Origin of the sequence: Mediterraneibacter hominis (genome assembly GCF_014287475.1) — a bacterium.
Lineage (GTDB): Bacteria > Bacillota > Clostridia > Lachnospirales > Lachnospiraceae > Mediterraneibacter > Mediterraneibacter hominis.
In genome coordinates this window covers 576715-1038087 of record NZ_JACOPF010000001.1, presented here as the reverse complement: position 1 = coordinate 1038087, position 461373 = coordinate 576715, and the positions used below count along the sequence as shown (strand labels likewise).

General features: G+C 39.4%; 476 protein-coding genes, 11 tRNA genes, 5 pseudogenes and 2 other annotated features (2 of these 494 cut by a window edge). Of the genes and pseudogenes, 392 read left to right on the top strand and 100 right to left on the bottom strand.

The genetic code is table 11. The features are described 5' to 3' along the window. Positions 1-544 carry the 5' portion of a LysR family transcriptional regulator gene (locus H8S37_RS05130; RefSeq protein ID WP_186874932.1) on the bottom strand. Its footprint begins 335 nt before the window's first position, so 544 of the gene's 879 nt are visible here — the first part of the coding sequence; it begins with the start codon at positions 542-544; its stop codon lies beyond the left edge, outside the window. A gap of 102 nt (positions 545-646) precedes the next feature. On the opposite strand from H8S37_RS05130, the gene H8S37_RS05125 reads away from it, so the two are divergent. From H8S37_RS05125 to H8S37_RS05095, 7 genes are all read left to right on the top strand, one after another. Beyond that, the gene (locus tag H8S37_RS05125) at positions 647-1327 is read left to right on the top strand and encodes a TIGR01906 family membrane protein (RefSeq protein ID WP_186875776.1); all 681 of its coding nucleotides are present in this window, start codon (positions 647-649) and stop codon (positions 1325-1327) included. Between the two features lie 146 nt (positions 1328-1473). Then, the gene (locus tag H8S37_RS05120; protein ID WP_186874931.1) at positions 1474-5226 is read left to right on the top strand and encodes a phosphoribosylformylglycinamidine synthase; all 3753 of its coding nucleotides are present in this window, start codon (positions 1474-1476) and stop codon (positions 5224-5226) included. 267 nt (positions 5227-5493) lie between these two features. Then, positions 5494-5566 (top strand) — tRNA-Val (locus H8S37_RS05115). A gap of 15 nt (positions 5567-5581) precedes the next feature. Then, positions 5582-5655: transfer RNA gene (locus H8S37_RS05110), tRNA-Met, on the top strand. Positions 5656-5967: 312 nt separating this feature from the next. Next, positions 5968-6429, top strand: a complete 462-nt coding sequence (locus H8S37_RS05105) for a hypothetical protein (protein ID WP_186874930.1) — start codon at positions 5968-5970, stop codon at positions 6427-6429. Between the two features lie 3 nt (positions 6430-6432). After that, the gene (gene ispF, locus H8S37_RS05100) at positions 6433-6984 is read left to right on the top strand and encodes a 2-C-methyl-D-erythritol 2,4-cyclodiphosphate synthase (protein ID WP_186874929.1); all 552 of its coding nucleotides are present in this window, start codon (positions 6433-6435) and stop codon (positions 6982-6984) included. Between the two features lie 18 nt (positions 6985-7002). After that, complete coding sequence (locus tag H8S37_RS05095; protein WP_186874928.1) at positions 7003-8127, top strand: GNAT family N-acetyltransferase; 1125 nt, start codon at positions 7003-7005, stop codon at positions 8125-8127. A 93-nt stretch (positions 8128-8220) separates the two neighbouring features. Here the strand turns inward: H8S37_RS05095 and H8S37_RS05090 are convergent, their stop codons facing one another. After that, positions 8221-9267: a LacI family DNA-binding transcriptional regulator gene (locus H8S37_RS05090; RefSeq protein ID WP_186874927.1), complete on the bottom strand. Its 1047-nt coding sequence runs from the start codon at positions 9265-9267 to the stop codon at positions 8221-8223. A 338-nt stretch (positions 9268-9605) separates the two neighbouring features. Between H8S37_RS05090 and H8S37_RS05085 the strand changes: the two genes are divergently transcribed. From H8S37_RS05085 to udp, 14 genes are all read left to right on the top strand, one after another. Beyond that, positions 9606-10889, top strand: a complete 1284-nt coding sequence (locus tag H8S37_RS05085; protein ID WP_186874926.1) for an ABC transporter substrate-binding protein — start codon at positions 9606-9608, stop codon at positions 10887-10889. Between the two features lie 106 nt (positions 10890-10995). Beyond that, complete coding sequence (locus H8S37_RS05080) at positions 10996-11883, top strand: carbohydrate ABC transporter permease (RefSeq protein ID WP_186874925.1); 888 nt, start codon at positions 10996-10998, stop codon at positions 11881-11883. Continuing rightward, positions 11880-12719 carry a carbohydrate ABC transporter permease gene (locus tag H8S37_RS05075; protein ID WP_186874924.1) on the top strand — a complete coding sequence of 280 codons (840 nt, stop codon included), beginning with the start codon at positions 11880-11882 and terminating at the stop codon, positions 12717-12719. Before H8S37_RS05080 ends, H8S37_RS05075 begins: the two co-directional genes overlap by 4 nt. A gap of 2 nt (positions 12720-12721) precedes the next feature. After that, a complete protein-coding gene (locus tag H8S37_RS05070; RefSeq protein WP_186874923.1) occupies positions 12722-14080 on the top strand; it encodes a glycoside hydrolase family 32 protein in 1359 nt (452 codons plus the stop codon). Then, entirely contained in the window at positions 14077-15513 is a 1437-nt protein-coding gene (locus tag H8S37_RS05065) for a glycoside hydrolase family protein (protein WP_186874922.1), read from the top strand. The genes H8S37_RS05070 and H8S37_RS05065 overlap by 4 nt, the downstream gene beginning before the upstream one ends. Next, on the top strand, positions 15500-16600 hold the full coding sequence (locus tag H8S37_RS05060) for a glycoside hydrolase family 172 protein (RefSeq protein ID WP_186874921.1): 1101 nt from the start codon (positions 15500-15502) through the stop codon (positions 16598-16600). The genes H8S37_RS05065 and H8S37_RS05060 overlap by 14 nt, the downstream gene beginning before the upstream one ends. Before the next feature lie 98 nt (positions 16601-16698). Continuing rightward, positions 16699-16922 (top strand) — a binding site (T-box leader). 194 nt (positions 16923-17116) lie between these two features. Beyond that, positions 17117-17803, top strand: a complete 687-nt coding sequence (epsC, locus tag H8S37_RS05055; protein WP_186874920.1) for a serine O-acetyltransferase EpsC — start codon at positions 17117-17119, stop codon at positions 17801-17803. Positions 17804-17831: 28 nt separating this feature from the next. Next, positions 17832-19238 carry a cysteine--tRNA ligase gene (cysS, locus tag H8S37_RS05050; protein WP_186874919.1) on the top strand — a complete coding sequence of 469 codons (1407 nt, stop codon included), beginning with the start codon at positions 17832-17834 and terminating at the stop codon, positions 19236-19238. Continuing rightward, positions 19223-19675 (top strand): Mini-ribonuclease 3, encoded by a 453-nt coding sequence (locus H8S37_RS05045; RefSeq protein ID WP_186874918.1) that lies wholly within the window; start codon positions 19223-19225, stop codon positions 19673-19675. The genes cysS and H8S37_RS05045 overlap by 16 nt, the downstream gene beginning before the upstream one ends. A gap of 1 nt (position 19676) precedes the next feature. Next, a complete protein-coding gene (rlmB, locus tag H8S37_RS05040) occupies positions 19677-20426 on the top strand; it encodes a 23S rRNA (guanosine(2251)-2'-O)-methyltransferase RlmB (RefSeq protein WP_186874917.1) in 750 nt (249 codons plus the stop codon). Between the two features lie 20 nt (positions 20427-20446). Next, a complete protein-coding gene (locus H8S37_RS05035) occupies positions 20447-21058 on the top strand; it encodes a sigma-70 family RNA polymerase sigma factor (RefSeq protein ID WP_186875775.1) in 612 nt (203 codons plus the stop codon). Positions 21059-21083: 25 nt separating this feature from the next. Next, the gene (dtd, locus tag H8S37_RS05030; protein ID WP_186874916.1) at positions 21084-21530 is read left to right on the top strand and encodes a D-aminoacyl-tRNA deacylase; all 447 of its coding nucleotides are present in this window, start codon (positions 21084-21086) and stop codon (positions 21528-21530) included. A gap of 33 nt (positions 21531-21563) precedes the next feature. Next, positions 21564-21971 (top strand): cytidine deaminase, encoded by a 408-nt coding sequence (gene cdd, locus H8S37_RS05025; RefSeq protein ID WP_334298551.1) that lies wholly within the window; start codon positions 21564-21566, stop codon positions 21969-21971. Positions 21972-22010: 39 nt separating this feature from the next. Beyond that, positions 22011-22796, top strand: coding sequence for a uridine phosphorylase (gene udp, locus H8S37_RS05020; protein ID WP_186874914.1), 786 nt, complete (start codon positions 22011-22013; stop codon positions 22794-22796). A gap of 170 nt (positions 22797-22966) precedes the next feature. Here udp and H8S37_RS05015 read toward each other — a convergent pair. Continuing rightward, positions 22967-23039, bottom strand: a tRNA-Thr gene (locus H8S37_RS05015). A 378-nt stretch (positions 23040-23417) separates the two neighbouring features. On the opposite strand from H8S37_RS05015, the gene H8S37_RS05010 reads away from it, so the two are divergent. Both H8S37_RS05010 and H8S37_RS05005 read left to right on the top strand, forming a co-directional pair. Beyond that, positions 23418-23747 (top strand): hypothetical protein, encoded by a 330-nt coding sequence (locus H8S37_RS05010; protein WP_186874913.1) that lies wholly within the window; start codon positions 23418-23420, stop codon positions 23745-23747. A 16-nt stretch (positions 23748-23763) separates the two neighbouring features. Beyond that, positions 23764-24462, top strand: coding sequence for an NUDIX domain-containing protein (locus tag H8S37_RS05005; protein WP_186874912.1), 699 nt, complete (start codon positions 23764-23766; stop codon positions 24460-24462). A 439-nt stretch (positions 24463-24901) separates the two neighbouring features. Here H8S37_RS05005 and H8S37_RS05000 read toward each other — a convergent pair whose 3' ends face one another. Then, a complete protein-coding gene (locus H8S37_RS05000) occupies positions 24902-26362 on the bottom strand; it encodes a sodium-dependent transporter (RefSeq protein WP_186874911.1) in 1461 nt (486 codons plus the stop codon). Between the two features lie 219 nt (positions 26363-26581). Here H8S37_RS05000 and H8S37_RS04995 point away from each other — a divergent pair, with 219 nt between their 5' ends. Both H8S37_RS04995 and pdxR read left to right on the top strand, forming a co-directional pair. Beyond that, positions 26582-28249, top strand: coding sequence for a glutamine--tRNA ligase/YqeY domain fusion protein (locus H8S37_RS04995; protein WP_186874910.1), 1668 nt, complete (start codon positions 26582-26584; stop codon positions 28247-28249). Positions 28250-28377: 128 nt separating this feature from the next. Further along, positions 28378-29793 carry a MocR-like pyridoxine biosynthesis transcription factor PdxR gene (pdxR, locus tag H8S37_RS04990; RefSeq protein ID WP_186874909.1) on the top strand — a complete coding sequence of 472 codons (1416 nt, stop codon included), beginning with the start codon at positions 28378-28380 and terminating at the stop codon, positions 29791-29793. Between the two features lie 62 nt (positions 29794-29855). Here the strand turns inward: pdxR and H8S37_RS04985 are convergent, their stop codons facing one another. Beyond that, positions 29856-30125, bottom strand: a complete 270-nt coding sequence (locus tag H8S37_RS04985; protein ID WP_186874908.1) for a hypothetical protein — start codon at positions 30123-30125, stop codon at positions 29856-29858. A 198-nt stretch (positions 30126-30323) separates the two neighbouring features. On the opposite strand from H8S37_RS04985, the gene cls reads away from it, so the two are divergent. After that, a complete protein-coding gene (cls, locus tag H8S37_RS04980) occupies positions 30324-31883 on the top strand; it encodes a cardiolipin synthase (protein WP_186874907.1) in 1560 nt (519 codons plus the stop codon). A gap of 121 nt (positions 31884-32004) precedes the next feature. Here the strand turns inward: cls and H8S37_RS04975 are convergent, their stop codons facing one another. Together H8S37_RS04975 and H8S37_RS04970 are read right to left on the bottom strand one after the other, a co-directional pair. Then, a complete protein-coding gene (locus H8S37_RS04975) occupies positions 32005-32559 on the bottom strand; it encodes a DUF5067 domain-containing protein (RefSeq protein WP_186874906.1) in 555 nt (184 codons plus the stop codon). A gap of 566 nt (positions 32560-33125) precedes the next feature. Further along, on the bottom strand, positions 33126-34229 hold the full coding sequence (locus H8S37_RS04970) for a serine/threonine protein kinase (RefSeq protein ID WP_186874905.1): 1104 nt from the start codon (positions 34227-34229) through the stop codon (positions 33126-33128). Positions 34230-34330: 101 nt separating this feature from the next. Here H8S37_RS04970 and H8S37_RS04965 point away from each other — a divergent pair, with 101 nt between their 5' ends. From H8S37_RS04965 to H8S37_RS04955, 3 genes are all read left to right on the top strand, one after another. Beyond that, positions 34331-34753: a hypothetical protein gene (locus tag H8S37_RS04965; RefSeq protein WP_186874904.1), complete on the top strand. Its 423-nt coding sequence runs from the start codon at positions 34331-34333 to the stop codon at positions 34751-34753. Positions 34754-34873: 120 nt separating this feature from the next. Next, positions 34874-36154 carry an adenylosuccinate synthase gene (locus tag H8S37_RS04960; RefSeq protein ID WP_186874903.1) on the top strand — a complete coding sequence of 427 codons (1281 nt, stop codon included), beginning with the start codon at positions 34874-34876 and terminating at the stop codon, positions 36152-36154. A gap of 402 nt (positions 36155-36556) precedes the next feature. Beyond that, positions 36557-36724: a hypothetical protein gene (locus H8S37_RS04955; protein ID WP_186874902.1), complete on the top strand. Its 168-nt coding sequence runs from the start codon at positions 36557-36559 to the stop codon at positions 36722-36724. Here H8S37_RS04955 and H8S37_RS04950 read toward each other — a convergent pair. Further along, positions 36710-36952 (bottom strand): hypothetical protein, encoded by a 243-nt coding sequence (locus H8S37_RS04950; protein WP_186874901.1) that lies wholly within the window; start codon positions 36950-36952, stop codon positions 36710-36712. The genes H8S37_RS04955 and H8S37_RS04950 overlap by 15 nt on opposite strands. A 196-nt stretch (positions 36953-37148) precedes the next feature. Here H8S37_RS04950 and H8S37_RS04945 point away from each other — a divergent pair, with 196 nt between their 5' ends. The 8 genes from H8S37_RS04945 to H8S37_RS04910 all read left to right on the top strand — a co-directional run bounded on the left by H8S37_RS04945 (position 37149) and on the right by H8S37_RS04910 (position 45100). Beyond that, positions 37149-37664 (top strand): SEC-C metal-binding domain-containing protein, encoded by a 516-nt coding sequence (locus H8S37_RS04945; protein WP_186874900.1) that lies wholly within the window; start codon positions 37149-37151, stop codon positions 37662-37664. After that, positions 37665-38414, top strand: coding sequence for a YdcF family protein (locus H8S37_RS04940; protein ID WP_186874899.1), 750 nt, complete (start codon positions 37665-37667; stop codon positions 38412-38414). 18 nt (positions 38415-38432) lie between these two features. Next, positions 38433-38639: a binding site (T-box leader), on the top strand. Between the two features lie 214 nt (positions 38640-38853). Continuing rightward, the gene (locus H8S37_RS04935) at positions 38854-39720 is read left to right on the top strand and encodes an aldo/keto reductase (protein ID WP_186874898.1); all 867 of its coding nucleotides are present in this window, start codon (positions 38854-38856) and stop codon (positions 39718-39720) included. A 96-nt stretch (positions 39721-39816) separates the two neighbouring features. After that, positions 39817-41751: a threonine--tRNA ligase gene (gene thrS / locus H8S37_RS04930; protein WP_186874897.1), complete on the top strand. Its 1935-nt coding sequence runs from the start codon at positions 39817-39819 to the stop codon at positions 41749-41751. A 51-nt stretch (positions 41752-41802) separates the two neighbouring features. Beyond that, positions 41803-42129: a DUF1540 domain-containing protein gene (locus H8S37_RS04925; protein ID WP_186874896.1), complete on the top strand. Its 327-nt coding sequence runs from the start codon at positions 41803-41805 to the stop codon at positions 42127-42129. A 123-nt stretch (positions 42130-42252) separates the two neighbouring features. Further along, the gene (locus tag H8S37_RS04920; RefSeq protein ID WP_186874895.1) at positions 42253-43632 is read left to right on the top strand and encodes an AI-2E family transporter; all 1380 of its coding nucleotides are present in this window, start codon (positions 42253-42255) and stop codon (positions 43630-43632) included. Then, the gene (metA, locus tag H8S37_RS04915; protein WP_186874894.1) at positions 43610-44530 is read left to right on the top strand and encodes a homoserine O-acetyltransferase MetA; all 921 of its coding nucleotides are present in this window, start codon (positions 43610-43612) and stop codon (positions 44528-44530) included. Before H8S37_RS04920 ends, metA begins: the two co-directional genes overlap by 23 nt. Positions 44531-44569: 39 nt before the next feature. Continuing rightward, positions 44570-45100, top strand: a complete 531-nt coding sequence (locus tag H8S37_RS04910) for a cob(I)yrinic acid a,c-diamide adenosyltransferase (protein WP_186875774.1) — start codon at positions 44570-44572, stop codon at positions 45098-45100. 52 nt (positions 45101-45152) lie between these two features. Here H8S37_RS04910 and H8S37_RS04905 read toward each other — a convergent pair whose 3' ends face one another. Next, on the bottom strand, positions 45153-46505 hold the full coding sequence (locus H8S37_RS04905; protein WP_186874893.1) for a dicarboxylate/amino acid:cation symporter: 1353 nt from the start codon (positions 46503-46505) through the stop codon (positions 45153-45155). Positions 46506-46847: 342 nt separating this feature from the next. Here H8S37_RS04905 and H8S37_RS04900 point away from each other — a divergent pair, with 342 nt between their 5' ends. The 14 genes from H8S37_RS04900 (at position 46848) to H8S37_RS04835 (ending at position 63395) form a co-directional block, all read left to right on the top strand. Then, positions 46848-48362: a YjjG family noncanonical pyrimidine nucleotidase gene (locus tag H8S37_RS04900; protein ID WP_186874892.1), complete on the top strand. Its 1515-nt coding sequence runs from the start codon at positions 46848-46850 to the stop codon at positions 48360-48362. 19 nt (positions 48363-48381) lie between these two features. Next, positions 48382-49560 carry a PucR family transcriptional regulator gene (locus tag H8S37_RS04895; protein ID WP_186874891.1) on the top strand — a complete coding sequence of 393 codons (1179 nt, stop codon included), beginning with the start codon at positions 48382-48384 and terminating at the stop codon, positions 49558-49560. 200 nt (positions 49561-49760) lie between these two features. After that, a complete protein-coding gene (locus tag H8S37_RS04890) occupies positions 49761-50975 on the top strand; it encodes a M20 family metallo-hydrolase (protein ID WP_186874890.1) in 1215 nt (404 codons plus the stop codon). After that, the gene (locus tag H8S37_RS04885) at positions 50972-52243 is read left to right on the top strand and encodes a dihydroorotase (RefSeq protein WP_186874889.1); all 1272 of its coding nucleotides are present in this window, start codon (positions 50972-50974) and stop codon (positions 52241-52243) included. Before H8S37_RS04890 ends, H8S37_RS04885 begins: the two co-directional genes overlap by 4 nt. 16 nt (positions 52244-52259) lie before the next feature. Beyond that, positions 52260-52970: a dihydroorotate dehydrogenase electron transfer subunit gene (locus H8S37_RS04880; RefSeq protein ID WP_186874888.1), complete on the top strand. Its 711-nt coding sequence runs from the start codon at positions 52260-52262 to the stop codon at positions 52968-52970. After that, positions 52971-53873, top strand: a complete 903-nt coding sequence (locus tag H8S37_RS04875; protein ID WP_186874887.1) for a dihydroorotate dehydrogenase — start codon at positions 52971-52973, stop codon at positions 53871-53873. Positions 53874-54032: 159 nt separating this feature from the next. Next, on the top strand, positions 54033-55214 hold the full coding sequence (locus tag H8S37_RS04870) for an aminotransferase class I/II-fold pyridoxal phosphate-dependent enzyme (protein WP_186874886.1): 1182 nt from the start codon (positions 54033-54035) through the stop codon (positions 55212-55214). Positions 55215-55366: 152 nt separating this feature from the next. Next, positions 55367-57487 (top strand): anaerobic ribonucleoside-triphosphate reductase, encoded by a 2121-nt coding sequence (gene nrdD, locus H8S37_RS04865; protein ID WP_186875773.1) that lies wholly within the window; start codon positions 55367-55369, stop codon positions 57485-57487. After that, complete coding sequence (gene nrdG, locus H8S37_RS04860) at positions 57488-57979, top strand: anaerobic ribonucleoside-triphosphate reductase activating protein (RefSeq protein WP_186874885.1); 492 nt, start codon at positions 57488-57490, stop codon at positions 57977-57979. A gap of 71 nt (positions 57980-58050) precedes the next feature. After that, a complete protein-coding gene (locus H8S37_RS04855) occupies positions 58051-58563 on the top strand; it encodes a dCTP deaminase/dUTPase family protein (RefSeq protein ID WP_186874884.1) in 513 nt (170 codons plus the stop codon). A 148-nt stretch (positions 58564-58711) separates the two neighbouring features. Further along, positions 58712-59377 (top strand): transglycosylase domain-containing protein, encoded by a 666-nt coding sequence (locus H8S37_RS04850; protein ID WP_186874883.1) that lies wholly within the window; start codon positions 58712-58714, stop codon positions 59375-59377. Positions 59378-59500: 123 nt separating this feature from the next. Then, entirely contained in the window at positions 59501-60868 is a 1368-nt protein-coding gene (locus H8S37_RS04845) for a spore germination protein (RefSeq protein WP_186874882.1), read from the top strand. Positions 60869-61099: 231 nt separating this feature from the next. Continuing rightward, a complete protein-coding gene (locus H8S37_RS04840) occupies positions 61100-62497 on the top strand; it encodes an MATE family efflux transporter (protein WP_243207133.1) in 1398 nt (465 codons plus the stop codon). Between the two features lie 34 nt (positions 62498-62531). After that, a complete protein-coding gene (locus H8S37_RS04835) occupies positions 62532-63395 on the top strand; it encodes a DegV family protein (RefSeq protein ID WP_186874880.1) in 864 nt (287 codons plus the stop codon). Positions 63396-63493: 98 nt separating this feature from the next. On the opposite strand, the gene H8S37_RS04830 is transcribed toward H8S37_RS04835, so the two are convergent. Then, positions 63494-64849 carry a sodium-dependent transporter gene (locus H8S37_RS04830; RefSeq protein WP_186874879.1) on the bottom strand — a complete coding sequence of 452 codons (1356 nt, stop codon included), beginning with the start codon at positions 64847-64849 and terminating at the stop codon, positions 63494-63496. Between the two features lie 191 nt (positions 64850-65040). Beyond that, a complete protein-coding gene (locus H8S37_RS04825; protein ID WP_186874878.1) occupies positions 65041-66369 on the bottom strand; it encodes a sodium-dependent transporter in 1329 nt (442 codons plus the stop codon). A gap of 341 nt (positions 66370-66710) precedes the next feature. Here H8S37_RS04825 and infC point away from each other — a divergent pair, with 341 nt between their 5' ends. From infC to H8S37_RS04800, 5 genes are all read left to right on the top strand, one after another. Then, a complete protein-coding gene (gene infC / locus H8S37_RS04820; protein WP_186874877.1) occupies positions 66711-67205 on the top strand; it encodes a translation initiation factor IF-3 in 495 nt (164 codons plus the stop codon). A gap of 56 nt (positions 67206-67261) precedes the next feature. Continuing rightward, positions 67262-67459: a 50S ribosomal protein L35 gene (gene rpmI, locus H8S37_RS04815; RefSeq protein WP_059070503.1), complete on the top strand. Its 198-nt coding sequence runs from the start codon at positions 67262-67264 to the stop codon at positions 67457-67459. A 29-nt stretch (positions 67460-67488) separates the two neighbouring features. Further along, positions 67489-67845, top strand: a complete 357-nt coding sequence (rplT, locus tag H8S37_RS04810) for a 50S ribosomal protein L20 (RefSeq protein ID WP_186874876.1) — start codon at positions 67489-67491, stop codon at positions 67843-67845. A gap of 290 nt (positions 67846-68135) precedes the next feature. Further along, on the top strand, positions 68136-68681 hold the full coding sequence (locus H8S37_RS04805; RefSeq protein ID WP_186874875.1) for a nitroreductase family protein: 546 nt from the start codon (positions 68136-68138) through the stop codon (positions 68679-68681). Positions 68682-69268: 587 nt separating this feature from the next. Beyond that, positions 69269-70654 (top strand): TrpB-like pyridoxal phosphate-dependent enzyme, encoded by a 1386-nt coding sequence (locus H8S37_RS04800; RefSeq protein WP_186874874.1) that lies wholly within the window; start codon positions 69269-69271, stop codon positions 70652-70654. A gap of 587 nt (positions 70655-71241) precedes the next feature. Here H8S37_RS04800 and H8S37_RS17230 read toward each other — a convergent pair. Continuing rightward, positions 71242-72270, bottom strand: a complete 1029-nt coding sequence (locus H8S37_RS17230) for an N-acetylmuramoyl-L-alanine amidase (protein ID WP_243207070.1) — start codon at positions 72268-72270, stop codon at positions 71242-71244. Positions 72271-72946: 676 nt separating this feature from the next. Then, on the bottom strand, positions 72947-73216 hold the full coding sequence (locus H8S37_RS04785) for a hypothetical protein (RefSeq protein WP_186874873.1): 270 nt from the start codon (positions 73214-73216) through the stop codon (positions 72947-72949). A 110-nt stretch (positions 73217-73326) separates the two neighbouring features. Between H8S37_RS04785 and H8S37_RS04780 the strand changes: the two genes are divergently transcribed. Together H8S37_RS04780 and H8S37_RS17770 are read left to right on the top strand one after the other, a co-directional pair. Continuing rightward, positions 73327-74316 carry a tyrosine-type recombinase/integrase gene (locus H8S37_RS04780; RefSeq protein WP_186874872.1) on the top strand — a complete coding sequence of 330 codons (990 nt, stop codon included), beginning with the start codon at positions 73327-73329 and terminating at the stop codon, positions 74314-74316. Positions 74317-74407: 91 nt separating this feature from the next. Next, positions 74408-74758 (top strand): gp53-like domain-containing protein, encoded by a 351-nt coding sequence (locus H8S37_RS17770; protein ID WP_456299333.1) that lies wholly within the window; start codon positions 74408-74410, stop codon positions 74756-74758. Positions 74759-74842: 84 nt separating this feature from the next. Here the strand turns inward: H8S37_RS17770 and H8S37_RS04775 are convergent, their stop codons facing one another. From H8S37_RS04775 to H8S37_RS04720, 12 genes are all read right to left on the bottom strand, one after another. Then, positions 74843-75355: a hypothetical protein gene (locus H8S37_RS04775; RefSeq protein WP_186874871.1), complete on the bottom strand. Its 513-nt coding sequence runs from the start codon at positions 75353-75355 to the stop codon at positions 74843-74845. A gap of 26 nt (positions 75356-75381) precedes the next feature. After that, complete coding sequence (locus H8S37_RS04770) at positions 75382-76284, bottom strand: hypothetical protein (RefSeq protein ID WP_186874870.1); 903 nt, start codon at positions 76282-76284, stop codon at positions 75382-75384. A gap of 21 nt (positions 76285-76305) precedes the next feature. Then, positions 76306-78186 (bottom strand): hypothetical protein, encoded by a 1881-nt coding sequence (locus tag H8S37_RS04765; RefSeq protein WP_186874869.1) that lies wholly within the window; start codon positions 78184-78186, stop codon positions 76306-76308. A gap of 68 nt (positions 78187-78254) precedes the next feature. Further along, positions 78255-80735, bottom strand: coding sequence for a methyl-accepting chemotaxis protein (locus H8S37_RS04760; protein WP_186874868.1), 2481 nt, complete (start codon positions 80733-80735; stop codon positions 78255-78257). Between the two features lie 155 nt (positions 80736-80890). Then, complete coding sequence (gene tnpB / locus H8S37_RS04755; RefSeq protein ID WP_186874867.1) at positions 80891-81994, bottom strand: IS200/IS605 family element RNA-guided endonuclease TnpB; 1104 nt, start codon at positions 81992-81994, stop codon at positions 80891-80893. Between the two features lie 543 nt (positions 81995-82537). Beyond that, positions 82538-85285: a hypothetical protein gene (locus H8S37_RS04750; RefSeq protein ID WP_186874866.1), complete on the bottom strand. Its 2748-nt coding sequence runs from the start codon at positions 85283-85285 to the stop codon at positions 82538-82540. Continuing rightward, positions 85282-86364, bottom strand: a complete 1083-nt coding sequence (locus H8S37_RS04745) for a phage tail domain-containing protein (RefSeq protein WP_186874865.1) — start codon at positions 86362-86364, stop codon at positions 85282-85284. Before H8S37_RS04745 ends, H8S37_RS04750 begins: the two co-directional genes overlap by 4 nt. A 76-nt stretch (positions 86365-86440) precedes the next feature. Continuing rightward, entirely contained in the window at positions 86441-86614 is a 174-nt protein-coding gene (locus H8S37_RS04740; RefSeq protein ID WP_186874864.1) for a hypothetical protein, read from the bottom strand. Further along, positions 86614-87087: a hypothetical protein gene (locus H8S37_RS04735; RefSeq protein ID WP_186874863.1), complete on the bottom strand. Its 474-nt coding sequence runs from the start codon at positions 87085-87087 to the stop codon at positions 86614-86616. Before H8S37_RS04735 ends, H8S37_RS04740 begins: the two co-directional genes overlap by 1 nt. A 60-nt stretch (positions 87088-87147) precedes the next feature. After that, a complete protein-coding gene (locus H8S37_RS04730; protein WP_186874862.1) occupies positions 87148-88353 on the bottom strand; it encodes an Ig-like domain-containing protein in 1206 nt (401 codons plus the stop codon). 304 nt (positions 88354-88657) lie between these two features. Continuing rightward, complete coding sequence (locus tag H8S37_RS04725; protein WP_186874861.1) at positions 88658-89737, bottom strand: PDDEXK family nuclease; 1080 nt, start codon at positions 89735-89737, stop codon at positions 88658-88660. A 349-nt stretch (positions 89738-90086) separates the two neighbouring features. Then, the gene (locus H8S37_RS04720) at positions 90087-94880 is read right to left on the bottom strand and encodes a hypothetical protein (protein ID WP_186874860.1); all 4794 of its coding nucleotides are present in this window, start codon (positions 94878-94880) and stop codon (positions 90087-90089) included. A 214-nt stretch (positions 94881-95094) separates the two neighbouring features. Between H8S37_RS04720 and H8S37_RS17155 the strand changes: the two genes are divergently transcribed. From H8S37_RS17155 to H8S37_RS04700, 4 genes are all read left to right on the top strand, one after another. Beyond that, entirely contained in the window at positions 95095-95571 is a 477-nt protein-coding gene (locus tag H8S37_RS17155) for a hypothetical protein (protein WP_207723879.1), read from the top strand. Positions 95572-95722: 151 nt separating this feature from the next. Further along, positions 95723-96193, top strand: coding sequence for a hypothetical protein (locus H8S37_RS04710; protein ID WP_186874859.1), 471 nt, complete (start codon positions 95723-95725; stop codon positions 96191-96193). Between the two features lie 335 nt (positions 96194-96528). Next, the gene (locus tag H8S37_RS04705) at positions 96529-96978 is read left to right on the top strand and encodes a hypothetical protein (RefSeq protein WP_186874858.1); all 450 of its coding nucleotides are present in this window, start codon (positions 96529-96531) and stop codon (positions 96976-96978) included. Between the two features lie 296 nt (positions 96979-97274). Beyond that, on the top strand, positions 97275-98009 hold the full coding sequence (locus H8S37_RS04700; RefSeq protein WP_186874857.1) for a hypothetical protein: 735 nt from the start codon (positions 97275-97277) through the stop codon (positions 98007-98009). Positions 98010-98116: 107 nt separating this feature from the next. Here H8S37_RS04700 and H8S37_RS04695 read toward each other — a convergent pair whose 3' ends face one another. Continuing rightward, positions 98117-98293 carry a hypothetical protein gene (locus H8S37_RS04695; RefSeq protein WP_186874856.1) on the bottom strand — a complete coding sequence of 59 codons (177 nt, stop codon included), beginning with the start codon at positions 98291-98293 and terminating at the stop codon, positions 98117-98119. Positions 98294-98342: 49 nt separating this feature from the next. Here H8S37_RS04695 and H8S37_RS04690 point away from each other — a divergent pair, with 49 nt between their 5' ends. Beyond that, complete coding sequence (locus H8S37_RS04690) at positions 98343-99080, top strand: hypothetical protein (RefSeq protein ID WP_186874855.1); 738 nt, start codon at positions 98343-98345, stop codon at positions 99078-99080. Positions 99081-100118: 1038 nt separating this feature from the next. Here the strand turns inward: H8S37_RS04690 and H8S37_RS04685 are convergent. Then, the gene (locus H8S37_RS04685; RefSeq protein ID WP_186874854.1) at positions 100119-100688 is read right to left on the bottom strand and encodes a hypothetical protein; all 570 of its coding nucleotides are present in this window, start codon (positions 100686-100688) and stop codon (positions 100119-100121) included. Between the two features lie 692 nt (positions 100689-101380). Here H8S37_RS04685 and H8S37_RS04680 point away from each other — a divergent pair. Beyond that, on the top strand, positions 101381-101641 hold the full coding sequence (locus H8S37_RS04680; RefSeq protein WP_186874853.1) for a hypothetical protein: 261 nt from the start codon (positions 101381-101383) through the stop codon (positions 101639-101641). A gap of 496 nt (positions 101642-102137) precedes the next feature. Here the strand turns inward: H8S37_RS04680 and H8S37_RS04675 are convergent, their stop codons facing one another. The 45 genes from H8S37_RS04675 to H8S37_RS04460 form a co-directional block, all read right to left on the bottom strand. Beyond that, positions 102138-104036, bottom strand: coding sequence for a phage tail tape measure protein (locus tag H8S37_RS04675; protein ID WP_186874852.1), 1899 nt, complete (start codon positions 104034-104036; stop codon positions 102138-102140). A gap of 58 nt (positions 104037-104094) precedes the next feature. Then, the gene (locus H8S37_RS04670; RefSeq protein WP_186874851.1) at positions 104095-104460 is read right to left on the bottom strand and encodes a hypothetical protein; all 366 of its coding nucleotides are present in this window, start codon (positions 104458-104460) and stop codon (positions 104095-104097) included. 8 nt (positions 104461-104468) lie between these two features. Beyond that, the gene (locus H8S37_RS04665) at positions 104469-105113 is read right to left on the bottom strand and encodes a hypothetical protein (protein WP_186874850.1); all 645 of its coding nucleotides are present in this window, start codon (positions 105111-105113) and stop codon (positions 104469-104471) included. 85 nt (positions 105114-105198) lie between these two features. Continuing rightward, a complete protein-coding gene (locus H8S37_RS04660; RefSeq protein ID WP_186874849.1) occupies positions 105199-105453 on the bottom strand; it encodes a hypothetical protein in 255 nt (84 codons plus the stop codon). Between the two features lie 146 nt (positions 105454-105599). Then, positions 105600-106139, bottom strand: coding sequence for a PDDEXK family nuclease (locus H8S37_RS04655; RefSeq protein WP_243207068.1), 540 nt, complete (start codon positions 106137-106139; stop codon positions 105600-105602). A 277-nt stretch (positions 106140-106416) separates the two neighbouring features. Continuing rightward, the gene (locus tag H8S37_RS17225) at positions 106417-107127 is read right to left on the bottom strand and encodes a hypothetical protein (RefSeq protein WP_243207066.1); all 711 of its coding nucleotides are present in this window, start codon (positions 107125-107127) and stop codon (positions 106417-106419) included. A 7-nt stretch (positions 107128-107134) separates the two neighbouring features. After that, positions 107135-107467, bottom strand: a complete 333-nt coding sequence (locus tag H8S37_RS04645; RefSeq protein WP_186874847.1) for a phage holin — start codon at positions 107465-107467, stop codon at positions 107135-107137. A 321-nt stretch (positions 107468-107788) separates the two neighbouring features. Further along, positions 107789-108094 carry a hypothetical protein gene (locus tag H8S37_RS04640; protein ID WP_186874846.1) on the bottom strand — a complete coding sequence of 102 codons (306 nt, stop codon included), beginning with the start codon at positions 108092-108094 and terminating at the stop codon, positions 107789-107791. Positions 108095-108179: 85 nt separating this feature from the next. Beyond that, positions 108180-108944, bottom strand: coding sequence for a hypothetical protein (locus H8S37_RS04635; protein WP_186874845.1), 765 nt, complete (start codon positions 108942-108944; stop codon positions 108180-108182). Positions 108945-108987: 43 nt separating this feature from the next. Next, on the bottom strand, positions 108988-109767 hold the full coding sequence (locus H8S37_RS04630; protein WP_186874844.1) for a hypothetical protein: 780 nt from the start codon (positions 109765-109767) through the stop codon (positions 108988-108990). Continuing rightward, positions 109764-110261: a hypothetical protein gene (locus tag H8S37_RS04625; RefSeq protein WP_186874843.1), complete on the bottom strand. Its 498-nt coding sequence runs from the start codon at positions 110259-110261 to the stop codon at positions 109764-109766. The genes H8S37_RS04630 and H8S37_RS04625 overlap by 4 nt, the downstream gene beginning before the upstream one ends. A 12-nt stretch (positions 110262-110273) precedes the next feature. Then, entirely contained in the window at positions 110274-111311 is a 1038-nt protein-coding gene (locus H8S37_RS04620; RefSeq protein ID WP_186874842.1) for a hypothetical protein, read from the bottom strand. Positions 111312-111320: 9 nt separating this feature from the next. Then, complete coding sequence (locus tag H8S37_RS04615) at positions 111321-111713, bottom strand: hypothetical protein (protein WP_186874841.1); 393 nt, start codon at positions 111711-111713, stop codon at positions 111321-111323. Positions 111714-111727: 14 nt separating this feature from the next. Beyond that, positions 111728-112213 (bottom strand): hypothetical protein, encoded by a 486-nt coding sequence (locus H8S37_RS04610; RefSeq protein ID WP_186874840.1) that lies wholly within the window; start codon positions 112211-112213, stop codon positions 111728-111730. A 37-nt stretch (positions 112214-112250) separates the two neighbouring features. After that, a complete protein-coding gene (locus H8S37_RS17710; RefSeq protein WP_408631363.1) occupies positions 112251-112436 on the bottom strand; it encodes a DUF5659 domain-containing protein in 186 nt (61 codons plus the stop codon). Between the two features lie 73 nt (positions 112437-112509). After that, complete coding sequence (locus tag H8S37_RS04605; RefSeq protein WP_186874839.1) at positions 112510-113610, bottom strand: hypothetical protein; 1101 nt, start codon at positions 113608-113610, stop codon at positions 112510-112512. 41 nt (positions 113611-113651) lie between these two features. Beyond that, positions 113652-114080 carry a hypothetical protein gene (locus H8S37_RS04600; protein WP_186874838.1) on the bottom strand — a complete coding sequence of 143 codons (429 nt, stop codon included), beginning with the start codon at positions 114078-114080 and terminating at the stop codon, positions 113652-113654. Positions 114081-114159: 79 nt separating this feature from the next. After that, positions 114160-115398: a coiled-coil domain-containing protein gene (locus tag H8S37_RS04595; RefSeq protein WP_186874837.1), complete on the bottom strand. Its 1239-nt coding sequence runs from the start codon at positions 115396-115398 to the stop codon at positions 114160-114162. Between the two features lie 223 nt (positions 115399-115621). Next, on the bottom strand, positions 115622-117046 hold the full coding sequence (locus H8S37_RS04590; RefSeq protein WP_243207065.1) for a hypothetical protein: 1425 nt from the start codon (positions 117044-117046) through the stop codon (positions 115622-115624). A gap of 245 nt (positions 117047-117291) precedes the next feature. Further along, positions 117292-119106 carry a hypothetical protein gene (locus H8S37_RS04585; RefSeq protein ID WP_243207063.1) on the bottom strand — a complete coding sequence of 605 codons (1815 nt, stop codon included), beginning with the start codon at positions 119104-119106 and terminating at the stop codon, positions 117292-117294. Continuing rightward, entirely contained in the window at positions 119093-120061 is a 969-nt protein-coding gene (locus H8S37_RS04580) for a hypothetical protein (protein WP_186874836.1), read from the bottom strand. Before H8S37_RS04580 ends, H8S37_RS04585 begins: the two co-directional genes overlap by 14 nt. A gap of 81 nt (positions 120062-120142) precedes the next feature. Beyond that, a tRNA-Ser gene (locus H8S37_RS04575) sits at positions 120143-120228 on the bottom strand. A gap of 64 nt (positions 120229-120292) precedes the next feature. Continuing rightward, positions 120293-121246: a tyrosine-type recombinase/integrase gene (locus tag H8S37_RS04570; protein ID WP_186874835.1), complete on the bottom strand. Its 954-nt coding sequence runs from the start codon at positions 121244-121246 to the stop codon at positions 120293-120295. Between the two features lie 75 nt (positions 121247-121321). After that, positions 121322-121933: a hypothetical protein gene (locus H8S37_RS04565; protein ID WP_186874834.1), complete on the bottom strand. Its 612-nt coding sequence runs from the start codon at positions 121931-121933 to the stop codon at positions 121322-121324. A 509-nt stretch (positions 121934-122442) separates the two neighbouring features. Then, entirely contained in the window at positions 122443-123564 is a 1122-nt protein-coding gene (locus H8S37_RS04560; protein WP_243207062.1) for a hypothetical protein, read from the bottom strand. 97 nt (positions 123565-123661) lie between these two features. Then, positions 123662-123883 carry a YonK family protein gene (locus H8S37_RS04555; protein WP_186874833.1) on the bottom strand — a complete coding sequence of 74 codons (222 nt, stop codon included), beginning with the start codon at positions 123881-123883 and terminating at the stop codon, positions 123662-123664. Between the two features lie 62 nt (positions 123884-123945). Continuing rightward, the gene (locus tag H8S37_RS04550; protein WP_186874832.1) at positions 123946-124548 is read right to left on the bottom strand and encodes a ClpP family protease; all 603 of its coding nucleotides are present in this window, start codon (positions 124546-124548) and stop codon (positions 123946-123948) included. Next, positions 124541-125674, bottom strand: coding sequence for a zinc-ribbon domain-containing protein (locus tag H8S37_RS04545; protein ID WP_186874831.1), 1134 nt, complete (start codon positions 125672-125674; stop codon positions 124541-124543). Before H8S37_RS04545 ends, H8S37_RS04550 begins: the two co-directional genes overlap by 8 nt. Positions 125675-125896: 222 nt before the next feature. Beyond that, positions 125897-127252 (bottom strand): MBL fold metallo-hydrolase, encoded by a 1356-nt coding sequence (locus H8S37_RS17395; RefSeq protein WP_330604901.1) that lies wholly within the window; start codon positions 127250-127252, stop codon positions 125897-125899. Between the two features lie 515 nt (positions 127253-127767). After that, a tRNA-Asn gene (locus tag H8S37_RS04535) sits at positions 127768-127841 on the bottom strand. Between the two features lie 27 nt (positions 127842-127868). Beyond that, positions 127869-127952 (bottom strand) — tRNA-Ser (locus H8S37_RS04530). Positions 127953-128256: 304 nt separating this feature from the next. Further along, positions 128257-128328 (bottom strand) — tRNA-Glu (locus H8S37_RS04525). A 60-nt stretch (positions 128329-128388) separates the two neighbouring features. After that, positions 128389-128478: transfer RNA gene (locus H8S37_RS04520), tRNA-Tyr, on the bottom strand. 1065 nt (positions 128479-129543) lie between these two features. Then, a tRNA-Gln gene (locus H8S37_RS04515) sits at positions 129544-129614 on the bottom strand. A gap of 409 nt (positions 129615-130023) precedes the next feature. Beyond that, positions 130024-130641, bottom strand: a complete 618-nt coding sequence (locus tag H8S37_RS04510) for a hypothetical protein (protein WP_186874829.1) — start codon at positions 130639-130641, stop codon at positions 130024-130026. Positions 130642-130696: 55 nt separating this feature from the next. After that, the gene (locus tag H8S37_RS04505; RefSeq protein WP_186874828.1) at positions 130697-130993 is read right to left on the bottom strand and encodes a hypothetical protein; all 297 of its coding nucleotides are present in this window, start codon (positions 130991-130993) and stop codon (positions 130697-130699) included. 200 nt (positions 130994-131193) lie between these two features. Further along, positions 131194-133938, bottom strand: coding sequence for an RNA dependent RNA polymerase (locus H8S37_RS04500; RefSeq protein ID WP_243207061.1), 2745 nt, complete (start codon positions 133936-133938; stop codon positions 131194-131196). Positions 133939-134131: 193 nt separating this feature from the next. Further along, positions 134132-134287: a hypothetical protein gene (locus H8S37_RS04495; protein ID WP_186874827.1), complete on the bottom strand. Its 156-nt coding sequence runs from the start codon at positions 134285-134287 to the stop codon at positions 134132-134134. A 207-nt stretch (positions 134288-134494) separates the two neighbouring features. Further along, on the bottom strand, positions 134495-134890 hold the full coding sequence (locus H8S37_RS04490) for a hypothetical protein (RefSeq protein ID WP_186874826.1): 396 nt from the start codon (positions 134888-134890) through the stop codon (positions 134495-134497). A gap of 19 nt (positions 134891-134909) precedes the next feature. After that, on the bottom strand, positions 134910-135242 hold the full coding sequence (locus H8S37_RS04485) for a hypothetical protein (protein WP_186874825.1): 333 nt from the start codon (positions 135240-135242) through the stop codon (positions 134910-134912). Between the two features lie 267 nt (positions 135243-135509). Continuing rightward, complete coding sequence (locus H8S37_RS04480; RefSeq protein WP_186874824.1) at positions 135510-136337, bottom strand: hypothetical protein; 828 nt, start codon at positions 136335-136337, stop codon at positions 135510-135512. Positions 136338-137171: 834 nt separating this feature from the next. Continuing rightward, on the bottom strand, positions 137172-138023 hold the full coding sequence (locus H8S37_RS04475; RefSeq protein ID WP_186874823.1) for a BRO family protein: 852 nt from the start codon (positions 138021-138023) through the stop codon (positions 137172-137174). A gap of 141 nt (positions 138024-138164) precedes the next feature. Beyond that, positions 138165-138902, bottom strand: coding sequence for a DUF3825 domain-containing protein (locus H8S37_RS04470; protein WP_186874822.1), 738 nt, complete (start codon positions 138900-138902; stop codon positions 138165-138167). A gap of 1748 nt (positions 138903-140650) precedes the next feature. Continuing rightward, entirely contained in the window at positions 140651-140884 is a 234-nt protein-coding gene (locus H8S37_RS04465; RefSeq protein ID WP_186874821.1) for a helix-turn-helix domain-containing protein, read from the bottom strand. 37 nt (positions 140885-140921) lie between these two features. After that, on the bottom strand, positions 140922-141140 hold the full coding sequence (locus H8S37_RS04460) for a helix-turn-helix domain-containing protein (protein ID WP_186874820.1): 219 nt from the start codon (positions 141138-141140) through the stop codon (positions 140922-140924). Positions 141141-141525: 385 nt separating this feature from the next. On the opposite strand from H8S37_RS04460, the gene H8S37_RS04455 reads away from it, so the two are divergent. From H8S37_RS04455 to H8S37_RS03865, 120 genes are all read left to right on the top strand, one after another. After that, positions 141526-141798, top strand: coding sequence for a hypothetical protein (locus H8S37_RS04455; RefSeq protein WP_186874819.1), 273 nt, complete (start codon positions 141526-141528; stop codon positions 141796-141798). A gap of 152 nt (positions 141799-141950) precedes the next feature. Further along, the gene (locus H8S37_RS04450; protein WP_186874818.1) at positions 141951-142163 is read left to right on the top strand and encodes a helix-turn-helix domain-containing protein; all 213 of its coding nucleotides are present in this window, start codon (positions 141951-141953) and stop codon (positions 142161-142163) included. 1467 nt (positions 142164-143630) lie between these two features. Then, the gene (locus H8S37_RS04445) at positions 143631-143837 is read left to right on the top strand and encodes a helix-turn-helix domain-containing protein (protein WP_186874817.1); all 207 of its coding nucleotides are present in this window, start codon (positions 143631-143633) and stop codon (positions 143835-143837) included. Positions 143838-143971: 134 nt separating this feature from the next. Further along, complete coding sequence (locus H8S37_RS04440; RefSeq protein WP_186874816.1) at positions 143972-144319, top strand: hypothetical protein; 348 nt, start codon at positions 143972-143974, stop codon at positions 144317-144319. A 1176-nt stretch (positions 144320-145495) separates the two neighbouring features. Further along, positions 145496-145957, top strand: coding sequence for a JAB domain-containing protein (locus tag H8S37_RS04435; protein ID WP_186874815.1), 462 nt, complete (start codon positions 145496-145498; stop codon positions 145955-145957). Between the two features lie 44 nt (positions 145958-146001). After that, positions 146002-146358 carry a hypothetical protein gene (locus H8S37_RS04430; protein WP_186874814.1) on the top strand — a complete coding sequence of 119 codons (357 nt, stop codon included), beginning with the start codon at positions 146002-146004 and terminating at the stop codon, positions 146356-146358. 59 nt (positions 146359-146417) lie between these two features. Continuing rightward, positions 146418-146576 (top strand): hypothetical protein, encoded by a 159-nt coding sequence (locus H8S37_RS04425; protein ID WP_186874813.1) that lies wholly within the window; start codon positions 146418-146420, stop codon positions 146574-146576. 83 nt (positions 146577-146659) lie between these two features. Further along, the gene (locus H8S37_RS04420) at positions 146660-146941 is read left to right on the top strand and encodes a hypothetical protein (RefSeq protein WP_186874812.1); all 282 of its coding nucleotides are present in this window, start codon (positions 146660-146662) and stop codon (positions 146939-146941) included. A gap of 221 nt (positions 146942-147162) precedes the next feature. Then, a complete protein-coding gene (locus H8S37_RS04415) occupies positions 147163-147351 on the top strand; it encodes a hypothetical protein (RefSeq protein WP_186874811.1) in 189 nt (62 codons plus the stop codon). Positions 147352-147372: 21 nt separating this feature from the next. Continuing rightward, on the top strand, positions 147373-148323 hold the full coding sequence (locus H8S37_RS04410; protein WP_186874810.1) for a DUF4121 family protein: 951 nt from the start codon (positions 147373-147375) through the stop codon (positions 148321-148323). A gap of 77 nt (positions 148324-148400) precedes the next feature. Beyond that, on the top strand, positions 148401-148766 hold the full coding sequence (locus H8S37_RS04405) for a hypothetical protein (protein ID WP_186874809.1): 366 nt from the start codon (positions 148401-148403) through the stop codon (positions 148764-148766). Between the two features lie 160 nt (positions 148767-148926). Then, positions 148927-149307 carry a hypothetical protein gene (locus tag H8S37_RS04400; protein WP_186874808.1) on the top strand — a complete coding sequence of 127 codons (381 nt, stop codon included), beginning with the start codon at positions 148927-148929 and terminating at the stop codon, positions 149305-149307. Between the two features lie 45 nt (positions 149308-149352). Then, complete coding sequence (locus H8S37_RS04395) at positions 149353-150276, top strand: tyrosine-type recombinase/integrase (RefSeq protein WP_186874807.1); 924 nt, start codon at positions 149353-149355, stop codon at positions 150274-150276. Positions 150277-150309: 33 nt separating this feature from the next. Next, the gene (locus H8S37_RS04390) at positions 150310-150480 is read left to right on the top strand and encodes a hypothetical protein (RefSeq protein WP_186874806.1); all 171 of its coding nucleotides are present in this window, start codon (positions 150310-150312) and stop codon (positions 150478-150480) included. Between the two features lie 119 nt (positions 150481-150599). Continuing rightward, positions 150600-150866, top strand: coding sequence for a hypothetical protein (locus H8S37_RS04385; RefSeq protein WP_186874805.1), 267 nt, complete (start codon positions 150600-150602; stop codon positions 150864-150866). 115 nt (positions 150867-150981) lie between these two features. After that, positions 150982-151284 carry a peptidylprolyl isomerase gene (locus H8S37_RS04380; RefSeq protein WP_186874804.1) on the top strand — a complete coding sequence of 101 codons (303 nt, stop codon included), beginning with the start codon at positions 150982-150984 and terminating at the stop codon, positions 151282-151284. 15 nt (positions 151285-151299) lie between these two features. Beyond that, entirely contained in the window at positions 151300-151506 is a 207-nt protein-coding gene (locus H8S37_RS04375) for a hypothetical protein (protein ID WP_186874803.1), read from the top strand. Between the two features lie 40 nt (positions 151507-151546). Then, positions 151547-151750, top strand: coding sequence for a hypothetical protein (locus H8S37_RS04370; RefSeq protein ID WP_186874802.1), 204 nt, complete (start codon positions 151547-151549; stop codon positions 151748-151750). Positions 151751-151780: 30 nt separating this feature from the next. Further along, positions 151781-151996 carry a hypothetical protein gene (locus H8S37_RS04365; protein WP_186874801.1) on the top strand — a complete coding sequence of 72 codons (216 nt, stop codon included), beginning with the start codon at positions 151781-151783 and terminating at the stop codon, positions 151994-151996. A gap of 52 nt (positions 151997-152048) precedes the next feature. Beyond that, a complete protein-coding gene (locus H8S37_RS04360) occupies positions 152049-152309 on the top strand; it encodes a hypothetical protein (protein ID WP_186874800.1) in 261 nt (86 codons plus the stop codon). A gap of 100 nt (positions 152310-152409) precedes the next feature. Then, positions 152410-152598 carry a hypothetical protein gene (locus tag H8S37_RS04355; protein WP_186874799.1) on the top strand — a complete coding sequence of 63 codons (189 nt, stop codon included), beginning with the start codon at positions 152410-152412 and terminating at the stop codon, positions 152596-152598. After that, complete coding sequence (locus H8S37_RS04350) at positions 152595-152834, top strand: hypothetical protein (protein ID WP_186874798.1); 240 nt, start codon at positions 152595-152597, stop codon at positions 152832-152834. Before H8S37_RS04355 ends, H8S37_RS04350 begins: the two co-directional genes overlap by 4 nt. A 13-nt stretch (positions 152835-152847) precedes the next feature. After that, positions 152848-153078 carry a hypothetical protein gene (locus tag H8S37_RS04345; protein ID WP_186874797.1) on the top strand — a complete coding sequence of 77 codons (231 nt, stop codon included), beginning with the start codon at positions 152848-152850 and terminating at the stop codon, positions 153076-153078. Then, positions 153075-153350 carry a hypothetical protein gene (locus H8S37_RS04340; protein WP_186874796.1) on the top strand — a complete coding sequence of 92 codons (276 nt, stop codon included), beginning with the start codon at positions 153075-153077 and terminating at the stop codon, positions 153348-153350. The genes H8S37_RS04345 and H8S37_RS04340 overlap by 4 nt, the downstream gene beginning before the upstream one ends. A gap of 199 nt (positions 153351-153549) precedes the next feature. Beyond that, positions 153550-153801, top strand: coding sequence for a hypothetical protein (locus H8S37_RS04335; protein ID WP_186874795.1), 252 nt, complete (start codon positions 153550-153552; stop codon positions 153799-153801). Positions 153802-153816: 15 nt separating this feature from the next. After that, positions 153817-154227 carry a hypothetical protein gene (locus H8S37_RS04330; protein ID WP_186874794.1) on the top strand — a complete coding sequence of 137 codons (411 nt, stop codon included), beginning with the start codon at positions 153817-153819 and terminating at the stop codon, positions 154225-154227. Positions 154228-154268: 41 nt separating this feature from the next. Then, positions 154269-155207 (top strand): hypothetical protein, encoded by a 939-nt coding sequence (locus H8S37_RS04325; RefSeq protein WP_186874793.1) that lies wholly within the window; start codon positions 154269-154271, stop codon positions 155205-155207. A 446-nt stretch (positions 155208-155653) separates the two neighbouring features. After that, positions 155654-155887 (top strand): hypothetical protein, encoded by a 234-nt coding sequence (locus H8S37_RS04320; protein ID WP_186874792.1) that lies wholly within the window; start codon positions 155654-155656, stop codon positions 155885-155887. A gap of 342 nt (positions 155888-156229) precedes the next feature. Then, positions 156230-156871 (top strand): DUF6273 domain-containing protein, encoded by a 642-nt coding sequence (locus H8S37_RS04315; protein ID WP_186874791.1) that lies wholly within the window; start codon positions 156230-156232, stop codon positions 156869-156871. Between the two features lie 258 nt (positions 156872-157129). Further along, positions 157130-157756 (top strand): Fic family protein, encoded by a 627-nt coding sequence (locus H8S37_RS04310; protein WP_186874790.1) that lies wholly within the window; start codon positions 157130-157132, stop codon positions 157754-157756. A gap of 34 nt (positions 157757-157790) precedes the next feature. Next, a complete protein-coding gene (locus H8S37_RS04305) occupies positions 157791-157985 on the top strand; it encodes a hypothetical protein (protein ID WP_186874789.1) in 195 nt (64 codons plus the stop codon). Positions 157986-158007: 22 nt separating this feature from the next. Further along, complete coding sequence (locus H8S37_RS04300) at positions 158008-158229, top strand: hypothetical protein (protein ID WP_186874788.1); 222 nt, start codon at positions 158008-158010, stop codon at positions 158227-158229. Between the two features lie 126 nt (positions 158230-158355). Continuing rightward, a complete protein-coding gene (locus H8S37_RS04295) occupies positions 158356-159342 on the top strand; it encodes a site-specific integrase (RefSeq protein WP_186874787.1) in 987 nt (328 codons plus the stop codon). Positions 159343-159395: 53 nt separating this feature from the next. Continuing rightward, entirely contained in the window at positions 159396-159626 is a 231-nt protein-coding gene (locus tag H8S37_RS04290) for a hypothetical protein (RefSeq protein ID WP_186874786.1), read from the top strand. An 11-nt stretch (positions 159627-159637) separates the two neighbouring features. Continuing rightward, complete coding sequence (locus H8S37_RS04285; protein WP_186874785.1) at positions 159638-159907, top strand: hypothetical protein; 270 nt, start codon at positions 159638-159640, stop codon at positions 159905-159907. A gap of 84 nt (positions 159908-159991) precedes the next feature. Then, complete coding sequence (locus tag H8S37_RS04280; protein WP_186874784.1) at positions 159992-160351, top strand: type II toxin-antitoxin system PemK/MazF family toxin; 360 nt, start codon at positions 159992-159994, stop codon at positions 160349-160351. 244 nt (positions 160352-160595) lie between these two features. Next, positions 160596-160667, top strand: a tRNA-Gln gene (locus tag H8S37_RS04275). Between the two features lie 53 nt (positions 160668-160720). Beyond that, positions 160721-161326 (top strand): hypothetical protein, encoded by a 606-nt coding sequence (locus tag H8S37_RS04270; RefSeq protein WP_186874783.1) that lies wholly within the window; start codon positions 160721-160723, stop codon positions 161324-161326. A gap of 18 nt (positions 161327-161344) precedes the next feature. Then, entirely contained in the window at positions 161345-161896 is a 552-nt protein-coding gene (locus tag H8S37_RS04265; protein WP_186874782.1) for a sigma-70 RNA polymerase sigma factor region 4 domain-containing protein, read from the top strand. Between the two features lie 23 nt (positions 161897-161919). Next, on the top strand, positions 161920-162435 hold the full coding sequence (locus H8S37_RS04260) for a hypothetical protein (RefSeq protein ID WP_186874781.1): 516 nt from the start codon (positions 161920-161922) through the stop codon (positions 162433-162435). Between the two features lie 18 nt (positions 162436-162453). Continuing rightward, on the top strand, positions 162454-163350 hold the full coding sequence (locus H8S37_RS04255) for a hypothetical protein (protein WP_186874780.1): 897 nt from the start codon (positions 162454-162456) through the stop codon (positions 163348-163350). 147 nt (positions 163351-163497) lie between these two features. Continuing rightward, positions 163498-164286 carry a hypothetical protein gene (locus H8S37_RS04250; protein WP_186874779.1) on the top strand — a complete coding sequence of 263 codons (789 nt, stop codon included), beginning with the start codon at positions 163498-163500 and terminating at the stop codon, positions 164284-164286. A 75-nt stretch (positions 164287-164361) separates the two neighbouring features. Beyond that, positions 164362-164613 carry a hypothetical protein gene (locus H8S37_RS04245; RefSeq protein WP_186874778.1) on the top strand — a complete coding sequence of 84 codons (252 nt, stop codon included), beginning with the start codon at positions 164362-164364 and terminating at the stop codon, positions 164611-164613. 2 nt (positions 164614-164615) lie between these two features. Then, a complete protein-coding gene (locus H8S37_RS04240; RefSeq protein ID WP_186874777.1) occupies positions 164616-164888 on the top strand; it encodes a hypothetical protein in 273 nt (90 codons plus the stop codon). After that, positions 164885-165088 carry a hypothetical protein gene (locus H8S37_RS04235; RefSeq protein ID WP_186874776.1) on the top strand — a complete coding sequence of 68 codons (204 nt, stop codon included), beginning with the start codon at positions 164885-164887 and terminating at the stop codon, positions 165086-165088. Before H8S37_RS04240 ends, H8S37_RS04235 begins: the two co-directional genes overlap by 4 nt. A 30-nt stretch (positions 165089-165118) precedes the next feature. Then, on the top strand, positions 165119-165370 hold the full coding sequence (locus H8S37_RS04230) for a Lar family restriction alleviation protein (protein ID WP_186874775.1): 252 nt from the start codon (positions 165119-165121) through the stop codon (positions 165368-165370). After that, positions 165367-165768 (top strand): hypothetical protein, encoded by a 402-nt coding sequence (locus H8S37_RS04225; protein ID WP_186874774.1) that lies wholly within the window; start codon positions 165367-165369, stop codon positions 165766-165768. Before H8S37_RS04230 ends, H8S37_RS04225 begins: the two co-directional genes overlap by 4 nt. Before the next feature lie 3 nt (positions 165769-165771). After that, complete coding sequence (locus H8S37_RS04220; RefSeq protein WP_186874773.1) at positions 165772-166005, top strand: hypothetical protein; 234 nt, start codon at positions 165772-165774, stop codon at positions 166003-166005. 3 nt (positions 166006-166008) lie between these two features. Next, positions 166009-166725, top strand: a complete 717-nt coding sequence (locus H8S37_RS04215) for a hypothetical protein (protein WP_186874772.1) — start codon at positions 166009-166011, stop codon at positions 166723-166725. 3 nt (positions 166726-166728) lie between these two features. Then, positions 166729-167055 (top strand): hypothetical protein, encoded by a 327-nt coding sequence (locus tag H8S37_RS04210; protein WP_186874771.1) that lies wholly within the window; start codon positions 166729-166731, stop codon positions 167053-167055. Next, positions 167052-167291: a hypothetical protein gene (locus H8S37_RS04205; protein WP_186874770.1), complete on the top strand. Its 240-nt coding sequence runs from the start codon at positions 167052-167054 to the stop codon at positions 167289-167291. Before H8S37_RS04210 ends, H8S37_RS04205 begins: the two co-directional genes overlap by 4 nt. After that, complete coding sequence (locus H8S37_RS04200; protein WP_186874769.1) at positions 167291-167539, top strand: hypothetical protein; 249 nt, start codon at positions 167291-167293, stop codon at positions 167537-167539. The genes H8S37_RS04205 and H8S37_RS04200 overlap by 1 nt, the downstream gene beginning before the upstream one ends. Before the next feature lie 38 nt (positions 167540-167577). Continuing rightward, on the top strand, positions 167578-167805 hold the full coding sequence (locus tag H8S37_RS04195) for a hypothetical protein (protein WP_186874768.1): 228 nt from the start codon (positions 167578-167580) through the stop codon (positions 167803-167805). Further along, complete coding sequence (locus H8S37_RS04190; protein ID WP_186874767.1) at positions 167795-167995, top strand: hypothetical protein; 201 nt, start codon at positions 167795-167797, stop codon at positions 167993-167995. The genes H8S37_RS04195 and H8S37_RS04190 overlap by 11 nt, the downstream gene beginning before the upstream one ends. Positions 167996-167997: 2 nt before the next feature. After that, the gene (locus tag H8S37_RS04185; RefSeq protein WP_186874766.1) at positions 167998-168531 is read left to right on the top strand and encodes a hypothetical protein; all 534 of its coding nucleotides are present in this window, start codon (positions 167998-168000) and stop codon (positions 168529-168531) included. Beyond that, a complete protein-coding gene (locus tag H8S37_RS04180) occupies positions 168532-168783 on the top strand; it encodes a hypothetical protein (RefSeq protein WP_186874765.1) in 252 nt (83 codons plus the stop codon). Beyond that, positions 168776-168991 carry a hypothetical protein gene (locus H8S37_RS04175; protein ID WP_186874764.1) on the top strand — a complete coding sequence of 72 codons (216 nt, stop codon included), beginning with the start codon at positions 168776-168778 and terminating at the stop codon, positions 168989-168991. The genes H8S37_RS04180 and H8S37_RS04175 overlap by 8 nt, the downstream gene beginning before the upstream one ends. After that, the gene (locus H8S37_RS04170) at positions 168957-169439 is read left to right on the top strand and encodes a YopX family protein (protein ID WP_243207060.1); all 483 of its coding nucleotides are present in this window, start codon (positions 168957-168959) and stop codon (positions 169437-169439) included. The genes H8S37_RS04175 and H8S37_RS04170 overlap by 35 nt, the downstream gene beginning before the upstream one ends. A 339-nt stretch (positions 169440-169778) precedes the next feature. After that, positions 169779-170036: a Lar family restriction alleviation protein gene (locus tag H8S37_RS04165; RefSeq protein WP_186874762.1), complete on the top strand. Its 258-nt coding sequence runs from the start codon at positions 169779-169781 to the stop codon at positions 170034-170036. After that, positions 170029-170205 carry a hypothetical protein gene (locus H8S37_RS04160; RefSeq protein WP_186874761.1) on the top strand — a complete coding sequence of 59 codons (177 nt, stop codon included), beginning with the start codon at positions 170029-170031 and terminating at the stop codon, positions 170203-170205. The genes H8S37_RS04165 and H8S37_RS04160 overlap by 8 nt, the downstream gene beginning before the upstream one ends. Before the next feature lie 15 nt (positions 170206-170220). Beyond that, positions 170221-170349 (top strand): hypothetical protein, encoded by a 129-nt coding sequence (locus H8S37_RS17385; RefSeq protein ID WP_279287347.1) that lies wholly within the window; start codon positions 170221-170223, stop codon positions 170347-170349. Next, complete coding sequence (locus H8S37_RS04155) at positions 170346-170534, top strand: hypothetical protein (RefSeq protein WP_186874760.1); 189 nt, start codon at positions 170346-170348, stop codon at positions 170532-170534. Before H8S37_RS17385 ends, H8S37_RS04155 begins: the two co-directional genes overlap by 4 nt. Before the next feature lie 242 nt (positions 170535-170776). Beyond that, positions 170777-171373 (top strand): hypothetical protein, encoded by a 597-nt coding sequence (locus H8S37_RS04150; RefSeq protein ID WP_186874759.1) that lies wholly within the window; start codon positions 170777-170779, stop codon positions 171371-171373. Between the two features lie 3 nt (positions 171374-171376). Continuing rightward, positions 171377-172255: a VWA domain-containing protein gene (locus H8S37_RS04145; protein WP_186874758.1), complete on the top strand. Its 879-nt coding sequence runs from the start codon at positions 171377-171379 to the stop codon at positions 172253-172255. Positions 172256-172274: 19 nt separating this feature from the next. Then, positions 172275-173468, top strand: coding sequence for an adenylosuccinate synthetase (locus tag H8S37_RS04140; protein ID WP_186874757.1), 1194 nt, complete (start codon positions 172275-172277; stop codon positions 173466-173468). Positions 173469-173591: 123 nt separating this feature from the next. After that, positions 173592-174062 (top strand): DUF7448 domain-containing protein, encoded by a 471-nt coding sequence (locus H8S37_RS04135; RefSeq protein ID WP_186874756.1) that lies wholly within the window; start codon positions 173592-173594, stop codon positions 174060-174062. Positions 174063-174203: 141 nt separating this feature from the next. Next, positions 174204-174950, top strand: a complete 747-nt coding sequence (locus H8S37_RS04130) for a metallophosphoesterase family protein (RefSeq protein ID WP_186874755.1) — start codon at positions 174204-174206, stop codon at positions 174948-174950. An 11-nt stretch (positions 174951-174961) separates the two neighbouring features. Further along, a complete protein-coding gene (locus H8S37_RS04125; RefSeq protein WP_186874754.1) occupies positions 174962-175612 on the top strand; it encodes a metallophosphoesterase family protein in 651 nt (216 codons plus the stop codon). Between the two features lie 125 nt (positions 175613-175737). After that, positions 175738-176067 (top strand): hypothetical protein, encoded by a 330-nt coding sequence (locus H8S37_RS04120; protein ID WP_186874753.1) that lies wholly within the window; start codon positions 175738-175740, stop codon positions 176065-176067. 61 nt (positions 176068-176128) lie between these two features. Next, positions 176129-176443 (top strand): hypothetical protein, encoded by a 315-nt coding sequence (locus tag H8S37_RS04115; protein ID WP_186874752.1) that lies wholly within the window; start codon positions 176129-176131, stop codon positions 176441-176443. Positions 176444-176504: 61 nt separating this feature from the next. Continuing rightward, complete coding sequence (locus H8S37_RS04110; protein WP_186874751.1) at positions 176505-177059, top strand: tRNA (adenine-N(6)-)-methyltransferase; 555 nt, start codon at positions 176505-176507, stop codon at positions 177057-177059. Between the two features lie 187 nt (positions 177060-177246). After that, positions 177247-179787 (top strand): DNA (cytosine-5-)-methyltransferase, encoded by a 2541-nt coding sequence (dcm, locus tag H8S37_RS17215; protein ID WP_186874750.1) that lies wholly within the window; start codon positions 177247-177249, stop codon positions 179785-179787. Between the two features lie 39 nt (positions 179788-179826). Further along, the gene (locus H8S37_RS04100; RefSeq protein WP_186874749.1) at positions 179827-180993 is read left to right on the top strand and encodes an RNA ligase family protein; all 1167 of its coding nucleotides are present in this window, start codon (positions 179827-179829) and stop codon (positions 180991-180993) included. 30 nt (positions 180994-181023) lie between these two features. Continuing rightward, on the top strand, positions 181024-181257 hold the full coding sequence (locus tag H8S37_RS04095; protein WP_186874748.1) for a hypothetical protein: 234 nt from the start codon (positions 181024-181026) through the stop codon (positions 181255-181257). 194 nt (positions 181258-181451) lie between these two features. Beyond that, entirely contained in the window at positions 181452-181727 is a 276-nt protein-coding gene (locus tag H8S37_RS04090; RefSeq protein WP_186874747.1) for a hypothetical protein, read from the top strand. A 109-nt stretch (positions 181728-181836) separates the two neighbouring features. Further along, a complete protein-coding gene (locus H8S37_RS04085; RefSeq protein WP_330604848.1) occupies positions 181837-182637 on the top strand; it encodes a DNA-methyltransferase in 801 nt (266 codons plus the stop codon). Positions 182638-182750: 113 nt separating this feature from the next. Then, positions 182751-183161 carry a hypothetical protein gene (locus H8S37_RS04080; protein WP_186874746.1) on the top strand — a complete coding sequence of 137 codons (411 nt, stop codon included), beginning with the start codon at positions 182751-182753 and terminating at the stop codon, positions 183159-183161. Positions 183162-183423: 262 nt separating this feature from the next. After that, entirely contained in the window at positions 183424-184455 is a 1032-nt protein-coding gene (locus tag H8S37_RS04075; protein WP_186874745.1) for a DNA-methyltransferase, read from the top strand. After that, complete coding sequence (locus H8S37_RS04070; RefSeq protein WP_186874744.1) at positions 184448-185956, top strand: DEAD/DEAH box helicase; 1509 nt, start codon at positions 184448-184450, stop codon at positions 185954-185956. Before H8S37_RS04075 ends, H8S37_RS04070 begins: the two co-directional genes overlap by 8 nt. After that, entirely contained in the window at positions 185949-186098 is a 150-nt protein-coding gene (locus H8S37_RS04065; protein WP_186874743.1) for a hypothetical protein, read from the top strand. The genes H8S37_RS04070 and H8S37_RS04065 overlap by 8 nt, the downstream gene beginning before the upstream one ends. A gap of 171 nt (positions 186099-186269) precedes the next feature. Then, positions 186270-186530 (top strand): hypothetical protein, encoded by a 261-nt coding sequence (locus H8S37_RS04060; protein WP_186874742.1) that lies wholly within the window; start codon positions 186270-186272, stop codon positions 186528-186530. 173 nt (positions 186531-186703) lie between these two features. Beyond that, the gene (locus tag H8S37_RS04055) at positions 186704-186877 is read left to right on the top strand and encodes a hypothetical protein (protein WP_186874741.1); all 174 of its coding nucleotides are present in this window, start codon (positions 186704-186706) and stop codon (positions 186875-186877) included. A 3-nt stretch (positions 186878-186880) separates the two neighbouring features. Continuing rightward, entirely contained in the window at positions 186881-187753 is an 873-nt protein-coding gene (locus H8S37_RS04050; RefSeq protein WP_186874740.1) for a prohibitin family protein, read from the top strand. Between the two features lie 761 nt (positions 187754-188514). Then, a complete protein-coding gene (locus H8S37_RS04045) occupies positions 188515-189072 on the top strand; it encodes an MT-A70 family methyltransferase (RefSeq protein WP_186874739.1) in 558 nt (185 codons plus the stop codon). A gap of 162 nt (positions 189073-189234) precedes the next feature. Then, a complete protein-coding gene (locus H8S37_RS04040) occupies positions 189235-189486 on the top strand; it encodes a hypothetical protein (RefSeq protein WP_186874738.1) in 252 nt (83 codons plus the stop codon). Positions 189487-189494: 8 nt separating this feature from the next. Continuing rightward, on the top strand, positions 189495-190199 hold the full coding sequence (locus tag H8S37_RS04035; RefSeq protein WP_186874737.1) for a hypothetical protein: 705 nt from the start codon (positions 189495-189497) through the stop codon (positions 190197-190199). Between the two features lie 63 nt (positions 190200-190262). Beyond that, positions 190263-190892, top strand: a complete 630-nt coding sequence (locus H8S37_RS04030) for a hypothetical protein (protein ID WP_186874736.1) — start codon at positions 190263-190265, stop codon at positions 190890-190892. Positions 190893-190914: 22 nt separating this feature from the next. Next, complete coding sequence (locus tag H8S37_RS04025) at positions 190915-191943, top strand: DNA polymerase beta superfamily protein (RefSeq protein WP_186874735.1); 1029 nt, start codon at positions 190915-190917, stop codon at positions 191941-191943. 25 nt (positions 191944-191968) lie between these two features. Further along, positions 191969-192163, top strand: a complete 195-nt coding sequence (locus H8S37_RS04020) for a hypothetical protein (protein ID WP_186874734.1) — start codon at positions 191969-191971, stop codon at positions 192161-192163. Between the two features lie 26 nt (positions 192164-192189). Next, positions 192190-192417, top strand: a complete 228-nt coding sequence (locus H8S37_RS04015) for a hypothetical protein (RefSeq protein WP_186874733.1) — start codon at positions 192190-192192, stop codon at positions 192415-192417. A 203-nt stretch (positions 192418-192620) separates the two neighbouring features. Beyond that, the gene (locus H8S37_RS04010) at positions 192621-192878 is read left to right on the top strand and encodes a hypothetical protein (protein ID WP_186874732.1); all 258 of its coding nucleotides are present in this window, start codon (positions 192621-192623) and stop codon (positions 192876-192878) included. A 63-nt stretch (positions 192879-192941) separates the two neighbouring features. Continuing rightward, entirely contained in the window at positions 192942-193142 is a 201-nt protein-coding gene (locus tag H8S37_RS04005; protein WP_186874731.1) for a hypothetical protein, read from the top strand. Between the two features lie 505 nt (positions 193143-193647). Next, entirely contained in the window at positions 193648-193929 is a 282-nt protein-coding gene (locus tag H8S37_RS04000; protein WP_186874730.1) for a hypothetical protein, read from the top strand. Between the two features lie 19 nt (positions 193930-193948). Further along, positions 193949-194146 (top strand): hypothetical protein, encoded by a 198-nt coding sequence (locus H8S37_RS03995; RefSeq protein ID WP_186874729.1) that lies wholly within the window; start codon positions 193949-193951, stop codon positions 194144-194146. Positions 194147-194195: 49 nt separating this feature from the next. Continuing rightward, on the top strand, positions 194196-194363 hold the full coding sequence (locus H8S37_RS03990) for a hypothetical protein (protein WP_186874728.1): 168 nt from the start codon (positions 194196-194198) through the stop codon (positions 194361-194363). Between the two features lie 226 nt (positions 194364-194589). Further along, positions 194590-194949: a hypothetical protein gene (locus tag H8S37_RS03985; RefSeq protein WP_186874727.1), complete on the top strand. Its 360-nt coding sequence runs from the start codon at positions 194590-194592 to the stop codon at positions 194947-194949. Positions 194950-195232: 283 nt separating this feature from the next. Beyond that, the gene (locus H8S37_RS03980; RefSeq protein ID WP_186874726.1) at positions 195233-196309 is read left to right on the top strand and encodes a hypothetical protein; all 1077 of its coding nucleotides are present in this window, start codon (positions 195233-195235) and stop codon (positions 196307-196309) included. A 69-nt stretch (positions 196310-196378) separates the two neighbouring features. Continuing rightward, on the top strand, positions 196379-197548 hold the full coding sequence (locus tag H8S37_RS03975) for a P-loop NTPase family protein (RefSeq protein WP_186874725.1): 1170 nt from the start codon (positions 196379-196381) through the stop codon (positions 197546-197548). 21 nt (positions 197549-197569) lie between these two features. After that, positions 197570-198436: a hypothetical protein gene (locus H8S37_RS03970; RefSeq protein ID WP_186874724.1), complete on the top strand. Its 867-nt coding sequence runs from the start codon at positions 197570-197572 to the stop codon at positions 198434-198436. A 22-nt stretch (positions 198437-198458) separates the two neighbouring features. After that, positions 198459-200012: a hypothetical protein gene (locus tag H8S37_RS03965; protein WP_186874723.1), complete on the top strand. Its 1554-nt coding sequence runs from the start codon at positions 198459-198461 to the stop codon at positions 200010-200012. Next, positions 200012-201040 (top strand): DNA primase, encoded by a 1029-nt coding sequence (locus H8S37_RS03960; protein ID WP_243207056.1) that lies wholly within the window; start codon positions 200012-200014, stop codon positions 201038-201040. The genes H8S37_RS03965 and H8S37_RS03960 overlap by 1 nt, the downstream gene beginning before the upstream one ends. Before the next feature lie 137 nt (positions 201041-201177). Further along, a complete protein-coding gene (locus H8S37_RS03955; RefSeq protein WP_186874722.1) occupies positions 201178-202887 on the top strand; it encodes a DHH family phosphoesterase in 1710 nt (569 codons plus the stop codon). Positions 202888-202912: 25 nt separating this feature from the next. Beyond that, positions 202913-206158 (top strand): DNA polymerase III subunit alpha, encoded by a 3246-nt coding sequence (locus H8S37_RS03950; protein ID WP_186874721.1) that lies wholly within the window; start codon positions 202913-202915, stop codon positions 206156-206158. Beyond that, complete coding sequence (locus H8S37_RS03945) at positions 206151-209777, top strand: AAA family ATPase (protein WP_186874720.1); 3627 nt, start codon at positions 206151-206153, stop codon at positions 209775-209777. The genes H8S37_RS03950 and H8S37_RS03945 overlap by 8 nt, the downstream gene beginning before the upstream one ends. Continuing rightward, positions 209774-209935: a hypothetical protein gene (locus tag H8S37_RS03940; protein ID WP_186874719.1), complete on the top strand. Its 162-nt coding sequence runs from the start codon at positions 209774-209776 to the stop codon at positions 209933-209935. The genes H8S37_RS03945 and H8S37_RS03940 overlap by 4 nt, the downstream gene beginning before the upstream one ends. A 15-nt stretch (positions 209936-209950) precedes the next feature. Further along, entirely contained in the window at positions 209951-210151 is a 201-nt protein-coding gene (locus H8S37_RS03935) for a DNA-directed RNA polymerase subunit alpha C-terminal domain-containing protein (RefSeq protein ID WP_186874718.1), read from the top strand. Then, a complete protein-coding gene (gene ligA / locus H8S37_RS03930; RefSeq protein WP_243207055.1) occupies positions 210148-211836 on the top strand; it encodes an NAD-dependent DNA ligase LigA in 1689 nt (562 codons plus the stop codon). The genes H8S37_RS03935 and ligA overlap by 4 nt, the downstream gene beginning before the upstream one ends. Then, entirely contained in the window at positions 211833-212156 is a 324-nt protein-coding gene (locus H8S37_RS17615; RefSeq protein WP_334298542.1) for a BRCT domain-containing protein, read from the top strand. Before ligA ends, H8S37_RS17615 begins: the two co-directional genes overlap by 4 nt. A 20-nt stretch (positions 212157-212176) precedes the next feature. Further along, positions 212177-212362, top strand: coding sequence for a hypothetical protein (locus H8S37_RS03925; RefSeq protein ID WP_186874717.1), 186 nt, complete (start codon positions 212177-212179; stop codon positions 212360-212362). A gap of 19 nt (positions 212363-212381) precedes the next feature. After that, on the top strand, positions 212382-212627 hold the full coding sequence (locus tag H8S37_RS03920) for an HPr family phosphocarrier protein (protein ID WP_186874716.1): 246 nt from the start codon (positions 212382-212384) through the stop codon (positions 212625-212627). Between the two features lie 4 nt (positions 212628-212631). Beyond that, complete coding sequence (locus tag H8S37_RS03915) at positions 212632-212865, top strand: HPr family phosphocarrier protein (protein WP_186874715.1); 234 nt, start codon at positions 212632-212634, stop codon at positions 212863-212865. Positions 212866-212919: 54 nt separating this feature from the next. Next, complete coding sequence (locus H8S37_RS03910; RefSeq protein WP_186874714.1) at positions 212920-213186, top strand: hypothetical protein; 267 nt, start codon at positions 212920-212922, stop codon at positions 213184-213186. After that, positions 213170-213724: a hypothetical protein gene (locus H8S37_RS03905; protein ID WP_186874713.1), complete on the top strand. Its 555-nt coding sequence runs from the start codon at positions 213170-213172 to the stop codon at positions 213722-213724. Before H8S37_RS03910 ends, H8S37_RS03905 begins: the two co-directional genes overlap by 17 nt. Further along, positions 213690-214316 (top strand): 5' nucleotidase, NT5C type, encoded by a 627-nt coding sequence (locus tag H8S37_RS03900; RefSeq protein ID WP_330604845.1) that lies wholly within the window; start codon positions 213690-213692, stop codon positions 214314-214316. The genes H8S37_RS03905 and H8S37_RS03900 overlap by 35 nt, the downstream gene beginning before the upstream one ends. A 38-nt stretch (positions 214317-214354) precedes the next feature. Further along, entirely contained in the window at positions 214355-217609 is a 3255-nt protein-coding gene (gene nrdD, locus H8S37_RS17205; protein ID WP_243207050.1) for an anaerobic ribonucleoside-triphosphate reductase, read from the top strand. A gap of 14 nt (positions 217610-217623) precedes the next feature. Further along, positions 217624-218160 (top strand): anaerobic ribonucleoside-triphosphate reductase activating protein, encoded by a 537-nt coding sequence (gene nrdG, locus H8S37_RS03885; RefSeq protein ID WP_186874712.1) that lies wholly within the window; start codon positions 217624-217626, stop codon positions 218158-218160. A gap of 30 nt (positions 218161-218190) precedes the next feature. Continuing rightward, positions 218191-218541: a hypothetical protein gene (locus H8S37_RS03880; protein WP_207723876.1), complete on the top strand. Its 351-nt coding sequence runs from the start codon at positions 218191-218193 to the stop codon at positions 218539-218541. Then, complete coding sequence (locus H8S37_RS03875; protein ID WP_186874711.1) at positions 218538-219146, top strand: 3D domain-containing protein; 609 nt, start codon at positions 218538-218540, stop codon at positions 219144-219146. The genes H8S37_RS03880 and H8S37_RS03875 overlap by 4 nt, the downstream gene beginning before the upstream one ends. Positions 219147-219168: 22 nt before the next feature. Further along, positions 219169-219684, top strand: coding sequence for a dCTP deaminase/dUTPase family protein (locus tag H8S37_RS03870; RefSeq protein ID WP_186874710.1), 516 nt, complete (start codon positions 219169-219171; stop codon positions 219682-219684). A 114-nt stretch (positions 219685-219798) separates the two neighbouring features. Then, positions 219799-221214 (top strand): tyrosine-type recombinase/integrase, encoded by a 1416-nt coding sequence (locus H8S37_RS03865; protein ID WP_186874709.1) that lies wholly within the window; start codon positions 219799-219801, stop codon positions 221212-221214. Positions 221215-221220: 6 nt separating this feature from the next. Here H8S37_RS03865 and H8S37_RS03860 read toward each other — a convergent pair. The 3 genes from H8S37_RS03860 to H8S37_RS03850 all read right to left on the bottom strand — a co-directional run bounded on the left by H8S37_RS03860 (position 221221) and on the right by H8S37_RS03850 (position 222361). Beyond that, positions 221221-221305, bottom strand: a tRNA-Leu gene (locus H8S37_RS03860). A 166-nt stretch (positions 221306-221471) separates the two neighbouring features. Then, positions 221472-222026, bottom strand: a complete 555-nt coding sequence (locus H8S37_RS03855; RefSeq protein WP_186874708.1) for a sugar O-acetyltransferase — start codon at positions 222024-222026, stop codon at positions 221472-221474. Between the two features lie 113 nt (positions 222027-222139). Further along, positions 222140-222361, bottom strand: coding sequence for a helix-turn-helix transcriptional regulator (locus H8S37_RS03850; protein ID WP_243207048.1), 222 nt, complete (start codon positions 222359-222361; stop codon positions 222140-222142). A gap of 144 nt (positions 222362-222505) precedes the next feature. Here H8S37_RS03850 and H8S37_RS03845 point away from each other — a divergent pair, with 144 nt between their 5' ends. After that, entirely contained in the window at positions 222506-222847 is a 342-nt protein-coding gene (locus tag H8S37_RS03845; RefSeq protein ID WP_186874707.1) for a helix-turn-helix domain-containing protein, read from the top strand. Positions 222848-222990: 143 nt separating this feature from the next. Here H8S37_RS03845 and H8S37_RS03840 read toward each other — a convergent pair whose 3' ends face one another. Continuing rightward, a complete protein-coding gene (locus H8S37_RS03840) occupies positions 222991-224181 on the bottom strand; it encodes an iron-containing alcohol dehydrogenase (protein WP_186875761.1) in 1191 nt (396 codons plus the stop codon). A 366-nt stretch (positions 224182-224547) separates the two neighbouring features. On the opposite strand from H8S37_RS03840, the gene H8S37_RS03835 reads away from it, so the two are divergent. The 17 genes from H8S37_RS03835 (at position 224548) to H8S37_RS03755 (ending at position 244426) form a co-directional block, all read left to right on the top strand. Next, positions 224548-226479 carry a BglG family transcription antiterminator gene (locus H8S37_RS03835; protein WP_186874706.1) on the top strand — a complete coding sequence of 644 codons (1932 nt, stop codon included), beginning with the start codon at positions 224548-224550 and terminating at the stop codon, positions 226477-226479. A 39-nt stretch (positions 226480-226518) separates the two neighbouring features. Further along, positions 226519-226977, top strand: coding sequence for a PTS sugar transporter subunit IIA (locus H8S37_RS03830; RefSeq protein WP_186874705.1), 459 nt, complete (start codon positions 226519-226521; stop codon positions 226975-226977). 3 nt (positions 226978-226980) lie between these two features. After that, positions 226981-227289: a PTS fructose transporter subunit IIB gene (locus tag H8S37_RS03825; protein ID WP_186874704.1), complete on the top strand. Its 309-nt coding sequence runs from the start codon at positions 226981-226983 to the stop codon at positions 227287-227289. 1 nt (position 227290) lies between these two features. Further along, positions 227291-228373 carry a PTS fructose transporter subunit IIC gene (locus tag H8S37_RS03820; RefSeq protein ID WP_186874703.1) on the top strand — a complete coding sequence of 361 codons (1083 nt, stop codon included), beginning with the start codon at positions 227291-227293 and terminating at the stop codon, positions 228371-228373. A gap of 71 nt (positions 228374-228444) precedes the next feature. Beyond that, positions 228445-229329 carry a class II fructose-bisphosphate aldolase gene (locus tag H8S37_RS03815; protein ID WP_186874702.1) on the top strand — a complete coding sequence of 295 codons (885 nt, stop codon included), beginning with the start codon at positions 228445-228447 and terminating at the stop codon, positions 229327-229329. A 21-nt stretch (positions 229330-229350) separates the two neighbouring features. Continuing rightward, the gene (locus H8S37_RS03810; protein WP_186874701.1) at positions 229351-229986 is read left to right on the top strand and encodes a nuclease-related domain-containing protein; all 636 of its coding nucleotides are present in this window, start codon (positions 229351-229353) and stop codon (positions 229984-229986) included. A gap of 12 nt (positions 229987-229998) precedes the next feature. Beyond that, a complete protein-coding gene (locus H8S37_RS03805; RefSeq protein WP_186874700.1) occupies positions 229999-231609 on the top strand; it encodes a class I adenylate-forming enzyme family protein in 1611 nt (536 codons plus the stop codon). After that, positions 231603-233186, top strand: coding sequence for an acyl CoA:acetate/3-ketoacid CoA transferase (locus H8S37_RS03800; protein WP_186874699.1), 1584 nt, complete (start codon positions 231603-231605; stop codon positions 233184-233186). Before H8S37_RS03805 ends, H8S37_RS03800 begins: the two co-directional genes overlap by 7 nt. A gap of 14 nt (positions 233187-233200) precedes the next feature. Next, on the top strand, positions 233201-234079 hold the full coding sequence (locus tag H8S37_RS03795) for a 3-hydroxyacyl-CoA dehydrogenase family protein (RefSeq protein ID WP_186874698.1): 879 nt from the start codon (positions 233201-233203) through the stop codon (positions 234077-234079). 40 nt (positions 234080-234119) lie between these two features. Beyond that, positions 234120-235298, top strand: a complete 1179-nt coding sequence (locus H8S37_RS03790; protein WP_186874697.1) for a thiolase family protein — start codon at positions 234120-234122, stop codon at positions 235296-235298. Positions 235299-235604: 306 nt separating this feature from the next. Continuing rightward, positions 235605-237152 carry a polyphosphate:AMP phosphotransferase gene (pap, locus tag H8S37_RS03785; protein ID WP_186874696.1) on the top strand — a complete coding sequence of 516 codons (1548 nt, stop codon included), beginning with the start codon at positions 235605-235607 and terminating at the stop codon, positions 237150-237152. A gap of 80 nt (positions 237153-237232) precedes the next feature. After that, positions 237233-238234 carry a deoxyguanosinetriphosphate triphosphohydrolase gene (locus tag H8S37_RS03780; RefSeq protein ID WP_186874695.1) on the top strand — a complete coding sequence of 334 codons (1002 nt, stop codon included), beginning with the start codon at positions 237233-237235 and terminating at the stop codon, positions 238232-238234. A 59-nt stretch (positions 238235-238293) separates the two neighbouring features. Continuing rightward, complete coding sequence (gene dnaG, locus H8S37_RS03775; protein ID WP_186874694.1) at positions 238294-240069, top strand: DNA primase; 1776 nt, start codon at positions 238294-238296, stop codon at positions 240067-240069. 54 nt (positions 240070-240123) lie between these two features. Then, positions 240124-241242 carry an RNA polymerase sigma factor RpoD gene (gene rpoD, locus H8S37_RS03770; RefSeq protein ID WP_186874693.1) on the top strand — a complete coding sequence of 373 codons (1119 nt, stop codon included), beginning with the start codon at positions 240124-240126 and terminating at the stop codon, positions 241240-241242. A gap of 10 nt (positions 241243-241252) precedes the next feature. Continuing rightward, complete coding sequence (locus H8S37_RS03765) at positions 241253-241957, top strand: tRNA (adenine(22)-N(1))-methyltransferase (RefSeq protein ID WP_186874692.1); 705 nt, start codon at positions 241253-241255, stop codon at positions 241955-241957. After that, positions 241947-242729, top strand: a complete 783-nt coding sequence (locus H8S37_RS03760) for a Nif3-like dinuclear metal center hexameric protein (RefSeq protein WP_186874691.1) — start codon at positions 241947-241949, stop codon at positions 242727-242729. The genes H8S37_RS03765 and H8S37_RS03760 overlap by 11 nt, the downstream gene beginning before the upstream one ends. 26 nt (positions 242730-242755) lie before the next feature. After that, the gene (locus tag H8S37_RS03755; RefSeq protein WP_186874690.1) at positions 242756-244426 is read left to right on the top strand and encodes a nucleoside kinase; all 1671 of its coding nucleotides are present in this window, start codon (positions 242756-242758) and stop codon (positions 244424-244426) included. Positions 244427-244436: 10 nt separating this feature from the next. Here the strand turns inward: H8S37_RS03755 and H8S37_RS03750 are convergent, their stop codons facing one another. Continuing rightward, on the bottom strand, positions 244437-245138 hold the full coding sequence (locus tag H8S37_RS03750; RefSeq protein WP_186874689.1) for a hypothetical protein: 702 nt from the start codon (positions 245136-245138) through the stop codon (positions 244437-244439). A gap of 194 nt (positions 245139-245332) precedes the next feature. Between H8S37_RS03750 and H8S37_RS03745 the strand changes: the two genes are divergently transcribed. From H8S37_RS03745 to H8S37_RS03715, 7 genes are all read left to right on the top strand, one after another. Beyond that, the gene (locus H8S37_RS03745; protein ID WP_186874688.1) at positions 245333-246364 is read left to right on the top strand and encodes a glycosyltransferase; all 1032 of its coding nucleotides are present in this window, start codon (positions 245333-245335) and stop codon (positions 246362-246364) included. A gap of 14 nt (positions 246365-246378) precedes the next feature. Next, positions 246379-246975: a hypothetical protein gene (locus H8S37_RS03740; protein ID WP_186874687.1), complete on the top strand. Its 597-nt coding sequence runs from the start codon at positions 246379-246381 to the stop codon at positions 246973-246975. A 10-nt stretch (positions 246976-246985) separates the two neighbouring features. Next, a complete protein-coding gene (locus H8S37_RS03735; protein ID WP_186874686.1) occupies positions 246986-248014 on the top strand; it encodes a lysylphosphatidylglycerol synthase transmembrane domain-containing protein in 1029 nt (342 codons plus the stop codon). 69 nt (positions 248015-248083) lie between these two features. Continuing rightward, positions 248084-249898, top strand: coding sequence for an ABC-F family ATP-binding cassette domain-containing protein (locus H8S37_RS03730; RefSeq protein ID WP_186874685.1), 1815 nt, complete (start codon positions 248084-248086; stop codon positions 249896-249898). A gap of 127 nt (positions 249899-250025) precedes the next feature. Further along, a complete protein-coding gene (gene ilvN / locus H8S37_RS03725) occupies positions 250026-250526 on the top strand; it encodes an acetolactate synthase small subunit (protein ID WP_186874684.1) in 501 nt (166 codons plus the stop codon). Positions 250527-250628: 102 nt separating this feature from the next. Then, the gene (gene ilvC, locus H8S37_RS03720) at positions 250629-251648 is read left to right on the top strand and encodes a ketol-acid reductoisomerase (protein ID WP_186874683.1); all 1020 of its coding nucleotides are present in this window, start codon (positions 250629-250631) and stop codon (positions 251646-251648) included. Between the two features lie 220 nt (positions 251649-251868). Continuing rightward, the gene (locus H8S37_RS03715; RefSeq protein ID WP_330604842.1) at positions 251869-253227 is read left to right on the top strand and encodes an MATE family efflux transporter; all 1359 of its coding nucleotides are present in this window, start codon (positions 251869-251871) and stop codon (positions 253225-253227) included. 40 nt (positions 253228-253267) lie between these two features. Here H8S37_RS03715 and rpsT read toward each other — a convergent pair whose 3' ends face one another. Next, positions 253268-253531, bottom strand: a complete 264-nt coding sequence (gene rpsT / locus H8S37_RS03710) for a 30S ribosomal protein S20 (protein WP_117975538.1) — start codon at positions 253529-253531, stop codon at positions 253268-253270. A 257-nt stretch (positions 253532-253788) separates the two neighbouring features. Between rpsT and gpr the strand changes: the two genes are divergently transcribed. The 5 genes from gpr to H8S37_RS03685 all read left to right on the top strand — a co-directional run bounded on the left by gpr (position 253789) and on the right by H8S37_RS03685 (position 260456). Further along, positions 253789-254766 carry a GPR endopeptidase gene (gpr, locus tag H8S37_RS03705; protein ID WP_186874682.1) on the top strand — a complete coding sequence of 326 codons (978 nt, stop codon included), beginning with the start codon at positions 253789-253791 and terminating at the stop codon, positions 254764-254766. Between the two features lie 57 nt (positions 254767-254823). Then, complete coding sequence (locus H8S37_RS03700; RefSeq protein WP_186874681.1) at positions 254824-254976, top strand: hypothetical protein; 153 nt, start codon at positions 254824-254826, stop codon at positions 254974-254976. Positions 254977-255038: 62 nt separating this feature from the next. Continuing rightward, the gene (gene spoIIP, locus H8S37_RS03695; RefSeq protein ID WP_186875759.1) at positions 255039-256154 is read left to right on the top strand and encodes a stage II sporulation protein P; all 1116 of its coding nucleotides are present in this window, start codon (positions 255039-255041) and stop codon (positions 256152-256154) included. Between the two features lie 93 nt (positions 256155-256247). Next, entirely contained in the window at positions 256248-258170 is a 1923-nt protein-coding gene (locus tag H8S37_RS03690) for a DNA gyrase/topoisomerase IV subunit B (protein ID WP_186874680.1), read from the top strand. Positions 258171-258212: 42 nt separating this feature from the next. Continuing rightward, positions 258213-260456, top strand: coding sequence for a DNA gyrase/topoisomerase IV subunit A (locus tag H8S37_RS03685; protein WP_186874679.1), 2244 nt, complete (start codon positions 258213-258215; stop codon positions 260454-260456). A 120-nt stretch (positions 260457-260576) separates the two neighbouring features. Here the strand turns inward: H8S37_RS03685 and H8S37_RS03680 are convergent, their stop codons facing one another. Next, positions 260577-260783: a helix-turn-helix domain-containing protein gene (locus H8S37_RS03680; RefSeq protein ID WP_186874678.1), complete on the bottom strand. Its 207-nt coding sequence runs from the start codon at positions 260781-260783 to the stop codon at positions 260577-260579. Between the two features lie 104 nt (positions 260784-260887). Here H8S37_RS03680 and H8S37_RS03675 point away from each other — a divergent pair, with 104 nt between their 5' ends. From H8S37_RS03675 to H8S37_RS03615, 13 genes are all read left to right on the top strand, one after another. Then, positions 260888-261259 (top strand): hypothetical protein, encoded by a 372-nt coding sequence (locus H8S37_RS03675; RefSeq protein WP_186874677.1) that lies wholly within the window; start codon positions 260888-260890, stop codon positions 261257-261259. A 139-nt stretch (positions 261260-261398) separates the two neighbouring features. Continuing rightward, complete coding sequence (gene rimP / locus H8S37_RS03670; protein WP_186874676.1) at positions 261399-261866, top strand: ribosome maturation factor RimP; 468 nt, start codon at positions 261399-261401, stop codon at positions 261864-261866. A gap of 19 nt (positions 261867-261885) precedes the next feature. Further along, entirely contained in the window at positions 261886-263085 is a 1200-nt protein-coding gene (nusA, locus tag H8S37_RS03665; RefSeq protein ID WP_186874675.1) for a transcription termination factor NusA, read from the top strand. 20 nt (positions 263086-263105) lie between these two features. Then, positions 263106-263384 carry an RNase P modulator RnpM gene (gene rnpM / locus H8S37_RS03660; protein WP_186874674.1) on the top strand — a complete coding sequence of 93 codons (279 nt, stop codon included), beginning with the start codon at positions 263106-263108 and terminating at the stop codon, positions 263382-263384. Beyond that, a complete protein-coding gene (locus tag H8S37_RS03655; protein WP_186875758.1) occupies positions 263371-263691 on the top strand; it encodes a L7Ae/L30e/S12e/Gadd45 family ribosomal protein in 321 nt (106 codons plus the stop codon). Before rnpM ends, H8S37_RS03655 begins: the two co-directional genes overlap by 14 nt. Positions 263692-263706: 15 nt before the next feature. Next, positions 263707-266553: a translation initiation factor IF-2 gene (infB, locus tag H8S37_RS03650; RefSeq protein ID WP_186874673.1), complete on the top strand. Its 2847-nt coding sequence runs from the start codon at positions 263707-263709 to the stop codon at positions 266551-266553. A gap of 40 nt (positions 266554-266593) precedes the next feature. Next, positions 266594-266962: a 30S ribosome-binding factor RbfA gene (rbfA, locus tag H8S37_RS03645; RefSeq protein ID WP_186874672.1), complete on the top strand. Its 369-nt coding sequence runs from the start codon at positions 266594-266596 to the stop codon at positions 266960-266962. A 12-nt stretch (positions 266963-266974) separates the two neighbouring features. After that, complete coding sequence (locus H8S37_RS03640; protein WP_186874671.1) at positions 266975-267949, top strand: DHH family phosphoesterase; 975 nt, start codon at positions 266975-266977, stop codon at positions 267947-267949. Further along, complete coding sequence (gene truB, locus H8S37_RS03635) at positions 267946-268866, top strand: tRNA pseudouridine(55) synthase TruB (protein WP_186874670.1); 921 nt, start codon at positions 267946-267948, stop codon at positions 268864-268866. The genes H8S37_RS03640 and truB overlap by 4 nt, the downstream gene beginning before the upstream one ends. A gap of 5 nt (positions 268867-268871) precedes the next feature. Then, positions 268872-269807: a bifunctional riboflavin kinase/FAD synthetase gene (locus tag H8S37_RS03630; RefSeq protein WP_186874669.1), complete on the top strand. Its 936-nt coding sequence runs from the start codon at positions 268872-268874 to the stop codon at positions 269805-269807. Positions 269808-269961: 154 nt separating this feature from the next. Further along, positions 269962-270228 carry a 30S ribosomal protein S15 gene (gene rpsO / locus H8S37_RS03625; protein ID WP_186874668.1) on the top strand — a complete coding sequence of 89 codons (267 nt, stop codon included), beginning with the start codon at positions 269962-269964 and terminating at the stop codon, positions 270226-270228. Positions 270229-270422: 194 nt separating this feature from the next. Further along, positions 270423-272510 (top strand): polyribonucleotide nucleotidyltransferase, encoded by a 2088-nt coding sequence (locus H8S37_RS03620; protein ID WP_186874667.1) that lies wholly within the window; start codon positions 270423-270425, stop codon positions 272508-272510. A gap of 305 nt (positions 272511-272815) precedes the next feature. After that, complete coding sequence (locus H8S37_RS03615; RefSeq protein ID WP_186874666.1) at positions 272816-274132, top strand: replication-associated recombination protein A; 1317 nt, start codon at positions 272816-272818, stop codon at positions 274130-274132. Here the strand turns inward: H8S37_RS03615 and H8S37_RS03610 are convergent. The 4 genes from H8S37_RS03610 to H8S37_RS03595 form a co-directional block, all read right to left on the bottom strand. Next, entirely contained in the window at positions 274118-275005 is an 888-nt protein-coding gene (locus tag H8S37_RS03610) for a sensor histidine kinase (protein WP_186874665.1), read from the bottom strand. The genes H8S37_RS03615 and H8S37_RS03610 overlap by 15 nt on opposite strands. 48 nt (positions 275006-275053) lie before the next feature. Continuing rightward, positions 275054-275881: an ABC transporter permease subunit gene (locus H8S37_RS03605; protein ID WP_186874664.1), complete on the bottom strand. Its 828-nt coding sequence runs from the start codon at positions 275879-275881 to the stop codon at positions 275054-275056. Beyond that, positions 275874-276788, bottom strand: coding sequence for an ATP-binding cassette domain-containing protein (locus H8S37_RS03600; RefSeq protein ID WP_186874663.1), 915 nt, complete (start codon positions 276786-276788; stop codon positions 275874-275876). Before H8S37_RS03600 ends, H8S37_RS03605 begins: the two co-directional genes overlap by 8 nt. An 84-nt stretch (positions 276789-276872) precedes the next feature. After that, the gene (locus H8S37_RS03595; protein ID WP_186874662.1) at positions 276873-277538 is read right to left on the bottom strand and encodes a response regulator transcription factor; all 666 of its coding nucleotides are present in this window, start codon (positions 277536-277538) and stop codon (positions 276873-276875) included. 209 nt (positions 277539-277747) lie between these two features. Between H8S37_RS03595 and spoIIIAA the strand changes: the two genes are divergently transcribed. The 31 genes from spoIIIAA to gnpA all read left to right on the top strand — a co-directional run bounded on the left by spoIIIAA (position 277748) and on the right by gnpA (position 310639). Continuing rightward, positions 277748-278704: a stage III sporulation protein AA gene (gene spoIIIAA / locus H8S37_RS03590; protein WP_186874661.1), complete on the top strand. Its 957-nt coding sequence runs from the start codon at positions 277748-277750 to the stop codon at positions 278702-278704. Next, the gene (locus H8S37_RS03585) at positions 278677-279195 is read left to right on the top strand and encodes a stage III sporulation protein AB (protein ID WP_186874660.1); all 519 of its coding nucleotides are present in this window, start codon (positions 278677-278679) and stop codon (positions 279193-279195) included. The genes spoIIIAA and H8S37_RS03585 overlap by 28 nt, the downstream gene beginning before the upstream one ends. Positions 279196-279293: 98 nt before the next feature. Next, the gene (gene spoIIIAC / locus H8S37_RS03580) at positions 279294-279488 is read left to right on the top strand and encodes a stage III sporulation protein AC (RefSeq protein ID WP_178057698.1); all 195 of its coding nucleotides are present in this window, start codon (positions 279294-279296) and stop codon (positions 279486-279488) included. A gap of 24 nt (positions 279489-279512) precedes the next feature. Beyond that, positions 279513-279899: a SpoIIIAC/SpoIIIAD family protein gene (locus H8S37_RS03575; RefSeq protein WP_186874659.1), complete on the top strand. Its 387-nt coding sequence runs from the start codon at positions 279513-279515 to the stop codon at positions 279897-279899. After that, a complete protein-coding gene (locus H8S37_RS03570) occupies positions 279896-281113 on the top strand; it encodes a stage III sporulation protein AE (RefSeq protein ID WP_186874658.1) in 1218 nt (405 codons plus the stop codon). The genes H8S37_RS03575 and H8S37_RS03570 overlap by 4 nt, the downstream gene beginning before the upstream one ends. 38 nt (positions 281114-281151) lie before the next feature. Next, positions 281152-281508 carry a stage III sporulation protein AF gene (locus H8S37_RS03565; RefSeq protein ID WP_186874657.1) on the top strand — a complete coding sequence of 119 codons (357 nt, stop codon included), beginning with the start codon at positions 281152-281154 and terminating at the stop codon, positions 281506-281508. Then, the gene (locus H8S37_RS03560) at positions 281498-282094 is read left to right on the top strand and encodes a stage III sporulation protein AG (protein WP_186874656.1); all 597 of its coding nucleotides are present in this window, start codon (positions 281498-281500) and stop codon (positions 282092-282094) included. The genes H8S37_RS03565 and H8S37_RS03560 overlap by 11 nt, the downstream gene beginning before the upstream one ends. Before the next feature lie 11 nt (positions 282095-282105). Next, positions 282106-282717, top strand: coding sequence for a SpoIIIAH-like family protein (locus H8S37_RS03555; protein ID WP_186874655.1), 612 nt, complete (start codon positions 282106-282108; stop codon positions 282715-282717). A 144-nt stretch (positions 282718-282861) separates the two neighbouring features. Continuing rightward, on the top strand, positions 282862-284454 hold the full coding sequence (locus tag H8S37_RS03550) for a peptide chain release factor 3 (protein ID WP_186874654.1): 1593 nt from the start codon (positions 282862-282864) through the stop codon (positions 284452-284454). 107 nt (positions 284455-284561) lie between these two features. Further along, complete coding sequence (locus H8S37_RS03545; protein WP_186874653.1) at positions 284562-284945, top strand: Asp23/Gls24 family envelope stress response protein; 384 nt, start codon at positions 284562-284564, stop codon at positions 284943-284945. A gap of 94 nt (positions 284946-285039) precedes the next feature. Next, complete coding sequence (gene nusB, locus H8S37_RS03540) at positions 285040-285438, top strand: transcription antitermination factor NusB (protein WP_186874652.1); 399 nt, start codon at positions 285040-285042, stop codon at positions 285436-285438. Between the two features lie 14 nt (positions 285439-285452). Continuing rightward, positions 285453-286658, top strand: coding sequence for an exodeoxyribonuclease VII large subunit (xseA, locus tag H8S37_RS03535; protein ID WP_186874651.1), 1206 nt, complete (start codon positions 285453-285455; stop codon positions 286656-286658). Between the two features lie 28 nt (positions 286659-286686). Continuing rightward, on the top strand, positions 286687-286902 hold the full coding sequence (gene xseB / locus H8S37_RS03530; protein WP_186874650.1) for an exodeoxyribonuclease VII small subunit: 216 nt from the start codon (positions 286687-286689) through the stop codon (positions 286900-286902). Beyond that, positions 286892-287788 carry a polyprenyl synthetase family protein gene (locus H8S37_RS03525; protein WP_186874649.1) on the top strand — a complete coding sequence of 299 codons (897 nt, stop codon included), beginning with the start codon at positions 286892-286894 and terminating at the stop codon, positions 287786-287788. The genes xseB and H8S37_RS03525 overlap by 11 nt, the downstream gene beginning before the upstream one ends. Before the next feature lie 13 nt (positions 287789-287801). Next, entirely contained in the window at positions 287802-289694 is a 1893-nt protein-coding gene (gene dxs / locus H8S37_RS03520; protein ID WP_186874648.1) for a 1-deoxy-D-xylulose-5-phosphate synthase, read from the top strand. 14 nt (positions 289695-289708) lie between these two features. After that, positions 289709-290536, top strand: a complete 828-nt coding sequence (locus tag H8S37_RS03515; protein ID WP_186875757.1) for a TlyA family RNA methyltransferase — start codon at positions 289709-289711, stop codon at positions 290534-290536. 10 nt (positions 290537-290546) lie between these two features. Continuing rightward, positions 290547-291380 carry an NAD(+)/NADH kinase gene (locus H8S37_RS03510; protein WP_186874647.1) on the top strand — a complete coding sequence of 278 codons (834 nt, stop codon included), beginning with the start codon at positions 290547-290549 and terminating at the stop codon, positions 291378-291380. Positions 291381-291384: 4 nt separating this feature from the next. Then, positions 291385-291843, top strand: coding sequence for an arginine repressor (argR, locus tag H8S37_RS03505; RefSeq protein WP_186874646.1), 459 nt, complete (start codon positions 291385-291387; stop codon positions 291841-291843). An 8-nt stretch (positions 291844-291851) separates the two neighbouring features. Beyond that, positions 291852-293564, top strand: coding sequence for a DNA repair protein RecN (gene recN / locus H8S37_RS03500; protein ID WP_186874645.1), 1713 nt, complete (start codon positions 291852-291854; stop codon positions 293562-293564). Beyond that, positions 293536-294708 (top strand): SpoIVB peptidase, encoded by a 1173-nt coding sequence (gene spoIVB / locus H8S37_RS03495; protein WP_330604838.1) that lies wholly within the window; start codon positions 293536-293538, stop codon positions 294706-294708. Before recN ends, spoIVB begins: the two co-directional genes overlap by 29 nt. Before the next feature lie 126 nt (positions 294709-294834). After that, on the top strand, positions 294835-295626 hold the full coding sequence (spo0A, locus tag H8S37_RS03490) for a sporulation transcription factor Spo0A (protein ID WP_186874644.1): 792 nt from the start codon (positions 294835-294837) through the stop codon (positions 295624-295626). Positions 295627-295741: 115 nt separating this feature from the next. Continuing rightward, positions 295742-297190: a glycogen synthase GlgA gene (gene glgA / locus H8S37_RS03485; protein ID WP_186874643.1), complete on the top strand. Its 1449-nt coding sequence runs from the start codon at positions 295742-295744 to the stop codon at positions 297188-297190. 39 nt (positions 297191-297229) lie between these two features. Then, entirely contained in the window at positions 297230-298105 is an 876-nt protein-coding gene (gene metF / locus H8S37_RS03480) for a methylenetetrahydrofolate reductase [NAD(P)H] (RefSeq protein ID WP_186874642.1), read from the top strand. Between the two features lie 4 nt (positions 298106-298109). Further along, positions 298110-298760, top strand: a complete 651-nt coding sequence (locus H8S37_RS03475; RefSeq protein ID WP_186874641.1) for a vitamin B12 dependent-methionine synthase activation domain-containing protein — start codon at positions 298110-298112, stop codon at positions 298758-298760. After that, complete coding sequence (locus tag H8S37_RS03470; protein WP_186874640.1) at positions 298757-301147, top strand: homocysteine S-methyltransferase family protein; 2391 nt, start codon at positions 298757-298759, stop codon at positions 301145-301147. The genes H8S37_RS03475 and H8S37_RS03470 overlap by 4 nt, the downstream gene beginning before the upstream one ends. 126 nt (positions 301148-301273) lie before the next feature. Beyond that, on the top strand, positions 301274-302785 hold the full coding sequence (locus H8S37_RS03465; protein WP_186874639.1) for a 4Fe-4S dicluster domain-containing protein: 1512 nt from the start codon (positions 301274-301276) through the stop codon (positions 302783-302785). Positions 302786-302817: 32 nt separating this feature from the next. Then, positions 302818-305457: an alanine--tRNA ligase gene (gene alaS, locus H8S37_RS03460; protein ID WP_186874638.1), complete on the top strand. Its 2640-nt coding sequence runs from the start codon at positions 302818-302820 to the stop codon at positions 305455-305457. A 125-nt stretch (positions 305458-305582) separates the two neighbouring features. Beyond that, a complete protein-coding gene (gene rpsU / locus H8S37_RS03455) occupies positions 305583-305759 on the top strand; it encodes a 30S ribosomal protein S21 (RefSeq protein ID WP_004054229.1) in 177 nt (58 codons plus the stop codon). 277 nt (positions 305760-306036) lie between these two features. After that, a complete protein-coding gene (locus tag H8S37_RS03450) occupies positions 306037-306573 on the top strand; it encodes a putative ABC transporter permease (protein WP_186874637.1) in 537 nt (178 codons plus the stop codon). Between the two features lie 286 nt (positions 306574-306859). Next, positions 306860-308194: an NADP-specific glutamate dehydrogenase gene (gene gdhA, locus H8S37_RS03445; RefSeq protein ID WP_186874636.1), complete on the top strand. Its 1335-nt coding sequence runs from the start codon at positions 306860-306862 to the stop codon at positions 308192-308194. Positions 308195-308476: 282 nt separating this feature from the next. Next, positions 308477-310639, top strand: coding sequence for a 1,3-beta-galactosyl-N-acetylhexosamine phosphorylase (gnpA, locus tag H8S37_RS03440; protein WP_186874635.1), 2163 nt, complete (start codon positions 308477-308479; stop codon positions 310637-310639). Here gnpA and H8S37_RS17515 read toward each other — a convergent pair. Continuing rightward, positions 310636-311418, bottom strand: a complete 783-nt coding sequence (locus H8S37_RS17515) for an AraC family transcriptional regulator (protein WP_330604899.1) — start codon at positions 311416-311418, stop codon at positions 310636-310638. The genes gnpA and H8S37_RS17515 overlap by 4 nt on opposite strands. Positions 311419-311870: 452 nt before the next feature. Here H8S37_RS17515 and H8S37_RS03430 point away from each other — a divergent pair, with 452 nt between their 5' ends. The 6 genes from H8S37_RS03430 to H8S37_RS03405 all read left to right on the top strand — a co-directional run bounded on the left by H8S37_RS03430 (position 311871) and on the right by H8S37_RS03405 (position 320877). Further along, on the top strand, positions 311871-313130 hold the full coding sequence (locus H8S37_RS03430) for an ABC transporter substrate-binding protein (protein ID WP_186874634.1): 1260 nt from the start codon (positions 311871-311873) through the stop codon (positions 313128-313130). Positions 313131-313202: 72 nt separating this feature from the next. After that, positions 313203-314096: a carbohydrate ABC transporter permease gene (locus H8S37_RS03425; RefSeq protein ID WP_186874633.1), complete on the top strand. Its 894-nt coding sequence runs from the start codon at positions 313203-313205 to the stop codon at positions 314094-314096. 49 nt (positions 314097-314145) lie between these two features. Further along, entirely contained in the window at positions 314146-315018 is an 873-nt protein-coding gene (locus tag H8S37_RS03420) for a carbohydrate ABC transporter permease (protein WP_186874632.1), read from the top strand. A gap of 21 nt (positions 315019-315039) precedes the next feature. Beyond that, positions 315040-316503, top strand: a complete 1464-nt coding sequence (locus tag H8S37_RS03415; RefSeq protein ID WP_207723874.1) for a sulfatase-like hydrolase/transferase — start codon at positions 315040-315042, stop codon at positions 316501-316503. Then, complete coding sequence (locus H8S37_RS03410) at positions 316490-317368, top strand: hypothetical protein (protein ID WP_186874630.1); 879 nt, start codon at positions 316490-316492, stop codon at positions 317366-317368. Before H8S37_RS03415 ends, H8S37_RS03410 begins: the two co-directional genes overlap by 14 nt. 23 nt (positions 317369-317391) lie before the next feature. Further along, the gene (locus tag H8S37_RS03405; protein ID WP_186874629.1) at positions 317392-320877 is read left to right on the top strand and encodes an InlB B-repeat-containing protein; all 3486 of its coding nucleotides are present in this window, start codon (positions 317392-317394) and stop codon (positions 320875-320877) included. 145 nt (positions 320878-321022) lie between these two features. Here H8S37_RS03405 and H8S37_RS03400 read toward each other — a convergent pair whose 3' ends face one another. Next, positions 321023-322474, bottom strand: a complete 1452-nt coding sequence (locus tag H8S37_RS03400) for an arylsulfatase (protein ID WP_186874628.1) — start codon at positions 322472-322474, stop codon at positions 321023-321025. A gap of 160 nt (positions 322475-322634) precedes the next feature. On the opposite strand from H8S37_RS03400, the gene H8S37_RS03395 reads away from it, so the two are divergent. The 3 genes from H8S37_RS03395 (at position 322635) to ftsH (ending at position 328357) form a co-directional block, all read left to right on the top strand. Continuing rightward, positions 322635-323543 carry an ROK family protein gene (locus tag H8S37_RS03395; protein WP_186874627.1) on the top strand — a complete coding sequence of 303 codons (909 nt, stop codon included), beginning with the start codon at positions 322635-322637 and terminating at the stop codon, positions 323541-323543. A gap of 295 nt (positions 323544-323838) precedes the next feature. Continuing rightward, positions 323839-326454, top strand: coding sequence for a cation-translocating P-type ATPase (locus tag H8S37_RS03390; protein ID WP_186874626.1), 2616 nt, complete (start codon positions 323839-323841; stop codon positions 326452-326454). A 64-nt stretch (positions 326455-326518) separates the two neighbouring features. Continuing rightward, positions 326519-328357 (top strand): ATP-dependent zinc metalloprotease FtsH, encoded by a 1839-nt coding sequence (gene ftsH, locus H8S37_RS03385; RefSeq protein WP_186874625.1) that lies wholly within the window; start codon positions 326519-326521, stop codon positions 328355-328357. Between the two features lie 337 nt (positions 328358-328694). On the opposite strand, the gene H8S37_RS03380 is transcribed toward ftsH, so the two are convergent. After that, a complete protein-coding gene (locus H8S37_RS03380) occupies positions 328695-329453 on the bottom strand; it encodes a type 1 glutamine amidotransferase (protein ID WP_186874624.1) in 759 nt (252 codons plus the stop codon). Then, complete coding sequence (locus tag H8S37_RS17765; protein ID WP_186874623.1) at positions 329450-330811, bottom strand: MurT ligase domain-containing protein; 1362 nt, start codon at positions 330809-330811, stop codon at positions 329450-329452. The genes H8S37_RS03380 and H8S37_RS17765 overlap by 4 nt, the downstream gene beginning before the upstream one ends. 151 nt (positions 330812-330962) lie before the next feature. On the opposite strand from H8S37_RS17765, the gene H8S37_RS03370 reads away from it, so the two are divergent. Then, positions 330963-333398, top strand: coding sequence for a cation-translocating P-type ATPase (locus H8S37_RS03370; protein WP_186874622.1), 2436 nt, complete (start codon positions 330963-330965; stop codon positions 333396-333398). Beyond that, positions 333389-334420, top strand: coding sequence for a 3-deoxy-7-phosphoheptulonate synthase (locus H8S37_RS03365; protein ID WP_186874621.1), 1032 nt, complete (start codon positions 333389-333391; stop codon positions 334418-334420). Before H8S37_RS03370 ends, H8S37_RS03365 begins: the two co-directional genes overlap by 10 nt. A 223-nt stretch (positions 334421-334643) precedes the next feature. Here H8S37_RS03365 and H8S37_RS03360 read toward each other — a convergent pair whose 3' ends face one another. After that, positions 334644-335687 (bottom strand): LacI family DNA-binding transcriptional regulator, encoded by a 1044-nt coding sequence (locus tag H8S37_RS03360; protein ID WP_186874620.1) that lies wholly within the window; start codon positions 335685-335687, stop codon positions 334644-334646. 305 nt (positions 335688-335992) lie between these two features. Here H8S37_RS03360 and H8S37_RS03355 point away from each other — a divergent pair, with 305 nt between their 5' ends. The 12 genes from H8S37_RS03355 (at position 335993) to H8S37_RS03300 (ending at position 348826) form a co-directional block, all read left to right on the top strand. Then, positions 335993-337342 carry an ABC transporter substrate-binding protein gene (locus H8S37_RS03355; protein ID WP_243207046.1) on the top strand — a complete coding sequence of 450 codons (1350 nt, stop codon included), beginning with the start codon at positions 335993-335995 and terminating at the stop codon, positions 337340-337342. A gap of 97 nt (positions 337343-337439) precedes the next feature. After that, positions 337440-338318 carry a carbohydrate ABC transporter permease gene (locus H8S37_RS03350; RefSeq protein ID WP_186874619.1) on the top strand — a complete coding sequence of 293 codons (879 nt, stop codon included), beginning with the start codon at positions 337440-337442 and terminating at the stop codon, positions 338316-338318. A gap of 16 nt (positions 338319-338334) precedes the next feature. Further along, complete coding sequence (locus H8S37_RS03345) at positions 338335-339165, top strand: carbohydrate ABC transporter permease (RefSeq protein ID WP_186874618.1); 831 nt, start codon at positions 338335-338337, stop codon at positions 339163-339165. 6 nt (positions 339166-339171) lie between these two features. Next, positions 339172-341283 carry an ADP-ribosylglycohydrolase family protein gene (locus tag H8S37_RS03340; protein ID WP_186874617.1) on the top strand — a complete coding sequence of 704 codons (2112 nt, stop codon included), beginning with the start codon at positions 339172-339174 and terminating at the stop codon, positions 341281-341283. A gap of 2 nt (positions 341284-341285) precedes the next feature. Continuing rightward, positions 341286-342203, top strand: coding sequence for a carbohydrate kinase family protein (locus H8S37_RS03335; RefSeq protein ID WP_186874616.1), 918 nt, complete (start codon positions 341286-341288; stop codon positions 342201-342203). Next, entirely contained in the window at positions 342196-343326 is a 1131-nt protein-coding gene (locus H8S37_RS03330) for an SIS domain-containing protein (RefSeq protein WP_186874615.1), read from the top strand. The genes H8S37_RS03335 and H8S37_RS03330 overlap by 8 nt, the downstream gene beginning before the upstream one ends. 13 nt (positions 343327-343339) lie before the next feature. After that, positions 343340-343744, top strand: a complete 405-nt coding sequence (locus tag H8S37_RS03325; RefSeq protein WP_186874614.1) for a secondary thiamine-phosphate synthase enzyme YjbQ — start codon at positions 343340-343342, stop codon at positions 343742-343744. Between the two features lie 14 nt (positions 343745-343758). Further along, positions 343759-344694 carry a nucleoside phosphorylase gene (locus H8S37_RS03320; RefSeq protein ID WP_186874613.1) on the top strand — a complete coding sequence of 312 codons (936 nt, stop codon included), beginning with the start codon at positions 343759-343761 and terminating at the stop codon, positions 344692-344694. 5 nt (positions 344695-344699) lie between these two features. Then, the gene (locus H8S37_RS03315; RefSeq protein ID WP_186874612.1) at positions 344700-345683 is read left to right on the top strand and encodes a nucleoside hydrolase; all 984 of its coding nucleotides are present in this window, start codon (positions 344700-344702) and stop codon (positions 345681-345683) included. Beyond that, on the top strand, positions 345680-346411 hold the full coding sequence (gene deoD, locus H8S37_RS03310) for a purine-nucleoside phosphorylase (RefSeq protein ID WP_330604835.1): 732 nt from the start codon (positions 345680-345682) through the stop codon (positions 346409-346411). The genes H8S37_RS03315 and deoD overlap by 4 nt, the downstream gene beginning before the upstream one ends. A 1-nt stretch (position 346412) precedes the next feature. Next, a complete protein-coding gene (locus tag H8S37_RS03305) occupies positions 346413-347648 on the top strand; it encodes an MFS transporter (protein ID WP_186874611.1) in 1236 nt (411 codons plus the stop codon). After that, a complete protein-coding gene (locus H8S37_RS03300; RefSeq protein WP_186874610.1) occupies positions 347636-348826 on the top strand; it encodes a hypothetical protein in 1191 nt (396 codons plus the stop codon). The genes H8S37_RS03305 and H8S37_RS03300 overlap by 13 nt, the downstream gene beginning before the upstream one ends. Before the next feature lie 102 nt (positions 348827-348928). Here H8S37_RS03300 and H8S37_RS03295 read toward each other — a convergent pair whose 3' ends face one another. Continuing rightward, positions 348929-349810, bottom strand: coding sequence for a radical SAM protein (locus H8S37_RS03295; RefSeq protein ID WP_186874609.1), 882 nt, complete (start codon positions 349808-349810; stop codon positions 348929-348931). 10 nt (positions 349811-349820) lie between these two features. Further along, the gene (locus tag H8S37_RS03290) at positions 349821-350099 is read right to left on the bottom strand and encodes a hypothetical protein (RefSeq protein WP_243207045.1); all 279 of its coding nucleotides are present in this window, start codon (positions 350097-350099) and stop codon (positions 349821-349823) included. A gap of 403 nt (positions 350100-350502) precedes the next feature. Between H8S37_RS03290 and H8S37_RS03285 the strand changes: the two genes are divergently transcribed. The 8 genes from H8S37_RS03285 (at position 350503) to H8S37_RS03250 (ending at position 357071) form a co-directional block, all read left to right on the top strand. Continuing rightward, complete coding sequence (locus H8S37_RS03285; RefSeq protein WP_186874608.1) at positions 350503-351003, top strand: hypothetical protein; 501 nt, start codon at positions 350503-350505, stop codon at positions 351001-351003. Between the two features lie 50 nt (positions 351004-351053). Continuing rightward, on the top strand, positions 351054-351395 hold the full coding sequence (locus tag H8S37_RS03280; RefSeq protein ID WP_186874607.1) for a hypothetical protein: 342 nt from the start codon (positions 351054-351056) through the stop codon (positions 351393-351395). A gap of 110 nt (positions 351396-351505) precedes the next feature. Then, on the top strand, positions 351506-351967 hold the full coding sequence (locus H8S37_RS03275) for a hypothetical protein (RefSeq protein WP_186874606.1): 462 nt from the start codon (positions 351506-351508) through the stop codon (positions 351965-351967). A 561-nt stretch (positions 351968-352528) separates the two neighbouring features. Continuing rightward, a complete protein-coding gene (locus H8S37_RS03270; protein ID WP_186874605.1) occupies positions 352529-352801 on the top strand; it encodes a DUF262 domain-containing protein in 273 nt (90 codons plus the stop codon). After that, positions 352794-354869, top strand: a complete 2076-nt coding sequence (locus H8S37_RS03265; protein WP_186874604.1) for a hypothetical protein — start codon at positions 352794-352796, stop codon at positions 354867-354869. The genes H8S37_RS03270 and H8S37_RS03265 overlap by 8 nt, the downstream gene beginning before the upstream one ends. A 14-nt stretch (positions 354870-354883) precedes the next feature. Beyond that, complete coding sequence (locus H8S37_RS03260) at positions 354884-355537, top strand: hypothetical protein (RefSeq protein ID WP_186874603.1); 654 nt, start codon at positions 354884-354886, stop codon at positions 355535-355537. A 134-nt stretch (positions 355538-355671) separates the two neighbouring features. Then, positions 355672-356040 carry a helix-turn-helix domain-containing protein gene (locus tag H8S37_RS03255; RefSeq protein WP_186874602.1) on the top strand — a complete coding sequence of 123 codons (369 nt, stop codon included), beginning with the start codon at positions 355672-355674 and terminating at the stop codon, positions 356038-356040. After that, positions 356025-357071 carry a DNA cytosine methyltransferase gene (locus H8S37_RS03250; protein ID WP_186874601.1) on the top strand — a complete coding sequence of 349 codons (1047 nt, stop codon included), beginning with the start codon at positions 356025-356027 and terminating at the stop codon, positions 357069-357071. The genes H8S37_RS03255 and H8S37_RS03250 overlap by 16 nt, the downstream gene beginning before the upstream one ends. 257 nt (positions 357072-357328) lie before the next feature. Here the strand turns inward: H8S37_RS03250 and H8S37_RS03245 are convergent, their stop codons facing one another. Genes H8S37_RS03245 through H8S37_RS03225 form a run of 5 tightly spaced genes read right to left on the bottom strand, consistent with a single transcriptional unit; the run spans position 357329 to position 363365 of the window. After that, entirely contained in the window at positions 357329-357742 is a 414-nt protein-coding gene (locus H8S37_RS03245; protein ID WP_186874600.1) for a very short patch repair endonuclease, read from the bottom strand. A 3-nt stretch (positions 357743-357745) separates the two neighbouring features. Further along, the gene (locus H8S37_RS03240) at positions 357746-359590 is read right to left on the bottom strand and encodes a Z1 domain-containing protein (RefSeq protein ID WP_186874599.1); all 1845 of its coding nucleotides are present in this window, start codon (positions 359588-359590) and stop codon (positions 357746-357748) included. After that, on the bottom strand, positions 359590-360750 hold the full coding sequence (locus H8S37_RS03235) for a restriction endonuclease PLD domain-containing protein (protein WP_186874598.1): 1161 nt from the start codon (positions 360748-360750) through the stop codon (positions 359590-359592). Before H8S37_RS03235 ends, H8S37_RS03240 begins: the two co-directional genes overlap by 1 nt. A 12-nt stretch (positions 360751-360762) precedes the next feature. After that, on the bottom strand, positions 360763-360966 hold the full coding sequence (locus tag H8S37_RS03230; protein ID WP_186874597.1) for a helix-turn-helix domain-containing protein: 204 nt from the start codon (positions 360964-360966) through the stop codon (positions 360763-360765). Between the two features lie 17 nt (positions 360967-360983). After that, the gene (locus H8S37_RS03225) at positions 360984-363365 is read right to left on the bottom strand and encodes an NACHT domain-containing protein (RefSeq protein ID WP_186874596.1); all 2382 of its coding nucleotides are present in this window, start codon (positions 363363-363365) and stop codon (positions 360984-360986) included. Between the two features lie 410 nt (positions 363366-363775). Between H8S37_RS03225 and H8S37_RS03220 the strand changes: the two genes are divergently transcribed. The 16 genes and pseudogenes from H8S37_RS03220 (at position 363776) to H8S37_RS03145 (ending at position 376375) form a co-directional block, all read left to right on the top strand. Beyond that, positions 363776-364018 (top strand): hypothetical protein, encoded by a 243-nt coding sequence (locus H8S37_RS03220; RefSeq protein ID WP_186874595.1) that lies wholly within the window; start codon positions 363776-363778, stop codon positions 364016-364018. A 12-nt stretch (positions 364019-364030) separates the two neighbouring features. Further along, on the top strand, positions 364031-364213 hold the full coding sequence (locus tag H8S37_RS03215; protein WP_186874594.1) for a hypothetical protein: 183 nt from the start codon (positions 364031-364033) through the stop codon (positions 364211-364213). 391 nt (positions 364214-364604) lie between these two features. Continuing rightward, on the top strand, positions 364605-365111 hold the full coding sequence (locus tag H8S37_RS03210; RefSeq protein WP_186874593.1) for a sigma-70 family RNA polymerase sigma factor: 507 nt from the start codon (positions 364605-364607) through the stop codon (positions 365109-365111). A gap of 150 nt (positions 365112-365261) precedes the next feature. Further along, complete coding sequence (locus H8S37_RS03205; RefSeq protein ID WP_186874592.1) at positions 365262-365687, top strand: DUF7768 domain-containing protein; 426 nt, start codon at positions 365262-365264, stop codon at positions 365685-365687. After that, the gene (locus H8S37_RS03200; RefSeq protein ID WP_186874591.1) at positions 365684-368032 is read left to right on the top strand and encodes a virulence-associated E family protein; all 2349 of its coding nucleotides are present in this window, start codon (positions 365684-365686) and stop codon (positions 368030-368032) included. The genes H8S37_RS03205 and H8S37_RS03200 overlap by 4 nt, the downstream gene beginning before the upstream one ends. Before the next feature lie 147 nt (positions 368033-368179). After that, positions 368180-368467, top strand: a complete 288-nt coding sequence (locus tag H8S37_RS03195; protein ID WP_186875753.1) for a VRR-NUC domain-containing protein — start codon at positions 368180-368182, stop codon at positions 368465-368467. Continuing rightward, positions 368464-369825, top strand: a pseudogene (locus H8S37_RS03190) (SNF2-related protein). The gene H8S37_RS03195 and the pseudogene H8S37_RS03190 overlap by 4 nt, the downstream one beginning before the upstream one ends. After that, positions 369825-370043, top strand: a complete 219-nt coding sequence (locus H8S37_RS03185) for a hypothetical protein (protein WP_207723873.1) — start codon at positions 369825-369827, stop codon at positions 370041-370043. Before H8S37_RS03190 ends, H8S37_RS03185 begins: the two are co-directional and overlap by 1 nt. Beyond that, a complete protein-coding gene (locus H8S37_RS03180) occupies positions 370040-370465 on the top strand; it encodes a sigma factor-like helix-turn-helix DNA-binding protein (protein ID WP_186874590.1) in 426 nt (141 codons plus the stop codon). The genes H8S37_RS03185 and H8S37_RS03180 overlap by 4 nt, the downstream gene beginning before the upstream one ends. Before the next feature lie 148 nt (positions 370466-370613). Then, positions 370614-370973 carry an HNH endonuclease gene (locus tag H8S37_RS03175; protein WP_186874589.1) on the top strand — a complete coding sequence of 120 codons (360 nt, stop codon included), beginning with the start codon at positions 370614-370616 and terminating at the stop codon, positions 370971-370973. Positions 370974-371085: 112 nt separating this feature from the next. Then, positions 371086-371625, top strand: a complete 540-nt coding sequence (locus H8S37_RS03170; protein ID WP_186874588.1) for a P27 family phage terminase small subunit — start codon at positions 371086-371088, stop codon at positions 371623-371625. Between the two features lie 2 nt (positions 371626-371627). Next, complete coding sequence (locus H8S37_RS03165) at positions 371628-372410, top strand: S-adenosylmethionine synthetase N-terminal domain-containing protein (protein ID WP_186874587.1); 783 nt, start codon at positions 371628-371630, stop codon at positions 372408-372410. A 12-nt stretch (positions 372411-372422) separates the two neighbouring features. Continuing rightward, positions 372423-373670 carry a site-specific DNA-methyltransferase gene (locus H8S37_RS03160; protein ID WP_186874586.1) on the top strand — a complete coding sequence of 416 codons (1248 nt, stop codon included), beginning with the start codon at positions 372423-372425 and terminating at the stop codon, positions 373668-373670. 83 nt (positions 373671-373753) lie between these two features. Further along, entirely contained in the window at positions 373754-374536 is a 783-nt protein-coding gene (locus tag H8S37_RS03155) for a virulence protein (protein ID WP_186874585.1), read from the top strand. Next, positions 374499-374717 (top strand): DUF4314 domain-containing protein, encoded by a 219-nt coding sequence (locus tag H8S37_RS03150; protein WP_186874584.1) that lies wholly within the window; start codon positions 374499-374501, stop codon positions 374715-374717. Before H8S37_RS03155 ends, H8S37_RS03150 begins: the two co-directional genes overlap by 38 nt. Positions 374718-374809: 92 nt before the next feature. Further along, positions 374810-376375 carry a terminase TerL endonuclease subunit gene (locus tag H8S37_RS03145; RefSeq protein WP_186875751.1) on the top strand — a complete coding sequence of 522 codons (1566 nt, stop codon included), beginning with the start codon at positions 374810-374812 and terminating at the stop codon, positions 376373-376375. Between the two features lie 106 nt (positions 376376-376481). Here H8S37_RS03145 and H8S37_RS17685 read toward each other — a convergent pair. Continuing rightward, a pseudogene (locus H8S37_RS17685) lies at positions 376482-377014 on the bottom strand (PBECR4 domain-containing protein). 343 nt (positions 377015-377357) lie between these two features. Here H8S37_RS17685 and H8S37_RS03135 point away from each other — a divergent pair. From H8S37_RS03135 to H8S37_RS03000, 28 genes and pseudogenes are all read left to right on the top strand, one after another. Continuing rightward, a complete protein-coding gene (locus H8S37_RS03135) occupies positions 377358-378602 on the top strand; it encodes a phage portal protein (protein WP_186874583.1) in 1245 nt (414 codons plus the stop codon). A gap of 64 nt (positions 378603-378666) precedes the next feature. Further along, positions 378667-379461, top strand: a complete 795-nt coding sequence (locus H8S37_RS03130) for a head maturation protease, ClpP-related (RefSeq protein WP_207723872.1) — start codon at positions 378667-378669, stop codon at positions 379459-379461. Between the two features lie 6 nt (positions 379462-379467). Continuing rightward, positions 379468-380661: a phage major capsid protein gene (locus H8S37_RS03125; RefSeq protein ID WP_186874581.1), complete on the top strand. Its 1194-nt coding sequence runs from the start codon at positions 379468-379470 to the stop codon at positions 380659-380661. A 131-nt stretch (positions 380662-380792) separates the two neighbouring features. Then, a complete protein-coding gene (locus H8S37_RS03120) occupies positions 380793-381068 on the top strand; it encodes a head-tail connector protein (protein WP_186874580.1) in 276 nt (91 codons plus the stop codon). Next, on the top strand, positions 381068-381400 hold the full coding sequence (locus tag H8S37_RS03115; protein ID WP_186874579.1) for a phage head closure protein: 333 nt from the start codon (positions 381068-381070) through the stop codon (positions 381398-381400). Before H8S37_RS03120 ends, H8S37_RS03115 begins: the two co-directional genes overlap by 1 nt. A gap of 2 nt (positions 381401-381402) precedes the next feature. Beyond that, on the top strand, positions 381403-381783 hold the full coding sequence (locus H8S37_RS03110) for an HK97 gp10 family phage protein (RefSeq protein WP_186874578.1): 381 nt from the start codon (positions 381403-381405) through the stop codon (positions 381781-381783). A 3-nt stretch (positions 381784-381786) separates the two neighbouring features. Further along, a complete protein-coding gene (locus tag H8S37_RS03105) occupies positions 381787-382104 on the top strand; it encodes a hypothetical protein (protein ID WP_186874577.1) in 318 nt (105 codons plus the stop codon). 3 nt (positions 382105-382107) lie between these two features. After that, positions 382108-382701, top strand: coding sequence for a major tail protein (locus H8S37_RS03100; protein WP_186874576.1), 594 nt, complete (start codon positions 382108-382110; stop codon positions 382699-382701). After that, entirely contained in the window at positions 382701-383078 is a 378-nt protein-coding gene (locus H8S37_RS03095; protein ID WP_186874575.1) for a hypothetical protein, read from the top strand. The genes H8S37_RS03100 and H8S37_RS03095 overlap by 1 nt, the downstream gene beginning before the upstream one ends. Beyond that, the gene (locus tag H8S37_RS03090; RefSeq protein ID WP_186874574.1) at positions 383075-383239 is read left to right on the top strand and encodes a hypothetical protein; all 165 of its coding nucleotides are present in this window, start codon (positions 383075-383077) and stop codon (positions 383237-383239) included. The genes H8S37_RS03095 and H8S37_RS03090 overlap by 4 nt, the downstream gene beginning before the upstream one ends. A gap of 80 nt (positions 383240-383319) precedes the next feature. Continuing rightward, a complete protein-coding gene (locus H8S37_RS03085; RefSeq protein ID WP_207723871.1) occupies positions 383320-383772 on the top strand; it encodes a GNAT family N-acetyltransferase in 453 nt (150 codons plus the stop codon). Between the two features lie 122 nt (positions 383773-383894). Continuing rightward, complete coding sequence (locus H8S37_RS03080) at positions 383895-386564, top strand: phage tail tape measure protein (RefSeq protein ID WP_186874572.1); 2670 nt, start codon at positions 383895-383897, stop codon at positions 386562-386564. A gap of 1 nt (position 386565) precedes the next feature. After that, entirely contained in the window at positions 386566-386928 is a 363-nt protein-coding gene (locus H8S37_RS03075; protein ID WP_186874571.1) for a hypothetical protein, read from the top strand. 192 nt (positions 386929-387120) lie between these two features. After that, positions 387121-387858 carry an arginase family protein gene (locus H8S37_RS03070; protein WP_207723870.1) on the top strand — a complete coding sequence of 246 codons (738 nt, stop codon included), beginning with the start codon at positions 387121-387123 and terminating at the stop codon, positions 387856-387858. A 55-nt stretch (positions 387859-387913) separates the two neighbouring features. Next, entirely contained in the window at positions 387914-388105 is a 192-nt protein-coding gene (locus H8S37_RS03065) for a hypothetical protein (RefSeq protein ID WP_186874570.1), read from the top strand. Between the two features lie 119 nt (positions 388106-388224). Then, positions 388225-390038, top strand: a pseudogene (locus H8S37_RS17610) (hypothetical protein). 11 nt (positions 390039-390049) lie between these two features. Continuing rightward, on the top strand, positions 390050-391447 hold the full coding sequence (locus tag H8S37_RS03055; RefSeq protein WP_186874569.1) for a hypothetical protein: 1398 nt from the start codon (positions 390050-390052) through the stop codon (positions 391445-391447). A 52-nt stretch (positions 391448-391499) separates the two neighbouring features. Next, positions 391500-392591, top strand: coding sequence for a DUF2800 domain-containing protein (locus tag H8S37_RS03050; RefSeq protein ID WP_186874568.1), 1092 nt, complete (start codon positions 391500-391502; stop codon positions 392589-392591). A 4-nt stretch (positions 392592-392595) separates the two neighbouring features. Next, positions 392596-393144 (top strand): DUF2815 family protein, encoded by a 549-nt coding sequence (locus H8S37_RS03045; RefSeq protein ID WP_186874567.1) that lies wholly within the window; start codon positions 392596-392598, stop codon positions 393142-393144. A gap of 13 nt (positions 393145-393157) precedes the next feature. Beyond that, positions 393158-393316 (top strand): hypothetical protein, encoded by a 159-nt coding sequence (locus H8S37_RS03040; RefSeq protein WP_186874566.1) that lies wholly within the window; start codon positions 393158-393160, stop codon positions 393314-393316. A gap of 74 nt (positions 393317-393390) precedes the next feature. Next, a pseudogene (locus H8S37_RS17605) lies at positions 393391-395317 on the top strand (DNA polymerase). Between the two features lie 132 nt (positions 395318-395449). Beyond that, entirely contained in the window at positions 395450-395776 is a 327-nt protein-coding gene (locus tag H8S37_RS03030) for an RNA polymerase subunit sigma-70 (protein ID WP_330604825.1), read from the top strand. 81 nt (positions 395777-395857) lie between these two features. Beyond that, entirely contained in the window at positions 395858-396052 is a 195-nt protein-coding gene (locus H8S37_RS03025; protein WP_186874565.1) for an excisionase, read from the top strand. 88 nt (positions 396053-396140) lie between these two features. Continuing rightward, complete coding sequence (locus tag H8S37_RS03020; protein WP_186874564.1) at positions 396141-396383, top strand: excisionase; 243 nt, start codon at positions 396141-396143, stop codon at positions 396381-396383. Further along, positions 396346-397617, top strand: a pseudogene (locus H8S37_RS03015) (tyrosine-type recombinase/integrase). The gene H8S37_RS03020 and the pseudogene H8S37_RS03015 overlap by 38 nt, the downstream one beginning before the upstream one ends. 152 nt (positions 397618-397769) lie before the next feature. Then, positions 397770-398708: a hypothetical protein gene (locus H8S37_RS03010; RefSeq protein ID WP_186874563.1), complete on the top strand. Its 939-nt coding sequence runs from the start codon at positions 397770-397772 to the stop codon at positions 398706-398708. 72 nt (positions 398709-398780) lie between these two features. After that, the gene (locus H8S37_RS03005) at positions 398781-399560 is read left to right on the top strand and encodes a hypothetical protein (RefSeq protein ID WP_186874562.1); all 780 of its coding nucleotides are present in this window, start codon (positions 398781-398783) and stop codon (positions 399558-399560) included. Between the two features lie 224 nt (positions 399561-399784). Further along, on the top strand, positions 399785-400243 hold the full coding sequence (locus tag H8S37_RS03000) for a low molecular weight protein-tyrosine-phosphatase (protein ID WP_186874561.1): 459 nt from the start codon (positions 399785-399787) through the stop codon (positions 400241-400243). Here H8S37_RS03000 and H8S37_RS02995 read toward each other — a convergent pair. Next, entirely contained in the window at positions 400232-400945 is a 714-nt protein-coding gene (locus tag H8S37_RS02995; protein WP_186874560.1) for a J domain-containing protein, read from the bottom strand. The genes H8S37_RS03000 and H8S37_RS02995 overlap by 12 nt on opposite strands. A 142-nt stretch (positions 400946-401087) precedes the next feature. Between H8S37_RS02995 and fliB the strand changes: the two genes are divergently transcribed. The 34 genes from fliB to H8S37_RS02825 all read left to right on the top strand — a co-directional run bounded on the left by fliB (position 401088) and on the right by H8S37_RS02825 (position 436342). Further along, positions 401088-402200, top strand: coding sequence for a flagellin lysine-N-methylase (gene fliB / locus H8S37_RS02990; RefSeq protein WP_186874559.1), 1113 nt, complete (start codon positions 401088-401090; stop codon positions 402198-402200). Between the two features lie 46 nt (positions 402201-402246). Then, positions 402247-403296, top strand: a complete 1050-nt coding sequence (locus tag H8S37_RS02985) for an alcohol dehydrogenase (protein ID WP_186874558.1) — start codon at positions 402247-402249, stop codon at positions 403294-403296. Between the two features lie 75 nt (positions 403297-403371). After that, on the top strand, positions 403372-404145 hold the full coding sequence (locus H8S37_RS02980; RefSeq protein WP_186874557.1) for a C39 family peptidase: 774 nt from the start codon (positions 403372-403374) through the stop codon (positions 404143-404145). Positions 404146-404220: 75 nt separating this feature from the next. Then, the gene (locus H8S37_RS02975) at positions 404221-405462 is read left to right on the top strand and encodes a D-alanyl-D-alanine carboxypeptidase family protein (RefSeq protein WP_186874556.1); all 1242 of its coding nucleotides are present in this window, start codon (positions 404221-404223) and stop codon (positions 405460-405462) included. 138 nt (positions 405463-405600) lie between these two features. Further along, complete coding sequence (locus H8S37_RS02970) at positions 405601-406494, top strand: metallophosphoesterase (protein WP_186874555.1); 894 nt, start codon at positions 405601-405603, stop codon at positions 406492-406494. Between the two features lie 67 nt (positions 406495-406561). After that, complete coding sequence (locus H8S37_RS02965) at positions 406562-407326, top strand: segregation and condensation protein A (RefSeq protein WP_186874554.1); 765 nt, start codon at positions 406562-406564, stop codon at positions 407324-407326. After that, positions 407308-407877: an SMC-Scp complex subunit ScpB gene (gene scpB, locus H8S37_RS02960; RefSeq protein ID WP_186874553.1), complete on the top strand. Its 570-nt coding sequence runs from the start codon at positions 407308-407310 to the stop codon at positions 407875-407877. The genes H8S37_RS02965 and scpB overlap by 19 nt, the downstream gene beginning before the upstream one ends. Positions 407878-407936: 59 nt before the next feature. Then, positions 407937-409187 carry a D-alanyl-D-alanine carboxypeptidase family protein gene (locus H8S37_RS02955; RefSeq protein ID WP_186874552.1) on the top strand — a complete coding sequence of 417 codons (1251 nt, stop codon included), beginning with the start codon at positions 407937-407939 and terminating at the stop codon, positions 409185-409187. Between the two features lie 100 nt (positions 409188-409287). Continuing rightward, positions 409288-411279: a 2-isopropylmalate synthase gene (locus tag H8S37_RS02950; RefSeq protein WP_186874551.1), complete on the top strand. Its 1992-nt coding sequence runs from the start codon at positions 409288-409290 to the stop codon at positions 411277-411279. Positions 411280-411931: 652 nt separating this feature from the next. After that, on the top strand, positions 411932-413371 hold the full coding sequence (locus H8S37_RS02945) for an acyl-CoA carboxylase subunit beta (RefSeq protein ID WP_186874550.1): 1440 nt from the start codon (positions 411932-411934) through the stop codon (positions 413369-413371). Between the two features lie 14 nt (positions 413372-413385). Then, positions 413386-414150, top strand: a complete 765-nt coding sequence (locus H8S37_RS02940) for an OadG family transporter subunit (protein WP_186874549.1) — start codon at positions 413386-413388, stop codon at positions 414148-414150. A gap of 16 nt (positions 414151-414166) precedes the next feature. Further along, the gene (locus H8S37_RS02935) at positions 414167-414532 is read left to right on the top strand and encodes a biotin/lipoyl-containing protein (protein ID WP_186874548.1); all 366 of its coding nucleotides are present in this window, start codon (positions 414167-414169) and stop codon (positions 414530-414532) included. A 20-nt stretch (positions 414533-414552) separates the two neighbouring features. After that, positions 414553-415704 carry a sodium ion-translocating decarboxylase subunit beta gene (locus tag H8S37_RS02930; RefSeq protein WP_186874547.1) on the top strand — a complete coding sequence of 384 codons (1152 nt, stop codon included), beginning with the start codon at positions 414553-414555 and terminating at the stop codon, positions 415702-415704. Between the two features lie 17 nt (positions 415705-415721). Next, positions 415722-417137 carry an oxaloacetate decarboxylase subunit alpha gene (locus H8S37_RS02925; RefSeq protein ID WP_186874546.1) on the top strand — a complete coding sequence of 472 codons (1416 nt, stop codon included), beginning with the start codon at positions 415722-415724 and terminating at the stop codon, positions 417135-417137. A gap of 158 nt (positions 417138-417295) precedes the next feature. After that, positions 417296-419080: an aminopeptidase P family protein gene (locus H8S37_RS02920; RefSeq protein ID WP_186874545.1), complete on the top strand. Its 1785-nt coding sequence runs from the start codon at positions 417296-417298 to the stop codon at positions 419078-419080. Between the two features lie 23 nt (positions 419081-419103). Then, positions 419104-420027, top strand: coding sequence for a MurR/RpiR family transcriptional regulator (locus H8S37_RS02915; protein WP_186875750.1), 924 nt, complete (start codon positions 419104-419106; stop codon positions 420025-420027). Beyond that, positions 420020-421258 carry a BaiN/RdsA family NAD(P)/FAD-dependent oxidoreductase gene (locus H8S37_RS02910; protein WP_186874544.1) on the top strand — a complete coding sequence of 413 codons (1239 nt, stop codon included), beginning with the start codon at positions 420020-420022 and terminating at the stop codon, positions 421256-421258. The genes H8S37_RS02915 and H8S37_RS02910 overlap by 8 nt, the downstream gene beginning before the upstream one ends. 479 nt (positions 421259-421737) lie before the next feature. After that, positions 421738-423279, top strand: coding sequence for an ABC-F family ATP-binding cassette domain-containing protein (locus H8S37_RS02905; protein ID WP_186874543.1), 1542 nt, complete (start codon positions 421738-421740; stop codon positions 423277-423279). A gap of 46 nt (positions 423280-423325) precedes the next feature. Next, positions 423326-424000: a response regulator transcription factor gene (locus tag H8S37_RS02900; RefSeq protein ID WP_186874542.1), complete on the top strand. Its 675-nt coding sequence runs from the start codon at positions 423326-423328 to the stop codon at positions 423998-424000. 86 nt (positions 424001-424086) lie between these two features. Further along, positions 424087-425004, top strand: a complete 918-nt coding sequence (locus H8S37_RS02895; protein WP_186874541.1) for an ABC transporter ATP-binding protein — start codon at positions 424087-424089, stop codon at positions 425002-425004. Continuing rightward, on the top strand, positions 424997-425836 hold the full coding sequence (locus tag H8S37_RS02890) for an ABC transporter permease (RefSeq protein WP_186874540.1): 840 nt from the start codon (positions 424997-424999) through the stop codon (positions 425834-425836). Before H8S37_RS02895 ends, H8S37_RS02890 begins: the two co-directional genes overlap by 8 nt. 16 nt (positions 425837-425852) lie before the next feature. Then, entirely contained in the window at positions 425853-426752 is a 900-nt protein-coding gene (locus tag H8S37_RS02885; RefSeq protein WP_186874539.1) for a sensor histidine kinase, read from the top strand. Positions 426753-426859: 107 nt separating this feature from the next. Then, positions 426860-427516, top strand: coding sequence for a (d)CMP kinase (gene cmk / locus H8S37_RS02880; protein ID WP_186874538.1), 657 nt, complete (start codon positions 426860-426862; stop codon positions 427514-427516). An 11-nt stretch (positions 427517-427527) separates the two neighbouring features. Then, a complete protein-coding gene (gene ispH / locus H8S37_RS02875; protein WP_186874537.1) occupies positions 427528-428382 on the top strand; it encodes a 4-hydroxy-3-methylbut-2-enyl diphosphate reductase in 855 nt (284 codons plus the stop codon). Then, positions 428363-429460, top strand: a complete 1098-nt coding sequence (gene rpsA, locus H8S37_RS02870; RefSeq protein ID WP_186874536.1) for a 30S ribosomal protein S1 — start codon at positions 428363-428365, stop codon at positions 429458-429460. The genes ispH and rpsA overlap by 20 nt, the downstream gene beginning before the upstream one ends. A 174-nt stretch (positions 429461-429634) precedes the next feature. Continuing rightward, positions 429635-430270: a CatA-like O-acetyltransferase gene (locus H8S37_RS02865; protein WP_186874535.1), complete on the top strand. Its 636-nt coding sequence runs from the start codon at positions 429635-429637 to the stop codon at positions 430268-430270. 264 nt (positions 430271-430534) lie between these two features. Next, entirely contained in the window at positions 430535-431854 is a 1320-nt protein-coding gene (gene rsxC, locus H8S37_RS02860) for an electron transport complex subunit RsxC (RefSeq protein ID WP_186874534.1), read from the top strand. Positions 431855-431868: 14 nt separating this feature from the next. Next, positions 431869-432801, top strand: coding sequence for an RnfABCDGE type electron transport complex subunit D (locus H8S37_RS02855; RefSeq protein ID WP_186874533.1), 933 nt, complete (start codon positions 431869-431871; stop codon positions 432799-432801). Then, positions 432801-433415, top strand: coding sequence for an RnfABCDGE type electron transport complex subunit G (locus H8S37_RS02850; protein WP_186874532.1), 615 nt, complete (start codon positions 432801-432803; stop codon positions 433413-433415). The genes H8S37_RS02855 and H8S37_RS02850 overlap by 1 nt, the downstream gene beginning before the upstream one ends. Further along, positions 433408-434127, top strand: coding sequence for an electron transport complex subunit RsxE (gene rsxE / locus H8S37_RS02845; protein ID WP_186874531.1), 720 nt, complete (start codon positions 433408-433410; stop codon positions 434125-434127). Before H8S37_RS02850 ends, rsxE begins: the two co-directional genes overlap by 8 nt. Positions 434128-434139: 12 nt before the next feature. After that, a complete protein-coding gene (locus H8S37_RS02840) occupies positions 434140-434730 on the top strand; it encodes an electron transport complex protein RnfA (RefSeq protein ID WP_186874530.1) in 591 nt (196 codons plus the stop codon). A 13-nt stretch (positions 434731-434743) separates the two neighbouring features. Beyond that, on the top strand, positions 434744-435538 hold the full coding sequence (locus H8S37_RS02835; RefSeq protein ID WP_186874529.1) for an RnfABCDGE type electron transport complex subunit B: 795 nt from the start codon (positions 434744-434746) through the stop codon (positions 435536-435538). A 44-nt stretch (positions 435539-435582) separates the two neighbouring features. Further along, on the top strand, positions 435583-435804 hold the full coding sequence (locus tag H8S37_RS02830) for a hypothetical protein (RefSeq protein WP_186874528.1): 222 nt from the start codon (positions 435583-435585) through the stop codon (positions 435802-435804). A 4-nt stretch (positions 435805-435808) separates the two neighbouring features. Beyond that, positions 435809-436342, top strand: a complete 534-nt coding sequence (locus H8S37_RS02825) for a methylated-DNA--[protein]-cysteine S-methyltransferase (protein WP_186874527.1) — start codon at positions 435809-435811, stop codon at positions 436340-436342. A 245-nt stretch (positions 436343-436587) separates the two neighbouring features. Here H8S37_RS02825 and H8S37_RS02820 read toward each other — a convergent pair whose 3' ends face one another. Further along, positions 436588-437562 (bottom strand): FAD:protein FMN transferase, encoded by a 975-nt coding sequence (locus tag H8S37_RS02820; RefSeq protein ID WP_186874526.1) that lies wholly within the window; start codon positions 437560-437562, stop codon positions 436588-436590. 122 nt (positions 437563-437684) lie between these two features. Between H8S37_RS02820 and H8S37_RS02815 the strand changes: the two genes are divergently transcribed. The 12 genes from H8S37_RS02815 to H8S37_RS02760 all read left to right on the top strand — a co-directional run bounded on the left by H8S37_RS02815 (position 437685) and on the right by H8S37_RS02760 (position 448159). Further along, the gene (locus H8S37_RS02815) at positions 437685-438041 is read left to right on the top strand and encodes a NusG domain II-containing protein (RefSeq protein ID WP_186874525.1); all 357 of its coding nucleotides are present in this window, start codon (positions 437685-437687) and stop codon (positions 438039-438041) included. A 39-nt stretch (positions 438042-438080) separates the two neighbouring features. Continuing rightward, positions 438081-438578, top strand: a complete 498-nt coding sequence (locus tag H8S37_RS02810; RefSeq protein ID WP_186874524.1) for a Gx transporter family protein — start codon at positions 438081-438083, stop codon at positions 438576-438578. A gap of 60 nt (positions 438579-438638) precedes the next feature. Then, complete coding sequence (gene ruvA, locus H8S37_RS02805; RefSeq protein ID WP_186874523.1) at positions 438639-439238, top strand: Holliday junction branch migration protein RuvA; 600 nt, start codon at positions 438639-438641, stop codon at positions 439236-439238. A gap of 46 nt (positions 439239-439284) precedes the next feature. Further along, positions 439285-440277 carry a Holliday junction branch migration DNA helicase RuvB gene (gene ruvB / locus H8S37_RS02800; protein ID WP_186874522.1) on the top strand — a complete coding sequence of 331 codons (993 nt, stop codon included), beginning with the start codon at positions 439285-439287 and terminating at the stop codon, positions 440275-440277. A gap of 111 nt (positions 440278-440388) precedes the next feature. Further along, positions 440389-440799: a cell division protein ZapA gene (gene zapA / locus H8S37_RS02795; RefSeq protein WP_186874521.1), complete on the top strand. Its 411-nt coding sequence runs from the start codon at positions 440389-440391 to the stop codon at positions 440797-440799. A 146-nt stretch (positions 440800-440945) separates the two neighbouring features. Continuing rightward, positions 440946-443384 carry a U32 family peptidase gene (locus tag H8S37_RS02790; RefSeq protein ID WP_243207044.1) on the top strand — a complete coding sequence of 813 codons (2439 nt, stop codon included), beginning with the start codon at positions 440946-440948 and terminating at the stop codon, positions 443382-443384. Between the two features lie 14 nt (positions 443385-443398). Then, positions 443399-444856: an FtsW/RodA/SpoVE family cell cycle protein gene (locus tag H8S37_RS02785; RefSeq protein ID WP_186874520.1), complete on the top strand. Its 1458-nt coding sequence runs from the start codon at positions 443399-443401 to the stop codon at positions 444854-444856. 37 nt (positions 444857-444893) lie between these two features. Further along, on the top strand, positions 444894-446243 hold the full coding sequence (locus tag H8S37_RS02780) for a peptidoglycan D,D-transpeptidase FtsI family protein (protein WP_186875748.1): 1350 nt from the start codon (positions 444894-444896) through the stop codon (positions 446241-446243). A gap of 36 nt (positions 446244-446279) precedes the next feature. Further along, entirely contained in the window at positions 446280-446630 is a 351-nt protein-coding gene (locus tag H8S37_RS02775; RefSeq protein ID WP_186874519.1) for a hypothetical protein, read from the top strand. Next, positions 446630-447517, top strand: coding sequence for a DUF2953 domain-containing protein (locus tag H8S37_RS02770; protein ID WP_186874518.1), 888 nt, complete (start codon positions 446630-446632; stop codon positions 447515-447517). The genes H8S37_RS02775 and H8S37_RS02770 overlap by 1 nt, the downstream gene beginning before the upstream one ends. 36 nt (positions 447518-447553) lie before the next feature. Then, a complete protein-coding gene (locus tag H8S37_RS02765; RefSeq protein WP_186874517.1) occupies positions 447554-447967 on the top strand; it encodes a GerW family sporulation protein in 414 nt (137 codons plus the stop codon). A 54-nt stretch (positions 447968-448021) separates the two neighbouring features. After that, entirely contained in the window at positions 448022-448159 is a 138-nt protein-coding gene (locus H8S37_RS02760) for a hypothetical protein (protein WP_186874516.1), read from the top strand. Between the two features lie 80 nt (positions 448160-448239). On the opposite strand, the gene rpmB is transcribed toward H8S37_RS02760, so the two are convergent. Continuing rightward, on the bottom strand, positions 448240-448425 hold the full coding sequence (rpmB, locus tag H8S37_RS02755) for a 50S ribosomal protein L28 (protein WP_186875747.1): 186 nt from the start codon (positions 448423-448425) through the stop codon (positions 448240-448242). Positions 448426-448618: 193 nt separating this feature from the next. On the opposite strand from rpmB, the gene H8S37_RS02750 reads away from it, so the two are divergent. From H8S37_RS02750 to H8S37_RS02715, 8 genes are all read left to right on the top strand, one after another. Continuing rightward, positions 448619-449224, top strand: coding sequence for a cytidylate kinase-like family protein (locus H8S37_RS02750; protein WP_186874515.1), 606 nt, complete (start codon positions 448619-448621; stop codon positions 449222-449224). 95 nt (positions 449225-449319) lie between these two features. Continuing rightward, a complete protein-coding gene (locus H8S37_RS02745; protein WP_186875746.1) occupies positions 449320-449679 on the top strand; it encodes an Asp23/Gls24 family envelope stress response protein in 360 nt (119 codons plus the stop codon). 14 nt (positions 449680-449693) lie between these two features. After that, positions 449694-451352: a DAK2 domain-containing protein gene (locus H8S37_RS02740; protein ID WP_186874514.1), complete on the top strand. Its 1659-nt coding sequence runs from the start codon at positions 449694-449696 to the stop codon at positions 451350-451352. 4 nt (positions 451353-451356) lie between these two features. After that, the gene (recG, locus tag H8S37_RS02735; RefSeq protein ID WP_186874513.1) at positions 451357-453417 is read left to right on the top strand and encodes an ATP-dependent DNA helicase RecG; all 2061 of its coding nucleotides are present in this window, start codon (positions 451357-451359) and stop codon (positions 453415-453417) included. A 160-nt stretch (positions 453418-453577) separates the two neighbouring features. After that, the gene (locus H8S37_RS02730; protein WP_087160530.1) at positions 453578-453784 is read left to right on the top strand and encodes an alpha/beta-type small acid-soluble spore protein; all 207 of its coding nucleotides are present in this window, start codon (positions 453578-453580) and stop codon (positions 453782-453784) included. A 90-nt stretch (positions 453785-453874) separates the two neighbouring features. Then, positions 453875-454444, top strand: a complete 570-nt coding sequence (gene rsmD / locus H8S37_RS02725) for a 16S rRNA (guanine(966)-N(2))-methyltransferase RsmD (protein ID WP_186874512.1) — start codon at positions 453875-453877, stop codon at positions 454442-454444. Then, entirely contained in the window at positions 454438-454938 is a 501-nt protein-coding gene (gene coaD, locus H8S37_RS02720) for a pantetheine-phosphate adenylyltransferase (RefSeq protein ID WP_186874511.1), read from the top strand. Before rsmD ends, coaD begins: the two co-directional genes overlap by 7 nt. Beyond that, a complete protein-coding gene (locus tag H8S37_RS02715) occupies positions 454931-455521 on the top strand; it encodes an ATP synthase subunit B family protein (protein ID WP_186874510.1) in 591 nt (196 codons plus the stop codon). The genes coaD and H8S37_RS02715 overlap by 8 nt, the downstream gene beginning before the upstream one ends. On the opposite strand, the gene H8S37_RS02710 is transcribed toward H8S37_RS02715, so the two are convergent. Next, on the bottom strand, positions 455522-456466 hold the full coding sequence (locus tag H8S37_RS02710) for a transporter (protein ID WP_186874509.1): 945 nt from the start codon (positions 456464-456466) through the stop codon (positions 455522-455524). A 163-nt stretch (positions 456467-456629) separates the two neighbouring features. Between H8S37_RS02710 and H8S37_RS02705 the strand changes: the two genes are divergently transcribed. The 5 genes from H8S37_RS02705 to H8S37_RS02685 all read left to right on the top strand — a co-directional run. Further along, the gene (locus H8S37_RS02705; protein WP_243207043.1) at positions 456630-457469 is read left to right on the top strand and encodes a M23 family metallopeptidase; all 840 of its coding nucleotides are present in this window, start codon (positions 456630-456632) and stop codon (positions 457467-457469) included. Positions 457470-457538: 69 nt separating this feature from the next. Next, on the top strand, positions 457539-458930 hold the full coding sequence (locus tag H8S37_RS02700) for an RsmF rRNA methyltransferase first C-terminal domain-containing protein (RefSeq protein WP_186874508.1): 1392 nt from the start codon (positions 457539-457541) through the stop codon (positions 458928-458930). Between the two features lie 17 nt (positions 458931-458947). Beyond that, complete coding sequence (locus H8S37_RS02695; protein WP_186874507.1) at positions 458948-459652, top strand: pseudouridine synthase; 705 nt, start codon at positions 458948-458950, stop codon at positions 459650-459652. Further along, entirely contained in the window at positions 459646-460320 is a 675-nt protein-coding gene (locus H8S37_RS02690) for an HAD family hydrolase (RefSeq protein WP_186874506.1), read from the top strand. Before H8S37_RS02695 ends, H8S37_RS02690 begins: the two co-directional genes overlap by 7 nt. A 3-nt stretch (positions 460321-460323) precedes the next feature. Further along, positions 460324-461373, top strand: partial view of a YgiQ family radical SAM protein gene (locus H8S37_RS02685; protein WP_186874505.1) — the 5' portion only. The gene runs 831 nt beyond the window's last position; the window shows 1050 of its 1881 coding nt (coding positions 1-1050); the start codon lies at positions 460324-460326; the stop codon falls past the right edge of the window.

Sequence of the window (461373 nt, the reverse complement as noted above, 5' to 3'; positions counted from 1 at the left end):
CATTTTTCAGGCTTTTAAAAGCGTCTCCTGCAATAAAGACATCGTGAAATGTCTTTATTTTCTGGATAGAGGAGACATTACTTAAATAGGTGTTTGGATAATTTACCACAATCAAATCTACCTGCCCATTTTCTAAAAGCTCCACACATTTGACGGAGGTCTGGTTTATAACTTTGATATGGGCATTAGGAAAAGACTTGTGAAAACGTTCTAGATAAGGGACAAGAAAATACCGGCAAATAGTGTCGCTGGCGCCGATGCGGATTTGCCCGCCGGTAGATGCCGCATCCAAAAGCTGTGCTTCTCCGCGCTGAATCAGATGCATGGCAGGCTCAATGTGGCGCAGAAGGATTTCTCCTTCAGGGGTGAGCTGCACCCGTTTTGTGCTGCGGATAAAAAGTGTCTGATCCAGTTTGCGCTCCAGTGTCTTGATAGACTGGCTGACTGCGGACTGGGAAATAAAAAGAAGTTTAGACGCCTCGGAAAAGCTTAAGGTAGATGCTACGTGAAAAAAAACTTTATATAATTCATAATTGATGTCCATTCATTAGACCTCCTAATAAGTACTGCTTGTATTATAAGGCAAAAATGGATGAATTACAATGTGAAATTTGATATGATAGAAAAAACGGGAAAGGATAAGGACATGAAAAAACTACACTGGTTTCTGGGAATTCTATGTTCTTTTTCATTGATTGTTATTTTGCTGATTTCAAGCTTTGAAGCGGCAATGTATGCAGATTTTGGATTTTATGAAAAGGAATATGAGAAATATGATGTACTGCCTGAGCTGGACATGGAGATGGACGACGTAATGTATGTAACCCGGGAGATGATGGCGTATCTTAAGGGGGACAGAGAGACTCTGGAGGTCTATACGACAGTGGAGGGAAGAGAGCAGGACTTTTTTAATGAACAGGATCGCTTCCATATGGCAGAGGTAAAGGAGCTTTTTATCGGAGGACTGCATATCAGGTGGGGAGCTCTGGCAGTGGCGGCAGTAAGCCTGCTTTTGTTGGTTTGTATGAAGGCAAAGTTAAAATTTTTGCTCTGTCGTTCGTACCAGATTGCGCTTGCAGTGTCTGGCGGTCTGACACTGCTTCTGGGAATTGCCGCTGCGGTTGATTTCAATGCCGTATTTATAAAATTTCATCATATCTTTTTTGACAACGATCTTTGGCTGTTTGATCCTGCAGAAGACTATATGATTCGCATGTTGCCGGAAGGATTGTTTGCAGACATGCTTGGACGAATTGGAATTTTGTTTGGAGGAGGACTATTGCTCCTTCTGGCGGTGAGTATTTTATTAGGAAGAAAGAAAAATTAATTGTACTTATTAATTAGTTTAATTATATTAATTGTACTAATGAGAACGAGTATGGTAGGATAGAAAACAGGAACTATGGGTGTGAAAAATACAGCAGGACGACTTTAAGAAGCTTTTAGAGTCCGGGAGAGAAAAGGAGAGAATGTATGAGCAATGTAAGACGGGTATATGTAGAAAAGAAGCCAGAATTTGCCGTTCAGGCAAAGGAACTGAAACATGAAATCAAACACTATCTCGGGATTGGTACAGTGACATCCGTTCGTGTGCTGATTCGATATGATGTAGAAAATATTTCGGATGATACGTTTCAAAAGGCCTGCCAGGGTATATTTGCAGAACCACCTGTAGATGTACTTTATCAGGAGAGCTTTCCGCGAAAAGAAGGAGCCTATATCTTTTCTGTTGAATATCTGCCGGGACAGTTTGATCAAAGGGCAGATTCTGCAGAGCAGTGCGTCCAGTTTATCAAAGAAGAGGAAAAGCCGGTGATAAAAACGGCGGTGACATATGTGTTGGAGGGAACTCTTTCAGAGGAAGAGCTTGCCGCTGTAAAAAATCACTGTATCAATCCAGTAGACTCCAGAGAGACAGGATTAGACAAGCCAGAAACACTTGTAAGTGTATTTGAAGAACCAGAAGATGTAAAGATATTCGAAGGCTTTAAAGATATGCCGCAGGGGGAGCTAAGAGAGCTGTATGCTTCTTTGAATCTGGCCATGACATTTAAGGATTTCCTGCATATCCAGACGTATTACAGCACAAAAGAGCACAGGAATCCTACTATGACAGAGATACGGGTATTAGATACGTATTGGTCCGACCACTGCCGGCATACAACCTTTTCAACAGAATTAAAAGAGATTGCTTTTGAGGAAGGCGATTATAAGGAACCTATTGTGAATACATATAAGCAGTATCTAAAAGATCACAGTGAGATATTTGCCGGAAGAGAGGATAAGTTTATATGTCTGATGGATTTGGCTCTGATGGCGATGCGAAAGTTGAAAAAAGAAGGAAAATTAAAGGATCAGGAAGAATCCGAAGAGATCAATGCCTGCAGTATTGTTGTGCCAATTCGGGTGGATGGTGTGGAAGAGGAGTGGCTGATTAACTTTAAAAATGAGACACACAATCATCCCACAGAGATTGAGCCATTCGGAGGTGCGGCAACCTGTCTTGGCGGTGCAATCCGCGATCCGCTTTCAGGACGTACATATGTATATCAGGCGATGCGCGTAACTGGCGCGGCAGATCCGACAGTTTCAGTAAAACATACACTGAAAGGAAAGCTCCCGCAGAAAAAGCTGGTAAGAGGTGCCGCCCATGGATACAGCTCTTATGGCAATCAGATAGGGCTCGCGACCGGAGGGGTCAAAGAAATTTATCATCCGGATTATGTTGCAAAACGTATGGAAATCGGAGCTGTTTTGGGAGCTGCACCGCGGCGCGCGGTTATTCGTGAAACTTCCGATCCGGGGGATATTATCATTCTCTTGGGAGGAAGAACCGGAAGAGACGGATGTGGAGGAGCTACAGGATCTTCAAAGGTACATACAGAAGCATCTATTGAGACATGCGGCGCAGAGGTACAGAAAGGAAATCCACCTACAGAGCGCAAGATACAGCGTTTATTCCGCAGAGAGGAAGTAAGCAGGCTAATCAAAAAGTGTAATGATTTTGGCGCAGGCGGCGTCTCTGTGGCAATAGGAGAATTGGCGGATGGACTGCGGGTAGATCTGGACAAAGTACCGAAAAAATATGCAGGTCTGGACGGAACAGAGATTGCAATTTCTGAATCCCAGGAGAGAATGGCTGTTGTAGTAGACAAAAAGGATGTAGAGCAGTTCCTTATGTATGCAAAGGAAGAAAATCTGGAGGCAACCGAGGTGGCGGTTGTGACAGAGGAACCGCGTCTGGTGCTTGTATGGCGTGGAAAAGAGATTGTAAACATATCCCGCGCATTTTTGGATACGAATGGAGCACATCAGGAGACAAGCGTGGAGGTAGAAATACCGGCGCGCAAAGACAGCTTATTCGTGAAAAAGGAAGTGAAGGATGTAAAAAAAGAATGGCTGCGTACTTTGAGTGACCTAAATGTGTGCTCCCAGAAAGGGCTGGTAGAAATGTTTGACGGCTCTATCGGGGCCGGTTCTGTCTTTATGCCTCACGGAGGAAAGTATCAGATGACAGAGACGCAGGCAATGGTGGCAAAAGTACCGGTACAAAACGGAAAGACAGACAGCGTCTCTATGATGAGCTATGGATTTGATCCATATCTGTCCAGCTGGAGTCCGTATCATGGCGCTGTTTATGCGGTGACAGAATCTGTGGCAAAGATAGCAGCGGCAGGCGGAGACTGCCGGAAGATACGCTTTACTTTCCAGGAATATTTCCGCAGGATGACAGAAGAACCAAAGAGATGGAGCCAGCCATTTGCAGCACTTTTAGGCGCGTATGCGGCACAGCTTGGATATGGGCTTCCTTCCATAGGTGGAAAAGACAGTATGTCGGGTACTTTTCAGGATATAGATGTGCCGCCGACATTGGTTTCCTTTGCAGTAGATATGGCGGTAGAAAAAGAGATCATTACACCAGAGCTGAAAAAGGCAGGGAATAAATTAGTATGGATGCGCATAGAAAAGGACGAGTATGAACTTCCGGTATACAGTCAGGTGATGGAAGCATACGGGAAAATCACCGAGGATATTCACAGCGGCCGGATTGTATCTGCATATGCACTGGACCGTCATGGTGTGATTGCGGCAGTCAGTAAGATGGCATTTGGAAATGGATTGGGGATAAAACTGGAACACAGCATGGATGCGGGAGAGATGTTTTCTCCTGCGTTTGGAGATATTGTTGCAGAAGTTCCGGCAGAGCAGGTAGGAAATCTTTGTATTTCGTACACTGTGATTGGAGAAGTGACACAGGAGAAAAAATTCACATATGGCAGTACAGAGATTTCTCTGGAGGAAGCACAAGAGGCATGGACAGGAACACTTGAAAACGTATTTGCGACAAAAGCTTCAAATAATACAGAAGTAATAGAGGAGAAGCTTTACCGGACATCAGACATTCATATATGCAGCCACAAGATCGGACAGCCTACTGTATTTATTCCAGTGTTCCCGGGAACAAACTGTGAGTATGACAGCAAAAAGGCGTTTGAACGTGCGGGAGCAAAGGTGATAACGAAAGTATTTAAAAATTTAGATGCAAAGGATATTCGGGATTCTGTGGCAGAGTTTGAAAAAGCAATCGGACAAGCGCAGATGATCATGTTCCCTGGCGGATTCAGCGCGGGAGATGAGCCGGACGGCTCAGCGAAATTCTTCGCAACGGCATTCCAGAATGAGAAGCTCAAAGAAGCGGTGGAAAAACTACTCGGTGAAAGAGACGGACTGGCGTTGGGTATCTGTAACGGTTTCCAGGCACTTATTAAACTAGGGCTGGTGCCAAATGGGAAAATTACCGGACAGACAGAGGAGTCTCCTACACTTACTTATAATACTATCGGCCGGCATATTTCCAAAATGGTCTATACAAAAGTGGTCACTAATAAATCGCCATGGCTTATGAAGGCACAGCTAGGGGGAGTATATACAAATCCGGCATCCCACGGTGAAGGCAGATTCGTGGCGAGCGAGGCTTGTATTAAGAGCCTGTTTGAGAATGGACAGGTGGCGACGCAATATTGTGATTTAGAGGGAAAGATTCGTATGGACGAGGAATGGAACGTCAATGGGTCTTACTGCGCTATTGAAGGAATTACAAGTCCTGATGGAAGAGTGCTCGGAAAGATGGCACATTCTGAAAGACGGGGAGACGGTATTGCAGTGAATATTTACGGAGAGCAGGATATGAAGATCTTTGAGTCCGGAGTAAGCTATTTTAAATAAGAGACAGTAACGCCGGTGTACAAGAGGAGAAGACAACTGGTGTGCAGTAAGCCGCAGGACGGCTAGTTCCATTTTGCCATTCTGCGGCTTAGTACAATAGATATGTTAAACGTATATGTCTATGGAGAAATATAAATTGAGAGAATTGTTTGAAAAATTTTAAAAATTTATTTTAAAAAGGTGTTGACATTTGGCGGAATTTGATAGTATAATAGCAAAGCAGGTTACGGATAGGAAAAATATTCATGTCTGCAGAACAGATAATATGGGGTCTTAGCTCAGCTGGGAGAGCATCTGCCTTACAAGCAGAGGGTCATAGGTTCGAGCCCTATAGGCCCCATATATATAAAAATATGGCGGAATAGCTCAGTTGGCTAGAGCACACGGTTCATACCCGTGGTGTCGCTGGTTCAAATCCAGTTTCCGCTACTTTTAACAAGATGCTGTGCTTTATAGTACGGCATTTTTTGTATAATAGGAAATTTCGATAAATTTCCTATTATACAAAAAGCCCTCCGGGCGGGATGCGCACGCCGCTATAAGGAAATTTTACCGCTTTGCGGTATTGCGGCGGCGCGCAAAGTGGACAAGCCCCTCAAGAGTGAGGGCAGGGGAGTTGAAGTGGGCTTGCCCACTTTGTTCTGTTTGCAGGAAACATTTTTAGTGGTATTTATGAATAGAGTATGATAGAATTTTAAAGACAAGAGACAATCATTCTTTCATTACGGAGGATAAAAGAATATGAGAAACAATCGTACAGGGAATATATTTCGAATCATTGCAGGAGCATATCTCGCCTATCTAGGAGTGCAGCTTGTGACGCAGACCGTACAGCAGAAGCCGACTAATGAAATATTTAATATTGTAATGGGGATTCTGTTTATCGTTGTAGGAGCCTGGTTTGCAATCGGAGCGCTAAGAGGTATTTTAAAAGAACAGAAACAGGAGAGAGAAAATATTACCCTAAATTCCCAACCGGCGGAGAAAAGTTCAGAAGAAGACCTGGTGGAGGCAGTGGAAGACACAGCGGAAAGGTCTGAAACGGAGAGGATAGAAAAAGAAACAGAAACGATGGAAGAAAGAGCAGAAAAAACTGCAGAAATCAAAGAAGAAACGGCAGCAGTTCAAGAAAAAGAACCGGATGAGGAGAAGCAGGAAAACGAAAAAGCGGAAGAGCTGGAGACAGATTACGAGGAGAAATAGAATATGAGAGTTGGAATGGGTTATGATGTCCATAAATTGGCAGAGGGAAGAAAGCTGGTGCTTGGAGGAGTTGAAATACCATACGAAAAAGGACTTTTGGGTCATTCTGATGCGGACGTTTTAGTCCATGCAGTGATGGACGCCCTCCTGGGTGCGGCGGCATTAGGAGACATCGGCAAGCATTTTCCTGATACAGATGAAAGATACAAAGGAATTTCCAGTATTATACTTTTGGAATATGTGGCAGAACTGTTGGATAAGGAGGGATATATAATAGAGAATATTGATGCGACGATCGTCGCGCAGAGGCCAAAGATGCGTCCTTTTATCGAACAGATGGAAAAAAATATGGCAGAGGCCTTAAAGATTGAAACCGAACAGATCAATGTAAAAGCAACGACAGAAGAAGGGTTGGGATTTACCGGAACAGGAGAGGGGATTTCTGCACAGGCGGTATGTGCCCTGGAAAAGTATACCAACTACGGCAGCTATGACGTTGCGGAAATGAGAAAATGTGCGGGATGCAGCGGCTGCGCAAAAGAAAATCCGGCATAAGGAGTATGAATTTCTGAAATGATAGTAAGAAAATTGGAACAAAAGGAACACAGACAGACAAGAGAGCTGTGGGAGAAGGTCTTTGCAGAAGATACAAAGGCGTTTCTGGATTATTATTATTTTATCAAAACGCGGGATAATGAAATCTATGTGATTGAAGAGGACAGAAAAATCCGATCTATGCTTCATCTGAATCCATATCTGGTGCAGATTGAGGACAGGCAGTTCCCATGTCATTATATCATTGCAGTGGCGACGGAGGAGAATTATCGAGGCAGAGGGTATATGAGAACACTTTTGTGCAGAGCGCTGGAGGAAATGTATCGCAGAAAAGAGCCGTTTACTTTTCTCATGCCTGCCGCGGAAGCGATCTATACTCCCTATGACTTTCGGTTTGTTTACAGGCAGAATATAGGTGAAACAAAGGGAAACGACGGACATTTGCAGGCAGAAATAAAAGAGGCGGAGCTTTTTGACGCGGCAGACATGGCAGCATTTTTTAATCAATATTTCCGTGACAAATATCAGATCTGTGCTGTGCGGGACGAGGCGTATTACCAAACAATGATTCTAGAACAGAAGAGTGAGAATGGCGGCGTATGTCTGATTAAAGAAGCGGATAAGATTCGTGGAATGTTTGCTTATGCCAGAGAAGAAAGACTGGACATCAGAGAGCCGCTGTATCTGCCGGAATGGGAATCAGAATTTTTAAAAGCAGTTGCTATGTTTAGAGGAAAAGAAGAGAAAAGTGCTGTCCTGTATGCGTGCAGTGATCTTTTTACCGCAAAAAAGAAACCAGTCATAATGGCTAGGATCCTGCATCTGGAGGAGCTGTTAAAGGCTATGAAAGTACAGAGTGGGGAGACTATTTGTTGCTCTTTTGCGGTGATCGATCCGATTCTTGTAAAGAACAGTCGGGTCTGGAAGATACAGTCAGAAAAGGGACAGGATAGTCTGTCAGTTGCAGAAACAGAGGATTCAGAAGGTGTATTGCCGATTGGGGCGCTTACTTCATTTTTGTTCGGGTACAAGACACTGGAAGAAGTGAAGGAAGAGGATGGGGTGATTCTTACGCCGCACCTGGAGATAGAACTAGGGAAGATAAAACAACTGTGCAGAATTTATTTGAATGAAATTGTATAGCAAGGCAGAAAAATAAAAAGAATAAGACAGAGGTATATAGAAGGGGAATCATAATATATACTTCTGTCTTATTTTTTTATTTATAAGAAAACCTCATCGAAAAAGTGTAGATGTGCGCATTTTGATTTTACCGTTTAAGTAGAGTGTCACAGGCGGCAGATATGGACTTTCTATCTGATTTAGGATGATGCGCGTAGCCAAAATTCCCATTTCCTGGCTAGGAGTCTGGACAGTGGTTAATGTGTTGTCCATAGGAGTCAGGCTTAGAGTGTCGTCAAAACCGCAGATGAGTATATCTTGCGAAACTTGTATGCCCATCTGTTTAAGCGCCGCGATGGTTTTCCATGCTAGAAGGTCATTTGCACAAAAGAACAATTCAGGAAGTTCTGGCATATTGCGAAGTGCATCGTATAAGAAAAGCGGCTCCTGGAAGTAGTGATCTTCATCTTTGATGCAGTAAGATTCATGGAATGGAATCCCTCGGATGTTTAATGCATTCAGAAACCCCTCGTAACGTTCGTGAAAGCTGATACAGTGGCAGACATCCCCGATGAATCCAACTTTGCTTAAAGGCTGTGCCGAAAGAATCTCATTCATCATACGAAATGTACTGCAACGGCTTTCCATCAACAAAATATTGGCATTTAATGGACTGCTTTCAGGTGAATAGTAGGAATCAAAGAAAAGTACAGGTTTTCCAAGCGAACATACCATTTCTGAATATGCTTTATTGAATAATTCAATACACAAAATCGCGTCAATCTGATCCAGACGAAAGTTTTCTGGGAGATGTAAACTTTGCACGTCGTCTGGGTTAAGCATATAGATAGTTAGAGAATACCCATATTTGCGCATTTCTTGTTCCAGGCTTGCCATAATAGAGGTGGCAATGTGAAAATGTTCCGGAATATAATTAGCAAAAAGAGCAAAAGTACCACCTTTTTTAGGAATTATACTCGGTGCGTCCGCTGTATTGAAGTAAGAGAATTGCTTATAATTAAGCTTTCGTGCCATTTCTAAAACATTATTTATGGTTTTCTCCGGCATATGAGGAGCTCCGTTGAGCGCTTTGGACACCGTTGTGCGAGACAGTCCCAGGGCATCAGCGATATCTTGTATAGTAACGCGTTCCTTATTCATTCTGTTGTACGATCCTTTCTTCTTTGTTATGAGATTGCCTTAATTATAAAATATATTGAGACAAAAATCAATAAAAATCGTATATATATTTGAACAAATATAAAATAAAATTGCATAAAAGATGATATAATAAGTTGTTAAATGTGAATAAAAAATATAAAAAAAGTAAAAAAATATTGACATATATAAATTGTAATGATAATTATAATAATATAAATGTTAAATAAAAACATACATATAAAAAACAAAATTTAACAAATGTAAAACAGGAGGTGAAAAAGAAAAGAATAATTGATAATTGTACAAAGTCAAAATATAGAAATGGAGGTAAAAGCAAAATGAATAAGTGGAAAAGAATTGGAAGTTTTGGATTGGCGTGTACCATGGTGACAATGCTTTTGGCAGGATGCTCTGGCGGAAAAGAGGAAAAAGAGAAGACAGAAGAGGAGTCAGTTACAATCTCTTTGTTAAATACAAAGTCGGAGCTAGTGGATCAGTTTGAACAATTAGCCAAAACCTATAAAGAAGCGACAGGGATAACAATCGATGTACAGTTTACAAATGATGTTGTCAGCACACATTTATCAGAAAAATATGCTTCTGGCAGTCCATATACAATTATGATGGTTGACAGAACCGATGTCTATGCTTTCCAGGATTATCTGCTGGATCTAAGCGACCAGAAATGGATTGAAGACGGAGGAGCGGAATACGGTGTTAATATCGACGGAAAAACATATAGTTTTCCTCTTTTAGTAGAAGCGGTAGGTCTGCTCTATAATGCACAGGCAATAGAAGAGACTACAGGAGAAGAATTTAACTGGGAAGATTATAATACACCCGAAAAGTTTGAGGCATTGCTTAAAGAACTTTCCGAGAAAGGGATGGAAAAACCTGTAGCAGTAAATAAAGATGACTGGTCCCTGGCAAATCATTATTTTGGACAGCTTTATGATCAGCAAGGAAATGCAGAAGAAACATCGCAGGCATTTGTAGATTCTCTGAAATCAGGAGAAATGAAGCTTGGAGAAAATACAAGATTCCAATCTTTAATGGACAGTTTCGATATGCTGCTGGAATACAATATAAACAGTGCAGATCCTCTTGCAGCAGACTACGATATGAACAATGAATACTTTGCCAATGGAGATGTTGCTTTCTGGTTTAATGGAAGCTGGGTGACAGACGTATACGACAAAACTGAAAAAATTGGAATCATGCCGCTGCCTCAAAGTGATGCATCAGATGAAGCGAATGACTATCTGATCGCGGGAGCGAGCAAAACGTTCGTGATTGACAAAGAATATTCTACTGAGGAACAGCAGGAGGCGGCAAAGGACTTTTTGAATTGGCTGGTTTATGAGGAGGAAGGACAACAATTTATGGTGGACGACTGTGGGATTATACCGGCATTCGGAAATATTACTAAAGAAGTGTCTGCACCGATCAGTGTTTCTGCACAGCAGTTTATAAAAGAGGGAAAAACACAATACTGGTATCAGGCAATCCCAGGTGATCATGGCACAGAGGTTGGAGCAGCTATTCAGAAATATATGAGTGGAAATATCGACAGAGAAGAACTTGCAGCAGAAGTAGAAAATTACTGGAAGGGGCAGGAGTAAAGAGGAAAGGGACGTCATGCTGAAAGGTTATCTGGCAGGATGACGTTCCTTTCCTCTTTCTGGAAGAAAATGTATAGAAGTAATCGAAAAGAAGTGAGGAAAAATAATGAGGAAAAGGAATACATTCCGATATAAACTTGTTCTATTTCTGGTATTTGCAGGACCGGCAGCATTTTGTTTTTTAATGGTAATGATTGTTCCGTTTTTTTACGGAATATATTTGACATTCACAAGCTGGGATGGGATTTCAGCTGTAAAAGAGTTTGTAAATATAGAAAATTATTCCGCAGTATTTGCTGATAGCCAATTCTGGCGTTCTTTGCTGCTGACGGCGGTGTATTCGTTGATTTCGGTTGTCCTGGTAAATATTCTGGCATTTGTACTGGCGTATCTCGTGACAGGAAAAGTAAAAGGGCAGAATTTTTTTAGAGCAGGATTTTTTACACCGAATTTAATTGGGGGACTGGTTTTAGGATATATATGGCAGTTTGTGTTTTCCAGAGCGCTTGTTTGCGTTGGAACGGAGCTAGATATAGGAGTGCTGTCCACTTCTTGGCTTTCGGATCCATACAAGGCTGTTGCGGCGTTAATTATTGTCTCTGTTTGGCAATATTCTGGCTTTATGATGCTGATTTACATAGCTGGTCTTACAAGTGTGCCGAAAGATCTGATAGAGGCAGGGGTTATTGACGGATGTAATAAATGGCAGGTACTGAAAAATGTGATTCTTCCTCAGATGCGATCTTCTTTTGTCATCTGTATCTTCCTGTCTATAACCAGATGTTTTATGACGTATGACTTGAATTTGTCTTTGACGGAGGGAGGACCTTACGGGGCTACGCAGATGGCCGCGATGTATGTCTATCAACAGGCGTTTGTGTCAAAGGATTATGGAGCAGGGCAGGCAGAAGCGGTCATCCTATTTGCCATCTGTGCTGTAGTTTCTGTTATACAGGTGTATATTGGGAGAAAAAATGAGGAGGTTTTACAATGAAGAACCAAAAAAACAAATACGGTGTAAAATTTTGGGGACTTAGCATGGTCTTTCTTCTCTATATTCTTCCGTTTTTTATGGTAGTAATCAATTCTTTGAAGGAAAAGAAAGATATTATAAGAGCTCCTTTAGCATTGATCGGAGAACACGGTGTTACATTTTCAAATTTCGTAGATGCGGCTGAAAAGATGGATTTTTTTCGGGCACTGGCGAATTCATTATTTATAACAAGTATCAGCACCATATTAATTGTACTCTTTTCGTCAATGGCGGCATACATTATGAGCAGAAAAAACTGGTTAGCATGCAGAGGACTGTTTCTCCTTATGATTTTGTCGTTGGCGATTCCGTTTCAAGTATTAATGATTCCTCTGGTTTCAATCTATGGAGGGATTTTCCATATTTTAAATCATAGGACTACGCTGATATTTATGCATATTGGATTTTGTGTCAGCATGAGTAGCTTTTTGTTTTACGGGACTATTAAATCGACCATTCCGATAGAATTAGAAGAGGCGGCGAGTATTGACGGATGCGGACAGTTTCAAATATTCCGAAAAATTGTATTTCCACTTCTGAAGCCTACAATTGCAACGACAATTATTATCAATGCCTTAAACATATGGAATGATTATCTTCTTCCTAGTTTGATATTAACAGATAGTAAGATGCAGACACTGCCGATTGCTACTCGGGTATTTTATGGTGCATTTTCGGCTGATTTGGGACTTTTGATGGCAGCGCTTGTTCTTATGATAGTACCTATTCTTATTCTGTATTTATTCTTACAGAGACATATTATTGACGGTGTAGTTGCAGGAGCAGTGAAGGGATAGCTATGAATAAAAAAGAAATGATGAACAATTTTGAGAAACACAGGCCTATCTATCATTTTTCTAGTAAAAAGGGCTGGATAAACGATCCGAACGGATTAATCTATCATGGAGGGTATTTTCATTTGTTTTATCAGCACTATCCGGAAGGGGTTGTCCATGGGCCGATGCATTGGGGGCATGCACGTTCGAAACAACTAATAGACTGGGAAGAACTGCCGATTGCATTATATCCAGATGAAAAGGGAACAATTTTTTCAGGATGCATTGTGTATGACCAGGAAAATACAAGCGGATTAGGGAAAGAAACAGCTCCTTTGGTTGCAGTCTTTACGCAAAATCAAGAAAAAAATGGCCTTACACGGCAATATCAGAGTCTTGCTTATAGCACAGACGGAGGAATGACTTTTGAAAAGTACGCGGGCAATCCCGTGCTGGATTTGGGGTTGAGTGATTTTCGGGATCCTAAAGTTTTCTGGTATCCAGAGAAAAAAAGATGGATTATGCTGGCAGCGGTTTTAGACAGTATTTTTATATTCAGTTCAAAAAATCTGCGGGAATGGAAGAAAGAAAGCATATATTACACAGGAGATCTGGAAAAGAATGAAATTTGGGAATGTCCAGATTTGTGTCTGTTTAAAACAAGAGAAGGAATTCAAAAGTGGGTTTTGATTGTAAGCCAGAATACACTGGATTATAAAAAAACAGGTGTACGCTATTTTGTAGGAAAATTTGATGGAAAGAAATTCTATGAGGAAAATAGTGAAGAGGTGTTGTGGCTGGACTTCGGACGAGACAATTATGCCGCAGCTACATTTGCTGGTATTGAGGGAAGAATTGTACAGGTAGGATGGATGAACTGCTGGGCATATGCTCAAAAACTGCCAGAACAAGGGTTTAGAGGCAGCATGACCATTCCAAGAGAACTGTATCTTCTACAGACACCAATGGGGCTGAGACTGGGACAGATGCCGGTAGAAGAGGTAAAGGAATACCTGAATGTTTACAGATTGTCAGAGGGTACACTGGAGATGGACATTTTATTAGGCGCATTTCTTATTGATATACATAATGGAAAAGGGAAAATATGTCTGTCGAATAAAAAAGAAAGATTTATGATTGACATAGACTTTGACAAGCAATACATTGTAGTTGACAGGAGCAAATGTGGTGAAAATCTGGGAAAAGAATTTACGGAGACGAAAAACAGAAACTTTCATATCTCCAGGCAAAGGCAAATTCTATTGATTATAGACACAACAAGTGTAGAGATTTTTACAGCCGGAGGAGAAGTTGCAGGTTCTTTTCAGTATTTTTCCAAATATCCATTCCAGACAATCAAAGTACAGGGAGGTACATTGTGAAAGGAAACCATTACATTTTTTATACACCAGAAGAGCAGTATCCAGGTATGCCGCATGGGGAGATGTGCGGAGATTTGATGCCTTTTTATTGGGAAGGAAGATACATTTTTTTCTTTTTGTATAAATACTGCATCTATGCAACAGAGACACGAGATTTTGTACATTATACAAAGGCCAGGCTGGTGCTTCAAAACGGAAGTCCAGATGAACAAGACTGGCATGTGGCAACGGGAAGTGTATGTTATGCAAACGGGAAGTTCTATTTCTACTATACTGGTTTTTGTGAGGGAAATAGAAATGAAGAAGGAAAAAATGAGCAGGCGATTTTAAGGGCAATAAGTAAGGATTTATATACATGGGAAAAGGATAAAACATTTTGCTTCACGCCGGATATAAACCGCTTTGAAAACCTTCATTGGCGGGATCCACAAGTATTTTGGAATGAAGAAAGGGGAACGTATTCTATGCTGGTGACTGCGACAACGAAATATGGAGATTACCTGCGAAATGGCTGTACGGCGGTTTATGCTTCCGATGATGTATCAGAATGGCGGTTTGACGAAGTGATTTACTCTCCGGGAATATACCCTACCCATGAATGTCAGGATGCTTTTAAAATAGGAGATAAATGGTATCTTGTTTTTTCGACGTATAGTAAATGGTGGGAAACACGTTACAGGATAGCGGAACATTTTTCAGGTATGTGGGAGACGCCTCTTTTGGACGATATGTTTGATGGCAGAGAGTTTTATGCGGCCAAAACTGTTACAGATGGGGAAAAAAGATATTTGGTAGGATGGCAGGCAATTCGAAAAGATTGCAGAGATGAAAACCCCTTTGTTTGGGGAGGAAATGTGATTGTCCATGAGCTTGTCCAACGAAATGACGGTACATTGGGTGTGAAGCTGCCAGATAAAATAAGATCGGTTTTTAAAAGACAGATACAACTCTCTTATCGAAGAAAAGATGAGACATCTGGAGAAGCTTGCTTCCATGAAATATGCGGGGAAGGGTTCTGCTGGAGACAAATAGGAAATTTGAGTAAAACTATGCTTTTTGAAGGCGTAGTTTCCTGGAAGGAAGGAACACAGGCAGTGGGGCTGATGTTGCATACCGCTGGAAGCCGTCTTGAAAAGTGGTGCCAACTGCGAATCGAACCTTACCACGGAAGGATTGCGATGGAGAGATACAATCAGATAGATGGGGAGCAGATGTATGTGGATGAAAGAAGAATACAATTTAATAAAAATGAGGCGACCGTTTTGCTTCTGGTAAGCGGAAATATAATGTTGGCATATATAAATGATACAGCGCTAACTACTAGATGCTACAGTGTGTCAGACGGGGGAATCGGAATATTTGTAGAATGTGGAGAAATGCGATGGACAAAACTTGCCTTGTTGAAAGGAGAAGAGTCGGATGAACATATTTGATATAAGTGATGTGACACGAATTACAAAGGACAGAAGCCGAGCAGTAAATGCAGAAAATCCAACTGGAGAAAAAGGAAGTGGAGGAAAGGCATCTAGTTGTCTTGGAGCTTCTAGGAAAGGTTCTCCATGTATTCCTGAAATAAAGCCGGGGGAGACAAAGATACTTGCAGATATTTCTGGCCCAGGAATTATAAAGCATATTTGGATAACGGTGACGGATAAAATAAGTCCGGAAAATCGCTTTGTCCTTCGGGATTTGGTGCTGCGTATGTACTGGGATGATGAAACTCTCCCATCTGTGGAATGTCCACTGGGAGATTTCTTCTGCTGTGGTTTTGGACAGACATATTTTGTAAATTCTGTTCCGGTAGTGGTAGCACCTAGAAGAGGAATGAATATGTATTTTTCTATGCCTTTTCGTAAAAATGCCAGAATTACGATAGAGAACCAAAACACACAGAGTATTCCGTCATTCTTTTATCAGATTGATTATTGCTTGAAGGATGTACTGCCGGACAATATAGGATATTTCCATGCGCAGTGGAGAAGAGAAAAGCTAACCACACCTGGGAAGGATTACGTGCTGCTGGACAACGTAAAAGGAGCAGGCAATTATGTGGGAACGTTTCTGGCAATATCAGCTCTTGAACGGTACTGGTGGGGAGAAGGAGAGATGAAATTTTACCTGGACGGAGATAAAGAGTATCCGACGATCTGCGGAACGGGGCTGGAGGACTATTTTGGGGGAGCATGGAGCTTTGCGAAAATAGAAAATGGAAAGATGGAAGAACAGACTTTCTGTACTCCTTTTTTGGGGTATCCGTTTTATTCTAGGACGGATGAGGAAATACAGAGTGATTATCACAACCAAGACTGCCCTCCGATGAGAGCGTTGTACCGTTTTCATCTGCCGGATCCGATTTCTTTTTGTGAAGATATCAGAGTTACTTTACAACAGATAGGCTCTTGCCATAGCGGGATCTTTGAACGACAGGATGATGTGTCCTCTGTTTCCTATTGGTATCAGACGGAGCCGCATAAGCCATTCCCTAAATGGATGGCAGCAAAAGAACGATGGCCTAGATAGAGTGCCAGTAAAAAGAGGAAAGGTTGTTTGCAGCGGGAAATTCTGGTTGACAAAATGATAAAATTTGCATAAGATATATCTATATTCGGAAAATGCAGAGAAAGGCTGAGAACGAAAAGAGTAGCAGGCTTGAAGCTGCCAGAGAGGAACTGTCACCGGCTGAAAGCAGTTCTAAGGGGAGGGCTTGTGAAGTGCATTCGGGAGCTGATTCCGCGAAGGGGTACTGGTAGCGGAGTACGTATAGGACATACGTTACATGTCAGAAAGTGAAAGAAGAAATTCTTTTAATAGAGTGGAACCGCGGATAGACTTCGTCTCTAAATGAGACGGAGTCTTTTATTGTATAGGAAACTTCGTTCCCTATACAATAAAACCCTCTGGGGATGCACACTGCGTGCAAGTGGAAAATGGCTGTTGCCACAGCCGCGATTTGGCGCGAGAATGTGCAAAGCACATTCTAGTGTATAGGAAACTGTATTTTTCCGTGTTGTTTTAGACCAATAAGGAGGCCTTAAAGTGGGAATCATATCTTATATCAGAGAGGAAATTCAAGTCATAAGAGAACGTGACCCTGCAATTAAATCGAATATGGAAGTGTTGCTTTATCCGAGTTTTAAAGTAATACTTCGATACCGGATTGCGCATAAGCTGTATATAAAGAAGCATTATTTCCTGGCGCGGTGGATTTCCCAGAGAGCAGCGCGAAAGACTGGGATTGAAATTCACCCCGGGGCGACGATCGGCAAAGGGCTGTTTATCGATCATGGAAGCGGAGTGATTATCGGAGAGACGACGATCATAGGCGACAATGTAACACTATATCAAGGGGTTACTCTTGGTGGTACAGGTAAGGAGCAGGGAAAACGCCATCCTACCTTGGAAGACAATGTGATGGTTAGTGCGGGAGCGAAAATATTAGGCTCTTTTACAATCGGAGAAAATTCTAAAATCGGCGCTGGCTCCGTTGTGTTGGAAGAGGTTCCGCCTGACTGCACGGTTGTTGGAGTTCCAGGACGTATTGTCCGTATGGGAAATAAGAAGGTACCCCGCAGTGACATGGATCAGATTCATCTGCCGGATCCGGTGTTGAATGACATTCGTTCCTTACAGGCAGAGAATGAAAAAATGCACAGCCAGCTCATTGAAATGCTCAAAAAGATGAAATGCATGGAAGAAGACGGCTATGAGTGCGGACAAAAATAGAAAGAGATAAGAAGAGAGGAGATACAAGATGAAGCTGTATAATACAATGTCAAAAAGAAAAGAAGAGTTTGTTCCTCTGGAGGAGGGAAAGGTAAAGATGTACGTCTGCGGCCCGACTGTCTATAATTTTATTCACATCGGAAATGCCAGACCTATGATTGTGTTTGACACAGTGCGCAGATACTTTGAATATAAGGGATACGAAGTAAATTTTGTGTCGAATTTTACAGATGTGGACGACAAAATCATTAAAAAAGCGATAGAAGAAGGCGTGACGGCAGAAGAAATTTCGAAGCGTTATATTGCGGAGTGTAAGAAGGATATGGAAGGGATGAATATTAAACCGGCTACAAAGAATCCGTTGGCGACAGAGGAAATTTGTGGAATGGTAGATATGATCCAGACATTGATCGAAAAAGGGTATGCATATGAGAAGAATGGAACGGTTTACTACCGTACACGTAAATTTAAAGAGTATGGAAAGCTGTCTCACAAAAATTTAGATGACCTTCAATCCGGAGGACGTTCCCTTCTTGTGACTGGAGAGGATGAAAAGGAGGATTCTCTTGACTTTGTGCTCTGGAAGCCGAAGAAAGAAGGGGAGCCGGCATGGCAGTCTCCATGGGGAGAGGGGCGGCCTGGCTGGCATATCGAATGTTCAGAGATGTCTAAAAAATACTTAGGAGAGCAGATTGATATTCATGCAGGCGGAGAAGATCTGGTATTTCCGCACCATGAAAATGAGATTGCGCAAAGTGAGGCGGCGAATGGAAAGGAATTTGCAAAATATTGGTTGCACAATGCCTTTTTGAATATTGACAATCGTAAAATGTCCAAATCTCTTGGGAACTTTTTTACAGTGCGGGAGATCAGTGAAAAATACGATCTGCAGATTTTACGGTTTTTTATGTTGAGCGCGCACTACAGAAGTCCATTAAATTTCAGTGCAGACTTGATGGAAGCGGCAAAAAGCGGGCTGGATAGAATTGTAACTGCGGCAGAAAATCTGCGGTTTTTAAAGGAAAATACAACACGAAGAGAAATGTCAGAGATAGAAAAAGACGCTTACGCAAAAACTCAGGAATTTGTAGATGGGTTCGAGAAAGCAATGGATGACGACTTTAACACTGCGGATGCTATTGCCTCTGTATTTGAACTGGTGAAATATATTAATACCACTGCAAATGCCTCTTGTTCTGCGGAGTATCTGGCGTGCCTGCTTGACAGACTGGCAGTGTTGACGGATGTACTTGGAATTATAACAGACAAGAAAAAGGAAGTGCTGGATGAAGAAATAGAAGCTTTGATCGCCGAGAGACAGGCGGCGCGAAAAGAAAGAAATTTTGCGCGTGCAGATGAAATCAGAGATATGCTGCTTGCAAAGGGGATTATTTTGGAAGATACAAGAGAAGGAGTAAAATGGAAAAGAGCATAAAACAAGGACTGGATTTTTATATAGAAAAGATTCTTGATATAGGGAAAATGGATGTGGAAGTATATTCTCCTTTAGCGCTTGCCTATATTGGTGACTGTGTCTATGATTTGATTATTAAAAGCTGGATTATGAGCAGAGGAAACAGGCAGGTTCATAAAATGCATGAAGAAACAAGCGAATATGTGAAGGCTTCTGCACAGTCCTTGATGATGCGTACAATGCAGGGATATTTAACCCAGGAAGAACATGCGGTATACCGGCGGGGAAGAAACGCAAAATCGGTTTCTCCCGCTAAAAACCAGTCTATTACAGATTATAGAAGAGCGACAGGATTTGAGGCTCTTGTAGGGTACCTGTATTTAAAGAAGGAATATCAAAGACTAACGGAGCTTGTAAAAATCGGGCTGGACAGCCTTGAGGGGAAGGAAGAAAAGTAAGATGCCAAAGAAGGAACATACACTTTTATTAGAAGGGCGCAATGTAGTGCTGGAGGCATTCCGATCTGGAAAGCCGATTGACAAAGTATTTATTTTAGACGGATGTCAGGACGGACCGGTCAGAACGATTGTAAGGGAAGCGAAAAAGAGAGATACACTTCTTAAGTTTGTCAGCAAGGAAAGGCTGGCACAGCTGTCGGAGACGGGACAGCACCAAGGAGTGATTGCCTATGCTGCGGCATATGAGTATGCGACGATAGAGGAAATGTTTGAACTGGCCCAAAAGCGGGGAGAGGATCCATTTTTTATTTTATTAGACAATATCGAAGATCCGCATAATTTGGGAGCGATTATCCGTACGGCGAATCTTGCAGGAGCGCATGGAGTGATCATACCGAAAAGAAGGGCAGTGGGGTTAACCGCAACAGTGGCAAAAACGTCGGCGGGCGCCCTGCATTATACTCCTGTGGCAAAGGTGACGAATCTTGCAAAAACAATAGAGGATCTGAAAAAAAGAGGAATGTGGTTCGTATGTGCGGATATGGACGGAGAAATGATGTACCGGCTGAATCTCAAAGGCCCAATCGGGATGGTTGTAGGCAGTGAAGGAGAAGGTATAGGACGTCTTGTAAAAGAGAAGTGTGATTTTGCAGCAGGTATTCCAATGAAAGGGGATATCGATTCGCTGAATGCATCTGTCGCGGCAGGAGTGCTTGCCTATGAGATTGTCAGACAGAGGATGCTGCAGTGAAAAGAAACGGAAAGGAAAGCATGGGAAAATATGAAAAAATCCCGGACGAGCAGCTTATTAAAAAGCTGCGGGCGGGAGAGAGCGACATCATGGATTTTATTATGGTGAAATATAAATCAATGGTAAGGAAAAAAGCCAGAGCAATGTATCTTCTTGGAGGAGAGAACGAAGACTTGATTCAGGAGGGAATGATCGGGCTGATTAAAGCGGTAAGAGATTTTGATGAATCTCAAGGGGCTTCGTTTTTCAGCTTTGCGGAATTATGTGTTTCGCGTCAGATGTATACTGCGATTGAGGCATCAAAGAGAAAGAAACACCTGCCTTTGAATTCCTATGTATCTTTATATGAAGAGAGTGAAACAGAAGGAGAAGGAAAGAAGCTAGCCCTGATAGACACGATTGAGCCGGAGCAGGAGAATAATCCAGAGGCGCTGTATTTCGGAAAAGAATATACAGAAGCGCTGATAGAAGATTTGAAAGAAAATTTAAGTACTTTTGAAAACCATGTTTTGTATCTGCATCTCATGGGAACAGACTATAAAACGATTGCAGAGCTTTTGGACAAAAGCCCGAAAGCAATAGATAATGCGCTTCAGAGGATTAAAAACAAGGCAGAAAAAATGTTGAGATAAAGGAAAATCAGGAAGGAGAAATACGGTGAGATTTGTAATACAAAGGGTGACGGAGGCGTCTGTTTCTGTGGAGGGAAATGTGATTGGAGAAATCGGCAAGGGTCTTCTGGTTCTGATAGGGGTAGCGGAGAGCGATACTTGCGATATAGCAGATAAACTTGTAAAAAAACTGATCGGACTTCGGATTTTTGAAGATGAAAACGGAAAGACAAATGTATCCCTGTCAGATGTAAACGGCAGTCTTCTGCTCGTTTCCCAGTTTACACTTTATGCGAACTGTAAAAAGGGAAACCGTCCCAGCTTTACAGAGGCAGGGAATCCCCAAAAGGCGGAAGAACTATATACGTATATAATAGAAAAATGTAAAAAAGAGGTTCTTTGTGTACAGACCGGAAGGTTTGGGGCAGAGATGAAGGTAAGCCTGGTAAACGACGGCCCGTTTACTGTTCTGCTGGATTCTGAGAATCTGTAGCCGCCTGGTTATCAGAAAGGAAAGACAGTAATGATAGAAGAGAAGAAGATTTTTCAGTTAATAGAATCCGCTTTGGAACAGAGAAAGTTTTCCTATGCCCCATATTCTGGCTTCCGCGTGGGTGCGTCTTTGCTTGCCGAAGACGGAACGATATATACAGGCTGTAATATTGAAAACGGAGCATACAGTCCGAGTAATTGTGCCGAGAGGACCGCTTTTTTTAAAGCAGTAAGTGAAGGAGTGAAAGAATTTCAGGCAATCTGTATTGTGGGAGGACCAGGAGAGGAAAATCCGAAGGAGCTGTGCCCGCCGTGCGGAGTATGCCGGCAGGTGATGTTGGAATTCTGTAAACCCGATTTTCAAGTAGTTTTGGCGGCAAACAGAGAAAAGTACCAGATTTTTACATTGGAGGAATTGGCTCCGATGGGGTTTAAGCTATAAGAAACAGATATGACAGCAGGATAGAAAGGAGAAATGAAAATGGTAGATTACACAGAGGGGGCGGGAATCCAGTATCATATAGGAACAAAAAAAGAGGATGTGGGGAAATATGTAATTCTTCCCGGCGATCCAAAACGGTGTCAAAAGATAGCGCAGTATTTTGATGCTCCTGTGCTAGTGGCGGACAGCCGGGAATTTGTCACTTATACAGGGACGCTTGACGGAGTCAGGGTCAGTGTCACCAGCACAGGAATCGGCGGTGCCTCCGCCTCCATCGCATTGGAAGAACTTTGCAACTGTGGCGCGGATACTTTTATAAGAGTAGGAACCTGTGGCGGTATGCAGACAGAGGTTTGCGGAGGAGATTTGGTGATTGCTACAGGAGCTATACGGATGGAGGGGACAAGCAAAGAATACGCCCCTATTGAATATCCAGCGATTTCAGACTTAGAAGTGACGAATGCACTTGTCAGTGCTGCAAAAAAGGGAGGCATTTCCTATCATACCGGAGTGGTACAATGTAAAGACTCTTTTTACGGACAGCATCAGCCGGAAAAACATCCTGTTGGGTACGAGTTGCTGGAAAAGTGGAACGCGTGGCTTCGTATGGGGTGCATGGCTTCAGAGATGGAGTCCGCAGCGTTATTTATTGTGGGCGCATACAGGAGAGTAAAAGTAGGGTCTGTATTTTTGGTTGTGGCGAATCAGGAACGGGAAAAACAAGGACTTCCAAATAAACAGGTGCATGATACGGACAGTGCAATCAAAGTGGCAGTGCAGGCAATCCGGGAGCTGATTTGGGAAGAAAAGCAGAAGGGTGTTTAAAGACAAAATATGTCTGCTATCAGGAAAGGTGAGAAGATGATAAGGGAAACCTTATCTGGTTTATGGCAGGGGAGTAGTGCATCATTTCATGACAGAAAAGGAGTTGATCCATATAAAGAATCAACTCCTTTTCTATAGTCAGATTTTTACAAAAAAACTCTCCTTTATAAAGCTGCCTAGCGGACTTGAACCGCCGACCTCCGCCTTACCAAGGCGACGCTCTACCTACTGAGCCAAGGCAGCTTGTGTACAATAAAATACGGCTGTACGCAACGATATAAATATACAACAAAACACCTAGTGTTGTCAAGAAGTTTTGTCAGGTGTCCTGTAATTTGAAGTAACAGTTCAGCTATACAGTGTGCGGAAGCATAAAACATGCTTGCATGTTTTTGCGAGCGTACATCTGTATGAGCTTAAGCGCCCGTCAATGAGTAAAACGGTGGCGGCAGCCACGATAAGCACACAGTGCGGTTTTACGAATGGCGCGGGCTGAACTGTTACAACTTGAAAAATTCAGATAAAAATGCCACGATTTTTTACAATTAGATAAAATGTCGAAGATATGTGGTATACTAGATATTAAGTTTGAGGTGTAAAAAGTACGGTTGGATGAAGAATATGAGGATACCGCGAAGAGAAGAATTAGTGCCGCTTCATAATGCACTGAAAGAACTGCTTATTTTTCTGGAAAGAAATAAGAAAGCGAAAAGACCGCATTTTTGTCGTTTTCTGGATGCAATGAAGAATAATATTGAAATAGGGATTCACTTTGAGCTAAAGGATGTAGAAGGATTGGGCAAATTATTGGTAAGAGACTGGTCAGCTGCTAATAACAGGCTGATTGGAATTCCAGATTACTGTGTTTCTCTGGAAAAAGCGAGAAAGAATGGAGATGAAATTGTTCGTTTCATAAGCCTTACGGAGAAGGTAGGGCAGTTTTTTAAATAGGAGAGGGGATGTTCACATGCCAGCATTTTTAAAGGATATTTCTGCATTTTATGGGACTGGAGAAAAAAATGAGAATGGGCAGACATTGGAAGAGTTCCTAGAGAACTATAATCCATATAAATACAAGACGCCCAGCTGCACGACAGATGCAGTGGTGTTAGCTTATGAGGGGAAGCAGATTAAGAGCATAGAGGAATTAGAGCTTCTGCTTGTGAAGCGTAAGAACCATCCAAGTATTGGTTTTTGGGCGCTTCCGGGGGGCTTTGTCAATCTGGAAGAAAACTTAGATGATACAGCACGCCGGGAATTAGAGGAAGAAACAGGGATACACAGAATTGCTATGGAGCAGATAGGTACCTGGGGCAATTGCAACCGAGATCCAAGAGTACGGGTAATAACAACGGCCTATATGGCGATGGTAAAGAAAACAGAGGTGAAGGTGCAGGCAGGGGATGACGCCGCGGCTGCTCTATGGTGGAAAATCGGGCTAAAAGAAACAGAACATATTGAAAAAGACGGATGGAGCCAGACAGAATATCTTCTTCAATTAGAAAATAAAGAACAGGAAATAAAAACAGCGGCGGTCGTAGAAAAAAAAGAGAGAACAGGGCTCATTCGTGAACAAAAGCTTTATGTCAAAGAGCAGGGAGAGATTGCCGTAGATCATGCGGCGATTATTGTACAGGCATTGTTAATATTAAAGCAAAGAATATAAATTTAACTGACAAAGTGCCTTCCGAATGGCGGGGTAAAAACTTCTGACTGGAAGTGACAGCAAAAAATACTGTGTCAGATAAGCAGGGCATTGACAAGGAGCGCTCCGAATACAGTTCGCCTGGTTCTTAGTGCAGAAGCATTTGCGTGTTCCAATGGACACACAGATGCTCTGTGCTTAAAACCACTCGAACGGATGAGGTAAAGCGGGTCCTGCCCTGTGTTCTGATACAGTGTTTTTTGTGTACCTTCTATTAAAACTTTTCTAACAGACAAGGAATGCATTTTGTCAATTTCCGCAGTGCCAGCTCAATTTCGCATATGCTCCATTTCGCTATCGGCAGTCGCCGAATGAAAAGAAGCAGACAAACTTCTGTTTACATGCAAGCATGACACAGAGTTTGCCTGTTCTTTTCGCACTGCTTGTTGCTTCGTTAAATTTATATTTTTTTCTTTTTTTGGCTGACAGCCAGTATCATAAACAGGAAGGAGAAGGCAACCAGCATCCATATGACAAATACGGACGTACTTTGTTTGCTGAACATGTCATAATATCCTTTCAGGTAAATGATGACAACAATCCAGGGAAGCACATAGGTCATATAACCGCGGACAAATTGAGGAAATTTTAAGCCTTCCCCAGAATTTGCTTCTTGGATAAAGTTATCCCATCCCCAGCCATTCTTATGCGTACAGAAAAGCAGATATACAACAGAACCAAGAGGAAGGATGTTGTTGGATACGAGGAAATCTTCCATATCCATGATCGTAGTGCCTGCTCCGAGGGGCTGAAATCCGGATAACAGATTAAATCCCAGAATACAAGGAATACTTAACAAAGTGATCAATATGATATTGATTCCCACAGATTTTTTTCGGGTGAAATGGAATAAATCCATTCCAAATGAGACGATATTTTCAAATACGCCGACGATCGTGGAGAGAGCGGCGAAGAATAAAAACAAAAAGAATAAGGCACCCCACAGACGACCTCCTGGCATCTGTGCGAAAATATTCGGCAGAGTGACAAAGACGAGACCGGGGCCTACATCCGGTTCTACGCCAAAAGCAAAGCAGGCTGGAATTACAATTAAGCCTGCGGTGAGCGCCACGAAGGTATCAAGAAGGACAATGCTCAAAGATTCTCCCGTAAGAGAACGGGATTTGTCCAGATAACTGCCGAAGATTGCCATACCGCCCATTCCAATACTCAAGGTAAAGAACGCCTGACTCATAGCGCCGAAGATAACATTTCCGATGCCGTTTGCCTTCATTCTTTCAAAATCAGGTATAAGATAAAATTTGAGACCTTCTGCAGAACCGGATAAGGTGACAGAGCGCACGGCGAGAATGACCATAATGGCTAGCAGACAGAGCATAGTGACTTTCATAATCTTTTCAACGCCCTTTTGCAGCCCAATGTTACAGATTCCAAATGCAATTAGAATTACGATGACTGTCCAGGACAAAAGGAGTCCTGGGGTCTGTAGCATGGATTCATATTTTTGTGTAACTTGCACTGCATCTACATTTAGAAATTCTCCTTTTGCCATGCGGAAGCAATAATAAAGCATCCATCCGCCGACACAGGAGTAGAACATGACAAGTATGTAATTTCCGGCGATTGCAAACCAACGAGTGTGGTGCCAGCGTGAATACAGCGGCTCCAGTGTATTGTAGGAGGTGGCGATGCTTTTCTGGCTGGCACGCCCTACACTGAATTCACAGACAATGATCGGCATACCAAGGATAATAAGAAACAAAAGATAAATTAAAATGAATGCAGCGCCACCATATTTACCCGTCATGTACGGAAATTTCCATACATTTCCAAGCCCTATGGCGCATCCGGCTGAAACAAGAATGAACCCAAGACGGGAACCAAATTTTTCTCTTTTCATATAAGTAGTCCTTTCCAATCAAAATACAAATCAGGAACTTTAAACACCAGTATAAAGCCGCAGTAACTTATTCAGTATACCATAGATAGGGAGAAAGGGAAATAAAAACAATTAAGAAACATCAAGTGAAACAATAAGAAAGGTCAAGACAGACCTTGTGAAGCCTCTTTTTTTATGGTAAGATTAGTGGCGTAAAAGTTCGAATTTTAGGAGGAAATTATGGAAAATGAAACCGTTTCAAAAAATTTTATAGAGCAGGAAATAGATAAAGATCTGGCAGAAGGTGTTTATGACCACGTCTGTACTCGTTTCCCGCCGGAACCAAACGGCTATCTTCATATCGGGCATGCAAAGTCCATACTTTTAAACTATGGGCTGTCACAGAAGTACAATGGAGAATTCCATATGCGTTTTGACGATACAAATCCGACAAAGGAAAAGGTGGAGTTTGTAGATTCCATAAAAGAGGATATTAAATGGCTGGGGGCAGACTGGAAGGAACATCTGTACTTTGCATCCAGTTATTTCGAAAAAATGTATGAATGTGCAGTAAAGCTGATAAAAAAAGGAAAGGCATATGTCTGTGATTTATCTCCGGACGAGATTAGACAGTATCGTGGGACACTGACAGAGCCTGGGAAAGAAAGCCCATACAGAAACCGAAGTGTAGAAGAAAATCTGGAGCTTTTTACTGCGATGAAGGAAGGCAAATTTCAGGACGGAGAAAGAGTTTTAAGAGCAAAGATTGATATGGCATCCCCGAATATTAACATGAGAGATCCGATTCTCTATCGTGTGGCGCATATGCACCACCACAATACAGGGGATGCATGGTGTATTTATCCGATGTATGATTTTGCGCATCCGATAGAGGATGCCATTGAGGGAATTACCCATTCTATATGTACGCTGGAATTCGAAGATCACAGGCCATTATATGACTGGGTTGTAAAGGAATGTGAATTTAAAAATCCTCCGCGGCAGATTGAATTTGCAAAGCTGTATTTGACAAATGTAGTGACAGGAAAAAGATATATTAAAAAACTGGTAGAAGACGGTATTGTAGACGGCTGGGATGATCCGCGCCTTGTCTCTATCGCCGCACTTAGAAGGCGGGGCTTTACACCTGAATCTATTAAAATGTTTGTGGACATGTGTGGGGTGTCCAAAAGCCAGAGCTCTGTAGATTATGCGATGTTAGAATACTGTATCCGAGAGGATTTGAAGATGAAAAAACCAAGAATGATGGCAGTGTTAGATCCAATCAAGTTGGTGATTGACAATTATCCGGAAGGGCAGGTAGAATATCTGGACGTTGCAAACAATCTGGAGAATGAGGAACTGGGCAGTCGGAAAGTTCCGTTTTGCAGAGAATTGTATATTGAGAGAGAGGATTTTATGGAGGAGCCTCCAAAGAAATATTTCCGGCTGTTCCCGGGAAACGAGGTTCGTCTGATGCATGCATATTTTGTGAAATGTGAAAGCTTCGTAAAAGATGAAAACGGGAATATTACAGAAGTACACTGTACGTATGATCCAGAAACGAAAGCAGGCAGCGGGTTTACCGGCAGAAAAGTAAAGGGAACCATTCACTGGGTGCCGGCTCCCTATGCGAAAAAGGCAGAAGTACGGCTGTATGAAAATTTGATTGATGAGAAAAAGGGCGTTTATAATAAGGAGGACGGTTCTTTAAACCTAAATCCAAATTCTTTGAAAATTATAAAAGATGCATATGTAGAGCCAAGCTTTGACGGAACAAAAGCGTATGACAGTTTCCAGTTTGTAAGAAACGGGTATTACTGCGTGGACGCGAAAGATTCTGTACCGGAGGCTCTCGTATTTAACAGGATTGTCTCTTTAAAAAGTTCATTTAAGCTGCCAAAATAGTGAAAATGAGAAGATAAAAGAAGAAAATTGGCTGATTTAAGAGACGAAATGGCAGGTGTCTTTAAAATGGAAGGGCAGCCTGCCTTGTTTTTATAAAAAGTGGCTTGGTTTAGAAAGGAAAAATAAATATGAACGAACTGACCATTCATCTGCATCCTAATTCAAAAACTCCCTTATATGAACAGATTTATGCTTATATTAAACAGGACATACAAGAAGGAAGAATAAAAAGCGGGGAAAGACTGCCATCTACAAGGCAGCTTTGCCGGTATTTAGAGGTGAGCAGAAGTACTGTAGAGCTTGCCTATGAGCAGCTTTTGTCAGAAGGGTATGTAGAAGCGCAGCCATGCAGAGGATATTATGTCTCCGAGGTGGCGGGATTGTACAGGCTAAAGCAGCCTGTAAAAATAAGAGGAGAAGAAACGAAAAAAAAAGAGACACAATATATGTATGATTTTACGCCAAATGGAGTAGATTTAAGAAGCTTTCCTTATAATGTGTGGAGGAAGCTTTCCAGGGAAAGCCTGGGGGATGATAAAGCAGAATTATTTCGTCTGGGAGATCCGCAGGGTGAATATGGGCTCAGGAGTGCGATTGGCAGCTATCTTCATCAGGCAAGAGGGGTCAACTGTGAGCCGGAGCAGATTATTGTGGGAGCAGGGAATGACTATCTTTTGATGCTTCTGACTACAATCATAGGAACAGCGCATAAGGTAGCGTTGGAGAATCCAACATACAGACAGGCATACCGCCTGTTTAAAAACCTTTCCTATGAGGTTTGTACGGTAGATATGGATGCAAAAGGCATGTGCATTTCAGAATTAAAGAAGTCAAAGGCGGATATCGCGTTTGTCATGCCTTCTCATCAATATCCTTTGGGAATTATTATGCCGATCAAGAGGCGGATGGAGCTGCTAAAATGGGCGGAGGAGGAAGCGGGGCGTTATATAATTGAAGATGACTATGACAGTGAATTCCGCTATAAAGGAAAGCCGATTCCGGCGCTGCAGGGATATGACGTACATGAGAAAGTAATTTATACAGGGACGTTTTCCAAATCGATTGCTCCGGCAATTCGAATGGGATATATGGTTTTGCCAAAACCGATTTTAGAACTGTATACAGAGAAATGTCGGTTTTTAAATTCCACAGTGTCTAAAGTCGATCAATTGATTTTGCAGAGATTTATAGAAAACGGATATTATGAGAGGCATCTGAATAAAACAAGGGCGCTGTATAAAAGCAGACATGACACACTTCTCAATTGCCTGAAGGAGACAAAAATAAAATGCAGCATTTCAGGCGAAAATGCAGGAGTGCATCTTTTGCTTCATTTTTCAGATATGGAAGAAGCAGTACTGATAGAAAAAGCGGCGCAAAGAGGAATAAAGGTATATGGGCTTTCTGAATATTTTGTCGGAGACAGGAAAGAAAAAGAAGAGCAAATGCGAAAAAAAGAGGCGGTGATTTTGCTGGGATATGCGAATATGGGAGAACAGAAAATACAGGAGGCTGTAAAGCTGCTTAAGGAAGCGTGGGAATGAAGTCAGATAAAAGGCGATGTTACAGACAGAAATACTGTATTTGTAACATCGCCTTTGACATATTAAACTTCCTTCTGAGTATCAGATTCTTTTTCTTTTGAAGCTTCTTCTGTATTTTCTTTTTCATTTTTCTGAAGTGAAACATATTCCCTGTCAGAAACCGGTTTTAAATCAACATCTAAATCAAAATCCTCATCTTCTGTAAAATCAGAATCATCTCCGGCTAAACAATCGTCGTCTGAACAATTTCCCTTACAGAAATATGCAATAATAAGTCCGATTGCAGTACCGACGGCAGCCAGAACCAAAAAACATTTTAAAAACTTTTTCAATGTGGCGGTCTCCTTTCTGTCAGATGACTGCCTGCCTATAAAAGCAAAGACAGGTAAATCAATATTTATTGTAATACGTTTTTCGCATAAAAACAAGGCTTGATAACTTTTATTTTGCAAATAGAATAATTTGTGCTAAACTGATACCATGTTAAGCAGGGACACACAGAAGGGCAGCATATAAAGGAGCAAAAAGAAATGGAAAATGGGGCTGTGAAAAAGGCAAAAAAGGGAATTTTAAGTGTGATATTTGGGCGGACTGCCCTGATTCTGGCATTGATATTGGTTCAGCTGTATTTTATGCTTACAGTTGCGACGATCCTGCACGAATATGCGGTTTATGTATACGGAATATCGACGGTCATAGGCGCTGGAGTTATTGTTTATATTATAAACGAAAGAGGAAATCCAGCGTTTAATATGACATGGGTTCTGCTGATACTGATTTTTCCAGCGTTTGGATGTCTGTTTTATCTCTATGTGAAATCACAGATAGGAACCAGGTATATTGGAAAACGCTTAAATAAGCTGCGGCTTGAAACCCATCCTTATATGGAACAGAGAACGGAGATTATAGAAAATTTAAGAGAGAGCAAACCAGCAGATGCAAATCTTGCCTATTATATGAAATATCAGTTGGATTTTCCTACATACCAGAATACACAGATGGAGTATTTTCCAAGCGGAGAAGCGTGGTTTCCCGTTCTTATAGAAGAACTGAAAAGAGCAGAGCAATTTATTTTCATGGAGTATTTTATTGTAGCGGAAGGAAAGATGTGGGACAGTATCCTTGAAATTCTGAAGTCGAAAGTAAAGCAGGGAGTAGAAGTTCGGTTTATGTATGACGGCATGTGCAGTATGTCCCTTTTGCCTTATGGGTATCCAAGAGAAATCAGAAAATTTGGGATTCAGTGCAGGATGTTCAGCCCTATCCGTCCTGTGCTTTCCACAACGCAGAATAATCGGGATCATAGAAAAATCTGTGTGATAGATGGTAAGGTTGGATTTACAGGCGGTCTGAATCTGGCAGATGAATACATCAATGAAAAAGAAAGGTTTGGCTATTGGAAGGATACGGCGATCCTGCTCCGAGGAGACGCGGTGCAGAGTATGACGATGCTTTTTCTCCAGATGTGGAATGTAACAGAAACGAGGCCAGAGAACTATAAAGCATATTTGACAAAAATGAAACCGTATATTGATAAAGAAAGCGGATTCGTGCTTCCCTATGGAGACAGTCCGTATGACCATGAAAATGTGGGAGAGGAAGTGTATTTTCATATTTTAAACCACGCCAAAAGGTATGTGCACATTATGACGCCATATCTGATTTTGGACAATGAGATGCTGGATACGCTGACACATGTTGCGAAAACAGGAATTGAGGTCAGCATTATCATGCCGCATATACCGGATAAGTGGTATGCGTTTGCAGTGGCAAAGACATTTTACAAAGATTTGATTCAGTCCGGTGTACAGATTTATGAGTTTACTCCAGGATTTGTACACGCAAAAAGCTTTGTGTCTGATGATGACACAGCGGCGGTAGGCTCTATCAATTTGGATTACAGGAGCTTGTATCTACATTACGAATGTGGTGTCTTTGTCTATGATAATCCCGTAGTGGCAAAAGTGGAACAGGATTTTCAAGAGACGCTTGAAAAATGTCATCTGGTGACGCTGGAGGATGTGCGTAGGTGTAATCCATTTATGAAACTGTGCGGAAGGGTGTTAAGACTGATTGCGCCCTTGATGTAACCCGAACATTTGGTGTTTATAAAAAGAAGGTATCCAAGACGGAGCGCTTTAGAACGCGTATATAATCCTGGATACCTTCTCAATATATTCGAAAGATAAGCCTACTTTGTTCGAACTATTTTTACTGAAGTTCTATTGTTTTTGTTCCGAGCTCTTCCCCCATAAAGCTGGCAGTAGCAGTTAAGGTAATAGGCTTATCTGCATAGTTTGCATTATAGGTAATACAGGTAGTTACAGTACCGCCTGGTTTTACTTCAGCCATACTTGTGCTAACCAGGGCGTCATACGGTTCTCCCGTCGGAGCAACCCCAGAATTTAATGTTTCAACGGTGGCATCGGTTTCCTGCGTTAAAGTCATATAAAGCGGCCATACAGCGACAGGTGACTTGTTTTCGTCACTGTTGTTTGTATATTCATAAGTAATAACGACAGCAGGTACACCAAGGCTGTAATTGTTTTCCGCTGGAATAATTTCTGTGTTGGTGATTTTGATGATACAATCCTCTGTCCGAAGTACATCATCTTTGAAGTAAACAGTCTCTTCTTCTGCTTCCTCTTCTGCGGGAGCTTCTGTCTCCTCTTTGGCTTTTCCAGAATCGTCAGAGGAATCTCCACATGCGGCGAGGCCGAAACATACAGTAAGTGCCAATAAAGTTGCAAGAATTTTCTTTTTCATAGATTTTTCCCTTCCTTTTTGTTTTTCTTTTTCAGTATACTTAGAAAAGGCAGAACAAAGTGGGTTTGCCCACTTTGCGCGCCGCCGCAATACCGCAAAGCGGTAAAATTTCCTTATTGCGGCGTGCGCATCCCGCCCGGAGGGCTTTTTGTATAATAGGAAATTTATCGAAATTTCCTATTATGATTCGGGTGTCAAAAGGTAACTTATTTAAATTCTCTTATCAATTTTCACAAAAAGTAACTTTTTAGACTCCGGTGCGCGGAACATTCCGATGAACCTCTTAATACGAAAATCACGTCAGCAAAGGCTTCCGTGATTTTTGAGTTTCATCTCCATCGCGCATAAAGTCGTCTGGCAAGTTATCTTTTTGTGAAAATTGCCGGAAGCATTTGCAAAAGTTACCTTTTGACACCCGAATCCTATTATAAAATAAAAGCCTTCTGTACCTAATATACAGAAGGAAAGTGAGTTTTGGTGTGCGCGGAGCATACTTGATGTAGTGCATACCTTCTTTCAAGAGGGCTTTATTGTATAAGGAACGAAGCTTCCTATACAGTGAAAAGTCAAAGAATGACTTCCCATACAAGCACATATAAAAATAGAATAGAGAAAGAGAATAGAAACAGTGCACATTTTAAAAGAATACGGTAAATGGCAGGCCAGTTGGAAAAATTTTTAATATGGGCTTCATAATTTCCAATATTTCCAAAAATTCCAAAAGGTACATAAAAAAGAAAAATCAGTATCATCCAGTAGCTGGCTGTTTCAGAGCCAAATGGAAGGGTTAAATCCAGAGAAGAAACCGTTAGGATAATAAGAAGCAGATAGCCGAGGATACTGCACAGAATATGCAGGGGTTTCTTTTTGTGGAAGCCAGGGAGCAGAGTCAGAAGTCTCCGGAAAGGCCTGTATGTTTTGGCAGCAGAGGGACATGCAGGGTACTTTATCTGGCAGTGTCTAAGGGCAGACTGCAGCTCTTCGATGGAAGAAAAACGGTTTTTTGGATCGATCTGCGTGCACCGAAGGATAATACCAGAAAAGGCGGTATCCGAGGAAATCTGTTCTGCAGGAAGTTTACCTGTAAGCATATAATTGAGAAGCACCCCGAGGGAGTAGATGTCGCTTCGTTCGTCGGTCTGTCCAAAACCAAACTGTTCTGGCGGAGCAAAACCGGCAGTTCCAAGAAGCACTGTATCCTGCGGCTGATTTGGTTTTTTGAAACGTGCGATTCCAAAATCAATCAATTTGACAATATGATCTGTGGAAATTACAATGTTCCCGGGTGTAATGTCTCGGTGAATGATCCCTTTTTTATGTAAAAAGGAAAGAACATTGCATAGCTGTAATATATAGGAAAGGGTACCCTCTCTGGAAAAAAGGCTGCCCTGCTGGATTGTCTGAGCAATTGTCTTTCCGCTGACATATTCAGTCAGCGCATAGTAATGGCCATCAAGCATATAGGTTTCAAATATCCTGGATAAATTTGGATGTGGGTATTCTTTAAGAATTTGGTATAATTCATACTGTTCAAAGGTAAGCTGCTTTTTGACGGCAAGCGTACCTGTCGATTTTTCCTTTACAAGAAAGGTAGAACAGACTTCCCTGTCCTGTAAGGGAGAGAGAAGTTCGTATGCATTTTCCAGATAGGCACTTTTTAAATTAGACATGGGGCACCGCCTTTGTTGATTTTTTTATAGAAATATTTTATCATAAGTAATACGTTTGTAAATAATATTTCCGATATATATAAGGAAATAAGGAGGAAAGTATGGGAGAGAAAAGTACGGACGAGCTGCTTAAAATATTGAAAAGTAAAAAAAGCTATGCTGAATATTTGAGAGAAGAACCTGTGTTTTATACAGGCAGTCTGGAAGAAGAACTGGAAAAGCTGACAGAAAAAAAGGGGCTGACAAAAGCAGAAGTAATTGAACGTTCAGGATTGGACAGAACATATGCCTATCAGATTTTTTCAGGCAGGCGCAAACCGGCACGGGATAAACTGCTAGCCCTGGGATTCGGTATGAGGCTTGCGATAGAAGAAATGCAGAAGCTTTTGAAAGTTTCGGAATATCCAGTTTTGTATGCAAAAAATAAACGGGACAGCATCCTGTTATTCTGCCTGGACAAAGGCGTTTCTCTGATTGAAACAAATGAGCTTCTCTATGAAATGGGAGAAAATGTGATAGAATAAGAGAAAACGGGAAAATATCATTTTACATAATTGGAAAAGTATAGTATAATTCTTACGGCGGTTTTGTTATTGAGATAGGCCGGCAAAGATGAAAAAGCGAAATACGCGGGAGGGTTTAAAATGGTAAAAGCAGTAGTTGGCGCAAACTGGGGCGATGAAGGAAAAGGTAAGATTACAGATATGCTTGGCAAAGAAGCAGATATCATTGTCCGGTTTCAGGGCGGGGCAAATGCAGGCCATACCATCGTAAACGATTATGGAAAATTTGCACTGCATACGCTGCCTTCAGGAGTGTTCTACAGCCATACAACCAGTATCATCGGTAATGGAGTGGCGCTGGATGTTCCGGTATTATTTAAGGAAATACAGACGATTACAGAGCAGGGAGTGCCCAGACCGAAAATCCTTGTGTCTGACAGAGCCCAGATGGTAATGTCCTACCACAAAAATCTGGATGCCTATGAAGAAGAAAGACTGGCAGGAAAATCATTTGGTTCTACAAAGTCGGGAATTGCGCCATTTTATTCTGACAAATATGCGAAGATTGGTTTTCAGGTCAGCGAGCTGTTTGATGATGAACTGTTAAAGGAAAAGGTTATACGTGTGGCAGAACAGAAAAATATCCTGCTGGAGCACTTGTACCATAAACCCACAATCCATCCTGATGATTTATATAAGGAGCTTATGGGCTACAAAGAAATGGTGGCGCCGTATGTGTGTGATGTTTCTTTGTTTCTTAATAAAGCGCTGAAAGAGGGCAAGAGTATTCTTCTGGAAGGACAGCTTGGTTCCTTAAAGGATCCAGATCATGGAATCTATCCGATGGTAACTTCCTCCTCCACGTTGGCGGCATATGGGGCAATCGGCGCGGGGATTCCTCCTTATGAAATCAAGCAGATCATCACTGTGTGTAAGGCGTACTCAAGTGCGGTGGGCGCAGGAGCGTTTGTCAGTGAAATTTTTGGAGAAGAAGCAGAGGAATTAAGAAGAAGAGGCGGAGACGGAGGAGAATACGGCGCTACGACCGGACGTCCGAGGAGAGTGGGCTGGTTTGACTGTGTGGCATCCAAGTATGGATGCAGGATGCAGGGGACAACAGATGTAGCCTTTACTGTCTTAGATGTTCTGGGATATTTAGATGAGATTCCGGTTTGTGTAGGGTATGAGGTGAACGGAGAAGTAATTACAGATTTTCCTGTCACACATCTTCTTGAGAAGGCAAAACCAGTATGGAAAAAGCTGCCAGGCTGGAAAGCAGATATCCGCGGTATAAAAAAATATGAAGAGCTTCCGGAAAACTGTAGAAAATATATTGAATTTGTAGAAGAACAAATCGGATATCCGATTACAATGATTAGCAACGGGCCGGGAAGAAACGACATTATCTATAGAAAGAAATAGAAAAAAAGTGCTGTGTCTTAAAAGATGCGGCACTTTTTTTATATAATAGGAAATTTTGATAAATTTCCTATTATATAAAAAGCCCTCCGGGTGGGATGCGCACGCCGCAATAAGGAAATTTTACCGCTTTGCGGTATTGCGGCGGCGCGCAAAGTGGACAAGTCCCTCAAGATTGAGGGGCAGGGGAGTTGAAGTGGGCTTGCCCACTTTGCTCTTTCTTTCTATAAAATGAAAATAAGAATTTCTTAAGAATCCGATAATTAAAACTTTAGAGATTTTCCATAAGGAGTACACAATTGACAGATAGAATAGAACTATGCTAGAACAAAAAAATTAGCATATTTAAAAGCAGGGGATAATATAATATAAAGCTGGGGTTTAAATTAAAAAGGAGGTATTTTTATGCGTCAGAACAACATGGGAAGAAACCAGGAGATAATATCGCTGGAAGAATACCTGCAAAAGAGACAAGCGATAAGAGAAAAGGAAACACAAAAAAATATACATAAGAAAAAAAGAGCAGGAGAAAGCACAACCGCCCTGGAGCTGGCAGAACTACTGTATGTCTGATTGGGAGTCAACATGTTTGGAAGACTTTTCATTTCGTCTGTCAGCCAGACGGTAAACGAGAATACAGGCATACAGTAATACAGGAAGTAAAATTGTCAGCGCAATAGAGGCTGCCAGTAATTTGAGAGAGAGCTCTGTGTTGATAAACGCAAAGACTAAGGTACTGCCGTACATACAGACAAGCAGTATCGCCGAAATAAGGGCGAGAATACGTTTTGATTTTTTCATAGGGAATCCTTTCTTTATTTGCATGAAGTATAAATGTGCCGGTATCCGTAAGAGGAAGAAGTGTCCTTTTTGGAAAGAACCTTCTTAATTACACGGCTCTACAGAAGATTATATACCAAAATAGTAGTTTACGGCAAAGAAAATTTGGTATATAATAAGTTCGCAGCTGAATTTATAGATAAAGGAGCAATATACAATGAGTGAGAAGAGTTTATTAGAACAGTGGAGAGCGACTGCCTATAACAGAGAGTTGTCCAAAGACCAGCTGGAAAGATTCTGGGGAAACTACTTTCAGATAGAGAAAGAAATTTATGAAAAGCTGCTGGCAGAGCCAGATGTAGAAGTGAAAGGTTCCGTAAAGGAGCTGGCCGAAAAATATGGACAGAGTGTTATGACTATGGTGGGCTTCTTAGATGGAATCAACGACAGCTTAAAGAAAGAAAATCCGATAGAGACAATGACAGAAGATACAGTTGTAAGTCTTGGATTTGACAAAGAGAAGCTATATAAAAACATGGTGGATGCAAAGGCTGACTGGCTGTATGAGCTTCCGCAATGGGAAAATATTTTTGATGAGGACACAAGAAAGCGTCTTTACCGTGAGCAGAAGCAGTCGGGGACAATCCGCAAGGAGAAGAAAATCGGAAGAAATGACCCCTGTCCATGTGGAAGCGGCAAAAAATATAAAAAGTGCTGCGGAAGAAATGTATAAATGAGAATGTATTTTTTATTTGCAGGTATTTTTGGAATTGTTTATTATCTGATACTTGCAGTTTATTCAAAAAAATGGAATTCTACGTTTGCAGGGTTTTGGTTGGTGACAGGCGGTGCACATTTTATCTTATGGTGTGCGCCGCTTTCTTCTAATATTAAAAAAGGAATATTTGCCATATGTCTTTGTGTATGGGCGATCTTCTTGCTTGTGGAGGCATGTATTTTTCGGACAATGAAAAGTTCTTGTACAGTACGGGTAGATTATCTGATTGTACTTGGGGCACAGGTGCGGGGACGAAAAATTACGAACTCTCTTTTACGCAGACTGAATACTGCTTTGTCGTATCTTCGTGTCCATACGGACACAATGGTGATTGTGTCTGGAGGGCAAGGGCCGGGAGAAGAGATAACAGAAGCCCAGGCAATGGCAGAATACCTGTATGAGTGCGGAATCGCAAAAGAACGGATATTGAAAGAAGAAAAATCGACTACCACAAGAGAAAATCTGCGGTACAGCAGACAGCTTATAAAGTCTTCCAAAGATACAGTTTGTATTGTGACAAATGATTTTCATTTATATCGGGCGCTCGCAATAGGCAGACAGGAGGGATACCAGAATCTGGCTGGGATTGCAGCAGATTCCAATCCGATATTTCAGCTAAACTATTTGGTAAGAGAATTTTTTGCTGTTCTGGCCCTCTGGTGTTTTGGCAAAATCCGGTTGACAAAAGGGCGCAGAATGTTATAATGAGGCTATGTAAAAAGTGACAATGCGTGGATGAGAAGAGTAGGATGTGAAAAAGGACACAGAGAAGGAAGTCAAAGGCTGGAAGCTTCCTGTCTGGAACCATCTGAAAACTACCTCGGAGTGGCTGCAAAACAGTCCGGTGATACCGTTATCATCAGAAATAGAGTGGTTCTGGCTTTTGCCGGTTCAATCAGGGTGGAACCGCGGGAATATCCCGTCCCTTTCTGCATTTTGCAGAAAGGGACGTTTTTTTGCGCGAAAGCACAGAGCCGTGCATTTCTGTATAGTGGCAGACAGAACAGGTATGTTCTGATCTGACAGTATACAGAAGTATAGGGCGAGAGCACGCGACCGAAAGCCCGAAGGGGTTGAGGTGCAGGCACGGCAAAAGCCCGAAGGGGTTGAGGTGCAGCACGACGGAAGGGAAAGGAGTATCTGTATGAAAAATATATATGACTGTTATACACTGCGCAATGGATTAAAAATTCCCTGCATGGCGTATGGGACTTACAAAGCAGCGGAAGGAAAGAGCGCAGATATTATCGGAGACGCGATAAAAGCCGGATACCGGTATTTTGATACCGCTTCTTTTTATGGAACGGAGGAATATCTTGCAGAGGCGATTTTGAAGAGTCAAATTCCGAGGAAGGAATTTTTTATAGCAACGAAGCTGTGGAAAGATGAAATGGGATATGAGAATGCGAAGACAGCATGCAAGAAAAGTCTGGAAAGACTGAAGACAGACTATATAGATATGTACCTGATTCATTGGCCGCTTCCTGAACCGGGATACAAAGAATGGAGGCAGTTAGATCAGGAGACATGGAAAGCATTAGAAGAGCTGTATGAGGAAGGTCTGGTAAAATCCATTGGATTGAGCAACTTCCTTCCACACCATATTGAAAATATATTAAAGGTATGCCGCATTGCGCCGATGGCGGATCAGCTTGAGTTCCATCCGGGATACAGTCAGGAGGCAGCAGTGCGCTACTGTCAGGAGAAGGGGATTCTGGTACAGGCATGGAGTCCGATAGGAAGGACTAGAGTGCTTGAGGCTCCTCTTATTCAGGAGCTTGCCGGAAAATATCAGAAATCGGCAGCGCAGATATGCCTGCGTTACGCAGTACAAAGAGGTGTAGTGCCATTACCGAAGACTTCTTCCTTAGAACGGATGAAACAGAACCAGGATGTGTTCTCATTTGAATTAAGTACAGAAGATATGTACCGGTTAGAGACAATGCCGCAGTGCGGCTGGTCAGGAGAACATCCGGACTGCAAAAGAGTGCCTGCACAGCAGGCAGAATAAAAAAAGGGCAGACACCAAGTCTGTGTCAGGTGCGAAACAGCAGACAAGCAGCACATAAAAAATAAAAACAATAGGATAGAAAGGATGAATAAACAGATGAAAATTACATTAAAAGATGGTTCCTGTATGGAATATGCAGAAGGAAAATCAGTGATTGAGATCGCCGCTGACATCAGCGAAGGACTTTCAAGAGTGGCAACGGCAGGAGAGGTGAATGGAGAAATTGTAGATTTGCGCACAGTCCTTGAAAAAGACTGTGAGCTGAATATTCTCACCTTCAAGGATGAGAAAGGAAAAGGGGCGTTTCGCCATACTGCTTCCCATATTATGGCACAGGCAGTCAAGAGACTATATCCAGATACAAAGCTGGCGATCGGCCCTTCTATTGCAGATGGCTTCTATTATGATGTGGACAGAGATACGCCGTTTACGGCAGAAGACCTGGAAAAAATTGAAGCGGAAATGAAAAAGATTGTAAAAGAAAATCTTCCGATAGAGCAGTACACTATGCCGCGAGAGGAGGCGCTCGCATATTTCAAAGAAAAGAACGAACCCTACAAAGTGGAGTTGATTGAAGATCTTCCCGAGGGAGAGGTTATCAGTTTCTATTCCCAGGGAGAGTTTACGGATCTCTGTGCAGGGCCGCACCTGATGTCTACGAAACCGGTAAAAGCATTTAAACTGACGTCTCTCGCAGGCGCATACTGGAGAGGCAGTGAAAAAAATAAAATGCTGCAGAGAATTTACGGAACCGCATTTCCTAAGAAGGCCGAATTAGAAGAATACCTGCATATGCTGGAAGAGGCAAAAAAAAGAGACCACAGAAAATTAGGAAAAGAATTAGGGCTGTTTATGATGCGTGAAGAGGGCCCAGGCTTCCCATTCTTCCTGCCAAAAGGGATGGATTTAAAAAATACGCTGCTGGATTACTGGAGAGAAATTCACAAAAGGAACGGATATGTGGAAATCTCCACTCCGGTGATATTAAGCCGCCATCTCTGGGAGACATCCGGACACTGGGATCACTATAAAGACAATATGTACACGACAGTAATAGACGAGGAAGATTTCGCGATAAAGCCGATGAACTGTCCAGGAGGAATCCTTGTCTATGAGTCAGAGCCACGTTCTTACAGAGATTTGCCACTGCGTATGGGCGAATTGGGACTGGTGCACCGCCATGAGAAATCAGGACAGCTCCACGGACTGATGAGAGTGCGCTGCTTTACACAGGATGATGCACATATTTTTATGACTCCGGAGCAGATCCGCGGAGAAATTAAGAATGTGGCAAAAATGATAGATGAAGTATACAGCCTGTTCGGATTTAAATATCATGTAGAGCTTTCCACCCGTCCGGAAGACAGTATGGGAAGTGACGCTGACTGGGAGATGGCAACTGATGCCCTTAGAGGTGCGCTGGATGATCTGGGGCTTCCCTATGTAGTGAACGAAGGAGACGGTGCATTTTATGGCCCGAAGATTGATTTCCATCTGGAAGACTCCATTGGAAGAACATGGCAGTGTGGAACCATTCAGCTGGATTTCCAGCTTCCGCTTAGATTTGAACTGGAATATACAGGAGATGACGGAGAGAAGCACAGGCCGATTATGATCCACAGAGTGGTATTTGGTTCTATCGAACGGTTTATTGGAATTTTGATCGAGCATTTTGCGGGGGCGTTTCCGACATGGCTTGCTCCTGTACAGGTAAAAGTGCTTCCAATTTCCGATAAATATATGGAGTATGGAAAGGCTGTGTTAAAAGAATTGGAAGATGTTGGAATACGGGCAGAAATCGACAGCCGTGCAGAAAAGATTGGGTATAAAATCAGAGAGGCACAGATGCAGAAAATTCCATATATGCTGGTAGTAGGAGCCAAGGAAGAAGAGGAAGGGGTTGTCTCTGTAAGGAGTCGTTTCGAAGGAGACGAAGGACAAAAAAGTATGGCAAAATTTATCAGCGAGTTGAAAAAAGAAATTATGGAAAAAACAGTGCGTGAAGTGAAAAAACAGGAGCTGAATAAATAAAAAAATGCAGGGCATAATGATACTGAATTTGTAAAAAAGGAGGGTATCATTATGCCAGAATTAAAATGTACCGTGCAGACATGTGTGCACAATAATCAATTTTTATGTGAGCTAGACAGGATACAGGTTGGAGGAAGCAGTGCAAAAACTGCACAGGAAACCTGCTGTGACAGCTTCCAGGAGAGAAAAGAAGGATATACAAACAGCTATGCAAACAGTATGGCGGCGGCGTCGGATTGTGCCTGTGTAGACTGCCAGGCAACAGATTGTAAGTACAATGAAAACTGTCAGTGCAATGCAGGGAAGATCAGTGTGGAAGGAAGCAATGCCTGTCATTGTGACGGAACAGAATGTGCGACATTTTCATGCCGCGGTTAAAAAAGAAGGCGTTTCCCAAAGCGGGAGATGCCTTTTTCTATGTTGTACCTTTTTCTATGCTGTTGACGCAGACTTATGTAAGGCGTTATAATAAAACGTACAAAAACGAAAGGTGGACAATAAATGAAAGAAGAAACACAGCAGGATGTTCAAAAAAGAGAACCTCCTAAAAGTGGATATTACATAAAACAGCCAGTACTGAAAAATAAAGGAGCCTCTAAGCTGAGACAGCAATTTGGAAAAGGCATGACAATCTTTGTCGTAATTGCAGCGTGTATTCTTTTTTATTTTGCACTGCTCCGCCTTACGATTATTTCTGATATTCTTGCAAAAATTATCCATGTACTAAAGCCAATCATTTATGGGATGGCGATAGCATATCTATTGAATCCTATTGTAAAATTCGCAGACAGACATCTGTTGCCTGTAATAAAAAAGAAGTTTCCCAAATTAAAGAAAAAAGAACAGTTGACAAGGGGAATGGGAATTATGGCGGGGCTGCTGGTGTTGATAGCCGTTGTAGTGGCGCTGTTTAATATGATGATTCCAGAATTATACCGGAGTATAAGAGACATGGTGATTACAGTGCCAAGCCAGATGAATCATTTTCTGGAATCATTTTCTAAAATGAACGCAGAGAATTCTGCTATCGGTAAATTTGCGGCGGAAGTTTTGGCGGAAGCGGCAAAGTTTTTACAGAATTGGATGCGCACGGATCTTCTGGAACAGGTAAATGTGGTAATGTCCGGTCTTACAGTCGGAGTGATCAACATTATCAGTGAGATGCTTAACATTGTCATTGGGATGATTGTCTCTGTGTATGTGCTCTTTAGCAAGGAGAAATTCTCCAGACAATGTAAAAAGATTGTGTATGCAGTATTTAAACCCTCTAATGCGAATATGATTCTTCACCTTACGATAAAAAGTAATGAAATTTTCGGTGGGTTTATAATCGGGAAAATCATAGATTCTGCTATTATAGGAGTGCTGTGCTTTATCGGCCTGTCTCTTTTGGATATGCCGTACACAATGCTGGTCAGCGTTATTGTCGGAGTGACCAATGTGATTCCATTTTTCGGGCCTTATATCGGTGCAATTCCGAGTGCGATTTTGATTCTGTTATCAGATCCGAGGATGGGAATTTATTTTATTATTTTTATATTATGCCTGCAGCAGTTAGACGGAAATATTATCGGCCCAAAGATTCTGGGGGACTCAACAGGTCTGTCTGCGTTCTGGGTGGTATTTTCCATTCTGCTTGGGGGAGGACTGTTTGGATTTCTTGGGATGATATTGGGAGTTCCTACGTTTGCTGTAATTTACTATATTGTGAATATGATTGTCAACAATCGGTTGGAGCGTAAAAAACTTCCGACAAATACAAATTGTTATGACAAATTTAGTTACGTGGATTCTGATGGAACATATGTACATTCCGATGAAAATGAGATGAATAACACAGAAAGAGGAGAGAAAAAGCATGCCGATTCGAGTACAAAATGATTTGCCGGTAAAGGAAATATTAGAACAAGAAAACATATTTGTGATGGATGAATATCGGGCGGCACACCAGGACATTCGGCCGATCAGCATAGGGCTTTTGAATCTTATGCCGCTGAAGGAGGACACAGAGCTGCAGATTCTGCGTTCCCTTTCTAATACGCCGCTTCAGGTAGATGTAACCTTCGTGAGAGTATCCAGCCATGTGTCAAAAAATACATCTACAAGCCACATTTATAAATTTTATGAATCATTTAAGGAAGTCAGAAACCGAAAATTTGACGGCTTTATTATCACCGGCGCCCCTGTAGAGCTGCTGCCGTTTGAGGAGGTAGACTACTGGGAAGAATTAAAAGAGATTATGGACTGGACGACGACCAATGTGACTTCCACCTTGCATTTGTGCTGGGGAGCACAGGCAGGGGTATACTACCATTATGGGATTGACAAAGTAAAGCTGCCCAGGAAGAAGTTTGGAGTATTCAAACACCATGTGAGAAACAGAAAAATTCCGCTTGTCAGAGGGTTTGATGACGTGTTTTACGCGCCCCATTCCAGACATACGACAGTTCCGGAAGAATTGCTTCAGAAAGATGAACGGATTACGATTCTGGCGGATTCCGAGGAAGCAGGCGTATTTCTATGTATGGCGGAGGATGGAAGAAAGATTTTTGTCATGGGGCATCCTGAGTATGACCGGATGACACTGGACGGAGAGTATAAAAGAGATCGGGCAAAGGGAATGAATATTCAGATGCCAGTCAATTATTATCCGGATGGGAACCCGGATAATAAGCCTCTGCTTACGTGGAGGGCATGCGCAAACAATCTTTATACAAATTGGTTAAATTACTACGTTTATCAGGTAACGCCGTATGACTTGTATGGGACGCCGTTTTAAGCATCCATTTATAATAGAAAAGGTCAAGGTATGAGAGTAATGAACGAAAAAAAAGGATTGATACACATTTATTTTGGAAATGGGAAAGGCAAGACAACCGCAGGCATGGGGCTGTGTGCCAGGGCAGCAGGTTATGGATATAAGGTTTTGATTTATCAATTTATGAAAGATAATACGACAAGCGAAAGAAATATTTTAAAATGTTCGGAAAATATCACGATTTTGGATGGACTTGAACAGGAAAAATTTAGTTCTAGCCTTACGGAGGAGGAACGTCGCGAACGGCGTATATTTTATACCCGTCAGTTTCAAGAGGCAGTACAGCAGGCAGAACGAGGATATGATGTATTGTTTCTGGATGAAGTTATCTATACAATACAAGCAGGCTTATTGGATGAAGAAATAGTAACGGATTATTTGGAAAAGAAGCCGGAGCACCTTGAGGTTATACTGACAGGAAATGCTCCGAGCAGCAAATTGATAGAAGCAGCAGATTACGTATCGGAAATCAAAAAGATAAAGCATCCTTTTGACAGCGGGCAGCGTGCAAGAAAAGGAATTGAGTTGTAGAAAAGCATCCCCTCAGGTTACGGCTGAGGGGATGCTTTTCTGTTACATGCTGTTATTTTACAGGGCTGTTATAAACGGTTTCATTCAGCATATTTTCGGATTTGGCAACATAGATACATGTACATGAGTCGCCGACTACGTTCAAAGAAGTACACAACATTTCAATCGGTCTGTTGATCGCCAGTATCAGACTATATGCAAGCAGCGCGCTGTCTGTTGTGAAACCAAAGCCAGACAGGATAGTAAAAAGGATGACAGCGCCGGCTCCCGGGGCCGCCGGTGTGCCAGCCGAACATAGAGCAACCATGACGGCAATCATGATCAGCATGGGGATTGTTACTTGCTGTCCAGAACATCCAGCAATAAACAGTGTGGCAATTACCTGCATAATTGCGGTGCCATTCATATTAATCGTCATTCCAAGAGGAAGGACAAAAGAGGCTACTTTTTCATCCACACCTAATTCCTGAGAGGTAGTCTCAAGATTCAAAGGGAGCGCTGCGGCGCTGGAAGAAGTAGAAAAACCAAACATTGCGACTTTGGAAATCTTTTTTATAAAAGGAACCGGGTTTAATTTGGTTCCGAACCGGATGATCAGGGCATATCCGATAAAGAGATAGATTAGAAGCAGGAGGATAGTTGTTATTACGTAGACAAGCGCAGGACGCAGATAGTCGATGCCATATGTAGCGAATGTCCTTGACAGAAGGACAAAAATGGCAACAGGACCGACCTTTGTCACTACAAAATTTAAGAAAACGACAACCACATCATTTATTTCCTGAAACAGTTTTTTTAAAGTATGAGTTTTTTCCTCTCCGAGTACATTCATGCACAGACCAACCACGACAGCAAGAAATACAACGGCAAGGACAGCAGTATTGTCGCCGAATACCGCGGTGATATTAGACGGAACCGCATTTAAAATAACGAGAAGTGGATTGGAGCCTGTGGAACCTTCAGAAGCAGAAAGTCCGGTGATATTCGCGTCAAAAAGACCATTGCTGTACAAGAACATTCCGACTATGCCCGCCAGGAGCAGAGCAAAGAAGTAACATAAAAGAAACCAGGCAACCGTTTTAAAAGAGATACGGCCCAGTGTACGCGTGTCGGAGATTGTACCGATGGCGAGAGCAATCGAAGTAAAGACCATAGGGATGATAACAAGTTGTAAAGCGCGTATAAACATCTGACCGATAATATAAAACAAACCGACAGCACTGGATGCTCCTTCGGCAGAGATATCCTGGAACAAGAGAGTATTGATTGTATTCCAGATATTCCCATTGCCGGATGCATTTAATGTTTCACGCAGCCACATGAAGAAAAAACCGACGATAATGCCGAGTACAAGAGAGATGACCATTCTTCGTGCCAGAGAATGCGCGGATTTTTGTTTTTTCATTGTTGAATCCTCCTTGTGAAATGTTATGTTTCTGCAGAAACTCAAAAAACGGCGTAATAAGCGTGACTTGACTATATACGCTTATTACGCCGCCGCTGTATACTGTTATATTAAGGGATGAAATTCTTCCTTACAATTACCAGACGGACAAAAAAGCGACAGGAATTTTGTCTTTTTTAACAAAGATTTTATACGCTGCTTATATTATGTTTAGGATATGTAAAAACATAAGAAAAGTAATTGACAAAACAAAAATGATGATGTAATATAATATTTTCTTGTTGAAAAGAAAGAAAATTAAATATAAAAAGTGCAATAGTCTGGTAATTTGGAGGTAATGAGATGTATAGCAGTATGGAGACGATCGGATTTTCAACGTACTTTAATGATGTAGTGAATTATTTTTATGAAGATGAAAGACTCGTAGTTCAGTTTGGACAAAAGCTGGGGTTTGATGTGAGACAGGATATGTTTTTAGGGGTGGTGTTCCTTTATCCTTCTACAGAGCAGGGAACATTTGAGGAAAAAGAAAGACTAAAGAAGCAATTGGAACAGATGTGTGCGCTGCCCTCCATCAACAAGAAAGTCGGATCAAATCAGATGTTTTATGTAGATAACGGAGTAGCGACTTTTTTGGTAGGACATACGAAAGATGAACTGACAGAGATCCTTCCGGAATTTAAAAAGGAAGCGGTGGAGCGCTTAGAGACGCTTGGAGGAAACAAAAAAGTCCGTGTAGGGATTGGACTGCCGGAAAAAGGGATCGCAGGAATCAAGCGCACATATACATACGCTATGAAGGCGGCAAAAGCAGGCGAGATTTTCAAAAAAGAGAGAGTTATCTTAGATTATATGGGAATGGAGATTTATAGTTCTATTAATGCGATGGTAACAAATTATGGCAAGCAGATTACAGATATCGTATTTAGCCAGCTCGGGAAAATGGAGATCGATGTGCTTGCCAAATATTATAAATGTAAAGAAGATATAGACATGACAGCGAAAGTGCTGGATATTCCGTCTGACTTAGTGAGAGAATACCTGGCGAATGTAAAAAAGTCAACCGGACTGGACGTACATGACACTGAGGACAGCTTTAAACTTCATCTGCTGATGATTGCGAAAAAGGTGCTGGATACAAATAAAAAGATAGATAAGATGAAAGCGATAAAACAGTATGAATATATCCTGTTGGATATAGATGATACACTTTTGGATTTTCAGGCAAATGAAAAAGAGTCTTTTGTACGTGTATTAAATGAGTATGGATATAAAAACCCACTTTCCTATCTTCCTGTATATAAAAAAGTGAATGATAAGTTATGGAAAGATTATGAACAAGGAAAGATAGAGAAAACAGAGGTTCTGAACACAAGGTTTTCAAAGACTATGCGGGAATTTGGCATAGAGATAGATGGAAGCGAGTGGGAGGTAAAATATCGTTCCTGCTTAAACGAAGGAGCACAGATGATAGAAGACGCAGAAGAAGTCTGCCAATGGCTGAAAGGAAAATATCGTTTGTTTATCATCAGTAATGGGGTGGTTGCAACACAAAAAAGACGGTTGAAAGCTTCCGGGCTTGAAAAATATTTTGAAGAGGTCTTTATTTCAGAGGAGGCAGGGGCACAAAAACCTTCTGAAGAATTTTTTTCATATGTAGAGAAACATATTCCGGGCTTTGACAAGAGGAAGGCGCTGATTGTAGGAGATTCTTACAGCTCTGATATAAAAGGAGGGCTTCGATATGGCATTGACACATGCTGGTTTATAAGGGGGGATGTAAAAGAACAAGAACAGCAAGAGAAAAGTACATACAGAATCAGCAGATTAAAGCAGTTAAAAGATATACTGGATTAAGTACAGGGGTTGACGAAAGATGGCTAAACTTAGGGAATTGTTAAAGTTCAAGTCACTTAAAAACCTGGAACTTGTCACAAGCACAGAATGCCTGGATGTCAATGTAGGAACAGTGACGGTGATGGAGGTACCGGATGTGATCCAATGGTTAAGGGGCGATGACTTTCTGATAACAAGTCTGTATTCTATCGGAGATGACGAAGAAAAACAGTGCCGGCTGCTCTATGATCTGATGGAAACTCACAGTGCATGCCTGGCGATTAAAACAGGAAAATATGCACACTATATTTCAGACAAAATGATTGCGATTGCAGATAAAAACCATTTTCCATTACTACGGATTCCCTATGAAATGACGTATATAGACATTATTATGGATGCTATGAATGTCATTATGACAGAAAGCAACAAAAGGAAGATGCTTGGAAAATATTTATCCGATATTATTTTTCATCCTTCAGCGAGTAATGCTATGCTTAAAGAAGAAGGGCGGCTTCTCAATGTAGATATTGAGAATGACTTTTTTCAGGCAGTCATAATTAAAGCAGGCACTCAGGAGTTCTATGAAGGGAATAAACATAGAATGGTCAAATTTGCGGCGGACAGACTTTCTAATTTTACTGAAAGGTTGTCAAAAGGATTGTTTAGCAGTAATTTTGCGCTAGAAAAAGGAATCCTGTTTATGCTGTATGGAAGAGAAAAGGCATGTTTAGAACAATATTTGCCGTTTGTCTTGACAGAGATGAGGGTGATATTGGATAGTCTGGCGATTCCAGGAGATTATCATGTAGGAATCGGAATGGCATGCACAAAAGTGACGGGCATCCGGCGTTCTTATGAAGAAGCAATGCAGGCGCTTGAACTAGGGCAGGTTATGGAAAGAACTAAAAAAATCCACTTATTTTCAGAACTGGAGCTATACAGCAGTCTGCGTGAGATGCTGCAGAATAAGCAGAAGAGTCTTTTTTCAGATATTTTGGGAAAATTGAAAAATCAGGAGTTAGTGGATACATTGATTATCTATTATGAATGTGATGGGAATATGGATGAGGCAGCGAGCCGGATGTATACACATAAAAATACAATAAAATATCGCTTAAATAAAATAAAAGAGCTTACCGGGCTGGATATAAAACGTCAGGAGGATAACTTTAAATTATATTTTATGGTACTGGAGAAAAAGCTCTGCGGCAGATAAACAAAAAGCATATTCTTTTGTCTAAATAAACAAAAAGAGTATGTTTTTTTTGCGTCTGTGAACATATCATTATGAACGGCCTGCAGATATACTGTTTTCATAAAGATATGGCTGTCAGGGCTGCTGTTTCTAAAGCTTTATAAAGAAAGAAATGCCTTTACACCGATACTTATGAAATGATAAAGTAGGAGGAGACAGATATGATACATAGTCGTAAGGACATGCAGTACTGTGAAGAACTTTTTAAGGGATTCTATAATATAGGAGCTACTGCGGACGGAGGGGTTACACGCCTTGGCTATACACAGACAGAAGACCGGATGCATGAGACGCTGATAGCGGCCGGCAGACAGATGGGATTTACCGAAATGGCAGATGAGGTGGGAAATACCTATATTTGTAATAGTACAGAAGACAATTATTATTTAATCGGTTCGCATTTGGATTCTGTTGTAGAAGGCGGCAGATATGACGGTGTGGCAGGCGTGATAGCTGGAATGATGGTGCTGCGGTGGGCGAAAGAGGACGGATTAAATGTACCTATCCGGGTAGGGGCTTTCCGGTGTGAAGAATCCAGCAATTTTGGATGTTGTACGATTGGAAGCGGTCTTATCACGAAAGAAGTGTACAAACAGGATATTGAAGGCTTGGTGGCAAAAGATGGAAGGCTTCTGGGGGACATCTTTGAGGAACGCGGATTGAACATCCGTCCAAAAAAGATAGAAGGTGTACGTCAGTATCTGGAGTTACACATCGAGCAAGGCAAAGTGCTGAATGAATGTCATACAAAAATTGGCATTGTCAGTACGATTGCAGGGCCTATTCGCTATAATCTGTACTTTCATGGAATGGCGGAACATTCTGGAACAACGCCGATGATGATGAGAAATGATGCTCTGTGTGCAGCGGCAGAAGTCGTGTTGGACGTGGAACGGCTTGGGCAGAGAGAATCTATGTATCAGTCTGTTGCAACGGTCGGAGTTTTATATAACAGACCAAATGCAATGAATGTGATTCCGGGCGAAGTACAGATCGGGATCGATATCCGTGGAATTGACAGGGCAAGTCTTGACAGAATTGAGAAGGGCGTGTTAGACTCTGCAAGAACGATATGCAGGAAGCGTAAAGTACAGCTTATCGAAGAAAAATTAAGCAGTATTCCGCCTATAGAGATGACGAAGGAACTGGAAACGAAGCTGGAAGAGGTGGCTCGCAGGCTGCATATATCAAATCGCATTATGGTCAGCGGCGCGGGGCATGATGCAATGTCATTTGCGGCAATCTGTGATACCGCAATGCTTTTTATACCATGTGACAAGGGAAATAGTCATAATAAAATGGAGTTTGCCGCGATCGAGGATATATGTAATGGAGCAAGAGTTATATATGAACATATCAGGAGGGAGAATCAGTGATTTTAATTAAAAACGGCAGGGTGATTGACCCTAAGAGTGGAACAGATGAGATACTGGACATTTTAATTGAGGATGGAAAGATTGCGGGAATCGGGAAATATAAGCGCAGCAATGATTATGAGCGTGTGATTGAGGCAGAAGGAAAAATCGTCGCGCCGGGACTCATTGACGTACATGTACATTTCCGAGATCCGGGACTGACATATAAAGAAGATATTGAAAGTGGTGCAAAAGCGGCTGCGGCAGGCGGATTTACGACTGTAGTGTGTATGGCGAACACAAAACCGCCGGTGGATAATCCGGAGACGCTCTCCTATGTATTGGAGAAAGGAAAACAGGCAGACATCCGTGTGTTGTCTGTAGCAGCAGTGACAAAAGGAATGCAGGGAAAAGAGCTGACAGATTTTGCGGAATTAAAAGCGGCGAAGGCCATAGGATTAAGTGATGACGGGATTCCTATTCAAGACAGCCGGCTGATGTATGAGGCGTTAAAAAGGGCAAAAGAAGAAGGACTTGCGATTAGCCTGCATGAGGAAGACCCGGATTTTGTACAACAGGCAGGCATTAACAGGGGGCATGTCTCTAAGGCGCTGGGAATCGGAGGCGCCATGGCACTTTCCGAACAGCTTATGGTAGCAAGGGACTGTACATTAGCGTTGGAGACGAAAGCGAGAGTCAGTATCCAGCATGTAAGCTCCAGAGTGTCGGTAGAGTATATCAGGCTGGCACAGAAGCTAGGTGCAGATGTGTGGGCAGAAGCAACGCCGCAGCATTTTTCACTGACGGAAGAAGACGCGCTTGTGAAGAAAAACTTTGCAAAAGTCAATCCTCCTTTACGTACAGAAGATGACCGGCGTGGAATTATAGAAGGGTTAAAAGATGGCACGATACAGATTATTGCGACCGATCATGCGCCTCACTCTGCGGAAGAAAAAAGCAGGGAGATCACGAAAGCGCCAAGCGGAATGATTGGATTGGAGACGGCTTTGGCGCTTGGAATTACAAATCTTGTCCGCACAGGGAGCCTTACAATGGAATGTTTCTTGAAAAAAATGACGTTCAATCCGGCAAGACTGTATGGATTAGACAGTGGATATATTGCAGAAGGAAAGCAGGCGGATCTTGTTATTTTTGATGAATTTGAGAAATGGAAGGTGGAAAAATTTTATTCAAAATCCAGCAATTCTCCATTTATTGGAGAAGAATTATACGGTAAAGTAAAATATACGATCTGTAATGGCAGGATTGTGTATGAAGATAAAGAATAAGAAAAGGAGGATGAATATGGGAAAAATACTGACAAATAAAAAACTGTCAGATGACTTTTATCTGATAGAAGTGGAAGAAAAGAATCAGGTGAAAGCCGGACAATTCTATATGCTGCGGGGCTGGGAAGAGTATCCGGTGCTATCAAGACCTATCAGCATATTCGATGCAGACGGCGACAGGGTATCTTTCTTGTATAAGAAAGTGGGAAAAGGAACGGAATTGATAAGCCGTCTGGAACCCGGAAAAATGCTGACGCTCAACGGTCCTTACGGCAATGGTTTTCCGATGAATGTAAAAGGAAAGATTGCCATGGTAGGAGGCGGCGTCGGAATCGCTCCCTTTTACTATACAGCGAAAAAATATAAAGAGGAGGGAATCGGCAGCCAGATAGATATTTACCTGGGCTTCAGTCAAAAATCTGTTCTGGAAGAAGAATACAGAAGTGTTGCAGATAATCTATATCTAGATATCGGCGGGTTTATTACAGATTTGGTCAATCCTTTGGAGTACGATGTGATTTTGACCTGTGGTCCGGAAATTATGATGAAAGTTTTATATGAAAAATGTAAGAAAATGGACGCAGGAGTTCCTTTGTATGTCTCTATGGAGAACCGTATGGCATGCGGGATAGGCATGTGCAAGGTCTGTACCTGTAAGACAAAGAACGGGAATAAGACAGCGTGCAAGGACGGCCCGGTATTTTTAGGAAGCGAGGTGTTTGCATAGATGAGCAGATTACATACAGAATTTGCAGGGATTGCCTTTAAAAACCCAGTTGTCCTGGCATCCGGCACATGTGGATTTGGCAGAGAGCTTGCAGAGTGCTTTGACATTGAAAAATTGGGAGGGCTTTCCTCAAAAGGACTGATTATTCATCCCCATGGGGGCAATGACGGGATCCGGATATGGGAGACACCAAGCGGGATTATGAACAGTGTAGGGCTGGAAAATCCGGGAATTGAGGCGTTTATAGAACAAGATCTGGATTGGATCAATGAAAAAGACGTAGTCAACATTGTAAATATGGGAGGACACTCGAAAGAGGATTATTTTCGCGGAGCAGAACGCCTGAATGATGTAAACATAGATATTCTGGAATTAAATATTTCCTGTCCTAATGTAAAAGAGGGCGGTATGAATTTTGGGGTCAAGACAGAGGCGGCCAGGGAGCTTGTGCGCGAAGTGAGGAAAATCAGCAAGCACAAACTAGTAGTTAAGCTTTCTCCCAATGCAGAGGATATTGTAGCTCTGGCAAAGATGTGCGAGGAGGAAGGCGCAGACGGAGTTTCCCTTGTCAACACGTTTCTTGCGATGGCAGTGGATATAGACAAGAAAGCAATGGTATTTCAAAATGGATATGCGGGACTGTCAGGTCCGGCGATCAGGCCAATCGCTCTGCGTATGGTACATCAGGTGTGCAAAGCGGTGAAAATACCGGTTATGGGGATGGGCGGTATTACGACATGGCAGGATGCAATTGCATTTATTATGGCAGGGGCACAGGTTGTACAGGTGGGAACTGCCACATTTATGAAACCGGATATTTCTCTGGATATTATCGCCGGAGTGGAAAAATATATGGAGGATAACCACTTAGATTCACTAAATGAGATACGGGGAATTCTGTAGGAAAGCCAGGAAGTTTGTACTTAGATATAAAATATGGTATGCTAAATAAGCGGCAGCAGGTTACACTGTTTCCGCTTGTTTTATTATTCCAGAGAAAAGATATAGCAGGCAAGGACATAAAAGGTTTGAAGATGCAGTCTATTTATTAAGGAGGAACAGATGAAGAAAATTGAATTTTCCGATAAGGCAAACCAGTTTGAAACAGGAATATTTGCGGTGTTAAATGAAAAGAAGAAGGAACTGACAGGGCGGGGAAAACAGGTATTTAATCTATCGGTAGGAACACCGGATTTTGCTCCGGCTGCACACGTGATGGAAGCGATGAAAAAGGCGTGTGAGAATCCAGAAAACTATAAATATGCGCTCGCCGATCTGCCGGAGCTGATTGAAGCAGTACAGTATCGTTACAGGCACCGCTTTAGGGTAGAACTAGAAAAAGAAGAAATTACATCGGTTTACGGAACACAAGAAGGAATGGCACATATCGGCATGGTTCTGTGTAATCCGTCAGATACGGTCTTGGTGCCGGACCCGGGCTATCCACTGTTTGAGATGAGTGGGATTATGGCTGGAGCTAAGGTGGAGACTTATCCTATAGAGGAAAAGAACGGGTATCTGCCTCAGCTTTCCAAAATTCCAAAAGAGGTGCGCAGACGGACAAAATATATGATTGTGTCTTATCCACTCAATCCGGTATGCGTGTGCGCGCCGGATGCATTTTACAGAGAGCTGATTGCGTTTGCGAAAGAAAACGAGATTGTTATTCTCCATGACAACGCGTATTCTGACATTACATTTACAGATAAAAGAGGAAGCTCTTTCCTTGCCTTTGACGGGGCAAAGGACGTAGGTGTTGAGTTTTATTCTCTGTCCAAATCATATAACCTTACAGGTGCGCGAATCTCCTTTTTAGTTGGAAACAGTGAAATAATACAGAAGCTGAAGATTTTCCGATCGCAGATTGATTACGGAATCTTCCTTCCTGTGCAGTATGCTGCTATAGCAGCGCTGACGGGGCCAGATGATTTTATTGAAGAGCAAAGAAAAAAATATGAGGAACGAAATCATATGTTGTGCAGCGGGCTTAGAAAGATTGGATGGAATGTGCCGGACAGCCAGGGAACAATGTTTGTATGGGCAAAAATTCCAGACAATTATGAGACCTCTTTTGATTTCTGCATGGATTTGATGGAGAAAACAGGCGTTATTGTGACGCCTGGAAGTGCATTTGGCAGAGGCGGAGAGGGGTATGTCCGCATGGCGCTGGTGGCAGATAACATAATGATAAAGGAAATCATAAAAAAACTAGAGGAATCAAAAATATTTTTAGACAAAAAATAAGGAAGAAGCAGGAAATATTTTTGTGGAACATTCCAAGTTGACTGTAGATGGACAGGGTGGTAGTATGGATAGTACTGATATACTATATAGGGTATGGAAATGGTAATAAAACACAAAATATGGTAAAAATAGGCAGGAAGGGAGCAGGCAGAATGATTAAGGTGATCAAAAAAGACGGCACGAAAGAGGACTTTAATGTACAGAAAGTCGTTGTTGCCGTGAATAAATCAGCATACCGCGCTTTGATTAAATTTACAGACGAAGAACTGGACTATATCTGTAGATTTGTAGAAGAAAAAGTAAAATGTATGCATATTACAGAAATTCCGATTGCAGAAATGCACAATGTGGTGGAAGGAGCTTTAGAAAAGGTAAATCCAGTGGTTGCGAAAAGCTACAGAGATTATCGGAATTACAAGCAGGACTTTGTGCAGATGCTGGACGAAGTATATAAGAAAAGCCAGTCTATCATGTATATCGGAGACAAAGAAAACAGCAATACGGACAGTGCGCTCGTATCTACAAAACGGAGTCTGATTTTCAATGAACTAAACAAAGAGCTGTATAAAAAATTTTTCTTGACAGTTGAGGAAATTCAGGCTATCCGCGAAGGGTATATTTATATCCATGATATGTCGGCGCGGCGTGACACGATGAACTGCTGTCTGTTTGATGTGAAGAATGTTTTAAACGGCGGGTTTGAGATGGGAAATCTCTGGTATAATGAACCGAAGACGCTGGACACGGCATTTGATGTGATCGGGGATATTGTGTTAAGCGCTGCAAGTCAGCAGTACGGCGGCTTTACTGTGCCGAGCGTAGATGAGATATTAGAGCCTTATGCAGAAAAATCCCATAGACGCCTGATTGAAAAGTATAGAAATCTAGGGCTTGAGGAAGAAAAGGTACAAGAGGTTGCGTGGGCAGATCTGGAAAAAGAAATGGAGCAAGGTTTTCAGGGTTGGGAATATAAGTTCAATTCTGTTTCCTCCAGCCGCGGAGATTACCCGTTTATTACAGTGACTGCCGGGACGCGGACAAGCAGATATGGAAAACTGGCGACCATTAAGATGCTGGAAGTACGCCGAAAAGGACAGGGAAAAGAAGGACATAAAAAACCGGTGTTGTTTCCTAAAATTGTATTTTTGTACGATGAAAATCTGCACGGGCCAGGAAAGCCTTTGGAGGACGTATTTGAGGCAGGTATTGAGTGTTCCAGGAAAACAATGTACCCTGACTGGCTGAGCCTGACTGGGGAAGGATACGTGCCGAGTATGTATAAGAAATATGGGAAAATTATCAGTCCTATGGGATGCCGTGCATTTTTGTCTCCGTGGTATGAAAGAGGCGGAATGGAGCCGGCAGATGAACAGGATGTTCCCGTTTTTGTGGGAAGATTCAATATCGGCGCCATCAGTCTGCACCTTCCAATGATCTACGCAAAGTCTATGCAGGAGAGCAAACCTTTTTATGAAGTACTGGATTATTATCTGAATCTGATCCGAAAACTTCATCAGAGAACCTATGATTATCTCGGTGAGATGAAAGCATCCACAAATCCACTCGCCTACTGTGAGGGAGGATTCTATGGCGGAAATCTGGGGCTGTATGACAAAATCAAACCACTTTTGAAATCTGCCACTGCTTCCTTTGGCATAACAGCGTTAAATGAGCTTCAGCAGCTATACAATAAGAAATCGCTTGTTGAGGACGGGCAGTTTGCGCTGGACACACTGCAGTATATCAACGATCAGATCGATATATTTAAAAAAGAGGACGGACATTTGTATGCAATCTACGGAACACCGGCAGAAAATCTGTGCGGAGTGCAGGTGCAGCAGTTCCGTAAGAAATACGGTATTATAGAGAATGTTTCAGACAGGGAATATGTAAGCAACAGTTTCCATTGTCATGTGTCGGAGGACATCACCCCGATCGAAAAGCAGGATTTGGAGGGTCGTTTCTGGAATTTAAGCAACGGCGGGAAAATTCAGTATGTGAAATATCCAATCAGCTATAATAAAGAAGCGGTAAAATCTTTAGTCAGGAGAGCGATGGCAAAGGGATACTATGAAGGAGTGAATCTTTCTCTCGCTTACTGTGACGACTGTGGGCACGAGGAATTAGATATGGATGTGTGTCCGAAGTGCGGCAGTAAGAACCTGACAAAAATCGACAGAATGAATGGGTATCTCTCTTACTCAAGAGTAAAAGGAGACACCCGTCTGAATGATGCTAAAATGGCGGAAATAGCAGAAAGGAAAAGTATGTAGATGCGGTACCACAATATTACAAAAGACGATATGCTAAACGGTGATGGACTGCGGGTGGTATTGTGGGTGGCAGGATGTTCTCACGGATGTCCTGGCTGCCATAATCCAGTGACATGGGATATAAACGGAGGGGTGCTTTTTGATGAAGAGGCAAAAAAGGAACTGACAGATCAGCTTGAAAAGGAGTATATAAGCGGGATCACATACAGCGGCGGAGATCCGCTTCATCTGGCAAATCGCGCAGAGATTACGGCCCTGGCGAAAGAGTTAAGAGAGCGGTTTCCGCAAAAGAGCCAGTGGCTGTATACCGGATATTGCTGGGAAGAGATACAGGGAGAAGAGATTCTCTCCTATGTGGACGTTGTGGTGGATGGAAGATTTGAAGAAACATTAAAAGATACACAGCTGCATTGGAAGGGAAGTTCAAACCAAAAGGTAATTGATGTAAAAAGAAGCCTGGAAGCATGTAAAATTGTATTGCACGATTCATGATAAAGTGTGCAGCGCGGTTTTTTTGAATAAAAGGCAGTATGACTCTGACAAACTGAAAGGAAAGAATACAGATGAAAAGAATAGCAAAATTTCATAAGGTAAGCCTGGAACAATTTAAGAAGGACTGGACGGATACATTTGGGCCAGAGGAAGTATGTAAGATAGAAGAGATTTACAACCAGATAAAGCTTCCAAAAAGAGCGACAGCGGGAAGCGCGGGGTATGATTTTTTTGCTCCGGTGCGGATTGTACTCGCCCCAGGGGAGATGGTGAAGGTTCCTACAGGTATTCGGGTAGAAATGGAGCCAGAGTGGGTACTGAAATGTTACCCGCGCAGCGGACTTGGATTCAAATATCGCCTGCAGTTGAACAATACGGTGGGAATTATAGACAGTGATTACTTTTATTCGGACAATGAAGGTCATATGTTTTCCAAGATAACCAATGACTCTAAGGAAGGAAAAACAGTGGACATTGGAAGCGGAGAAGGATTTATGCAGGGAATCTTTGTAGAATATGGTATTACGGTGGATGATAATGCAACCGAAATCCGTAACGGTGGATTTGGGAGCACTACGAAATAAGAGGGCTTACAGATCTTACAAAACTGTAAGCAAAATTAAGAAAACTGTAAGGAAATATATATGGAAGAATACAGTTGTTTTCGGTATACTGTACCTGTAACGTAAAGAGAGCAGATAAAAGAGTACGAAGGAAAAGGTGGCAGGCAGTATGAAAATAATAAAACGACTGTGTTCTTTTATTTTATTGTGTATACTTGTATTTACCGCTTATCTTACATGGCAGGGATATGAAGGGTACCGCGAGGCACTTTCTGATAAAAGTATAGAAGAGATGGTCAGCGAAATAGAGGCAAAGGAGAATTACACAACATTGGAGGAAATGCCGCAGACCTATAAACAGGCAGTCCTTGCCGTAGAGGATAAACGGTTTTATAAACATCCGGGAATCGATCCGATTGCGATAGGGCGTGCGGTTTTTCACGACATACAGGCAGGAGCATATGTGGAAGGCGGCAGCACAATTACACAACAGCTCGCGAAGAATCAATTCTTTACACAGGATAAGAAATTAGTACGTAAGGTTTCGGAGATGTTCATGGCATTTCGCATTGAGAGAACACTTAAGAAAGATAAAATACTGGAGCTATATTTAAATTCTATTTATTTTGGCAACGGATATTACTGTGTGATGGATGCAAGTCTGGGGTATTTTGGCAAATATCCCTGGGAGATGGATTTTGATGAGAGTACGCTTTTGGCGGGGATACCGAACGCGCCGAATGACTATAATCCTCTAATGAATCCAGAGCTTGCAAGACAAAGGCAGGCTCAAGTCCTGGAGAAGATGAAGAAGGCTGGATTTATAGAAGAATAATACGTAAGAAATCTGCATAATTCAGGAAGAAGTGGGGAATCTAACCATAGAGAAATACCGCAGCGCAAGGAGCAGGAGACTGTATTCTAAAAGAAAGACGCGCTCAGAAAGGAAACAGATTCTATGGTTGAGAAGATTACAAAAACAATCAGCAGTTCATTCGAGGAGAATATTGATTTTATGGATCGGATCCTGCCGGTGGACGAAAGCTTTGATATTATCCGGCGTAATCTGGAGGTCGGAGGCAGAAATGCAGTCTTTTATTTTATTGACGGATTTGTAAAAGATGAGACTATGCTAAAGCTGATGACTTCTTTTATTGCACTGACAGAAAAGACAATGCCGGAGGATGCCAGTGCGTTCTGTAAAAAATGTGTACCCTATGTGGAAGTAGATGTATTGGGAAATTTTGATCAGGTAATAAGAAATGTACTGTCCGGTGCGGCGGTATTGTTTATAGAAGGATATGCCGCGTGTATCTGCATCGATTGCCGGACGTATCCGGCCAGAAGTGTAGACGAACCGGACAAAGATAAGTCGATGCGGGGCTCCAGGGATGGCTTCGTGGAAACGCTTGTATTTAATACGGCACTGATGAGAAGAAGGATCCGAGATCCACACCTGGTGATGGAGATGACAGAGGCGGGACAGGTATCCAGGACAGACATTGCTATCTGCTACATGCAGGATCGAGTAGATGCAGAGCTGCTGAAAAATGTCAAGACCCGAATAGAGGAACTCAAGATACAGGATTTACGGATGAATCAGCAGAGTCTGGCAGAGGCACTGTTTAAGAGGAAGTGGTTCAATCCATTTCCAAAGTTTAAATATACAGAGAGGCCGGATACAGCGGCTGCCTGCCTCTTAGAAGGAAAAGTGGTAATTATGGTGGACAATTCTCCATCAGCGATGATACTTCCTACTTCTATATTAGATATGATTGAGGAGGCGAATGATTATTACTTTCCGACATTGACCGGAATTTATCTGAAAGTAACCCGGACGCTGATTACGATAGCAACCGTATTTTTGACGCCGTTGTTTCTTTTGTTTATGCAGAACTTAAACTGGCTTCCAGAGGTGTTTTCTTTCATTGCGGTCAGGGATGTGGTAAATATTCCTCTGATTTTTCAGCTTCTTATACTGGAATTGTCAATTGACGGACTCAGGCTTGCAGCGATGAACACACCGAGTATGCTCAGTACCCCGCTGAGTGTAATTGCCGGTATTGTTATGGGAGAATTTTCTGTACAGTCTGGCTGGTTTAATTCAGAGGTTATGCTTTATATGGCGTTCGTGGCAGTGGCAAATTATACACAGCCTAACTTCGAATTAGGATATGCATTGAAATTTATGCGGCTTATGTTGCTGGTATTGACCGCATGCTTTAACTGGATTGGATTTTTAGCAGGCTGCATATGTATTCTCTGTTTCCTTATATTCAATAAGACACTATCCGGACGAAATTATCTGAATGTGAAGTTGAACTAATTGCTGACTCCCTTTTCCAACCATGTTATAATAAAAAAGAATGTACTTTACACATTTTCGCGCCAAAAGCGCGGCTGTGTCAGCAGCTATTTTCCACTTGCGCGCAGTGTGCATCCCCTGGAGGGTTTTATTGTATAGGGAACGAAGTTTCCTATACAATAAAAAGCAGGATAAAAGAGAAGGAAAAGGGAGTTTTGAAATATGCAGGACAGTAGGCAAGGAAGCGGCAATATGATAGAAGAGCGCGCAGCGGATACTTCGAAACAAGACGAGCGTCTGGGGACGGAGCCGTTGGGAAGGTTGATAGTAAGCCTTGCAGTTCCTTCTGTGGCCGCACAGATCATCAATGTGCTGTACAATATTGTGGACAGGATTTACATTGGACATATAGCTGGGTATGGGGATGTTGCGCTGACAGGAGTCGGAGTAACATTTCCTATTTTGATGGTGATTGCAGCTTTCAGTGCGTTTGCTGGTATGGGCGGTGCACCGCTTGCATCCATTGAGATGGGGAAAAACCGTTATGAGGAGGCGGAGAAAATTCTGGGAAACTGTGTAGGGCTGCTGCTTATTTTTTCCGTAGTTCTTACAGGAGGATTTCTTATATTTAAACGTCCGGTTTTGTATACATTTGGAGCAAGTAACGCTACAATTGTTTACGCAGAAGAATATATCACCATCTATTTGATTGGTACGGTTTTCGTGCAGCTTGCAGTGGGACTGAATACATATATCAGCGCACAGGGAAACGCAAGGATAGCGATGCTGTCTGTGTTAATCGGGGCAGTGCTGAACATTATACTGGATCCTATTTTTATTTTTGCGTTTGGAATGGGAGTAAAGGGGGCTGCCTTTGCTACGATTCTTTCACAGGCGGTCAGTGCCGCATGGGTTGTGAGGTTTTTGACGTCGAAAAAAAGTGTGATACGTATCCGGCGCAAGTACATAAAACTAAATAAAAAAACAGTCGGAAAAATTGCGGCGTTAGGTGTTTCTCCGTTTGCCATGCAAAGTACAGAGAGCCTTGTTGTGATTACTCTAAATGCAGGACTACAGAGGTACGGCGGAGACCTATATGTGGGGACGATGTCTATTCTGACCAGCATTATGCAGTTGATTACAATTCCGGTACAAGGAATTACACAGGGAGTACAGCCTATTTTAAGCTACAACTTCGGAGCGGGAAAGATAGACCGTGTAAAGGGAGCATTTGTACGGATGGTGGCAGTCTGTCTGACGGCTACGCTCCTTTTGGCGGGAATCGCAGTCTTTTTTCCGCAGATTTACGTACAGCTTTTTACGGATAAAAAAGAACTGATAGATCTGACCTGCCAGGTGATGCCGGTTTATTTTATGGGGATTACTATTTTCGGAATTCAACTTGGCTGCCAGACTACTTTTTTATCTTTGGGAGAAGCAAAGGTATCTTTATTTATCGCACTTTTGCGTAAAGTTATCCTTTTGATTCCAATGGCAGTGATTTTTCCTAAATTTATGGGAGTTATGGGGATTTACAGGGCAGAACCTGCGGCAGATTTTACCTCCGTAACTGTGACAGTGATTCTCTTTATTTTCACTGCGAAAAAGATTTTGCGAAATACAGGGAAAAATGATATGATAAATAAATGAGATGAAAATATATAAGCGGTGGAGGAATATAAGAATGAGAGATTATGTAATCACAGTAAACAGTACAGTTGATTTGCCAAGAGAATGGCTGGAAGAAAGGAATGTACCTGTCATTCCTCTGCGATATACGATCGATGGTGAGACATATACAGATATGTACGGTTTGTCGGCAAAAGAGTTTTTTGCGAAGATACGAGAAGGAAAAATGTCGGTGACTTCTCAGGTAAATCCAGACGAAGCTGTTGCAGCGTTGGAACCGTTTTTAAAAGAAGGAAAAGATGTATTGCACTTGGGATTTTCCTCTGGCTTAAGCGGTACCTACAACAGCATGCGGATTGCAGGGGAGGAATTGGCAGAGAAGTATCCGGAGGCAAAGGTGATCGTGATTGACACACTCTGTGCGTGTTTAGGCGAGGGACTTCTTTTATACCATGCGCTGAAGCTGAAAAATGCAGGAAAGAGTATAGATGAGGTTGCACAGTGGGTAGAAGAGAATAAACTGCATGTGTGCCATAATGTAACGGTAGATGATTTGCACCACCTTCACAGGGGCGGAAGGGTGTCAAAGACAACCGCTATTGTTGGCACCATGATTCAGATAAAGCCAATCATTCATGTAGATAATGAAGGAAAGCTGCAGGTAATTGGAAAAGAGAGAGGAAGAAAACGTTCCTTAAATAAGATTGTAGATATGGCAGTAGAGCAGTCGAAGGGGTGGGATAACGATATGGTTATGATCACGCATGGTGACTGTGTGGAAGAGGCAGAGTATGTTGCCGGTTTGGTGAGAGAGAAAATGGGAGTAGAACAAATACTAATCAATAACATTGGTACTGTAATTGGAAGCCATACAGGTCCTGGCGTGCTGGCAGTATTCTGCATGGGCAACAAGAGATAAGGAAGCTCTCCGTAAAGACAGAGTTATAAAAAGAAACAGAAAAAAGGAACGGTCTCAAGCATATAGGGCCGTTCCTTTTTATAATGTTTATACTTTTGTTATAAGGTAATAATCCCAAACGCGTTCATAACGGAGCTTAAAAGGATTGCAACGAGAAAGATTGGAGCGATCCATTTAATCATAACAGTGAAAAGCCCTTTGCTTTTGAACTTTGCGCCTTCTGCGCACGCTTCGTCGATGATCGTTTTTGGTTTAATAAAGAATCCGACAAAGATGCAGGTGATAAGCGCAACGATTGGCATAAGTACGCTGTTGCTTAAGAAATCCCATGCATCCAGAATGGACATGCCAAGCGGTTTTATAAAGTCCCATACGCCAAATCCAAGTGAAGAAGGAATTCCCATCAAGATAACATATACAAAGACAATGATACAGGTCATTTTGCGGCCCCATTTGAATTTGTCCATCAAAATGGAGACGATGGTTTCCATCAGTGAGATGGAAGAAGTCAGCGCTGCGAAAAATACCAGCAAGAAGAAGACAGCGCCGATAATATCGCCGATCGGCATACTGTTGAACACTTTGGGCAGAGTGACAAACATCAGGGACGGCCCTGCTTTTAGTTGTTCTAAATTTCCCTCAGAAAAGATGAATACAGAAGGAACGATCATCAGACCGGCAAAAAATGCAAATCCAGTATCGAAAAACTCGATCTGTTTGACGGAGGTTCCCAGGTTCGTTTCTTTTTTCATATAAGACCCATATGTGATCATAATTCCCATTGCCAATGACATGGAATAGAACAGCTGTCCCATAGCGGCGAGCAATGTCTTGATAGAAAAGTCAGACATATGAGGAAGGAGATAATATTTTAACCCATCCATGGCCCCCTTCTGAGTAAGTACATAGACGCAGATTCCAAGTGTGAGCACGACGAGAACCGGCATCAAAAATTTGCTGACATTTTCAATTCCCTTTTCAACGCCGAAGATAACGACCACAGCGGTCAGAATGACGAAGAGAAGGAACCAGAAGATCGGTTCGGTAAGACCGCCGACAAAGGTGTTGAAATACGTATCTTTTGCCGCATCCGCCGTATGTCCCGTAAGAGAGGTAGAGAAGTATTTGATGACCCACCCGCCGATTACAGAATAATACGGAAGAATGATGATAGGAACAATTGCCGCGAGAACGCCGAGAAAACCAAAGCGTTTGTCCAGTGACTTAAAGGCTCCGATCGCGCTTAAACGTGTCTTTCGTCCCAATGCGATCTCTGCGGTCATCAGCGTAAACCCAAAGGTGACAGACAAGATGATATAACAGATAAGAAATGTTCCGCCTCCATACTGTGCTGCAAGATAGGGAAAGCGCCACAGGTTTCCCAGCCCAACCGCCGAACCGGCAGCCGCCAGGACGAAGCCGACTTTTCCGGTAAAATTACTTCTGTCTTTCATAAAAATTTCCTCCTCAATCTCTTTTGTTTCAATAGATATGAAATTTCCTCATCTGACAAGAGCACATATACTCTAAGATAAGCGTGTGTATTCTTGTCAAATGAGGATATCGACATTATGACATGAACAGAACAAAAAAACAAGATAATTCCGATAATTTCCTATATAATTTGTAAGAGTTTTGCACGCGCCTATCCGATTCCCCCATAAAAAATTCCCAAAATATATACGAGGATGCAGACGCCGCAGAATACATATTTTGTCATTGGCTCAAACCATCTGCCGAGTGTCTTATTTCTTCCGGTCTGAACTGCATTTCGTGCAAATCCTTTTTTACAGATCCAGAACATAGTGATTCCGGCAAGAAGAGCTCCCAGAGGAATCACATAGATAGAAATCGTATCCATCCAGGGGCTTAAAAGTGTGCCTTCTACAAAAATACCGACCAGAATGGTAATAACGCCAATAACAGATATAGAAAAAATTCTGGACAAACCGAAGTGCTTCTGGAGCGCTTCAACAGGACTTTCCAACAGATTCATTAAAGAAGTTACCCCGGCGAATAGAACAGCAAGGAAAAAAATGACTGCAAAAAGCTGTCCAAAGGGAATACTCTGGATTACAGCGGGAATTGTGATGAATAAAAGTCCGGGGCCAGAGCCGGGCTCCATTCCATAGGCGAAAACAGAAGGAATAATGACAAGACCGGCAAGAAGCGCCGCAAGTGTATCGAACAAGGCGACATATTTGGCGCTGCTGACAATATCTACGTCCCATTTCAAATAGCTTCCATAGACAACGGTACCGCTTCCAGCCAGGGAAAGCGAGAAAAATGCCTGCCCCATTGCGTATACCCAGGTTTTGGGGTTTGCCATCGCAGACCAGTCTGGTTTGAACAGATAGGTATATCCTTCATAAGCGCCAGGAAGAAAAGAGACTCTTATGGCAAGAAAAAGAAAAAGGAGGAAAAAAGCAGGCATCATAAGCTTGTTTACCTTTTCAATTCCTTTGGAAATACCAAAGGACATACAGACGAGTACGAGAACCAGTCCCAGTATATGCCAGGAGATGCTGCCGAAGTTCTGAGACAGGTCTGCAAAGAGAACCTCCGGATTGTTCCCGCTTACAATGGTTCCGGTGATGGAATCAAATAAAAATTTTAGAATCCAGCCGATAATTACGCTGTACCCGATTGCAATGCCAAGAGAACCGATAACGGGAATCAACCCGATGAAAGTCCCGATTCGTGAGTTTCTCTGCTGAAATGCTTTACGAAATGCACCCAGAGGACCAGATTGCATGGCGCGCCCAAACGCCATTTCTCCGATGACACCTGAAAAACCAATGAGAAGAACAAAGAGGATATAAGGGATCAAAAAGGCAGCGCCGCCGAATTCTCCGATTCGGTATGGGAACAGCCAGATATTCGCCATTCCGACAGAGCTTCCAATACAGGCAATGATAAATCCCCATTTATTCTGAAACTTGTCATTGGAGTTGGGTTGATGTATACTTTTCATAAGTGCTCTCTCTTTCGTGTGAAGTAGCATTATTATATCATACTTTGTGAGAAATTTATAGCAGAAAATATATTGACAAAGAATAGGGAATATGATATTCTAAACACTGCGTAAGGCAAAAAACAAAGCAGAGTATCCACTCTCACCATAGCACGATGGAGTGACTATTGGTTTGATATTGAACAAAGTTTTTTCTGAAGTTTTCTACGGTTAAGTATGGGACGCAGAGAGATTTTTTTGTTGAGAGTCGGGTGGATATTGCATTCACTCGTTTTTTTGTGTTTTCGCACAGAACCTGAAGGAAATTCATTTGACGGAGGTATACGACAATTAGCGATTTAATGATTAATGAGCAAATCAGAGACAAAGAGGTGCGTCTGATTAGTGAGGATGGGGAACAGTTAGGGATCATGTCGTCCAGAGAAGCTTTGAAGCTTGCAATGGAAGCTGAACTTGATTTGGTGAAAATTGCACCCACAGCCAAACCGCCGGTCTGCAAGATCATTGACTACGGCAAGTATAAATATGAGCAGACAAGGAAAGAAAAAGAGGCGAAGAAAAAACAAAAGACTGTTGAGATTAAAGAAGTGCGTCTATCACCGAACATTGAAACAAACGATCTGAATACAAAGGTGAATAACGCAAAGAAGTTCATTACAAAAGGAAACAAAGTAAAGGTTACACTTCGTTTCCGCGGAAGAGAAATGGCGCATATACAGCAGAGCAAACATATCCTTGACGATTTTGCCGGACTGCTTTCGGATATTGCAGTGATTGAGAAGCCGGCAAAGCTCGAAGGAAGAAATATGAGCATGGTTTTAACTGAAAAACGTTAAGAGATTGTTCCGGAATGAAAATCCGGCAGGGCATCACAATAAAGGAGGAAATCATTATGCCAAAAATTAAGACAAATAGAGCGGCAGCAAAACGTTTCACAAAGACAGGGACAGGAAAACTGAAAAGAAATAAAGCTTACAAGAGCCATATCTTAACAAAAAAGACTACAAAGAGAAAAAGAAATCTCAGACAGTCAGCAATTACAGATGCAACAAATGTAAAGAACATGAAGAAAGTGTTACCTTATCTGTAAGATTCGGTAGTTAGAAGGAGGATTAAGAAATGGCAAGAATCAAAGGCGGAATGAACGCAAAGAAGAAACATAACAGAACACTGAAACTGGCAAAAGGATACAGAGGAGCACGTTCCAAACAGTATAGAGTTGCAAAACAGTCAGTGATGCGGGCTCTTACATCTGCTTATGCAGGAAGAAAACAGCGCAAACGTCAGATGAGACAGCTTTGGATTGCGCGGATTAATGCGGCAGCAAGACTGAATGGACTGTCCTATAGTAAATTTATGCATGGACTCAAGCTTGCGGAGATCGATATTAACAGAAAGATGCTTGCAGAGCTTGCAGTGAGTGACAAAGAAGGATTTACTGCATTGGCAGAGATTGCAAAGGAAAAGATTGCATAGGTGTATACCAAAAAGGGTATACCGTAATACATTCCCTTCGGGAGGGTGGGCTTCGCCCGATAAGGTATAGGATTAGAATATAGAATCGTATATATGAATGAAAAAACCTGCGGCTTAAAAAAGCAAAGCAGGTTTTTTCTTATCCAGACAGGATAAGGAATACATAGCAGCACCAAGAAGAAATCTTTGCAGCTACAGGAAAGAACAGCAGTACTTGTACATCCGGAAAAGCTGTGCTATAGTCAGAAGAAAAGAAACAAAAATAGCTGACCAACCAGGAGGGAGAAGGAATGGATTTTGAAGCATTGCATAGGGTGAGGGAAAGCTGCCGTATTTACAGCGACAGAAAAGTAGAGAGGGAGATATTGACACATCTGGTTGACATAGCCAGATTATCTCCCAGTGCATGTAATTCTCAGGCATGGCATTTTATTATTGTAGATGATAAAGAGGCGCTTAAAAAATTACGAGACGGGCTGGATGACGACGGACTTACGGGCTGCCCCTGGAGAGAAAATGTGCCGGCATTTATTCTGATTTGTGAGGAAAAAGCGCATTTAAGACCGGCGATAGAAGAAAGGTACGGTTCCCAATATTTTACACAGATGGATATAGGAATGGCGGCTGTGACCTTATGCTACGGAGCAGCAGATATAGGACTTGGCACGTGCATGATCGGCGTGGTAAACCAGAAGAAATTAAAAGAGGCTTTTCAAATTCCGCCAGAATGTACGGTGCGCCTTGCAGTTGCCGTCGGGTATCCAAAGAAGGCAGGGACGATACGGCAAAAGAGCCGGAAGGAATTAAAGGAAATAGCAGGGTATAATCAGTGGTAAAATAAGTTAAAAAAGATGATTGACAATCCGGCGTATTAGTGATAAAGTTTTTTTAAACCGTTGAAGAAGAGTAAGTACTTTCTGAAAGCTTACCTTACAGAGAGCTGCGGATGATGGGAAAGCGGCAGGCAAAGGCAGAGAGGAATGGGCTTCGGAGGGTGAGCTGAACGGCAGAGGATGGCTGTCAGTAGGCGAACCGGAGAGAGTACTCCGTTATCAAATGCAGCATATGTTAGTATGCATGAGTGGATGTAGTGTTACATCAAGCTGGGTGGCACCGCAGGAGTTTTTAGACGAATAAAGCTCTTGTCCCTGCAATGTAAAAAGTTGTATGGGACAGGGGCTTTTTATTTATTGTATAGGAAACGAAGTTTCCTATACAATAAAACCCTCCGAGGGATGCACACTGCGCGCAAGTGGAAAATGACTGCTGAAACAGCCGCGCTTCGGCGCGCAAAGTGTATAGGCCCCTCAAGAGTGAGGGGCAGAGGAGTTGAAGCGGGCTTGCTACTTTGTTCTGAGAAAATATGCCGCAGTCCCAGAGAGTATGCCGGATAGAATTTCGGCAGCAGGAAAGGAGAAGAAAAATGAGCGAGAAAAAAATCCCTTACAAAATCTATCTGGAAGAAAGTGAGATGCCCAAGGAATGGTATAATGTCCGGGCAGATATGAAAAATAAACCGGCTCCGCTTTTAAATCCAGGAACATTAAAACCAATGACGGAAGAAGAATTATCCGGCGTATTTTGTAAAGAGTTGGTAAAACAGGAGCTGGATAATGACAACCGGTATATTGAGATCCCAGAGAAAATTCGAGATTTCTATAAAATGTATCGTCCGGCTCCGCTGGTGAGGGCATACTGTTTGGAAGAGAAGCTGCAGACTCCGGCAAAGATTTATTATAAATTCGAGGGAAACAATACAAGTGGGAGCCATAAGCTTAACTCTGCGATTGCCCAGGCATATTATGCAAAAGAGCAGGGATTAAAGGGAGTGACAACGGAGACGGGAGCGGGGCAGTGGGGGACCGCGCTGTCTATGGCGTGTTCTTATCTCGAGTTGGACTGTAAAGTATATATGGTGAAATGCTCTTATGAGCAAAAACCATTCCGTCGGGAAGTAATGCGGACTTATGGTGCAAGTGTGACACCGTCTCCATCTGAAACGACAGAGGTGGGAAGAAAGATCCTAGCCGAGCATCCTGGAACGACAGGAAGTCTTGGATGTGCGATTTCTGAGGCAGTGGAGGTAGCTACCCATACGCCGGGGTATCGGTATGTGTTGGGAAGTGTGCTAAATCAGGTATTGCTTCATCAGTCTGTGATTGGTGTGGAGACGAAGATAGCTATGGATAAATATGGAATCAAGCCAGATGTTATCATTGGATGTGCGGGAGGAGGTTCTAATCTGGGCGGACTGATCTCGCCATTTATGGGAGAGAAACTTAAGGGGGAGGCAGATTACCAGTTTATTGCTGTAGAACCAGCTTCCTGCCCAAGCTTTACAAGAGGTGTCTATGCGTATGACTTCTGCGATACCGGAATGGTTTGCCCGCTGGCAAAAATGTATACACTGGGAAGCGGCTTTATTCCATCTGCAAACCATGCGGGAGGTCTGCGCTATCATGGTATGAGTTCCGTTCTTTCCCAGTTGTACGCGGACGGATATATGGAAGCGCGTTCTGTTGAGCAGACAGCAGTATTTACTGCGGCAGAGCAGTTTGCGAGAGTGGAAGGAATTCTTCCTGCTCCGGAGAGCAGCCATGCGATCAAGGTTGCCATTGATGAGGCAATGAAATGTAAGGAGACAGGAGAGGAAAAGACTATTCTCTTTGGACTGACAGGTACAGGATATTTCGATATGGTAGCATATGAAAAATTCCATAATGGCGAGATGACAGACTATGTACCTACAGATGCCGATTTACAGGTAGGATTTGACGGGATTCCTAAATTCCCGGGAAATATGGAATAAGGAAAACGTGTATTAAGACAAAATAAATCAAGGATATAACTAAGAGACAGAGGCTGAATTTTGGCCTCTGTCTTTTTGTCTATGGTTAAATATTCGTGATAAAGAAAAAAGAAATAAAACAGAATGTGCTTTGCACATTCCCACGCCGAAGTGCGGCTGTGTCAGCAGCCATTTTCCACGTGTGCGCAGTGTGCATCTCCCCCTCAGAGGGTTTTTTATTGCATAGGGAACGGAGTTTCCTATGCAATAAAAAAATAGGAAATTTTGTTCTATACAAAATTTCCTATTCATATGATACATGCGGAAGATGGGACTTGAACCCATTGCAAATACCGTGAAACATGCGTATTTATGGGGTTTGTAGCTTTATTCAAGTATTATGGGACAGTTTGTGGGACAGTCATATTTTAGATAAGAAATAATAGAATATTCCAGTAAAATAGCGAAAGGAGGAAATCTTGCACGTATGATAAAATAATTGTTGAAATACATATCTATCATATACATAGGTATATATTTGAGCAATTATAATTTGTAATTCGTAAAAAATAGGGTAGGAGATACAACAACTCCTACCCTAAAACTATTTAAAATAATTGGAATTTATCAAACGCAATTCCAAACACGCCAGCATAGCCATCCTGTCCATTGCCAACTTCATTATCGAACTGCCACGGATAATAACCGCCACCTATTGGAGCTACGCGGTACTGCGCTTTCTGGTAGCCATATGTATTTATAATATCAGCCGGAGTATTATAATATACTTCTACTGCATCAATCACAATACCATTGTCACCAGCCCATCCATTGTTAATATCGTTCCAATTACATCCAGTTACATATGGATACCATCCGCCGCCTTTAACATGTACCCGATATTTCACAGAACCCTTGTTTACTTTAATTGCAATTCCAGCGATTGTCCGTTCTGGAAGCCCTGCATAATCAGACAGGTTGCTCACAAATGGCAAAATTGTTCCATCTGTCAATTTTACAGCATAGGTAAATACAACTTCTGCATCTCCAGAACTATTAGAAGAACTTCCTCCGCTTCCAGATACAGGCGGCGTATACGAACCTCCTCCAGATACTGTCTGTCCTGCTATCCCCTTTGCAATCAATTCAGCAATGCCAGATGACCCCAAACTGTTATATAAGTTAGCGTCATGGCTGTTATCGCAAAATAGCGTTTCAACAATCATCGCCGGCATGGCGGAAGCATTTAAGTCATGGTATCCTGTATTATATTTTCTCCCTCGGTTTTGAAATCCTTTCTTTGCAAAATTATTGCAGATATTATCTGCAATGCTATTCATTGTCCCATTGCTTCCGTCATACAACCAACATTCTGTACCATTTCCAGCTCCGCCGGATGCGTTCATATGAATAGTAATATATACATCACAACCGTTTGAGTTAGCCTTGTTTGTGCCTTCTGAAAGCTCACTGTTTACATCATACGCATTAGAATTACAATCTACTACTGTATGCCCTTGTGCCTGCAACTTTGGTACTAATGCATTATAAATCTTCCTTACTTCTGCCTGTTCATCAAGAATCCCGACCGCACCTTTACAGTTCGGGCTGTGCCCGCCTCTTAATCCTATTTTCATATATTTTCTCCTTTCCGCGCAATTTTGCGCATAAAAAATAAGAGCTTTAAGCTCTTATTTGATACATTTAACTTAATGTTAATTTGAATAATATTACTATGTGACTTATGGTATACCATTGCATAAACTCATAATAATTTCTCCTTTCGAATTTGAAAATTAAAAATAAAAAGTAGAAGAAAACATCTACTGAATAAATGAATACTATTGTTTAATGTATGGGATTGGTAAGTTGCAAAATTGAATTTATACTAATTTTATCTCATAAAAGTTACTGGGTTAAATAGCAATTTAAGATTCGAATCACTAAAGAAATACAGTAGTTCTCCTTATACATATACTTGTTTTATAATTGTTATAAATAATATTCGTTATATGTATACAATAGGAACGTGGAGTGATACTCTTAATCCATCTTCAACAATTGGTAACATGTATTATGGAAATATTTCTAATTTAGCATTAACTCCGAAACAAACAGGAATGAACGTAAAAACGCCATTATTTGTAAATTTTTCATCTGGTGATTGTTCTGGAATTTTTACCATCAATAATTATAATGGTTTAAAAGTTTCAGATTCAAGAGCGATAGTGACATCATTATCATATTATTTAACATCACCACCGCGTTCTGTTATTTTGACATGGGAATTTTTTTGTGAACTAAAGTAACATGTTATTTCCATCGTCCTACAGCATACCAACTAATTGCTACGCCTGACGGTGGAACTTCACCATTCGCGTCACGTATATAAATATGCATATTTTTACCCGCATTATATGGTTGCACACTTGTAGAATAACTTGCCGTATATCCACTTCCAGTATGGTACAAAGCAGTTGCTTGAACTCTCACATCCATTTCTGTTATATCAAAATTCACAGGATATGAAAGTCCTACAGCAGCTCCGTTACTTCCTGCTGTACTGGTTCCCCATGCTTCCATATAGCCATTGCTCCACTTGCGATACCAACCATTATTAGTTTTTTTCCATTCTAATACTAAATTGCTATTTAACGCAGAATATATAGATAAAAATAAAAGGGAGAACGAAAATGGAAGAAAAAATTTTAGAAATTATTAGGAAAATGCAATTTGTGTTAAATGAAAATCAGTTACGTGAATTGAAAGCAACAATGAATCAAGTTTTTGTTGGGTGTGAAATTGTTGAAAATACGACATTACGTGTAAATGATAATACATGGACAAAAGAATTATCCGACTTTATCATATCAAAACGATTATCAGGATTGGCAGTAAAAACTGTCAATAGATATGATTATGAATTACATCGTTTATTATCATATATAAATAAAAATGTTAAACATATTTTGAGTACAGACATATCAGAATATCTAACAATGTATAAAGCAATTAGAAAGGCATGCAACCAAACTTTGAAAAATGTAAGAGCAATATTTAATACATTTTTTATATGGCTACGTGATAGAGGAAAAATATCAATAAATCCAATGGCGTTAGTAGAAACCATTAAAGTTGAACAAAAAATAAAAAAGCCATTTACAAGCGAAGAGCGAGAAATAATGCTCAGAAAGTGTAAAAATATAAGAGATATGGCATTAATAGAATTTTTATATTCTACTGCCATAAGGGTGTCTGAATTAGTTGCATTAAATATCACCGATATTCGATTTGGAAATAAGGATTTAATTGTATATGGTAAAGGTGGAAAAGAACGAATCGTATACATAAATGAAAAAAGTAATTTGTATTTAAAAGAATACTTAAAAAGTAGGATAGATAAAAATGAAGCTCTTTTCGTAGGGAAAAAATATCCGCATAACCGATTAAGTAAATCTGGTATTGAATATATTGTTAAGGAAATAGGTCTTAAAGCAAATGTAAGTAATGCACACCCACATAGATTTAGAAGAACCTCACTTACAAATGCCCTAAATAGGGGAATGCCATTGCAAGAAGTAATGAAATTTGCAGGGCATTCCAAACCTGAAACTACGATGATGTACTGTACCGTTAATGAAGAAGGTATTAAATATCATCATTATCAATATTTAAGTTCATAGTCCAATAAATAGTATCAAATTTTGAATTTGACATCTGGCATTGTCAGGTGTTTTTAGCATACATAAAAATATAAGTGCTTGATAATTCTGAATATTTAATACTGAATTAAATAGCAATTTAATTGATTATATCGTTCAAAATGGGACATATTATAGACGCTGGCATAGTGGAATACAAGAATGTTGGGGAAATATCACTTTTGCTGCAACAGTGAAAACATCGCAGTTGGCAACTATAACTTTTCCTATATCTTTTAAAGACACTAATTTTTATATACAACTCACATTATCCAATAATGGAACTGTTGCGACTAATATTATGGAAGCTGACAGTGGAGGAAATACGAAAAGAACGACTACTTCTACCATAACACGTGTAGATAAAACCTCTGGGAATTATAGTATTAGAGCAAATTATTACGTTATAGGGCGATGGATGTAGTTAAATATTCATTACGAAAAAAATATTAGTATTGCACTAAAGAACATGCTGTTAATTAAGTATGATATTCATAGAGTTGTATAATTATTTCCATGTCCCCATTGCGCGCCAGCACACATAATGCGAACCACCACTACTTGTAGGGGAACAGTAAAGCCAAAACATGAAACTGGATTTCCTATCCCCACCCGTAGATAGTGATACCCATGCACCTGTATTTGAATAATTCGTACAGGTTATAATACATTCTGATAATGAAGCAAACGGAAATGTGATTCTATATTGTATCGAATTATAAACCGTTGTTGAAGTATTGGGGCGATTATTGATATTAACATTATTAAGTGCTTTCTTCCCCCACATTTCCAATATACCATTAGACCATTTCCGATAATTCCCATTGGAATTTTTATTCTCTTCAACTATAAAATTGCTATTTAATGTAGTAATATCATCATCAATATCATTAATTTTTTCTTGCAATGTAGTTTTATTGTCTGCCATCATTATATTACTTGCCGTTATAAATACTTTTTGAAATCCTTCTTTTACTTTTCGAAATAAAGGAACGATAATTCCAGTGTTTGTTTGCGCCATATAAACCTCCATTCATTAAATTTATGTTAGCGGAGTTCTATCAATTCAAAATAGCTCCCCACTAATTGACTAGGGGTATACTGAAGGACAATTCCGTTTTTAGCCAATTCAGAAACACATAAATATAAATTATTATTTTCTATGTAATATTTATCTTTAAAATATTCCATGTTGACTTTTGCAGGTATCGGATCTTCAAGTGTCCCGATATGATCTTCATCTATATAAGTAAATAGACTTTCAGTATTTTGTCCGGGAATCCATTGTGATTGAAATTCTACGTTCTCTTTGGCTGTTTTGTATAAATCACTATTATATAAGAATTTATAATCTTTATCTTTAGCTACAAAATTTTTTTTAACTAAATCGTTCCATTGTTCATAAATGTCTTTTATGGATAGAGCAGTAGTATCATCAAGTGTTTGCGCAAACAATGCTGATACTTGATATGCTACTGATTGTTTTTTTACGTCTTCTGTAAGCGTAGTAAGTCTATCACTTAAAGATGGTGTTTCTAACTGGACTGTAATTAAAGTACCAGATTGTTTAGACTCTGATGTTTTTATTTCAGCAGGATGAAATATAGTTTCTATAATTTGGTGTCCCGATTCATCTAATACTGGTTTGCCAGTTTCAGGATCTACCAACGCTTCTTCAGTATAATAACTTTCCTTAATAACAGAATGGGTTTTTAAAATTATAGAACTGGTTTCTGATTGGATAGAAGAAAATTTCATATCAAGTGGAATAGTAGTAGTCTTGTTTAATGCATCATCAGTAAGTGTTATATTATTAATAATGTTATTACCAAAAAAATCTAAAACAGAATTGTAGTCTATGTTAAAAAAACTAAAAATACAAGAAGTTTCTGTTTTATAATAACTGTAATATTCAAGAGTTTTATCTTTATATTTTATTAATTTTGCCAACGTATCATCTCCAAATTAAATTTATTCTGAACTTAACGTAATAGTTGCGAGTATAGGGCACCAAATCGTATCGTTCATTGTGTTTTGTGGTTCTGCCTCAATAGTTTCACTAAAAGTAATTTTATTAGTTATTTCTTCCAAAATTTTTCGTTGAGTCCCCAAAGAATCACGTGCCAATATATCAGAACCTACAAGAAAACTACAATCATTTTCTAAATTTTCCATTGTTGGAATTTCATTAACAAGTACAGTACCAGAGTCAGCGATAGTCATTAAAGGTACACCTTGTCCTACGGTTTGCATTGAAGTCACGGCTTGAATTTTATCGGTAATAACAAATTCAAACTCATAAGCTTTTTGTATTTCCAAATTACGAAAAAGATCATGAGTATATGTGATTTTAAAATCATCATTAGATGTAGCAATACTCGGCGAGAGTGTAAAATAAGATGACCACCCTCCACCTTGTTCTCTAAAACGATATTTTAAAGAAGAAAGTGCATTTTTATTTGCTGTTGTATATACACGAGATAGATAAGCTAATATTGTAACACCTGTTTCTTTTTCAAAGTTATTAACTCGTGTAAGTGTCACAGTTATAGTGGGAGTATGGTATTTGTAAACAACAAAATTCTTAGTAACTAAATTGCTAATATTCCCTCTTGAATCAACAGCTTCAACTTTAATAGAATATGAGCCGGCTGTTTGGAAATTCCCGAAATCAGCAGCTAAATTTGAAGTGGTTTCATTTACCTTTTTTAGAATGGTTATATCACCGTTAGAATTAGAAACTGAAATATTATAATAACTAATACTAGCACCATTTTTTGCAATGGCTTTATTCGCAGTAGAGATGCTAACCCGTAAATTCCCTACATAAGTAATCATTGAAAGTGTACTTCCTAACATTTCTGAAGACATTTCTTCTGTATTCCCAAATACAAACGTGGTAAACGATGGGTTACTATTAACAACATTGGCTGTTCCCAAGTATTCATTCGTATATTCTTTTTCATTTAACACAACTCCACATATAATTTTAATATCGCTTGTATTTGAATTAGGAGTATTATTATACATGGTTGTCGCAAAAGATGATAAGTTCCATGTATAAGAAGATTGCTGAATACCTGTCACTTCTGTGATTTTTACCCAGGAATCACTTGTATTTTTTTGATACAATCTTAAAAAAGAAGCATTATTATTATAGTTTTGGAATGTTAAAACCAATGGACTTCCAATATTAAATGTAATGGGATAAGTAGAAATTGTGGCTATTGGCAATGTAGAAAAAGTAGTATTACTGCTATCTGTAGTAAGCCCGCTATCAGATCGTTTTACACGTATTTTTAGTGTATAAGATGTTCCTGGGGCTAATCCACTTAATGAAAATGTTTTTGCTACACTTATAGATTTCCAACTGCCATTGTTAAGTGAATAATAAAGAGCATTACAAGTAGCGTCAGTATTCCAGGTAACAGTAGCACCTGTTTGTGTAGTAGAAGTAACTTTAAAAGTTGTAATTTTAGCATATCTGGGAATTTTAGTAAGTGTTTTACTTCCACTTGCTGAAAATGATTCTGGTGTAATTCCAGTATAAAAATATGCACTGTACGATATGGTTTTACTTCCGTCACTGTTATGAGGAATTTTAAAGCTATAAGAACCAACAGTCCACCAAGTTCCAGCAGGAGTTCCGCCCCAATTAAAATTAAAATATTGATTTCCAGAATGTGAACCATTGCAAGCTATACTCCAATTGGCTGTCCCCTCATAGTTATAACCATTCATACTATAATCCATGCGTCGTATTTGAAAAGTAATAGTAACATTAGAATAATTTTCAGCTCCGCCAGATACATACGTTTCTGAACATGTTACACGGCTTTCCCATGTAGCCATTTAATCACCTGCCTTTAAAAGAATAAATAAGGCCATAGTACCAAATTGATACTATAGCCTTTGATAATTTATGAATTTCCTGTACTTGAAATAAATGCAAGACACCCAATTGTTTTATTACCAGAAGTATATGAAATAGGAAGCTCTTTTAATGTATAATGGTCAATTCCATTTTTTACTTTTAGTCGTGTTAAATACATTTGATCTTTTTGTATACCCATAACAGATTCATAATTACCGCGTCCATCATCATATTCTATAGCGATTGTATCACCTGTAAGCTGTGTTCTATATCCTTTACTTGCGGATCTAACAATTGTAAGTCCATCGCTAGTAAGCGTCATATTAACTGTTTCAGTAGCATATTTCCCATCATACGCGCCTATGTTAGCGAGAGATACTTTCCATTCATTAGTAGTTAATATTTCTTCAGCTTGCCTTTGAACTTCACCTTCAAGTTCTATGACAGTATTTTTTATAGAATCAGAAGTAGCAGCTATTTCCGCTACCTGTTGTTTTACATCATTGCGTAATCCAGGTATATCTTCATTTTGAATTTCCTGTACGGTATCTTCTGTACTTTCTACACGAGTAATAACGCTGTCAATTTCTGTTTCAATAGAAGCAAAATTTTCTTCGTTTTCCTGCACTTTCAATACTACAGATTGCATATCTAATTTAATAAAAGCGAGATTTTTATTAACTAAACCATCGCTAATCATATACATACGACCTTCATTTGTCTCTGTATATTTATCATATTTTTCACTGTCAAATAAAACAAACCATGTTTCACCATCTGCTGATATTTCTAATTTATGATTATATTTTCTTGAATCATCAAATCTATGCCAAACAGTAATATAACCAGCATCAAAAGTGTTGTTCTCGCCTAAATCGATTTGTAGATAGTGCCAGCCAGTTTCTTCGCTTTCGACATACGTTTCTGTACTTGCATCAATATAATTTTCAAGGTTATCTATTGTAATATCTGATGTGACAGTAACATTTTTCTGTAAAACAATATTGGTTTCGCCAGAAGCTAAATTTGTATCATTTACTATTACTTGTATTTCTGTCCACCTATTAACAGTATCTACGGTATTTCCATTTAGCCAATCTCTGATATAACGAATATTTGCCGGAATTAAATCTTGTTTGTTTCCAACTATCATGCTAATTTCTTCTGAGGTTTGCTGCAAATCTGTAATATTTCCTTTTGCATCTTCAACTTCTTGACTGATTTCACCTACTGTTTGACCAATACTGCTTACATTACCAGATAAATCGGAAACTGTTTGATTAATTCCTGCTGCGGTTTGCTCGATAGTAGATTGAAGTGTCTCAGAAGACTCATTAAGCTCATCTTTTGTTGCATATGTATTAGAAACTTCTAATTTAAAACCTTCGGCATCTTGTTCCAAAGTGCTTACTTGTTTTTGTAATTCTGTAACTGTAGAGCCGTCAGCTTTAGTGTTTACCGTAGTTTTTACATCAGAGACTTCAGAGGTGATTTCACCAATTTTTGTAGTATGTTCCGCTACTTGCTCACGTATAGTCTCTACTGTAGTATTATCATAATTGTTAATAGCGGTTGTTACATCAGTCTGTGATGCTTTTTGCGATATTTCCTTTGTATGCATATCAACAGTTGAACTTAATTCGGTAACTGTGTCTGTAATTTGCGTGATTTCGGACTCTAAATAACTAGAGTCGGTGATTACAGCTATAGTTTTCACATCTAATTCATTTGTAATTCCACCAGATTCGAATAAAATACACTCAATAGATTTTACATCAATGGAAGATATAGTATATTCCTTTGAAGCTTCATCAGAGGAAGAAAGATATTTTGTATTGTACGTGGAACCATCTGTGGATTCTTTAATAACAAACCTACCAGAATATGGAGTTTTAGAAGTACCCTGTTTTAAATATGAATTCAAAGTAATGAATGGGGGAGTGAGAGATGAATCGGATTTTAAAACAATTTGAGTTGATAAATCTAAGGTATAAAAGGAAGCATCAGAAGAAGAACCATCATTTGTTTTTGTCCATGTAAAACGTTTGGTAATTACATGACTATTAATAGTAAATGTTAAAATGATATATCCTGTTAGTATATCTATACCACCAAAATCTGCTCCATCTGCTACATTTAAAACGACTTTTCCAGAACTAGTATCAGTTGCAGGGGTGTTAGAACCTAATGTAATACCAGAAGGTAATACACCTACATTTACGGTTGTAGCGGTTTGAAGACTTCCAGCATATCCAGTAAATGGAATTTCAATTAAAAAACTGTCTTTTGCAGTACCTTGAACACAGGGAATATTTTGATATTCATTTTCCATTACAATTGTATATGGAGTAATTTCCGTTACTTGTTCACCAAGATCCTTTACTTTATTTTGCATTTCGGTGTATGAAACACCGAGAGAACCTCCGCTTGGATCTAATATTTCTGTAATAGAAACCTTTCCGTTTTCATCTGTTTCAACAACTTTAAAACCAAGTTTATCTTTTTGTATCGTACCATTAGCAATCATGTCATTTTTTATTAGTCCATCGCTAATAGCTGAATCTTTAACACCTGTTGACTGAACCTCCCACGACTAAAGTCATAGGGTTCCTAGTCAATATCTCTAACGAGACAAGTTTACCTAGGCTATCCCCGTAGTTCCTACGGTTCTTATCTATTTATTTAACTATTTAATATTCGTAATCCTTCATTTAAAATATTGGTTGCGGCATTTAAGTCCCTGTCTAATTCTGCGCCGCAATGAGGGCATACCCACACTCTAATATCTTCTGATTTCTTACCATCTCGTTTTCCGCACGCACTACAAATCTGTGATGAGGGATAATATTTATCTACAATGACAAGTTGCTTTCCGTACCATTGGCATTTATAAGCTAATTGTCTTCGAAACTCATACCAAGAAACATCACTAACTCGTTTGTTCCTTATTGTATAATCAGTTTCTTTCATAGACTTGACTTCTAAATCTTCAATGCAGATAACGTCATAGTCTTTAACAATCTTTGTTGTAAGTTTGTGTAAAAAATCAGTACGTTGATTAGAAATATGTTTCTGTAAATTTGCAATTCTAATTCTCGCTTTGTTCCAATTCTTACCGCCAATTGTTTTTCTTGACATTGATCTTTGTAACTTAGCAAGCTTCTTTTCTGATTTTTCATAAAATCTTTGGTTCTCAATTTTATTTCCATCAGATAATATGGCAAAATCTACAATACCTAAATCTACTCCAACATTAGAACGAGTTTTTTGATATTGTGGCATTTCAACATCTGTGCAACATAATGAGCAATAATAATGTCCATTTGGTTCCTGTGAGATGGTAGCATTTAAAATTCTTCCTTGTGGAATTTGTTTATCTTTTGTTTTTACATATCCAAGTTTTGGCAACTTAATATGCTTTTCTACAAAAGTAATATTGTTGGCTGTACGACTTGTCCGATAAGATTTATGATTATTTTTCTTAGACTTGAATTTTGGAAAACCAGCATGTTCTTTAAAAAATTTTCGGTATGCCATATCCAGATCCTTTAACGATTTCTGCAAAGAATCTTTATCTGGTTCTTTCAGCCAGATTAGTTCTTTCTTTAATTGAGTAAGTAACTTACTTGTATCATTATAAGATAAAAAATTTTTGTTTTCTTTATATTCTTTTATCCTTAAAGCTAAGAAATAATTATAAACATATCTTACACACCCAAAAGTTTTTTGAATTAACTCTTGCTGTTTTTTGTTTGGGTAAATTCGATATTTAAATGCTTTTTCCACAATATCACCTCGCCTTCTACTTTATTTATTCTCCGTTTGAAAGCGAGAAATATTAAATTTTTAAATAAATAGATAAGAACAATAGGTTCTTTAATCGTTTTCGAGGTTGTCGTTCATATAGGAACGCTACTTCCTATACAGTTCTCTTATGAACTTCTTATGTTTTCACATAAGCACAGACCATATCTTATCCCTCGTCATCACACGTTAGGGTCTACCCACTTCCATGCGCTTGCATGTACTTCCCTCAAGAGGAATGGTCGTTGAACGTTCTCCTATTTGGAGCTTCGCTGCTGATTTGCGATTTGTAAATGTATAGAACTTAGGATTTAACCATATTCCATCTAAACTATTTTTTCTGCTTTCGCAACATTCACACTTAGGTATGTTTCATCCTTATGTTGTAGTTAGTTTAGCTTTACGCATTTCCAGCAATTCAGGTAGTATATTGGACGGTTTTACGTCTCTATGTACAGGTTTCCCTATACACTGACTATTTGTCAGCCTAACTCATGACTAAAGTCACAAGTGTGCGGCTCACATTTAATCAATAAGTATTCCCTTGCCTGTTTCATCATATAATACAAAAGTAAAGTCGTTGTTAGAATCTCTTCCAATTTGTATGCGTACAGTATCGTTTTTATCTTTAAACTGCATTGTATTTCCAACAATAGACAGCCCTCCATCATCGGAAATGATATGAAATTTATTTGCAGATATATCACCTGCCTGAAGCATAGATACAGTTATTTGAGCAGCAATTAAATCACGAATTACAGCTTCATCGATATTTACATTTTTAGCAGTAAGATTGATAATATGGGCTAGTTCTGCACTTACATTGCCAGCCAACAAATTATCAATGGCAGCAACTAATGCTTGTAAATCTTTAAAATCTCCACTATTCGCAACAATTTCTCCGGCAGCAATTAATTCAGACTGAATATACTGAAAAAAACCATTATTCTGATAAATATCGCCTGGTTTAAGATAGCTGTTTCCGGTTCCTCCTGGATTATTGTTTACGATATGGTCTACTTTATTGTTAAAGGCAGAGGATTGCAATAACTTTTGTAAAAGTTGATAGATGTTGTCATCAGTAATTTGTGGATTGCCGGAGTAACTAGTGTCTACAGATGAGTTACTTAGATTTCCAGCCATATCTAGAAGTGATACAAAATCATTACGAGCTTTTCCAGACTTAATCATATTGGAAAACTGGATAGTAAAGTCGTTATTGTATAAGCATGGATTGAAGGATATACTCATAACTCGTAATTTTACATAATATGTATCTGTAAGTCCAAGTCTAATAAAATTACCATAATATAAATCATGTGCATGCATTTCATTTCCAAAGGCAGAAAGTATATTATTCATTGTAGTCGTATAAGTAGCTTGGGGTATAGAATATGCAGATAAATCATCAAGAGCAGTTTCACATAATTTTTGCTGCATCAATATTGTATCTGTAAGTCCTTCGGTAGAAGAGACAAATATATTTTCATTTACATATGTACTTTGATTAATTATATGTGATATCTCATCCAACTCTTTTTGGGTGAAACCAGTTGAAGCTTCACTTTGTAAAGTTTCTTGTCCCTGCCATGTTTTCATATCCATTTTTTGTGCTAGAGAAGAACGGTTTGAATTAACTTCGTCTTGCTGTTCTTGTTTTATATCTGCTTCGGTTTGCCTTTGTTTCAAAGCGTATGCGCATGAATCGATATTGCTATCATCTAACTGTTCTGCATTTTTTATATATTCATTGTGCTTGTCCTCAAATCCGTCTGAAGTTTGCACTGGGTATTTTTCAATGTCTTCCTTTGATTTTTCTTGATATTCTTCCCAAGTTAAATCATAGTGATCTTTTTTCAATAGATTTACAATATCTTGATAGGATTGTAATCTTATAGTAAGCTCATTAATACCATAATAATCCCAGTCTGTATAATAATTATCTATATAATCTTCAATATCTAGTGAGGACTCCAAACCTCTGTTATTAATTTCTATGTCAATATTAGGAAGAATAGTATCTACAATTTGATGATAGGTATTTGCATCTGGTGAAGCGTCTAATGCTTCTATATCGAAGTTTCCTTCATCATCTACATATATTTTTTCATATCCTAGTTTTTGAGCTTCGTAATCCGATTTTAAATTTAGTAAAGCAGAATCACTTAAACTAGACCAATTACTAGGATCACAATCACTGACTGGAATACGATTATATAATTCAGAGATTTCTTCTTGCAACGTATTCCATGTTTTAGAATATTCCCCATATTGATATCTTGCAACATTACAAAATGCAGTCCAAGCCTTATATTTTTGAATAGTAGAGTCACTTAGATATTTGTTATTTAACCAATAGTCTTCAATAATTGTAAGATAATTACTTCCGCCATTAAATTGTTCAATGCCAAGATTATCTCCACCTGAAACACGAAACTTAGTAAAAATATTATCTTCGTCAATTACAACGTCGTTAGAATTTTCAATATTTCTAAATCCAATCGTAACGCTTGTATCTTTTCCAAAATTTTCTACTCTGTAAAAATTAACTACAAAATTTAAATAATCGAAATCCACAACACAATTAAAATATTTTTCAAAATCTTGCATTAAAAAAGAGAAACAGTTACTAGAGTTAATATCAAACGTACCCACTTCATCTGCGAGTAGTACATCTTTTGTAACAATTTCTCCATTTTCAATACTTTCATAAGTTTTAGGGATGTTATCTACATAGCCGACTTGCCAACCGGGAACCTTTGAAACTATTATATCTACTAAACTCAATTCGGGTTTTTCGGGATAATGAAATTTGATATTTTCTTTTGCGAACTCTACATCGTTAATAATTTCTACATTACCTTCGACGAGCATTTCAAGTGAATCTGTAGTACCACGATTTACCTTCCAACCATCAAGAGGAACCTGACTGTATTCAACTTGAGCAGAAGAAGCATTGATTGTTTTATATTCATACGTTCCATTATGATGAGTTTCTGGTGCTCCTAATATAAACCAGCCAATATTTGTTACATATAATTTCGTATATTTAGATATAAGTTGGTATCCATTTGCTTCGATTTGCCTTCCTGAATCATCCTCAATATACTGGTTTATATTGAAGCTTATAGTAGATATGTCATTGCAATTCCCTTGAAAATCTACACTATCTATATCTACACTATTTAAAGCGCATAATAATTGCTTGTTTGGAGTAGACAGATAAATCCGAGACGGCTCATTTCGATTATAAAAATCACGATTAATTTTCATGAAATTAGTCCTCCTTTATGTGCTTCAAGATAGGAGATAGTTATTTTACAATTTCCCATAACCCTGAAACTATTATTTCCATGTATCAAACGAAGCCAATATATTTCATCTTCATCCTGAATACCCATAGTGTCAAAAAGAACAGGGCGCCCTAATGAATCATACATTCCAAGATTTTTACAATTAATTTTAACTTTCAACGCCTGAGATAATTTGCAGTAGAAAAATCCACTTTGACATATAAAATATTGTCCATCCGCTTTCAAATAATAAGCAACATATTTATTTTTAATACCGTATGAGTCCGTCATATAAAATAGCAATCCAGTATTATCACAAATCAGTTTTAAGTCTTGTGTTGTATCATCAATGACATACTCAACGGTTAGATTATTTAAAGCTGCATAAGAAGAAATTTTTTGTTGAAGTGCGGTGATGTTTGAACTGGTATCCTCTGAAAGTGTGATTGTACTATTTTCAAGAATTATTGAATCTGATAAATTATGGATATAGATTTCTTCATTTTTGGTAGGCTCAATTAAGAGTGTAGGATATACGTAATCATATAATTCGCTACTTTCGTTGTTGACAAGGAAATTTGTAACACCGGAAATAGTCTGTTCTATTTCCTTACTAGTATAAGAGAACGGAGAGTTGCATGTAAAAGTGCATTTTGCTCCATAACAAATTCCCCAATTATCGTATGGCTCAACAGAAGAGAAGTAACCTTTGACTTTGGTTTTCTCTCCACTTTCTTTTGTGACTTCCATCCATTGATTGGTTTGTGGCGACGTCAACCAAGAAACTAGCTTTTCGTATTCGGTATTAGAAAACTCCATTTCGGATTGTGATGTGAATTCATCAAAATTCTTTACAATGTGCACCTCAAATTCTAATACTTCTGAATATGTAATACCAAAACCATTTTCTTCAGGGCGATATTTATTCATATCGCTTGTTTCCATAGTACGAGAAATAGAAGATGGTAGACTAGTATCATCTTCAAAATTTACAGACATATATTTTTGATTTATAAGAGATTTATTGTCATAGTTGAAATCTTTACACACTAATATCATTTTTTATTTATCACCTCACTTAAAAAATAAAATTAGAGGTGCCATAATGACACCTCAATAAATACTTATATTACAATTATACAGTCTTACTTTTATCTAATGTATAAGGCGTAATGTTAGTAACATTTACCTTCCAGTCAGAACAAGATAAATTTATAGCTTCTTCCTGATGAAGATCGTTAATCAAGTCATTAATAATTGTGTCATAATATGAATCACGAGATTTGTTGGAAGCTTCATTTGACGACATTATTCGACCTTACCTCCTTTTAAATAAAATAATTCCTCTGTAACATTTAATCCAGACAATTTAAATACTTCAATTACTTTGTTTTTTACTATTAACTCATCATCAATATGCCAAACGCAGTGACATAATTCTTCAATATATATAGCCAAATAATTTAATTCCGTAATAATATTATTTCTTATATTTTGCATTGAATATATAATGAGATTCATATATAATCCTAAATTTGTAGCACTATTATTTTGAAATTCGAAAGTAAAATCATAAGTAAATAGAATGTTCATTTTAGGAAATTCAGATAAGTTACGCTTTTCATGCTGATATAGTTTGCAGACCATATGTAATGCAATTTCAAATAATTTACATTCACGCGCTGTTACGGTAGTATTAGAAGACAAATTAATTTTTGAACCGAAGCCGGGCATAACAGAAACTGATGGAATTTGAATTTGGTTTTTAATTACAATTGACATGGTGCAATCCTCCATTAATATATTTATAATTATTTTAACAGAGAATTGCACATTAATATATTATATTTTTCTCTTCATTCCCATGAATCCAGCGTCTTTGTACAATTTTTGAGAGGTATAACGATAAGATTCTTCAAGTAACTTCTTTAATTCAGGTAATGCATTTTTATCCACATTCCCATTCACAGTCAATAAACTATCATAATGGTTAGTAATAGAAAGTTCTCTATTAGTAGTATTATTTCCAAGTCCACTTATGATCTCATTTGCATGTCCAGCTAAAGTAAACATGTTATCACTCAAGTTTTTAGGTAAAACGGCATCACCATATTGCAATACAGTATAATCATCTCCACCACGTCTCATGATTAGCTCTGTGCCAAGTTCGTTAACTTTAGCAATTTCTAATGCAGAAGTAACACCTCTAGTACCTTTTGCATATCCGCTAATTTGACTAAGCGATACCCATCCCAAATCACCATATCTGCCATCGGCACTTTTAATATGAATACCCAAACCTCCGTGAAAACTTGAAGAACCTCCGTATTCTGTGCCAGAGTAGCTATCAATAACAACGCCACCTTTAACGCCGGAATATAAATTCCCGGCTGGGGATTGTCCCCAAGAATCATAGTAATACGTACCTGTAAAGGTTACAACGTCACCTACTCGCGGAATTCCATCCCCACCAGAAGATGGCGGTTTTGGCTTAGGTGGATCAGGCTTTTTTGTAACGGTCACGCCACATGTAGCAGATATTCCCGAACCATCCATTGCCATACATGTAATTGTTGTACTACCAGGCTTTATACCTTTGACAGTTCCATTACTAACTGTTGCGATACTAGTATTTGATGATGTCCATTGCACTTTTTTATTTGCTGCATCCGTAGGACGGATATTAGCAGTTATAGTTGTACTTTTACCTTCCTGTACAGATACAGATTTAGGTTTTAATTCAATTAATGCAACGGGACGATTATCTATATTAGGCTCTTTTTCAATTTCAGATTCTATACTATCATTATTCGCTTGACTTGAATCAGACTGAATCTGATCGGTTGGTGTATCTGTAACGAAATCATCTGGCTTATATTCAGGAGCAATAGTATTACTATCATTAACTTGACTTTCAGCACCAGATTGTGAACCTATGTTATTGATATTTTCTTGAAAATCTTTTGATGGCGTGAAGCCAGTGTTATGAATGATTTCATTTATTTTATCGTAAGCATCAGCGTAATTATTAACAATATGATTCAACATTTCAGAAATAACTTGCTCTTGCTCAGAAGCATTATACTTGACATTATTTAAAGTATCATCAAGTGCTTCGTTAAGGTCGCTACTGAGTGAATCATATCCACTTTGTCTTATCTCATATTCACGATCTTTCTGCGTTTGCTCAAGTTCACTTTCAGCATCAGCTAATTGACTCCTGAGTCTCTTAAGTTCTGCTTTGGCACTTTCGTTGTTTCAATTATGTTTCCACTTATTCGCTACATAAGTGGGAGAGTAGTAGCACTCTCCTCATAGTTTCCTATGAGTTCAGATCATATCTTCTGTAAAATTAAGCAATTTTCTTTTTGGGTATGTATTTTATTTTTTTGTTTTGATTAAGAGGTTTTAAATTTAATTTTTTTATTAAGATATCTTCTATATTATCAAATTCCCAATAAGGAATTCTAATAAGTTGTATGTTCTTATTTTTACAATATTTATCTTTTATTCCATCGTATAATTTTGTTCTTTGAAAATGTTCTTCGCCCCATACGGAATGATAATGATGTCTTCCATCTGTTTCAATAATAGTGTTTAAATCTTCAATCCAAAAATCAAAAGGAAGTGCTCTGTTTTTTCCTTTACAATCAGAAAATCTATAGTTATATTTATAATTGATACTATAGAAATTTAATAATTCCATAACTTTTCTTTCTGGAACACTTATTCTCTGAGAACATTTATCGCATCGTATCTTTTGATTATATTCATAATTTGCGAGTGTAGTCACGTAAATTTCACCACAATCCCCACATTTTATTTTTAGGTTTGGTGTATGATTATCTCTATAATCTTTTGGATTTAACAATTTATTATTATTTACAGCATCAATTCTTCGTTTGACCTCTTCGCTTGAAAGTTTTTGCTTTTCACTTGTTTTTTTATTTGCACATTTCAAACAGGCTCCATCACCATTTTTTATAGAACTAAGACTTGTCAGAAACTCACTGCCACAACTACCACACAATACTTTCAAATTTGATGTGTTTTGATTTTTATAATCTTCTGGATTTAACAATTTATTTTTATTTTTACTCTCTATTCTTTTAATTACTTCATCAACGGAAAGCTTATTTTTTGAGGTAGAATGATTAATGTTTTTAATATGTTTTCTGTTTCCACAAATAAAACAATGAAATTTTTTGTTATTTCTTTTAATATTTTTTAAGTAGTCTCTGTATTCTAAAATATATTGACGATTACAAAAATCACAAATAACTTCAACTTTATGATGAGAGTAATCAGGCAAATCTTCTGGTTTGACGATAAAACCATCTCTTATTTTGGTAAATTTATACCCTTTTTCTTCATACCATTTTCGATTGCTCCCATTCCACCTAACTTCAATCTTTTGTTTTTCTACTAACATTTTCCACCTCCATTCTTTTTATTCTCTTTTTAAATTTTTGATTTATAAGGTTACGCAAGAAAAAATCACGTATGTTTCAACGTGATTCTATGAATAATATTTAATTGCTTAATAAACAGTGTGTTTGTTTCAAACCGCCAATCGCTTGCGGTCTTACATGGGTTACACTCATCACCCATTGATCGTTGAACGTTCCTCTATTCGAGGCTTCGCTGCTGATTGTCCATTTTACGTCTATGACCTAGAAGATTGCATCTAGCATATCCATTTCTATAATTTTCACACATTCACACTTAGCCTTATTTCATGCTTATGTTGTAGTTTATAGAACTTTAGGAGTTCCCAGCAATTAAAACACATTCGGCAATATATTTACCGATTCTAACGCTGATATCTGTGCCTGAAGCGCATTGATATCCTTAACTTGATTTTTAACAGTTCTACTGTAATCGTCATTATCTTTTTTCGCTTGTAAAAGTTCACGATGCTTATCAATTGAATCTTGGATGACATCATTTTCTGCCTTAACCATCTCTTCCCAAAGAGAAACGATTTCGTCCCTGTAGGATTCAACTACACCAACATTTTCCGCAATATTATTGATAAACTCTTTGTTGTTCTCCTTATATTCTTCTAAGGAGATATTACCGTTATCATAATCTTTTTGTAGATTCTCTAATGCTTTTCTGTAATTTGCAATAGATTGTTTCGCCGCATTCATAGATTGGCTTATTAAAGCAATATTAGCCAAACCTGAATCCGTCAATCCACCAGTTTCACTTACAAACGCATCAGAATCCAAAAGATTTCTAAATTCATCAGTCTCATCAATTAGATCTGACAATGCTTCCTGACCATCAAAGAAAGGCTGCCATCTGACTTCCCAGATTTTATCTTTAAGTTCTTCAATGTCAGTAAGAAGTCCATAAATATCGTCATCAATATCAGCAATCTCGTCCGCGATTTCGTCGTATTTTACAGAACCTACATCATAAATTGCCTGTTGTTTTAATAATACCTGACGTTTATCGTATAATTCTTGTATGGATTTATTACTAATATCCATTTGCTTTTGATAATCAGATTCAAGAATCGGTTCATCACGAGCTTCTTTTAATGCAATGGAATTATCCAGAGTATCACTAATGCGAGTAAGATTATCTATAATGTCTTGATACTTTTTAAGAGTGGCTTCAAAAAGTTTTTCTTGCGCTGAATTAATGCGCTCCATGCTTTCATACCACTCGTTAGAAAACTCTTTAATTACACCGTCAGAAACTTGCTTGTCCAGTTCTTTTGTTAGTTTATCTACAGCTTCTTGTAGAGTAGTAAGAGGGGTAAGATATCCGAAGTTATCATTATAATCGGTACGATTTTCGAAATATTGTTCTATATTTTCTAGTTTCTCAACGGCAAGATCAAGTAATTCTTGTTGCATGTCTGCAATCGTGTCTTGCACGTCAAGGGCTTTTTCATACCAATCCCGATATTCGTCAATACTTTCTTTCAATGACTCATCAGTTATAGTTGTGATATCTATAGCACCATTCTTGACTAAATTTTGCCAGTAAGAATCAAGTCCAACTGCATTAGCTTCTTGAATATATCTATTATAAGCAGATTGTAAGGTACTTAGATTACTGCGAATTTGGTTCATAGCCTGATCTGCTACAGAACTTTGTTTTGATAAATCATAAGAATATGTTTCGATAGAATCAGTGAGTTGTTGCAGTGCCCGATCCATTCTATCTAATAAAATTTCGATTGCATCAAACTTTTCTTCAAATTCATCGGCTGCTTCTGAAACAGAATCGGCAGCAGATGCAGCGGCATTAGCAGCGTTATTAGCGGCTGAGGCAGTAGAAGAGTAATCATTATTGCCACTTCCAGAATAACCGCCAGTACCAGGGACAGGAAGCCGTCCACCAGTAGCATATGCAGTACCACTTATCATAGCAGTGCCGCGACTATTGATCTTACCTTTAGACAATAGTTCTTTTGTTTGTTGAGCATTAAAAATTATAGAACCTTGCGGAATTTTTGCAAATTCGGCACCGTTATCCCCTACAGTATACCAACGGTTTGAGCGTGTCACCACCATTTCCTGACCTTCTTCGCCAGTCAATGCAACTTCGGTACGCTTTGTTCTCCAATTTGGATTTAGTATACTTTCGTCCTGAAGTGTTCCCATAGCAAGAGCGCGTCCAGAAAGTTTGGGAATAGGGTGTAATCCAGTTGTTCCGCTAAGATGTGCGGTTCCAGATAAGCCGCTTGCTCCGCTAAATAGATTAGAAATTGTATTTCCAACTGTTTGAATTGTATATTGAATGGTTCCGAATAATGTTGGTGCTGATGTTGGGAAAATACCACTATAGTTTGCAATGCCTCCTATATTTGGTGCACTACTAGGATGCTCTCCCATATCATAATCTGCTTTACCCTCAGCATTAGGAACGCTTGATGGAGAATCCCCTAGAACAAAATTTACTGTTCCATCTTCATTCAATACAGGAGCAAGTTCTTGTTCAACCCCATCTACAATAGCAGTATAGGTAATATTTCCATTTTCATCTTTTATAGCGTTAATTTCGGTGGCAACTCCATCAACATCAGCAGAAAAATGAATAGTTTCACCTTCTGTAAGATTAGCAAGCTGCGCATCTAAATCTTCTTTGGATAATGAGACTTGTAAATCTAAAGTTTCGGAATCCACTCCAAGAAGTTCGGATAACTGTTCTTTAGTCATCCCAGTTTCTTCCATTATAGAACTAGCGGCCGTTTTGAATTCTTCTGTTCCCAAGAAATCATCCCAGTTGGTAACTTCACCATTCGCAAATGTATCTTGAAATGCATTTTGCAGATCAAGCAAAGATGAAATTTGATTTTGGATTGACTCACGTTGAGAGTCGGATAGGTCATCATTAAATTTTGCGGAAAGCTGAGAAATTTTATCATACGTAGATGCGTAATCGTCATCACTATCTTCTGTATATCCAGTTTGTTCTTCTCTAGTTTCACGATACTTCATTTTTTCAGCTATCCTAGAAGCACCAGTTTCAGAAGATCTATCACCAGATTGCCAAGCTAAATCCAATTCATCTATCTGTTGCTGTATTGTAGCCAAATCATATTCGAATTTGATTTTAACAATTTGGTCTTCGGTGAGTAAAGATAAATCTTCCTGATATTTTGCATACTCTTCATCCCATCCAGCAATTGTATCACCAAGTTTTTGCTTAGTAGCACCTTCATCCATAGAATCATATAATGCCTTCATATTGTTCAGGGTAGATTCTATTTCACTTAATCCGTCACCACTAAACATTATATCGTCAAATTCAAATCCATAATCTTCAAGTTTATGCAAAGCAGTATCTACAGCATTTACATTAACACCTAATGCATCAGCGGCTTCAGCGGTAGTTTTGAATGTAGGAATGATTTCTGCAAGGCTTCCATCATCGTTATAATTAATTTCAGCTAATCCCCAATCACGTAAATCTGTAGAGAAATTCCACATGCTTTGTAGAGGGTTTTCAGCATCAAACCAACGTGATACAGTTTCATATGCTGATTGCCAGGCAGCAACATACGCATCTGAATCGTATTTATAGTCGTCCTCATTAATTTTACCAGGAGCGAAGAATTTTGCTGTAGATTGAAATTCATCGGTTCCTACTAATCCTTGATCATATAGTTCTTTCGCCTGCGCAAGATATTCAGACATAGTATCCCACTGTGAACCAGCATTTTCAGATTCAAAAGCTGCCTGAACACCTTCAAAACTGCCATCCACACTCTCAACTGCATCAGCAGCGGTGGTAGCGGCCGTTGCCATGTCATTGAAATATCTAACGACATCTTGTAAGTTTTCTACGCCTATATCTTTGGCAGATAAACCAAGTGTTTTGAAAATATCTTCAGTTAATTCGCCGGCGTTCGCTAATTCTTGAAAATAATTTTTTAAAGTTGAAGCAGAAGATTTTCCAAAATATTTGTCAATGGAATTGACTGTTTTTTCTGCTTCAGACATACCAAGTGTATTATAGTGTTCAAGTTCATTTAAAGCATCTCGCAGTTCATCTACTGTACTCTGGTATGATGGACTAATGGCATTTCCATTTTCATCGGTCATTGCTTCAATTTGTGATGATAATAAAGCCTGCTTCTCAGCAACTTCAGATTCAATCAAAGCTATGTCATTATCTACACTTTTTAATAATGCATCCTTAGTATTGGGAGACATGAATAAGTTCTCTAACCCATTAGCTAATTTATCAGCACTATCAATTTCACCAATATCATCTAAAGAAGTTGATGTAATAGAATTTAAAATTTTTTCTCTTCGTTCTTTTAATGTTACTAATTCTTCAGTATCATGTCTAATTATATCTGTGTCGCTAAATGAATTAAACGCTTTTGCAGTTTGATTTAGTCCACCTGGAATCCTGGCTGCGGGGGAAGCAACGCCCATAATACCTCTTGCAATTACAGCAGATGTCGCATCACTTCCATACCAATCCATAAGATCCACTAAAAGTCCTTCTGCTTCACTAGAATTCTTTGTTTTGTAAAGTGTGGATAAAGAAGATGTCTTTTGTGAAAGATTATATGCATCAGCAGCGGCTTGCTTTTTTGCGGCAGTAGCGATATTCTCTTGCAATGTAAGCATTTGTTCTAATTCTGCCTTTTGAGCCTGTAGATTATCTAATTCTGCTTGAGATGTAATAGTTAAAGGCTGACTGTTAATGGTAGCAATTTGAGAATCTATGTCTGACAGTTGAGATTTTAAATTTTCTACTTCAGCAGAAGCAGATTCGTAATTGGATTGTGAATTTTGGAACTTTTCTAATGCCTCATCATAGCTTTCGTAAGCACTATCAATTGCTTTTACAATACCTGTTATAGCAAGACCTATGGCCAAATCTGTCCCTAAATTTAAAAGATTGGCTCCAATGCTTTTTCCAAAGCTTTTTAACGTATTTCCAAATTTGGAAGTGGATTTACCGGACGATTCGATAACAGCACCCATATCAGTAATATCTTTTTTGCCTAAGTCTACATCATTTAAAAATTTAAGTAATGCTTTATCACTATATTCCATTGATTCAGCCCAAGCTTTCCAAGATGCAGGCTTAGTCATAGTTCCGACTTTTTGCCAAGCCTTCGTCCATTCATCAGATAAGGATCCCTTTTTAAAGGTTTCGAATATCGTACTAAAGCCATTGTGTTTGTCATAGTTGAAAATCACTTTTGCAATTGGTATAATATGTAATATCTTGCAAATATCACATATATTTTATATGGATTAAGTAAGATAATTAAAAATAAAATATTGATTCGAATAGGTGATAAAGATGTATAATGGAGAAGAATTAACAATATATTTTTGCCAAAACTGTTATGATAATAATGAGCCAAAAGGAAATGGAGATCCAAAGAACATGCAATATATCAGAGGATATATTGGCGGATGGGGACATGGATTATCAAAATGTCCATATTGTCAGCAAGATATTGTAGATTTGAATTTTACGCATGATGATTTTATAGCTATCAGAACAGCTTCAAATTATAATCGACAGTTTCTTGATGCCATGATTAAACTTCATGATGAAGACATCATTGCTTACGAAACGAAGATGGCCGAACTTCGTGTAAAAGCAAAGGAGTTGGAATCCATTAAACAAGAAGAGCGCAAAACTAAATGTCCAAAATGTGGTTGCACTGAATTTACTCCTTTGAGAAAGAAATGGAGATTGCTCACAGGCTTTGCAACGAATAAAGTAGAGTTAGTATGCAATAACTGTGGATATAAAATGCAACCAAAATAAATACTGAATCAATTGACAAAGGCGATGATAATGAGGTTCTATTATTATATAGGTTCTCATTGTTGTTGCCTTTGTCATAGTTAAAAACCGTTTGTTTTTAAAAATATCCATGTTATAATATACTTGCAATATATTAAGGAGGATTGATTAAATGGCATTTAATAGTCATGTAACAATTTGTTCTAACCGCGATTGTAATGTTAGATTATTATATGATCCAGACAAAGATAACACTGATAAATCTAATTTCTGTTTTAAGTGCGGATCGCCGTTAATACATACAACCATTACCGCAGAGGAAATGTTTTTGATTAGACGTGTATCAGAAGATAGAGAGTTTATAGAAGCTATGATAAAACTCCAAAAGGAAAATATTATAGAGTATAAAAGTCGTATTGCACAATGGAGAGAAGATGCGAAACGTGCTGGGTGTTATGGAACTGAAGAGCAAGCTAAATATGTACCACAGGCAAGTAATCTTCCCAAATGTCCGTATTGCAATTCTACAAATATCAAGAAAATTTCTGCTACAAACAGAGCAGCCTCCATTATAGGCTTTGGTATTTTAAGTAAGAAAATTGGAAAGCAGTGGCATTGTAATAATTGTAAAAGTGATTTTTAAACAGTCTTATTAAATAGCGATAAATCATTAAGAAAGTGAGCATTAACCATGTTCAAAAATTTGATATATGATAAGCAATATAAAGTTATTAGCTCTTTTATCGTATTTGTGTTTTTGATTTTGCTTACAACGTTTATTTACACAGATAAAATTCAAAAATGCTCAGAATCATATGCCGCTGATAATGAAGTGTTAAATTGTTACAATGCATTAAAAATATATCTTGATGAATAAGTATAAACACTTAGTTTAAAATCAAAATATTGTGAAAAATGCAAAGGCAATTAAAATTTTGAAAATGAATATTACATTTACTATAAGGGGGTGTATTTATAATGCCAGATTATATAAAATATTGCGCTGAATGTCAGCGATTGCATTTACCAAAAGAATTCGCATATCCAGTATGGGGGTATAAATTTATTTTACCAGAAGAGGCAACGGAATGTGAATATGGACATCCTATAAAAACATTAAATGTCACATATCAAGACTTTAAGGTTTGGATGGATGTTGCAATAGACCCTAATTTTTTTGATGCCATGATTAAACTTCATGATGAAGACATCATCGAATATGAATTAAAAATGTCTCAACTGCGAACTCAAGTAGAACAGCAGAAGGCAGCAGAAGAAAGCAACAAGCCTAAATGCCCAACTTGTCAAAGTACCAATATTCGTAAAATTACTACAGCTTCAAAAGCAACAAATGCTGTATTATTTGGTTTGTTTGGTAATAAAAGAAAAATGCAGTTTCATTGTAATAATTGTGGATATGAGTGGTAGAGATTAGTTAGATAATTAGTCTTTAGTCATGACTTATTATATGATAAAAAAGTTGCTTCCAAATGTCCAACCACATGCTAAAGCTATCAGTTCCTCGTATATTGATTAATAAATATAGATCACTCAATATCTTTTTATATTTTGGTTTGGGTGGGAGTGGTAGACTAATGTCAGAAGGATTGAGTAAAACATGCACATGTGGGTCTTGTGTGTTTAAAATAGAATCTGAATCGGCTTTGTTATTTATGCTATTATACATTATATAACACCAACTTTCTTGAAAGGATATAAATATTATGTTGTCAAACGATGAGATTGCCGCAATATATACTCAATTTATAAACGACTTGGATATAAAAAGTAAAATGCCAGAAATAATTCCAATGCCGCGTTTAAAAATGCAATATCTTGCACAAGTCAAGCAAATTACGTCCGATATATATGAAATTGCATTAGGAAGTAAATTTTACAATCCGAAAATAAACAAAAAGTATATTATATCAAATCTATATCATGAGTTTACTCATGTTTATGATCAAACTGTTTTACTAACAGATATATATGATAAACAAGAAAAAACAAATATACTCTATCCATATACAGAATATCATGCTGCGCAAATTCAAATAAAAAAATTATTAGAACTATTCCACAATCCTAATAAAAACATTACAAAATCTACAACTATTTATAATGAGAATGGAATTATAACATTAAAAGAATTCATTCAAATTCAAAACGAACAATTTAATTTACGGCTTGAACATGCAAGACGAATTAATTCAAAACAAAACTTTCATTTATTAATGTATTGGATTGTATATAATATTGGATTTTATTCTATATATAACCAGTACAATATTTTTGAGGATTTATTTATCTTTCATTTACCCTTTACATATGTACAAGATGATATGTGTGCTCTAATAGACTTATTAATAAGCACAGAACCATCGGATGCTTTTTGTTATGAATCTAATAATATGATAAACAAAATATCCTCATCTATATATAGTAATGAATTAAAATGATAAGTTGAAAATATTTTAATACGTCACTGATGTTTAAAAGCTGGATTTTCTAAAGAAACTCTGCTAATTAAACCTTAGTTTAATTGGGTATAAATATATTGTTACGCTCACACATGTAAACCATGAGAACGTAGTTTCTCACGACGTTTTTCAAGATATATTTTTTCATATTTCTCATACTCTTGCTGTGATAAAACACCAACTGGATCATCATAAACAAGAGAAGTCATTTTTTTATTATAATCATCAATACATGATTGAATATTTTTATTAATATCTTTCAAACTTTCACCATCCTTTAAAATATTGTGTTTGTAGAAATGGGTATAAATTATGCAGTATAATAAGATAAATAATATTATAAATAGCTATAAAGAAGAATATAAAAAATTCATGCTGATTAGTACATTTCCAGATTTCAATATTGTTATAGATGATACACTAGGCGCAAATCTCAAAACAACCTTTGATAAGGGAATACCAACATTTTTACTTTCCAGTACATACATACCAGAACTAAAATCAAATGCTAGACCAGGAGTTTATCATGAATTAACACATATTTTACATGACAGTACAATTCTTACAGGACTAAATAAACAGCAAAGAGAACCATATATTAAATGGTACACTGAGTATTATGCTACACAAGTTCAAATGAAAGCAGCTTTGGGATTTAACAATTATTATGAAAATTATAAATTTCAATTATCTACAAAGGTTAATGATTGGATTTATAAAAAGAATGTAGCTGAAGATATTGCATATAAAACCTTAGATTATAAATCGACTATTCAATCATTTATAAAAAATAAAGATATATACCATATTATATTACATTCAATTTATTATTTAAGTCAGATTAATTTCTGGAACAAGTATTGCAAAGAAGATGTATCAAAGTTGATTGATTATGAATTTATATCATTATTATTAGGTAAGCATGATATTGAAATTTTAGATGGATTACTAAAAAATCCTGAAATTGATAATTTTTCATATTTTTCTGACTTAAATAGCATCTCTAACCAAATCTCTAACAAAATAATTATGAAATTAAATATACTATAGAGATATCCATCCCACCTGTGGGTCTACCAACATAAAGAAAATATCGGCTGGGAAAAAACTCGGCGGTAGTATATTATTTGGTGTTTTTAGTAGTGACGTAAGGAATACTATGCATTGTAAAAACTGTGGACATAAATGGTAGGGAAATTTATTAATGAATAAAAAACAGTTTTTGAATTCACTGTCCAATAATGCTATCCAGGTAATAAATCAATTTTCAAACATCCCTGAACGAAAACCATGTGATGTTTATTTCTCAGATGATAAAAATTGTGTAAATAAATGGTGATATTGGATTAATCAGTCTGGTACAGAAAGATATTGTTCGATTGTATATGGTTGCGAAAAATTACCTGACTCTACATTAAGATCTAATTTAAAACGTTTCAGATTAGGAATAACTTTCCCGTTAATAGATACTTCAATGGTATCAAACGAGCAGATTGAATCATCCTTTTTCTGGCGTATGAATTTAATATGAATATCATTTGTTATATATTCTTTTATATTAATCAATCCTTTCTTTGATTAGTAGGTGGAGGTAGGAATGAAACTTAATTTGGAACAAGACTGAATCGGTTATAAAACATGTTATGATAAAGAGGGGGATTTATTATGCTTTTACCTGGTATAATTATATTTTGTATCGTTTATTATATTGCGAATGTTATATTTGACAATTCAGGTCTAGCCCTTACTGTAGCTATAGTTTTAACCATTGTTATTCTCTTTTTGTTTGCTATTATATATAATGTTGTTACATATTAATTTATACGTACAATGCAAGACGGTGTTATGAGAGATCCATCTATACAAACTCTTAGAAAAGAAATAGAATTTCTATTTGTGAGATGAACATCTACATGCAATTCAAAGTTCAGTAAATTATTTAAGGAATTTTGATTACTTATATGACAATAGCCGATAGAACCTAAAAAGTCTACCGGCTATGTATAAAAGGTGCAGCAACAACCATGTGTTTATAATAGCATAATATATGTCCAATAAAAAGTACTTTGATTATTTTTTTGTAATAATCTAAATTATTTCAATATGATCCACATCTCGCAAGTTAAAAACAAAATAAGAAGTTTCATCCTCTATTTGCAAAATCTTATCAGTCTTTAAATCTATTTTTTCATATCCACTGACTGCGAACCATGATTCATTACCATTTGTTTCATTAAATCTATAATGACCTAATATATAATAATCGTATCCTTTGAGATATATCTTCATATTTGAACCATGAGTATAATCCAATACATCATTCCATATATCATGATAAGTATTGGTATGTAAATGGTTAAGTAAAAAGGTATTAAATATTTTGCATTTTGCAACCATAGCAATACAGAAACCAATAAATACATTTATTAAAATAGCAATAGCAGAAGTAATATAAATATTATTGCTGATATAAAATAATGATAATAATGAAAGCGTAATATAACTAATAACGCAACTTAGAATAATTGTTGTATTATTATCTGTTTTTACATTTGTAATATGTTTAAATACAAACATCAAACAATACCCAGGAATAATATATTGTAAAATACTTGGTATATTATTTATTAATACTTCTATATTATGAATTGGTATCATCTCCTTATTGCATACTATTTATTTTTTTTGTTCCCTTTGAATGGCTTTGTAACATTAGTGCCATTATTACCGTACAAATTTGTGCTTTTCCTATGTTTTGTACTATGAGCTTTTGTAGATGATTTAATTTGTCTTTTGTTTGATTTATTATTTGGCATTTTCACTTATTCTCCACATGTTTAATCTATATATAAACATATTATATCAGAGAATAGTAGTATTATAAAATATTTTCTACTCCGTTTTTGCAAGTCGGCAGTAGTTTGTGTGATATGTACTAAGTAGGGTAGCAGTAGTGCTAATCATATCCCTATTCGCTTCTCAGGGGCTTTCCCCCAGGTTACGGACTGTATATTGCAGCCAATGATACAATTATGCCTGTATCACGCTGTGTCTTGTCAGCCTCTCGCACGATATATTATGAAATCACACTTTCATTCTAGCATATACCGCGTCGGTGACTACCGTTTTCGTGTAGATACACTTATTCCATTCGGAACGCTATTTATATTAAATGCGCTTTTATCTCATCCGTTTGGCACCATTTCTGGCTTACGGCTTCCCCCGATATTCGACAATTTAGGTTATAACCAAGGTTCGTATTAGCAACTTATGATTAATTGCCGCAAACACCCTATATGTTAATTGCGTGGCATTATTACGCAATCTTATATAAGGGGGCATTTATAACTATGACTTTATATTTACCCGAACCTGTAGCTGATTTCAAAACAGAAAATGCAGCTATTAAAGCAGGAATTCCATCACCAACACTTGTAAGTTTAGTTATGATGTTGAGAAGTCCTGTGCCGGAGTCTATAGCTCCCTTGAATAAATCTGAATCTAAAGCTGAAGTCGAGAGAGATTGGAAGCTATTTTTGAATCCCTCAATTTTCTTATTATGTTCGATAAACTTCGCAATAGTTTATCAGTTGTTGATTAATATTTTATAAATGCTATTTTGAATAATGATTTACATTTAAAAATATTGTTCATTTAATGTTCTCCATCATATAATTAATCAACAACATCTCGTATTTTCATACAAGAACCGACTATTTCTTAACCACACTCATTCAAAATAGAAGAGTAGCAGTCATACCTTTTCCGTTTATGGGTTTTCACCTGCGCCATTTGCGATTGCGCCCGTACTTCTATTGATTCAACTATTCGGGATTTCCACCCTTATTTTTATATTCTCTTTTTAATATGTGAAAAAATTAGAAATGAAATAGAATATTGTTGAATCCCGACAAGGGAATAGTCTGTGAACGTTCACCCTCGGCTCAAGTACCGTATGGTCTACGGGATACGTTAGGGTGCTTCGCTGCATGAACAACCATTGTTTTATCTCTACGTTTTAAAACTGTCATATAGTAGTTTCCCCTATATTGTAGTGTAGAGCTTTAGGTATTACCTGCAATTAAATATGTTCTTATTCGCATATTTCTATGCGATCAGGCAAAATTTGCCTGCTAATGAATCTGTATATGCTTCATATTTCTGTATACTCTGACCAGAAGCATTGTCAGCAGTTTCAATGTATTTCTCTACATTTTCCCACTGCTCCATCAAAACCATAAAATCATTCATGTGATGCGTTCCGGCGAAAGCCTGTGACACTGCTCTTTGTTGTACCCCACTCAGCGAAGTCCAACGGTTAGCTGTTTCCTCAAGTACATCATCAAAATCCCTAAATTCATCCTGTGAGTCTCGTAATGAAATTCCTACTCCACGAAGAACGGTTTCTACATTACTAAGATCCTCACCTGTCTCATAATCTTTCAAACGAGACAATTTAATATTTCCCATTCTTGAGAATATTGCATTCAATGATGTACCAACAGAAGACATACCTTCTTGTGTTGTTTCTCCAATTGCCGCCGCATATGAAAGAAGTTGTTTTGTATCTACACCTGCCTGTCTTGCGTTAGCGGCCACTTCATTAAATGCAGAAGCAAGACCACCTACATCTGTGGCTGATGCCATATCAATAGCAGAAATTTGATCAACAAAATTCATAACCTCAGATTCATCAAGGTTGTATGACTTCATAGCGGCAGTAATGGTTTTAGTTGCATCTTCAGAAGATAAATCACCAATCTTAGATAAAACAATTGAATCTTCAGCAAGTTTTTGTGATTCTTCAATCGACTTCCCTTGCTTAAGCCACTCTGTAGCACTAGTTGCAACATCTGTACTTGTCGCCTTTAACTGCTCTCCAAGTTTGCTATATGTAGACATTAGCTCTTGGGCTTGTGTATTGGTTACACCAGTTGCCATTTGCAAGTTAGTCATGGCAGCATCTACATCAAGTACATTCTGCGCCATCTGTCTCGGAACTTCCAGTATTACATTTTGTAACATTCCATAAATTCCAACAAATTCAGCAATTTGACTGGCTGCACGTTTAAGTTCAGAAAGTCTTGAATTACCTGTTAAACCACGTACTTGCGCTTCTGAAACAATTTGTCTAAACTCTTTATTGTATTGTGAAAGTTGATCACTCGTAGTTGCCTGTTTTTGCTTTTCTGCAAGTGAACGTAAAACTTCACCATATTCTTTTGCCGCCTTTGTATTATTATTAAGCCAAGTCAAAGTTTTGTTTGAAGCTGTAACAGCATCCATACTACTAATTGGTTTAGATAATCCAACTAATTCATTATTTAAAACTTTTACTTGATTCTTACATTTCTCCAGTATACTTGCATATTCATTATATTTTGCAATATACTCATTGGCATTTAACGTTTTTGATAGACCACCATTGCTGACTCCGGTTTTTAATTCTTTTTGTAAACTTAATAATTTTTCAAGACTAGCTTGTGCGGATTTATACGATTCTGAATCAGAACCAGAAAATTTTCTAAGATTTTTTTGAATAGAAGATGTATCCACATCCAAGAAAGATTGAGAGACACGCTTCTTTATTTCTTGGGCTTTTTCTTCAACAGTTTTCATTTGATTCAAGTATTGATCAAACATAATAAACTGTTGACTTTTCCCATAATTCGCATTAGATTTTTTGGAAAGCTGTTTATTCCACCAATCATCATAATTCTGTTGTGCTTTTGTTAATGTTTTTAATGGTTCAGAAAAAGCGTTTCTTTGTGTTCTGGCAACCGCATTTATTTGCTTTTGCAAGGCGGTGGAATATGATTTCCCTGCGCTTTCTCCAAGATTTTTAAATTGCTTATTAAAATTTAAATCCTTGGAGTTTATACCACTAATGTTAAATTTCAAATTAATATTTTTATTCTTTAAACTATTAATTTGCTGTTCTAAACGGTCAATTTTTTCTGCACCATGTGGACGTATATTAACATCAACATTAAAATTTGTCCCCATTGTTTCCCCTTTCTCAGCAAAAAAATAAACCCTCGAAATGAGAGTTTAAATAAATCTGCTATGTGAAATTATTTTCTAAAGCTTGCCTGATATCTTCTTCAGCTTCAAACCATGTGTCTGCCTTACCGAGTATTCCAGAGCCGTTATGCTGGGCTTCTTGAAATACTGGGAATCCTGGAGTCCCCGTGCTATATGAGTGCTCATTGAGATGGATATTATAATGATAACTACCATTGCCACCAGAAGGGGGAATGGAATCTGGAGAGTTTTCATATGCTTTGGTTCTTTTATATCTCTTTGGACTTCCCTGTGAATAAAAGGATTTAATATCTTCTTTTGTCATATCAAATCCTTCTTGGTAAGCTGCATCGACTCTAGGTTTAATTATTTCTCTGTCGATTGTACTCATTATTTTCCCCATCATATCACTTCCTATTTTTCATGTTCCTGTTTCCAAATTTTTAATGCAGTAATTTCCGCATCTTTTTCTTTAAGTTGTTTTTGCTGTTCGGCAATACGTTCTCTTTGGCCCTCGTAAATTTTAGTGTTTGGAACTTTATGATTTTTAATTACCTTATTCATTGCGTTAGCAATAGTTGTTTCAGTAATATTTTTATCTTTCATATTCTGCATAAATTCTACAGCTAATTTCATATCTTCATTAGATATGTTCTGAATATTCAAATTAGCGATACCAGAAAGAGCATCTACAAAAACATCAAGAAATTCGCCAAGTTTACGCAGTGTATCTGAGCCATGGATAATTTGCTGTTTTTTAAATTTAATAATATCAATGGCATGCTTTTCTATTTCACAAATATCACTATTATGTTCTTTTATATCATCAATTAATACTTTGATCTGTTCATCAGCCATTACTGTATCATATACAGATTCATTTTCCTCGAATGTTATACCGTTAATACAATATAATGCAATAGCAATGGTTAATGAAGATTCATAATAATAAGGAGTATATTCACCATCTGTAAAACATGCGGATACAATATTATCAATCATATTTATTTTGTCAATAAGCGTTAGTTCCCTAATTGCAATTTCATTAGATTTTGTCATATATACATTTCCTCACAATTCTCAAAAAATTAATAAAAAAGGAAGCCTAATATAGACTTCCCTTTTATCATATGAAATTAAGTTTTTATTTCAATAACAACTCTTTGATTTCATCAATAGTCTTGCCAGACTTTACAATCATTTCTACAAGTTCTTCTTTTTCCTTTTCAGCAGCTTTAGCGGCTTTTTGTGCTTCATATTTAGCTTTATCTTTTTTCAGTTGCCTAAGAACTAATCGTTCTGCTTTAGTGTCTTCTACAAGCTTTGCAATTTTTCCCTCTGATGACTTAATCAATGCATCATAGTCTTTTTCAGATACTTTTTTACGTCTACCAGCCATTGGAATACCTCCTATACATATTTATAATTTTGGCTCAAGAATACCACTTTATATATAAATAGTAAAGGGATATTTTGTAAAAATATATATAAAAAAATAATGATGGAATGTGATGATTACACGGATCTAGAATTCGACATATTTTATCAGAAAACACAACATACTTCTAAAAGAAAATTATCAATATTATAACGATAACGAGTACGTTTTTTATCATTTTCTATATTAACGGGATTCATTTGAAGAACATCATTATAATTAATTGATTTTTTTAACAGGGTAGAAGTGTACTGGAGAAAGTCTTTAATGTTTACAAAATATGTAGCGTTATTTTTATTGCGAAAATTTAAAATGAATCCACATATAACATTGCTGTATTTGCTCCATTTTTGTAATCCAACTATCTGATTCTTTTTAATTTGAAAGGTATGTTTTTTACTATTATTTTCAAAATCCTCTCTCCAGAATGAAAACGAAGATTGTGTTGATTTTAATTCGATAGGTAGTAGCTTTTGCCGAGCTGTATCAAAAAGAAGAAAATCGCATTCATTATCAGAAGCAAATCTTGTATTAGTTCCTCCTGAAAATGAAGCAGCATTATCATTTAGTCTTTTAAACCAACAATAATCAGGAATTGATTTTTTAAAGTCATCTTCAAATAATTTACCTTCATTTTTAGATATCAATATCACCAACTTTCTTTGGAATAGAGTAGAAGAGCAGTGATTCAGCATATACTCATCTACCCTAAATATCCTTAGCACATCGCTGAATATCAAGTGCTAAAAATATTTATATATTGGCTTATTATAAGTTTAGATTTTATAGTAATTTCTGCATTCACCAGTTTTAACCAACAATTACGTAAGCAGATTTTACAGCTATGTATCAAACTTTCATTAATTGATGTATATCTATCGTATAACTGGTGAATGCACTATGTGTTAATAGTAAGACTGACATTTATAGTTCTTCTTGTTTCAATTTCGATACTACAGGGATTACTTTTAAATGTTGTTTCACATATTTGTATTTTTCTTCTCGTTTATGATTTCCACCCAACTTTTTATAGGCAGCATAAATTCCTTCAAATTCCTCAACTTCGTTTTCTGGGATGCCATCTAAAGATATATATCTACTAAATCTTTGATCAATTTTATCACCAAGAAGCTCCATACTTCCAAACATTAAGGCTTCAATTTGCTTTTCACGTTTATCACCATTTTGAGCAACGACTTGGATACTATCCACTAATTCTTTTTGTATACGAAAACTTTGTTCTCGATCATGTACACGGTTTTCAGCAAATTGGTTGATTTGTTTTTGTGTTTCGGCAATGCAATCTCGAATTTCTTCTGTGACTTGTTTAATATTATCACGTACTAATTGGTCATGACGTATAGATTGATTGACACTTTCCTTATGCGTGCGCCGAAAATCTTCCATATCATTTGTATGTTGCTGTTGTAAAGAAGAAAGGCTTTCAGCAGTTTTTACAAGTAACTCACGTTCTTTGTCGCGTTTTGTAGTAATACCAAATTTCTTTTTAAATTTTGACCATAATTTTGCAAAACATAAGATACACGAAGCGATAATCGGAGTTGCTATTAATAATGATGTAATTATATAATTCCAGTCTATACTTATTATCGTAACAATATCATCCGGTTTCATTTTTCAATTATCCTTCCGTATGTTCTGTATCCTTATATGTATTCTTCAGTTTTTCAATCATATCCTCAACTTGTTCTACGAGGAGTTCACCGTCTTTAATTCCATCTGTAATCTGTTGTGCAATCTGACTAGGCTTTGACACATTGAAATTGTTATATACACCATACGCAGTAGTTGCAATCAAGAAGATAGTAGATATAATATTAGAAACTTCATCATTTGTAACTGGTAATGTTTGTATTCCAAAAATCTGTAAGATAGCATTAATTAATGCTACTAATAAAACGACAACGCCAATAACATTTTCCTTTGTAAGTCCTTTTAAATTAATATTCTTCATTTTTTTCTCCCTTCTTATTAGGATTTGATTCTAGCCAATATTTCCAAACCATTTTTGTTGAAGGTTTATGAAACCAGCAACAGAGTTTTTCATTATATCCTTTATATACAAAAACTGGTTGCAGCCCATTTTTTGTATAAAAAATGATTTGTTTTGTATTAACAATGCATACAAGATTTTCCTTTCCGTATACTTCTTCAACATCTTGCAAAGTCTTAAACTTTATATTAAACACCTCACTAAGCAAACCGTAAAAAATAGGGATATAAAATACTGTGAATATTCTATATCCCCACATATACAATTCACAATATTATAATTTTAAGATGAAGCCATAATTCCAGAAGTCTTTAAAGCTTCAATAACAGCATTAATCGCTGTTTTATTTGCATCTGCAAGCGTAGCTACCTTTTGTACTTCTGCCTGATTAAATTCGGCACCGACTGTTCCGGCATTCTCTGCTGAGACAACATTAACAACACTGGACTGTTTTACTAAACCTGCCTTTGTTTTAGTAGCAGTAGAAGGGATGCCTTTACTTGCAGATTCAATTCCCGATTCCATGTTATTCAATGCATCTTTTGAAATGACTTCATCATCAACCCATGTTTTTTTTGAATATGCCATTAAAGTAACCTCCATTATTCAGATTTACCAACTTTTGCCTTTCCAACTTTACCCCTGCCAACCAAGGCTAAATCATCAGGGGAAATTATTCCCCCGACTCAGCCTCCTCTGGGAGCAGCATAAGATCCAACATATTACCATCATCATCAACCATCAAGTCACATGTGATAGTCACAGTGCCAGGATCGCCACTATTAGCAAAAGATAATGACATATTAGATTGTGGAACTGCTTTATATGCTTTAAACAAATACGGAAGAATATCATCATCTGTTGTCTTCATATATGTATCACCATAGACAGTGAACGCCTTTGGAAAACTTGTGGATTTAATGTTAATATTATAAACATCAGATACAGCAATAATATAAAATACATCTACATCCGTAACTCCACTTGCTTCAGATACAGTAATAGTATTATTGGACACAGAAGCTACCGTAATTTCTTTATTCATGTTTGCATCTGCCGCATCATATACCCATACTTGTCCTTTTGTAAGTTCAATACCAGATTGAAGAGTAATAGTGGTGTCATCGATTGTTGTTTTCACATGTTTCATAATGTTGGCTTTATTTGATTTTGTACCACCACTAAGCATTTCCCAGAGTTTCGGTGTCTGAATCTGTGTTTCGATAGTTAGTGTACCACCCTTTTCCCCAGAAAAAGACACTTTTTTAGGATGGCCTTTACCACCGTAAGCGAATACAGTTTCACCCGTAAGTTCTTTACTTGATGTATTTGCATAATCTACAAACAAATACGGTTTTTTTGTTTTGTAGTCAACAAAGACCATATCGCATACTTCACGGTTAGCCATTTGTTTTGAAAATACTGCATTATCAGCCATATTTATTTTCCTCCTTAAAAATAGTTAAAATAAAAAACACGGATTACTCCGTGTTTTTGCCATCGTCATATATGTTATTTGTCCATAACCCAAATTTGAATTTATTCTCTTTATCTCCCCATGCGGCAACTTGCGCACTTATAATACCGTATGAATCAATTACCTGAAGTCTTTCAAAAACATCAAATAACTGAAAGATTGTAATATCCCAAATATTACTCCAATTTTGTGACTCACTTTTCGCTGCGACGGAAGCGATAATATTAGGAAGAGTTAAATTTGGATTAGAACCTTTATTTTTCTGAAACTTTTTTCTAACTTCCATCATCCTTTTGTAAATCTTAATTCCACGTTTGTTCTTAGCCTTTTTAATATCATCTATTTCATTTTCATCCGGTGTGATGTGTACGCGTTGCAAAATAATATCGATAATACCTGCATAATTATCTCGGTTAATAATACCAGTTGCTACCAGTTCACCATTATTGTTGGATGTGGAAATGAAAGCTTTATATTCTGGATAAAATTGAAATGTCTCAACAAAAAAGAAATTTAAAGCAGATGTGATGATTTGTCGGAATCTATCATCAGTTAATACTAAATCAAATTTTGTGGTTTGAAATAATTGTTCAAAATTAACCTGCTCACTTTTTAAATAGACATCACAATAGTCTTCAGGCGTCATCCTTAAATGACTAACATATTGTGCATAAACATAGTATGAGATTTTTGCAATATCAATGAGCTTTGGAGATATTATAGAACCGACGTTATGGAGATAAAGTGGGAGAGGAGAGATGCAATCAAAGTAATCTAGTCTCACGATTTTGTCTCCTTAACCTTAAAATCTGGTATATTGTAGATCATTTGTCTTCCGTAGTATTTATTCTGTGGGAAGAAGTAATCTACATTAATAAGTTCTGGTTTTCCGATACCAAATCGATAACAGTTTTCTTCACTAGAAATAATGCGCTCCACTATGTCTGATACAATATCAACTTTAGTCCCAACATAATCTGCAACATGATATTTCATATCTTCTTTGTGTGAATATACCCAAATAATTAACTTTACATCTTTTATTGTTCCGGTAGGTATTCGTGGAACAGAGGTTTCAACACAAATATATGTTAATACTTCTGTTTGGGTTTCATCTACGTATAAATAAGGATAAATTTGACTAAATATAAGTTCAGAAGAATCAGTATAAGTAGAATTATTTTCACAAAGCGCATCGTATATTTCGGAAGAGTTTATTAACATACTTATAAGCTTATTTTTATAAAGTCCGAGGTCTTTTAAAACATTTTTTGTCATAAAACACCCCCTTTAAAAAATGCCTATTATTTTGATTTCTTTACTTGCAACAATTTCTTCATCCACAATAATTTGTAACAAAAAAGAACTACCAATGTAGTTCTCATTGTCAATTTCTATAGTGATTGTGTTATTGGATTCGCTATAATGTATTTTCTTATCAGATACAATATTCCATCTAAAATTATAATCTGTAAGTTCTTCACCTTTTGAATTTTCTAAGATACCCGTATATAATTGCTTAATTCCAAAACGTATATTGTCTTTACCAATAATCCTTGCAACGAAATCAGAATCTTCATCTGGTTTCGGTGGTTCTGATGGAATATCAGAGGTAGACGGAGATATATAATCACATATCATTAGTTCACAATTATCAGTCTCTAAGTTAAGTTCTGTTTTATCTGCAATTAAACTTAATAGCCTACCATGTTCCTCTCCATAATCATACAGCACATCATCACTTCGTGTTATTTTAAATACTTTTCTGGGATTTGATTTGTTGGTATCAATAAAGACACGTTTCCCTTCCAAATTAATAGTTTCATCGTCATATGGTACAAGGATAGTATAGTTATTAGATGTCAAAAATATTGTATTGTTCCCATTTTCACCAACATCATATTTGGAAGCTGAAGTATAATTTGTCCATCTTTCAATAATGTCGCCAGATTTATTTTGCCATCGTAGAAGATATTGACAAACAATTATAGTTGCCTTTTCATAAATAGTATTATTTCCAGGATAACCAGTAATAAGCCAGTAACGATTTTCAAAAAAGATATACATTCCAGCTTTCACTGTTCCAATGGGAAATAAAACAGTGCGCTCTAAAGATTTAAGTTGCGTGTCTGCCCCATTGCCTTGAATAATACATCGTGCTTCTTTACTTACAGATAAATCGTGATTATATAAAATAACGGTTGTTGCAAGTTCTGTTTCTAGTGATTCAGCAAAAGCATCACCCTTGTAGTCAGCAAAAGCATCATTTTCATAACCTCCAGTTATGTTAGGACGTGTTTGCGAGGTCATCAAATACCATTCTTCCATATAAGCCTCCTATACATAAGCCGTAGGCTTTTGATTATGAACCATATTACTTGCTTTTTCACATATATATTCTAAATGTGCTTTCTCGGCTGTCTTTGTACCGTTACTTCCATCTATGCTTAAATCTTTTCCAACTATACTTACACGTTTATTCACTAATGAGACTTGACGTTCTTGATATGACTGCATCATAAATTCAGCAAGAGTATCTATTACATATCGATCCAATAAACAATCAAATTCTTTCAGTTTTTCATCAAAATTCAGTTTATCCAGTTCAACAGAATATCTCCCTATAGCCTTTTTAAGCCATTCTAATTCCAAAGTTTCCGGCAATACTCGCTTATCAGCAAAGGAAGATTCAAAACTCTGGATGACATCATTTGCTGTAGTATTTGCCATGAGTTTTCACCGCCTTAAAAAGTTCTTATACCCGCATGCTTTTCACAAAAAGCAATTTTCTGATAGTCATTAAATCTCATTTCTTTAATCATATCTAATAGATATGTTTTTTCAGCTCTAGTAACAACATTTTTTTGAATATTATCTTCAAAAGACTTCTGTGTTTTTAATTCAAACATTTTTTTGATAGACTCTTTGGTTAAAAATGCTTGTTTCTTAGAACCAAAATCAAATGTTAATTCTTTTCTTGTAAAATCATCTTCGATATACCAAGTAGCATGAGAACCATTTCCATCTGTTCCGGTAATAAGTTTGTTCCCGTTTTGTGCCTGTGCAATAATTTCTTCTCGTGACAGAAGAGTAGTACCGCGTGGAGCAATACTAATATCACCTATAGAAGTTTTTCGTGCGGAACCAGTATTCCATGCGGCTATGCTTCTGACAATAACTTTTTCGTCAAGTCGAACATTCTGAATATCTTTTGATGTTTCGTTTTCCATATTATTTCCTCCATTGCAATTATCATTTTTCTTTCGACTAAAATTTATATTTCACTTCATTATAGAATTGAATGATTTTATCCAGTTGTTTTGATTTTTCAAATATATAATATTTTGTATTTGTATTTTTGTTGAATCCAATAGAAATATATTGAATTCCAAAAGAACGTATGAAATACGACATACGTTTTGAATAGCAGTAAAAGATATTATTCTTTTCCATTGGACTTGTCCTTATATTAATCAAAATAGCAGGCACGCAATTTACGTACCTGCCAATAAAATGCTATTTAAAATTACTCAGTCAGATTATCCAGATTTTTATCATGTAACAAACCAACGGCATATTCGCGCCCAGGAGCTACGATAGAACCAACTGACATATCAAATCTGGAAATAATATTTCCTGTTGCTACATCATTTCCACTAAATGATGTCAGTCCACCACGAGTTAAAGTATAAATTGGAGATTGGATACCTGTTGGGATTACAAATCCAAGTCCAGCCGGAAGCATTGTATCGAAATTATCACCATCTGTATTCAGCGTTGTAAAGTCATAAGGGTTCGGAATTTCAGACAGGATGGCACCATTATACATTCCCATCAAACCTGTATTATGAATTTCATCCATAATAGTACGGGAAATACCATTAATTGTAGGTGTAGTACCTTCATACCCAGCAAATCCATTAAATTGAGAAATTAGTGCGTAGTCTCCTGCGATTGTAGGTTTACCAAGACGTCTTACATTCGCAATTACTTTATCTGTATTTGTCTTAGTAAGTCCAGCATCTTCGGTAAAATATTTAACTCCATCTATATTTTTAATTGCATTATAAATAGTTTCTACAACATATTTAGCAGCCTTGTTTCTAATCTGTACGCGAACCTGTTCCTGAAGTTCATTTTCGTCTGTCATATCACCAACGGCAGCCTTTCTATAATCAACTGCATAACCGCCAGATATAGTTGTCATTGGAACAGATACACGTTTCTTTCTGATTACTGGAAATGTAACATCCTGACCCGGAGCTTGTTCCTTCGCATCAAGATTTACAAAATCAGGAACTTCTACTTCGCATGTATCGTTATATCCAACATTCTTATAGTTACCAAAGATGGATAAAAGTTTGATTTCCTGAATTAACTTCGGCTCCATTGCAAAGCGCCTGATTTCATTCAACTCTGAAATGGACATAAGATCTCCTGCTGAAGCTCTTTGATTCAACTCCTTAATATATTTAGCAGCAACGTCTGCCTTTTTCCCAAACGGTGAAAGATCTTTACCAGCAGCCATTGCGGAAAAGATTTCAACAACAGCAGATTTTGCATTAACTTTGCCGCTAACAAAATTAGCGTCTTTACGTTCATTATTAAGTTCAAATGTATAAGACATAATTATATTCTCCTTCCTGTATGTATAAAACATGTGATTGATTAAGCTTTAGCCGTAATTTCTGCTACGACACCATCATGGTTTCCAATAATTTTCGTCACAGTCAAGTAAACAGCGGCCGTTGGAGAAGCACTAACTTTTAGAGAACCATCTGCCTGAGACTCAAGTTTGTCACCAACATCGACTGTGTCTGGAAGTGGATAATCATAAATCTCAATAAGATTTCTTTTGCTTTTATCTAAATCGAGAACTCTTACATGTGTTCCTTTTGCAATTGGATATTTCGGAAGCCCTTCTTCATCACCACATTCAACCTGCATAATTACTTTTGTTTTGGCCACTCCGACTTTAAAAACGCCATCTTCTACATCACCAAATGCGCCATTAAATGTATCTGCATCCGTTACGGCGTCAATAAACGGTACGCGCTCGTGTTCAATTTGCCCGATACTATGAAATTTTAGTGCCATATTGTTTACCTCCTAAAAATAAATAAAAGCCGGATTTTATCCGACTTCATACATAATTTGTTATACAATTGTGCTTAATTTAAAAAATATTGATATCTTCTTTTTCCTCAACTACTGTTTCAGAACAAATTTCGGAGAAGATATCTTCGATATCAAACTCTTTTTTTGTAGAATTCTGTTCAGAAATTTTTGCATCAGAATTGGCTTTTTTCTGCTTATCAACAATAGCCATACAAATTTTAGACTTAATAGAATTGATTTCAGAAGTTACTTCATTTAATTCTTCCTTTTTCTGGCAAGAATTTATATTTTCTTTAAGCTTGTTAATATCTTCCTCAGCTACCTTTTTTTCTTCCTCATTAAATTCACCAAGAACAGAATCAAGTTCTGCAAGCTTTTCAGCTACCTTTGCTTTTGCAATTTCAGCTTCAAGTATGTCTCTCTCTTTCCAATAGGTTTCTCTTTCATCTTCCATCTTTTTCAGAAGTTTTTGCATGTCCTCAATAGAAGCATTCAACTCAGAAATTTTTTCTTCTTTTTCTGAAATAACACTATCTTTTTCGTCGATTGTAGAGTTCAATTCTTGAATACGAGTATTAAGGTCAGCAACTTCCTTTGCATGCGTGTCAGATTTTTCATTCATCTCTGAAATCGTAGTTCTAACTGCATTTTTGATTTCATCCATATTGAATTCCATCGTCTTCTTTTCCTCCTTATTTTGATTATTAAGTTCTAATAGTGTAGAAGCTGGGTCTGCTGGAAACATAACCATATCCCAACCAGAATGTATATATTCTGTTGGAATTCGTCCTTTTTCAATCCATCCATTCTTATAAACAATTGCATCATTATCTTTTGTTTTATAGATTTCGATACTTCCCTCAACCGAAATACCATTGTTTAGATTTTCTTCGAGCGTAGAAACAAAACTAGGGTAACACATTTCGTCTAAATATCCTTTACCACAAACGCATCTTTTTGTTTCTCCATTAACAACCACATCGTCTATATATCCTTTGGTGAAATGTCCAATTACAGTTGCATTTTCAAAAACTGGAGTATCGTTAATAATACCAGTTTCGCCATGTCCAGCAATTATTGTTCTTTCTTCATCAATAAATTCAACTCGGACACTCATATTCTCGATGCTATCCAAAGCGTTTTTTGCGTACTCTTCTAAAAATGTAATACCATTTTTGTTATATTTAGTTCCAACACCATCAACTACACAATCCGGAGGCTGTAACTCGTATAAGGTAGCAGTAAACATTCTTCGACCACTTTTGTATTTTTTGGACGACAATTCAAATATAGCCATAGTTACCTCCTTCCTGATTTTTATATAATAAAAAAGAACTGCAATTAAGCGGTTCTCTTTGTCTTATTAATATGTGAACCACCCATTAGCTTTAGACAATGGGCTTCCTAGTCAATATCTCTAACGAGACAAGTTTATCTAGGCTATCCCCGTAGTTCCTACGGTTATAATTATTTATTGTGCAATTCTAATTCTCAATCCCTGAATATTAACCTCATATTAATTACTTATTATCACTAGGACTTGGAATATTATTCCCGCCGTTTTCACGACTTTTTATTGTATTTTCAGTAGGTGTATCTGTTACTGGACGTCCTGTGACTGCATCATCTTTTGATATAGTTGAATTAGTAAGATGTGGAAGGTATTTTTTAAAATACCCATTATCGATTTCGTTATCAAGCGTAGATAAATAAGCATCAATATCTACTCCTGTACTTGCAATTAGAAATGAAAGAGAACCACCAACATCGTAAAGTCCTTTCATCATATCGAAAAAATTCTTTCGATTTACGAAAGAAGTGGGGAAGTAGTAAACTTCAACTTTGTTTTTATTATCTTGAATAATATTCTTGTTAATGACATAATTTAATTCAGTCTGCCATTCATACACCCATGTATATAATTGTGCTGTAATCATCTCTAAGTTACTTTGAGATGAACCATAATTTCCTGTAGTCATGGCTCCAATAAGTGAAGCACAAATTCCAAGATCCAGAGAAATTTGATTACTTAAATTTGATTCATTTTTATCATCAAAAATATCTGTAGAGACATCCAAAGAATCAATTTTGGTCCCGGCCGCAACACTAAAGAAATTGACTTTTTTTCTGTCTTGCTTATTTAATACAGCTTGTTTAACTAAATGGTGCTGATCTTCTTGTTGCTTCTTTGATAAGGCACTGGTTCCTTTTTCTTTTCCTTCGGGAAATGTTTCGTAAATAATCTTTGAATTTAATTCATCTAAGACATTTCGTTTTGTATCTATAAAATAATCTTTATATAACACATCTTCAAGAGCAGCAATAATCAAACTTCTGCCCCAAGGCTCTGTATCTTTACATTTTATCTTTTTGCACATAGTCTTGTCATTATTTAATACAACCCAATCGCCGGTTCGGTTTTGTTTTTCTTTATAGGCATTACGTATTTCATCAGGATATTTTTTTAATTTTCTTTCTCGTTTTTCACCAGTATAATCATCAAAATACCTTAAATTAAAAGCTAACACATAGCGCCCATTCTTTTTACCTACGATTTTTGTATACTTCCAAGGAAGAGTAATAATTTTTGCGTTTATACCGGCTTCATTAATTTCTACAATGTTTTCAACTTCATAATCAGTCAGAAATTTTGTTCTATCTGCTGTTGATACTTTAGTTTCAAAATAATAAAATGCAATACCATCAAGCATCTCAGTAAATAATGCGTCTCTAATAAATTGCTTATCATTAATAGATCTCAGTGTGGATATCATCATTTGTTTGTTTTTTTCTATTTTTCTTTGTGTAGACAATTTTAGTTTTGACTTTGGTATCACAATACGGTCAAGACAGGGAAGTGCCGTCATATAATCAACTGAATTTGATACAATGCCGTTTTTTGTATATACAAAATGAGATAATCTAATTGCTGTTTCATGATTCATAATGGGATCTGAAAATACTGAGTTAAGCTCCGACTTTGAAAAATAGTCGTATATACCACATGAGAATAGCGGATCAAATATACTGCCATAAGACCGATAGGAGTTCACTTCGTAATTTGAATTAGATTGATTTGACCTTTCAGTAGAAATAGAAGAGGAGTGAAAGTTGCTTTCAGATAAAGAGGTTTTTTGTGGTCTACCATGTTTCTTTTTTATTTCTTCAGATATATGTATCACCCCTTTCATTAATTGATAAATGTTGCGTACTCATAATCTGATGATGAACAAAATGAATCTAGCTCTAGCTGATCGAAAAAATACGATCCGTACGAACAGCTAGTGTATCTATCTTTTCGTTTTTTCCCTTGTTCATGAATTTTAATAATTCCTGTTTGTGGCATTTTTTCATATTGAAGTTCTGCGCATTCATTGATCATTGCTTGCGTCTCTAAAAACGGACGTTCATATTCAATTTGCACATCTGTATCTGGAGAACTAATATAATCTTGATTAGAAGATAATATTTCTTGTTGCGCTATATTTAAGCTAACAAGAAATTCAATTTTATTTTCAATAAGATTCTTACGAAATGCAATAGCAATATCACTATTTAATACTTGAGTTGCGTTAATAACATAAATACAAGCTGGTGCATTCGGATCGGAACACACTTTTGCATATTCATCGTTATTCATGACCTTTAATGGAGAATATTCTACACCTCGCTCTTCATCATATAAAACCTTCTGTAGAGCGTAAACTACTTGGGAACCTCCAGATCTGGCATCAACAACAATATAGTCTGCGTCAAAATCTTCATAAAGTTGGCGTATTCTAATTGCTTGTAATGTTGTATCACCCATTTGATTAGATTCCATATAAGAAAAAGATCTGCGATATCCGCGTTTTATTTCGACTGTATGGTTTTCATTTTCATAGGTTATTGATTCTGGAATGCCACGTATACAACTATATACAGAGTTATCATTTTGGTTGCCAGCGACAAACGCAAAGTCGTTTGAAATAATTCTAATTTCATTATCTAACTTCGGAATTAAATATTTATTTTTTTTATGTGACTTATAATCCAAAGTAGTTCTTGGATAGAATACATATTTAGATACTTGACAATTCATCAACATAGAATATGTAAAATATGAAGACAATGAATCTCGTACTTTCAAATTAAGGAACTCAATCTTCCATGTTGCCGGGTCTTGTTTCTTTTTTTCTTTTATAAGTTGTTCAATGGTTTTTAATTCATGCTTTATTGCAATGCTTTCATCAAAAGCAAGCATGAGTCCACCCTTATGTTCTTTCATTGCTTTAAGTGCCTGTTCAGAAATATCCCACATCCAGTTTCCATCGTCATACCAACTACTACTAATGTAAATATCAATAGGCTGTTCTTTTAATTGCTTGTTATTTTTATATTCTGGTTTAAACATATATTGTGGCTTGCGAGGTGTTTGAAATGGAGAAATTACAGAATCTTCAACCTTCTTCTTAATTTGTCTACATTCTTCTCTACAAATAGCATTACTTCTTAAGCCTCTTGCATTTTCATTTGCAACAAATACAGTGATTTTAGAACCGTTTCTGAATTTTACGTAAATATCACTACTTCTTATACTATAATCTTTAATTTCCCTTCTTAATATCGGAGACCATTCACACAATTCGTCCATAATTTTTTCGGAAACAATTAATTTTGCCTGTTTTTCAGTTGAAGCCCCTATACGAAATTTTGTACCTTTATACAATAAACACCTTGCCACTGCATATACAGCAACTATAAAAGACTTTGCATCATTTCTACTTGCTATAATACAAATAAAATTACAAATGCCCATCATATATATAGCAATTGCTTGATATTCATATAATTGAATTTTTAAATAATCAATAACAAAACGGTGCATATTTCTTCTAAAAAAAGTTCCCCATGCTAATACATGGAGAACGTTATTACTATTACTGAGAAAATGGGTAGAAGGAAAGTTTTTATACAAATTAAGCTGCATATCATCTGCATACACGGATAATTTATTCATCTTCATATTCATCCTCATTGGGAACGTAAAATTCTTTGTCGCGGATATCTGAACCAGTTTCGAGATTAATCATAGGTCTTGTAATATGTCTATCTATATACTCGCCAATATTATCCCAATCCTCATATAATTTTTTGTCTTTGTAAAATTCTTCAGGTGTATATTCTGAAATAAAACCTAGTGTCATGCAAAAAGTTTCATCATTACTTGAATCTTTTTCTTCCACAGTTTTGAGTCCTGCCTTGGTAAATGTCTTTGAGTATTGCTCTGATAATTTTACATACTTATCAGAATCGCCGTCTTTTAATGCACGCACCATAAGCATATTAAGATTACAAAGAGATTTTATAAAAATCTCCTGATTACTATCACAATTAGGATTATTATTTTTTAGCATACGATAATGGTCATCAAGGTTTTTATAATCAATTTCAGTAAAACCAACACCCCATCTATCAACGGCTGCTCCTGATACAGAATAATTTTCTGATTTCACCTGTTCTTTAGATTGAATGATATTATATTGATTCAGTTTGTAATTATATTTTATGCTATCACAATATGTCTTTCTTCCATCAACATTGAGGTTCTTTTTAGCAGCATAATGCGATATTCGACTTCTATCCCCAGATATTTCTTTTGCCATTTTTAGAACTTCTAATTCATACACCCAATCTGCCTGTTGACAGAAATGACCAATTGCATGTTCTTCATTCCCAGAGTAAAAGGCTGTTAATATATTTACATATTTATCTGTGCATTCCTTACACCATGGTAGAAATCCATCATTTGATTGAAATAGTGGACTATTAGATTTTTGAAAATTTCCCTTTTGTACACTAAATCCTTTTCCACAACAAGTACATTTGAATTTATGCTTTGGGTTTTGAGGATTAAATTGCTGTAGTGCTCTTGGAATTTTAAACTCTACAGATTCATCAATCACTTTGGGAGAATTCATAGATTCTCTAATTCTTGTTTCTCTATCTTGAATATGAATAAATCAGCCCTTCTTTCTGTAATTTATTTTCTAAAAAAGAAGCGGAGAGGGTGGGATTCGAACCCACGCGCCCTTGCGGACAAACGGTTTTCAAGACCGCCTCGTTATGACCACTTCGATACCTCTCCAGTCAATATGTATTTCGCGAACTTCCGATACAGTAAACTAAATTGGATTTCTGATTAGCTTCTTTTAAAATGAGAACTTGTCTTTATTCTCTTTTATTTTCTTTTTATTCTTAGTAAGATAATGCTTGATTGTTGTTTCTGTAGATTCATGATGTAGCAGTTCGGCTATGTCTTCAACCTCCATCCCCAATTCTTTTAAAATATTGCTTCCAGAATGCCTAAGATCATGATTGTGAAGTGTAGGAATACCAATCATTTCGCCGGCCTTTTTGCACCAGTCATTTAATGTCCCGTTTGATATACATTTTTCTTCTGTAACATATGGTGTAATAAATACCCATCCATAATCATTAATATTATTATCGGAACGAAACTGCTTTAGTTTCTGTAGCAATTCAGAAACTTGCTCGGAGAAATATAGATCAACAATTTTTCCTTCTTTTTCTAAAACATCAATACACATTCTCTCATCAAAATTTATTTGTTCCCAACGTAAATGAGCCATTGCATTAACTCTTGCCATTGTAGAAAGCCCAAAGAAGATATAAGTTATTAATTGAATATCGCCATATTCAATTAATTTTTCTCGAAGCATACTTACTTGGTCTAAAGTCAAAAAAGTTTGCTTAACAACAGATTGTCCTTGCTTTGGTCTATCAATAAATTCAACAGGGGACTCCTTAATTATTTTCTTTTTACGAAGGAATTTGTAAAAAGCAGAAATAGAAGACATGATACGTTTTTGACGATTAACATTGTTGCCTTGTTGTTTACGAAAATAATAATATTCTTCAATATCTTCGTCTGTTGCTTCTAATACCGACAAATTGAATTGATTGTCATGCATATATATAAACCATTGCATTAGATCTGAATTATATTGTTTAATACTATTTTCTGATAAATCCCTGATAGACATATCTATTTGATATTTTTGAAATAACTTTAATGTTTCCGGATTAATATCTTTTACTTTGTCCGAATCGTATAACTTAATACGCTTGCTGCGTTCTGCCATCTATTTCTCACTTCCTTCCATATCAAGTAAAAAATGGTCTATATGTATTGCACACATAGACCACAGCTATCTTATCTAAATTTGAATACCAAATAAATCCATTATTTCTTTTAACTCATCAATATTATCATTGAAATACGTGACAGAAGGGTGGTAGAAATTCGCGTTTTCATCTGTATTATTCCATGAGCGAGAAAATCCGTGAATAACACCATCATCCGTTTTATATATTATTGTACTGACCGTATCAACTATACAATCATTTTCAGTAGTATCGCCTGAATTATTATCAATCTCGTTATCTTGATATCCAAATTCTACGATATCGTCGCAATCAATATATTTAATTATTGCACTGTTACAGTCTTCATGAATATAGGTTTTGTCCGCACCTATTATAAGATATGTATCTTTGCTATAGCCATCCTTCTTAAAACCGAAGGCAGGAGAGATACTTATTCCTTCATCGCTAAGATATAGATAGAATTCTTTATCATACCCATTCCAGTCTGAATCATAGAATTCGGCAAACTCAATATCATGACCGTAATGTACTAATTCCCTTAAAACTTCTTTTGCCTTATCATATTTCGCTACGACCAACACATCATCATAATCATTTAAAGTATAATCGTCATGCACACGATCAGCAAAATTATATGCATCTTCAAAAATAATTCTTTTCAAAATAAAATCCTCATTTCAACTAAATTTTTACAATATGAAAATAGGAGAGTAAAAAAACTATTCTCCAGATAAAAATTATATTTTAACACCCACATACCAAAATCGAACAGTAATTTAAGAGTTTGATATAATCCTGGGAATAAGTGTTATATGGGTGTTATAATCATTTACGATAAAAAACTATTATGTTAATATAATAATCGTGGATTCATACCACAATAGTCTGGCTCATTGGTCTTTCCAAAAAGATATGAAAATATTCTTTAAGAAAGGCAGGTGATGTTGCATGTCTAATATGTACTCGATTAAAAGACCTGTACACGTTAATGCTTATTGGCGTTTCCGACTGAATAAGTGGGAACACGTTAATGAGCATTGGCGTAGTCTGCCTAGCCGATAGGTAGATAAAACTTGTTTATCCTGAAGTTGGAATCAAACTCTCGTCAATTTTGATTCTATTTTTCTTGATAAACCAATGAGCCGTTCTTTGTCTGTTTATTCTGTATTCATCAATTAAACTTCACATCATATAAACAATCCAATCCTCTTTCTGTAACAACCGATATTGTTTGTTGGGGCTTATCGTATAGCCTGCGATCCAAACAGTAGTTGTCTATTCCAGACATACATCCGCTTTGAATAACTTTACAATTATATACAGTGGTTAATCCATTTGTATGTCTATGCCCAAGATAAACAATATCTGGACGAATACCAAACAGTAATGTGAATTTTTGCACTACATTGCTCGGAGAATCTTTATCACCGTGACTTGCCATTACAATGCTATTTCTTACTGAAAACATTGCGATAGACTCTTCAATTGTATTTCGATTAAAAAGTATATTTTTAAAATTTTGTAACTTTGCCTCTAAAAATGGAAGAGCAAGATGATCGATATTTTCACCTTTTAATGAATCTTCTTTCTTGGGAGAAATGCGAGAGTGATTTCCGGGACAAATATATGCATTTACTGTATTAAATCTATAACTCAGTTCAGATAAAAATTCTGCAATATAATTTGTAACACAAAGAAATTGTTCAATTAGATTTTGATTATTCTCTATACGAAGAGTGTTATGGATAATTCCGCTTACTAATTCGGAAAGAATTACATAAGCATTTTCTGAACCATGACGTAATTGAATCTCAAAGATTTTATCAAGATACTGATTAAATCTATCTTTCAATACATTTTCATTAAATTTATTAAAATAGTTATCTATTTCTATACCTGCATGAATGTCTGTACAAGAAATAATTAAATCATTGTCAGTTTTTAATATACCTGTAAATTGCTTGTTTTTATCATAATCTAGTGGTATACCATGGTATTCTGATATACTACGCAATATTTGCTCTTTGTAACTTTCTTTCCGAGCTTCTTCTCTGATAATACGCCGTAATTCATTACGCTCATCACGAGTTTTAACACGTTCTTTTTCTAAATCTTGCTTCTGAAGTTGCAACTCTTTGAAATATGCGTCTTCATTCAATTTATTGAATATGCCTGCTTCGTAAAAGCGTTTTGTCTGTTGATACGGCTTTCTATAAGCTGCTTCTGTGCGGTATTCGGTTTCATCCGTTCTAAATTCTTTATTAATGATATTAGCTATTTCATTCCAATCCATATCTAATAATCCGGAATCTTTTGCTTGTCCGATTCGCCATATATATTGTTCCTCGTTTTCATTTGGCAATCTATTGATATCTATAATAAATCACCGCCTATTCATCATACCCATTATTATCATCGTCGTAGAAGCTATCTTCAGGAATTTCGTCATCTTGTTTAATTGTAATAGAAATCCCTTCAACACCATCCCAATCTTTCAATAATTTTTTGAGACTATAGACTCTTGTATCATCCTTGGTAAATTCAGTAATGGTTTCTTCATCTAAATCAATAACAGCATTTTTAAATGTTGTGGATTTTGTAAATTTAGCCAAATATAATTCCTCCAATTTTAACTAATTTATAATACAAAAATAGAAGAGCAGTAGTACTCTTCCTAAATAATCTCATCAACTATGCCAAGCTTTTTCATTTCATCTGCATCCATCCAGTATTCTTTGCGTTCAATTTTTTCATATAAATATTCATCAATATTTGAATGTGATAATATATATTCTTTAATTTTGTCCTCGTAATGCTGTGAAAAATCAAATGTATCTTTTACAGCATGAGCAGTTCCCTCCATATATTGTGAACCAGAGTGTAACAGTCCAACGCTAAATGGGTGACATACTGTTTTGACGTTTGGATTCTTATGACCAGACATAGCAATCAACAATCCCATACTAGCTGCTATTGACATTATATGTATAGTAACAGGTGTTTTTATTTTTTTAATAACATCAACCAAATTAAATCCTGAGTAAATATCCCCACCAACAGTAGCAAGGTAAATTTCGATTGGTTTTCCTGTCCCATCATTATCCATATCAATTAAGGGAATAACCGCTGATTCTATAATTGAATCACTAATTGCCTCATTAATTACAATCTTTCTATTCATAAGCTGTTTGTAATATTGATAATATACAATATCTGGCAATCCAGTTGGTTTTATTGATTCAATAATTTCATTTAATGTAAATTCTATTTTAAACACACCTTTCAATTTGTTTATTATTAATGTTGAAAATAAATGCGGATATCAATTTTTCTATGCGATCAAAATCCCAATATGGAATCCTTAATAACGGAATGCCATGATTGATGCAATAATTATCTTTTAAATCATCGTGTATTTTAATATTTTCAAATCCATCATTTTCATATTGCTTCTTATAATGAAATATTCCGTCATATTCTATAAGTCCTATTAAATTTAATTGATGATTTAATATACCAAAATCAAATCTCAAATTTCCGCCTCTTATCCCAAGTAAATCTGGAAAAATGTATTGGGGTTCATACGCAATATCAATTTTTTCTAATACTGATTTACATCGTTTTTCACCTTTTGATGCATTGCAGGTTGGACATCCATATCCATGTAATAAATTACCTGGCGATGCATAATGAAATTCTCCACAATTTTTACAATAATATTTGATTTTTGTATGAAAATTAATATAATCATCAATAGGAATAATATCGGGAAGAACTATAGAGAGCCTAGTTTTGAAATCGTTATTTGAAATTTTCATGAAATTGTTATGACAATTTTTACAACCATATTTTGATTTTAATACCTTGTATGGAGTTGTACAAAACTCATAACCACATATATTACATTTAAATTGTATTGGATGATCCACACCGGAGTATTCTTCTAATAAAAGAATATTAGGTTTGTTATTCTTTAATTTTAATAAAAAATCACCCTCATGATTTGAAATTCTATTTTTACCACATATTTTACGCGAGCAAACTGGACACCCACGATTATTTAAAAGTTTTGCAGGAGAAACCATCCATTTATTTCCGCATTCCGTACACAAACATTGAATCTTTTCGTGAAACGATTTATATTCTTCCAATGGTATTATTGTATTTGTTACTCTTTTTAATCTTGTAATAAAGTCTGCATTTGAAAGTTTAATAGAATGATTGCAATACGGACAACCTCTTCCATTTAGTATGTTATGTGGTGTTGCTTTCCATACATGTCCACTACTACAACGAAATTTAATTTTTGTAGTTGCATTTATATATTCCTCTAATGGAATATACCCAATATTCTTCTCTTTTAACTCGGAAATAAATTCTTGATTTGTTTTCTTTCTTGCCATTATTTATCACCTATTATTAATCCTTTTACTTATTATTCATATAAAAAGACACCAAAGCCAAAAATAATTCGGGTGTCTTAGTATATTTATACGTTGTTATTCCATTTATTTTTTTTACGAAAGAATAGTTAATTCCTTGCGACTGTAAATACTTCATTTCAGGAACGAATTGGGTACTATATTCTTTATCAAATTTTTTCTTATATATTGTTAATCATCCTTTTATAAATTAAATTTTAAACTAGAATTAGCTATTATAACTCTAGTTGATTTACATTTCTTTGCAAATTCTTTTTCTAGGGCTTTTTTAAGTGTATCTTTTGCTTTACTTGATCCATGATGCAAAACTATCTTGTTACAGTTGATTTCTGTATAGTTTTCTACCAACTGATTAAATGGTGAATGACCAGACATACTCTTGAGGTTATAAACTGCACATCTACAAGGGTATTCTTTCTGATCTATAGTAATAGAAGTACGCGTATCATCTTTGAGGATTGCTCCAAGACTTCCATCTGTGCAAAAACCGACAAATAAGCATGTAGCATTAGGATCAGGAATACATCGTTTTAAATGATGTCTAATTCTTCCAACCTGGCACATACCTGAAGTTGATAAAATAAGGCAAGGTTCATTACTTGCAACAAGGTACTTGCTGTCTTCCGATTCTTTGATAAATGTTAAAAAATTACTTTCCAACATTTCATCAAAGTCTTCCTTGTCTTTGCCGCTTAAACACTTTTGATAATCATTAAAAATTTTAATAGACAATGGAGAATCAATATAAGTTTTAGGTTTCCATTCCGAATCCTTATACATTTGATATACCATTAAAGAAAGCTGCTGAATCCTTGATTGAGCAAAACAGGGAATAATAACCCTGCCGTTTAATTCCTTTATCTGAGTATCGATAATAGATTTAAATTTTTCTAAATCATTTCTACGTTCTTTTTTACCAGTTTTAAGAGTAGGCTTATCTCCATACGTAGCTTCACCAATTACTAAATCAGCAGAACGAACTTGCTGATATTCTCCGACGAATCGATTTTTAACTTGTTTATTTCCAATATCTCCTGTGACGAGTATAGACTTTTTGGCATTATCAATGGTAATATAAAGCATGATTTGGCAACTTCCAAGAAGATGACCACTTGGAACTAATTCAAAAGATAACTCTTCATCAATTTTTATAAGCGAATTTATAGGATACTCGTAGACATAATTCAACATCAATTCCACATTATTCTCAGTATAAAGAGGAGGGTAGTTCTTACTATGTTGATTATTAATTAGTAAAACATCTCTTTGATTGATTTCTGCACAATCCATTGCCATATCTTCTAATACCGCCGCAGATTCACTTGTCATAATAGTTTTTGCACGGCACCCGTCTTTAAACAATTTTGGGAGAAGAAGGGCATGGTCGGCATGGAGATGTGTTATAAAAATATAATCTATTTCTTTAGGTTTAAATTCTTTGAATTTTCGATTATTTACTAGAAAGTCATGATACCGATCATTCGTTTGATGTAGCCCTGCATCAACTAAAATTTTATGATTTGGTGTAGAAACAAAAATAAGACTTCCAGTTACATCTTCGGATGATGGAGAGTCTACAAATGAAACTTTTATATTCTTTTTCTTTTTTGAAGCGATAATAATAACCGCCTTTCTGCCTGAGTTTTAAGCGTTATTTTGTAATTCTTGAATTGCGATATCTTTGTAAAACTTTCATGTTGTATCTCGACTCGCACAGATAATATGAACGTCGATGTCTGCTGTCAGTATGACTGATGCCACCATATCCGAATGTGACACCACGAGATATAAGATAGTCTTTTTCTTGTGTAGATATTTTAACTATTTGAATCTTCCGTTACTGAAAACTTATAAAAAGTTATAAACTTTTTGTAAAATATTTTTAGCTGGCTGTTTCCTTTCAATATACGAATTTCTCCAAATAGGAGAGTAGTGGCAGAAGTGTGAATCGAACCCACGTAACTATGGTTATGAGCCATAGCGGACGACCAACAGTCTTTCTGTAAAACTATACAACCCGACCATTTATATACCACATATCGGTCAGTGGTAAACGGAGCTGAAAGGGCTCGAACTTTTGACCTCGCGATTAACAGTCGCGCGCTACAACCAACTGAGCTACAGCTCCATATTTAAAAACATGATGATATTTTAGCGCCGTGTATAGGACTCGAACCTATAAGCCGGATATCCGGCGACGGATTAGCAATCCGTTCCAATACCATTATGGGAACACGGCAAACGCCACATCAGGGACTCAAACCCCGACACCAGTTCATCACCAGCTACTAGTGGTTGTGAACTACCCATTGTCTAAAGCCAATGGGTTTCTTATCAATTTATTTAAACTATCAGCCTTTAATCCCCATATAAAACCACCATTTTAATGCCCTTTAGGCGCAATACACATGAAATAACGTATACTTCCGGGGATATTCCAGAATCACCGACTACCACTCCTCACGGTCTTTGGTCTTATCTCTCTGGAAAAGTTTTTTCGCAAGGCTTCTTAGTGGGTTGAACCGCCTTGCTCGGTGGAAAAATGACTCCAGCCGGATTTGAACCGACGTTACACCCGTGAAAGGGCGATGTCTTAACCGCTTGACCACGGAGCCAGGTTCCTCCCGTAGCCGCTGCCGTACCTGACAGCCTATAGGGTACTAGCTACTGTGGAATGGGAGAAGGAGGAATTGAACCTCCGATGTTTACCACAAGGGAACAGATTTACAGTCTGCCGACACACAACCAACAGTGACCTTTCTCCCATAAGCCAGTCATCCTGGCTTGCATTGATGTTTTTCGTGCCATGCTTGACACTATCGGATGTCGTTTTTACATCTATCGCTTAATCCGCAAGACCTGATGACACTATTATACCCAGTGCAAGGTGCTGTTTAACCGGCAGCCCCGTACATTGATTATGGCTCAATGCGATAAGCCTTTACCGCCTTTCCACTATATCCACGGATCGCAATTTATGTCCGAAATTCATTAGGAGCGACCTGAATTGCTACTGTTTTCACACCACCTCATTCGTGGTAAGAAGGATTCTTCCTCTCAGTGGTCTCGCATAAAATTGACCGGTTATCATGCGTTAATATTGGCGATTTAAATTTTAAGGATTGCGATATAAGCCCGGCGTCCCGCAAATCATATTGTGCTTTCAATATGATCGTTGTCATATACTTGACACGACTTATACATCGGCTTACTGTCCTATTGGCTGTGCATGGCCCCATTCCCATGATAGGATTGCACACATTTAAGCAGTCTCCCATGCCCTCATGCACCAATACTACGCCTGCAATTACTTCATAGTCCGTAGCCACACTATGAAAACGTGTTTTAGGAGAGTCGGAATCTCCGCATGAACCGCCAAAGCGGTTCAAGAAACCTTTCTACACTTACAAATAGGCAACTTCCCACAACCATTAAAACCTTTTCTGGTACACACCAGAAACATCTAATACCTTGTGGTACTTATAGTGTCAGCTTCCCACGTATAAACTGACTGGGCTTTCGGTAACTATATGAGTCTCGCTTGCTCTTTGCGCTGAACTTCATTTCTCCCAATCGCCACTGTTGTTTTTAGAGCAATTTTAACACGGGTTTTTAATGAAACGAGGCTACTGTCGATTTGCCCTTGTTTCTATTTTTATATAGCGAAAAGACCGACTTCAATTCGCTCTGTAACAATCATTCACAACCAATCTTGTTGCCGATGTGACGTCCATCTGAATTGTTACATATTATCAGAACCGCAACAAGAATGACACGTCTGCCAATTCTGCGCCGCCCGGCAGCGAGCACCATGTTAGAGATTCTGACAACTAGGATATCAGGATTCGAACCTGAGTTATAAGAGTCAAAGTCTTATGTGTTACCATTACACCATATCCCAAAATTCAGTGACGGTGCCAAATTGAATGATACATCCAGAACCGCCACTGATACAATATATGAAAACTCGTATAAGTACTGCGACTTCAGACAATGTGAATATCAAATTATGTGAAATTATTTACTTGGTTATTTCTACCAACTGTTCATTAATATATAATTATACTTTATTGAAACGATTCTCATAGATTGAATGTACGATCATACCGAACGTATTGACAAAATACAGAAATAGGAAATATCACATATAGAAACAAATAACGCAATCATTTAAATCATATCAACATTAAAAGTATATGTACTTTCTTGTTTTACCCATTTTCATTTTGATTTAGCAGCATTATACTTCATCTGCCAAGAAGCGTCCGACAATCACAATATTATATGAGTCTTTCATCTTAGTAATAATGTTATTGTTGCTTTAACATAATATCTTCTAATGTGTCATCAATATCAAATTTAGGTGTAAAATTTATTTCTGTAGTAACTTCAAGCTGGTCTAGTTTCATTGATATTTCATCACATTCTCTCTGCAATTTTTTTGCAAGTTTTCTTACGTTAGTTCTATCGTAGTCAATTGATATAATCTCTTTGATCTTATATACATATTCGATCTGATTTCCGTCATTGTTGAAACAGTAGTCTTTTCCAAATATTTCTTTTTCGGAAGGCTTCTTGGAATACATATTTTGAAGAGTAGCTATAAAAGACTGTTTTAATTTATTGAGTGATATAGAAGAGTCTATACTGATTTCTGTTTCTTTTTTTGCATCATCAATTGCTTTTGAGAGACACTCTTTTTCTGCAATGATTTCCATAACAACATCAATTATTGCAGAAGGAGTATATGATACATCCATTGACTTAGGAACAATTAATGTATCATTTTTGGCGTTTACATTTGCGTCATTTCTATAGTGTTCCTGCTTTTTTATTGTTATAAAATCAGACATTGTAAGCATATGATTTGCTTCGTAAAATAAATCTTTTAAGTGATTCTGGTAACGGTAAGCTTCTTTTAAGATCATAATTAAGCAATCCTCCATTTGAATTTTTAATACTATCTACTATATACTTGTATATTTAGTCAACATACCCATTCAGTTTTTTATTATAATATCGAGACAATTTTGGTTTAGCCCATATTCTATCATCACATATAAAGTTACTAAATGTATGTATTTCCTTTTGAGGAATATAATTGCATTCAATATTTAAACCATTTAAAACTTTTACTGTCATATTTTCAGACGGAGTAGTAGAAGATAAGTGCTCGAAAATTATCTTTTCGGCTGACTTAAAGACCTTGCGAACTAGCACCACATTTATATCTTCTCTTTTCGCTATTTGCTTTATTAAATTTTCTTGTGTTAAAATCAAATAATTGCAACCTCCATTCTGTCAGAAATGAAATTATAGAAAAGTATCATAATTTACATATAATGACTTGAAGCTATTTTGATACGTTTTATCTTTCCATATAGTGTACAAAACTTTCGCCCATTACAAATGGACTATTTCCATTTTTTACGATTTTTTGCCATTTAAAATAGTCCATTAATAGTGGACGAAAAAAATTATCAAGGATCTGTTGAAATTCTACGATTTCGCTCTCTGTGGTAGGTTCTTCGATATTCTTTTTGACAATTTTTACAACGACAAGCATGTGAATAAATATCGACTTCAAACCACTCATCGCAGTCAATGCACTGAATAATTTTTGTTTTCTTAATATCTAAGTTTTTCTCCAAGTTACGCACAATATAATAACCGTACAAAAACCATAAAAGTTGTTTTCTTCTACTATTACCGCCATATATTTTTTGAACTAACATATCTGTAATAGTTTCGTCAGCATATCCCAAATCGTTAAATTGATACCTGATTTTACATGCAAGATAACGCAAATTATCTACAAATTCATCTTTCATATTTACTTGAAAACTATATTCTTTGCTTACTTGAGCATATAAATCTGATACTTCTTTACTACAAACTATTTTGGGATTAGACATCATCATTTTATAATCTAATTTAGGTAAGTGAAGTTTTTTTATATCCATCCGCTTGTTAGGAATTCTATAATAAAGTTTGTTCACAAAACTATTGTTTCGCTTTTGCACTTGTTCTTTAGATTTATCTTTTGCAAACTCAAAAAAGGCAGGAAGCTTTAAAGTGGTGAAAGTTTTGATTTCTTTTGATATTTTTTGAGGAAATTCAGGTTTGTATAAAGTTTTTGCGTAATCAATAACAAAATTATTTTGGCAGCATAATCTTTTTACACAATCAATAGCATGTTGAATTTCTTCTTCAGTTCCATTTATAAACACATTATGATTCCATATTTTTGAAATATTATTACTATATATTCCGATATTTCCACCTACAAATGCTGCATTTAAACCCTCATAAATTGTTTGATTATTAATCAACGTAGGCTTTGCTTTTTTCATTTCATAAAAGAGTGGTACAATTCCATTCATATTACGCTCTGCAATAGAAATGAAAGTTGGGTCTGCTACTACAAGTGATTTGTCTCCATCAAAATCACATTGGAGTATTCTACTTATCAAATCCTTTGTACTTATGTATAACCCATCTGTTGTGAACCATTCTCGTATTCTTTTAGCCCTATCCCCATGTATACTATTAGCAATATTATATCTTACAGCATGTTCCTTATAGAGATGAGGGGAGCGTAAACAATCAAGTTTATCATATCTTTTAAATAACCAACAAAATACTTCTCTATCATTTAAAAGACCGTTTGGAACATCAATATGCCCAAACCAATGTTCACAAGCAGCATAAAAATCTGGAAGTATAAATGTATATTTCCCATTGATTTCAAGCTTTCCACTGCGATATCGTTTGACTAGACTGTTCTTAATGTCTCTTAAAACATCTTTTGCGTATGTGTCATTTAATAACGCTGGATAGATTTTGATTGCTCTTTGAAAAGCAGTCATATGATTATTATAAGGAGTTATACCAAGAACATTCTTTATGGTATCTAAAGATGTGCAAATATTAGATACTTTTTTATAAGATTTAGAAATAATCTTATCTATTTCATCATCGGTTATATTTGTTAATGTTTGTAACATTTGATAATTAATTGTGGCATTTTTAATTCTGTCTTCTTCTGTGTTACATAACCCTGCCTGACAATTAAATTTTTTAAAATTATCCTTATAATCTTGCCAGCTATTATAATACTTCCACATTTTAAATTGACTTTTAGTAAAAATAATTTGAATATCGTCATTTATAACATTCCATTCTTTGCCATAAATATCTTTGATAATAGGAGAGTAATTATGAACTTCAATAAACTTCCTAAAATCAAATACACCCAGAAGTCCCTTAATCCATGGTAAACGTACCATAGTATTTTTTGTCATCACAGAAGGAAGCATCATTCCAGCTCCGTCCGTGTGAGGAATTGGCACATATCCATTACGACGTTCAATCTGGTACGTAACATCATCCACATAATCATATGTTCCCCAAACATGAGTTTCAAAATCATCAATAACAATGCAACGATCAATATCAAAGTCAGTCCATTCATCTGTAGCTGAACTTGTGAGTGCCATGTATGCTAAGTGTTTGTTTACGTTATTTCCGCCATTAGCATTGATTATATCTACAGTCAAACCGCACATAATAGTTTTTTCAATATTATTCCATATAGATTCTTTGATAAATACAGCTTTCTTTTTTCGAATTTGACCCGCTGATGATGTGAAATATTTATATTTTTCTCCACGAAAAGTAAAACCATGAAAAGATAAATCTTTGAATACATCAAAATAATATATTTGTACAACGATTAGAGCATCCGATAATTCATCTTGCTTTATACCAATTGTGCGTGTAATAAATGATTCAAAAACAGAAATAATATTTTTATCATGAATATCTTCTTCGCGAATACACCGGATATGATCTTTCCCGTCTGTGATTTGATTCTGTTTGACACGATTAGCAAGCAATTTTAGTAATTTATCTTTTGATTCATAAGCTTTTTTTCGTTTATGACGTATTAATTTATTCCAATGCATGTATTCATTTATTATACTTGTGATTTCATCAGTTGGAGGTAAACGCTCTAACCCTTCAGTCTTACCCATTTTAAAGTTTGAAATTTCAGAATCATGAAAGCCATAATCTTTTAATGACTTTTCTAAAGGAGGGAGCTTATTCTTAACAAAATTTCTTTCTCTCCGATATTTGCAATTCATATCGTGAAGATATTTTTCATGATTTGAATAAAAACTACCAGTATCAATTGAATAAATATTGATTTGTGAGTCAAGCAATAGAAATTTCCTCCCCAAATTTAATACCTTTTATCAATAAATCATATAAATTATCTAACGTAATCAAATCAAATATTTTACCATCAATCACAATATCTCCATGTTTATAATCTTTTCCCCAATTTAAATCATATATAAAATATGATATCCAATGATTTGTGTCGTTGAATATAATTTCTAATAGAGCAATTGCTTATTCCGTAGCATCCGGTAACATAATATATCCATCTACATTGTACCTTTTGAATAATTTGTTGTAATCCTCATTGAAATCCCATGTCTGCTTTAATTCGTTCATGATTTTTTTGAATTGCTCATTTGGCATTATTTTAATCTCTATATGACTCATAATTCACTTCCTCTTTAATTTCTTTTCCCAACCAGGAAAGTAACCATCTTAATCCCGGAATACAATCAAAATGTACACATTCACCAGTGAGGTTTTCAATATATTTTTCTCCCTCAATGATACCTTCATTACAAATAATACAATGGTGTACTGACTTTGGCGGTATATAGTTTGGGCAGGAACATGTACATGGATCAAATCCACAAATTATACACATGGTTTCTCACCTTTTAATTCTAAAATCTCAAACCCTTTTTCATAGCATTCCATGTCATATTCATACCTGTTAATATAATAATCAAAATATTTTACATTCATTGCCTGCTCAACGATGCGACAGATATTTTCACGGATTGTTTCGCGGGTTCCAGATATGTATTGTGTATCAATTCCTTCTCTTTCGAAGCGGAAGTGTCCGTCAATATCTTTTCGCTGAATCCACATTGTAAGCTGGTATTTGTTTTTCTTTTTATTAAACTGATACTGACAAAATACAGAATAATCTTTATACATTGCTTCTTGACTAAGTTGAGAGAGTGGGATAGTAATACCATATCCTTCCTCTCTGTATTTCATATCTGCCCATCCTGTAACTGTGCTCATAATTCATCTCTCCTTTTTTCTATAAAATTTTACTTGAATGCATATTCTTCATACGTTCAGCCGCTAATTGTTTTTGAGCTTCTGTGAGAACTCGTTTTTTCTTTCTGATTGAAATCATATTTTTGTTTTGACAAAGATAAGTCTTACCCCATCCAGTGTCTTCAATCAATTGATACATTTGTGGATTTTCTTTACACAATTTGTCAAACTTAGTTATCTGAGTAGAGTCTGAAGTATAGATTTTTGCAGTTTTTTCATCACGCATATAATAAATATGAGTTTCCTGCTCGTAGAGTGGTACTGATTTTCTGGGAATTATATCTTTTTCAAGTGTCAATATATCCTTCTCCATTTTTATTTAGACCTCCGCTTGCGACATTCTATATTTTTTCTACATTGTTCATCAAATCTTAAATCACGAATGATTCTATCTGCCATATCTGCTATACTTACTCCATATTCCATCTCGAAATCTGATTTGTAAATGCTGCCGCCATATCGTCTATGGTCTAAATAATTTGAACAATTTATAAAATCTATCATATTGGTTTCTTCTCCTTTTGCTGTTTAAATTCATACGTACATCATCCTTTCTCGTTTTTTTAGAATGAAAACATATTTACTTGGTAATTTTATTTAGCAACTTTGTGTAAGCTGCATTTAGTTCTTCTCTATATCCTTCTCTATTTAATACATAAATGTTTGGAAAATTTTGAAAGGCTGCATTAGATTTATGCCGAGCTTTTACATCCATTTTAATTAATAGAGGATTAGTGCCTTCACAAAGAATTTTTAAATATTGAATAATTGATGGCCGGGACATGCCGGTTTCTAGATTGATAACATTTAATGATTTCCAAAATGCTTCGGGAAATTCTGATATTGGCATATTTTTAGGGCGAGTACCTATATAAGAACAAACATAAAGATAAATGAATAATAATGAATCCTTTGATAAATGTTTAGAATTAGAAGATGTAAGATTCATAATCTTATCATAATCATTCCAACGAATATGCGTATAATTTTGAGTAATATTAAATCTGTCGTAAATCAACCGTATCGTAATCAATGTTTTTCTATCTATAGAATTTTGAAATGTTTGATAATCGCAAATATCAGTTTCAATATAATTACTTTGCTCTAAAAAATATAAGCATTTTATAACTTCATAAAATACAGAAGTCTTTACGTTTCTCGTATATTTATGCCCACTTAAATCAAGTAATTTACCAATACTGATTTGAACGACATGTTCTCTGGTACTATATCTATCTAATAACAAATAAACAGCATATAATATGTTATGTATTCCATGCCTTTTTTTTAGATTGCGCTGAATTAACTCATTAGGTATTCGTGTAAACAATCTGCCGCTACATATATATTCATAATTTGTAGTGTGCTCTATTGGAATGATAGTATTAAATTGAATATCACTCTTCATCAAATATCCCTTCTCCTTTTTATGATTCAAAATTATTTTTGTTTAAAAAATATAATTATAATATTATTCTTGTCGCGGTAAAAATAAATGTATTTTTTGATATTACTTTCCAAAAACCTAGTAAAAGATATATATAATACTGCAACCAAACCTATACTCTAATAATATTAATACACCATATAATAAGAGTAATACTTATTTTACGATTTCATTTTTTCTCACGAAAAAATTTCAACCGTAAAATGCTACGCACCTAAAGGTGCTTCGCTAGGGTGCTAACGCACCCTTGAATCGCTTACGCGATTTTCTTTTGTAATCCCATGAATATGGCTTATTTTTAATTACTCTGTATTTAGAAATGCCATAAGATTCCATCTTAGTACGAATCTTTGGTAATTCATTTGCTTTATGTGTAATCACGTCTACATATAGATTCTTATTTTTTCGATAAAAAGACATTTTCATATTTTCCCTTCTCCTTTTTAATCTTGCAGGTAAGTACGATCTATAAAATCATTACCTCGGATTCGTAATATATCTTCACAGACTTGTATGTATGTTTTTGCTGTGGCATATTGCCGATTATTTCGACTAATGCAAAGAAGATAACGTTGATAGAATTTCCATGTATCTATTATTTGGTTATCTGATTTTTCTAAAATTTCAGCATAGCATTTTTCGTATCTATGATTCATGATTATTGATATTCTCCTTTGTTCAATTATTAGTTGTATTAATTGGATATAAGAGGGGATAGGAAAGTAATGTCCTATTATTATCTTCTCCATGTACATCAAAATTGAATTGAAAATGAATATATCAATATGATTGTTTTTACCATTCTCTTGTAATCGTGACTTTATCAAAGTTAAATATCTCATCCAATGAATCCGTATTTTTTTGGAGCTTATATTTTTTTAATAAGGCGTCTATGATTCCGGTCAAATATGTTCTTGCCTTTTTATTATGCGCAATCGCGGACATTGGATGACAATCTAATAAACCATAAGCGACGCAATAATCCAGTTTTAATTGGTCTACATCTATTTCATATGCCTGCTTTAAGGATATATACAGCTTGCGATATAATTCTGTGCGACTGATATTTAAATGCTTCTCCAAGATTTTGAATTTTGGGAACATTTCAATAAGCCATGCTGATGATGGCTGTTGAATGGAAATAGGGTTGTTTACTTTCTGTTTCAGGGATGTAATATCCTTATGTAGCTCTGTTATTGTATTTGTCAGAGTGGATACGGTTGAAAGCAAAGATGCCATTTCTTTTGTAGTTACTCCATTACCGTGGCGATAATTCTCTATGATATCCCAGCACCAATCCATAAACTGATTTGCTTTGGGCTGTCTTGACCATCTGCATATTTCCATAATCCCACGCTCTGAGTAATATACACGCTCTTGTTCTTCTTTTTTTCTCAGGTTAGCCCCGTTCTGGGTACAATTATTCCCAGTTTGGGGGTAGCCTGTTAATTTTATTCGTACATACAAGGAATCTAATCGGTCTTTATGCTTTAAATGTATCTTTTGGATCGCTTTTGATGGGTTTGCATATTCCAATGCTTGACCTATTTGTTCCCTGGTTAATAGAATGTCATCATTCATGTTTCGGTAAAAATTACATACGATATTCCCGAAAGTTTCAGTTGTCACTAATTTTAAGTTACTCATAATTTTTCTCCTTTATTTTGAATTTGTAGATACATTACTTTCTTCTCCATATGTTTTGAAAATTTTCAAAAAAATAAGGCAAACGATTTTCGTTTACCTTACTTTGATATAATATGCTGTTATATTTATTTGTGAAGTCTTTTAAGGAACTAACCAATTACTTTCGGGTTTTGCGATCAATCGGGCATTGTTATACGCCATTTCCAATGTTAAGCAAGTATGCCCTTGATAGATATTATTTACTCTGGTAACAACTAACGCTAAATCAGGTTTGTTTTCATCAACTAAACATAAAGGAAGCAATAACTGAATCTGTCCATTGAAATATTGTGGTACAGCAATTTTGTAATTTGCCGTTACTTTCTTAATCATTGTGTCAATGGCTCCTTTGAACACGGAGTGAATATTTTTGCTTTCTAAAATCTCCCTGGGCATGCGAGTTCTGTTATCCTCATCGTCATAGATATGTTTAAATTGTACATTAATTTTGTAATTCGGATTGAAGATAAGCAAACTTGGATCTTGAAAATAATTTGCTCTTTCAGGTAATGTAGTAATTCCTAAATTGCCAAGATCATAAGGTGTGGCAAATGATTTAAAAAACCAATCTGGATCTGACGAGGAATAATTTTTTTCAGCATAAATATATATGGGTTCATAATAAGTTGTAAATAGCCCTGTATTTATAATACAGTATTCGTCTGTAGTTAAAATTTTTCCTTCTTCTTCCAACTTCTTTGTTGTATGAGTTAGATAGCGTTTTAGAATTGGATTATTAGTATTATCTTTGGTATTCCAGTTTTCACCTGTCATTTTTGCAAGTGCGGTAATTTTTTGGTCATAATTTCCCCATATCATATAATTATAAATGTCCTCCATATTTTCCTCCTTGACAACAATGATATTTTAATATGTGAATAGTATACCATTGCAGTAAGGACTGTGTGAATCTGTTTTAATTAGTTTCTATAATTATCTTCTCTGTTTTATTACGATTTTGTCTGCTGAATTAAAATATAATGTTTTTTATCATTATTTCACTGGATGGAGCTTAAATTTTATTTTTTATATTTGTCATGAAAAAAATAACTTCTGTTTTATTCTAATGATAACCATAGATTTGGAAAATTAAATGTCATCAGGTGATAACTTTATCATTAAATGATAGTTATAAATTCTACTCTGTTATTAGCGTTAGATTTCTGGGAATAAAATTGATTTTAATATCTAATCATATATTGGTTTTATTATATTTATATTTTTATATCAATTTTTTACGGAGCTGAAATGTTTTTCCGGGATAGTGGTGTAAGCATAAATGTTGTGAATTTTATGATTGAAAGTATTGTTTTTTGAATCTGACAATATAGTTTTCGTTTTTTTTATAGCATTACAATTAGATTTAAAAAATAAATATAACTAGGTAATAAATTGGTAGGGTAATAGTTGTTTTGTTTTATATTCTATGGATAATAATAGAATAGCCGGAATAGAATTGAAATTAGATTGCTTTTATCATGTTGGATGTGTTTGCTGAAGCATATACGTTTCCCGAATCAATTACATGCAATGTTCCGGGTGTATGAGTAATTGTATTTTCCATGTTGCATTTATTTTCTATTGTTATAACTAGATTTAAAAAAATATGGTGCTTATGTGATACTTTTATAGGGTTAGTAGGGTTGTGCTGATTTTTCAATGGTTAGTCATTGCGTAGCAAAAATAAAATTGATTTTAAATTAGTAGGCATTTGTATGATTAAAACAAGGGTGTGGAAATGAGTGGAAGGAATGCTTTTATTTATTTCCTTCTCTTTTTGTATTTTTTTATTTTATAAATTTTATTGACTTCGAGATTTTCATAAGAATTTATATTGTATTTGGGTGGGGGTATATTGGAGAAATGATTGATTTTACTGGGATTTTATAATATGTGGGTGGTGTATATTGTGGGTGATTTTTTTAGGAAAATATGAGAGGGATTAATCCATAATAGGGGATATTTGTGGTAAGTTCGTTTGAGGCGTTGAATTTACTGGAAGTGTTGCGTTGGTGAAGTATGAATTTGAGAAAATCTAGGTAGATTGAATGGTTTTTCTTGGAGTTAAGAACGAAGGGGGATTTGCGTATTTATTGAGGTTTAACGAAGTGGGAAATGGGAGAATATCGAACATATTTTCGAACATTTTTTTGGCTGTGACGTGTGAATAGGTCACATGGGGGTTATTAGCGAGAACTAACTTAAATTTGAAATGTAAAACACCCCCTATGCTACAAACATCCCCTATTATTTACAATAATGGGGGATATTTATTTTTATACTATGATAAGAAAAATCAATAAAATATCTAAAAAATAGCGTATTTATAGGGAATTTTTGGATTTGCTAAAATGAGATTTTTGTTGATGTTTTTTATTGTAAAAGTTCGTTGCAAAATCGAAAAATTATTCACACTAAAAAAGGGAGTTATCCACATTATGCGGATAACTTTTTGAGTAAAAATCCCCACTATACACATAAAAATACATGATAATTTAAAATAAATCCCCACTTATATATAAAAATTAGCGAAAAAACAAATGATAATCCCCACTTTTGACACGTTGTATAAAATGCGATTACAGCGATTAATTTTCTTCTTTACGTGGTACAATATCAATCATTAAATCGCAATCAATAGCATCACATACTTGTAATAATATTTTTAAACTAGGGTTATCCGTTCTATTGTTTAACAAATTGCTTACAGTTCCTTTACTCCACCCGGTACTATTACAAATATCTTTTTGTCTTTTATCTTTATCTAACATAGCATGCTTAATTAATAGTGTTATATCTTCTATGTTTCCCTTATATTTCATATATAACTATAACACTCCTATCGTCATCTACTTAATGTTATTCTCTTGCTTTAATGTCTATAATAAATTCAAGATCTATAGCATTGCATAATTTTTTTAAGTCTATAATATTTAACTGCTTCTTTTTAAAGATATTTTGTAGTTGTTGCGGTGATATATTCATTTTTCTAGCAACGTGCGCATTAGTAATTCCTTTTTCATTAAGATATTTTCTATAGTCATGTAAAAATTGTTCTGTGCTTTTATATTCTAACATCTTTCTACCTCGCTTTTGAATAGTAGATTATTGTATCAAATTTTATTTATAAATATAATTATACATATTTAACAATATAAAGCAAGTGAATAATATTTGTATTTATGTATATTAAACAAAATGGTATAAAAATAAATAAAACTATTTACATAAATAAACTTATATGCTATCATTACATCAAGTCAAGCGACACAACAAACAAAATAAGCGACGCTATAAAGTGTAAGGCTCCGCAAACTCACAAAATGGATAGCTTATAATAATGTCGATCGCAAACTTACATAATTTCTAAAAGTGTACTTTGATAACTTAATAGACTTTATACTCTTGATATGTTATAATCTTATCACATCATACATTGTATATCATATAAAGAGGTGATTCCATGACAGATAATGAATTGTTATTAGCTATATCAGACATGTTGGATAAAAAGTTAAATTCCGAGTTGGCACCAATTCGCAACGATATAACAAGTATTAAATTGACATTAGAAAACAACGTTTTGCCGCGCTTACAAAACATTGAATCATGTTATACTAGTACATATGAGCGATACAAAAATGAAGCTGACAGCATAGATGGCATGAAGGAAGATATAGCACTACTTAAAAAAGTGGTACGTGAGCATAGCGCAAAACTTGAAAAGGTATCATAATATTACATAGCAAATATAAAGGGTGTAAAGTCTATTAAGTTGTTAAAGGCTTTACACTTTTTTGTACTTTGATTAATAAATAAAACAATGCTTTCCAATTTTTTTAGTATCTGCTATACTAATATTACATAATTATAACAGGAGTGTATAACATGACTATACAACAAAAAATTGAAAGTGCATGTGTTATTGCCGGAATCAGTAAAACAGAGCTAGGCCGTCGAATGGGGATGAGTCAACAAAATTTTTCAGGACGTTTGAAAACTGGCAAGTTTAGCGATAAAGATTTCAAGTTGATGTCGCAAGCTCTGGGTTGCAAATATTTTTCCGGGTTTGAATTTCCAGATGGCACGCGCATAGAGTAAAGCATACTATAGATGTATGCTTTTTCTATAAACATAATAACATGAAAAAACTTGTGAAAAACAATAAAAAACTATTGACACAATGAAAAACTTGTGATAAGATTAAGACAAGTTAAAAGAGATAAACAAAACGGTTTAGACAATAAAAACTTTACCTTCTCGCGGTGTCAAAATAGGTTCCGTTTTATGACTGATCTAATACAAACCAGAAATTGTATTGAATGTTTATTTTGCAAAATAACACTAGGGTTTCACTGGTATATATAGCTTTACCTAGAGCGCATAAAAAAGCATATACCACCGGTAATGTGACTACGGTTTTTTCCGTAACGGTTGCAAGTCCGTATAAACACAGAGCACCGGAATCAAGCTGTAAAACGAACTATCTTTGTATAGTCGGCGACATTCCAAAAAAGTTACATATTAAACTTTATAGCGGTTACATTTCCCGAAAAAATGAAAACTACAACTATATAATAAAAGCGTATGAAATGAAGTTCTGCCGTGTCAGTTCTAAAAAGTAAAGCGATTAATAAAAATGTGGGTGTAGTCAGAGCAAAGTTACGAACTCTGTAAAAAAGCTAAACGGTTACAACGTCAATCAGTAGTACAGACAGCTATACAATGCGACTGTATAAAATGCAAGTAGCACAACGCAATAAGTAGAAGGTTATTGTAAACGTCCGTAAAAAACAACGTAAATGAGATATGACGATACATCTTGAAAAGTATAACTTTTCTATACTGTACCGCTGAAAATGTAATACATTTCAAGCGTTTGACTCTCTGCCGGGATTGACACGGCATGAAAAGCAGAAGAGGATGCAAGAAGTGTATTTCATTGAAAACTGGCAGACAATACAATCATTTGTGGATGTGAAAATTAAATTGACGGTTGATAATAACCACCGCACAAACGGGACATAAAACAATCTATAGCAATTTAATAAGTAGCGTGACAGAAGCAAGGGACATTACATGAAACTTTCATAGTCTGAAAAATTGAAAAAGTTGAGCCAGGCAGTACAGAATAGAAAGTAGTACTTAAACTGTGAGACGGTCAGCGGTTTAAAAATATGATGACCGCGATATGTGAAAACAGGTATCACATTTAAAATGATTACCGTTACCGATTAAGCTAGGTAGAATGGGCTTTCCAAAAATTTGAGGTTAAAAATCTGAAAAATCAGAAAAAGGCGCGGGACTACTGAAGAATATAATAACCGCGACGGGCGAACCCCCGACAGGGATGAAAGCATATGCTGTAAACCTAAAAAGCTGCCGTCTGGATGTCTGACGTAAACGACATATAATAAGCCGGAGATTTCCGGCATGGCGTCAATGGTTCACCTTTACGCGGTGACGCTATAAGTACATTTTAAACATGGAAACTAACGAACCGAAACAAATAGATATACAACTAGAAATATGCTATAATAGCCTATATTAAGATTAGGCGGTGAGGATATGATAACATACTATAAACTTTTTGACATGCTGAATAGAAGGCATATGACAGTAGAAGAGTTAAGAACTGCTATAGGTGCATCTAGTTCTACAATGTCAAAAATGCGTCAAAATAAAATCGTTTCATTAGATGTTATAGCACGTATTTGTGATACGCTAGACTGTCAACCTGGAGAAATAATGGAAAATGAAAAAGAAAATCTTTAATATATTAAAGAAAATAGTTGACAAAGCGAAAATCTGGAGTTATGCTTGAAACAAGTTAAAAGACAGGAAGGATGCTATCGCACTGGAAATTAATGGGGAAATGTATTTCATATAGAAAAGAAGGAGGTCAAAAAATGTTAGAAAAACAGGATCTAGAGATGATTCGGACGATAATGAAAGAGGAAATATCAGGCGTCAGGGAAGAGATGAAAGCGGAGTTTACATCGGTTAGAAAAGAGATGAAAGCGGAGTTTACATCAGTCAGAAAAGACATGAGAGCGTTAGAAAATCGAGTTTTAAATGAAATCGACAACGTACAGGAAAGAACAAATGAACATTTTGAAAGAATGGATAAACGCCTTGATAATCTTGAAAGTACAGTAAATACGATTAAACTGGAAAATAGCACGGTAAACCTTTTAATTCGTCAAATGGACACCATGCAGAAAGAAATAGATGAACTGAAAAGGAAAGTATCATAACTCGACTAGGCGAGTATAAATAGCCGTCAAGCCTAGTGCGTGCCCCTCATGGGGCGGTCGGAAAATCATTTTCCGAGTAAAGAATTGAAAAAAGAAAAATCCCCATTCTTTACAGAACAGGGAAATTTCAAGAGTGTTTTAATACTCACTTCTGAACAATTTGAGTATAAATCATTTCTTAAAGAACGTCAAGTATTCACTTGACGGAAATTTCCCAGATAAAAAGAGAATAGTAACAATGAAATCCTTTTTTCTAGTGGAGTGCTGGAATTAAGGCGTAACAAGTGCAACCTTTTTTAGACGCTGCACATGGAGGAATTACATATTCAATGAGAATGTAAGAAGAGAGAGTCACTCTATAACACTACGGGAGAATATACGCCGTAAAACAAGTATATCGTGTTGCCGTACACGCTGACTACATCCGGGACGTATGGGATAACCATACATCAGACGTAGCGGAATACCATCCAAAAACGGAAAATATCAGTGGAATAATAGCTGACCGTGAAATGCGGAAAAATGGCGATGATGAATCATCCAAACGGAAAAGCAAAAAGCGCTTTATCCTTCAAATACATCCTAATAATTTATTGGAAACGGTCAAAAGTGGTGTTGGAAACCGTGGACGAGAGTTTTTGACAACTGTATTGAAAGAGCTTATTCTGGAAAATTTAAGCGTTAGAGGCGGATCGCTGAAAACAGGAACAAGAAAAAACAATACAAAGTATCAGAAAAAACCGCTGTAAATAAATTACATATATGAAGTAGAAAATAAAGGAAATTTATTTTCCAGTACATGAGTACAGACGCAACAAAAGAAAACCTTCTGTATTGATGTACTGGAAAATTTTAATGTAAGGAAAGAGAGGGAGAAAAATGACAGAAATCAAGACAGATTATAGAGGCTATGTCCAACATTGGATTGGAAGCGAAAATGATTTTACATATAATTGTATCGATTATGAAAGAGACAAAGAAAACGGAAGATGTTATATGCTTGTTGAATCTTGCAACCTTCATGATTAGAACATGGATGGAGCACTTGTAAAAAAGAGGATTAAAAAATCTGAATATGAAAAAGCATTGAATGAATGTAAGAAAATATTTGATACAAATAACTGTATTTAGGTTTAAGCTCGGAAAATGCAGAAGATAGAAGTGGAGGTTAATCATATGAGAATAACGAAATATGCAACTTTGCTAGATTATGAAAAACATTGTTTATTAGTTAAAGAAAATGCTGTCAACTATCCAGTTGAAAAATTGGACAATGCAGGGAAAATTTATAAAATGCTTTGTGATGTGTTTAATCACAACAGGCAGACAGAAGAATATGTATATTTACTTTGCTTTAATGAGAAATGTCGTTTGCTTGGAATATTTGAATTATCACATGGAAGTGTCAACGCTTCTTTCTGTAGTCCGAGAGAAATTTTACAGAAAACTTTATTGTGTAATGCAACGAGTTTTGTATTAGCACATAATCATCCATCTGGTGATGTTAGTCCTAGTAGAGAAGATATATTTGTATATCGGAAAATTAAAAAAGTATCTGAACTGATGGATATATCATTTTTAGATAACTTAATTATCGGAGATGACTATTATTCATTTTATGAGCATGACATAAAATAAAAGCATGTATTGAAAAGTTAAAAAAAGAAATCGAGGATATAAACATGATGAAATATATAGAAAAAGTTGGAAATATTAAAGTCTACGCAGAAAAGAACGCAGAAAGAGATTATACAATCACTTTTATAAACTGCACTGACATTGTAGTGCAGGAAGTATATTTCACAAACGATATACAGTTCGCCATTGATGATCTGTTTTTGAAAGCCTTCGACATTTACACAGAAGAATATATTTTTCTTTGTATTCAAGGTGCTGAACAATTAACAAAAAATACATACCGGATAGGTGAAAAAGATTATTTTTGTCGAATTGATGATACAAGATTCTTTAAGCATTTTTGTAAATCTGCTGATGAATTTATAACTGATAAAAACGGGATGCGGATCATTGATAGATAGCCGAAGCGGTCAGAAATGACCGTCCGAAATGTGACGAGGCAGGCGAGAAAGGAGAAAATATGTGGGATTTTTTAAGGAAAGAAATGAAAGGATTTACAATTAATGAAATGGCTGGATATTTGGAAAATTACGGCTTTATTATTAAAACACAGACAAAGCGTTGTATTTCCGCAATCGATAAGTATGGGTTTTTAGAATTTTTCTTTTGTACCAAATAACTGACACAGAGGATGTACGCCCGGATAGATGCCGGATGGATGTTTTACTCGAAAAAGGAATAAATAGAAAAGAGGTTTTGGAAATGAAAAAAATAACATTTGTAATTGATGAATTAAAATATTGTCGGGATATATTAAAAATAGATGATAGCACAGCGAAAGATGTAAAAACTACATTAATCGTAACCGGGAATAATAATCTAGTAGACGATTTTAAAATTTATGATCAAAACAATAATCAGAAAAAATATAACGATTATAATTTTTTTGTCAGGTCTTGTATCTTTTATCAATGTTTCAAATATTTTAGAAATGAGCCTTGTGATCTGTTTGGTGTTGTAGAAATCAAAGAAGAAAATTTTTAAGCAGGCCAGCGAAACCGGGGAGGAATTCTCCGTTTGACAAGGAATCGCATCCCGATGTTAATGATAGCAAGTAAGAAGAAGGAAAAAAGATATGAAAAATATTGCTATTGAAAAGTACAAAAAGACAGCATAGAGTTAGCGAAACAATATAATGTATCGCCATCATGCGTTGTCTGGAGCAGACATGCTTGTAAAGGGAATAAAAGGAAAGGGGAAAAAATATGTTAAAAAGGAACACCATAGATCAATTATACGATATTGCTATTGAGAGAGTTAAAGAAAAAAATCATCAAATAGTGTTGAATGAAAGTCAATTAGACGCAATCTATTACAGCATATATGGAATATTACAACATGAAGGTGAAGATGCAGCTAGAAAATATGTTTTGCATGCTGAAATTAGAATCTAAATGATAACAGGAGGAAAAACAATGTATACACTCGAAACATTATCAACAATCAATTCTAGATTTTTATCAGCACATTATGAATTGATTGAAGCAGATGTTAATAAGGTTAATGAATGCGTAAAAAGTATTGAAACATCAAGAACGGAAATACAACCACAAGCAGGTGATATTGTCCAGTATACGGATGAACAAGGTATATATTATGACAATGCATTTATTGAACATATAAAAGGAAACAATGCGTATATTGCGGAACATGCAAATGTATATTGTGATCTTGGTGAAAAGAAAAACGCTTTATTTTCAGTGTCAGCAGGTGGAGCATTTCATTACATATCATTAGAAAAGTTTACATATATCGGGAAAAATAAGCGTCGTTTTTGGCATTTTGGGCATTGTGGAGCATGCGCGGATGGTGGTATTGATTTTTATGCTACTGTCAATACATGGATATGTGATTGCAATAAAGAAGAATGCTCAACGAAAACACATGATAAACATTATATTATATGTGATTTGGACAATAAAGAAAATGAATATCAATTTATATCTAATACACATTGTGCGTGGAAAAATGAAACAGATTTTCAAGCATGGTTACGAACTGTAAGAGCGAATGTAAAACCTGGAAATTGGGATGATCAGCTTATTGTATGGACTTATAAAACTATAGAACATCATGTATCGCCAGATATATTTGAATCTATTGACGCTTTAGAAGATACTTTTCTAATGAATGGCTCTATTAGGAAATGTAAGCGTATATATGATGATACAAATAGTTTGATAGACTTATATTTCGTGTGGTATTGGGATGAGCCGGAAAAAGAATTTTATCAATGTATGGAAGAACAGAATGAAGTGATTAAGCGGTATGTTGAAAATCAAAAAGAAAATAGAATCGCAAGGGAAGAATTGAAAAGTGGAAAAATAAAACCTATTAATATTATGAAAATATTGAGGAGGGATTAAGTTTGAAAAGAACGAATGACACAATAATGAAGAGATAGATTGGTTATTCAAGGTGGAAAGAGAGGAGGAGTTAAGCAATGGGAATCATCTATAACAAGAACGCACAAGAACAGGAACTTTACATAGCATATGGATTTACAGTCTATGGAAAAATAAATAAATACGAATGGACAATTTACCCAGATAGAGCATTAGAGGATGTACTTATTAGCTTGCGAATTACAGACGAAAATGGAAATGATATTTATAACAAACATCTTGGAAATAACTGCTCATTTATGAAAATATTTAATAATACAATAGATAATTTTTTATATTGGATTAAAAACGATAAGCCGGATGCATATAGTCTTAATAAAGCTGTTTTTGATTGCTTATGCTCAAATAACAGTTTGTTTAATCATAGAATGGAAAATCGAAAATTTAAAGAATTTAAAGAATAAACAGAACGGGGTAAAAAATCAAAACAAAATAGAGAAGAAAGAATAAAACAGATTAAAGAGTACTGCGAAGAAAAATCTTTAATCTGTTTTTTTATGGATCAGAAGTATATCTGATTCAATCTTTACATAAGTGTGAAAAACAGAAAAAGAAAGGAATAATATGATGGGAAATATGGTAAGTCAAAAGGTAAAAGATTTTGCGTACATGGCAAGGAGAATCAAAGAAGTGGGGGCAACAATAGAAGCAGAATATAATTATTCTAGAAATTGTCATTTTAGATATTTCATGTATAAAGGGCAAAAGATAAATATTGATGAGGTAAACGAACATCGCGCAGCGAGCTTCTACTGGACAAGGAAAAATATAGATACACTTTTTGATGAAATTTTATTGAAAATTACTGATGAAAAAAGAAAAGTATATATTGAGTGTCGGGACATGCTTGAAGAGGTTTATACATATCATGAATTTACGTGGGGGCATCGTGAGTATATAGGCACAGGGGATATAAATTATGTATTCACATATGTTGTAAAATAGTAAATTTTTCTCATAGCTTTGCTTATAGAAAAGAAAGGAGAAAAAATGTTCTTTTTAAACAAAAAAGAAAATATGACTCTGGGTGAACTGCTAAACGAGTGGATTGAATTACATCAAATGAGAGTACATGATGGAACTACATATGGATATATAAAAAGTATAAATTTATTAAAAAATTACGATATATATAATAAAAAGATAAAAAACATAAAAGGAGAAGATATACAGAGTATTTACTATGAGTTTAATAAAAAAGAAAAAAAGAGAAATACAATTATAAATTATAGTAAAGTATTGAATATGTCTTTCAAATATGCAGAAGAAAAAGGATATATAGAAGAAACACCTTGTAAGAATTTAGTTATTCCGGCAAAAAATGTGCACATAGTAGATCCGTTCACTGCGGAAGAGGTAGAAAAAATTTTAAAGGTGGAAATGAAAGAGTGGACACGTGATGCTATAGAAATAGCGTTTAGAACAGGATTGAGGAAAGGAGAAATTTTTGCACTAACGAAAGATGCAATAAATTTTGAGGAAAATTTTATTATAGTAAAACAATCACAAAGCCTCGACAAAAAGGGAAAAACAGTGATTGGAAAAACAAAAACGCCGAGTTCAAAGCGGCGTGTAGATTGTGATGAAGCAACAATAAAGATATTACGCAAGTATTACGAAAATAGTAAATCAGAATTCATATTTTCCTGGAATGATGGGCGAATGATAGTTCCGTATAATATTGCTCACACGTTAAAAAAGAAATGCAAAATTGCAGGGGTGCGCCCGCGGCGATTTCATGATCTGCGACATGCTCATGCCACATTTTTGCTATTAAATAACGTGCATATCAAAGTCGTACAAGAACGGCTAGGACATGCGAATATAATAGAAACATTAAAAACATATAGTCATATAATTCCGACTATTCAGAAAACCGCGGTGGAAGCTTTGGATAAATTAAATTTTGATTGAAAAACTTATTAGGTAGAATGGGAAAGGAGAAGTATGAAAGAATTACAGCTTATAAATATAAAACCTAAAAAGACTATACAATTAATTAATATTAATACAAAAGAGAAAAAATGTAAAAAGAAAAAAGAGGATAACTATTTAAGTGTTGAGTTAATAATAATTGGAGCTTATTTTTTTCTCTTTATGTATTCTGTTATATTCTGAATTAACAAAAGGATATATAAAACTTAATAAAGATTTTAAAATATGAAAGCGTTTGACAATAACAATAATTTAAAAGCTTTTATTTTTTTCAAAAATTTAAAATGGAAGGAGAAAATAATATGTCACAACTGAATGATATTTATGAAGAGGTGTATTTGAGAACAGAACATTCGCAGCATGTAGAAGCAATAACTAGAGCAAAAATTGATGAAGATGAATTAGTAAGAGAATATAAAGAAAAATACGAAAATACTTTATCGGAAGAAGAATGGGAAGAGCTAGAAGAAATGGTTATTTGTCCTGTAATGAATATAGCTTTAATCAACGGTTTTAAAGATGGATTTAGATATGCATTGATATTACTTTTTGAAGCATTAACATTTTAATATAAGCATTTTATGAAAGAAAAGGAGAAAGAAAAACAAATAATTAAGTATAGAATAAAATCGTTGAGGACAAGTTGAAATACACTTGTCCTTTTCAGTAGAAAGGAAAACTATTATGAAAATAAAAAATTTATCACAATTAAAGAAAGCAATTAATAATAAAAATGAATTTATAATTGTAGAACATGGAATAAGACCAGAATATGTTGGACAGATCAGAAAACCGAATCTAATCCAAACAAACGGTTTTTATTCAATTGTTGATAATGAACCAAATCATCCTGTTACACTAGCGAATAGTGGAAAAGGTTCATGGATCGAATATGGGAAAGCAAGTGACTGGAAATTTGAAAATGAACTATGTATACAATATATTGGCGACCGTAAAATTTGGACAATTGAATTTCTAGACTGGTGAGAAAGAGGGGTTGCAATGGCAACAACACAAGACATTATTGAAAAAATGAGAAAAGATGGATATCCATACAAGATAATCGGAAATGGAGGATATAAAGCAACATTATATGATATACAACCGTTGAATGGTGGTGAATATATGGCTATTTATCGTTATCCAGGTGGAGTATGTTGTCATGGATTAGAAGAAATTAATCAATGTTTTGGAGTTGTAGAAAGATAACATATAAATCACGAAGTTTATAGGGAAGGTGGGAAAAATTATGACAGTAAAGGAGTTATATGAATTATGTAAAAAGGAAATCGAAGAAGGCAAAGAAAATAACGATATTGTATTATGTGTAAATAGTGATGAATTTCATACATTGGAACATGGATTTTCTTCACCAGTTTACAATGATAGTGCAATATATGATTTTTTAGAGGAGTGGGAAGCGCAGGAAGATAATATCTCGGTATTAAATTAAATAACATTGTAAACAAGAGGAGGAATGCTAATGGCAATTACAATACAAAATATTATTGATGTATTAGAAAAATTTCATAGCAAGTATAAATTATCAGCCGATAAAAAAAGTATTACATTTTTCTTTAATAATGGGGATATAACGAGGATAGAAATTGGTGATGATAACAAATCAATTGCTGTATGTGGAAGAATAATTGGAGATTTAGATGAGCTAGAAACGTGGCTTTATTATAATCGTGGATAAAAACATAAAACGAATATTTTAAGTGTTTAAGTAAGTCAATAAAGGAGAAGTAATGGAAAGTAATATAAAAATAAGAGCAACAGGAAAAGAAATTAATTCTGCTTGTCATGCAGATAATATAGGATGCAGTATTCGATATTATAAAATTACAAATTGTGATTTAGATAATGTCACAGATGAGGAAATTGATAACAATAAGTGGATTTATGAAGTAAGAGTTAGACATCCAGAATTATCAAAAAAATTGAACAGACCACAACCATATACAATTCAATCTATGATTAATACGATAGAAGAATTGAAAAAAAGATAGCATAAAATCGATTTGTTATAAGGAATAAAGATAATGGTGAAGGAAACATAGAAAATTGGATTTATCAATGGTTATCAACGAATATTTAAGGAGAATAAGAGTGAAAAATAAAAAGAGTGAATTTGATAATACGGCAACTAATGAATTAAAGAAACAATATATTTCGCTATGCTTTGGAAAAATGATTTATGGTATCAACACAGATATCAAAAGGAACAAAATAGCAGAAGAAATTGATAAAAGAGAATTTGCGAAAATGGGAAATTTTAGGGAGGGGATTACATTATGAATAAGAAAGAATTTTTAAATTATATAATTGATTGTGCTATATGTTGTGGGTGGGAAGATTGTCATGGTAAAGATCAAATCAGAGCATTATTTACAAGCTGGTGCCTAATTTTTCATATTGATGCGGATACAAAAGAATGTGATGATGCGTTAAGTATACTTTATTTACGCGCAGCAATGGAAGAAGTGATAGAGTATAAAGATTATGAGCAATTTATGATTGAATTTATTGTATAGGAGGAATTTTCTAATGGAAAAGACTAAAATACTTGAAATGTTGAATAACGGACGAATCGAAGAACTTAAAAGAGAAATTCAAGATGAAATTTTTCAAGATGAATTAAAAAAATTAGGCGGTGCTGATGCAAAGAAAAGATATACTGCAATGAAGAGATATTTTAAATATGCAGACTGTTATGATAAGAGGTTGTTTTATCCCTGTAAAAACCTTTCTGTAGAAATCCGTGGTGAAAAGAAATGAATTATTTTCTTAGTAAATATTCATTTGTTCTTACATCAGAAAGTATTGGAACGATGGAAGATTTTAGTAGTGTGGCAGATGAAAAAGAATATTTTAATGTGCAGAAAATGATTGATATGCCTTTTGATTTTCAAGAGTTTGATCCGAATAAAGCATTATCTATTGTAAAAGCTAGAGGATATAAATATAAAGGCTCAGAACTGGATATTTGTAAATTTACATACGCTTGGCATTATAAAGATGCTTATTATAAAGTCGGGATTTTAGATTAGGCATATAGCATTATCAATGACGGAAAGAACGCAAAAGTTTATTATACAAATGGGAAATCAGCACTGTATATTGAAACAAGTGTTGGATTGGCAGTTATACTTCCTATGAGTTGGGATACATATGTTGGAAAAATTGTAATAGAAGTAGAAGAATAGTCCGTAAAAAATAATGTTTTTTTATAAAATTGGAGAGAAAAATATGGTAGTAAAAGTGAACGAAATTATTAATTGGTTTTATAGTAATTATAGGGATAAGTTAGTACAGGTGCATGAGTTTCATGGGACGAAAGAGGAATGTTTTAAAAGAATATACGCATTGCGTCGAAGCGGAAGATATGATAGTGCAAGGCGTTATGAGTTCCAGGATAAAATATTGGAATCAGAATATCAGAAGTGGAAAGATAAGAATGAAACTATAGAAATGTTTTATGGTAGCGGTGTAATAGATTGACGAGGTGACAAAATTATGAATGAGAAATTTAATTGGGTTTGTGATAATATTGGACTATTAGAGACATGGTTAAAAAATGCTAGAAATAATGTTTTCCCTGATAACGACGATTTTATAACACATATTAGAGTAGGAGTATTATGTTTGGATTTAATTAATAAAAATATTGATGACATTGAGTATCTGTGTGCAGATTTATATGTTGGTGGTATTGATACGGGGTATGGATATGCAAATTTAGAAGGTGAAAGCTATCCATATGACTATTGTGATGAAATTGGGCATTGTTGGAAAGTTGATGATATTAAAAATGAAGATTCTGACAGCGTTTTAAAAATTGTTGCAGAAGAGATAGAAAATCAGATTGTTAAAAATGAACAGAAATATCCATATTGTTCATTAATAGGAAAGGCAATGGAAAGTTGAAAGTATGGTAATAAATTCGATATAAGAAAGGAAAGTATACTATGGAAAGATTAATTGATAAATTTGCGGAGAAAGTATTAAAAACAACAGAATCATTTATGGTTGAGTCTGGAAATTGTGATACTGATAAAAGGTATCACTTTTTTATTCAGTGCAATGTGGGAAAAGCAAGATATGTGTATGGAGAACATTCATATAGAGACGAAAAATTTCATACTGATTTAGATTTAAATCCGAAATTGGTTGCTATTGTAGCAGATGACAAAATTTATATTGTAGATGAGTTTGAACTTGATATATACAGAGGAGAAACTGAATTGCCGGAAAATATTTTCAAACTCATAGATATTGTTATAAAGGAAAATGAGTATGTTAAATCTGTTATCTTTGCGGATTTCTACAAGTCTTTGAAGGAAAATGATATTACAGGTGAGGAGTTATTAAAGGAATGCAAGGATGAAGCAAGAAGAATTTTATTTGTAAAAAATCCGGTAGTAAATGAATCAACAATTGAATCTATGTTTAATCAACAGGATATAGCGAACTCTTTATGTGGAGTAATTAATCTGGAATTAGAGGCGGTTAAAAGACTAGAATCAAAGAAGGAGAATTGGATTTATAAAAAGTCTTATAACAAAAAAGTGAAAGAATTGGTGGAAAATCGCTCAGTGGTAAAAGATTATGAAGTTAAAATTGCGGAGGGAATTAGAAGTGTAGACGCTAAGACCGTTTCTGTTGAATTTGAATTGAATGGGAGAAAAGAGTTCGCAAAAATGAATCCTCATAGAGTCATTAGGTGTATGATGGACAACGATTATTTTAGTGCATATGATTTTGAAACTACTAAACGTGGTTACGAACTCATTAGAAAGTTAGATGCTGCTACATGGAGAGGGAATAATAATGGCAAAGAAGTTCTTACTTGTAGGAATATCACTAAAATTACATATAAAAAGAAAGAACTGTATATAAGGAAATAATCATATAAAATACTGATTTTAAAGGAGAGGTAATTATGAAATTACCATATGATGGAACGACAGAAAGTATAAGAGCTCACATTATGGGTGATTGCTGCTCTTATGCTGTTAATAAATATTAAATCTATTGAAGGCAATTTCTGGTTTATTAAAAATTAAAAAGGTTATTTACATGCACTAAAACCATGTAGATGCACAATGAATGGTGTATTCAGTCATTATGAAAGTGTAGATTATCTATTAACAAAAGATAATATGTGGCGAGAAACAAAATGCACTGGATGTTATAAACCCAGAAAAGATGCAATTAGAGAAATTGAAAATTATATGTAGAAAAGGATGATAAGAGGAATATAGATATGGCAAAATATTTAGTTGCATATTATGAATGTTATTCCAGAGAATATGAAGTAGAAGCAAATAGCAAAGGGTAGGAGGACAAAAGAATGAGTAAATATGCTATTAGAGTAAGGGAAATATTTTCACGTACAGTGATTGTGGATAATGTGGAATCTATAGATGAGGCATTGAATGAGGTTGGAAAGGCAGTAGAAGCTGGAAGAATAAATCTTGATTATGATGATTATGATGATCGAGATATAGAACCGTCTCCATATTTCGATGGTGAAATTTCAGATGATGAAGATGTAAGCTACTATCAGCATATCAATGAGAAATAGAATTCACATTTTAGAGAGAATCTAATGTAGAAGATGAGAATATGATGTAAAGCTTTCGTGTTAAGTTATTTAACATCCTTTTAAGTTCAAAAAAAAGAATTATGGAATTTTAAGAAGCATTTGGAGAATAAATATTCAGATGCTTTTTTATTATATTTTTGAAGGGAGACGGGCGGATGCAGAGATTCACTATTGAAACTATTATTGAGAATGGACAAGGACATTACGAAATTACTGATAATACAAATGGAAATACTGTACATTGTGATTTTTCCGAACTTAATGAAACATTGTATGAGCTTATAAGTGAATAATAAAAATATAAAAGAGGAGATTCAAATTATGAAAAATAATGTAAGTGTAATTAATAATACAGGGAAAGATATTATAGTAATCGTTAATAAAATAAATGGAAGTATGCAGATCAGAATTGATGAAGGTGGAAAATTAGTTAGACTATTTACGTTAAAACCTGGTAATGTGTTTAGAGATAGTGATGGAGTTGAGTATATAGTATGTGAGCATTTTATAAATGATACAACGGCAGTAGTAACAAAAAAGTTATTAGAGAAGAAATGGGAATTCGGCTTAACAAATAATTGGGGAAATAGCTATATCCGTGCATATTTTAATGGAGAATATTTTAAAGAACTTGAAAATAAATTTGGAACAGAAAGTATTATTGGACATGAGGTAGACCTTTTATCTATGGATGGATATGATGATTATGGAACATGTGTTGACAAAGTAAGCCTGATGACGTTCGATCAGTACCGCAAATATAGTAAGATTATCGGAAAAGTAGATTCTTGGTGGTGGCTTGCAACACCCAATCAAACACCTTCAAGAAATGATTCTTCTTACGTCCGGTTTGTTTGTTCCGATGGCGGCGTGAGCTGCAACGGTTGTGGGTATGACGGCGGGGGCGTGCGTCCGTTTTTTATCCTTCCATCTTCAATTTTTGTATTTCCTGATGCAGAGTAGAGCGTAGGCAATTCAATAAACATGGAATGTGGAAATAGATTATAATATGAAGGAGGAAATATCTATGTTATTACCAGGAATTATTGTATCAGTTGTTGGATGGTATTTATTGCAAATCATTAAGGATTGGATCGATCAGCAGAATTTAAAGTAAGAAAAAATATGAATAAAATTAATCTTATAAAGAAAAAATGAAATTGGCACATGTACTATTTGCGTAGTATAATATATACGAAAATCATTAAAGGAGATGTTAATATGCGTGATACAGCAATTGAAATGGCAAAAAGGCTATTAATAGATAGCATTTGGAAAAGCGCTAATTTAGAGGGATTAGGCACGACATTTCCAAAAACAGAGGCAATTATAGCTAACGCACCGACAACAACAAAAACAGAAGAAGTTTTATTTGTTATTAATATGAAACGAGCATGGCAATTTTTATTAGATAATATTGAGTATAAGAATTGTATCGCACTATTAAGAGAGTATGATAAAATTGTTGGTGAATTGCTTTTTAGCTATGCTGGAGAAATAAGAACTATACCCGTACAGATAGGTGGAACATCATGGGAACCTGAAATACCACAAACAGGAGTTATCATAGAGTGTGTAAATAAAATAGAACAGATAGAAGATATTGAATTAAAGGCACTGAAATACTTTTGTTATATTGCCAGAACACAAATGTTTATTGATGGAAATAAGCGCGTAGCACAACTTATGGCGAACAAAGTATTGATTGAAAATAATATTGGCATTTTTCAAATACCAATTGACAAGTTAGAAGAATTTAAGGGATTGCTTATTTCTTTTTATGAGAGTGGAGAAGATGGTGCAATTATTGAATTTATGAGTGAATTTTGTATAAGAAGAATAAGATGAAATTTAACTTTCATGTAGAGAGGTGAGAATATAAATGCGTGAAATAATGGAATACGAATTGGAAATAAAGCGGGAGCGACTTAAAAAGCTACAAGAGTATTTTAAAGTCGATCTGAAAGATATGGATTCTATGAATTATGAAGATAATGCGATTAATTCTCTATTGGAAATGAAGAAGATTAAAACAGAGATTGCACAGATAGAATATTATTTACAGTTAAAAGAATAGTTTTATGTAATGAGGTGACATTATGGAGAGATCATGGCATTATTTTATTGTTTTAAATGATAAAGAACGATTAGGAAGTTTGGTTGAAGATGCTGAAGTGCCAGAAGATGGATTGCCGATTTGTGTTGACTTGAATGTGGCGATATCTTTTCCAACTCCCGAAGAATTAAATGAATGGGTAAAAGATAATACGTCGTTGTCTTTAAGCGCTGGAGATTATCATATTGAAGGACATTATTTGTAAAACAAATAAACAAAGTATCTTATTATTACATATCTAAAATTATGATTTGAAAAGCATTGGAAAGCCAGTGCTTTTTTCTTTGCGCAATATGCAAAATAGAGAAAGGGATAAACAGGAGGTGGCAATATGTATAAAGATGAAGTTAGAAAAAAAGAAAATGAGCAGTTAAACAGGAAATTTGAAGAAGCTAAGATACCGGAATTTATTACACGCTTTTTTATTCGATTAAATAGCACTAAATCAAAACGTGATTATTATACTACGATTAGGGATTTTTTAAATGATTGTATTGCTCGTAAAATTATTAAAAAATTGAACATTTCAGATATTGAACCAGGAGACATGATGGAAGTAGAAGCTGAAGATATTAAACAATATCTTACGGATTTAGAAGAGAAAAGAGGATACAGTCCTACATCAGTGGAAGTATATAAGAATCGTTTGCAAAGTTTTTGGGGATATTTAGTAGATACAAATAAATGTCCAGTTATAACAAATGTTGTATCAAAATCTGGATACAAAGGGATTTCTGGAAATATTAATATTGCGGTTGTGCCTGATGTTGCAGAATTAAATTTAATTGAAGAAAAAATGTCTAAGAAAAAAGATGAAATGGTAAGAGAGCGAAATTTATCTATCTTTAATTTATTAAAGGGAACTGGAATTAGGGAAACTGAACTTGCTAATCTTGACTTAGATGATGTTTTTTTAAATGGTGATGATAATGAGAAACGTGCATTCATTCTGATATTAGGTAAGGGGAAGAATCGTGAGTGTGAAAAAAGACGTGTGTTACTAACTGGAAAGTCCGTTAAAGCAATTGAGCGTTGGCTAGAAATAAGGAATAAGATTCCATATATCAATGAAGAGTCGAAAAATGCATTATATATTACCAGGCGTGGTGGACGTGTAACGGAAGGAACTATCAAGGATATATTTAAAACATATGGCAATGGGATTACGCCACATATGTTGCGACACTGGTATGCTTCTACAATGTCAAAAAATTTTGGTGCAGTCTTTGCACAGCAACAGATGGGACAATCTAGTGTAGATACAACGAAAAAGTGGTATATTCAAGGAAGCTATGGGATAGATTTGAGTGAAATCTAATACAGTATATGGTATAATATCTTCTATAATATATAGAAGGAGAGACTAAATTAATGCGCGAAATGGATTTTACTACTGAAAATATAGATTGCTGTGAAATAGGAGATATTATGGAGGTTACTGAATATAAATTGCCGGCAAGCTATTGGTATCTTTTAGAAAATTCATATGGAGCAAGTGGCAATTATAAAAATGCTGAAAGACTTAAATCTAAATTCGGTAAGGTTGTTCGGAAATGGAAAGACAAGAAGTTTAACTATATAACATTGGAATTTGATGAATAGGAGATGATATAATGTTTAAGAAAGATGATATATGCTATATTCTTGAAAACAACATGAATGTAAGAAAGGCACGTGTTTCCGCAAGACAAGGAAAATTCTATGTGATACAATTGGTAGGATCGTGTGGAGCAATTAGATTGCCGGAATCCAGACTATTTAAAACAGAACAAGAAGCATGGGATAGTCAAAAAAGAGAGCCGGTTCATGTTTCGAATGATTATGGTTATATTGATGTATTCAATGGTAAAAGAACAAATCGTGCGCCAAAACGAGATATTTAAAAAATAATGTAAGAATGATGCTGGAGCATTGTCCCCTCATCATTCTTTTTTTGTATAGAAATAGATGAAAGGAGGATTCGATTAGTGAAACAAACCTTAAAGCAATATGATGTTGTAATCGTAGATTTTGGGAAAGATGTAATCGATTCTGAACAGGGTGGTAAACGCCCAGCGGTTATTATACAAAATAATATTGGAAATTTATATAGTCCAACAACGTTAGTTATGCCATTAAGTACAAAAAATAAGAATCCGAATCAACCTACGCATACTCTAATTAGAAAAGATAATGATAACAAATTGGATAGGGACTCAATAGTTCTTGGTGAATGTTTACGACAGATTTCTAAAAAGAGAATACTAAAGCATATAGGATATATATCAGATTATTCTAACCAAAAAAATATCAAGAAAGTATATGATGCAAATTTTCAGATTAGATAATAAAATAGAACATACGTTTTGAATTGGATTGACTAGAACATTTGTTTGTGATAACATGTAAACATAAAAAAAGAGAAGACGTATTTTGTCACTGGTGTTGCCGCACCTAAAAATATGTCTTCTCAAACACAACATAATTGCAGAAACAACTATGCATATTATATATTACACATTTTCGAGATATTGTTCAAGCGTTTCTGCAAAATTTTCAAATTTTTTAACAATTAAATATAGAAATATGTAATGAGCTATTGCCAAAAGGTAAGGCACATGACTTTGATTCATGTATTTATCGGTTCGAATCCGATTAGCTCAATTGGGATTTTGCGACCATTTTTACGAAATTATGTATGAAAGAAGGGATATTTTATGGATTATGCTATATGTAATCAACAAAAAGATGTGTATATCAAACTCAAAGATGGGAAAGTGGAGACATGTCCAAAAAATCAAATGCAAAGATTTGAATATTCAAAAGCAAAAAACTTAGTTGATAATTTGCCAAAAACGTTAAAACGATTTCATTTCACGGTTATTCCGATACCTGAAATTTCTTCGGCAGAAAGAAAAGCAAAGAACGAAAATAAAATAATTGTTTGTAAAGACTATCAGGTTCCCCAATCTGTTACAGAATGGATGAAAAAAGTAGAAGGATTAAATATGTTAGCAATTGACGCAAACAAGCGGAAAAATCAATTGCTTGCGAATTTATCTAATGTAGATAAACAACTCAGTAATTGTTTACATGATATTGAACTAGATAAAAATAAAAATGCATGTGCTGGTTATATGTCGTATAAAACAGTCAGAGAGATTATGAAAAGGAGAAGAAGTATTAAAGATGAATTAAGTGTAGTGCAATCATTGTTAGATTTAAACTTGGCTGGTATCGCTGAAAATAAATTGCAGAAAACAGTACAACGTTTAGAGGAAAGAACATTTAATATTCGGGATGTGGATGAGATTTTACTTTAGGTCAATGTGGAGGATAATATGGATTATACAGAGATTTATTACAAAAACAATGCGAAAAAATTACATAAGTTAGTAGATCAAATATTAAAGAAATTCGGTGGGATTAGTCAAAAAGATATGGATGATTTTTATTCATTGGCCAATGAAGTATTTGTTGATGTACTAAAAAGATATGATAGAGAACAAAAATTCGAAGCTTTTTTATATTCATGTCTATATAAAAAGATTATGACAGAAATAACAAGAAGAAATAGGCAGAAAAGAAAAGCGGATAGAATTGCATGCTCAATTGATCAAACAATTTGTGTGACGGAAGGTAAAGATATTAGTTTAGTAGAGATGATACAAGATAATAAAACATTAGAAAACGATATATTTGAGCAAATGTATAGTGACAATATCGCAGCTTATATGGAAAAATTGTCTACTACACAACAGGCAGTATTAAGATTGCTGGTATATCAATATAAACCTAATGAGATATTAAATCAACTTAAAATAACAAGAAAAGAATATGTGAATTGTTTGCAAGTCATCAAATCGTATGAAAATATACGAATATTAATGTAAGAAATAGTAGGAGGAAGAAAACAATGGATATAAAGGTAAAAGAGATTAATGTACCTGTGAGTGCATATTTAGCTGATGTTAAAGGTGGAGACATTAGTGAGAATCAGGATGTACAACGTAAATTTTGTGCAGATAATTCATTTGTAGATGGAATTGCCGTAACGTTACTAAATGGTGGGTATCTTCCTCCAATTGTTCTTGGAGAAATCCCATATACAGATGGTATTGTACAGCAATATATTGTGGATGGCATGCAACGAACAGCGGCTATGCGTATTATTCGTTACGGAAATCATAAATTTTCGAGAACGATGGAAGATGCAGAAATTGAATATCAAGAAAAGAAGCGTGATGAACATGGAAAGGTTATGAAACAGGAAGATGGAAGTATCGAATGGGAAAGGAAGATCTTCAAGCTAAGTGGAAAAACTTTTGACGAGCTTCCAAATGAATTAAAAAAGCGATTCGATATGTTTCAAGTACGTATTGTCATTCATCCTAATTGTGCAATGAAGGAGATTAGCAAATTAGTTAGATGATATAACAATCATAAAGGTATGAATACAAATCAGAAAGCCTTGACATATCTTGACATACATGCAAGAGAAGTTAAAAATATTGCCAATTCAAAATTTTTCCTTGATACTATACACCCATCATCATCTGAACCAAAAAACGGAACGTATGAAAGAATTGTATGTGAATCAGTAATGGCAACATTCCATTTAGACAATTGGACAAGCACTGCAAGGAATATGTATAAATATTTGAACAATAAACAGTACGAAGATGAATTTAAGAAGATATCAGAATATATGAATCGTATTGAAACGGTATGCGCAAATAAATACCAAGATATTTTTATAAGCAAAAATATATATGCATGGATCGCTACTTTTGATTATTTTACTACTTTTAACTTAGACGATGCGAGGTTCTTAGAGTTTCTGGATGCATTTAAAGAAGAGTTAATTAATAAGCCTGTAGATGGATTGAAATTTGAGGACACAGAATTAAATGCAGAAAATGAAAAACGTCGTGGTACAAAAGATAAAATCGTTGTTACAACAAAAATATCCATATTAAAAACATTAATGAAAGAGTTCTTTCATAAAGATGATGAACCTGAAGAAGAATTAATATCTGATTATGATTTCGTACGGGAAGTATTAGATTATGATTTACGAGATGACCAGATTGAATTTTGCGAAGAACTATTGGATGACCTAACGATTAACGTAGACAATAATTCTAAATTAATGGATGAAAAAAATAGAAAATCATTATTAGCAATAGTTACATATGCTACAGAAAATGATATGGATTTAGATGATTGGATTGTAGACTACTTTAAGAGAAATCATATCTACATGAATGACCAGAGACAAAATTTTAGAATTATGAAACAAGATGTAGAAAACTATATGCGACAAAAGGAGAAGATAGCTGTATGAAAATGATTTTGTTGAGGGATAAAGGCGGGTAAAGTATGAGAAATATTATGCTATATGTAAATCTAACAGAAGCAATTGGTATTTAGTGGCTAAAAAATGAACTTGTAATTAAAAAATTTTGGATTTAAGAAAAGGAGAATAATAATTATGTGTAATTTTTTATCAGGTATTATCTTTAAAAACGAAGTGTATCTTGCGCCGATGTATAATCAGAGTCATTCAGCGTTACTAAGAAAATTAAATGTGAGAGACAGCTTTATTGTAAAGGCAAATTGGGTAAAGGTAGAGTTGATTCCACATGAAAATAATCTTCTTTCTGATATTACAAAATGGAAATACATAGTTGACCAAGATATTATTCCGGAATGGTATGAAGAGAAAAAAGAGAAATATGAATCAGATTTTCGTAACACTGCAAAAAGATGGGTAAAACAAAATATTGTTGAGATATGTGGACAACCATGTACGAAACTTAAAACAGAGAATGGTAATACATATCTTCATACATGCTATCCATTGTTTTATTCCGAGTTTGGTTGCACAACTAATTATGCTGAATCAAGTATTAGGGAAAGGGTTGTTAATAGCGATTTTGCTAAAGCACTTGAAGAAAAATATGGAGAAAATCTGGTTCCTGTATCAATTGATTTAACATCTCTTGATGGGTTAAAAGATTACGGCATTTTAAACGAAGATATTTTAGGAATTCCAGACATTAATTTATATAGGGAATGCAGAGAAAATATTTTTGTTGGTAATTCTTGGTGGTGGCTTGTAACACCAAATTCAACGCCGGCAGTCTATGATTCTTCTTTTGTCCAGTATGTCGACTACGGTGGCCGCGTGAGCTGCAACGGTTGTGGGTATGACGGCGGGGGCGTGCGTCCGTTTTTTATCCTTCCATCTTCAATTTTTGTATTTCCTGATGCAAAGTAAATCATAGTCAGTAAACCAGGCGAGGGGCGTAAGTCCCTTGCCGAAAGCTGGAACAAGCGACTGAAAGGAGCGAAGATGGACAAGCTGATTAATATTGATGATGAAAGATTATGGAATATTCTGCATGATGAAGCGTGTGTCGAAGGACAACAGGCTGACAGAATTTATAAGGCGTTGGAGGATATTGCCAAGTCAGTCGCTTTTGACAAGGAAAAGGTGATTGAGGAATTGGAAGAAGCAGGTCAAGCATGTAATGAATGTGATGATACCTGTGGGGTAGAAGCTATAGAATATGCAATAGAAATTGTCGAGAAGGGAGGGATTTAAGCATGGGAGAAATCAAAATAAAAGTTGAGCATTTAGTATCTCCTGAAATTGACACTTGCACATATGGAGGAGATTTCTGGGGGAAGGATGTGTGCCAATATCATACGCATAGAAATAGGACACATGGCAGAAAAGCACAAATGGAACGGAACGTACCGAAATGTGCGCTGTTTAACGTGTGGTTAGATAAATCGTATAAAAAATGCGCTGAATGCCAAAAGGCTTGTAAAGAAGCGTGGAACAAACGAGCAGGAGAGGACGGTGCAGAGGAATGACTGATAAAGAAAGAAGAATGACATACAAGAATTTTATATCTGGAAAGCCAGAAAAAAGTGGAAATTATGTAGTAAAAAACAAATACGGAATGGTTGGAACGGACGATTATACAATTTCGGGCGGCGGTCATTGGTGGAACGAATCGAACGATGGAACTACATTATATGACCCTACATCATTTAAAGAGTTGGGAGCATGATATATATAACGAGAAAGGCGGTGTTTAAGCATGGGAGAAATTAAATTAAAGCCGTGTCCGATATGCGGAACAGATGTATACTCCGAATTTAAGCATATTGGAAGTAATTGTACGACTGCAATATATGACTTGCGAATTAAATGTAATAACTCTAATTGCGGGTTGGTAAAACATCACAGGGTGGAATTAGACAATGAAGCGTTTGACATTGTTTTAAAAGAAATTAAATTTGCAGTGGACGATTGGAATCAACGGGCAGGAGAGGACGGTGCAGAGGAATGACAGAGAAAGAAGCGATTGAAATATTAGAGAATCGTACAAAGTATTATATACAAGCGCAAGACATAGTTGCATTTGGCATGGCAATCAAAGCTTTAAAGGAAATCCAGCAGTACAGGGGAATTGGAACGGCGGAAGAGTGCAGGGAGGCGGTGGAGAAGCAGAAAGCGAAGAAGCCTGACTATGAAGGAGACGGTTACGATAATAAAGGCGAATTAGTATATGACACATGGATTTGTCCGTGCTGTAGTGAAAGATACGAAGTAGATTATGACGATTATGAACATTGTCCGAAATGCGGACAGGAGATAGATTGGAGTGAGGAAGATGAGATGAAATCACAGGAAAGCCCGGACGGAAAACGTCTGAGGGAACGGGAAGAGTTCTTTAAGGAGGGGTAAAAGATGAATCTACTTGACGGCTTCAAAGACAATTCAGGGAATACAAACATAGAATATGTGGTTGCATATTGGAACAAGGTGAGGGGGATATGGTTTCCACGAGGAACATATGAAGAAATTGAAAAGGCAGAGGAGTGTTACGCTCAATACAGGAAAATGAACCCAACTGCTACATTCGCAATATTTGAGCATATAAAGAGCGAAACTATAGTGCAGATATGCGCAGCGGAGGAATAAAACATGAACAGAATAAAGTCGATATTATTTAACACCGACATGGTTCGGGCGAGTTTGGACGGGAGAAAGTCGGTTATAAGGCGAGTGATTAAACCTCAGCCTATATACAGCGTACAAGACGGATTTAGTTGGAAAGGTTTTGCTTATGGAACGGACTTGCCTTCAACAGTTAAAGGGGCAGCACACAATTTTGTATGTGCGTGTCCATACAAGCCGGGAGATATTTTGTATGTGCGTGAAACGTGGAATTACGGATATATTGAGTGTTCGGATATTTCAGACAGTAGCGAGGTTTGGTTTGAACCTGTTTACAAAAGTGATGGACATGGAAGTTATATTGAAGCGTTAAGCCATTATTTTTACAAGGCAGACGAAGATGCACCCGGTTCGGATATTGGAATGGTCTGGCGTCCATCAATCTACATGCCAAAAGAAGCCGCCCGTATCTGGCTGAAAGTTACGGATGTGAGAGTGGAACAGTTGCAGGATATAACGAACAAAGATGTTGAAAAAGAGGGCGTTGAAAAGAAGTGTATTGATAGCTATATACGGCAAATGCCTTATGAAACAGAAGAATACATTAGACTTGCTCACATTATTGCTCTTCAAGATATATGGGACTCCACCATCAAAAAGAAAGACTTGCAGCTCTATGGTTGGAACGCAAATCCGTGGGTATGGGTAATAGAGTTTGAGCAGTGCGAGAAACCGGAGGAATAGATAATGAAATTGATGATAATATGGCTTAGAAAAGACGGAATGTGCAGAACTTGGACAAACGCAGAACCGCATGAACACGCTTGCATGGCATTGACTACATATACCGATTCGACTAAGCGGTTGAGTAAGATATGGAAGTGTTCAACACAGGAAGTAGTGGGGAGGATAAACAGAATGTTAAATAAAAAGAAAAATCAGACCAACGCCGACAGAATCAGGAGCATGACGGATGAGGAACTGGCGGAATATATAGCTGGTATATGCACTTACGGATTTGGTAAAGAGAGATTTTTGAAATACCTGAAAAGCCCGGCAGAAAGTGAGAAATGAATATGATGTCTTATGACAGCGAAAGCGGGAGTTTTCCGTTTTCAAAAAATGAATTAAATATTTTAAATATGATTGCATGTGAAAGACTTGGCGAAATGAGGAACGATTTTGAGAACAAAGACCCGCACAAGTTTGTTGAGTTATGCCAAATAGAAGCAAAATTATCGGCGTACATTTTTGCGATGAATAATAAGGGGATTGCAAGTGAAGTGTATGAAAGCGAGGAGGCGGACTAATGGCAAAAGGAACTGTTGTGGTAGATGATATACCTGTAATATGCGCTGAGTGCAGGAGGGCGTCAATCAAAGGAGATAACTTGTTTTGTGAGGAGAAACAGAGAACGATTTATAATGCAAAGCCAGATTGGTGTCCGATAAAGCCAATACCGCAAAGAAAGGATTACAGAGGGCCGGAGGCGCTAGACGGAATGTTTATGAGTACGAGAGCAAGACAAGCTATTGATAAAGCAGGGAAAATTGGTTGAAACGCCTGCGTTGATGAAATTCTGGAGAAGGAGTGAAAATGATTTTTTATTCAGACAGCGGAAAGCGTGCTGTAAAGAAAACAGTTGTTGTACTTAAAATTTCTATGAGTATATATACTCCACTAATAACTTTTATAGGCGCTGTGGCTATCAAAAACGCAAGCGTGGCAATGGGGTTATTGTCAATAATAGCTTTGACAGTTCCGGTTTTTATGAAGCATATACTCATTCCTAAAATTGAAGAAGGAGATAAAAATGAAAATTAAAGCTCAAGACGGAAATGTATATGAGGCATATAACATTGAAATGAATATGTGTGTACTTAAATGTCAAAATGTAAAAGACAGAAGGAAGAAACATATACTTGGAAAATATAAGGACTTAGAACGCGCCTGTAAAGTGATGGCAGAAGCGGTATGTTGCGAGAGTGAATATTATGAAATGCCGGAGGAATGAGGATGGATAGATTAACAGAAAGAAAAACTTCCTGTTGGATAAAAACAAAATCCAAAAAGGATTATACGAATTATACACAAGATTGGGAGGCTATAAACAAACTGGCACATTATGAAGATTTGGAAGAACAGCTTAAAAAAGTGTACGGCGAATGTGACGGACTTCTTGAAACTGTCGCAAAACATCTCATAGAGCATCCAGAGGTGGAGATTGGCAATCCGCAAAAGGCGAGACTTCTGACCGACGAAGATGTAGACAAGTGGGAACGGTGGAAGGAAGCGGATAAAGAGGGGAGACTGTTGGAGTTTTTATGCTGTGTAGGAGATATTCTCTACAAACCAACACGAAATTTTATTTCAGAATATAGAGTTGTTTTCATAGAGGTATCAACGTGTAATTGTATATTTTTTCATACGAGTCTTATCGAAGGAATCAATGATACAGGAGAAATATTTAACGAAGATTGTATCGGCAAAACCGTATTCCTTACCCACGAAGAAGCCGAAGCGAAGTTGAAAGAAATGGAGAAAAAATAAATGAAAGTTTGGATAACTAAATATGCGCTGACAGATGGGATTATTGAAGCTGAATCCGATACTCAAACGCAAGATAAAGAAAAAATATTTGCCTTTTGGAATAATGATGAATTTGGTATTTTTTATCCAAAAAAAGAGGAAGTATTTTTTGACAAGCAATCCGCAATCAAGAAAGCCGAAGAAATGTGCCGAAATAAAATTGCCAGTCTGAAAAAGCAGATCGAGAAATTGGAGGGAATGAAATTTGAGTGAAGATAAAACATATTGCTGTAGAAATTGTGAGTATCTTATGTGTGAAAGAAATAAAAAACATATAGAATTGCCTATTCTGCATAGCTTTGCGAATTTTGAGGGTACGCAAGAGTGTTATAAAACTATGGACAGAGTAAAAAGTATGTTTGACGAGGAGCAAGGAGATGAAGAATTTGAGCAGAGAAATCTTATTCAAAACAAAGCGTAAGAATTGGCGGGAGTTGCCGAAAGAGGAATGGTGGGTAGAGGGATATTATTGCAAATGGCAACAAATAAGGAGACCATTGTGCATAATAGAAGAAAAAGAAGTTGATTGTATTATTACTTGGATGTCTGATGGTGGAATGTCAAGATATGAAATTGACCCCGAAACCCTCTGCCAGTACACGGGGCTGACTGACAAGAACGGTAAGCGGATTTGGGAGAATGGCATTGTAATGAGTAAAGCCTCTGAGGATGAGAGGGATTGGAAATTATGGAAAGTTGTGTTTGTGGACGGTGCATTTGTTTTTGTCCCGCTCAGATATGCTAAAAAGACAAGAAAGAAAATCAGATGTGAGGATGAATTGCTTTGTGAGGATAACATAAATTTGTATGGATTGGAATGTGTCGGCAACATTTTCGACAATACAGAATTATCAGGAGGTGCAGAGTAACATGCGGAAATACATTTGCCCGAATTGCGGATTTAGATACTCTTTCCAGACGCATAAAGATGGGAAAAGCGATCATGTAAAAATTGTGGGTGCAAACAGGTATATAGTAGCAAAGTAGTGTTAGAGTCGATAATGAGAATGAATGTGATAAAGGAGATAAGCAGGAAATGAGCAATCTTAAAATCACACAATGCAAAGGAGAGGGACAAGGAAGTTGCAAGAGGTGTACAGACAACGGTATATGGAATAGGAACTGGATGCGCTTTTTATATAAGGTAGAAGGATATGAGGGGTGCTATTGTTCGAATTGTGTCAAAGAGATAGTGCAGGAGGTGCAGAATGAGCGAGATTAAATTAAAACCGTGTCCGCATTGTAAAAATAAAAATTTGGAATTTACAGACGTACATAGTTTAGAAGAGTGTGGAAATTTTGATACAGATTTATGCCTTTGTAACAAATATGAACATCCGGGGCATTGCATATATAAAAGCGTTGTTTGTAGCGTTCAAAGAGGTGGATGTGGTGCTTCATCGGGATACTATCTGACGGAAGAAGAAGCGGCAAAAGCATGGAACAGGAGATACACAGATGAATGAAACATTAGCAATAATTGTTCTATGTGTTAATTTTTTATTTTTTATAGAGGGAATTGATACAGCGTTCACAAAAAAAGCAAATAAGGTATATAAGATAACACATATTTTATATCCGGCGATTGCAATTATTATAATGCTTTATTTTATAGCGATTGGATTATACAAATAAACAGGAAATATACTAATGAAGAAGCGAAAGAATAAGCCCGCGGCGATAAAGCTAATCCGTGCGCAGGGAGAGCAAATGCAACGGGAAAACGCGGAGAAGTGGCTGAAACGGAAAGGTGTTAAGGTGGAGGGCAATAAAATATGAATAAGTGGAACATATATGTGGCATTGCATAAATCATTTTGTAAAGAATTAGATTCGCCAGAATTTTATTTTAAGAATGTTGAAATCGAAGATACAGCAAATTATCTAACTTTATATGATGAAGACGGTACACTTGCCTTTAGATGCCACCTTAATGATGTGGCGAAGTTTGTAAAATATAAATAAGGAAGGAACAGGACTTATGAGATGGCTAATTAGCTACATACGGAGTTGCTTTTGTAAACATAAGTGGGAACTAATATTTGAGAACACTGTGTGGGATTCATCGAAAGACAAAAGGTATCCTAACAATTATACAAAAGTATATCGCTGTAAAAAATGTGGAGTTTCGAAGAAGTATAAAGCGCAATGAAACTTTACTTTCATCGGAGAATATATAAATATAAGAAATAAAAAGGAGAGAAAACATGAATACAATGCTTAACAAAATGTTCGGAAAAGTACAGCCGGGAATGTGCAAAATATCTATGAATGGAGGTATTGCGGTAAAGACAAGTGGTGGATACAAAAGTTATAACATGAAAACGGGAAGACTCACTAACTGTGACAATTTTGCTTTTGATATTGGAGAAGAGTTTTTCTTTGTAATTCCTACGAACAAAGCAGAACCAGGAGACATTATTCTCGTTAGTGGCAAACCGAAATGTGTGATTGAGTCTGAAAAAAATAAATTGACAGTGATCAATTATGAAGATTCGACGGTTGAAACAATTCTTCCAGAACGTCATGTATTTATGGGTAATACATATTTTTATGGAAAGATTGTATCAATGTTTGGAAACGACATTGTTAAAGGTAAAAAAGGCACGAATAAAATTATGCAGTATATGATGCTTTCTGAAATGATGAAAGACAATACTGGTTCTAATACATCGGGAAGCTTAAATACAGTGTTACCATTTATGATGATGGGTGGTAACATGGGTGGACTTTTTGATGGTATTTTCGATATGGACGATGATGACGATGATGAAGAATTAATCGGAGAAAGTGAGGATAAATAATTTATGGGAAGTGGAACATGGACAAGGGAAGCATATGCTACATATTCGGTAACGAAGGGAATGTCAGTTGATTCGCTTGGAGAAATAACCGGATCTTATTCTAATCAAGAAATGTTTAAATCAAGACATTTAGACGTTGCTTTAGATCCATGCAATGTGATTAGGGAGTGCTGTGATTCAGACGAGCATCCTAATACTCTCCCTGTGATTTTGGCACTGGATGTTACGGGCAGTATGGGACAGACAGCGGTAGAAGTTGCAAAAAAATTAAATACTATAATGACAGAATTATACAAGAAAGTAACAGATGTTGAATTTATGATTATGGGAATTGGTGATTTGGCTTATGACGCTTCACCAATACAGGCGTCGCAATTTGAATCAGATATTCGCATTGCTGAACAGTTAGACAAGTTATATTTTGAATTTGGTGGTGGTGGTAATAATTACGAATCATACACTGCTGCGTGGTATTTTGGAGCAAGACATACAAAACTTGATTGCTGGAACAGAGGAAAACGTGGAATTATTATCACTATGGGGGATGAGAGATTGAATCCATACCTTCCGATAAGAGGAACCCGTTCAGGACTTGAAGCCTCAACAGGTGATAAACTACAATCAGATGTTGAAACAAAAGATCTATATGAAGAGACGATTCAAAAATTTGATATCTATCATTTGGATGTTAATCATCGGTCTGGTTGGGACAGTGAGGGAATCGAAGCGTCATTCAAGGAGTATTTGGATGATAAGCATTTTCGTAGAGTTAATCTAAATAATATAGCTGATGAGATTATTGATATTATTATCTCTGCTTCTGATACATCCGATTCAAATACTGTTTTAGATATTAAGGAAGAAAATTGTATCGCATGGTAAATAGAAGGGGTGTTGTTGTATGACGAATATAAAAATTGTTATTGGTGCTAATTTTGGCGACGAGGGAAAGGGATTTATGACAGATTATTTTTCTAACCAGGCAGCTATGCAAAATGAAAATTGCATTGTTGTGTGTAGCAATGGAGAAGCGCAAAGAGGTCATACAGTAACAACTCCTGATAATATAAGGCATGTTTTCCATCATTTTGGCTCTGGAATATTTAATAATGCTCATACATATCTTTCTAAATATTTTATTTTAAATCCTATGATATTTTGCCAAGAGTGGAAAGAGCTTAATGAAATCGGATTCATTCCAAAAGTATATGTGCATCCTTTATGTAAGATTTCCACACCATTTGATATGATTTTAAATCAAATGATTGAAGAGAAGCGGTCTGAAGATAGACACGGTAGTTGTGGTGTTGGGATTTATGAAACTTTAAAACGATGTCATTATCCAAAATATAATCTTTGTCTATCACAGTTATTCGTATTAGGTAGCGATGATATACGAAATCTATTATATAGAATTAGAGATGAATACTTTTTAGAAAAGCTAAAAGAAGAAAATATAGATATCAACAAATCGGAATGGGATGAAATTGTTTATAGTATAGGATTAATTGACAGATATATAGATGATATTTATTTCATGAAGGACTGTATAAATAAGTGCGGAGATGAAATATTATGCCATTATGCCAATATTATCTTTGAAAATGGACAGGGATTGCTTCTTGACCAGAATAATGGAACATATTATCCCCATCTTACGCCAAGTAACACAGGTGTCAAAAATCCGTTAGAAATTATTGGAAATACTTTTCCAAAAGAGAAGATTAATATAGAAACATGCTATGTCACAAGAACATATATAACACGTCATGGAGTTGGACGTCTGGAGGATGAGTGTGAAAAAGCAGATATTAATAGAGATATGGTTGATTATACAAATGTCCCAAATCCACATCAAGGAACATTGAGATATGGATTCATTGATATTGAAAGATTAATACAAAGAGTATTAGAAGATTTTCAATTAATAGCAGAACAGCCATATCCTTATACAAACTGTTCACTTGCTATAACACACATGAATGAATACTTGAATGATGATGTATGGGGTATGAATTATGATTTTGATAAGACGTATTTTAGTTATGGGGAAACACGTGAGAAAGTACGGGAGAGAGAAAAAATGAAGTATTGATTGTCTTGGAGATACCAGTTATAAAATCTGAAATTCAAAAGTAATCAAGAAATGGTGTGAGTTAGGACTGTTCGTATAGATTTAAATATCTATGGAGTTGATTTCATTTGAAAAGGAGTAAATATGTTAGGTAAAATATTAAAAATTGAAGAAGTCACAAATGTTTGTCTTACTAATACCGGGACATTAAATGGTTCTGGTGGACGATTAGGTATCATGGAAATGCCTAGTGCCTTATGTACATACGAAGAATACGATGGATATAGAATTACCACTGATAAGCATGAATTCAATATCCTTATTTCGAATGGACAGAATTGTTGTGAACATTGGGGATATTTCTATTCTAATGATAATGAGCAAGATTTTGTTGGCGCGGATCTGTTAGAGGTAAATTTAACTGATAAGGAACTAAATAAAGAAGTTGTTAATAAAAGCGGCTACTATGATGATTGTGGTGGCATACAATTTGTTGATTTTGTGACTACAAAAGGGATTCTTCAGATAGCCGTATATAATGCCCATAATGGATATTATGGGCATCCGATTATCTTTGCGAAGGATAAAGAAATATTTTGTAGTGATACACTTTAAAGTAATTTGCATGTATGTGGGTGAAAATTGTTTTGATGTAAATGAATGTAAATATATTAAGTTTAAAGGCTATGATGAATACAGAGAATATATTCTTGCAACGAAGAAAATTAAAGAGGACAGAGAGGCTTAGATAAAGACATGGTTTATATAACGGGTGACACACATGGAGACTGGATGGGGAGGCTAAATAAGAGAGCATTCCCAGAACAAGATGAAATGACAAAAGACGATTACGTGATTATCTGCGGTGACTTCGGTATCTGGGATGATTCTAAGAGAGAGAAATATAATCTGGATTGGCTAGAAGATAAACTATTTACTACATTATTTGTGGACGGAAATCACGAAAATTACGACATACTTGATAATCTCCCTGTATCCGAATGGCATAACGGGAAGGTACATTTTCTCAGACCGTCAGTAATCCATTTGATGAGAGGTAAGATTTATGACATATCCGGGAAAACATTTTTCACTTTTGGTGGTGCAAGTAGCCATGATATTCGAGATGGCGTTTTAGAAATAGGCGATCCACGTATTAAAAAATGGCGATATGACTATAGTAAGCAGTTTAGAATTAATCATGTGTCATGGTGGGAAAGAGAACTGCCAAGCGAAGAGGAAATGCAAAATGGATGGGATAATCTGGAGAAATCAAATAATAAAGTTGATTTTATTGTGACACATTCTCCATGTACATCACTTTTAAGAATGATGGATAGTAATCCGACAATATATCAGACAGATAGATTAACAGACTATCTACAAAAGATTAAAGAAGCTATTGATTATAGAAAATGGTTCTTTGGACATATGCATGTAAATCAAAATTTTGATTCTGAAAAATCAATTTGTTTATATGAACAGATTATTAGAATCTTATGAGGTTGTTATTTATGAGATATTATATTGCAGACAATCATTTCTTTCATACTAACATGAATACTAGAATGGATAAGCGAGGGTTTAAAAGCATGGAAGAAATGAATGAATTCATGCTTCAACAATGGAATTCAAGAGTAAGGAAAAAAGAAGAAGTCATTATTTTGGGAGATCTATCAATTGGTAATGTAGAAGAAACGAATAGGTTGATAGATAAGTTGAACGGTCGCTTATGGTTGTGTATTGGAAATCATGATAAAGCTGTGCTAAAAAGAGAATTTAATAAAGATAGGTTTGAACGGATCGACTATTATATGGAGTTGAATGATAATGGAAGAAAGGTTATATGCTGCCATTACCCAGTGATGTGCTATAATGGACAATTTCGACGAGATAAAAATGGAAATCCAAAAACATATATGCTTCATGGCCATATCCACAAGACTCCAGATGTAGTTGGCGTAGAACATTATAAGGAGTTTGTAAGAGGTTTTCCGAGAATAAGTAGAAGTTCTGATAATCCGTCCCCGGCACCGATTAATATGATTAATTGTTTTTGTATGTATTCAAATTATATTCCTTTAACTTTAGATGAATGGATTAAGATAGAAGAATCTGGGATATCTATTAAAAGTGTACAAAATGATTGGAGACATGATGGGTGAAAACACAAACATTTCTACTAGAATGAAACTGGCTCTTTTGGAATGTAGGATATCTAGTAATTACTGTAAACTACATGGTGGTTTTGCGTTACGAGAAAATATGATACAAAAATGGAGAAGAAAATATGGAAGACCTTATTAAGACACAACACTATAGTTCTGTGGAAGAATATTTACTTGAAAGAATTGCATTGCTCGAAAACGAGAATCAATTACTGTGCAAACAGGTGTGTGAAAGTAACACATATGCAGACAAAAATGTAAGATATCTATATGCAGTGAAGGATCTTGCAACAGGTGATATTATTATGAATAGCAGAGGCGGATTTTATAAGGAATATGAATACGCTGAAAAGAAAACCAAGGTTCTTAATATGAAAAACAATATTAACAAGACATGTAGATATATTGTAATGAGATATAAATTCATTGAAGAAAATACAATGAAAAGTTAATGTTAAATTATAAATAAAATAATAGTAAAAAATCTATTAGCAGAAAGGAAAGTATTAAACAATGTCAATTTTGAAATCGAATAATGGAAAAGAATTAATTGTATCATGCGATTGTGGATGTGATGATGGTGTACATATTAGAATAGAAAAAGATTGTTATGAAGGACTTCCTGATGATACAGATACATACGCATATGTTACTTGCATTGGAGCTAATTGGTATAGAGACCAAGATGAAAAGGTTCATAGTATTATCTGGAAAAAATTAAAAAAGATTTGGGCTATTATTAGAAATAAAGATTTTTACTATTCTGAAGTATGTATGACAAAAGAAGATTTTGATATATTTAAAGAATATATCAACAGTATTGAGTAATGGAGGCAAATAAAACCGTATATGAAATTAAATATTACAACTTTATATTGGAGTAATTGGTATGGGACTTAATATAGGATATCTTTCTTCTGATAGAAGTGATAATGAGCTTTATACGCCATATTATGCTGTCGATGCCATTATTAAATATATTCCAAAAGATAAAATAATATGGTGTCCGTTTGATGAGGAATGGAGTGCTTATTATAATCGATTAAAAGAAAAAGGCTATAGTGTGATTAGGAGTTCTTTGTTAGAAGGAAAAGACTTTTTAAATTATGCACCTGATAAATGGGATATTATTGTAAGTAATCCACCATTTTCTAATAAAGATAAAATATTAAAGAGATTATATTTTTTTAAAAAACCTTTTGCAATATTACTGCCACTAAATTCGTTACAAGGTATTTCAAGGTATAAATATTTTAAACAAGGTATACAACTACTTAGTTTTGACAAAAGAATATCATATCATAATAGCAAAAATATGGGTACACCTGCAAAGGGAAGTCCATTTGCTTCAGCCTACTTCTGTAGGAATTTATTACCCAAAGATTTAATAATTGAAAAGTTAAATGTTTATGAACGTTCATTGTATGATTTTAAAATAACATAGAATAAACTTTTTAAACTTCTAAACAAATATAGATTCTCAGTTGTCAAAGACTAAAATCTAGTCTAAAAATCCATATAATTCAAAATTTAAAGATATGTATATTAAATAATAAAATGAAAGGATTATAAGTAACCAGCTATTTGTATCAGTGTACTTATATAAAAAATAGATGAATAATCAGAATTTGATGAGGAATGGAGGAGGAGATAACATATATTATTCCAACAGTAACAAAAAGAAATTAAAATTTATAGACTTTTTTGCCGGAATCGGCGGTTTCCGGCGTGGAATGGAACTGGCAGGACATGAATGCGTTGGATTTTGCGAGTGGGATAAGTTCGCAACGGCAAGTTACACATCTATGCACTTGATAACCGATGAACAGAGAGAATATTTAAAGACATTACCATTAAAGAAAAGACAAAAAGAAATTTTAAAGGAGGAATACCGTAATGGAGAATGGTACGCAAATGACATTAGAGCAGTACGAGTCAAAGATCTTCCGGCAGTAGACTGCTGGTGCTTCGGAGCGCCTTGTTTTGTAAAAGGGACATTAATCACCACTCATAGGGGAAAAATACCGATAGAAGAAATCCAAAGCGGCGATATGGTTCTCACTCATAAGAATAGATGGCAGCGTGTTATAAAACCAATGGTTAATGTCAAAAGGGGAATATATACTCTAAAAGTGCAAGGAAGTCCGATAACAGAAGTGACTGGGAATCATAGGTTTTATGTAAGAGACAAAATAAAAACATGGAATAATGAACTACGAAAATATGAAATAAAAATTTCCGATCCGTATTGGAAAGAAGTACAAAAATTTGATGGAAATGAACTTATTCAGTTTACTGTCAATAACAACAATAAGAATATTTATGATTTAACAGAAGATGAGTGTTGGATTCTTGGTAGGTATGTTGCTGATGGATATTTAAGAGACAGTAAAAGGAATGACAGACCATCGAGTGATAGAAGAGTTATTTTCTGCATAGGGGACGGAAAGGAAGATGAGTTTAAATCTCGTAGTAAATCGTTCAAGATGCATATATCTATTGGAAAATCAGTTACAAAATATATTATAAAAGACAATAGGTTATTTTCTTTGTGTTTGAAATGCGGACGTGGCGCAGAGAATAAAACAATTCCACAGTTTATTATGGATTTGGACACCGATCATTTAAAGTATTTCCTTAATGGATATTTAAGCGGAGATGGAAGTTACTCATGCGGCGTATGGAAAGCGACGACTATAAGTAAAAAACTTGCATATCAATTGGGCGAATGCGTTTCTAAAGTGCATCATGTTGGATATAGCATTTATTACACAGAGAAGCTAAAACAGCATATTATAGAAAATCGCATTGTAAATCAGAAAGATACATGGCGGATTATTTTCAGACCGAATAGCATAAAAAGCCTATCTTATTTTATTGATGGGTGTTTATGGCAACCAGTAAAAAATATTGAATATAATCCAAAAAGAAAAGAAATTGTGTACAACATGGAGGTAGAAAATGACAACAGCTACACAGCCAACAATATGGGAGTCCACAACTGTCAGGACTTCTCCATCGCCGGAAAACGAGCAGGGCTTGAAGGTGACAGATCAAGCCTTATACGAGAAATTTTTAGACTGCTGGAAGAACAAAAAGAAGAAAACAGACCTGAATGGCTTATCTATGAAAATGTTAAAGGAATGCTTTCTAGCAACAGAGGACTCGACTATCTGTCAATCCTCTCTGAATTGGACAGACTTGGGTATGATATCGAATGGCAAAATATACATAGCGAGTGGTACGTCCCGCAGCACCGGGAGCGGATATACACTGTCGGACATCTTAGAAGATTCGGTAGAGCAAAAATACTTCCTGTCACGGGAGCGGATGGAGAAAATAGTATTCGCCAGATAGGAATGATGGAAAGTAAAAGGAAAAATCCAAATGCTTACAGAGTTTACGACAAAGACGGAATAAGTCCTGCATTAGGAACTATGCAGGGCGGTGGCAGAGAGCCGAGTGTGGGGATAAAAATAAGCGAAGACTTTGAATTGCCAGGCAACAATTATAATCAACACAAAGTTGTTCATGGGAATGGTAGCATTTCAAGAACTATTATTGGTTGCGGACATTCAGGGAATGAGCCGAAGGTTGCGATCCCGGTCCTCACACCAGATAGAGCAGAAAAACGCCAGAATGGACGTAGATTTAAAGAAAATGGAGAACCGATGTTTACGCTGACGGCACAGGATAGGCATGGCGTAGCTATATCACCTTTGGGGTGTCTGAGGACTACAAGAAATGAGTATGGGAAGAAAATAAGAAAAGATTATGAATCAGGGAAATTAAAAGTCAGTAGGCATACATTTCTTGAACACGAAGTAAGAGCAGATGGATGTTCAAACACGATTGATTCGGTGCAAAAGGACAATCTATTTGCATTGAAATGTGATACACATGGTGACTACGGTGATGGAATCTATATTCAGCTTCCGAATGGAGATATCTGTTACGCCGTTTGGTACGAAAAATACCAGTGCTATATAGCAATCCGCCGCTTAACGCCTCGCGAATGTTTCCGCCTGCAAGGATGGACAGATGATTATTTTGAACGCGCAGCGTTTGTGAATAGTGACAGTCAATTGTATAAACAGGCAGGGAATGGTGTGACGGTTCCGGTAGTAGAAATAATTGGTAAAAAAATGAGTGTGCCTACAGAGAATATATAAAATGAATCTTTCATTGTATCTAAAGAAAGGAGTAACTTAATGGCTGAAAGAGCATTAGCACATATTGAAAAAATTGAATGGGTAAAACCGATTGAAGGTGCAGATAACATTGAATTAATTGGTGTATTAGGTTGGGTATGTATCGCAAAGAAAGGCGAATTTAAGCCGGATGATAAGGCTGTTTATATTGAAATTGATAGCAAGTGTCCTGAAAGTGATGAAAGATTCAGTTTTTTGAAATCGAAGCATTACAAAGTAAAGACCATGAAACTTGGCAAATTTAAGGTTATCAGTCAGGGATTGGCACTTCCTATTACATCATTTCCAGAATTATTAGATAAACCAATAGGAACAGATGTAACAACAGATTTGAAAATTATATATTCTTCCTTAGAAGATGTCAGAAGGAAATCCAATAAAGTTGATCCTGAAGCAAAATACAAGTCTATGGCAGTAAGACATAAGGAACTGTTTAAGAATCCAGTGATTAAAAAAATGATGAAGTATAAATCTGGAAGAAAAATTCTATTTCTTTTCTTTGGTAGTCGTAAAAAAGATAATCCTAAAAAGTTCCCAGAATGGATAAAAAAGACAGATGAAAATCGAATTGAAAATTGTCCATTTTATTTACAGTCTGAAGAACCGTGGGTAAAGACAGAAAAATTAGATGGCACAAGTTGTACATTTGCCGTGAATAGACTAAAGAAAGGGAAGGATAAGTTTGAATATATCGTGTGTTCTCGGAATGTGCGCCAAGCAGATCGCAATCAGGAATGCTATCATGAATCAAATATTTATTGGGAGCTTTCTGACAAGTATGATATTGAAAACAAATTAAAAGAGATTGCAATTAAAAATAATTATAATCGTGTTGTAATACAGGGGGAAGGTGTTGGCAATGTACAAGGAAATCCATATAAGTTAAAAGAAAATGACTTATATGTCTTCAATATTGTTATTGATGGAGTTCGTATTGATAACGCATTAATGGAGTACATTTGTAAATTATATGAATTTAAGACAGTTCCAATTATTGATACCAATTATTATCTTCCTAAAACAATGGAAGAGATAAAGTTGGAAGCAGATGGATTTAGCAAGATCAATCCCAAAGTAAGGAGAGAAGGATTTGTATATCGTGATTTATATGGACAACAGAGTTTTAAAAACGTAAGCAGGGAATATCTGCTTAGACATAATAGTTAAGTATATTTTGATTTTAGGAGATGTGATGATATGGAAATAGAAAATATTATTGTTGCAGCTATTTGTGGTTGTATTGCAGGTATAATATTCGTAATATTCAATCCTTTAATGCAGAAATTGTATGAAAAAGCGGATAATTATATTCTTTTACACCTTGATGAAAAACAGAAGAAAATATATATTTTGAGTTCTTTTGTATTTTATGTAATTATGGTCATTATAGGAGTGGCTGTACTGATGAAAAGTTTATTGATTGTATTATAAAATATTTTAATGGATGATGTAACATATATTGTGAGTGAGTTATTAGATTATGCACGAATGATGAATACAATCAGTCCAAAATATGACAAATATCCGAGAAACTTTTTAACAACTCATAAAATTGCATGTCGCAATTATACTCGATTACAACAGCAGTTCTCAGAAAAATTATTCCAGACAAGAATTAAAACAGAGTGAAGATAAATTATACGGATCTAGAATATCAAAAATTTATTGAATATTTTTATTACGATGAAGGATTTAATAAAACATTTAATAATTGGATTGCGGAAAATAAAGTAAATAATGCAAAGCCATCATTAGAACACGCAATTCCAATATCTAAAGGTGGAAGTTGGGAAATTAGCAATTTAAGGATTATCCCTTGGTGTGTAAATAGAGATAAGTTTAATTTCATGCCTGACGAATGGGAGCACATTAGAAATAGTTATTTGACGAAAGAGTGGTGATTAAATATTACGGAAGTTAAAGCGAATAATTTATACAATGGTGACTGTTTAGAGATAATGAAATACATTTCTGACAAATCAATAGATGCGATAATTACAGACCTTCCGTATGGTTAGCCAGACAAAGAGAAACAAATGGGATACAGTGATCCCGTTTAATGATTATGTGATACTTGGCAATAAAATATATTATGAAAAAGATATTATTTCGTTGTTGAAATGTTTCAATCAAGCAGGAGAATATACATTAGAATATGTGCTAGATTGGTTTTATAAAAATAAAAAAGCAGGTCTTTGGACTGAGTATAAACGAATAATAAAAAGTAATGGTGTAATAGTTTTATTTGCAAATGGAATGTTCACGTCAGACTTGATGCAAAGTAACCGTAAATTATGGAGATATAATCTGATTTGGGAGAAATCCCAACCAACTGGTTTTCTAAATGCAAAGCGAATGCCCCTTCGGGCTCATGAAGATATCTGTATTTTCTATAAAACCCCCCCAACATATAATCCACAAAAGACAACAGGTCATGTAAGAAAAATTAGTAAAGCTGAACATAAGGTTGGTTGCAAAGAGACAACCGATTACGGAACTCATGGATTGACTACTTATGATTCGACTGAAAGGTATCCTAGAAGTGTATTGAAATTTCCAAAAGATAGTCAAAAATGTGCCATTCATTCTACACAAAAACCAGTTGCTTTGATTGAGTGGCTGATTAAAACGTATACAAATCCAGGAGAAATTGTGTTGGATAGTTGTGCGGGTAGTATGACATTAGCTATTGCTAGTATGAACACAGGAAGGAAGTATATTTGTATTGAAAAAGATCCAGATATATTTGAAATTGGAAAAAAGAGAGTAGATAGTTATAGGAAAATGAAATGTTGTGTGGAGAAAAAATAAAAGTAATATACTTAATAAATTAGTAAAAGAAATCTTAATTTATTAATTAAAATATTACAATAGAAAATTTGGTAAAGCATAAAGATTAAGATAAGTGATTGGTGGTAGGAAATATGGTAGATAAATTTGTTTTATTGGATGACGTAATAAAAGCGATCGACAAACATACAAATGAAGATGGAATTTTGGATGATGATATTACATGTATTTTAGAAAGCGATGTTAAGCCAGCTATGACATTTGATGTTCCAGGTTCAGATTGCAATAGTTGTATGAAAAAGAGAGTATGTAAGTATTATGATGACTCTAATATTAGAAAAATTATTGATAATCATAACTCGATTATATCAATTAGATGCAAAGAATATTGTAGTGATACAGATATATCAGACACAAAGAATTATAACAATAAGAGAACATGTCTTACATGCAAATATGGCATTCCATATCCACCTCCGCATACATGTGATATATGTACTAGTTTAGATAATGATGAGGAATATTCTATGTGGGAACCAAAGTAGCATTATTGAGCGAGGAATAAATGATACGTAAATAAGGAAAATCACGTAGAAGGGTAGGCGATAAATATATCAGGTACAAATAATTTTGACAATATTTTTGGAGATTTATTTAATAATTATCAGCAACAAAGTTATTCAAAAACAGGTTGATGAAATTAAAAAAAGTGGGATGTAAAGTATTAAGAAATGGAGAAGGGGAACACAAAATTAAGTGAGTGCTTATTGGAATTAATTAATAATATCAACAGAAAAGGAGAGGCGCATGAAGGTAAAAAATACATGGATTAATGGGGACTGTTTAAAAGAACTGAAAAAGATGGATGACGGGTGCGTCGATTTGATTATTACAAGTCCACCGTATCATAATCTTCGAGTATATAGTAATGATCCGAGTGATCTAAGTAACTGTGAATCGTATGAGGAATATTATTACCTGCTCGGTTTAGTTATTGCCGAGTGTCAGAGGGTTCTAAAGCCAGGCGGTAAGTTCTGTATGCAGTATGAAGATTATAATTATACGATTGGTCGAGATGGTCGGAGAGGTAAAGAATCTATTACTGGTGCAATTAATAAAATGTTTACAGATAATGGATTTTGTTTGTGGAGTGAAATCTGTTGGGAAAAATATACGCCACAAAGAGCAATGATTTCAGACGGTTCTCTTTGGTACAGAAACCTTAAGGTTAGAGATACAATCATTGCCGCCAATTTTGGATATGTATATGTATATAAGAAGTCAACAGATGGTCTTATGAGTAGGGAAAGTGGTAGTGATATTACACTGGAAGAATGGGCGACATGGGCTTCTGGCGTGTGGAAGATTCCGAATAGTTCTATCGGTGGTGCAAATCATATGACACCGTTTGCTTATGAACTTTGTCGAAGATTAATTAAGTTATACTCTTGCCCTGGCGATACGATTCTTGATCCGTTTGCTGGTTCTGGAACTTGTAACCGTGCAGCTATTGAAAACCATAGAAATGCAATTGGAATTGAGCTGAAGAAAGAATTTTACGATGCAGCACAGGAAATCTTCAATAAGTGGGATGAGGCAGTATTTGAATCCGATGACTCATATGAAAAAATGTTAGAGCGTTTTAAAGAACAACTTCAGATTGGCGAACTGAACAAAGAAAAGGGAAAAGCTGAAAAAGAAGAAATGAAAGAAATGCGTGATAGGAAAAAGGAACTGTGTGCCGAAATCAAATTGCTTGAAGCACAATTAAATGAGCTGGGTATGAAGAAATCTGAAATAAAAAAACTGAAAGATTCAGTAGGTGATGTAATTGATTGAAATTGAAGTGCCAGTGGAGAAGATACCATATATAAGAACAATAGAGGGAAGACGGTTCAGGGATGGACATTGGTTCTTCCCGGATTCTTCAGCAAAGATTCTAAAACAAGTCGGATTAATAGATAGTCAATTTGAGATTCCAGAGAAACAGACAAGTAAATATGAAACCTCAAAATTTCTGCGAAAGTATCAAGCGGATATTGTGAATGAAGCGTTAAATCATGAGGGATATGGTATCTTTATGGATACGGGGACAGGAAAGACTATAACGGCTTTAGAAATTGCTAAACATATCGGTAAGACATTAGTTCTATGTCCATTATCTGTGATTGAAACTGCCTGGATAGATGATTGTCGTAAGTTCTATCCAGAAATAAAGATTATAAATTGTTGGGGAAATAGTCAAAGTAAACGAATCGAAGCGCTTCATGCAAAAGTAGATGTATACGTAATGAACTATGATACATACAAAATCCTAAAAAATGAAATACGCAAATCTGATTTTCAATGCATGATTGTAGATGAAAGTTCTGTGATGAAAAATATGAAATCACAGATTACAACAGATATTCTATCTATGATTGATGTTATTCCCAGACGCTATGTTCTTAGCGGAACTCCAAACCCAAATTCTAATTTAGAATTATATCCACAAATGAAGTTTGTGCTGCCAGACTTATTCGGTAATTCGTATTACGGATGGCAGGCTACATATTTTCATCAGGATATGGCAAATCCACATGTATGGTATCAAACCCAGGATGATAAAGATAGATTATTTGCGCGATTATCTGAAGGTGCTGTTTTTTTAAAAAAAGAAGATTGCGTTGATTTGCCTCCAAAGGTTTTTGAAATTAAACAATTTGAGATGGGAAAAGAACAAAGTTTGTATTATGACAATATAATGCAAGATATAAAAGACAATATAAATCAGTGGTCGAAATTTGAATTTACAGCTAAGTTAATGAAAATAAGAGAAGTTTTTAGTGGGTTTGTTATTAATAAAGACGCAACAATTTCTACGTTTAAGACAAATAAAGAAGATTTATTAAAACAAACTTTGGAAGAGATAGGGGACAAGCAAGTAATTGTATGGTGTCAGTTTACACATGAAATTGAATCTCTTTCGGAGAAGTTTAAAGGTGTAGGACTTACATCAAAAACAAAGAATCGTGATGAGATCATTCGCGAATTTAAAGAGGGTAATATCAGATTACTTTTTGCTCATCCTAAATTGCTGGGGAAAGGAGTAACCTTTACAAAATGCACCTATAACATTTATTATTCGCTAAGTTTCAGTTATGAAGAATATCGTCAAAGCCAAGATAGAATTCACCGTATCGGACAGGAAAACAAATGTACATATATTATTTTACAAGCGAAGCATACGATTGACGAGACAAAAATCTATAAATGTTTGGAACGAAAAGAGAATATAGTAGATGAACTATATTTAGAGATGGGATTAAAAGTAAAAGAGAAGGAAAAAAATAATGGGTAAGAATAAAAGTAAAAAGAAACAAGTAACGCATTATCAGAAGATGATTAGCAATATGAAAAAATTGGATAATTATTTGAAAGCGGAAATGCTAGTTGCGAAAAAGAAAAAGAGTAATAATAACGATAAACAGAAAGAGAAGTAATTTATGAGAGATTTTCAAAATGTTAATCATAATGATTATTATTCTAATTTTGACAGGAAATATGCTTGCTGGGCTAATAATCATAACGGTTGGAGCAAAGAAGAAGTGGCATAAAATTGCAAAGAAAATTATCAGAAACCAAGTGAGAAAAGAAATTGAAAAGGAACTATTATGACAGAAGAACGGTTAAAACAAGGAAATGAAATAACGACAGAAATAAACGAGTTGGAATGTTTTTTAATAGCTTTTAATGATAAATGTGGTGCAAACGTAATTAAGGCTAAATATGTAAAATGGCGCGATGAATTTTCTGGGAATCAAATGTACGATAAGATATTGGATTTAAGAAAATATACTGAATTATCAAATATGATTATTGATTCCATATCTAATCATATTAAAGAACTGAAAAAACAGTTGAAAGAATTGTGATGAAGCTAATATAGAAGAAATCTACATTCGCTTTAATATTGTATAAAACTGAAAGAATGTATCTCTCACAATTTTCTTAAAAATCATGGTGGCTTCTAAAGCACGATAAATATTTTGAGAAAAAGAATATTGTTTTAAAGGTGGTTCAAAAAGTAAAGAGTGGTGAGTAAATTATGGGAAGATTTTTATTGTTTGTTGGCTTAGTGTTAATTCTTAGTCTAGCGGGATTATTAGTGTATTGGGTGTGGAGCAAAATTGACATATCCATACAGAGAAGAAATAGTTTATTTGAAATTGAAAAAGAGACACATGAAAAAATAAAAGAAGATATCAAGGAGGAAATGTAAAGTATGAAAGCAAAAGTGGTTGGTGTAATTATTGGACTGGCAGTTGTCGGTGCCGCTGCATGGGCTGTTACGGCAGGTACATATGTTGGACAAGGTGAAGTAGGAGTTGTGTATTCAATGAAGAACGGAGTAAAAGAAGAAACTCTTACTCCAGGTTTTCACTTTGTGAGTCCATTTGATAAGGTAAAAGATTATCCAATTGCACAGCAGCAGTTGGTTCTTAGTAACAATCCAGAAGATTACAATGAGGACGAACATGCTGATTGGCATGTAGATGCACCGGCAGATGGTGGTATGGTAAAGCTAAATATGACGGTTAATTATAACTTTATGGCTGATCGGGTGACAAAGCTTTATGAAAAATTTAATGGTATGGACGGGGATCAGATTGTTGATTCTATGGTACAGAATTCGATTATTGCTTATATCAAGGAAGTAACGCCTCAGTTTAGTGTTATGGATATTTATTCTGATAAAAGATCTGAAGTCAGTCAGGCAATTACGGAATATCTCAACTCTAAGTTAAACGACGAATATGGAATTGAAATTTCTTCGGCATTGATTATTGATGTTCAGCTTGATGAAGAACTACAGGCGAAAGTTCAGGCAAAGGAACAGGCAAAGCAGGATGCTGAAAAAGCGGAACTAGATAAGCAGACGGCAATTGCACAGGGAGATGCTGCAAAAGCTAAAGCTGAAGCAGATGCAGCCGTTACAATTACAAATGCACAGGCAGAAGCTGAAGCAAATAGACTTATTTCTGAGTCCATTACTCAGGAACTGATTGATATGAAAGAGGCGGAAGCTCGCATGGAACATGGTTGGGTAACTGTAAATGGAGGCGATGCAGTTGTAACCGATACAAAAGGTGAATAATATGGAAAGTTTAATTCTGGTATTATTGGGATTGATTGTTATTCTGTTATTTTTGTCCTGTATTGGTTTTATAGTTTTTTATATAGTTGCATTTGTTTTTAATGCTATTAGTATAATTACCAGTAGAGAGAATTGGGCATCCAAATGGTTTCATAAAAGATAAACAGTATTGGTTTTCTATACGTAGTATTAAAGCTACGTATAGAATTAGAGAAAGGTGATAAGAGGACAACACAAAACGCATAAATATTTAATAGACTATTGGTATAATTTTTTGTTCGGTATGGCGAATATTCTTTATGGGCTTACCAATTATTCGCCGGTATTATGTGCTTTCAATATGATAATTGGGATTTCAAATTTGATTATTCCATTTTTATTATATTTCTTAAATAAGGTATCAAATAAATACATAAATGCAGATATCAAAAATAAATGAAACATATCTTATATAAGAGATAAAGCAGACGCTGTTATTATTACGGACAGACAGACTGGAGATGTTATTTGTTTTAATAGGTCGGACAAAAGAGAAGATAATAATACAAACTTGTAGTATAAAGAAGAGGATAATAGAATGAAGTAATATTCAGGTAGAGTATCATACTGATGTTATGTCAAATTCTAATGGTTTCATGAACATATCATGTTAAATTGAGTAGTCTTATTCATATAAGTGAGAAGTAATAATTGTGAATAAAATTTGGAGGAAAAAAGAGGTTTGCGCGCGCTTAAAACTATAGTTTACTCCAAAATAGAAAATGAAAGTAGATATTTTTAACGCGAACAAAAAGTATAACATAATTTACACCGACCCGCCGTGGCAACAATCAAAAGGAAATCTTAGAAAATGCCGACCAAATCAAGGGAAAAAGCTGGATTATCCCACAATGACGCTAGGAGAGATAAAAGACATCCACGAGAAGGTATTTAATCTGGCATGCGAGAAGAAACATAATGTATTTATATGGTCGATTGACAAGTACCTTCTCGAAACCGAACAGATGATGCAGGAATTAGGCTACACGCTCCATGCACGCATGATATGGGACAAAGAAAATGGGATTGCGCCTGCGTTTACAGTTCGGTTTTCGCATGAGTATTTACTTTGGTTTTATAAAAAAGGAAATATGCTAATGCCCGCCAGAGACCAACGTGGCGTGTGGACAACGGTATTCAGGGAACAAAGTACTATGCATAGTCGTAAGCCCGTTGTAGCGAGGATGATGTTGGAGAAAATGTTTCCAGGGTCGGAAAAGCTGGAATTGTTCGCCCGGCAGCAGGCGGAAGGCTGGGATTGCTGGGGAAATGAAATATAAATATAGAGAATCGTATAGGTGGATTGAAAAGATTTAGAAACGTTTTAGTAAAAATATAATGCATATCTTTAGGTGCAGTTTTGGGAATGATTGCGTATGTTTCTATTTTATTTTGTACAGTTATCGTGATGAGTAAAACTTTCATTTAAATGGAGAAATTATATGGTAAACAACGATTTTTTAAATGATATGTTTAAGGCATATGATTCATCTTATAGGGCAAAGGATCAAAGAAAGATGGATATAGCTATACGTAAAAAAGAGTTTGAAAATACATTGGATAAAATGTGGAAGATTTATGTAGTAAATCCAAATCAGATTATTGAGTATAACAAACAAGTTGTAAGTATTAAAGAATGTGGGTGTAAGATATATAGAAATAGTGACGGAAAACATAAAATAGTGATTGGATAAGGAGAGATATGCTAGTTACTCAAGAAAGAGATAATTTCTGGATGCTGAATTGGCTTGATGAATTTATGATAGGACACCATGGATTTATTTGTGGAGGCTGTTTTAAGAACATATTTAATAAGGAAAAAATTAAGGATTTAGATATTTTCTTTAAAAGTCGATCGGATTATGACGAAGCGGTTCAGTATTTCGACTCTATGACTCCTGGTTATGAGGGCGACGATAAAGGAGACGAGGAATACATTTTTTGCTATGAAAATGACAATGTAAAGGCTTATAAACATAAAAAAACAGGAGTTAGGATTGAACTGTGTTGCAAGATTTTTGGGGCGGCAGAAGAAATTTTAAATCAGTTTGATTTTACTATTACGAAATTTGCTTACTATAAGGCAGAGGTTGAAGATGAAACTGGCGCAGAAGTTGAGCATGAACCGTTTGCAATCGAATCTGTAGGCGACGAAGAAAAGCCAGAGACACATATTGAATACAGAGTCATGTACGATGACAAGTTTTTTGAGCATTTACATTTAAAGAGACTTGTCACGGACAATGAAATTCCATATCCAATGAGTACATTTGAAAGAATGTTAAGGTATGCGAAGTACGGGTATTTTCCATGTCGAGAAACAAAGATGAAGATAATCAAGGCGATAAGAAAGCTTGATGATAGGCAAGTTGAATTATCGGAAAGCCTTTACGATGGAATGGATTAAGAGAAGGAATACACTGTTCAGTTTGATACGGTGTGAAAAGATTGATGGGAAAGTGGAGGAAGTATGAGTTATAGCAGTTTGTGGGTAATGGATAAAAAATTTTACGGAGAAGTGCTGGCAGAATTTAAAAATTCATGGTTGTTTTCTCCTATCATATGGGATGTTTTATCTGATAAATATCTCCCAAAAAAATTCGGATATATACAGTCTATTATTGGATCTGATGGCAATAATGTATGGGAACAAATCAACGATTTGATGAATCATTCAGACAATACATGCGAGCGAATTTGTTGGGAAATGTCAAATCAATGCGTGTATTTTACAAAAGACAAAGAGTGTATAGCCGATAGTATTTTGGAATTTGCCAAAACGCATAAAGAGTATCTCAAAGACAAAGAAGATAATGTAGGCGCTTTGGAACGAGAGCATATTATCGAAAGATTTACAGAAATATCTGATACGATTCGTTCCATTGACGAAAACGCATATCCCTATTTTATCTTCAAAAATACGTCTGTTGATGATGGTGTAGAAAGATGGTTTGAAACATACAACGAAGAAACGGACGAATATGAACCGAGCAGTTTGAAAGACTTTTCAGAATTTGCAACAGAATTTGTTGTTATAGAAAATGGGGGAATTAAAGATTTTATAAGTAATATAGATTATGATTATTATGTTAAGGAATGATTTTTAAGAAAGATGTGTTTTTATGAATATTAAACAGATTTATGAAACTGTAGCAAAATCAGATTATGATTTTCTAAGAGAAGACAGACATCTCGGAAATAATATTATTCTACTAGGTCTTGGCGGAAGTCATGCGTATGGGACAAACACTGAGAGTAGTGATTTAGATATCCGTGGATGCGCTTTAAATAGCAAGCGTGAATTACTTACAAATGAGAATTTTGAGCAATTTGTAAATGAAGCAACAGATACGACTATCTATTCATTCAATAAACTTATCTCTCTTCTTATTAATGTAAACCCAAATACAATTGAATTGCTTGGATTAAGACCAGATCACTATTTATCCGTATCAGGCATTGGAAAAGAATTGCTTGATAATGCACATATGTTTTTATCCAAGAAAGCTGTTTGCTCTTTTGGTGGGTATGCCAATCAACAATTGCGACGTCTGGACAATAAAGTTGTTCGTCTGGTAAATCAAGAGCAGAGAGAGCAGCATATCTTGAATAGTATCAATAATGCTTATTATACGTTTCCGGAAAGATATTCTTCGTTCCCTGAAGACAGTATCAAACTTTATATTGATAAGTCTAACCAGGAAGAATATGATACAGAAATTTTTATGGATGTGAATCTGCATCATTATCCATTACGAGATTACAAGTCCATGTGGTCAGAAATGAATAATATTGTAAAAGATTATTCTAAGATTGGCAAAAGAAATAAGAATGCGATAGAGAAGAATAAATTAGGAAAGCATATGATGCACTTAGTTCGTTTGTATTATATGTGCTTTGATATTCTCGAAAAAGAACAGATTATTACTTATCGTGAAAAAGAACACGATCTTTTGATGGGTATTCGTAACGGGAAGTATTTGGACAGTAATCGACAGCCGATTCCTGAGTTCTTTGAAATGGTAGGCAAACTTGAAAAGCGATTAGAATACGATAAAGAAAATACATCATTGCCTGATAAGCCTGATTATAATAAAATCAATGAGTTTGTAATGAGCGTAAATGAAAGAGTAGTGAAGGAAGAAACCTAAAACACAATACGATAAGGAGTCGAAAATGAATAAGAAAATTAAAAAAGTTCTTGATTGGACTATATTGGTACTTTTATTAATCTGGTTTATTGTTTGTTGTGCTTTGACAATTATAGATCAAGGAGTTGTTCATTTTTTAATAACACAGACTATTGTACTGGCTATTGTACTGGGCATTTATTCGTTGGGCTTGCTTGCAGCATATTGGATATTTAATTAAAACTGAGATTTTATAGGAGAAAAATAATGTATATTTACGAATCGCATATGGGCGGATTATTTACATCTGATCAAGAATTAGACGTTGAGGAATGTCACTGCGAAACATGCGGAGATTATGACTGGCTTATTGGTGAAGCTGATACCAAAGAAGAAGCGTGGGAATTATTAAAGGACGATACGAATATTAATGACTCTGGTGGATGGGATTATGAGTATATACAGAATTTTTTAAATGATAACTTCGAGGAGTGAAAAGAAAAAGTGAAAGGATACAAGTTATATCTTGAAGACTACTGCGATTACTGTCCGAGTTTTAAACCAGAAATAGAACAAGTTGACTGTACATCGGTGCTTAGTGCTCCCCTACGATATACTAATATTATCCGGTGCGTACACAGGCAACAATGTGAGAGAATTGTAGAAAATTTAAAGGATAGAATTAAAGAAGAAATAGAATGAGTATCACAGACGCAATTAAAGACATGGAGAAGTACATGGGATTAGAAAAAGACTTTTCGGAATATATGAACGCACCGTTACCCAACAACGGACATGCGTACATACAGATGGATTATAAGACGGGTAAACAGTGGGTTCATTGTCCGTATTGCGGGAAGAAGAACTTCCCTGTTGAGGAATATACTAAAATTTCACGATTGCCATATCAGTGCAAAGGTTCAAATTGCAGAGAGATTTTTGAGGTGAATGTATGAATTGCGAATTTATGAGCAGGTATTTAGGCATCCCTTATCAGAAAGGTGAAGTGGAATCAGTATATGAAAAAAATGGTATGTTTTTATCAGGCTAAGTGTGAGATATATGATAGAAGCCTGACTGATTTGAGGAGTCCTTATGATAAGACAGAAGCATTTATTGTTGGGGAAGCAAAAAAATATTCAACGCATTATGCCGAATCATTGAAAAAAAGATTTTTAAATGGTATGGAGGAATTGAAATTGAAAGATAGAATAAAGTAAACAATGATTTGTGTAGAATGTCAGCACAATATCCGATTGATGTGCACTTACATTTGTTGAATGATAAAGATGAAATTATATGCGAACTTGATGAATTGTTTTGAGGTTAATATATGAAAATATTATCAAGAAAACAGCAGGACGAAATTTTAAAACGGATAGTAAATAAGGAGGGTTGGATGAAAAAATTATTTATTTCACAGCCTATGAAAGATAAAACGGATGAAGAAATTCTTAAAGTAAGAGAGTGCGCTATCGAAAAAGCAAGGGAGTATATTGGCAAAAATTAAGAAATAGAAGTTATAGATTCTTTCTTTCAAAATGCCCCAGCGGGTGCAAGACCACTTTGGTTTTTTGGAAGGTCTTTGGAACTGTTATCTACTGCCGATATAGCTTATTTCGTTCAGGGATGAAATGAAGAACGCGGGTGCAAGATTGAGCATATGTGTGCTACTGAACACGGAATAACAGTAATCGAAAATTATTCAGATTAAGGAGTGGCATTATGAGATACATAGAAAATATTGTTATTGGAAAACCATTAGTTTCGCCTGAAGAAATGTTTTCTACTGGAACTACTGATTGGATAAGAATGGAATGTGATAAAACATATTATACTGAAGAACGATTTCTTCCAAGAATATTAGTTAACATTAGTGTTTATCCGTCAATAAGTGAAATTAGAAGAAATAAACCCGAGCTCATGGTTAGTTTCGATAATTTTGATTTTATTGATGGTATTAAGGTATCAAAGAAAAGAAAATTATGGATTTTGGTTGGAGAATAATTAATATAGGAGAATATGAATGGAATTATATCCAGGGAAAATGGTGAAAATAAAAGACTATAATGAACTTCCACGTCACTGGATGATGTCAGGAAGAACACATGAGTGGATGGGGAAGATTGTTACAATTGCTATGTGTTACGGAAAAAAGGTGAAAATAAAAGAGGATAATTTGTTTTGGGCATGGAATGTGGAGGAGTTTGAAGATATTGAATGAAAAAAGAAAATTATATTTAAATGATGAAATAAATAGGGGATGTAAAATAATGGACGCAAAAGACTTGGACAGTGTTTCAAGAGAAGAACAGAAGGCAACTTTAAGTAATATCATTTTACAATGTATGATTGAAAATCGAATGACATTAGAAAATTTGGATGAAGCATGTGAGATCATACGAGAAGCTTACAGGAAGAATGCTACAATGAAAGGCTGACGATTATATAATTTTCCTCACAAGTCACAAGATTATTTGTTTCAAGAGGAGGAGATAGTGTGACGGTGGATGAGGATAAGACAACTAATAATGAGGAATGGAATTTGCGCAACGATTTATGGTTTTTATGGGAAATATTGACAAAAGTCTGTTTTTTTTACCTTTTTTCGAATGGTTTTTCTAACTCTAAGAAATAAACCAGTCAGATATTATAATGCACAGGGAGGTGAATACTCTGAATATTATTAATGATTTGATTGACATTATCAAAAATAATAAACGGCATAATGTAAAAATTACTATAGATACATCGGGTGTGACTGTATATTTGGATGATGACCCAGATGAAACATATGAAGAAAAGTATGTGATACCAGTCAAGTACGATACCCTGTATGAATGTTGTCATATACCCCATGATGAATATATAGAAAGTATGTCAAATGACACAGCAATTGGAATTGACAAAGAAGAAATTGAGCTGATTCAAAAAATCATGGAGTATTTAGAGAATAATAAAAGCGAAGTACAAAATATATGTAACATATTAAGTGTAAGATATAGAAAAGATTTAGATAACAAATAAGAGTTCAAAAAATAATTTAAAACGTCTTTAACCTTTTTAGGCAAGAACCCACCTCTATGCACAGCATAGGCAGTGGGAGTATGTCACCGTCTTAATAATCTATTTTCAATAATTTATTTCCCAATTTAATCAATTGAATAATTTTACTTTTTTGTAGGTGAAATCAGCTACCTTGGATTTTTGTACCCTAAAAGCTGTTGACATAGTTGATCGTATAGAGTTCTTCTATGTTCCGTCTGTATGGGCGTTTATATAGAAAAAAATACCATTTGGAGGATATTATATGGCAAAAGAAAGAATTTTTAATCTGCCGGAAACAAAAGGAACTTTTCAACTTAGAGGTAAGATTACTGGTCATGATAAGGATAATTTTTATAAAGAATCCACGACAAAAACAGGAAAGTTAATGAGACGTACATCATTTGGAGTCACGTATGAAGACAAAAAAACAATGTATGTAAGTATGCAGGGGATGACACAGGATAATGTTTACTTCAGTAAACCTGGTGCTACTAAGGGAGAAAAAGCGGAAATAAAGAAGGTTCCTTGGGCTGAAAGATTTAATTTTAAAGAAGATGGTTTTCAACTTATTGGTAATAATATTGGAGTTACAAAGGCAGTCAACAGTAAAGGAGATATGGAGAATGTAAGGCAGAGACTTACAGATTTCGATTCTATCAAGGCTATAACAGATAATCTAAAAGATGATGATAGCGTATTTATTAAAGGTAACATTGAATATAGTAGTTTCACTAATGATGAAGGTGAAAGAAGAAATAGTGTAAAACTCGTACCGAATCAGGTTTCTCTATGCAAATCAGCATTAGATTTTTCCAAAGAAGATTTTGAACCCAGACATGAATTTAGTCAGGTTATTGTATTTGATTCCATAGAACAAGAGAAAGAAGATGACAAGCCAACTGGCAGATTTGTTGTAAATGCGAACATTATTAACTATGCAAGTATTGAAGATGCAGAGTTTATTGTAACAGATTCTAATCTAGCAAAGATAATGAAAAAGAATTTATCACCGTATTTTGCAATCAAAGTGTGGGGAAATATTGTGATGACAGAACAGGTCGAAGAAGTGCAGACAGATAATGTTTGGGGTGAATCAAATAAAATGGAGAGACAAGGAACTCCAGTAAAACGTGAATTTATCATTACTGGTGCTGACCCTAGTTCTATTGACAAAGATACATACTCTGAAATTAGTATTGCAGAAGCGAAGCTAAAGGTACAGAAAGCACAGGCTGCGAAGGATGACTTTGGTTCATCTACAAATGAGAGTTCAGCTTCTAGTGCTTGGGGAAGTGTACCAAATGGTGATGAAGGTATTGATGAAGATATTCCCTGGTAAACCTTGGTGGTTCACCAGATTTGGACTAAATAATTAAAAATACAAAACAAAAAGGAGACAAATTAATATATGGCAAAAGCAAGAAAAGGTAAAGCGATTCAGAGTAAATTAATGATGGTTCTTTATGGAGAACCCTTTACCGGAAAAAGTACATTGGCTTCGCAGCTTGTGTACTTTAAAAGACCGGATGGGAAACCATTTAGAGTTTTGTACCTTGATCCAGAATCCGGCTCAATTGATGATTATGTAGCGGACATGGAAGCGAATGGAGTTGATCCGGAGAATCTTTATATTGTATATACACAGTCATTGGGAGAAGTAAGGCAATATATTGCAAAAGTAAAAAATAATGAAGATTTTTATGTTTTGGATGATGATGGAGATGAAACAGAAGAGGTTGTACGTGACGCCGATGGACAGCCATTCAGAGCAGATGCAATTGTTGTAGATGGTACAACCATTTTGAATTTAACTACAAAACAGGGATTGATTGAATTTTCAAAAAAGAGAAATAAAGTAAAAGCGGAAAAAGATGGACTGATTGGGGATGCCAAACTTGTGAAAGTTGAAGGCGCCGGCCTAGAATTGAAAGACTATCAGACTGTAAACTTTAAGGGACAAGATCTTATTCTTGATTTAATGGCTTCTGGTGTTCATTGTATTGTAACTGCTAGAGAAAAGTCAGAAACGGAAAATCGTTTAATTGATGGTAAAAGGGAATCTGTAGAAACAGGTCGTAAAATTCCAGATGGATTCAGAGGAATTGATTATAACGCGAAAACAGTTATCCGTACATTCAGAGACTCAGAAACTGGCATGGTATGTGCTCATATCGTGAAAGATAGAACTGGTGTGCATGGAGAGAATGAAATTGTGGAAGATCCGACGTTACTTGATTATCAAGCGGTTATTGATAAAACAGCGAAGAATCAGTCTTTTGTACTGAAGAATGATCTAACTAAAGCTGTTGACGTTGAGAAAGATATTTACAAGAAAGAAATTATGGGCGAACTTGGACAGCCAGCAGAGGATGATAACTCTGAAAATAATACTGTTGATAGTGATTCTGCCGATGCATTAAGAAGCGAAATCATCTCAACTCTAAAAGACCTTCCCGTACCAAAAAAAGCACAGATTAAAGCGGCAGTTGAAAAAGCGGGATTACCGACATCATATAAAAATGTGACAGACATAGAGGTTTTGAAGCAGGTCATGGAATTAATAAATGCAAATAAATAATTATTGAAGTGGGGCATAGGAATGAAAATTCAAATTGATGATAACGGAATTGAATATTTTAATCGCGTATGTCCTTACTGTAAAGAAGATGTGCGTATAAATCGAAGTAACAATAAAGCAGTTATGTTTGATAATAAAGTATATCATTTTGAATGCTTTTCTAGGATGAAGCAGATACATAAAAAATGTAAAAACTGCAATAAAATTTTTTCGTTTCAGAATGAAGAAGAAATTAATATGCTGCGCTATCAGAATGGATTTTACTGTGCCGAATGTTTTAAAAAATTATGCGATGATGGAATTGTAAAGAAATCTAAAAAGTGGATGAATGCACATGATAATATAGAAATTTATCGTAAAAATGCCAGAGATAATATATGCGAAGCATTAAAGAAAAAAAGAAATTCTGCTTCATTGATTTCTACAATGAGAGATTCTCTCACATCATATGCCGCAACTATATTTGCAGAATATGATGTCAATAATCTTATTCGAGCGAATTACAACTTACAGGATGTAAGCGTCTTCTACATGCGTTATCTCCAGCCACTATATAAAGGCGAATCTAAGAAATATGTATCTGTTAAAATCCCACCAGTTCATTTGCTAGAAATGTGGAGAACAAAATTACCATATCTAACCAAACTTTATCAGAAACAAGTCGCAAAGGGAAAGGAGTTTAGCGAAGTTGGAAGGGTTGTATATGACCTTTCCATCCTCGTTAATAAATATGAAGATTTTTTGGAATGGAAAGAAAAGCAACGTGCGTTAGAATATGAAAAAACAATCATAGAAAATACGCCGATAAACGTAAAAAATATAAAACCGAGTGTATCAGCAGAAGGGAATAATGACGTAAGTGAAGTGTTAGATGATATTTTTAGTTGAGAGTAGGTGGTGATGGCGGTATTTGAATGAACTAGAAATAAAATCAGTGAATAATATACAAGCAGAAATTATGCTGGTAGGTAGTTTTTATAAGCAACCAGACTTATATGTTTCCTATGGCAATTTCATGCGCAGCAAATATGATTTTTCAGATGAGGCAACAAAATTTTTTTATGATAATTTTGAGTTAATGTATACGACATTTTCACAGAATATGGAAGAAAACCAAGTTAATATCTTTATGTCATCAGACATAGACAGGCTTAAAATTTATAAAAAATATAAGGGATGGAAGACTATTTCAGAATGGGTGAATCTTGCTAATATTGAAGATGTCAAAAACTATTATGGCTTGGTTAAAAAATATTCTTTGATTAGAGAGTATGAAAAAAATGGATATCCGGTACAACGTATTTTAAATCACCGTAATTTTAATCAATGGACTGCAAGGGATATATATAAAATTATTCGCTCACAGGCAGATAAGATAAATACAGTTATCAATGCAAATGAAGAAAGTGTAATTCTTACTGATAAAATGACAAAACAGGTTGAATCGCTTTTGATTATGCCAGATATGGGTTTGCCATTACCATGGGATATCTTAACTGAAATGTTCAGAGGCTGTAGGCTTGGAAAAGTTATATTTAATGGATTCCTGTCAAATGAAGGTAAATCTCGAAATATGATGATGTTAATTGCATATATTGTATTAGTTTTAGATGAGAAATTTTTGCTCTTAAGTAATGAGATGGACGAGGCAGATTTACGAAATTGCTTGATAACTACCGTTATTAATAATGATTGTTTCAAACCTTATCATGGAGTAGAAATTAAAAAATGTGAACGCGAGATAGTTCTTGGAATGTATCGAGATGATAATGGTAATTTTATTGAACGACGTGAAGATGCAGATGGGCACTACATAGAATCTGAAGATGATTTTATTGCGAGAGTGGCTAGAGAATCTGAGGAATATAGAAAAGTTCAGAAAGTAGCTGCATGGGTTGATGAAAAGAGAAATGGGAAGCTATTCTTTAAGGATGTTGGCATGGACTATTCTGATGAAGCTGTAGAATTTGAATTAAAAAAACATAAGATGGTCTATGGTGTAAACTATTGCGGTTATGATACGTTAAAAGGGTATCGAATTGATGATTGGCAAACAGTAAAACAAACAGCAACGAAGATTAAGGAGCTAATGAAAGAAATGCATATGTTCTGTTTTGCTGTATTCCAATTAACTGATGATACAGTATTTACAGATGTATTTCAGTTATCCAGTAACAATATTGCTAATGCGAAACAGATTAAACATGTCGCTGATATCCTAATGCTTGGAAAGCGAATAGACAAAGAAGAATATCATAAGTATCAATATATGGCAGAAACAGATTGGGGAGTAGCTACGCCGCATGATTTGGATTTCGCACGACAATACTTTGCAATTAAAGTAGACAAAAATAGAGGTGGTAATAAAGCAAGAATGCCATTGTTTGAAATTGACTTGGACTTAAATGTTTGGAAAGAAGTTGGGTATTTAATTAAAAGAAATAAAGCGAAGGATGGTGACTAATGATGGATGTGGGGCAGCTTAAGACATATATTTATGATGAAAATCACGTGGAAGAAATATTATCTTCCATTGGCTGTCATCACATCTATTACCATTCATCTGGCTATTGGACATGTGCAAACAAAGATGGTGACAACAAGCAAGCAATTGTAATTCGGAATAATGAGTATCTTCCTTGTATAAATTATACAAGACAAATCGTAGAAGTAGATAGAAAAACAGACTTAATTGATTTAGTTTGTTATAATAATAGATTTACGTTTCCAGAAGGATTGAAATATTTGTGTGAACTTTTGGGGTTAGATTATTATCATGATTTTAATGATGATATTCCAGAGAGTCTACAGATAACAGATTTAATATTGAAAATGAAGAGAAACGACAATAACAATTCACTTGATATATCATTAAAACCAATCTCCGAGAAAATTCTTACTTATTATCATAACAGGGTTAATGACCTTTTCTATAACGATAATATCTCCTATGAGACTCAACAAGATTTTCAAATAGGATATGACGCAGAATCAAATCGAATCACTATCCCAATTTTTTCGGAGGTTGGAGATTTAGTAGGGGTTAAAGGAAGATTATTTAAAAAAGAATTAAACAATTATGATTTAAAGTATTTATACCTAGAGCCTTGCCCGCGTAACAGGGTAATTTACGGATTAAATAAATCCATGCCTTATGTAAAACGTGTAGGGAGAATTTATGTTACTGAGGCAGAAAAGGGAGTTATGCAATTGTGGACTTATGGAGATAAAAATGCTGGTGCCACGGGTGGAAAAGAACTATCCGTTCAACAAATAGAACTATTAACCAGATTAAGCGTAGAAATAGTATTCGTGCAAGACAAAGACGTATCAAAAGATGAGTTGTCGTCTCTTGCGAATAAATTTGCGGATGGTATTCCGATCTATGCAGTATATGACACTGACAATATTTTAAATGAGAAAGAATCTCCAACAGATAGTCCGCAGAAATGGGAGTATTTAAAAAAGAATAATATATACAGAATCAAATAGACAGGAAGTGATGAAGTATTAAATATAGATTAATAAAAAGCAGCGATAATAATATTCATGGTAACATTGAAAAAAATTTTTTTAAAAATAGAGGAATTGATGATTATATCACATACAAAAATCTTGATGAAACATGTTTGATACCATATAAGAAACTAAAAAATATAGAAAAAGCAGTACAAATGTTTGCAAAGCATTTTGAAAATCGGAATAAAATCGGGATTTTAATTGATGAGGATGTGGACGGTTTTACATCGGCGGCAATGATGTATTCCTATATTCAAGACATGAAAGAAGATTATCCTGTAAAATATATTATGCACGATAGAGCAAAAGCACATGGATTATCTAGTGATGTAGTAATTCCAGAAGATATTAAACTTTTAATTATTCCGGATGCTTCCACAAATGATTGTAAACAATGCAACGAACTTCATGAAAAATATAATACGGACATTATTATTCTTGATCATCATCAGCAAGAAGATACAAAAGAAAAACATGAGTATGCTGTTTTAGTGAATAATCAAATAAGTGATGATTATAGTAATAAAAACTTATGTGGAGCAGGAGTGGTTTATAAATTTCTCCAGGCGTTAGATGATTATTATTGGAATGACTATGCTGAAGATTATATTGATTTGTGTGCACTAGCAAATATTAGTGATGTGATGGATATGCGATCATTTGAAACACGATATATAGCCATACAAGGATTACATCATATTAAAAATAAATGTTTTCAAGCATTAATTGACGCTCAGAGTTATAGCATGAACAATCATATTAATATTCATAATATTCAATGGTACATTACCAGTGTTATTAATGGGTGTATACGATTTGGCTCAAGCGAAGAAAAGGAGTTATTATTTCGTGCATTTATAGAAACGGATGAGAGTTTCGAATATAAAAAACGAGCAACAAAGGACAAGCCTGCCGAAGTAATTCAAGAGAGCATTTATGACAGGGCTGCCAGATTATGCAAAAATGCAAAATCCAGACAGGATAAAGCAAGAGAAAAGAGTACATCAGAGATTATGGAATGTCTTAGAACATACGACAAAGATAATAAAATTGTAGTGTGCGATGCCTCTAATATTGTGGATACATCACTAACAGGTGTTGTTGCAATGAAAGTGGCAGATATTATGAATCGTCCATGCATCCTTCTGCAAAAACACGTTGATGATAACAATAAAGTTATTTATGGTGGTAGTGCAAGAAATATTAATCATAGCCCTATAGAAAGTTTAAAAGATGTAGTGAATCAAACCGGAATTGCTACATTACAGGGGCATGATAATGCAGCCGGATTAGTAGATTTACAATTTGAACAAAAAGACGAGTTTATTAAAAAACTTAATGAATTACTCCAAGATGTTGAATATGATGCTACATATACATGCGATTATATTATAGATGATATTGAGAATATAAATCCAGAATTCATTTCAATACTTGCTGGTTTTCAGGATTTCATTGGTCAAGGAATTGAGAATCCCATTATAGCAGTATCTAACGTTACACTTTGCAAAGATGATTTTCAATTGTTAGGAAAAAATAGTGATACATATAAATTTACGTATAATGATATTGAATATGTCAAATTCAAGTGTAAAGACGAAGATCCAGTTCTCAGTTGGATAAAAGATTGTTGGAATGATGAGGAAAAAATTGAAATTGAGTTAGTAGGTAAACCGGGTATAAATATATTTAATGGAATACGCACTATGCAAGTGATTATCGAATCTACGAATATTATTAACACTACACATTGTATGAATGATTCTGATGATATATGGAATAGTACAATTAATTCGGATAATGAAGAGATGGCATGGTAGAACAGTGAAGGGGGATGATTGATATTTGAGCAGTGCATTACACACACATAGTATGTATAGTCTTTTAGATGGATATGCTACACCCGAAGAAAATTTAAAACGTGCAAGTGAATTGGGATTAAAAGCATTAGCTGTTACGGAGCATGGAAATCTTTATAGCGCCTGTTATTATGATAAATTAAAGCAAAAATATCCTGATGTTAAAATTATTTATGGGGTAGAATTTTATGAATGTTTTGATATGCATGTCCAAGACAAAGATAGTAAATATTTTCACCTCATTGTATTAGCAAGAAATGAGAATGGCAGAAAAGCCATTAATAAACTGATTACAAAAAGTAATTTTGAAGGTTTCTACTATAAACCACGAATTGACTTGGAGGCAATGAAACCATATGGAAAAGACTTAGTTGTTTCTTCAGCATGTTTAGCGTCAAAGTTAGCAAAAGAACCAGATATTGACAAATGCATTCAGTATATCAACGAATACAAATCTATTTTCCCTTATTTCTATCTTGAAATGCAGTCGCATAATCACCCAGAACAAGCAGAATATAATCAAAAAATATTAAAGCTTTCACAGATAACAAATACCCCATATATTATCACATGTGATAGTCATGCCGCTACCAAAGAAGATCTAAAATATCAGAGCCGGTATGTGCAGATTGCTCATGATAGCGAAACTGCAAGTGAAGTATACGAAGGATGTTGTATCCAAAGCGATGAAGAAATTCATGAAATAATGGATGGCCAAATTGGACAAGAAGCAGTTAATGTTGGGTTGTTAAGGACGGATGAAATTGCTGACTTAATTGCCGACGTAAAAATGCCATTTCAGTCTCCGCAACTACCTACGTTCCCTCTTCCAAAAGGCTTTGACAATAATTATGACTACTTAAAATATTTGGTAGCGGAAGGGTGGAAATATCGTGGATTAGATAAGCTTAATAAAGAAGTACAGGAAAAATATAAACAACGTATAGAGTATGAGTTAGGCATAATTCATCAAATGGGATTTGACGGATACTTTCTTATTGTATGGGATTTCATAAATTATGCAAAGGATAATGGAATTGCTGTGGGACCTGGTCGTGGTTCGGCAGCAGGCAGTATGGTATGTTATACTCTAAAAATTTCTGAGCTTGATCCAATCAAGTATGGATTAATTTTCGAGCGATTCTTAAATCCTGAAAGAGTATCAATGCCGGATATTGATGTGGATTTCTCTGACAGAGGGCTTGTCATAGATTATTTAACCCGTAAATATGGTGAAAGTAATGTATGCCAAATTATTAATTTCTCTTTTATTACCCCTGTTGTCGCAATCAAAGATGTAGGTAAAATACTTGGATTCCAATATAAAGAAATGGACAAACTGAGTAAAAAATTTACCTATGATACATTTGAAGAATGTCTTGATAATAATAAAGAGCTTGTCAATAATAACCCACAATACCAAGAATTATTTGATATAGCATTACATTTGAGTGGACGAGTTAAAACCGTATCATGTCACGCTGGAGGTGTTGGTATTGTGGATACAGATATTAACGATTATATGCCGATGAAATTAGGAGAGAAGGGTGAACATGTTATTCAAGTTGACAAGCGCATTGTGGAAGAAATAGGGATTATTAAATTTGATTTATTGGGTGTTCAAACACTAACAATGATACAGGAAATCATAAATGATACTGGAATAGATCCATATGAGATTAATATCAATAATCCTCGTTTTTACAATGATACTAAGCCATATATTATTTTGAACAAAGGATTGACTAATGGAGTCTTCCAAGTAGAAAGTGCTGGAATGAAAGATTTGTTAATAAGACTTCAGGCGTCGAATATGGAAGATTTATCCGCAGTATTAGCTTTATATAGACCAGATTCAATGGGAGCATTAGATGAATATATTGAATGCAAACATAACCCAGAGAAAGTGCATTATATTCATCCAGATATGGAAAGTATATTAAAAGATACATACGGTCAGTTGATATATCAGGAAGAAATATTAGATATTGTACGCAAATTTGGTGGTAGAACGTATGGCGGTGCGGATCTTTATCGTAAGGCGATCGGGAAAAAGAATATTGAATTAGTCAAGAAGGAATCGGAAAAGTTATATCAAGAGATCATAGATACAGGATATAGTGCAGAATTAGCAAAAATAATTAGTGATGAAATGTCTGCTAAGGGTGGGTATTGTTTTAATAAATCCCATAGCTATTCTTACGCTGTAGTTTGTTTCCAAACGGCATATCTAAAAACTTATTATACAATCTATTTTTTTAAAGCATTATTTAACCTGAACAAAGATAAGGCAGGTATGATTAATAAATATATTATTGATGCGAAGGACTTTGGTATTAATGTGACACCACCTAATATTAATAAGTCAGAAATGAATTTTTCGATTAGCAATAATAAAATATTGTTTGGATTATCTGCTATCAGTGGCATTGGAGAAAATGTTGCAAATGCAATTATTAGCGAACGAAATATAAATGGCGCATATATGGGATTACAAGATTTTATCGAACGTACAGGTGTTACAAAAGCACAAGTTATTTCTTTGATTAAAGCTGGAGCAATACCCACAAAGGATAAAAAAATATGTTTAATCCGATATTTGAAAAGCCTATATAAACCACTGAAATTTAAATCCGTAGCAAAAGCACCTTCATATGCGACATTGATTGCGGAGTGGGATATTGATCCAGAAAAATATCGAATTGGTCTAAAAAAATATGATTACGATAAAGAAAAAATCTTAGAAGTATACAATCGAAAGAGACAAGAAGCCTTTGATAAACAGCAATCAGAGCGATTTCAAAAATATATCCGAGAAAATAATAAATATCTTGAAAATGAAGAATTTTGGGAATTTGAAGCACTGCAAATTTTTATCAATGACAATCCATTCTGTGACGCATATCGGTATCTTTCTAGAGCATTTGAGGATGTGGAAGAAGGAGAGTTATGCACAATTGTAGGAATCATTGCAAAAGTACAAAAGAAAAAAGACCGTCATGGAAAGACATTTGCATACATTAATATTTATTCGTCATTTGGATTAACAGAAGGAATCGTATGGCACAGTAAATTAAAGGAATACGAAGATTTGATTGCAAAAGGAAATCAAGTAGCAATATATTGCCAGAAAGATTCAGACGATAAAGTAATCGTCAAAGAGATGAAATCATACTACACATGGTTAAATGAAATTAAAAAAAGAAAGGCGGTGAAAGTGATACATGGATAATATGGAAATATTAGAATTTAAAATGGTTCCTGTGAGTGAGCGATATTACAACGAAGACACTTCTTGGGGTGTATTTAATTTTACTACAAAAGATAAGATCCCAGAATACTTAGAATATAAAGATCCACTTGACGATAAAGCGGTTACGCAAAAAATGAGTACAATAGCTGGTAAAATGCAACAGTTATATGTAGGTTCGGAATATCTCGTAAAAGCGAGATGTGAGTATAATGAAAAATTCCATCAATATCAATATGTACCCATATCCATTATCGCGATAATACCGCAATCTCAAGAAGAACAGAAACTATTTTTAAAATCATTAGTATCTTCTGAATCCATCGCTGATAATATCTTATACGAATATCCCAATGTGATTGAAGATGTTATGAATGGTGGGCTGATAGATTTAGAGTATGATAAAATTCGTGGGGTTGGGAAAAAAACTTGGGATAAAATCAGAGAGTCTATTATAAAAAATTATATCATTTCGGACATTATTACTCTATTGCAACCAATGGGTGTGACCTTCAATATGATTAAAAGACTTCTTGACGCAGAACCAAATCCATCATTGCTTAAACAAAAGTTAAAAGAAAATCCTTATATCATGGTTAAAGCAATCAAAGGTCTTGGATTTAAAAGAATTGATGATATGGCATTAAAAATCAAACCAGATTTACGGGTGTCGAACCATCGGTTGACTGCCTTTATTATGTTTTACTTAAAAGAGTGCGGAGAGAGCGGTGGACATACATGGGTGTATATAAATAATTTAAAAAATGCTATTAGTGATACAATTCCAGAGTGTTACAATTTATTAGATGATTTGTTAGAACATAATACTTTCTTATATATAGAAGAAGATAAAGTTGGATCAAAAGAATATAGACATATTGAAGAAAAAATATTTAATATCCTAGTATCAAAGCAAAACTTGGATAATCATATAGTTGTGATAGAAGATGATAATAAAGTTGATGAATATATCAAAGAAGCTGAGAAAGAACAGGGGTTTCAATATACCGAAGAACAAAAAAATGTTATTACACAGTCAATACAATCCAACCTCATTATAATTTCAGGAAAAGCTGGGACAGGGAAAAGTTCAATATCAAGAGGCATCCTCAAAGTCTATCAAGGGTTTAATTATAGAATTTCTACTTGTGCCTTATCAGCAAAGGCAGCGCAGAGAATTACAGAAGCAACAGGATTTGCTTCATCCACGATTCATCGCTTACTTGGTTCACAGGGGCTAAATGAATTCACATATAATTTCCAAAATCCATTGCCTACAGATGTTCTGCTTATTGACGAAGGAAGTATGATTAACGCAGGATTGTTTCTTTCTTTATTGGAGGCTGTTAATGATACAACCAGAATAATTATATGTGGAGATCATATGCAACTACCACCAATTGGATATGGCAATGTATTTTCTGACATTATACACAGATCTGAATTCAATTCTTATCAACTTACCAAACCAATGCGACAGGCAGAATTATCAGGTATTTTATCTGATGCAAATCTCATAAGAGACGGTATCAGTCCTTTGAGTGAACCTTCATTAAAAATTATACGTGGAAAATTAAAAGATATGTACTATATGTTCCGAGACAATAGAGAAGCATTACAGAATATTGCAATTCAAACTTTTTTAAAATCTATTGAAACAGAAGATATAGGAGAGGTCGTCATTATTACTCCAAGAAAACAGAATTGTATAAATAGTTCCATAGAATTAAATAAAATTATTCAAGAAAAATTATTAGGCAGTGAGTCTAAATTTATCTCATATGGAGAAACAGTTTTTAAACTTGGAGCAAAAGTTATGCAGATAACTAACAACTATGAAAAAAATATTTTTAATGGAGAAATAGGTTATATAACGTATATTGGAGAAAAAAATGAAGAAAAGAAAAAAGTGAAGTATTGTGAAGTTGAGTATAATGATTTAGCCGTATCATTTGACAGAAAGAAGATAGTCGAATATAAGATGAATGAACTTTCTGAAATTGAACTAGCATATGCTATGACATGCCATAAGTGCGTTACAGAAGACACAATGTTATTTAGCACAAATGGTATCATAGAATTAAATGAACTGAATAATAATGCAGGTAAATATGAATCAAAAATATTAAATGATGATGTTCCATATGTTTATAATGGATATGAGTTAGAAAAACCAAAAGCATTTTATAATGCCGGTATATCAGAGTGTCTTATTATTTCTTCTCAACGTGGGTATTCACTAACGGCGACTCCAGACCATAAAATAAATGTCTTAGGTAAGGACGGATATATTATTCCTAAATATGCTAAAGATATCACTAATGATGATTATGTTGTGATTATAAAAAATTCTAATATATACGGAGATAAGATATCATTACCAGATAATTGGAAGGTTGATTTAAGTACGCTTGATATTAGAACTTCAATTTATGAAATCCCAACGTATTTAACAAAAGAATTTGCTAGGTTTTTAGGTTATATGGTTGCAGATGGAGTAGTGTCAAACCACGGAATTAAATACGGAAAAAACCATAAAAACGTAGTTCTGGATTTTAATAATGTAATATATCAAATATTTGGGTATAAAGCGAAGGAACCACGCAATGTACTTCCTGGTGGTACAATGGGAGGAATGTATCTAAGTGAAATTTCATCAAAACACATTAAGGCTTTTTGCGAAAACATTGACGGGATACAACCAAACAATAAATTTGTACCACATGTAATAATGTCAGCACCAAAAGAGATTCAAATTGAATTTTTGCGTGGAGTGTTTGAAGACGGAAGTGTGTGTGTGAAAAATAATAAATTCGAACATATATCGTTTACGTCTGCATGTGAGAAATTGGTTAATCAAATACAAATGTTGTTATTAAATATGGGAATTATATCAACCAAATTGAAACGTAGCACTTGTTGTCCAAATGGAACAAATGCAATAAGTTATAACCTCTTTTTATATGGTACTGATTGCGATAAATTTATAAAAACAATTGGATTTATTAGCAACGAGAAAGAGAAAAAATCCTATAAATATTACGAACAAACTGGAAAGACTTCTAGTAATTATGCTATCCCATACATCAAAAATATAATAGAAAAAATTGTTAAAGATTATAACATTCCAAGAAATAAAATCTCATATAAAATAATGCGAAAAGACAGAAGAAATATTAGTTACGCATCTTTAAAATTATTCTTGCAATTCTGTAATGAAAATAATATTTACAATAACGATGTAAAATATTTAGACTATTTATATCATAATACAAGTATCCAAAAGGTTAAAGATATACACACTACAATAGCACAAACATATTGTATTGAAATGCCAAAAACACATCAATTTGTACAAAATGGATTTAGCGCATGGAATTGCCAAGGATCGGGCTTTAGAACAGTAATAGGTATTATTGATAAACAACATTATACGCTTTTAGACAACTGTATGTTATATACATTATTAACACGGGCAAAGACAAGATGTCTTTTACTAGCTGAGCCACAAGCGTTCATGAGATGTATTCGTACAAATCATAATACTTCAAGACAAACGTGGATGTCTTTGCCAGATTCAATTAAGGAGAATCAAGTATGAGTTGTATAATGATGATTATTGCAGCATTGATTGTTACGGTGATTTTATTTGTAGTAACAGGTTGGCGTGTAGAATTGAGCGATATTCCATATGCGATTATTACCTTCGGATTTGTTGTGGCTATGTTATATAGTTTCAGATGTATGATTCCAGTTTGATAGGGAGTTTTTAATATGCCAAAAATAGAAACGATAAATATGTCAATTCCTGCTTACATGGCTCTGAAAGGGCATGATATTAACGATATTAATGAATTATCACTATGTAAATCAGATGAAATGCTGAAATGGAATATTGAAAAAAGAACATCAAAAGAAATTATTGAGATTATGAAGGAATATGGAGTGGTATTCAGAGAGGAGGAGACTACTTGAACGCAAGAGATAAACTACAAGAAATTACCAATAAATTAAATTATTATCGTTATGAATATTATAATAACTCAAATTCTGTGATATCAGATAAAGAATACGATGATTTATATGATGAATTGCTTGCATTAGAAAATAAACTTGGAATATCATATGTAAATTCGCCTACAAAGACAGTGGGGTATGAAGCGGTATCAAAGCTTGAAAAAGTAAAGCATTCTCATCCAATGTTATCTCTTAATAAAACAAAAAATATAGATGACTTGCTTGCTTTTATGGGAGAAAATGACTGTGTTCTAATGCATAAACTTGATGGATTAACAGTGCTTTTGACATATGATAAGGGTGAATTGATTCAAGCTGAAACGCGAGGTGACGGTGAGACTGGAGAAATTATTACACATAACGCCAGAGTGTTTACAAACATCCCACTCCAGATTCCATATAAACATCGCCTTGAAATTGAGGGAGAAGCAATTATCACATACGATGATTTTGAAAAAATTAATTCAGAATTAACTGAAAATGAAAAATATAAGAATCCAAGGAACTTAGTGAGTGGTTCCGTAAGGCAGTTAGATAGTAATATTGCAGCGAAAAGGCATATTAAATTTGTAGCATGGAAGGTTCCGTATATCGAAAATGAAGCAGAATTAGTTTCCCTTTGTGGTGCCAATGACCTTGTTACTTATTATAGAAATCATTTTATGGCACGTTTAAACACAACGAGTATATTAGGCTTTGATACTGTAAGTGCGTTACAGTTGAAGATGTCAACAAAAGATAGTATAGAAAAACGAATTGAGATTTTAAAACGCATGGCGCAGATAACTCATACACCTATAGATGGACTTGTAATCACATACGATGATATCGAATATGGATTGTCACTTGGTTCTACAGGACATCACCCTAAACATTCACTTGCATTTAAATTTTATGAGGAAGAAGAGGAAACTATTATCAGAGGGTTTGATTGGACAATGGGTAAAACAGGTACGCTTACGCCGACTGCTATCTTTGATTCAGTTGAATTTTGCGGGACAAAAGTATCAAGAGCTTCACTACATAATGTAAGTATTTTGAAAAATCTTCAGATTGGAGTAGGGGATAGGGTTACAGTATATAAAAGTAATGAAATTATTCCCCAGATTCGAGACAATATTACTAAAAGTAATTCCTATGAAATTCCAGTTTCATGTCCTATCTGTGGTAGTAAAACAGAGGTTATAAAAGAAAAAGATAGTGAAGCTTTGAAATGTACTAATCCATATTGCAAAGGAAAACTACTTGGAAGGGTATCTCATTTTGTATCCCGGAAAGGAATGGATATTGATGGCTTATCAGATGAAACTCTTTCAAAATTTATTGAACTTGGTTGGGTTAAGAATCTATCAGATATCTATGAGCTTACCTGTCATTTTCAAGAACTTATTAGCATGGAGGGATTTGGTACAAAGTCTGTAGCTAAATTATCCAAAGCAATAGAAAAGAGTAAAAATGTTGCATTATCAAAATTTATTTGCGCATTAAGCATTCCTGGTATTGGATCATCTCAATCTAAAGAGCTAACTAAAGTATTTAAAACATGGGATAATTTGAATATGCAGGATTTAATAATTTTGACTTTTCAAGTATTAATGGTTTCGGAGAAATACTTAGTCAGAATATCCATAATTGGTTTATGACAATGTATGGTGAAGATAGGGTATATCAGATTATTCGCAATATACACTTTGTTACAAATGAAAGCTCTGAATCCAAAAACAAAAACTTGTCTGGTCAAACATTTGTTATTACAGGCTCTTTAGAACATTTCTCGAATAGAGACGACCTAAAATCGAAACTAGAATTTCTTGGGGCAAAAGTGTCTAGTTCTGTCAGTGCAAAGACATCATATCTAATTAATAATGACATCAATTCAAATAGTTCCAAAAATAAAAAAGCAAAACAATTAAATATTCCCATTATCACAGAGGATGAAGTGATAGCAATGATAAGGAAGTAAGGGGAGGGAAGTAACATTACGTGATAGTAACAAGTAGACAGATGATTAAAGAATTATCTCTAATTAAAGATGATTTTATCCTTGCAGAACTAGAGGGAAAAGAATATGTGATTGATTGCATTGGTCATTCATTAGCTGATTCTGACTGCGCTTCACACATAGTATTAAGATTACGCAATGGAGGAGAAGGATATATTAAACGATGATAAGTTAGGAGGTATGACAATGGTATCAGTAAAACTACAATTTAAGACAGCAAAGAATGCAGCATTATTTATTGCGACATGTCAAGATTATAATTGTGATATTGATTTAATTTGTGGACGATATACAGTGGACGCAAAATCTACACTAGGCGTCATGAGTATTTCACCAGATCATATATGTACAGCAATAATTCATACATGTGATAAAAAAGTGATAGCTAGATTTATAAATGATATGAAGCTTTGGAAAATAGAAGGAGACTAATGAAATGAAAATTAATTTAAATAATATCACTGACATTAATTGTTTTGTAAAAGGTATTGCATATTATGAAGGTGATATTGTAGTTACACAAGGTAGACATGTTATTAATGGTAGAAGTTTTTTGGGACTGCACAGCCTTAATTTAGTTGAACCGATTGAAGTGATTATACATAGTGACAGAACTGATGTGGAAGAAAATTTTTACAATTTTATAAGGAAATGGAAAATTGAGAAGTAAAAAATTTAAAAAGAGAAGGTTTAAATTTTATAAATAAAGGTGATATCTCTTAATATGAATAGATTAAATAATGATGATTTAATAAGCAATGATAATTTTGTAAAATATTTGATCGAATCTTGTGATATTTCTAAAGTTAATTTTGATAATTGTCCATATCCATGTTGCAAAAATTTAACTATATGTCTTGGGAAAACTCAAGGATACTGTAGGAAACATATTTTGAAGAAATGGAAAAAAGGTGTATGCCCAATGCATACAAAAGTAAATAAAGAAAAATTAAAAAAGGAAAATGGTGAATTCAGTGAGCAAACCAATTAAATTTTTGGTTCTTGGGCGTACCGCATCTGGGAAGTCTAGTATTGCAAAAGAAGTTTGTAAAAGGTTAAACCTAATATCAGTTATGTCATATACAACACGACCACAACGTAAATCGGAAAAAAGTGGAGCAGATCACATTTTTATTACTGAAAAAGAAGTAAAACAATACAAAAATGATATTGTTGCTTATACGGAAATCAACGGATATAAATATTTTACAACATTTAATATGTTGGATAAGTCTGATGTGTATGTAATAGATCCTATGGGTTTGGATAATTTGAAAGTTAAGTGTGGCGACCGATATAAATTTATTGAAATTTATATTCGCACACCAATTAAATTGACTGAAGAAAGAGCAAAAAAACGTGGAGATGATATTAAAGATTTTAAAAGGCGATATGTAGACGAAAATTTACAATTTACAGAATATGAAAATAGACATACTTTTCACTATCATCTACGAAATGATAGACCTTTTGATGAGTCTGTGGATAAAGTATGTGAATGGGTCAAGAATGAACTGGGAAAGGAGTGATATCATCGTAAAACCAAAATTGTTCTTAGATTTTGATGGTGTTATTGTTGATACTATTACTGCTATTGTAGATTTATATAATGAAGATTTTCTAAAATATTCTGGGTTCAAAAAAGTTCTACCATCTGAAATAAATTCCTGGTCATTTGAAGAATGTAAATGTGCCTCGTCAGAAATATTCGATTTTTATTTCAACACACCGCGTTTTTTCAATCATCTCAAATTCATGGAAAATGCAGAATCATTATTGTGGTTACTTATGTATGATTTTGATGTCTATGTAGTATCTCACGGTCATACCCCTAATTTAAATTTAAAGAGTGAATGGATTTATAACCATATTAGTAAGGATATTAAATTTATTGGTGTTGATTTAGATAAACATAAAGATAAATCATGTGTAGACATGACAGACGGTATTTTTATAGATGATTGTGCGAATAATTTGAAAACAAGTAATGCGACTTATAAATTTGTTTTTGGAGAAGAATATCCATGGAATAAAGAATATGGATATATACGTTGCATATCATGGATTGATTTGTACAAGGAACTCATTTACTTGAATTCAATGGTATATCAGAAAGAATAATAAGATGAAGCAAAGTAGATTAATAGGAGGTCAATTTATTGCTAAAAGTTATTAAGAAGGATAATACGCTGCAAGATTATGATGAGCAAAAGATAATTAATGCCGTGACAAAAGCTGCAAAAAGAGCATTGATAACCTTGACAGATCATGATTATGCAATTATATGTAATAGAGTTTATGAAGAAATAGAAGCTGAAAATTTTGATGATGAGGAAGTTCCGATTGGTTTTGTACATAATGTAGTAGAGCAAACATTGCTTAATATGTATCCAGAGGTAGGAAAATCATATCAAGAATACAGAAATTATAAATTGGATTTTGTAAAAATGATGGATGATGTATATGAAAAAAGTCAATCTATTATGTATATAGGTGATAAAGACAATGCCAATACTGATTCTGCTTTAGTAGCTACAAAACGAAGTCTTGTATTTAATGTTTTAAATAAAGCATTGTATCAGAAATTCTTTATGACAACGGATGAAAAGCAAGCATGCAATGACGGATATATATATGTGCATGATATGGCTGCTAGAAGAGACACGTTTAATTGCTGTCTGTTCCGAGTTGGGGAAGTGATGAAAGATGGCTTTGAAATGGGTAACGTATGGTATAATGAGCCGAATTCACTTGACACTGCATTTGATGTTATGGGTGATATTATTCTTTCAACCGCCGCACAACAATACGGAGGATTTACAGTTCCAAGAGTTGATACGATTTTAGTACCGTATGCCAAAAAGAGCTTTGAGAGTTATAAAAAGGAATATTTAGAAATAACAAGAAAAAATAAATGCGATGATGTATCGATAGAAAAACTTGCTAATGAGTATGCTACGAATAAAGTCCAAAGAGATTTTGAACAGGGGTGGCAAGGAATTGAATATAAGTTAAACACGGTTGGCAGTTCCAGAGGGGACTATCCCTTCGTTACAATGACATTTGGTCTTGATACAAGTAAGTTTGGAAAGATGGCTTCAATTACATTTTTAAATGTGCATAAAGAAGGACAGGGAAAAAAGGGCTTTAAAAAACCAGTTTTATTTCCAAAGTTAGTGTTTTTATATGATGAAAATTTGCACGGTAAAGGTTGCATTAACGAAGATGTGTTTAATGCCGGGGTTGAGTGTAGCATGAAAACTATGTACCCAGACTGGCTTTCCCTTACGGGTGAAGGATACGTGCCGAGTATGTACAAGAAATATGGCGAGGTAGTTAGTCCAATGGGATGCGTTGATGGCAAAGAAGTAATAACATATCAATTTAATGATAAACTATATGTGGAATCTTTCGAACGTATGTGGAATAGGCTTACTGACCATTTTGAAGTAAAACAGCAAATAGTAGGTCAACCACATTTGTACATGGAATTAAAAGATGTTTTGATATATGACACGAAAAATGGATTTGTAAATACAAAAAAGATTATTCGTAATTTATCAGATGAATGGGTAGATGTTCAATTATCAAACGGGCGAAGACTACTTTGCACATCAGATCATAAAATAACCACATGTTCTGGAATTACAAAAGAAGTTTGCGAATTAAATTGCAACGATAATATATATATAAATTCAGAACAATATAATCAAGAAAACATTATATTCAATACCGATAAAGCTTGGTTGTTAGGCGTAGTGCTTTGTGATGGATGCTATCAAAATAATCATGTTTTTATATCAATTGCAGAAAATGGTGAAAACGAAATTGCAGAAAAATATATATCTACGATGAAAAAATATTTTTCATTAGACTCAAAAATAGTAAATCAAAATAGAGGAAGTAAAGGGAATTATAAAGATATATGTACTATTGCAGATGACAAATCAAATCTTCAGTATGCCATTAATTATTTTACTAGTATGTTCGGAGGAATAAATAAAAAGAATAGGCATATTCCTAATGAAGTGTTTTCCTGGAATAATGAAAGTAAATATGCATTTCTTGCTGGTATGATTGATGCAGATGGATATATTAACCCGAATTCACACGGTGGGTCTGTTGTACAAATTAGATCTACAAATAAAGAACTTGCATTACAACAAATGGCTCTTGCGCAATCTCTGGGAATGCCTGCAAAAGTATATTATAACCATTATAATTCAAATAACCCAACTCTTATTAGATATAGAATAGAATTTTATCCAGATAATAAACTTATTGAATACATTGCTTGTGAGAAAAAACGTAATAATTATACTGAAAGCTTTTCAGAAAGAAATCATCAGATTTCAACAGTAGTAAGTGTGAATAAAGTTCAAAAAAATGACTATAGCTATGATGTCGAAACAGATAGTAGCCATTTTGAAGTTAGTGGTGTTTATTCTCACAATTGCAGAGCATTTCTTTCTCCGTGGTATGAAAGGGGCGGAATGGAGTCGGCGGATGAAAATGATAAAGCGGTATTTGAAGGTAGATTTAACTTAGGCGTTGTTAGCCTACATTTGCCGATGATTCTTGCAAAATCAAGAAATGAGTCTAAAGATTTTTGGGAAGTTCTGGATTATTATCTTGAAATGATCCGTAATCTTCATAAAAGAACATATGATTATATTGGAGAAATAAAAGCTTCTGTAAATCCGGTTGCGTTTTGTGAAGGTGGATTATATGGAGGAACATTAAAACCAACAGATAAAATTAAATCCATCCTCAAACCAATGACATTATCCTTTGGTATTACCGCGTTAAATGAACTTCAAGAACTATATAACGGGAAATCCATTATTGAAGATGGTGAATTTGCTCTTGAAGTAATGAAATATATAAATAAGAAAATCAATCAGTTCAAAGAAGAAGATAAATTGTTATATGCAATTTACGGAACGCCTGCTGAGAGCTTATGCGGATTGCAAGTACAACAATTCAGAAAACAATATGGAATTATTGAAAATGTATCTGATAGAGAATACGTATCAAATTCATTTCATTGCCATGTATCGGAAGATATTACTCCAATAGAAAAACAAGACTATGAAGAAAGATTCTGGAATTACTTTAATGGTGGGAAAATTCAATATTGTCGTTATCCTGTAAATTATAATAAAGAAGCTGTAGTAACATTGATTCGTAGAGCTATGAAAAAAGGTTTTTATGAGGGTGTAAATCTTTCACTTGCATATTGTGAGCATTGCGGACATGAAGAATTAAATATGAGCGAATGTCCCGTTTGTGGAAGTAAAGATATTACTAAAATCGATAGGATGAATGGATACTTAGGGTTTACAAGAGTACATGGAGATACTAGATATAATGAAGCTAAAAATGCGGAAATTAGAGATAGAAAATCTATGTAGGAGGTAGCCTGACAGTGAATTATCATAATATAACTACAGATGATATGTTAAATGGTTCTGGACTCAGAGTATGTTTATGGTGCTCTGGATGTGAACATCATTGCGATGAATGTCAAAATCCACAAACATGGGATATTAAAAGTGGAATTGAATTTGATAAGGAAGCGGAAGAAGAATTATTTAAGGAGCTTTCCAAAGATTATATTTCAGGTATTACATTTACTGGCGGAGATCCACTTCATGAATCAAATCTAACAACAATCTTTTCGCTATGTGATAAAATCAAAAAATATTTTCCTGAAAAAACAATATGGATATACACAGGCTTCACTTTTGAACAATTATTCTCCAATTGTTCAGTTGATCGTTTAACGGAAACTAGTGCATTAAGACAGTCTATTATGAAAAGAGCAGATGTTTTAGTGGACGGTATGTATGAGAAAGACAAGTTTGATTTGAATTACCCCTGGGCTGGAAGTACAAATCAACGTGTCATAGATGTACAAAAATCGTTATCAAAGGGAAAAATAGTATTATGGGATTCTAAATGATGAGTCCCATAATATTTATCGCAAAGGAGTGTGATTCGCATAAAGATATTAAAGCTAAATAAAGCATGCACCCATGAAAAACTGATTGATTATGGCTTTAAAAAATATGGGACAAGTTATAAATTAATATTTCCATTGTATAAATATAAAGATATACCTACAATTTCTATATCATTTCTTGTGTCATTTCCTGATAATTATATTGGTTATGATGTAATTGATAATAATTCTGAGTTGCTTTATTTTCCATATTATGATTCCGAGTATTCTAACAAAAATAAAAATATCGTACTTAAAAAAGTTATTTCAGGAGTTAATAAAATTCTTTGTGACATGAACCGAAATAAAATTATTCAATATGATAGAAAGGATAACGTATGAAAAAGAAGATGAGAATTGGTGCATTGTGTACGTGCATTATCGTAATATTAAGTGGATTCATCTATTATAATATAAAGTCTGATGCTAATGATAGGAAAGAAAAAGTAGAGAATACCAAAACTGCTACGACTATAAAAGAAAATGAAACTAATGAAGCTGATGCTATAAACAAAAATGAAAAAGAGAATACGGAAGAAACTGAAGCAGAAGAAGTAGCTGAAATCGTAGAAGAAGCGCAAAGTACGGAAGAAGTTATTACAATAGAAGAATCAGTTCCCGAAGTTATGGCTGAAGAATACTATGCTCCTGTAGAAGATACATATTCCGAAAATGAATATACGCAAAGTACAAACAATTACGCAGGAACATATCAAATTACAGCTTATACATGGACAGGCAATGCAATGGCAAATGGAGAATACCCTTATGTTGGCTGTGCGGCCTCATGCGATTTTCCAATCGGTACAGTTATAAATATTAACGGTATTGGCACATATACTATTGCAGACGTATGCCCAACATCAGGGGTTATTGATATTTATATGAATACTTACGATGAGTGTATTAATTTTGGAAGACAATATGCAGATGTATATATACAATAAATAAGAATAGGAGATTTTGGATTTGGATAGAATAGCGAAATTTAAAAAAGTGTCATATAAACAGTATGTAAAAGCATATACAAATGAATTCTGTGAGAACACAATAACGGATATGAGTTGTGTAAAAGAAATGTATGAACACATTAGTATTCCATTGAGAGCAACGAAAGGTAGTGCAGGATATGATTTTTCAACACCATTTGATATATGCTTAAAACCCGGAGAATCTATTAAAGTTCCTACAGGAATTAGATGCAAAATTGATGAAGGATGGGTATTAATGTGTTTTCCGAGAAGCAGCATGGGATTCAAATATCGTATGCAGATCGATAACACAGTTGGAATTATTGACAGTGATTATTATTACGCTGAAAACGAAGGTCATATATTTATAAAGATTAGTAACAATGGCAACAAGATATTCAAGTTAAAAGCCGGAGATAAATTTGCACAAGGTATTTTCGTATCATTTGGCATAACTAATGATGATATGGCTAATGACGAAAGAACTGGTGGTATCGGAAGTACAGGGAAATAAAAAATATTATTGTTTGAGGACAGGTATTGCCTGTCCTATTATACATATATATTATTTTTGTAATGAAAGGACTTGATATATATTTGTAATAGACAACTTTGTACGGAAGAAGAAATGTTGAATTATGCTATTAAAAATGGCATAATAAATGTATCATACGTGCAAGAACAAGTTGAAATGAATAAAAGAGAGGAGATTTTAAAAAAACATCAATTTTCCATATGGTATAACGAAAAAGAAAAGGTATGGTATACACATTTGCCTTGTTACGATGCCAATGGAGAGAAGAAAAGAGTTAAACGTAGGCACAAAAAAGATCTTGAAGATGTAATATACCAGCATTATCTTGGACAAGATAAAAAATCAGCGTTAAAAAATAAAGAAAATATAGAAAAAATGTCTTTGGAAATGCTGTTTTATGAATTTATGCAATACAAAGCAAAGGAAGTATCATCAGGTACAATTCGTAGAATGATGGCGGATTGGAAACGATTTTATAAAAAATATCCCGATTTTATTTCTATGCCGTTTGTAAGAATCCGAAAAATAGATATTGATTATTTTTTGGCTGATGTTACAAATACAGAGAAATTAAATAAAAAGGCATTTTATAATATGTGTGGTCTTTTAAAACAAACACTAGAATATGCAGAAGACGCTGAGTATATTACTAAGAATCCTTATCGCACGAAAGTCAATAAAAAAAATCTTTTAAATTCAAAAAAGAAAAGTAATAAAACTGAAGTATATCAGAATGATGAAAGAGAATTGTTCTATAATGAAATGGAACGAAGAATACAAAATAACCCATCTAATACGGCACCGTTAGCTGTAATATTAGATTTTGAATTAGGTGCACGAAAAGGCGAAATATTGGCTATTAGTATTTCTGACATCGTAGGTAATCGGATTCATATTCATAGACAAGTCATAGAGGAATTTGATACTTCCAATTTAGATAACGTTCAAAGTAAAGGCTTTGTAGTTGTAGAGTATACAAAATCCGAAGATGGTGATAGGTGGATACCATTAACTCAAAGAGCAAAAGAGATTATAGAGAGAGTAAAAAAGATTAATAAAAAATACCATCTGAAATACAAAGATTTTCTATTTGTTAGAGATGGGAAAATACTGAGTCCAGATGCTATAGATTGCCAAGTTAGATTAGGCTGCAAACATATAGGTATGCCAGTTAAAACAATGCATAAAATTAGAAAAACCTATGCTTCTACACTACTACACAACGGAGTTAATATTAGCATTGTAAAAGATATGCTGGGACATGCCGATGAATCTACGACACTTAAACATTATATTTTTAATGTAGAAAATGATGAAACAACTGAAAACTGTGTTCTAAACGCACTAGAATCTACTGATCACATCCAAAATATCCCGAATATTCAAAATGACAATTCTATTAAGGGTAAACATGAAACTTGTGGGACAGTGTGGGACAGTCAAGTTATTGATTTCGCAAAATTTAAAAAAGCTAAAAACCTTGAAAATACAAGGAATTTAGCCCAATAAAATACATGCGGAAGATGGGACTTGAACCCACACAAGCGCAATGCTTACAAGATCCTTAGTCTTGCTCGTCTGCCAGTTCCGACACTTCCGCATTTTGGCATGTATGATAATATCCACACGCCACGAATAATATAATACCTGTTATCAGATTAAATGTCAATCATTTTTTTGAGTTTTTTTAAATACCTTTTTTAAATATCCAAATACGCATATAACAGTATCCATATACAAGGAGACTTTCTCCTTGTACATTGCAATTAGGAAAGCGTTTTGATTACTCTTGCCGGAACTCCGGCGAGGAGAACATTATCACCGAAAGATTTTGTGACAACAGAACCAGAGGCTACAACGACATTTTTCCCAAGTGTCACACCAGGATTGATTACGCTATGGCCTCCGATCCAGCAATTCTCACCAAGTTTGATAGTACGCCCATATTCCTGACCGGTAAGTCTTTCATCAGAGTCTAGAGGATGATTGACTGTATAGATGCCTACCTGCGGACCTATTTTTACATGATCCCCAATGATAACCTTTCCGACATCGGCAATAACACAATTGTAATTTATAAATACATGATTTCCTACATAGATATTTCTTCCGTAATCACATTGAAATATAGATTTTATATTGACATCTTCTCCCATATGTCCCAACAGCTTTTTTAATGTATCGTACCGTTTTTGCTTTTGACTGTTGTCGAGCTGGTTCAACTCAAAGATAATATGGTTGCAAAAAACTCTCATTTCCTTTAGCTCAGGAGCAGACGGAGAAATGAGTTCACCTTGCAACATTCTTTCATATTCATTCATAAATGTTCTCCTTTAGTGAAATACTTACTATATGTACACTAAGGCTTATTATACTCTATAGGAGAAGAAATTTACAAGCAGTGAAAGGAACTCGTCTGCCAAAGCGTAACAGTTCATTTGAGAAGCTGTTTTCTGCCGACTAATTCATCCAAAGTTATATTATAGATATCAGCCATCTGAATCAAAATAAAAATATTTGGGATGCTGATTCCACGTTCGTATGCAGAGATAGTTTGTCTTTGTATACTTAATTTTTCGGCAAGATCAGACTGATTCATATTATGCTGTATGCGGAGTTCTTTTAATTGATTTCCTAACGTATTTGATAACATCATTCATCACCAGATTTATTGTAACATTGGATATATGGATAAAATAGGAATACATCATATCAGAGTATACATAAACCTTATAATCGGATAGCACTGCGGTTGGTATCCGATACAATAATAAGTAGATTATTAAAGGGTGTGAACACAGTGGATAACCGGGTAAAAGAACTCCGAAAAGAACGAAGGCTAAAGCAAGAAGAGTTAGCTGCAAAAATCAATGTCTCACAGCAGACTATCAGTAGAATTGAAAACGGTGAAAATTCTCTGCCGGCAGATATTTTGATACAACTATCCCGTTTTTTTCATGTATCTATCGATTATATTCTGAAGATGTCAGATAAAAGGCTTACAGAGGAATACTGGATTGAATTTCAGCAATTTACAGAAAATCATATAGATATATGCAGGATGTACAGCGCTCTGAATAAGAGAAAGCAGAATCTGATTCACGGGCTGCTAAAAGAAATGTATGAGGATGAAAAAGCGTAAAGAGAAAAGAAAGGGTGTCACAAAATCATCTATGTTAAATGGTTCTGTGGCACCTTCTTTATACTATTTATTTCGGAACAGATCCGTATCTCCGGTTGATTCCTCAATTCACTATACCCTCTCGTGAAGGAAAGAAAAGGAATTTATTTTGCCATATTGTAAATATTGATGACATCGTCTTTGTTCAGCGGTTGGAAAAATCCGACAGTACCACCGCCGGTTGCAACGCATTTTTCTGCCATTTCTTCGATCTGGCTGTCTGTGGGAGTAACTCCAAGTTCTCTCAGGTTGATTGGCATACCGATCTTTGTACACCAGTTTTCCCATGCCTCGATGCCTTTTAACGCTGTTTCTTCTATGTTGTGGAAATTTTCGGCTGCGTCGAATACGCGGACTGCAAACTGAGCAAAGCGTGCCGGATTTGTTTTGTATACGTATCTTGCCCAGCTTCCCCAGATCGCGCAGAGTCCCGCACCGTGAGCGACGTCGAACATACCGCCCAGCTCATGCTCGATCTTGTGTGATGCGAAGTCGGACTGACGGCCTGTTCCGGTGAGTCCGTTGTGGGATAGGCTTCCGGCCCACATCAGAGTAGCGCGTGCCTCGTAATTATCCGGTGTGGCCACAGCTTTTAAGGCTGCTTCCCGGACGGATACGAGAAGACCTTCTGCAATGCGGTCGATTAGATCAACGTCTTTTGTGTTGGTGAAATAGCGCTCCATTGTATGCATCATAATGTCGGATGCCCCGCTGGCTGTCTGATATACAGGAAGTGTGTAAGTCAATTCAGGGTTCATGCATGCGAAAAGCGGACGCGCGCAGTCGTGATTGTAGGAACGCTTCAGGTTTTTCTGGCCTTCGTATTCTTCGATGGTGATCACCATCGAATTGCTTGTCTCGGAACCTGTTGCGGCAATTGTGGAGATACAGCCGATTGGTGCGATCTTATCGGTAGTTACTTTACCCATTAATAGTTCTTCAAGTTCAAAGTTATTGGCAAGTCCATAGGCGATTCCTTTTGCGGAATCGATCGCGCTTCCGCCGCCGATCGGAAGGATGAAATCTATATTTTCTTTTTTAGACAGAGCGATCCCTTTCTTTACTAGACTAAGACGCGGATTCGGGACAACTCCGTCCAGATCTACATATTCAAGTCCAGCATCGAGAAGCCCTTGATGTACACGATCTAATGTGCCGCTTTTCTGAAGATAGTCCCCACCAAAATGTACAAGTACTTTGTGACCGCCGAGTCTTTTGATCTCTTTACCGGCTTCAGCTTCTACATTTTTTCCGAAAATAACTTTTGTAGGATTATAAAACTCGAAATTGATCATATGCCATTCCTCCTTAAAATAATACTTTGTTTTGTGTTTATTATAAGAATAAATGAAAAAAAAGAATAATGAGAAAATTGCACCAGAATAGTGAAATAAATTGTTTATAAACCGGTTCAAAAGAGTGAAGATTACTTGAAAAGCGAAAAAGACGGGATTTATGAAGCGGAGGCGGGGAAATAGATAAAAAAACAGTGTACAACGTGCATAAAAAACCTGATGTAATTTGTTGCAAAATGTATAATTTTGCTATTTATTTCACTAAGTTTACTGGAAAAGAGGAAATAATCTGATTTGTGGAAAGCGTTTTTTTACATGTATAATATGCTCAAATAACAGGAGCAGAAGAGAGGTGAGAGCCAAGACATGCTGTTGACAAGAGAAAAAAGGATATTGGATTTACTTATGGAGCATGGTGACACACTGACGACGGCTCAGATCGCTGACGTACTCAAGGTCAGTTCCAGAACAATAAAGACGGATATAAAAAAGATTAACGAACAACTGAACAATCATCTTTGCCGGATCAATAGTCAGCAGGGTGTCGGACTGTGGATCGAATTTGACAATGCCGAGGGAGAAAAATATCTGAAGGAACTCCTGAAAGGCGGAGTAAACACATATATGCTTCCTGAGGTAAGGAAGTATCATTTCGCGGTAGAGCTTTTATTTCAGAATGATTATATATCTATGGAAACACTTGCGAAAGAGTATTACATAAGCAGGGCCTCCGTACTGAACGATCTGGGTGAACTGGATACATTCTGGGATCATTTCAATCTCGATTTTATAAAGAAAGTAAAATATGGGATTAAGGTTGAAGGGACAGAAAGCCAATTTCGTTCAGCTCTGATAGAAGCATTGAAACAGGCGGAAGGAAGGAAAGAGACCGGCACATTAAATATTCAACGTCATTTTGAAGAGATCGATCTGGCTCAGCTTAGAGAGATTATAAATCAGATCGAGAGAAGGTTTCAATTCGTTCTTACAGATACATCGGTGGAAGAACTGATCATAGCGCTTGCGGTCATGCTTAAACGGTTGTCACAGGGCAGACAGATGGATCAGGGAGATAGCTATGATCACTGGGAATCAAGGAGAATGAATTTCGTACTCCAGTATCTCAAGGAACGGCTGGCTGAAACATGGGGGATAGAAATACCGGAGGCAGAAAATTTATATCTGAGCATTTGTCTTAGAGGTCTTAGATTTCACATTCCGATGGAGAAGGAAAGGACGTTGAAGGAGAAGCGTGAACGTAATCCGGAAATGTTTGATGCAGTTATAGAATTATTGATGGACTGTGACAGGAAATTTTCATTAAATATGGAAAACGACGACGAGCTGATCGGCTCGCTGATGGATCATCTGGAATGTATGATTCTCAGGATGAACAGTAAGCTGTACACATACAATCCGATCCTTGAGGCCATCAAAAAAGAACTTTTTTATGAATATGAGGTTGCCTCGTATTTTATGGCAAAGTTTTCTGCTTTATATCAGTTTAAACCAAAAGAAGACGAGATCGGTTTTATCACGTTCCATATGGGGACATCCATAGAACGGATGAGGCAGAAAGCAGTGCGGAAATATACGGTGTCCATTGTATGTACAACCGGATTTGGAACATCGCAGTTCTTGAAAGTGAAACTGGGAAGTTATTTCCCCAATTTGGAAATCAGTAAGGTGACCTCAGCTACGAGGCTTTCGGAACTGAAACCGGAGGAACAGGATTTTGTGATTACGACGGTACCGGTTGTGCTTGAATCGACACCGGTCGTTCAGATATCACCGGTATTGAATGAAGCGGATATAAAGAAGATCCAGAAATTTCTGGTGGATAACAAAGAAAATACTCCGGAGCCGGATAATAATTACAGGTATCTGAAACAGTTTTTACATAATGAGATAACGATCCTTGACTGTGATCTTAAGTCCAGAGAGGAAGTGATTCGGCTTCTGGGCGGCAGGATGCTTAGCGAGGGATATACAGATGAAGACTTTATAAATTCTGTGTTTGAACGGGAAAATCTTTCGGAGACCGCGGTTGGAAATCTGATCGCGATCCCGCATGCATTTGAAGGACACATTAAAAGACAGGGGATCGGATTAATGACATTGAAAAGGCCGGTCAGTTGGGGAGAGGAAAAAGTACAGATTATTTTCATGTTGTCTCTGGATGCTGCGTCACAGGCATATATCAAAGAAATATTTAAGGATGTCCTGGAATTGACCAGAGATAAAAAGGCAGTGGAAAACATGCTGAAAGCAAAAAAATATACAGAATTATTTAAATAAAAATCAAACTCTGAGTTGATTTGAAAGGAGATTAAGACAATGGAAATGGCAGATATGATTGACAGAAGATTAGTTTCGCTGAGTCTGGATGCAAAAGATAAAGAGGAGGCTATCCAAAAGATCTGTCGGATGATGTATGACGCGGGTAAAGTTACTGATTACAACGAATATCTGGCAGGGGTGAAGGCGAGAGAGCTGGAATTTGCTACAGGAATGGGGAATGGGATCGCAATCCCGCATTGCAAGAACTCATGTGTGAAAGACGCCGCGTTTACGTTGGTGAAACTGAAAAATCCGATCGAATGGGGAGCGCTGGATAATGAGCCGGTTGACTATGTGATTATGCTGGCGGCGCCGGATTCCTCGGACAATGTCCATTTGAAAATGTTGTCACAACTTGCGGTAAGTCTGATGGATGACGACTTTCGCGAATCATTAAAGGATGCTGCTGACGTAGATCAGATCATCAATATATTTCAATCAAGAAAGGAGCAGTAGGGTATGTATTTAGTTGCAGTATGCAGCTGCCCGGTAGGAATCGCACATACCTACATGGCGGCGGCCAACTTGAAGAAAGCGGCTCAGAAAAAAGGAATCGAAATCAAGGTTGAGACGCAGGGGGCACAGGGAGTAGAAGACGAGATCACGGAGGAGGATCTGAAACGATGTGATGCATGCATCATTGCAAGTGATGTGAAGATCAAAAATTCAAGTCGTTTTAAAGATATTCCGACAATGAGTTTCAAAGTGAACGAACCGATCAAAGATGCTGATGCGGTAATTGATGAGTTAGTGGAGGCGTTAGGATAAGATGGCAGAAATTCAAAGAAAAAAACAAAAGAGTGTAGGATCAATCTGTAAAGATGCAATTATGACAGGAATCTCATATATGATTCCGGTTATCGTAGGAGGTGGTGTGATCACTGCCCTGGCAAAAATGATAGGTGGATATGACATTGGAAATACAGCGGCGGAAATGCAAACGCTTGCGCAGGTTATTTACACTATCGGTAACAATCTGTTCTCATTTGCAGTTCCGTGTCTTGCGGCTTTTATTGCGTATGCGATTGCTGACAAGCCAGGTATCGCACCAGGGTACGCAATGGGTGTTCTTGCCGGAACGATGAACACGGGATTCGTAGGAGGTCTTGTGGGTGCTTTGCTCGCAGGCTGGTTTGTACTTCAAATGAAGAAGATCAAAGTGCCGAAGGCACTTCAGGGTATTATGCCGATTATGTTTATTCCTGTTATTTCTACTTTGGTTGTAGGTCTTCTGATGTGGTATGTAGTAGGTGTTCCGATCTCATGGCTGATGAGTGTCGTGACAGGATGGCTGACAGCGTTAAGCGCAGGTTCCAGATTCCTTCTCGGAGCTGTGATAGGAGCAATGATCGCATTCGATAACGGTGGTCCGGTCAACAAGACGGCTGCACTGTTCGTAAACGGACTGAACGCGGACGGTTTCTTCATCCCGACATCTGCAAAGATGTGTGCAGGTATGACCTCCCCTCTTGGAATCGCTCTTTCAACATTGCTTCCGTGGAGCCGTAAGAAATTCACAAAAACAGAAAGAGAGCAGGCAGCATCTCTTATTATACTTTCCTGCTGCTATGTACAGGAAGGTGTAATCCCGTTCCAGTTAAAGGATCCGATTAGACTGACACTTTCCATCTGCGTAGGCGGTGCTGTCACAGGTGGTCTGTGTATGCTGTTTGGGTTGGAATCTCCAGCAGTACATGGAGGAATGTTCTCGGTTGTTATGACTTCTAATCCGCTTCTATTTATCGGATTGTGGCTCTTAGGAGGTTGTATCACAGGTGTGCTTTACTCGATATTGAAGCGGCCTCTGCCGGAAGGCGCTGAAGATGAAGAAATGGAGAATCCTTTGATTTAGGAGACAGTGAAAGGGGACTCCCCATGAGATTGTGGGAAGTCCTCTTTATAAAAATAACAGGAGGAAGAATTATGTACGTATCAATGAAAGAAATGCTGCTTCACGCACATAAAAACAATTACGCGGTGATGGCGATAAACTGTGTGAATATGGAGCAGGCGAAAGCGATCATCGAATCGGCGGAAGAGGAAAAGTCGGCTGTGATCATCAACATTTCCCCGCGGCAGATGAAAGCGCATGGACACGGTGAGATCATGGCTCCGATGATACGGGGGATGGCGGAGAGGGTTTCTGTCCCCGTCGCTTTTAATCTCGATCACGGCGCAGCGTTTGAGGATATTGTGAATGCCATGAAATACGGATTTTCTAGTGTAATGATCGATTCGTCCAGTTTTCCGTTCGAGGAGAATGTAAGGAGGACACAGCAGATCGCGGCCCTTGCACACAGTATGGGGCTTTCCTGTGAGGCGGAGCTTGGACATGTAGGACAGGCTGCTCAGGATGACAACAGCAACGCGGATCTGTATACAAATGTGGCGCAGGCGAAGGAATTTGTAGAGAAGACAGATTGTGACTGCCTGGCGGTGGCGATCGGGACGGCGCATGGCGCATATCCAAAGGGAATGGTTCCAAGATTGGACTTTGACCGGTTAAAGGAGCTGAAAGAGGAACTTAACATGCCGCTTGTCCTCCACGGCGGAAGCGGTGCAGGCGAGGAGAATATCAAAAAGGCTGTAGCGTACGGTATCAACAAGATCAATGTGTGCACAGATCTTTTCAGACATGCGGTCAACGTGACAATGAGTACGCTGAAAGAAAATCCATCTATCGACTATATGGATCTTTGTATCGCGGCACAGAATGCAATGAAGGATTTTATCAAATCTTATATGCGTGTAATTGGTTCTAGCGGAAGATATTCATTTGAGCAAGGCAGTGGGCCGGAATTGGATTAATAACAATACAGGAGGCAGAGGATGGGAGTTTGGAATGAAGTACTGATAGGACTCGTACTTGTGGCGGGCGGCTACTGGGTCATCAGGACGATCTGGCAGTGGAGAATATTCCGCAGAAGTGTATATATTGAAATTTATTCAAGCTATGTTGAATATGCATTTCGCAGAAAAAATATTCGAAGATTATCAGAGAGCTTTTACCTGAAAAATGAACTCGGAAAGCACAGGATCTTTTATCAGCTCGCACAGGTGAAGGGAGAGGATACGCCTCAGGCATACATCCTTCTGCTTCTGAATACAGGAATTTATATATTAAATATCAAAAATCAGAGTGGGGAAGTCATTCTGAAGAGACATGGCGGCAAAAACGGGAAAAGCCCTGTGGATGAGTGCAGGTTTTTTGAGAAGAGACTCCGGCAGAGGCTTGGAAATGTGGATATACCGATGAAATCTGTCGTGGTATTTCCACAGAAGACCAGTCTGTCGTGGAATGGCAGCAGCGATCCGGAGATTCCGGTTATCAGGAGAAAAGAACTGATCGGAACGGTCAAAGAATTATCTGGAAGCGCGGAAGCAGTGCTTACAGATCAGCAGATTGATGCGTTTTATCATCAGCTTGCTGATGAGACTATAGTGCTGGAAAGAAGCAGAGGGTGAAAGGAGACGGAGATGATAGCGGGAAAGAAAGTCTGGCCTGACTGTATGACGGAAGGCATGGACATTCGGAAAATTTCAGGACAGGAAATATTTACTTTCGTGCACATGAGAAACAACTATTACGAGATGCTTGAAGACAGTATGGTGAAATATCCGGACAGAACTGCTTTTATAGATAACTGGGGACGCACATATTCATATCAGACGTTCGTCCGGATGGTAGATGATTTTGCAGAGCTTCTATACAGGCGGGGAGCAAAACATGGGGATCATATCGGATTGCTCCTGTATAATGGAATCGAGTTTTGCACAGCATTTTACGCGGCGTGCAAGATCGGGGCGGTGACAGTTCCTTTCCCGAGCAAATACAGAAAGCATGAGCTTCAGGCTTTAATAGAGAAAGCGGATCTTCAGTATCTGATCGCGGCAGACAAATTCCGCGAGTGGACAGAACCGTACGAAGAAGCTATGCAGTGTATCTATTCTGTGGATGAAGAACACGGTTACGGGTTCCGTCATATCGACATACCAGTCGGTAAAAGAGGCGGTTCAAAGGGAAGCCTTGAAGACGAAGCGATCCTGATGTTCACATCGGGGACAACATCGGCGAGTAAGGGAGTTGTGATGAAAAACTATAATATTCTGCACGCGGCGATGATTTACCAGAGGTTGTGCAATGTCACCTGTGATGACCGCACTGTAATACCAGTCCCGATCTATCATGTCACAGGTCTGATTGCTCTGCTCGGCGTATTTGTATTATCAGGTGGTACGGTCTATTTACAGAAGAAATATAACGCAGAAAGGATCCTAAACTGTGTCATGGAAGATAAGATCACGTTTATGCATGGCTCACCGACTGTATTTGGAATGATGATGGATCTGAAGGAAAAATATCCAGAGCTTCCGTCTGTGAGGATGATACTGTGCGGCAGCAGTTATATGCCGGTCGAGAAGTTAAATGAACTGCATAGATGGATGCCGGATGCGGAGATACGGACTGTGTTCGGGATGACAGAAACCGCCAGTCCGGGAACTCTGTTTCCATCGGATACGCCGACCGGAAGATATCCGTCATCCGCAGGTATCCCCATTCCGGGCCTGGAATTAAAAGTTCTTGATGATGACGGCAGGGAAGTTGAGAACGGAACCGTCGGAATGGTCTATATCAAAGGCGCCAACGTGGCTGAATATTATTATAAAACAGACTCTCCTCTTTACACCGAGGACGGCTGGCTCAATACCGGCGATATGGGATATGTCAATGACGATGCGTATGTGTTCTTTGTTGACCGCAGGAAAGACATGATCAACAGAGGAGGGGAAAAAATATGGTGTACAGATGTAGAGGAAGAGCTTGTCAGCCTAAAGGAGATCAAAGACGCCGCGGTAGTCGGGATTCCTGACCTGAAGTATGGAGAAGTCGCGGCGGCGGCCGTCGTGCTAAGAAAAGGATGTACGGTCACGGAGGGGGAGATCCGCAGTAGACTTCTCGAAAAGATGGCAAGGTTTAAAGTGCCGGAGAGGATATTGTTCCTGAAGGAAATTCCAAGGACACAAGGGTTAAAGACAGATAAAAAATACATCCGATCACTTTTTGAACAGGAGAAAGAAATATGTTAAAGGCAAACTTTATAACGGCCGGCGAGGCAGCGGAGAAAATTGCGGACAATTCTACAGTGTGTACGATCGGCATGACGATGGTCAGTGCCAGTGAAGCGGTATTAAAAGCAATAGAAAAACGCTTTGAGACTACCGGACATCCCAAGGACATTACCCTTGTTCATTCTTGCGGACAAAGTGACAGAAAAGACGGAATACAGCATTTCGCACATGAAGGGCTCGTGAAGCGAATTATCGGTTCGCATTGGGGACTGCAGCCGAAGTGGATGGAGATGATCGCAGAGAGCAAGGTCGAGGCGTATTGCCTGCCGCAAGGACAGATTGCACAGCTTTACAGGAGTATGGCATGCGGACTTCCGGGGAAAATGTCGAAGGTGGGGCTGGGAACATTTATCGATCCCCGTATCGAGGGCGGAAAAATGAATGAGAGGACGAAGCCGATGCCGGATATTGTGGACATTATCGAATATGGCGGCGAAGAGTATATGTTTTATAAAGAGATACCACTGGATGTTGTACTGATCCGTGGAACAGTATGTGATGAGGCCGGCAATCTGACGACAACGGAGGAGGCTATGAAACTGGAGGTTCTTCCTGCTGTTATGGCGGCAAAAAGATACGGCGGAAGAGTCATTGCGCAGGTGAAGCAGGTAGTGCAGTCTGGGACGCTCAATCCGAAAGACGTGACTGTACCAGGAGTGTTTATCGACGATATTGTTGTGTGTGAGAATCCGTTTGAAGACCACAGACAGACGTCTTCATGGTATTTTGACCCGTCTTACAGCGGACAGGCGAGAGTTCCGGCAGCGAACATTGAGCCTGCACCGTTTAACGAGAGAAAGTTCATCGCAAGAAGAGGAACGCAGGAACTGTACAAAGGGGCTGTAGTCAATCTGGGGACGGGTATTCCTAACGATATGGTCGGTAAGGTGTGCAATGAGGAAGGTGTTTCTGATGACATTATGATTACGGTTGAGTCCGGAATTTATGGAGGAGTACAGGCAGGTGGGATCGACTTTGGGATCGGACAGAACTTGACTGCGATGATCGGGCACCATGAGCAAATGGATTATTATAACGGAGCCGGTGTTGATATCACTTATATGGGACTTGGGGAACTCGACGGAGAAGGGAATGTGAACTCTACGAAGATGGGCACAAGGTGCACCGGAGCCGGAGGGTTTATAGATATCACGCAGAATGCGAAGAAGGTCATATTTCTCGGAACATTTACGGCCCGAGGCGCAAAGTATGAATTCAGTGACGGGAAGCTTAAGATCCTCAGAGAAGGAGATGTTTGCAAGATGGTCGGAAAAGTTGCGCAGCTCTCCTTCAACGGCCCGCTGGCGAGAAAGAAAGGGCAGGAAGTCATGATCGTTACGGAACGGGCCGTGTTTAAACTCTGTAAGGAAGGTGTTATGCTCGTAGAGATTGCCCCGGGGATCGATCTACAGACACAAGTGCTCGACAGAATGGAATTTACACCGAACATCAGTGATGACCTGAAACGAATGGATGAAGCGTTGTTTATCCAAGATGGCCCGTTCGGTCTCCGGTTAAAAGAAAAAAATAAATAAGAGAGGTAAGGAAAATGGAAAAGAACAAAGTGGCAGTCGTTGGAGCCGGTCTGATGGGAAATGGTATCGCACAGGCATGTGCGACGGCTGGATATGAAGTTGTAAATATAGATACTTTTGAGGCGGCTATTGAGAAGGCGCAAGAAACGGTTGAAAAACTGTTCAATAGAAAAGTGGCGAAAGGTTCTATGACAGAGGAGAGGAAAGCCGAGATACTGGGGCACCTTACATACAGCGGTGATCTGGCGGATGTAAAAGGCGCGTTTCTTATAATAGAGGCTGTGCCGGAAAAGATCGAAATTAAGAAAGAAACATTTAAAAAGGTGGATGAACTCGCAGATCTGGAGGCAGTGATCGTGTCCAATACTTCAGGGCTGAGCATCTCGGAGATCGCATCTGTCACAAACAGACCGGATAAAGTGATGGGAGCCCACTTCTTCTATCCGGCTCCGGTGATGAAATTACTCGAACTGGTACGCGGTCTTGTCACATCAGACGAGACATATGATACAGTGAAAGAATTTGCGGGAAAAATCGGAAAAACAACGGTGGACGCTCCGGAATTTCCTGGCTTCATGGTCAACAGGATCCTTGTACCGATGCAGAATGAGGCAGCCTTCATGGTAATGGAGGGAAGCAAGCCCGAGGATGTGGACAATGCAATGAAACTTGGCTGTAACCATCCGATGGGGCCGATCGAACTGACAGACTTTGTCGGCATCGATACGATGCTTGCAACGATGACAGGACTTTACAATGGATTCCATGACAGTAAATACCGTCCGTGTCCGCTGCTCGAGACAATGGTGAAATCAGGAATGCTTGGAAAGAAGTCTGGACAGGGTTTTTACAAGTACGATAAAAAGGGCAACAAGATCGGATCAAATTTCTGATTTTCAGTCAATTTACAACTAAAAATAGGAGGAAACGAAAATGAAAGATGTAGTTATAGTAAGTGGCGTGAGGCTTCCGGTAGGAAGCTATGGCGGCAGCCTGAAAGATATTTCCGCGATCGATATGGGAGCGATGGTGGTAAAAGAAGCTGTCAACCGTGCCGGAATCGATCCTGCTGTCGTGGATGAAGTAATCATCGGTCAGGTGGGAGAAATCGCTGAGAACGGATTTATTGCAAGAGCTGTCAGCCTGAAAGCAGGCATGCCGAAAGAGACAACGGCATACTCTGTTAACCGTCAGTGCGGATCCGGATTACAGTCGATTGTTGAGGCGGTGATGGAGATTAAGACCGGACAGGCAGATGTGGTAGTTGCCGGAGGAACAGAGAATATTTCAAGACTTCCGTATTATGTAAATGACGCGCGCTGGGGAGCGAGAATGGGGCATAAAGTATTCGAGGATGGCGTCATTGATATCCTTACATGGCCGCTTGACGGTAACCATAACGGCGTGACAGCGGAAAATGTAGCTGAAAAATATCATGTTACGAGAGAAGAGCAGGATGCATTTGCTGTGCGGAGTCACCAGAGAGCATGCGCAGCGATCAAAGAAGGAAAATTCAAAGAAGAGATCTTTCCGGTTGAACTAAAAGACCGCAAAGGCAATGTTACAATATTTGATACAGATGAAGGACCGAGAGAGGGGCAGAGTATAGAGAAACTTGCAAAACTCCGTCCGTGTTTCGTGAAAGACGGAACGGTCACGGCTGCGAACTCCTCCAGCCTGAATGACGGTGCGGCGGCAGTAGTGCTCATGTCCAGAGAAAAAGCCGAAGAGCTTGGCATTGCGCCGAAGATGAAGATCGAGGGCTATGCTGTAGCAGGATTTGATGCAGAACTGATGGGATATGCACCGAAGCTGTCAAGTGAGAAGCTGGCGGCCAAGCTGGGACTGGATCTGAAATCGATCGATATGTTTGAGATTAATGAGGCATTTGCAAGCCAAGCTTACGCTGTAAGCCGCGATCTCGGACTGGATCCAGAGAAGGTCAACATCTACGGCGGCGGAATCTCTATTGGACATCCGATCGGCGCAACAGGAACAATCCTCACTGTCAAAGTAATGTACGAGTTGATGCGTACTGACAAAAAAGACGCCATGATTAGCATGTGTATTGGCGGTGGTCAGGGAATTTCCATGTATTTTACAAAATGTTAAATCCTTATTCTTAAATAGTATATTTTAGGAAAATAAGAAAAAATGGTCGCAATCTAGTATTTATGCAGGTTTGCGGCCATCTTATTTTATATTACAACGGATTCTGTTTGCCGCGTATATGTCTTGATTCGGTTCTGCTCTGTCTGCGGGGAGAGGAAAAGCGACTGCTTTTTTGAAAAAGTAGTGGAAACAGGTCTTTGGACTAGTCAATGCGCCAGCTGCTTGATACAATTATAAGAAAAAGAGATATAATAAACATAAACTGGTCAATACTAATATAGAAGAATTGTGAACCGGAGGAAAATCATGTTAGAGAAAGTAGATTTAACAAAAAAATTGTCAAAAGAAGAATATAAAGCAAAAATGCCGATGCTGGAAACCAAGCTTTCCTGTCTGCAAAGGCAGTGCAGGGAGATGAAGATTCCGGTTATCATTGTGTTTGAAGGTTACGGAGCAGCCGGAAAAGGGCTGCAGATAGGAAAGCTGATACATGGCATGGATCCGCGTGGATTTGAAGTATATACAGTAAAGAAAGAGACAGAGGAAGAGGCAATGCATCCGTTTTTCTGGAGATTCTGGACAAAAACGCCTGCAAAGGGAAGAATTGCAATTTTCGATGGAAGCTGGTATCGAAAGGTATTGATAGATCGTTTTGAAAAACGGACAAAAGAGCGTGAGCTTCCAGAGGCTTATTATTCGATCTGTTCTTTTGAAAAACAACTGACAGATGATGGAAATGTAGTTATCAAATTCCTGCTTGATATTGACAAAAAAGAACAAAAGAGACGGCTTGAAAAATTGAAGGGAAATAAAGAGACGGCGTGGCGGGTGAGCCAGGGCGATTTGGAACGTAATGCGCGGTATAGAGAGTATCAAACGATGATGGAAGAAATGTTACAGAAAACGGATACAGATTATGCTCCCTGGACGATCATTGAAGCGACAGATAAAAGATTTGCCACAGTGAAGATCTATACGACTGTAATTCGTATTCTCACAGAAAAGATTGAGAAAGTGAAGAAGGAAAAGGCGAAGTTGCGTGCTACGGAAGTATTGGATGAGATAGAGGAACAGAAAAAGGAAACAGATATGCAGCAGAAGGAAAAGCAGCAGATTCGTGAGCTTCAGGAATCCATTCTGGCAAAAGCAGACTTGACATTGTCTCTGACGAAGGAAGAATACAAAAAGAAACTGAAGAAGCTGCAGAAAAAGCTCGAAATATTGCATGGAGAATTATATCGCAGAAGGATTCCGGTCGTACTTGGATTTGAGGGATGGGATGCCGCGGGAAAAGGCGGAGCAATTAAGCGTCTGACAGAAAAGCTGGATGCCCGCGGATATGTAGTGACACCAATTGCATCCCCAAATGACATTGAAAAAGCGCATCATTATCTTTGGCGGTTTTGGAAAGCAATGCCCAAAGACGGCCACATTGCGATTTTCGACCGGACATGGTATGGGCGTGTGATGGTAGAGAGGATAGAAGGATTTTGCACAAAGGAAGAATGGCAGAGAGCATATAAAGAAATCAACGATATGGAAAAAGATTTGGCAGATGCAGGAGCAATCGTGCTGAAGTTCTGGATGCATATTGATAAAGAAGAACAGAAGAAACGTTTCACAGCACGGCAGGAAACGCCCCAAAAGCAATGGAAAATAACAGAGGAGGACTGGAGAAACAGAAAAAAGTGGGATCAGTATGAGGAAGCAGTCAATGAAATGCTGCTTCGGACTTCTACGGAGTATGCTCCATGGGTCGTTGTAGAAGGAAACAGTAAATATTACGCGAGAATCAAGGTACTCCAGACTGTGGCAGAAGCGATTGAAAAGCGTATAAAAGAGGAGAGAAAATAGAGGAAATATACGGAAGATACAGAATATAATTAATATAGAACAATTTCACAAGGTTTCAAGATGGATTCGAGGTAATACCAATGACCATAAGAGAACAGTTGGAAGAACGTGAACTTGAGTATTTAAGTCCTTACGCTACGTTGAGCAAAAATTCAAAAGGAAGGGTAAGAGAGGAAGAACAGTGTGATATACGTCCGGTATTTCAAAGAGACCGGGATCGGATTCTGCACTGTAAGGCGTTTCGCAGATTGAAGCAGAAGACGCAGGTATTCCTTCTGCCCAAAGGAGATCACTACCGTACCAGGCTTACACATACGCTGGAGGTGTCACAGAATGCGCGGACGATTGCCAAGGCTCTGAAGCTAAATGAAGATCTGGCAGAGGCAATTGCCCTGGGACATGATTTGGGACATACTCCTTTTGGACATGCAGGGGAGCGAGCTTTAAACAGAGTGTACCATTTTGCACATCATATACAGAGCCTGCGCGTCGTTGAATGTGTGGAGAAACAAGGACGGGGGCTGAATCTGACCTGGGAGGTGCGGGATGGAATTTTAAACCATCAGACAGCCGGACACCCACATACACTGGAGGGACAGGTTCTAAGGCTCTCGGATAAGATTGCTTATATCAACCACGACATAGACGACGCCATCAGAGGCGGAATCCTGACAGAAGAAGATATTCCGGCAGATTTTAGAAAAATACTGGGATATACAAGCAAGGAGCGGCTGAATACGATGGTGCATGACGTGATTATAAACAGTATGGATAAGCCGGAGATCTGTATGTCAGAGGAAGTGGAAGCAGCGATGACCGGCCTTAGGAAATTCATGTTTGAAAATGTATATATGAACCCGAAGGCAAAGGGAGAGGAAGACAAAGCGGTACATATGATAGAACAATTATACGAATATTATATCCGGCACCTGGATTTGCTGCCGCAGCAATTTTTAGACGCCCTTTCCAACACAGACAGCAGCAGAGAACAGATTGTATGTGATTATATAGCAGGAATGACGGATTTGTATGCAGTGAAAAAATATGAAGAATTTTTTGTGCCGGAAGCGTGGAAAAATTAAAGGAAAAAGAAAGGCTGTGTCGAATATAATAATATAGGGCATTATTTTAGGAGGAAGACATGTACTATTCAGAGGATCTGATAGAAGAAATCAGAATGAAAAATGACATCGTGGATGTAATATCAGGGTACGTCAGACTTCAGAAAAAGGGAAGCTCCTATTTTGGTCTCTGCCCTTTTCACAATGAAAAATCTCCGTCTTTTTCTGTCAGCCGGGGAAAGCAGATGTATTACTGCTTTGGCTGCGGCGCCGGAGGAAACGTATTTACTTTTCTGATGGAATATGAGAATTTTACGTTCCTGGAGGCAGTGAAGGTTTTGGCAGACCGGGCAGGAGTAGAGCTGCCGGAGATGGAATATTCCAAAGAGGCAAAGGAAAAAGCAGATTTAAAAGCATCGATTCTAGAAGTGAACAAAACGGCGGCAAAATATTTTTATGCGCAGTTGAAGTCCCCAAATGGTATGCAGGCTTATACATATTTAAAAAACAGATCCTTGTCTGACGAGATGATTACTGCGTTCGGCCTGGGATATTCGAATAAGTACAGTGATGATTTATACAAATATCTGCGGACAAAAGGGTACACAGAAGAGCTGATTCGGAAAGCGGGGCTTGTAAATACGGACGAACGACATGGCGTTTACGATAAATTCTGGAATCGGGTTATCTTTCCGATCATGGATGTGAACAATCGGGTAATTGGATTTGGCGGGCGTGTTATGGGAGATGGAAAACCAAAATATTTGAATTCTCCGGAGACAGTGGTGTTTGACAAAAGCCGGAATCTGTACGGGTTAAACCGCGCCAGAACTTCGAAAAAACCGTATTTTTTGCTCTGTGAGGGGTATATGGATGTGATTTCTCTCCACCAGGCGGGATTTACGAATGCAGTGGCTTCTTTGGGAACAGCGCTGACTTTGGGACATGCATCACTGATGAAACGATACGTCCAGGAGGTTTACTTGACGTATGACAGCGACGACGCTGGAACCAGGGCGGCATTGAGAGCGATGCCGATATTGAAGGAAGCAGGGATTTCGGCGAGGGTGATCCGGATGGACCCCTACAAGGATCCGGATGAATTTATTAAGAATCTGGGAGCTGAAGAGTTTGAAGGACGGATCAAAGCGGCGAGAAACGGTTTTTTGTTCAGCCTGGAAATAGCAGAGAGAGAATTTGATATGCATTCTCCGGAGGGGAAGACCGCGTTTTTCAATGAGGCAGCGCGGCGGCTTCTTGGCTTTGAGGAGGAATTAGAACGGAATAACTATATAGAAGCCGTGGCAAAGAAGTATAAGGTCAGTGAAGAGAGCTTAAGAAAGCTGGTGAGCAAGACTGCAGTAAGAGAGGGGATGGCAAGGCCGGTAAGCAGGCCGAAACAGGTAAATGGCCAGGAAAAGCCAAAGGAAGATCCAAACCTGGTTTCCCAGAAGGTACTTCTTACATGGATGATTGATAAGCGGAAGCTGTTTGAGATTATCAGCCGATACATAAGCCCGAAGGACTTTACAGAAGAACTCTATCAGACCGTTGCCGGCTTTGTGTATGAGCAGTATCAGACAGGAGACTTGAATCCTGCAAAAATACTGAATCATTTTACAGCGGAGGAAGAACACAGAGAGGCGGCATCTTTGTTTCACACAAGAATTAAAGAGCTGAAAACAAAAGAGGAACAGGAACAGGCGCTGAAAGAGACGATAGTAAGAGTGAAGGCGCACAGTATTGATAAGCAGACCCTTGACCTGGAACCGACGGATATGGCGGGACTACAGCATCTGATGGAAGAAAAACGGAAGCTGGAGGATTTGGAGAAACTGCATATTTCTATTGAATAAGGATAAAATAAAACAAGACAGCCTGCGCTTTTGCGGGTAAGGAAGGATGGACACATGGAAGAAAACATACAGAAATTTGAAGAAAGATTAAAAGAGCTTGTTGCACAGGGCAAGAAGAAAAAGAGCATACTGGAGCTTCAGGAAATCAATGATTTCTTCAATGACATGGAATTGAACGCGGAACATATGGAGAAGGTATATGATTACCTGGAAGCAAACAATATTGATGTTCTGAGGATTAGTTCTGATGCAGATGATGATGTGGATGTAGATATTGACGTGATTATTTCGGAAGATGATGATGTAGATATGGAAAATATCGATCTGTCAGTTCCGGAAGGTGTCAGTATTGAAGACCCTGTGCGTATGTATCTGAAAGAAATAGGTAAAGTCCCTCTTTTAAGCGCGGAGCGTGAGATTGAATTAGCAAAACGGATGGAGGAAGGCAATGAAGACGCTAAAAAAGAACTTGCGGAGGCAAACTTACGTCTTGTTGTCAGCATTGCAAAGCGGTATGTCGGCAGAGGGATGCTGTTTCTGGATCTGATTCAGGAAGGAAATTTAGGTCTGATAAAAGCAGTGGAGAAATTTGACTATCATAAGGGATATAAATTCAGTACGTATGCAACCTGGTGGATTCGCCAGGCAATCACAAGAGCGATTGCAGATCAGGCGAGGACGATTCGTATACCGGTGCATATGGTGGAGACAATCAATAAGCTCATTCGCGTATCCAGACAGCTGCTTCAGGAATTAGGCAGAGAGCCGATGCCGGAGGAAATTGCGAAGGAGCTGGACATGCCGGTGGAGCGTGTCAGAGAGATTTTGAAGATTTCTCAAGAACCGGTGTCTCTGGAGACGCCGATCGGTGAGGAGGAGGACAGCCATTTAGGAGACTTTATTCAGGATGATAATGTACCGGTTCCGGCAGAGGCAGCGGCGCAGACACTGTTGAAAGAGCAGTTGGACGAAGTGTTAGATACATTGACAGAGAGAGAACAGAAGGTTTTGCGGCTGCGTTTTGGAATGAATGATGGCCGTGCAAGGACGCTGGAGGAAGTAGGCAGGGAATTTGATGTGACAAGAGAGCGTATCCGCCAGATCGAGGCAAAGGCATTGAGGAAGCTCCGGCATCCAAGCCGCAGCAGAAAGCTAAGAGATTATCTGGATTAAAGGAGCGTTTATGGAGTTATCGAAAAGATTGCAGGCAGTTGCATCTCTAGTGACCGCCGGATATAAAATAGCGGATATAGGCACAGATCATGCCTATATCCCGATTTATCTCGTAGAAAATGGAAGTGTGCCTTTTGCAGTGGCAATGGATATTCATGCCGGCCCTTTGAAAAGAGCAGAAGAGCATGTGCGCAGCCATGCCCTGGAAGAGAAAATTGATTTGAGACTGTCAGACGGCATGGAGCAGATAGCTCCGGGGGAGGTACAGTGCGCAGTGATCGCGGGAATGGGAGGCAGCTTGATGATACATATTCTGGAACGCGCAAGAGAGACGGTACACTGCCTAAAAGAATGTATTTTACAGCCACAGTCGGAAATCGCAAAAGTGAGAGCCTTTCTGTTACAGGAGGGTTTTTTATTTATACAAGAAGAGATGGTGGAAGAAGACGGAAAATATTATCCTATGATGAAGGTGGTTCCAGGAGAGGAAAGGAAAGAGAAGAAGTGGAATGAGACAGAGCTTCAGTATGGAAAGCTCCTCTTAGAAAAGCAAAATCAAGTATTGTACCGTTTTTTGAAAAAAGAAATAGCGATAAAGCAGCAGATACTGAAACAGTTGGAGCAAACGGATACAAAACGGATTCAAACGAGGAAAGAGCAGTTAAAACGAGAATTAGTACGGGCAGAGAAAGGAATGAAATATTATGCTTTGTAAAGAAATAACAAAAGTGATAGAAGCAGCATATCCCAGGGAAGCGGCGCTGGACTTTGACAATGTAGGGCTTTTGGCAGGCAGAAATGAAAAAGAAGTACACAGAATGTATATTGCGCTGGATGCGACAGGGGATGTGATAAAACAAGCAGAAGCAGCCGGGGCGGACATGCTGATTACTCATCATCCTCTTATTTTTTCTCCTTTAAAAAGTGTGACAGATACAAATTTTATAGGCAGAAGACTTGTGGAACTGATTCAGTCTGACATTGCGTATTATGCAATGCATACAAATTATGATGTGCTGAGGATGGCATATGTGGCAGAGAAAATGCTGGGCCTGGAAAAGACGGAGGTGCTGGATACTACAATACAAATAGAAGGAAAAGAAGATGGAATAGGAAGAATAGGGGAGCTGCCTTATAAAATGTCTTTGAAAGAATGTTGCGGCTATGTGAAACATAAACTAAAATTAGATTCCCTGAAAATATTCGGAGACATGCAAAGAGAGGTAAAAAGACTTGCGGTCTCCCCAGGAAGCGGACACAGCGCTGTACAAGCGGCAGTTGTGAAAAAAGCAGATGTGCTTGTGACAGGGGATATTGGACACCATGACGGTTTAGATGCTGTGGAGCAGGGACTGTCTGTGATCGACGCCGGACACTACGGGACAGAATATATTTTTATCGACGACATGAAACGATTCCTGGAAAAGAATTTTCCAGACCTTGAAATTATGACGGCGCCGATTGTGCATCCATTTCAAGTTGTATAATAGTATACAATCAATAAGGAGGCAGGATGAAAGAGAATAATTGTAAAGTAAAAATTGGAAGTGAGACACGGACATATAAGGCAGGTACAACATACCAGAAGATAGCTGAGGAATTTCAAGAGAGATACGCACACCAGATTGTACTGGTTTACGTAAACCAGTTCCGGTTACAGGAACTGACAAAGACGGTGGAAGCGGATTGTGAGATTTCTTTTTTGACAACAGAAGATCCAATCGGGCATGCTGCTTATAAAAGGAGCATGTGTTTTCTTCTGGTGAAGGCAGTGCATGATGTAGGCGGGCACGATACGGTAGAACGTGTACGGATTCATTTTTCTATGAGCAAAGGATATTACTGTACGATAGAAGGGGATGTAGAGCTGAACCAGGAATTTCTTGCAAAGGTGGAGAAAAGAATGTGCAGTCTTTGCAAAAAGAGAATTCCGATAGAGAAACGTTCTATTCATACAACAGAGGCGGTTGAGCTGTTCCGAAGGCATGGGATGTATGACAAAGAAAGGCTTTTTGAGTATCGAAGAGTGTCCAAGGTCAATATTTACAGCATGAATGAATTTGAGGATTATTACTATGGCTATATGGTACCAGATGCAGGATGTCTGAAGTATTTTTCTCTTCATCTGTATGATGAAGGATTTGTCATACAAATGCCGGTGAAGGAAGCGCCAGAGAAGGTCGCACCGTTTGTCCCAAGTCCGAAGCTGTTCCATGTGCTGAAGGAATCGATCGAGTGGGGAGACAGCCAGGAAATTGATACAGTAGGAGCGCTCAATGACATGATTACAAAATATGATATGCGGGAAGTGGTGCTCGTCCAGGAAGCATATCAGGAGAGGCAGATTGCAGAGATCGCCAAGAGGATTGCCGGACGAAAGGGCGTGAAGTTTGTATTGATTGCCGGGCCTTCATCGTCGGGAAAGACAACATTCTCACATCGCCTGTCTATACAGCTTAGAGTAAACGGAATGAAACCGCATCCGATTGCGGTAGACAACTATTTTGTAAACAGAGAGGATACCCCTCGGGATGAAAACGGCAATTATAATTTCGAGTGTCTTGAGGCAATTGACGTGGAAAAATTCAATGAAGACATGGAGAATTTACTTGCGGGTAAAGAAGTATATCTGCCGATATTTAATTTCAAAACAGGCACCCGTACCTTTGATGCAAAGCCAAAGAAGCTTGGAGAAAATGATATTCTTGTGATTGAGGGTATACATTGTCTGAATCCAAAATTAACGGCAGCACTTTCTGATTCGAATAAATTTAAAATATATATCAGCGCACTGACACAGCTAAATATTGACGAGCATAACAGAATACCGTCCACAGACGGACGGCTGATCCGAAGGCTGGTAAGAGATGCTAGGACCAGGGGAGCATCTGCAAAAAAGACAATCGCAATGTGGCAGTCTGTGAGAAGGGGAGAAGAAGAAAATATTTTTCCGTTCCAGGAAGAGGCAGATGTGATGTTTAATTCTTCCCTCTTATATGAATTGGCGGTGCTAAAACAATATGTAGAGCCTCTTTTATTCGGTGTGGAAAAACGTTCACCGGAATATTCGGAGGCAAAAAGGCTTTTGAAATTTTTTGATTATTTTGTAGGTATTGGGAGCGAATATGTGCCGACAAATTCCCTGCTTAGAGAATTTATCGGCGGCGGATGCTTCCATGTGTAAAACCTTTCGGCTATGCATTGGACTTATATTTGCGTATCAGACAGGAAATCACCCCTGCTGCGCACAGCCCAAACAGGACATTGTGTAAGGAACCGTAGACGTCCAGAGCGCCTTTGAGTCCGTATAGGACCTCTGGGGACTCTGGAATAAAACGGTTCAGGAGAAAGGCAAGGTAGGAAGAGACAAACACCGCAATGAAGGAAAACATACCTCTGCCGGTGTCCTCTTTCCAGGAAGTGAAGCCGTCCCGGACTCTTGTGCGTGTCATTGCCCACAGAAGAGAGAGGAGCTCAAACAGTAGAAAAACAGCCGCTACACTGAAATATGCGGCGAGAACAGGCGATATTTCCATTGTTTCAAAGGCTTCTGCTATATCTCCGTAGAGGGCGCTTCCACGCCAGAAGTTATAAGCTGCAAAACACATAATTGACAGAATCAGGATGACAGAAAGCTGGCGGATTAAGGCGCTGGAAAATTTAGAAAGCGCTTTTCCGCCCTTTCGTATGGGCGCTGCGAGAGGGACTAAGCTATGGTCTCGCCTTTTCCTGCGGACGGTAGGAGTGTCATCATATTCATCATATTCTACTTCTTCAAATTGCCTCTGTCTGGAGGCGTCTGTATGATAATCGTCAGTAAAGACAGACGGTTCTTCTTCATAAGTAACTTCAAAATCATCATCGAATATAGTAGAGAGCTTTTTTCTTGAACTCATAAAATCCCTCACTTTCATAAATAACTCTATATATGGTATAACTTTTTTCTGCTGTACTCAAGTATTGAAAGAAAAATTTAGAAAATTCTAAGATTTTAAGCACAATATCTTAAGAAATCTCTCCCGCTGATTTTAAGAAAAGCACGATAAACTGTATTGGAAAAAGGAAAAAGACGACCAGGAGGAATGGCAGGATGAAATATCTTACAGTTACAGTGCCGTGTTTTAATTCAGAGGAATATATGAAAAGATGTATAGACTCTCTTTTGGAAGGCGGGGAGGATGTAGAGATTTTGATTATTGATGACGGTTCTTCTGACAATACAGGACAGATTGCAGATGAATACGAAGCAAACTATGCAAATATAGTAAAGGTGATACATAAGGCAAATGGAGGGCATGGCTCCGGTGTGAACAAGGGAATGGAGCTGGCACAGGGCGTCTACTTTAAAGTCGTGGATTCAGATGACTGGCTTGACAGAGATGCTTACAAAAAACTTCTGGCTCAGATTAAAAATTTCTGCCATATGGAAGAAAATACAAAAATACCAGATTTATTCGTGTGCAACTATGTTTACAATCATCTGGATGAGGGAACTACACATTCTATTCATTATAGAAATATATTTCCAAATGAAAAAATGTGCGGCTGGGATTCGATAGGGCGTTTCCGTCCTTCCCAGTATTTAGTCATGCATGCCCTTATCTTTAAAACAGAAATCTTAAGAAAGAGCAAAGTAAGGCTGCCAGAACATACCTTTTATGTGGACAATCTGTTTGCCTATCAGCCTTTGCCTTTTGTAAAACAGATCTATTATATGGATGTGGACTTGTATCAATATTATCTGGGAAGAGAGGATCAGTCGGTCAATGAAAGGGTTCTGATGCAGCGGATTGATCAGCAGATCAGAGTGACAGATATAGTGGCACGTTGTGTAGACTTAAAAGCAGTAAAGGCGATTTCACCAAAACTAGCCTCTTATATGACGAGAAATATTTCTATTATGCTTACTATATCCTCCATTCACTTACTTCTGATACAGACAGAAGATGCACACAGGAAACGTAAAGATATGTGGGAAAAAATCCGCGGAGAGAACAAGGCATTATACTACCGTCTGCGCTATACGACCTTGAGTGGTTTTTCCTATCTTCCAGGGAAGCTGGGAGGAAAAATCACGGTAGGAGGATACAGAGTGGCACGAAGGCTTTATCAGTTTCAGTAGGAGGGAGATAGGAGATGGCAGAAATTTATATTGCATTTGTAGATACACCAGGGTTCTTTGCCCGTATGATCCGAAAGAGGCTGAAACAGAAATATATCCATGTAGTGGTGTCACTAGACGCCTCCTTGACGGAAGCATACAGCATAGGGAGAAGGCATCCTTCTATTCCTCTTATCGCAGGGTTTGAGAAGGAAGATAAGAAAAAGATACTGCGGACATTTCCGCAGGCGGACTACATGATCTGTAGAATCACCTGTTCGAAAGAACAAAAGGAATATATAGAGCGTACATTGCAGAAAGCAATGAAAAAACGGTTTCGGTATCACTATGCAGTTCTGGGGCTTTTCTTTATTCTGATGAACCGTCCTTTTTACCAGAAAAACCATTATACCTGTTCCTCTTATATAGGAAAGCTGTTTGAGGACGCAGGTATATGCCGGTGGGGGAAGCATTTCTCTTTGGTAACGCCAAAGGATTTTTATGAATATCCAGAGAAAGAGAAAATTTTTGAGGGAAAGCTAAGAGACTTATGCACACACAAAGAGAGCTTTTGTCTGCAAAAAGGCAGAAGGTGCCGGTCATCTCGGCTGCTTTTGCCGGAGAATCTGTGAGGGACAGGGTATGGGCATGAAAAAGAGAGTACTTCAGATTGGATTTTTCTTTCTCGTTATGGGACTTACCTTTTATACCCTGTTTTATGGACAAGATCTGTGGCAGATTCAGAGGGCTGTTCTTCAGATGTCTCCGATTTGTCTGATACTAGCGGCAGGGCTCGCTTTATTTTTTGTCAGTGCAGAAGGTACAATGATCTGGTATCTGCTTCGTTCCATGGAAGGAAAGAGTGGGCTTATGCGCTGCATTGCTTATTCATTCATCGGCTTTTTCTATTCTGGTATCACACCGTCGGCAACAGGCGGACAGCCGGTGCAGCTTTATTATATGAAGAAAGACGGAAACAGAGTTTCCGACAGCACCGTTGTTTTAATGACCGTTGCTTTAATCTATAAATTTGTGCTGGTAGGGATAGGAATCGGACTTCTGTTGTTTTGGCACGGACAGCTTAAAGCAGAATTAAAAGGGTACTTTCTGTTATACCTGACAGGACTTTCCTTGAATATACTTGTAGTTGTGTTGATTCTTTCCATTATGCTTGTTCCACATATAATAAAGAAGGCGGCAGTTCTTTTTATAGGGATAGGAGTACGGATGAAACTGATGAAACCGTCCGTTTCGCGGCAGGAAAAACTGGAAGGGTTCGTAGAAAATTACCAGAGAGCGGTACAGTATTTACTTCTGCACAAGAAAAAGCTTTTCGTTGTGGTCGGTATTACCTTTTTACAGAGAGCAAGCCTGTTTGTTTTAACGTATATGGTGTATCTGGGACTTGGAATGCGTGGGACAGGCGGTTATAAGGTGATTCTTTTACAGGCATGTATCTATATAGCTGTGGATATGCTGCCATTGCCGGGCTCGCAGGGGATTACAGAGCTGATGTACAAAAACGTATTTTTACAGGTGTTTTCAAGTCTGTATCTGATTCCCTCTATGCTGATCAGCAGAGGACTTAATTTTTATTTTTTGCTGATAGTGAGTTTCTTTGTAGTCATATGGAATCAATTGAAAAGCCGGAACAGACTGGACTCTTGCTAAGAGCGCATAAATATTTTATGATAGAGAGGTGTTGTAAGAAACGACAAAGAGGAAAGGCGAAATGAGTCTATGAATATTTTAAATATAGAACACATCAGCAAAATATATGGAGAAAAATGTATTTTGGACGACGTCTCCTATGGAATCCATGAGGAGGACAAGATTGGGATCATTGGGATTAACGGAACTGGAAAAACTACTTTTTTAAAAATTATCGCTGGATTAGAGACGGCAGACGCAGGGCAGATTGTCACGAAAAATGGAGTTCAGATTGCCTATCTTCCTCAAAATCCGGTCTTTACAAAGGAAGAGACGGTACTATCGTATGTGATGGCAGGAAAAATACAAAAGGAAGAATGGAAAATGGCCAGTGAAGCAAAGCGTATTTTGAACCGCCTTGGGCTTTTGGAACATGAGGCAGATGTCCGGCAGCTTTCCGGCGGTCAGAAAAAGCGTGCCGCCCTTGCAAGAACTCTGATAAATCCGGCGGAAATACTGATTCTGGATGAGCCGACGAACCATTTGGACAATGAAATGGTGGTGTGGCTGGAGGAGTATCTGAACCGGTTTAAGGGAAGCGTTATTATGGTAACGCATGATCGGTATTTTTTGGATAGGGTGACAAACCGAATTTTAGAAATCAGCCATGGAAAACTTTTTGAATACGAAGCAAATTACTCAAGATTTCTGGAGTTGAAGGCATTAAGAGAAGAAATGGAGGCCGCTTCACAGAGGAAGAGAAACAGCATATTGCGGGCGGAAATAGAATGGGCGAAGCGCGGCTGCCGTGCACGAAGTACAAAACAAAAGGCAAGGCTTTTAAGGCTTAAGGAACTAAAAAATCAGGCGGATCCAAATCAGGATAGGACAGTGGAGATAGAGTCTGTACAAAGCCGGATGGGAAAAAAGACAATCGAACTGTCCCATATCTGCAAAGGATATAAAGAGAAGCCGCTTCTTACGGATTTTAGCTATATTGTGTTGAAAAATCAAAGACTTGGAATTATAGGAGAGAATGGATGCGGTAAGTCTACTCTGATGAAGCTTCTGGCAGGAGAATTAGAACCAGACAGAGGGACAATTGAGATTGGAGAGACAGTAAAGATAGGATATTTTGCACAGGAGACACCGCAGATGGACACAACACAGAGAGTGATCGATTCCATTCGGGAGGTAGGCGAATATGTTCCGGTAAAAGAGGGAAAGATATCGGCGTCTCAAATGCTGGAGCGTTTTCTGTTTGATGCTGCCCTACAGTATACTCCTGTATCGAAATTGTCAGGAGGGGAGAAACGTCGGTTGTACTTATTGAAGGTTTTAATGAGTGCTCCGAATGTTTTGCTGTTAGATGAGCCGACGAATGATTTGGACATTCCTACACTTCACATACTAGAAGAGTATCTGGATTCTTTTGCGGGTATTGTCATTGCAGTTTCCCATGACCGGTATTTTTTGGATACCATTGCAGACCGGATATTTGCTTTTGAAGGAAACGGCAGGCTTGTACAATATGAGGGTGGATATACAGACTACCTGGAGGCGAAGCAGGCAAAAGAGGGAGAGAAAGCACCAAGAGAACCAAAAGAGAAAAAAGGAGAAAAGGACAAGAAGCAGACATGGAAGAAAAACCAGCCGGCAAAGCTTAAATTTTCTTATCAGGAGCAGAGAGAATATGCGTGTATTGATGAGGAGATTGAGAAACTAGAAAATACGATACAGAGCTTAGAGGAAGAGGTGCTTAAGAATGCGACGAATTCCGCGCGTCTGTATGAGATTATGAAAGAAAAAGAACAAGTAGAAAAGCAGCTGGAAGAAAAAACAGAACGGTGGATATATTTAAATGAACTCGCAGAACAGATAGAACAGCAGAAGATGGAAAGATAAGAAATATCAAGAATTTATGATCGGATTCTCTTGACAAAAGAAGAGGCAGTTGTTAATATTATAGAAAACAGAACGCACTCTGTTTTTCCTTTTGAAAGTCAGAGCAATCAGGAAAGTGAGGAAGTAAATGAGAAAACAGGTCTATTCATTATTGGTTGACAATAATCCTGGCGTGTTAAGCCGGATTGCAGGTCTGTTCAGTAGAAGGGGATACAGTATCGACAGTATCACCGCAGGGATGACAGCAGACCCAAGATTTACAAGGATTACTGTGGTTGCTTCGGGGGATGAACGGATTCTTTCACAGATTGAAAAGCAGGTTAGAAAACTGGAGGATGTAATCGAGATCAAGCTTCTAAAAGACGGAGAATCTGTGTATCGGGAATTGATTATGGTAAAGCTTCGCGCCAATGCTGCACAGAGAGGTGAGATTATTTCAGTGGCAGACATTTTTCGGGCGAAAATTGTAGATGTGGAAGAAGAATCTCTGATGATCGAGCTTACGGGAAATCAATCAAAATTAGAGGCGTTTTTAAATCTACTCAAGGATTATGAGATTTTGGAGCTGGCAAGGACTGGGATTACCGGTCTGTCCAGGGGCAGCAAGGATGTTACATATATCGATTGAGCTTTGTAGTACAAAGGAAAGCTAAGGGGATTGCCCTTAACTATATATTTTTAGAAAACACGGCAGGAAGATGCCGAAGTGAAAATTTAGGAGGAATGGAAAATGGCAGCTAAAATTTATTATCAGGAGGATTGTAACCTTTCTCTGCTCGAGGGAAAAACAATCGCAATCATCGGTTACGGAAGTCAGGGACATGCACATGCACTGAACTTAAAAGAGTCTGGATGCAACGTAATTATCGGACTTTACGAGGGAAGTCGTTCCTGGAAAAAAGCAGAAGAACAGGGCTTTGAAGTATTTACTGCAGCAGATGCAGCAAAAAAAGCGGACATCATTATGATTCTGATCAATGATGAAAAACAAGCTGCTCTTTATAAAAAGGATATTGAACCGAATCTGGAAGAAGGCAATATGCTGATGTTTGCACATGGATTTAACATTCATTTCGGACAGATTGTACCGCCGGCGAATGTAGACGTGACAATGATTGCTCCGAAGGCTCCGGGACATACAGTAAGAAGTGAATATCAGGCAGGAAAAGGAACTCCTTGTCTGGTGGCTGTTTATCAGGATGCTACAGGAAAGGCGCTTGACAAAGCACTTGCATATGGTCTTGCAATTGGCGGTGCGAGAGCAGGTATCTTAGAGACTACATTCAGAACAGAGACAGAGACAGATCTTTTTGGAGAGCAGGCTGTACTGTGTGGTGGTGTGTGCGCGTTAATGCAGGCGGGATTTGAAACACTGACAGAGGCAGGCTATGATCCAAGAAACGCATACTTTGAATGTATCCATGAAATGAAACTGATCGTAGACCTGATTTATCAGTCTGGATTTGCAGGAATGAGATATTCCATCTCTAATACAGCGGAATACGGTGATTACATCACAGGACCGAAAATTATCACAGATGAGACGAAGAAAGCCATGAAGCAGATTTTAAAAGATATTCAGGATGGTTCTTTTGCAAAAGAATTCCTGTTGGATATGTCAGAGGCAGGAGGACAGGCACACTTCAGAGCAATGAGAAAGCTTGCATCTGAGCATCCTGCAGAGAAGATTGGCGAAGAGATCAGAAGCCTTTACAGCTGGAGTGATGAGGATAAGCTGATCAACAACTAAGATTTTTTTGATAGTCAGACATGGAGAAGTAAAGAGTCAGCCGGGATCGGCAAAAGGAAGAATACACATATCATGCCCGTGTTGATATGTGTATTCTTTTTGCACGATAAGCCCGTTAGGCAGCCGCCATGCTTGCATAAGCGGATATTTGACGGGCAAGTACAGCGAATGGCTTTGTGTGAGCTGCACTGTATCGCGGTAGATAGGGGAAGGAGAAAGTGTGGAGAGTAGAAACGATTTCAGCAAAGGAAATATAGCGAAGAATATTCTAAGCCTGGCACTGCCGATGACACTGGCGCAGTTGATCAATGTGCTTTACAGCATTGTAGATCGCATTTATATCGGGCATATTCCTCATACCTCTGCGGAGGCGCTGACGGGAATCGGGCTGGCGCTTCCTATCATCACAATTATTACGGCATTTGCAAATTTATTTGGAATGGGAGGGGCGCCTCTTTGTTCTATTGCACGCGGGGGACATGAAGAAAAGAAAGCACAGTGCATTATGGGAAATTCCTTTTCTATGCTGCTTTTATGCGGGAGCATTCTGATGCTGGGCTGCCTGGCGTTTAAGAGACCGCTTCTGTATCTGTTCGGAGCCAGCGATGCCACATTTCCATATGCAGATGCCTATCTGACGATCTATCTGTTTGGAACCATATTTGTTATGATAAGCTTGGGAATGAATAACTTTATAAACTCTCAGGGGTTTGGCAGGATAGGGATGCTTACAGTTTTATTAGGGGCAGTGCTGAATATCATCCTGGATCCGATTCTGATTTTCGGATTTCATATGGGAGTAAGAGGAGCCGCCGTCGCTACAGTTATTTCGCAGGGGGCGTCTGCTCTGTGGGTGCTTAAATTCCTTACAGGGGAAAAAGCGATATTGAAGCTGAATAAGGAAGCTATGCGTCTGAATCTGAAGCTAATCCGAGAGATCGTTTTACTTGGAATGGCGGGATTTATCATGTACATAACAAATGGAACTGTACAGATTGTATGTAATGCAATGCTTTCTCGATATGGGGGAGATGCCTATGTAGGAATTATGACAGTCATCAATTCGGTGAGGGAAATTATCACGATGCCGGTAACGGGCTTGACTTCAGGCGCGCAGCCGGTGATCGGATACAATTATGGGGCAAAGTGCTATGCACGTGTAAAAGCTGCTGTCAAATTTATGGCGGGGAGCTGTATGATATTTACTGTGCTGATGTGGGCAGTTCTTTTCTTTGAACCCCGCTTTTTCCTGCAATTGTTTACAAGTGAACCAGAGCTGATTCAGAAAGGAATTCCGGCTATGCGGATTTATTTCTGCGGAATTTTTATGATGGCGCTTCAATTTTCCGGACAGTCTACGTATCAGGCACTCAATCTCCCCAAACCGGCAATTTTCTTTTCTCTGTTCCGGAAAATCGTTATTGTGGTGCCGCTTACAATTCTGCTTCCTATGATAGGAAATTTAGGGACGAATGGAGTGTTTTTAGCAGAACCAATTTCAAACGCTGTAGGAGGTACGGCATCCTTTGTCACTATGCTGATTATGGTATGGCCTACATTAAAAAAGACATCCGCCTGACGGAAGCGGGTGTCTTTTTTCTTTTCTCTATATCAGACAATTAAGCAATTGTATTTACAGCCTTTGATAAACGAGAAATCTTTCTGGAAACAGTTTTTTTGTGATAAACACCTTTGCTTCCGGCTTTTGAGATTTCAACGATAGCTGCATGCAGCGCAGTTTTTGCAGCCTCTGCGTCTTTCGCAGCGATGGCAGCTTCTACTTTTTTCACAGCAGTTTTCACTTTTGATTTGATTGCTTTGTTTCTTGCAGCCTTTGTCTCATTCACTAAAATTCTTTTCTTAGCAGATTTAATGTTAGCCAATCTGTACACCTCCAAATATGCGAAATTTCAAATGTAATCTTAGTATTCCATTGGATTCGGACACGGACGTTCCAATGGAACATACTCATTCATTTTATGCCAAGTATTGGGGCTTGTCAATACATATTTATGAAAAATACGGTAAAACTAGTAACAGTTCAGCCCGCGTCATTCGTAAAACCGCACTGCGTGCTTATTGTGGCTGCCACCGCCGTTTTACTCATTGACGCGAACAATCAGTAAAGTGAGGATGGAGTATGTTGGATAAGTATAGTATTCGGACAGACCTTGCATTGGAGGAGAAAGAACGGTTTGAATCGGATAATGTAGAAGTACAGGGAGTAATACTGGAGGAACACTATGACGAAGAAAAAGAGATCCGGGTGACAAGAGTACGGATTGAGACAGAAAAAGGAGCAAAAGTGATGGGAAAACCAGTAGGTACGTACCTGACCTTAGAGGCCCCCAATCTGTCTGTTCCGGATGAAGATTATCACAGAGAAGTTTCCGAGGAATTGGCAAAATATATCCAGGAATTAATTGAAACGAATAAGTTCAACAAGAAAGACGTCTCTATACTGGTAGTGGGGCTTGGGAACCGGCAGGTAACGCCGGATGCGCTCGGCCCTAACGTCGTCGATCATTTGACTGTAACCAGGCACATTGTAAAAGAATATGGAAAATACGCGATGGGCATGGAGCATGCAGATATGCTAAGTGCGATTGTTCCGGGCGTTATGGGACAGACAGGAATGGAGACAGTGGAAATTGTGCGCGGTGTAGTGCAGGAGACAAAACCGGATTTGATTATTGCGGTAGACGCTTTGGCGGCCCGCAACAGTAAAAGACTGAATCGTACCATTCAGATTGCGGATACGGGAATTCATCCCGGCACAGGAGTGGGCAACAACCGAAGCGGTTTGAACAAAGAATCCTTGGGAATACCAGTCATCGGGATCGGAGTCCCAACGGTGGTGGACGCTGCGACGATTGTAAATGACACGATGGAAAATTTTATAACGGCGTTGGAGAGTTCTAAGACGCTGAAAAAAGCGGGGGAAGTATTACGTTCCTATACTGCGGGTGAAAAATATGAGCTTGTAAAAGAATTGATTGCGCCGCACTTGAATGGGATGTTTGTAACACCGAAGGATGTAGATGAAATGGTAAATCAGATAAGCTATACGATTTCAGAGGCATTGAATATATTGTTTGTAAAAAGAGAAGAGGCATAATCCGTAAAATCAATCATACAATGTAAGAAAGAGTCTGACCGACAGGAAAGGACTTTTATGTGCAAAACAAAAACGGCTGTATTTAGCAGCCATATTCTGACGGCAGTCCGCACACTGCGCGCAAGTGGAAAATGGCTGCTGACACAGCCGCGCTTTGGCGTGAGAATGTGCTTTGCACATTCTTTTTATAGAGGAGAGAACAAAGATTGAATTATATAAAACAGAGACGTCTTAAAGGAGCGTTTTTTGTCTTTTGTATTGTGGGAGCTTGTATGATTTGTCTGTTTGGAAAAACAGCGGCAAAAGAGTTCGGATATGAGATGCAGGGAAGCCTGGTACAACGTGCAGAAGAAATGTACATGCCGGGACTGGCTTATCTGGATGAAAAGCCAGAGCAGGGGATTGGTGAATGGATTATGCGTAAGGCATATGTCTGGCTGCCGGTCGTGCCGTATGTAGAGGAAAAGAGAACATATGAGGCGACAATGGAGGATGAAGAGACAATCGCCAAGATTTTAGAAAGTCAGGCGAATGACGAGCATGCAGTAGACGAGAACGGAAAGCTGATTGGGGAGGCAGATACGACAGAGACACAGAATACACAGCCGGCGTCCTCCTCGATCGATATGTCTATAGAAAAGCTAAGAGACTTTGACTATCTTCTGAGTAATTTTTATACGGTGGACAGCTCTACTATGATAGGTCCGGAGCAGCTAAATGCGGACGACCTGCTTGGACGCAGCATGAAGATCGATACCAGCACGGGAGGGCCGAAGGTTTTGATTTTCCATACACATTCCCAGGAGGAATTTATAGATTCTACGCCGGGGGATACGAGTACAAGTATTGTAGGAGTGGGAGAGTATCTGACAGAGCTTTTAAACAGCAAAGGAATTGAGACGATTCATGATACGGGGGTATACGATATTATCAACGGACAGCTTGACAGAAGCAATGCCTATGAAAATGCAGAGGCCTCCATTCGTCCGATTTTAGAAGCAAACCCTACGATAGAGGTTGTGATTGATCTGCACAGAGACGGGGTGGCAGACGATACACATTTGGTGACAGAAGTAAATGGAAAACAGACGGCAAAGATTATGTTTTTTAACGGACTGAGCAGGACACGTACAAACGGGGATATTGATTATCTGTATAACCCTTATATACAAGACAATCTCGCTTTTTCGCTGCAGATGCAGCTGGCATGTGAAAGCTCTTATCCGGGATTTGCCAGACATATCTATCTGCGCGGATACCGGTACAATCTGCATTTGGTACCGAAATCTCTTTTAATTGAGGCGGGAGCACAGACGAATACGGTAGAGGAAATGATGAATGCAATGGAAGTGCTGGCGGACACACTGCAGCAGGTGCTTGTGGAATAAAAATAATTTGAAAAGCCCTGTCTTATGTGCTAGAATTAACCAATAGTGCGGGTGTGTACCGCAGATAGGTGTAAAAGAAGTAGGAGAGTAAGTATGGGAAATCAGAATACATATGATGCGGACAGTATTTCGGTACTAGAAGGCTTAGAAGCAGTCCGGAAGAGGCCGGGAATGTACATTGGGAGTGTTTCGGCAAAGGGTCTGAATCATTTGATTTATGAGATTGTAGACAATGCGGTGGATGAGCATCTGGCTGGATTTTGTTCAAAGATTGATGTGACACTGGAAAAAGACGGTTCCGCAACGATTGCTGACAACGGGCGAGGGGTTCCTGTCGATATGCATCAGAAGGGGGTTTCTGCCGCACGTCTTGTCTATACAACACTGCACGCAGGCGGAAAGTTTGACGACTCTGCCTATAAGACAAGCGGAGGCCTGCATGGGGTAGGATCTTCCGTAGTAAATGCATTGTCGGTCTATATGGATGTGAAGATAAGCAGGGACGGATATGTGCATCACGACAGATATGAAAGAGGAATTCCGGTTATAGAACTGGAGGACGGACTTCTTCCTAAGATTGGGAAAACGCGGAAAACAGGGACAGAAGTAAATTTTCTGCCGGATGACGAAATATTTGAAAAAACATGGTTTCGGGCGGAGGAGGTAAAAAGTCGTCTGCATGAGACCGCCTATCTGAATCCAGAATTGACGATCACATTCGAGGACAAGCGGTCAGAAAAGACAGAGAAGATACTATACCATGAACCAGATGGGATTGTTGGATATATCCAAGATTTAAATAAGAAAAAGGAAACGCTGCACGCTCCGATTTATTTTAAAGGAGAGGCAGAAGGAATAGAGGTAGAAGCGGCGATTCAGTATGTCAATGAGTTCCATGAAAATGTACTTGGGTTCTGTAATAACATATACAATGCGGAAGGCGGTACACATCTGACCGGGTTTAAGACAACCTTTACTTCCGTTATGAATCAGTATGCCAGAGAGCTTGGAATTTTGAAGGAGAAGGATGCGAATTTTACAGGGGCGGACATACGAAACGGAATGACCGCAATCGTCTCTATCAAGCATCCAGATCCGCGGTTTGAAGGGCAGACAAAGACAAAGCTGGACAATCCGGACGCGGCAAGAGCAGCAGGGAAGGTAACCGGAGACGAGATAGTGCTGTATTTTGACCGGAACTTAGAGGTGCTGAAAAAGGTACTTTCCAGTGCGGAGAAGGCGGCGAAGATTCGAAAGACCGAGGAAAAGGCAAAGACAAATCTTTTGTCAAAGCAGAAGTATTCCTTTGACAGTAACGGAAAGCTTGCCAATTGCGAGAGCAGAGATCCAAAAAAATGTGAAATTTTTATTGTGGAGGGAGATTCCGCAGGCGGTTCAGCGAAAACAGCCAGAGACAGAAGCTTTCAGGCGATTCTGCCTATCCGCGGGAAGATTTTAAATGTAGAGAAGGCAAGTATTGACAAAATTTTGGCTAATGCAGAAATTAAGACAATGATTAATGCCTTTGGCTGTGGATTTTCCGAAGGCTATGGGAATGATTTTGATATTACAAAGCTTAAGTATGATAAAATTATTATCATGGCGGATGCAGATGTGGACGGTGCGCATATTTCCACATTGCTTCTGACTTTGTTTTACAGGTTTATGCCAGAATTAATTTATGAAGGGCATGTCTATATTGCTATGCCTCCTCTTTATAAGGCGATGCCGAAGAAGGGAGAGGAAGAGTATTTATATGATGATAAGGCGCTGGAGAAATACAGAAGGACCCACGACGGCAGCTTTACATTACAGCGTTATAAAGGGTTGGGAGAGATGGATGCACAACAGCTTTGGGAGACGACTCTGGATCCCCAGAGAAGGCTGTTAAAGCTGGTAGAAATTGAAGATGCAAGAATGGCCTCCAGTGTGACGGAAATGCTGATGGGAACGGAGGTGCCTCCAAGAAAAGCGTTTATATACGAAAATGCTACGGAGGCAGAGCTGGATATATAGAAAGAAGCGGTTTCTGTATCAAGGTGACAAGGAGAAGAGAAAATGAACAGTGAATCACAGATTATAAGAACTGAGTATTCAGACCTTATGAAAAAGTCCTATATTGATTATGCCATGAGTGTGATCATTGCACGTGCGCTGCCAGATGTGAGAGACGGACTGAAGCCGGTGCAAAGAAGGACACTCTATGATATGCACGAGCTGGGCATACGCTATGACAAACCGTACCGTAAATGTGCGCGTATTGTAGGAGACACGATGGGAAAATACCATCCGCATGGGGACAGTTCTATTTATGAGGCGCTGGTCGTCATGGCGCAGGAATTTAAAAAAGGTATGATCCTGGTGGACGGGCATGGAAATTTTGGCTCCATAGAGGGAGACGGTGCGGCGGCGATGCGTTACACAGAAGCCAGGCTTACAAAGTTTACCCAGGAAGTGTACCTGTCTGATTTAGATAAGGATGTCATTGACTTTGGCCCTAATTTTGATGAGACAGAGAAAGAGCCGGCAGTGCTTCCAGTACGGATTCCAAACCTGCTTGTAAACGGTGCGGAAGGAATTGCAGTAGGAATGGCAACGAGTATTCCGACACATAATCTAGGTGAAGTGATTGACGCTGTAAAAGCATACATGAAAAATGATGAAATCAGCACAAAGCAGTTGATGAAATATATCAAAGGCCCAGATTTTCCGACAGGGGGAATCGTTGTCAATAAAGATGACTTGCTCCAGATCTATGAAACCGGTCAGGGAAAAATCAAAGTCCGCGGAAAAGTAGAGGCAGAAGAATTAAAAGGAGGAAAGAAGCAGCTCGTTATCACAGAAATTCCTTATACAATGATTGGAAGTGGAATCGGCAAGTTCTTAAATGATGTCGCTGCTTTGGTGGAGTCGAAAAAAGCGTCGGATATTGTGGATATTTCCAATCAGTCCTCTAAAGAAGGCATCCGGATTGTGCTGGAGCTAAAAAAAGGAGCAGACGTCGAAAATTTAAAAAACATGCTTTATAAGAAAACACGTCTGGAAGATACATTCGGTGTTAATATGCTGGCTGTGGCGAATGGCAGACCAGAAACCTTAGGTCTAAAGGCGATCATTGAACATCATGTGGACTTTCAGTTCGAGCTGGCAACAAGAAAATATAAAACCCTGCTTGCCAGAGAAGAAGAAAAGCGGGAAGTACAGGAAGGACTTATCAAAGCATGTGATGTCATTGATCTGATTATCGAGATTTTGCGGGGAAGTAAATCTGTAAAGGACGCTAGGGAGTGTCTGGTGAATGGTGTGACGGACAATATCAAATTTAAGTCCGGTATTTCTAAAAAGATGGCGGCAATGCTGCGCTTTACCCAGAGACAGGCGACGGCTATTCTGGAGATGCGCCTGTATAAATTGATAGGGTTGGAAATTGAAGCACTGCAAAAAGAACACGATCAGACTTTAAAAAATATTGCAAGATTTGAAGATATTTTGAACAATTATGATTCTATGGCGAACCTGATTATGGAGGAACTGGATTCCTATAAAAAGGAGTATGGAAGAAAGCGCCGTACAGCAGTAGAAAACGCAGAGGAAGCGGTCTTTGAAGAAAAGAAAATCGAAGAACAGGAAGTTGTGTTTATGATGGATCGGTTCGGATATGCCAAGACGGTAGATGTCTCTGTGTATGAAAGAAATAAAGAAGCAGCGGACAGTGAGAATAAGTATATTGTGCACTGCATGAACACAGGCAAAATCTGTATGTTTACGGATACCGGCAGGATGCACCAGGTCAAAGTACTGGATCTTCCTTATGGAAGGTTCCGTGACAAGGGAACACCAATTGACAATGTGAGCAATTATTCCAGCAGTGAAGAACAAATAGTTATGGTGTGTGATGCAGAGCAGATGCGTTTTGCCAGGTTACTGTTTGCGACCAGGCAGGGAATGATAAAAAGGGTAGACGGAAGCGAATTTCAAGTGGCGAAGCGAACGATTGCGGCAACGAAGCTGCAGGAGGGCGACAGGCTTCTTTCCGTCTGCGTTGTCAATGAGAATCAGAATATTGTCATGCAGACAAAAGGAGGGTATTTCCTCAGATTTCCGGCAGGTGAGGTGCCAGAGAAGAAAAAAGGCGCTGTCGGCGTAAGAGGGATGAAGCTGCAAAAGAAAGACGAACTAGAACAGGTATATGTGTTAGAAGAAGGGACAGAAGTAAAGGCTGTATATAAAGAAAAGGAAATTGCTTTAAACAGGCTGAGGATTGCAAAGAGAGACGGAACTGGAACAAAAGCACGGGGTTAAAAGAACCCAGAACACTGATAAAAGGAAATAAAAAGAGAGGAAGCAGATGGCAGAAGACCGGGCTTCCTCTTTTTGCGCTCGCGGAAGAAAAAGCCGCAAGAATACGCAGGTGTAAAAATGTCAGCTTTTATAGTCAGTACGTCCGACAAGATAATCTATACTTACATGGTGATAATCGGCAAGTTGTATTAGAATTTCTGTCGGGATGTTTCTCTCTCCGTTTTCATAACGGGAGTAGGTTTTTTGTGTGACATGAAGAAAATCTGCTATTTTCTGTTGTGTAATGTCACGATCTTCCCGCAGTTCGCGGATTCTTTCATATTTCATTTATCCCACCTCTGCATATCAGTATACCCAGTCCAAAATGGACTATTGATTTTTAGTCCAAATTGGACTAAAATGAATAAAAGAGTAATACAGAGGAGAAAGATATGGATGTCAGGAAAAGAAATATACTGCTTCTGGTAATTCTTGTTATGTTACTTACAGGGGGATGCGCCGAAGAGAGAAAAGAAGAACAGAAAATACTCCGGGATTTCACAAGGTACGAAAAAAGTTTTGGCTTTTTGTATCGGAAACAGGCGAAAATTGTTGAAAAATATAAAGATTCCGTAGAAGGAGAGACAAGGATTTACGTTCTTGTCAGTGGAGAAAATCATTTTCTGAGGTATCAGTATTGGTGCGTATTTTGCTATATAGGTGAAGAAACAGAGCGGGAACATCTAAAAGGGATTGTGGTGCTGGACAGAAAAGTATGGAGGCTGCGTCCGGATTATAAAGAATTTCCTTGCAATTTAAAGTGATTAGTGTTATACTGCTATACAGTTACATAGGAAGCCGACAGAAGAGTGAACGAAAGTTCACTCTTCTTTATTGCCGTAGATTTTCTGGCAAAGCAGTCCTTTGAACAAGTAAGTATATACCAGAGAAAGGAAGTTTGGTGTGTCAAGAAGAGAAGAATATGAACAGAAAACAGAAGAGCTTTTAGAGCCGATTGTAAGAGAGAACGGATTCGAACTGGTGGATGTAGAATATGTAAAAGAAGCAGGGACATGGTATCTGCGCGCCTACATTGACAAACCCGGCGGAATTACAGTGGACGACTGTGAGACAGTCAGCAGAAAGTTTTCAGATATTCTCGATGAAAAAGATTACATCGAGGATTCATACATTTTTGAAGTTAGCTCTCCGGGACTTGGAAGACCGTTGAAAAAGGAAAAGGATTTCAAGAGAAGTCTCGGTGAAGAAGTGGAAATCCGGACATATCGGGCAATAGAAAGACAGAAGGAATTTGTCGGGATTTTAAAGGAATACGACAAAGAAACTGTGACGATTGCTTATGAAGATGAGTCCACACAGACATTTAAGAAAAGTGAAATCGCGCTGATTCGTTTAGCTTTGGATTTTTAAATTTTAGGAGGAAATAAAAATGAATACAGAATTACTGGAAGCGTTGACGATTCTTGAGCAGGAAAAGAATATCAGCAAGGATACGATGATGGATGCCATAGAAAATTCATTGATCAGTGCCTGTAAAAACCATTTTGGCACAGCAGACAACATCAAAGTGATTATGGACAGGGAAACCTGTGATTATGCTGTCTATGCAGAGAAGGAAGTTGTGGAGGAAGTGATGGATCCGGCGCTGGAAATTAGTCTTGAGGAGGCGGAAAAAATAGATTCCTCTCTTCAGATTGGCGATGTGGCACAAATTCCGGTACAGTCAAAGGAATTCGGACGGATTGCGACACAGAATGCGAAAAACCTGATATTGCAGAAGATAAGAGAAGAAGAAAGAAAGGTTGTGTTTGACCAGTACTTCGAGAAAGAGAAAGATATTGTGACAGGTATTGTACAGCGTTATGTAGGCAAAAATATCAGTATTAATCTGGGGCGGGCAGATGCTATGCTGACAGAGAACGAGCAGGTGAAAGGAGAGACTTTCAAGCCGACAGAGCGGATTAAGCTGTATGTGGTAGAAGTAAAGAATACTCCGAAAGGACCGAAGATCCTGGTTTCCCGTACACATCCGGAGCTGGTGAAGCGTCTGTTCGAGGCAGAAGTTGCGGAGGTAAGAGACGGTACGGTAGAGATAAAGAGTATTGCGCGTGAGGCAGGTTCACGTACCAAGATGGCAGTGTGGTCCAATGATGAGAACGTAGATCCGGTAGGAGCCTGTGTCGGCATGAACGGCGCGCGGGTAAATGCGGTTGTACAGGAGCTGCGTGGAGAGAAGATAGATATCATCAACTGGGATGAAAATCCAGCGCTTTTGATTGAGAACGCGCTAAGTCCGGCGAAAGTCATTTCTGTTATGGCAGACCCAGAGGAAAAAGTTGCAAGTGTTATCGTACCGGACTATCAGCTTTCTTTAGCCATCGGAAAAGAGGGACAGAACGCAAGGCTTGCTGCGAGGCTTACGGGATATAAGATTGATATTAAGAGTGAGACACAGGCGATTGAATCCGGTGAGCTCCCAGAAGATTACATGGAACAGATGGGAATGATGGGAGAGGAAGGATATACCGGAGACTACGAGAATTATGAAGAAGACTATGAGGATTCTTATGAAAGTCCAGAAGAGTATGAAGAATATGAATTCGTGGAGACAGACGAGAGCGAAGCATAGAATTAACAGAGGTGACTTGTTTGGGAAATAAAAAGAAAATCCCCATGCGTAAATGTGTGGGATGTCAAGAGATGAAGCCGAAAAAAGAACTGATGCGGGTTCTGCGGGACGAAAACGGGACGTTTTCTCTGGATATAACCGGAAGAAAAAATGGAAGAGGAGCGTACTTGTGTCTGTCACAGGAATGTTTTGAAAAGGCCGTAAAGACAAAAGGATTAGAACGTTCCTTTGGGCAGGCAATCCCTGCGGAGGTTTATGAAAAGCTGGAAAGGGAGATGGAAGGTATTGAGGCAAGATAAGATATTGTCCCTGATTGGGCTTGCAACGAAAGCGGGAAAGACTGCAAGCGGGGAATTCCTGACAGAAAGAGAGACCAAGACAAGAAAAGCGTTCTTGGTGATTGTCGCATCGGACGCATCTGATAATACGAAGAAAAAGTTTCGGGAAATGTGTAAATTTTATAAGGTTCCAATTTATTTTTACGGAGATAAAGATACCTTAGGGCATGCAATGGGAAAAGAATTCCGTGCATCTCTGGCGATATTGGACGAAGGATTTGCAAAAGGAATTCAGAAGGAATTAAAGACGAGAGAGGATATTGCATAAAGGAGGTAGTAATATATGTCAAAAATGAGGGTACATGAACTGGCAAAAGAGCTGGGAATGGAGAATAAAGAGCTGATGGATATTCTGGAAAAAAAGAATATAGAGGTAAAAAGCCACATGAGTTCTCTGGAGGAAAATGTAGTGGAAGAAATTAAGAAGGAAGCGGGAAAGAAGGAACAGAAAAAAACAGAGGAAGCGGCCCCAAAGAAGAAGAATCTTGCTTTTGTAATTCGTCCGCAGAATTCTAAGAATGGAAGCAGAATACAGGGAAACAGAGCAGGTGTGAAAGGACAAAAACCGTCTGGAGGAGCAAGGCCGGCATCAAACGGACAAGGCGGACGGCCGGCGAGACCAATTTCTGGAGGAAAGCCTGGCAGTAGTGCGCCGCAGAGCGGAAACCGTCCGGCAGGCAGCCCGGTGCCGGGAAATGCGCGTTCAGTGGGAAGCGCTTTGCAGGGAACAGTACGTCCGGCAGGAAATGCAGCGGTGCGTCCGGCGCAAAATCCGGTGCAGGGAAGTACTCGTCCGTCCGGCAGCCCGCAGCAGGGGGCCGCGCGCCTGGCGGGAGACTCGGCACAGAGTATGCGTCCGGCAGGAAACGTAAAGCAGGGAAATGTGCGCTCGTCTGCGCCTGCATCTTCGGAGAATGTCCGTCCGGCAGATGGTGCGCAGGGACAGAACCGTCCAAAGGGAAATGCTGTACAGGGAGGGAACCACTCTGCAAATGGAGTACAGCAGAATTCCCGTCCGTCCGGAAATGCACCGCGCAGGGATGCCCGTACAGGAGGAGCCGGACAGGAGAATCCTCGTTCGCCCAGACCTGCAAGAGATGGACGAAATAACGGTGGAAACCGTCGGTTTGACAATCAGAGTCAGCGCTCGTCAAAAGGAGATTCCAGGAGAGAGGACAGAGATTCTTTGTCTATGCCAATTGTAGAACAGTCAAAAAGTCAGCGCAGCAAAGTAAAAGACAAAGAGAAAGACTACAAGAAAAAAGAATTAAGAGACGAGGCTTTTGAGAGCAAAGGCAAGAAGGGAAAGAAGCAGAAAAATACGGTCGAAGTGAAAAAGCCGCAGCCAAAACCGGTAGAGAAGAAGGAAGAAGAAATTAAGCAGATTGTTATTCCAGAGGTACTTACGATTAAGGAACTGGCAGACAAGATGAAGATTGTGCCTTCTGCCATTGTAAAGAAACTATTCTTACAGGGAAAAGTGGTCACAGTAAATCAGGAGATTGATTACGAGACGGCAGAAGAAATTGCGATGGAATTTGAAGTGCTCTGTGAAAAAGAAGAAGTGGTCGATGTGATTGAAGAACTGCTCAAAGAGGAGGAAGAAGATGAGAATACAATGGTGAAACGTCCCCCTGTTGTCTGCGTAATGGGGCATGTAGACCATGGTAAGACATCGCTTCTTGATGCCATCCGCCATACAAATGTCATTGATCGGGAAGCCGGAGGAATTACACAGCATATCGGCGCTTATGTGGTAGAGGCAAACGGAGAGAAGATTACCTTTTTGGACACACCAGGGCATGAAGCATTTACGGCAATGCGTATGCGAGGGGCAAATTCTACGGATATTGCTATCTTAGTAGTTGCGGCGGACGACGGTGTGATGCCGCAGACAATAGAGGCGATTAATCACGCAAAAGCGGCGGGGATTGAGATTATTGTCGCGATCAATAAGATAGATAAGCCAAGCGCGAATATAGAACGTGTAAAGCAGGAATTGACAGAATACGAACTGATTCCAGAGGATTGGGGCGGAAGCACTATTTTTGTTCCAGTATCCGCACATACAAAGGAAGGAATTCCGGAGCTTTTGGAAATGATTCTTCTGACAGCAGAGGTGATGGAATTAAAGGCAAATCCGGATCGCTTCGCGCGCGGGCTTGTGATTGAAGCAGAGCTGGATAAAGGGAAAGGTTCTGTGGCGACCGTTCTGGTTCAAAAGGGAACGCTTCACGTAGGAGACGCTATCGCGGCGGGAAGCGCTCATGGAAAGGTACGCGCAATGATGGATGATAAAGGAAGGCGCGTAAAAGAGGCAGGACCTTCCCAGCCAGTGGAGATTCTTGGTCTGAATGACGTGCCAAATGCCGGCGAAGTGTTTGTTGGCTGTGAATCAGAAAAAGAGGCGCGAAGCTTTGCAGAGACATTTATCGCGCACAACAAAGTAAAACTTCTGGACGATACAAAATCCAAGATGTCCTTAGATGATCTGTTTACGCAGATTCAAGAGGGCAATCTAAAAGAACTGAATATTGTAGTAAAGGCAGACGTGCAGGGTTCTGTAGAAGCGATCAAGCAGAGTCTTCTGAAGCTTTCCAATGAGGAGGTTGTGATTAAGATTATACATGGGGGCGTAGGCGCTATCAATGAATCGGATGTCATTTTAGCGTCCGCATCCAATGCGATCATCATCGGATTCAATGTGCGTCCAGACGCGACAGCAAAAGAGATTGCCGACCGAGAGGGTGTGGATTTGAGGTTATACAGAGTCATCTACAATGCGATCGAAGATGTAGAGGCGGCAATGAAAGGGCTGCTGGATCCGGTATTTGAAGAAAAAATACTGGGACACGCGGAAGTGCGTCAGACATTCAAGGCATCTGGTGTGGGTACGATTGCCGGCGCATATGTCAAGGACGGTATATTCGAGAGAAATTGTTCTGTGCGTTTGATTCGCGATGGCATTGTAGTATTTGACGGGCCGCTTGCATCTTTGAAGAGATTCAAAGATGATGTGAAAGAGGTCAAAGCCGGATATGAATGTGGTTTCGTATTTGAAAATTATAATGACATCAAGGAAGGCGATGAAGTAGAGGCATACAAGATGGTAGAGACAGAAAGAAAGTAAGGCCGGAGATAGAAATCGTCAGTGAAAAGAGGAGCTTATTATGAGGAAAAACAGTATCAAAAATACAAGAGTAAATGCGGAGGTACAAAGAGAATTAAGCAATATTATCCGCGGCGGAATCAAAGATCCCAGAGTGGCTCCAATGACTTCTGTCGTATCGGTGGAGGTAGCTCCGGATTTGAAAACATGCAAGGCTTATATCAGTGTGCTTGGAGATGAAAAAGCCCAGGAAGATACGCTCAAAGGGCTACAGAGTGCGGAAAGGTATATCCGGCGTGAACTTGCGAGAACTATCAATATGAGAAATACGCCGGAAATTAAATTTATTGTGGATCAGTCTATTGAATATGGGGTAAATATCAGTCATAAAATAGATGAAGTAACCAAGAATTTAAAAGACGAGACTTAGGTGGTAGGAAGAATGGTATTAGCCGATTTGTTAAAAGGAAAGAGACGGATTGCATTAGGCGGTCATGTGAGGCCGGATGGAGACTGTGTGGGTTCTGCAATGGGATTATATTTATATCTGAAAAAACAGTATCCGGATATAGAAACAGATTTATATTTAGAAGAAGTGCCGCAGGCATTTCAGATGATTCACCGTACAGAGGAAGTTAAGACAGAGCTTCCAGAAGCGGCACAATATGATTTGTTTATTTGCTTAGACTGCGGCGACATAAAACGTCTCGGATGCTTCAGTACGTTGTTTGAGCAGGCGGGGGAGACCGCCTGTATCGATCATCATATCAGTAATGAGGCGTTTGCCGATTATAATTATATTGTACCTGACGCAAGCTCAACATCAGAACTTGTTTTTACCCTTCTGGAGGACGAAAAGATAAGCAGGGAATGTGCAGAGGCACTCTATATGGGGATTGCGCACGATACGGGGGTGTTTCAGTACTCCTGTACTTCTCCGAAGACAATGGAGATTGCGGCAAAACTACTGCGCAAAGGAATTGACGGGAATGAAATCATCGACAAAACTTATTATGAAAAGACATATGTACAAAACCAGATACTCGGGAAAGCACTTTTAGAAAGTATGCTTATTTTGGATAAGCGCTGCATTGTATCGGTTGTCACAATGAAAGATATGGAATTTTTCCAGGCGGTTCCCTCGGACTTAGAGGGAATCGTAAGCCAGCTGCGGCAGACGAAAGGCTGTGAGGTGGCGTTGTTTTTACATGAAATTTCTTTTCATACATTCAAGGTAAGCCTGCGCTCGAAAGGAATGGTAGATGTAAGTAAAATCGCGCAGTACTTCGGCGGAGGCGGCCATGTGAGGGCGGCAGGCTGCACACTGAAGGGAACCAGCCATGATGTGATCAACAACGTGAGCAGTCAGATTTTACTTCAGTTAAACCAAGAGAAAGTACAGGACAACGAGGAATGATAAATGGGATCTTAAACATATATAAAGAAAAAGGCTATACCTCCCATGATGTGGTGGCAAAATTAAGAGGAATTACAAAGCAGAAAAAAATCGGACACACAGGAACATTGGATCCAGATGCCCGGGGAGTTTTGCCCGTATGTCTCGGAAAAGCAACAAAATTGTGCGGCATGCTGACGGAGAAAGACAAGATCTATGAATGTGTCCTGCTTCTAGGAATAGAAACAGATACACAGGATATAACTGGGGATGTCCTTGTAAAGAAAGAGACCGCTGAACTGGAAGAAAAAGCGGTGAAGGATTGTATACATGGATTTATCGGAACATATAGTCAGGTTCCGCCTATGTATTCTGCTTTGAAGGTGAACGGGAAAAAATTATATGAGCTTGCCAGAGAAGGAAAGGAAGTAGAGCGTGCGCCCCGACAAGTACAGATCTATGATATTGAAATTCTTAAGATTGCGCTTCCAAGAGTGCGGATGCGGGTAAGCTGTTCAAAAGGCACGTATATTCGTACATTATGTCATGATATCGGTGTAAAGCTTAGATGCGGAGGCTGTATGGAAGAGCTGCTTCGCACAAAGGTAAGCTGTTTTAGAATAGAGGACAGCCACCCGCTGGAGGAAATTCAACGATACGTCCAAAATGGGGCTCTTGACAAAGTACTGATTCCAATAGATGCTATGTTTTCCGAGCAAAAAAAGATCGTTTTAGAGAAAAAAGAGGCAAGGCTTGCCTATAATGGAAATGATTTTACGGTTAAGGCAGGAACTGACGGCATAGAGTGGCAAGCGCAGGAAGAAGTAAGAGTCTATGATGAAGAACAGCGTTTTATCGGAATTTATTATTACGACGGTAAAAAGAAATGCTTCCGAATCAGGAAAATGTTCTTAAGTCAGGATGAACGGAAAGGATAAGGAACATGCGGTACATTACAGACATCCAGTCTTATCAGGGGAAGAAACGGACAGCGGTGACCCTGGGAAAGTTTGACGGTCTGCACAGAGGACATCAAAAGTTGATTGAGAAAATAAAAGAGTATGCAGAGAAAAACTGTGAGAGTGTTGTATTTGCATTTGACATGGGCAGAGACTGCCTTATGACAAATGAAGAACGCAGAAATAAACTGGAGGGGCAGATTGACTGTCTGATTACTTGTTCGTTTACAGAAGAACTGCGCACAATGGAGGCAGAACGGTTTATTCAGGAAATCCTGGTAAAGAAACTGCAAGTAAAGTATATTGCCGTGGGAGCAGACTTTCGTTTTGGATACGAGAAAAAAGGCGATGTCCGTATGCTGGCGTCTTTCGCGGCAGAGTACGGATACCAGTTAGAAGTGGTAGAGAAAGAAAGATATAAGGGCAGAGTGATCAGCAGCACGTATATCAAAGAAGCGCTTTCCCAAGGAGCAGTGGAGCTTGCAAATACACTCTTAGGTTACCGGTACGGTATGGCAGGTATTGTGGAGCATGGCAGGCAGCTTGGCAGGACGTTAGGGTTTCCGACTATGAATGTAGCTCCTGAAAAAGGAAAAGTTCTGCCGCGGTTTGGAGTGTATGCCTGTCGGATAAAGGTGGAGGGAATCTGGTATGAAGGGATTGGAAATGTAGGGGTGAAGCCTACTGTTTCTGACGAAAGGAGGCTTCTGACAGAAGTGTATGCGTTTGCATATCATGCAGATGCTTATGGAAAGAAGGCAGAGATTGAATTCTGCACGTTTGAGCGTCCAGAGACGACGTTTTCTTCCATAGAAGAGCTAAAAAAGCATGTAGAGCAGGATATTGCCTATGGAAAAGCATTTTTTGAAGAGCAGAGAGTGGAAAGTCAAGAGGCTGACAGGCAGAAGCCGGCGGGATAATAAATATGCAGAGGCACAAAATAAAAGGCTTTACACAGAAAAGGTCTTATGTTATACTAAGCAAGTATGAAATCAGCCGATGTTCGGTAACCGGAAAACTCCGGCCGTTACTTAATATCCGGCGGTTAAAAAGAAGTTTAAGGAGGAAGCAGACATGATTGCAAAAGAAAAGAAACAGGCGATTATCGCAGAGTATGGAAGAAGTGAAGGAGATACAGGATCTCCGGAAGTACAGATCGCAATTCTTACAGCAAGAATCAACGAACTGACAGAACACTTTAAAGCAAATCCAAAGGATCATCATTCAAGAAGAGGACTTTTAAAAATGGTAGGTCAGAGACGTGGTTTGCTCGCATATCTGAAAAAGATAGATATCGAGAGATACCGCAGTCTGATCGAAAGACTTGGATTAAGAAAATAGTGTATGAAGAAAAAGGAAGCAGGCAGCTTCCTTTTTGATTGCTTAAATATATGTGGTATGTTATAATATAAAAGATTGCGGACTAAAAGCGTAAAGCCGAGACCACTGAAAAGGATATTAACTTTGATAATATGTTTTTCAGTAGTTTCGGAGCTTTAGTCTGAAAATGTGTGAAATAGAAAAAGGAGAAAGACATGTACAAGAAATTTGAAATGGAACTTGCCGGCAGAACTCTGCGTGTAGATGTGGATCGAGTGGCAAAGCAGGCAAACGGCGCTGTGCTTATGCATTATGGGGATACGACAGTGCTTTGTACGGCGACAGCATCAGAGAAGCCAAGGGATGGGATTGATTTCTTTCCGCTGAGTGTGGAGTATAATGAAAGACAGTATGCAGTAGGAAAGATACCGGGCGGCTTTAACAAAAGAGAAGGAAAGGCATCAGAGAACGCAGTGCTGACCTGCCGTGTCATAGACAGGCCAATGCGTCCGCTTTTCCCGAAAGACTATAGAAATGACGTCACACTGGAAAATTTAGTCATGTCAGTAGATCAGGACTGCAGTCCAGAACTGACGGCAATGCTCGGTGCGGCAATCGCGACTACTATTTCGGACATTCCGTTTGACGGCCCGATTTCCACAACGCAGGTAGGATTGGTGGACGGTGCGTTTGTATTCAATCCGACAGCAGCACAGAAAGAAGTTTCCGATCTTGCCCTTACAGTTGCCTCTACAAAAGAGAAGGTAATTATGATTGAGGCTGGAGCAAACGAAGTGCCGGAAGAAAAGATGATTGAGGCGATTTTTGCGGCACATGAATTGAACCAGAAAGTGATTGCTTTTATTGACACAATTGTTGCGGAGTGTGGAAAACAAAAGCATGCGTATACAAGCTGTGCCGTTCCGGAGGAACTGTTTGAAGCGATAAAGGAGTTGGTTCCTCCGGCACAGATGGAAGAAGCAGTCTTTACAGATGACAAACAGACCAGAGAAGAGAACATCCGCCAGATTACAGAAAAGCTGGAAGAAGCGTTTGCAGAGAAGGAAGAGTGGCTGGAAGTCTTAGGAGAGGCTGTGTACCAGTATCAGAAAAAGACGGTTAGAAAGATGATTTTAAAAGATCACAAGCGTCCGGACGGACGTGCCATTGATCAGATCCGTCCGCTTGCGGCAGAAGTGGATTTGATTCCAAGAGTGCATGGTTCTGCGATGTTTACAAGAGGACAAACACAGATATGTACAGTTACGACGCTGGCACCGTTGTCCGATGCGCAGAGAATCGACGGGTTGGATGAGGCGGAAACCTCGAAGCGGTACATGCACCATTATAATTTCCCGTCTTATTCCGTAGGAGAGACAAAACCGTCCAGAGGGCCTGGCCGCCGCGAGATTGGACATGGAGCGCTGGCGGAGAGAGCGCTGCTTCCAGTGCTTCCTGATGAGGCCGAATTTCCGTACGCAATTCGTACAGTTTCCGAAACCTTTGAGTCAAACGGTTCTACTTCTCAGGCAAGCGTGTGTGCTTCAAGCATGTCTCTGATGACGGCAGGTGTACCGATAAAAGCGGCAGTAGCAGGAATCTCCGCGGGACTTGTGACAGGAGAAACAGATGACGAGTATTTGGTGCTGACAGATATTCAGGGGCTGGAGGATTTCTTTGGAGACATGGATTTTAAGGTCGCAGGGACACATAAGGGAATCACTGCCATTCAGATGGACATCAAGATTCATGGCTTGACAAGGCCGATCATAGAGGAGGCAATTGCTGCTACAAAGAAAGCGAGAACATATATTCTGGACGAAATAATGAGTAAAGCTATCAGTGAGCCAAGACCAGAGGTTGGGTCTTATGCTCCAAAGATCATTCAAATGCAGATAGATCCGCAGAAGATCGGAGATGTAGTCGGTCAGAGAGGAAAAACGATCAATGCCATTATCGATGAGACAGGTGTAAAGATTGATATTACAGACGACGGCGCCGTTTCGATCTGCGGAACAGAAAAAGAGGGAATGGACAAGGCGGCGAAGCTGATTACTACGATTGTGACAGAGTTTGAAGCCGGACAGGTGTTCGAGGGAAAGGTTGTCAGTATAAAAGAATTCGGCGCGTTCTTAGAATTTGCGCCGGGCAAAGAAGGAATGGTTCATATTTCTAAGATTTCTAAAGAAAGAGTGAACAAGGTAGAAGACGTTCTTTCCATTGGAGACGTTGTGAAGGTTGTATGCCTTGGGAAAGATAAAATGGGCAGATTCAGCTTCAGTATGAGAGACGTGGTAGAGTAAAAATAAAAGAAATACAAGGGGATTGTTATAGAGGCAGGGAAATCTGCGGTCATGGCAGTCCTCTTTTTTTATATAATAGGAAATTTCGATAAATTTCCTATTATATAAAAAGCCCTCCGGGCGGGATGCGCACGCCGCAATAAGGAAATTTTACCGCTTTGCGATATTGCGGCGGCGCGCAAAGTGGACAAGCACCTCAAGATTGAGGGGCAGGGGAGTTGAAGCGGGCTTGTCCACTTTGTTCGGAAATCAAATAGCAGGGCAACAGAGTGTGCAAATAAGGTGAAATAAGGAAGTGGAGACAGATGGAGCAGATGACACTGTTTGAGGAACAGCCGGCAATGGCGCCGCTTGCCAGCAGATTACGGCCGGATTCTCTGGAGACGTTTGTAGGGCAGGAGCATCTTTTGGGCAGAGGGAAGATATTAAGACAGCTTATTGAACGGGATCAGATTTCTTCTATGATATTCTGGGGACCGCCGGGAGTGGGCAAGACGACGCTTGCCAGTATTATAGCTGGAAAAACAAAGTCAGAATTTATTAATTTCAGTGCAGTTACAAGTGGGATCAAGGAGATTAAGGAGGTGATGCGGCAGGCAGAAAACAGCCGGCGCATGGGAAGGCGTACGGTTCTGTTTGTAGACGAGATTCACCGGTTTAACAAAGCACAGCAGGATGCGTTTCTTCCTTTTGTTGAAAGAGGAAGTATTATTTTAATTGGTGCGACAACAGAAAATCCATCTTTTGAGATCAATGCGGCGCTTCTTTCAAGATGCAGGGTGTTTGTGTTAAAAGCGCTGGAGGAGAAGGATATAGTAAGACTTTTAAAGAATGCGCTGGCAAATCCGGCAGGCTTTAAAGACCAGAATGTACAGATTACAGAGGATAAACTACAGGCGATTGCAGTATTTGCAAATGGAGATGCGCGCACGGCGCTAAATACACTGGAGATGGCAGTGTTAAATGGAGAAATCAGCGCGCAGGGAATTACGGTTACGAAGGAGGGGATGGTACAGTGTATCAGCCGCCGTTCCCTTTTGTATGACAAAACGGGAGAGGAGCATTATAACCTTATATCCGCACTTCATAAATCTATGCGCAACAGTGATGTAGACGCGGCGATATACTGGATGTGCCGTATGTTGGACGGTGGGGAAAATCCGTTATATATTGCCAGAAGGCTGGTGCGGTTTGCAAGCGAGGATATCGGAATGGCTGATAGCAATGCACTACAGATAGCGGTTGCGGCATACCAGGCATGCCACTTTCTAGGTATGCCAGAGTGTGATGTGCATTTGACGCATGCGGCTGCTTATCTTGCGTCAGCGCCCAAATCCAATGCATTGTACCGCGCCTGTGAGTCCTGCAAACAGGATGTAAAGACAATGCCCGCAGAGCCGGTGCCTCTGCATTTGAGAAACGCACCGACAAAGCTGATGAGAGAGCTGGAATATGGAAAAGGATATATTTACGCCCATGACACGGAAGAGAAAATTGCACATATGCAGTGTATGCCAGATTCCCTAAAAGACAGGCACTATTATATTCCCACAGATCAGGGGGCAGAAGAAGAAATAAAGAAACGGCTGGAAGAAATGAAAGCACGTTTAAGGGAAAAATAAATGAATACTTAATACTTGACGGCAATATTCTGCATCGATCGTTCCGTTCATCTGCTCTGTGAGGATTTTCGCAATAGAAAGCCCAAGACCGGTAGATTTGGAGGCTGTCTCGACTGTGTAAAAGCGGTCGAACAGCCTTTTTGCCTGTATCTCATCCATGTTGGCGGCATGATTGGAAAAAATGATTTCGCCGGTTTCCTTCAGTGTGATTTTTAAATCTCCGTCACTGTATTTAAGCGCATTGCTCAAAATATTTGCAAAAATGCGCAGAAGCATATCAAAATCCAGCATACGCTGGATTTTTTTCTCTGGCATAGAGACCTCGGGATGGATATTTTTTTGCTTGAATACCGCATAGTATGCCGAGAGACTGTCCTCGAGAGCCCTATTTAAAATAACAGGCATGAATTTTATCTCTTTTGAGAGAGAAGAAAATACAGAATAACGGAATAACTCTTCTGTAAGCTGTTTTAAAATGTCTGTGCGTTCCCGAATGATATGCAGATAGCGCTCTGCATTTTCTGACTTTTCTTCTCCTTCTAGTAAATCCAGATAACCAGAGATTGCAGTGAGGGGAGTGCGCAGGTCGTGGGAAATATTGGTAACAGCCTCTTTTAATTCTAAATCTCCCTGTGAGAAGCGGTGTCTCTGGGTACGAAGCTCCTTTAGCTGCAGATTGATCTGGTCTGCTAATTTTCTCATATATTTATCGCGGCAGGATATATCGATCAAAACATTGGTATCCTCTTTTAATCTGGCGGAAAACTGCATTTCAATTTCCCTGGCAGACTTTTTTAACAGCAAGATTTTTAAAAACAGCCAGATTAGGAGAATCCCCAGAAAAAGAATCACTCCCCAAAGATAAAATTCCATATGCCTGTAAAAGCTCCTTTCTATACGTTTCCTTGTTTCCTCATTTTATTATTTAATATCCTTTCGTTTAAAGACTACAATTCCAACTCCAGAGGCGATAAGACAGATACCTGCCGAGGAAAGGGCGGATACGACTGGATCATGGGGCTGCATCTGCGTGAGCTGGATAGCCTGTCCGGTTGGAAGCGCGTCAAAAAGAAACTGATACATTTTACGCTTGCCGCCGGTTAAGTAGTAGGGATTGGGTTCTTCTGCCTCCTCTGCAATCTGTCCGGAATCCGTTTCATATATATAAGAATCATAAGTCTTTGGCTCCTGCAGGCGTGCATTGATATAGGCCGCGAAAAACAGGAGGATAAAGACTCCCAGTATATTGATGACGGATGCTATGGCGCGGTTTTGCCTGAGCATGGAAACCAGTGTCAAAAGAGAGACAAAGGCAAAGGTCATAGCAAAACTTAAGAAGAGAAGAAGCAGGATAGAACGTAAATCTGCCGAAAAAAATCCAAACAGCGGGATACCGATTATCAATGTAGGAAGAATAAAGCTAAAGCACATGACAAGTCCGGCGAAGCAGCAGGTAAAAAGATTCGTAAGATAGATGGCCGTTCGGGTATGCCCGATAATCATTTTGTTCCGGATAGTGCCGTCACTGTATTCTGTACCGATAAAAAGGCTGACAAAGGCAGCAAGTAAAATGCCGACAAAGGTACAGTAGGTAAAAACCATCTCATCTAAGACAAATGTAAAATCTTCTATGCTTCTGCAATAAGTAATCTGTAGGAAAATAGAAAAGGCGATCATGAAAAGATTACATATCCAGAAGGGTTTGTCTTTTTTTAAACGGGAAAAATTCGCGGCAAACAGTTTATTCATTGCGTGCACCTCCAATCAGATTGACATAATAGCTTTCCAGTGTTTCCTCCCGTTCTGTGACAGAGAGAATATCGCAGTCCTGTTTAGAGAGTGCGAGTGCAAGCTGAGAAATATTTATTTTCGCGAAAACATCTGCCATTGTATCTGACAGAATATGATAGTCAATTCCCATGCTGTCTAGTGTCAGAGTAAGAGGCTTTATAGCAGATACCTGTATACGGATACATTTACGGCATGCAGCCTCTAACTCCTTTGCGCCGATTTCTTTTATCATGCGTCCGTTGTCTATAAAGCCATAACAGGTAGCGAGACGGGACAGCTCATCCAGGATATGGCTGGATATCAATACGGTAATTTGCTTTTCGCGGTTAAGTTTTAGAATGAGTTCCCGCATTTCAATGATGCCCTGTGGATCTAATCCATTGACGGGTTCATCCAGAACAAGAAAATCAGGACTTCCCGCCAGCGCTACAGCAATGCCAAGTCTCTGGCGCATGCCCAGGGAAAAGTTTTTAGCTTTCTTTTTTCCTGTGTCGTTTAGTCCGACGAGACAGAGAAGCTCTGGGATGTCGGCAAAGGAAGGAAGCCCTAAAATACGATATTGCTCTTTTAGGTTTTCCTCTGCTGTCATATCGAGATAGATAGAAGGGGTCTCGACGACAGCACCCATTCTGCGCCGGCACATACCGATATTTTTATGGGTGTTTTTTGTCCCGTATAATGTGTAGGTTCCCTTCGTCGGTTTTTGCAGACCGCAGATAAGACGGATAAAGGTTGTCTTTCCAGCTCCATTTTTTCCGACAAATCCATAGATAGATCCTTTGGGAATATGCATGGTAAACCTATCCAGTGCTTTAAAATTGCCGTAATGCTTGGAAAGTGCGTCTGCTGTCAGAATATACTCCATAGATGTGTAACCTCCTTGTTGATTATACAGTTATTCTAACGTATGCGGGTTAAGAAACCGGTAAAGGAAAAGGTAAAGAAACAGTTAAGAATCTTCTCTTAGTTTAAACCCGATTCCCCATACAGATTCGATATAATCCCTGTCCGAATCCTCTTTCAGCTTTCTGCGCAGATTACTGATATGAACCTTCAAGGAAGTCTCTACGCAGTCGGGAGTATCCGCGCTGATCTCTTCAAGCATGACAGATTTTGTTATGACTTGAGATGGATTTTGTAATAAAAGCTTTAGGATTGCGTATTCCGTTTTTGTCAGATGAATGGGAATACCGTTTACAGAGACACAGTGAGAAAGAAGATCCATCTGTATACCGTCAAAACGCAGAACGGAAGAACAGGCAGATACTTTCGTTCTCATCTGCACTTCGATCCTGGCGAGTAATTCCTGGGTATCAAAGGGCTTTGTAATATAATCGGCGGCGCCGCCGCGAAGGAGTTCTACCTTTCCACAGACATCTGCCTTGGCACTGACGATAATCACAGGCAGATTCTTTATCTGCGGAAGGAGCTCCTCCCCGTTCAATCCTGGAAGCATTAAATCCAGTAAAATCAAATCCGGTGTTTGGTTTTTTAAATAAAGAAACGCCTCTGTGCCGGAATAGGCGCGGGCAACACTGTATCCCTCGCGGGAAAGTACTTCCTCCAGCATATTTCCAATCGATACATCATCGTCTACAATCAAAATAGTTTTCAAGCAATTCACCTCCGGTATAAAAGTATTCGTACCTTATTGTAACGAGTAAAAAATAAAAAAGCAACGGGTAGCGTCGGTGTACAAGGGGCAACACGTTTCAAGTTTGTCCTTCATTGACCGTATTGTCCCTTGTACACCGACGCTATTCCTTTTATTTTATAGTCATAATTTAGACATCCCCTCATATATTGTTTAAAGAGGTGGACAAGATGGATGCAGAGAAAAGAAAATCACAGATTTTACAGGTTCTGGCAAAGTCAGTCAGGAAAGTACTGGAGGATGAAAGGCTGGATTTTACTTATCTTCAGGAAATCCGGCTTCGAATCGGACAGCCCTTGCGCATGATATATAGAAATGAAGAGAAGACTCTGCCGGTAACGAAAAAGGAAAAATGTATTGTAACAAAGGAGGAGGTCAGGGAGACAATGGAATATATCAGCCATTACTCTCTGTATGCATATGAGAATGAATTAAAACAGGGATTTTTGACAATAGAAGGAGGACATCGGGCAGGCGTGACAGGAAAAGTAATTGTAGAACAAGGAAAAGTAAAGAATATACAATATATTTCATCGATCAATATCAGAATGTCGCATGAAATTCTGGGATGTTCTGAGAAAATTCTTCCCTATATCACGAAAAACAGGCAGGTATGCCATACATTGATTATTTCTCCGCCAAGATGTGGAAAGACGACACTGATTCGTGATTTAGTCAGGCAGATTTCAGATGGGAATACATATGTAAAAGGATGTACCGTAGGGGTTGTAGACGAACGTTCAGAATTGGGAGGGTGTTATCTTGGAGTGGCACAGAACCATTTGGGGAGCCGGACGGATGTGCTGGACTGCTGTCCCAAGGCAGAGGGGATGATTATGTTGATTCGCTCCATGGCGCCGCAGGTGATCGCAGTGGATGAGATCGGTACGCAGGAGGATATTCATGCGATCGAATATGCTATGCAGTGCGGCTGTAAAATGATTGCCTCTGTACACAGCACATCGATGGAGGAAGCAAAAAAGAAACCGATTTTAGGGGAATTGATACGGCGGAAGAGATTTGAACGGTATGTAGTACTGCAAAACGAGGAAAAACCTGGAGAAATTCAAGGAATCTATGACGAACGGGGGAGTATGCTGTGCAAAGAGTGCTGGGAAGCCTTTTAATTATTACAGCCACTACATGCGGAGGCCTTCTGTACGCGGCAGAACTGAAAAATTATTTAGAAAAGCTGCTTTATATCCGGCATGTTATTTATTTGATTCAAGGAGAGATGGAATATACAAACGCACCACTAAGTGAAGTATTCGGAAAGATAAGCATGCGCGTAAAAGAGCCCTATCGCACCTGGTTAAAAGCAATGGTGCAAGAAGTAGAAGAAAGAAGGGAACAGGGATTTGCAAAGATATGGAACCGTTCTATAGATAAATACTTATGTGAACTGCACTTAAAAAGCACACATTCGATTCAGCTAAAGGAACTGGGGACGTTTTTAGGGCAATTGGACAAGGAAAGCTTCCGGCACACCATGCAGATGTATTTAAACCGTTTGGAATTAGAAATTGAGAAGGTACGGGAAGGGATGGCTTCAAAAAGAAGAATCAGCAGTTGGCTGGGAGTAATGGGAGGGATCTTCCTGGTAGTGGTGCTGCTTTGATTATAGAAAGCCTGTCCGGTTGTCATTAGAGAAAATTTCTGTGAAAGAAGTCTCTTTTGTCGCATGAAGCTAAAACAAGGAGAAAGCAGGAGGAAGCCATGACGATAAATCTGATATTTAAAATTGCAGCAGTGGGAATCCTGGTATCTATTTTAAGCCAGGTATTAAAACACAGTGGGAGAGAAGAACAGGCTTTCCTGACAAGCTTTGCAGGATTGATTTTAGTTCTGTCATGGGTTCTTCCCTACATTTATGATTTGTTTTTGTCTATTAAGCAGTTGTTTTCCCTGTAAGCGTTTCAAAGAAGAGGTAAGAATATGAGTGTATTGCAAATAGGGATTATCGGAGTGATTGGAACGCTGCTTGCGATCCAGTTTAAGGGTGGGAAAACAGAATACGGGATTTATATGGGCGTGGGTGTGAGTATCCTTTTATTTTCCTGTATTGTAGACCGTCTGGAGATATTTATCCGGACAGTGGAGCAGTTAAGCCATTTTATTAAAGTAGACACAGGCTATATCTCCACTATGTTAAAAATGATAGGAATTACTTATATCGCTGAGTTTTCTTCCAGTATATGTAAGGACGCAGGGTATCAGACAATCGCAGTGCAGATAGAAATCTTTTGCAAACTGACAATCTTAGCACTGGGTATGCCGGTTTTACTGGCTCTGTTAGAAACCATTCAGGAGTTTTTGGCATGAAATATGTATATCCATTTAGAGGACTGCTTTTCGTACTGCTCTTTTTTCTGTTTTTAGGCGGGGTATGGAATCTCCATTCAGTGACAGGCTATGCCAAGGAAGAGCAAAAAGAGGAGGAGCAGGGGGAAGAACTGACAGAGGAGGAAGAAGCACAGATACAAAAAGAAGTGGAGGAAGCGCTGGTAGAAGAATTTGATTTTTCAGAGGTAGACGACAGCTTAAGACAGATGTTTCCCACGCAGAAGTTAAAATTTGAGGATGTACTTATGCCTTTATTATCTGGAGATATAGAGGCGATAGGAGAACTATTTCTTCATTTCCTGGCAGATCAGTTGTCTTATGAATTTCGATATAACCGGCAGAATCTGGTATATATACTGCTGATTGCACTGATAGCGGCTGTCTTTACGAATTTTTCCAATGCATTCCAGAACAGACAGGTATCGGAAATCAGCTTTTATGTACTATATATGCTTTTAATCGCCTTATGTTTAAGTTCCTTTCGGATTGCAATGGATGGGGTGGAGGAGAAGCTCTCACTTCTCGTTGATTTTATGAGAGTATTGTGTCCAAGCTATTTTCTTGCGGTGGCGCTTGCCTCAGGCAGTGTAACCTCCTTATTTTTTTATAATGTCATTTTACTTTTGATATATGTAGTGGAAATACTGATTCTTGGATTTATTCTTCCTCTTATTAATATCTATATTATGATACAGGTTCTAAGCAAATTGACAGGGGAGGACTTTTTATCCCAGTTTGCAGGACTTTTACAAAAGCTTGTGGCTTGGATATTAAAAACGCTGCTGGCATGTATAATTGGAATTAATGTGGTACAAGGACTCCTGGCGCCGGCAATTGATTCCTTGAAAAGGGGAGCGCTTACCAAAACTGCGAAGGCACTGCCTGGCATCGGTAATGCTATCGGCGGGGTGACAGACGTGCTGCTGGGAACTACAGTATTGATAAAGAATGGAATTGGAATGGCAGGAACTGTGATTGCAGTCGGAATTTGTGTGGTTCCTCTTCTTCAAATGCTTGTGATGGCATTTATGTATAAACTGGCGGCAGCGCTGGTACAGCCAGTATCAGACAAACGGATTACCGGATGTATTGGAAGTGTTAGTGAGGGATACGAATTGATTGTAAAAGTGATTTTTTCTACAGGGATTTTGTTTCTTCTGACGATTGCGGTTGTGGCAGTTTCTACCACTTGATTTTTGAACTTGTATTGCTGCATATAAAGGAGGGGCAGATGCTGACACAGTTATATGAGTGGATGATGAATATTGCAGCATATTTGATTATTGTCGCTGCGGTATTGCAGGCGATACCAGGAAAAGAATACAAGAAATATATTCAATTTTTTTCCGGATTGGTTTTAGTACTGTTTTTATTTTCGCCGATTTTGAAGCTGTCAGGTATGATGGACACGTTTACAGAGCTTTACCATAGCAAGGAATATGAGATGGAAAAACAGGAAATCCAGCGTAAAACGGAATATTTTGAGGATTTGGATATTATGGATTTTGTGCCGGAACAATATCAGGAAAATACGGGGGAAGAAAATGGCAACCGGATAGAGGTGGAGGAGATTGACATTGGAGAATAAATTAAAAGAATGGCTGTCCAAAATCAGAAAAAATGAAAAGCTCCCCAAAAAGAACCAGATACTTATTGTATTTCTGATAGGCGTACTGCTTCTTGTCATTGCCTTTCCAGTACCTGAAAAGAAAGAGGAACAAACAAGGCAGACAGAGAAAAAAACGCAGACAGAAGATGCACAAATGTCTCAATATCAGGAATATTTGGAAACAAGGACAGCACAGGCGCTCGAGGAGGTAGAAGGAGTGGGGAAAGTATCTGTAATGATTACACTGAAGTCCTCTGCTCAAAAAGTGATTGAAAAGGATCAGCAGTCAACTAGTCAGACGACAGAGGAGGAGGACAGTGAAGGAGGTACGCGCAGTACCCAGGATAGTTCCTCTGACAGAACGAGTGTGTATGAACAGAGCTCTGACGGCAGCCAGTCTCCCTATGTGAGTAAAGAGCTGACTCCGGAAGTGGAAGGGGTGATCGTGATAGCAGACGGAGGAGATAATGCGATAGTAGTACAGAATATAACTGAGGCGGTTCAGGCATTATTCGGCGTAGAGGCGCATAAGATTAAAATAATGAAACGTCACAGTACATCATAAAGGAGGATTCCATGAAACGTTTATTTAAGAAAAACCAAATTATTATCACAACGCTGGCGGTAATGATTGCGATTGCCGGATATCTGAATTATTCAGGCAAGCTGTTTGGAGGAGAAGAAAAAAGTACGACAGAAGCAAATGCAGATTTGGCAAATCAGGAGTTGCTTGATATTTCCCAGGAGGATATTGAGACAGGTTCCGAGGATATTCAAAGCAATGATTCGGATGTAGAAGGGACGCCGGGAGAAGCTGTGCTGACAAGCGGAGGTGCAGATACAACAGTAGCGCAGGCAAAAGTATCAAGAGAACAGGTAAGAGCACAGAACAAAGAGACGCTGCAGGCAATCATTGACAATGTTGACCTAAGTGATGCAGAGAAACAGGATGCCGTTGCGCAGATGGTCGCTCTCACAGAGATCTCGGAGCAGGAAGTGGCGATTGAAACCCTGATGGCCTCGAAAGGCTTCACGGAGGCTGTTGTAAGCCTGACTGCGGATTCGGCAGATATTGTAGTAAACTCTGAAGAATTAACGGACGCAAACAGGGCGCAGATTGAGGACATTGTGACGAGAAAGACAGATATTGCCCCTGAAAATATTGTAATCACACCGATACATGAATGACTTGACCTTGCAGTCTTTTTCTACATATGCTAAACTAGATTCGTATGTCCAGATGGAGGGCAGTGCCGGCATACATGGTAAAAAGGAAGCTTAAGCCATGTATACCGGTGTTGTAGAATTTTATCAACAGGAGAATAAAAAGCTATGTCGGAAATAACGAATGAGATAAAAAAAAGAAGGACGTTTGCGATTATTTCTCACCCAGATGCGGGAAAAACGACACTTACAGAAAAATTTCTTTTATATGGAGGGGCGATCAACTTAGCCGGCTCTGTCAAGGGAAAAGCAACTGCAAGACATGCGGTGTCGGACTGGATGGAGATAGAAAAAGAAAGAGGAATTTCAGTGACGTCCTCTGTACTGCAGTTTAATTATGGAGGATTTTGCATCAACATCCTGGATACGCCGGGACATCAGGATTTTTCTGAAGATACGTACCGTACGCTAATGGCGGCGGATTCTGCCGTGATGGTGATTGACGCGTCCAAAGGGGTAGAGGCACAGACGAGGAAGCTGTTCAAGGTATGTGTTATGAGACACATTCCAATTTTTACATTTATCAATAAAATGGACAGAGAGGCAAAGGATACGTTTGATTTGCTCGATGATATTGAAAAAGAGCTGGGGATCGCAACCTGCCCCGTAAATTGGCCGATTGGTTCAGGCAAGGCGTTTAAGGGAGTATACGACAGACAAAAGAAAGAGGTCGAATTATTTTCAGATACGCATAAAGGGACGACAACAGGGGAAGTTAAGACAGTAGAGGCAAATAATCCAGAGTTGGACTGGCTGATAGGAGAGGAAGCAAAGACGACTCTGCTGGAAGAAATTGAACTTTTAGATGGCGCGTCGGCGGAATTTGAACAGGAATTAGTAAATAAAGGGGAGCTTTCTCCTGTATTTTTTGGTTCTGCACTTACCAATTTCGGCGTGGAGACCTTTTTAAAGCATTTCTTGAAAATGACAACCTCCCCGCTTCCCAGAATGTCGGATCAGGGGGAAATCGATCCGATGACGGAACCGGATTTTTCTGCATTTGTGTTTAAAATACAGGCAAATATGAATAAAGCGCACCGAGATCGGATCGCGTTTATGCGGATCTGTTCCGGAGAATTTCATGCCGGCATGTCGGTATACCACATACAGGGGAAAAAAGAAGTGCGTCTTTCTCAGCCGCAGCAAATGATGGCAAGTGAGAGAAAGATAATCGAAAAGGCATGCGGAGGAGACATTATCGGTATCTTTGACCCGGGTATTTTTTCTATCGGAGATACGCTTACCACGTCCAAAAAGAAGTTCGCCTATGAAGGGATTCCGACCTTTGCACCGGAACATTTCGCGCGTGTACGACAGGAAGATACGATGAAGAGAAAACAGTTCGTCAAAGGGATCAACCAGATTGCACAGGAGGGAGCTATACAGATCTTCCAGGAATTTAATACAGGTATGGAGGAAATCATCGTCGGTGTGGTCGGCGTTCTACAGTTTGATGTATTGAAATACCGGCTGAAGAATGAATACAATGTAGAGATCCGCTTAGAAACACTTCCTTACGAATATATCCGGTGGGTGGAAAACGAGGAGATAGACATAAGCAGACTGACGGGGACGTCAGACATGAAGAAAATCAAAGACTTAAAGGGCCGGCCGCTGCTTTTGTTTGTGCATGAGTGGAGCATCCGTATGACACAGGAGAGAAACGAAGGGCTGATATTATCCGAATTCGGGCGCTCCTGATGATTTCTCTTTGCAAACAGAGGGATATTTGTTATAATAAGAAAAGAGAAGAAAACAAAAAGAGCTTAGATATAAAAGAGTGGAAACGAAACAGGAGGTTTTTTACGATGGCAAGGGACGAAAGAAATACGTATACAATACAAAATGATGCAAGCATGGGAGAGGTAAAGATTGCAGACGAGGTGGTTGCGATTATTGCCGCTCTGGCCGCTACAGAAGTGGAAGGCGTTGCGTCTATGGCAGGAAATATCACGAATGAATTGATCAGCAGACTGGGAATGAAGAATCTGTCAAAAGGTGTGAAGGTAGATGTGTTAGAAGGTGTTGTGACGGTATCCCTCGCCCTGAATCTGAAATATAATTACAGTATAATGGATGTGTCCGGCAAAGTCCAAGAGAAGGTAAAAAATGCAGTGGAAAATATGACAGGCCTGGAGGTTGCAGATGTAAATATTAAAGTGGCGGGAGTGGAAATGGAATCCCAGGAGTAACCTTTTATTGCCAAAGAGCGTATGCATGTAGTATAATAAAGGATGTCGCAGGACATCCTTTTTTAATAAGGAAAAATCCTTAGGAGGAGCGAATATGGTAAGAACAAAACTTCGGGAGCATATTTTTAAAATGTTGTTCCAGATTGAATTTAATAAACCAGAAGATATGCCGGAACATGTAATCCTGTATTTTGACAGTCTTCCGGATGCAAAAGAAAAAGACAGAGAGTACATACAGAAAAAGTATGAGGCGGTTGTAGGGAGAGTGCCGGAGATTGACCGGATTTTGAACGAGAAGACGAAGGGCTGGAAAACAAGCCGCATGAACAAAGTAGATTTGACGATTCTGCGCCTTGCTGTCTATGAGATTTTGTGGGATGATGACATCCCCACATCTGTTGCAATCAATGAGGCGGTAGAGCTGGCAAAGCGATTTAGCGGAGAGGATGGACCGTCCTTTGTAAACGGCGTCCTTGCAAAATTGGCAGAATAAACGGGAGGCATTTTATGCACAATGTTTATACGGTGAAGCAGGTCAATGCATATATCAAAAATATGTTTGCGCAGGACTTTATGCTAAACCGCATCTATGTAAAAGGAGAGGTATCCAATTGTAAATACCATACTTCAGGCCATATTTATTTTTCGCTGAAAGATGAGTCCGGATTGATAGCCTGTGTCATGTTCGCAGGTTCACGGTCAGGACTTTCTTTTCGTATGCAGGACGGACAGCAGGTTGTAGTTTTAGGAAGTGTCAGCGTATATGAAAGAGACGGCAAATATCAGCTCTATGCAAAAGAGATTCTGCCAGATGGCGCGGGGCTTTTGCATGAGAGGTTTGAAGCATTGAAAAAAGAGCTTCAAGAGATGGGGATGTTTGCACCGGAATATAAGCAGCCGATTCCTAAGTACGTGCATACGGTGGGAATTGTGACGGCATCTACCGGGGCGGCGATAAGGGATATTATTCATATTGCTTCCAGAAGAAATCCATATGTACAGCTTTTACTGTATCCCGCACAGGTACAAGGGGAGGGGGCGGCGGAAAGTATTGTCCGCGGAATCCGGATGCTTGAGAAAAAAGAGGTGGATGTTATGATTGTCGGGAGAGGGGGCGGCAGCATAGAGGATCTGTGGGCGTTTAACGAAGAAGCAGTAGCCCGCGCCGTATTTGAATGTCCTGTTCCGGTTATTTCAGCAGTGGGACATGAAACAGACACGACGATCATAGATTTTGTCGCGGATATGAGAGCGCCGACCCCTTCTGCGGCGGCAGAGCTCGCAGTGTATGACTACCGGGATGTGAAGGCTGCGTGCGGCGAAAGAAGAGCCAGAATACGAAGACAGATGGTGCAGAAGATAGAGCAGGAACGCGCAAAGGTAAAACAGACAGCTTTAAAGCTTAAAATGTGTCATCCCAGGCAGAAATTACGCAGTGACAGGCAGTATGCATCAGAACTGGAGAGCCGGATACACACGCTTTTTGAAGAAAAGTTAAAGGCAGACAAGCACCGGCTTGCCATTTATATCGAAAAAATGAAGGGCTTATCCCCCCTTATCAAATTGAGCCAGGGATATTCTTATATTGAAAATAACAGAAAAGAAAATATAAAATCCGTTTTGCAGGTGGAAAAAGAGGAGATACTGAATTTGTATATGACCGACGGAGTTATAAAAGCGAAGGTTTGTGAGATTAAGAGGAAGCATAAATAGTCTTTAAGACGAAAGAAGGAGCAAGGCTATGGCAGAGAAAGAAAAGCGTGAAAATCTGGAAGATTTATTTGAAAGGCTTGAGAGCGTTATTACAGATTTGGAGGGAGAGAATGTGACATTAGAAGAATCCTTCCAGCTTTATGATCAAGGAATGAAGCTTTTGAAAAAATGCAGCGAGACAATCGACGAGGTTGAGAAAAAAGTAATGATTCTGGATGAGGATGGAGAAGCGCATGAATTTTAAAGAAGAAATCCAAAGGAAGGCAGAGCAGATTGAGCAGATTTTAAAACAGTATCTGCCAGAGAAAGAAGGAGAACAGGCTGTCATTATGGAAGCGATGGAGTACAGCCTTATGGCAGGAGGAAAACGCCTGCGCCCCATGCTGATGCTGGAGACATATCATCTGTTTGGAGGAAGAGAAAAACTGATCGAGCCATTTATGGCGGCAATAGAAATGATTCATACGTACTCTCTTGTCCATGACGACCTTCCGGCAATGGATAACGATGCATATCGCAGAGGAAGAAAGACAACCCATATTGTCTATGGGGAGGATATGGGGATTCTCGCGGGAGACGCACTTTTAAATTATGCGTTTGAGACGGCGTGCCGTGCATTTGATTTGGAATCCACAGGCAGCAAAAGGCTTGGGAGGGCATTGCAGATTCTGGCAGGAAAAGCCGGAATCTATGGAATGATCGGCGGTCAGGTGGTAGATGTGAAGGAGTCTGGACATGCAGTGCCGGAAGAAACCCTTCGTTTTATTTACCGGCTAAAGACAGGCGCACTGCTCGAGGCGTCGATGATGATCGGAGCTGTTCTGGCAGAGGCAGGGGAGGAAAGTATAAAAAAGACAGAGCAGATAGCCGGAAAGATAGGAGTTGCATTTCAGATACAGGATGACATTTTAGATGTGACTGGTACGATGGAGGAATTGGGAAAACCGCTTCACAGTGATGAGAAAAATGAGAAAACTACGTATGTGACGCTGCATGGACTAGAAGAAGCAAAAAGAACGGTGGAGGTTCTGACCAGACAGGCAATTGAACTATTAAAAGAGATTGACACAGAGGATTCTTCTGCATTTTTAGAGCAGCTGTTGAAATCTCTGGTCTATAGAAAAAAATAGGGAGGGATTCCTTATGCTGCTTAAGAAAATCCAGAAAGAAAACGATATAAAGAATTTAAAGCCGGAGGAATTAAAACCACTCGCTGAGGAAATCCGGCAATTTTTAATAGAAAAGATCAGCCATACAGGCGGACATCTTGCTTCCAATTTAGGCGTTGTAGAACTTACAATTGCACTGCACCTCGCCCTAGAATTTCCGCAGGATAAGCTTATCTGGGATGTAGGGCATCAGTCCTACACGCACAAGCTTTTGACAGGAAGAAAGGCGGGATTTGACGGCTTACGCAAATATGGGGGGTTAAGCGGTTTCCCTAAGAGAAAGGAAAGCGCGTGTGATGCATTTGATACGGGACACAGCTCTACCTCTATTTCAGCGGGGCTTGGGTATGTGGCGGCGCGCGATCTGCTTGGAGAGAAGCACCGTATCGTCTCGGTCATAGGAGACGGCGCAATGACTGGAGGAATGGCATACGAAGCGTTAAATAATGCGTCGCAGCTAAAGAGCAATTTTATCATCGTGCTCAATGACAATCATATGTCGATCTCAGAGAACGTAGGCGGAATGTCCCGCTACCTTGACGGTCTTAGAACGGCACAGGCGTATGTGGAATTGAAAAAGGGGGTAGAAGATACCCTGCGCAAAATTCCGAGGAAGGGCGAACGGATCGTACATCAGGTAAAAAAGACGAAGAGTGGGATCAAACAGCTTTTTGTACCGGGAATGTTTTTTGAAGATATGGGGATTACTTATTTAGGGCCGGTAGACGGGCATGATATGCGCAAGCTTTATAAAACTTTCTGCGAGGCAAAGAGAGTAAACCACGCCGTACTTGTCCATGTGCTGACGAAAAAGGGAAAAGGGTATCCGCCAGCCGAGGAAAATCCTTCCAGATTCCATGGCACAGGGCCTTTTGATATAGAGACAGGAAAGACAGAGGGGAAAAAGGGGCCGGATACATATACGGAAGTATTTTCAAAGGTATTTTTGGACATTGCACAGCATGATGAAAAGGTAGTAGGGATTACCGCGGCGATGGAGGATGGTACTGGACTTGGCAGATTCGCCCAAAAATATCCGCACCGTTTTTTTGACGTTGGAATTGCGGAGGAGCATGCAGTGACTTTCGCAGCGGGACTGGCAGCGGGAGGACTGAAACCGGTGTTTGCTGTGTATTCTTCTTTCTTGCAGCGGGCATACGATCAGATGATCCATGACGTCTGTCTGCAGAATCTGCCGGTTGTGTTCGCTGTGGATCGGGCAGGTTTGGTGGGAAGTGACGGAGAGACGCACCAGGGAGTATTTGATTTGTCCTTTTTATCTATGATTCCCAATCTGATCGTCATGTCTCCGAAAAACAGATGGGAAATGGCAGATATGCTGCGGTTTGCAGTAGAGCTTTCAGCTCCGGTGGCGCTGCGGTATCCGCGTGGAGAAGCCTATGAGGGCATGCAGAGATTCCGTTCTCCTATTGTACTTGGCAAGAGTGAGATTTTGTATGAGGAAGAAAGCATTGCCTTAATCTTTGCAGGACACATGGCACCTCTTGCAGATGAAGTGCGCAGGGAATTAAAAGAGATAGGATATAGCTGTAGTCTTATCAATGCCCGGTTTATAAAACCGCTGGACACACAGATGCTGGAATATCTGGCAAAAGATCATTCCCTTATTGTTACAATAGAGGAAAATGTGCTTTCCGGAGGCTTTGGAGAGCAAGTGCTTGCATATGCTGCGAAAGCAAAGCTCAATGTAAAAGTACGTAATATTGGGATTCCGGATGAGTATGTGGAGCATGGCAGTGTAGAAGTTTTGCGCCGGGAGGTAGGTCTGACACCGGAAGTGATTGTAAAGCAGATTATTACAGATTATGCAGCGGTGATAGAAGGCGTATGGAAAAAAACAGTTTAACAGAGGAAAAGAGCATGAAGGAACGTTTAGATGTACTGCTTGTAAAAAGGAATTTAGCGGCGTCCAGAGAAAAAGCAAAGGCAATTATTATGTCTGGAAATGTCTATGTAGACGGACAGCGGGAGGATAAGGCGGGAACCACATTTCCAGAGGAGGTGCAGATTGAAGTCAAAGGACACGCATTAAAATATGTCAGCAGAGGCGGCTTAAAGCTGGAAAAGGCACTTGTAAATTTCCAGACGGACGTAAATGGAAAGGTCTGTACAGACGTAGGAGCTTCTACCGGGGGATTTACAGACTGTATGTTAAAAAATGGTGCAAGCAGGGTATACGCCATTGATGTAGGGTATGGACAGTTGGACTGGGGATTGAGGCAGGATGCACGTGTTGTCTGTATGGAAAAGACAAATATTCGTTATGTGAAACCGGAAGATATAGGGGAGCCGATTGATTTTTCTTCCATTGATGTCTCTTTTATTTCTTTGACGAAGGTGCTGCTGCCGATTTGGAATTATTTAAAAGAAGAAGGAGAGATCGTCGCTCTGATTAAACCACAGTTTGAGGCAGGCAGAGAGAAGGTCGGGAAAAAAGGGGTCGTGCGGGAAAAGAGTACACATGTAGAAGTGATCCAAAAAGTAGTGGACTATGCGCAGAAGATTGGCTTTGCTGTCCTGGCGCTGGATTTTTCCCCAATCAAAGGGCCGGAAGGGAATATTGAGTATCTCGTGCATCTGAAAAAATATCCTCTGGAAGGAAGGAATGTAAAAAGCCAGGCAGAAACAGAAATCACTGCCGACATTATCAGGACTGTAGATACTGCATTTGACACACTGGCAAAATAAGAGGAAAGCTATGGAACGATTTTATATTATTACAAACAGGCTGAAAGACAAAGATTATAAAATTACACAGGAAATAAAAGCCTATATCGAGCAAAATAAAAAAGTATGTATTCTGTCGCAAAAGGATGCGCTTGGACATATTATCCCCGAAAGTATTCCAGAAGATGTAGAATGTGCGCTGGTGCTTGGCGGAGACGGAACACTGATTCGTGCGGCGAGAGAATTGGGGGGATATAATATCCCGCTTTTAGGAATCAACTTAGGTACACTCGGATACCTGGCGGAAGTAGAGCTGAAAGAATGTAAAGCTGCGCTTGACATGCTGTTTAAAGGGACGCCGGATATTGAAGAAAGAATGATGATCCAGGGGACAGTAGATCAGGTGGTCAGTGACATGGCATTAAACGATATTGTCCTGACGCGGGAGGGCGGCCTTAGAGTGGTACAGTTTGACGTCTATGTAAACGGAACACTTCTTAATACGTATCTGGCAGACGGATTGATTATATCTACACCTACAGGGACAACAGGATATAATCTCTCCGCAGGAGGCCCTGTTGTGGAACCGACGGCGAGCATGTTCGTGCTCACTCCTATCTGTTCCCACGCTCTGAATACAAGCAGCATTGTTCTCTCGGCAGAGGATAAGATCGAGGTGGAAATCTGCAAAGGAAGATATGGCAGAAAAGAGCATGTTCTTCTGACATTTGACGGGACAGAAGGAATTCCTCTTGTGACAGGAAACAGAGTCTGTATAAGAAAGGCAAAAGAGACGACAAAGCTGATTAAGCTAAGCAGAGAAAGCTTTATGAAAACCATGCGTAAAAAAATGAAAGGAAACTAGAAAAATGAAAGTCAGCCGACATGCAAAAATTATTGAATTAATCAGTCAGTATGACATTGAAACACAGGAAGAACTTGCAGAACGTTTAAATAGTTCAGGGTTTAAAGTGACGCAGGCAACCGTATCGCGCGACATTCGCGACTTAAAGCTTACGAAAGTTTCTGTGGATGGCGGAAAACAGAAATATGTCATCCACAGGCAGGATGAAGAAGGCATGAGTGAGAAATATGTGCGGGTATTAAAAGACGGGTATCTTTCGATGGATATGGCGCAGAATATTCTTGTTATCAAGACGGTGTCCGGAATGGCGATGGCGGTCGCGGTGGCGGTGGATGCTATGAAGTGGAATGAGGTGGTCGGCTGTATCGCCGGAGACGATACGATTATGTGCGCGATACGAAGTGTAGAAGAGACAGTAGCTGTGATGGAAAAAATACGAAGGATTGTATCAAAAGGGATATAGGTAAACATATGTTACAAAATCTGCATGTAAAAAATTTAGCTTTGATCGACGAAGCGGAAGTGGAATTTCAATCGGGCCTTAATATACTGACAGGGGAGACGGGAGCAGGAAAATCGATTTTGCTGGGCTCTGTGAACCTTGCTCTGGGCGGGCGGTATACAGGAGATATTTTAAGAAACGGTGCTAAATCCGGTCTGGTGGAGCTTGTCTTTTTGGTGGAGGATGAAAGGCTTAAAGAACAGCTTAAGGAATATGATATTTTTCCGGAAGACGGGATGCTGGTGTTAAGCAGAAAACTGATGGAAGGGCGCAGTGTCAGCCGGATTAACGGAGAAACAGTCAGCATGAATATTCTAAGGAGCGTAGCAGGGCTGTTGATTGACATTCATGGCCAGCATGAGCATCAGACATTGCTCGATAAAAAGAATCACCTTGCTCTTTTGGATCTGTATGCGAAACCAGAGATTGCATCTCTGAAAGAAAAGGCAGAGGAGACATTTAAAAAATATAAAAAATGCACAAGGAAGCTGGAAGAATCTGCACTAAACGAAGAAGAACGAAAAAAAGAAATGGCGTTGGCTGAATTTGAGGTCGCAGAAATTAAAGAAGCTTCTTTAGAAAATGGAGAGGATGAGGAGTTAGAAACCCTTTACCGGCGCATGGTAAAGAGTCGAAAATTAAAAGAAGGGATAACAGAGGCCCATCAGTATACAAGCGAAGATGCTGCAAGTAACGCGAGCGATTTATTAAGTCGGGCAATCAGGGCGCTTTTGGAGGCTGCGGACTGTGACGAAAAAGGAGAACAGTTGTATAACCAGCTTTTAGAAATTGACAGCCTTCTCAATGATTTTAACCGAGAATTGTCAGATTATGCGAAAAGTTTTGAATTCTCTGAAGAAGATTTTTATGAGACAGAAAACAGATTGAATCAAATCAATCATTTAAAGGCAAAATATGGCAGTACGATTCAAGAAATTCTGACATATTCTGACGAAAAAATACAGAGACTAAAAGAGCTGGAGGATTACGACGCTTATATTCTAAAACTGGAGCAAGAGACAAAAAAAGCAGAAAACGAATTGAAAACGATTTGTGAGAAGCTGCATAATGTGAGAAAAAAGGCTGCAAAAGCATTTTCAGAAGAAATTAAAAGCCAATTAGCAGATCTGAATTTTCTGGATAATCGGTTTGAGATATGTATTTCGGATCTGGGGCATTATACAGCGAACGGAAGAGATGCTGCAGAAATTTATATTGCAGTGAATCCGGGGGAAGCCTTACGGCCGCTTTCTTCTGTAGCCTCGGGAGGAGAACTGTCCAGAATCATGCTGGCGGTAAAAACGGTTCTTGCGGATGAGGAAGATACACCGACTCTGATTTTTGATGAGATTGATACAGGAATTTCAGGGATAACAGCAGGAAAAGTAGCAGAGAAGATGCGTGTGATCGGCAGGAACAGACAAGTCATTTGTATTACGCACCTTTCGCAGATTGCGGCGGCGGCGGACACGCATTTTTTGATAGAAAAAACGGCAGAAAATGGAGCTGCCAGCACACATATCCGCGCACTGGACAGAACAGAATCTATTGCGGAGCTTGCACGTATTTTAGGCGGTGCCAATGTCACAGAGAGTATTTTGGACAGTGCAAAGGAATTGAAAGATTTGGCAGCGGGTGAGAGGAAATACCAGTGTGAAAACGAAAAAAAGCTCACATACTAAAAGCGGGTACTTAAAAGGTATCCGTTTTTTTCTTTACGATACGGAAGAAAGGATGTGGGCAGATATGACAAAAAGTGGAGAAAAAAGCAGAAATAGTGCTATCTTCTCCTTTCTTGTGACGGCGGCGCTTCTTGCCTGTCTGATTGGATATCAGGCACAAAGCGGCAAAAAAGAAAGCTGGCAGACAGAGGCAGGCACTGAGGCAATCTCCGATGATACAGTACTTCTTGGAGGTATGCCGGTCGGCATTTATATGGAGACAGATGGAGTTATGGTTTTAAATACGGAGGAAATAGAGGGAATAGACGGGCAGGAGCATGAACCAGCGGGACATCTTGTGAAAGCTGGAGATTATATTACAGGATTTAACAACCAGGAAATCCATAATAAAAAAGAACTTCTCAAAGCGTTAGAAAATTTAGATGATGAAGAAGTGGTACTTACATTGCGCAGAGATGAGGAACAGTTAGATGTTAAGATAGAGCCGGTAGAAAGTAGTCCAAATGAATATAAACTAGGAATCTGGGTCAGAGATAATGTACAGGGACTTGGAACGATTACATTTTTGAATGAAAAGAGCAGATTCGGGGCATTGGGGCATGGAATTCACGATGCAGATACGAATGTACTGATGAATATTGCCGACGGCAGTTTATATAAAACAAGTATTCAGTCGATCAAAAAGGGAGAAAATGGAATTCCCGGAAGCATGGAAGGGATCATCGTTTATAATGGATATAACAGGCTTGGGACAATTGACAAAAATACGGATGCCGGTATTTATGGAACGGTCGACAAGATAGATGATGTATTTCAAGAACAGATACCGATCGAGACAGCGGCGAAGGAGGAAATTGAAATTGGAAAGGCGACAATGCGTTGCTTTGTCGATAATCAGATACAAGAATATGACATAGAAGTGACAGATATCGACACCTCTGAAAAAGAAATTAACAAAGGATTGGTCATACAGGTGACAGATGAAGCCCTTTTGGAAAAAACAGGCGGGATTATACAGGGAATGAGCGGAAGTCCAATCATCCAGAATGGCAGGCTGATCGGAGCAGTCACCCATGTATTTGTACAAGATTCGACAAAAGGTTATGGAATTTTTATCGAAAATATGCTGAAAGAGGCCGAGTAGCTTTTTGTCGAAAGGGTGTCGAATTAGTGCAACAAATTCTCCTTGATTCTGCATAAGCGTGTAGATATAATAAGCAATGTGGCGTTTTCAAAAAGAGGTTTTCTGTCTAAAGGAGAAAAAGGAGTTATGGAGCATTTGAGTGTAGCCATCGCTGATGATAATCAGAGAATCCTCGATTTGATGGAGGAGATTATCAACATGGACAAGGAGCTGAATGTAGTAGGGAAGGCAAAGAATGGCGAAGAGATGTGTCAGATTATCAGGAATAAGCAGCCGGATGTTGTACTGCTGGATCTGATTATGCCGAAAATGGACGGCCTGACTGTGATGGAACGTGTCAGTCAGGACAAGCTGGTGAATAAGCGTCCCTATTTTATTGTCGTAACAGCGGTTGGCCAAGAGAAGATTACAGAAGATGCCTTTAATAAAGGGGCAAATTACTACATTATGAAGCCGTTTAACAACGAAATGCTGTTAAACCGGATAAAATCTGTCAGAAAAATGTTCCGAAATTATGAGAAAAAGAACGAAGATACAAAGGGGGATGCCGCAATCAGAGAGGAGGATTTGGAAAATCGTGTCACCAATATGCTGCATGAAATAGGGATACCGGCACATATTAAGGGCTATCATTACCTGCGTGATGCTATTATTATGGCGGTAGATGACATGGATGTTTTAAACGCGATTACCAAGGTTCTCTATCCTACAGTGGCGAAGAAATATCAGACGACTTCCAGCAGAGTAGAAAGGGCGATTCGGCATGCGATTGAAGTGGCTTGGAACAGAGGCAAGCTGGATACGCTGGATGAATTGTTCGGCTATACAGTCAGCACAGGGAAAGGGAAGCCTACCAACTCAGAATTTATCGCGCTGATTGCGGATACAATCCAGTTAGAATACAAGCATAGGGGCTAAAAGCACATTTTCAGACAGCCTCAGAAGATAAACTTCTTTTCATTACAGTGAAAATGAGGTATAATGAACTACAATAGAGATTGTTCTTAATATACCTGGAAATGGAGGGGAAAAGATGAAAAACATTTTATTTGCGTCCTCAGAGTGTGTGCCATTTATCAAAACCGGCGGTCTTGCTGACGTAGTGGGGTCGTTGCCCAAATATTTTAACAAGAAAAAATATGATACCCGCGTGGTACTGCCGAAATACAGCTGCATGAAACAGGAATGGAAAGAAAAACTGGAATATGTAGATCATTTTTACATGGATATTGCAGGACAAAACCAGTATGTGGGAATTTTGAAATATGTATACGATAAAATTACCTTTTATTTTATTGACAATGAACACTATTTCAGCGGCTTTGCTCCATATGATGGGGATCCGAAATGGAACATTGAAAAGTTTGCATTTTTTTCCAAAGCAGTTTTAAGTATTTTACCGGTTATTGGGTTTCGTCCGGATCTGATTCATTGTAATGACTGGCAGACAGGACTGATACCGGTATATCTGGATAATTTCCGGTATATGGGCGAATATTACAGGGGAATCAAGACGACGATAACGATACATAACCTGAAGTTCCAGGGAGTGTGGGATACAAAAACGGTGAGAGAAATTACAGGGCTGCCGGAGTATTATTTTGTACCGGATAAGATGGAGGCATATAGAGACGCGAATCTCTTAAAAGGCGGGATTGTCTATGCGGATAAGGTGACGACAGTCAGCCAGACGTATGCCGAGGAGATTAAAACTCCATTCTTTGGAGAAGGACTGGACGGGCTGATGAGCGCCAGATCCAATGATTTGTGTGGAATTGTAAATGGATTGGACTATGAAGAGTACGCTCCATTTTCAGACAACAAGATTGCAAAAAAATTTACAGTAGATACATTTCGTAAGAATAAGGCTGCCAATAAGCTGGCTCTGCAGGAGGAATTAGGGCTCAATAAGGATGCGCATGTGATGATGATCGGGATTGTTTCCCGCCTGACAGACCAGAAAGGCTTTGATTTGATTGATTATGTGATGGATGAGCTGTGCCAGGACGCTGTGCAGATTGTGGCGCTTGGAACAGGGGAAGTAAAATATGAAAATATGTTCCGCCATTTTGCATGGAAGTATGCGGGAAAGGTTTCTGCGAATATTTATTATTCAGATGAACTTTCACACAAGATTTACGCATCCTGTGACGCATTTCTTATGCCGTCATTGTTTGAACCATGTGGTTTAAGCCAATTGATGAGCTTAAGATACGGAACGCTTCCAATTGTAAGGGAGACAGGCGGACTCAAAGATACAGTAGAGCCATACAATGAGTATGAAAAAACAGGAACAGGCTTTAGCTTTGCAAACTACAATGCCCATGAAATGCTAAATACGATCCGGTATGCAGAGCATATTTTCTACGATAAAAAAAGAGATTGGAATAAAATTGTAGAGCGTGCGATGATGAAGGATTTTTCATGGAAGAACTCGGCAAGACAGTATGAAGAGCTGTATAAGAGCCTGCTGGGAGAGTAGACATAAAGAAAAAACATAAAGTTACAGACAGGAGATTACATGAAGATTATTGACAAGCTAAGAGAAGAGAGAATCCATATTTCTTTTGAGGTGTTTCCGCCCAAGACAGAAGCAGGATTTGACAAAGTAATGGAAGCAACAGAGAAAATAGCCAGGCTTACGCCGGCATATATCAGTGTTACCTACGGCGCCGGAGGAGGAACGAGCAAGAATACGGCAAAGATTGCCTCCTATATCAAACGGGAGTTAAACGTGGAGAGCATTGCGCATCTGACCTGTGTTTCTTCTACAAAGGAAGAGGTCAGGAAAGTAATTGCAAATTTAAAGGAGCTTGGTATTGAGAATATCCTCGCACTTCGCGGGGATATTCCTGCGGGCGCGCAGTTTCCGTCCGGCGATCGGTTTCACTATGCGTATGAGTTGATACAGGAAATCAGAAAACAGGGGGATTTTTGTATTGGTGCGGCATGTTATCCGGAAGGACATGTGGAAAATGAACATAAAGTAGATGACATCAAATATCTGAAGCAGAAAGTAGACTGCGGTGTTGATTTCCTGACGACGCAGATGTTTTTCGACAATGATATTCATTATAATTTCCTGTACCGGATACGGGAAGCAGGAATTACAGTACCAGTTCTCCCCGGTATTATGCCGATCACAAGCGCGGCGCAGATGAAACGCAGCCAGGAACTCTCCGGTACTGTGTTTCCGCGCAGATTTCTGGCTATTTTAGATCGTTTTGGAGATTCGCCGGAAGCGATGAAGCAGGCAGGAATCGCCTATGCGACAGACCAGATTATTGATCTGCTGGCTAATGGTATAAGGAATATCCATATCTATTCTATGAATAAACCAGAAATTGCATCTGCTATTATGCAAAATTTATCTGAGATTGTAAAATGCCAGGGGTGACAGTATGGAGAAACGGGTCAGAGAGGCCATACGTTATCTGGGATTTGGCAGAAATGCGGTAGATGATCAGACTCTTGCGATGATTTCAGATTCTTTTAAAGAACTGGAACAAGCGGCAAGCTTAAAATCCATCTATCGTATTTTTGATTTCAGACAGATAAACGATACAGAGATGATGGCAGGAAGTTTGAAGATAAAAAGCAGGAATTTGGGAAAAAATTTAAGAGGATGCAGTGATGTGATTTTTTTTGGCGCAACGCTTGGAACAGGTGTAGATGCTCTGCTGAGAAGATACACGATTACAGATATGGCAAAAACAGTTGTCTTGCAGGCATGTGCAGCGGCAATGCTGGAGGAGTACTGCGATATGTGTCAGAAAAAAATAGGGGAAAAACTGCGAAAAGAAGAAAAATATCTTCGTCCGAGATTTAGTCCCGGATATGGAGATTTTGCGATTGAATATCAGAAATCACTGATACGAATGTTGGACTGTGCCAAGACAATCGGGCTTACCATGACAGACAGTTGTATGATGACTCCGACAAAGTCAGTTACAGCGGTGATCGGTGTAAGTACAGCGGAAGAAAAATGTCATATAAAGGGCTGTGAGGTCTGCGAAAAAAAAGACTGCATATACAGAAGGGATACGCTATGATACGAGAACGTTTGGGAAAAGAGCTATTATTTTTTGACGGGGGAATGGGAACGCTTCTCCAGGAGGAGGGGCTTTTGCCCGGAGAACTGCCGGAAAGCTGGAATATTACACATCCGGAGATCATTCAGAGTATACACAGGAAGTATATAGAGGCGGGGAGCGACATCATACTGACCAATACATTCGGAGCAAACGCGCTGAAATTTCATGATGATACGCTGTCTTTGAAAGCGATTGTACAGACTGCCGTTTCCCATGTACATGCGGCGGCTAAAGAGGCGGCCTGCGGCAGAAGGATTTATACTGCTTTAGATATTGGTCCTACTGGAAAGCTTTTAAAACCCATGGGCGATCTGGATTTTGAGACGGCATATGAGGCATTTAAAGAAGTGATGCTTTATGGAAGTGAAGCGGGGGCAGATGTCATCCATATTGAGACAATGAGCGATACGTATGAGCTGAAGGCAGCGGTGCTCGCAGCAAAAGAAAATACAGCGCTTCCGGTTTTTGTTACGACTATTTTTGACGAGAGAGGCAAGCTGTTGACAGGGGCGGACGTACCTTCTGTGGCTGCTCTTTTGGAAGGACTGCGTGTAGACGCTTTGGGAATAAACTGCGGGATGGGGCCAAGGCAAATGCTGCCTGTTTTAGATGCGCTGTTGAAGTATACATCATTGCCTGTGATTGTAAAACCAAACGCAGGGCTGCCCAAACAAAAGGACGGTGTTACCTATTATGATGTGGCGCCGGAAGCGTTTGCGGATACGATGGAACAAATCGTAAAAAAAGGCGCGGCGGCTGTGGGAGGCTGCTGCGGGACTACTCCAGAACATATCCGGGCAATGGCAGAGCGCTGTGGAGGAATTCCTGTGAAGGCGGCGGAAAAAAAGGTGTTTACAGTGGTGTCGTCTTACGGACAGGCAGTATTTTTAGAGGAAGGATCTAAAATCATCGGAGAGCGGATTAATCCTACCGGAAAGAAAAAATTCAAACAGGCATTAAAGGATCATGATTTGGATTATATTTTAAAAGAAGGAATTATGCAGCAGGATAAGGGCGCCCATATTCTGGATGTCAATGTGGGACTTCCAGATATTGACGAGCCGGCTATGATGAAAGAGGTAGTAGAGAGTCTGCAGAGTGTTACAAGCCTGCCTCTCCAAATTGATACGGTAGATACAGAAGCTCTTGAGACGGCGCTGCGCATTTATAATGGAAAGGCAATGGTGAATTCCGTCAGCGGAAAACAAGAGTCCATGGATCAAGTCTTTCCTCTGATTGCAAAATACGGCGGTGTGGTAATCGGACTGGCGTTAGATGAAAACGGTATTCCGCAGGATGCAGAGGGAAGAGTACAAATCGCGCGGAAAATCATTGACGAAGCTGCGAAATATGGAATAGAGAAAAAGGACATAGTGATAGATGCCCTCGCTATGACGGTGAGTTCAGAGCCGGAGGGAGCGAAAGTCACTTTGGAGACGTTGAGAAGACTGCGCCAGGAATTGCGCGTCCATACGGTACTGGGGGTATCGAATATTTCCTTTGGACTTCCAAGCCGTCCGGTTATCAATGCGGCATTTTACACAATGGCAATGCAAAACGGACTTAGCGCAGGGATCATCAATCCTGCCTCCGAGGATATGATGAAATCCTGGTATGCATATCATGCATTGATGAATCTGGATGTAAATTGTGAAAGGTTTATCGAAAAATATGCAGCCGCAGACACAAAGCCATCTGTTTTGGCCGCAGCATCTCACGATATGACACTGCAGACGGCAATTGAGAAGGGGCTGAAGGAAGAAGCGAATACAATCGCGGCAAGACTGGTGATGACAGAAGAACCGCTATCGGTTATCAACGAATATATGATTCCAGCGCTTAACAATGTGGGAAAGGGCTTTGAAAAAGGCGCTGTATTTTTGCCGCAGCTTTTAATGAGCGCAGAGGCGGCCAAAAGCGCGTTCGCAGTTCTGAAGGAGAAGATAGCGGAAAAAGGAGGTTCTCAGGAAAAGAAAGAGAAAATCGTACTTGCTACGGTAAAGGGAGACATCCACGATATTGGGAAGAATATTGTAAAAGTGCTGTTGGAAAACTATAGCTTTGAGGTGATTGATCTAGGAAAGGACGTTCCGCCTGAAAAGATTGTAAAGACTGTATGCGAAGAAAATATCCGTCTGGCAGGATTGAGCGCGCTTATGACAACTACAGTAGTGAGCATGGAAGCTACGATACAGGAATTAAGAAAAAAGGCACCTGCATGCAAGGTGATGGTAGGGGGCGCCGTCTTAAACCAAGAGTATGCGGACATGATAGGGGCGGATTTTTATGGGAAGGATGCCATGCAGTCAGTGTATTATGCGCAGAGCGTATTTGAGAAGAAATGACAAAAGGAGGTTGTATCGCTTTTTATACAAATAAGCGTGTTGACAATGTTTTAACAGGGCGTTATATTTGTTAAAGGAAAAACACCTGCTTACGGGCAGGTTAGGAGAATCAGGAGGAAGGAATCTATGATGAGAGGATTGCAGACACCGGTGAGGGCAATACGCAGAAGGGTGTTTACAGAGGTTGCAAAATTAGGATTCAAAGCAGACTCGAAAACGTTACTGGATGATATGGAAGCGATACCCTATGAAATTGTAAATGATGACACGCAGAAATATAGAGAAAGCACGTATCGTTCTCGTGCGATTGTGAGAGAGCGTTTGAGACTGGCAATGGGGCTTTCTCTCCGGCCGGAGAATAAGCCGGTGCATTTAACAGCAGGAGTAGAGGCAAGCAATATTTCTGAAAAATATTATGAGCCGCCGCTTATGCAGGTGATTCCATCGGCATGTGAAAGCTGTGAGGAGAACAAATATGAGGTAAGCAATATTTGTAAAGGGTGTCTTGCACATCCCTGTCAGGAGGTCTGTCCGCGCGACGCGATTTCTATGGTAAACGGGCGTTCCTATATCGATCAGGAAAAATGTATCAAATGTGGAAGATGTAAGTCTGTCTGTCCATACGACGCGATTGCCAAGAAAGAACGTCCCTGCCAGAAGGCATGCGGGGTGGGAGCGATCGTGTCGGACAAATATGGACGTGCCTTCATTGACAATGAAAAATGCGTATCCTGCGGAATGTGCATGGTAAGCTGCCCGTTTGGAGCAATATCTGACAAGTCACAGATTTTCCAGCTTGCGAGGGCACTTTCGGAAGGCGAGGAGATTGTAGCTGAAATTGCGCCGGCATTTGTCGGACAGTTTGGTAAAAATATTACACCGCGCAATATCAAGGCGGCACTGCGTGAGCTTGGATTTACAGAGGTATACGAGGTTGCACTGGGTGCGGATATTGGCGCGATTGCGGAAGCGCATCATTATGTAGACAAAGTAGTGACGGGAGAACTGCCGTTTCTTCTGACCTCCTGTTGTCCGTCCTGGGCGGTAATGGCGAAGAAATTCTTCCCGGATGTCATCGACCAGATTTCGCAGGAGCTTACACCGATGGTAGCGACAGCGCGTACGATCAAGCAGGAGCATCCAGATGCAAAGGTAGTATTTATCGGCCCATGCGCGGCAAAAAAACTAGAGGCATCCAGAAGAAGTGTTCGAAGTGATGTGGATTTTGTCGTAACCTTTGAGGAAATGCAGGCGATGTTTGACGCGAAAGGAATTGACTTGACGAAATATGAGGCGGAATCTTCCTTCCATGATGCTACCGGAGCCGGACGTGGATATGCCTGCGCAGGCGGCGTGGCAGAAGCAATTGAAAAGTGTATAAACGAATATTATCCAGATGTTCAGGTAAATATCGAGCACGCGGAAGGGCTTGCCGAGTGTAAGAAAATTCTGACTCTGGCAAAAGCAGGACGTATGAATGGATGTCTGATAGAAGGAATGGGATGTCCGGGCGGCTGTATCGCAGGTGCCGGAACAAATATCCCTGTGGCAGCGGCAAAGAAGGATCTTGCGGCGTATGTGAAAAATTCCAGCAAGTCGATTCCGCCAAAAGAGCTGGAGGAAATCGAATTAAAATAAAAATTGAAATCAAAGAACCAGGAGGATAAAGAATGCAGCGCGTTGGAGTAAACCAGTTAAGAAAGATGTTTTTGGAGTTTTTTGAGAGTAAGGGACATCTTGCACTCAAAAGCTTCTCCTTAGTGCCCCATAATGATAAGAGTCTTCTGCTTATTAACTCTGGAATGGCACCTTTGAAACCTTATTTTACAGGACAGGAAATTCCGCCGCGAAAACGCGTAACTACCTGCCAGAAGTGTATTCGTACCGGAGATATTGAAAATGTAGGAAAGACGGCGCGGCACGGCACTTTTTTTGAGATGCTGGGCAACTTCTCCTTTGGAGATTATTTTAAAAGAGATGCGATCAAATGGTCCTGGGAATTTTTGACAGAAGTAGTAGGACTGGACGCTGACAGACTGTATCCGTCTGTTTACCTGGAGGATGACGAGGCATTTCAGATATGGAACCAGGAGATGGGAATTCCGGCGGAACGTATTTTTAAGTTCGGGAAGGAAGATAATTTCTGGGAGCATGGTTCCGGTCCCTGCGGCCCATGTTCAGAGATTTATTATGACAGAGGCGAAAAATACGGCTGCGGCAAGCCAGGCTGTACAGTGGGCTGTGAGTGTGACCGCTATATGGAGATCTGGAATAATGTATTTACGCAGTTTGACAATGATGGAAATGGCAATTATTCAGAATTGGAACAGAAGAATATTGATACCGGCATGGGCTTAGAACGTCTGGCTTTGGTTGTGCAGGATGTAGATTCGATCTTTGACGTAGATACGATAAAAGCACTGCGGGATCATGTATGTGCTCTTGCGAGAGAAGAATATGGAGAAGACAGCGGAAAGGATATATCTATCCGCGTTATTACAGACCATATCCGATCTGTGACCTTTATGATTTCAGATGGAATTATGCCTTCAAATGAAGGAAGAGGGTATGTACTGCGCCGCCTGTTGAGAAGAGCATGCCGTCATGGACGACTGCTGAATATCAGGAAAGGCTTTCTTCCGGAGCTGGCACAGACTGTGATCGATGGTTCGAAAGATGGCTATCCGGAGTTAGAAGAAAAAAGAGAGTTTATCTTAAAGGTCATTGCGAAGGAAGAAGAGCAGTTTAACAAGACGATCGATCAAGGTCTGGGGATTCTTTCTGAGATAATCGCGCAGATGGAAGCAAAACATACAAAGCTTTTAGAAGGAAGTGAAGCGTTTAAGCTGTATGACACCTATGGTTTTCCTTTGGATTTGACAAAAGAAATCCTGGAAGAAAAGAATTTAAATGTGGACGAGGCAGGTTTCCATGCGGCAATGGAAGTGCAGAGAAAGACAGCGAGAGAAGCCCGAGAGGTTACCAACTATATGGGGGCAGATGTAACCGTCTATGAGTCGATCGACCCGAATATTACCAGCACCTTTGTAGGATATGACAATTTATGCTGGGAGTCGGAAGTGACGGTATTGACAACGGAAAAAGAAATCGTGGATGCACTTTCCGATGGGGAGAGAGGAACTATATTTGTCCGGGAGACTCCGTTCTATGCGACCAGCGGCGGGCAGGAGGCGGATACAGGAAGTATTTCTACAGCAGACGGAGAATTTCTGGTAGAAGATACGATCAAGCTTTTAGGCGGTAAAATCGGCCATGTCGGCAGAGTCGTGCGGGGAATGATAAAGGTTTGTGACAATGTGACTTTAAAAGTAGATGCAGAAAAGCGCGTGCTTTCTGCCAGAAACCACAGCGCGACGCATTTGCTCCAGAAGGCGCTTAGGACAGTGCTCGGCACCCATGTAGAGCAGGCGGGATCCAGTGTAAATGAAGACAGACTTCGTTTTGACTTTACGCATTTTTCTGCGATGACGCCGGAGGAACTTAAAAAAACAGAGGAAATCGTCAATGAGCAGATTGGAAATGCACTTGCTGTTTCTATAAAAAATATGCCCATTGAAGAGGCAAAAAAGACAGGCGCGCAGGCGTTGTTTGGTGAAAAGTATGGAGACATTGTCCGCGTGGTGGATATGGATGGATTTTCGATTGAGTTCTGCGGCGGTACACATGTAAAGAACACCAGTGAAATTATGGCGTTCAAGATTATTTCAGAGACAGGGGTAGCGGCCGGGGTCAGACGAATCGAGGCGCTCACGTCAAAAGGGCTGATGAAATATTATGACAGCTTAGAGAAGCGTTTGAAAGATGCGGCAGCTCTTTTAAAGGCAACACCGGAGAATCTGGCGGATAAAATCGCTCATATGCTGGCGGATAATAAGACACTTCATTCAGAGGTAGAAAGTTTAAAGAGCAAGATGGCGCAGGAAGCGGCCGGAGATGTTCTTGACAAAGTGCAGGAGATAGCGGGGATAAAGCTTCTTGCGGCAGAGATAGACGGCGTGGATATGAACAGCTTAAGAGAGCTGGGAGATCAGTTCAAGGAAAAATTAGGGGAAGGCGTTGTTGTGCTTGCCTCGGGAGCAGAAAATAAGGTCAGCCTGATGGCAACCGCGACAGAAGGCGCGATAAAGCAGGGAGCCCATGCCGGCAATCTCGTAAAAGCAATCGCAGGGCTTGTCGGAGGCGGAGGCGGAGGACGTCCGAATATGGCGCAGGCAGGCGGAAAGAATCCTGCGGGGATAAACGACGCGCTTTTAAAGGCAGCGGAGGTGCTTAAAGGTCAGGTTTCTTAAGTTTTTGCAGGAAAATAGTTGACGGAACTGAAAAATATGGTATAATCTTTTGTAGTGCAATAAATATACCCGAACAGTCGTATGATGCACAATACAAGGCTGGAGGGGAGGTTAGGTGTGAGACTATGTCAAATGTAATCGTGAAAGAAAACGAGACGTTAGATAGTGCTTTACGCAGATTCAAAAGAAACTGTGCGAAAGCAGGGATTCAGCAGGAGATTCGTAAAAGAGAACATTACGAAAAACCAAGCGTAAGACGCAAGAAAAAATCTGAAGCCGCTAGAAAACGTAAATATAATTAATGATGTGCAGATAAATAGAGTGTTGAATTTCAACACTCTATTTTTGTTCTGCTATAGGAAATTTCGATAAATTTCCTATAGCACAAAAAAGCCCACCGGGCGGGGTGCTGCATGCCAGTGGCACGCGTTTAGCACCGACCGAAGCGGCAGCGGAGACTGCACGCAAGTGCGAAGAAGAAATATGACGCTTACGCGTCCGCGCTTGGCGCGAGAATGTGCAAAGCACATTCTTTTTTATAAGGATAATTTGGCGCTTTTAGGAAGGGGGAGCGTACATATGTGGAATGGAATTATTTTCGGAAGAGATGTATACCATGTGGTTATGTGGTTTCTTACTTATAGTATACTAGGATGGATTGTGGAATCTGCCTACATGTCAGTGTGTAACAGAAAATGGACGAACAGAGGATTTTCCAGAGGACCTTTCTGTCCTATTTACGGAGTAGGAGCACTGACTGTTTATTTTATACTATATCCATATAGCCATAACAGAGTGCTTCTTTTTATATTGGGTGCTGTGCTTGCAACACTGATTGAATGGGCAACGGCAAAAATTATGCAGAAGGTATTCGGAGAAATCTGGTGGGATTATAAGGACAAGCCTTTTAACTACAAAGGAATCCTGTGCCTGGAAAGTACGATTGCATGGGGATTTTATACACTGATTTTATTTGGTATTCTGCAAAAAACAGTGGAGAGAATTGTAAATGGTATTCCCAGAGGTCTGGGAGAGAAGCTGGGAATTTTTATTATTATAGTCTATCTGCTGGATTTTTTGACGATTGCATATAAAGAGAGAAGAAAAATTTCTTGAAAATAAAAGAAAAATGAATAAATAGGATTGGATTCCTGCAAAAACAAGAAGGATAAAAAAAGAGATAAAAACTATATATACGAATCTAATAAATGAAAACGGCTAAAAAAGTAAGAAAATGATTATATATAATCTGTTATAATAAAGTGATAAAGTTGTAAATAAAATGAAATTTTTTGTTGACAAAGCTGCATTTTGATTTTAGAATAGACGAGTAGGCAATTCTGCGGCAGTTATCCGGTGGTATTGTCTGCCAGTTATTTTGTATTTTCAGGAGGTAAAAAGGATGTCATATGTAGATGAAGTAATTGAGTTGGTTGTAAAAAAGAATCCTGCAGAGCCAGAGTTTCATCAGGCTGTCAAGGAGGTTTTAGAATCCTTGCGTGTAGTTGTAGAAGCAAATGAAGAACAGTTTCGCAGGGACGCTCTTTTAGAGAGAATGGTAGAGCCTGAAAGACAATTAAAGTTCCGCGTGCCTTGGGTAGATGACAACGGGCAAGTGCAGGTAAACACAGGATACCGCGTACAGTTTAACAGTGCAATCGGGCCATACAAAGGAGGGCTTCGGCTTCATCCATCCGTAAACCTCGGTATTATAAAATTTTTAGGATTTGAGCAGATTTTTAAAAATTCTCTGACAGGGCTTCCAATCGGCGGAGGAAAAGGCGGAGCTGATTTCGATCCGAAGGGAAAATCAGACAGAGAGGTGATGGCATTTTGCCAGAGCTTTATGACAGAGCTTTGCAAATATATCGGCGCGGATACAGATGTTCCGGCAGGAGATATTGGAACAGGCGCGAGAGAAATCGGATATATGTACGGACAGTATAAACGTATCCGCGGACTGTCCGAAGGGGTTCTGACAGGAAAAGGATTAAGCTACGGCGGTTCACTGGCGCGTACAGAAGCAACGGGATACGGTCTGCTTTATCTGACAGAGGAAATGCTGAAATTAAACGGACAGGACATCAAAGGCAAGACGGTCGCGGTTTCCGGCTCTGGAAATGTTGCGATTTACGCGACACAAAAAGCACAGCAGATGGGGGCGAAGGTGGTGACTGTAAGCGACTCCAACGGCTGGGTATATGATGCAGAGGGCATCGATGTGGAAGCATTAAAGGAAATAAAGGAGATAAAGAGAGAAAGACTGACTGAGTATAAAAAATACCGTCCGAATGCCGAGTACCATGAGGGAAGAGGCGTTTGGAGTGTGAAGGTGGATATTGCCCTTCCATGTGCAACACAGAACGAGCTGCTGCTGGAGGATGCAAAAACACTCGTGGCAAACGGATGTATTGCGGTTGCAGAGGGAGCAAACATGCCAACCACACTGGAAGCGACAGAATACCTGCAGGCAAACGGAGTGCTGTTTGCACCTGGAAAGGCAGCAAATGCAGGTGGTGTTGCGACATCTGCTCTGGAGATGTCACAGAATAGCGAGAGATTAAGCTGGACCTTCGAGGAGGTAGACAGCAGACTGCAAAGAATTATGGTGGATATCTGCCACAATATGGCAGATGCAGCGGAGAGATACGGCTTTAAAGGAAATTATGTCGTAGGAGCCAATATTGCCGGATTTGAAAAAGTTGTAGACGCTATGAATGCGCAGGGAATTGTATAAGTATACGAATTTGGACAACAAATTGACGGACAGTCTATAGAGGGTTGCCGCTTCGATGGGAGAAAAACCAGAAGCGGTGGCTCTCTTTTTATGTAAATTTCACATAGTATGAGAAAATTGCGCAAGAATTATAAAAATGTAGGCAATGAGAAACTTGATTCTTGTTTTGCTTTCCATTTATCATAAAATAAAGAATACAGGCGGACTACGCCGGCATGTTTAAGCTATGGGAAGATGCGGCGCGCCGGGAAAGCCTGAAAAAATCAGGAGAGGAGAAGAAATGTGGAGAAGCGTACAAAAGGAAGGGTGACGATCCCAACAGATGTGGACGTAGTGGCGGAAACGTTAGAATTGATTGAAAAATGGGGAGCGGATGCGATCCGGGACTGCGACGGAACAGATTATCCGGAAGAATTAAAAAGCGTGGACGCGAAAATATATTCGACCTACTATACAACACGTAAAGACAACGAATGGGCAAAAGCGAATCCGGATGAAGTACAGCAGATGTATATTATGACTCCCTTTTATACTGCCGTGGAGGACGAAGTGTCGATCCATCTGATGAAGCATTTGTATCCGGATATGTTGAAGGTCAATAACCAGGACGATATTACAAAATGGTGGGAGGTGATCGACCGTACGACAGGAGAGGTTGTTTCGCCGTCGCAGTGGAGCTATGATGAGGAGACAGGGGATGTAACCATTCATGCGGCAAAGGAATTTCACGATTATACGGTAAGTTTTTTGGCTTATATCATGTGGGATCCGGTACATATGTATAATGCGGTGACAAATGGATGGAGCAATTTTGAAAAACAGGTTACATTTGATGTACGCCAGCCGAAAACACATGCCTATTCTATGAAGCGGCTGCGTAGCTACCTGGAAGAAAATCCCCATGTGGACGTAATCAGATATACAACATTCTTTCATCAGTTTACACTGATTTTTGATGAGCTCGCGCGAGAGAGATATGTAGACTGGTACGGATATTCCGCTTCTGTAAGTCCTTATATTCTGGAACAGTTTGAAAAGGAAGCCGGATACAGATTCCGTCCTGAATTTATTATCGACCAGGGGTATATGAACAATCCTTACAGAATCCCGTCGAAAGAATTTCTAGATTTTCAGAACTTTCAGAGAAGAGAAGTCGCGAAGCTGGCAAAGGAAATGGTAGATATCACACATGAATACGGCAAAGAAGCGATGATGTTCTTAGGCGATCACTGGATCGGCATGGAACCATTTATGGAGGAGTTTAAAGAGATTGGTCTGGACGCGGTCGTAGGAAGTGTCGGAAACGGAGCGACTCTGCGGCTGATCAGCGATATCAAAGGAGTAAATTATACGGAAGGACGCCTTCTTCCATATTTCTTTCCGGATACATTCTATGAAGGCGGTGATCCGGTAAAGGAAGCGAAGATTAACTGGGTGACAGCGAGAAGAGCAATTCTGAGAAAGCCGATCGACCGTATCGGATATGGCGGTTACCTGAAGCTGGCGATGAAGTTTCCGGCGTTTGTGGATTATGTAGAGAGTGTGTGTCAGGAGTTCCGCGTTTTATATGAAAATATCAAAGGCACGACGCCCTACTGTATCAAGAAAGTCGCGGTGCTTAATTGCTGGGGTAAGATGCGGTCATGGGGAAATCACATGGTACATCACGCAATTTATTATAAGCAGAATTATTCTTACGCGGGGGTTATCGAGGCTTTAAGCGGAGCACCTTTCGATGTGAAATTTATTAGCTTTGATGACATAAGGAACCAGCCGGGAATTCTGGAGGATATTGATGTGATCCTGAATGTGGGCGACGCGGATACGGCGTATACAGGCGGAGAAAATTGGACAGATGAAAAGATTGTATCCGCAGTAAAACGTTTTGTCTACAACGGCGGCGGCTTTATTGGCGTGGGAGAACCGGCGGCGCACCAGTATGAGGGGCATTTCTTCCAGCTGGCAACAATGATAGGAGTGGAAAAAGAGACAGGCTTTACTTTAAATATGGATAAGTACAACTGGGAGGAGCACGACCATTTTATTACCGAAGACTGCAAAGGAGAAATTGATTTTGGCGAAGGCAAGAAAAATATTTACGCACTGGAAGGGACAAAAATTCTCGTACAGCGCGATAAAGAAGTACAGCTTGCCGTCAGTGAATTCGGAGAGGGGCGCTGCGTATATATCAGCGGGCTTCCTTATAGCTTTGAGAACAGCCGTCTTTTGTATCGTTCGGTTCTCTGGTCGGCGCATGAAGAAAAGGAACTGTACAAATGGTACAGCTCCAATTACAACGTAGAAGTGCATGCGTATGTAAAAAATGGAAAATATTGTGTCGTAAACAACACATATGAACCACAGACCACTACGGTATACAAGGGCGACGGAAGCAGTTTTGAGCTGGATCTAGAGGCAAACGGTATATACTGGTATGAAATCTAGTTCGCGTGAAAATCAGAATTACGGGAATGGAGCTGCCTGTACTTAAACGGGGTAATACCGTATTGGTTACGAAACGCCTGCGAAAAATATGCCTGTGATGAGAAGCCGGCAATGGAAGCGATGGTAGAAAGAGAACGATCCGTATCCCGCAGCAAAGTACAGGAGGCGTCTAATCGGCGTAAATTTAAATACTGCATGGGCGGAACGCCCACATATTTTGTAAAAGAGCGTGCCATATAATACTTATTCATATGCGTAAGCTGTGTGAGAGTATCCAATGTGATACGATCGGCATAGTGCGTATCCAGGTATTGTTTTATTTGTGCACACTCTTTTGCCATATGTGTGTTGTGGGTGGGGACAGGAATTAAATTTTGCAGGCGGATAATACGGATGATGAGTATTTCCAGAAGATGCTGGCAGATCATATCAGAGCCGTATTCGTTGCTGTGCGCTTCGCGATGTATCTGTGAAAATATATCCGTAAATACAGAAGTATTTTTTAAATTGCAAAAAATTTGTTCGGTGGATTGCTGTTCTTTTTTTAAAAATGTAATACCGTCTATTCCAAGTACATAATACTCAAGAGAACTGCTCCGTATAGACTGCTCTGTATGTTCCAAGTAGGGGGGAATAATGACCAGATCTCCAGACTTGATAGCATGGGAATTATCCTTGAATAAAAAATTCCCTTTTCCGTTTACAACGAAGAAAAGTTCGGTGAAGCCGTGAGTGTGAAGGACGCTATCCCAGTCTTTGTCGTCTTTTGAGAGGGCTATGGAGAGAAGAGTGACACTGGGGGGGGGTAGGAAGATTTTTTTCTATAGAATAGTATTGATGGCTCATATGACACCTCCTGATATTTGCATGAGATATAAAAGGCAGAAACTATATTTTTTAGTATGATTCATTATAATATCAGCAGAAGAAATAAATCAAGAACTATAAAAAATAAATAATATTCTGAAAAGCGCAGGCCAGAGAGATTCGGAAAATTATAGTATAAATAGGGATGTGATGTATGCAAAATAGTCAGAAATTGATAATAAAAAAAGAGCAGAACTATAGAATGTATATATAATGAATAGTTTTTGAGAAAAAAATAATGTTTTTAGTTTGAAAAGTCAATATTTCTAAAAAAATAGGAAAAATCCACATAGAAAGTTACAGAAAAAGTAATTATGATAGACATATACAACAAACCAGAGAAGAAAGAAGGAGGTAAAATTTTATGAAAAAGAGAATAATAAGCGCGTTTCTGATTTCTGCTATGACAGTTGCGGCAGTCGCGGGTTGTGGATCTTCGGGAGACTCTGATAAAGGCGGTGACGGAAAATACAGTGGAGTCACTTTGAACTACTGGTCGATGTGGAACTCCAGCGAGCCACAGGGACAGGTTATCCAGGAAGCGGCGGACGCGTTCTCGGAGGAGACAGGAGCGACGATTAACATCGAGTGGAAGGGAAGAGATATAAACACACTGCTTTCCAGCGCTTTGTCTTCAGAAGAGGCAATAGATATTTTTGAAGACAGTTATATGAACATTGCGAAGAACTATAAAGATTACTGTTACGATCTGACGGAGATGGCAGAAGAGGCAGGATACGCGGATAAAAGCTTCGGATGCTTTAACGACAAGGTCGTAGAGTGGGCAGGCTTCCTCTGTGCTATTACAGAACAACCGCAGGTTGGCGGCGTATGGTACAACAAAGATATTTTTGAGGACTGCGGAATTACAGAAGTGCCGACGACATGGACAGAGTTCATGGACGTGTGCGAGAAGATTACTGCTAAGGGATATCAGCCGCTGGCGTTAGATGGTACATACGCGGACTTTACATTCGGTTATCACATGGATCGTGTCATTGGACAGGATGTAATCAAAGATCTCGCTATGAACGGTGGGTGGAGCGAGAATGAAGGTGTTATCGAGGCGGCAGACGACATTATCGAATTCGTAGGGAATGGATACCTCGCAGAGGGGGCTCCGGATGAATATCCAGCAAGCCAGAACAAAATGGGAACAGAACAGAACGTGGCGATGGTAGTATGCGCGAACTACGTTACTTCAGAAGTAAAGAATAATACGGGAGCAGATTTGAACTGGGGACTGTTTAACTATCCTGAAGTAGAAGGCGGAGTTGACCCGTCTAACGCGTACGCAGGTGCGAACTCTTTGGGAATTGCCTCCTACAGCGAGAATCCGCAGGCGGCGTTTGATTTCGTTATGTTCCTGACAACAGGCGAATATGATCAGAAGATGGCGGACACAGCGATACAGATTCCAGCGGATCCGTCAAATACAGAGCCAGAGACGTTAAGCGGCTCCATCGAGACTTTGAAGGCAACAACCAGTCCGCTGGATTGGAATATGGGAATGAACGACAATTCTGACCTGAAAGCAAACTTCAAAGATACAATTATCAAACTGTACGAAGGCAAATTTAATACAGGCGCTGAATTCGCGGCGGCTATGGACGCTCTCTATTAAAACGCGGGGCAGATAATAAAGGGGTGGCATGATTGAAGTGTCACCTCTTTTTTAAAAGGAGGGTCTGAAAGAGTGAAAAAAAACAGGTTAATGATTATTACTTTTTTGCTTCCATGTGTTATAAGCGTAGTTGTTATGTTTTTATATCCTACAATCAGGACGATTGTGATGAGCTTTTTTAGAATTGAAGATATCGCGGATGAAGTTTCTACATGGAGTTTTTATGGTTTTGACAATTATCAGAAGATATTCGGCAGTTCTACCTGGCGCGTATCTATGTTGAATATGGGAAGAATATGGCTATTTGGCGGAATCATTACGCTGTCTCTGTCACTGTTGTTTGCGGTGATACTGACAAGCGGAATCCGGTTTAAGAAATTTTTCCGTGCCGCTATTTATCTTCCGAATGTTATCAGCGCGGTCGCGATGGCGACTATGTGGATTCAGTATATATACAACCAGGACTATGGTATGTTGAATAAAATACTGGAGACAGTAGGCTTAGACGGTGTGAAGTGGCTGGGAACGGATACGAAGTTCTGGGCGCTGCTGTTAGCCTTTGTCTTTGGTGCTATCGGGTACTATATGCTGATTTTCTTAAGCGGCATCGAAAGAATTCCGCAGGATTTGTTTGAAGCGGCGACGATAGACGGCGCAAACAAAGTGAAGCAGTTTACGAAAATTACGCTGCCCCTCCTGCGTGGGATTATCAAGACAAACCTTACTTTCTGGACGGTGCATACGATTACTTTCTTCGTATGGTCAAAGATGTTTTCTCCAATTGATACAGAGGCAACTACGATTGTTCCGGTCGTTTATCTGTATGATACGGCGTTTGGCGGAAAGAATACCGCTGTAAGAGACGCGGGCGCAGGCGCGGCGGTTGGTGTGGTTCTCGCAGTTCTGGTGCTTATCATTTACTTTATTATGAACAAAGTAATAAAGGACGACGAGCTGGAATTCTAAAAGTAGGGCACAGGATCGGAAAATACCTTTTACACCGATGGAGGGAATTATGAAGACAAAGAATCAAATCAAATATAAGCAAAAGGTGAATTGGAAAAAAGAACTCGCGCTTTTGCCGGGGTATCTGTTTGTAATCATATGGATTGCATTTACGGCGGCGTTTTTGATCTGGATTGTAGCGGCGAGCTTATCTACTTCTCCGGAAATTTTTACAGGAACTGTTTTTAAATTTAAGACAGGATTTCATTGGGAAAATTATGTAAGCGCATGGCAGACACAGAATGTATCGGTATTTTTTATGAACTCGCTTATGTACGCGGCGATCGCCTGCGTGGCAGTAATACTGATTGCGGCTCCGGCAGCGTACGTCCTATCTAGATATGAATTCATTGGCAACAAAGTCATTAAGGCGGGACTGATCGTAACGATGAGTATTCCGGTGATTATGATTATCATGCCGCTTTTCGCGTTAGCTACCCAGTGGCAGATTAAAGGAAGAATCTTGTTGATTCTGCTGTACATTTTTTTGAATGTGCCGTTTACGACAACCTATCTTTTGAATTTTTTTGCCACATTGTCAAAAACATACGAGGAGGCTGCGGCCATTGACGGCTGTACGCCGGCAAAGACCTTTTGGGTAATTATGCTCCCGCTTGTTCAGCCGGCGATTATCACAGTGACGATTTTTAACTTTTTGTCCGTGTGGAACGAGTTCTTTATCGCGTTGATTTTCGCGAATACGTCGGATATGACGCCGGTTGGCGTAGGGCTTTTGCAGATCGTAAATTCTATGAAGTATACGGGAAATTACGGTGGACTGTTCGCGGCGGTAGTTATCGTATTTTTGCCGACGTTTATTTTATACATTCTGCTGTCGGAGAAGATTATTTCCGGCGTAACAGGCGGAGGAGTCAAAGGCTGATAAAAAGAAGGAGTGCGAAGCATGCAGAAAAACAGAGTCAATATTCTTTTTATACTGACAGACGACCAGGGAGCGTGGGCTATGGGGTGCGCGGGGAACCAGGATGTGAAGACGCCGAACCTGGACAGACTCGCCGAAAGAGGAATCCGGTTTTCCGAATTCTACTGCGCCTCGCCGGTATGCTCTCCGGCAAGAGCCACTCTGGTGACAGGCAAGATGCCCTCCTGTCATGGCGTGCAGGACTGGATTGAGAAAGGCAACATGGATAGCCGGCGCTATCCCCATATGGAGGGAACGCCGGACTTTGATCCGCGGGACAGGGCGATCGACTATCTTGCCGGACATAAGACCTATATGGAGATTCTGGCGGAGAATGGCTATCAATGCGCGTTGAGCGGGAAATGGCACCTGGGGGACAACGTGACGCCTAAGAAAGGCTTCAGCCGCTGGTATACAATAGGAAAGGGCGGATGCAGGTACTATTATCCTGATATCTGCGATGAAGGAGAATTATCAAATCCGCGGCGGTATGTGACAGATCTGATTACGGAACGGGCGCTTCAGGATCTGGAGGAAATGGCCGAAGATGAAAGGCCCTTTTACTTAAGCGTACATTATACCGCGCCGCACAGTCCGTGGGGAGAAGAAGAACATCCGGCAGAATACAGAAGGTTATACGAGGACTGTGCCTTTACGGCGACGCCGGATTTACCTATACACCCATGGCAGGCCCGGACATGTCCGATTGGAGATACGCCGGAGAAACGGCGGGAAAATTTAACAGGGTATTACGCTGCGCTCTCCGCGATGGACGAAGGGGTTGGAAAGCTTCTTAAAAGATTGGAAGAAAAAGGAATGGCAGAAAACACGGTAGTAATTTTTACTTCGGATAATGGAATGAATATGGGACATCATGGTATATGGGGGAAAGGAAACGGGACTTACCCGCCGAATATGTACGATTCGTCCATAAAAGTGCCCTTTATTATTTCACTGCCTGACGGGAAACATTCCGGAGAGGTATGTAAAAATATGGTAAGCCAGTATGACGTATTTCCCACGATTCTGGAACTGGCGGGGTGCGAATGGGAAACAGAGGCGCTTCAGCCAGGAAGAAGTCTTGTAGAGCTGTTTCAGTCGCCGGAAAAAGAAATGCCCGAGCGGGTTGTCGTTTACGACGAATACAGCAAAACCCGCATGATTAAGAAAAATCATTATAAGTATATTCACCGGTATGGCGGCGGTCCCTGCGAGTTCTATGATTTGCGCCAGGATCCAGAAGAAGTTTTCAATCTGTACGGCGATGAAAAATACAGGGAAATCACAGCGGCTATGCGGCAGGAAATGGAGCTTTGGTTCGCGAAGTATACACAGGAAAAGACAGACGCCAGAAAATACGACGCAAAAGGCAGAGGGCAGTGGGATTTATGCTGGAAAGACGGAGCGTTTAATCAAGGAATAGAAATGTATTATGCAGAGAAATAAGAAGACAAAAAGTAGGCAGGAGAGAAGACAGATACGAACGAAAGGAAAGAGGAAAAACAGCCGTTTCATACTGGCAGGAGGAAGTATACTGGCAGCGCTGCTGGTTGTTTCGCTGTGGATAAGGTTTTCAACAGAAGAAAAAGAGCAGAGTCTGTGTGAAATTGTTTTTCACGAGGAAATGCAGGAGCGGATTTTTACTCTGACAGAGGAGGAGGCTGCCTTTTACGAAAAGAAATCTCCGGAGGGCGACGGGAACGCCTACGCGAAAGAGGTATACGCTGTTTTTGAAGCGGGGGAAAAATTCGGGCTTTGTTCTCCGTATTCCCTTTCCAATCTGGAGAGCGAGATGGAAGTAGAGAACCGGAACCGCCAAGCAAAGAAAAACGAAGGAGAAGTCGTTTATGGAAAGACAAGCTTTAAGCTGGAAGAATTTTTTGACTATCGTTTTTCAACTGTCAGAAGCGATACGATACGAGAGCTGACAGACGCTGTTTTAGAAAAAAGAATTGATATTTCCGAGGAAAACGCGAAAAAGTATATGGAGGAGAACAAAGAGCGTTTTAAGACGCTTGAAGAGATTACCTATACGCTGAATGGAAAAGAAGAGATATTGCCGGCACAGAATATGAAGATATTCGAGGAAACCAATCCCGAGCTTTCCGCGTGGTTAAGCGGCGCGAAGCCGGGGGATACCTTCCAGAGCGCGGAATTAGGCGGAACGGTTGAGGTGACGGAAATCGAATACCATGAGATGTCATGGGAGGAAGACAAGCTTACCATTATGGAAGAATATGTGACCAATGAAATGTATCCGGAATTACTTCGTGAGATGGAAAGTTATTTTGAAATAGAGTCTTTAGACTAAAAAACGAACAGGAGAGAGAAAAAATGAAGAAAAAGATTTTAGCGGGAGTCATGGCACTGATGTTAACAGCGGGCAGTCTGTGCGCCCTTCCTCTGACGGGAAGCGGGGGTGTCGCCTATGCAGATACCACAGAGGTAGAAACACCGAATATGGTAGGAAATCCAGGGTTTGAAGAAGATTTTGAAGAAATAATAGGCAAAGGTAATGTAGGCGAGGGAAAACGTGAGGACGCAAAGTGGTATAGTTATCCCGGAGAAGACGCCAATGGAATTATGTGGACGACGGAAGAAAAACACGACGGAACATACGCGGTAAAAGTAAGCAAAGCCGAGGACGCCCTGGAACAGGACTTCACAAATCTGACGGCAGGGGCAACTTATGAGGCGAGCTGCTGGGCGAAGAAGGCAGGTACAGGCACGATCGACGCGAAGTTCAACATCAAAGGACACCTGGAAAATGCGAATACAGCGGTAAAAGCGCCTATCACAGATACCGAATGGAAACAGTACACGCATACGTTTACGGCAGAGAGTACCAACGTCCGCATGATTATATACGTGGAAAGCGCATCGAACGGCGCGGTTTATGTAGACGACTTTTCCTTAAAACTGGTATCGGATATTGAGTCAGTGGACGCGGAAAACGGAGAGTATCAAGTAAAGTTTAACGATTCCTATACAGGAACGCCAGATAAGGAGGCTTTCCAGATCACCTATGACAATGCGTCCACAGGCGAGGCGGTGTCTCTGGAGGTGACAGACTGTCAGTATGACGCCGGGACTAAGACGGCGACGCTGACCGTAGAGAAAATTCCGGAGGCGGTAAGAGAACAAAGGATAAGCGGGCATGTGCTGTACGTTCCCCATAACCAGAATATCGACGTATCCTATACGGTTGATGCAAACGGCGAGGAAGAGATAATCGCGCAGATGGCATCTGTGAGCGCTGAAAATGGGAAAGTAACCGTCGTACTGGACAAAACACCGTCTATGGATCCGGAACAAAGTCAGTTCACGCTCAAGCAGACGATCGACAATGCGCAGAGCGAAGCATGTGAAATTACGTCGTTTGCCTATAACAAAGAAGAAAAGACGGTAACGCTGGGCTTTGAAGAAATTCCTTATACAACGGAAGATAAGACAGTAGAGATAGAGGTAATCTATACATACGCGGAGCAAGAACCACAGAGCATGCAGGCGGAATTTACTGTCTCGATCGGAGACGGGCGCACATTTTATGTGTCGGCAGAGGGAAATGACGAGAACGACGGAAGGACAGAAGATACCGCGTGGGCCACATTAGAGAGAGTGAACGAGGAAGTCTTCCGTCCGGGGGACAAGATTTTGTTCCGCCGGGGAGATACCTTTGAAGGCGGTATGAAACCGCAGGGATCCGGTATCGAAGGAGCGCCGATCCAGATCGACGCTTACGGCGAGGCGGAGGACGCGCCGGTCATCATGCCTCCGGAGGAATCCAACCCGACGGTTGACACGCTGTACGTACAGAACAGGACGTATCCCAATACAAAATCTGTCAGCGCAATCGCTTTTAAAAACCAGAATTACTGGGAAGTACGGAATCTGGAACTGTATGACGACACATATGAGAAGAATGTAAACTATAAAAATGACTCAGATATCTTTCATCGCGGGATCTGGATCAACGGAGAAGACTACGGAGCGATGAAACACTTTATATTCGAGAATCTGGAGATCCATGGATTCAGAGGGCCAAGCCACGCACAGGGGAAATGCGCGGGCGGAATCATCGTCACCATATCGGGAGATGACGTGCCTACACACGTAGACGGACTGGAAATCAGAAACTGCGAGCTTTACAAACTCGGACGCTCCGGTATCAATCTCGCGACGCCATGGACAACAAGAAAAGCTGAGGACGGCAAGTGGGGATGGTTTACATGGAATGGACTGGGCGACTGGATCGGACATGAGGATATGATTGTAGAAAACTGTACGATCCATGACATCGACGGGGACGCGACAATCATCAATAATACGGAAGGCGCGGTTTACCGGAACAATACGATTTACAGAACATGCTTAAACGCGCAGGGACTTGGCTACGCGGTGGGCGTATTCAACTGGAACGCGGACAATACGATCATTGAAGAAAACGAAGTTTTTGACACGGCTCCTGACGACAGAACAGGCGGAAACGGAGACGCGCAGGGAATCGAGATTGACGCTCTGAACGATACGACATATGTGCAGTATAACTATATCCATGACAACCCGGGCGGTACGTTTATGTTCTGTAATCTGGGCGGTTATCCAGGATATAATGGCGTATACCGGTATAATATCATGCAGAATGACGGGACGGCACATGGCGTCTTTGATATGCGGGATTACCATGTTGACAGCCAGGTATACAACAATCTGATTTACTACGATCGATCGGAAAAGATGAAGTTCTCTACCAATTACGGCGGAACACACATCGAAGATATGGAGATTTACAACAATGTATGGATCTTCTTGTCCGATACGCCGATGGAAGAGCCGCAATTTAACGCGAACCGGGTTTCCTGGACGAATAATGTGTTTGTCGGATATGACAAAATCCCTGTAGCCGGTGAGAATAACAAGAAGTTAGAACAGGCAGACGTAGGGCAGTTAGGATATGTGGCGCCAGGAACAGGAAAAACAGGCATGGATACGCTGGCGGGATATAATCTGAAGCCAGATTCTATCTTAATTGACGCCGGATTGAATACAGCAGATATGACAGAAGGTGAAGACAACGGCGGAAGAGATTTCTTCGGCAACGAGTTGGACGAAACACAGGATATCGGACCGGTAGAGTATGTAAAATCTCTGGTTACGGCAGCAAGCGAAAATGAAGAGATGGGAACGGTTTCGGTTGAAGGAGAACAGTATATCGGTTCAGAGATAACTTTGACGGCATCACCGAAGGCGGGGTATCATTTTGTAAAATGGGTAGACGAGGAAAAAGAAACGGTGAGCACAGAGATGTCCTATACCTTTACTCTGACAGAAAGCGTAAACCTGACGGCGGTATTCGAAGCGCTGATAGAGGAAGAAGAAGCGCCGGTTATTTATGCGCAGGATAAAACGATCTATGTAGGCGACAAGTTTGACGCCCTGGAAGGCGTGACGGCTTCAGCCGGAGATGAGGATCTGACAGCGTTTATCGAGGTGGTGAAGAATACGGTAGATACGACAAAAGCAGATGTGTATGAAGTACAGTACAGGGTTCAAAACAAAGCGGGAATCACTGCCGAGAAGACCATTACTGTGACGGTGAAGGAAAAAAGCGGCGCGGTGACACCGGAAGAACCGGATAAACCAGGGAAAGAGGATAAGAAACCGGAGTCCGGAACAGCAGGAAAGGAAAAAGAGAAAACCGCGGCCGTTAAGACAGGAGACAGCGCCCACGCAGGCGTATGGGGAACTGTTATGGCGCTGGCGCTTGCAGGCTGCGCGGTGAGCGCGGGATGCGTGAGAAGATCAAGGCGTAAAAAATAAACCGGTAGCGTAAGATACATAGATAATAGAATAGATAAAAGAGAAAAAAGAGATAAAGGGGAGGCCGCGCCGGCTGTTTATCAGCCGGGCGGTATCCCCTTATAAGTATATACCGCTGTTTTTAGAGAGCGGGAAAGAAAGAGGCTCAGGCGTTTGAAAGCGTCGGCGGATAGGATTTTCCGGCAGAGAGACGCCCCTTTTCTACAAAGCCTTCGGGACGGTTTTTCAGACAGTCGATCAGATGGTTTCTCAGCAGACAGATCCGTTCCTGATAAACGGGGTTGTGGATTTCATCGCATAGCTCGTGGGGATCCTCATCCAGCCGGAAGTATTGTTCTTTTCCCGTCTGCGTATACCAGATATATTTATCAGTCTGTGTGACAATCCAGTGATTGGAATGCTCCGCATAGGAGTGCTCTCCGTGTAACCAGGTGCGCGGCGTACCCTGTGGATTGTAAACAAGAGGAAGAAAGCTTGTTCCGTCTACGGAGTCCGGAATATCCGCACCCGCGATTTCCAGCAGGGTGGGCATAATATCTCTTAACTCAATAAGACCCCGGCAGGAGGAAGAGGGGCAAAAGGTTTCAAGCGCCTCTTTTCCGGCGCAGAGAAACAGAGGAATATGACAGCTTCCCTCATATGGGCGGGATTTGCGGAACATATGATGATCGCAGAGCTCCTCTCCGTGATCGGAAGTAAATAGGATAACGGTATTGTCATAGAGCTTATGCTCAATAAGCGCCATGATAAGACGTCCAATCTGGTGATCCAGATGTGTGATGCATGCGTAATAGCCGATCTGAGCCTGCCGGATCAGTTCTGGATCAGCAGGTCCTGTTCTGGAGTCAAAGATACGTCCGTATCTTTTTAGTTCTTCTGTTGATTCCCAGTCGCCGACAAAAGGCGGGCGAAGTGTCATGCTTCTATACATGTCAAAATAGTGGGATGGCGCGTCAAAAGGCGGATGTGGACGCAGATAAGAGGCCATCAGGAAAAAGGGCCTGCCAGGATCGCGTCTTCTTAAAAAATCAATGCTGCGATCGGTAACCCAGTTCGTAGGATGAAAGCGTTCTTCGCGGATCCAGGGGCGGGAAAGATAGCTGTTGCAGTCTAGTCCTGTTTCGGTTACATCCGCCGCCGTACCTAACTCCTGCTTTAGCCAGTAAAAGTAATCGTCCGCTACAAACTGTGATTCCTGATAAGGAATATCTGAATAACGGGCGGAATGAAGATAGCCGTCGTGGAGTTCTACATTGTGAAAACCAAGATAATTGCGTAAGGGATGTACGTGCATCTTACCTACACATTGTGTATAGTATCCTGCGGCAGATAATTCGCCTGCCAGTGTGTGCGCGTATTTCCAGGGGATATTGTCTTCGTAGCCGACGCGGCCATGATGCGCCTGTTCCATGCCTGTGTGGAGGGCGGCGCGGGCGGCTATACAGCTTGGACACGCGCTGTACGCCCGCTCAAAGACGACGCCTCTGGAGGCGAGGGTGTCAAGATAGGGGGTTTTTACATCAGGATGTCCGGCGTATCCCAGACAGTCCCATCTAAGCTGGTCGGTCATAATAAAAAGAATATTCGGCTGTTTCATGTTATTTTCTCCTTATCGCGATATTTTATATATTTATGGTTGACCGTATGAAAACAGGTGTTATATTCAACATAATACAAGCGGAGAAGAAAAGCAAATACTATATGTGTTGTTATCAAAACTATTTAAGAGGAATTATAAAAGAATGGAGGTAAAAACAATGAAAACATTTATTGGTGTAGATTTGGGAGGGACGAATGTAAGAGCCGCCGTAGTAAGAGAGGACGGTGTGATCCAGTGTATGAAAAAGAGCAGAAGCTGCCCGGAAAGAGGCGCAGAATCTGTTATGGAGACGATGATTTCCCTGATTGAAAGTCTGGAGGGATATGAGGACTGTGAAGGGATCGGTATGGGAATCCCAGGCCCCATTGATACGATTGGCGGGAAAATCATCGTATCTACAAATCTTCCAAAACTGATTGGCTTTCCAATTGCAGAATATATAGAGAAGCATTTTCAGAAGCCTGCGTATATGGACAATGACGTAAAGGTCGCGGCATTAGGAGAAGCAGTTCTGGGCGCTGGGAAGGGCTATCCGATTGTTTATTATGTGACAATTTCAACGGGGATTGGAGGCGCCCTGGTTATCGATCAGAAGGTGGTCAGCGGGCAGAACGGGCATGCAGGGGAGATAGGAAATATCTGTATCGACAGAAACCGGAAAAAATACAATATCTTAAATGCAGGCGCCGTAGAAAACGAGGCAAGCGGTACCGCATTGACCCGAAAAGGAAAAGAAATACTGGGAGAGCATATTTCCAACGCGGGCGATGTGTTTGAAATGGCGCGCGGCGGAGATGAAAAGGCGATAAAGCTTGTCGACGATATGGCATACGATATGGCGATGATGCTCTGTGCCGTAGGTCATATTGTCGATCCACACGTGTTTGTGGTAGGCGGCGGCGTAATGAAAGGGAAGGATGTGTTCTTTGAGAAGATGGAGCGTTTTTACCGGACGATGATCCATGACGGAATGCAAAGTGTTGTATTTAAGGAGGCACTTCTGGAAGAGCCGGGAATTGTGGGGGCGGCTATGCTTCCTATGACAAAGGGCAGAAAGCTTTGCTAAGAGAGAAAATGCCAGAATGTGAAAATATTGTAAACAGAATTGACAGCAGATAAAAAATGCATTATAGTATTTTTTGTAAAAGGGAGTAACTGGCGTTTATAAAATAATAAAACGTTTGCGATGTCGTCAGTACGATGGAGAAGCCATCCGTATCGTGATTAAACAGTGAGACTTTTATTGCATTTGAAAGGTGCAATAAAAGTCTCATTTTTTGTTTAGAGTAAAAATCTGCAAGGCGTATGCCAGAGTATATTATTTCATTTATTAAAGAAAATAGAAAAAAGGAGGTTTGAAGATGGAGAAATATTACCAATTATCTGGAGAGGAAACATTAAAAGCGGTAAACGGGCAGACAGAACCGCTCAGCAGCAGTCAGGTGAAGGAGCATCAGGAAAAATACGGACGAAATGAGCTGGTGGAGGGCAAGAAAAAGACAACGCTGCAGATTTTCCTGGAACAGTATAAAGATTTTCTTGTCATTATATTGATCGCGGCAGCAATTGTATCCGGCTTTTTGGGAGATGTGGAGAGTACAGCGGTTATTTTGATCGTTATCACTATGAATGCCATTCTTGGAACGGTGCAGACAGTGAAGGCAGAGCAGTCTCTGGCAAGCTTAAAGAAGCTTTCAGGGCCGGAGGCAAAGGTATTAAGAGACGGCAATGTCATTCAGATCCCATCCTCTGAGGTGACGGTGGGAGACAAGGTGATGCTTGACGCAGGAGACTATATTCCGGCAGATGGGCGTCTCTTAGAATGTGCGAGCCTCAAGGTCGATGAAAGTGCTCTGACAGGAGAAAGTCTTGGCGTGGATAAATCCATTGACACGATACAAGGAGAGGTCCCACTTGGCGATCGGCTCAATATGGTTTATTCCGGCAGCTTTGTTACCTATGGAAGAGGCGCTTTTGTTGTGACAGACATTGGAATGCAGACAGAAGTGGGGAAGATTGCAAGCCTTCTAAAGACAACTTCAGAAAAGAGAACGCCCCTTCAGATTAATTTGGATCAGTTTGGACAGAAGCTGTCTATTTTGATTTTGGTTTTCTGTGGAATTCTATTTGGAATCAGTGTATTTAGAGGAGACAATATAGGAGATGCATTTTTATTTGCGGTAGCTCTGGCGGTAGCGGCAATTCCAGAGGCGTTGAGCTCCATTGTGACAATTGTACTTTCCTTTGGAACACAGAAAATGGCGAAGGAGCATGCGATTGTGCGTAAACTCCAGGCAGTGGAGGGACTGGGCAGTGTTTCTATTATCTGTTCGGATAAAACAGGAACTTTGACGCAAAATAAGATGACAGTGGAAGACTATTATGTAGATGAAACCTGTATTACAGCAGAAGACATTGACGTGCAGAATCTCTCCCACAGCAGGCTGCTTCTGGCAAGTATTCTCTGCAACGATTCTACCAATGCAGATGGAGTAGAAATCGGAGATCCTACTGAGACTGCGCTGATTAATCTAGGTACCCGCCTGGGTGTCTGTCCGGAGGTGGTAAGAGAGAAATACCCTCGTGAAAGTGAGAATCCTTTTGACAGTGACAGAAAACTGATGTCGACAAAGCATACAATGGAAGGAAATCCGACAATGCTTGTCAAGGGGGCGGTGGACGTCCTGATGGAACGTATAGAGAAGATACAGATTGGGGAGGAGATTCGCCCTGTAACAGAAAAAGACAAAAGGCAGATTGCGGCGCAGAATCAGGCATTTTCCAGAGAAGGTCTCAGGGTGCTGGGGTTTGCATATAAAATTGTGTCGGATGAGCTGGAATTGTCGCTGGAAGACGAATACGGACTGACATTTCTCGGGCTTATCGCGATGATGGATCCACCGCGGGAGGAGTCAAAAGCAGCAGTGGAGGAATGTAAAGGTGCGGGAATACGCCCGATTATGATAACAGGAGATCACAAAGTAACAGCAGCGGCGATCGCAAAGAGAATAGGTATTCTTGAAAAAGAGTCGGAGGCTTGTGAGGGAGCAGAGATCGACGGAATGTCGGAGGAAGAATTAAAGAAATTTGTAGAAGGTATCTCTGTATATGCACGCGTATCGCCGGAACATAAGATACGGATTGTACGTGCATGGCAGGACAAAGGAAATATCGTCTCTATGACAGGAGACGGGGTAAATGATGCGCCTGCCTTGAAACAGGCAGACATCGGAGTGGCAATGGGAATTACAGGAAGTGAAGTCTCAAAGGATGCCGCTGCAATGGTACTGACGGACGACAATTTTGCAACGATTGTAAAGGCAGTAGAGAACGGAAGAAACCTGTACCGTAATATCAAAAGTGCAATTCAATTCTTGTTGTCTGGAAATTTTGGAGCGATTCTGGCGGTGCTGTATGCCTCTATTATGGCTTTACCAGTTCCATTTGCCCCCGTACACTTGCTGTTTATCAATCTGCTGACCGACAGTCTGCCGGCGATTGCGCTGGGGCTGGAGCCTCATTCAAAGGAGGTAATGAAGGAAAAACCAAGACCGATGAACGAGTCTATTCTGACGAAGGATTTCCTTTTTAAGGTGGGGACAGAAGGATTGTCCATAGGGGTGACAACTATGATTGCGTTTTTGATTGGGTATCATTCCGGAGAAAATGCGCTGCTTGCAAGTACAATGGCATTTGCGACCTTATGTTGTGCAAGGCTGTTTCATGGATTTAACTGCAAATCAGACAGACCGGTTGTCTTTACAAAGGCAGTGATAAATAATATATATTTGATTGGAGCCTTTATTCTTGGCATTATATTGATTACCTGTGTGGTAATGATACCGGGGCTTCATAATATTTTTAAAGTACAGACACTTACTATATCACAGTTGTTTACAGTATATGGGCTTGCAGCGCTGAATATTCCGATAGTCCAGCTTCTAAAGGCGATCAGAATGGCAGTGCGCAGAAAATAAAGGAGGCATCCAGGATTGACAAATGAAAAAGTGAAAGAAGAAAAGACAAAAAGGAGGAATTGAAATGCAGCAGGTGAAAAAGCCAAAAAGACCATTGTATATATATTATCTGATTGCGCTGGCTGTTCTGATTTTTCTGAATGCCCTTATTTTTCCGAAATTTATGGGACAGCCGGTAGAAACAGTGGATTATGGCACCTTTTTGAAGATGGTAGAAAACAAAGAAGTATTGAAGGTGCAGATTGAAAATGAAAATATCTACTTCACAGATAAAGGAAAAGAACCGAAATATTACGAAACGACTACATTTGATGATCCGGAATTAGTGGATCGGCTGTATGATTCAGGCTGTTCCTTTGGCAGAGTGGTAAAAGAAGAGATGAATCCGATTTTTAGCTTTCTGCTCACCTGGATCGTGCCTCTTTTGATTTTCTGGGGATTGGGGCAGCTTCTTGCACGAAGAATGATGAAGAAAATGGGAGGCGGCGGCGCAGGAAATCCTTTCATGCAGTTTGGAAAGAGCAATGCCAAAGTATATGTGGCGTCTACAACCGGCATCAAATTTGAGGATGTGGCGGGTGAGGACGAGGCAAAAGAACTGCTGACGGAAATTGTAGATTTTTTGCATAATCCACAGAAATACCAGGAAATAGGGGCGATGTGCCCGAAAGGAGCTCTTCTTGTAGGGCCGCCGGGAACAGGAAAAACACTTTTGGCAAAAGCGGTGGCAGGAGAGGCAAATGTCCCTTTCTTCTCTATTTCCGGTTCTGAATTTGTAGAAATGTTTGTGGGAATGGGGGCTTCCAAAGTGCGTGACCTGTTCAAACAGGCAAATGAAAAGGCACCCTGTATTGTATTTATTGATGAGATTGACACAATCGGAAAGAAGAGAGATGGTCAGGGATTTGGAGGCAATGATGAAAGAGAACAGACGTTGAACCAGCTTCTAACGGAGATGGATGGATTTGATGCTTCCAAAGGGGTTGTTATACTTGCAGCGACAAACCGGCCGGATACATTAGATCCTGCTTTGCTAAGGCCGGGCAGATTTGACCGCCGAATACCAGTGGAGCTTCCGGATTTAAAAGGAAGAGAAGAAATACTGAAGGTACATGCCAAGAAAATAAAACTAGCGGATAATGTAGACTTTCATGTAATCGCGCGTGCGGCATCCGGCGCCTCCGGTGCGGAGCTTGCCAACATGATCAATGAAGCAGCGCTGCGGGCGGTCAGAGAGGACAGGAAATATGTGACGCAGGCAGATCTCGAAGAGAGTATAGAAGTGGTGATTGCCGGATACCAGAAGAAAAATAAGGTGCTTTCTACAAAGGAAAAGTTAATTGTAGCTTACCACGAGACAGGACATGCCCTTGTGGCTGCGCTACAGTCACATTCAGCTCCTGTGACAAAAATCACGATCATTCCCCGTACATCAGGAGCACTGGGATATACAATGCAGGTAGACGAAGGGGAGCGTAATCTGATGTCAAAAGAAGAAATTCAGAATCGTATTGCGACGCTGACAGGCGGCAGATGTGCGGAAGATTTGATTTTCCACTCTATCACGACGGGCGCGTCCAATGACATTGAGCAGGCAACAAAATTGGCGAGGGCAATGGTTACCAAATACGGTATGTCTAAGCAGTTTGGAATGGTGGCTCTGGAGACGAGTGTCAATCCTTATCTAGGCGGGGACAGTAGCTTAAGCTGTGCGCCGGAAACGGCAAAAATGATTGACGAGATGGTAGTGCAGACGGTAAAAGATGCCTATGATAAGGCGATGAATCTGTTAAAAGAAAATGAAACGAAGCTTCACGAGCTGGCAAAATATTTGTATGAAAAAGAGACTATAACAGGAGAAGAATTTATGGAAATACTAGAGAGAAAAAATCTGCCGCAGTGAAAAGTGAAGAATGTATATAGATTATAGACAGCGTCGGTGTACAAGGGGCAACACGCCTCAAACCGCGTAATTTCGGCGGTTGAGGTCTGAGAGTCGTGAAGAGACAAATTTAAGCCTCTTTTAGGCACTTGAACGACGCGTACAAAGACGTACGCGGAGTGAAAGTAACGACAAAGCGGCTTAAATTTGTCCTTCATCGACCGTATTGCCCCTTGTACACTGACGCTAAAGTAGGAGAAAGCCTCCGCCCCCCCAAATGCTACAGACGCACTGCCATGCTGTACAGTAGATAAATTTGCATTTTTTCAGCATATAACAGTGCGTCTGTAGTTTATTTTTAAGTATGACGTTTGATGGTCTCTTTCAAGATGTATTTTTTATCGCTGTACCTGTCTACAATGTATTGATTTGCTTTGTGCTCCAGTTCATCAGGCAGAGAGGGAAGCGTTACATCAGGGCCATATTTTCTCTTCAGTGCCCGTTCAAGCAGGTAATCACAAACGTGAGGGTTTTTAGGCAGGAGAGGGCCATGCAGATAGGTGGCGATTACATTTTTGTAAACCACTCCCTCGTAGCCAGATTTTCCAGTATTTCCAAGCCCGTAGAAAACTTTTCCAAAAGGGGTATGGTTTCCAATGTAAGTGCGTCCGCCATGATTTTCAAACCCTACAACAGGAGTATCGAACAGAGGGCTGTTTAAAACGATATTGCGTATCAGGCGTTCAGGCTGCCATTCCGTCGTAATGTCAAGGATAGAAAGCCCTTCGATTGTCTTTTTGTCTGTTTTATAATATTTCCCGAGAAGCTGGTATCCTCCGCAGACAGCGAGGACAACGCCGTCCTTTTCAACGAAAGACTGAAAATCTGTCTGAATGTCTTTTAAATAATTGCAGACAATCTCCTGTTCCCGATCCGATCCGCCGCCTAAAAGTACAATATCCAGTTTGGAAAAGTCGATGGAGTCCCCCGACAAAAAGGGGATGACCTCTGCCTCCATACCGCGCCACTCAAGACGCTTGCGAAAACACTGGATATTCCCTCGGTCGCCGTACAGATTCAGTAGATCAGGATATAAATGTCCGATTGTCAGTTTCATGCGTGATTCCCTCCTTCCGGTTCTTTTTCCAGCTCTGTCAACAGATGGTTTGTCCGGTACAGCCCAGAATAGTTGACAATGACATAGAGATTTTTTGTGCCGTGCCCGGCCCGTTCCAAAACGGTGGTGCGCAGATCCGTAGTAGAGGTACAGGGAATATCTTCGTATTTCAGGCGAAGTCCCATATCGTGTCTTCTGGTTCCGGCAGTGATAATAGACTGTGCATGGCTGTCTGCGAGATATTGGAAGTCTACGTCCCACAGCCAGGAAATGTCTTCGCCATCCTGATACGTGTCGTTAATCTGTATGATAATATCTTTTGGCTTTTCATCTTTTAAAACCAGGGATACCTTCTGTTGGAAACCAATTGGATTCTTGGCGAGGTGAAGCTGTACCCTTGCACCCTTTATTGTAAATATACTTTCACGGTTATTGCCGTAATCGAATGCCTCGATCATAGACTTAAAATTACGGCAGCCTGCACCCAATGTCTTTAAAGCTGTGTAAGCGGAGAGTGTATTATATATGTTGTAAGGCGTGCGTGCTGTTGAATCAATAGAAAGTCCGTCCATATCAAAGGAATAAACCTCCTCATGGAATTGGATATTCTCGGCCGTATAATCTGGAACCGGACGTTCCCATCCGCAGTTTGGACAATGGTAGATTCCAAGCTGTCCATAGTGGAAAAAATCGTAGCAAAGCTTTTTGCCACAGTTGCGGCAGAAGATGCTTTCCCGTATTTCTGAACGGGAAATATCGTCAAATATCTGTTCACTGATCCCATAGGTGACAAACGGATTTTGACTTTTTTCAGCAAGAGAGTAGGAAAGAATATCGTCACAGTTGATAATGAGGACGGTATCCGGTACGCTTGTTACAGCGTCCAGCAGCTTATTATAGGTAATATCTACCTCGCCGAAGCGGTCTAACTGATCCCGGGATATATTGGTCAGCAGAGCACAGTCGGGCTTTAGCTGTGGCAGGACTTTCACAGAAGCAATTTCATCTACCTCGATACAGGCATAGTCGGCGTCAAGAAGCCCATGGCGATCGGTAGAGAGTACGAATGCAGAAATAATACCATTTAACATATTCGCACCGGTGCGGTTGATGATGACTTTTTGATTTTCTGCTGCTAAAGCCTGATAGAGAATTGCATTCGTGGTAGTCTTTCCGTTTGTGCCCATAGTTACGATAATTTTTTTTCGAACCTGACTGGAGAGCTCTTTTAAAATATCTGGATCGATCAGACGGGCGACATATCCAGGAAGAGTGACTCCGCTTCCGCGGTTTAATTTTTTAATCAGGGCGCTTGTCCCTTTTGCACATTTGATTGCAAATTTACTTCTTAATCTCATAATGATAACCCAACTTTTTGTCTATACTTGTATTTTACCTAAATACTTGTATTATTATAAGGGAAAAGGTCATAGAAAACAAGGAGTTATTATGTTAGAATAACATAGAAATATGAAGAAAAGAGTATTCCAGAAGGAAGGTAATTGATATATGGCGAGAAAGCAAAAGATAAAAGCAGAAGAAAAGGCAGACAGAAGAATTCCTACAACCCGCTATTGTCCAGAATACCGAGAAGGACTTACCGGTGCACAGGTACAGGAACACAGGCTGCATGGCTGGACAAACAGGGCAGTAGATCCTCCTTCTAAGACGACAAAGGAAATTATACATGAAAATGTATTTACGTATTTTAACCTGATTTTTACAATACTGGCGGTGCTCTTATGCATTGTAGGGTCTTTCAGGGATCTGACATTTCTTCCGGTGATTGTTGCAAATACCTTGATTGGGATTGTACAGGAAATCAGGGCGAAGCGAGTATTGGATAAAATGACGATGCTCAATGCTCCGCATGCACTTGTAGTCAGAGATGGAAAAACCTGGACGATTGACGCTGAAGAATTGGTGCTCGATGACATTGTTATTTTTCGTGCCGGAAATCAGGTTTGTGCGGACGCAGAGATATGTGCAGGAGAGGTACAGGTCAATGAATCCCTGCTGACCGGAGAATCGGATGAGATTACAAAGCGCAGAGGGGACAAGCTGATGTCAGGGAGCTTCATTGTCTCCGGACAGTGTCATGCCCGTTTAGATAAAGTCGGCGCAGATTCCTATATTTCGAAGCTGACCATACAGGCGAAAGAAATGCAGGAGGGGGAACAGTCAGAAATGATTCGTTCACTCGATAAACTGGTAAAATGCGTAGGAATTGCTATCATTCCTATTGGTCTGGTGTTATTTGGACAGGCATTTCTCCTGCAGGGGGAGGGCTTTCGTTCCAGTGTGACTTCCATGATCGCTGCTGTGATTGGCATGATTCCGGAGGGGCTGTATCTGCTTGCCAGTGTGGCGCTTGCGGTAAGCTCTATCCGTCTTGCGCAGAAGAAAGTTCTGCTGCATGACATGAAGTGTATAGAGACGCTTGCCCGGGTAAATGTACTTTGTGTAGATAAAACGGGAACGGTTACAGAAAATACGATGAAGGTGCAGGAGATGATCCCTTCTGGAGAATATGAGGAAGAGCAAAGAGAGCCCTTGCACATGCTGATTGGAGACTTCGCGGCGGCAATGAGCAGTGACAATATTACAATGGAAGCGGTAAAAGCATATTTTTCTGTCGCCTCCGGAAGAGAGGCGGTTGCAAAGACGGGATTTTCCTCTGCGACGAAATATAGCAGCGTAACCTTTGCGGACGGCGCGTATGTTTTAGGAGCGCCGGAATTTGTATTAAAAGAAAAGTATCCTGCATATGAAGCAGAAATTTTAAACTATGCCTCGAAAGGGGCCAGAGTGCTTGTATTTGGCAGCTATGATGAGGAGATTGACGGAAAACCTCTGCATCACGGAATTGTGCCCCTTGCTTATCTTCTGTTGGCAAATCCAATTCGCGAAGCCGCACAGGAGACGTTTCGGTATTTTGCAGAGCAGGGAGTAGAAATCAAGGTCATTTCCGGAGATAATCCAGTGACTGTCTCTGAGGTTGCAAAACAGGCGGGTATAGCAGGAGCTGAACAATATGTAGACGCGTCTTCTTTGAACACTCCGGAGCAGGTAAGAGAAGCGGTTTTAAACAATACTGTGTTCGGAAGAGTGACGCCGAACCAGAAGCGACAGTTTGTACAGGTACTAAAAGAAGCAGGACGTACAGTTGCCATGACAGGAGACGGCGTAAATGATGTTCTTGCTTTAAAGGACGCAGATTGCAGTATCGCAATGGCATCGGGGAGCGAGGCGGCTGCGCAGGCATCACAGTTAGTTCTGCTGGAATCGGATTTCTCCTGTATGCCGCAGGTTGTTTTAGAAGGAAGACGGGTGGTAAACAATATTCAGCGTTCTGCCAGTCTGTTTTTGGTAAAAAATATTTTCTCCTTTCTGCTGAGCCTGTTGTCAGTGGTATTTATGTTTACCTATCCGCTGGAGCCGTCGCAGGTTTCGCTTATCAGTATGTTTACGATTGGAATACCGGCATTTTTCCTGGCGCTGGAGCCAAACAAAAATATCATAAAGGGAAGATTTTTGACCAATGTATTTTTAAAGGCATTGCCGGCTGCACTTACGGACGCGATTGCCGTAGGCGCGTTAGTGATATTCGGTGAGACGTTCGGGGTGAATACAACAGATATTTCTACCGCAGCAACGATGCTTCTGGCAATTGTCGGGTTTATGATTCTGTATACAATCAGTGCACCGATGAATAAGCTGCGGATTGCTATTTTTGCAGGCTCCATAGCAGGGCTGCTGTTCTGTAGTTTCTATTTGAACGATTTGTTTGCAATTACGGGAATGTCGACAAAATGCATTATGCTGTTCGTTGTGTTTGCGATTGCGACAGAGCCGGTGCTGCGTTATTTAACAAGGCTTGTAGAAAAACTGCGGATTTATTATTTAAGATTGCGTCGAAAAGGGGAGGAAGAAGAATGTCTATGATACAAAACCATGAGCTGCCGCTGCCAGATACGCTGAAAAGGGAATATCCGCTGCCGGAAAAGCTCAGACAGAGGAAAGAAAAAAGAGACAGAGAGATACGGGATATTTTTACAGGAAGATCGGAGAGGTTTCTTGTCATTGTCGGCCCCTGCTCCGCAGACAATGCAGACTCTGTCTGCGAATATGCAGGCCGTTTAAAAAAAGTAGCAGACGAGGTAGAAGAAAAACTGCTGATCATACCGCGGGTGTATACGAATAAACCCAGAACAACGGGGGAGGGATATAAGGGGATGTTACATCAGCCAAATCCGGACAAGGCGCCGGATTTATTGGCCGGTATTATTGCAATCCGAAAGCTCCATATCCGCGTGTTAAAAGAGACAGGACTTTCTTCGGCAGATGAGATGCTGTATCCGGAGAACAGGAGTTATCTGGACGACGTGCTGTCCTATGAGGCGATTGGCGCCCGTTCTGTAGAAAACCAGCAGCACCGTCTGACCGCAAGTGGGATGGACATTCCTGTAGGAATGAAAAATCCTACGAGTGGTGATTTATCTGTCATGTTAAACTCTGTGATTGCCGCACAGCATCCACACCGTTTTATTTACAGAGGCTGTGACGTAAATACTTCCGGAAATCCTCTGGCACATACGATTTTAAGAGGGGGTGTGGATAAATATGGAAAGAATATTCCGAATTACCACTATGAAGATCTGATGCGCCTTCAGGAAATGTATGAAAAGCAAAAGCTTTGTAATCCGGCAGTGATTATTGATACAAATCATTCCAATTCCGGCAAGCAGTTTAAAGAACAACCAAGGATTGTAAGCGAAGTCCTGCACAGCAGAAAGTATAATGAGAAATTAAGACAATTAGTAAAAGGTGTAATGGTAGAGAGTTATCTGGCAGAAGGCCGTCAGGATATTGGAGAAAATCATGTATATGGAAAATCCATTACAGACCCTTGTCTGGGCTGGGAAGAAACGGAAAAAATGCTGTATATGATTGCGGAGAAAGTTTAAAAGAATATGAATCGGAAGCTGCTCAGTGGTTAACGAAGGAAACACTAGATTCTGTCCGGTGGCTTCCAGCGGACGAAATCATTATTAAGAAGATTATGGAAAGGTTATAGTGGCAGGTAATTAGTGCAGAAAAAGCCCCCCTATTTTGCTGATGCTTAATAGGGGGGCTTTGACAGTCTGACTCCAGGTGTATAGTTAGAAGTTTGCCTCTTGTACACCGACGCTATAGTAATTTTTTATCAGCGCTTCTTGGCAATGCACAGCTTTTCCGTTGAATTAATGCAGGGGGATAAAGATAATCCTGATGGAGACGATCGGGAGTATCAATCCGATCAATCAAAATTTCACATGCGCGGCGCCCTAACAGCTCTATGGGCTGGCGGATTGTTGTCAGAGGAACCGCACACAAATGAGCGATAGAACTATCATCGTATCCTATAAGTGAAAGTTCTTCGGGAATAGAAATATTGTATTCTAAAGCAGCCCGCTGTACACCTAGCGCAATTTGGTCGCTGAATGCAAATATGGCAGTAACATTTTGCTTGAAAAGTTCTATAGCTCCGTAGTAACCGGTTTCAACCAGATATAAACCTTCGTAAACAAACGAAGGATTGTAAGGTATCCCATGAGAAGAGAGAACCTCTTTATAACCTGCGAGGCGGCGCTTAGAACCGTAATCAGAGAGAGAGCCTGTAATACAGCCGATACGTGTATGCCCCAGGCGTATGAGGTGTTCCGTAGCAAGTGAACCACCTAACTGATGGTCTGCGGCAATGTAGTCATGGAAGATATCGTGGATTGCGCGATCCAAAATAATATACGGAATACGACAACTGTTTAATTTTTCCTGCAATGCGTGAAGCTGCCCGGGAACGGCGTTAATTGTTTCCGGCGGCTGTAAAATAAAACCATCAATACAACGGCTTTCCAGCAGATCAATATTGCTGACACAGCGCTGTACCTGCTCGTCGCAATTACAGATTAGAACGCTGTAATCGTGGGAACGTGCGTTTCGTTCCACTCCTACGGCCAGTTCAGAATAAAATGGATTGAGCATGTCGGCATAAATCAATCCGATTGTATGTGTTTTTTTGGTAACCAGTGAAACAGCTACCTGATTGGGAACATAATGCATCTGCTCGGCAATCTGTCGAACCCGCGATTTTGTCTCTTCTGATATGCGGCATTCCTTTCCGCGAAGTACCAATGAAACAGTAGAAACGGAGACGTCGGCTGCCAGAGCGATGTCGCGAATAGTACAAGCCAAAACAAAGCCTCCTTTAGACACATTTTTTGACATTATAACAAGAAATGGTGAGAGGTGCAATAGATTGACCAGATATTTCAATAATTTATAGATAAAACGATTTATCATATATTGAAATTGTAATTATGATTCGGTATTATATACAAAAAAATAGAAAAAATATGTGCAAAAGTGTTAAAAATATTTAATTTTATTGACAAATCGGGGGGGGGGGGGTGATAGTATTTTACTATAAAAACCCGGATAAAAAGGGTGAAAAGAGCGTGATAAAACGTTTTATTAAAAGAAAAGGAGGATGTGATGCTATGAAAAAGCGAATTTTAAGTGTGATGCTGGCTCTGGCTATGTGTACGGGATTGCTTACGGCCTGTGGAAGCAAGGGGAGCGAGGAAGGAAAAAAGGATAGTGATGTAGTGGAATTATCCATGTGGTTCTGGGGAGCTACTTCGGAGCAGCAGGAAGCTATGTCAAAAAATCTGGTAGACAAATTTAATGAGGAACATCCAGGATTTAACCTGACGGTTGAGTACCGGTCTTCTGTCAATAAAGATATGGCGGTTGCGCTATCTGCCGATGAAGGGCCGGACATTATCTATGAATCTTCACCATCTCTTGCATTAACCTATATTCAGGCCGGCAAATATGCTAATCTGGATGAATATGCAGAAAAATATGGATGGGAAGACAAGATTTTAGGATGCATGTATGATTCTGGATTATATGATGGTTCCTTATATTCCCTCCCTATGGGGATGAATGTCATCGGGATGGTATACAACAAAGAGGTTTTGGAGGAAAATAACTGGGAAGTACCGACCACCGTGGATGAGCTTACAAAGATCATGGATGAAGCAATGGAAAAAGGTATGTATGCATCTGTGACAGGAAGCAAAGGCTGGCAGCAGACAAATGAAGACTATACCTCTCTTTTCCTGAATTCATTCGGCGGAACGGATAAGGTCTATGAGGCATTGACAGATGCGACACCGTGGACAGATGAAGCTTTAACTGGCGCGATACAGACATCTGCAGACTGGTACCAGAAAGGATACTTAGGTACGGACTACCTGTCTTTGGATTGGGCGGATTCTGCCGCGCTGCTCGCGGAAGGAAGATCGCCGTTCTTCTTCGGTCCTATGAAGTTTATCCAGAACTTAATGGATTATGCCGATGAAGACTTATTTGGATTTACTGCATTTCCTGCAGCGGATGCAGATACGCCGGCTGTTTATACAGTAGGAGCTACGGGTCTGCTGGCAATTAATGAAAAGACAGAATACAAAGATGAATGTGCAGAGTTCTTAGACATGATGATGACCAATGAATTTGTCGCAAGTATGGCGAATGACTGGCCTGGTTATTGGGCAGTGCCTCTGACAACATTAAGCGAGATCGATATGAACCAGTTCACCGGTCTTCCATTGATGTTTATGCAGGGAATCTCTGAAGCATGTACTGCGATCGACCAAGGCAATTTTGGATACTACAATTCCTCTTATATGCCGGCAGAAGCATTTGATCTGATGTATAAAGTGGATTCTGTGTGGCTGGGAGAAAAGGATGCTGATACGTTTATGCAGGAGATTGATGACGCGTTCCAGAAAGATTTTGACGCGGGCTCCTGCCCGATATGCCCGGCACCGTCAGGCGAGTAAGGCGATATGAAATTTTTGCGGCGGTACTCGTACAAAAGAGTACCGCTGTTTTTATATCTGGCTGGTCATATATGAAAAGAGAAAGAGGTGGCGTTTCATGTCATTCAATTGGATAAAACAAAAAATACCATATTATCTGTTGATAGCGCCGGCAGTTATTTTAAGTACCTGTGTGATTCTGATCCCATCTGTTACCACAATTATTTCTTCCTTTACGGATTGGAACGGTATATCAGAGGACATGACATTTATCGGTCTTCAAAACTATAAAGAGCTGTTTAGTGACGAAGTCTTTGTCACTGCATTGGGGAATAACTGTAAGTGGATGTTTATTTATTTGATTATTCCAGTTTCGATTGCGCTGATTGCAGCTGTCGGGCTGTTAAAGCAGAAGAAGAAAAGTGCACTTTTTCAAGTGATGTTTTTGTTCCCTTATGTTGTTGCTCCTATTGCAAATGCCCTTATCTGGCTAAATATGATCTATAGTCCGCTTACCGGTCTGGTTGGATTTATGAAAAATATATTTGGTCTTGACTGGATGGCATCTCCGCTGACTCAGCCGAATACTGCACTGTTTGGAGTGGCGGCAGCGGACATCTGGCATTACTGGGGATATCTTGCAGTTGTATTTTTCTCTGCGCTTCGTCAGACTCCTTCAGATTATGTGGAGGCGGCAACAATGGATGGATGTAACGGACGGCAATTATTCAGATATATTTATTTTCCGAGTATGCTTCCGACTTTTAAAATGATGCTGGTTCTGATTATAATCCAATCTTTTCTACAGTTTGATTATGTATATCTTCTGACCTCAGGAGGTCCTGCACATTCTACAGAAATGCTTGGAACTTTGACTTATAATTATGCGTTTAGTCTTTTCCAGTTTGGAAAATCTGCCGCAATTGCCGTGATTATGTCTCTTCTGGGATTGGTTGCTTCTATTGCATACGCGAGAATGAGCCGTAATGAATCATAGGAAGGAGAAGATAGAAATGAAGAGGAAAAGGAAAAAAACTTCTGTCTGGGCAGTAGTGGTGCTGGTACTTCTGGCAGTGATCTGTATGCTGCCTATGTTGATGGTATTGCTCAATAGCTTTAAAACGCATACAGATATTATTATGAATCCACTGTCTGTCAAGTTTTCAGCAGGTCTTGAAAACTACATAAAAGCATGGCACGACGGAAACTTCGGACGGGGCATTCTAAATAGTATTGTATATACCGGATGTACAGTGATTGTCGTACTTCTATTCGCATCACTGGCAGCGTATGTGATCGGAGGACGCAAAATACGCGGTACTTCCGTAATACATGGTTATTTTTTAGTCACTATGACGATGCCGGTATATTTGTTTCTTGTTCCGCTTTACAGGGTATATGCAAAAATGGGGTGGCTTGGCAACCATGTGGCCGTATCATTCATATTAGCCGCCACATCACTTCCTCTGGCAATTTCACTTTTAAGGGCCTTCTTTATGGCGATTCCAAAAGAGCTGGAGGAGGCGGCGCGCATCGACGGAGCAGGAACTTTACAGGTAATTCGCCATATTATTCTGCCGCTTTTGTCACCAGGGCTTGTAACGGTAGGAATCATTACAGGGTTAAATTCATGGAATGAATTCCTTGTATCATCTACGTTCCTTACAGGAGAAGAAAATTTTACGGCAATGTTGTCTTTAATGTCTCTGAACGGAACGAATACAGCAAACCAAGGTACAAATATGGCAGCGACAGTAATTATTGTTGCACCGATTATTATTTTCTTCGTAATTATGCAGAAGAGATTCGTGGAAGGTATGGTAAGCGGTGCGGTGAAAGGATAGAAAACGATGGGATTATCAAAAAAATATAAAGATAAGATATATGCAGGTGTACTTGGAAAAATGATAGGTGTGTATCTGGGGAGACCGGTGGAGGGCTGGCCATACCAATCTATCATAGATCGGTTTGGGGAGATTCCTTATTATGTCCATGAAGAACTGAAACTGCCGCTGATCGTGGCGGATGATGATCTTTCAGGTACGTTTGCTTTTTTTAGAGCTATGGAAGATAATGGCTGGAAAAAGGAGCTGACAGCAGAAGAGATTGGAGAGACATGGCTGAATTATATTATTGAAGACCGTTCCATTCTTTGGTGGGGTGGTATAGGAAACTCTACGGAGCATACGGCGTATCTTCATTTAAAACAGGGGATACCGGCACCTCGAAGCGGCTCTATAGAACTAAATGGCCCGGTTCTCTCGCAGCAGATAGGGGCGCAGATCTTTATGGATGCTTATGCCATGATGTGTCCTGGAGATCCGGAATATGCGAATTACCTCGTGCGTGCATGCGCGAGCGTATCACATGATGGAATCGCGGTGGATGCGGCGGGATTTTTAGGGGCAATGGAAGCTGCTGCTTTTGATGAAAAGAAGCTGGACAGATTGTTTGATGACAATTTGCGCTTTATTCAGACGGAGGAACTTTGCAGCCTCGTCGATGATGTAAGAAATATCTGTAGTAGGGAAAATGACTGGCGAAAAGTGCGTGAGAAGCTGGATGAAAAATATGGATATCATATTTATCCGGGGCCTTGTCATATGGTTCCGAATCATGCAATGGTCTTGGCAGCACTTTTGTGTGCGGGCGACAGCTTTTCAGAATCAATAAAAATTGCCGCGTCCGCAGCATGGGACACCGATTGCAATGCAGGAAACGTTGGATGTCTGAATGGGATCCGTCTGGGATTAGAGGGTATGGAGGAAGGCCCGGACTTCAGAGGGCCTGTATCTGACAGGATTTTGGTTATCACTTCTGATGGCGGCGAGGGAATATCTGATGCGGTGAAAGAAACCCGCAGAATTGTCCGTTCAGCTGAAGCTGTACGGGGAATGAAAAGTGAAGAGAAACAGCCGCGTTTCGCCTTTGAATATCCTGGAAGTGTTCAAGGATTTTCTATCTGTCCGTATGTCGAACATATAAAATGTGTACCTTTGATTTCAAACGGGAACCAGGCAGGAGCCGGAAATGGACTTAGGGTGACGTTTGATACTTTGGCGGAAGGAGCAAATGCAAATATCAGCGTGGCTACATTTCTGGATATTCACGAAGAATACCGTAATTATGAAACATACGTGTCGCCTACACTTTATACTGGCCAAGAGGTTACAGTATGTCTGGACTGTCCGGAAAAGAACGGGCCTAAAGTACGCCCATACATCTGGTATGCAGACAGGGAGAGCAGATTAAAAAGAATGTGTGGAGAATGGGTACAGGCTTTGCCGCAAGGAGTGGTTCTGACATGGAACATTCCTGATAATGGCGGATTGCCGATTCTTCGATTTGGATTAGAATTTGCTTCAGTGAGCCGATATCAGGGGGATGTATTTGTCCGTAGTATTGACTGGAGCAATACGCCTGTGCGGTTGGAACAAAAAGGTATCATGATGCGCGATATGTGGGACACAGATCCGTTTTGGGCCAAAATGTTTGTTTCTAGTGCGAAGCATTTTTCTCCCAATTTAAACTGTACTTACTGTATCAGCCATGATGAACCGGGGGGAGTTGCTACGATTGGAACAAGAGATTTTAAAGATTATACAGTTTCATCCGTATTAAAATTCAGTTTACACAAAAGAGGCGGACTGGTGGCCAGAAGTGTGGGACATCGCAGATATTATGCGGCGGCGGTATCCGGCGGAGACACATTTCAGATTATTAAACGTAAAGACAGTGAAGAAAAAGTGTTAGCAGAAATACGTATCAGCTATATGCAGTTTGAAAAATATCCAATGTGGTTTTCTGTATGTGGCAATAAGCTGCAGGCAGGCTTTGACAATATAGTACTTATCGCAGAAGACAAGGAAGATGCATATATGTGCGGAGCTGCTGGATATTTAGTAGATGAAGGCGCGGTATTCATTGACGGATTTTGTCTTGAAAAGATAAAGGAGTATTAAAGATGGAATATGTGATTGCAACAACGGTTTCTACGGATGAAGTTCATCTGGCGGATGGTACGGTATTTGCAAACCAGCCGGGGAGCGCTGGATTTTATGCACTGGCAGGAATGCGTGTATTTACCGATAAGGTAATGATATGTGGAGGTATAGGGCCAGAATATTTATCCAGACATGGAGAATGGTATAAGAAAAATCATGTGTCTGTCGAAGGATTGGTCGTCCGTTCAGAAATATCGCCTACTATTGTAATTCACTATTATAAAGACGGCAGCCGTATTGATGAGCCAAATATTGGATTACATGAGTTTAGAGCTCTTGACCCGTCTATAGATGAAGTATTTCGATGCTGTGATAAAAATACAAAGGGAGTCTATGTATTTAAGGCGGCAGAACGGGAATATTTGGATGCTTTGATCAGAGGAAAACGACAGTTTGGTTACAAACTGATGTGGGAAATATCGGAAGATGCATGCAGACCAGAAAATATTGAGACGATTGAAGCTTATTTAAAAGATATTGATGTTTTTTCCATCAATCGTGGAGAGGCAAAGCTTTTATATGGAACAAAGGATGAATGGGAAGCGGGAGAAAGGCTTATGAAAGCAGCGCCAAACTGGGTATTTTTCAGAAGAGGAGAGGAAGGGGCGTATATATTTGCAGAAGGAAAAAGATATGAATGTCCGAGTATATCCGACATTACAGTGACAGATACAACAGGCGGAGGAAACAGCTCGTCTGCCGCGGTGCTTTATGCCTGCTGTGAGGGATACGATCCACAGATGGCAGGATGTATGGGGGCAGCGGCAGCGGCGGAAATTATTGCTCAGTTCGGTGTACCGGAGGTTTTTACAGAAGAGATGAAAAGACGTGCTATGAAACGAGCAAAAATGTGTAAGGAGGAGATTAACAATGGATGAATTTGAAAATGCAATGCTTCATCAGGTATTAAGCGTACCTGAGCTGTTAGAAGAGGTATATCCTGATGTAGAACCACAGGTGAGATACGTAATGACAACACCGGAGATCTACTCTGTAAAAAAAGTAGTTCTGACGGGCTGTGGTGATGGGTATGCTGCATGTCTGACGGCAAAACGTACATTTGAAAAATTTCTTCAAATACCGATTGAGGTGGTGGAGCCTCTTTCTTTGTCAAGATATTATCAGATGAAATGGGTAGGAGAATCACCATGTGATCCTTTAGTGATAGCATTTAGTAACTCCGGACGGGTCACAAGGGTTGTAGAAGCAGTGAAACGTATGCGTTTACATAAGGCTATGACAATTGCAGTCACTTCAAATCCAGACTCTCCACTTGCGAAAACAGCGGAAAAAGTAATTATACCGAGTATTCCGAAATTTGAAAATGCACCGGGAATCCGTTCTTATGCAGTACTCCAGATGGTCGTGTATCTGCTGGCTGTCAGAATGGGGGAGGTGAGGCTAAAATATACAATGGAACAGGCAAATATGTATCGACGGGAATTAAAATGTCTGCCTAAAGAATTTTTGAATAATGCTGACCGGATATGTGCGCTGGCACTAGAAGCAGCCAAACAATTTAAGGAAGCTGGCAGTGCGGAGATGATAGGATGCGGGGCCGATTATGGAACTGCATGGTATGCACACGAAAAGATGTATGAAGCAGTAGGACTGCCAGCAGTGTATTCAGATAGTGAAAACTGGTTTCATGTAAATTATTTTGCAAGAGATATAAAACAGATATTGACTATGGTATTTGCATCGAAGGAAGATGAGGCTCATAGCCGTACCTGTGAGCTGATAGAACGGCTGAATCAGATGGGGCGGGACTTTATATTAATCACAGATGATGAGAGCCTACAGGCAAAATATCGGTTCTTGATGCCTGCTTCGGATACATGTCTGTTCCAGCCTGTAGCCGCATATATGGTTCCGGCTTTAATTGCGGGGTATCTCACAGTACTTAGAGAAGAAACTTATAGCAGAGGATTTGAGGGAATATGGAAGGAAGAAAAAGGAATGTATTCGACTACAGTTTCAGAAACTGTACTAATGGATTAAGGAGGGAACATAAATGCTAGAGAGAATACAGTTTCAGACAACAAAAGACGGGGTAATCCCGCTGACCGATCAGATAAAAGAGTGTGTGGAAAAGTCAGGTGTAAAGAGTGGTATTTTATGTGCATTTATCACACATACAACGGCAGCTTTGACAGTAAATTCTTTTTGGGATCCATTGGGACATGAGGATATCCAAGACGAGATACGTCGATTGATACCAACACGTGTTGACTTCAAGCATCAGCATGACACACCGGAGGATGCGGCAGGACATGTCAAGTGTACATTGATTGGCCCTTCTATGTCATTTATCATCGATGATGGAAAATTATTGCTGGGGCACTCTCAGGGAATTTATTTTCTGGAATTTGACGGACCGCGTAACAGAGAATGTTACGTAAAAATTGTGCCGGAGTAAGGAGGGAAAATGGCATGAAGAAAAGCGAGGCTATTCGAAATAAACCATCCATTAAGCTAATGCAGGAACGCTATGAATACTGGGAACGGGTTCCTTATCCGGGGTTGGTTATAGATAACCGACCTGCAATTACTCAGGTCGATATTGATAAAGTGGGAGACTATCTGATTTATCTGGTGCGTGATCCTCTGGGAGCGTATGGCGAGGATCCGGCGGTACGTGTGGCGAAGAGAATGGAAGATGCGGAGTGTATAGGAAATTCAGGAATGTTTTTGAGCTATACCGGTATGTATAAAGGTGCAAAGATTACATGTGTCAGTGGTGGAAGTGGATGCCCGGAGGTAGAACTGGCAATAAATGATTTTATGGAATACACAGACTGCTCAACATTTCTTCGGGTGGGAACCTCGGGTGGCGTGGCAGAGAAGGTCGAAGTAGGCGATTGCGTGATTACAACAGGAGTATTCCGTGATGACGGAACTTCGCGCGCCTATATTGCAGACGGGTATCCGGCATATTGCCATTATGAGGTGGTGAATGCTATGGTTCAGGCTGCTGAGCAGTTTAAATTGCCATATAAACTGGGAGTTACGGCATGTATGGACAGTGATTTTGTTGGAAATGGCCGTCCGTCAGTGGGAGGATATCTTCAACCGGATAATATCCAGAAGCTTGGGATATATAATCGGGCAGGAGTGCTGAATACGGACAGGGAATCTTCAATTATTATGACAATGTGTAATTTATTCGAGCGACGAGGAGGGGCAATTTTTAATGTAACAGATAACTTAATTTCAGGACAAAAATTTGAGGCGGGAGCAGGAACTGAAGTGTCTATAGATCTGGCATTGGAAGGAATTGCAATGCTTCATCAGATGGATCTTCAAAAAGAGGCTGCCGGTAAGATGAACTGGTTTCCAGAAATTGAGAAAACAATAGAAAGGAAATGATGAATATGAGTGAAAAAAGGAAGATTATTCTTGATTGCGATCCGGGAACGGACGATTCTGTGTGTATTATTATGGCATTGACATATCCAGATGTGGAACTTTTGGGCATTACGACAGAAAGCGGAAATCTGCCGGCAGATAAGACTGCGTCAAATGCTCTGCGGATCCTGGAATATATGGACAGGGGGGACATTCCGGTCGCACAAGGGATGATGCACCCTATGTTGAGGGAATATCCGAAAGACCCTTATAGCCATGGGGAAGATGGATTGGGAAATCATTTTTTCCCGGAACCTAAATTAAAACCGGTTGATCAGTCGCCGGCACAGATGATTATTGATGCAGTGCTGGCAAACCCTGGCGAGGTAACTTTGATATGTACATCTTGTCTGACCAATATTGCTGTGGCGTTTATGAGCAGGCCGGAAATTATTCCGCTGGTAAAAGAAATCTATCACATAGGCGGGGCTTACGGAATCACGGAGTATGCCTTCCGGAATGCAACTGGGGACAACCCGATGAGCGAATGGAATATCTATGTGGATCCGGAGGCTGCCAGAATTGTCTATGAGTCAAAGGTGAAGCTGACAACGATCGGCCTGGACATAGCATTTAATCCGGAAGCTGTGAATATCTCGGAGGATACGATTCAGAAGTTGAAAAACCTTAATAACCGGCAGGCAAAATATGCTTTGGAAATAATTGAATATATCGACGGTAACAACTCCATAGAGGAACAGGGAATATTTATCAATGGGCCTATTGATACAACTGCAATGTGTTGTTTTCTAGATCCAACTATTATGACGGATGTAAGGGAGATTAACGTGGCGATTGACTGTGGTGAGCAGTTAACCAGAGGTATGACAATCTGGGACAGAAGAGATCACTTCAGATGGGAGCACCTGCCGAAAATCCGTACCGTATTTGAAATTGACGGAACAAAGTATCAAGAGACATTTTATAAAGCATTAGGAGGAAAAGTGTGATTGGAGGAGGAGAAAGTTTGACACAGACACCAACTATACATAATGCAGCGAAATGTGGAGAGATTGCCCGGACAGTACTGATGCCGGGCGATCCGCTGAGAGCGAAATATATAGCGGAAAAATTTCTGACAGAACCAGAACTGATTAGTGATGTGAGGAACATTTACTGTTATACAGGCAGATATCAGGGAAAAGAAGTTTCTGTTATGGCGAGCGGCATGGGGGCAGGTTCCATGAGTATTTATTCATATGAACTGTTTCATTTTTATAATGTAGATAGCATTATCCGTGTCGGTTCGGCCGGAGGCCTGCATCCAAGTTTACATCTCAGGGACATTGTTATTGCAATAGCCTCCTCTACAGATAACGGATATGCCGCCCATTTTGAACTGCCGGGTACGTTAGCGCCTTGTGCGGATTATTCACTAATCGAAAAAGCTGTCGCATATGCAAAAAAGCATGACATTCCGGTACGTGTAGGACCTGTTATATCAGGAGAAGGATTCTACTACTCTGACGAATGGCTGGACAAATGGACAAAGATGGGAATGTTAGCTGCGGAGATGGAATCGGCAGCGCTGTATATGAATGCGGCAGAAGCAGGAAAAAAAGCAGTGGCTCTATGTACCATTTCAGATTTGATGTTTAATGGGAAATCTTGCTCGACAAAAGAACGTCAGGAAAGTTTTGATGAAATGCTTCAAATGGCGCTGTCTATGGTAGAGTGAGATGAAAGATGAAAAATTTAATTGGAAACTTTCACTTTGCATTTCTCTATTTTCCTTTTCGAGCTATGTGACACAACCGCTGTACAGTGCTTTTGTTCCATCTTTATTGGCAGAACGCTTAAGTAATACAACACAGGTGGGTTTGATCCTTTCTTTCTGCAATTTACTTGCTATGATATTACATCCGGCTGTGGGAGCGATTTCTGATCGAACCCGCTGTAGATTTGGGCGTCGCAGACCGTATATTTTGTCAGGCGTTGTTTTTGCAGGGATAAGTTTTATGCTGATTCCGTGGCTGAACACATTCTGGCAGTTTGTGGCTGTATTGATATGCTACAGTCTTACTCTGGCATACTGGAAAGCGCCGATTGGGGCGATTCAGGTGGACTGCGTAAAACCAGAGTATATTACCCGATCGAATGCAGTTGCTTCTTGCGTACTGGCACTTTCCAGTGTCATAGCATATTTAGCAGGAAACCGATTAACAGCTTCTGGGCTGGATGAACGAGACGTGTTTCTATTTGGGGGCGTGGCGATGATTATAACAGCGGGGATTGGATGTATGACAGTACATGAGCAGGATTCCAGAAATATGAATTTTCCTAAGAAACACAAAAAAAGAAGCATATTAGAGACATTTTTAACTATTGAGAGAAAACGGCGGAAAGATATGTTGTTGATGCTTTTAGTCATTCTATCTGCCTTTATAGCGAATTATGGATTCGAGTATTTCTTCGTTCTTTTTGCGGAAGAAAGAATGATGCTGACAGCGGGGCGTGCAACTTTATATCTTGCTGTATATATGTTTTCATATCTTATAGCTTCATTTTGTTTTAGCTGCATGCGCGGAAAGGTTTCAGCGGAAACTTTGTCACGTACAAGCCTTGGCACTGCCGCTATAGTAATGTCAGGTTTCTTTATATTATGTTGTATGAAGGGCGTTAAGCTTCAGGGAATACTGTGGGTGATCTGTATTTTATATGGAGTATGCTGGGGAACGTTCAATATATACATATATCCATTATGGCTGACCTTTTTAAAGGATGGTAACTCAGGGAATCTGATGGGAGTATACTTTGTGTGCACAGGACTTGCAATGGCAATTATGCCGGCTTTATACGGAGTGATCCGTGATGCAAGCGGAACATATGTCAGTATTTTTGCATTTTGCAGTGTAATGTTTTTATCCGCATGGGGAATATTGAAAATAAGGAGAAAAGTAACGTGGAACAATTAAAGATAAAACTTTTGCTGGGACCATCAGAAAGCCGGAATGAAAGTTTTCAGTTAACCTGTATAGAATTTCTCTCTAAACTGGGAGAACAACTTGGGAGAGAGATAATTTGTGCTGATATGGAGGAAGTAAGCAAACAATCTCTTCCAATTTATTTTGTCGCTTCGGGCGGAGCAGAGAGTGGATTTGTAAACTGCTATACACAGACAAAAGAACCTTATATACTATTGAGTACACAGGAACATAACTCTCTTGCAGCATCCATGGAAATTATGGGATATTTGCAGGAACAGGGGCTCCGCAGAGAAATCATTCACGGTTCTTTTGAGGTGATGGCAAAGCGTCTGAAAGTTTTTCTAAGAGTCGCAGAAGCAAAAAGAAAATTGAATGGTATGAAACTGGGATGCTTTGGCATGCCGGATGGGCTTGCAGCGAGTGGCGCTAATTTTTCTGCGTTCAGCGCGGCATGTGGAGCAGAGGTTTTTATGATAGACACGAAAGAGCTGCTTCAGGAATATCAAAGGGGCGGATACTGTGAGAATATTTATACAGAAAGCCTGAAAAAAAAGAAATTTGACAGAAGTGAAATAGAAAGAGCCTTGAATGTGTATGGCGCATTGACGAGGTTGATTGAGAGGTATGGACTGGAGGGACTTACTGTAAAATGTTTTGATCTTCTGGATAAAGTACATACGACAGGCTGCCTTGCACTGGCAATTTTAAATGCAGAAGGGATACCGGCAGCCTGCGAAGGAGATCAGAAGAGCATGATCAGTATGGCGGTATTACATGCTCTGACAGGTCAATCAGGGTTTATGGCCAATCCCAATAGTCTGGATGCCGACAAAGATGAGATTATATTTGCACATTGTACTTTACCCATTGATATGCCAGATCACTATGAGCTGATGTCACATTTTGAGTCAGAAAGCAGTGTAGCTGTCAGCGGTGATCTTAGGCCTCAAAAACTAACAGTATTCAAGTGCAATGATACGTTGGAGAAATTTTACGTAGACAGGGCAGAGCTGCTTGAAACTATGCACAAGAGTGGATTATGCCGTTCTCAGATGCGAATGAGACTAGAAAAGGGAGTGGAGTATTTTCTGCGCTATCCAATTAGTAACCATCATATCATTTGTAAAGGTGATTGGAAAGACGTGATTGAAGAGTACTTTACTTAAGTTAAAAAAGAATATATGCGGTATACTAACTGTCGGAAGAAGTAGTGGCAACAACAGGCATAGCAGTGCGTATTTTTAGCGTTAATATTGTTCAAATTCTGATTAACCTAAAGACTTTAAGCTATGCCTGTATTTTTGCATTTCTTCCTCACTTACCGTATCGAGGATATTCTGCAATTCACTGAGAATAAACTCTTTCTCTTTAGGAAGATAAGCGGTAGTCGGATAAAAGTTTGATACACTGTTTGCAAATAGATGGACTTTGAGCTGCAGGTGTCTGATAAATGTTTGCAATTCCTCTATGCGCTCTCTTTCCGCAGCAGGAATAAATTTTCCTTGTTTAGCTAATGCATATAATTCTATATCTTGAAACAAAGTCAAAGAGTCTATGGAAATAAAACGTGGATTGACCTTGCTGAAAACTTTGGCACTATTTACCGCATTTCGATACCCGTTTCCTTTTCCTGCAAGTCCTGTCATGTAAACGAAGTAATATTCAATTCCAGCTTCGTCAAGTTTTCGGCACTGGTCTATAATATCTTTTGCAGTATAGCCCTTGTTGGCAAGCCGCAGCGTGTAATTGTCACCTGTTTCCGTGCCGATACTTAGCCCATTGATACCTAATCCCCGCAATCTTCTTAACTGCCAGACTTTTTTTGGTTTTATATCTCTGATACTCGCAAACATAGCCATAGTCTGACACTCTGGAAGATAATCATATACCGCTAAAGCACGCTCCTTTAACTTCTCATAGCTCATAACAAAAGGATTTGCCCCTGTCCAAAAAATTCGTCTTGCATAGGGCTGATAGGAAGCGAGTTCCGCTAAATCTTCTCGCCATTCTTCCATAGGCGACATGCGGAAACATTCCTTTTTGTATAAACTGCAAAAGCTACACTTATTATGTGTACAGCCTGCTGTCGCCTGTATAATAAATGAGCTTGCCTCATAAGGTGGGCGCCATGTTCTGCCTGTAAAGTGCATAGAATCCCCCCTATAAATGATGCAGATTTGTTCTGTAATTTCGTAGTTCCTTTTCATCTGCGCTTTTGATAATTTTATCCAGAACAGATACAACTTTTTTCTTGTCCTTCGGGAAAGTTCCCTGTATCGGAATAGCATTAGAAGCACCGCCGACAGCAAACCATACGGGAATGTTCAAGTTATCTGCAAGCGTCCTCAACTCTCTATATTTTTCAATTTCTGTTTCTTCCTGCCAATGACCTGCTTCTATTTCCTTATACAGCTCAGAATTGGGGAAAATAGTAAGCATACTTGCTCCGATAATCTGCGGGTTAAGCTGTTTGTGCGAAGATGATTTTAAGAAATGTATAGGTAGTCATTGGCATACTCTCTTACTGGCTTGCGTACCATATTTGAAATGCACCCAACTTGCGTGATTGGGTGCATTTCAAATATGGGTTGTGACCCTGTTGAGCTCGCGAAGCATGCGAAATATAAACCACCCATTTTGACGGGCGGTCATGATTTTTAATTTAAATATACCATGTATTTTGGCGACTATTCTTTTTTAACATATTAACATGTGGACTTAAGTAATTTGTCATAGTATAATAAAAATCAGTATTTTGTCATTTGTGGCGGGAAATAAGTATTATATTGAGAGAGAATGTTTTTCTTCTAAAAACTATCTATAAGGAATAAGAGGCGATATTATGAGAAATAATATTTTAGTCAATTCGCAACGCATGTTTGAACACGCATGTGCGTTTTGCGACTGCGCTAAGTTCTGCGAAGTAGAGCCTAATAGTATTGAATACAGAATGCGTTCACACACAGTGTCAGGAATTGTTAATTCTGCATTTGCATGTGAAGTATTTATTAAAACATTACTAGTTTATCATGGTAAAGGTGTTGAAGATATAAAATGCCATAAGTTAAAAACATTGTGGAAAGAATATAGAATGTTGGACTATGATACAGCAATACTTGTAGAGGAAAGGATTAAAAGATGGTTTAATTCTAAAAACGAAAATATTTTTAATGAATTATTAAATCAATCCTCTAATGCGTTTGAATATTGGCGATATATTTATGAAAAACAAAACGGAAATATTAATATCAATTTTTTGCGAGGTTTTAGATATATATTGAGAGAGGTATGCTGTAGACAACTGTTTAGCATGTCATGGGAAAAATATAAAAATAGAGATTAAATATATAATTTTTCATTATACAGGAAATTGATTATTTTAGGAGTAAACAAATGCGAAGAAATGAGGGGCGGGAGACATGGCATAGATTGCTTGAATGGGACAAAGGGCAGGCTGCTGCAGAGCGTTTGGCAGCAGTGATATTATTGAATGAGGGGTTTCGTGGTGTTGATCCATCTCATCCGTTAGGCGGACGAGATGGGCTTAAAGATATGGTACTATCGGATAATGGCAGTAAATGGATAGGGGCGGTATACTTTCCACGAGGTCAACAAAATTTTTTAGATATAAAAACAAAGTTTCTTCATGATATTACGGGTGTAAAACAAAATTATGCAAACGGAATGGTTTTTTTACTAATCAAGAATTACGTCTATCAGAAAGAAAAGAACTGACAGAATTAGCTCCACAAATCGATATTCAGCTATATCATCTGGAAAGAATATCTACGTTATTAAATTCTCCAGCTTATTATGGAATTCGTATGGAATTCTTGGAGATTGACATGAATAAAGAAGAACAAGTGTCTTTTTTTGCCTCTTATAATCAAAGAATGTCAAGTATAGAGGGAATATTAGAGAGATTAACTAGTAGTTTAGACAGTGAAAAAACTTTTTCACAAATAATAGTTTTAAACCAAGAAAAACTACAATCTGATTTGGATGAAGATTGGGCCTATGAAACTGAATCACGAACGATAGAAGAAATTACAGATGCAATAAGAATGTTTTTAGATAAAATATGGTTTGATAGACACTTATCATTGAAATACCGTATAGAAAACGGTATAGAGACAGTAAATCCAGAGATTTGGGAAGGCGCATTAAAATCCGCACAGAAAGTAATTGATAAATATGGAGAAGATAATCTAGGGCCATATAGTGATTTTGAGTGGGGAATGCTCAACGGTAAATTATCAGCATTAAGATGGGTACTAGGTGATGAATGGGTTATGCTCGATACATAATAAACATTTATTGGAAATTCTAATAAATACCCGTAGTAGTAACACATCCCCATTCTTACTACTTTTGATGGCCTTAATATGCCGCATTTTGCCATGTTTTGCCCATTCTGTGATTGTTTTAACAATCCAAACGGCAATTATATACCAGGCAAAATAGGGCAAACTAATGCAAATCAGGAGAACTTTAAAATATGATAAAAATACTATTCGTCTGCCACGGCAGGGTGAACGGACTACCGAATGTGTTGGTAAAAGTGCCGCAGAACCGGGCATAGTACGGCAGTCATAGTGCCGCGGAACTACCGAAAGACTACTTCTTGGGCGAGTTAAATGGGATTGTGTAGAAGTAATCGTTAAGAGGGTATATATAGAAGTGAACCCCTTTAGGGAATCGTTAGAAGGGGGTTACGGGGAGAGTACTACAGGGGAGAATTAAGTGAATATTTGAGAGGAACGTCCTGCAGGTGTGGGGCGTTTTTATGTACGTCATGTGCAAGTATAGACTTCGACTAGCCAAAGTGATAAAATAAATTATCTTCATTTGCAAAGGAAGGGAATAGTATGGCGGGATGTACTTGTGAAAATTGGACATTAGAAGATCTGTCCAATGCATTAAGAGATATGCATAAAGATAACAAAAGAATTGTTGTCCCGATGTTTCAGCGTGGTAAGCGCTGGAAAAAAGGACAAGAACAAAAATTTATTGATTCCTTAATCAAAGGCTATCCGGTAGGAACAATGTTGTTTTACGAGACATATGAAGATAACAAGCGAACTTATATTTTAGTCGATGGTCTTCAAAGGGGCAACAGTATAAAAAAAATATATGACTAATCCAACAGAATTCTTCTATGATGATAATATATCTGATGAATTTTGTTCAAGCATCTTAAAAATAGTAAAGAATACTGGAGAAGAAAAAAATGCAGTAATTCGTGCTATTCTTACAAATTTTATAAAAGAGCAAAAGACTTTTAAAAACTTACAATACTATTCGGTCGCGATGCAGATATCTAAGGAATTTAATGCGGGATATGAACCTGTTGGAAAATTGATAGAGGTTATACAAGCGTTCTTTGAGGAACGTCAGGCATTATATGATAAAATTGCTGGTACAGTTATTCCGGTTATTGTCTATACTGGTGATGAAAATAATTTGCCTGAAATATTTGACCGCATAAATTCGCAAGGAACGCCTTTGGATCAATACGAGGTATATGCTGCGGCTTGGCCGATTAAGAAGAAATATACTATAAGCAATAATGAAATCATAGAGCATGTTATAAAGAAATATGATACATTTACGGAGGATAATTATAAGATTCACGGATATAACCGGGAAGAGATGCGCAGTAAAAAGCAGGTAAATGCTTTTGAGTATTTGTTTGGCTTAGGTAAGTTTCTTGCGCATAAGTACGATATATTGAGTTTTAACACTGCTTTGGCAGATGATACTGTAAATCCAATAGCCTTTGAATTAGTGAATGCATGTTTAAATGATTCAGATAAGATTAAAGTATTATATAAAAATTTTGCGGACACAGACATCGATGCTTTTGAAAAAGCTCTTTGTAGTTCCATAGATTTCGTTAATCAGGCTATTTCGGTAATTACTAAATTTAAGGGAAATAGTCGAAGCGGGAATAAAAAATTCCATTCTAAATACCAAATTATGTCTATGATATCTACAACATTCAAAGAAATGTATTCTGATAATAATTATGATGTATTATCCGATACTTGGGACGAGCGAAAAATGATAATATCTCGTAATTTGCTTCAGTACTATGTGTATGATATCATCACGAATTATTGGAGTGAGGGTGGAACAAATAAAATTCATAGTGCTGCAAAACCAAATCGATATGCTGTCGAAATATCAAGCCGAGCTTGGAGAGTTGCATTGGAGAGTTTTTTTGAGCGTTCAATGCTTCGTACTGAGCGAAAAAATATTGCAAATCCAAAGAGTGAAGAGTATGTTATTCTAAACTGTATTTACTTAAATACGTTTACTGCGATGGATCAATTGTCAGTGGATAAATTTGATGTGGAGCACATTGCACCAAAGGAACAAATGCGAAAATTGATAGAGGCCTGTAAAGGGGATGGTCTGCCAGTTAGCTGTATAGCAAATTTGTGCTATTTGCCAGAAAAAGCAAATAGGAGTAAAGGAGCGAAAAATTTTTATCAGGATAAAAAGTACCTTGTTCATATTGATCTGAACGAGGTAGAAAGCAAATATAGTTTTACAGAAGCAGAAGATCTTGAATGGATGGATATGCCGTATGAACAACCAGAAGACTTTAATGTTTTGAAAGAATACTATACGGACTATTGTACAAAGCGGTTTGAAAAAATGAAGCATCTGTTTTGTGAGTCATTAGGAATCGAATATGATGATTATACAGAAGAAAATGACAATGATACAGTTATTGTTATTCCCGAGCAAGTTCAGACAAAAGCAAAGAAAAAGAAAGTGAACTTTTCAGAAAAGTGTGTAGTTAGGCTTGCAGAACATGTATCAGATGAATTGATAAAAGTTGGAAGAAATGCATATGTTACATCTGATGGCAAAAAGGGATTCTTAATTACAACATCGAGAATGTATAATAAAGGCGGGCGAGAACGATATTGGTTTGCGTATAGAAAAAATCCGCTGAAAGCAATCAGTGATATTGATGAACAATATATTGTTTATGGCTGTAAAGATGAAAATACTATAGTTGTTATGCCGGTAATGCAATTGGAAAAATATAAAGAAAACATGCGAGTATCCTGGGATGAAGAAGGAAATATTACTCACTGGCATGTAGAATTCTATAAAGATAAGGATAATCATTTTACTTGGATGATGTCTAAACCGATCAGTCATGAAATAGATATTGACAAGTTTTTAATTTAGGTACGGAGGATAAAATGGCTTGGGAAAAGAATATTACAGGAGTTGCTGAAGGCAGCTATAGAAGTTTAAATGGTGCTGCAGATGAAAGTATTTTTCAAGGAAGAGCAAGCAAAGCGGGATATTTTTGTTTCTTTAAGGTGTGGAGAGACATGCCATATGATGCGGTTCTTGATCATGCTGGAAATTTATATCGTGTAGAAGTAAAAGGTTCCAGTGGAGATCATTTTGTAGTTACCCGTGGAGGAAGGGCAGGCCAGCAAATAGTAAGAGATCCTGATGTTGACAGAACCAGGATAATCGAGAGAGAAGATTGTGATTTTGTAGTTGGCATAGACAGCAATAATGGGGATTGTTACATCATTCCAACTGATATTATAGAAATAATTGGAATTGCAAATTTATCACAGCGCGCTGTTCAAATATTTCGTGAAAAATGGGAATTGTTTAAGTTTAATGATGGTACTGCAGAAAACACATATAGAATGAGTAAAGAAAATACAAGAGATGGCTTATGCAGATTGGAATTAGAACAGGTTCAAAAAGTTGCACAAACATTAAATATAGCAATTCCAACAGAAAGTATTACAATAGAAGGCCATAGGCGTATGTTGGATGATGAAAAGGAAAAGACAATTTATTCTATATGGAAACATTTGGCTGAGTTGTGATTTTGGAAGGAGCGAAGTTGAAATCTAAACTTCGTTCTTTTACTCTAGATATATGCTGCGAAAATGCAGCAAATATATAAAAAAGTTGATAAAATGCAGCAAATATGGTATCTTTTTATAAAAGAGGTGTTACTATGTCTAATCTAGGGAAGAGACTGAAAGATTATCGTGAAATGCTTGGATTAACCTTAAAACAGGTAAATGAGCAAACCGGCATTACAAATTCGCGATTAAGCAAAATAGAACGAGGACAGTTGGTTTGTCCTCCGGCAGATTTGAAAAAATTAGCGAGGATATATGAAGTAAAGTTGATATCACTATACCTTGAAGCGGGGTATATAGACAATGGTGATTTAATGGAATATCAGCTATTTTTCAAAGGTATTAATGAACTGGATGATGAAGAAAAACAACATATACAAAAACAAATTGATTTTATAATATCAAGAAAAAGAAATAGTGAAGATATAGAAGGAGGACAAGGATTATGCAATTTAGATTAGGAGAATTATTCTGTGGTCCTGGCGGTATCGGATGGGGAGCAGCTCATGCGGATATAGGAAATGATAATTTTAGAATAGTTCATCAGTGGGCAAATGATTTTGATGAATCAACTTGTCGTACTTATATAAGAAATATATGTCCAGAGAATCCAGACAGTGTTCACTGCGAAGATGTTCATATACTTGATTTGACACGTTTAGGGGCTATTGATGCACTCGCCTTTGGCTTCCCTTGCAATGATTTTTCACTTGTAGGTTCTAAGTTGGGATTTAAAGGAAAATATGGACCTTTGTATACTTACGGAATAGAGGTATTAAGAATATACCGTCCTATGTGGTTTTTAGCAGAAAATGTTGGCGGTTTGAGAAGTGCTAACGAAGGAAAGGCTTTCGATAAGATATTATCAGATATGAAAAATGCCGGGTATCGGATCTATCCTAATTTATATAAGTTCGAAGAATACGGTATTCCGCAAGCCAGACATAGAATTATTATTGTTGGTATCAGAGAAGACCTGCCATATGAATTTAGAATTCCGGCACCGACAGGAGAAATGAAGACCTGTCGACAGGCAATTGAAGAACCACCGATTCCGGTAGATGCATACAATAATGAACTAACAAAACAGTCGGCAAAGGTTGTGAAAAGACTGAATTTGATTGGACCAGGACAGAATGCTTGGGATGTGGATTTGCCGGATGATTTGAAGATTAACACTAAGACTAAAATTAGTACAATCTATAAGAGACTTGATCCAGAAAAGCCATCTTATACAGTAACTGGTTCGGGCGGCGGAGGAACACATATTTATCATTGGGCAGAACCAAGAGCTTTAACAAATCGTGAACGAGCAAGACTACAGACCTTCCCAGATGATTATATTTTCGAAGGTTCAAAGGAGCAGGTAAGAAAGCAGATTGGTATGGCAGTTCCTTGCGAAGGTGCAAAGATCATCTTTGAAGCAATTTTGAAGACATTTGCTGAAGAAGAATACGAATATGTAGAACCAAATATTATAGATGAAGATTAAATAAAAAAGAGGATGCGGCAAAGAATTTACCGGCATCCTTGTTTGTTGCAAAAGTAAAATACAAAAAGTTGCATCCTGATTTTGTAGGTATTTGCAGAATCAACGGATGGAGTAAATGTAGGTACTAATTTGCTACATCCGTTGATTTTACAGGGGTTTGGGGGAGTAGCCCCCAAGGCCTTTTTGCAATTACCTACATACACAACATTTTGAAATTACCTACATTTTTGCTTTGCAAAAAACAGGCATCCTCTTTTTTATTGGGTAATGGCGTTATATAAATGCTCTAAATTCTCGTCTGCTACTTTTTTCTTTAACTGACATTCCCATATCACCAAGACTTTCCATCCTTGTTCGGAAAGAATGTGATGATTTTCAGCGTCCCGTTCAACATTTCTGTTGATTTTTTTAATCCAATATTCTTTATTGCTGGATGGCCATACGAAACGACCGCAGTCGTGCATGTGCCAGAAACAGCCATTTACAAAGACAACCGTTTTATATTTAGGAAGTACGATATCTGGACACCCAGGAAGACTGCGTACATTCTTTCTGTATCGAAGTCCTCGAGAAAATAGATATTTTCGGACGATTTCTTCTGGTTTGGTATTTGTACTTCTGATATGTGACATGTTTTTGCTGCGTACTTCCTTTGAGTGAGTATCGGCCATATTTTAATCCTCAATTACATCATAATAAATTGCACCTTCTGGGAGTTTGATGTTTGGAACCCATAGCTCCTTACCGCCCCAGCCTTTATTACCTGTAACTTGATACATAGTAAGAACAACCTTTCGAGGGAAAGATCCGCCAAGCTGCCAGTCATTAGGTGACAGCAATGCGCCGGTTCCTTGTGCAACATCTCTGTTTCTGCGAACAATGAGTATGCCCTGAGTAGTTGGATTCTCTGCAAGCATGGTATCTATAATCGACATAAATGACGGAAGTTTAAAATCAGGGTCAGTTTCAATATGAGAGAGAACTTCTTTCATTAAACGAAGACTTACTTGGTAATATGGTTCGTCATCATCAAAAGAGGAGAGAAGGTCTGAAATTTGACTGATAGTGTTGTTTTTGGGGTTGAACGGATAATAATTTGTTCCGCCGGAAATAGCTGCAACATGATCAGTATCCAGAACATTCTTTCTGGTAGGATTAAGCCCTTCAGGGTAATAAATTTTGACATCGTTAATTCCCTGCTCAACCTGGGAGATAATCGCATTGTTTGTAGCGTTTATATCTGTGAACAGTTTATACAGTCTTTCATCAATATAGACCATCATCATTCCTGGGTCACGATCATAGCCAAACATGCGGCTATGCTGCCACATAGTATCAGCCTGTGGTTTCTTTGCAGTTCTGGTGTAATAAATGGTCTGAAGTCCAGGAAAGGTAACACCTCGTCCCAGTGTGTTTCCGCCAATGACAAAATTACATCCTGATGAGTATTCCGAACTTTCGACATCGGTCTTTCCGTTCATAACAAGAACTTTGATTTTATTATTAGTCAAGAGTTCTGTGACCTTATCCATAATCTCTGAAAAAGGAACAGCATTGGATTTTGTTGGAGTCAGTAGAGTATGCTGTTTTCTTAATTCGGTGGTGAGGGTACCGGTTAAGTTTGCTTTGCACCAATTAAGTTCAGCATTTATACTGTCAGCAAATTTCTGATGAGCAGCCTGCTTTACGCTTGGGTGAATCAGACATGTAGAGGTAGTTCCTCCTGATGCTAAAATTTGTGCAGACACAAGAAGATGTCTTATCACAACTTCTCTTTCTGGCTCGCTAAAATTATCCAGATATGTTACGCAATCCGGTTTTCCTGTTTTGGGAAAGAAGAAATCACCACCAAGATAACTTTTCCCCGGCTTAAAATAGTGAGTGAAGAATGGATGCCATCCCGATTCACGTGTCTGAAGGAAGATAGATTGTGGCGTACCGGTAACTTGCAGATAAAGGCTGCTTGCAGCCCCGTTGCGGATTGACTCCAGATATTTGTTTATTGAAGACTGACGATCCTTATTTACTAATGTATTCAGGGAAGCTGCGTCAGCCTCATCGTCAACAATGAACAGTGGATTTCCGCGCATAAATCCAGTTGAGTTAAATATGTTAGCCCACAGCTTTAGGATTCGTGCATTTTTCTTTAAAACAACGATAGTAGGGAGCATAAGACTGTTGTCCGCAAATACTCGTGCGTCATTTTCACCGCAGATGCAGAACCCGTCTAAATCGGCTTTTACACGATCAAGAGTCTGCTGCTGAAGAATGACATTGTCTGTAGTAAGAAGGACGAATACAGGAAAGCCGAGATCAGTAGCTTTGCTCATGATGCCAAACATCTGCCCCGTTTTGCCGGACTGAACATTGCCTAGCAATAAGCCTATTTCATGGCTTGTAAATGAGAAGTTTTTCAGATAATTGTTTCCAACTTCCTCTGCAGTATTGGAGATGGACTCTGCAAGTCCAACATTTCCGCGTTCGATAATTTTATCAAGGTAATTTTTTAAATAAGGCATTATTTGTCATCTCCTTCCTGTTCTTCCGGTTTGAATGAAAGCATCCAAACATCAAGAGCTGTACCATCCTCATCGAGAGCAGTCTGTCCAGTCTTTTTTAGATAAAGGTTTTCACAGCCGTATTCCTGCAGAATTTCTTTTGTAATCATACCCTTACGATCTGTATCAAGCTGAGTATCATTTACAGGGGAAATAAGTCCTGCAGCGGCAAGTCGTCCTTTGAGCCAACGTCCCATAATTAATTCGTCTCCAACAGCACTGAACTGTTTATTTCCATCACTTGTGGTATGTGCCTTGAACCAGTAGCCGTCATCAGTAATGACAAAGAATGGTACATTCTTTTCCGGATATCCTTCAGTACGAGTGATTTCTTTTGCAACCGTAAGCTGAGTTTCAAACCAGTCACGCGATTTCCTTTTGCTTCTTGGAGCTGCGTAACAAACATTTACATTTGATTTTGTATAATGTTTTCCATCATCCATGTGTCGTTCATCTGCAGCAGGAACTTTTAATGGCAGCAGGAAAGAAGTATATGCCATGCATCGTTTGTAGAATTCTACATTTGAAGGGGGAACTTCCGTAACGAGTTCGATTCCGGAAAGAGCAGTATTCTTTTCAAAGATAAGAGGCATATCGGTGATATCTCCAATATTTGCAGAGCAGTTTGGCATCTTAAGACGAAGAATGTGATCTGATATTTCTTTGCATTCTTCGGCATCTGTTGTCAGAGATGATAACTCATACTGTCTGCGGTTGGATGCTTCCATTTTCAGAATGCCTAAATTAGCAGATCCAATGATTACCGCGAAAGGTTTACCATCTTTGTAAAAGCAGTATACTTTGCCGTGATACTTGAAGGTGCGAATAATACGGACTTCACCGATTCCATCAGAAATCCATTTCTTGTTTAATTTGAGTGCCGTATGATAGGAACCTTCCGGCATTCCCTCTATATAGTACATGCCAATGTTCAGGCAGATATTTTTAATGTTGTATTTTTCGACAAGCCTGTCCAGTTCATCAAGTGATGCACGGGACACATATCCTACAGCAATTTCGATACGATCAGCTTTTGAGAGCTGTTCTTCAAAACAGTCTGTGATTGTCTGTTGGTTTTCGTCAGTTCCAAGAGGAAGGATATTTGAATATAATAATTTCATGAGATACCTCCGTTAATCATCTATTGTTTCCAGGATGTCTTCTAAATGCACATTCAGTGCAACACATATCTTTAGAAGCACATCTGTTGTTATATTTTCACATTTCCCAAGTTTGGCAACAGAAGCAGAACTTATCCCTGCAGCCGCCTTCAAGTCTTTTTTATTCATATTTTTATCAATTAATAATTTCCATAATTTGTTGTAGCTGATTCTCATTACAGCGGGGTCCTTTCTTAATCATCGAAGAGATCGTCAGAGGCATCCTCTTTTTCGGTCTTCTCTTTTAATTTCTTGTAATATTCCTTTACTTCCTGATATTCGAGCATAAGAGGAAATTCGGGTTCTTCCATGCATTTTCGAATCTCTCGATATTTATATGCATATTTTCTGAGTTCATATATTTCAACTTCAATCATGAGTCCTGTTTTATCGGGAGTACCAAAATAACAATCGTATTGGTACGGAAGCTGTTCTTCTGGGATTAGCATCGTATCATATAATATAGACTCATCAATATTCATCGGATCTGGATAATTCAAGAATGCCTCATCTTCCGCAAATTCACTATATACTCTTACCCAGTTTTGTGTTGGAAGATCATAGATTTGGCTAGGCCATTTCACAGAATCTATACGATATGAATAATCCAAACCTTTGAATTTCACGATGGTTTTATATAAAAAAGATTGAGGGCTTAACAGATAGATATCGCCAATTTCACCTTCCTCATAGTTAATATATGGATATTGGTCCTCTAAGAATTCCCAATATTCATCTTTTCCGTTCTGAGAATACTCACTTATTATTTTTTTCAAGAATGGCAAAAAGATAAAACGCTCAATTTTATCCGGAATCATATCATACATCATATCAAAAGTTTTATCAGAATAATTGCGATTCTTCATTCCTTCAAAGAAATCTCCGATTCGTGTTAATTTGGCATCATACTCAGAAGAAAAGTGAACAGCTGCAAAATACTCCTGAAATGACCGGTGGATGAAGTAATAAGTACTTCCTTCTCTGTACATGATGCAAAGATTATTTGTGAGATCGAGAAGAAAATCATGCGGGGCAATTCCTTTGCTTTCAGCAGAGGTTCCACGAAGGACCTTAGACATATATGCATTAAAGGAACGCTCATCAAATTCCAAGATTTCATCTCTATATGTTCTTGCACAAAATTCAGCAAAATATCCTGAAAATTCTTCGGGTGTAAGGTTTGTATGAAGAGGTCTCTTAAATGAACCTTTTGAAGCATCATGCAGACGAGCCATTGTTTCGTATGCTTTGCTGTAGAATACATGCATCTTAGCAGGAACCTCTCCAAAGGAGGAGTATGTCATAAGCATAATAGTCAGCAGTAATGGATTGCTGGCAAATTGCAAATGTGAAGAATACAGTTTATTGTCCAATGCTTCCATAAAACTTTTTTTGGCGGCTTCATCCCAAAACTCAAGTTTATCTATAAGTGTCAATGCCTGTATCTTTGTTAAAGGCATTATATCAAACACTGAAAATTTTGCGAAAGAAACAAAGGAGTCATAAATCGGACGCGAAGTCATGATAATCGTATTCCCGTTGTATGACTTGATAAATGCCTCCAGGTCAGATTGAAAAGATTCTCGGACAGAGGACTGTATTTCATCAAATCCATCCAACAAAAGCACCAATTCCTTATTTTGCAGTGCTCCAATAATATCTTTTCTGGAGATTTCTGAATCATACTCACAAACGGATTTCCAAATGAAATCAACCATATTGTCTGTAGTGTCCTTGTAATCCTTAAGTGACAAAAAGAGTGGAACGATGCCGGAGTATTTGGAAGTTTGCGAGGATGACAGGAAAAGGTGAGTGAGAAACATGGATTTTCCAACACCACCGATTCCTTCAATAATAATGTATTTTGATTCTGCCTCAAGTTTTTCAATGGTAGCATCACTTATTGTGATTTCTGGCTTTGTGTCTTTCGCCCCCGTAATACGATACTTATGGTATTTAACATCATTGCAGACATAGAGTTCATAGAAAGGGTGAGGCTTTTCTGCATACAGCAGAGTTTTTTTAGTTGAATAGTAAGATACTGCCTTTTCAAGATAATGCTTGAATGGACTGACATATTCATCAGGGTCTTGTTTGATGCCCTGCAAAAAAAGAACGCCGTCCTGATATTCGGCAAGATCCGGTGCAATGCCATGTTCTGCATCCATGATGATAGGAGGCAGTGGCTTTTCGGCAGACTTGTTTTTGCTTCCTGCGGCTTCTGTGATAATTGAAACAAACAAGTCAGCCAATTTTTCAGCAGCATTGCATGGGGTGATATCTGGAATATCGGCAGAAAACACAGTGCTTAAAGTCCCGGCAACAGCATCAGGGAATCCGTTGATATACTCGGAAAATTCCATTGGATCTATGTATGCATTTATTTTCTGTGAGATTTTTCGAATGGATGTATTGCCATTGTAAAAACTTTTGTAGCTGCTTTGTGCATATTCATCAAGAATGGACTGACCTTCTTCCGTGAGAATTGCTTCAAATATTGAGCGAGTAAATTTATCCGTACTTCCTCCCGCTCTGATGACGGAGGACAGTTTTTGTATAAAATCTTTAAATTCCAATTTTATCCCTCCATATCCGTGCCTATCTTAGCCTATCATTGGCTGATCAGCTCTACCAAGTAGATTTTCTATAATGGAATCAGTCTTACAGGGCTAAAGTGGTGGTGAATTTGTTTTCAGTATAACATACATCTACAAATTTTTCTACTGTTTACACATATCAGAAATTTGCAAACGCAGACTTTGAAGTTGTGAAATTTGAAATGTGGTTTTGTGAGATGAGAATTTGACTCATATGAGAGAGAACATATAAAGTCGTCAGGTTTCTAATTGACAAGCAGAACAGGTGTTCGTATAATATAAGCATCGCTACATTAGGAAAAATGTTAAACAGCAACAGTAATAATCGGTGTATGGTCAGTTTGACTTTCCCTTTTAACTGGCCTTCTTATTTTAGGAGGCGCATGACGATGCAGAAGAGATTAGAAATTGGCTCACACGTATTTATTATTGAAAGCAATCGAGTTATCACGGAAGTGATAGTGACAGCAGATCGTGGAGATTTCTGTGTATTAAGATTTCCATCCGGTGGTGCCATTCAGCTTAGAAAAAGCAGGGTGTTTGCATCAAAGGAAGATGCAGAAATACAGATTCCAAAGAAAGAACCGGTACAGAGTGGATTTCATCGCCCTCCATATTATTATGATCATTGATAGGAGGCGACGATGGTAAGAAAAGGAAATGAAGTACATGTAGCATGTCCGTGTTGTAAAAACAGAAGATTATTCGACGCTGACCCAAGCACAACAGAGGGAATTATTAAGATTAAATGTCCGATGTGCAAAGGAGTCATTGCCGTAAGCTTTCATTTAAAGCAGATTCGTACTGAGCAAATAGCCACACAATAAGTAGTGAGCAAGGCCTGACGAAGTATGGGTGTAATATCACCTGTATTTTGTCAGGTCTTTTTCTTTTTTTACAGAAAATTTTTGTGACAAAAAGAAAAGTAGAAGATAGAGGTTAACAAATAGATATTTTTTGTTGCCTGTGATGTAAGAAAGATTATCGCACTAGCGATTCTCATATACGGTTCCGCATGACCCTAAACTGCAGGAACTTTTACAACCTTATATTCAAATGCCTTACGGCGCGCGACGTTTGGCGAGGATATACATACAACTTTTATCGGGACTGAAGGGTTCTTAATAAAGTTGTATGTTTCCCCGCTTAATTGTCGTGCGCTTTTTTGTTGGGTTGTCCTCGCCAAATGGCAGTAGCCAAGGCGGAAAGGACAACATTATGAAATTAAAAATCCGTTATGAAAATGAAATCCAGACCATCGAACTAGATGCAAAGGCAACCGAGGAAATGTGGGTCAGTCTGTCCCTTGAAGGTGAAGGACTTTCCCGGGAAGAGCGTGAAGAACTGATTCAGAAGGAATGGAATGAGCAGTTCAACAAAGCTGATTACAACAACTGGCACAAATTTAATCGTCATCGCGGATACAGCAAAGCGACTCCAGATGATGAAAACGATGAAGTAGAAGCGGCAGAACCACTCATGTCAGAGGTAAGAGATCCTAGAATCTTCTGCAGACAGGAACTGGAAAAGGACAAGCAGTATGACTATGAAGCTTGCTGTGACAGAATCCGTGCAACAGTGAAACCGGCACAGGCAGATATGCTGATTGCAATCATTTTAGATGGCATGACGGTGGCAGAGTATGCCGACCTTATTGGCGACACTCCGAACAATGTATCTCACAGATACCGCAGAGCGATTAATAATCTGAAAAAAGTTTTCTAAACGTCCTTTTGTATTGTCTCTTACGGCTACCTGGTAGGAGGCAGTGCTTCTAATAAGGATTTTGGAGGTAGTTCACATGGAATTACAAAAAGAGAAAAGGGCAGAGTTTATATCTGAACAACTAATATGCATTGGATTGGAGGGAGAGCTATGGGGATTCGAAACGCAGAAGGCTATATGGATGTAGTGCCATATCATGCAATTGCAAATATAGAACGTGAGATGAAAGCAGAGTCAAAGATTGGTTTTCGTCCATTGATTTATATTTGTGCTCCTTTTTCAGGAGACATTGAGGCAAATAAAGAGAAGGCAGCAGCATTTGCAGAGTACGCATATCAGAATGGTTGTATTCCGGTAACGCCGCATTTGTTGTTTCCATTTATGAATGATGAAAGTAAGCACGAACGTGAACTGGCACTTCATATGGATTTGGTTTTGATGGGGAAATGCCAGGAGGTGTGGGTTCTGTCAGAACATATTACTGCAGGCATGAATGCGGAAATTGAGAAGGCACAGCGACGCAGACAGGCGGTGCGCTATTTTAGAAATGATTTTACGGAGATGAAATGTTTATGAGACCACTGGCAATCGCATATGGGAATAACCGACAGGCAAAGACATGGACGAATAAAACGATTACCTTTGATGAATTGAAAGAACGTCTGAAGGTTACGATTCGTACGCCGGAATCAGCAGAAGAGTATGCAAAATTTAACAAAGCAAAACGTGATACCGTGAAAGATCACGGTGGTTTTGTCGCAGGTGCATTAAAAGGCGGAAGAAGAAAAATCGATACGGTGGAGCTTCGTTCCATGCTTGCCCTTGACGGTGACCGTATCGATAAAGCATTTTTAGAAAATTATGATGCAAATACACCATATACATCTTTGCTTTATACCACACACAGCAGCACGAAAGAGCATCCAAGGGTGCGTTTGATATATCCATTAACTCGTGATGTGACATCGGAGGAGTTTGTTGCTGTTTCCAGATATTTGGCAGAAATGCTCGGTATCGACTATTTCGATGAATGTTCCTATCAGCCCAATCAGTTAATGTACTGGCCATCCACACCATCCAATGGACTCTATGTGTTTAAAGAGGTAGAGAAAGAGTGGCTGAATCCGGATGATATTTTATCAGCACACCCGGAATGGCCAGATCCGACCAGACTCCCGACATCTTCCAGAGAAAGCCGTGCAAATACGACACGAATGGCAGAAGTGAAAGATCCGCTTGGGAAGGATGGCACAGTCGGATTGTTCAATCGTACTTATTTTCCAATTCATCGTGCCATTGAAAAATTCCTTTCTGATGTGTATGAGCCAACGGATAACGAAAACAGATATCACTATATTCGGTCTTCCAGTATGGCAGGTGTGGAAATTATTGAGAAAGGCAAGTTTGCTTATTCCCATCATGCAAAAGATCCTGCTTATTTGAAACTTTGCAATGCTTTTGATCTGGTTCGTATCCATAAGTTCGGTGACGATGACAGCAAGAAATCATTCAATGCTATGTGTGAGCTGGCAATGGAGGATGACGAAGTGAAACGTTTTGCTATGGAAGAAAAATTATTGGAAGCGAAGATGGACTTTGCAGATTCTGACAGTGACTGGATGACAAAACTTAAGTATCAGCCAAGAACAGGGCTTTTGGAGAACAGTGTTTATAATCTGAATCTTATCCTTAACAATGATCCGGATTTCCAGAACTTTGCTTTCAATGAACTGGCAAATCGTATCCAGATTACGGGACCGCTTCCTTGGGAGCGCCCGGAAGGGAACTCTTTCTGGCGAGATGCAGACACAGTGCAGCTAAAGTCCATCATTGACATCCGATATTTGGCATTTTCCAGCCGTAACCATGATGTTGCTTTTACGAAAGCGGCAGATGACAGACATTTTCATCCGGTTCGTGACTATTTGAACAGTCTGCCGGAGTGGGATGGTGTGAAGCGGGTGGAAGATTTGTTTATTAAATATTTACAGGCAGAGGATACGGAGTATGTTCGCACGGTTACCAGAAAGACTTTTGCGGCAGCAGTGGCAAGAATTTATGTTCCGGGAATCAAGTTTGACTGTGTTCCGGTTTTGGATGGTGATCAGGGAATCGGTAAGTCCACGATAGTAAAGGATTTGGTATCTCCGGAATATTACTCAGAAACATTATCCCTGACAGATATGGATGATAAGTCCGGTGCAGAAAAACTCCAGGGATTCTGGGCAGTAGAAATCGGAGAACTGGCAGGTATGAAAAAAGCCGACATCGAGAAAGTGAAAGCATTTCTTTCCACCTGCGATGACAAGTACAGACCATCTTATGGGAGAGTGGTGGAATCCTACCCACGCCAGTGTATTATCATTGCTACGGTTAATGGAGAGCGTGGATATTTGCGTGATATCACAGGCAATCGCCGTTTTTGGATTATCAAGCTTCATCAGAAGAAGCAGAAAAAGACCTGGAACTTTACACCGGAGTTTCGTGCTCAGTTTTGGGCAGAGGCAAAAGAGATTTGGAAATCCGGGGAGAAGTTGTACTTGGAAGGTGATGTTCTGCCAGAAGCTGAAAAGATGCAGCAGTCTGCCATGGAAGTGGACGAGCGTGTCGGTATGGTGGAAGAGTATTTGAATACCATGCTGCCATATGATTGGGATTCTATGGATCTGTTCCAAAGAAGAAATTATCTGCAAGGCACAGAGTTTGGAACGCCCGCCTATAAAGGCTGTGAACTTCGCACGGAGGTCAGCAATGCAGAAATCTGGTGCGAATGTTTCGGCAAGTCTCTGCAGGAATTAAAGCCGACAGACAGTTACAGTATTGCGGCACTTATGAGTCAGATCGGCGGTTGGGAGCGAACCACTATGATCAAGCGTCAGCCAATTTACGGCAGGCAGCGACTTTACAAGTTTGGAGGTTAGGAACACAAGAATGCGTCACAACACAACGATTTCCTTTATATTCAAAATCAAATTCATTCTATATAGAAAAGATTTGTGCATGTACACATGCGCAAGAAATATATAGGAAATGGTTGTGAAGATGTGTTCCTTGTGTCAGTGAAAGATATGAGAGAACGATTTATAGAAAGAAAATTTGTGGAGGCAGTAAAGAAAAAGGGCGGTTTCGCACCAAAGTTTGTAAGTCCGGGCTTAGATGGCATGCCTGACCGCATTGTGCTGTTTTCAATTGGTAAGATCGCTTTTGTTGAATTAAAGGCGCCTGGAGAAACCATGCGTCCACTGCAAGTAAGGCGCAAAAGACAGTTGGAAGAACTCGGCTTTTCGGTTTACTGCGTAGATGATATTTCACAGATCGATAATGTGATTAAAGAGATTGGAGGTGATGCCCGATGAAGTTCGTACCACATGATTATCAGCAGTATGCAATTGATTTTATAAAGAATAACGAAATAGCTGCAGTCTTTTTGGATATGGGCTTGGGTTAATATGGTAAGACAGTGATTACTCTGACGGCACTTAACGACCTTATCTTTGACAGCTTTGAAGTGTCAAAAGTATTGGTGATTGCACCGCTGAGAGTGGCAAGAGATACCTGGCCAACAGAGCTGAAGAAATGGGATCACCTAAAGGATTTGCGATACTCCGTTGCAGTTGGAACGGAAGCAGAAAGGAAAGCAGCATTAAAAGCGAAAGCAGAAATCTATATTATCAATCGAGAAAATGTAGATTGGCTTGTGAATAAGAGCGGTGTTTCATTTACTTTTGATATGGCGGTGATTGACGAATTTTCTTCTTTTAAGAGCCACCAGTCAAAACGATTTAAGAGTCTTCTGAAAGTAAGACCTTTTGTAAAAAGAATTGTTGGCTTGACCGGTACACCTTCCAGTAATGGATTAATGGATCTTTGGGCACAGTTTCGCATTCTTGATTTTGGAAAGAGACTTGGAAGATATATTACGCACTACCGTAATGCATTCTTTCTTCCGGACAAGAGAAATGGTGAGCGTATTTTTACCTATAAACCAGCGACCGGTGCGGAAGAACAGATTTATAAGAGAATATCGGACATTACAATCAGCATGAAGTCTTGTGATTATTTGACTCTTCCGGAATGTGTGATGAATGAAGTTCCTGTATTTATGAATGAGAAAGAGATTCAAATTTATGAAACTTTTCGTGAAGATATGGTGGCAAAGATTAGGGATGAAGAAATTGATGCCGCCAATGCTGCAGTTCTTTCAGGAAAACTTCTGCAGATGGCAAATGGCTGTATCTACGATGAAGAAAAAAGAGCATGGCAGATTCATGACAGAAAACTGGATGCTCTGGAGGATTTGATTGAAAGCGCCAATGGGAAGCCGGTCCTTGTTGCGTACTGGTTTCAGCATGATCTTGCCAGAATCAATGCCCGATTCTCTGTGCGTGAAATTAAAACATCGAAGGATATTGCAGATTGGAATGAAGGTAAGATTCCTGTTGCAGTAATTCATCCTGCGTCTGCTGGTCATGGGTTAAATCTTCAGGCAGGAGGATCTACTTTGATATGGTTTGGACTTACCTGGTCTTTGGAACTTTATCAGCAGTGCAACGCCAGACTTCACAGACAAGGGCAAACGGATACGGTAGTGATTCATCACATTATTGCCAAAGGGACTATTGATGAAGATGTAATGGCAGCACTTTCCAGAAAAGAGAAGATTCAGAATGCTTTGATCAATGCAGTGAAAGCAAAACTGGAGGTGAGAGCATAATGGACGCATATGAAAAGCTTGCGAATACAATTATTCTCCAGGCAGTGAAAGATTGGAGAGCGGCAAGAAGGAAACTGAAAAGAAAACCGCAGAATGAAAGTGCTAGAATTGAATTGGGAAATTGCGAGAGATTCTTCCATTCCGAATGGTTTACGACACTGACAGATGTGGATGGAGAAGTGATTCTCCGGAAATTATATGAGGAGGATGGCAGATGACGGCGAAAGAATATTTAAAACAGGCGTATCGCCTTGATCACAGAATTGATTCGGATATTGAAGAACTGGGAAGGCTGCGAGAGATGTCTGCAAATATTTCTGCTCCTGCGATGGGAGATAAGGTTCAGACAAACCGCAGCACCGATGCTCCTTTTGTAAAGTGTTTGGAAAGAATCTATGAGCAGGAAGAAAAGATAAACGCTGAGATTGATATGCTGGTTGACCTAAAAAATGAAATCAGGAATGTGATTGATACGGTCAGTAACACAGATGAGAGAATGGTTCTTCGTTATCGATACATCCACAATTATACCTGGGAGCAGATTGGAGATGAACTGGGAGCAGATTCCCGTACCGTCAGAAGATGGCATGGAAAAGCACTGACACATGTGGAACTTCCGGAAAACCCGCTAAAAATATAAAACGCCCGAAATGTCCATATTTGTCCTAAAATGTCCAACTCCACTATGTGATATAGTAGAATCAGTAAAAAAGTACAATGAACCAGCCTTGTGGGAGAAAATTCCTGCGAGGCTTTTCTTATGCCCTGAATGAGGAGGTGAACGAGAAATGCCAAGAAAACCGAAGAGACCGTGCAGTTATCCAGAATGCCCGGAACTTACAGAGAGAAGGTTTTGTGAGAAGCATGAAAAGGAAGAGAACAAACGCTACGAGAAGTACGACAGAGATCCTGCTGTACGCCGTAGGTACGGCAGAGCTTGGAAACGAATCCGAGATAAATATGTAAGCGAACATCCTTTTTGTGAAGTCTGTTATGATAAGGGAATTCTTGTGGAGACAGAGGAAGTCCACCATAAGATTCCGTTGTCTAAAGGAGGAACCCATGAGAGAAGCAATCTGATTGCTCTTTGTAAGTCATGCCACGCAAGAATCCATGCAAAGAATGGTGACCGTTGGCACAACCGATAGGGGAGGTCACTTCTCTACAGGAAAGTGCTTAGGGCAACGGGGTGGGGGTCACACGCACAAAAAGCAGAAATCAAACGGGGGATTAACCCTTGTGCAGAAAGGATGTGTAAAAATGGCGAAAGATGGTACAAACCGAGGCGGTGCAAGAGTCGGTGCCGGGCGAAAACCGAAGGCCTTGGTGGATAAAATTAAAGACGGTGACGCAGCTCAGGTGATAGAACTGCCATCACCGCCCACTTTTGAAGGTGCAGATGTTCCGCCAGTAAAGGAATATCTGAAAGCAAAACAGAAGATGGGAAAGGACTTGTGTGCAGAAGAAGTGTACAAGGAAACATGGCTTTGGCTGAAGGAACGAAGCTGTGAGAAATTAGTAAATCAGCAGCTGATTGAACAGTATGCTATGAGCGTTTCCAGATGGATTCAGTGTGAACAATGTATTTCAGAGTATGGGTTTTTAGCAAAACATCCGACTACAGGAAATGCCATTGCCAGTCCATATGTGGCGATGAGCCAAACATATATGAAACAAGTGAATCAGGTGTGGTATCAAATTTTTCAAGTGGTAAAAGAGAACTGTTCTGTAGAATGGCAGGGCGGCACACCGCAGGATGATGTGATGGAACGCTTATTAAGAACCAGGAAGGGAATGTAGCTATGGTTGAGAAAGTAAATCCGAGCCATCCGGATAAGGTGGCAGACCGAATTGCAGGAGCGATTGTGGATTTGGCTTATAAAGCAGAAAAGAATCCGAAGATTGCAGCAGAAGTTTTGATTGGACATGGCATATGTCATGCGATTATTGAAACAACAGCCGGTATCAATAAAAATGCAGTGAAAAGCGCCATTAAGCGTATTGCAGGAAGAGTAAAATGTGATATTGTAATAGTTCCGCAGGATGAGCATTTGTCTCAGAATCAGTCTAAAGGTTTCCGTTGTGGTGATAATGGTATTTTTAAGGGAGTGCCACTTACAACCGAACAGAAACAGATGTCGAAAATTGCGAAAGAAATCTACAGCCGATATCCTTATGATGGAAAATACATTTTGGATGAAGCGAGACTGATTATCTGTCAGAGCAATGTAAAAAGTGAAGAACTGCGGCAGAGATATTATTACGCAGAAGTGAATCCGTTGGGAGATTGGACCGGTAGCATCAATGTGGATACCGGAGCAACGAATAGAAAACTTGGTTCTGATATGGCTGATTCCGTAACTGGCGGTGGGCTTCACGGAAAGGATTTATCCAAAGCTGATGTATCAGTAAACATCTATGCATTCCTAAAAGCACAGAGAATTGGAAGACCAGTCAATCTTTGCTGTGCGATTGGAGACGATACGATTGATGGGCTTCCATATTTTGAAATCGTAAGACAGGCAAAAGAATATATAGACTCCATTGGTGGATTTGAGAAATTCGCTGAATGGGGTCTTTTTTAGTGGAGGTGCAGCATGGGGAAAACAACAACAGAAATGAAACTGGTGAAAATCTCTAAACTGATTCCATATATCAACAATGCCAGAACTCACTCTGGGGAACAGATCAATAAGCTACGTTCCTCTCTTCGTGAGTTTGGTTTCATCAATCCCGTTATCATTGACAGAGATTACAATGTGATTGCCGGACACGGAAGAATCGTGGCTGCAAGGGCAGAGGGAATTGAAGAAGTACCTTGTGTATTTGTAGATTATCTGACCGAGGCACAGAAGAAAGCATACATCCTGGCAGACAACCGAATGGCTATGGACGCAGGATGGGATGAAGAACTGCTGCGGGTGGAAATTGAAGCATTACAGGCTGAGACTTTTGATATTGGACTGACCGGTTTTGATGAGAAAGAAATTGCAGACCTTTTTGCATCCGATGATGATGTGGAAGACGATGACTTCGATGTAGAGGCAGAACTGGAGAAGCCGGCCTTTACAAAGTTAGGAGATGTGTGGAACCTTGGCAATCATCGCCTTATTTGTGGGAACTGCACCAAGGAAGAAACCTATCAGATTCTGATGGAAGAGAAGAAAGCAAACCTTGTTGTAACAGATCCTCCTTACAATGTGAACTACGAAGGAAGTGCCGGAAAAATCAAAAACGACAACATGGCAAATGATAAATTCTATCAGTTCTTGTTTGAAGCTTATACTTGTATGAATAAGGCTATGGCCGATGATGCAAGTATTTATGTGTTCCATGCAGATACCGAAGGACTGAATTTCAGAAAGGCATTTGCAGATGCAGGTTTTTATCTTTCGGGAACCTGTATTTGGAAGAAGCAGAGTCTTGTGCTTGGCAGAAGTCCATATCAGTGGCAGCATGAATCGTGTCTGTTTGGATGGAAACAGAAGGGGAAACATCAATGGTATTCCGGCAGAAAGGAAACGACCATCTGGGAATTCGATAAGCCAAAGAAGAATGGTGATCATCCAACCATGAAACCAATTCCTCTCATTGCTTATCCGATTAAGAATTCCAGTATGACAAACTGTATCGTTTTGGATCCGTTTGGTGGAAGTGGTTCTACACTGATTGCTTGTGAGCAGACAGAGCGAATCTGCAGAACCATTGAATTGGATGAAAAATTCTGTGATGTCATCGTAAAAAGATATATTGAGCAAGTTGGAACAGCGGAAAATGTGTTTGTAATTCGTGATGGTTTGACGGTTTCGTATAATGACTTACAGGTTTGTGCCGAAGAAAAATAGTTCACATTCTTTGGATATATTACTTGCTATTTATGTGCTTTAGAGTGATATATGTACTACCAAAAAAGAAGGAGGCACAGATCATGAAGATTATTTACAGTTTAAAAGAGAGAAAACCCTTTGTACAGGCATTGGAGGAAATTACAGGGACAAAATCCGTGTACAAGAAACCACCGACATTTGCATATGAGGTTGGCAGCATGACCATTACCCGTGATGGTGATTTGGAATTTGATGACAACGTGGATGCAGATTCTATGAAAAATGTTTTGAATGAACTGGAGAAGAGGGGATTTGCGGCAAAGGAAAATCCTTATCTTAAGACGCAGGAATTTTTTTCGGAAGAAAAATCTTTTTTAGAAGAAGAACATTTGGAATCTGACAATCAGGAAGATGCACCAGAGAAAGAAGACATCGGTTCTACAGTATCAATGCCAAGAAAATATTTTAATGACCAGGCGCTTACAAGGCTTGAAAATTTGATAAGTTCCAAACAGACTTTAATCAAAAAGGCGTTGGAGATTGAGGATCTTCCAATCAAGGTGGAAGATGAAAAAGTAAGTTTCCCTTGGTTTGAGATCAAACCCACGGATGAAGATGCCGTTGCCGCTTACAGCCATTTGATTTATGCACTTTGTGAGATGGCAAAAAATCAAAATCGAATCAATGCAGCAGAAAAAGAAGTTGAGAATGAAAAATACACATTCAGATGTTTTCTTTTAAGATTGGGATTTATTGGTGAGCAATATAAAAAAGAGAGAAAGATATTGCTTCAAAATCTCAGCGGTTCAGCAGCATTTAAAAATAATAAAGATAAGGGTGGTGTACATGAGGTTTCCGAGCAAATCGATAGTCGAGAAAATTAAAGCAGAGTATCCATCTGGGACACGAGTGGAACTTGTAAAGATGGATGACATACAGGCACCGCCGGTAGGCACGAAAGGCACCGTCACAGGTGTGGATGATATCGGTTCCATTATGGTCAGGTGGGATAATGGAAGTGGATTAAATCTTGTATATGGCGAGGATATTTGTAAAAAATTATAGAATGATTGTTGGGGAGAGGTTCAGATATCTTTCCCTTTTATACATGGAGGAATAATGTGAGGAAACTGAAAAAATATAAGCCAACAAAGTTCATGGCGAAGGATTCTGCATATAGCCAAGAACTGGCGGATTATGCAGTTTCCTTTATTGAGTGCCTGTGTCATACAAAAGGGACATGGGCGGGAAAGCCATTCGAACTGATTGACTGGCAGGAACAGATTATTAGAGATGTGTTTGGAACTATCAAGCCAAATGGTTACAGACAGTTCAACACAGCCTATATTGAGATTCCTAAGAAGATGGGGAAATCAGAACTGGCGGCAGCAGTCGCACTTTTGCTTACCTGTGGAGATGGGGAAGAAAGGGCAGAAGTTTATGGATGTGCGGCTGACCGGCAGCAGGCTTCCATTGTATTTGAGGTTGCAGCTGATATGGTTCGGATGTGTCCGGCATTGAATAAGAGAGTGAAAATATTGGCATCCCAGAAGAGGATCATTTATCAGCCGACAAACAGTTTTTATCAGGTGTTGTCGGCGGAAGCCTATTCTAAGCATGGTTTTAATATCCACGGGGTTGTGTTTGATGAGCTGCATACACAGCCGAACAGGAAGTTGTTTGATGTTATGACGAAGGGTTCCGGGGATGCCAGAACACAGCCGCTTTATTTTCTGATTACAACAGCAGGTACTGACACAAACAGTATCTGCTATGAAACCCATCAGAAAGCAAAGGATATTATTGAGGGACGAAAGATAGATCCGACATTCTATCCTGTAATTTATGGTGCGGATGAAAATGATGACTGGACAGATCCCAAGGTATGGAAGAAAGCCAATCCGTCTCTGGGGATTACGGTCAGTATGGATAAGGTACAAGCCGCTTGTGATTCTGCAAAACAAAATCCGGGAGAGGAAAATGCTTTCAGGCAGCTTCGACTAAACCAGTGGGTAAAACAGGCAGTCCGATGGATGCCCATGGAGAAATGGGATGCCTGTGCGTTCCATGTAAATGAAGACGATTTGGAAGGACGTGTATGTTATGGTGGTTTGGACTTATCCTCAACCACAGACATCACGGCTTTTGTATTGGTATTTCCGCCAGAGGATGAAGATGATAAATATGCAATCCTGCCTTATTTTTGGATTCCGGAGGAGACATTGGAACTGCGAGTCCGTAGAGACCATGTTCCTTATGATGTTTGGGAAAGACAGGGATATCTGCAGACCACGGAAGGAAACGTGGTTCATTATGGATATATTGAAAAGTTCATAGAACGATTGGGCGAGCGTTTCAACATTCGTGAGATTGCATTTGACCGCTGGGGAGCAGTGCAGATGGTTCAGAATCTGGAAGGTATGGGATTTACGGTAGTTCCGTTTGGACAAGGGTTCAAAGATATGAGTCCGCCGACAAAAGAATTGATGAAGCTTACACTGGAAAAGAAGCTGGCTCATGGCGGACATCCGGTGCTTCGCTGGATGATGGATAATATTTTTATTCGAACAGATCCGGCAGGAAACATTAAAGCAGATAAGGAAAAATCTACAGAGAAGATTGATGGTGCCATTGCAACGATTATGGGACTGGATAGGGCGATTCGTTGTGGAAATTCAAATACAGAAAGTGTTTATGATTCCAGAGGCATTTTGTTCATATAAGTAGGGAACATTTCAAGATGTTTGTTGTTGAAAATGTTCCCTATGAAGATTCGCTATTCAATTTATCGAGTAAAACAGTTGTTGTGCTTGATGCGATATGTACACGTTACTTTTTGAGTAATGCCCGTTTCCTTTGATTTGTTTCGTAGTCGCGTTCACCTTTAGCGAAAGCCGAACAGCAAAGAAAATCGCATTTGGCATCTCCTTTTGGAGTGGTATGGATGATGAAAACATAACTATCAATCACCAGATGACTGGCGATTAGGTAATCTGCCTTAATGTTGGTGATAAAAGGGTACATTCGAGGCATGAAGGAATAAAGATTAAAATCATGATCCAAGGAATGTTTCAAATGGATGAGTGCTTCTAATCGGGGCTTAATCATTTCCTCATATTGTGCTGCTTTTTGAATTTGTTCAAAAGTTATTTTCCCTTCAAGAATCCGCTCTGCAATTTTAGCAGAGGAATAGTTTGGAAGGGAGATGTCTTTCGTGTATTGAAAACCGGCCAGATGTGGATAGCCTCATTGGAAAACGTGAGGTTGATAGGATACAAAGTCTTTTTGTAGCCATACACGAACTGGTAACGGTATTCAGTTAGCTCTTTCCACGCCAATGCGGATTGTTTTAAAATGTCCATTTTGTACAGCCACCTTTGGTAAAAATTAAAGGACCTTGCGTGAGCAAGGCCCCATAAAAGCGTTTTCTTTCAGCTCCGAAGAACCTATTCGGTTTGAGGTTATCGCATAACCCAAGGTCTGGCTCCACAACCGGCTGCATGCCGACACAGTCAATTGCTTCATAACCAACGATAGCTGATCTCGTCGCTATCCTCTATAAATATTATAGCATAAAATAGATTCAAGTCAATAACCTGAATTTATTTTGGGAGATGCACGGATTTGTGCATCTAATATATTATATGGAATCAGATGAAAAAATGTCAATGAAAAATTTGGAAACAAACAAGGAGTGAAATAATCATGGGAATTTTAACAGGGATTTTTAAAGCAAGGGATAAACCACAAAATGCTACATCTGGAAGTGCATACCGATTTTTTATCGGTGGCAGTTCCAGTGGGAAGAATGTCAATGAGCGTTCAGCCATGCAGATGACAGCGGTGTATTCCTGTGTGCGTATCTTATCAGAGGCGGTGGCAAGCCTTCCGCTTCATGTTTACAGATACAACGGAGAAGGTGGTAAGGAAAAGGCGGTGAAACACCCGCTTTATTTTTTGCTCCATGATGAACCGAATCCGGAAATGACATCCTTTGTGTTCAGAGAGACTTTGATGACACATCTGCTCCTTTGGGGAAATGCGTATGCCCAGATTATCCGTAATGGCAAAGGGGAAATCATTGCATTGTATCCGCTGATGCCGAACCGGATGATTGTGGACAGGGATGAGAAAGGACAGCTTTATTATCAGTACAACACCAGTAAAGATGATGCACCGACCGTGAAAGGAAGTGTTGTTAATCTGAAACCGTCGGATGTGCTTCATATCCCAGGTCTTGGGTTTGATGGACTGGTTGGGTATTCGCCTATCGCAATGGCGAAGAATGCGATCGGTATGGCCATTGCCTGTGAGGAGTATGGTGCAAAGTTCTTTGCCAATGGTGCGGCACCAAGTGGTGTGCTGGAGCATCCGGGTACGATTAAAGATCCGGCAAGATTAAGAGAAAGCTGGACAGAAACTTTTGGTGGAAGTTCTAATGCCAATAAAGTTGCGGTTCTGGAAGAAGGAATGAAGTACACACCGATTTCCATCAGTCCGGAACAGGCACAGTTTTTAGAAACAAGAAAATTTCAAATCAATGAAATCGCTCGAATTTTCCGGGTTCCTCCACATATGGTCGGGGATTTGGAAAAGTCGAGCTTTTCTAATATAGAGCAGCAGTCTTTGGAGTTCGTGAAATATACCTTAGACCCTTGGGTTGCAAGGTGGGAACAGGAGATTGTTCGTTCCCTATTTTCCGCAGATGAGAAGACGGGGTATTTTGTCAAGTTCAATGTGGATGGATTGCTCCGTGGCGATTATCAGAGCCGTATGAATGGTTATGCCATCGGCAGACAGAACGGCTGGATGAGCGCCAACGATATCCGGGAACTTGAAAATCTTGACCGTATTCCGGAAGAGGGAGGCGGCGATCTGTACCTGATCAACGGGAATATGACCAAATTAAAAGACGCAGGAGCTTTCGCAGGAGGCCCCGAAAAGTCGTGACTTTTTGGGGAGAGGACGAGCTACGGAATGAGGGAGATTTCGCAGTTGTGCGGAAGCGAGTGATATGAAGCAAGTAAGGACGAGGGAAAGGAGGAAAAACAAAGTGAAGAAGTTTTGGAAGTGGAAGAACCAGCAGGTTTGGAATCAGGAGACACAGACGGAAACGGTGGAGAGAACACTGTTACTAAATGGCACCATCGCAGAGGATAGCTGGTTTGATGATGACATCACACCGCAGATGTTCAAGGAAGAATTGATGGATGGGAAGGGTAATATTACAGTCTGGATCAATTCGCCCGGCGGAGACTGTGTGGCTGCTGCCCAGATTTACAACATGCTCCGTGAGTATGAGGGGAAGGTCACAGTCAAGATTGACGGGATTGCAGCATCCGCAGCTTCAGTCATTGCAATGGCCGGTGATACGGTGCTGATGTCTCCAGTATCCATGATGATGATTCACAATCCGATGACCATTGCTTTTGGTGATTCCGGGGAGATGCAGAGAGCCATTGATATGCTTTCCAGTGTAAAAGATTCCATTATCAATGCCTATGAGTTAAAAACCGGAATGTCCAGAACCAGACTGGCACACCTCATGGACGCGGAAACATGGATGGATGTAAATAAGGCGATTGAGCTTGGTTTTGCAGATGAAATTATCCAGAGAAATGGTGCTGTGGATGAGTTGGAAGTGCCACAGGTATCCATGCTGTATTCAAAAACTGCGGTGGTCAATTCCTTAATGGATAAGATTGCCGAGAAGTGCCGAATCCAGCAGGAAAATGAAACTGAAAACAGTAACAAAGTCAAAGTCGATTCGCTGATGAGTCGGCTTCATTTAATGAAAAATTGGAGGTAATCTACTATGACTATTTTAGAACTGAGAGAAAAGAGAAACAAAGCATGGGAAGCTGCGAAGGCTTTTGTGGAAACAAAACGTGATAAGGATGGTCTGTTGTCTGCTGAGGATGCAGCCACTTATGGGGAAATGGAGCAGAAGGTACAGAACTATTCTGCCGAGATCGCACGCATGGAAGAGATGGAGGCTATGGAAGCAGAGCTGAATAAACCTGTGAACACGCCGATTACCGGTAAGCCTATGAATGGCGGAAAGGATACTGAAAGGAAGACTGGTCGTGCTTCCGACGAATATAAGGAAGCAATGCTTCATGCGATCCGCAACAACTTCCGGAACATCAGAAACGTGCTTTCTGAGGGGATTGATGCGGATGGAGGCTATCTGGTACCAGAGGAATACGATTCCAGATTGATTGAAGGTCTGGAGGAGGAAAATATCTTCCGTAAACTTGGAACCACGATTACTACAAGCGGGGAACGTAAGATCAACATTGCCGGTGCAAAACCTGCGGCGGCATGGATCGATGAGGGCGAAGAGCTTACGTTTGGTGATGCGAAATTCAGTCAGATCAATCTGGATGCCCATAAGCTTCATGTAGCTGTGAAGGTTACAGAGGAACTTTTGTATGACAATGCCTTTGGGTTGGAGAATTACCTGATCCGTCAGTTTTCCAAAGCACTGGCAAATGCAGAAGAGGATGCATTCCTCAATGGAGATGGCACCGGCAAGCCTCTTGGTATTTTTGCCGAAGAGGGCGGTGGTGAGATTGGAGTGACTACTGCGAGCGCAACAGACATTACAACGGATGAGATCATCAATCTTGTGTATGCATTGAAGCGCCCGTACCGTAAGAAAGCAAAGTTCATTATGAACGATGCGACCATTGCAGTAATTCGTAAGCTGAAAGATGAAAACGGGCAGTATTTATGGCAGCCTTCCCTGCAGGTTGGAGAGCCGGACAGACTCTTGGGCTATGAGGTGATGACTTCTGCATATGTTCCTACCATTGCAGCGGGTAAACCTGTTATTGCCTTTGGTGATTTCAGCTATTACAACATTGGTGACCGTGGAGTCCGTTCTTTCGCAGAACTGAAAGAACTGTTTGCCGGAAACGGTATGGTTGGTTTTGTTGCAAAAGAACGTGTGGATGGTAAGTTAGTGCTTGCCGAAGCGGTTCAGGTGCTTAAGATGGGTGCCTAAGATTGACAGAATGGTGGTGTCGGCTACGGCTGGCACCATTTAAAAATGCACCAAATTGTTGCTTAACAAAATGAAAATGTTCTGAAACGGAACATAAGCGTCGAAATGTGACGCAAGACGGAGGTGGAATTGTGGTAATCACACTGGAAGAAATGAAGAATTATCTTCGTGTGGACTTTGAGGATGATGATATTCTGCTCAGAAATATCATGGAATCCGCCCAGACCTTATGTATGGATGTGGCAAGAATCGCAGATGAGGCTGCTTTTGAAGAAGAACCTTGTGCCAGGATTGCAGTCATGTATGCGGTTGCCTATCTGTATGAGCACAGGGAAGAGGCAGACCACCATGCACTGACCTTATCACTCCGTTCCTTACTCTTCGGCTGCAGACAGGAGGGGTTCTGATGAAGATAGCTTTGCTGAATGAAAAAATCCTGTTTCAGAAGAGTGCTGTGGTTTCCGATGCCATTGGGAATCGTAAGGATAGCTGGGAGGATTATTACTCCTGTTTTGCAACGATTGGCGGGGAAGGCGGAAATGAGAAATCAGAAGCAGGGCAGACGGTAGATGATGCAAGCATTACATTTAGTGTTCGGTATTGCAGTCAACTTGTGGACATCATGTCCACGGGTTTCCGTATCCTGTTCCGAGGGGAGATTTACAACATTCTTTCCGTAGACCATAGGAATTATAAGAAGAAATCGTTGAAATTCCGATGTGAGAAAGCGAGGCGGTAAGGATGGCATCTACAGTAAATATCAATGAAATGGCGGATGTGATCATGCAGGGATTGACAGAGTATGCTGAGCTTGCCGCAGATGATATGAAAGAGGCTGTGAAGCATGCCAGTACCACCGTTCGTAAAGAGATTAAGGCGAATGCTCCGGAAGATACCGGAAAGTATGCGAAGAGCTGGGCTGCCAAAAAGGTCAGGGAGACATCCCAGACGCTGACCATGGTGGTTCATTCTAAGAACCGGTATCAGCTGGCTCATCTTCTGGAATATGGCCATGCGAAAAGGAATGGCGGGCGTGTTGAGGGAAGAGCGCATATTGCACCGGCGGAACAGCAGGGGATCCGTCAGCTGCAGGAAGAGATAGAAAGGGCACTCGGAGGTTAGTGTATGGAAGAATTATTGCAGATATTAAATGAAACGAAGATTCCTTTTGCATACCATCACTTTGCAGAGGGGGAATCACCGGAGCCGCCGTTTATCTGTTATCTGCTTCCGGGAAGCAATCACTTCTCTGCGGATGGCAAGGTCTATTACAAGATCAATGAGGTTCATATAGAACTGTATACGGACTGCAAGGATTTAGCGGCGGAACAGAAACTGGAGGATGTGTTGGATGAACACGGTATTTTTTACAATAAATCCGAGACTTGGATTGAAAGCGAAAGGCTTTATGAAGTTTTGTATATGTTTGAATGGGAGGTTTAAGAGATGGCAGAGAAGAATAATAAGGTGAAATATAATCTGAAAAATGCGCATTATGCGCTGCTTACCATTGCGGAGGATGGGGAGGTCTCTTTTGGGACACCGACACCGGTTCCGGGTTCGGTATCCATTTCACTGGATGCCAATGGGGAGCCGGAGAATTTTTATGCGGATGGCATTGCCTATTATGTGATCAACAATAACATGGGTTATGAGGGCGATTTGGAACTGGCGCTGATCCCGGAGAGCTTCCGTACGGAGGTTTTGAAGGAGGAACTGGATGATAAGGGAGTCCTGATCGAGAATGCACAGGTGGAATTGGAATCCTTTGCACTGCTGTTTGAGTTTGACGGCGATCAGAGACATATCCGCCATGTGCTTTATAACTGTGCTGCATCCCGACCGGGGATTGAGGGCCAGACTAATGAAGATACCAGGGAAGTGCAGACGGAGACGCTGACCATTAAGGCGACACCGCTTTCCAATGGTTTTGTGAAAGCGAAAACCGGAAATACCACAGATGCAACGGTCTACAATGACTGGTATAAATCGGTGTATATGCCGACAATCGCAGAAGCGGAGGAAGGAGATATGGCATAATGAGTTTGATGAAACAGATCGAGATTGATGGGAAACAGGTGGCTTTTAAGGCATCTGCAGCGATTCCTAGGATTTACCGTATGAAGTTCCAGAGGGATATATATAAAGACCTGAAGGCATTGGAGAAATCCATTGTCGAGGGCAGTGAGGAAAGTTCCAATCTGGATATGTTTTCTTTGGAGATGTTTGAAAATATTGCATTTGTCATGGCGAAACATGCGGATGCATCCATCCCGGATACACCGGAAGAGTGGCTGGATGGGTTCAATACCTTTTCTATTTATCAGGTGCTTCCGCAGCTGATCGAGCTGTGGGGACTGAATGTAAAAACGGATGTGGAGGCTAAAAAAAACTTCGCCCGACAGACCGTGAGATGACAACACCATTATTCCTGCTAAGGTGCGTACAGTTAGGTCTGTCGATGGCAGATTTGGAGCTGCTGTCGATAGGCCTTATCAATGATATGTATGCGGAAAGCCGGAATGATGAGTGTAAATATGTGCAGCTAGCGACGCAGGAGGATTTTGATAAGTTCTAATTGTAGGAGATTTTTCTCCATGCTATAATTACGAGTAGGGAGAGGATTGCTTTTTCGCTAAATTTGAAGTTGTAGAGGTAATGATTGTGAAAATTGTAGAAGTAAAAGATAGAGCTACAGAACTGGTTGAGCAGCTATTAAATGTATGGGAGAGTTCTGTTAAGGCAACCCATTTGTTTTTATCAGATGATGAAATATGTAATATCAAGAAATATGTTCCTCAAGCTCTAACGGATGTACCTGTTCTGATAGTTGCGAAGAATGAAAATGGAAAGCCGATAGGATTTATGGGCATTTCAGATAAAATGCTTGAAATGTTATTCGTTTCAAATGAAAGCAGAGGGCAAGGAATTGGCAAACAATTATTGCAATATGGTATTGAGACTTATTCTGTAAATGAGCTTTCTGTTAATGAGCAAAATCCACTTGCAAAGGGATTTTATGAATATATGGGTTTTGAGGCTTATAAAAGAACAGAATTAGACGAACAAGGAAACCTATACCCGCTATTGTATATGAGAAGACATCGGTAGATTCAAGTTTGCAAAATCGAATATTATGGTATATGAGCATCTGTCGGACTGGCAGGTGCTTTCTTTTTGGCTCGGAGAAATCCGGGCTTTTTTAATGCTTAAAAACGGGAGGTGAGAGTTGAATGGCAGGCAGAATACAGGGGATTACCGTGGAAATCGGCGGGGATACCACGAAGCTTACAACTGCATTGAGGGGTGTGAACAGTGAGATACGGAATACCCAGTCACAGCTTCGTGATGTGGAAAAGCTGTTGAAACTGGATCCGGGCAATACGGAACTCTTATCCCAGAAGCAAAGGATCCTGAATAATGAGGTTCAGGTGACAAAGGAAAAACTGGAAGCGTTGAAGACTGCCAGTGAACAGGCCAATGCCGCTTTGGATCAGGGAACGATCACGCAGTCCCAGTATGATGGGCTCCAGAGAGAGAGCATTGCGACGGAACAGACGTTGGAAGCTTTGGAAAAACAAGCGGAACAGTCGGCTGTGGCATTGCAGAAGATTTCTGTAACCGGTACAAAGCTACAGGATGTCGGAAGCAGGGTTGAGGGTGTCGGTAAGTCATTGCTTCCGATGTCAGCGGCGATTGTAGGTGTCGGAGCAGCGGGGATTAAAGTGGCATCTGATTTTGAAAAGGCAATGTCGGGGGTTCAGGCTATTACGGGAGCAACCGGGGAAGATTTTGAGAAACTCCGGGAGAAAGCGATTGATCTTGGCGCTTCCACTTCCTTTTCTTCCGGGGAAGTGGCGGAAGCAATGACAGAGATGGCGAAGGCCGGCTGGTCTACCACACAGATTTTGGATGGCATGGCCGGTGTACTGGATGCGACAGCTGCTTCCGGAGAAGGTCTTGGTACCGTATCGACGATCGTGGCAGATGCGATTACAGGATTTGGTTTATCAGCGAAGGATTCTGCCAGGGTGGCTGACCTTATGACACAGGCAGCGAACTCCGGTACGATCGGTATTTCTGATGTGGGGGAATCTTATAAATATGTGGCACCACTGGCACAATCCATGGGATTGTCTATTGAGGATGTGACAACAGCCTTGTCCGCCATGTCTATGGCTGGTATCAAAGGTTCGCAGGCAGGTACTTCCCTTAGAACGGTGCTTGCCAATATGGCAAAACCGTCCAGTACGGTGGCATCTGCTATGGATGAATTGAATCTTAGCATTACCAACAGTGACGGTTCTTTTAAGTCCCTGGATGAAATCATCACAACCATGCGGAGCAGTTTCAATGGGCTGACGGATGACCAGAAGGCTTATTATGCAACAGCACTCACCGGTAAGGAAGACATGTCCGGTCTGATCTCGCTTTTGAATCTGACACAGGGAGAGTATGATGCCCTGACGGCTTCCATGAATAGCTGTTCCGGTGTTGCCGGAGAAACAGCCGCAGTGATGCAGGATAATTTACAGAGCAAGGTGGAACAGCTTGGCGGTGCATTGGAATCCCTGGCGATTAAACTATCGGAGTATGTACTTCCATTTCTGACCGGTCTGGTGGAGAAAATAACGGCGGCGGTGGATGCTTTTAGCAACATGAATCCTATCGTACAGCAGGTGGTTCTGGTGATTGGCGGTATCCTGGCTGTTGCGGGACCGATCCTGATCGTGATCGGAAAACTGATCACAGCCGTGGGAACCATTATGACGGTCGTTCCAAAGCTTGCCGGTGTAATCAATACGGTAAAGACAGCCTTTGCTGCATTGAATACGGTGATGCTTGCCAATCCGATTGCCTTGATCATTGCAACGATTACTGCGTTGGTGGCGGCATTTCTTTATTTATGGAATACCAATGAGGCGTTCAGGCAGTTTTGGATTGATTTGTGGGAGAACATCAAAGAGGTTGCCATTGCAGTATGGACGGCAATCAAAGAGTTCTTTGTATCTGCATGGGAGGCGATCAGCAGTGTTGCCCAGACGATCTGGAATGGGATTAAGAATTTCTTTTCTTCCTTGTGGGAAGGAATCAAGACTATATTTTCCACGGTGCTGGGGGCAATCAGTACGATTGTTACTACTTATTTTAATGCTTATAAAACGATTATCACAACGGTATTCCATGCAATCAAGACGGTGATTACCACAGTTCTGAATGCAATTAAAACTTTAGTTACAACGGTATGGAATGCGATTAAGAATGTGTTTGTCACGGTGCTGGATACCATTAAATCTGTAGTGTCCGGTACATTCAATTCCATGTGGAATGGCATTAAGAGTACGGTCAATGGAATTGTGGATACGATCAAAAACGGATTCAACAATGCGGTCAGTTTCATTAGAAGCCTGGCATCTTCTGCTTTTTCCTGGGGTGCGGATATCATTAACGGGATCGTGAACGGTATCCAGAGCTGTATCGGGAGAATCCGGGATGCAGTGGGAAATGTGGCGGAAACGATCCGTTCTTTTCTGCATTTCTCTGTGCCGGATGAAGGTCCGCTTACGGATTATGAAAGCTGGATGCCGGACTTTATGAGCGGCTTAGTAAAGGGGATTGAGCAGAGCAGGGCAATGGTTTCAAAGGCTGTGGAAGGTGTTGCCGGAGATATGGTCATTACTCCGCGGATGCCGGAGATGGAGTCACGTTTTGTTACGCCATCTGAAAGCGGTGTGACAGCCACTGGATTATCCGGTATCACATCTGCTATTACCGAAGCACTGAGCCAGATGAACGGACAGCAGGGAGATATCGTGATCCCCATTTATCTGGGCGGAACGATGCTGGATGAAGTGATTGTGAATGCACAGCAGAGAATGAATCTAAGAAGCGGGGGAAGGTAGGATGGCATTTTTTGAATATTTGAAATTTGACGGGGCGGTGCTTCCCTTGCCGGATTCTTATGAAGTGGAATATACGGATGTGGAAGCGGACTCCGGAGGAGAGACAGAGGCAGGAACCATACAGAGGGACGTTGTCCGGCATGGAGTAGTGAGCATTCCGGTTACATTTTCGGTTACGAGTAAGTGGCTGGCAAGGCTGTCCGCTTATGCGAAGAAGAATAAGATTACGGTGCAGTATTTCGACACGGAACTGGCAGATCTGAAACAGACGGAAATGTATGTGGAAGGATTTAAGGCAAAGCTTAAGAAAGATACGAGCTATAAGGGACTGTGGACGGTAAGTTTTACGCTGAAGGAAATGTGATTTTGTAATGACGGGAAGGGAGTTAACTGGTATAATTGTTTGTATCAAAATGGAATTTGCGTAAGGAGTTAAATTACAATGAAAACAATTAGACTTTTATATCCTGACTATGTTAGTGGTGGGCTTGACACATACTATTTTGGTGCCAATTTGTTGTAATATATATTACCTCAGAACCCAAATCAAACTATTGTGAAAGTGGATATTATTCCACCTGATGGCGAAGAGAAAATTGTTACAAATGGAATATATGCTGAGAAAGAAGTTTTGTTCGGAATCAGAGATGCACAGGAAAAGATTAGCAAAGAAAATCCTGATAGGATTATCACCATCGGAGGTAACTGTATGGTGTCCCTTGCACCATTTGATTATCTGCATGGCAAATACGAAAATGTTGGTATTATTTGGATTGATGCACATCCAGACGTATCGACATTGGCGGATGGATATCCGAATGCCCATGCAATGGTGCTTGGCAGTCTTTTAGGCCATGGCGCAGTACAACTGACGAAAGAAATAAAGAACTCTCAGTTCAAACCAGATGAAATTTTCTATATCGGACTTCAACCACTTCATGATTATCAAGAAAAATATCTTAGTAATATGGGTGTGAAGTATAAGGTGCAGGATAAGAATTTTGTAACCAACTCAGAAATCATTGATTTCATAGGTCGGTTTGACCATATTCTTATACATTTTGATATAGATGTATTGGACGAACATTTCTTCCATTCTACTTATTTTGCAAACTCGGAATTAGTTGGTGATGGCGCTGGTGGCGGTAAAATGACAATGGAAAAATTATCTGAAATTCTGTATTTAATTACAGAACATGCGGATGTTATAGGTTTTACAGTGGCTGAATATCTCCCGTTTGATGAACACAGACTACATAAGATGTTTGCTGAAATCAAGATGTTTACAGATTAAAAAAATTCAGTTTGTGTGTGGCAGTGCAGAAGTGTATTGTAGTAGTGGAGGGTATATGGAACGGTTAGAATCATTTGAAAAAATGCTTGAGGATATTAAGAAACAGGCAGAGTATGAAAGAGTGCAGATGGAGAAACTGAAAGCGGAGGGGAAAGAAAAATCTGCCACCTACCGTCAGTATTTTGGAAACCGTATGCTCTATAAGATGATACTGGATAAGTATCGGGAGTATGGCTTGTTGGAATAGACAGGATAAAAAATATATCAAGATGTGATTTCTATCATTTTCATACAAAAAGTATTAGGCATCAGTCACGAAAGTGGTTGGTGCTTTTTTAACGCGCAGAAACGGGAGGAGGTGTTTTTTTGTACCCGGTAAGTGAAGCGTTCCTGCAGGAGGTGCAGGAGAACACAAGGAGATATTACTGGACGGGAAAGATTACCACGAAGGCGGGGATGGTGCATGAGTTTTCAGAGAAAGATATTGTAAAAGGAAGCGGGTATATTTCTTCCCAGTGCTGCGGCAATACGGAAATGGAGCTTGGTTCGGTGTATGCTGCGGAGATGGGAATTACACTGTTTTCTGAAATCGACAGGTACACACTGGAAGATGCATTGGTGGAACTGTATTATCATCTGCTGGTGGGTGAAGGATATGAAATGGTTCCGATGGGGATTTATGAGGTCAGTGAGGCGAACCGGACGATACGGTGTCTGGAGATTAAGGCGTATGACTATATGCTTCGGTTTGAAAAAGATTTCAATACAACGGATACGATAGGAAATGCCTATAAGATCATCATGCTCTGCTGCAAAGCCTGTAAGGTAGAGTTTGCACATACCCAGGCAGAGGTTGAGTCTATGCCCAATGGATCAGAGGTTCTTTCTATTTATAGTGAAAATGATATTGAAACCTACCGGGATGTGCTGTTTTATATTGGGCAGGTTCTTGGAGGTTTCTTTTGCATCAACCGCGAAGGGAAGCTGGAGCTTCGGAAATTTGGCAGTGAACCGGTCATGGATATCAGCAATAAGCAGAGGTTTTCCAGCAGTTTTTCTGATTTTATTACCAGATATACCGCAGTCAGTTCCACGAACCTGAGGACACAGACTGCGGAGTATTATGCGCTGGAAACGGATGATGGACTGACCATGAATCTGGGGACGAATCCTTTTTTACAGTTTGGTGTGGAAGAAACGAGACAGGAATTGTGTGAACAGATCCTGGCGGATATTTCGGTAATAAATTATGTGCCTTTTGATTCGGAAACCATTGGGAATCCGGCATTGGATCTGGGAGATGTATTAAGGTTCAGTGGTGGTCAGGCGGATGGGGAACAAATTACCTGTATTACGTTCTCCCAGTGCAGGATTGGTGGGAAACATTCCCTTCGCTGTGTGGGGAAGAATCCTCGTCTTGCACAGGCGAAGTCTAAGAATGATAAAAACTTTCCGGGCTTTTGAATCAGGTGGATGCCGGAAAGATCGGGATTCATACCTTTGCCAATGCCTCTGCGTATACATTGGCAGATACGGATACAAAGATTATCAGTATTGAGTTTGCCACAACAGAAGAAAACCATGCCCAGTTCTTTGGACAGGTGGTGGTGGATGCGGCGGCGCTGCAGGCAGAGAGGACTGCAAGTGCGAAAGGGACGATCTCCATTCCATTTACGGAGACAGATACAGAGACCGGGGAAACGACAGATAATCCGCTTGAAGTGGAGATTCCGATTACCTGGTCGGAGGATGGCAAAGTCTTATGCTATGTGACCTTTGAATTGAATGATGAAATCATTACTGTGCATTGCCCGGTGGAAACATGGCACAGCGGCAAACACATTCTTTCCTTATATTACCCAATCGAAAGTGTGGTGCCTGATATTACGAACACATTTAATGTTTACCTTCGCATGGAAAATGGGACGGGTTTCGTTGGGATTGGGGACTGCATTGCATCTATCAGTGGACAGGCAATGGCAGCGGCTCCGGCATGGGATGGAAAGATTGAGATTGAAGAAAAGACCGGCAGGTTTATCCTTGGCGGCGGCATGGACGTGAAGAACATTACGGATATCATGCAGATGGAGACAATGGAACTGGTACAGCGGGCATATACGGATCACATGACTGGCAGAACAGCAATCTGTGCTTTCTGCAGGCCTGTGACGGTTGAATAGGAGGGATTTTTATGAGGTTAAAGGGAACAATGGTCATGGAACTGACGGATGTGAATACCGGGGAAGTGGAAACGGTTGTGGAAGAAAATATGGTGACCAATGCGGTAAATAACATTCTGGGACTGAATCCCATGGCAATATTTTATACGGAAGAGGAATATTCTACAGGTCTTATATGGACAGACAATCTGCTTCCCATCTGTCCGAACATGATCGGTGGAATTTTGCTCTTTCCAAAGACATTGGAAGAGAATGCGGACAATATTTATGTGCAGTCGGATAACCTTCCGGTTGCCTATGCATCCAATAATGTCAATTCCACAGCCAATACGGTGAGAGGGAGTCTGAACCTGACGGAGAGTAAGGCGCTGGATAACGGATATAAGTTTGTCTGGGAATTTACGCCGAGCCAGGGGAATGGAACAATCGCAGCCATTGCACTAACCGGGGCAAAAGGCGGGGAAAACGGATTCGGGAGCAGCGTGGCAGATGCCAGTACCTTTTTACAGCTGAAAGCAGTGGATATTGGGGATCTTGGTCTTGCAAAACAGATGGTATTGTTTGAAACAGCAGAGGTTGATTTTGAGAACGATATCCTGTATTCCATCACCTTTGAAGATTCCAGTGTGCGTGTCAGGAAGAGCCGTATCCCTGTTTTCAGTATTGGTTTGAATGAAAAGATCAATGATTCCACATATAAGGTCTTGGAAGATAAAACGATTACAGCGTCAACCTTTGAATTTTTTGGAAGCTACACAAAGCATGGTGAGTTTCTGGATGGACAGGACGGATACTGGTATGGTTTTTCTAATGAGGGGAATTCTTCCGGGGATGCGGCTATGCTGTGGGTTAAGATTTCAAAAACAGATTATTCCATTGAAGAAGGTTCGTGGACGTTATCCAATGCGCATCTGATGGCAGTGGGGGAACGCGCCACGGATTCCAGTTTTCCGGAAAGGGTGTGCAGGTGCTGTATGAGGAACGGTTACCTGTATGTACCAGCCTATGATAAGAAGGGGATTTATAAAATCAATGTCAAAAATTCAGCCGATATCACACGGATCCCGTTTGGATTTACTTCCGGTGGGAAGCCGCTTTGTGAATCCGGCACCTGTGAACTGTATCTGACGCTGATCGGAGACCTTATCATTGGTACGGATTATCAGATTACAGCAGATGATACGGTGGTTAAAACGAAAGGGAACCAGAGGCTGAACCATGCGGCAACCCCGCTGTTTCAGTATAAGCAGTTCCTTTTGGGATGGGGCGGAAGTTATGGGAAAGAGTACAGGACCATGTACCTGCTCACGCCTTATCTTGCAACGATCAACAATTTATCCTCAGCGGTGGTAAAGACTACGGATAAGACCATGAAGATTACCTACACGCTGACGGAAGAAGCAGAATAATATCAGACTTTTGCGGTCAGAGACTAACCGGACGGGAGTTACTTAGACTGTTTTGCAGGACTGGCATGATAGATATTGGAGCTTTCAATTTGAATCACAGACATCTGAGGCTGCCAAAGAAGGAACTGCGGCACATGCCCTTTGTGAACACAAACTTAAGAAAGCTCTGAAGAAGAGAAGCAAACGTCCGGTATCAGATTATAACTCCGATGAGATGGAGGAATGCACCGATTCTTATACAGAGTATGTCATGGAGCAGTACGAAGAGGCAAAGAAGTCTTGTAAAGACCCGATCATCCTCATCGAGCAGAGACTTGATTTTTCCTGCCATGTGCCGGATGGATTTGGTACGGGAGACTGCATCATTATTTCAGATGATACCCTTCATATCATTGATTTCAAATATGGACGAGGCATTTTTGTTGAAGCGGAACATAACCCACAGATGATGTTGTATGCATTAGGGGCGTTGGAAATCTACGATGCACTCTACGATATCAAGAAAGTGTCGATGACAATCTTTCAGCCCAGGAGGGAAAATATCAGTACATGGACAATTTCAATTGAAGAATTGAAAAGTTGGGCGGAGGACGAATTAAAGCCAAAAGCGCAGATGGCTTATGATGGAGAGGGTGAGTATCTTCCGGGAGAATGGTGTACCTTCTGCAAGGCCGCAGTCAAATGCAGAGCCAGAGCAGAAGAAAAAATGAAGCTTGCCAGACTTGAATTTAAATTGCCGCCACTTCTTACGGATACGGAAATTGAAGAAGTTCTTGCTGTGCTGCCGGATCTTACCAAGTGGGCAAACGAAATCACAGCTTACGCTACTGAGGCTGCAGTAAACCACGGAAAAGAATGGAATGGATTTAAAGTAGTAGAAGGTCGTTCCAATCGTAAGTACCGTGATGAGCAGTTGGTGGCAGAAGCAGCAAAGGAACATGGTTATATAGATATTTATCGTCAGTCTTTGATTCCGATGACGGAGATGCAGAAATTGATGGGAAAAACTGTTTTTGAGGAGATTCTCGGTGATCTCATTTATAAACCACCGGGTAAGCCGACTCTTGTATCGATTACAGACAAGCGTCCGGCAATGAATGTATCAAACGTAAAAAACGAATTTAATGAAATCATGGAGGATTAATATTATGGCAAATATGAACAGAACGAAAGTTATCACAGGTGTAAACACAAGATTATCTTATTTTCACGGATGGGAGCCTGTTTCCATCAATGGCGGTGGAGAAAGGTATTCCGTATCTGTACTGATTCCAAAAACAGATACGGAAACAGTAAATGCGATCAATGCGGCTATTGATGCTGCAATCGAAGATGGGATTGCAAAATTCGGCGAAAAGAAACCGAATAAGGCTACTATCAAGTTACCTTTAAGAGATGGTGATATTGAACGTGACGATGAAGCATATAAAGGGCATTACTTCATCAATGCCAACAGTACAACAGCACCACAGATTGTTGACCGTGCAGTAAAACCTATCCTTGACAGAGGGGAAGTGTATTCTGGCTGCTATGCAAGAGTATCTCTTAACTTTTATGCATTCAATTCCAACGGAAATAAAGGTATCGCTTGCGGTCTTGGCAATATTCAGAAAATCCGTGACGGAGAATCCCTTGGCGGTAAGACTTCTGCTGCAGATGATTTCGGTACAGTAGATGACGATGACTTTTTAGCATAAGGAGGGCAACATCATGACAGAAGTACAGAACTTTATGCTTACAGTTTGTTTCGGATGTACGATGGGGTTCTTAATTGGGACTTTCAGCATCATGGTTTCAGATGGCATCAGCTATCTGAAGAAAAAGAGACGTAAGAAAAAAGAGCAAAAAGAACAGGAAAAAGCGGAATAATCAGTTTAGGGCGGTATGGGGGAATCTTGTATCGCCCGCTTTTTTATTGGAGGCAGTGAATGTAAAATTTAGAAATAGATATTGAAACATTCTCTTCAGTCAATCTGTCAAAGGCAGGAGTGTACCGATATGTGGAATCACCGGACTTTGAAGTTCTGCTCTTTGGTTATAGTATTGATGGCGGAGAAGTAAAAGTAATAGATCTTGCTTGTGGGGAAAGAATGCCACAGGAAATACATGATGCCCTGGAAAATGATTCTGTTACAAAGTGGGCTTTTAATGCACAGTTTGAAAGAATCTGTTTATCGAAGTTTCTTGAATATGAGCATGGGACTTATCTTGAACCAGATTCATGGAAATGTTCGATGGTGTGGTCTGCGTATATGGGACTTCCGTTGTCACTGGAAGGTGCAGGTGCCGTTCTTGGACTGGAAAAGCAGAAACTGACTGAGGGAAAAGATCTTATCAGATATTTTTGTACACCGTGTAACCCAACAAAATCCAATGGCGGCAGAACAAGAAATCTGCCACAGCATGATATGGAAAAGTGGGAACGATTCAAAGCATATAACATTCGTGATGTGGAAGCAGAGATGCAGATTCAGAGCAGACTGCAGAAATTCCCTGTGCCGGATTTTGTATGGGATGAATATGATCTTGACCAGGAAATCAACGACAGAGGCATTCTGGTTGATACTGATTTTGTAGAAAAGTGTATTGAGATTGATAAAGTATCTCGTGAAAAACTTATGACAAAACTGCAGGAACTGACCAGTCTTGACAATCCTAATTCGGCAGTACAGATGAAAGAATGGCTGTCCGATAATGGAGTCGAAACGGAAACACTTGATAAAAAGGCGGTTGCAGCGCTGATTAATGAAGTGCCAGACAATATGTCAGAGGTGCTTTCTTTAAGACAGAAACTGGTCAAATCATCGGTGCGTAAATATCAGGCAATGCAGAATTCTATGTGTAAAGATGGCAGGGTAAGGGGAATGTTTCAGTTCTACGGTGCTAATCGCACAGGACGATTTGCGGGAAGACTTGTACAACTGCAGAATCTTCCGCAGAATCATATGGGAAGATTTGGCGGAAGCAAGAGCTCTTATGAGATGTGATAACTATGATTCTCTCGACCTTTTATATGACGATATCCCAGATACCTTATCACAGTTGATCAGAACAGCGTTTATCCCTACGGTGAACAAAACGTTCATCGTTGCAGACTTTTCTGCCATTGAAGCTAGGGTAATTGCATGGTTTGCAGGGGAATCTTGGAGAATAGATGTATTTGAAAAGGGTGGAGACATCTATTGTGCATCGGCAAGTCAGATGTTTGGTGTTCCGGTTGAAAAGCACGGAGTGAATGGACATCTTCGTCAGAAGGGTAAAATTGCGGAGCTTGCGTTAGGATACGGAGGATCGACAGGCGCTTTGAAATCTATGGGTGCTCTTGAGATGGGACTTGCGGAAGAAGAACTGCCGGAACTGGTATCAGTTTGGAGAAGTTCAAATCCAAATATCATTAGATTCTGGTAGGATGTTGATAATGCTGTGAAAAAAGCTATAAAGCAAAAGACAACCGCTGTAACACACGGTGTTCATTTTTCCTGCAGAAGTGGGATGTTGTTTATTACCTTGCCATCCGGCAGAGTCCTTTCCTATGTAAAACCACGCATGGGAGAGAATAAGTTCGGTGGTGAGTCTGTCACATATGAAGGGGTGGGTGGTACGAAAAAGTGGGAACGCTTAGAAAGCTACGGTCCTAAATTCGTGGAAAATATCGTTCAGGCAACATCCCGTGACATACTGATGTATGCTATGAAGACACTCCGGTGCTGCAGAATCGTTGCTCATGTTCATGATGAAATTATTATTGAAGCAGATCCATGCATGAGCCTTGAGGCTGTGTGTGAACAGATGGCAAGAGTGCCGAAGTGGGCAGAAGGGCTACTCCTTCGTGCTGATGGCTATACTTGTGATTTTTATAAAAAAGATTAAAACGTCCTTTTTTGCCTCCTGCCAAGGCTACCTGGTAGGAGGTGTTTTCTTTATGACAAATGAACAAAAACTTCAGATAGCTGCATACCGCAAGACAGGAATGGGGTATAGCAGATTGCAAAGGAACTGGATTTGTCTGCAAATAGTGTAAAATCCTATTGCAGAAGAAATGGTCTGAGCAGTGAAGCCTTAGAACAGAGCTTACCAGAGACGGTTTGCGAGAACTGCGGCAAAAGTATTGAACAGAAAAAAGGAAAGAAGAGAAAGAGATTCTGTTCCGATAAATGCAGGAATCAGTGGTGGAATTCTCATCTGGATCAGGTAAAACGAAAGGCGATTTATGAGTATATCTGTCCTGCCTGCGGCAAGCCTTTTTCTGTGTATGGGAATGCAAAGAGGAAATATTGCAGTCATGTCTGCTATGTAAAGGGCAGGTTTGAAATACAGGATAAAGAATAAGAAATATAGTGGAGAAAGTAGTTGCATTTTTCCAGACTTTACGGGAATATACGACTACCAAAAAATATGGAGGTGCGGCATATGGAGAAGTTGCCATTAAGTGAAAAATATATGCTTTCAATCAATGAGGCAGGATCCTATTTTAATATTGGTGTGAAGAAGATGCGGAGATTGGCAGAAGATAATCTGGGAACATTTGCTGTGTATAGTGGAAATCGATACCTGATTATACGTACAAAGTTTGAGGAATTTCTGCAGAATAATCCCATGATATAAATGCATTTATTCTGCCGAAAGTAGTTGCTATTTATGCGGTTTAGAGTGATATATGTTACTACCAAAAGCGAAGAAGGAGGAAGACACGATGAGCAGACCATCACTAGCAGATAAGGATTTTCTTACAGTCATCGAAACGGCAGAATATTTTGGACTTAGTAGGAGAAAGTTGTTCCGACTGGCGGAAGAGAAGAATTTGCCTTTTATGGCGATGTACGGCACTCGCAAGTTGATCATTAAAGACGAATTTATCAAATACTTGAAGAAACCGGGAGTAAAGGAGGGGTTAGCAAATGGCAAGCCAAGGACAAAGAAGAGACTCGAAGCATAGGATTTTACACACTGGCGAATCAATCAGAGCCAACGGAAAATACCAGTATAAATATGTAGTGGATGGGAAACCTAAATTTCTTTACAGTTGGAGACTGGTTCCAACAGATCCGTAGCCGGTAGGAAAGCAGCCCTGCCTTTCCCTTAGGGAACTGGAGAAGATGGTACAGCAGGATTTAGATTCCAAACTGGATCCAATGGGTAAAAAGATGATGGTAAATGAGCTGATTGACCGTTATCTGCAGACGAGAACCGGTGTGAAGCCGAATACCCTCATCAATTATAAATTTGTAAAGAATTTGATGGAAAAAGAGGAGTTTGGAAGTAAGAAGATTTCGGAAGTAAAGACGTCGGATGCAAAGTTATTTCTTATTAAGTTACAGCAGGATGGGCGAGGGTCAAGCAGCATTAAAACGGTGCGAGGTGTTCTCAGACCGGCATTTCAGATGGCAATGGATGATGATATTATCGTAAAAAATCCATTTGCATTCCAGCTTGCCGGTGTGGTGGTGAATACGGAGCATACCAGAGAAGCTATCACGAAAGACCAGATGAGGAAGTTCCTAAAGTTTGTACATGACGATAATGTGTACTGCAAATACTATGAGGTATTCTACATCTTATTTCATACAGGGCTTCGAATTTCGGAATTTTGCGGATTAACCATTAAGGATATTGATTTGAAGAACCGCATCATCAACATTGATCATCAGCTTCAGCGAATCGGCAGCATGGAGTACCACATTGAATCTACGAAGACCAACGCCGGAACTAGAAAGATTCCGATGACAGAGGATGTGTTCCGAATGTTTCAGGCGATTCTGGAAGACAGACCAACGGATCTTCCGGAGATTATGGTGGATGGTTATGTGGGATTCCTTTTCAGAGATAAGGACGGGATGCCGGAAGTGGCGCTGCATTGGGAGCATCGATTTAAAAATGCAGTGAATCGGTACAACAGCATTTTCAAAGTACAGATGCCGAAGATCACGCTGCACATTTGCAGACATACTTACTGCAGTAATCAGGCGAAAGCTGGAATGAATCCAAAAACGCTGCAGTACCTAATGGGGCATTCGGATATCGGAGTGACGATGAATACGTACACGCATCTCGGTTTGGATGATGCGAAGAACGAGATGATTCGCATGGAGGAACTGGAGCAGGCGAGGAAAGAAGTGGATAAGGCGGAAGGTAAGAAGCCGATGAGGCAGAATATGTTTAAGATAGTATAAGATGAATGGAGGCGCTCAGGGATTGGAAGAATCCTTGGGCGTTATTTTTGTGTTGGGAATTGTGGAGATACGAGAAAGATTGTATAATTGAGGCAGATTAGAATATGCGAAAAACTTATGTGCTTAGGAAAAGTATTGGCAAGGAGCAATTTATGAAGTGGATAGTTAATATGAAAATAAAAGACTATGTCCGTAATTGGAGTGATCAAGAAATAAAAACAGAATATAAAGGCGTTTGTGCGGATATCAAAATAAAAGACACTAATTGTGAGTTGATTCTTGAAGGCAATGAAAATATCAAAACTGTGTTTAAATTGATTTGGGAGTTACTGTTTCTATATGATGGGTATTTTTATGAGCCAATATCATTTGAAATTGATGGACATAAAAAGGACTGTAAAGAACTTTTTACATTATCATTTTATAAGACGGATAAAAAATGGTATCATTCAGAATTGTTAGGAAGATCGAAAAGAAATTTAGCAACAAATGTGTTGGAAAAGTATGATAAATTTCGTAATATGAGTATTTCAGATAAAAAAATGACCAAATCGCTAGTGAATGCATTTTATTATTTGAATTCAGAAAATTACGGGAAAATAAATGTTAACCACAGATTATCGTTATTATTAAATATCGCAGATGGTTTTGTGATAAATACATTTAAAGAGACGAATAATGTAAAAGCCAGTTTGGATAGATTTTTTAAGAAGACTGTAGATAGTACAAAATTGCAACAAGGGATTTCTTTGCTTGGTGTGGATGGTCAAAGATATAAAGTATTATTAACAGAAGAAAGACACACATTCGATCATTATAAATATTCAGAGAATAGTTTGGCTACTTTTGTGTTTGATTCAGAAGATGAAATTACAGATTATGCAACATGGTATTTTGTATATGTTATTGAACTTGTGATCAGAATAAATTTCTTAAAAGAATCGGGTGTTCTATTGGAACAAGATTACCTAGATTATGCATTAGAGGTTATAAATGATTGGATTATATATGAGAATGATTTAGAAGTGGATTGTAAAACGCACCACTATCTGATGAAACAAGAATTAAAACGAAAGGGAATTATTATGTAATAAATAATTTAGTTAGTAAAGATAAATTATGAAGAGTGATTCATACAAGTAATTTTTATAAGGAGACAGTAAATGTTTGGAACTGTTATTATAGATGCGTATAGAAGAGAAGAAGCTTTAGAAATGGCAAATGCGATTGATGATTTATGCTCGCCGAGAGATAATTACGGATGGGCTTCTGCAGGAATATATTGTTTTTGGGATTATTATGCCGAAGCAGTTCTTTATATAGGTTTAGCAGGAGATTTAGCAGAAAGATTTAAACAACATAATGGGATTTTGCCAGTTAAAGAAGGTTCAAAACAAAAGCAAATTGAAGATTATTTTTCAAAAAATGAACGATTAGGATATACGATATTTGTACAGTCACCGTTATCTCAACCATTAGTTCATAGAAATAGAAAAGGGTATGAAAAATTTGCACAAGAACAGAATTCTCCAATAGAGGATATGATGAGCGAGCAAGGACGGGATGATATAAAAAGAGTAGAAGGAATATTAATTGAAGCTTTTCGGAGAAAATTTGGTCATTTTCCGCCGTGGAATAATATGGGTGGTTCTACAGCAGGACAAGCAATAGTGATGGAAAATAATATCAATATTGTAAAAAGTTTTTGTCAACCAGATAATTACGCACTAAATCCTATAGTATCACGTTCTACGATTAGGGAATTATCGAAAAATCCAGAATGGGCATGGTATGAAAACTATTTGCATGCGGCAAGAATGAATTTACTTATGTTAGGAATGGAATATTATGAAGCCTTGGAATTTGTAAATAAAAATGATACACTTGGTACATATAAACGGATGAAGGAAAGCGGATATTTGGGAAAACGATTGATTGTTTAATGTTGCACCCCCTTAACCAAACAATCGTTAAAAGGTTCAAAAACCCCGGTAGTCTGCACCCCCTAAACAGACTACCAATTGACTACTACAGACTACTACACTTGGTCTCGAACTGCCGTATTTTGCCGTTTTTGCTACAGTTTCCGGAAAACTGTAGCTCTTGAAGAAATCCAAAAAAGTGCGTAAAATAGGGCAAAACGAGGCATTTCAGGAGGGAAAATACAATGATAAAAATACTTTTCATCTGCCACGGCAACATCTGCCGTTCTACAATGGCAGAATATGTTATGAAGGATTTAGTAAACAAGGCTGGCTTAGCGGACTCGTTCTATATTGATTCTGCCGCTACCAGTCGGGAGGAAATTGGGAATCCGGTTCACCGCGGCACGCGCCGGAAACTTACAGAAGAAGGGATTCCATGCGGGAATCACAGAGCGCGGCAGATAGAAAAAGGAGACTATGAAAAATTTGACTATCTGATCGGAATGGAAGAGTGGAATCTGCGGAATATGCTGCGGATTTTAGGGACAGATCCAAAAGAAAAGGTATGCCGGCTTCTGGACTTTTCAGATACCCCCAGAGACATTGCGGATCCTTGGTATACCGGCGATTTTGACACAACCTATGAAGATGTAAAAGAGGGCTGTGAAGCCCTCCTTGAAGAATGTCTCCTACGCCTCTAAAGCGTAGGAGAGCAGTTTTTTTAAATTATGATGAAACTGGCGGTTATGGGATTTTAACCGGAGCTTTTCGGTGCTGGATTTATTTTGTTCTATGAAAGCATCGTATCTGGAAAATAAAGCAAGATAGTCCATATTCTGCTTCTGTCCCCAGCGGATGAGTACCCAGTTCATAGCGTCGGGATTCCAGTAATCCATTGGGATCTCGGCGGTTTTTAAAGTAGCAATATATTGAATTGCCTGAAGAGATAGTTGATTTAGCTGCCGAAGCCGAAACGTATCTTCTTTTGTATCTTTTCCTATTTTTCTGAATATTTTCTGTGGCAGGCTTTTTTTCTTTGCCTTATATTCCATCAAATGGATGCTTTTTTCGATTGTTTCATTGAGCTTGCAGGCAGCGTTCCAATATGTAACGAAAGAAGGAGAATTGGTATCTTCTTCTTTTGCATCGGTCATGGTATAAGTACGGAAAACCCGCTGCTGCTTTCCGAACAATTTTTGATTATATTTTTTCCGTTTGTCCGGATTAGATAATATCCGGTAAGCCTCTAATATTTCCTGCATATATGCGGTTGTATCAATATCATTATGCATATTTGCATCTGGATGATATACTTTTGCCAGAGCGTTTTTTGCGCTGGTAATTTCTTCTAGTGTTGCATCGCGGGATACGCCAAGAATTTCATAATATGTACGAGTCCCCATGCCTGCCTCCTTATTCTAAAACATTATTTATTCTACCCATGATAAATATACGCTATACTGGAAGAAAAATCAAGAAAAACGGCAGGGAATCTATCTTGTGTGTGAAGAAGAGCGTGGTACAATAAAACCAGGAGGAAAAGAGATGCAGTATATAGTTCCGCATTATTATAGAAAATTCCAATGTACAGCACAGCGTTGTCCAGATACATGCTGTGCAGGATGGCAGATTATGATCGATAAGAGTTCTTTGAAGAAATATCGAAAGGTAAAAAGCAGCTTTGGAAACCGCTTGAAAAATGAAGTGGATTGGAGGACAGGTTCATTTCGAGAGTATAAGGGAAGGTGCGCTTTTTTAAATGAGGACAATCTGTGCGACATTTATAGAGAGGCTGGAGAACAGATGTTATGCAGGACATGCCGGCTGTATCCCAGACATATCGAAGAATATGAGGGGCTTAGAGAAATTTCTCTTTCTTTATCTTGCCCGGAGGTTGTCAGAATTTTGCTGGAAATGAAAGAACCAGTCCGGTTCTTGAAGGCAGAAAATGAAAGAGAAGAAAAACCGTATCTGGAATTTGATTTTTTATTATTTACGAAGTTAATGGATACAAGAGATTTGAGTATTTCTATTTTACAGAACAGGAAGTATTCGATAGATGTCAGAATGGCGATGGTTCTGGCTCTGGCTCATGATTTTCAGCAGAGAATAGATAAAAATCTTCTGTCAGAAACAGACACCTTGCTTGCAAGATACAGTCAGCCAGAGAGTATCAGATGGTTCCAGGAGAAAGTATATAAAATGCAGACAAAGGAAGAACATGTGGAAACATCTATGTATATGCTAAAAAAGTTTTTTCGGTTATTGGATAGTCTGGAAGTATTACAGGAGGAGTGGATTGGTTATCTGGAAAATATCAGGCAGAAACTGAAAGAAAAAAAGAATCGCATAAAAAATGAGATTTGGATAGAGCAGATTATGATCTATTTTGTGTTTACATATTTTTGCGGTGCAGTGTATGACAGCAGTGCATATAGTAAAATGAAGTTTTCTTTTGTATGTACGATTTTAATCAGAGAAATACTGCTTACCATAGACATAGAGAAGCCAGGGGAAGAAAAGCAAATTCTCGCGGCAGATGTGATCCATCGTTTTGCAAGGGAGGTAGAACATTCCGACAAGAATAAAAGGATATTAGAACAGCTTTTGGAAAGAGAAGAGACATTTCCTTTGGAGAGGTTGTTAGAGGCACTGTAATGTAAGAGAAACAGGGAATACAGAAAAAAAGGAGAAGAAGAGAAATATGAAAGCAGTAGTATATCATGGAAATGGAAAAATCGGACTGGAAGAACGGCCGCTTCCAGAAATAGTAGAAGATACAGACGCGCTGGTAGAAGTAACACTCGCTACAATATGTTCCAGCGATATTCACATCAAACATGGGGCGGTACCAAAGGCGAAAGAGGGAGTCATACTGGGACATGAATTTGTAGGAAGGGTTGTAAGGACAGGAAGCGCAGTTAAAAAAATAAGATCGGGAGACAGGGTGGCAGTAAATGTAGAAACATTCTGTGGAGAATGTTATTTCTGTAAAAGAGGATATGTCAATAACTGTCAGGATGCGAATGGAGGATGGGCGCTGGGATGCAGAATTGACGGAGGGCAGGCGGAGTATGTCCGGATTCCCTATGCAGACAATGGGCTGACGAAAATACCGGATTCTGTCAGTGACGAAGCGGCTCTTTTTACAGGAGATTTGCTTTCTACTGGCTATTGGGCAGCGAAAATGTCAGAAATTCATCCGGAAGATACAGTGGCAGTTATTGGTGCAGGGCCGGCAGGAATCTGTACGATGCTGTGCATGGCTTTATACCACCCCGGAAAGCTGGTTGCTATAGACATAGATACAGACAGGCTGGAAGCAGTTAAAAGGGAAAAAATTGCGGATATAGTGTTGAATCCTGGTAAAGACCGCGTAGAAGAAAAAATACGGGAACTGACAGAAGGAAGAGGCGCGGATTTTGTAGTAGAAGCAGCCGGAACCTCCGCGACCTTCGAACTTGCATGGAAGATTGCAAGGCCCAATGCGGTTGTCGGGATTGTAGCGATGTATGAAAATCCGCAGGTACTGCCGTTTCCAGATATGTATGGGAAAAACCTGACTTTTAAAACCGGAGGGGTAGATGCAGCAGACTGTGAAAAAATATTAAAGGAGATAGAAAAAGGAAACCTAAATACAACATGTATGATTACCCACCGCACTACATTTGACCATATTATAGAGGCATATGATATTTTTGAACATAAAAAAGAAGGCGTTATAAAATATGCAATTTGTGTGAAAGGAGCATGAAATTTCTGTGAAAACCGCTGACGAAAGAAAATATGGGGCAGAATATAGATACAAAAAGAAGGGACCTGAATAAGGATGAAAAAAAGTCAGAAGATAACGGCCGCAATATTAACTGTGCTCGTAATTAGTCTTAGCGGCTGTAAAAGTGCGGCAGTAGAAGAGTTACGGTTTTCAGACAAGGAAACAAAAGTACAGGATGCGTCAGCCTCTGCCGAAAAGTATGAGGAGAACGGAACGAAAAATAAAAAAGAGAAAATGAAAGAGATAGAAGAAAAGCGCCTTCCACGTTCTGTTATTTTAGATGTAGAAGCTATCTATCAGGAACCAGAGCTGCCCACAGGCTGTGAGTCGGTTGCGCTGACAATGCTGCTGCGATACGAAGGATTTGAACTGGATAAAACAACGATTGCAGAGGAATATCTGATTTACAGTGAAAATTGGAATTTTGACGAAGGATATGTCGGTGACCCTGCCTCCTATGAAGGGGCGGGGTGTTTTCCGCCCACGCTTGTAAAGACGGCACAGGTGTATCTGGATGAACAGGACTCTTTAATAAATCCAGTGGATCTTACAGGGAAAAGTATGGAGGAGCTGCTCCACTATATAGCCTGCGGTCATCCGGTGGCAGTGTGGACTTCTATGTATATGGAAATGCCTGTCTTAATAGAGCAGGAGGACAGCGCATTTCCGTGGTACGACACAGAACATTGTGTAGTTCTTTCCGGCTATGATTTAGAAGAAGGAACGCTGATTGTACAAGATCCGTTGATGGGAACGATTAAGCGGGAGAAAGAGGCATTTGAGGAAATTTACAATATCATTGGACAATATGCAATTGTCCTGCTGTAAACAGAGATTAGAGTTCTATTTTTTCACTCCCTTTACTATATTGGTAATAGACGATATAGTAGAGGGAGTTATTTTATGAAAACAGTTCTGGGAATACTCTTAAGTGCCTGTTTGTGTGTACAGAGTGTGTATGCGATGCCGGCGGCGCCGGATATTTTGTATGAGGAAGAGCAAGAAGAAACAACTGCAGAAACACAGGAAAATGAAGAAACAGAAGAAAGCGGCAAACAGGCGGCCGGCCCAGAAGTCAGCGCGCCGTCAGTGATTTTGATGGAAGCTTCCACCGGTACTGTCATTTACGAAAAGGATGCAGATACGGCAAGGCCGCCCGCCAGTGTGACGAAAATTATGACCTTGCTTTTGATTTTTGACGCATTAGAAGAAGGAAAGATTTCTTTGGAGGAAGAGGTCACGACCTCAGAATATGCCGCATCTATGGGTGGTTCACAGGTTTTTCTGGAGGTGGGAGAGAAGCAGACGGTGGATACAATGATAAAATGTATCTCTGTGGCGAGTGCCAATGACGCATGTGTAGCAATGGCAGAATACATAGCAGGGAATGAAGAAGAGTTTGTCCGCCAGATGAATGAACGTGCCAAAGAACTGGGAATGGAAAATACAAACTTTGTAAATTGTAATGGGCTGGATGCAGATGGACATGTAACCAGCGCGAGGGACATTGCGCTAATGTCCAGAGAGTTGATCACAAAATATCCGCAGATACATGACTACTGTATGGTATGGATGGAAAATATTACACATACGACAGACAAGGGAAGTTCAGAATTTGGACTTACCAATACCAACAAACTGGTAAGGCAGTACGAGTATACGACAGGGTTGAAAACAGGCTCTACAGGAGATGCGAAATTTTGTGTTTCGGCGACAGCAGAGAAAAACGAAGTGGAATTGATTGCGGTTGTCATGGCAGCGGAGAATTCAAAGCTAAGATTTCAAGATGCTACGACATTGCTGAATTATGGATTTGGAAAATGTCAGGTATACCAGGATAAGGAGCCGGAGAAGATGAAGCCGGTTTCTGTAGAAGGCGGTGTACAAGAGAAAGTTTCTTGCAGCTATGCAGATACATTTTCCTATTTAGATACGACTGGGGCGAACCTAAACCAGATTACAAAAAGTGTGGATTTAAAGGAACCGGTGAAAGCGCCTCTAAAAAAAGGAGAACAGATAGGAAAGGTCGTATATAAACTGGACGGCAAAGAAATAGGCAGTGTTCCGATTATTGCAGGAGAGAATGTTGAAAAAGCAGGAGTTTTTGATTATTTAAAGGATGCTTTTAGACAATGGTGTGTTTAATGCTGTTTCTATATATTGGCTGAACACTAAGAGAAAACAAAGGCTGTACCAAAGGTGCCTTATGCCTTATAATAGAAAAAGACAATGCTGATTTTATTGGACAGCGCAGTTGATGAAAGACTTAAGGAGGAGGCATAAGTGAGAGGGATAGGGATGCTGATTTCTGCTATGGCGGCGGCAGTAGGGGGATGTATTGCAGAGATGTGCAGGGAACAGAAATATTTTCAGGTTACAAAATATATGTTTCAGACAGAAAAAGTTTCCAGCGCATCGGGAAAGATAAAAATTGTATTTCTTAGCGATCAGCATAATAAAGTATATGGAAATAAAAATAAAATATTGTATGAGTCTGTAAAAGCGGAAAAGCCGGATCTTATACTGATTGGCGGAGATATGCTGATTGGGAAAAAAGGGGTCCTGGCAGAGCCGGCATTGGACTTTGTGCGTCGGCTTCCGCTTATTTGTCCGGTTTATTATGCAAATGGAAACCATGAGCAGCGAATGAAAGAAAGGACTGCATATTTCGGAAATACATATCACGAATATAAGGAGAGGCTTCTAAAGGCAGGGGTTCACTTCCTGGAAAATGAAACAGTCCATCTGAAAATAAAAGGTACAGCTCTATGCATCAGTGGGCTGGAGCTGCCGCTGTATACATACAAAAAATTTCAGACATTTCCTATAAAAAAAGAGGACATAAGGAAACGGATTGGAACTGCTGCAAGGGATGAATTGCAAATATTACTGGCGCATAACCCCGCTTTTTCAGAAATTTATAAAGAATGGGGGGCAGACCTTGTACTAGCAGGGCATTTACATGGAGGGCTTGTCAGAGTACCGGGATTTAGAGGTATCATTACGCCGCAGCTTAAGCTGTTTCCAAAGTATTCTGGAGAAATGAGAAAGGATAAAAATCAGGCTGTGATTGTGAGCAGGGGACTTGGCATGCATACAATTAAAATCCGTCTGTTTAACAAAGCAGAGGTTGTTTCTGTCTGCCTGTATGGTCCGGATGGAAAGAATCACTTGTGAAATTAAGAAAATTCACTTATAATGAGTAACGTTGGTGTACAAGGACAAGCAGTAAGATGGAGGAAATATGGGGATTCCGGTAAAGCTGGAGGTGTTTGAAGGTCCGCTGGATCTTCTGCTGCACCTGATTGATAAAAATAAAATAGATATTTACGATATCCCGATTGTGGAAATTACAAATCAGTATATGGAATATATAAGGAACATGCAGAGGAAAGACTTAAATGTGATGAGCGAATTCCTTGTTATGGCAGCGACCCTTCTGGATATTAAATGCAAAATGCTGCTTCCAAAGGAAGTAAATGAAGAAGGGGAAGAAGAGGATCCACGCAAAGAACTGGTAGAACAGCTTCTTCAATATAAAATGTACAAATACATGGCGGAAGAATTAAAAGGACGGCAGACAGACGCAGAGTGTGTGCTCTATAAAAATCCGACCATACCATTGGAGGTTAAGGAATATGAAGAACCGATAGATTTGGATATGCTGCTGAGGGATCTGACGCTTACGAAGCTGCAGGCAGTTTTTCAAGACGTTTTAAAGCGGCAAGACGAAAAAATCGATCCGGTCAGGAGTAAATTTGGAAGGATTGAGAAAGAAGAAGTTACTTTAAATGACAAGCTTTCTTATATTAAAGAGTATATAGAAAAGTATCAAAGATTTTCTTTTCAAAGCCTGCTTGAAAAACAGAGAAGCAGAATACAGACAGTAGTTACGTTTCTTGCCGTATTGGAGCTTATGAAGCTGGGGACAATTCGGGTGGAGCAGGCAGGCATCTGCGATGAAATTATGATTGAAAGGAATGGACAAGGATGGAAATCGAAAAATTAAAGGGAATTATAGAGGCAATTCTCTTTACAATGGGCGATTCGGTAGAGCTTGAAAAAATAGCGGCGGCGATTGAGCACGATGAAGATACAACGCGAAGGATCATCCACAATATGATGGACTGCTACGAAGAAGAAAACAGAGGCGTGCGCATCATTGAACTTGACAATTCCTTCCAGATGTGCACAAAAAAAGAGGACTATGAATATTTGATCCGAATAGCCAAACAGCCAAAACGATATGCTCTTACAGACGTTTTGTTAGAGACACTTTCGATCATTGCTTATAAACAGCCGGTGACAAAACTAGAAATCGAAAAAATACGGGGAGTCAAATCCGATCACGCAGTAAATAAACTGGTGGAATACGGACTGGCGGAAGAAGCGGGCAGGCTGGAAGCGCCGGGAAGACCGCTTTTATTTAAAACCACAGAAGAGTTTTTAAGAAGGTTTGGCGTGCAGTCTTTGGATGAGCTGCCTTCACTCAATGAAGAACAGATAGAGCATTTTAAGGAAGAGGCAGAAGACGAGGTGCAGCTGAAGCTGGATATATAAAGTTCTATTTCCTAATGTGAAAGCATACATAGTAGTAAGGATGTGCTGTGGAGGAAAGAATGAAAAAAAGGATATTGTGCGCAGTTCTTTCTCTGGCGCTTTTTCTCTGCCTGCTGCCAGGAACCGTAATAAAGGCTGCACCGACAGAAGAAATAAAAAAGAAAATAGAAGAACCAGAGAATTTATACGCCCAGTCGGCAGTGTTAATAGATGCGGACAGCGGGCGTATTTTATTTGCCAAAAACGGACAAGAAGAACGTCCAATGGCAAGTACAACGAAGATTATGACGTGTATTCTGGCGTTGGAGCTTGGAAATATGGAAGAAAAAGCGGTGGCAAGCGCGCAAGCGGCGGCCCAGCCGGAGGTAAAACTAGGAGTGAAGGAAGGACAGGAGTTTTATTTAAAAGATCTTCTTTACTCTCTGATGCTGGAGTCTCACAACGATACGGCTGTTGTAATTGCAGAGCATATTTCGGGAAGCACAGAGAAATTTGCTGAAAAAATGAATGAAAAAGCAGAAAAATTAGGATGTAATCATACATATTTTATCACTCCGAATGGGCTGGATGCGCAGGATGAAATTGGCATTCACCATACTACGGCAGAGGATCTGGCTGTAATTATGAAATACTGTATTATGGACTCACCAAAAGCAGAGGAATTTCTTGCGATCACACAGACGAAGGAATATCAGTTTTCAGACTGTTCCGGAAATGGGAATTACCATTGCTCTAATCACAATGCATTTCTGAATATGATGGATGGAGCGATCTCCGGAAAAACCGGATTTACAGCAGATGCAGGGTACTGTTATGTAGGGGCGTTATCCGATGGAGAACGGACATTTATCGTAGCACTGCTTGCCTGTGGGTGGCCAAATAATAAAGGATATAAATGGAGCGATACTAGAAAGCTTATGACATACGGACTTGAAAACTATCAATACAGGGACGTATGGAAAGAAATAGAAGAGAGCAAAGTTGTTGTAGAAAATGGTGTAACAGAAGATTCATTTCCGGGAGAAAAACTGGAAATAGAAACCAGAGTGAAGGGAAAAAGCTGTATGCTCCTTCTGCGGGAGGATGAGCAGGTAGAAGTGACCTGTGAAATGCCGGATAAATTGAAAGCTCCTGTACAAAAAGGAAATGTGGTAGGAAAAGTTATATATACACTTGGAAATGAAAAGGTAGCAGAGTATGAGATTGTGACAGATGAGACAATTGCAGAACGTTCTTTTTCTTGGAGCTGTTCCTTTATTTTTCAGAATTATTTTTTGAACGAAGACAGGAAGATTAAAATAAATCAATAAAAATGATTAATTTTACCACTGGTATATATGGAGGCGCTGTGATAGTATAGGGTAAGATAAAAAAAGACAACCAAATTGATAAAATATAAGGAGAAAGAAAATGAAAAATTGTGCGAAATATGAGAGAACCTATTTCATGCCTCCAGAGGAATGTTATGACTGGGTAAAAAAAGATTATATAGAAAAGCCGCCTATGTGGTGCAGCGTGGATTTAAGAGACGGGAATCAGGCGTTAATTGAACCTATGAGCCTGGAGGAAAAATTGGAATTTTTCCAGCTTCTTGTAGATGTAGGCTTTAAGTCGATAGAGGTAGGATTCCCCGCGGCTTCAGAGACAGAATATCAATTTTTACGTGCACTGATAGAACAAAATATGATTCCGGATGACGTTACAATTCAAGTACTTACACAGGCGAGGGAACATATTATAAGAAGAACATTTGAGGCAGTAAAAGGAGCGCCACACGCTGTAATACATGTATACAATTCTACTTCTGTGGCACAGAGAGAGCAAGTATTTAAAAAAGACAAAGAGCAGATCAAAAAGATTGCAGTGGACGGCGCGAAACTTTTAAAAAAGCTGGCACAAGAAACAGATGGAAATTTTACATTTGAATATAGTCCGGAAAGTTTTCAGGGAACGGAAGTAGATTATGCATTGGAAGTGTGCAATGCAGTTTTAAAGGTATGGAAGCCTACAAAGAAAAACAAGGCAATCATTAATCTTCCTACAACTGTAGAGAACGCAATGCCTCATGTGTTTGCAAGCCAGGTAGAATTTTTCCATAAGCATCTTCTCTACAGGGAAAATGTGCTTCTTTCTCTGCACCCGCACAATGACAGAGGTTCAGGAATTAGCGATGCGGAGCTTGGAATCCTCGCGGGGGCGGATCGTATTGAGGGGACACTCTTTGGAAATGGGGAGAGAACAGGAAATGTGGATATTATTACACTGGCTATGAATATGTTTTCCCAGGGAGTAGATCCGGGACTGGATTTTTCAGATATGAGTGATATATGTGAAGTCTATGAGCGCGTTACCAGAATGAAGGTATCACCACGCCAGCCTTATGCAGGAGAATTGGTATTTACCGCATTTTCCGGTTCCCACCAGGACGCAATCGCCAAAGGAATGGCATGGCGGGAAGAAAAGAACTGTGAGACATGGACGGTTCCATATCTGCCGATTGATCCCCAGGATGTGGGCAGAAGATATGATTCGGACGTAATTCGGATTAACAGTCAGTCAGGAAAGGGCGGTATCAATTATATATTAAAACAAAGCTTTGGAATCAGTCTTCCAGAAAAGATGAAGGAGGAAGTGGGATACCTCGTAAAGGATGTATCGGACAAAGCACATAAGGAATTGACGCCAGACTGGGTATATCATATTTTCGAAGACCATTATATCAATGCAAAGAGTATTTTTACAGTAGATGCGTGTCATTTTAAACAGGAAGATGGAATTGTGGCAGAGGCGACGATTCATCATAAGGGAAATAACCGGCTGATTACAGGGGTGGGAAATGGACGTCTGGATGCAGTCAGCAATGCGATCAAACATTATTTTGACGTCAGCTATGAACTGGCCTTTTATGAGGAACATTCTCTGACAAAAGGCTCATCTTCCCGGGCGGTTGCCTATGTAGGCGTTATCTGCAATAAAAGGAAATACTGGGGTGTCGGCATAGATGCCGATATTATTAAGGCATCTGTAGAGGCGCTGGTTGTAGCAGTCAACAAAATAGAAGAAATCGCTAATTTAGATTCCTGCAAAGATGAACGGCTTCTGGAGATTACAAATTATATTTATGCGAATTATAAAGAAGTGACCTTAGATGATTTGTCTGAGAAATTTTATCTCTCTAAGCCATATCTTTCTAAATATATCAAAGAAAAGTCGGGCATGACTTTCGGAGATATACTTAAAAAAGTAAGAATGAAAAAGGCAAGGGCACTGCTCAGGAGCAGCAACGCCACCGTAGAAAGCATTGCAGAATCAGTGGGTTATCAGAATGTAGAACACTTTAACCGCATATTCAAAAAAATGTATAATATCACACCAGTACAGTTTAGAAACAGAAAAGCTTAATATAAATTTAACGAAGCAACAAGCAGTGCGAAAAGAACAGAAGGGCCCTGCGTCATGCTTGCATGTAAGCAGGGGACTTTATGCTTCTTTTCATTCGGCTACTGCCGATAGCGAAATAGAGCGTATGCGGAATTGAGCTTACACTTTCGCCAGCTTAAGTTTATAATTAGTAACGGAAAAAATCGGCTTCACGCTGCTATGCATTTCCAATCGGAAGTAGTATAGATACTTCTAATTGAAGGGCTATAACAACGTGAAGCCGGTTCTGTTCTGTCTGAAATTGTGAATTTAATTGGGGAAGGACGTAAGCAGAAAGAGAAGGCAGTGCATAAGCAGAGAATTTTAAGCGGAGCTTGGTAGATACAGATTGTTCTGTTTGTTAAGTGGGAAGCACGGAGTTCCAATGGACGATATGCTTCTACACTGTTACAAACATTCAATCGGATTTACCACAGTGGAGCCCTGACCTGCGTTGCACTGCCTTCTCTTTTTGCGTACCATTCTTTCGTCAATTAACTTTATATTTCACTATGTGAAAAAAATGTCATTTTGGATATTTATGAATTGAAATTTTAGGACAAGTAGTATATACTAAAATAGGCAGAAATTTTGGTTTATGTAAAACAAATTTATTTATATGGAGGGCTAGAATATGAGCTACAATGCAACAGGAAACTCAGCAAGCAGAAGAATTGCCGCTATGCTTGATGAGGGAAGCTTCGTTGAAATCGGCGGTGCTGTTACGGCTAGAAGCACAGATTTCAATCTGCAAGAAAAAGAGACTCCGTCTGACGGTGTTATTACAGGGTATGGGGTCATCGATGGAAATCTTGTGTATGTATACAGCCAGGATGCCACTGTATTAAAGGGAGCAGTTGGCGAAATGCACGCAAAAAAAATTGCCAATATATATGATATGGCAATGAAAATGGGAGCTCCGGTTATCGGTCTGATTGACTGTGCAGGATTAAGACTGCAAGAGGCGACAGACGCCCTTGAAGCTTTCGGCAGTCTTTATTACAAACAGTCTATGGCATCTGGTGTCGTACCACAGATTACGGCTATTTTTGGTATGTGCGGCGGAGGTCTTGCAGTGGTGCCAGGACTGACAGACTTTACGTTTATGGAGAGTAAAGAAGGAAAATTGTTTGTGAATTCTCCAAATGCACTGGAAGGAAATGAAATTTCTAAATGCGATACATCAAGTGCGGAGTATCAGAGTAAAACAGCCGGACTGGTAGACAGCATTGGCACAGAGGAGGAAATTCTCGGGCAGATTCGTTCTCTTGTGTGCTTGATTCCAGCAAATTACGAGGATGACCTTTCCTATACAGAATGTACAGATGATTTGAATCGTGTCTGTGGAGAGATTGCAAATGCTGCGGAGGATGCGTCTATCGCGCTTTCCATGCTTTCTGACAGCCAGGTTTTCTTTGAAACAAAGAAAGAGTATGCAAAAGATATGGTGACGGGATTCATCCGTTTGAATGGAATGACTGTAGGCGCTATAGGTAACCGCTCTAAAGTGTACAATGAGGAAGGAAATATTGCAGAGGAATTCGACTGTGCTCTTTCAGTAGACGGCTGTAAAAAGGCAATTGATTTCGTGAATTTCTGTGATGCTTTCTCTATTCCGGTACTCACACTGACAAATGTAGCAGGATTTGCCGCAACAGTTGAATCTGAGAAGAACATGGCAAGGGCAGTCGCAAGAATGACGTATTCTTTTGCAAATGCGACTGTTCCGAAAGTAAATGTCATTGTGGGAAAAGCATATGGCAGTGCATATGTAGCCATGAACAGTAAGTCGATTGGCGCGGATATGGTGTATGCATGGCCGTCATCTGAGATTGGCATGATGGATTCTGCGCTTGCAGCAAAGATTATGTATGCGGATGCAGATGCGGACACATTAAAAGAAAAAGCGGCAGAATATAAGGAACTACAGTCAAGCCCGGTTTCTGCGGCAAGAAGAGGGTATGTAGATGCAATCATCGAGCCGGCGGATACAAGAAAATATGTGATCGGAGCATTTGAAATGCTGTTCACAAAAAGAGAGGATCGTCCGGATAAAAAACACGGAACGGTTTAGTGAGGTGAGGCGAAGTGAAGAAAAAAATTAGTTTATTAGGACTTGTCCTCATTCTCGTCCTTGGATTTACAGGATGTGGCAGCAAGTCCTCTGATGCGGCAGAATATGATAAAGCAACTCTGGAAAGTCAGGCAGAGGCCATTTTGTTTAGTTTCAGCAACATGACAGATACAGATTTTGAAGTCTTTGAAGACATGTCAGACTTAGAACTGAATCTGACATTGCTCCAATCAGGAATAAAAATGGAGCCGGCTGATTTTCTGACGATGATTGAGGCATGGAAAGCCGGACAGGAAGAATGTGGCACCTATCTTCAAAATGAAGCATTTGAAATGGAGACTACAAATGAAGGCGTAAAGCTTACGGCACCGGCTGAATTTGAGGATAGAAGCGGGACAATCGAATTTGCATTTGATGAAGAAATGAATATGGAAAGCCTGACTGTCAGCGCAGAGTATTCAATGGGAGAAATTCTTGAAAAGGCAGGACTTAATACAATATTGGGAATGGGAACCGTATTCGTAGTACTGATTTTTATTTCATTTATTATTTCCCTGTTTAAACTTATCCCTGCAATTGAAAAGAAATTCAAAAAACAGGCAAAGGCAGAGCCGGCAAAGGTGCCGGAGACAGCAGAAGAATCTGTTGCGGAGACTGATTTGGGAGACGAGGAGCTGGCGGCGGTTATCGCGGCGGCAGTTGCTGCTTCTGAAGGAACTTCTACGGATGGTTTTGTGGTTCGTTCAATTAAGAGAAGAAAATCAAATAAATGGAATTAATCAGGAGGAAATAAAAATGAAGAATTATACAATTACAGTAAACGGAAATGTATATGATGTGACAGTAGAAGAAAAAGGAGCAGGTGCAGCACCGGCAGCTCCAGCACCGGCAGCGGCTCCAAAGGCAGCTCCGAAAGCAGCTCCGGCTCCAAAAGCAGCGGGAACAGGAAGTATCCAGGTAAAAGCAGGGGCGGCAGGAAAAGTATTTAAAATTGAGGCAAATGTAGGACAGAGCGTTCAGGCGGGAGATCCTGTTGTTATCATTGAAGCAATGAAGATGGAAATCCCAGTAGTAGCCCCGGAAGCGGGTACAGTTGCTAGTATCGATGTAGCAGTAGGCGACGCCGTTGAAGCAGGAGCAGTACTGGCTACATTAAACTAGTTTACCAGGAGGTTTGACAAATGGAATATATTTCAAATACGCTGGGGAATCTTGTACAGCAGACTGCCTTTATGAACCTTACGGTCGGAAACCTGATTATGATTGGCGTCGCATGTATATTTCTCTATTTAGCAATCAGACACGGTTTTGAACCGCTTCTGCTCGTTCCGATTGCGTTTGGTATGCTGCTGGTTAATATTTATCCAGATATTATGCTTCATGCCGAAGATGCGGCAAATGGAACAGGCGGGCTTCTCTATTATTTTTATGTACTTGATGAATGGTCAATTCTCCCATCTCTGATTTTCCTCGGAGTCGGAGCAATGACAGACTTTGGCCCCTTGATTGCAAATCCGAAGAGCTTCCTGCTCGGTGCAGCAGCTCAGTTCGGTATTTTCGCAGCATATCTCGGAGCAATGGCGATGGGATTTTCAGACAAGGCTGCCGCGGCAATTTCTATCATCGGCGGGGCAGACGGGCCGACTTCTATTTTCCTGGCAGGAAAACTGCAGCAGACGGCAATTTTAGGGCCAATCGCAGTGGCAGCATACTCTTATATGTCACTGGTGCCGATTATCCAGCCGCCGATTATGAAACTTCTGACGACAAAGAAAGAACGTCAAATCAAGATGGAACAGTTAAGGCCGGTATCCAAACTGGAAAGAATTTTGTTCCCGATTATTGTTACAATTGTTGTATGCGTGATTCTGCCTACGACGGCTCCTCTGGTAGGTATGCTGATGCTTGGTAACCTGTTCAGAGAGTGTGGGGTCGTAAGACAGCTTACAGAGACAGCATCTAACGCACTGATGTATATTGTAGTTATTTTGCTTGGCACATCTGTAGGCGCAACAACAAGTGCAGAAGCATTCTTGAATTGGGATACCATCAAAATCGTTATCCTTGGATTGATTGCGTTTGCATTTGGTACAGCGGCAGGGGTACTGTTCGGTAAGCTGATGTGTTGGGCTACTAAAGGAAAGGTAAATCCGTTGATCGGCTCTGCAGGTGTATCTGCGGTGCCTATGGCAGCCAGAGTTTCACAGAAAGTCGGAGCAGAGGCGGATCCTACGAACTTCCTGCTGATGCATGCGATGGGACCAAATGTTGCCGGCGTTATCGGTACCGCAGTTGCAGCCGGAACATTTATGGCAATCTTTGGCGTTAAATAAAAGTGGAGGAAAAGCAAATGGCAGAAATTGAAAAGAAACCAGTTAAAATAACAGAGACCATTCTGCGTGATGCACATCAGTCATTGATTGCAACCAGAATGACGACAGAACAGATGTTACCAATCGTAGAGAAAATGGATAAGGTTGGATTTCATGCAGTAGAGTGCTGGGGAGGAGCGACATTTGACGCATCTCTTCGTTTCCTGCATGAGGATCCGTGGGACAGACTTCGTAAATTCCGAGATGGATTTAAAAACACAAAATTGCAGATGCTCTTCCGCGGACAGAATATTCTTGGTTACCGTCCGTATGCAGATGATGTGGTTGAGTACTTTGTACAGAAATCTGTTGCAAACGGAATTGATATTATCCGTATTTTCGACTGTCTAAATGACATCAGAAACCTTCAGACCGCAGTGACGGCTGCAAATAAAGAGAAGGCACATGCACAGGTGGCAATGTCCTATACATTGGGAGATGCGTATACCTTAGAGTATTGGATGGAGCTGGCAAAAAGAATTGAAGATATGGGCGCAAATTCTATCTGTGTCAAGGATATGGCAGGTCTGCTCTGCCCATATCAGGCGACAGAGCTTGTGACAGCGCTGAAAGAGGCTGTTGATATTCCGATTGAGATGCATACACATTATACGTCCGGTGTAGCTTCTATGACTTATTTAAAAGCAGTAGAGGCCGGTGCAGACATCATTGATACGGCAATGTCACCGTTTGCCCTGGGAACTTCACAGCCGGCGACAGAAGTGATGGTAGAGACCTTCAAGGGCACTGAGTATGACACAGGCCTGGATCAGAATCTGCTTGCGGAGATTGCAGATTACTTCAGACCGATCCGAGATGATGCTCTGGAAAGTGGACTGTTAAATCCAAAGAATATGGGTGTTAATATCAAAACCCTTTTATATCAGGTTCCAGGAGGCATGCTCTCCAACCTGACCTCACAGTTAAAAGAACAGGGCGCAGAGGATAAATTTTACGATGTTCTGGAAGAAGTACCGCGTGTGCGTAAAGATTTAGGAGAGCCTCCGCTTGTTACACCGTCTTCACAGATTGTCGGTACACAGGCAGTATTTAATGTTTTGATGGGCGAACGGTATAAGATGGCTACAAAAGAGACGAAGGATATTTTGTCTGGCAAATATGGTGCCACAGTAAAACCGTTTAATGAGGAAATACAGAAAAAAGTAATTGGAGAAGATGCAGAAGTAATTACATGCCGTCCGGCAGACTTAATTCCAAATGAACTGGAAACACTGCGTAAAGAGTGTGAACAGTGGATACAGCAGGATGAGGATGTTCTCACCTATGCGCTTTTCCCGCAGGTTGCAGTAGACTTCTTTAAATACAGAGAAGCGCAGCAGACAAAAGTAGACGCAAAAGTAGCAGATACAGAGAATGGTTCCTATCCGGTTTAGAAAATAATGTGTAAAAGCGAAAAGGGTAAATGGCATTTTTGAAAAAGGATGCGGTTTACCCTTTTTCTTTGTCCGATTACAGCTTTATTCTGTATGAAATTCATTTGTGCTGGAAATGCTTTCGTGATATAATGTTACAGGTCAAGAGGAGGCATCTTATGGATCGAAAAGAGAGGATTTGCAGATTAAGAGAATACATGGAGTCTGCTAAGATAGACATATGTATTATCCCAACTGCGGATTATCATCAGAGTGAGTATGTAGGAGAACATTTTAAGCTGCGGGAATACCTGACCGGATTTACCGGATCGGCAGGTACAGCCGTTTTTGCAAAAACAGAAGCAGGGCTTTGGACAGACGGGAGATACTTTCTTCAGGCATCCAGACAGCTTGAGGGCAGCGGAATTGAATTGTACCGCATGGGGGAGCCGAGGGTTCCTTCGGTGGAAGAATTTCTAAGAGAAAGGCTGCCGGATAGAGGTGTGCTCGGAGTAGATGGCCGGACAATAGGAGTAAATACAGGATGTATATATGAGGAGATTGCAAAAGAAAAAGGCGGAGTACTCCTGTATGATATAGATATAGCGTCCTCTGTGTGGAAAGAACAGCCTGCTTTATCACAGAAGAGTGTTTTTTCCCTTCCTCTGAAGTATACTGGAAAAAGCACAGCACAAAAGCTTGAGCAGATAAGAAATGTTATGAAGGAAAATAAAACAGATGTGCATGTGCTTACGAGTCTGGATGATATTGGCTGGATTTTAAATCTTCGGGGACAGGATGTAGAATACTTCCCTTTGTTTTTGTCTTATATGATTATCAGACTGGATACAGCCGAGCTTTATGCGGAGGAAAGAAAATTTTCAGAAGAAATAAAAAGAGAACTAAAAGAAAATAAAATTACGATTTTGCCTTACAGCCGTATTTATGAACAGATAAAAAAATTGCAGAAGGATACGGTGCTTTTAGACAAAGACAGAGTAAATTATACATTATACCGGAAGCTTCCAGGGCAGTCAAAGATCGTCTGGAAAGAAAATCCGGAAATTATGATGAAGTGTGTAAAGAATCCGACAGAGGTGGAAAATATAAAAAGAGCCCATTTAAAAGACGGAATCGCACATACAAAATTTATGTACTGGCTGAAGAAAAATGCAGGTGCAAAAGAGCTCACAGAACTGGAAGCTTCTAAGAAGCTGGAAGCCCTTCGTGCAGAGCAGGAAGGGTTCCTGTGGCCAAGCTTTGCGCCGATTTGTGCATACGGGAAGCATGGCGCTATTGTGCACTATAGTGCAAATGAAGAGACAAACGCACAAATTTTAGAAGGAGGACTTCTTCTTACAGACACAGGAGGAAATTATCTTGAGGGCTCTACAGATATTACACGGACTGTAGCCATCGGTGAAGTGAGTCAGGAAGAAAAAAATCATTTTACACTGGTCGCAGCAGGAATGCTTCGGCTGTCTGCCGTACGGTTTCTCTATGGATGCAGTGGAGCCAATTTAGATTATGCGGCAAGAGAACCGTTTTGGAGAGAAAGTTTAAACTTCAACCATGGAACTGGACATGGAGTAGGGTATTTGGGGAATATTCACGAGCCGCCTATTGGATTTCGCTGGAAATGCGGCAAAAGCGATATGCATCCGTTAGAAGAAAATATGGTGATTACGGATGAGCCGGGGATTTATATCGAAGGATCCTACGGAATCCGATTAGAAAATGAGCTTCTTGTGCGCGCAGGAGAAAAAAATGAATACGGGCAGTTTATGTATTTTGAAACGCTTACTTTTGTGCCGATTGATTTGGATGCCATCAATCCAGAAAAGCTGGAAGAAAGAGAAAAAGAACTTCTGAATGTCTATCATGCAGAGGTATATAGAAACATTGCACCGTATTTATCAGAAGAAGAAAGAAGCTGGCTAAAAGAATATACAAGATCAATATAAAAAGGACAGGTAGAAACATGGAAATGGGAGAAAACAGTGCAAATGAACTATTGATGCGCATGGAAAATAAATATGCAAAGCTGAGCAAGGGGCAGAAGCGTCTTGCCGATTATGTGCGGGAAAATTATGATAAGGCAGTGTTCCTCACTGCCTCAAGACTGGGAGAAGTAGTCGGAGTAAGTGAATCTACGGTAGTTCGGTTTGCAACACAGCTTGGATATAAAGGGTATCCGGGATTTCAGAAAGCGCTGGAGGAACTGGTGAGGACGCGGCTGAATTCGATTCAGCGAATGGAAGTGACTTACGGAAGAATCAGCCAGTCGGAAATTCTTGCTACCGTATTGCAGTCCGATATTGAAAAGATCAAGCTCACACTGACGGGGATTGATCAGAAGGCATTTGAGCTTGCCATTGATACAATATTGAATGCAAAAAAGATTTATGTAATTGGAATCCGCAGCTGCGCTCCACTGGCATCTTTTTTGAGTTTTTATCTGAATTTAATATGTGAGGATGTTGTGCTGGTGAATACAAACAGTTCCAGCGAGATTTTCGAACAGCTTATTCGAATCAATGAGAAGGATGTAATCATCGCAATCAGCTTTCCGCGATATTCCATGCGTACGTTAAAAGCGCTCGAGTTTGCAAGCAATCGGAAAGCAAAGGTGATTACACTGACAGATAGTGTACATTCCCCCATGAATTTATATTCTTCCTGCAATCTGATTGCCAGAAGTGATATGGCGTCTATCGTGGATTCACTGGTAGCTCCTTTGAGCGTGATCAACGCATTGGTAGTGGCGCTGTGTATGAAGAAGCAAAAAGAAGTGATCAGTACGTTGGAAATGCTGGAGGATATATGGGATGAATATCAGGTGTACAGCGGAGACGAATTGAACCATGTAAGTGATATGAAGCTTCAGAAGGAGAAGGAAGAAAATGAGTAGAGTGCTCATAATCGGCGGCGGCGCCGCAGGAATGGCGGGGGCAGTATTTGCAGCGGAAAAAGGCAGCGAAGTACATGTATTTGAAAAAAATGAGAAGCTGGGGAAAAAACTATTTATTACTGGAAAAGGTCGCTGTAATTTTACAAATGCTGCAGATGCAGAGGTGTTTTTTTCTTCTGTGGTTCGTAATCCTAAATTTTTATACAGTGGGTTTTATAGCTTTACAAATGAACAGGCGATTGATTTTTTTGAAGGGCTTGGTGTAAAAACAAAGATAGAACGAGGCGGCAGAGTTTTTCCCGCTTCCGATCATTCTTCTGACATTATTCAGGCGTTGAAGAGAAAAATGGAGAAGCTGGGCGTGCAGATTCATCTGCATACGGAGGTAGCGGATATACTGGTAAAAGACCAAAGATTTTATGCTGTTCGTCTAAAAGACGGAAAAACGATAGAGGGAGACGCCTGCATTGTAGCGTCGGGAGGACTTTCGTATCCATCTACCGGTTCTACAGGAGACGGGTACCGGTTTGCAAGGAAATGCGGGCATACAGTGACAGAACTGTTACCGGCGCTTGTTCCAATAGAAGTAAAAGAATGGTATGTGAAAGAGCTGCAGGGACTTTCCCTTAGAAATATTCGTGTACAGATTACGGATGGGAAAAGGAAGGTGTATGAAGAGTTCGGCGAGATGCTGTTTACACATTATGGTGTAACGGGTCCGGTCATTTTAAGTGCAAGCAGCATTGTAGGAAACATACTGAAAAAGAAAGAGTTGATGTTGCATATCGATTTGAAGCCGGCGCTCTCTGTAGAAAAGTTAGAGCAGAGAGTCCTGCGTGAGTTTGAGTCAAATCATAACAGGCAGTTTAAAAATGTGGCGGCAAGTCTTTTTCCATCAAAATTGCGTCCTGTTATGGTAGAATTATCAGGGATTACTTCTGAAAAGAAAATAAATGAAATTACTAGGGAGGAACGCAAAAGATTTATTAGCCTTATAAAGGATTTCCAAATGACGCTTACGAGAACAAGGGAGTACAAAGAGGCAATTATTACGCAAGGCGGTGTAAATGTCAAAGAGATCGATCCGGGGACAATGGAGTCAAAGCTGGTAAAGCATTTATATTTTGCAGGAGAAGTGATAGATGTAGACGCTCTGACCGGAGGATTTAACCTGCAAGTCTGTTGGAGTACGGCATACTTGGCCGCTGCTGCCGCGTCAGATACGATTTAAAAAAGAGAAGAAGATATAGAAAAGGAATTTGGAGGAGTTATCGTATGGGATTATATATGGAAAATAAACTTCCGCCTAAGCAGAAGCTTTACTCTGTGCAATTCAATCCGATGAAACATTGTGCAGAGTATCGTATGAGAGTATACATTTGATTTCATCGGAAAAAGCAGGGCAATTTGTAAAAGGGAGAAATCTTCTTTTATTATTGCTCCTTTTTCCGTATCGTTTTATGTATAGCGGGCTATGGACAATGTTTGTCTGTAGCCTTTTGTTTATTCAGGGCGGATACCATATGCTAAGAAAGGATAAGTCCGTCTATAGAAAAAAAGAACAGAAGGCAGATACAGCTTGTATCTATCTTCTGTTCTTTTTTTCTATTAGGAAGGGCTGCAGAGAGTAAGATTTCAGGGGCGAGGGCGTAGAGTGGAATCGCGCGGGTTACCTTAAAAATAAAAAGAGACAGAAAAGAGAGGAAAATAATGAGTTTACTGGAAATTATAAAGTTAAGTCATTCTTTTGGAGATAATATTTTGTTTAAAGATGCCTGCTTTAATTTAAATAAAGGAGAGCATATAGGAATAGTTGGAAAAAATGGAACGGGAAAAAGCACATTCATTAAAATCTGTACAGGGCAGCTTATCCCAGATGAAGGCAGAATAATATGGCAGCCGGACGTAAAGCGGGGATATCTGGATCAATATGCACAGATAGATAAAACGCTTACAATAGATACATTTCTGAAAACAGCGTTTGTCAAGCTATATGAGATGGAAAAAAAGATGAACAGCCTCTATGAAGAGGCAGAGAAGTGCGGCAATGTGTTGAAAAGGGCGGCACAATATCAAGAGGAGTTAGAGTGCCAGGAATTTTATCTGATTGATACAAAAATCGATCAGATAATGGAAGGGCTGGGGTTGACAGTATTAGCAAGAAACCATCCTGTAGGACAGATGAGTGCAGGGCAGCGTGCAAAGGTTATCCTGGCAAAGCTCTTACTGGCAAAGCCAGATATACTGCTTTTGGACGAACCGACAAACTTTTTAGACAAAGAGCATATACACTGGCTTTCAGAGTATCTTTCAAAACTACCGAACGCTTTCTTGGCAGTTTCCCATGATAAGTCATTTTTAGAACAGATATGTACAGGGGTCTGTGACATCGACCAGAAAAAGACAGTAAAATATAATGTATCTTATCCAGAGTTCTTAGTAAAAAAAGAACGGATATATAAAGAATATAGCCGGAAGTACAACGCGCAGGAAAGACAGGTAAAAAAGACAGAAGAGTTTATTCGGAAAAATATCGCTGGAAGAAAATCTAAAATGGCGCGAGGCAGGAGAAAGCAATTAGAACGAATGGAAAAAATAGCTCCGCCAGCGCAAGAAGAAAGAAAACTATTTTTTAGTTTCCAAAAGGCTCCTGTGAAAAAGACAGAATATTTAAAAATAAATGGGCTTTCTGTGGGATACCATATTCCGATCTTAGCAGAGCTTAATTTTTCTGTGAAAGGAGGGGACAAGATTGCAGTAACAGGCTTTAACGGAATTGGAAAATCAACATTTCTAAAAACATTAATGGGGAAAATTCCACCTATAAAAGGAGAATTTTGTTTTTCAAGTCAAGCGAAAATCGGATATTATGAGCAAGATTTTAACTGGCTGGATTTAAGAAAGACACCGGTGCAGATACTTTCCGATTCTTATCCTTCCCTTAAAACAAAAGAAGTGAGAGAATTACTTGCGAAATGCGGAATTTCGCAGAGGCAGGCCACACAGGAGATAAAAACGTTAAGTGGAGGAGAACAGGCAAAAGTACAATTATGTCTGCTTATGCACACACCATATAATTTTCTGATTTTGGATGAACCTACAAACCATCTGGATATTCCATCTAAAGAAGCATTAAAGAAAGCTTTGAAAGAATTTGAAGGAGCTGTTCTTCTTGTCTCCCATGAAGAAAGCTTTTATCAAGACTGGATAAAGAAAGTAATACATATTGAAAAGGCAGGGAGTTGGCAGTAAAATAAAGCAGGTACTATGACAAAAAATTAAAGGCAGAGGGATGAAGATGAACGAGATATTGATAGTAGAAGATGATATACACATAAACGCGCTGCTAAAAGAAGCGCTTCAAAAAGAAGGATATGGCTGTACACAGGCATTTTCAGGGACAGAGGCAAGGCTTCTTTTAACAATGAACCGATATGCTTTAGTACTCCTGGATCTGATGCTGCCGGGAATATCGGGGGAGGATGTGCTGCAGGAAATCCGCAGGCAGGGACAGACTCCGGTTATCGTACTGACGGCAAAAGATACGATTGACGTAAAAGTGGAATTTTTGAAAAAAGGCGCAGATGACTATGTGACGAAACCATTTGATATTAAAGAGGTGCTTGCTCGAATAGAAGTGCAGCTGCGAAAAAGTACAAAGGAAATTCAGAAAACGAAAATATCCTATCAAGGAATGGTATTAGATAAAGATACACACCAGGTATTTATAGATGAAAGAGAATTACCTAAAATTACAAAACAAGAATTTTCCATATTGGAACTGCTTTTAAAACATCCCAAAAAAGTATTTAGTAAGGAAGAAATTTTTGAATATGCGTGGGAGGAAGTATATATGGGAGAGACGAAAACGTTGGATGTACACATCAGCAATATGCGAAAAAAGATAAAAGAGGTTTCTGACAAAGAATATATAGAGACAGTATGGGGGATTGGTTTCCGCCTCCACCCGTAATCTTTACTCTTTTTTTACGATTTATTTGCGATTCATTAGGAGTTGAGAGATAAGATGATAGCAGATACGAAAAAGGAGGAAATAGAATGAACGAATATCTGTTGAGTACGTATAATCTGACGAAGCAGTTCGGGCACAAAAAGGCAGTGGATCAGGTCAGTATTCATATAAAAAGAGGAGCGATCTATGGCTTTATCGGCAGAAATGGTGCAGGAAAAACAACTTTTTTGAAAATGATAAGCGGACTGGCGCAGCCGACTGGCGGTGAAATCGAAATGTTCGGCTATAAAGGAAAAGATTTAAAAAATGTCCGTTCCCGTGTCAGCTGTCTGATCGAATCACCGGGACTGTATGGAAATATGTCTGCTTATGATAACCTTTTAGTAAAATGTAAGCTGTTCGGTATCAGCGGTAAAACGTATATCCCAGAGATTTTAAGAACAGTGGGATTATCTGATACAGGAAAGAAGAAGGTGAAACATTTTTCCCTCGGGATGAAACAAAGACTAGGAATTGGGCTGGCGCTCGTAGGAGAACCGGATCTGCTTGTTCTGGATGAGCCAATCAACGGACTAGACCCGCAGGGGATTGCGGAAGTGAGGGATACGATTATACAACTACAGGAGGAACGGAATATGACGATTCTCATTTCCAGTCATATTCTGGAAGAATTGTCAAAGATTGCAACCCATTATGGAATTATCCATAACGGAAGTCTTTTGCAGGAACTGACAAGAGAAGAATTATGGAAGCGATGCAGTGAAAGAATAGAAATAATACTAGATGATCCCCAAAAAGCCATCCCAGTGATTGACAAGATGGGATTTACAAATTACCAGGTTGTGGATAAAGAAAGAATCTATATATATGAACGGCTTTTAGAGAGCGCCGCAGTCAATATGGAGCTTGCAAAAGCAGGGATTTCAGTGAAAGGCATTGGAATTACAAGTGAGGAACTGGAAAGCTATTTCTTAAATCTGACGGGAGGTGCGGACAATGCTTAATATGATTCGAATGGAACTTTTCAGAATGTTCAAGTCAAAAAGTCTTTATATCGTCTGGATTGTTATGGCAGTCGCAATCGGATTTAGCACCTATATGTCTGTAGAAGAACTAAATATGATGACACAGGAAGAAAAACAGCAGATGTATGAAGAAGAACAAAAAAGTGAGGTTATATTTGGGCTGGAAGTAACAGCGCCCACGAAGCCGGATGCGCAGGTGTCTGTGTACGATATGTTCTATGCTAATATGAAAGGAAAATTTATTGCGCTGTTTATGGTGATTTTTACAGTACTGTACAGTACTGGGGACATCTCAAGCGGTTACGTTAAAAATATAGCCGGACAGGTAAAAGATAGAAGAACACTGATTTATGCAAAAGCGGCCGCCTTATGCATTTATACGATCTGTACAGTGGCTGCGGCGGTACTTATACAGGCAGTCTGCAATCAGTTATTTGCAGGTACTGTTATATGGGGAGATGCAAAAGCGTTTGCTGCTTATGCCGGAGTACAGACAGGGCTTCATTTTGCCTTTCTTCTGGTTGTGATGTGTATGGCAATTCTGATAGAAAGTAATGTATTTAGCGTTGCGCTTGGTATCTGCATATGTATGAATATTATGACAATTATATATGGATTTATTGACAAGATGGCAGAGAAGGCTGGCTTTGAAAACTTTCAGATGATAAAATATACATTGACAGGGAGAATTTCTATGTTAGGTATGGAGGTTTCGCAAAAGGCAGTGTATGCAGCAATATCAGTAACGATTGTATTCGCAGCTGCGGCTCTGCTGATAAGCAGCACAGTATTTAAACAGAGAGATATATAGCTAAGAGAGGCGGCAAATGTATATTATAATAGCAGGCTTGTGTGGAGTGGTTTTAATTTTGACAGTGGTATTTTTGAAATATCAGCGGCAGGTGAAGGACATCTGCCGCCAGTTGTATTTTTTAAAGGAAAACGAAAGTAATATGTTGATTACAAAAGAAATAAATTGGGGAGGAATCAAAGAGCTTTCCAGTCTGTTGAATTATCTTCTTTTAGAAAGAAAAGAAGAGAAAAGACAGTATGTAAAAAAGGAGCAGATGATTGCAGATACTTATACGAATCTGTCCCATGACATCCGAACGCCTCTTACCTCTTTGGATGGGTATTTTCAATTACTGGAAGAAAGCAAAAGTGAGGAGGAAAGAATCCGCTACTTGAAAGTGATACAGGAGAGAATTGACAGTTTAAAAGAAATGCTGGAGGAATTATTTACTTATACGAAGCTGCAGAATGAATCATATGAGTTGGCGGCAGAACGTCTGAACTTGACGCAGGTTTTAAAAGAGACTTTGTTTTCCTACTATGACAATTGGATAGAATATGGGATAGAACCAGAGCTTGCGATTACAGATAAAATAATATGGATCGAGGGAAACAGGCAGGCGATTTGCAGGGTGGTGCAAAATATTATTAAAAATGGATTAGAGCATGGCGAAAAGAAAATCGGTGTTTCTCTGTCAGAGGAGGGAAAAGAAGCAGTTCTGACATTTGTAAATGAAGTAAAAGATCCAGAACGGATTGACGTAGAAAAAGTATTTGAACGGTTTTATAAGGCAGATGCAGCAAGAAGTAAGAACTCTTCCGGTCTGGGACTTGCGATCGCCAGAGAATTTGTTAAAAAAATGGGAGGAGAAATTTCTGCAAAGCTTAGCAAAAATCAGTTCTTTATAGTAATAAGGCTAAAAAAAGCAGTCTGAGGAATGTGGTTTTGTCTACTTGTTCGCAGGGGAAATATACGCTATACTATTTTTGCCGAACAAAGATAGAAGAAAACCAAGAAAACAAATATAAGGAGTGTACACAAATGGGGTATAATGTGGCAATTGACGGTCCTGCAGGGGCAGGAAAAAGTACGATAGCAAAGTTAGTAGCTAAGAAGAAAGGGTATATCTATGTAGATACAGGAGCAATGTACCGCGCGCTTGCCGTATATTTCCTGGAGAAAGGAATAAAGGCTTCTGAAACAGCTAAAATTACAGAGGCATGTAAAGACGCAGAGGTGAAGCTGTCCTATAAAAATGGAATACAGCAGGTTATTTTAAACGGGAAAAATATAACAGACAGATTGAGAAGTGAGGAGGTAGGCAATATGGCATCTGCCACGTCGGCAATTCCAGAGGTGAGGAAGGCGCTGCTTTTTCTCCAAAAAAATTTGGCCGAGAAAGAGGATGTTGTTATGGACGGACGGGACATAGGAACAGCCATTCTGCCGAATGCGGACGTAAAGATTTATCTGACAGCCAGCGTGGATACAAGAGCCAAGAGACGATATAAGGAGTTAAAAGAAAAGCAGATTTCCTGTGAACTTGAGAAAATCAAACAGGACATAGCCAAGAGAGATGAGCAGGACATGAATCGAAAAATCGCGCCGCTTAGACAGGCAGAAGATGCAGTTTTGATTGATAGTTCTGATATGACAATCGAGGAAGTTGTTGAGAAAATTTGCAGCTTATGCAAATGAAAGGAAAAGAAATGGAAGTAATAAGGGCAAAGACAGCGGGGTTTTGTTTTGGCGTCAGGCGCGCGGTTGATACGGTATATGAACAGCTTGGGAAGAAGGAACAAAAGAAAATTTATACATATGGGCCGATTATTCATAATGCGGAAGTTGTAAAAGATATGGAGAAAAAGGGAGTTGTCGTTTTACAATCAGAAGAAGAATTGGACGCTCTTACAGAAGGGATTGTTATCATACGTTCCCATGGAATCGAAAAACGAATTCACGAAAAACTCAGTAAACGAAATATTACGGTGGTAGACGCGACCTGTCCATTTGTGAAGAAGATACATAGGATTGTTGAACGGGAGAGTGCACAGGGAAAGTACATCATTATTATCGGAAATCCAGAACATCCAGAGGTAAAAGGAATTAAGGGATGGGCGGGAAAAGAGTCTGCTGTAATACAAAATGCAGCAGATATTGAAAAACTTTCTGTCGAAAAAGGGAAAAAAATCTGTATTGTAGCACAGACGACATTTAATTACAATAAATTTAAAGATTTAGTTGAAATTATTTCTGAAAAGAGTTATGATGTAAGTGTTTTAAATACAATCTGTAATGCTACAAAAGAACGCCAGACTGAGGCACGAAGTATTGCAGAAGCGGTGGATGCTATGATAGTAATTGGCGATAAACATAGTTCCAATACCCAGAAGTTATTTGAAATATGTAACAGAGCATGTAAAGATACGTACTATATACAGACGCTTGACGATTTGGATTTGAATCAATTAGGGTCAGTGGAAACAGTAGGTATTACAGCGGGGGCATCCACGCCCAACAATATAATTGAGGAGGTTCAAAATAATGTCAGAATTATCTTTTGAACAAATGTTAGATGAGTCATTCAAAACAATTCATAATGGAGAGGTAGTCGAAGGTACTGTAATCGATGTGAAGCCGGAGGAGATTATCCTGAATATCGGTTATAAGGCAGATGGTATCATTACAAAGAATGAATACTCCAATGACCCGTCTATCGACCTTACGACAGTTGTTTCAGTCGGGGATACGATGAGCGTTAAAGTTTTGAAGGTAAATGACGGTGAAGGACAGGTATTGCTTACTTATAAGCGTCTTGCTGCTGAAAAAGGCAATGAAAGATTAAGAGAAGCATACGAAAACAAAGAGGTATTAAAAGCAACGGTTACACAAATTCTTGGCGGAGGTTTATGCGCGACTGTAGAAGAAGCGCGTGTATTTATCCCTGCAAGCCTCGTATCAGATTCTTATGAGAAGGATTTGAGCAAGTATGAAGGACAGGAGATTGAGTTTGTGATCAGTGAATTCAATCCGCGCAGAAATCGTGTGATTGGAGACAGAAGGCAGCTGCTTGTTGCAGAGCGTGCAGAGAGACAGAGAGAGCTGTTTGAAAAACTGCAAATTGGAGATACGGTGGAAGGTACTGTGAAGAATGTAACAGATTTCGGCGCATTTATTGATTTAGGCGGTGTGGACGGACTGTTACATATTTCAGAGATGTCCTGGGGCAGAGTAGAAAATCCTAAAAAGGTATTTCAGGTAGGAGATACGCTGAAGGTACTTGTTAAGGATATCCATGATACAAAAATTGCGCTTAGCTTAAAATTCCCAGAGACGAATCCTTGGGCACATGCTTCAGAAGATTTTGCAGTGGGCTCTGTGATTCAGGGTAAAGTTGCACGTATGACGGATTTCGGGGCATTTGTAGAACTAGCGCCGGGAGTAGATGCATTACTTCATGTTTCACAGATTTCCAGGGCACATGTGGAGAAACCTTCGGATGTTCTTACTATCGGACAGGAGATTACAGCAAAAATTGTGGATCTCAATGAAGCAGAAAAGAAAATCAGCCTAAGCATGAAGGCTTTAGAACCAGAAGCAGAGGCAGCGCCGGCTGAGACAGAAGAAAGTGTAGAAGAATGAATAAATTGTAAAATAAAAAGGCGGTGATTGTGACCGCCTTTTATTTTTTACGCGCCATGAGCGCACGTTCAGGTGGTTAACTCAAAAGGCGGCGGCTTGTTTTCTCTGCGCTGGTATCATGTGACAGGGTGTGACGTCCGGTCTGTATATCTGAAAGAAAGGAGGGGATAAAAAATGGATTATAAATATTTAAATATGGAAACTTACAAAAGAAAAAATCACTTTGAATACTTTAATAGTTTGGCCTACCCATATGTTGGACTGACAGTAAATGTAGATATTACAGATCTGATGAAAACGATTAAGGCGAAAAAACTTCCGTTCTTTTTGTCAATTTGCTATTGTGTTTCCAGATCTGTAAATCAGGTGCCGGAATTTAGGCAAAGGATTCTTAATAATCAGATTGTAGAATATGATTATTGCTTAACCTCTCATACAGTAGCACTAAGTGACGGCACATACTGTTACTGCGACCTTGACAGTAATCGCTCCTTTGAGGATTATATTCATTACGCTGTAAACGAACAGGAAACGGCAAAACAAAAGAACTCAATCAATGAGGAAGCAGACGATATATTAGGTAAAATTTTTATATCTACAATCCCGTGGGTTTCTTATACTGCGCTTATTAACCCTACGCCCATTCCAGCAGACAGCAATCCGCGAATTACATGGGGAAAATATTTTATACAGAATGAAAAAATATTTCTTCCAGTATCTGTGCTATGCCATCATGCATTAGTGGACGGCTTACACATTTCTAAATTTTATGATTTTTTAAACGAAGAAATTGCGGCCATTGCGCGATAGTCCATATATCGGCAAGATAGAAGGATAATAGAATAAGGAATGTAAAAATATGTCCTGCCAGGAGAATTTCTCTTGTGACAGGACATATTTTTATATGGGTAATTTGGAATGAAGGAGAGATAAAATGGGGCTTTTACATGTTAAAAAATCGACAAGATGTATGGATAAATGTGCAATTATTATTTTTCAAATACTAGATTTTGTATGTAGAATTTAGTAAAATAAATGTATTGTGAGACAAGAAGGGAAAGGAAGGGAAAAAGAATGGGACTTTTAACATTTAAAGGCGGGATTCATCCAAATGATGGGAAAAGCCTTGCAAAAGACCAGCCAATTACGCAGATTCTTCCAAAGGGACAGTTGGTCTATCCACTTTCACAACATATAGGCGCTCCGGCAACTCCCGTTGTAAAAAAGGGAGAGCATGTGTTAAAGGGGCAGGTGATAGCGGAGGCAGGCGGGTTTGTTTCTGCTCCTGTGTATGCTTCGGTATCTGGAATTGTCAAGGGATTAGAACAGCACTTTAATCCGGCCGGAAGCAAAGTAGAGTGTATCGTGATAGAAAATGACGAAGAATATAAGGAGGTAGAATATGAGCCAGTAAAGCCTCTTTCCGAGTTATCAAACGATGAAATTTTAACAAAGATTGGCAATGCGGGGGTTGTAGGAATGGGCGGCGCCGGATTCCCGACAAAGGTAAAGCTCTCCCCGAAGGAACCGGAGAAAATTGAGTATATCATTGCCAACTGTGCAGAATGTGAGCCTTACATAACCGCAGATTACCGCCGTATGCTGGAAAATACAGAAGAACTGGTAAGTGGTATGAAGGTGATCCTTTCTTTGTTTCCTAAAGCAAAGGGAGTTTTTGCTGTTGAAGATAATAAGAAGGACTGCATTGAAAAGTTAAGTAAAGCGACTGCGGATGAACCGAGGATAGAAGTAAAAGCATTGATGACAAAATATCCGCAGGGAGCAGAGCGTCAATTAATTTATGCTGTGACAAGACGTGCAATCAATTCCACTATGCTTCCGGCGGACGCGGGCTGTATTGTGGACAATGTCGAAACAATGATTGCGATACACAGGGCGGTGATTGAAGGAAAACCGTTGATGGAGAGAATTGTGACAGTGAGTGGCGATGCTGTGGAACATCCGGGAAACTTTAAAGTATTGCTCGGAACGAACCACAGAGAGCTGATAGAAGCGGCAGGAGGATTTAAAGAAGCACCGCAGAAATTAATTTCCGGCGGGCCGATGATGGGATTTGCGATGGTTTCACTGGATGCTCCTGTGACGAAAACCTCTTCTTCTATTTTAGCATTCAAAGAGGATATTGTATCGAAGGCGCCTGCCACAGCATGTATTAACTGCGGACGCTGTGTGGAGGTTTGCCCGAGCCGCATTATCCCTTCACGTCTGGCGGATTATGCAGAACGGATGGACGAGGAGTCATTTACAAAGCTGCATGGGTTAGAATGTGTAGAGTGCGGCTCCTGTAGTTATGTCTGTCCGGCAAAAAGACAGTTAAAACAGGCGATTGGCTCCATGAGAAAAATTGCATTGGCAAATAAGAGGAAAAAATAAGAGAGGTGAAAAAAGTGAACGAAAAAATGAATGTATCATCCTCACCGCACATTCGGGATAAAGTGACAAGCAGTAATATTATGCTCATGGTTGTGATTGCATTACTTCCGGCAACTATATTCGGAATTTATAATTTTAGGCATGAGAACGCATGGGTCTTAGTGGCTGTCACAACAGCGGCAGCCGTATTGTCTGAATATATCTATGAGAAACTAATGCATAAGCCGATTACAATAAAAGATTTCAGTGCGGTTGTAACAGGGCTTTTGCTTGCGTTAAATCTTCCGCCCACCCTTCCTTGGTGGATGGGAGTACTAGGCGCAGTGTTTGCAATCATTGTTGTAAAACAGCTTTTTGGAGGACTGGGACAGAACTTTATGAATCCGGCATTGGGAGCAAGGTGCTTCCTTATGATTTGCTTTACCGGGCGAATGACATATTTCGTATATGACGGGGTGACAGGGGCGACCCCTCTTGCAAATCTGAAAGCTGGGGAGGCTGTCAATACAATGGACATGCTGATTGGAAATATCCGCGGTACGATTGGTGAAACCTCCGTTATTGCGATCATGATAGGAGCTATGTTTTTGCTCCTGATGGGGATCATTGATCTTCGGATTCCAGGTACATATATTGTAACCTTTGTAATTTTTATCACTATTTTTGGAGGGCATGGTTTGGATGCGCAGTATATTACAGCGCATCTGTGCGGCGGCGGCCTTATGCTTGGCGCATGGTTTATGGCTACAGACTATGTGACGTCTCCGATTACAAGCGGCGGTAAAATATTGTATGGGGTCTGTCTGGGAATTCTGACAGGTCTGTTCCGATTGTTTGGAGGTTCAGCAGAAGGGGTTTCCTATGCGATCATTATCAGCAACCTTTTAGTACCGCTGATTGAAAAGGTTACGCTTCCCAAACCATTTGGTAAAGGAGGAGAAAAATAATGAATAAAATAGTTAAGAATACATTGATATTAACCGCAATTACGGTGGTTGCCGGACTGTCTCTCGGGCTTGTATATGGTATTACGGAAAAACCGATTCAGGCCGCGCAGGAAAAAGCGAAACAAGAGGCATTTCAGGCGGTGCTTTCCGATGCGGATTCCTTTGAGACATACAAGGAATTTGACGCAGATGCTGCGGCTGCTCTTTTAAAGGAAAACGGATATACCCAGGATGACATTATAGAAGTTGCAGAGGGAAAAGGCGCAGACGGTGAGACGATTGGCTATGTTGTCAATGTCACTTCCCATGAAGGATATGCAGGGGACATTGAAATGTCTGTAGGAATTTTAAATGACGGTACCGTAAAAGGAGTGGAGATGCTTTCGATCGGTGAGACAGCTGGTCTTGGAATGAAAGCAGACGAATCAGATTTTAAAAATCAATTTAAGGATAAGCAGGTGGAAAAATTCTCCTATACAAAAACCGGAGAAGAGGGCGATGATAAAATTGACGCCATCAGCGGTGCGACAATTACGACAAATGCCGTCACGAATGCGGTGGATTCTGCACTTGTATATTTTCAGAATGAGTTAGGAGGCGGTGCGAATGAATAAGTGTATGGAACGAATCTATAACGGCGTTGTAAAAGAAAATCCAACCTTCGTCCTTATGCTTGGGATGTGTCCGACTCTGGCAGTTACGACATCAGCAACAAATGGAGTAGGAATGGGACTTTCTACGACGGCAGTGCTTGTTATGTCAAATATGCTGATATCTATGCTGCGCAAGATTATCCCAGATTCGGTAAGAATGCCTGCATTCATTGTAGTTGTCGCCTCTTTTGTGACGATTGTGGATTTCCTCTTAGAAGGGTTTATACCAAGTCTGTATGATTCTCTTGGGCTTTATATTCCTCTTATCGTTGTAAACTGTATTATATTAGGAAGAGCAGAGAGCTATGCTTCCAAAAATCCAGTTCTTCCTTCTATCTTTGATGGAATTGGCATGGGACTTGGCTTTACCATCGGGCTTACCTGTATTGGAATCGTCAGAGAGCTGCTTGGTTCTGGAAAAATCTTTAATATGCAGGTGCTGCCAGATTCTTACGAGCCTCTTACTATTTTTATTCTTGCTCCCGGCGCGTTCTTTGTTTTGGCAGGACTTGTTGCCCTGCAAAATAAATTGAAAAACAAAGCGGCAAAAAAAGGGCAAAAAGAGGCTGCGTTAAGTTCCGGCTGTACGGAGGGCTGCAGCTCCTGTGCAAACCAATCCGTATGCGGCGGACATATTTTTCCGACAGGTACTGATAAGGAAGAAAAAGAATAGGAGGAGATGGCAGTGAAAGAGTTATTATTGATTGCAGTAGGGTCTGCACTTGTAAATAATGTGGTGCTTAGTCAGTTTCTTGGCATCTGTCCTTTCCTGGGAGTCTCCAAAAATGTAAAGACTGCCGCCGGAATGGGCGGAGCTGTTGTATTTGTTATAACAATTGCTTCTTTTGTGACTGGACTGATTTATAAATTTATACTTGGAAATAAAAATATTATGGATGGAAAACTGGAGTATCTCAATACAATTGTATTTATTCTGGTTATCGCCGCACTTGTGCAATTCGTTGAAATGTTTTTAAAAAAGGCAATGCCGCCGCTTTATAATGCTCTCGGCGTATATCTTCCTTTGATTACTACAAACTGTGCAGTTCTCGGGGTTGCATTGACGAATGTACAGGATGGATATAATATTTTTACAGGGGTAATAAATGGCTTTGCCACAGCGGTAGGGTTCCTGATAGCGATTGTTTTAATGGCAGGAATTCGGGAAAAAATCGAATACAATGATATTTCGGAATCTTTCCAGGGAACTCCGATTGTACTTGTGACAGCCGGATTGATGGCAATCGCATTTTTCGGATTTTCAGGATTGATATAGGAGGGACGAACGTATGAGCATAGGAGCAATTATATTAGCCGCTGTTGTTGTCGGCGGTACAGGGTTATTCATCGGAGTCTTTCTTGGCATCTCTGGAAAAAAATTCGCTGTTGAGGCAGACGAAAGAGAAGAGGCAATTCTTGAAGTGCTGCCTGGAAATAACTGCGGTGGCTGCGGTTATGCAGGATGTTCTGGACTTGCCGCTGCAATTGTCAAAGGAGAAGCCGAAATCGGAGGATGTCCGGTAGGTGGTTCACCTGTAGCCGCAAAGATAGGGGAAATCATGGGCGAGGCGGCCGGAGAACAGCAGCGAAAAGTTGCTTTTGTAAAATGTGGAGGCACATGTGAGAAAGCAAAGACAGAATATGAGTATTTTGGAATAAAAGACTGCGTGATGGCGAGTCAGATGCAGGATGGGGGAGCAAAAGGGTGCGCCTTTGGCTGCCTGGGGTATGGAAGCTGTGTAAAAGCATGTCCGTTTGATGCGATTCACATAAAAGACGGAATCGCAGTAGTAGACAAAGAAGCATGTAAAGCGTGCGGAAAGTGTATTGCCGCCTGTCCGAAGCATCTGATTGAGCTGATTCCATATAAGCAGCAGACATTTGTACAGTGTAATTCCAATGAAAAAGGCAAAGCGCTGATGAGTGTATGCGAGGTAGGCTGTATCGGATGCCGCCTGTGTGAGAAAAACTGCGAGGCAGGAGCAATCACAGTCCAAAATTTCCTTGCACATATAGATGTGGAAAAATGTACAAACTGTGGTATCTGCGCAGAAAAGTGCCCTAGAAAAATAATTAAAATATAAATTTAACGAAGCAACAAGCAGTGCGAAAAGAATAGGAAGTCCCTGTGTCATGCTTGCATGTAAGCAGGGTACTTCCTGTTTCTTTTCATTCGGCGACTGCCGATAGCGAAATGGAGCGTAGCGGAATTGAGCTGGCACTGCGGAAGCTGGTAAAGAATAGTACGCAAAAAGAGAAGGCAGTGCAGGTAGGGAATATTCTCTGCCTGCTCTATTTTTACATTATGGCGTACAGACCTGCGGATTCCTATGAATATTTGGAGGTGTAAACTTATGATTTATACATATCACTATGACTCGCCTTTGGGCGGTATCACACTTTCTAGCAATGGAACAGAACTTACAGGACTTTGGTTTGATGGGCAAAAATATTTTGGCGATACACTCCCGAAAGAATATGACGAGAAGTTTTTGCCTATATTTGAGCAGTCTGTCCATTGGCTGAATATTTATTTTGGCGGTAAAGCACCCGATTTCACACCGCCACTGTGTATGCGGACAACACCATTTCGGAAAGCGGTATGGGAAATCATGCTGACCATTCCATTTGGAAAAACGATGACTTATGGTGAAATTGCAGAAAGAATTGCAAAGCAAAAAGGACTTTCTAAAATGTCTGCGCAGGCTGTTGGCGGTGCGGTGGGACATAATTCCATTTCCCTCATAATTCCCTGCCATCGTGTTGTCGGTACAAACGGAAGTCTGACAGGATATGCAGGGGGCATTGAGAAAAAAGTACAGCTTCTCACATTAGAAAAAACCGATATGTCCTCATTTTTCATACCGAAGAAAGGGACAGCCTTATGATTTCAGTAAATGCAAAAATAATACAAAAATCCTTTACCGAACAGGCGAAGCCCTGACGAACGATGTAAAGCATCTCTTTCACACGTCTCTTTTGCCTATTTCCGCAGCGCCAGCTCAATTTGGCATACGCTCCATTTCGCTGTCGGCAGTCGCCGAATGAAAAGAAGCAGACAAACTTCTGTTTACATGCAAGCATGACACAGAGTTTGCCTGTTCTTTTCGCACTGCTTGTTGCTTCGTTAAATTTATATATCATTACTGTAGTGTAGTTGATAGTCATCTGTTACGAATATGGCTTCTACATTGTCCAGGCTTTGAATGAGTTCCATTCCTTTTTCTAGTCCGAGATTGTAGCAGGCAGTGCTTAAGGCATCTCCGTCTATAGAGTTATCAGATAGAATCGTGACTTGCAGGAGATTGTTTTGGCATGGGTAACCTGTATCTGGATCGAGAATATGATGGTAGATTTTGTTGTCTTTTTCAAAATATCTTACATAATTTCCGGAAGATACAACGGAACGATCGGTAACCTCTAAGTATGTGAGAGCAGTACCGGTTTCATCGAACGGCTTTTGAATTCCAATTTCGAAAGGAGTTCCATCATAATGACCGCCGAGGGCGAGAATATTTCCGCCCAGGTTAATGAGCGCATGGTCAATTCCGGCACTCTTAAGATATTCTTTTAACCGATCTGCGATGTACCCTTTGGCGATACCGCCTAAGTCAATCTGTGTTTCTGGATCTGTCAGTGTGACAGTATTTCCGATTACTTTTACATTTTGATAATTGACATGAGAGAGGGCTTTTTCGATCGATTCTGGATCTGGAAGTTGTTTTTCTTCATTGTCCTGAAAGTTCCATAAACGGTTGACTGTACCAATGGTAACATCGAATTTTCCATTGGAGAGAGCAGCGTAGTCAAGGCCTGCCTGTATGAGCTCTGCTGTTTCGTCCGAAACGGTAACGGGTGTTCCCTTGGAGGAATTGATACGGGATACATCACTGGTTTTAACAGTACGGCTGAATAAATTTTCATATTGTTCACATAACTGTGCACAGTGTTCCAGAATTTCATCATCTGCTCCCCAGACAGTGAGTGTGACAACCGTGTCAAAATAGACCCCGGTAATCTGTTGTTTTTCATTCGCGGGAGGAGAAGAACAGCCCAAAAGAGACAATACAACAGAGAAAGAAAGAATATAGGGAAGAAAACGTCTCATAAGTACCTCACCTTTCATATAATCATTTTTATTATAGTGGGTTTTATAAAAAAGTACAATCGAACATGTGATTGCATTCTAAATAGTGGTATGCTATGATAATGCGTAAAGAGGTTTAAAAGATGAAAAAAAATGACTGGATTTTACTGGGGATTGTTTTCGCGGCGGCTGCGTGTTTTTTGGGAATTTGGCTTTTAAAACCGGAAAGTGAAAAAAAGCAGGTGGAAGTCACAGTAGATAGAAAATTCTATGGAACCTATAGACTGGATAAAGATCAGACGATAGATATAGGCGGTATGAACGTACTTGTAATCGAAAACGGACAAGTGAAGATGAAAGAGGCGGACTGCCCTGACTTATTATGCGTCCATCATAAGGCAATCTCAAAAGATGGGGAGAGTATTATTTGTCTTCCGAATAAAATCGTGGTAACTATACACGGTGAAGAGGAAAATACAGTGGATGGGATGACGAATTAATACAAGCAGTGAAGAAATACCTGCGGGAAAGGAGATATTTTGAAAAACAGGGCGGCATATTTTGGTGTATTTACAGCGTTGGCGCTGATTTTCAGTTATGTGGAAACTTTGATTCCCATTCAATTTGGGATACCCGGAGTGAAATTAGGACTTGCAAATCTTATCATCGTGATTATGCTGTATAAAGGAACTGTCAGAGAAGCATTTTTGCTTTCGATTGTACGGATTCTTCTTTCCGGCTTTTTGTTCGGCAATCTTTTTAGCATCGTATACAGCTTAGCAGGAGGTGTTTGCAGTCTGCTTGTGATGTATATTCTAAAAAAGAGAGGGACTTTCAGCGTCATCGGTGTAAGCATTGCGGGCGGGGTCTTTCACAATATAGGACAACTTAGTATAGCGATGGCAGTGGTGGAGACAGTTGCAATCGGATATTATCTTCCTGCCCTTCTTGCGGCGGGCGCACTGACAGGCGCGCTGATCGGCGTGGTGTCTGACGCTGTGCTGAAACGTACTGCAAAAATGAACCTAGGACAATGAAGGAGCCGGATTGAGAAAATAGAGTGGATTTTGTAATCTAGTTAAAGAAAGGAAATACATATGATTTCATATATCAGAGGGGAACTTGCATCGCTTGAGAGTGAAAAAGCAATTGTGGATGTAGGCGGAGTGGGATATGGTATCTATATGCCGGAGCAATCGATGGGACTTTTGCCGGCATTGGGCAGTGAGGTTAAAATATATACGTATCTGAATGTCAGAGAGGATGCAATGCAGCTATTTGGATTTTTGACGAGAGATGACTTAGAGCTGTTTAAACTGCTCATTGGTGTCAGTGGAATTGGCCCGAAGGGCGGATTGAATATTTTATCCAATCTGTCTGGTGATGAGCTGCGTTTTGCAGTGCTTTCCGGAGATGCCAAAGCCATTTCCAAAGCTCCGGGAATCGGAAAAAAGACGGCGGAAAAGTTGATTATTGAACTGAAAGACAAGCTGGATATAGAGGAAATTTTAAATCCAGGAGGAGAGGCGGTGTCTACAGAGACGGACGCTCTTACAGGTGAAATTCAGTCAGAAGCAGTACAAGCATTGGTTGCGCTTGGATATGGAAGCTCTGAAAGCCTGCGGGCAGTCAAAAAAGCTGGAAATCTTGCCACTGTCGAGGAGACTCTAAAAGAAGCGTTGAAACATTTATTCTAAAGAAGGAGATTCCAAATCGGAAAATAGTATAGAATAGGCGGGAAAAATGGGAAAACGAATTATTACAACAGAAAATCTGGAAGAGGATATTAAAATTGAAAGCAGCCTGCGTCCGCAGCGTTTAGAGGAATATATTGGCCAAGAAAAGGCGAAAGAGACACTGGCTATTTACATTAAGGCGGCAAAGGAAAGAAAAGAAGCACTGGATCATGTCCTTTTTTACGGCCCGCCCGGGCTGGGAAAAACAACTCTGGCCGGAATTATCGCAAATGAGATGGGCGTGAATCTAAAGGTGACGAGTGGTCCGGCTATAGAAAAACCAGGAGAAATAGCGGCGATTCTAAATAATTTACAGGAAAAGGATGTACTGTTCGTGGATGAGATCCACAGATTAAACCGGCAAGTGGAGGAAGTACTGTACCCTGCAATGGAAGATTACGCCATTGACATTATGATTGGAAAAGGGGCTGCCGCACGTTCGATTCGCCTGGATCTTCCTAAATTTACACTTGTTGGAGCAACAACCAGAGCAGGTATGCTGACGGCACCGCTTAGAGACCGATTTGGAGTGATACACCGGCTGGAATTCTATACGGAAAAAGAGCTTGCAACAATTATTATACGTTCAGCCGCATTGCTGGGAGTGGAAATTGAACCAGAGGGGGCGGTCGAATTAGCAAGGCGTTCCAGAGGAACGCCGCGTCTGGCAAATCGTCTGTTAAAAAGAGTAAGAGATTTTGCGCAAGTGAAATATGACGGTGTCATAACAGAGGAAGTGACAAATCTTGCATTAGACCTTTTAGATGTCGACAAATATGGACTGGATACGATTGACAGAAATATTTTAAAGACTATGATAGAGAAATTTCAGGGCGGTCCTGTAGGGCTTGATACATTAGCGGCGGCGATTTCAGAAGATGCAGGTACACTGGAAGACGTGTATGAACCGTATTTGTTAAAGAACGGATTTATCCAAAGAACCCCGCGCGGCAGGATTGTGACAGACTTTGCATATACGCATCTGGGGCTTTCCACCTAGATATTTTAAAATACGCAAAAAATGTTACTTCCTGGCTGAGAAACCAAAAAATAGTTGGTTTTTATATGTAAATAGTTTATAATAACAGTTAAGAAACGCGAGGAGGAAGTTATGAGTTCAGCAAAGCATTATACAGAAGTATTAATTGGAGGAAAAGTTTATACCTTAAGCGGGTTTGAAGGTGAGGAGTATCTTCAGAAAGTATCTTCCTATCTGAACCATAAAATTACAGAGTGCGCAAACAGCGAAGGGTATCGCAAACAGAGCGCTGATACGCGGAATGTACTTCTTGCCCTGAATATCGCGGATGATTATTTTAAGGCGAAAAAACAGGGAGATTCCCTGGAAAGTGATATTGAACTGAAAGACAAAGAAATGTATGATTTAAAGCATGAATTGATTTCCGCCCAGATTAAACTGGAAAATGCGGAGAAAGAGCTTGCCAAGATAAAAGAGGACAATAACGACCTCCAGATGCAGATTGTAAAATTAGAGACAGAGATGAAGAACCGGAGAAGATAGGAATCTGCCATTGAAAGTCGGAAAAGCTTCATTGTAAGATAAATATGGGGTGTTTGGCTTTTGCCGGACATCCCATCTCTTATATGCAGAAGCAGGCGTGTAAGCTGTCCGCTTTTAACAGAGAAAATAACACAGGAGAATAAAGTATGTCCAGAATGGAAGAAAAAATAGAAATTTTAGCGCCGGCAGGGTCGTATGATTGCTTTGTCGCTGCCATAAATGCAGGCGCCGACGCTGTGTATGCCGGAGGCATGCGCTTCGGAGCACGCGCCTATGCAGATAATTTTACGCCCCAGCAGCTTTTGGATGCAGTGGATTATGCACATCTGCACAAAAAGAGGCTGTATCTGACTGTGAACACACTTTTAAAGGACAGTGAGATGAAGGAATTGTACGCCTATCTAAAGCCGTTGTATTGTCAGGGATTAGATGCTGTAATTGTGCAGGATGCAGGTGTTTTGTCCTTTGTCAGAGCTTATTTCCCTGATTTAGAAATACACGCCAGCACACAGATGACAATTACGAATGTATATGGAGCACAATATTTAAAAGAATATGGTGTAAAAAGAGTTGTTCCTGCCAGAGAACTGTCACTTGCAGAGATTCGCAGGATACGAAGCGAAACGAAGATGGACGTAGAATGCTTTGTACATGGAGCCTTGTGTTATTGTTATTCCGGTCAATGCCTGTTAAGCAGCTTTATTGGAGGCAGAAGCGGAAACAGAGGACAGTGTGCCCAGCCATGCAGACTTCCATATACTGCAAAGGAGAAAAAAGGATACCTTCTAAGCTTAAAAGACATCTGTACATTGGAGCTGCTTCCAGAGATGGCAGAGGCAGGAATAAATTCATTTAAAATAGAAGGCAGAATGAAAAAAACGGAATATGTGGCGGCAGTCACTGCTATGTACCGGAAATACCTGGATATGTATTATGAAAAGGGGAAAGCGGGTTATAAGGCAGACCAGGCAGATTTAGAACAGCTCAAGGATATTTATAACCGCGGAGGCTTCCATACAGGATATTATAAAAAACACAATGGCAGGGAGATGTTGGCCTTGGACAGACCCAATCATGCCGGAGTACCTGCTGTAAAAATACTTGTACAAAAGGGCAGAGAGGTGACGGCTGAGGCACTTACGGATATCCATAGGGGAGATATACTAGAGCTGACAAAAGAACGGGATAACTATACGTTTGGAAAAGCATTTCATAAGAAACAGAAGGTGTCTTTTTTAGTTCCGAAACATACATACTACAAGAAGGGGACAATATTAAACAGAATTCGGAATCAGGCGCTTTTAGATGAACTAGATAAGAAATATGTGTTTTCAAAAAAACAGGAGAAAATATCTGGATTTTTTCGTTTATTAAAAGGAAAACCGGCTGTTTTTATTTTGACAATGAAAGACGTGTGTGTCCAGGCGCAGACAGAAGCATGTGTTCAAAAAGCACAGACAAGACCTCTTGAAAGAGAGGAGATAGAAGCGCAGCTTAGAAAAACAGGAAATACCCCGTTTGAATTTGAAACGCTGGAAATTGAAATGGAGGAAGGAGCATTTCTTCCCATGCAGCAGATAAAACAAATCAGAAGGGATGCGCTCGAACAGCTGGAAAGAGAGGTATGTCAGATATATAGAAGGAAAATGAAAGTCGAAGAAGCAATGGCGGATACCCCTCTGTCAGCAAGGAAAAAAGAGGCACAGATAACAGAGGGAAATCCAAATCCGTATCCAATGTTATCTGTGCTGGCAGAGTCAGAAGAACAGCTTCTCGCGGTGGAGGAATTTTTTAAAGGAGAGGCACAGCGGCAGGAAAAAATCCGGCTGTTTCGCGTGTATTTGGACGTTGGGATTAGCGGAGGGCTTATGCCTTCAAAGGAAATTCGGGCAGTCTGTGAAAATCTGCAGTGCAAGGATATAGAAGTTTTCTATGCGCTGCCGCATATATTCCGAGAGGAAGCGGCTGTGCGTTTAAGAGAGACATACAGCGAATTTTATGACGCAGGTATGGACGGAGTACTTGTACGAAATTATGAAGAAATTCAATTTTTAAAGGAACAGAGATTTGACAAGCGGGTAATTCTGGACCATAATCTATATGTATTCAATCAGTCTGGCAAACATTTTTTTCAGGCACAGGGACTGAGAGAATTTACGGCTCCGTTGGAGCTAAATGCAAAGGAACTGGCGCAGTTAGGAATTGAAAATGCAGAGTTGATTATATATGGGCATCTTCCGGTGATGATAAGTGCACAGTGTATTACAAAAACCGTTCAAAAATGCAGGGGTGAATCTGGAATCTGCATGCTGACTGACCGGTATCAGAATCAATTTCCGGTTAAAAATTATTGCAGTCTCTGTTATAATGTGATGTATAATACTTCCGCACTTTATCTGGCAGATTATACAGAGACGATAGAAAAGCTGGCGCCAAAAAGCGTGCGTCTTCAGTTTACAGTGGAAAGAAAAGAACAGACTTTGGAAATACTAAAGCAGGTGGATTTGCAGCTCACCGGAAAAGGAACAGCTAACACGTCCCAATCTGCGTATACCAGAGGGCATTTCAAGCGGGGAATTATTTAAGAGCAGGTGAAATTGTGGTTAATATCATTGTAGAATTATCGAAATATATCATTATTATTTTAATGGCGGCATATACATTTTCATGTTTTTCTATTTTTGCGCAGAACTATGAAGATGATGAAAAGCGTGTGCTCATCAGACAAAATGTATTGATGTTTACATTGCAGCTGGTGGCATATATTGTAATGTATTTGAAGACAGAGGATATGAAGATCCTGTTTATATATGCGGTGCAGGCAATTGTATTTCTGGCGGTTATTTTATTATATAATCTTATATATCCGAATGTATCTAGGCTGGTTGTCAATAATATGTGTATGCTGATGAATGCGGGAATGATTATGATTACCCGGCTGTCGTATGACAATGAGGTGCCTTTTGACAATGCCATAAAGCAGATGATTTTTATTGCGCTCGGCGTGACATTCGGGCTGATTGTGCCAATATTGATAAAAAAGCTGAAGTCCCTTGCCGACTGGACTTATATCTATGCAGGCGTGGGAGTGGCAGCCTTGTTGCTCGTGGCGGTTTTTGCAGTGAGCTCTGGAGGTGCGAAGCTGGGATTTACAGTATTCGGCTTTGGAATCCAGCCGTCAGAATTTGTGAAAATTCTGTTTGTATTTTATGTGGCGGCAAGTCTAAAGAAGTCTACAAATTTTAAAAATGTTGTGATTACTACTGCTGTGGCAGCGGCACATGTGTTGATTCTCGTACTGTCTACAGATTTAGGGGCCGCGCTTATTTTATTCGTTGTGTATTTGATTATGCTTTATGTAGCGACGAGAAAACCTTTATATGCTGCGGCAGGAATTGCGGCAGGAAGCGCGGCTGCGGTGATCGGGTATCACCTGTTTGCACATATTAAAGTAAGAGTATCTGTCTGGAAGGATCCCTTTGCCTCCTACAGTGAAGGCGGATATCAGGTGGCACAGTCCTTATTTGCCATTGGAACTGGAAGCTGGTTTGGTATGGGACTGTTCCAAGGCCTGCCGGACAGTATTCCGGTAGCAGAGACGGATTTTATTTTCTCGGCAATTGCAGAGGAGATGGGGCTTATTTTTGCACTCTGTCTGATTCTAATCTGTGTAAGCTGTTATGTTATGTTTCTGAACATTGCGATGGAAATTCGCAATCAGTTTTATAAGCTGGTAGCATTAGGGCTGGGCACCTGTTATATTTTCCAAGTATTTCTGACAATCGGCGGGGTGACAAAATTTATCCCCTCTACCGGTGTGACGCTTCCACTTGTAAGCTATGGAGGCAGTTCGATGCTGAGCACGATGATTATGTTTGGTATTATACAGGGACTCTATATATTAAGAGAAGATGAAGAGGCAAAGATAGAGAAAAGACGTGAAAGAGAGTTAAGAAAAGAGAGAGAATTAAGAAATGAATCGAGAAGGACGACCAAAAAGAAAACAACAAAAGAAAAACCACGTTTCGAAGAAGTCCCGAAACAAAGAATTCGCTAGGGTTACGTATCTTTTTGTAATTCTGTTTCTTGCACTGATGGCGTATATTGTTTATTTTAACATTGTAAAAGCAAAAACGATTGTAAACAGTCCCTATAACGAGAGACAGGATGCATTTGCTAACCGAGTGGTACGGGGAAGTATTACGGACAGAGACGGAAATGTGCTTGCCCAGACAGACGTTCTGGACGATGGGACAGAAGCAAGAACATATCCGTATGGAGCAGCATTTGCTCATGTAGTTGGATACAGTAATGAAACAGGAAAAAGCGGACTGGAATCTGTGGAAAATTTTGAACTTCTGACCTCCAATGCTTTTTTTGTAGAAAAAATTACAAATTCTTTTAAGGGAGAAAAAAACATCGGAGATACGGTTGTGACAACGCTGGATGCAGATCTGCAGCAGGCGGCATATGATGCCCTCGGGAGCAATAAAGGGGCGGTAGTGATTATGGAGGCAGACACAGGAAAGATTCTTTCCATGGTTTCAAGTCCTGCGTATGATCCCAATACGGTTGAGAGCGAATGGGAATATTTGAATGCGGATGACAATGAAAGTCCTCTTTTAAACCGTGCCACACAGGGGTCTTATGCCCCGGGGTCTACATTTAAAATTGTAACAACGCTGGAATTTATGCGTGAGAATGAAAATTATGAAGACTACAGCTATGACTGTACGGGGGAGATTACAGCAGAGAATACAACAATTCCTTGCTTTGACGGCACCGTGCATGGGTGGGAGGATTTGCGCAGCTCCTTTGCAAATTCCTGTAATTCATCTTTTGCAAATATCGGACTGTCTCTGGATAAAACTTCTTATAGAAAAACGGCAGAGGATTTGCTGTTTAATAAGTCTCTTCCGTCTGTGCTGGATTACTCTAAAGGTTCGTTTGCCGTAACGGAGGATACAAGTGGATCTGAAATGATGATGACAGCTATGGGGCAGGGAAAGACATTGGTAAGCCCTTACCACATGGCGCTGATTACCCAGGCGATTGCAAACGGCGGCACATTGATGGAGCCATATCTGGTAGACAAAGTGACAAATTATACGGGCAGTGAGATACGAAAGAATGTGCCCAAAAGCTATAAGAAGCTGATGTCTTCTTCGGAAGCTTCCAAGCTAAAGGAATATATGGAAGCGGTTGTGCAGGAAGGGACAGGCTCTTTGTTTAACGGCGGCTCTTATACTGTCGCGGGAAAGACAGGGACGGCAGAATACAGTATGACAGATGGGGAAAAGATGCATTCCTGGTTTGTAGGATTTACAAATGTAGAAAACCCCGAATTGGTAATCAGTGTCATCATTGAGGGGTATGACGGAAATGATGGTGCAAAGGCTGTTCCGATAGCAAAGCAGATTCTGGATTCGTATTATTATCAATAGAAAATAATAGCGTCGGTGTACAAGGGGATATAGACAATGCAGATGACATTTTACTGTGATTTATATATGAGTGACGTCTGGAAGAATAAAAAAGAGAAAATTGTGGAAAAATTACAGAAAAACAAATTGCAGCCGCAAGTCTATATCATTGCGCTGGCACAAGGGGAACAAAACCAATTGGAAATCTTTTCAAGTATGCTTATAAAACAGCATGTTTTTGAAAATGCCAGTCTTTTTATTGTAGGGATAGTTTCTGGGTACGAGGAAGCGCTCTTAGTTATAGAGGAGATTTCCAGAAAGGTATACAAAGAAACAGGAGAGCTTCATATACGCCGTTTTTTGTTAAAGCGGCAGGAAGAATTTGAAAGGGCAGGGTATAAAGGCTGATGGTACATATCATTCTGTTCACGTTACAGATTTTAGGCTGGATCCTTCTTATCATATTTGTTCTGTTCCTTCTTCTAAGCCTGCTGCTCCTTTTTGCAGGATTTCATTACAAGGGCAAGGTAAAATGCTTAGGGAATATAGAAACGCTTGGAATGGCGGCAGAGTTTTCCTATTTGTTTCATCTGATAAGAGGAAGAATTCTCTATGAAGATGGAGCTGTAAAGTGGAAAATCCGCATTTCATGGAAGAGATTTTCTTCCTATAAAAAAACAGAGAAGCCCGTTGCCTCTTTTTCAGATACAAAGAGTACAAAAAAAGGAACAGAAGCATCAAAGGAGGAAAAGGTAAAGGAAAAACAAGAGGATGCGCCAGGCCGAGAACGAACAGAACAAAGAAAAGAACCAAAGGAATGTGTAAAGAAAAATGAACAGCCAACAAAGAGTGTTGGCGGCAGGAAGAAAATAGGCAGCAAGATTCGATATACATTCCGAAAAATCTGTGATACTATAAAATCATTCATAAAGAAAAAAGAATATATTCAAACATTTATCGCTGCAGAGGCTCATAGGATGGCTTTCAAAAAAGGGATAAAAGAGACAAAAAGATTCTTTGCTTTTTTAAAGCCAGACGTGCTTGAAGCAAGCCTTATATTTGGCTTTTCGGATCCTGCGGTAACAGGTTATGTACTTGGAGGTATCAGCTTAATCTATCCATTTATCGGAGAACATGTACAGCTGGAACCAGACTTTGAAAATAAGATATTGAAAGGACAAGCATATATACAGGGAAAAATACGGGGAATATATATTGTAATCTTCTTATGGAATATGCTGTGGAATAAGCAGGTGCGGCAAACAATCAAAGACATAAGAAATTTTCAATTTTAGAACAGATAAAAACAATCATCAAGGAGGCATTTTATTATGGCAGAGGAAACAAATTTTAAATCAACAGTAGAATCATTGTTTAAAGGAATGGACGGTGTGATATCCTCTAAGACAGTGGTGGGAGATGCAATTCATATTAACGATACAATCATCCTCCCTCTTGTGGACGTATCATTTGGAATCGGTGCGGGTTCCTTTCTGGGTGATAAGAAAGAAAAGGGAATGGGAGGGATTGGCGGAAAAGTCACGCCCAGCGCGGTGATTGTCATTCAAGGCGGAAAGACCCGACTTGTAAATATTAAAAACCAGGACACCATTACAAAAATTCTGGATATGGTACCGGATGTAGTAGATCGTTTTACATCCAAAAAGGAGGATAAGGTTACAGAAGATGACGTTATGGACATTTTAAATTCTGAAACGAAAGAGGAGAAAAAGGAGCAGGAATAATAAGGAGCTCCGAGTCATAAAATAGAAATAAGCAAGCAGCCGGAAGTGAAAGAGATGAAACGAGTAATTGGATTCGCGTTGTTTTGGATGGCCTTGGGAATGTTTCTAATGATGCTGCTTTCAAATTTGGTATGGGGAGTCATCATTATCATTGCCTTTCTTATATTAGGGTATAAGCTGTTTTGCTGTTAATAAAACTGCCATCTATAGAAGAAGTAGAATCGTTCCTCTATATATGGCAGTTTTTCCGTATCAGTAAACATTGATTTTTATTATGCGCGTTCCACGCGTCCGGATTTCAGACAGGATGTACATACATACATTCTTTTGGATCCGCCTTCTGTTTTTACACGAACGGATTTTACATTTGATTTCCACATTTTTGGTGTTTTTCTATGAGAGTGACTTACGTTATTTCCAAAGTGAGCACCCTTTTCACAAATAGCACATTTAGCCATCATTGCACCTCCTAACAATCTGAACTCGTCCATATAGGCTCATAACAATGATATTCTAACAGAAAGATGAAATGAATGCAAGCATTTTTTCTATTTTATCTTTTCAGGTTCACAGATTTCTTTTTTCATGTTAAAATTACAGTAAGAAAATGCCATAGAAATGATTGAATATAAGCAGAAAGCGGGGTCAGTTATGAAAAAAAGGATTATTACGATAGGAAGACAATATGGCAGTAATGGACGGTCTATTGCACAGAAGCTCTCAGAAAGGCTCGGCATTCATTATTATGATAAAGAGCTGATTTATCTCGCCAGTAAAGAGAACAATATTTCTTACGAGGAATTGCTGAAGGTAGATGAAAAAAGGGCAGATCCGTGGAGATATCCGGTAGAGGACGACATGCAGATGAACCGCCGTTTCCGCTATGAGCCTATGAATGATGTTTTGTTTGAGACTGAAAAAGAATTGATTTTAGAGCTTGCAGATAAAGAAGATTGTATTATTGTCGGCAGATGTGCAAACTATATACTAAGAGAAAGAGAAAATGTCCGCAATATTTTTTTCTATGCTCCGTTTCATAAACGTGTGAAGACGATTATGGAGCGTGCTTCGGTGGACGAGAAAGAGGCCGCGTATCTCATTAAAAAAATTGACAAGCAGAGGCGGTATTACTATAACACTTATACGGACTGCCGCTGGGAGGATATGGAGCAGTATGACATTTGTATGGACACAGCGGGCATGCCGACAGATTCTATATTGGACATTTTAAGCGCAGTTTATGAATCTATATTGTAAATTTGTGGAAGAGATAGTATAATACACGTATCAGCGTCCCAGATATGGACGCTGTTTGTGAGCGAAATCCATTTCAGAATTGGAGGGAATATATGATGAAAGGAAGTATGAGCACAGAACTTGGAATTATTACAGTAAATCCAGAAGTGATTGCAAAATATGCCGGTTCCGTTGCTGTGGAGTGTTTCGGAATCGTTGGTATGGCAGCGGTGAATATGAAGGATGGCCTGGTAAGACTTCTAAAGAGAGAAAGCCTGACCCATGGAATCCAAGTTGAGATTTCAGAGGACAACATTCTGACATTGAATTTTCATGTGATTGTATCATATGGGGTGAATATTTTGTCTGTTTCTGATAACCTTATGAACAACGTAAAATACAAGGTGGAAGAATTCACCGGAATGACGGTAGATAAAATAAACATCTTCGTTGAAGGTGTCAGAGTGATTGATTAAGGAGGATATTTATCGTGAGTATTAAAACGATAGACACTAAAATGCTTCAGAAAATGTTTCTTGCCGGCGCGGCAAACTTAGAAGCAAAAAAGGAATTTATCAATGAACTGAATGTCTTTCCAGTTCCAGATGGAGATACGGGAACGAATATGACCTTGACGATTATGTCGGCGGCAAAAGAAGTGAGCGCCCTGGAAAATGCGGATATGAACGCGGTTTCCAAGGCTATATCCTCTGGCTCTCTGCGTGGCGCGAGAGGAAATTCGGGCGTGATTCTTTCCCAGCTTTTAAGAGGGTTTACAAAAGAGATACGGGACTGCGAAGAGATTGATGTCCCGACTCTGGCAAAAGCGTGCGAACGTGCAACTGCGACGGCTTATAAAGCAGTTATGAAGCCAAAGGAAGGAACCATTCTTACTGTAGCCAAGGGAATTGCGCAAAAAGCGGCGGAGCTGGCAGAGACGACAGATGATTTGGAAGTATTTCTTCCAGAAGTTCTCTCCCATGCACAGGAGGTACTTGCTAAGACACCGGATCTGCTTCCGGTATTGAAGGAGGCTGGAGTTGTGGATTCCGGCGGACAGGGGCTCTTAGAAGTGCTTGTCGGCGCGTATGACGCGTTTCAGGGAAAAGAGATTGATTATTCAGCGATAGAAGCTGGCGGCGGTACTAAGATTGTAAAGCCAAGCGCACAGGCAGAAGCGGATATCAAATTCGGATACTGTACAGAATTTATTATTATGACAGAGAAAGCGTTCACAGACCAGGAGGAGACAGAATTCAAAGCATATCTGGAGTCGATTGGGGATTCGATTGTCTGTGTGGCAGACGACGACATAGTAAAAATTCATGTCCATACAAATGATCCCGGACTTGCGATCCAAAAGGCACTTACTTATGGTCAGCTCTCACGTATGAAGATTGACAATATGAGAGAGGAACACCAGGAGAAACTGATACGGGATGCAGAAAAAGTGGCCGCCCAGCAGAAAAAAGAGAAGAAAGAACCGCGCAAACCAGTGGGATTTATTGCGGTTTCTATAGGAGAAGGCATGAATGATATTTTCCGTGAACTGGGAGTAGACTATATCATTGAGGGCGGTCAGACAATGAATCCGAGTACGGAAGATATGCTGACGGCAATCGACCATGTCAATGCGGAGCATATTTTTATACTTCCTAACAATAAAAATATCATTCTAGCGGCAAACCAGGCGCAGTCTCTTACAAAAGACAAGGATATTCTCGTAATTCCTACCAAGACTGTACCTCAGGGAATTACTGCGGTTATCAACTATATGCCTGAGGCAGACATTGACACCAATGTGGATGTGATGAAGGAAGGAATCGCCAATGTAAAGACCGGACAGATTACGTATGCCGTAAGGGATACGCGCATTGATGACAAAGAAATCCACGAGGGCGACATCATGGGAATTGGCGATGCCGGAATTCTTTCGGTAGGTCAGTCTGTAGAGCAGACGGCAAAGGAAATGCTCTCTAAGCTGGTGGAGGAAGATTCTGAATTGATCAGTCTGTACTATGGTCAGGATGTTTTAGAAGAAGACGCTCTGAGTTTTGCAAAAGAAGTAGAAGAATTATATCCGGATGTGGATGTTGACATGCATGCGGGCGGACAGCCAATCTACTATTATGTAATATCTGTGGAGTAGGAAAATGGATATAAATTCCAGAATCAGTGCCTTAAAGGGCGTGGGAGAAAAGACAGAAAAACTGTTTGATAAGCTCCATGTTTATACAATCAAAGATTTACTTTCTCTTTATCCGAGAAGCTATGAGATATATGAGCCGCCTGTGGCGATCCGAGAGGCAGAGGAGGGAAAAACGGTTGCTATATCGGGCGTTGTTTTCGGCAGAGTGCAGACTGGCGGAAGCCGGAATATGCAGATTACGACCATTTATGTCAAAGATATAACCGGAACAATGAAAGTGATCTGGTTTCGGATGCCATTTTTAAAAAACACGCTTTCAAAAGGCGGAACTATTATATTACGGGGGCGGATTGTAAGGAGAAGGGATCAGCTTCTTATGGAGCATCCGGAAATTTTTTATCCGGCTTCTAATTATGAAAAGAAGCTGGATACTATGCAGCCTGTCTATCCGCTTACAGCAGGTCTTACAAACAATGCGGTAGGAAAGGCTGTAAAGCAGGCGTTTACACTGCTCGATCCAAAATGGGATTTTCTTCCGTTGGAAATTTGTGAAAGATACGGACTTTGCTGCTATGCAGACGCAGTACAAAAGATGCATTTTCCAGAGGAAAAGGCATCTTTTTATCGTGCAAGAAAAAGAGTCGTATTTGATGAATTTTTGATTTTTATTTTATCGTTAAGACAGATGAAAGCAGGAGGGGAACGTGTTAAAAATCATTTTCCCCTGCAAAGGCGGCCTGAAATTGATAAATTTATTGACTCTCTGCCGTATGAGCTGACAAATGCTCAAAAGAAAGTCTGGGAGGAAATCTGTACAGATTTAGAGGAAAAATATGTAATGTCCAGGCTGGTGCAAGGAGATGTAGGTTCAGGAAAGACGATTGTAGCTGTTCTGGGACTTTTGTCTGCCGCCCTAAACGGGTATCAGGGAGCACTGATGGCACCTACAGAGGTTCTGGCGCGCCAGCATTACGCAAATATCACGAAAATGCTGGAAGAGTATGGATTTCAGGTGCAGACGGAACTTTTGACAGGGTCAATGGGAGCAAAGGAAAAACGTCTTGCATATGAACGGATTGAAAGTGGCAAAGTCCAGATTATTATCGGGACACATGCGCTGATACAGGAAAAAGTCTCCTATCACAGGCTTGCTTTTGTAGTGACAGATGAACAGCACAGGTTCGGTGTCAGGCAAAGAGAGGCGCTGGCAGGAAAGGGAAAGCAGCCGCATATTCTTGTTATGAGCGCCACTCCGATTCCCCGCACGCTTGCGATTATTTTATACGGAGATCTGGATATTTCCATTATCGATGAACTCCCGAAGAACAGGCTTCCAATCAAAAATTGTGTGGTGGATACCGGATATCGGAATACCGCATATTCTTTTATGCAAAAACAGATTGCGGCAGGAAGACAATGCTATATCATCTGTCCAATGGTAGAAGAAAGCGAACATCTCGAAGCGGAAAATGTGTTGGATTATGCGAGAGAGTTAGAAAGCGTGATGGGAAAAGAAATCCAGATTGGTGTTTTGCACGGCAGGATGAAGCAGGCGGAAAAAGACAGTATTATGGAAGCTTTCTCAAAAAACGAAATTCAGATACTTGTATCTACTACAGTGGTTGAAGTTGGAATTGATGTCCCCAATGCAACGGTTATTATGATTGAAAATGCGGAACGCTTTGGACTTGCGCAGCTTCATCAGCTGCGTGGCAGGGTAGGACGTGGAAAGGCTCAGTCCTACTGTATTTTTATGAGCGCTTCAAAGACAAAAGAGACGCGGAAGCGTTTGGATATATTGAACCATTCCAATGACGGTTTTTACATTGCCGGAGAAGATTTAAAGCTGCGGGGGCCCGGAGATTTGTTTGGAATACGGCAAAGTGGGATTATGGATTTTAAAGTAGCGGATGTCTTCCAGGATGCAGAGGTTTTAAAGCAGGCAAGTGAAGCAGCGGACTGGATTTTAAACACCTCCTGCTTTTATGAAGAACCAAAATACCAGGAATTAAAAAAGCTGCTCTGGCGGTATATGTCAGAGACTATGCTGGAGACAACCCTTTAAACTGCGGCTTAAAAATGCAAAAATGTAGCAAAAAAGGAAGTAATTTCTAGTGTAAAAGATAGAATCCTCCATATACTATGGTTGTAACTTAAAAAGGGTTACAAAATACTTGAGACGTAACGATTAGTTACAAAAAAGTTGCAAAAGGAGGAAAAGTAACATGGCAAGTCGTTCATCTAACAGAGCAGCTGTACCAGAAGCTAAGGGTGCACTGGACAAATTTAAGTATGAGGTAGCAAATGAATTAGGAGTACCGCTTACTGACGGATACAACGGAGACCTTACTTCCAAACAGAATGGTTCTGTTGGCGGTTATATGGTCAAGAAAATGATTGAACAGCAAGAAAAACAGATGGCTGGTAAATAAGTATTTTTTTATAGAGGAAAGCACTTAGGATTGACCTGAGTGCTTTTTTCTGCTAAAATTCAGCGTAGTTGAAGCTGGTGAGGTGGCAGTATGAGAGTGATTGCAGGAAGTGCAAAGAGATTACAATTAAAAACTCTGGATGGTCTTGAGACTAGACCGACAACCGATCGGATCAAGGAGACATTATTTAATATGATTGCCCCCTTTCTTTATGACTGTGTTTTTTTGGATTTATTCAGCGGCAGCGGCGGGATCGGAATTGAGGCGTTAAGTCGGGGAGCGAAGGAGGCTGTGTTTGTTGAAAAGAATCCAAAAGCGATGGAATGTATCAAGAGTAATCTAAAAACGACAAGGCTGGAGAAAAAGGCGCTGACACTTACGAAAGATGTCATGGCAGCGCTGTATTGTCTGGAAGGAGAACGAACATTTGACTATATTTTTATGGATCCTCCTTACCACCAGGAACTAGAAAGGGAAGTACTTCATTATCTGAAAGACTCTGAACTGGTATATGAAGACACCGTCATTATTGTGGAGGCTGCAAAGGATACCGATTTTTCTTATATCGAAGACTTTGGGTATGCGGTGATAAAGACAAAAGAATATAAAACAAATAAACATGTATTTTTGGAACGTGCCGGAAAGGAAGAAATATGTTGAGAGCAATTTATCCGGGAAGCTTCGACCCGGTTACATACGGACATCTGGATATTATACACAGATCTTGTAAAATAGTGGATGAATTGATTGTCGGAGTATTGAATAATAATGCGAAAATGCCGTTGTTTTCTGTAGAAGAACGTGTTAAAATGTTAAAAGAAGTGACAAAAGACATAACGAATGTAAAAATTGTCCCGTTTCATGGATTGCTGATTGATTTTGCAAGAGAGACGAAAGCGGATGTTGTAATCAGGGGACTGCGGGCAATTACAGATTTTGAATACGAGTTGCAGATGTCACAGACAAATCACAAGTTGGAACCCAATGTTGAGACGATGTTTCTGACGACCAGTATTGAATATTCTTATTTGAGTTCTACAACAGTGAAAGAGATTGCCGCTTTTGGGGGAGACATTTCACAATTTGTGCCGGGAGCAGCAGCTGTTAAATTAAGGGAAAAGATGAACGCAAAAGGAGAGTGTAATAATGAGTAGCCGTATTGAACAGATTATTGAAGAGATTGAAGAATATATTGACAGAGACTGTAAATTTCAGCCCTTGTCAACAACGAAGATTATTGTAAATAAGGAACATTTAGATGAGCTGTTAAGAGAGCTGCGCATGAAGACGCCGGATGAAATTAAGAGATACCAAAAAATTATCAGCAACCGAGATGCTATCCTTGCAGATGCAAAAGCGAAAGCAGACGCGATGATTGAGGAAGCACAAGTGCAGACAACAGAGCTTGTCAGTGAACATGAGATTATGCAGCAGGCGTATGCCCAGGCAAACGAGATCGTTACACAGGCGACAGCTCAGGCACAGGAGATTATAGATAACGCCACTTCAGATGCAAATGCGATCCGAATTGGGGCCATCCAGTATACAGATGATTTACTCGCCAACGCGGAGAGCATTATCGGACATACATTGGACAGCTATGCAACTAAGTATGATGGCCTGATTAATTCTTTACAGGAATGTTATGACACAGTGCGCTCTAATCGTGCTGAGCTGGAGATTCCAGACGAAAACGCACAGGATTATCCAGAGCAGAGCAGTCTGGAGGAAATGTGATTATAAGGTAAGACCTTGCAAAAACAGATAACATAATGCCAGGAGACTGGCTGCCAGCGCGGCAGCCAGTTTTTCTATGATGTAAGGAAGAATCGGAAACCCGGTTTTTTGAATCATACACTGCGTCTGTGCAATGGAACAAAGCCCTCCGAAAGAGGTAAGGGCGAGAATAGCCGGATATTCTAAAATAAACGGAAAAGAAAACTGATGAAGTATTAAGATCCCGTTTGTTACCTCCAATGTAGGCAACAGGAGGTTTAAAGCAGGATTTTCCCATGGCAGCTCCTTTATAAGTGTCAGCAGTACAGAAAACAATATGATATAACCGCCCACCTTTACAATCGCTTCAAAACTGTTCATCATACAGGCATCTACAACAGAAAAATCTAGTTTTTTCTTTTCTTGTTTTGCTGTGCGAATGTCGGGAAAGCAGGAAGCCCCCTTCAGATAAAAACGTCGTGTGAGAAAGCTTACAAACATGGGGGACAGTATCAGAATGAACAGTGTTGGAAGAGCAAGACTCTCTTGTCCCAGTGTTTTCCATACAATAAAATTGAGAATAAATACAGGACTTGTGTTGTTACAAAAGGACAAAAGATACCTTCCTTCAGCTTCCGTTATTTTATTGGAGGTGACCAGATCCGCAGTCATCTTGGCACCCATAGGGTATCCGCACAGAAAACCGACGAGCAGTACGAAGCTTCCGTTACCTGATACGCGGAAAAGGAAACGCAAAGGCCGCGCTATGCTGCGGGCGATATAATGAATACTGTCTGTCATCAATAAAAGATTCGTGATCAAAAGAAAAGGAAACAGTGTTGGAATAATAATCTGAAACCAGAGCAGAAGCCCTTCACTTGCACCGTTGAAAACTGCTTTTGGGAATGCGAGCATTGCTGCAAATGTAAGAATACATAGAGCAATAGTAAAATATCGTTTTGCCATAATGAAAGACCTCCGCAATCGTGCTCATTTAGATATATGAAGCAGCACCGGCTTTTATGTATAAAAAAGGCAGGGAGCCTTTGGACAGGGAGTATTTTATGCGGGCTGCCAAAATGTATTTTTTGTTTTCTGAATTCATATAGTAAAAGAAAAAGAGGATTTTTTGAAAAGGAGAGTATATCGTCATTATCTGATTTTTAATTTTTTCCTTCTTCTTTTTTTATCTATTTCTATTCATAAGGTAATGGAGCGTGCATCGGAAAGCCGTTTATCAGAGAGGACAATTGAAACAGAAGGGTTTCGAATGCAGCCAGTCAGTGAAGAAATGCTCAAACAAGTAGAAGATATGGAAGCACCCGGGGAGCTCCTTGCTCTTTACTGGCTGGAAACTGACTTTGAGGCAGAAGGAAAAAAGTCCTTTTATCCGGTGGAAACACTGTGTCTGACAAAGGAAAAGTGGGAAAGGGTGAATGGATGGGACACCTATGTTAAGGCATGCAAGGCAATCTGGAACGACTTGAAATATTTTCCGGTTCCAGAGGCTTCCAATCATCCGGATGTGTCCGTCACTTTTGAAAATTCCTGGATGTTCTCAAGGAGTTACAAGGGCGAAAGAGGACATGAAGGGACGGATATTATGCCGTCCAGGGACAAAAGAGGGTATTATCCGGTCGTCAGCATGACAGACGGAGTAGTGTCCCAAAAGGGCTGGCTGGAACTTGGCGGTTATCGTCTGGGAATTGAGACAGAAAACGGCGCCTATTTTTATTATGCACATCTGGATTCTTACGCTGAAGTTGAGGTGGGCGACTACGTGCATGCGGGAGATCTGCTCGGGTATATGGGAGATACTGGTTACAGTAAAAAGGAAGGGACAACAGGAAATTTTCCGGTTCATCTGCATGTAGGAATCTATCTTACGCTAAACGGAAAAGAAATCAGTGTCAATCCTTATCCGGCACTAAAATATTTAGAAAAACGAAAGATTTCCTGTGTCTATTAAGCGGAGAGGCAACAGGGTAGTTTTACACAGGAATTTATGCTATAATCATTCACATGTGGAGGAAAGACAATGAATTTACCTAAGCCATTTGAAGAAAAGATGCGCGCACTTTTAAAAACAGACTATGAGAAGTATCTAAAATGTTTTGAGGAGGAGCGCCATTATGGCCTGCGGGTCAATACAAATAAGATTTCTGTTGAAGAGTTTTTAAAAATTGCCCCCTGGAGCTTAGAGCCTATTCCATGGATACAGAATGGATTTTATTATGACGGCGATGTGATACAGCCAGCAAAGCATCCCTATTATTTTGCAGGGCTTTACTATCTACAGGAACCAAGCGCCATGACTCCCGCAGACAGACTCCCTGTCGTGCCGGGAGAGAAGGTGCTGGATCTCTGTGCTGCTCCCGGCGGAAAGGCTACAGAACTGGGAGCAAAATTAAAAGGGGAGGGGCTGCTGGCCGCAAATGACATCAGTGCATCCAGGGCGAAGGGGCTCTTGAAAAATTTAGAACTGTTTGGAATCGGAAATCTTCTCGTATTAAACGAAGAACCAGGAAAGCTGTCGGGAGTGTTTGAAAATTTTTTCGACAAAATACTTATCGACGCGCCTTGTTCTGGTGAGGGAATGTTTCGGAAAGACAAAAAAATGATAAAGGCATGGGAGGAACATGGGCCTGCCTACTTTTCTAAAATTCAGAGGAGTATAATTGTACAAGCGGCTTCTATGCTGAAACCTGGCGGAATGATGCTGTATTCGACCTGTACGTTTGACCAAAGTGAAAATGAACAGGTGATCTCCTGGCTTTTAGAGCAGTGTCCAGAATTCGAGATCTGCGAGATGGAAGGATATGAAGGGTTCTCACACGGTATTGGGAACGGAGTACAGGCAGAGAACGCAGACCTTGAAAAGACAGTGCGTATTTTCCCACATCGCATGAAAGGGGAAGGACATTTCCTTGCATTGTTGAAGAAAAATGGAGAAATTCCGGAAAAAGAGGCACCAGGGAAAGCGCGCGCTTTTGAAAGCAGGATGCCGGTAGAATTAGAGGAATTTTTACAGTCCATCAAGCGGCCGTTTGACAGGACAAGACTGGAAATACACGGCGAAAGGGTCTATTATATGCCAGAAGGGATTCCACAAAAGAAAAAACTGCGTTTCCTTAGAACAGGATTACTTTTAGGAGAGCTGAAAAAGAACCGTTTTGAGCCGAGCCAGGCACTTGCAATGTATTTAAAACGTGAAGAGTATCCCTATATTTTAAATTTTCCCTGCGAAGATGAGAGAGTAGTAAAATACTTAAAGGGAGAGACTTTAGAAGTATCCGACCTTGTTTCGGATACAGAAAAGGGCTGGTATTTAGTCTGCGTAGACGGATATTCTTTAGGCTTTGGAAAGCTTTTAAACGGAATGCTCAAGAATAAATATCTGCCGGGCTGGCGCTGGCAGTCGGTCAGATAAAAGGGGACGGATATTGTATGAAAATAAGACTAGACAAATATCTTGCAGATATGTCAGCGGCCACACGTGGAGATATAAAAAAGCAAATTGTAAAAGGTATGGTAGAAGTCGACAAAAAAGTAGTGAAAAGGCCGGATACAAAGATTGACACGGATATAAATCGTGTATCTGTGTCAGGAAATGAGGTGCACTATGTGCCCTATGTTTATTATATGATGAATAAACCGGCAGGGGTGGTGTCTGCAACACAGGATAAAAAAGAAAAAACCGTGCTGTCTCTTATGGAAAATCCAAGAAAAGACTTGTTTCCAGCGGGAAGACTAGATAAAGATACAGAGGGACTTCTTCTGCTTACGAATGACGGACAATTTGCACATAAGATACTTTCCCCGAAAAAGCATGTAGACAAGATCTATTTTGCCAGGATTCAAGGAAGGGTAACACAGGCGGATATAGAGTCCTTTGCAGAAGGGATAGATATTGGAGAGAAAAAAAGGACATTGCCAGGGAAGTTAAAGATTCTTTCCTCTGGTGAAGTTTCCGAAATTGAACTGACTATCCAGGAGGGAAAGTTTCATCAGGTAAAACGGATGTTTCATGCGGTTGGAAAGCAAGTGCTGTATTTGAAACGGATCCAGATGGGAAATCTTGTCCTAGATCAGACATTAAAGCCGGGAGAGTACCGAGAATTAACAGAAGAGGAAAAGGAGCAGTTATGTTAAAAGAGAAAAAAGCGGTAATTTTTGATATGGATGGTTCCCTGATAGATTCTATGTGGATCTGGCCGGAGGTAGACAAAGAATATGTACAAAAGTATCATCTGACTTTGCCGGAGGATTTTCACAAGGCAATCGAGGGGAAAAGCTATACAGAGACAGCGGCCTATTTTGTGGATATGTTTCCTAGCCTGCATAAGACGGTAGAAGAAGTACAGGCAGAGTGGACGAATATGACGATGGAACTATATAAGACAAGGGTATGTCTAAAACCTGGGGCCAGAGAATTTTTAAATAAAATGAAGGAGCAGAACGTCCTGCTTGGCATTGCTACAAGCAATGGGCGCACCCTTGCCGAGACAGCCTTAAAAGCACTGAAAATCGAATCCTATTTTGCTTCTGTACGGACTGCATGTGAGGTGGCTTCTGGTAAACCCAGTCCAGACGTGTATCTGAAGGTGGCTGAGGACTTGCAGATGAAGCCGGAAAATTGCCTGGTATTTGAGGATATACCAAACGGTATTCGTGCAGGAAAAAATGCAGGAATGGAAGTCTGTGCGGTGGATGATGCATTTTCCCGCCCGCTGACAGAAGAAAAGAAGAGGCTTGCAGATTATTTTATCCATGATTATTTTGAAATTTTTGACGATACCTATGAAAGATGTGGGGTATAAACAATGAGCCGGGAATTTTTGCCGATTTGCAGAGAAGATATGGTAAAGCGCGGGTGGAAACAGGTAGATTTTGTCTATGTTACCGGAGACGCCTATGTGGATCATCCCTCCTTTGGACATGCGATTATCAGTCGTCTCCTAGAATCCCGCGGTTATAAGATCGGAATGATTCCGCAGCCTGACTGGAGGCGAAAAGAAAGTATCATGGAGTATGGAGAACCACGTCTTGGATTTCTCGTATCAGCGGGAAACATGGACTCTATGGTGAACCATTATTCCGTATCCAGAAAAAGAAGAAAAAAAGATGCCTATACGCCCGGCGGAGTTATGGGAAAACGGCCGGACTATGCGTGCGCAGTATATGGAAATCTAATTCGACAGGTATATAAAAATGTGCCTATTATCTTAGGCGGGATAGAAGCAAGCCTTAGAAGGCTTGCCCACTATGACTACTGGTCTGACAAACTGAAGCGTTCCATTCTGTTAGATTCTGCGGCAGACATCATCTCCTACGGGATGGGAGAACGCTCCATCATAGAAATTGCGGAAGCCCTGGATGCCCATATTGCTGTACAGGATCTGACATATATAGACGGAACGGTAGTCAAAATGACAGATGCGGAGGCTGTGTATGACAAGCTTCTTCTGCCTTCTTTTGAGGAGCTAAGAGAAGACAAAAAAAGGTATGCCAAGAGCTTCTATACCCAGTATTGTAATACCGATCCATTTTCGGGAAAACGACTCGTTGAAAAATACAGCGAGCATGTATATGTAGTACAGAATCCCCCTTCTAAACCGCTTACACAGATGGAAATGGACGATATATATGCATTGCCTTATACGAGAACATACCATCCGTCCTATGAAAAAGCAGGCGGAATTCCGGCACTCTCAGAAGTCAAATTCAGCCTTATCAGCAGCCGAGGCTGTTTTGGCGCCTGTAATTTCTGTGCGCTGACTTTCCACCAGGGGAGAATTATCCAGGCTAGAAGCCATGAGTCTCTTGTTATGGAAGCAGAGAAGCTTACTGAGGAAAAAGACTTTAAAGGATAT

Excerpts from the sequence above, each read along its gene's own strand:
- H8S37_RS02710 (WP_186874509.1), bottom strand. The coding sequence starts at position 456,466 with ATGGCAAAACGATATTTTACTATTGCTCTATGTATTCTTACATTTGCA.
- H8S37_RS05095 (WP_186874928.1), top strand. The coding sequence starts at position 7,003 with ATGATAGTAAGAAAATTGGAACAAAAGGAACACAGACAGACAAGAGAG.
- H8S37_RS02945 (WP_186874550.1), top strand. The coding sequence starts at position 411,932 with ATGAGCTACAATGCAACAGGAAACTCAGCAAGCAGAAGAATTGCCGCT.
- H8S37_RS03400 (WP_186874628.1), bottom strand. The coding sequence starts at position 322,474 with ATGAAACAGCCGAATATTCTTTTTATTATGACCGACCAGCTTAGATGG.
- H8S37_RS17230 (WP_243207070.1), bottom strand. The coding sequence starts at position 72,270 with ATGAAAATAGGATTAAGAGGCGGGCACAGCCCGAACTGTAAAGGTGCG.
- H8S37_RS02895 (WP_186874541.1), top strand. The coding sequence starts at position 424,087 with ATGAACGAATATCTGTTGAGTACGTATAATCTGACGAAGCAGTTCGGG.
- H8S37_RS02865 (WP_186874535.1), top strand. The coding sequence starts at position 429,635 with ATGGATTATAAATATTTAAATATGGAAACTTACAAAAGAAAAAATCAC.
- dcm (WP_186874750.1), top strand. The coding sequence starts at position 177,247 with ATGAGGAATGGAGGAGGAGATAACATATATTATTCCAACAGTAACAAA.
- H8S37_RS04135 (WP_186874756.1), top strand. The coding sequence starts at position 173,592 with ATGTTAGGTAAAATATTAAAAATTGAAGAAGTCACAAATGTTTGTCTT.
- H8S37_RS03850 (WP_243207048.1), bottom strand. The coding sequence starts at position 222,361 with ATGATGTTATCAAATACGTTAGGAAATCAATTAAAAGAACTCCGCATA.
- H8S37_RS02995 (WP_186874560.1), bottom strand. The coding sequence starts at position 400,945 with ATGGGGACTCGTACATATTATGAAATTCTTGGCGTATCCCGCGATGCA.
- H8S37_RS04405 (WP_186874809.1), top strand. The coding sequence starts at position 148,401 with ATGGGAATCATCTATAACAAGAACGCACAAGAACAGGAACTTTACATA.
- H8S37_RS03755 (WP_186874690.1), top strand. The coding sequence starts at position 242,756 with ATGAAAGAGAATAATTGTAAAGTAAAAATTGGAAGTGAGACACGGACA.
- scpB (WP_186874553.1), top strand. The coding sequence starts at position 407,308 with ATGGAAATCGAAAAATTAAAGGGAATTATAGAGGCAATTCTCTTTACA.
- H8S37_RS04375 (WP_186874803.1), top strand. The coding sequence starts at position 151,300 with ATGGCAACAACACAAGACATTATTGAAAAAATGAGAAAAGATGGATAT.
- H8S37_RS03215 (WP_186874594.1), top strand. The coding sequence starts at position 364,031 with ATGGTAAGAAAAGGAAATGAAGTACATGTAGCATGTCCGTGTTGTAAA.
- H8S37_RS17710 (WP_408631363.1), bottom strand. The coding sequence starts at position 112,436 with ATGGAAAAGAATAATATCTTTTACTGCTATTCAAAACGTATGTCGTAT.
- infB (WP_186874673.1), top strand. The coding sequence starts at position 263,707 with ATGTCAAAAATGAGGGTACATGAACTGGCAAAAGAGCTGGGAATGGAG.
- H8S37_RS04485 (WP_186874825.1), bottom strand. The coding sequence starts at position 135,242 with ATGGAGAAGGATATATTGACACTTGAAAAAGATATAATTCCCAGAAAA.
- H8S37_RS04490 (WP_186874826.1), bottom strand. The coding sequence starts at position 134,890 with ATGAGCACAGTTACAGGATGGGCAGATATGAAATACAGAGAGGAAGGA.
- pdxR (WP_186874909.1), top strand. The coding sequence starts at position 28,378 with ATGAACGAACTGACCATTCATCTGCATCCTAATTCAAAAACTCCCTTA.
- H8S37_RS04750 (WP_186874866.1), bottom strand. The coding sequence starts at position 85,285 with ATGAAAATTAATCGTGATTTTTATAATCGAAATGAGCCGTCTCGGATT.
- rbfA (WP_186874672.1), top strand. The coding sequence starts at position 266,594 with ATGAGGAAAAACAGTATCAAAAATACAAGAGTAAATGCGGAGGTACAA.
- H8S37_RS04245 (WP_186874778.1), top strand. The coding sequence starts at position 164,362 with ATGGACAAGCTGATTAATATTGATGATGAAAGATTATGGAATATTCTG.
- H8S37_RS04775 (WP_186874871.1), bottom strand. The coding sequence starts at position 75,355 with ATGGCGCAAACAAACACTGGAATTATCGTTCCTTTATTTCGAAAAGTA.
- H8S37_RS03920 (WP_186874716.1), top strand. The coding sequence starts at position 212,382 with ATGGTATCAGTAAAACTACAATTTAAGACAGCAAAGAATGCAGCATTA.
- H8S37_RS02890 (WP_186874540.1), top strand. The coding sequence starts at position 424,997 with ATGCTTAATATGATTCGAATGGAACTTTTCAGAATGTTCAAGTCAAAA.
- H8S37_RS05045 (WP_186874918.1), top strand. The coding sequence starts at position 19,223 with ATGGAAAAGAGCATAAAACAAGGACTGGATTTTTATATAGAAAAGATT.
- H8S37_RS02950 (WP_186874551.1), top strand. The coding sequence starts at position 409,288 with ATGAAAAATTGTGCGAAATATGAGAGAACCTATTTCATGCCTCCAGAG.
- truB (WP_186874670.1), top strand. The coding sequence starts at position 267,946 with ATGATAAATGGGATCTTAAACATATATAAAGAAAAAGGCTATACCTCC.
- xseA (WP_186874651.1), top strand. The coding sequence starts at position 285,453 with ATGCACAATGTTTATACGGTGAAGCAGGTCAATGCATATATCAAAAAT.
- recN (WP_186874645.1), top strand. The coding sequence starts at position 291,852 with ATGTTACAAAATCTGCATGTAAAAAATTTAGCTTTGATCGACGAAGCG.
- H8S37_RS04215 (WP_186874772.1), top strand. The coding sequence starts at position 166,009 with ATGAACAGAATAAAGTCGATATTATTTAACACCGACATGGTTCGGGCG.
- H8S37_RS03075 (WP_186874571.1), top strand. The coding sequence starts at position 386,566 with ATGGCATTTTTTGAATATTTGAAATTTGACGGGGCGGTGCTTCCCTTG.
- H8S37_RS04590 (WP_243207065.1), bottom strand. The coding sequence starts at position 117,046 with ATGAATCATGAAACAGCAATTAGATTATCTCATTTTGTATATACAAAA.
- H8S37_RS03210 (WP_186874593.1), top strand. The coding sequence starts at position 364,605 with ATGAAATTAAAAATCCGTTATGAAAATGAAATCCAGACCATCGAACTA.
- H8S37_RS04315 (WP_186874791.1), top strand. The coding sequence starts at position 156,230 with ATGAAAAATAATGTAAGTGTAATTAATAATACAGGGAAAGATATTATA.
- ispH (WP_186874537.1), top strand. The coding sequence starts at position 427,528 with ATGGAAGTAATAAGGGCAAAGACAGCGGGGTTTTGTTTTGGCGTCAGG.
- H8S37_RS04335 (WP_186874795.1), top strand. The coding sequence starts at position 153,550 with ATGGTAGTAAAAGTGAACGAAATTATTAATTGGTTTTATAGTAATTAT.
- dnaG (WP_186874694.1), top strand. The coding sequence starts at position 238,294 with ATGTACTATTCAGAGGATCTGATAGAAGAAATCAGAATGAAAAATGAC.
- H8S37_RS03780 (WP_186874695.1), top strand. The coding sequence starts at position 237,233 with ATGACCATAAGAGAACAGTTGGAAGAACGTGAACTTGAGTATTTAAGT.
- H8S37_RS04420 (WP_186874812.1), top strand. The coding sequence starts at position 146,660 with ATGAAAAAAATAACATTTGTAATTGATGAATTAAAATATTGTCGGGAT.
- H8S37_RS04620 (WP_186874842.1), bottom strand. The coding sequence starts at position 111,311 with ATGGAAGAATGGTATTTGATGACCTCGCAAACACGTCCTAACATAACT.
- H8S37_RS04830 (WP_186874879.1), bottom strand. The coding sequence starts at position 64,849 with ATGAAAGACAGAAGTAATTTTACCGGAAAAGTCGGCTTCGTCCTGGCG.
- H8S37_RS04260 (WP_186874781.1), top strand. The coding sequence starts at position 161,920 with ATGGATATAAAGGTAAAAGAGATTAATGTACCTGTGAGTGCATATTTA.
- H8S37_RS04705 (WP_186874858.1), top strand. The coding sequence starts at position 96,529 with ATGCCAGATTATATAAAATATTGCGCTGAATGTCAGCGATTGCATTTA.
- H8S37_RS04300 (WP_186874788.1), top strand. The coding sequence starts at position 158,008 with ATGGAGAGATCATGGCATTATTTTATTGTTTTAAATGATAAAGAACGA.
- H8S37_RS04730 (WP_186874862.1), bottom strand. The coding sequence starts at position 88,353 with ATGTTGAATCATATTGTTAATAATTACGCTGATGCTTACGATAAAATA.
- H8S37_RS03995 (WP_186874729.1), top strand. The coding sequence starts at position 193,949 with ATGGAATTATATCCAGGGAAAATGGTGAAAATAAAAGACTATAATGAA.
- H8S37_RS04580 (WP_186874836.1), bottom strand. The coding sequence starts at position 120,061 with ATGAATTCTCCCAAAGTGATTGATGAATCTGTAGAGTTTAAAATTCCA.
- H8S37_RS03000 (WP_186874561.1), top strand. The coding sequence starts at position 399,785 with ATGATAAAAATACTTTTCATCTGCCACGGCAACATCTGCCGTTCTACA.
- H8S37_RS03570 (WP_186874658.1), top strand. The coding sequence starts at position 279,896 with ATGAAATATGTATATCCATTTAGAGGACTGCTTTTCGTACTGCTCTTT.
- H8S37_RS04425 (WP_186874813.1), top strand. The coding sequence starts at position 146,418 with ATGTGGGATTTTTTAAGGAAAGAAATGAAAGGATTTACAATTAATGAA.
- H8S37_RS04780 (WP_186874872.1), top strand. The coding sequence starts at position 73,327 with ATGGAAGAAAAAATTTTAGAAATTATTAGGAAAATGCAATTTGTGTTA.
- H8S37_RS03295 (WP_186874609.1), bottom strand. The coding sequence starts at position 349,810 with ATGCACTTTACAGGCAGAACATGGCGCCCACCTTATGAGGCAAGCTCA.
- H8S37_RS04390 (WP_186874806.1), top strand. The coding sequence starts at position 150,310 with ATGAAAGAATTACAGCTTATAAATATAAAACCTAAAAAGACTATACAA.
- spo0A (WP_186874644.1), top strand. The coding sequence starts at position 294,835 with ATGGAGCATTTGAGTGTAGCCATCGCTGATGATAATCAGAGAATCCTC.
- H8S37_RS04205 (WP_186874770.1), top strand. The coding sequence starts at position 167,052 with ATGAATATGATGTCTTATGACAGCGAAAGCGGGAGTTTTCCGTTTTCA.
- H8S37_RS04955 (WP_186874902.1), top strand. The coding sequence starts at position 36,557 with ATGCGTCAGAACAACATGGGAAGAAACCAGGAGATAATATCGCTGGAA.
- H8S37_RS03100 (WP_186874576.1), top strand. The coding sequence starts at position 382,108 with ATGGCAGAGAAGAATAATAAGGTGAAATATAATCTGAAAAATGCGCAT.
- H8S37_RS04065 (WP_186874743.1), top strand. The coding sequence starts at position 185,949 with ATGGGTAAGAATAAAAGTAAAAAGAAACAAGTAACGCATTATCAGAAG.
- H8S37_RS03910 (WP_186874714.1), top strand. The coding sequence starts at position 212,920 with ATGAATAGATTAAATAATGATGATTTAATAAGCAATGATAATTTTGTA.
- H8S37_RS02980 (WP_186874557.1), top strand. The coding sequence starts at position 403,372 with ATGAAAAAAAGTCAGAAGATAACGGCCGCAATATTAACTGTGCTCGTA.
- rsmD (WP_186874512.1), top strand. The coding sequence starts at position 453,875 with ATGAGAGTGATTGCAGGAAGTGCAAAGAGATTACAATTAAAAACTCTG.
- H8S37_RS03040 (WP_186874566.1), top strand. The coding sequence starts at position 393,158 with ATGACAGAAGTACAGAACTTTATGCTTACAGTTTGTTTCGGATGTACG.
- H8S37_RS03390 (WP_186874626.1), top strand. The coding sequence starts at position 323,839 with ATGGAGAAATATTACCAATTATCTGGAGAGGAAACATTAAAAGCGGTA.
- H8S37_RS04130 (WP_186874755.1), top strand. The coding sequence starts at position 174,204 with ATGGTTTATATAACGGGTGACACACATGGAGACTGGATGGGGAGGCTA.
- H8S37_RS04400 (WP_186874808.1), top strand. The coding sequence starts at position 148,927 with ATGATGGGAAATATGGTAAGTCAAAAGGTAAAAGATTTTGCGTACATG.
- H8S37_RS03315 (WP_186874612.1), top strand. The coding sequence starts at position 344,700 with ATGAGTGAAAAAAGGAAGATTATTCTTGATTGCGATCCGGGAACGGAC.
- H8S37_RS03945 (WP_186874720.1), top strand. The coding sequence starts at position 206,151 with ATGGATAATATGGAAATATTAGAATTTAAAATGGTTCCTGTGAGTGAG.
- H8S37_RS03285 (WP_186874608.1), top strand. The coding sequence starts at position 350,503 with ATGAGAAATAATATTTTAGTCAATTCGCAACGCATGTTTGAACACGCA.
- ftsH (WP_186874625.1), top strand. The coding sequence starts at position 326,519 with ATGCAGCAGGTGAAAAAGCCAAAAAGACCATTGTATATATATTATCTG.
- H8S37_RS03740 (WP_186874687.1), top strand. The coding sequence starts at position 246,379 with ATGGCAGAAATTTATATTGCATTTGTAGATACACCAGGGTTCTTTGCC.
- H8S37_RS03735 (WP_186874686.1), top strand. The coding sequence starts at position 246,986 with ATGGGCATGAAAAAGAGAGTACTTCAGATTGGATTTTTCTTTCTCGTT.
- H8S37_RS04060 (WP_186874742.1), top strand. The coding sequence starts at position 186,270 with ATGACAGAAGAACGGTTAAAACAAGGAAATGAAATAACGACAGAAATA.
- H8S37_RS03275 (WP_186874606.1), top strand. The coding sequence starts at position 351,506 with ATGAATAAAGAAGAACAAGTGTCTTTTTTTGCCTCTTATAATCAAAGA.
- H8S37_RS03875 (WP_186874711.1), top strand. The coding sequence starts at position 218,538 with ATGAAAAAGAAGATGAGAATTGGTGCATTGTGTACGTGCATTATCGTA.
- H8S37_RS03855 (WP_186874708.1), bottom strand. The coding sequence starts at position 222,026 with ATGAATGAATATGAAAGAATGTTGCAAGGTGAACTCATTTCTCCGTCT.
- H8S37_RS04840 (WP_243207133.1), top strand. The coding sequence starts at position 61,100 with ATGATAGAAGAGCGCGCAGCGGATACTTCGAAACAAGACGAGCGTCTG.
- H8S37_RS02935 (WP_186874548.1), top strand. The coding sequence starts at position 414,167 with ATGAAGAATTATACAATTACAGTAAACGGAAATGTATATGATGTGACA.
- H8S37_RS03960 (WP_243207056.1), top strand. The coding sequence starts at position 200,012 with ATGATGGATGTGGGGCAGCTTAAGACATATATTTATGATGAAAATCAC.
- H8S37_RS04025 (WP_186874735.1), top strand. The coding sequence starts at position 190,915 with ATGAATATTAAACAGATTTATGAAACTGTAGCAAAATCAGATTATGAT.
- H8S37_RS04085 (WP_330604848.1), top strand. The coding sequence starts at position 181,837 with ATGGTTAGCCAGACAAAGAGAAACAAATGGGATACAGTGATCCCGTTT.
- H8S37_RS17155 (WP_207723879.1), top strand. The coding sequence starts at position 95,095 with ATGTATAATGGAGAAGAATTAACAATATATTTTTGCCAAAACTGTTAT.
- H8S37_RS04680 (WP_186874853.1), top strand. The coding sequence starts at position 101,381 with ATGACTTTATATTTACCCGAACCTGTAGCTGATTTCAAAACAGAAAAT.
- H8S37_RS05060 (WP_186874921.1), top strand. The coding sequence starts at position 15,500 with ATGAACATATTTGATATAAGTGATGTGACACGAATTACAAAGGACAGA.
- H8S37_RS04735 (WP_186874863.1), bottom strand. The coding sequence starts at position 87,087 with ATGTCAATTGTAATTAAAAACCAAATTCAAATTCCATCAGTTTCTGTT.
- H8S37_RS05010 (WP_186874913.1), top strand. The coding sequence starts at position 23,418 with ATGAGGATACCGCGAAGAGAAGAATTAGTGCCGCTTCATAATGCACTG.
- alaS (WP_186874638.1), top strand. The coding sequence starts at position 302,818 with ATGCAGCGCGTTGGAGTAAACCAGTTAAGAAAGATGTTTTTGGAGTTT.
- H8S37_RS05090 (WP_186874927.1), bottom strand. The coding sequence starts at position 9,267 with ATGAATAAGGAACGCGTTACTATACAAGATATCGCTGATGCCCTGGGA.
- H8S37_RS03565 (WP_186874657.1), top strand. The coding sequence starts at position 281,152 with ATGCTGACACAGTTATATGAGTGGATGATGAATATTGCAGCATATTTG.
- H8S37_RS04800 (WP_186874874.1), top strand. The coding sequence starts at position 69,269 with ATGAGCGAGAAAAAAATCCCTTACAAAATCTATCTGGAAGAAAGTGAG.
- H8S37_RS03045 (WP_186874567.1), top strand. The coding sequence starts at position 392,596 with ATGGCAAATATGAACAGAACGAAAGTTATCACAGGTGTAAACACAAGA.
- H8S37_RS04165 (WP_186874762.1), top strand. The coding sequence starts at position 169,779 with ATGAGCGAGATTAAATTAAAACCGTGTCCGCATTGTAAAAATAAAAAT.
- H8S37_RS04640 (WP_186874846.1), bottom strand. The coding sequence starts at position 108,094 with ATGGCATATTCAAAAAAAACATGGGTTGATGATGAAGTCATTTCAAAA.
- H8S37_RS04180 (WP_186874765.1), top strand. The coding sequence starts at position 168,532 with ATGAAAGTTTGGATAACTAAATATGCGCTGACAGATGGGATTATTGAA.
- H8S37_RS04150 (WP_186874759.1), top strand. The coding sequence starts at position 170,777 with ATGAATACAATGCTTAACAAAATGTTCGGAAAAGTACAGCCGGGAATG.
- H8S37_RS04835 (WP_186874880.1), top strand. The coding sequence starts at position 62,532 with ATGAGAGATTATGTAATCACAGTAAACAGTACAGTTGATTTGCCAAGA.
- H8S37_RS03685 (WP_186874679.1), top strand. The coding sequence starts at position 258,213 with ATGAACAGTGAATCACAGATTATAAGAACTGAGTATTCAGACCTTATG.
- H8S37_RS04700 (WP_186874857.1), top strand. The coding sequence starts at position 97,275 with ATGTTGTCAAACGATGAGATTGCCGCAATATATACTCAATTTATAAAC.
- H8S37_RS03080 (WP_186874572.1), top strand. The coding sequence starts at position 383,895 with ATGGCAGGCAGAATACAGGGGATTACCGTGGAAATCGGCGGGGATACC.
- H8S37_RS03690 (WP_186874680.1), top strand. The coding sequence starts at position 256,248 with ATGGGAAATCAGAATACATATGATGCGGACAGTATTTCGGTACTAGAA.
- H8S37_RS04900 (WP_186874892.1), top strand. The coding sequence starts at position 46,848 with ATGTATAGCAGTATGGAGACGATCGGATTTTCAACGTACTTTAATGAT.
- H8S37_RS04190 (WP_186874767.1), top strand. The coding sequence starts at position 167,795 with ATGAAAATTAAAGCTCAAGACGGAAATGTATATGAGGCATATAACATT.
- H8S37_RS04760 (WP_186874868.1), bottom strand. The coding sequence starts at position 80,735 with ATGATTGCTAATGGTACGATACAAAAAGATAAACTTGGTTTTAAAGTT.
- H8S37_RS04200 (WP_186874769.1), top strand. The coding sequence starts at position 167,291 with ATGGCAAAAGGAACTGTTGTGGTAGATGATATACCTGTAATATGCGCT.
- H8S37_RS04220 (WP_186874773.1), top strand. The coding sequence starts at position 165,772 with ATGAATCTACTTGACGGCTTCAAAGACAATTCAGGGAATACAAACATA.
- H8S37_RS03640 (WP_186874671.1), top strand. The coding sequence starts at position 266,975 with ATGGTATTAGCCGATTTGTTAAAAGGAAAGAGACGGATTGCATTAGGC.
- H8S37_RS04920 (WP_186874895.1), top strand. The coding sequence starts at position 42,253 with ATGAAAGAAGAAACACAGCAGGATGTTCAAAAAAGAGAACCTCCTAAA.
- zapA (WP_186874521.1), top strand. The coding sequence starts at position 440,389 with ATGAGTTCAGCAAAGCATTATACAGAAGTATTAATTGGAGGAAAAGTT.
- H8S37_RS03575 (WP_186874659.1), top strand. The coding sequence starts at position 279,513 with ATGAGTGTATTGCAAATAGGGATTATCGGAGTGATTGGAACGCTGCTT.
- H8S37_RS03105 (WP_186874577.1), top strand. The coding sequence starts at position 381,787 with ATGGAAGAATTATTGCAGATATTAAATGAAACGAAGATTCCTTTTGCA.
- H8S37_RS03545 (WP_186874653.1), top strand. The coding sequence starts at position 284,562 with ATGGCAAGGGACGAAAGAAATACGTATACAATACAAAATGATGCAAGC.
- H8S37_RS03940 (WP_186874719.1), top strand. The coding sequence starts at position 209,774 with ATGAGTTGTATAATGATGATTATTGCAGCATTGATTGTTACGGTGATT.
- H8S37_RS03095 (WP_186874575.1), top strand. The coding sequence starts at position 382,701 with ATGAGTTTGATGAAACAGATCGAGATTGATGGGAAACAGGTGGCTTTT.
- H8S37_RS02775 (WP_186874519.1), top strand. The coding sequence starts at position 446,280 with ATGCAGATGACATTTTACTGTGATTTATATATGAGTGACGTCTGGAAG.
- H8S37_RS04480 (WP_186874824.1), bottom strand. The coding sequence starts at position 136,337 with ATGAAGAGTGATATTCAATTTAATACTATCATTCCAATAGAGCACACT.
- H8S37_RS03800 (WP_186874699.1), top strand. The coding sequence starts at position 231,603 with ATGTTAAAGGCAAACTTTATAACGGCCGGCGAGGCAGCGGAGAAAATT.
- H8S37_RS04010 (WP_186874732.1), top strand. The coding sequence starts at position 192,621 with ATGAGTATCACAGACGCAATTAAAGACATGGAGAAGTACATGGGATTA.
- H8S37_RS04445 (WP_186874817.1), top strand. The coding sequence starts at position 143,631 with ATGATAACATACTATAAACTTTTTGACATGCTGAATAGAAGGCATATG.
- H8S37_RS04295 (WP_186874787.1), top strand. The coding sequence starts at position 158,356 with ATGTATAAAGATGAAGTTAGAAAAAAAGAAAATGAGCAGTTAAACAGG.
- H8S37_RS04670 (WP_186874851.1), bottom strand. The coding sequence starts at position 104,460 with ATGATGGGGAAAATAATGAGTACAATCGACAGAGAAATAATTAAACCT.
- H8S37_RS03245 (WP_186874600.1), bottom strand. The coding sequence starts at position 357,742 with ATGGCCGATACTCACTCAAAGGAAGTACGCAGCAAAAACATGTCACAT.
- H8S37_RS02695 (WP_186874507.1), top strand. The coding sequence starts at position 458,948 with ATGAAAATAAGACTAGACAAATATCTTGCAGATATGTCAGCGGCCACA.
- H8S37_RS03820 (WP_186874703.1), top strand. The coding sequence starts at position 227,291 with ATGGCAGAAATTCAAAGAAAAAAACAAAAGAGTGTAGGATCAATCTGT.
- H8S37_RS04255 (WP_186874780.1), top strand. The coding sequence starts at position 162,454 with ATGAATACAAATCAGAAAGCCTTGACATATCTTGACATACATGCAAGA.
- H8S37_RS04325 (WP_186874793.1), top strand. The coding sequence starts at position 154,269 with ATGGAAAGATTAATTGATAAATTTGCGGAGAAAGTATTAAAAACAACA.
- H8S37_RS03830 (WP_186874705.1), top strand. The coding sequence starts at position 226,519 with ATGGAAATGGCAGATATGATTGACAGAAGATTAGTTTCGCTGAGTCTG.
- H8S37_RS04595 (WP_186874837.1), bottom strand. The coding sequence starts at position 115,398 with ATGGCTATATTTGAATTGTCGTCCAAAAAATACAAAAGTGGTCGAAGA.
- H8S37_RS03835 (WP_186874706.1), top strand. The coding sequence starts at position 224,548 with ATGCTGTTGACAAGAGAAAAAAGGATATTGGATTTACTTATGGAGCAT.
- H8S37_RS04430 (WP_186874814.1), top strand. The coding sequence starts at position 146,002 with ATGATGAAATATATAGAAAAAGTTGGAAATATTAAAGTCTACGCAGAA.
- H8S37_RS02915 (WP_186875750.1), top strand. The coding sequence starts at position 419,104 with ATGGGAGAAAACAGTGCAAATGAACTATTGATGCGCATGGAAAATAAA.
- H8S37_RS03765 (WP_186874692.1), top strand. The coding sequence starts at position 241,253 with ATGGAGTTATCGAAAAGATTGCAGGCAGTTGCATCTCTAGTGACCGCC.
- H8S37_RS03340 (WP_186874617.1), top strand. The coding sequence starts at position 339,172 with ATGGGATTATCAAAAAAATATAAAGATAAGATATATGCAGGTGTACTT.
- H8S37_RS03420 (WP_186874632.1), top strand. The coding sequence starts at position 314,146 with ATGAAGACAAAGAATCAAATCAAATATAAGCAAAAGGTGAATTGGAAA.
- H8S37_RS04125 (WP_186874754.1), top strand. The coding sequence starts at position 174,962 with ATGAGATATTATATTGCAGACAATCATTTCTTTCATACTAACATGAAT.
- H8S37_RS04950 (WP_186874901.1), bottom strand. The coding sequence starts at position 36,952 with ATGAAAAAATCAAAACGTATTCTCGCCCTTATTTCGGCGATACTGCTT.
- H8S37_RS03750 (WP_186874689.1), bottom strand. The coding sequence starts at position 245,138 with ATGAGTTCAAGAAAAAAGCTCTCTACTATATTCGATGATGATTTTGAA.
- H8S37_RS03195 (WP_186875753.1), top strand. The coding sequence starts at position 368,180 with ATGAGAGAACGATTTATAGAAAGAAAATTTGTGGAGGCAGTAAAGAAA.
- H8S37_RS04450 (WP_186874818.1), top strand. The coding sequence starts at position 141,951 with ATGACTATACAACAAAAAATTGAAAGTGCATGTGTTATTGCCGGAATC.
- H8S37_RS04045 (WP_186874739.1), top strand. The coding sequence starts at position 188,515 with ATGAAAGTAGATATTTTTAACGCGAACAAAAAGTATAACATAATTTAC.
- H8S37_RS02820 (WP_186874526.1), bottom strand. The coding sequence starts at position 437,562 with ATGAGACGTTTTCTTCCCTATATTCTTTCTTTCTCTGTTGTATTGTCT.
- H8S37_RS04350 (WP_186874798.1), top strand. The coding sequence starts at position 152,595 with ATGAATAAGAAAGAATTTTTAAATTATATAATTGATTGTGCTATATGT.
- H8S37_RS03320 (WP_186874613.1), top strand. The coding sequence starts at position 343,759 with ATGAAGAAAAGCGAGGCTATTCGAAATAAACCATCCATTAAGCTAATG.
- coaD (WP_186874511.1), top strand. The coding sequence starts at position 454,438 with ATGTTGAGAGCAATTTATCCGGGAAGCTTCGACCCGGTTACATACGGA.
- H8S37_RS05070 (WP_186874923.1), top strand. The coding sequence starts at position 12,722 with ATGAATAAAAAAGAAATGATGAACAATTTTGAGAAACACAGGCCTATC.
- H8S37_RS03130 (WP_207723872.1), top strand. The coding sequence starts at position 378,667 with ATGAAGCAAGTAAGGACGAGGGAAAGGAGGAAAAACAAAGTGAAGAAG.
- H8S37_RS03290 (WP_243207045.1), bottom strand. The coding sequence starts at position 350,099 with ATGCTTACTATTTTCCCCAATTCTGAGCTGTATAAGGAAATAGAAGCA.
- H8S37_RS04805 (WP_186874875.1), top strand. The coding sequence starts at position 68,136 with ATGGATTTTGAAGCATTGCATAGGGTGAGGGAAAGCTGCCGTATTTAC.
- H8S37_RS03240 (WP_186874599.1), bottom strand. The coding sequence starts at position 359,590 with ATGCCTTATTTAAAAAATTACCTTGATAAAATTATCGAACGCGGAAAT.
- H8S37_RS04665 (WP_186874850.1), bottom strand. The coding sequence starts at position 105,113 with ATGACAAAATCTAATGAAATTGCAATTAGGGAACTAACGCTTATTGAC.
- H8S37_RS02835 (WP_186874529.1), top strand. The coding sequence starts at position 434,744 with ATGAGCATAGGAGCAATTATATTAGCCGCTGTTGTTGTCGGCGGTACA.
- H8S37_RS04290 (WP_186874786.1), top strand. The coding sequence starts at position 159,396 with ATGCGCGAAATGGATTTTACTACTGAAAATATAGATTGCTGTGAAATA.
- H8S37_RS03450 (WP_186874637.1), top strand. The coding sequence starts at position 306,037 with ATGTGGAATGGAATTATTTTCGGAAGAGATGTATACCATGTGGTTATG.
- nusB (WP_186874652.1), top strand. The coding sequence starts at position 285,040 with ATGGTAAGAACAAAACTTCGGGAGCATATTTTTAAAATGTTGTTCCAG.
- H8S37_RS03205 (WP_186874592.1), top strand. The coding sequence starts at position 365,262 with ATGGGGATTCGAAACGCAGAAGGCTATATGGATGTAGTGCCATATCAT.
- H8S37_RS04965 (WP_186874904.1), top strand. The coding sequence starts at position 34,331 with ATGGGAGAGAAAAGTACGGACGAGCTGCTTAAAATATTGAAAAGTAAA.
- H8S37_RS04895 (WP_186874891.1), top strand. The coding sequence starts at position 48,382 with ATGGCTAAACTTAGGGAATTGTTAAAGTTCAAGTCACTTAAAAACCTG.
- H8S37_RS03110 (WP_186874578.1), top strand. The coding sequence starts at position 381,403 with ATGGCATCTACAGTAAATATCAATGAAATGGCGGATGTGATCATGCAG.
- H8S37_RS03305 (WP_186874611.1), top strand. The coding sequence starts at position 346,413 with ATGAAAGATGAAAAATTTAATTGGAAACTTTCACTTTGCATTTCTCTA.
- H8S37_RS03115 (WP_186874579.1), top strand. The coding sequence starts at position 381,068 with ATGAAGATAGCTTTGCTGAATGAAAAAATCCTGTTTCAGAAGAGTGCT.
- H8S37_RS04370 (WP_186874802.1), top strand. The coding sequence starts at position 151,547 with ATGACAGTAAAGGAGTTATATGAATTATGTAAAAAGGAAATCGAAGAA.
- H8S37_RS04725 (WP_186874861.1), bottom strand. The coding sequence starts at position 89,737 with ATGTTAGTAGAAAAACAAAAGATTGAAGTTAGGTGGAATGGGAGCAAT.
- H8S37_RS04040 (WP_186874738.1), top strand. The coding sequence starts at position 189,235 with ATGGTAAACAACGATTTTTTAAATGATATGTTTAAGGCATATGATTCA.
- H8S37_RS03350 (WP_186874619.1), top strand. The coding sequence starts at position 337,440 with ATGTCATTCAATTGGATAAAACAAAAAATACCATATTATCTGTTGATA.
- H8S37_RS04970 (WP_186874905.1), bottom strand. The coding sequence starts at position 34,229 with ATGTCTAATTTAAAAAGTGCCTATCTGGAAAATGCATACGAACTTCTC.
- H8S37_RS04765 (WP_186874869.1), bottom strand. The coding sequence starts at position 78,186 with ATGGCTACATGGGAAAGCCGTGTAACATGTTCAGAAACGTATGTATCT.
- H8S37_RS04415 (WP_186874811.1), top strand. The coding sequence starts at position 147,163 with ATGTTAAAAAGGAACACCATAGATCAATTATACGATATTGCTATTGAG.
- H8S37_RS03155 (WP_186874585.1), top strand. The coding sequence starts at position 373,754 with ATGAAGATTATTTACAGTTTAAAAGAGAGAAAACCCTTTGTACAGGCA.
- rpsA (WP_186874536.1), top strand. The coding sequence starts at position 428,363 with ATGTCAGAATTATCTTTTGAACAAATGTTAGATGAGTCATTCAAAACA.
- H8S37_RS04005 (WP_186874731.1), top strand. The coding sequence starts at position 192,942 with ATGAAAAAAATGGTATGTTTTTATCAGGCTAAGTGTGAGATATATGAT.
- H8S37_RS03135 (WP_186874583.1), top strand. The coding sequence starts at position 377,358 with ATGGGAATTTTAACAGGGATTTTTAAAGCAAGGGATAAACCACAAAAT.
- H8S37_RS04240 (WP_186874777.1), top strand. The coding sequence starts at position 164,616 with ATGGGAGAAATCAAAATAAAAGTTGAGCATTTAGTATCTCCTGAAATT.
- metF (WP_186874642.1), top strand. The coding sequence starts at position 297,230 with ATGAAGATTATTGACAAGCTAAGAGAAGAGAGAATCCATATTTCTTTT.
- H8S37_RS04110 (WP_186874751.1), top strand. The coding sequence starts at position 176,505 with ATGGGACTTAATATAGGATATCTTTCTTCTGATAGAAGTGATAATGAG.
- H8S37_RS04000 (WP_186874730.1), top strand. The coding sequence starts at position 193,648 with ATGAGATACATAGAAAATATTGTTATTGGAAAACCATTAGTTTCGCCT.
- H8S37_RS04585 (WP_243207063.1), bottom strand. The coding sequence starts at position 119,106 with ATGAAGATGAATAAATTATCCGTGTATGCAGATGATATGCAGCTTAAT.
- H8S37_RS04015 (WP_186874733.1), top strand. The coding sequence starts at position 192,190 with ATGTATATTTACGAATCGCATATGGGCGGATTATTTACATCTGATCAA.
- H8S37_RS17385 (WP_279287347.1), top strand. The coding sequence starts at position 170,221 with ATGAAGAAGCGAAAGAATAAGCCCGCGGCGATAAAGCTAATCCGTGCG.
- H8S37_RS04185 (WP_186874766.1), top strand. The coding sequence starts at position 167,998 with ATGGATAGATTAACAGAAAGAAAAACTTCCTGTTGGATAAAAACAAAA.
- H8S37_RS02745 (WP_186875746.1), top strand. The coding sequence starts at position 449,320 with ATGAAAGGAAGTATGAGCACAGAACTTGGAATTATTACAGTAAATCCA.
- H8S37_RS03335 (WP_186874616.1), top strand. The coding sequence starts at position 341,286 with ATGGAATATGTGATTGCAACAACGGTTTCTACGGATGAAGTTCATCTG.
- ruvA (WP_186874523.1), top strand. The coding sequence starts at position 438,639 with ATGATTTCATATATCAGAGGGGAACTTGCATCGCTTGAGAGTGAAAAA.
- H8S37_RS03170 (WP_186874588.1), top strand. The coding sequence starts at position 371,086 with ATGGCGAAAGATGGTACAAACCGAGGCGGTGCAAGAGTCGGTGCCGGG.
- H8S37_RS04600 (WP_186874838.1), bottom strand. The coding sequence starts at position 114,080 with ATGGCACTAAAATTTCATAGTATCGGGCAAATTGAACACGAGCGCGTA.
- H8S37_RS02765 (WP_186874517.1), top strand. The coding sequence starts at position 447,554 with ATGGCAGAGGAAACAAATTTTAAATCAACAGTAGAATCATTGTTTAAA.
- H8S37_RS05105 (WP_186874930.1), top strand. The coding sequence starts at position 5,968 with ATGAGAAACAATCGTACAGGGAATATATTTCGAATCATTGCAGGAGCA.
- nusA (WP_186874675.1), top strand. The coding sequence starts at position 261,886 with ATGAATACAGAATTACTGGAAGCGTTGACGATTCTTGAGCAGGAAAAG.
- H8S37_RS04055 (WP_186874741.1), top strand. The coding sequence starts at position 186,704 with ATGGGAAGATTTTTATTGTTTGTTGGCTTAGTGTTAATTCTTAGTCTA.
- H8S37_RS02905 (WP_186874543.1), top strand. The coding sequence starts at position 421,738 with ATGAGTTTACTGGAAATTATAAAGTTAAGTCATTCTTTTGGAGATAAT.
- H8S37_RS04235 (WP_186874776.1), top strand. The coding sequence starts at position 164,885 with ATGACTGATAAAGAAAGAAGAATGACATACAAGAATTTTATATCTGGA.
- H8S37_RS03325 (WP_186874614.1), top strand. The coding sequence starts at position 343,340 with ATGCTAGAGAGAATACAGTTTCAGACAACAAAAGACGGGGTAATCCCG.
- H8S37_RS04035 (WP_186874737.1), top strand. The coding sequence starts at position 189,495 with ATGCTAGTTACTCAAGAAAGAGATAATTTCTGGATGCTGAATTGGCTT.
- rpmI (WP_059070503.1), top strand. The coding sequence starts at position 67,262 with ATGCCAAAAATTAAGACAAATAGAGCGGCAGCAAAACGTTTCACAAAG.
- H8S37_RS04825 (WP_186874878.1), bottom strand. The coding sequence starts at position 66,369 with ATGAAAAGTATACATCAACCCAACTCCAATGACAAGTTTCAGAATAAA.
- H8S37_RS03840 (WP_186875761.1), bottom strand. The coding sequence starts at position 224,181 with ATGATCAATTTCGAGTTTTATAATCCTACAAAAGTTATTTTCGGAAAA.
- H8S37_RS03025 (WP_186874565.1), top strand. The coding sequence starts at position 395,858 with ATGGAGAAGTTGCCATTAAGTGAAAAATATATGCTTTCAATCAATGAG.
- H8S37_RS04230 (WP_186874775.1), top strand. The coding sequence starts at position 165,119 with ATGGGAGAAATTAAATTAAAGCCGTGTCCGATATGCGGAACAGATGTA.
- H8S37_RS02690 (WP_186874506.1), top strand. The coding sequence starts at position 459,646 with ATGTTAAAAGAGAAAAAAGCGGTAATTTTTGATATGGATGGTTCCCTG.
- H8S37_RS03990 (WP_186874728.1), top strand. The coding sequence starts at position 194,196 with ATGGACGCAAAAGACTTGGACAGTGTTTCAAGAGAAGAACAGAAGGCA.
- H8S37_RS03235 (WP_186874598.1), bottom strand. The coding sequence starts at position 360,750 with ATGAAATTATTATATTCAAATATCCTTCCTCTTGGAACTGACGAAAAC.
- H8S37_RS03415 (WP_207723874.1), top strand. The coding sequence starts at position 315,040 with ATGCAGAAAAACAGAGTCAATATTCTTTTTATACTGACAGACGACCAG.
- H8S37_RS03970 (WP_186874724.1), top strand. The coding sequence starts at position 197,570 with ATGAAAATTCAAATTGATGATAACGGAATTGAATATTTTAATCGCGTA.
- H8S37_RS03615 (WP_186874666.1), top strand. The coding sequence starts at position 272,816 with ATGGAGCAGATGACACTGTTTGAGGAACAGCCGGCAATGGCGCCGCTT.
- H8S37_RS03055 (WP_186874569.1), top strand. The coding sequence starts at position 390,050 with ATGAGGTTAAAGGGAACAATGGTCATGGAACTGACGGATGTGAATACC.
- H8S37_RS03370 (WP_186874622.1), top strand. The coding sequence starts at position 330,963 with ATGGCGAGAAAGCAAAAGATAAAAGCAGAAGAAAAGGCAGACAGAAGA.
- H8S37_RS02770 (WP_186874518.1), top strand. The coding sequence starts at position 446,630 with ATGGTACATATCATTCTGTTCACGTTACAGATTTTAGGCTGGATCCTT.
- H8S37_RS03675 (WP_186874677.1), top strand. The coding sequence starts at position 260,888 with ATGGATGTCAGGAAAAGAAATATACTGCTTCTGGTAATTCTTGTTATG.
- H8S37_RS04545 (WP_186874831.1), bottom strand. The coding sequence starts at position 125,674 with ATGGCAAGAAAGAAAACAAATCAAGAATTTATTTCCGAGTTAAAAGAG.
- H8S37_RS04020 (WP_186874734.1), top strand. The coding sequence starts at position 191,969 with ATGAATAAGAAAATTAAAAAAGTTCTTGATTGGACTATATTGGTACTT.
- H8S37_RS03915 (WP_186874715.1), top strand. The coding sequence starts at position 212,632 with ATGAAAATTAATTTAAATAATATCACTGACATTAATTGTTTTGTAAAA.
- H8S37_RS03280 (WP_186874607.1), top strand. The coding sequence starts at position 351,054 with ATGCGAAGAAATGAGGGGCGGGAGACATGGCATAGATTGCTTGAATGG.
- H8S37_RS03085 (WP_207723871.1), top strand. The coding sequence starts at position 383,320 with ATGATTGTGAAAATTGTAGAAGTAAAAGATAGAGCTACAGAACTGGTT.
- udp (WP_186874914.1), top strand. The coding sequence starts at position 22,011 with ATGGTAGATTACACAGAGGGGGCGGGAATCCAGTATCATATAGGAACA.
- H8S37_RS05120 (WP_186874931.1), top strand. The coding sequence starts at position 1,474 with ATGAGCAATGTAAGACGGGTATATGTAGAAAAGAAGCCAGAATTTGCC.
- H8S37_RS04345 (WP_186874797.1), top strand. The coding sequence starts at position 152,848 with ATGGAAAAGACTAAAATACTTGAAATGTTGAATAACGGACGAATCGAA.
- H8S37_RS17765 (WP_186874623.1), bottom strand. The coding sequence starts at position 330,811 with ATGAGATTAAGAAGTAAATTTGCAATCAAATGTGCAAAAGGGACAAGC.
- H8S37_RS04435 (WP_186874815.1), top strand. The coding sequence starts at position 145,496 with ATGAGAATAACGAAATATGCAACTTTGCTAGATTATGAAAAACATTGT.
- H8S37_RS03380 (WP_186874624.1), bottom strand. The coding sequence starts at position 329,453 with ATGAAACTGACAATCGGACATTTATATCCTGATCTACTGAATCTGTAC.
- H8S37_RS17225 (WP_243207066.1), bottom strand. The coding sequence starts at position 107,127 with ATGAAACCGGATGATATTGTTACGATAATAAGTATAGACTGGAATTAT.
- H8S37_RS02925 (WP_186874546.1), top strand. The coding sequence starts at position 415,722 with ATGGCAGAAATTGAAAAGAAACCAGTTAAAATAACAGAGACCATTCTG.
- H8S37_RS04495 (WP_186874827.1), bottom strand. The coding sequence starts at position 134,287 with ATGAGTCATATAGAGATTAAAATAATGCCAAATGAGCAATTCAAAAAA.
- H8S37_RS03365 (WP_186874621.1), top strand. The coding sequence starts at position 333,389 with ATGTCTATGATACAAAACCATGAGCTGCCGCTGCCAGATACGCTGAAA.
- H8S37_RS03250 (WP_186874601.1), top strand. The coding sequence starts at position 356,025 with ATGCAATTTAGATTAGGAGAATTATTCTGTGGTCCTGGCGGTATCGGA.
- H8S37_RS02910 (WP_186874544.1), top strand. The coding sequence starts at position 420,020 with ATGAGTAGAGTGCTCATAATCGGCGGCGGCGCCGCAGGAATGGCGGGG.
- ilvC (WP_186874683.1), top strand. The coding sequence starts at position 250,629 with ATGGCAGCTAAAATTTATTATCAGGAGGATTGTAACCTTTCTCTGCTC.
- H8S37_RS04340 (WP_186874796.1), top strand. The coding sequence starts at position 153,075 with ATGAATTATTTTCTTAGTAAATATTCATTTGTTCTTACATCAGAAAGT.
- H8S37_RS04710 (WP_186874859.1), top strand. The coding sequence starts at position 95,723 with ATGGCATTTAATAGTCATGTAACAATTTGTTCTAACCGCGATTGTAAT.
- H8S37_RS04360 (WP_186874800.1), top strand. The coding sequence starts at position 152,049 with ATGGAAAGTAATATAAAAATAAGAGCAACAGGAAAAGAAATTAATTCT.
- cmk (WP_186874538.1), top strand. The coding sequence starts at position 426,860 with ATGGGGTATAATGTGGCAATTGACGGTCCTGCAGGGGCAGGAAAAAGT.
- rpsU (WP_004054229.1), top strand. The coding sequence starts at position 305,583 with ATGTCAAATGTAATCGTGAAAGAAAACGAGACGTTAGATAGTGCTTTA.
- H8S37_RS03980 (WP_186874726.1), top strand. The coding sequence starts at position 195,233 with ATGGCAAAAGAAAGAATTTTTAATCTGCCGGAAACAAAAGGAACTTTT.
- cls (WP_186874907.1), top strand. The coding sequence starts at position 30,324 with ATGGAAAATGGGGCTGTGAAAAAGGCAAAAAAGGGAATTTTAAGTGTG.
- H8S37_RS04270 (WP_186874783.1), top strand. The coding sequence starts at position 160,721 with ATGGATTATGCTATATGTAATCAACAAAAAGATGTGTATATCAAACTC.
- H8S37_RS04030 (WP_186874736.1), top strand. The coding sequence starts at position 190,263 with ATGAGTTATAGCAGTTTGTGGGTAATGGATAAAAAATTTTACGGAGAA.
- H8S37_RS04465 (WP_186874821.1), bottom strand. The coding sequence starts at position 140,884 with ATGAAATATAAGGGAAACATAGAAGATATAACACTATTAATTAAGCAT.
- H8S37_RS03405 (WP_186874629.1), top strand. The coding sequence starts at position 317,392 with ATGAAGAAAAAGATTTTAGCGGGAGTCATGGCACTGATGTTAACAGCG.
- H8S37_RS03065 (WP_186874570.1), top strand. The coding sequence starts at position 387,914 with ATGGAACGGTTAGAATCATTTGAAAAAATGCTTGAGGATATTAAGAAA.
- H8S37_RS03865 (WP_186874709.1), top strand. The coding sequence starts at position 219,799 with ATGTTGAATTATGCTATTAAAAATGGCATAATAAATGTATCATACGTG.
- H8S37_RS04560 (WP_243207062.1), bottom strand. The coding sequence starts at position 123,564 with ATGGATTGGAATGAAATAGCTAATATCATTAATAAAGAATTTAGAACG.
- H8S37_RS03125 (WP_186874581.1), top strand. The coding sequence starts at position 379,468 with ATGACTATTTTAGAACTGAGAGAAAAGAGAAACAAAGCATGGGAAGCT.
- rplT (WP_186874876.1), top strand. The coding sequence starts at position 67,489 with ATGGCAAGAATCAAAGGCGGAATGAACGCAAAGAAGAAACATAACAGA.
- H8S37_RS03700 (WP_186874681.1), top strand. The coding sequence starts at position 254,824 with ATGTGCAAAACAAAAACGGCTGTATTTAGCAGCCATATTCTGACGGCA.
- H8S37_RS04635 (WP_186874845.1), bottom strand. The coding sequence starts at position 108,944 with ATGGCTGATAATGCAGTATTTTCAAAACAAATGGCTAACCGTGAAGTA.
- H8S37_RS17615 (WP_334298542.1), top strand. The coding sequence starts at position 211,833 with ATGACAATGTATGGTGAAGATAGGGTATATCAGATTATTCGCAATATA.
- H8S37_RS03255 (WP_186874602.1), top strand. The coding sequence starts at position 355,672 with ATGTCTAATCTAGGGAAGAGACTGAAAGATTATCGTGAAATGCTTGGA.
- H8S37_RS03475 (WP_186874641.1), top strand. The coding sequence starts at position 298,110 with ATGGAGAAACGGGTCAGAGAGGCCATACGTTATCTGGGATTTGGCAGA.
- H8S37_RS02790 (WP_243207044.1), top strand. The coding sequence starts at position 440,946 with ATGTCCAGAATGGAAGAAAAAATAGAAATTTTAGCGCCGGCAGGGTCG.
- H8S37_RS02885 (WP_186874539.1), top strand. The coding sequence starts at position 425,853 with ATGTATATTATAATAGCAGGCTTGTGTGGAGTGGTTTTAATTTTGACA.
- H8S37_RS03935 (WP_186874718.1), top strand. The coding sequence starts at position 209,951 with ATGCCAAAAATAGAAACGATAAATATGTCAATTCCTGCTTACATGGCT.
- H8S37_RS04075 (WP_186874745.1), top strand. The coding sequence starts at position 183,424 with ATGAAGGTAAAAAATACATGGATTAATGGGGACTGTTTAAAAGAACTG.
- argR (WP_186874646.1), top strand. The coding sequence starts at position 291,385 with ATGAAAGTCAGCCGACATGCAAAAATTATTGAATTAATCAGTCAGTAT.
- H8S37_RS03760 (WP_186874691.1), top strand. The coding sequence starts at position 241,947 with ATGCTTTGTAAAGAAATAACAAAAGTGATAGAAGCAGCATATCCCAGG.
- H8S37_RS02955 (WP_186874552.1), top strand. The coding sequence starts at position 407,937 with ATGAAAAAAAGGATATTGTGCGCAGTTCTTTCTCTGGCGCTTTTTCTC.
- H8S37_RS04365 (WP_186874801.1), top strand. The coding sequence starts at position 151,781 with ATGGCAATTACAATACAAAATATTATTGATGTATTAGAAAAATTTCAT.
- H8S37_RS03265 (WP_186874604.1), top strand. The coding sequence starts at position 352,794 with ATGACTAATCCAACAGAATTCTTCTATGATGATAATATATCTGATGAA.
- H8S37_RS04685 (WP_186874854.1), bottom strand. The coding sequence starts at position 100,688 with ATGATACCAATTCATAATATAGAAGTATTAATAAATAATATACCAAGT.
- H8S37_RS03790 (WP_186874697.1), top strand. The coding sequence starts at position 234,120 with ATGAAAGATGTAGTTATAGTAAGTGGCGTGAGGCTTCCGGTAGGAAGC.
- H8S37_RS04320 (WP_186874792.1), top strand. The coding sequence starts at position 155,654 with ATGAGTAAATATGCTATTAGAGTAAGGGAAATATTTTCACGTACAGTG.
- H8S37_RS03260 (WP_186874603.1), top strand. The coding sequence starts at position 354,884 with ATGGCTTGGGAAAAGAATATTACAGGAGTTGCTGAAGGCAGCTATAGA.
- H8S37_RS05125 (WP_186875776.1), top strand. The coding sequence starts at position 647 with ATGAAAAAACTACACTGGTTTCTGGGAATTCTATGTTCTTTTTCATTG.
- H8S37_RS03810 (WP_186874701.1), top strand. The coding sequence starts at position 229,351 with ATGGGAGTTTGGAATGAAGTACTGATAGGACTCGTACTTGTGGCGGGC.
- H8S37_RS03730 (WP_186874685.1), top strand. The coding sequence starts at position 248,084 with ATGAATATTTTAAATATAGAACACATCAGCAAAATATATGGAGAAAAA.
- H8S37_RS04510 (WP_186874829.1), bottom strand. The coding sequence starts at position 130,641 with ATGATCTTAAAAGAAGCTTACCGTTACCAGAATCACTTAAAAGATTTA.
- H8S37_RS03825 (WP_186874704.1), top strand. The coding sequence starts at position 226,981 with ATGTATTTAGTTGCAGTATGCAGCTGCCCGGTAGGAATCGCACATACC.
- H8S37_RS03620 (WP_186874667.1), top strand. The coding sequence starts at position 270,423 with ATGTACAAGAAATTTGAAATGGAACTTGCCGGCAGAACTCTGCGTGTA.
- H8S37_RS04100 (WP_186874749.1), top strand. The coding sequence starts at position 179,827 with ATGGCTGAAAGAGCATTAGCACATATTGAAAAAATTGAATGGGTAAAA.
- H8S37_RS04660 (WP_186874849.1), bottom strand. The coding sequence starts at position 105,453 with ATGGCTGGTAGACGTAAAAAAGTATCTGAAAAAGACTATGATGCATTG.
- H8S37_RS03180 (WP_186874590.1), top strand. The coding sequence starts at position 370,040 with ATGACGGCGAAAGAATATTTAAAACAGGCGTATCGCCTTGATCACAGA.
- H8S37_RS02900 (WP_186874542.1), top strand. The coding sequence starts at position 423,326 with ATGAACGAGATATTGATAGTAGAAGATGATATACACATAAACGCGCTG.
- H8S37_RS02920 (WP_186874545.1), top strand. The coding sequence starts at position 417,296 with ATGGATCGAAAAGAGAGGATTTGCAGATTAAGAGAATACATGGAGTCT.
- H8S37_RS03330 (WP_186874615.1), top strand. The coding sequence starts at position 342,196 with ATGGATGAATTTGAAAATGCAATGCTTCATCAGGTATTAAGCGTACCT.
- H8S37_RS03600 (WP_186874663.1), bottom strand. The coding sequence starts at position 276,788 with ATGGAGTATATTCTGACAGCAGACGCACTTTCCAAGCATTACGGCAAT.
- H8S37_RS03805 (WP_186874700.1), top strand. The coding sequence starts at position 229,999 with ATGATAGCGGGAAAGAAAGTCTGGCCTGACTGTATGACGGAAGGCATG.
- spoIIIAA (WP_186874661.1), top strand. The coding sequence starts at position 277,748 with ATGGATGCAGAGAAAAGAAAATCACAGATTTTACAGGTTCTGGCAAAG.
- H8S37_RS02850 (WP_186874532.1), top strand. The coding sequence starts at position 432,801 with ATGAATAAAATAGTTAAGAATACATTGATATTAACCGCAATTACGGTG.
- H8S37_RS03745 (WP_186874688.1), top strand. The coding sequence starts at position 245,333 with ATGAAATATCTTACAGTTACAGTGCCGTGTTTTAATTCAGAGGAATAT.
- H8S37_RS03005 (WP_186874562.1), top strand. The coding sequence starts at position 398,781 with ATGTTTGGAACTGTTATTATAGATGCGTATAGAAGAGAAGAAGCTTTA.
- H8S37_RS04960 (WP_186874903.1), top strand. The coding sequence starts at position 34,874 with ATGGTAAAAGCAGTAGTTGGCGCAAACTGGGGCGATGAAGGAAAAGGT.
- nrdG (WP_186874885.1), top strand. The coding sequence starts at position 57,488 with ATGCGGTACCACAATATTACAAAAGACGATATGCTAAACGGTGATGGA.
- rsxE (WP_186874531.1), top strand. The coding sequence starts at position 433,408 with ATGAATAAGTGTATGGAACGAATCTATAACGGCGTTGTAAAAGAAAAT.
- gdhA (WP_186874636.1), top strand. The coding sequence starts at position 306,860 with ATGTCATATGTAGATGAAGTAATTGAGTTGGTTGTAAAAAAGAATCCT.
- H8S37_RS04160 (WP_186874761.1), top strand. The coding sequence starts at position 170,029 with ATGAATGAAACATTAGCAATAATTGTTCTATGTGTTAATTTTTTATTT.
- rlmB (WP_186874917.1), top strand. The coding sequence starts at position 19,677 with ATGCCAAAGAAGGAACATACACTTTTATTAGAAGGGCGCAATGTAGTG.
- H8S37_RS04855 (WP_186874884.1), top strand. The coding sequence starts at position 58,051 with ATGAAAAGAATAGCAAAATTTCATAAGGTAAGCCTGGAACAATTTAAG.
- H8S37_RS04875 (WP_186874887.1), top strand. The coding sequence starts at position 52,971 with ATGAGCAGATTACATACAGAATTTGCAGGGATTGCCTTTAAAAACCCA.
- H8S37_RS04975 (WP_186874906.1), bottom strand. The coding sequence starts at position 32,559 with ATGAAAAAGAAAATTCTTGCAACTTTATTGGCACTTACTGTATGTTTC.
- H8S37_RS02730 (WP_087160530.1), top strand. The coding sequence starts at position 453,578 with ATGGCAAGTCGTTCATCTAACAGAGCAGCTGTACCAGAAGCTAAGGGT.
- H8S37_RS04675 (WP_186874852.1), bottom strand. The coding sequence starts at position 104,036 with ATGGGGACAAATTTTAATGTTGATGTTAATATACGTCCACATGGTGCA.
- H8S37_RS04720 (WP_186874860.1), bottom strand. The coding sequence starts at position 94,880 with ATGACTAAGCCTGCATCTTGGAAAGCTTGGGCTGAATCAATGGAATAT.
- H8S37_RS03145 (WP_186875751.1), top strand. The coding sequence starts at position 374,810 with ATGGCGAAGGATTCTGCATATAGCCAAGAACTGGCGGATTATGCAGTT.
- H8S37_RS03465 (WP_186874639.1), top strand. The coding sequence starts at position 301,274 with ATGATGAGAGGATTGCAGACACCGGTGAGGGCAATACGCAGAAGGGTG.
- rpsO (WP_186874668.1), top strand. The coding sequence starts at position 269,962 with ATGATTGCAAAAGAAAAGAAACAGGCGATTATCGCAGAGTATGGAAGA.
- H8S37_RS02760 (WP_186874516.1), top strand. The coding sequence starts at position 448,022 with ATGAAACGAGTAATTGGATTCGCGTTGTTTTGGATGGCCTTGGGAATG.
- H8S37_RS04570 (WP_186874835.1), bottom strand. The coding sequence starts at position 121,246 with ATGGCAGAACGCAGCAAGCGTATTAAGTTATACGATTCGGACAAAGTA.
- H8S37_RS03610 (WP_186874665.1), bottom strand. The coding sequence starts at position 275,005 with ATGGAATTTTATCTTTGGGGAGTGATTCTTTTTCTGGGGATTCTCCTA.
- H8S37_RS04095 (WP_186874748.1), top strand. The coding sequence starts at position 181,024 with ATGGAAATAGAAAATATTATTGTTGCAGCTATTTGTGGTTGTATTGCA.
- H8S37_RS05075 (WP_186874924.1), top strand. The coding sequence starts at position 11,880 with ATGAAGAACCAAAAAAACAAATACGGTGTAAAATTTTGGGGACTTAGC.
- gpr (WP_186874682.1), top strand. The coding sequence starts at position 253,789 with ATGTTGGATAAGTATAGTATTCGGACAGACCTTGCATTGGAGGAGAAA.
- spoIIP (WP_186875759.1), top strand. The coding sequence starts at position 255,039 with ATGATTTGTCTGTTTGGAAAAACAGCGGCAAAAGAGTTCGGATATGAG.
- H8S37_RS04265 (WP_186874782.1), top strand. The coding sequence starts at position 161,345 with ATGGATTATACAGAGATTTATTACAAAAACAATGCGAAAAAATTACAT.
- H8S37_RS02965 (WP_186874554.1), top strand. The coding sequence starts at position 406,562 with ATGGGGATTCCGGTAAAGCTGGAGGTGTTTGAAGGTCCGCTGGATCTT.
- H8S37_RS03630 (WP_186874669.1), top strand. The coding sequence starts at position 268,872 with ATGCGGTACATTACAGACATCCAGTCTTATCAGGGGAAGAAACGGACA.
- H8S37_RS03165 (WP_186874587.1), top strand. The coding sequence starts at position 371,628 with ATGGTTGAGAAAGTAAATCCGAGCCATCCGGATAAGGTGGCAGACCGA.
- H8S37_RS04410 (WP_186874810.1), top strand. The coding sequence starts at position 147,373 with ATGTATACACTCGAAACATTATCAACAATCAATTCTAGATTTTTATCA.
- recG (WP_186874513.1), top strand. The coding sequence starts at position 451,357 with ATGGATATAAATTCCAGAATCAGTGCCTTAAAGGGCGTGGGAGAAAAG.
- H8S37_RS04050 (WP_186874740.1), top strand. The coding sequence starts at position 186,881 with ATGAAAGCAAAAGTGGTTGGTGTAATTATTGGACTGGCAGTTGTCGGT.
- H8S37_RS03355 (WP_243207046.1), top strand. The coding sequence starts at position 335,993 with ATGAAAAAGCGAATTTTAAGTGTGATGCTGGCTCTGGCTATGTGTACG.
- H8S37_RS03605 (WP_186874664.1), bottom strand. The coding sequence starts at position 275,881 with ATGAATAAACTGTTTGCCGCGAATTTTTCCCGTTTAAAAAAAGACAAA.
- H8S37_RS03515 (WP_186875757.1), top strand. The coding sequence starts at position 289,709 with ATGAAGGAACGTTTAGATGTACTGCTTGTAAAAAGGAATTTAGCGGCG.
- H8S37_RS04225 (WP_186874774.1), top strand. The coding sequence starts at position 165,367 with ATGACAGAGAAAGAAGCGATTGAAATATTAGAGAATCGTACAAAGTAT.
- H8S37_RS04250 (WP_186874779.1), top strand. The coding sequence starts at position 163,498 with ATGTGTAATTTTTTATCAGGTATTATCTTTAAAAACGAAGTGTATCTT.
- H8S37_RS02750 (WP_186874515.1), top strand. The coding sequence starts at position 448,619 with ATGAAAAAAAGGATTATTACGATAGGAAGACAATATGGCAGTAATGGA.
- H8S37_RS04120 (WP_186874753.1), top strand. The coding sequence starts at position 175,738 with ATGGAAGACCTTATTAAGACACAACACTATAGTTCTGTGGAAGAATAT.
- rsxC (WP_186874534.1), top strand. The coding sequence starts at position 430,535 with ATGGGACTTTTAACATTTAAAGGCGGGATTCATCCAAATGATGGGAAA.
- H8S37_RS04380 (WP_186874804.1), top strand. The coding sequence starts at position 150,982 with ATGAAAATAAAAAATTTATCACAATTAAAGAAAGCAATTAATAATAAA.
- thrS (WP_186874897.1), top strand. The coding sequence starts at position 39,817 with ATGAAAATTACATTAAAAGATGGTTCCTGTATGGAATATGCAGAAGGA.
- H8S37_RS04285 (WP_186874785.1), top strand. The coding sequence starts at position 159,638 with ATGTTTAAGAAAGATGATATATGCTATATTCTTGAAAACAACATGAAT.
- H8S37_RS04905 (WP_186874893.1), bottom strand. The coding sequence starts at position 46,505 with ATGAAAAAACAAAAATCCGCGCATTCTCTGGCACGAAGAATGGTCATC.
- infC (WP_186874877.1), top strand. The coding sequence starts at position 66,711 with ATGATTAATGAGCAAATCAGAGACAAAGAGGTGCGTCTGATTAGTGAG.
- H8S37_RS04910 (WP_186875774.1), top strand. The coding sequence starts at position 44,570 with ATGAACGAAAAAAAAGGATTGATACACATTTATTTTGGAAATGGGAAA.
- metA (WP_186874894.1), top strand. The coding sequence starts at position 43,610 with ATGCCGATTCGAGTACAAAATGATTTGCCGGTAAAGGAAATATTAGAA.
- rpoD (WP_186874693.1), top strand. The coding sequence starts at position 240,124 with ATGGAAGAAAACATACAGAAATTTGAAGAAAGATTAAAAGAGCTTGTT.
- H8S37_RS03090 (WP_186874574.1), top strand. The coding sequence starts at position 383,075 with ATGACAACACCATTATTCCTGCTAAGGTGCGTACAGTTAGGTCTGTCG.
- H8S37_RS05080 (WP_186874925.1), top strand. The coding sequence starts at position 10,996 with ATGAGGAAAAGGAATACATTCCGATATAAACTTGTTCTATTTCTGGTA.
- cysS (WP_186874919.1), top strand. The coding sequence starts at position 17,832 with ATGAAGCTGTATAATACAATGTCAAAAAGAAAAGAAGAGTTTGTTCCT.
- H8S37_RS04880 (WP_186874888.1), top strand. The coding sequence starts at position 52,260 with ATGGGAAAAATACTGACAAATAAAAAACTGTCAGATGACTTTTATCTG.
- H8S37_RS02985 (WP_186874558.1), top strand. The coding sequence starts at position 402,247 with ATGAAAGCAGTAGTATATCATGGAAATGGAAAAATCGGACTGGAAGAA.
- H8S37_RS03185 (WP_207723873.1), top strand. The coding sequence starts at position 369,825 with ATGGACGCATATGAAAAGCTTGCGAATACAATTATTCTCCAGGCAGTG.
- H8S37_RS04310 (WP_186874790.1), top strand. The coding sequence starts at position 157,130 with ATGCGTGATACAGCAATTGAAATGGCAAAAAGGCTATTAATAGATAGC.
- H8S37_RS05005 (WP_186874912.1), top strand. The coding sequence starts at position 23,764 with ATGCCAGCATTTTTAAAGGATATTTCTGCATTTTATGGGACTGGAGAA.
- H8S37_RS05000 (WP_186874911.1), bottom strand. The coding sequence starts at position 26,362 with ATGAAAAGAGAAAAATTTGGTTCCCGTCTTGGGTTCATTCTTGTTTCA.
- H8S37_RS03175 (WP_186874589.1), top strand. The coding sequence starts at position 370,614 with ATGCCAAGAAAACCGAAGAGACCGTGCAGTTATCCAGAATGCCCGGAA.
- H8S37_RS05085 (WP_186874926.1), top strand. The coding sequence starts at position 9,606 with ATGAATAAGTGGAAAAGAATTGGAAGTTTTGGATTGGCGTGTACCATG.
- H8S37_RS04870 (WP_186874886.1), top strand. The coding sequence starts at position 54,033 with ATGAAGAAAATTGAATTTTCCGATAAGGCAAACCAGTTTGAAACAGGA.
- H8S37_RS04995 (WP_186874910.1), top strand. The coding sequence starts at position 26,582 with ATGGAAAATGAAACCGTTTCAAAAAATTTTATAGAGCAGGAAATAGAT.
- H8S37_RS03795 (WP_186874698.1), top strand. The coding sequence starts at position 233,201 with ATGGAAAAGAACAAAGTGGCAGTCGTTGGAGCCGGTCTGATGGGAAAT.
- H8S37_RS04940 (WP_186874899.1), top strand. The coding sequence starts at position 37,665 with ATGAGAATGTATTTTTTATTTGCAGGTATTTTTGGAATTGTTTATTAT.
- H8S37_RS04785 (WP_186874873.1), bottom strand. The coding sequence starts at position 73,216 with ATGGAAGCATGGGGAACCAGTACAGCAGGAAGTAACGGAGCTGCTGTA.
- H8S37_RS03010 (WP_186874563.1), top strand. The coding sequence starts at position 397,770 with ATGAAGTGGATAGTTAATATGAAAATAAAAGACTATGTCCGTAATTGG.
- H8S37_RS03555 (WP_186874655.1), top strand. The coding sequence starts at position 282,106 with ATGAAACGTTTATTTAAGAAAAACCAAATTATTATCACAACGCTGGCG.
- glgA (WP_186874643.1), top strand. The coding sequence starts at position 295,742 with ATGAAAAACATTTTATTTGCGTCCTCAGAGTGTGTGCCATTTATCAAA.
- H8S37_RS04625 (WP_186874843.1), bottom strand. The coding sequence starts at position 110,261 with ATGACAAAAAATGTTTTAAAAGACCTCGGACTTTATAAAAATAAGCTT.
- H8S37_RS04155 (WP_186874760.1), top strand. The coding sequence starts at position 170,346 with ATGAATAAGTGGAACATATATGTGGCATTGCATAAATCATTTTGTAAA.
- H8S37_RS03270 (WP_186874605.1), top strand. The coding sequence starts at position 352,529 with ATGGCGGGATGTACTTGTGAAAATTGGACATTAGAAGATCTGTCCAAT.
- ilvN (WP_186874684.1), top strand. The coding sequence starts at position 250,026 with ATGAGAAAACAGGTCTATTCATTATTGGTTGACAATAATCCTGGCGTG.
- H8S37_RS04440 (WP_186874816.1), top strand. The coding sequence starts at position 143,972 with ATGTTAGAAAAACAGGATCTAGAGATGATTCGGACGATAATGAAAGAG.
- H8S37_RS04145 (WP_186874758.1), top strand. The coding sequence starts at position 171,377 with ATGGGAAGTGGAACATGGACAAGGGAAGCATATGCTACATATTCGGTA.
- H8S37_RS02715 (WP_186874510.1), top strand. The coding sequence starts at position 454,931 with ATGAGTAGCCGTATTGAACAGATTATTGAAGAGATTGAAGAATATATT.
- fliB (WP_186874559.1), top strand. The coding sequence starts at position 401,088 with ATGCAGTATATAGTTCCGCATTATTATAGAAAATTCCAATGTACAGCA.
- H8S37_RS04210 (WP_186874771.1), top strand. The coding sequence starts at position 166,729 with ATGAAATTGATGATAATATGGCTTAGAAAAGACGGAATGTGCAGAACT.
- H8S37_RS02700 (WP_186874508.1), top strand. The coding sequence starts at position 457,539 with ATGAATTTACCTAAGCCATTTGAAGAAAAGATGCGCGCACTTTTAAAA.
- H8S37_RS03510 (WP_186874647.1), top strand. The coding sequence starts at position 290,547 with ATGGAACGATTTTATATTATTACAAACAGGCTGAAAGACAAAGATTAT.
- H8S37_RS03160 (WP_186874586.1), top strand. The coding sequence starts at position 372,423 with ATGGGGAAAACAACAACAGAAATGAAACTGGTGAAAATCTCTAAACTG.
- H8S37_RS03020 (WP_186874564.1), top strand. The coding sequence starts at position 396,141 with ATGAGCAGACCATCACTAGCAGATAAGGATTTTCTTACAGTCATCGAA.
- H8S37_RS04330 (WP_186874794.1), top strand. The coding sequence starts at position 153,817 with ATGAATGAGAAATTTAATTGGGTTTGTGATAATATTGGACTATTAGAG.
- H8S37_RS04470 (WP_186874822.1), bottom strand. The coding sequence starts at position 138,902 with ATGGAGGACATTTATAATTATATGATATGGGGAAATTATGACCAAAAA.
- H8S37_RS03230 (WP_186874597.1), bottom strand. The coding sequence starts at position 360,966 with ATGAGAATCAGCTACAACAAATTATGGAAATTATTAATTGATAAAAAT.
- H8S37_RS04850 (WP_186874883.1), top strand. The coding sequence starts at position 58,712 with ATGAAAATAATAAAACGACTGTGTTCTTTTATTTTATTGTGTATACTT.
- H8S37_RS03345 (WP_186874618.1), top strand. The coding sequence starts at position 338,335 with ATGAAGAGGAAAAGGAAAAAAACTTCTGTCTGGGCAGTAGTGGTGCTG.
- H8S37_RS04605 (WP_186874839.1), bottom strand. The coding sequence starts at position 113,610 with ATGTCTTATACATTTGAACTTAATAATGAACGTAAAGACGCTAATTTT.
- H8S37_RS03410 (WP_186874630.1), top strand. The coding sequence starts at position 316,490 with ATGCAGAGAAATAAGAAGACAAAAAGTAGGCAGGAGAGAAGACAGATA.
- H8S37_RS04385 (WP_186874805.1), top strand. The coding sequence starts at position 150,600 with ATGTCACAACTGAATGATATTTATGAAGAGGTGTATTTGAGAACAGAA.
- ruvB (WP_186874522.1), top strand. The coding sequence starts at position 439,285 with ATGGGAAAACGAATTATTACAACAGAAAATCTGGAAGAGGATATTAAA.
- H8S37_RS03220 (WP_186874595.1), top strand. The coding sequence starts at position 363,776 with ATGCAGAAGAGATTAGAAATTGGCTCACACGTATTTATTATTGAAAGC.
- ispF (WP_186874929.1), top strand. The coding sequence starts at position 6,433 with ATGAGAGTTGGAATGGGTTATGATGTCCATAAATTGGCAGAGGGAAGA.
- H8S37_RS03395 (WP_186874627.1), top strand. The coding sequence starts at position 322,635 with ATGAAAACATTTATTGGTGTAGATTTGGGAGGGACGAATGTAAGAGCC.
- H8S37_RS03975 (WP_186874725.1), top strand. The coding sequence starts at position 196,379 with ATGGCAAAAGCAAGAAAAGGTAAAGCGATTCAGAGTAAATTAATGATG.
- xseB (WP_186874650.1), top strand. The coding sequence starts at position 286,687 with ATGGCAGAGAAAGAAAAGCGTGAAAATCTGGAAGATTTATTTGAAAGG.
- H8S37_RS03430 (WP_186874634.1), top strand. The coding sequence starts at position 311,871 with ATGAAAAAGAGAATAATAAGCGCGTTTCTGATTTCTGCTATGACAGTT.
- H8S37_RS03470 (WP_186874640.1), top strand. The coding sequence starts at position 298,757 with ATGATACGAGAACGTTTGGGAAAAGAGCTATTATTTTTTGACGGGGGA.
- H8S37_RS04925 (WP_186874896.1), top strand. The coding sequence starts at position 41,803 with ATGCCAGAATTAAAATGTACCGTGCAGACATGTGTGCACAATAATCAA.
- H8S37_RS04395 (WP_186874807.1), top strand. The coding sequence starts at position 149,353 with ATGTTCTTTTTAAACAAAAAAGAAAATATGACTCTGGGTGAACTGCTA.
- H8S37_RS04080 (WP_186874746.1), top strand. The coding sequence starts at position 182,751 with ATGGTAGATAAATTTGTTTTATTGGATGACGTAATAAAAGCGATCGAC.
- H8S37_RS04475 (WP_186874823.1), bottom strand. The coding sequence starts at position 138,023 with ATGAGTAACTTAAAATTAGTGACAACTGAAACTTTCGGGAATATCGTA.
- H8S37_RS04460 (WP_186874820.1), bottom strand. The coding sequence starts at position 141,140 with ATGTTAGAATATAAAAGCACAGAACAATTTTTACATGACTATAGAAAA.
- H8S37_RS04455 (WP_186874819.1), top strand. The coding sequence starts at position 141,526 with ATGACAGATAATGAATTGTTATTAGCTATATCAGACATGTTGGATAAA.
- H8S37_RS02975 (WP_186874556.1), top strand. The coding sequence starts at position 404,221 with ATGAAAACAGTTCTGGGAATACTCTTAAGTGCCTGTTTGTGTGTACAG.
- H8S37_RS02815 (WP_186874525.1), top strand. The coding sequence starts at position 437,685 with ATGAAAAAAAATGACTGGATTTTACTGGGGATTGTTTTCGCGGCGGCT.
- H8S37_RS04645 (WP_186874847.1), bottom strand. The coding sequence starts at position 107,467 with ATGAAGAATATTAATTTAAAAGGACTTACAAAGGAAAATGTTATTGGC.
- H8S37_RS04890 (WP_186874890.1), top strand. The coding sequence starts at position 49,761 with ATGATACATAGTCGTAAGGACATGCAGTACTGTGAAGAACTTTTTAAG.
- rpmB (WP_186875747.1), bottom strand. The coding sequence starts at position 448,425 with ATGGCTAAATGTGCTATTTGTGAAAAGGGTGCTCACTTTGGAAATAAC.
- H8S37_RS04745 (WP_186874865.1), bottom strand. The coding sequence starts at position 86,364 with ATGATATTAGTGTGTAAAGATTTCAACTATGACAATAAATCTCTTATA.
- H8S37_RS03680 (WP_186874678.1), bottom strand. The coding sequence starts at position 260,783 with ATGAAATATGAAAGAATCCGCGAACTGCGGGAAGATCGTGACATTACA.
- H8S37_RS04845 (WP_186874882.1), top strand. The coding sequence starts at position 59,501 with ATGGTTGAGAAGATTACAAAAACAATCAGCAGTTCATTCGAGGAGAAT.
- H8S37_RS05035 (WP_186875775.1), top strand. The coding sequence starts at position 20,447 with ATGGGAAAATATGAAAAAATCCCGGACGAGCAGCTTATTAAAAAGCTG.
- H8S37_RS04115 (WP_186874752.1), top strand. The coding sequence starts at position 176,129 with ATGTCAATTTTGAAATCGAATAATGGAAAAGAATTAATTGTATCATGC.
- H8S37_RS03200 (WP_186874591.1), top strand. The coding sequence starts at position 365,684 with ATGAGACCACTGGCAATCGCATATGGGAATAACCGACAGGCAAAGACA.
- H8S37_RS04140 (WP_186874757.1), top strand. The coding sequence starts at position 172,275 with ATGACGAATATAAAAATTGTTATTGGTGCTAATTTTGGCGACGAGGGA.
- H8S37_RS03550 (WP_186874654.1), top strand. The coding sequence starts at position 282,862 with ATGTCGGAAATAACGAATGAGATAAAAAAAAGAAGGACGTTTGCGATT.
- H8S37_RS04610 (WP_186874840.1), bottom strand. The coding sequence starts at position 112,213 with ATGGAAAACGAAACATCAAAAGATATTCAGAATGTTCGACTTGACGAA.
- H8S37_RS04615 (WP_186874841.1), bottom strand. The coding sequence starts at position 111,713 with ATGGCAAATACTACAGCAAATGATGTCATCCAGAGTTTTGAATCTTCC.
- H8S37_RS04690 (WP_186874855.1), top strand. The coding sequence starts at position 98,343 with ATGCAGTATAATAAGATAAATAATATTATAAATAGCTATAAAGAAGAA.
- dxs (WP_186874648.1), top strand. The coding sequence starts at position 287,802 with ATGCTGCTTAAGAAAATCCAGAAAGAAAACGATATAAAGAATTTAAAG.
- nrdD (WP_186875773.1), top strand. The coding sequence starts at position 55,367 with ATGATTAAGGTGATCAAAAAAGACGGCACGAAAGAGGACTTTAATGTA.
- H8S37_RS02780 (WP_186875748.1), top strand. The coding sequence starts at position 444,894 with ATGGCGTATATTGTTTATTTTAACATTGTAAAAGCAAAAACGATTGTA.
- H8S37_RS04945 (WP_186874900.1), top strand. The coding sequence starts at position 37,149 with ATGAGTGAGAAGAGTTTATTAGAACAGTGGAGAGCGACTGCCTATAAC.
- H8S37_RS02930 (WP_186874547.1), top strand. The coding sequence starts at position 414,553 with ATGGAATATATTTCAAATACGCTGGGGAATCTTGTACAGCAGACTGCC.
- pap (WP_186874696.1), top strand. The coding sequence starts at position 235,605 with ATGTTAGAGAAAGTAGATTTAACAAAAAAATTGTCAAAAGAAGAATAT.
- H8S37_RS04195 (WP_186874768.1), top strand. The coding sequence starts at position 167,578 with ATGATTTTTTATTCAGACAGCGGAAAGCGTGCTGTAAAGAAAACAGTT.
- H8S37_RS04740 (WP_186874864.1), bottom strand. The coding sequence starts at position 86,614 with ATGTCGTCAAATGAAGCTTCCAACAAATCTCGTGATTCATATTATGAC.
- H8S37_RS04935 (WP_186874898.1), top strand. The coding sequence starts at position 38,854 with ATGAAAAATATATATGACTGTTATACACTGCGCAATGGATTAAAAATT.
- H8S37_RS02825 (WP_186874527.1), top strand. The coding sequence starts at position 435,809 with ATGATTTATACATATCACTATGACTCGCCTTTGGGCGGTATCACACTT.
- spoIIIAC (WP_178057698.1), top strand. The coding sequence starts at position 279,294 with ATGACGATAAATCTGATATTTAAAATTGCAGCAGTGGGAATCCTGGTA.
- H8S37_RS03525 (WP_186874649.1), top strand. The coding sequence starts at position 286,892 with ATGAATTTTAAAGAAGAAATCCAAAGGAAGGCAGAGCAGATTGAGCAG.
- H8S37_RS04305 (WP_186874789.1), top strand. The coding sequence starts at position 157,791 with ATGCGTGAAATAATGGAATACGAATTGGAAATAAAGCGGGAGCGACTT.
- H8S37_RS03815 (WP_186874702.1), top strand. The coding sequence starts at position 228,445 with ATGTACGTATCAATGAAAGAAATGCTGCTTCACGCACATAAAAACAAT.
- H8S37_RS03150 (WP_186874584.1), top strand. The coding sequence starts at position 374,499 with ATGAGGTTTCCGAGCAAATCGATAGTCGAGAAAATTAAAGCAGAGTAT.